This is a genomic window from Chitinophaga sp. S165 (assembly GCF_003182155.1).
Lineage (GTDB): Bacteria > Bacteroidota > Bacteroidia > Chitinophagales > Chitinophagaceae > Chitinophaga.
Genome location: NZ_QGTG01000003.1, coordinates 1 through 461,373 on the forward strand (window position 1 = coordinate 1; position 461,373 = coordinate 461,373).

The 461,373-nt window shown below is 45.3% G+C and carries 392 protein-coding genes and 2 tRNA genes (1 of these 394 only partly in view); 213 read left to right on the forward strand and 181 right to left on the reverse strand.

All coding sequences use genetic code 11. The features are described 5' to 3' along the window. Nucleotides 1–236: 236 nt before the first annotated feature. The 7 genes from C7475_RS14345 (at nt 237) to C7475_RS14370 (ending at nt 3,965) form a co-directional block, all read left to right on the forward strand. Nucleotides 237–527 (forward strand): hypothetical protein, encoded by a 291-nt coding sequence (locus tag C7475_RS14345; RefSeq protein WP_110054086.1) that lies wholly within the window; start codon nt 237–239, stop codon nt 525–527. Between the two features lie 95 nt (nt 528–622). Continuing rightward, complete coding sequence (locus C7475_RS14350; RefSeq protein ID WP_110054087.1) at nt 623–1,606, forward strand: DUF3871 family protein; 984 nt, start codon at nt 623–625, stop codon at nt 1,604–1,606. A gap of 240 nt (nt 1,607–1,846) precedes the next feature. After that, a complete protein-coding gene (locus C7475_RS14355) occupies nt 1,847–2,281 on the forward strand; it encodes a hypothetical protein (RefSeq protein ID WP_110054088.1) in 435 nt (144 codons plus the stop codon). Between the two features lie 9 nt (nt 2,282–2,290). Then, entirely contained in the window at nt 2,291–2,455 is a 165-nt protein-coding gene (locus C7475_RS32985) for a hypothetical protein (protein ID WP_158286504.1), read from the forward strand. A 242-nt stretch (nt 2,456–2,697) separates the two neighbouring features. Beyond that, complete coding sequence (locus tag C7475_RS14360; RefSeq protein ID WP_110054089.1) at nt 2,698–3,015, forward strand: hypothetical protein; 318 nt, start codon at nt 2,698–2,700, stop codon at nt 3,013–3,015. After that, on the forward strand, nt 2,987–3,778 hold the full coding sequence (locus tag C7475_RS14365) for a hypothetical protein (RefSeq protein ID WP_110054090.1): 792 nt from the start codon (nt 2,987–2,989) through the stop codon (nt 3,776–3,778). Before C7475_RS14360 ends, C7475_RS14365 begins: the two co-directional genes overlap by 29 nt. A 112-nt stretch (nt 3,779–3,890) precedes the next feature. Then, a tRNA-His gene (locus C7475_RS14370) sits at nt 3,891–3,965 on the forward strand. A 280-nt stretch (nt 3,966–4,245) separates the two neighbouring features. Here C7475_RS14370 and C7475_RS14375 read toward each other — a convergent pair. Further along, the gene (locus C7475_RS14375) at nt 4,246–4,785 is read right to left on the reverse strand and encodes a hypothetical protein (RefSeq protein ID WP_110054091.1); all 540 of its coding nucleotides are present in this window, start codon (nt 4,783–4,785) and stop codon (nt 4,246–4,248) included. A 522-nt stretch (nt 4,786–5,307) separates the two neighbouring features. Here C7475_RS14375 and C7475_RS14380 point away from each other — a divergent pair. Together C7475_RS14380 and C7475_RS14390 are read left to right on the forward strand one after the other, a co-directional pair. Next, nucleotides 5,308–6,264: a hypothetical protein gene (locus tag C7475_RS14380; RefSeq protein WP_110054092.1), complete on the forward strand. Its 957-nt coding sequence runs from the start codon at nt 5,308–5,310 to the stop codon at nt 6,262–6,264. Nucleotides 6,265–6,680: 416 nt separating this feature from the next. Continuing rightward, nucleotides 6,681–7,580, forward strand: a complete 900-nt coding sequence (locus C7475_RS14390) for a hypothetical protein (protein ID WP_110054094.1) — start codon at nt 6,681–6,683, stop codon at nt 7,578–7,580. A 131-nt stretch (nt 7,581–7,711) separates the two neighbouring features. On the opposite strand, the gene C7475_RS14395 is transcribed toward C7475_RS14390, so the two are convergent. Then, nucleotides 7,712–8,566, reverse strand: a complete 855-nt coding sequence (locus C7475_RS14395; RefSeq protein WP_110054095.1) for an NAD(P)-dependent oxidoreductase — start codon at nt 8,564–8,566, stop codon at nt 7,712–7,714. Between the two features lie 76 nt (nt 8,567–8,642). Between C7475_RS14395 and C7475_RS14400 the strand changes: the two genes are divergently transcribed. Beyond that, nucleotides 8,643–8,945: a DUF1330 domain-containing protein gene (locus C7475_RS14400; protein WP_110054096.1), complete on the forward strand. Its 303-nt coding sequence runs from the start codon at nt 8,643–8,645 to the stop codon at nt 8,943–8,945. Nucleotides 8,946–8,999: 54 nt separating this feature from the next. Here the strand turns inward: C7475_RS14400 and C7475_RS14405 are convergent, their stop codons facing one another. After that, nucleotides 9,000–11,417, reverse strand: a complete 2,418-nt coding sequence (locus C7475_RS14405) for an ABC transporter permease (protein ID WP_110054097.1) — start codon at nt 11,415–11,417, stop codon at nt 9,000–9,002. Nucleotides 11,418–11,632: 215 nt separating this feature from the next. Here C7475_RS14405 and C7475_RS14410 point away from each other — a divergent pair, with 215 nt between their 5' ends. The 3 genes from C7475_RS14410 (at nt 11,633) to C7475_RS14420 (ending at nt 15,277) form a co-directional block, all read left to right on the forward strand. Then, nucleotides 11,633–13,255, forward strand: coding sequence for an alpha-amylase family protein (locus C7475_RS14410; RefSeq protein WP_110054098.1), 1,623 nt, complete (start codon nt 11,633–11,635; stop codon nt 13,253–13,255). Nucleotides 13,256–13,290: 35 nt separating this feature from the next. Next, a complete protein-coding gene (locus C7475_RS14415; protein WP_110054099.1) occupies nt 13,291–13,818 on the forward strand; it encodes a class I SAM-dependent methyltransferase in 528 nt (175 codons plus the stop codon). A 328-nt stretch (nt 13,819–14,146) separates the two neighbouring features. Continuing rightward, nucleotides 14,147–15,277 carry a glycosyltransferase gene (locus C7475_RS14420; protein ID WP_146217553.1) on the forward strand — a complete coding sequence of 377 codons (1,131 nt, stop codon included), beginning with the start codon at nt 14,147–14,149 and terminating at the stop codon, nt 15,275–15,277. Between the two features lie 38 nt (nt 15,278–15,315). Here C7475_RS14420 and C7475_RS14425 read toward each other — a convergent pair whose 3' ends face one another. Then, on the reverse strand, nt 15,316–15,852 hold the full coding sequence (locus C7475_RS14425; protein WP_110054101.1) for a hypothetical protein: 537 nt from the start codon (nt 15,850–15,852) through the stop codon (nt 15,316–15,318). A gap of 27 nt (nt 15,853–15,879) precedes the next feature. Then, nucleotides 15,880–16,011 (reverse strand): hypothetical protein, encoded by a 132-nt coding sequence (locus tag C7475_RS33425; RefSeq protein WP_255412653.1) that lies wholly within the window; start codon nt 16,009–16,011, stop codon nt 15,880–15,882. Nucleotides 16,012–16,049: 38 nt separating this feature from the next. Between C7475_RS33425 and C7475_RS14430 the strand changes: the two genes are divergently transcribed. Beyond that, the gene (locus C7475_RS14430; RefSeq protein WP_110054102.1) at nt 16,050–17,993 is read left to right on the forward strand and encodes a heparinase II/III family protein; all 1,944 of its coding nucleotides are present in this window, start codon (nt 16,050–16,052) and stop codon (nt 17,991–17,993) included. Between the two features lie 60 nt (nt 17,994–18,053). On the opposite strand, the gene C7475_RS14435 is transcribed toward C7475_RS14430, so the two are convergent. The 7 genes from C7475_RS14435 to C7475_RS14465 form a co-directional block, all read right to left on the reverse strand. Then, complete coding sequence (locus C7475_RS14435; RefSeq protein WP_110054103.1) at nt 18,054–19,037, reverse strand: fatty acid desaturase; 984 nt, start codon at nt 19,035–19,037, stop codon at nt 18,054–18,056. 251 nt (nt 19,038–19,288) lie between these two features. Beyond that, nucleotides 19,289–20,212: a PorP/SprF family type IX secretion system membrane protein gene (locus tag C7475_RS14440; protein ID WP_110054104.1), complete on the reverse strand. Its 924-nt coding sequence runs from the start codon at nt 20,210–20,212 to the stop codon at nt 19,289–19,291. A gap of 24 nt (nt 20,213–20,236) precedes the next feature. Further along, on the reverse strand, nt 20,237–27,013 hold the full coding sequence (locus C7475_RS14445; RefSeq protein WP_158286505.1) for an Ig-like domain-containing protein: 6,777 nt from the start codon (nt 27,011–27,013) through the stop codon (nt 20,237–20,239). An 11-nt stretch (nt 27,014–27,024) separates the two neighbouring features. After that, the gene (locus C7475_RS14450; protein ID WP_110054106.1) at nt 27,025–28,188 is read right to left on the reverse strand and encodes an ABC transporter substrate-binding protein; all 1,164 of its coding nucleotides are present in this window, start codon (nt 28,186–28,188) and stop codon (nt 27,025–27,027) included. A 9-nt stretch (nt 28,189–28,197) separates the two neighbouring features. Next, complete coding sequence (locus C7475_RS14455) at nt 28,198–28,791, reverse strand: phage tail protein (RefSeq protein ID WP_110054107.1); 594 nt, start codon at nt 28,789–28,791, stop codon at nt 28,198–28,200. A gap of 26 nt (nt 28,792–28,817) precedes the next feature. Then, nucleotides 28,818–29,987: a Gfo/Idh/MocA family protein gene (locus C7475_RS14460; RefSeq protein ID WP_110054108.1), complete on the reverse strand. Its 1,170-nt coding sequence runs from the start codon at nt 29,985–29,987 to the stop codon at nt 28,818–28,820. A 251-nt stretch (nt 29,988–30,238) separates the two neighbouring features. Further along, a complete protein-coding gene (locus C7475_RS14465) occupies nt 30,239–31,606 on the reverse strand; it encodes a right-handed parallel beta-helix repeat-containing protein (RefSeq protein WP_110054109.1) in 1,368 nt (455 codons plus the stop codon). Between the two features lie 122 nt (nt 31,607–31,728). On the opposite strand from C7475_RS14465, the gene C7475_RS14470 reads away from it, so the two are divergent. Both C7475_RS14470 and C7475_RS14475 read left to right on the forward strand, forming a co-directional pair. Continuing rightward, the gene (locus C7475_RS14470) at nt 31,729–32,190 is read left to right on the forward strand and encodes an NUDIX domain-containing protein (RefSeq protein ID WP_110054110.1); all 462 of its coding nucleotides are present in this window, start codon (nt 31,729–31,731) and stop codon (nt 32,188–32,190) included. A 117-nt stretch (nt 32,191–32,307) separates the two neighbouring features. Beyond that, the gene (locus C7475_RS14475) at nt 32,308–32,769 is read left to right on the forward strand and encodes a YbhB/YbcL family Raf kinase inhibitor-like protein (protein ID WP_110054111.1); all 462 of its coding nucleotides are present in this window, start codon (nt 32,308–32,310) and stop codon (nt 32,767–32,769) included. Between the two features lie 83 nt (nt 32,770–32,852). Here the strand turns inward: C7475_RS14475 and C7475_RS14480 are convergent, their stop codons facing one another. Next, nucleotides 32,853–33,377 carry a ferritin-like domain-containing protein gene (locus C7475_RS14480; protein WP_110054616.1) on the reverse strand — a complete coding sequence of 175 codons (525 nt, stop codon included), beginning with the start codon at nt 33,375–33,377 and terminating at the stop codon, nt 32,853–32,855. A 40-nt stretch (nt 33,378–33,417) separates the two neighbouring features. Between C7475_RS14480 and C7475_RS14485 the strand changes: the two genes are divergently transcribed. The 3 genes from C7475_RS14485 (at nt 33,418) to C7475_RS14495 (ending at nt 36,226) form a co-directional block, all read left to right on the forward strand. Next, entirely contained in the window at nt 33,418–34,413 is a 996-nt protein-coding gene (locus C7475_RS14485) for an AraC family transcriptional regulator (RefSeq protein ID WP_158286506.1), read from the forward strand. A gap of 241 nt (nt 34,414–34,654) precedes the next feature. Further along, nucleotides 34,655–35,521 carry an alpha/beta fold hydrolase gene (locus C7475_RS14490; RefSeq protein WP_110054113.1) on the forward strand — a complete coding sequence of 289 codons (867 nt, stop codon included), beginning with the start codon at nt 34,655–34,657 and terminating at the stop codon, nt 35,519–35,521. Nucleotides 35,522–35,599: 78 nt separating this feature from the next. After that, nucleotides 35,600–36,226, forward strand: coding sequence for a pyridoxamine 5'-phosphate oxidase family protein (locus tag C7475_RS14495; RefSeq protein WP_110054617.1), 627 nt, complete (start codon nt 35,600–35,602; stop codon nt 36,224–36,226). Between the two features lie 65 nt (nt 36,227–36,291). On the opposite strand, the gene C7475_RS14500 is transcribed toward C7475_RS14495, so the two are convergent. The 3 genes from C7475_RS14500 to C7475_RS14510 form a co-directional block, all read right to left on the reverse strand. After that, nucleotides 36,292–38,073, reverse strand: a complete 1,782-nt coding sequence (locus tag C7475_RS14500; protein ID WP_110054114.1) for a DUF885 family protein — start codon at nt 38,071–38,073, stop codon at nt 36,292–36,294. A gap of 27 nt (nt 38,074–38,100) precedes the next feature. Further along, the gene (locus C7475_RS14505; protein ID WP_110054115.1) at nt 38,101–38,586 is read right to left on the reverse strand and encodes a GNAT family N-acetyltransferase; all 486 of its coding nucleotides are present in this window, start codon (nt 38,584–38,586) and stop codon (nt 38,101–38,103) included. A gap of 78 nt (nt 38,587–38,664) precedes the next feature. Continuing rightward, nucleotides 38,665–39,471 carry an AraC family transcriptional regulator gene (locus C7475_RS14510; RefSeq protein WP_233259862.1) on the reverse strand — a complete coding sequence of 269 codons (807 nt, stop codon included), beginning with the start codon at nt 39,469–39,471 and terminating at the stop codon, nt 38,665–38,667. A gap of 101 nt (nt 39,472–39,572) precedes the next feature. On the opposite strand from C7475_RS14510, the gene C7475_RS14515 reads away from it, so the two are divergent. After that, a complete protein-coding gene (locus tag C7475_RS14515; RefSeq protein WP_110054116.1) occupies nt 39,573–40,241 on the forward strand; it encodes a glycoside hydrolase family 19 protein in 669 nt (222 codons plus the stop codon). Nucleotides 40,242–40,524: 283 nt separating this feature from the next. Further along, on the forward strand, nt 40,525–41,730 hold the full coding sequence (locus C7475_RS14520) for a hypothetical protein (protein ID WP_110054117.1): 1,206 nt from the start codon (nt 40,525–40,527) through the stop codon (nt 41,728–41,730). Nucleotides 41,731–42,184: 454 nt separating this feature from the next. Here C7475_RS14520 and C7475_RS14530 read toward each other — a convergent pair whose 3' ends face one another. From C7475_RS14530 to C7475_RS14540, 3 genes are all read right to left on the reverse strand, one after another. Next, complete coding sequence (locus C7475_RS14530; RefSeq protein WP_110054119.1) at nt 42,185–43,489, reverse strand: O-acetylhomoserine aminocarboxypropyltransferase/cysteine synthase family protein; 1,305 nt, start codon at nt 43,487–43,489, stop codon at nt 42,185–42,187. A 271-nt stretch (nt 43,490–43,760) separates the two neighbouring features. After that, entirely contained in the window at nt 43,761–44,900 is a 1,140-nt protein-coding gene (locus C7475_RS14535; protein WP_110054120.1) for a lipase family protein, read from the reverse strand. 76 nt (nt 44,901–44,976) lie between these two features. Then, nucleotides 44,977–47,430 carry an MG2 domain-containing protein gene (locus C7475_RS14540; protein WP_110054121.1) on the reverse strand — a complete coding sequence of 818 codons (2,454 nt, stop codon included), beginning with the start codon at nt 47,428–47,430 and terminating at the stop codon, nt 44,977–44,979. A 172-nt stretch (nt 47,431–47,602) separates the two neighbouring features. On the opposite strand from C7475_RS14540, the gene C7475_RS14545 reads away from it, so the two are divergent. Then, a complete protein-coding gene (locus tag C7475_RS14545; RefSeq protein WP_110054122.1) occupies nt 47,603–48,835 on the forward strand; it encodes an NAD(P)/FAD-dependent oxidoreductase in 1,233 nt (410 codons plus the stop codon). Nucleotides 48,836–48,859: 24 nt separating this feature from the next. On the opposite strand, the gene C7475_RS14550 is transcribed toward C7475_RS14545, so the two are convergent. Next, entirely contained in the window at nt 48,860–49,483 is a 624-nt protein-coding gene (locus C7475_RS14550; protein WP_110054123.1) for a deoxynucleoside kinase, read from the reverse strand. An 18-nt stretch (nt 49,484–49,501) separates the two neighbouring features. Next, nucleotides 49,502–49,993 (reverse strand): 2-amino-4-hydroxy-6-hydroxymethyldihydropteridine diphosphokinase, encoded by a 492-nt coding sequence (gene folK, locus C7475_RS14555; RefSeq protein WP_110054124.1) that lies wholly within the window; start codon nt 49,991–49,993, stop codon nt 49,502–49,504. A gap of 89 nt (nt 49,994–50,082) precedes the next feature. Between folK and sppA the strand changes: the two genes are divergently transcribed. The 5 genes from sppA to C7475_RS14580 all read left to right on the forward strand — a co-directional run bounded on the left by sppA (nt 50,083) and on the right by C7475_RS14580 (nt 54,760). Next, nucleotides 50,083–51,846, forward strand: a complete 1,764-nt coding sequence (sppA, locus tag C7475_RS14560; RefSeq protein ID WP_110054125.1) for a signal peptide peptidase SppA — start codon at nt 50,083–50,085, stop codon at nt 51,844–51,846. A gap of 115 nt (nt 51,847–51,961) precedes the next feature. After that, complete coding sequence (locus C7475_RS14565; RefSeq protein WP_110054126.1) at nt 51,962–53,065, forward strand: ABC transporter permease; 1,104 nt, start codon at nt 51,962–51,964, stop codon at nt 53,063–53,065. Nucleotides 53,066–53,098: 33 nt separating this feature from the next. Beyond that, a complete protein-coding gene (locus C7475_RS14570) occupies nt 53,099–53,626 on the forward strand; it encodes an SRPBCC family protein (RefSeq protein ID WP_110054127.1) in 528 nt (175 codons plus the stop codon). A gap of 2 nt (nt 53,627–53,628) precedes the next feature. Then, on the forward strand, nt 53,629–54,174 hold the full coding sequence (locus tag C7475_RS14575; RefSeq protein WP_110054128.1) for an SRPBCC family protein: 546 nt from the start codon (nt 53,629–53,631) through the stop codon (nt 54,172–54,174). An 88-nt stretch (nt 54,175–54,262) separates the two neighbouring features. Continuing rightward, the gene (locus C7475_RS14580; RefSeq protein WP_110054129.1) at nt 54,263–54,760 is read left to right on the forward strand and encodes a DUF2911 domain-containing protein; all 498 of its coding nucleotides are present in this window, start codon (nt 54,263–54,265) and stop codon (nt 54,758–54,760) included. A 65-nt stretch (nt 54,761–54,825) separates the two neighbouring features. On the opposite strand, the gene C7475_RS14585 is transcribed toward C7475_RS14580, so the two are convergent. The 7 genes from C7475_RS14585 to C7475_RS14615 all read right to left on the reverse strand — a co-directional run bounded on the left by C7475_RS14585 (nt 54,826) and on the right by C7475_RS14615 (nt 64,636). Then, on the reverse strand, nt 54,826–56,148 hold the full coding sequence (locus tag C7475_RS14585; protein WP_110054130.1) for an AarF/ABC1/UbiB kinase family protein: 1,323 nt from the start codon (nt 56,146–56,148) through the stop codon (nt 54,826–54,828). Between the two features lie 7 nt (nt 56,149–56,155). Continuing rightward, complete coding sequence (locus C7475_RS14590; protein ID WP_110054131.1) at nt 56,156–56,782, reverse strand: TetR family transcriptional regulator C-terminal domain-containing protein; 627 nt, start codon at nt 56,780–56,782, stop codon at nt 56,156–56,158. Between the two features lie 120 nt (nt 56,783–56,902). Continuing rightward, the gene (locus C7475_RS14595; RefSeq protein ID WP_110054132.1) at nt 56,903–59,716 is read right to left on the reverse strand and encodes a hypothetical protein; all 2,814 of its coding nucleotides are present in this window, start codon (nt 59,714–59,716) and stop codon (nt 56,903–56,905) included. Beyond that, nucleotides 59,694–62,147 (reverse strand): hypothetical protein, encoded by a 2,454-nt coding sequence (locus tag C7475_RS14600; protein WP_110054133.1) that lies wholly within the window; start codon nt 62,145–62,147, stop codon nt 59,694–59,696. Before C7475_RS14600 ends, C7475_RS14595 begins: the two co-directional genes overlap by 23 nt. Beyond that, nucleotides 62,148–62,852 carry a hypothetical protein gene (locus tag C7475_RS14605; RefSeq protein WP_110054134.1) on the reverse strand — a complete coding sequence of 235 codons (705 nt, stop codon included), beginning with the start codon at nt 62,850–62,852 and terminating at the stop codon, nt 62,148–62,150. Next, on the reverse strand, nt 62,849–64,000 hold the full coding sequence (locus tag C7475_RS14610) for an AAA family ATPase (protein ID WP_110054135.1): 1,152 nt from the start codon (nt 63,998–64,000) through the stop codon (nt 62,849–62,851). The genes C7475_RS14605 and C7475_RS14610 overlap by 4 nt, the downstream gene beginning before the upstream one ends. Nucleotides 64,001–64,003: 3 nt before the next feature. Beyond that, a complete protein-coding gene (locus tag C7475_RS14615) occupies nt 64,004–64,636 on the reverse strand; it encodes a hypothetical protein (RefSeq protein ID WP_110054136.1) in 633 nt (210 codons plus the stop codon). Nucleotides 64,637–64,903: 267 nt separating this feature from the next. On the opposite strand from C7475_RS14615, the gene C7475_RS14620 reads away from it, so the two are divergent. Both C7475_RS14620 and C7475_RS14625 read left to right on the forward strand, forming a co-directional pair. Continuing rightward, complete coding sequence (locus C7475_RS14620) at nt 64,904–65,671, forward strand: DUF1080 domain-containing protein (RefSeq protein WP_110054137.1); 768 nt, start codon at nt 64,904–64,906, stop codon at nt 65,669–65,671. Nucleotides 65,672–66,065: 394 nt separating this feature from the next. Then, nucleotides 66,066–66,830, forward strand: coding sequence for a hypothetical protein (locus C7475_RS14625; protein ID WP_146217554.1), 765 nt, complete (start codon nt 66,066–66,068; stop codon nt 66,828–66,830). Nucleotides 66,831–66,901: 71 nt separating this feature from the next. Here C7475_RS14625 and C7475_RS14630 read toward each other — a convergent pair whose 3' ends face one another. The 3 genes from C7475_RS14630 to C7475_RS14640 form a co-directional block, all read right to left on the reverse strand. After that, nucleotides 66,902–67,606, reverse strand: coding sequence for a DUF4397 domain-containing protein (locus C7475_RS14630; protein WP_110054139.1), 705 nt, complete (start codon nt 67,604–67,606; stop codon nt 66,902–66,904). 292 nt (nt 67,607–67,898) lie between these two features. Further along, nucleotides 67,899–70,349, reverse strand: a complete 2,451-nt coding sequence (locus C7475_RS14635) for a prolyl oligopeptidase family serine peptidase (RefSeq protein WP_110054619.1) — start codon at nt 70,347–70,349, stop codon at nt 67,899–67,901. A 155-nt stretch (nt 70,350–70,504) separates the two neighbouring features. Further along, nucleotides 70,505–71,413: a diacylglycerol kinase family protein gene (locus C7475_RS14640; RefSeq protein ID WP_110054140.1), complete on the reverse strand. Its 909-nt coding sequence runs from the start codon at nt 71,411–71,413 to the stop codon at nt 70,505–70,507. 50 nt (nt 71,414–71,463) lie between these two features. On the opposite strand from C7475_RS14640, the gene C7475_RS14645 reads away from it, so the two are divergent. Then, nucleotides 71,464–72,474: an App1 family protein gene (locus tag C7475_RS14645; RefSeq protein WP_110054141.1), complete on the forward strand. Its 1,011-nt coding sequence runs from the start codon at nt 71,464–71,466 to the stop codon at nt 72,472–72,474. A 22-nt stretch (nt 72,475–72,496) separates the two neighbouring features. After that, nucleotides 72,497–73,228 (forward strand): DUF481 domain-containing protein, encoded by a 732-nt coding sequence (locus tag C7475_RS14650; RefSeq protein ID WP_110054142.1) that lies wholly within the window; start codon nt 72,497–72,499, stop codon nt 73,226–73,228. Between the two features lie 74 nt (nt 73,229–73,302). On the opposite strand, the gene C7475_RS14655 is transcribed toward C7475_RS14650, so the two are convergent. Further along, a complete protein-coding gene (locus C7475_RS14655) occupies nt 73,303–74,682 on the reverse strand; it encodes a DEAD/DEAH box helicase (RefSeq protein WP_110054143.1) in 1,380 nt (459 codons plus the stop codon). A gap of 218 nt (nt 74,683–74,900) precedes the next feature. Here C7475_RS14655 and C7475_RS14660 point away from each other — a divergent pair, with 218 nt between their 5' ends. The 7 genes from C7475_RS14660 (at nt 74,901) to C7475_RS14690 (ending at nt 84,225) form a co-directional block, all read left to right on the forward strand. Further along, on the forward strand, nt 74,901–76,010 hold the full coding sequence (locus tag C7475_RS14660) for a suppressor of fused domain protein (RefSeq protein WP_110054144.1): 1,110 nt from the start codon (nt 74,901–74,903) through the stop codon (nt 76,008–76,010). Nucleotides 76,011–76,201: 191 nt separating this feature from the next. Continuing rightward, nucleotides 76,202–77,512: a hypothetical protein gene (locus C7475_RS14665; RefSeq protein ID WP_233259863.1), complete on the forward strand. Its 1,311-nt coding sequence runs from the start codon at nt 76,202–76,204 to the stop codon at nt 77,510–77,512. 410 nt (nt 77,513–77,922) lie between these two features. After that, nucleotides 77,923–78,960 (forward strand): tRNA dihydrouridine synthase DusB, encoded by a 1,038-nt coding sequence (gene dusB, locus C7475_RS14670; RefSeq protein ID WP_110054146.1) that lies wholly within the window; start codon nt 77,923–77,925, stop codon nt 78,958–78,960. A 423-nt stretch (nt 78,961–79,383) separates the two neighbouring features. Beyond that, complete coding sequence (locus C7475_RS14675; RefSeq protein WP_110054147.1) at nt 79,384–79,902, forward strand: 3'-5' exoribonuclease; 519 nt, start codon at nt 79,384–79,386, stop codon at nt 79,900–79,902. Nucleotides 79,903–80,049: 147 nt separating this feature from the next. Next, nucleotides 80,050–81,615 carry a metallophosphoesterase family protein gene (locus C7475_RS14680; protein ID WP_110054148.1) on the forward strand — a complete coding sequence of 522 codons (1,566 nt, stop codon included), beginning with the start codon at nt 80,050–80,052 and terminating at the stop codon, nt 81,613–81,615. A 5-nt stretch (nt 81,616–81,620) separates the two neighbouring features. Further along, complete coding sequence (locus C7475_RS14685) at nt 81,621–83,348, forward strand: cytochrome-c peroxidase (protein WP_199236236.1); 1,728 nt, start codon at nt 81,621–81,623, stop codon at nt 83,346–83,348. Nucleotides 83,349–83,640: 292 nt separating this feature from the next. After that, nucleotides 83,641–84,225 carry a Crp/Fnr family transcriptional regulator gene (locus C7475_RS14690; protein WP_110054149.1) on the forward strand — a complete coding sequence of 195 codons (585 nt, stop codon included), beginning with the start codon at nt 83,641–83,643 and terminating at the stop codon, nt 84,223–84,225. Nucleotides 84,226–84,334: 109 nt separating this feature from the next. Here C7475_RS14690 and C7475_RS14695 read toward each other — a convergent pair whose 3' ends face one another. Together C7475_RS14695 and C7475_RS14700 are read right to left on the reverse strand one after the other, a co-directional pair. Then, nucleotides 84,335–84,805 carry a hypothetical protein gene (locus C7475_RS14695; RefSeq protein WP_146217555.1) on the reverse strand — a complete coding sequence of 157 codons (471 nt, stop codon included), beginning with the start codon at nt 84,803–84,805 and terminating at the stop codon, nt 84,335–84,337. Then, complete coding sequence (locus C7475_RS14700; RefSeq protein WP_146217556.1) at nt 84,756–85,301, reverse strand: hypothetical protein; 546 nt, start codon at nt 85,299–85,301, stop codon at nt 84,756–84,758. The genes C7475_RS14695 and C7475_RS14700 overlap by 50 nt, the downstream gene beginning before the upstream one ends. A 369-nt stretch (nt 85,302–85,670) precedes the next feature. Here C7475_RS14700 and C7475_RS14705 point away from each other — a divergent pair, with 369 nt between their 5' ends. Continuing rightward, on the forward strand, nt 85,671–88,193 hold the full coding sequence (locus C7475_RS14705; protein WP_110054152.1) for a YfhO family protein: 2,523 nt from the start codon (nt 85,671–85,673) through the stop codon (nt 88,191–88,193). A gap of 201 nt (nt 88,194–88,394) precedes the next feature. Then, nucleotides 88,395–89,249 carry a hypothetical protein gene (locus tag C7475_RS14710; RefSeq protein WP_110054153.1) on the forward strand — a complete coding sequence of 285 codons (855 nt, stop codon included), beginning with the start codon at nt 88,395–88,397 and terminating at the stop codon, nt 89,247–89,249. 50 nt (nt 89,250–89,299) lie between these two features. Here the strand turns inward: C7475_RS14710 and C7475_RS14715 are convergent, their stop codons facing one another. Beyond that, the gene (locus C7475_RS14715) at nt 89,300–89,971 is read right to left on the reverse strand and encodes a hypothetical protein (protein WP_110054154.1); all 672 of its coding nucleotides are present in this window, start codon (nt 89,969–89,971) and stop codon (nt 89,300–89,302) included. Between the two features lie 107 nt (nt 89,972–90,078). Here C7475_RS14715 and C7475_RS14720 point away from each other — a divergent pair, with 107 nt between their 5' ends. Beyond that, complete coding sequence (locus C7475_RS14720) at nt 90,079–90,675, forward strand: GNAT family N-acetyltransferase (RefSeq protein WP_110054155.1); 597 nt, start codon at nt 90,079–90,081, stop codon at nt 90,673–90,675. Nucleotides 90,676–90,908: 233 nt separating this feature from the next. On the opposite strand, the gene C7475_RS14725 is transcribed toward C7475_RS14720, so the two are convergent. Continuing rightward, a complete protein-coding gene (locus tag C7475_RS14725; protein ID WP_110054156.1) occupies nt 90,909–92,957 on the reverse strand; it encodes a M3 family metallopeptidase in 2,049 nt (682 codons plus the stop codon). Between the two features lie 73 nt (nt 92,958–93,030). Here C7475_RS14725 and C7475_RS14730 point away from each other — a divergent pair, with 73 nt between their 5' ends. Next, a complete protein-coding gene (locus C7475_RS14730) occupies nt 93,031–94,632 on the forward strand; it encodes a Na+/H+ antiporter (RefSeq protein ID WP_110054157.1) in 1,602 nt (533 codons plus the stop codon). 41 nt (nt 94,633–94,673) lie between these two features. Here C7475_RS14730 and C7475_RS14735 read toward each other — a convergent pair whose 3' ends face one another. Both C7475_RS14735 and C7475_RS14740 read right to left on the reverse strand, forming a co-directional pair. Continuing rightward, nucleotides 94,674–95,441 (reverse strand): tRNA(His) guanylyltransferase Thg1 family protein, encoded by a 768-nt coding sequence (locus C7475_RS14735; RefSeq protein WP_110054158.1) that lies wholly within the window; start codon nt 95,439–95,441, stop codon nt 94,674–94,676. After that, nucleotides 95,431–95,877 (reverse strand): AAA family ATPase, encoded by a 447-nt coding sequence (locus tag C7475_RS14740; RefSeq protein ID WP_110054159.1) that lies wholly within the window; start codon nt 95,875–95,877, stop codon nt 95,431–95,433. Before C7475_RS14740 ends, C7475_RS14735 begins: the two co-directional genes overlap by 11 nt. Nucleotides 95,878–95,979: 102 nt before the next feature. Between C7475_RS14740 and C7475_RS14745 the strand changes: the two genes are divergently transcribed. From C7475_RS14745 to C7475_RS14760, 4 genes are all read left to right on the forward strand, one after another. Further along, complete coding sequence (locus C7475_RS14745) at nt 95,980–96,885, forward strand: helix-turn-helix domain-containing protein (RefSeq protein WP_110054160.1); 906 nt, start codon at nt 95,980–95,982, stop codon at nt 96,883–96,885. Nucleotides 96,886–96,951: 66 nt separating this feature from the next. Continuing rightward, nucleotides 96,952–97,416: a hypothetical protein gene (locus C7475_RS14750; RefSeq protein WP_110054161.1), complete on the forward strand. Its 465-nt coding sequence runs from the start codon at nt 96,952–96,954 to the stop codon at nt 97,414–97,416. 2 nt (nt 97,417–97,418) lie between these two features. Then, the gene (locus tag C7475_RS14755) at nt 97,419–97,724 is read left to right on the forward strand and encodes a DUF3817 domain-containing protein (RefSeq protein ID WP_110054162.1); all 306 of its coding nucleotides are present in this window, start codon (nt 97,419–97,421) and stop codon (nt 97,722–97,724) included. Nucleotides 97,725–97,765: 41 nt separating this feature from the next. Next, on the forward strand, nt 97,766–98,530 hold the full coding sequence (locus C7475_RS14760) for a helix-turn-helix transcriptional regulator (RefSeq protein WP_110054163.1): 765 nt from the start codon (nt 97,766–97,768) through the stop codon (nt 98,528–98,530). A 31-nt stretch (nt 98,531–98,561) separates the two neighbouring features. Here the strand turns inward: C7475_RS14760 and C7475_RS14765 are convergent, their stop codons facing one another. Together C7475_RS14765 and C7475_RS14770 are read right to left on the reverse strand one after the other, a co-directional pair. Next, nucleotides 98,562–99,017, reverse strand: coding sequence for a DinB family protein (locus C7475_RS14765; RefSeq protein WP_110054621.1), 456 nt, complete (start codon nt 99,015–99,017; stop codon nt 98,562–98,564). Between the two features lie 51 nt (nt 99,018–99,068). Next, nucleotides 99,069–99,380, reverse strand: coding sequence for a hypothetical protein (locus tag C7475_RS14770; protein ID WP_110054164.1), 312 nt, complete (start codon nt 99,378–99,380; stop codon nt 99,069–99,071). Nucleotides 99,381–99,494: 114 nt separating this feature from the next. On the opposite strand from C7475_RS14770, the gene C7475_RS14775 reads away from it, so the two are divergent. Then, the gene (locus C7475_RS14775) at nt 99,495–100,004 is read left to right on the forward strand and encodes a GNAT family N-acetyltransferase (protein WP_110054165.1); all 510 of its coding nucleotides are present in this window, start codon (nt 99,495–99,497) and stop codon (nt 100,002–100,004) included. Between the two features lie 38 nt (nt 100,005–100,042). On the opposite strand, the gene C7475_RS14780 is transcribed toward C7475_RS14775, so the two are convergent. The 3 genes from C7475_RS14780 to C7475_RS14790 all read right to left on the reverse strand — a co-directional run bounded on the left by C7475_RS14780 (nt 100,043) and on the right by C7475_RS14790 (nt 103,195). Continuing rightward, nucleotides 100,043–102,286, reverse strand: coding sequence for a nitric-oxide reductase large subunit (locus C7475_RS14780; RefSeq protein WP_110054166.1), 2,244 nt, complete (start codon nt 102,284–102,286; stop codon nt 100,043–100,045). Between the two features lie 124 nt (nt 102,287–102,410). Continuing rightward, nucleotides 102,411–102,665, reverse strand: coding sequence for a DUF2249 domain-containing protein (locus C7475_RS14785; RefSeq protein WP_110054167.1), 255 nt, complete (start codon nt 102,663–102,665; stop codon nt 102,411–102,413). A 95-nt stretch (nt 102,666–102,760) separates the two neighbouring features. Beyond that, entirely contained in the window at nt 102,761–103,195 is a 435-nt protein-coding gene (locus C7475_RS14790) for an Rrf2 family transcriptional regulator (RefSeq protein ID WP_110054168.1), read from the reverse strand. Between the two features lie 151 nt (nt 103,196–103,346). Here C7475_RS14790 and C7475_RS14795 point away from each other — a divergent pair, with 151 nt between their 5' ends. Continuing rightward, nucleotides 103,347–103,760, forward strand: coding sequence for a group III truncated hemoglobin (locus C7475_RS14795; protein WP_110054169.1), 414 nt, complete (start codon nt 103,347–103,349; stop codon nt 103,758–103,760). A 68-nt stretch (nt 103,761–103,828) separates the two neighbouring features. Here the strand turns inward: C7475_RS14795 and C7475_RS14800 are convergent, their stop codons facing one another. From C7475_RS14800 to C7475_RS14820, 5 genes are all read right to left on the reverse strand, one after another. Then, the gene (locus C7475_RS14800) at nt 103,829–104,155 is read right to left on the reverse strand and encodes a helix-turn-helix transcriptional regulator (RefSeq protein ID WP_110054170.1); all 327 of its coding nucleotides are present in this window, start codon (nt 104,153–104,155) and stop codon (nt 103,829–103,831) included. Between the two features lie 35 nt (nt 104,156–104,190). Further along, nucleotides 104,191–104,604: a VOC family protein gene (locus C7475_RS14805; RefSeq protein WP_110054171.1), complete on the reverse strand. Its 414-nt coding sequence runs from the start codon at nt 104,602–104,604 to the stop codon at nt 104,191–104,193. 27 nt (nt 104,605–104,631) lie between these two features. Further along, the gene (locus tag C7475_RS14810; RefSeq protein WP_110054622.1) at nt 104,632–104,871 is read right to left on the reverse strand and encodes a hypothetical protein; all 240 of its coding nucleotides are present in this window, start codon (nt 104,869–104,871) and stop codon (nt 104,632–104,634) included. Between the two features lie 287 nt (nt 104,872–105,158). Continuing rightward, entirely contained in the window at nt 105,159–105,698 is a 540-nt protein-coding gene (locus tag C7475_RS14815; protein WP_110054172.1) for a hypothetical protein, read from the reverse strand. Between the two features lie 338 nt (nt 105,699–106,036). Next, complete coding sequence (locus C7475_RS14820; RefSeq protein ID WP_110054173.1) at nt 106,037–106,627, reverse strand: phosphatase PAP2 family protein; 591 nt, start codon at nt 106,625–106,627, stop codon at nt 106,037–106,039. 93 nt (nt 106,628–106,720) lie between these two features. Here C7475_RS14820 and C7475_RS14825 point away from each other — a divergent pair, with 93 nt between their 5' ends. The 4 genes from C7475_RS14825 (at nt 106,721) to C7475_RS14840 (ending at nt 109,389) form a co-directional block, all read left to right on the forward strand. Then, nucleotides 106,721–107,221 (forward strand): response regulator transcription factor, encoded by a 501-nt coding sequence (locus C7475_RS14825; protein ID WP_199236237.1) that lies wholly within the window; start codon nt 106,721–106,723, stop codon nt 107,219–107,221. A gap of 111 nt (nt 107,222–107,332) precedes the next feature. Next, nucleotides 107,333–107,875 (forward strand): DUF4199 domain-containing protein, encoded by a 543-nt coding sequence (locus C7475_RS14830; RefSeq protein ID WP_110054175.1) that lies wholly within the window; start codon nt 107,333–107,335, stop codon nt 107,873–107,875. A 103-nt stretch (nt 107,876–107,978) separates the two neighbouring features. After that, on the forward strand, nt 107,979–108,890 hold the full coding sequence (locus tag C7475_RS14835; protein WP_158286507.1) for a bifunctional 2-polyprenyl-6-hydroxyphenol methylase/3-demethylubiquinol 3-O-methyltransferase UbiG: 912 nt from the start codon (nt 107,979–107,981) through the stop codon (nt 108,888–108,890). Nucleotides 108,891–108,990: 100 nt separating this feature from the next. After that, nucleotides 108,991–109,389 carry a DoxX family protein gene (locus tag C7475_RS14840; RefSeq protein ID WP_110054177.1) on the forward strand — a complete coding sequence of 133 codons (399 nt, stop codon included), beginning with the start codon at nt 108,991–108,993 and terminating at the stop codon, nt 109,387–109,389. 3 nt (nt 109,390–109,392) lie between these two features. On the opposite strand, the gene C7475_RS14845 is transcribed toward C7475_RS14840, so the two are convergent. Next, nucleotides 109,393–110,232: a universal stress protein gene (locus tag C7475_RS14845; RefSeq protein ID WP_110054178.1), complete on the reverse strand. Its 840-nt coding sequence runs from the start codon at nt 110,230–110,232 to the stop codon at nt 109,393–109,395. A gap of 193 nt (nt 110,233–110,425) precedes the next feature. Between C7475_RS14845 and C7475_RS14850 the strand changes: the two genes are divergently transcribed. The 3 genes from C7475_RS14850 to C7475_RS14860 are packed head-to-tail and all read left to right on the forward strand — an operon-like array spanning nt 110,426 to nt 111,990. Next, nucleotides 110,426–111,355, forward strand: coding sequence for a zeta toxin family protein (locus C7475_RS14850; protein ID WP_110054179.1), 930 nt, complete (start codon nt 110,426–110,428; stop codon nt 111,353–111,355). A 29-nt stretch (nt 111,356–111,384) separates the two neighbouring features. Continuing rightward, nucleotides 111,385–111,660, forward strand: coding sequence for a hypothetical protein (locus tag C7475_RS14855; RefSeq protein ID WP_146217557.1), 276 nt, complete (start codon nt 111,385–111,387; stop codon nt 111,658–111,660). 30 nt (nt 111,661–111,690) lie between these two features. Then, nucleotides 111,691–111,990 (forward strand): hypothetical protein, encoded by a 300-nt coding sequence (locus tag C7475_RS14860; RefSeq protein WP_110054181.1) that lies wholly within the window; start codon nt 111,691–111,693, stop codon nt 111,988–111,990. A gap of 10 nt (nt 111,991–112,000) precedes the next feature. On the opposite strand, the gene C7475_RS14865 is transcribed toward C7475_RS14860, so the two are convergent. Then, nucleotides 112,001–112,519 (reverse strand): GNAT family N-acetyltransferase, encoded by a 519-nt coding sequence (locus C7475_RS14865; protein WP_233259864.1) that lies wholly within the window; start codon nt 112,517–112,519, stop codon nt 112,001–112,003. A gap of 165 nt (nt 112,520–112,684) precedes the next feature. Between C7475_RS14865 and C7475_RS14870 the strand changes: the two genes are divergently transcribed. Further along, nucleotides 112,685–113,083 (forward strand): GNAT family N-acetyltransferase, encoded by a 399-nt coding sequence (locus C7475_RS14870; RefSeq protein WP_110054183.1) that lies wholly within the window; start codon nt 112,685–112,687, stop codon nt 113,081–113,083. Here C7475_RS14870 and C7475_RS14875 read toward each other — a convergent pair whose 3' ends face one another. Beyond that, nucleotides 113,084–113,641 (reverse strand): hypothetical protein, encoded by a 558-nt coding sequence (locus C7475_RS14875; RefSeq protein WP_199236238.1) that lies wholly within the window; start codon nt 113,639–113,641, stop codon nt 113,084–113,086. 129 nt (nt 113,642–113,770) lie between these two features. Then, a complete protein-coding gene (locus C7475_RS14880) occupies nt 113,771–115,378 on the reverse strand; it encodes an alpha-amylase family glycosyl hydrolase (protein ID WP_110054184.1) in 1,608 nt (535 codons plus the stop codon). Nucleotides 115,379–115,542: 164 nt separating this feature from the next. Here C7475_RS14880 and C7475_RS14885 point away from each other — a divergent pair, with 164 nt between their 5' ends. Together C7475_RS14885 and C7475_RS14890 are read left to right on the forward strand one after the other, a co-directional pair. Next, entirely contained in the window at nt 115,543–117,678 is a 2,136-nt protein-coding gene (locus C7475_RS14885) for a glycoside hydrolase family 97 protein (protein ID WP_110054185.1), read from the forward strand. A 273-nt stretch (nt 117,679–117,951) separates the two neighbouring features. Beyond that, nucleotides 117,952–119,004 (forward strand): alpha/beta fold hydrolase, encoded by a 1,053-nt coding sequence (locus C7475_RS14890; RefSeq protein ID WP_110054186.1) that lies wholly within the window; start codon nt 117,952–117,954, stop codon nt 119,002–119,004. Nucleotides 119,005–119,067: 63 nt separating this feature from the next. On the opposite strand, the gene C7475_RS14895 is transcribed toward C7475_RS14890, so the two are convergent. The 11 genes from C7475_RS14895 to C7475_RS14945 form a co-directional block, all read right to left on the reverse strand. Then, a complete protein-coding gene (locus tag C7475_RS14895) occupies nt 119,068–120,138 on the reverse strand; it encodes a trans-acting enoyl reductase family protein (protein WP_110054187.1) in 1,071 nt (356 codons plus the stop codon). Nucleotides 120,139–120,213: 75 nt separating this feature from the next. Beyond that, nucleotides 120,214–120,423 (reverse strand): hypothetical protein, encoded by a 210-nt coding sequence (locus C7475_RS14900; RefSeq protein ID WP_110054188.1) that lies wholly within the window; start codon nt 120,421–120,423, stop codon nt 120,214–120,216. Nucleotides 120,424–120,450: 27 nt separating this feature from the next. Further along, a complete protein-coding gene (locus C7475_RS14905) occupies nt 120,451–121,401 on the reverse strand; it encodes a bifunctional helix-turn-helix transcriptional regulator/GNAT family N-acetyltransferase (protein WP_110054189.1) in 951 nt (316 codons plus the stop codon). A 173-nt stretch (nt 121,402–121,574) separates the two neighbouring features. Then, nucleotides 121,575–123,173: an MFS transporter gene (locus C7475_RS14910; RefSeq protein WP_110054190.1), complete on the reverse strand. Its 1,599-nt coding sequence runs from the start codon at nt 123,171–123,173 to the stop codon at nt 121,575–121,577. Nucleotides 123,174–123,177: 4 nt separating this feature from the next. Continuing rightward, nucleotides 123,178–124,221, reverse strand: coding sequence for an HlyD family secretion protein (locus C7475_RS14915; protein WP_110054191.1), 1,044 nt, complete (start codon nt 124,219–124,221; stop codon nt 123,178–123,180). A gap of 37 nt (nt 124,222–124,258) precedes the next feature. Then, nucleotides 124,259–125,584 (reverse strand): TolC family protein, encoded by a 1,326-nt coding sequence (locus tag C7475_RS14920; protein WP_110054192.1) that lies wholly within the window; start codon nt 125,582–125,584, stop codon nt 124,259–124,261. Nucleotides 125,585–125,601: 17 nt separating this feature from the next. Continuing rightward, the gene (locus C7475_RS14925; protein WP_110054193.1) at nt 125,602–126,231 is read right to left on the reverse strand and encodes a TetR/AcrR family transcriptional regulator; all 630 of its coding nucleotides are present in this window, start codon (nt 126,229–126,231) and stop codon (nt 125,602–125,604) included. A 154-nt stretch (nt 126,232–126,385) separates the two neighbouring features. Further along, nucleotides 126,386–127,264, reverse strand: a complete 879-nt coding sequence (locus tag C7475_RS14930; protein ID WP_110054194.1) for an AraC family transcriptional regulator — start codon at nt 127,262–127,264, stop codon at nt 126,386–126,388. Nucleotides 127,265–127,326: 62 nt separating this feature from the next. Beyond that, entirely contained in the window at nt 127,327–127,902 is a 576-nt protein-coding gene (locus C7475_RS14935) for a hypothetical protein (RefSeq protein ID WP_110054195.1), read from the reverse strand. A 14-nt stretch (nt 127,903–127,916) separates the two neighbouring features. Further along, the gene (locus tag C7475_RS14940; RefSeq protein ID WP_110054196.1) at nt 127,917–128,306 is read right to left on the reverse strand and encodes a hypothetical protein; all 390 of its coding nucleotides are present in this window, start codon (nt 128,304–128,306) and stop codon (nt 127,917–127,919) included. A gap of 145 nt (nt 128,307–128,451) precedes the next feature. Beyond that, nucleotides 128,452–129,060, reverse strand: coding sequence for a response regulator transcription factor (locus tag C7475_RS14945; RefSeq protein WP_110054197.1), 609 nt, complete (start codon nt 129,058–129,060; stop codon nt 128,452–128,454). Between the two features lie 482 nt (nt 129,061–129,542). On the opposite strand from C7475_RS14945, the gene C7475_RS14950 reads away from it, so the two are divergent. The 5 genes from C7475_RS14950 (at nt 129,543) to C7475_RS14970 (ending at nt 142,246) form a co-directional block, all read left to right on the forward strand. After that, nucleotides 129,543–137,252 carry a gliding motility-associated C-terminal domain-containing protein gene (locus C7475_RS14950; RefSeq protein WP_146217558.1) on the forward strand — a complete coding sequence of 2,570 codons (7,710 nt, stop codon included), beginning with the start codon at nt 129,543–129,545 and terminating at the stop codon, nt 137,250–137,252. Nucleotides 137,253–137,330: 78 nt separating this feature from the next. Next, nucleotides 137,331–138,308, forward strand: a complete 978-nt coding sequence (locus C7475_RS14955) for a type IX secretion system membrane protein PorP/SprF (RefSeq protein ID WP_110054199.1) — start codon at nt 137,331–137,333, stop codon at nt 138,306–138,308. A 40-nt stretch (nt 138,309–138,348) separates the two neighbouring features. Further along, nucleotides 138,349–140,382, forward strand: a complete 2,034-nt coding sequence (locus C7475_RS14960; protein WP_110054200.1) for an OmpA family protein — start codon at nt 138,349–138,351, stop codon at nt 140,380–140,382. A 141-nt stretch (nt 140,383–140,523) separates the two neighbouring features. Then, a complete protein-coding gene (locus C7475_RS14965) occupies nt 140,524–140,946 on the forward strand; it encodes a DUF1801 domain-containing protein (protein WP_110054201.1) in 423 nt (140 codons plus the stop codon). 157 nt (nt 140,947–141,103) lie between these two features. Continuing rightward, nucleotides 141,104–142,246, forward strand: coding sequence for a TlpA disulfide reductase family protein (locus C7475_RS14970; protein ID WP_110054202.1), 1,143 nt, complete (start codon nt 141,104–141,106; stop codon nt 142,244–142,246). A gap of 133 nt (nt 142,247–142,379) precedes the next feature. On the opposite strand, the gene C7475_RS14975 is transcribed toward C7475_RS14970, so the two are convergent. Next, nucleotides 142,380–144,215, reverse strand: a complete 1,836-nt coding sequence (locus C7475_RS14975) for a glycoside hydrolase family 9 protein (protein WP_110054203.1) — start codon at nt 144,213–144,215, stop codon at nt 142,380–142,382. A 1,440-nt stretch (nt 144,216–145,655) separates the two neighbouring features. After that, nucleotides 145,656–146,276, reverse strand: coding sequence for a tetratricopeptide repeat protein (locus C7475_RS14980; protein WP_158286508.1), 621 nt, complete (start codon nt 146,274–146,276; stop codon nt 145,656–145,658). 183 nt (nt 146,277–146,459) lie between these two features. On the opposite strand from C7475_RS14980, the gene C7475_RS14985 reads away from it, so the two are divergent. The 5 genes from C7475_RS14985 (at nt 146,460) to C7475_RS15005 (ending at nt 152,206) form a co-directional block, all read left to right on the forward strand. Continuing rightward, complete coding sequence (locus C7475_RS14985; protein ID WP_110054205.1) at nt 146,460–148,469, forward strand: TonB-dependent receptor; 2,010 nt, start codon at nt 146,460–146,462, stop codon at nt 148,467–148,469. Beyond that, the gene (gene pnuC / locus C7475_RS14990; RefSeq protein WP_110054206.1) at nt 148,469–149,098 is read left to right on the forward strand and encodes a nicotinamide riboside transporter PnuC; all 630 of its coding nucleotides are present in this window, start codon (nt 148,469–148,471) and stop codon (nt 149,096–149,098) included. Before C7475_RS14985 ends, pnuC begins: the two co-directional genes overlap by 1 nt. Further along, on the forward strand, nt 149,091–150,116 hold the full coding sequence (locus C7475_RS14995) for an AAA family ATPase (protein WP_110054207.1): 1,026 nt from the start codon (nt 149,091–149,093) through the stop codon (nt 150,114–150,116). Before pnuC ends, C7475_RS14995 begins: the two co-directional genes overlap by 8 nt. Nucleotides 150,117–150,420: 304 nt before the next feature. Beyond that, entirely contained in the window at nt 150,421–151,239 is an 819-nt protein-coding gene (locus C7475_RS15000) for an SDR family NAD(P)-dependent oxidoreductase (RefSeq protein WP_110054208.1), read from the forward strand. A gap of 73 nt (nt 151,240–151,312) precedes the next feature. Then, on the forward strand, nt 151,313–152,206 hold the full coding sequence (locus C7475_RS15005) for an AraC family transcriptional regulator (RefSeq protein WP_110054209.1): 894 nt from the start codon (nt 151,313–151,315) through the stop codon (nt 152,204–152,206). On the opposite strand, the gene C7475_RS15010 is transcribed toward C7475_RS15005, so the two are convergent. The 4 genes from C7475_RS15010 to C7475_RS15025 all read right to left on the reverse strand — a co-directional run bounded on the left by C7475_RS15010 (nt 152,207) and on the right by C7475_RS15025 (nt 155,987). After that, entirely contained in the window at nt 152,207–153,349 is a 1,143-nt protein-coding gene (locus tag C7475_RS15010) for a hypothetical protein (protein WP_110054210.1), read from the reverse strand. Then, the gene (locus tag C7475_RS15015; protein ID WP_110054211.1) at nt 153,334–153,969 is read right to left on the reverse strand and encodes an ATP-binding cassette domain-containing protein; all 636 of its coding nucleotides are present in this window, start codon (nt 153,967–153,969) and stop codon (nt 153,334–153,336) included. The genes C7475_RS15010 and C7475_RS15015 overlap by 16 nt, the downstream gene beginning before the upstream one ends. Nucleotides 153,970–154,090: 121 nt before the next feature. After that, complete coding sequence (locus C7475_RS15020; RefSeq protein ID WP_110054212.1) at nt 154,091–154,798, reverse strand: class I SAM-dependent methyltransferase; 708 nt, start codon at nt 154,796–154,798, stop codon at nt 154,091–154,093. A 151-nt stretch (nt 154,799–154,949) separates the two neighbouring features. Beyond that, the gene (locus C7475_RS15025) at nt 154,950–155,987 is read right to left on the reverse strand and encodes a hypothetical protein (protein ID WP_110054213.1); all 1,038 of its coding nucleotides are present in this window, start codon (nt 155,985–155,987) and stop codon (nt 154,950–154,952) included. A gap of 130 nt (nt 155,988–156,117) precedes the next feature. Here C7475_RS15025 and C7475_RS15030 point away from each other — a divergent pair, with 130 nt between their 5' ends. Next, nucleotides 156,118–156,387 carry a hypothetical protein gene (locus C7475_RS15030; protein WP_233259865.1) on the forward strand — a complete coding sequence of 90 codons (270 nt, stop codon included), beginning with the start codon at nt 156,118–156,120 and terminating at the stop codon, nt 156,385–156,387. 95 nt (nt 156,388–156,482) lie between these two features. Here C7475_RS15030 and C7475_RS15035 read toward each other — a convergent pair whose 3' ends face one another. After that, entirely contained in the window at nt 156,483–157,043 is a 561-nt protein-coding gene (locus C7475_RS15035) for a hypothetical protein (protein ID WP_146217559.1), read from the reverse strand. A gap of 251 nt (nt 157,044–157,294) precedes the next feature. Between C7475_RS15035 and C7475_RS15040 the strand changes: the two genes are divergently transcribed. From C7475_RS15040 to C7475_RS15055, 4 genes are all read left to right on the forward strand, one after another. Continuing rightward, nucleotides 157,295–157,837, forward strand: coding sequence for a DinB family protein (locus C7475_RS15040; RefSeq protein ID WP_110054215.1), 543 nt, complete (start codon nt 157,295–157,297; stop codon nt 157,835–157,837). 208 nt (nt 157,838–158,045) lie between these two features. After that, a complete protein-coding gene (locus tag C7475_RS15045) occupies nt 158,046–160,433 on the forward strand; it encodes a TonB-dependent receptor (protein ID WP_158286509.1) in 2,388 nt (795 codons plus the stop codon). Nucleotides 160,434–160,461: 28 nt separating this feature from the next. Further along, on the forward strand, nt 160,462–161,592 hold the full coding sequence (locus C7475_RS15050) for an MBL fold metallo-hydrolase (protein WP_110054217.1): 1,131 nt from the start codon (nt 160,462–160,464) through the stop codon (nt 161,590–161,592). 30 nt (nt 161,593–161,622) lie between these two features. Next, on the forward strand, nt 161,623–162,429 hold the full coding sequence (locus C7475_RS15055) for an AraC family transcriptional regulator (protein WP_110054218.1): 807 nt from the start codon (nt 161,623–161,625) through the stop codon (nt 162,427–162,429). A gap of 11 nt (nt 162,430–162,440) precedes the next feature. On the opposite strand, the gene C7475_RS15060 is transcribed toward C7475_RS15055, so the two are convergent. Further along, nucleotides 162,441–163,271, reverse strand: a complete 831-nt coding sequence (locus tag C7475_RS15060; protein ID WP_110054625.1) for an alpha/beta fold hydrolase — start codon at nt 163,269–163,271, stop codon at nt 162,441–162,443. 195 nt (nt 163,272–163,466) lie between these two features. Between C7475_RS15060 and C7475_RS15065 the strand changes: the two genes are divergently transcribed. Beyond that, nucleotides 163,467–164,027 carry a hypothetical protein gene (locus C7475_RS15065; protein ID WP_110054219.1) on the forward strand — a complete coding sequence of 187 codons (561 nt, stop codon included), beginning with the start codon at nt 163,467–163,469 and terminating at the stop codon, nt 164,025–164,027. A 59-nt stretch (nt 164,028–164,086) separates the two neighbouring features. Here C7475_RS15065 and C7475_RS15070 read toward each other — a convergent pair whose 3' ends face one another. Together C7475_RS15070 and C7475_RS15075 are read right to left on the reverse strand one after the other, a co-directional pair. Then, nucleotides 164,087–166,240 carry a GH92 family glycosyl hydrolase gene (locus C7475_RS15070; protein ID WP_110054220.1) on the reverse strand — a complete coding sequence of 718 codons (2,154 nt, stop codon included), beginning with the start codon at nt 166,238–166,240 and terminating at the stop codon, nt 164,087–164,089. 373 nt (nt 166,241–166,613) lie between these two features. Then, entirely contained in the window at nt 166,614–167,510 is an 897-nt protein-coding gene (locus tag C7475_RS15075; protein WP_110054221.1) for an SDR family oxidoreductase, read from the reverse strand. Between the two features lie 170 nt (nt 167,511–167,680). Between C7475_RS15075 and C7475_RS15080 the strand changes: the two genes are divergently transcribed. Next, nucleotides 167,681–168,271 carry a Crp/Fnr family transcriptional regulator gene (locus C7475_RS15080; protein WP_110054222.1) on the forward strand — a complete coding sequence of 197 codons (591 nt, stop codon included), beginning with the start codon at nt 167,681–167,683 and terminating at the stop codon, nt 168,269–168,271. Here the strand turns inward: C7475_RS15080 and C7475_RS15085 are convergent. After that, entirely contained in the window at nt 168,268–168,684 is a 417-nt protein-coding gene (locus C7475_RS15085) for an outer membrane beta-barrel protein (RefSeq protein ID WP_110054223.1), read from the reverse strand. The two genes, C7475_RS15080 and C7475_RS15085, sit on opposite strands and share 4 nt — an antisense overlap. A 134-nt stretch (nt 168,685–168,818) precedes the next feature. Between C7475_RS15085 and C7475_RS15090 the strand changes: the two genes are divergently transcribed. Further along, on the forward strand, nt 168,819–170,117 hold the full coding sequence (locus C7475_RS15090; RefSeq protein ID WP_110054224.1) for a hypothetical protein: 1,299 nt from the start codon (nt 168,819–168,821) through the stop codon (nt 170,115–170,117). A 72-nt stretch (nt 170,118–170,189) separates the two neighbouring features. Here C7475_RS15090 and C7475_RS15095 read toward each other — a convergent pair whose 3' ends face one another. Beyond that, nucleotides 170,190–172,193, reverse strand: coding sequence for a GxGYxYP domain-containing protein (locus C7475_RS15095; RefSeq protein ID WP_110054225.1), 2,004 nt, complete (start codon nt 172,191–172,193; stop codon nt 170,190–170,192). Nucleotides 172,194–172,615: 422 nt separating this feature from the next. On the opposite strand from C7475_RS15095, the gene C7475_RS15100 reads away from it, so the two are divergent. From C7475_RS15100 to msrA, 3 genes are all read left to right on the forward strand, one after another. Next, nucleotides 172,616–172,813 carry a hypothetical protein gene (locus C7475_RS15100; protein WP_110054226.1) on the forward strand — a complete coding sequence of 66 codons (198 nt, stop codon included), beginning with the start codon at nt 172,616–172,618 and terminating at the stop codon, nt 172,811–172,813. A gap of 49 nt (nt 172,814–172,862) precedes the next feature. Then, complete coding sequence (locus tag C7475_RS15105) at nt 172,863–173,786, forward strand: NmrA family NAD(P)-binding protein (RefSeq protein WP_110054227.1); 924 nt, start codon at nt 172,863–172,865, stop codon at nt 173,784–173,786. Nucleotides 173,787–173,932: 146 nt separating this feature from the next. Then, the gene (msrA, locus tag C7475_RS15110) at nt 173,933–174,439 is read left to right on the forward strand and encodes a peptide-methionine (S)-S-oxide reductase MsrA (RefSeq protein WP_110054626.1); all 507 of its coding nucleotides are present in this window, start codon (nt 173,933–173,935) and stop codon (nt 174,437–174,439) included. 112 nt (nt 174,440–174,551) lie between these two features. On the opposite strand, the gene C7475_RS15115 is transcribed toward msrA, so the two are convergent. Beyond that, nucleotides 174,552–175,763, reverse strand: coding sequence for an epoxide hydrolase family protein (locus C7475_RS15115; protein WP_110054228.1), 1,212 nt, complete (start codon nt 175,761–175,763; stop codon nt 174,552–174,554). A 539-nt stretch (nt 175,764–176,302) separates the two neighbouring features. Between C7475_RS15115 and C7475_RS15120 the strand changes: the two genes are divergently transcribed. The 3 genes from C7475_RS15120 to C7475_RS15130 all read left to right on the forward strand — a co-directional run bounded on the left by C7475_RS15120 (nt 176,303) and on the right by C7475_RS15130 (nt 178,580). Further along, entirely contained in the window at nt 176,303–177,043 is a 741-nt protein-coding gene (locus C7475_RS15120) for a hypothetical protein (RefSeq protein WP_110054229.1), read from the forward strand. A gap of 108 nt (nt 177,044–177,151) precedes the next feature. After that, the gene (locus tag C7475_RS15125; protein WP_110054230.1) at nt 177,152–177,823 is read left to right on the forward strand and encodes a YceI family protein; all 672 of its coding nucleotides are present in this window, start codon (nt 177,152–177,154) and stop codon (nt 177,821–177,823) included. A gap of 184 nt (nt 177,824–178,007) precedes the next feature. Next, nucleotides 178,008–178,580: a hypothetical protein gene (locus C7475_RS15130; protein ID WP_199236239.1), complete on the forward strand. Its 573-nt coding sequence runs from the start codon at nt 178,008–178,010 to the stop codon at nt 178,578–178,580. Here C7475_RS15130 and C7475_RS15135 read toward each other — a convergent pair. The 10 genes from C7475_RS15135 to C7475_RS15180 all read right to left on the reverse strand — a co-directional run bounded on the left by C7475_RS15135 (nt 178,566) and on the right by C7475_RS15180 (nt 187,639). Further along, nucleotides 178,566–179,438, reverse strand: a complete 873-nt coding sequence (locus C7475_RS15135) for an alpha/beta fold hydrolase (RefSeq protein WP_110054231.1) — start codon at nt 179,436–179,438, stop codon at nt 178,566–178,568. The genes C7475_RS15130 and C7475_RS15135 overlap by 15 nt on opposite strands. A gap of 25 nt (nt 179,439–179,463) precedes the next feature. Beyond that, a complete protein-coding gene (locus C7475_RS15140) occupies nt 179,464–180,009 on the reverse strand; it encodes a flavin reductase family protein (RefSeq protein WP_110054232.1) in 546 nt (181 codons plus the stop codon). 112 nt (nt 180,010–180,121) lie between these two features. Then, on the reverse strand, nt 180,122–181,477 hold the full coding sequence (locus C7475_RS15145; RefSeq protein ID WP_110054233.1) for an LLM class flavin-dependent oxidoreductase: 1,356 nt from the start codon (nt 181,475–181,477) through the stop codon (nt 180,122–180,124). Between the two features lie 68 nt (nt 181,478–181,545). After that, nucleotides 181,546–182,316, reverse strand: a complete 771-nt coding sequence (locus C7475_RS15150) for an SDR family oxidoreductase (RefSeq protein WP_110054234.1) — start codon at nt 182,314–182,316, stop codon at nt 181,546–181,548. Nucleotides 182,317–182,346: 30 nt separating this feature from the next. Next, nucleotides 182,347–183,357, reverse strand: a complete 1,011-nt coding sequence (locus C7475_RS15155; protein ID WP_110054235.1) for an L-histidine N(alpha)-methyltransferase — start codon at nt 183,355–183,357, stop codon at nt 182,347–182,349. Nucleotides 183,358–183,390: 33 nt separating this feature from the next. After that, entirely contained in the window at nt 183,391–184,557 is a 1,167-nt protein-coding gene (gene egtB, locus C7475_RS15160; protein WP_110054236.1) for an ergothioneine biosynthesis protein EgtB, read from the reverse strand. 87 nt (nt 184,558–184,644) lie between these two features. Next, complete coding sequence (locus C7475_RS15165) at nt 184,645–185,514, reverse strand: alpha/beta fold hydrolase (protein WP_110054237.1); 870 nt, start codon at nt 185,512–185,514, stop codon at nt 184,645–184,647. 84 nt (nt 185,515–185,598) lie between these two features. Continuing rightward, a complete protein-coding gene (locus tag C7475_RS15170; protein ID WP_110054627.1) occupies nt 185,599–186,138 on the reverse strand; it encodes a TetR/AcrR family transcriptional regulator in 540 nt (179 codons plus the stop codon). Between the two features lie 125 nt (nt 186,139–186,263). Then, on the reverse strand, nt 186,264–186,815 hold the full coding sequence (locus tag C7475_RS33430; RefSeq protein ID WP_158286510.1) for a TetR/AcrR family transcriptional regulator: 552 nt from the start codon (nt 186,813–186,815) through the stop codon (nt 186,264–186,266). Between the two features lie 98 nt (nt 186,816–186,913). Beyond that, complete coding sequence (locus tag C7475_RS15180; RefSeq protein WP_146217560.1) at nt 186,914–187,639, reverse strand: hypothetical protein; 726 nt, start codon at nt 187,637–187,639, stop codon at nt 186,914–186,916. A gap of 364 nt (nt 187,640–188,003) precedes the next feature. Between C7475_RS15180 and C7475_RS15185 the strand changes: the two genes are divergently transcribed. The 4 genes from C7475_RS15185 to C7475_RS15200 all read left to right on the forward strand — a co-directional run bounded on the left by C7475_RS15185 (nt 188,004) and on the right by C7475_RS15200 (nt 193,178). After that, nucleotides 188,004–188,894: a helix-turn-helix domain-containing protein gene (locus C7475_RS15185; protein WP_110054240.1), complete on the forward strand. Its 891-nt coding sequence runs from the start codon at nt 188,004–188,006 to the stop codon at nt 188,892–188,894. A 65-nt stretch (nt 188,895–188,959) separates the two neighbouring features. Next, complete coding sequence (locus C7475_RS15190) at nt 188,960–189,697, forward strand: SDR family oxidoreductase (protein WP_110054241.1); 738 nt, start codon at nt 188,960–188,962, stop codon at nt 189,695–189,697. Between the two features lie 158 nt (nt 189,698–189,855). After that, nucleotides 189,856–190,878, forward strand: coding sequence for a DNA/RNA non-specific endonuclease (locus C7475_RS15195; protein WP_110054242.1), 1,023 nt, complete (start codon nt 189,856–189,858; stop codon nt 190,876–190,878). 11 nt (nt 190,879–190,889) lie between these two features. Next, nucleotides 190,890–193,178 carry a CHAT domain-containing protein gene (locus C7475_RS15200; RefSeq protein ID WP_110054243.1) on the forward strand — a complete coding sequence of 763 codons (2,289 nt, stop codon included), beginning with the start codon at nt 190,890–190,892 and terminating at the stop codon, nt 193,176–193,178. 10 nt (nt 193,179–193,188) lie between these two features. Here the strand turns inward: C7475_RS15200 and C7475_RS15205 are convergent, their stop codons facing one another. After that, nucleotides 193,189–193,644, reverse strand: a complete 456-nt coding sequence (locus C7475_RS15205; RefSeq protein WP_110054244.1) for an SRPBCC family protein — start codon at nt 193,642–193,644, stop codon at nt 193,189–193,191. Nucleotides 193,645–194,172: 528 nt separating this feature from the next. Between C7475_RS15205 and C7475_RS15210 the strand changes: the two genes are divergently transcribed. The 6 genes from C7475_RS15210 (at nt 194,173) to C7475_RS15235 (ending at nt 199,607) form a co-directional block, all read left to right on the forward strand. After that, nucleotides 194,173–194,793, forward strand: coding sequence for a bifunctional 2-polyprenyl-6-hydroxyphenol methylase/3-demethylubiquinol 3-O-methyltransferase UbiG (locus tag C7475_RS15210; protein ID WP_233259866.1), 621 nt, complete (start codon nt 194,173–194,175; stop codon nt 194,791–194,793). A gap of 75 nt (nt 194,794–194,868) precedes the next feature. Then, nucleotides 194,869–195,480, forward strand: coding sequence for a hypothetical protein (locus C7475_RS15215; protein ID WP_110054246.1), 612 nt, complete (start codon nt 194,869–194,871; stop codon nt 195,478–195,480). A gap of 98 nt (nt 195,481–195,578) precedes the next feature. Further along, the gene (locus C7475_RS15220; RefSeq protein ID WP_110054247.1) at nt 195,579–196,286 is read left to right on the forward strand and encodes a class I SAM-dependent methyltransferase; all 708 of its coding nucleotides are present in this window, start codon (nt 195,579–195,581) and stop codon (nt 196,284–196,286) included. Nucleotides 196,287–196,591: 305 nt separating this feature from the next. Then, entirely contained in the window at nt 196,592–197,170 is a 579-nt protein-coding gene (locus C7475_RS15225) for a hypothetical protein (protein WP_110054248.1), read from the forward strand. A gap of 350 nt (nt 197,171–197,520) precedes the next feature. Continuing rightward, on the forward strand, nt 197,521–198,747 hold the full coding sequence (locus C7475_RS15230) for an MBOAT family protein (protein WP_199236240.1): 1,227 nt from the start codon (nt 197,521–197,523) through the stop codon (nt 198,745–198,747). Between the two features lie 5 nt (nt 198,748–198,752). After that, on the forward strand, nt 198,753–199,607 hold the full coding sequence (locus C7475_RS15235) for a hypothetical protein (RefSeq protein WP_110054250.1): 855 nt from the start codon (nt 198,753–198,755) through the stop codon (nt 199,605–199,607). A gap of 347 nt (nt 199,608–199,954) precedes the next feature. Here C7475_RS15235 and C7475_RS15245 read toward each other — a convergent pair whose 3' ends face one another. From C7475_RS15245 to C7475_RS15270, 6 genes are all read right to left on the reverse strand, one after another. Beyond that, nucleotides 199,955–200,989 (reverse strand): NADP-dependent oxidoreductase, encoded by a 1,035-nt coding sequence (locus C7475_RS15245; RefSeq protein ID WP_110054251.1) that lies wholly within the window; start codon nt 200,987–200,989, stop codon nt 199,955–199,957. Between the two features lie 176 nt (nt 200,990–201,165). Beyond that, entirely contained in the window at nt 201,166–202,068 is a 903-nt protein-coding gene (locus tag C7475_RS15250) for an AraC family transcriptional regulator (protein ID WP_110054252.1), read from the reverse strand. Between the two features lie 209 nt (nt 202,069–202,277). Beyond that, nucleotides 202,278–202,451, reverse strand: a complete 174-nt coding sequence (locus tag C7475_RS32990; RefSeq protein WP_158286511.1) for a hypothetical protein — start codon at nt 202,449–202,451, stop codon at nt 202,278–202,280. A 10-nt stretch (nt 202,452–202,461) separates the two neighbouring features. Next, on the reverse strand, nt 202,462–202,929 hold the full coding sequence (locus C7475_RS15260) for a hypothetical protein (protein WP_110054254.1): 468 nt from the start codon (nt 202,927–202,929) through the stop codon (nt 202,462–202,464). 184 nt (nt 202,930–203,113) lie between these two features. Continuing rightward, nucleotides 203,114–203,305, reverse strand: a complete 192-nt coding sequence (locus C7475_RS15265) for a hypothetical protein (RefSeq protein ID WP_110054255.1) — start codon at nt 203,303–203,305, stop codon at nt 203,114–203,116. After that, on the reverse strand, nt 203,302–203,634 hold the full coding sequence (locus C7475_RS15270) for a hypothetical protein (protein ID WP_110054256.1): 333 nt from the start codon (nt 203,632–203,634) through the stop codon (nt 203,302–203,304). Before C7475_RS15270 ends, C7475_RS15265 begins: the two co-directional genes overlap by 4 nt. Before the next feature lie 188 nt (nt 203,635–203,822). Here C7475_RS15270 and C7475_RS15275 point away from each other — a divergent pair. Both C7475_RS15275 and C7475_RS15285 read left to right on the forward strand, forming a co-directional pair. Next, nucleotides 203,823–203,896: transfer RNA gene (locus tag C7475_RS15275), tRNA-Pro, on the forward strand. Nucleotides 203,897–204,176: 280 nt separating this feature from the next. Continuing rightward, the gene (locus C7475_RS15285; protein WP_110054258.1) at nt 204,177–204,965 is read left to right on the forward strand and encodes a prohibitin family protein; all 789 of its coding nucleotides are present in this window, start codon (nt 204,177–204,179) and stop codon (nt 204,963–204,965) included. Nucleotides 204,966–205,017: 52 nt separating this feature from the next. Here C7475_RS15285 and C7475_RS15290 read toward each other — a convergent pair whose 3' ends face one another. Further along, nucleotides 205,018–206,001 (reverse strand): DUF3592 domain-containing protein, encoded by a 984-nt coding sequence (locus C7475_RS15290; protein WP_110054259.1) that lies wholly within the window; start codon nt 205,999–206,001, stop codon nt 205,018–205,020. Between the two features lie 297 nt (nt 206,002–206,298). On the opposite strand from C7475_RS15290, the gene C7475_RS15295 reads away from it, so the two are divergent. Continuing rightward, on the forward strand, nt 206,299–208,725 hold the full coding sequence (locus C7475_RS15295) for a CshA/CshB family fibrillar adhesin-related protein (protein WP_110054260.1): 2,427 nt from the start codon (nt 206,299–206,301) through the stop codon (nt 208,723–208,725). Nucleotides 208,726–208,782: 57 nt separating this feature from the next. Here the strand turns inward: C7475_RS15295 and C7475_RS15300 are convergent, their stop codons facing one another. From C7475_RS15300 to C7475_RS15310, 3 genes are all read right to left on the reverse strand, one after another. After that, a complete protein-coding gene (locus C7475_RS15300) occupies nt 208,783–210,156 on the reverse strand; it encodes a glycoside hydrolase family 47 protein (RefSeq protein ID WP_110054261.1) in 1,374 nt (457 codons plus the stop codon). Between the two features lie 82 nt (nt 210,157–210,238). After that, the gene (locus C7475_RS15305; RefSeq protein WP_110054262.1) at nt 210,239–211,078 is read right to left on the reverse strand and encodes an AraC family transcriptional regulator; all 840 of its coding nucleotides are present in this window, start codon (nt 211,076–211,078) and stop codon (nt 210,239–210,241) included. An 80-nt stretch (nt 211,079–211,158) separates the two neighbouring features. Next, nucleotides 211,159–211,953 (reverse strand): AraC family transcriptional regulator, encoded by a 795-nt coding sequence (locus tag C7475_RS15310; RefSeq protein WP_110054263.1) that lies wholly within the window; start codon nt 211,951–211,953, stop codon nt 211,159–211,161. A gap of 224 nt (nt 211,954–212,177) precedes the next feature. Here C7475_RS15310 and C7475_RS15315 point away from each other — a divergent pair, with 224 nt between their 5' ends. Further along, nucleotides 212,178–213,626, forward strand: coding sequence for a glycoside hydrolase family 130 protein (locus tag C7475_RS15315; protein ID WP_110054264.1), 1,449 nt, complete (start codon nt 212,178–212,180; stop codon nt 213,624–213,626). Here C7475_RS15315 and C7475_RS15320 read toward each other — a convergent pair. From C7475_RS15320 to C7475_RS15330, 3 genes are read right to left on the reverse strand one after another with little or no spacing between them, the layout of a single operon-like run. Then, nucleotides 213,617–214,627, reverse strand: coding sequence for a glycosyltransferase family 4 protein (locus C7475_RS15320; RefSeq protein ID WP_110054265.1), 1,011 nt, complete (start codon nt 214,625–214,627; stop codon nt 213,617–213,619). The two genes, C7475_RS15315 and C7475_RS15320, sit on opposite strands and share 10 nt — an antisense overlap. Further along, nucleotides 214,628–215,722 (reverse strand): glycosyltransferase, encoded by a 1,095-nt coding sequence (locus C7475_RS15325; protein ID WP_110054266.1) that lies wholly within the window; start codon nt 215,720–215,722, stop codon nt 214,628–214,630. Nucleotides 215,723–215,757: 35 nt separating this feature from the next. After that, nucleotides 215,758–216,954: a glycosyltransferase gene (locus C7475_RS15330; RefSeq protein ID WP_110054267.1), complete on the reverse strand. Its 1,197-nt coding sequence runs from the start codon at nt 216,952–216,954 to the stop codon at nt 215,758–215,760. Nucleotides 216,955–217,175: 221 nt separating this feature from the next. Here C7475_RS15330 and C7475_RS15335 point away from each other — a divergent pair, with 221 nt between their 5' ends. Further along, complete coding sequence (locus C7475_RS15335) at nt 217,176–217,598, forward strand: Dabb family protein (protein WP_110054628.1); 423 nt, start codon at nt 217,176–217,178, stop codon at nt 217,596–217,598. Between the two features lie 125 nt (nt 217,599–217,723). After that, nucleotides 217,724–218,125, forward strand: coding sequence for a hypothetical protein (locus C7475_RS15340; protein WP_110054268.1), 402 nt, complete (start codon nt 217,724–217,726; stop codon nt 218,123–218,125). A gap of 103 nt (nt 218,126–218,228) precedes the next feature. On the opposite strand, the gene C7475_RS15345 is transcribed toward C7475_RS15340, so the two are convergent. From C7475_RS15345 to C7475_RS15355, 3 genes are all read right to left on the reverse strand, one after another. Continuing rightward, nucleotides 218,229–220,814: an outer membrane beta-barrel family protein gene (locus tag C7475_RS15345; protein ID WP_110054269.1), complete on the reverse strand. Its 2,586-nt coding sequence runs from the start codon at nt 220,812–220,814 to the stop codon at nt 218,229–218,231. A 135-nt stretch (nt 220,815–220,949) separates the two neighbouring features. Next, nucleotides 220,950–221,663, reverse strand: a complete 714-nt coding sequence (locus C7475_RS15350; RefSeq protein WP_110054270.1) for a LytTR family DNA-binding domain-containing protein — start codon at nt 221,661–221,663, stop codon at nt 220,950–220,952. Nucleotides 221,664–221,731: 68 nt separating this feature from the next. Continuing rightward, nucleotides 221,732–222,790, reverse strand: a complete 1,059-nt coding sequence (locus tag C7475_RS15355; RefSeq protein WP_110054271.1) for a sensor histidine kinase — start codon at nt 222,788–222,790, stop codon at nt 221,732–221,734. Nucleotides 222,791–223,011: 221 nt separating this feature from the next. On the opposite strand from C7475_RS15355, the gene C7475_RS15360 reads away from it, so the two are divergent. The 4 genes from C7475_RS15360 (at nt 223,012) to C7475_RS15375 (ending at nt 226,150) form a co-directional block, all read left to right on the forward strand. Continuing rightward, a complete protein-coding gene (locus C7475_RS15360; protein WP_158286512.1) occupies nt 223,012–224,517 on the forward strand; it encodes a PAS domain-containing sensor histidine kinase in 1,506 nt (501 codons plus the stop codon). Beyond that, a complete protein-coding gene (locus C7475_RS15365; RefSeq protein ID WP_158286513.1) occupies nt 224,510–224,917 on the forward strand; it encodes a response regulator in 408 nt (135 codons plus the stop codon). The genes C7475_RS15360 and C7475_RS15365 overlap by 8 nt, the downstream gene beginning before the upstream one ends. 111 nt (nt 224,918–225,028) lie before the next feature. Continuing rightward, nucleotides 225,029–225,238: a hypothetical protein gene (locus C7475_RS15370; protein ID WP_110054274.1), complete on the forward strand. Its 210-nt coding sequence runs from the start codon at nt 225,029–225,031 to the stop codon at nt 225,236–225,238. A gap of 45 nt (nt 225,239–225,283) precedes the next feature. Then, nucleotides 225,284–226,150 (forward strand): aldose 1-epimerase family protein, encoded by an 867-nt coding sequence (locus C7475_RS15375; RefSeq protein ID WP_110054275.1) that lies wholly within the window; start codon nt 225,284–225,286, stop codon nt 226,148–226,150. Nucleotides 226,151–226,329: 179 nt separating this feature from the next. On the opposite strand, the gene C7475_RS15380 is transcribed toward C7475_RS15375, so the two are convergent. After that, on the reverse strand, nt 226,330–226,959 hold the full coding sequence (locus C7475_RS15380; RefSeq protein ID WP_110054276.1) for an ABATE domain-containing protein: 630 nt from the start codon (nt 226,957–226,959) through the stop codon (nt 226,330–226,332). Nucleotides 226,960–227,076: 117 nt separating this feature from the next. On the opposite strand from C7475_RS15380, the gene C7475_RS15385 reads away from it, so the two are divergent. From C7475_RS15385 to C7475_RS15400, 4 genes are all read left to right on the forward strand, one after another. Further along, complete coding sequence (locus C7475_RS15385) at nt 227,077–228,018, forward strand: EamA family transporter (RefSeq protein ID WP_110054277.1); 942 nt, start codon at nt 227,077–227,079, stop codon at nt 228,016–228,018. Between the two features lie 70 nt (nt 228,019–228,088). Next, entirely contained in the window at nt 228,089–228,862 is a 774-nt protein-coding gene (locus C7475_RS15390; RefSeq protein ID WP_110054278.1) for a phosphosulfolactate synthase, read from the forward strand. 194 nt (nt 228,863–229,056) lie between these two features. Further along, nucleotides 229,057–229,872 carry a hypothetical protein gene (locus tag C7475_RS15395; protein WP_110054279.1) on the forward strand — a complete coding sequence of 272 codons (816 nt, stop codon included), beginning with the start codon at nt 229,057–229,059 and terminating at the stop codon, nt 229,870–229,872. Between the two features lie 155 nt (nt 229,873–230,027). After that, on the forward strand, nt 230,028–230,834 hold the full coding sequence (locus C7475_RS15400; protein WP_110054280.1) for a hypothetical protein: 807 nt from the start codon (nt 230,028–230,030) through the stop codon (nt 230,832–230,834). Nucleotides 230,835–230,900: 66 nt separating this feature from the next. Here C7475_RS15400 and mgrA read toward each other — a convergent pair whose 3' ends face one another. Further along, nucleotides 230,901–231,896 carry an L-glyceraldehyde 3-phosphate reductase gene (mgrA, locus tag C7475_RS15405; RefSeq protein WP_110054281.1) on the reverse strand — a complete coding sequence of 332 codons (996 nt, stop codon included), beginning with the start codon at nt 231,894–231,896 and terminating at the stop codon, nt 230,901–230,903. Nucleotides 231,897–232,106: 210 nt separating this feature from the next. Continuing rightward, a complete protein-coding gene (locus C7475_RS15410; protein ID WP_110054282.1) occupies nt 232,107–232,982 on the reverse strand; it encodes an AraC family transcriptional regulator in 876 nt (291 codons plus the stop codon). A gap of 333 nt (nt 232,983–233,315) precedes the next feature. Here C7475_RS15410 and C7475_RS15415 point away from each other — a divergent pair, with 333 nt between their 5' ends. From C7475_RS15415 to C7475_RS15425, 3 genes are read left to right on the forward strand one after another with little or no spacing between them, the layout of a single operon-like run. Next, nucleotides 233,316–234,230 (forward strand): dihydrodipicolinate synthase family protein, encoded by a 915-nt coding sequence (locus tag C7475_RS15415; RefSeq protein ID WP_110054283.1) that lies wholly within the window; start codon nt 233,316–233,318, stop codon nt 234,228–234,230. Nucleotides 234,231–234,245: 15 nt separating this feature from the next. Next, nucleotides 234,246–235,694, forward strand: a complete 1,449-nt coding sequence (locus tag C7475_RS15420; RefSeq protein WP_110054284.1) for an aldehyde dehydrogenase (NADP(+)) — start codon at nt 234,246–234,248, stop codon at nt 235,692–235,694. Nucleotides 235,695–235,707: 13 nt separating this feature from the next. Next, nucleotides 235,708–237,120: an APC family permease gene (locus C7475_RS15425; protein ID WP_110054285.1), complete on the forward strand. Its 1,413-nt coding sequence runs from the start codon at nt 235,708–235,710 to the stop codon at nt 237,118–237,120. On the opposite strand, the gene C7475_RS15430 is transcribed toward C7475_RS15425, so the two are convergent. After that, nucleotides 237,117–237,791: a response regulator transcription factor gene (locus C7475_RS15430; RefSeq protein ID WP_110054286.1), complete on the reverse strand. Its 675-nt coding sequence runs from the start codon at nt 237,789–237,791 to the stop codon at nt 237,117–237,119. The two genes, C7475_RS15425 and C7475_RS15430, sit on opposite strands and share 4 nt — an antisense overlap. A gap of 271 nt (nt 237,792–238,062) precedes the next feature. On the opposite strand from C7475_RS15430, the gene C7475_RS15435 reads away from it, so the two are divergent. The 3 genes from C7475_RS15435 to C7475_RS15445 all read left to right on the forward strand — a co-directional run bounded on the left by C7475_RS15435 (nt 238,063) and on the right by C7475_RS15445 (nt 242,493). After that, nucleotides 238,063–240,444 carry a TonB-dependent receptor gene (locus C7475_RS15435; RefSeq protein WP_110054287.1) on the forward strand — a complete coding sequence of 794 codons (2,382 nt, stop codon included), beginning with the start codon at nt 238,063–238,065 and terminating at the stop codon, nt 240,442–240,444. Nucleotides 240,445–240,673: 229 nt separating this feature from the next. Next, entirely contained in the window at nt 240,674–241,957 is a 1,284-nt protein-coding gene (locus C7475_RS15440; RefSeq protein WP_110054288.1) for an AAA family ATPase, read from the forward strand. Further along, nucleotides 241,948–242,493 carry a hypothetical protein gene (locus C7475_RS15445; protein WP_110054289.1) on the forward strand — a complete coding sequence of 182 codons (546 nt, stop codon included), beginning with the start codon at nt 241,948–241,950 and terminating at the stop codon, nt 242,491–242,493. The genes C7475_RS15440 and C7475_RS15445 overlap by 10 nt, the downstream gene beginning before the upstream one ends. On the opposite strand, the gene C7475_RS15450 is transcribed toward C7475_RS15445, so the two are convergent. Beyond that, a complete protein-coding gene (locus C7475_RS15450; RefSeq protein WP_110054290.1) occupies nt 242,471–243,013 on the reverse strand; it encodes a hypothetical protein in 543 nt (180 codons plus the stop codon). The two genes, C7475_RS15445 and C7475_RS15450, sit on opposite strands and share 23 nt — an antisense overlap. Before the next feature lie 508 nt (nt 243,014–243,521). Here C7475_RS15450 and C7475_RS15455 point away from each other — a divergent pair. Further along, nucleotides 243,522–244,955 (forward strand): hypothetical protein, encoded by a 1,434-nt coding sequence (locus C7475_RS15455; protein ID WP_110054291.1) that lies wholly within the window; start codon nt 243,522–243,524, stop codon nt 244,953–244,955. A 133-nt stretch (nt 244,956–245,088) separates the two neighbouring features. Next, complete coding sequence (locus C7475_RS15460; protein ID WP_110054292.1) at nt 245,089–245,529, forward strand: nucleoside deaminase; 441 nt, start codon at nt 245,089–245,091, stop codon at nt 245,527–245,529. Here the strand turns inward: C7475_RS15460 and C7475_RS15465 are convergent. Further along, a complete protein-coding gene (locus tag C7475_RS15465) occupies nt 245,526–249,137 on the reverse strand; it encodes a PAS domain S-box protein (protein WP_110054293.1) in 3,612 nt (1,203 codons plus the stop codon). The genes C7475_RS15460 and C7475_RS15465 overlap by 4 nt on opposite strands. Nucleotides 249,138–249,368: 231 nt before the next feature. On the opposite strand from C7475_RS15465, the gene C7475_RS15470 reads away from it, so the two are divergent. From C7475_RS15470 to C7475_RS15485, 4 genes are read left to right on the forward strand one after another with little or no spacing between them, the layout of a single operon-like run. Then, complete coding sequence (locus C7475_RS15470) at nt 249,369–250,370, forward strand: 4-hydroxyproline epimerase (protein ID WP_110054294.1); 1,002 nt, start codon at nt 249,369–249,371, stop codon at nt 250,368–250,370. A gap of 8 nt (nt 250,371–250,378) precedes the next feature. After that, nucleotides 250,379–251,626 (forward strand): FAD-binding oxidoreductase, encoded by a 1,248-nt coding sequence (locus C7475_RS15475; protein WP_110054295.1) that lies wholly within the window; start codon nt 250,379–250,381, stop codon nt 251,624–251,626. Between the two features lie 8 nt (nt 251,627–251,634). After that, the gene (locus C7475_RS15480) at nt 251,635–253,335 is read left to right on the forward strand and encodes a DUF885 family protein (RefSeq protein WP_110054296.1); all 1,701 of its coding nucleotides are present in this window, start codon (nt 251,635–251,637) and stop codon (nt 253,333–253,335) included. Between the two features lie 10 nt (nt 253,336–253,345). Further along, complete coding sequence (locus C7475_RS15485) at nt 253,346–255,706, forward strand: glycoside hydrolase family 127 protein (RefSeq protein ID WP_110054297.1); 2,361 nt, start codon at nt 253,346–253,348, stop codon at nt 255,704–255,706. A gap of 1 nt (nt 255,707) precedes the next feature. Here the strand turns inward: C7475_RS15485 and C7475_RS15490 are convergent, their stop codons facing one another. Next, nucleotides 255,708–256,316 carry a porin family protein gene (locus tag C7475_RS15490; RefSeq protein WP_110054298.1) on the reverse strand — a complete coding sequence of 203 codons (609 nt, stop codon included), beginning with the start codon at nt 256,314–256,316 and terminating at the stop codon, nt 255,708–255,710. A gap of 301 nt (nt 256,317–256,617) precedes the next feature. On the opposite strand from C7475_RS15490, the gene C7475_RS15495 reads away from it, so the two are divergent. The 8 genes from C7475_RS15495 to C7475_RS15530 all read left to right on the forward strand — a co-directional run bounded on the left by C7475_RS15495 (nt 256,618) and on the right by C7475_RS15530 (nt 269,422). Continuing rightward, entirely contained in the window at nt 256,618–258,039 is a 1,422-nt protein-coding gene (locus tag C7475_RS15495; RefSeq protein ID WP_110054299.1) for a DNA recombination protein RmuC, read from the forward strand. Between the two features lie 59 nt (nt 258,040–258,098). Next, complete coding sequence (locus C7475_RS15500) at nt 258,099–258,794, forward strand: basic secretory protein-like protein (protein WP_110054300.1); 696 nt, start codon at nt 258,099–258,101, stop codon at nt 258,792–258,794. Between the two features lie 24 nt (nt 258,795–258,818). Then, entirely contained in the window at nt 258,819–262,418 is a 3,600-nt protein-coding gene (locus C7475_RS15505; protein ID WP_233259867.1) for a response regulator, read from the forward strand. A 29-nt stretch (nt 262,419–262,447) separates the two neighbouring features. After that, on the forward strand, nt 262,448–262,828 hold the full coding sequence (locus C7475_RS15510) for a response regulator (RefSeq protein WP_110054302.1): 381 nt from the start codon (nt 262,448–262,450) through the stop codon (nt 262,826–262,828). Between the two features lie 138 nt (nt 262,829–262,966). Beyond that, entirely contained in the window at nt 262,967–263,488 is a 522-nt protein-coding gene (locus C7475_RS15515; RefSeq protein WP_110054303.1) for a sigma factor, read from the forward strand. Nucleotides 263,489–263,540: 52 nt separating this feature from the next. Next, nucleotides 263,541–264,764, forward strand: coding sequence for a FecR domain-containing protein (locus C7475_RS15520; protein ID WP_110054304.1), 1,224 nt, complete (start codon nt 263,541–263,543; stop codon nt 264,762–264,764). A gap of 53 nt (nt 264,765–264,817) precedes the next feature. Continuing rightward, nucleotides 264,818–268,057 (forward strand): SusC/RagA family TonB-linked outer membrane protein, encoded by a 3,240-nt coding sequence (locus C7475_RS15525; RefSeq protein ID WP_110054305.1) that lies wholly within the window; start codon nt 264,818–264,820, stop codon nt 268,055–268,057. A 60-nt stretch (nt 268,058–268,117) separates the two neighbouring features. After that, nucleotides 268,118–269,422 (forward strand): RagB/SusD family nutrient uptake outer membrane protein, encoded by a 1,305-nt coding sequence (locus C7475_RS15530; protein ID WP_158286514.1) that lies wholly within the window; start codon nt 268,118–268,120, stop codon nt 269,420–269,422. Here C7475_RS15530 and C7475_RS15535 read toward each other — a convergent pair. The 7 genes from C7475_RS15535 to C7475_RS15565 all read right to left on the reverse strand — a co-directional run bounded on the left by C7475_RS15535 (nt 269,416) and on the right by C7475_RS15565 (nt 275,143). Then, nucleotides 269,416–270,477 (reverse strand): hypothetical protein, encoded by a 1,062-nt coding sequence (locus C7475_RS15535; protein WP_110054307.1) that lies wholly within the window; start codon nt 270,475–270,477, stop codon nt 269,416–269,418. The genes C7475_RS15530 and C7475_RS15535 overlap by 7 nt on opposite strands. A gap of 58 nt (nt 270,478–270,535) precedes the next feature. Further along, nucleotides 270,536–270,754 (reverse strand): hypothetical protein, encoded by a 219-nt coding sequence (locus C7475_RS15540; RefSeq protein WP_110054308.1) that lies wholly within the window; start codon nt 270,752–270,754, stop codon nt 270,536–270,538. A 94-nt stretch (nt 270,755–270,848) separates the two neighbouring features. Continuing rightward, complete coding sequence (locus tag C7475_RS15545; RefSeq protein WP_110054309.1) at nt 270,849–271,268, reverse strand: MauE/DoxX family redox-associated membrane protein; 420 nt, start codon at nt 271,266–271,268, stop codon at nt 270,849–270,851. A 93-nt stretch (nt 271,269–271,361) separates the two neighbouring features. Then, nucleotides 271,362–271,745: a hypothetical protein gene (locus C7475_RS15550; RefSeq protein ID WP_110054310.1), complete on the reverse strand. Its 384-nt coding sequence runs from the start codon at nt 271,743–271,745 to the stop codon at nt 271,362–271,364. Nucleotides 271,746–271,833: 88 nt separating this feature from the next. Continuing rightward, entirely contained in the window at nt 271,834–272,892 is a 1,059-nt protein-coding gene (locus C7475_RS15555) for a response regulator (protein WP_110054311.1), read from the reverse strand. Nucleotides 272,893–272,918: 26 nt separating this feature from the next. Then, entirely contained in the window at nt 272,919–274,169 is a 1,251-nt protein-coding gene (locus tag C7475_RS15560; RefSeq protein WP_110054312.1) for a PAS domain-containing sensor histidine kinase, read from the reverse strand. 113 nt (nt 274,170–274,282) lie between these two features. Further along, nucleotides 274,283–275,143, reverse strand: a complete 861-nt coding sequence (locus C7475_RS15565) for an alpha/beta hydrolase (protein WP_110054629.1) — start codon at nt 275,141–275,143, stop codon at nt 274,283–274,285. Between the two features lie 169 nt (nt 275,144–275,312). On the opposite strand from C7475_RS15565, the gene C7475_RS15570 reads away from it, so the two are divergent. Then, entirely contained in the window at nt 275,313–275,699 is a 387-nt protein-coding gene (locus tag C7475_RS15570) for a hypothetical protein (RefSeq protein ID WP_110054313.1), read from the forward strand. 268 nt (nt 275,700–275,967) lie between these two features. Further along, the gene (locus C7475_RS15575; RefSeq protein ID WP_110054314.1) at nt 275,968–279,018 is read left to right on the forward strand and encodes a carbohydrate-binding protein; all 3,051 of its coding nucleotides are present in this window, start codon (nt 275,968–275,970) and stop codon (nt 279,016–279,018) included. An 87-nt stretch (nt 279,019–279,105) separates the two neighbouring features. On the opposite strand, the gene C7475_RS15580 is transcribed toward C7475_RS15575, so the two are convergent. The 7 genes from C7475_RS15580 to C7475_RS15610 form a co-directional block, all read right to left on the reverse strand. Further along, a complete protein-coding gene (locus C7475_RS15580; RefSeq protein ID WP_110054315.1) occupies nt 279,106–279,297 on the reverse strand; it encodes a hypothetical protein in 192 nt (63 codons plus the stop codon). A gap of 6 nt (nt 279,298–279,303) precedes the next feature. Continuing rightward, nucleotides 279,304–279,534 (reverse strand): hypothetical protein, encoded by a 231-nt coding sequence (locus tag C7475_RS15585; protein ID WP_110054316.1) that lies wholly within the window; start codon nt 279,532–279,534, stop codon nt 279,304–279,306. An 18-nt stretch (nt 279,535–279,552) separates the two neighbouring features. Continuing rightward, nucleotides 279,553–280,011, reverse strand: a complete 459-nt coding sequence (locus C7475_RS15590; protein WP_199236241.1) for a hypothetical protein — start codon at nt 280,009–280,011, stop codon at nt 279,553–279,555. Between the two features lie 222 nt (nt 280,012–280,233). After that, on the reverse strand, nt 280,234–280,998 hold the full coding sequence (locus tag C7475_RS15595) for a hypothetical protein (protein ID WP_110054318.1): 765 nt from the start codon (nt 280,996–280,998) through the stop codon (nt 280,234–280,236). 26 nt (nt 280,999–281,024) lie between these two features. Beyond that, nucleotides 281,025–282,590: a RagB/SusD family nutrient uptake outer membrane protein gene (locus tag C7475_RS15600; RefSeq protein ID WP_110054319.1), complete on the reverse strand. Its 1,566-nt coding sequence runs from the start codon at nt 282,588–282,590 to the stop codon at nt 281,025–281,027. An 18-nt stretch (nt 282,591–282,608) separates the two neighbouring features. Next, complete coding sequence (locus C7475_RS15605; protein ID WP_110054320.1) at nt 282,609–285,722, reverse strand: TonB-dependent receptor; 3,114 nt, start codon at nt 285,720–285,722, stop codon at nt 282,609–282,611. A 100-nt stretch (nt 285,723–285,822) separates the two neighbouring features. Further along, entirely contained in the window at nt 285,823–288,678 is a 2,856-nt protein-coding gene (locus C7475_RS15610) for a TIM-barrel domain-containing protein (RefSeq protein WP_110054630.1), read from the reverse strand. 579 nt (nt 288,679–289,257) lie between these two features. Here C7475_RS15610 and C7475_RS15615 point away from each other — a divergent pair. Together C7475_RS15615 and C7475_RS32995 are read left to right on the forward strand one after the other, a co-directional pair. Continuing rightward, nucleotides 289,258–289,785 (forward strand): hypothetical protein, encoded by a 528-nt coding sequence (locus tag C7475_RS15615; protein ID WP_110054321.1) that lies wholly within the window; start codon nt 289,258–289,260, stop codon nt 289,783–289,785. After that, nucleotides 289,775–289,942: a hypothetical protein gene (locus tag C7475_RS32995; protein WP_158286515.1), complete on the forward strand. Its 168-nt coding sequence runs from the start codon at nt 289,775–289,777 to the stop codon at nt 289,940–289,942. The genes C7475_RS15615 and C7475_RS32995 overlap by 11 nt, the downstream gene beginning before the upstream one ends. A gap of 69 nt (nt 289,943–290,011) precedes the next feature. On the opposite strand, the gene C7475_RS15620 is transcribed toward C7475_RS32995, so the two are convergent. Next, nucleotides 290,012–290,482, reverse strand: coding sequence for a VOC family protein (locus C7475_RS15620; RefSeq protein ID WP_110054322.1), 471 nt, complete (start codon nt 290,480–290,482; stop codon nt 290,012–290,014). A 214-nt stretch (nt 290,483–290,696) separates the two neighbouring features. Here C7475_RS15620 and C7475_RS15625 point away from each other — a divergent pair, with 214 nt between their 5' ends. Next, complete coding sequence (locus tag C7475_RS15625) at nt 290,697–291,773, forward strand: WD40 repeat domain-containing protein (protein ID WP_110054323.1); 1,077 nt, start codon at nt 290,697–290,699, stop codon at nt 291,771–291,773. Here the strand turns inward: C7475_RS15625 and C7475_RS15630 are convergent, their stop codons facing one another. Continuing rightward, nucleotides 291,774–292,337, reverse strand: coding sequence for an SMI1/KNR4 family protein (locus C7475_RS15630; protein WP_110054324.1), 564 nt, complete (start codon nt 292,335–292,337; stop codon nt 291,774–291,776). A gap of 10 nt (nt 292,338–292,347) precedes the next feature. Continuing rightward, a complete protein-coding gene (locus C7475_RS15635) occupies nt 292,348–296,433 on the reverse strand; it encodes a two-component regulator propeller domain-containing protein (protein WP_199236242.1) in 4,086 nt (1,361 codons plus the stop codon). A 416-nt stretch (nt 296,434–296,849) separates the two neighbouring features. Here C7475_RS15635 and C7475_RS15640 point away from each other — a divergent pair, with 416 nt between their 5' ends. The 5 genes from C7475_RS15640 to C7475_RS15660 all read left to right on the forward strand — a co-directional run bounded on the left by C7475_RS15640 (nt 296,850) and on the right by C7475_RS15660 (nt 303,475). Next, nucleotides 296,850–299,336 (forward strand): glycoside hydrolase N-terminal domain-containing protein, encoded by a 2,487-nt coding sequence (locus C7475_RS15640; RefSeq protein ID WP_110054325.1) that lies wholly within the window; start codon nt 296,850–296,852, stop codon nt 299,334–299,336. Nucleotides 299,337–299,359: 23 nt separating this feature from the next. Next, the gene (locus tag C7475_RS15645; RefSeq protein ID WP_110054326.1) at nt 299,360–300,247 is read left to right on the forward strand and encodes a RimK family alpha-L-glutamate ligase; all 888 of its coding nucleotides are present in this window, start codon (nt 299,360–299,362) and stop codon (nt 300,245–300,247) included. Nucleotides 300,248–300,619: 372 nt separating this feature from the next. Beyond that, nucleotides 300,620–301,189: a hypothetical protein gene (locus tag C7475_RS15650; protein ID WP_110054327.1), complete on the forward strand. Its 570-nt coding sequence runs from the start codon at nt 300,620–300,622 to the stop codon at nt 301,187–301,189. Nucleotides 301,190–301,284: 95 nt separating this feature from the next. Then, nucleotides 301,285–301,671: a hypothetical protein gene (locus tag C7475_RS15655; RefSeq protein ID WP_146217561.1), complete on the forward strand. Its 387-nt coding sequence runs from the start codon at nt 301,285–301,287 to the stop codon at nt 301,669–301,671. A gap of 103 nt (nt 301,672–301,774) precedes the next feature. Further along, entirely contained in the window at nt 301,775–303,475 is a 1,701-nt protein-coding gene (locus C7475_RS15660; RefSeq protein ID WP_110054329.1) for a GMC oxidoreductase, read from the forward strand. Nucleotides 303,476–303,511: 36 nt separating this feature from the next. Here C7475_RS15660 and C7475_RS15665 read toward each other — a convergent pair whose 3' ends face one another. After that, complete coding sequence (locus C7475_RS15665; protein WP_110054330.1) at nt 303,512–303,973, reverse strand: hypothetical protein; 462 nt, start codon at nt 303,971–303,973, stop codon at nt 303,512–303,514. Nucleotides 303,974–304,156: 183 nt separating this feature from the next. On the opposite strand from C7475_RS15665, the gene C7475_RS15670 reads away from it, so the two are divergent. The 4 genes from C7475_RS15670 to C7475_RS15685 all read left to right on the forward strand — a co-directional run bounded on the left by C7475_RS15670 (nt 304,157) and on the right by C7475_RS15685 (nt 311,174). Then, nucleotides 304,157–304,894, forward strand: a complete 738-nt coding sequence (locus C7475_RS15670; RefSeq protein ID WP_233259868.1) for a nucleotidyltransferase — start codon at nt 304,157–304,159, stop codon at nt 304,892–304,894. Then, on the forward strand, nt 304,894–305,637 hold the full coding sequence (locus C7475_RS15675; RefSeq protein ID WP_233259869.1) for a metallophosphoesterase: 744 nt from the start codon (nt 304,894–304,896) through the stop codon (nt 305,635–305,637). The genes C7475_RS15670 and C7475_RS15675 overlap by 1 nt, the downstream gene beginning before the upstream one ends. A gap of 552 nt (nt 305,638–306,189) precedes the next feature. Next, nucleotides 306,190–309,471 carry a SusC/RagA family TonB-linked outer membrane protein gene (locus tag C7475_RS15680; RefSeq protein ID WP_110054332.1) on the forward strand — a complete coding sequence of 1,094 codons (3,282 nt, stop codon included), beginning with the start codon at nt 306,190–306,192 and terminating at the stop codon, nt 309,469–309,471. 23 nt (nt 309,472–309,494) lie between these two features. Next, a complete protein-coding gene (locus C7475_RS15685) occupies nt 309,495–311,174 on the forward strand; it encodes a RagB/SusD family nutrient uptake outer membrane protein (protein ID WP_233259870.1) in 1,680 nt (559 codons plus the stop codon). Nucleotides 311,175–311,231: 57 nt separating this feature from the next. Here the strand turns inward: C7475_RS15685 and C7475_RS15690 are convergent, their stop codons facing one another. Then, complete coding sequence (locus tag C7475_RS15690) at nt 311,232–312,449, reverse strand: PAS domain-containing protein (protein WP_110054334.1); 1,218 nt, start codon at nt 312,447–312,449, stop codon at nt 311,232–311,234. A gap of 105 nt (nt 312,450–312,554) precedes the next feature. Then, on the reverse strand, nt 312,555–313,403 hold the full coding sequence (locus C7475_RS15695; protein WP_110054335.1) for a universal stress protein: 849 nt from the start codon (nt 313,401–313,403) through the stop codon (nt 312,555–312,557). A 126-nt stretch (nt 313,404–313,529) separates the two neighbouring features. Here C7475_RS15695 and C7475_RS15700 point away from each other — a divergent pair, with 126 nt between their 5' ends. The 8 genes from C7475_RS15700 to C7475_RS15735 all read left to right on the forward strand — a co-directional run bounded on the left by C7475_RS15700 (nt 313,530) and on the right by C7475_RS15735 (nt 321,664). Then, nucleotides 313,530–313,952, forward strand: a complete 423-nt coding sequence (locus tag C7475_RS15700; protein ID WP_110054336.1) for a secondary thiamine-phosphate synthase enzyme YjbQ — start codon at nt 313,530–313,532, stop codon at nt 313,950–313,952. Nucleotides 313,953–313,980: 28 nt separating this feature from the next. Beyond that, on the forward strand, nt 313,981–315,585 hold the full coding sequence (locus C7475_RS15705; protein ID WP_110054337.1) for a M1 family metallopeptidase: 1,605 nt from the start codon (nt 313,981–313,983) through the stop codon (nt 315,583–315,585). Nucleotides 315,586–315,791: 206 nt separating this feature from the next. Beyond that, nucleotides 315,792–316,913: a lactonase family protein gene (locus C7475_RS15710; RefSeq protein ID WP_110054338.1), complete on the forward strand. Its 1,122-nt coding sequence runs from the start codon at nt 315,792–315,794 to the stop codon at nt 316,911–316,913. Nucleotides 316,914–316,919: 6 nt separating this feature from the next. Next, nucleotides 316,920–317,996: a serine hydrolase gene (locus C7475_RS15715; RefSeq protein WP_110054339.1), complete on the forward strand. Its 1,077-nt coding sequence runs from the start codon at nt 316,920–316,922 to the stop codon at nt 317,994–317,996. A 77-nt stretch (nt 317,997–318,073) separates the two neighbouring features. Further along, a complete protein-coding gene (locus C7475_RS15720; protein ID WP_233259871.1) occupies nt 318,074–319,033 on the forward strand; it encodes an MBL fold metallo-hydrolase in 960 nt (319 codons plus the stop codon). 104 nt (nt 319,034–319,137) lie between these two features. After that, nucleotides 319,138–319,731 (forward strand): RNA polymerase sigma factor, encoded by a 594-nt coding sequence (locus C7475_RS15725; RefSeq protein ID WP_110054341.1) that lies wholly within the window; start codon nt 319,138–319,140, stop codon nt 319,729–319,731. A 164-nt stretch (nt 319,732–319,895) separates the two neighbouring features. Continuing rightward, on the forward strand, nt 319,896–320,714 hold the full coding sequence (locus C7475_RS15730) for an SDR family NAD(P)-dependent oxidoreductase (RefSeq protein WP_110054342.1): 819 nt from the start codon (nt 319,896–319,898) through the stop codon (nt 320,712–320,714). 59 nt (nt 320,715–320,773) lie between these two features. Continuing rightward, nucleotides 320,774–321,664 carry an AraC family transcriptional regulator gene (locus C7475_RS15735; RefSeq protein WP_110054343.1) on the forward strand — a complete coding sequence of 297 codons (891 nt, stop codon included), beginning with the start codon at nt 320,774–320,776 and terminating at the stop codon, nt 321,662–321,664. Between the two features lie 30 nt (nt 321,665–321,694). Here the strand turns inward: C7475_RS15735 and C7475_RS15740 are convergent, their stop codons facing one another. Further along, a complete protein-coding gene (locus C7475_RS15740) occupies nt 321,695–323,443 on the reverse strand; it encodes an MOSC and FAD-binding oxidoreductase domain-containing protein (protein WP_110054344.1) in 1,749 nt (582 codons plus the stop codon). Nucleotides 323,444–323,758: 315 nt separating this feature from the next. Between C7475_RS15740 and C7475_RS15745 the strand changes: the two genes are divergently transcribed. Together C7475_RS15745 and C7475_RS15750 are read left to right on the forward strand one after the other, a co-directional pair. Further along, entirely contained in the window at nt 323,759–325,882 is a 2,124-nt protein-coding gene (locus C7475_RS15745) for a hypothetical protein (RefSeq protein WP_110054345.1), read from the forward strand. Nucleotides 325,883–326,188: 306 nt separating this feature from the next. Then, the gene (locus C7475_RS15750; RefSeq protein ID WP_146217562.1) at nt 326,189–327,517 is read left to right on the forward strand and encodes a hypothetical protein; all 1,329 of its coding nucleotides are present in this window, start codon (nt 326,189–326,191) and stop codon (nt 327,515–327,517) included. Here C7475_RS15750 and C7475_RS15755 read toward each other — a convergent pair whose 3' ends face one another. From C7475_RS15755 to C7475_RS15770, 4 genes are all read right to left on the reverse strand, one after another. Further along, complete coding sequence (locus tag C7475_RS15755; protein WP_233259872.1) at nt 327,518–328,282, reverse strand: AraC family transcriptional regulator; 765 nt, start codon at nt 328,280–328,282, stop codon at nt 327,518–327,520. Nucleotides 328,283–328,585: 303 nt separating this feature from the next. Next, the gene (locus C7475_RS15760) at nt 328,586–330,319 is read right to left on the reverse strand and encodes a lipopolysaccharide assembly protein LapB (RefSeq protein WP_110054348.1); all 1,734 of its coding nucleotides are present in this window, start codon (nt 330,317–330,319) and stop codon (nt 328,586–328,588) included. 211 nt (nt 330,320–330,530) lie between these two features. Continuing rightward, nucleotides 330,531–331,901 (reverse strand): aldehyde dehydrogenase family protein, encoded by a 1,371-nt coding sequence (locus C7475_RS15765; protein WP_110054349.1) that lies wholly within the window; start codon nt 331,899–331,901, stop codon nt 330,531–330,533. A 53-nt stretch (nt 331,902–331,954) separates the two neighbouring features. After that, nucleotides 331,955–332,776: an SDR family NAD(P)-dependent oxidoreductase gene (locus C7475_RS15770; protein WP_110054350.1), complete on the reverse strand. Its 822-nt coding sequence runs from the start codon at nt 332,774–332,776 to the stop codon at nt 331,955–331,957. Nucleotides 332,777–333,090: 314 nt separating this feature from the next. Here C7475_RS15770 and C7475_RS15775 point away from each other — a divergent pair, with 314 nt between their 5' ends. From C7475_RS15775 to C7475_RS15825, 10 genes are all read left to right on the forward strand, one after another. Then, a complete protein-coding gene (locus C7475_RS15775) occupies nt 333,091–333,600 on the forward strand; it encodes a VOC family protein (protein WP_110054351.1) in 510 nt (169 codons plus the stop codon). A gap of 189 nt (nt 333,601–333,789) precedes the next feature. Then, nucleotides 333,790–336,087 (forward strand): GH92 family glycosyl hydrolase, encoded by a 2,298-nt coding sequence (locus C7475_RS15785; protein ID WP_110054353.1) that lies wholly within the window; start codon nt 333,790–333,792, stop codon nt 336,085–336,087. A 58-nt stretch (nt 336,088–336,145) separates the two neighbouring features. After that, on the forward strand, nt 336,146–336,928 hold the full coding sequence (locus tag C7475_RS15790) for an SDR family oxidoreductase (protein WP_110054354.1): 783 nt from the start codon (nt 336,146–336,148) through the stop codon (nt 336,926–336,928). Nucleotides 336,929–337,078: 150 nt separating this feature from the next. Beyond that, nucleotides 337,079–338,011: a FecR family protein gene (locus C7475_RS15795; RefSeq protein ID WP_146217563.1), complete on the forward strand. Its 933-nt coding sequence runs from the start codon at nt 337,079–337,081 to the stop codon at nt 338,009–338,011. Nucleotides 338,012–338,079: 68 nt separating this feature from the next. Continuing rightward, nucleotides 338,080–341,454, forward strand: coding sequence for a TonB-dependent receptor (locus C7475_RS15800; RefSeq protein WP_110054356.1), 3,375 nt, complete (start codon nt 338,080–338,082; stop codon nt 341,452–341,454). A gap of 18 nt (nt 341,455–341,472) precedes the next feature. Then, nucleotides 341,473–343,269: a RagB/SusD family nutrient uptake outer membrane protein gene (locus C7475_RS15805; protein WP_110054357.1), complete on the forward strand. Its 1,797-nt coding sequence runs from the start codon at nt 341,473–341,475 to the stop codon at nt 343,267–343,269. Nucleotides 343,270–343,302: 33 nt separating this feature from the next. Continuing rightward, nucleotides 343,303–344,424 (forward strand): glycoside hydrolase family 76 protein, encoded by a 1,122-nt coding sequence (locus tag C7475_RS15810; protein ID WP_110054358.1) that lies wholly within the window; start codon nt 343,303–343,305, stop codon nt 344,422–344,424. A gap of 282 nt (nt 344,425–344,706) precedes the next feature. Further along, nucleotides 344,707–345,246: a prolyl-tRNA synthetase associated domain-containing protein gene (locus C7475_RS15815; RefSeq protein ID WP_110054359.1), complete on the forward strand. Its 540-nt coding sequence runs from the start codon at nt 344,707–344,709 to the stop codon at nt 345,244–345,246. A gap of 217 nt (nt 345,247–345,463) precedes the next feature. Then, nucleotides 345,464–346,765 carry a Na+/H+ antiporter NhaA gene (gene nhaA, locus C7475_RS15820; protein ID WP_110054360.1) on the forward strand — a complete coding sequence of 434 codons (1,302 nt, stop codon included), beginning with the start codon at nt 345,464–345,466 and terminating at the stop codon, nt 346,763–346,765. Between the two features lie 122 nt (nt 346,766–346,887). Continuing rightward, on the forward strand, nt 346,888–348,213 hold the full coding sequence (locus C7475_RS15825; RefSeq protein ID WP_110054361.1) for a TIGR00341 family protein: 1,326 nt from the start codon (nt 346,888–346,890) through the stop codon (nt 348,211–348,213). Nucleotides 348,214–348,246: 33 nt separating this feature from the next. Here the strand turns inward: C7475_RS15825 and C7475_RS15830 are convergent, their stop codons facing one another. The 4 genes from C7475_RS15830 to C7475_RS15845 form a co-directional block, all read right to left on the reverse strand. Continuing rightward, nucleotides 348,247–349,335, reverse strand: coding sequence for a mechanosensitive ion channel family protein (locus tag C7475_RS15830; protein WP_110054362.1), 1,089 nt, complete (start codon nt 349,333–349,335; stop codon nt 348,247–348,249). Nucleotides 349,336–349,401: 66 nt separating this feature from the next. Further along, on the reverse strand, nt 349,402–349,608 hold the full coding sequence (locus C7475_RS15835) for a hypothetical protein (RefSeq protein ID WP_146217564.1): 207 nt from the start codon (nt 349,606–349,608) through the stop codon (nt 349,402–349,404). A 28-nt stretch (nt 349,609–349,636) separates the two neighbouring features. Continuing rightward, nucleotides 349,637–351,910, reverse strand: a complete 2,274-nt coding sequence (gene ggpS, locus C7475_RS15840) for a glucosylglycerol-phosphate synthase (RefSeq protein ID WP_110054364.1) — start codon at nt 351,908–351,910, stop codon at nt 349,637–349,639. Between the two features lie 168 nt (nt 351,911–352,078). Next, on the reverse strand, nt 352,079–352,933 hold the full coding sequence (locus C7475_RS15845; RefSeq protein ID WP_110054365.1) for a universal stress protein: 855 nt from the start codon (nt 352,931–352,933) through the stop codon (nt 352,079–352,081). 139 nt (nt 352,934–353,072) lie between these two features. Between C7475_RS15845 and C7475_RS15850 the strand changes: the two genes are divergently transcribed. Together C7475_RS15850 and C7475_RS15855 are read left to right on the forward strand one after the other, a co-directional pair. Further along, nucleotides 353,073–353,762 (forward strand): response regulator transcription factor, encoded by a 690-nt coding sequence (locus C7475_RS15850; RefSeq protein WP_110054366.1) that lies wholly within the window; start codon nt 353,073–353,075, stop codon nt 353,760–353,762. 13 nt (nt 353,763–353,775) lie between these two features. Further along, nucleotides 353,776–355,185: a HAMP domain-containing sensor histidine kinase gene (locus C7475_RS15855; protein WP_110054633.1), complete on the forward strand. Its 1,410-nt coding sequence runs from the start codon at nt 353,776–353,778 to the stop codon at nt 355,183–355,185. Nucleotides 355,186–355,207: 22 nt separating this feature from the next. On the opposite strand, the gene C7475_RS15860 is transcribed toward C7475_RS15855, so the two are convergent. Further along, entirely contained in the window at nt 355,208–356,212 is a 1,005-nt protein-coding gene (locus tag C7475_RS15860; protein ID WP_110054367.1) for an NADP-dependent oxidoreductase, read from the reverse strand. 236 nt (nt 356,213–356,448) lie between these two features. Here C7475_RS15860 and C7475_RS15865 point away from each other — a divergent pair, with 236 nt between their 5' ends. Together C7475_RS15865 and gap are read left to right on the forward strand one after the other, a co-directional pair. Then, nucleotides 356,449–357,438 (forward strand): GlxA family transcriptional regulator, encoded by a 990-nt coding sequence (locus C7475_RS15865; protein WP_110054368.1) that lies wholly within the window; start codon nt 356,449–356,451, stop codon nt 357,436–357,438. Nucleotides 357,439–357,462: 24 nt separating this feature from the next. Next, nucleotides 357,463–358,464, forward strand: coding sequence for a type I glyceraldehyde-3-phosphate dehydrogenase (gene gap, locus C7475_RS15870; protein WP_110054369.1), 1,002 nt, complete (start codon nt 357,463–357,465; stop codon nt 358,462–358,464). A 3-nt stretch (nt 358,465–358,467) separates the two neighbouring features. Here gap and C7475_RS15875 read toward each other — a convergent pair whose 3' ends face one another. Next, the gene (locus C7475_RS15875; RefSeq protein ID WP_110054370.1) at nt 358,468–359,490 is read right to left on the reverse strand and encodes a LacI family DNA-binding transcriptional regulator; all 1,023 of its coding nucleotides are present in this window, start codon (nt 359,488–359,490) and stop codon (nt 358,468–358,470) included. Nucleotides 359,491–359,552: 62 nt separating this feature from the next. Between C7475_RS15875 and C7475_RS15880 the strand changes: the two genes are divergently transcribed. The 8 genes from C7475_RS15880 (at nt 359,553) to uxaC (ending at nt 374,886) form a co-directional block, all read left to right on the forward strand. Then, nucleotides 359,553–361,190: a glycoside hydrolase 43 family protein gene (locus C7475_RS15880; RefSeq protein WP_233259873.1), complete on the forward strand. Its 1,638-nt coding sequence runs from the start codon at nt 359,553–359,555 to the stop codon at nt 361,188–361,190. A 244-nt stretch (nt 361,191–361,434) separates the two neighbouring features. Beyond that, nucleotides 361,435–364,395 (forward strand): TonB-dependent receptor, encoded by a 2,961-nt coding sequence (locus tag C7475_RS15885; protein ID WP_110054371.1) that lies wholly within the window; start codon nt 361,435–361,437, stop codon nt 364,393–364,395. Nucleotides 364,396–364,420: 25 nt separating this feature from the next. Next, nucleotides 364,421–366,070 (forward strand): RagB/SusD family nutrient uptake outer membrane protein, encoded by a 1,650-nt coding sequence (locus tag C7475_RS15890; protein ID WP_110054372.1) that lies wholly within the window; start codon nt 364,421–364,423, stop codon nt 366,068–366,070. Between the two features lie 19 nt (nt 366,071–366,089). After that, nucleotides 366,090–368,291 carry a glycosyl hydrolase family 28 protein gene (locus C7475_RS15895; RefSeq protein ID WP_233259874.1) on the forward strand — a complete coding sequence of 734 codons (2,202 nt, stop codon included), beginning with the start codon at nt 366,090–366,092 and terminating at the stop codon, nt 368,289–368,291. 97 nt (nt 368,292–368,388) lie between these two features. Continuing rightward, nucleotides 368,389–370,281 (forward strand): DUF4350 domain-containing protein, encoded by a 1,893-nt coding sequence (locus C7475_RS15900; RefSeq protein ID WP_110054373.1) that lies wholly within the window; start codon nt 368,389–368,391, stop codon nt 370,279–370,281. Nucleotides 370,282–370,295: 14 nt separating this feature from the next. Beyond that, complete coding sequence (locus tag C7475_RS15905) at nt 370,296–371,744, forward strand: tagaturonate reductase (RefSeq protein ID WP_110054374.1); 1,449 nt, start codon at nt 370,296–370,298, stop codon at nt 371,742–371,744. 12 nt (nt 371,745–371,756) lie between these two features. Further along, nucleotides 371,757–373,424: a UxaA family hydrolase gene (locus C7475_RS15910; RefSeq protein WP_233259875.1), complete on the forward strand. Its 1,668-nt coding sequence runs from the start codon at nt 371,757–371,759 to the stop codon at nt 373,422–373,424. 28 nt (nt 373,425–373,452) lie between these two features. Beyond that, nucleotides 373,453–374,886 carry a glucuronate isomerase gene (gene uxaC, locus C7475_RS15915; protein WP_110054376.1) on the forward strand — a complete coding sequence of 478 codons (1,434 nt, stop codon included), beginning with the start codon at nt 373,453–373,455 and terminating at the stop codon, nt 374,884–374,886. Nucleotides 374,887–375,204: 318 nt separating this feature from the next. Here the strand turns inward: uxaC and C7475_RS15920 are convergent, their stop codons facing one another. Beyond that, nucleotides 375,205–376,236 carry an alkene reductase gene (locus C7475_RS15920; protein WP_110054377.1) on the reverse strand — a complete coding sequence of 344 codons (1,032 nt, stop codon included), beginning with the start codon at nt 376,234–376,236 and terminating at the stop codon, nt 375,205–375,207. A gap of 56 nt (nt 376,237–376,292) precedes the next feature. Further along, on the reverse strand, nt 376,293–376,865 hold the full coding sequence (locus C7475_RS15925; RefSeq protein WP_110054636.1) for a TetR/AcrR family transcriptional regulator: 573 nt from the start codon (nt 376,863–376,865) through the stop codon (nt 376,293–376,295). Nucleotides 376,866–377,182: 317 nt separating this feature from the next. On the opposite strand from C7475_RS15925, the gene C7475_RS15930 reads away from it, so the two are divergent. The 5 genes from C7475_RS15930 (at nt 377,183) to C7475_RS15950 (ending at nt 382,839) form a co-directional block, all read left to right on the forward strand. Continuing rightward, nucleotides 377,183–377,752, forward strand: a complete 570-nt coding sequence (locus C7475_RS15930) for a DUF4142 domain-containing protein (protein ID WP_110054378.1) — start codon at nt 377,183–377,185, stop codon at nt 377,750–377,752. 167 nt (nt 377,753–377,919) lie between these two features. Further along, the gene (locus tag C7475_RS15935; protein ID WP_110054379.1) at nt 377,920–379,290 is read left to right on the forward strand and encodes an exonuclease domain-containing protein; all 1,371 of its coding nucleotides are present in this window, start codon (nt 377,920–377,922) and stop codon (nt 379,288–379,290) included. 135 nt (nt 379,291–379,425) lie between these two features. Continuing rightward, complete coding sequence (locus tag C7475_RS15940) at nt 379,426–380,355, forward strand: phosphoribosylaminoimidazolesuccinocarboxamide synthase (protein ID WP_110054637.1); 930 nt, start codon at nt 379,426–379,428, stop codon at nt 380,353–380,355. Between the two features lie 93 nt (nt 380,356–380,448). Then, the gene (locus tag C7475_RS15945; RefSeq protein WP_110054380.1) at nt 380,449–382,245 is read left to right on the forward strand and encodes an ABC transporter ATP-binding protein; all 1,797 of its coding nucleotides are present in this window, start codon (nt 380,449–380,451) and stop codon (nt 382,243–382,245) included. A 159-nt stretch (nt 382,246–382,404) separates the two neighbouring features. Continuing rightward, nucleotides 382,405–382,839 (forward strand): DUF3276 family protein, encoded by a 435-nt coding sequence (locus C7475_RS15950; protein WP_110054381.1) that lies wholly within the window; start codon nt 382,405–382,407, stop codon nt 382,837–382,839. 364 nt (nt 382,840–383,203) lie between these two features. Here C7475_RS15950 and C7475_RS15960 read toward each other — a convergent pair whose 3' ends face one another. The 3 genes from C7475_RS15960 to C7475_RS15970 form a co-directional block, all read right to left on the reverse strand. Beyond that, the gene (locus C7475_RS15960) at nt 383,204–383,743 is read right to left on the reverse strand and encodes a hypothetical protein (protein ID WP_110054383.1); all 540 of its coding nucleotides are present in this window, start codon (nt 383,741–383,743) and stop codon (nt 383,204–383,206) included. Between the two features lie 394 nt (nt 383,744–384,137). Continuing rightward, nucleotides 384,138–385,790, reverse strand: coding sequence for a glucose-6-phosphate isomerase (pgi, locus tag C7475_RS15965; protein WP_110054638.1), 1,653 nt, complete (start codon nt 385,788–385,790; stop codon nt 384,138–384,140). Nucleotides 385,791–385,946: 156 nt separating this feature from the next. Continuing rightward, a complete protein-coding gene (locus tag C7475_RS15970) occupies nt 385,947–386,753 on the reverse strand; it encodes a hypothetical protein (protein WP_146217565.1) in 807 nt (268 codons plus the stop codon). Nucleotides 386,754–386,843: 90 nt separating this feature from the next. On the opposite strand from C7475_RS15970, the gene prfB reads away from it, so the two are divergent. The 4 genes from prfB to C7475_RS15990 all read left to right on the forward strand — a co-directional run bounded on the left by prfB (nt 386,844) and on the right by C7475_RS15990 (nt 391,690). Beyond that, nucleotides 386,844–387,933 (forward strand): peptide chain release factor 2 gene (gene prfB / locus C7475_RS15975; protein WP_110054639.1). Its coding sequence is split into 2 segments (ribosomal slippage): nt 386,844–386,903 and nt 386,905–387,933, totalling 1,089 coding nucleotides; the frame shifts between segments, so codons are not numbered across the junction. Nucleotides 387,934–388,139: 206 nt separating this feature from the next. Beyond that, nucleotides 388,140–389,774 (forward strand): L-glutamate gamma-semialdehyde dehydrogenase, encoded by a 1,635-nt coding sequence (gene pruA / locus C7475_RS15980; protein ID WP_110054385.1) that lies wholly within the window; start codon nt 388,140–388,142, stop codon nt 389,772–389,774. 165 nt (nt 389,775–389,939) lie between these two features. Beyond that, entirely contained in the window at nt 389,940–391,025 is a 1,086-nt protein-coding gene (locus C7475_RS15985; protein ID WP_110054386.1) for a DUF262 domain-containing protein, read from the forward strand. Nucleotides 391,026–391,039: 14 nt separating this feature from the next. Next, a complete protein-coding gene (locus C7475_RS15990) occupies nt 391,040–391,690 on the forward strand; it encodes an MAE_28990/MAE_18760 family HEPN-like nuclease (protein ID WP_110054387.1) in 651 nt (216 codons plus the stop codon). Here the strand turns inward: C7475_RS15990 and C7475_RS15995 are convergent, their stop codons facing one another. Then, nucleotides 391,691–392,200, reverse strand: a complete 510-nt coding sequence (locus tag C7475_RS15995) for a peroxiredoxin (RefSeq protein ID WP_233259876.1) — start codon at nt 392,198–392,200, stop codon at nt 391,691–391,693. 102 nt (nt 392,201–392,302) lie between these two features. On the opposite strand from C7475_RS15995, the gene pyrR reads away from it, so the two are divergent. Together pyrR and C7475_RS16005 are read left to right on the forward strand one after the other, a co-directional pair. Next, nucleotides 392,303–392,824, forward strand: a complete 522-nt coding sequence (pyrR, locus tag C7475_RS16000) for a bifunctional pyr operon transcriptional regulator/uracil phosphoribosyltransferase PyrR (protein WP_110054388.1) — start codon at nt 392,303–392,305, stop codon at nt 392,822–392,824. Between the two features lie 85 nt (nt 392,825–392,909). Beyond that, the gene (locus C7475_RS16005; RefSeq protein ID WP_110054389.1) at nt 392,910–393,851 is read left to right on the forward strand and encodes an aspartate carbamoyltransferase catalytic subunit; all 942 of its coding nucleotides are present in this window, start codon (nt 392,910–392,912) and stop codon (nt 393,849–393,851) included. An 83-nt stretch (nt 393,852–393,934) separates the two neighbouring features. Here C7475_RS16005 and C7475_RS16010 read toward each other — a convergent pair whose 3' ends face one another. The 3 genes from C7475_RS16010 to C7475_RS16020 all read right to left on the reverse strand — a co-directional run bounded on the left by C7475_RS16010 (nt 393,935) and on the right by C7475_RS16020 (nt 399,090). Next, nucleotides 393,935–397,378: a SusC/RagA family TonB-linked outer membrane protein gene (locus C7475_RS16010; RefSeq protein ID WP_110054390.1), complete on the reverse strand. Its 3,444-nt coding sequence runs from the start codon at nt 397,376–397,378 to the stop codon at nt 393,935–393,937. 15 nt (nt 397,379–397,393) lie between these two features. Next, entirely contained in the window at nt 397,394–398,401 is a 1,008-nt protein-coding gene (locus C7475_RS16015; RefSeq protein WP_110054391.1) for a FecR family protein, read from the reverse strand. 146 nt (nt 398,402–398,547) lie between these two features. After that, entirely contained in the window at nt 398,548–399,090 is a 543-nt protein-coding gene (locus C7475_RS16020) for an RNA polymerase sigma-70 factor (RefSeq protein WP_110054392.1), read from the reverse strand. A 385-nt stretch (nt 399,091–399,475) separates the two neighbouring features. Between C7475_RS16020 and C7475_RS16025 the strand changes: the two genes are divergently transcribed. From C7475_RS16025 to C7475_RS16040, 4 genes are all read left to right on the forward strand, one after another. Further along, nucleotides 399,476–399,790 carry a carboxypeptidase-like regulatory domain-containing protein gene (locus C7475_RS16025; protein WP_110054393.1) on the forward strand — a complete coding sequence of 105 codons (315 nt, stop codon included), beginning with the start codon at nt 399,476–399,478 and terminating at the stop codon, nt 399,788–399,790. Nucleotides 399,791–400,083: 293 nt separating this feature from the next. Beyond that, entirely contained in the window at nt 400,084–400,413 is a 330-nt protein-coding gene (locus tag C7475_RS16030) for a DMT family protein (protein WP_110054394.1), read from the forward strand. An 80-nt stretch (nt 400,414–400,493) separates the two neighbouring features. Further along, on the forward strand, nt 400,494–402,971 hold the full coding sequence (locus C7475_RS16035; RefSeq protein WP_110054395.1) for a PIG-L family deacetylase: 2,478 nt from the start codon (nt 400,494–400,496) through the stop codon (nt 402,969–402,971). A 321-nt stretch (nt 402,972–403,292) separates the two neighbouring features. Then, nucleotides 403,293–405,017 carry a sodium:solute symporter gene (locus C7475_RS16040; protein WP_110054396.1) on the forward strand — a complete coding sequence of 575 codons (1,725 nt, stop codon included), beginning with the start codon at nt 403,293–403,295 and terminating at the stop codon, nt 405,015–405,017. A 143-nt stretch (nt 405,018–405,160) separates the two neighbouring features. On the opposite strand, the gene C7475_RS16045 is transcribed toward C7475_RS16040, so the two are convergent. Continuing rightward, nucleotides 405,161–406,261, reverse strand: coding sequence for an acyltransferase (locus C7475_RS16045; RefSeq protein WP_158286516.1), 1,101 nt, complete (start codon nt 406,259–406,261; stop codon nt 405,161–405,163). A 248-nt stretch (nt 406,262–406,509) separates the two neighbouring features. Further along, a complete protein-coding gene (locus C7475_RS16050; RefSeq protein ID WP_110054398.1) occupies nt 406,510–407,382 on the reverse strand; it encodes a hypothetical protein in 873 nt (290 codons plus the stop codon). A gap of 464 nt (nt 407,383–407,846) precedes the next feature. Between C7475_RS16050 and C7475_RS16060 the strand changes: the two genes are divergently transcribed. Next, complete coding sequence (locus C7475_RS16060) at nt 407,847–408,998, forward strand: hypothetical protein (protein ID WP_110054400.1); 1,152 nt, start codon at nt 407,847–407,849, stop codon at nt 408,996–408,998. A gap of 530 nt (nt 408,999–409,528) precedes the next feature. On the opposite strand, the gene C7475_RS16070 is transcribed toward C7475_RS16060, so the two are convergent. The 3 genes from C7475_RS16070 to C7475_RS16080 are packed head-to-tail and all read right to left on the reverse strand — an operon-like array spanning nt 409,529 to nt 411,398. Continuing rightward, nucleotides 409,529–410,281: a class I SAM-dependent methyltransferase gene (locus C7475_RS16070; RefSeq protein ID WP_110054402.1), complete on the reverse strand. Its 753-nt coding sequence runs from the start codon at nt 410,279–410,281 to the stop codon at nt 409,529–409,531. Continuing rightward, entirely contained in the window at nt 410,272–411,009 is a 738-nt protein-coding gene (locus C7475_RS16075; protein WP_110054403.1) for a DUF2071 domain-containing protein, read from the reverse strand. Before C7475_RS16075 ends, C7475_RS16070 begins: the two co-directional genes overlap by 10 nt. Before the next feature lie 8 nt (nt 411,010–411,017). Further along, complete coding sequence (locus C7475_RS16080; RefSeq protein WP_110054404.1) at nt 411,018–411,398, reverse strand: DoxX-like family protein; 381 nt, start codon at nt 411,396–411,398, stop codon at nt 411,018–411,020. Between the two features lie 249 nt (nt 411,399–411,647). Here C7475_RS16080 and C7475_RS16085 point away from each other — a divergent pair, with 249 nt between their 5' ends. Next, nucleotides 411,648–412,034 (forward strand): VOC family protein, encoded by a 387-nt coding sequence (locus tag C7475_RS16085; protein ID WP_110054405.1) that lies wholly within the window; start codon nt 411,648–411,650, stop codon nt 412,032–412,034. A gap of 61 nt (nt 412,035–412,095) precedes the next feature. Next, nucleotides 412,096–412,332, forward strand: coding sequence for a VF530 family DNA-binding protein (locus tag C7475_RS16090; RefSeq protein WP_110054406.1), 237 nt, complete (start codon nt 412,096–412,098; stop codon nt 412,330–412,332). Between the two features lie 167 nt (nt 412,333–412,499). Here the strand turns inward: C7475_RS16090 and C7475_RS16095 are convergent, their stop codons facing one another. The 5 genes from C7475_RS16095 to C7475_RS16115 all read right to left on the reverse strand — a co-directional run bounded on the left by C7475_RS16095 (nt 412,500) and on the right by C7475_RS16115 (nt 416,100). Then, a complete protein-coding gene (locus tag C7475_RS16095; protein ID WP_110054407.1) occupies nt 412,500–413,336 on the reverse strand; it encodes a DUF2911 domain-containing protein in 837 nt (278 codons plus the stop codon). Nucleotides 413,337–413,400: 64 nt separating this feature from the next. Beyond that, complete coding sequence (locus tag C7475_RS16100) at nt 413,401–414,060, reverse strand: response regulator transcription factor (protein ID WP_110054408.1); 660 nt, start codon at nt 414,058–414,060, stop codon at nt 413,401–413,403. A 135-nt stretch (nt 414,061–414,195) separates the two neighbouring features. Next, entirely contained in the window at nt 414,196–414,999 is an 804-nt protein-coding gene (locus tag C7475_RS16105; protein WP_110054409.1) for a sensor histidine kinase, read from the reverse strand. Continuing rightward, a complete protein-coding gene (locus tag C7475_RS32780; protein ID WP_146217566.1) occupies nt 414,996–415,382 on the reverse strand; it encodes a hypothetical protein in 387 nt (128 codons plus the stop codon). Before C7475_RS32780 ends, C7475_RS16105 begins: the two co-directional genes overlap by 4 nt. Nucleotides 415,383–415,692: 310 nt before the next feature. Further along, the gene (locus tag C7475_RS16115) at nt 415,693–416,100 is read right to left on the reverse strand and encodes a hypothetical protein (protein ID WP_110054411.1); all 408 of its coding nucleotides are present in this window, start codon (nt 416,098–416,100) and stop codon (nt 415,693–415,695) included. 424 nt (nt 416,101–416,524) lie between these two features. On the opposite strand from C7475_RS16115, the gene C7475_RS16120 reads away from it, so the two are divergent. Beyond that, the gene (locus C7475_RS16120; RefSeq protein WP_110054412.1) at nt 416,525–417,391 is read left to right on the forward strand and encodes a hypothetical protein; all 867 of its coding nucleotides are present in this window, start codon (nt 416,525–416,527) and stop codon (nt 417,389–417,391) included. A 134-nt stretch (nt 417,392–417,525) separates the two neighbouring features. On the opposite strand, the gene C7475_RS16125 is transcribed toward C7475_RS16120, so the two are convergent. The 3 genes from C7475_RS16125 to C7475_RS16135 form a co-directional block, all read right to left on the reverse strand. Continuing rightward, nucleotides 417,526–418,497: a phosphatidylinositol-specific phospholipase C gene (locus tag C7475_RS16125; RefSeq protein ID WP_110054641.1), complete on the reverse strand. Its 972-nt coding sequence runs from the start codon at nt 418,495–418,497 to the stop codon at nt 417,526–417,528. Between the two features lie 607 nt (nt 418,498–419,104). Beyond that, nucleotides 419,105–420,001 carry a site-specific tyrosine recombinase XerD gene (gene xerD, locus C7475_RS16130; protein WP_110054413.1) on the reverse strand — a complete coding sequence of 299 codons (897 nt, stop codon included), beginning with the start codon at nt 419,999–420,001 and terminating at the stop codon, nt 419,105–419,107. A gap of 88 nt (nt 420,002–420,089) precedes the next feature. Further along, nucleotides 420,090–420,509, reverse strand: a complete 420-nt coding sequence (locus C7475_RS16135) for a nucleoside-diphosphate kinase (RefSeq protein ID WP_110054414.1) — start codon at nt 420,507–420,509, stop codon at nt 420,090–420,092. Nucleotides 420,510–420,669: 160 nt separating this feature from the next. Between C7475_RS16135 and C7475_RS16140 the strand changes: the two genes are divergently transcribed. Further along, nucleotides 420,670–421,674, forward strand: coding sequence for a bifunctional oligoribonuclease/PAP phosphatase NrnA (locus C7475_RS16140; RefSeq protein ID WP_110054415.1), 1,005 nt, complete (start codon nt 420,670–420,672; stop codon nt 421,672–421,674). A gap of 27 nt (nt 421,675–421,701) precedes the next feature. Beyond that, nucleotides 421,702–422,583, forward strand: coding sequence for an FKBP-type peptidyl-prolyl cis-trans isomerase (locus tag C7475_RS16145; RefSeq protein ID WP_110054416.1), 882 nt, complete (start codon nt 421,702–421,704; stop codon nt 422,581–422,583). 83 nt (nt 422,584–422,666) lie between these two features. Here the strand turns inward: C7475_RS16145 and cdaA are convergent, their stop codons facing one another. Together cdaA and folP are read right to left on the reverse strand one after the other, a co-directional pair. Next, nucleotides 422,667–423,479, reverse strand: coding sequence for a diadenylate cyclase CdaA (cdaA, locus tag C7475_RS16150; protein ID WP_110054417.1), 813 nt, complete (start codon nt 423,477–423,479; stop codon nt 422,667–422,669). A gap of 29 nt (nt 423,480–423,508) precedes the next feature. Then, nucleotides 423,509–424,378, reverse strand: a complete 870-nt coding sequence (folP, locus tag C7475_RS16155; protein WP_233259877.1) for a dihydropteroate synthase — start codon at nt 424,376–424,378, stop codon at nt 423,509–423,511. 84 nt (nt 424,379–424,462) lie between these two features. Between folP and C7475_RS16160 the strand changes: the two genes are divergently transcribed. From C7475_RS16160 to C7475_RS16185, 6 genes are all read left to right on the forward strand, one after another. Continuing rightward, nucleotides 424,463–425,554, forward strand: coding sequence for a BT_3928 family protein (locus C7475_RS16160; RefSeq protein WP_110054418.1), 1,092 nt, complete (start codon nt 424,463–424,465; stop codon nt 425,552–425,554). Nucleotides 425,555–425,558: 4 nt separating this feature from the next. Beyond that, nucleotides 425,559–426,611 carry an ABC transporter permease gene (locus tag C7475_RS16165; RefSeq protein WP_110054419.1) on the forward strand — a complete coding sequence of 351 codons (1,053 nt, stop codon included), beginning with the start codon at nt 425,559–425,561 and terminating at the stop codon, nt 426,609–426,611. 172 nt (nt 426,612–426,783) lie between these two features. Next, a complete protein-coding gene (locus tag C7475_RS16170) occupies nt 426,784–427,299 on the forward strand; it encodes an RNA polymerase sigma factor (protein WP_110054420.1) in 516 nt (171 codons plus the stop codon). Then, a complete protein-coding gene (locus tag C7475_RS16175; RefSeq protein WP_110054421.1) occupies nt 427,289–427,789 on the forward strand; it encodes a hypothetical protein in 501 nt (166 codons plus the stop codon). The genes C7475_RS16170 and C7475_RS16175 overlap by 11 nt, the downstream gene beginning before the upstream one ends. Before the next feature lie 38 nt (nt 427,790–427,827). Next, complete coding sequence (locus C7475_RS16180; protein WP_110054422.1) at nt 427,828–428,346, forward strand: DUF4252 domain-containing protein; 519 nt, start codon at nt 427,828–427,830, stop codon at nt 428,344–428,346. Between the two features lie 33 nt (nt 428,347–428,379). Next, entirely contained in the window at nt 428,380–428,889 is a 510-nt protein-coding gene (locus tag C7475_RS16185) for a DUF4252 domain-containing protein (protein WP_110054423.1), read from the forward strand. 58 nt (nt 428,890–428,947) lie between these two features. Here the strand turns inward: C7475_RS16185 and C7475_RS16190 are convergent, their stop codons facing one another. Then, complete coding sequence (locus C7475_RS16190; protein WP_110054424.1) at nt 428,948–429,235, reverse strand: DUF721 domain-containing protein; 288 nt, start codon at nt 429,233–429,235, stop codon at nt 428,948–428,950. 24 nt (nt 429,236–429,259) lie between these two features. Beyond that, on the reverse strand, nt 429,260–430,342 hold the full coding sequence (locus tag C7475_RS16195; protein WP_110054425.1) for a DNA replication/repair protein RecF: 1,083 nt from the start codon (nt 430,340–430,342) through the stop codon (nt 429,260–429,262). 182 nt (nt 430,343–430,524) lie between these two features. Here C7475_RS16195 and pdhA point away from each other — a divergent pair, with 182 nt between their 5' ends. The 6 genes from pdhA to C7475_RS16225 all read left to right on the forward strand — a co-directional run bounded on the left by pdhA (nt 430,525) and on the right by C7475_RS16225 (nt 435,129). Then, entirely contained in the window at nt 430,525–431,535 is a 1,011-nt protein-coding gene (pdhA, locus tag C7475_RS16200; protein ID WP_110054426.1) for a pyruvate dehydrogenase (acetyl-transferring) E1 component subunit alpha, read from the forward strand. A gap of 139 nt (nt 431,536–431,674) precedes the next feature. After that, nucleotides 431,675–432,379, forward strand: coding sequence for a tol-pal system YbgF family protein (locus tag C7475_RS16205; protein WP_110054427.1), 705 nt, complete (start codon nt 431,675–431,677; stop codon nt 432,377–432,379). A gap of 19 nt (nt 432,380–432,398) precedes the next feature. Next, entirely contained in the window at nt 432,399–432,890 is a 492-nt protein-coding gene (gene ribH / locus C7475_RS16210) for a 6,7-dimethyl-8-ribityllumazine synthase (RefSeq protein ID WP_110054428.1), read from the forward strand. A 126-nt stretch (nt 432,891–433,016) separates the two neighbouring features. Next, complete coding sequence (locus C7475_RS16215) at nt 433,017–433,736, forward strand: (Fe-S)-binding protein (protein ID WP_110054429.1); 720 nt, start codon at nt 433,017–433,019, stop codon at nt 433,734–433,736. Between the two features lie 32 nt (nt 433,737–433,768). After that, entirely contained in the window at nt 433,769–434,179 is a 411-nt protein-coding gene (locus C7475_RS16220) for an EVE domain-containing protein (RefSeq protein ID WP_110054430.1), read from the forward strand. A 65-nt stretch (nt 434,180–434,244) separates the two neighbouring features. Then, a complete protein-coding gene (locus C7475_RS16225) occupies nt 434,245–435,129 on the forward strand; it encodes a DUF4349 domain-containing protein (RefSeq protein ID WP_110054431.1) in 885 nt (294 codons plus the stop codon). A 53-nt stretch (nt 435,130–435,182) separates the two neighbouring features. Here C7475_RS16225 and C7475_RS16230 read toward each other — a convergent pair whose 3' ends face one another. Beyond that, complete coding sequence (locus C7475_RS16230; RefSeq protein ID WP_110054432.1) at nt 435,183–436,040, reverse strand: phosphatase PAP2 family protein; 858 nt, start codon at nt 436,038–436,040, stop codon at nt 435,183–435,185. Nucleotides 436,041–436,117: 77 nt separating this feature from the next. On the opposite strand from C7475_RS16230, the gene C7475_RS16235 reads away from it, so the two are divergent. Further along, entirely contained in the window at nt 436,118–436,813 is a 696-nt protein-coding gene (locus C7475_RS16235) for an NAD-dependent deacylase (RefSeq protein WP_110054433.1), read from the forward strand. A gap of 57 nt (nt 436,814–436,870) precedes the next feature. On the opposite strand, the gene C7475_RS16240 is transcribed toward C7475_RS16235, so the two are convergent. Then, entirely contained in the window at nt 436,871–438,196 is a 1,326-nt protein-coding gene (locus tag C7475_RS16240) for a saccharopine dehydrogenase C-terminal domain-containing protein (RefSeq protein ID WP_110054434.1), read from the reverse strand. Between the two features lie 407 nt (nt 438,197–438,603). On the opposite strand from C7475_RS16240, the gene gyrA reads away from it, so the two are divergent. After that, a complete protein-coding gene (gene gyrA, locus C7475_RS16245; protein WP_110054435.1) occupies nt 438,604–441,198 on the forward strand; it encodes a DNA gyrase subunit A in 2,595 nt (864 codons plus the stop codon). Nucleotides 441,199–441,329: 131 nt separating this feature from the next. Continuing rightward, nucleotides 441,330–442,583, forward strand: a complete 1,254-nt coding sequence (locus tag C7475_RS16250) for a lipopolysaccharide assembly protein LapB (RefSeq protein ID WP_146217567.1) — start codon at nt 441,330–441,332, stop codon at nt 442,581–442,583. A gap of 75 nt (nt 442,584–442,658) precedes the next feature. Here C7475_RS16250 and C7475_RS16255 read toward each other — a convergent pair whose 3' ends face one another. The 4 genes from C7475_RS16255 to C7475_RS16270 form a co-directional block, all read right to left on the reverse strand. Then, complete coding sequence (locus tag C7475_RS16255) at nt 442,659–443,012, reverse strand: anti-sigma factor (protein WP_110054437.1); 354 nt, start codon at nt 443,010–443,012, stop codon at nt 442,659–442,661. A 60-nt stretch (nt 443,013–443,072) separates the two neighbouring features. After that, nucleotides 443,073–443,639 carry an RNA polymerase sigma factor gene (locus C7475_RS16260; RefSeq protein ID WP_110054438.1) on the reverse strand — a complete coding sequence of 189 codons (567 nt, stop codon included), beginning with the start codon at nt 443,637–443,639 and terminating at the stop codon, nt 443,073–443,075. Between the two features lie 238 nt (nt 443,640–443,877). Beyond that, nucleotides 443,878–444,942 (reverse strand): tetratricopeptide repeat protein, encoded by a 1,065-nt coding sequence (locus C7475_RS33480; protein WP_158286518.1) that lies wholly within the window; start codon nt 444,940–444,942, stop codon nt 443,878–443,880. After that, nucleotides 444,935–445,507 carry a sigma-70 family RNA polymerase sigma factor gene (locus C7475_RS16270; RefSeq protein WP_110054440.1) on the reverse strand — a complete coding sequence of 191 codons (573 nt, stop codon included), beginning with the start codon at nt 445,505–445,507 and terminating at the stop codon, nt 444,935–444,937. The genes C7475_RS33480 and C7475_RS16270 overlap by 8 nt, the downstream gene beginning before the upstream one ends. Before the next feature lie 81 nt (nt 445,508–445,588). On the opposite strand from C7475_RS16270, the gene C7475_RS16275 reads away from it, so the two are divergent. Continuing rightward, nucleotides 445,589–446,359, forward strand: a complete 771-nt coding sequence (locus C7475_RS16275; protein ID WP_110054441.1) for a C40 family peptidase — start codon at nt 445,589–445,591, stop codon at nt 446,357–446,359. A gap of 142 nt (nt 446,360–446,501) precedes the next feature. On the opposite strand, the gene C7475_RS16280 is transcribed toward C7475_RS16275, so the two are convergent. The 3 genes from C7475_RS16280 to C7475_RS16295 all read right to left on the reverse strand — a co-directional run bounded on the left by C7475_RS16280 (nt 446,502) and on the right by C7475_RS16295 (nt 448,914). After that, nucleotides 446,502–447,044 carry an inorganic diphosphatase gene (locus C7475_RS16280; protein ID WP_110054442.1) on the reverse strand — a complete coding sequence of 181 codons (543 nt, stop codon included), beginning with the start codon at nt 447,042–447,044 and terminating at the stop codon, nt 446,502–446,504. A gap of 224 nt (nt 447,045–447,268) precedes the next feature. Further along, on the reverse strand, nt 447,269–447,736 hold the full coding sequence (locus C7475_RS16285; protein WP_110054443.1) for a DUF4878 domain-containing protein: 468 nt from the start codon (nt 447,734–447,736) through the stop codon (nt 447,269–447,271). Nucleotides 447,737–447,954: 218 nt separating this feature from the next. Then, nucleotides 447,955–448,914 carry a PhoH family protein gene (locus C7475_RS16295; RefSeq protein WP_110054445.1) on the reverse strand — a complete coding sequence of 320 codons (960 nt, stop codon included), beginning with the start codon at nt 448,912–448,914 and terminating at the stop codon, nt 447,955–447,957. A gap of 479 nt (nt 448,915–449,393) precedes the next feature. On the opposite strand from C7475_RS16295, the gene C7475_RS16300 reads away from it, so the two are divergent. Then, on the forward strand, nt 449,394–451,610 hold the full coding sequence (locus tag C7475_RS16300) for an ATP-binding protein (RefSeq protein ID WP_110054446.1): 2,217 nt from the start codon (nt 449,394–449,396) through the stop codon (nt 451,608–451,610). A gap of 23 nt (nt 451,611–451,633) precedes the next feature. After that, a complete protein-coding gene (locus tag C7475_RS16305; protein WP_158286519.1) occupies nt 451,634–452,014 on the forward strand; it encodes a response regulator in 381 nt (126 codons plus the stop codon). A gap of 94 nt (nt 452,015–452,108) precedes the next feature. Here C7475_RS16305 and rpe read toward each other — a convergent pair whose 3' ends face one another. The 5 genes from rpe to thrA form a co-directional block, all read right to left on the reverse strand. After that, nucleotides 452,109–452,774 (reverse strand): ribulose-phosphate 3-epimerase, encoded by a 666-nt coding sequence (rpe, locus tag C7475_RS16310; RefSeq protein ID WP_370445428.1) that lies wholly within the window; start codon nt 452,772–452,774, stop codon nt 452,109–452,111. A gap of 53 nt (nt 452,775–452,827) precedes the next feature. Beyond that, nucleotides 452,828–453,841 (reverse strand): tetratricopeptide repeat protein, encoded by a 1,014-nt coding sequence (locus C7475_RS16315; RefSeq protein ID WP_110054449.1) that lies wholly within the window; start codon nt 453,839–453,841, stop codon nt 452,828–452,830. 116 nt (nt 453,842–453,957) lie between these two features. Beyond that, a complete protein-coding gene (gene thrC, locus C7475_RS16320; protein ID WP_110054450.1) occupies nt 453,958–455,265 on the reverse strand; it encodes a threonine synthase in 1,308 nt (435 codons plus the stop codon). 6 nt (nt 455,266–455,271) lie between these two features. Beyond that, on the reverse strand, nt 455,272–456,207 hold the full coding sequence (locus C7475_RS16325) for a homoserine kinase (RefSeq protein WP_110054643.1): 936 nt from the start codon (nt 456,205–456,207) through the stop codon (nt 455,272–455,274). Nucleotides 456,208–456,247: 40 nt separating this feature from the next. Next, nucleotides 456,248–458,695, reverse strand: coding sequence for a bifunctional aspartate kinase/homoserine dehydrogenase I (gene thrA / locus C7475_RS16330; RefSeq protein WP_110054451.1), 2,448 nt, complete (start codon nt 458,693–458,695; stop codon nt 456,248–456,250). Between the two features lie 878 nt (nt 458,696–459,573). On the opposite strand from thrA, the gene C7475_RS16335 reads away from it, so the two are divergent. Both C7475_RS16335 and C7475_RS16340 read left to right on the forward strand, forming a co-directional pair. Continuing rightward, a complete protein-coding gene (locus C7475_RS16335) occupies nt 459,574–460,731 on the forward strand; it encodes a homogentisate 1,2-dioxygenase (RefSeq protein WP_110054452.1) in 1,158 nt (385 codons plus the stop codon). Between the two features lie 97 nt (nt 460,732–460,828). Next, a protein-coding gene (locus C7475_RS16340) for an aldo/keto reductase (RefSeq protein WP_110054453.1) crosses the window boundary here: on the forward strand, nt 460,829–461,373 show its 5' portion. It continues 448 nt past the right edge of the window; only the first 545 of its 993 coding nucleotides appear in the window; the start codon lies at nt 460,829–460,831; its stop codon lies off the right edge, out of view.

The window sequence follows — 461,373 nt, forward strand, 5'->3', positions numbered from 1 at the left end:
GATTCAGGTTGATTATCAATTGTTAATATGAGCGAATCCGGAAATAGGTGGTCAAGATGAGCGTTAGGGGTGGTCAACATCAAGCGTAATACACAGAATAATATATAGCATAAGTGTACACTGTTATGTACCACCCCATCTCTTACATCCCCTCCCCAATACCAGGACAAGGGTACATCCCCTCAAAAAGGTCATTCAATAATTCATTCATTTCTAATCCAGAAAACTTATAAACAATGGTTACTATTAAAAGTTACTTTCTTTCCCAGAATGTAGAGGGAAAGACCTATGTCAGTTTTGAATTGGTTGGGGATATTGAGGTATTTCAATCCAATTCTGGCAGATTCTATGCTGATATAAAAAAATGTAAAATGCCCACCAGACTAGATGAAGATACTGCAAAGATCATGATTGGTAAGGTCATTTCTGGAACAATAGTTAAAAAAGATTGTGCAGCATATGAATATACAATTCCAGCCACAGGAGAGGTTGTAAGTCTTACTCATAGGTACGAATATCAACCTTAACTACATCATCATCTGCAATTAAATCATTCATCAAATTAAATGAAAGGCTGATCTGTAAAAGGATTGGCCTTTTTTTTACTAAAAGTTCTTACATCATGAATACAACAACATTAGAGCTTATGCCAATAAAGAGATCATACATTCCCTTTGAGGAAATACCTTCTACAGCAAGGCCATTCATAGAAGCAAATACCTTACAGTCCAGCTTACAGGAGATCAAGGCTGAACATATAATTCCTGTGTTCAAGGATAATGAGCCTGTTATATCTCATTCAGACTTTATAGAAACAGTTATGAGTGTAGCTAATGATGTATTCCCCTTACAACACATTTTAAGCCCCAATATCAGACTTTCTCATCCAATCCAGGGAAGAATACCATCTGCAAAGAATAAGCTGTCCAGAGACCTGTTAGATCATGAAAAGACATTGCATTATGAAAGGATGGCTTTTGTGATTGAAATTCCTTCTGTGACTGAAACCATTGGAGGCAATCAGATATCTCTGACAATTGGAGGTGTAAAGGCTTATAACCTGGATAATTTATCCTTAAAAAAAGGAACAGGGGAAGTGTTCAAGGTATTTATTGGATTTCAAAACAAGGTCTGCACTAACATGTGTGTTTGGTCAGATGGTTGCAAGGCAGATTTAAAAGCCAGAAGCATTGAAGAGTTAAGAAATGCTATATACAGTCTCTTTAATAGCTACAATATAGATCATCATATCAAAAGTTTAAAGACACTTACCAATTGTAATATTTCAGAGCAGCAGTTTGTACAGCTAATTGGCAGGTGTAAACTATATCAGTATCTACCTCCAAATCTTAAAGCCAATATACCTTTTCTTGCCTTTGGTGACACCCAAGTCAGTACCATTTGCAGAGACTACTATAGAGATAAAAGTTTCTGTAGAAATGATGATGGTAGTATAAATCTTTGGAAGGTATATAATCTGTTCACTGAGGCCAATAAGAGCAGTTACATTGATACATTTCTGGACAGATCAGTAAATGCATTTCAATTTATTGAAGGTATTAAAAATGCAGTTAAGCACAATCAAGCCAATTGGTTTTTACAATAGCATTAATAGGGGTAAATAACAACATGGAGCCTGATTTCTATCAACTGCTCCATTCTTTAAATCATTGACTGGGATAGTATATTCATGATTACCATCTGGGGTTAGATTTCTATCTGTTGCCCCACTTTCTTTACACAATATTCACAAATCCTTAGGCATAGGTTATGAAAAAAGGGGTTAGCTGTCTAGCTATTGCCCCTTTTTAATTTTCTCTCATTTTCAACAAACAATAAATGCAACATGAAATATATAAAGACCTTTACACAAAGGAGAACTATAGCATATTTGAATTTTTCAGTGTTGGCAGAAAGGGGATTATACTCAAAAGAGTTATTTTCACTCCAACTGATAATACAGATGTTTATAATTTTACTTGGAGACATTGATGCTAATGGTGAATTGAATGACAATTCAATTAGTGATAATGGTGATAGAGATAAGATACTATCCACTGTAGCATATATTGTAGATGTTTATCTAAAGGAATATCCTGATAGATGGGTTTACTTTAAAGGGAATATACCAAGTAAAATGAGATTATACAGAATAGCTATAGGTTCTAATTTGGAATGGTTGCTATCAAAATTTGAAATATATTCCAAGATTGACAATGATGTGATCCCATTTCAAAAGGATCAAAAATGTCTTGGTTTTTTAGTCACTAGAAAGTCTTAGTTTTGACCTATGAAAAAGAAAATCATAAAATACAAAAGTGATTTATTTCAGCAGGAGGTGACTTTAATCATTGATGAAAAACTCAATAAGATTGATGAAAGAAAGATTGCACCTGAAAAATTAGCAGAGGCAAATAAAGATTTAAAGAATTTGAAGTTGCCTAAAGTGAGATAAGTATTAAGATCACTTAATATCATAGCCATCTGATTTATTTCAGGTGGCTTTTTCTGTTTTAATTGGTTAGTCATACAAGGGTTGCTGTAATAGCAGCCCTTTTGCATTTAATAAAATCAGCTTACCAACCCTACCCAGGGTAAGGAGGGTAAGTGTCTACATATAAACTATACTGTTTTATTTCCAGCTTTCTTTCCAGTACACAAAATGTAAAGCTGCTTACAAACACTCAAAAGAAAACTATGATCAACAAACAGGAAATTATAAAAAGGAACCTGGACAAGATTTCAACATTCATGAACAATGATGATCTTGAAAAATCAAGCAAACAATTACTGGATATGCTATATGCTGCTATGAGCAGTAGATATATGGATGAGGTATCCTTGCAAGCCAGAGAGGACATGATGCATTTTTATACAGTCCTATTGGGGCTTGTAGAGGGTATTCATTGGATAGGAGATGCTATGATTGATTTATTCAAGGAACATATCTCTCAGGATGCAACTGATATTAAAATACAATGTCCTTATGAAGACTACCTCAATACAGCCCTATAAGGAGTATGATCTCAGGTACACAAAAGTACAGTTGGAGATTCTGTATGGACAAATGGTAATTATCAAGCTCAATACCCATTACTCACATATGAATGATGACAACAGCCAGTATATGTACCACCCAAGAATGGGGCAGGTTGGAATACTAACTATGGTCATTGATAAAAACTATGTACAGGTACAGTTTGAAGATGAGGCAAGCTATGTATTCCCAATAATCCAGGTATTCTTTCTCAGATCAGACAGAGACATTTTCACAGAGGCATTGAGTTGTAAAAGTTATGTGATTAGAAAATATGGCAAGAGAGAGTATAATATCATTTATTCAATATTAGGCTACTCAAGTGAAGGTAAGATCAAACAAGCACTACTTGCAGCCTATAGAACAATTTTTGCATATCATTTTATCACTTACCTGGGATGCCCCCATAATTTCCCTGAATACATCAGTGACCAGGAGGATGAAGAACAAAGTGAAAGATTCAAAAACAAAGTAAACCAATTAATGCTGCCAGATATGGAGGAAAGACAAATCCTGAAGGACTTATTTGATATTTTCAACAATGCACCCATTCTATTCAGAAAACTGGTCTGTTTAGACTGTGGATACTCTGAAGCCACCTTTTTCAGAAAAATGAGGGCAACAGACAGATTTATGGTACAGGCACTCAGTAATGCAGAAAAGGAGAGCATTTTAAAAAATGGGGAACTTGTACTAAAAGGAATAATTGACTGTGTCAATAAATACAAAAAAGGAGAGTAGCACACTCTGCCATAAGTAAAAATCATTTTTGGGTCACATTTTGGGTTACATTTCTTAATTTTGAGGATTCTTTGAAATAATTTACTTTTTAAATAATTGAGAATCATTTTCTTGTGTCTAGCTCAGTTGGTTAGAGCATCAGATTGTGGTTCTGAGGGTCGAGGGTTCGAAACCCTTCGATCACCCAAAAAGCAGGAAGGCAGCAGAAATGCTGCCTTTTTTTGTGCCCTGAACTCATAGAAAATTACGCTATTTTTTTAATCTCCTTTTTATCGAAATGGCTTAATGCGGATCTCGGATCAAGCTGAAAAGCTGGGGAATTCGTGTGATTAAGTCACGGTTACGCCTATCCACTTTTAGTGCGGAATAACAGATATCAAAATAATCGAAGCCTGCTGGCAAATTAAAGCGTATTCGGGAATGACCCCAATTGGAAAGAGGTCATTCATAAACAGTGAAGACGTTTTTTATGTAAGCAGCAATTCCTTTACGGTTCGATTCCCCGGCAAACTTTTCGCCACCACAATGACTTTACCACCCGCGGGCAGTGCTGCTGCTTTATAATACCAATCTACGCCGTTCCGGCCCAAAGTTGCACGCCCGCTTTCTGTAATAACACCGTCAGCGTCTACTACCTTTACCTCCACTTCTGCTACCCGGAACTCATTCTGCGCCGTCACTACAACTTCCTGGTCTTCCAATCTGATATTTTGGACTTCAGGACTGCGGTAAGCATCCTTCACCGCTATATTATAAGCATTTTGCCCCGGCCCTGCCAGCGACTGATAGTAAGCCTTTATCTGTGGATCTTCCAGCATGAGCTGCGCACGTGCCGAGGCAATGGTCATCTTATGCCTCGCTTCTAACTGCTTCTGTGTAGGCTTTTTCTTTGAAGGGCCGCGTTTCTTCGCCATAATGATCTGCCCATTCCTTTCGTAGATCGTGATTTGCTTGCCGAGAGAGCCCCGTACAAGCTGCATGAGGATATTGTCTTTAACAATGGCCATAAAAAGGTCGTTTTGAGGTTAGTAATACAAGTTTCCTGTATCGTTTCTCTAAGGTACGTATAAGGATACTAAATTGTCATTAAAATATCACTTAAAGGTCACTTCAATATCGATTTGATATATAAATGCCCTCTTAATACCCTTTTGGTAACCTTATAGTAACCTTATATGAAGCTGGTAGAAAGCCTATTCGGATACTTCAGAAGGATTAACTATACATGGGGAGGCTATTATCAAGGAAATTCCGAATTGTTAAAACCGTTCGGTTCGAGACTGCGATGCGAGGGATAACGGTTATAGAAATTTGCCTTGTTTGGATGTTCTGAAATCTATGCAGAACATCCAAATCCCCAGGAATCAGCCTGATCTCCGATCTCTATTCAGATCGGGAGTACTAACCTGCAAATGTTACTTAACGACATGTTCTGCAACTGGAGTGGCGAAATCGAACCTCTAATTATTAAATCGCAACATTAAAGATTAGGGGAAACGAAATTGAGGATCTTAATCAAGCAAACAGGTATGACTAAAATTGACCCCTCTTTGAAAACCAAAACACAGGAGTGTTTTGTAATTATGCCCATTGCGGATGCTGACGGTTATGACAAAGGGCACTTTAAAAAGGTTTATGAAGATCTTTATAAAGTAGCCTGTGAAAAGGCAGGTTTTCAGGCTATACGCGCTGATGATGTTAAGCAAACTAATTTGATCCATTTGGACATCCTGCAAAAATTAGTTTCTTCTCCCATGGCAATTTGTGACTTGAGTAACAGGAATCCAAATGTTCTCTTCGAACTTGGACTTAGGCAGGCATTTGATAAACCCACAGTTTTAGTGCAGGAGATGGGGACACCTAAGATATTCGATATCTCACCGCTTAGATATTATGAATACAGAAAGGAATTGAGGTACAGAGAGGTTTTAGAAGATCAGGAAGCAATTTCTAATGCTATTATGGCTACTAAAGAAGCAAGTGACAACGGTGAAGGGGTAAATTCAATAATAAGTCTTCTTTCTCTTTCAAGTCCGGCTTCATTAAAAGACATTACTGAGAATGATTCCGCAAAAATGCTCCAGGTGGTTATGTCTGAAATGAATGAATTAAGAGCCGATTTTAAGAAATTGTCCAAGTTTAGTTTTGACTTTGCCGGTAATGCCGGTAGTTATGAAATTAATTTGCCGGAACAACAAACATTGTCAATGGAGTTGGCAAAGATTAATGCTATTTACAGTACTATTAAGCAGTTGACTTCCTCAATGGGAAAATTTGAAGAAGTAAAAAAATTATATGACGAATACCAGCAAATAATTGCGAGAATTAGTCCCGCGACCGTACCTAAGAGATACAGAGAAAGAGTGTTTGATATAGCATTAGAAATCGATAGATTATTCTCAAACTACGTTGCGAAGGGTAATGGCAATTATAGCTGGGAGATGGGATCAAAAATAGAACCCATTGATAAGCAGAAATCCAATTAGGTCGTTTACTGAGCTAACTCCAGGTTACATTTTGGGTTACATTTCGTAATTTTGAGGATTCTTTGAAACAAATTACTTTTTAAATAATTAATAATCAACTGTTTGTAAGTAGCTCGGTTGGTTAGTACATCAGATTGGCCCAGGGTTCGAAACCCGTCAGCCATCCTAAGTGCAAAAGGTAACTGTAAAGGTTGCCTTTTTTTATGCCTGCAAGTTTCAATGGGTAAGGCTTTAAGAGAATTACCGCCTGGTAGGAAGCCAGCTGATACTTGCATAATTTTATTATTTTTCTTAATTTTAGATTATTACGATCTTATATATGACTAATTGTCATTATTTTAACCGTGAGATGCAACTTTAGTAGCATTTATTGCATGTGTGTTTTATTAGAAGCTTTTGAGTAAACTATAGCCAATATGAGTACATTACCGGGTGCGGAAACGATCTCCTTTTTCACTAATTGTTATGAAGGGGATTGGGAAAGGGTGTTAAAAGAGAACCGTTTAGAAACAATGATCGAGCGGTGTAAAACGAACTTCTTTGAGAAAGTACTGATCATAAATAATGTTAAAGACCGCAATCAGGTAGAACAATATGCCAAAGCAGCGGTTGATAAAAAGATCATAGATGCTTACTACTTTGCTGAAGACCATAGTGAGGCCATCCTTTCAGCATTTTCAATAACACGTAAGAGCTTTCACCTCGATTTCTACGACGGTTATTGGTACAGTATGGGACCATTGGCAGCTATCTATTTCTGTAAGGGAAAATACCTGTTGTATTTCACCTGCGACTGTATGATAGAAGAAGGCGCAAGTCCGAGCTGGATAACAGATTCAGTGGAATTGATGAAAAAGGATCACTCCATCTTTGTTGCCAACCCGATTGGGGATGATAACAGGGGTGAATGCAAGGATGGTACGCTTAAAGAAGATGATAAGTATTACTATACCATCGGTTTCTCCGATCAGTGTTTCCTCGTAGAAAACAGCCGCTTTTATGGAGACATTTATAACGACTACCATTATTTCTCTGAACGATATCCCGTTTATGCCGGCGATCTGTTTGAGAAGCGCGTGAATAGTTATATGTCGCTCAACCTGCTCATAAGGATCATCCGAAAAGATGTTTATTACAGCCATGAAAAATTGCTGAATAAAGAGCTTGAAGCCTTACGTGCCAAACCGAGCCTTAAAAAGAAAGCAAAAATGATGGCAGGTACTTACTCAAGGAAATTAAGAAAGGCGATTAACAGAAGAATTTTAGGACATTCGAAATACAGGAGCGAGAAGAGTGTGACCCGTATTCATATCTGAGAAAGGATACACACTTTCATTCCTCATGATTTTAGAAGGCAGCTATCAGGCTGCCTTTTTTGTGTAGTGAAAATAAACAAACGCCCCGGTCAGCTGTTGATCAATAACCAAATTAAATCACCCCCTCAAAGTTATCGCGTAGCGGCATCTTTCCCAATCACCGTCCAGTCATCATTTCCATGCCCCTTTGCTATCCATTTGTCCATTTCGGCTGCAATAGCAGGTATTACCGCAAATGTTGTTCCTCCCTCTGCTGCAGCTTCCATAAATAGCTGTGTATCTTTCCTCGCCATGTTCAACTCCCAGGATGGCTGATCATATTTTCCTCCCGCCACTCTTTGCAGTCTGGCTGCCAGTGCCATACCCGGGTTCCAGGACTCAAACAAGGTGTTGATGTCGTCCAGTGGGATGTCTAATGCTTTCGCAAGTGAAAGCGTATCCGCAATACCCGCGGTAAAAGTAACCAGGAAGAGATTGCCAAGCAGTTTCATGCCGGCGGCTTTGCCCTCTTCTGTGCCGAAATTAAGCACCTTGCCTGTCATTTGAGACAAAGTAGGTTCCAGCTGGTTTATGAGGCGCTGATCGCCTGATACGAGCATATAACCCGTCCCTTCAAGCGCATTCTGTGGGCCCATGAAAACAGGGGCATGTAAATACGTAAATCCGTGCTCTTTCCAGTCGTGCGTCCTTCGTATCGCGCCTGCTGCGGAAGTGGTGGTGTGATCAATGATAATGGCGCCTGGTTTTAATCCCTGATGCGCTTTGGCCAGTACTTCATCTACAGTGGCGTCGTCTTTCAAAGTAAGATGAACGATGTCAGCTCCTTTCACTGCATCTGCAACATCAGCAAATGCTTTGGCGCCATCAGTTTCCAGCGCAGCAGCTTTTGAAGCGGTGCGATTCCATACCTGCACCTGGGTTCCCTTTTTAAGGAGTGCTTTTACAAAGTTGGCTCCTAACAATCCTGTACCTAAGAATGCTACCATTGTTTACGTTATTTCTATAAAAATACTATTACTCTCCGTAATTTGAAGCAGCTGTTATTACTTAAACCGGTTGTTTATGCTATACATTACACAACTTATCTACATCCATGAGGGAAAGGAGGAGATCTTTCACCAGTTTGAAGATGTTGCTATACCACTTATAGAAAAGTATAATGGAAAGTTATTGTTACGGCTTCGTCCCGAGCCCGGACAGATGATCGCCGGAGTGCAGGAAATGCCTTATGAGATACACCTGGTGAGTTTCCCGGAGGAAGCTGCGTTTAATGCATTCAAGCTGGATAAGGAGAGAGAGAAGTTCCTGCATCTGAAAGATGCATCCGTGAGGAAGATGCTGTTAATCCAGGGAATCGCTTTGTAATACATCAACAGCAAGCGGTATGCAAAAGCCGCTTGCCGTTGATGATAATAAGATTTATTCTGACCTCAATGCTTTCACTGGATTCATCAGCGCCGCTTTCACAGCCAGCAGACTGACTGTCAGTAAGGCCGTCACTACGGCCAGTACGCCCGCCAGTCCGATCATCCACCACTGAATAGTGACCCGGTAAGCATATCCCTGCAGCCACTCCTGCATTGCCCACCATATAGCCGGTGTAGCAATGAGTATGGAGATCAGTACAAGCTTGATGAAATCCGAAGATAACAAGCTTACAATGTTGGTCACCGATGCTCCCAGTACTTTCCGTACGCCGATCTCCTTTACTCTTTGTTCTGTAGTATAGGTCGCTAACCCAAATAAACCCAGACATGCGATAAAGATTGTCAGGCCTGCAAAAGCAGCGAATAATTCTCCGAAACGTGCATCTTGTTTATATTGTCTGTTAAAAGACTGGTCCAGGAAAGTGTACAGGAAGGGGCGGTGAGGAGCAACCGTGCTCCAGGTCTGTTCAAGTTCTTTTATAGTTTTTGATAAATGATCCGTTTTTATACGGAGCGATAATTTATTCAAAGCCTGGAACGGTGCCATTCTCATGGCTAGTGGCTCTACTTTTTTGTGCAGCGACTGATAGTTGAAATCCTTCACCACACCTATTACCGTTCCTTTACGTCCCCACTGTTCAAAACGTTTGCCGACGATATCTTCAGCCTTTGAATAGCCATACTTTTTCATTGCGGCCTCATTGATCATCAGCGCTTCCTGGGCATCAGTAGGGAAGTCCCGCGAGTAAGCCCTGCCTGCAGCCAGTTGCATCTCATAGACAGGAATGAAGTCGAAATCTATTTCATATAAAGCCGGTGTCTCTGTTATCATATCACCGGTACGGGATTCTATGAAAGTAGTACCATTAGGATAGAAATCGCCAGGTACAGCCCTGGAGGCAGAAATAGATTGTACCGCCGGATTTCTTGCCAACATGGCTTTGATCGCATCTATGGACGCATTTACCTTTTGGTCACCACCATAATCGATCACCAGCATCTGGTCCTGGCGGAAGCCCAGAGAATGTGACCTCAGATGCTTGAGCTGTGAGTATACGATCATAGTACCGGCAATAAGAGCTACGGATAAACTGAACTGTACTATCACCAGCCCCTTTCGTAATGCAATACCTTTGTTAGACGCCCGGAACTGCCCCTTCAGTACTTCCACAGGCCTGAACCGCGATAATACCCACGCGGGGTAGCTACCTGCCATCAATCCAAGCAGAAAGGGCATAAGAATAATTACAGGTGTTATCTTCCAGGAAACAAGCAAAGACCAGTTGAGGGGCTTACCTGATATTTCCCCGATAGCCGGTAAGGTTATGATTGTGAGTATGATCGATAACAATACTGCTGCGGAAGAAATCAGGATAGACTCGGTCAGGAACTGGTATATCAACCCTTTCTGATAAGCGCCCACGGCTTTTCTTACACCCACTTCCCTGGCCCTTTCCATAGAACGCGCTGTGGACAGGTTCACAAAATTGATACAGGCAATGAGTATTATGAACAGACCAATTATGGAGAAGATATAGACATTCGAGAGACTGCCGGTAGGTCCCGGCTGCCGTTGAGCCTTTGAGTGTAAATATGCGGCTGATAACGGCTCAAAGGCAACAGCATAAATACTATTATCCATTTTAGGATAATGCCGGGATACGAATGCCGGAATTTTTGCTTCGAGCGTTTTAATATTCGTATGTTCAGGCAGGAGGAAGTAAGTATAGAAATCAATATATCCCCATTCATCAAAGATCTCAGGTCTCCATTTCCTGAATGTGCTCATAGAGATCAGCCCGTTGAAAGATATATGTGAGTTGGCGGGAACATCTTCCATCATACCGGTTACGGTGAATGTTTCCTGGTTGTCTACACGTAGTGTTTGTCCTACGGGGTTCTGATTGCCAAAGTATTTCTGCGCAATACTTTTTGTCAGCACGATACTGTTAGGTGCTACAAGCGCCTGTTTAGGATTGCCGGCCAGCATCTTCCAGCTGAAGATGTCAAATACCGTCGAATCTGTAAATACAAGCCCTTCTTCCTGGAAGTGTTTTTCTCCGTGTTCCAGCAGGAACGTATTCGGACTGGTGAACTGCAAGGTTTTCTTTATCTCTGGAAAGTCTGCCGCCAGCGCGGTTGCCGTTGGCGCATTTCCCCACACCTGATAGTCTTCCGGAGAAGGAGGTGTGTTTCTGTCAACGTCTTTGGGATTACGGTAGGCATGCAGTACCCTGTATATCTGATTGAAATTGGTGTTATACCGGTCATAGGATAATTCATCCTGCACATACAGCATAATTAGTATACAACAGGTAATGCCTATGGCAAGACCAGTAATGTTAATTGCCGAATAGGCCTTTTTCCTTATCAGGTTACGCCAGGCAATTTTAAGATAGTTCTTTAGCATAATGTGTCGGTATTATAGAGGCAATCTGATTGCCGGAAGATAGGAACAAAAAGATTGCCACTCACATAAAACCCCTACTATGGCTAATTTTGAATAGCCCGGACCGGTCAAACTGTTCGCATACGCACGTTTTCCTGGCCGGAAACGGACAAGGCCGGACGCCCTATTCAGGCATTGCTTTTGTTTTATCGTTGTCTTGTTAAACGCTTCTGACAATGATGGAAGACCTCTGGTATAAGAACTCAGTTATTTACAGCCTTGATCTGGAAACATTTATGGACGCTAACAGCGATGGTACCGGCGACTTCGCCGGACTGTGTGACCGTCTTGATTATCTCCATGCAATGGGAATCGATACAGTATGGCTGGCGCCGTTTCAGCCTACGCCCAACAAAGATAATGGCTACGACATTCAAGACTATTATGGCGTTGATCCGAGGCATGGTTCCAGCGGGGAATTCGTGGATTTTATGCACAGGGCCAATCAGCTGGGTATAAAGGTCATTATTGACCTGGTTGTAAATCATACGTCAGACAAACATCCGTGGTTCGTTGAAGCAAGGTCCTCCAAAGACAATCCGAGACGGGAATGGTATGTATGGTCAGATAAGAAGCCGTCTGACTGGGATGAAGGCATGGTATTTCCCGGCGTACAGGAAGCTACGTGGACATTGGATAAACAAAGCCATAGCTATTATTTCCACCGCTTTCATGAGTTTGAGCCTGACCTTAATACAGATAATCCTGCGGTGAGAGAGGAAATATTCCGCATTATGGGATATTGGCTGCAATTAGGGGTTGCAGGCTTTCGTGTAGATGCTGTACCATTTATTCTGGAATCGCCCGCACCGGGTAAGAAGAAATCCAGGATGAACTATGATTACCTCAAAGAGATGCGCAAATTCCTGCAGTGGCGTAAAGGAGATGCTGTACTGCTCGGAGAGGCAAATGTGCTGCCGAAAGATTCTATGAGATATTTTGGTGATGAGCATGACGGTATTCACCTGATGTTTAACTTCTTCGTAAACCAATACGCATTTTATGCCCTGGCTACGACGAATACCAGGCCACTGATCAAAGCCCTGGAAGCTACCAGGATAGAACCATCTACAGCCCAATGGGCCCATTTCCTGCGTAATCATGACGAGCTTGATCTGGGTAGATTAACGGAAGCCGAAAGGAATGAGGTGTTTGCCCGTTTTGCGCCTGATGAGAATATGCAGTTGTATTTCCGGGGCATCCGCCGCAGACTGGCGCCTATGCTGGGAAGCAGGCAACAGAACGAACTTGCTTATAGCCTCATGTTCTCGTTGCCCGGAACACCCGTTTTAAGATATGGCGATGAAATAGGAATGGGAGACAATCTTGCACTCGACGATAGAAATAGTGTCAGGACACCTATGCAATGGTCCGGAGAATATCAGGCAGGTTTCTCAAAAGCTGATAAATTGATCCACCCGGTAATTGACGATGGTTACTATTCCTACACACACATTAATGTAGAGACACAAAGACGTGACCCCGGGTCCCTGCTTAATTGGATGACTTCCCTGATCCGTTTAAGAAGGGAGTGTACGGAAATAGGTTTCGGACAATGGGAGATCTTGCCAACAGACTTTGATCATATCCTGGGTATGTGTTACCGGTGGAAAGGCCGGTCGCTGTTCATATGGCATAACTTTTCTGAAAAGCCGCAGGAAATTGTGGTACTGGCAAAGAACATCACCGCAAACAGATTGGTAGACCTGATAAACAACATCGAAAGCATCGTTGATAAGAAAGGCCGGCACACGATCACACTTGAGGCTTATGGTTACCGTTGGTTCCGCGCAGGTTGAGCACCTCTATCTGAAATTTATTTACCTTGCAAAACATGAGAATAGAAGATGCGATCCAATTTATCAGGCATAAGGAATTATCGTTAGCAGGACCTTCTAACTGGGCTGATCTGGGCTGCGGATCAGGTACATTTACTACAGCACTTGCACATTACTTACAACCCGGTAGTGTGATCTACGCTGTAGATAAAGAAATAGCTGCAGATCTGAAAATACCTGTACCTGCAGGTATACAGGTGAAAACGCAGGAACTTGATTTTGTAAAGGAGGAACTGCCTTTTGAACAATTAGATGGGATCGTTATGGCAAATGCATTGCATTATGTCAAAGAACAATCTGCCTTTGTCGAAAGGATCGGAAGATGCCTCCGGCCAGATGGAAGACTACTCCTCGTCGAATATAATACAGACAAACCCGTACCAACATGGGTCCCTTATCCGCTAAGTTATCCTTCACTGGAAAAGCTGTTTAAAGCACACGGATATCAGCATATTGAGATGATAGGTGAAAGATCTTCCGTATATGGCAATGCAGATCTTTACACAGCCATCATCCGCAAATGATAATGTTATTTCTTACTGGTTTCAGTAGATAATGATATGTGTATCAATGCTTATATGTTGTGTCCGCAACTCAGTGTGGATAAAAAGAAAATATATTTTTTTAAATAAATAGTGATTCCTTACAATTCGTAAGATTGTACTTCTCTTATTATTGGCTCCCCGATTTTTCCACCCTTACTTATTTGAGGTTGTTAATACAGCCATGCGTACGCCTGCCGGATTTATATAATTTGACAGGTTACATTAACTTAAGCAAGAGAGATACTTAAAGCAGGAAGGAACGTTTGAAAGGATTTCCCATTTTATTAACCAGTAAGAACATTATACCGTGAAACTAGCTTTTCTATGTGGTTCGCTGGAGCCTGGCCGGGATGGTGTGGGTGATTATTCAAGACGCTTAGCATGTGAGTTAATCCGGAAATCGCATGAAGTAGTAATAATAGCCCTCAAAGACCGTGTAATAACCTCGCTGTACAGTGGTTTGCAAAGTAGCAATGGTATTGACGTCCCTGTACTCCGTATACCGGCTTCAATGGATGAAAGAGAACGCTTTTCCCACGCAGGCGATTATATCAGGAAATTCGGCCCTGAATGGGTAAGTCTGCAATATGTGCCTTTCTCATTTGAGAAAAGAGGACTGCCTTTTACCTTCGCCAGACATTTAAAAAGTTTAGGCAGCAATATTAAGTGGCACTTTATGTTCCATGAGCTCTGGGTCGGACTTTACGGATACAGCACTTTCAAACTGAAGATACTGGGCCTCATGCAGAAAGTTATCATCAAACAGATGCTCGCTGCCATCAATCCTGAATCTGTTACAACCTCTATCGGTATTTATAAGAAGAACCTGGGTTGGAAGGAAGTGAACCTTATTCCATTGTTCAGTAATATTCCTGTTGCCGGTACGCTCCGGCAGGATACGAAACAATCAGATAGCCTTACTGCCATTCACTTCGGCTCTTTCACCGGTGCATTGGATGATTATAAACGCCAGGTGGATTTTCTTACCGGAATAGGGGAGAAGACAGGTAAGACCGTATGCCTGGAGATCATCGGCAACGGCGGACATTATAAAGAAAAAGCGCTTGAGATTTCCCGTCGTGCGTTCGGCGAAGAAAATGTAATTGATTGTGGCTTCCTGTCTGAAGAGTCTATTTCCAATCATTTGCTCAGTGCTGATATTGGTATTTCAAGAGCAGATTATACGCTGTTCGGGAAAAGCGGTTCTGCAATGGCCATGTTGGAACACGGGCTGCCACTGTTGTTGAGAGGAAACCGTCCAACAGAAGATGTTATCGGTAACAACTTTCCTTTTAAGGAACAACTTGTATATCCGGACGATCCTTCCAGGGAATTTGTAAAGAAAGAACCTGTTTATTTTATCAGTGAAGTGTCTGAGATCTTTGTGGAAAGTCTGTCTGATAAAGAACACGGAGAACTTATACTTATAACGGGTTAAATGAAAAAAGGCGATCGTTTGATCGCCTTTCTAATTCATCACATGATGGTCTTAAAGAAGGATACATTCCCGACCATATCAACCTTAACTACGATTGTTTCACTGTTCTTTTTCAATTCTACAAAATAGTTATCTGCACCGTCGAACGCCATGTCAAACATAGTCAGATCGATTTCGTTGCTTTCATTGTCGTCGTACTTAAATACTCTTCCTACCTGGTAACCGCTGTACTTCTTTTCGATGTTATGTTGTGCGCTCTCCGGCAGATCTGCAAATGTTTTGTCCTGTGTTGTACCTACGAGGTTACTATGGATGTCATAATACGCTTTCAGATGATCCGCTCCTATTGCAAAAGTTACTTCGTCGAAATGGCTTGTTCTCTCGTAACGTATATCCGTCGCTGCCGGGAAATCTTCATAAAACTGCGTCTTTGTGAAAGTGCTCACCTCATCGTTATTTTCTTTACGTATTTCCTTTCTTTCCGCTCTTGTTTTTTTATCGCCGTCTGTCGTATGTGCGAATGTCATATTAACTGACATGATCAGCACTCCTGCCGCAAGAAAAATCTTTTTCATGACCTTGTGTTTAGTGTTTCTTTGAGATTACGATACGAAGTTACCTGCGCAGACGTCATTGTTTCCGGCAGAATCGGTAAACAGGCGGTTCCTGTCGTTCAGAAAGGACGAGCTGTTGCTAAGCGTATAAATGGCGAGCGCAAAGCTTATATTTGACATATTAATACCCCTGTAGGTCTTAAATCAGCAATCACTCAATGAAGTATATTTTATCCCTGTTGCTGTTCATATCATTGTCTGGTCAGTTAACAGCACAGTCAACGCCCCGTAACCTGTTAAGCCGGTTTACCCGTCAGGAAATCGCCGCGGCCTTGCTGGCTCCCGGTGAATGGTATCCTTTTCCGCAATGTGCCGCCGCATGGCAGAATACGCTGCCGGACTCTGTTCGCCAGAGTATTATAAGACAGGCGGAAAGCTACCTGAAGATCCCCTTTGTAGCCATTCCAGCTACAATGATGATGGAATACCAAAAAAACGGTGACCGTTCACGTTATGAAGAGATATCCTTTAGAAAACGAGATCAGTTGTTTACAATGGCAGTGGCTGAGTCCATCGAGCAGAAAGGCCGTTTCCTGAACGCTGTTATCAACGGGATCTGGTCTTTGTGTGAAGAAAGTTACTGGGGAGCGCCGGGGCATCTGTATCTCCAGAAAGCGGGAATAGACCTGGTTGATGTGGAAGATCCATCTGTAGACCTCTTCGTGAGCGAAACAGCTACCGTGCTCGCCCTGACGGATTACCTGCTGGGCGACCGCCTGGATAAGTATTCCCGGCTGCTGCGTAAACGCATTTACTATGAGGTGAACAGAAGAATGCTGACGCCACTGGAGAAAGACAGCGACCGCTATTTCTATCTGAAGAAGGGTACAAAGGAATATCCTATCAATAACTGGAACCCCTGGGTGATCAGCAACTGGATGACCAGTTTGCTGTTACTGGAAAAAGATCCCCAGCGGCGTATTGGTGAACTGGAACATGCACTGCACCTGCTGGACCATTATATTAACTTCATTGGCGATGACGGCGCTATAGATGAAGGACCCGTTTACTGGTCCGGAGCTGCGGGAAGGGTCTTTGATGCCCTTACGGTACTGGAAAGCGCGACTTCTGGTAAACTGAAGATCTATGATGCACCGGTAATAAGCAATATGGCCGCCTATATCTACAAGACGCACATTGCCGGCAGCTATTATATCAATGTGGCCGACGCTTCGCCCGTGATCAGTACAGACGGGCTGCTGCTTTACCGGATGGGACAGGCACTAAAAGATACGACCATGACCAGCTTCGGGGCCTGGGCTTTTCACCGCTATCCGGTATATACACCTATTTCGGGAGATTTTGCCAAGCCCCGTATGCTTTTCAATATGAAAGTATGGGCTGACTGTTCCAATAGCCGTGGAGTAGATCCCGCTATTCCGGATGTGTGGCTGGAAAGTATCCAGTTAATGGCGGCCAGGACAAGCAAAGGATTATTCGTAGCTACGCATGGCGGTCATAATGGAGAAAGCCATAACCACAATGATGTCGGTGATTTTATCGTATATGCATCTGGACAACCGGTTATTATAGATGTAGGCCTGGGTACCTATACGGCCAAAACCTTTTCGAAGGAGAGATATCAGCTGTGGTACAATAGTTCCGCTTATCATAACCTGCCTACTATCAATGGCGTGCAGCAGATGGCAGGCCGGAAATTCGGCGCCAGGGACGTACAATACCATAAGGATGCCAACAGCGCTACATTACATATGGACATTGCAGGCGCTTATCCACCGGAGGCCGGTGTTAGTCAGTGGAAACGGGAAGTGAAACTGGACCGGCTTCAGAACAGGGTGACCGTTACAGATGATTTTGCCCTGACAGCAGGAGGTAAGGAGCTGACACAGACCTTTATGACAGTGTGCCCGGTTGAGCTGCAGCAGGGCCTTATCCGGTTCAATATCCCGGGCGAGCGGCCGGTAGTGCTGGAGTATGATGCCGGGACCTGGAATGTCAAAAAGGAACTGGTAGACTGTAATGATCCGGATGAGAAGCGGCTGGCGGATAACTGGTCCCGCCGGTCTATTACCCGCCTCTTATTGCAACGGAAGGGAAGGGAGACAAGTGGCAGTCATGCATTCATCATCAGACAGTTATAAAGAACAAAAAAGACGGCCTGTTAAGGACCGTCTTTCTTATATCTATCTGGAAATCAGTTTTTAAGCTGCTGCTGTTTCACTTTCCTTCGCAATCTTCACCTTCTCCTTTCTTAATACGCGGGAGTACAGTGACAGTTTAGGGTCGAAGATAAAGGTGAAGAACAGTTTTGTCCATGACATATGCGAGATCAGGGAATCATAGAAAGCAGGTGCTTTACTTTTGATCTGTGGCAATTTATTCCATGGAATGGATGGGAAGTCATGGTGTTCATTGTGATATCCTACGTTAAAAGCCACTGTATTCAGCGGACCATAATAACTGTAGGTCTCCTGGATCGGGTCCAGGGTCAGGTAGTGCTCCTGGATCCAGCGGGCGCCCAATGGGTGCAGGCCAACTGAGAAGAAGAAGCTGATCAGCATATACAACAGGGCTTTAGGACCGAAGATGGCCACAATTGCCACGTCAAATGCGATCTGTACGATCCAGTTCACCACGATCCAGCGGTCCAGCAGGTCGATGTTCAGCCTTGCGGTACGACAGATCTGGAAAACAGGGAAGAAAAGGAACCACAGTGCCTTCTTAACTGGATTGTTACTTACAAGGGCAGCCTCCCAGAAATCCGGCAGGTCAGCATCCAGGTCATGCTCTCCCTGATGGGCATGGTGCTTCAGGTGATAGCGCTGGAAAGAAACAGAGCTGGGGAAAATATGAGGCCAGTTTGCGATCATGCCTGCAAACAGGTTCGGTGCCTTACCTTTGAAGATAAGACCGTGGGCGGTCTCATGGATCATTACCCACAATGCATGGCTGATGAAAGCCCCTACACCGTAAGCTACCAGGAAGATCAGCCACCAGGAAGCGTCACGTAACAATACAGAAATACCAACCTGCGCAGCTACCAGGCCGATGATCATATAGATTGTATAGGGGTTTTTCCCTATAAGCTCCTTTACTTCAGGATGTTGTTTCAGGATCTGTCTTACTCTAACATGGTGTGGGTTCGGCTCATTACTCCACGTGAAGTCAGTCGGTTTGTTACTCATATTTTTCAGTCTAAATCTTTTTTTAAAGGCTTCATAGCATTTCCCCGGGATTTCCCCTTACTTCGTTCGCATACTAATTACCTGATAATCTACAAATTGGTGAAAATATTTTAGAAAAGGTATAGATTCTCCATTCCATCCGATAAAATTAAGACTTTTTTATAAATATGACCCGATGACACTGGTCATAATAAAAAGAGCCTGCCCGGGAAGTGACCAGGCAGGCTCTTATTTTATTTCAATCTTACTTCCTACTTGTTGAAGAGGTTGACGGTAGCGCCTATTTCGTAGGTGCCGTCAACATAGGTCTTGATCCCACCTGTCTGGGAGGTATACATGGCCTGTATGCCCACCGTTTTCAGGATATTAACGCCAATACCGGCTGTTACGCTCTTTGAAGTATGGTACATGGCCATTACGTTGGCAACATCATTCAGGATAGAGACGTTAACGCCCATATCGAGGATATTGTCGTAACCGCGAACACCACGGTAGCATACCTTCGGTTCGATGGAGCTGATCGATTCATTTACAGCAAACCTGTAGGAAGCTGCCGTAAAGAAGATGCCACCACCGTCTACGCCCTTGTTATCGCCTGTGAAGAGGCTTCTGACGTTCGGGATGGATGCCTGGATATTCAGCCTGGTATCTGTATATGCCATACCGTATTCCGCTTCAAAGTAATTGTCGCGGCGGTTGAAGGCGCCTATGGAAGGGTCGTTGATATCGCCGTCCAGGTTCTTATAATCGATTCGCTGTACGTTCCAGGCCAGCGACAGACCGAAGTGCAGCTGCTGATCAGGATTGGTAAGCGGCAGATGATAAGCATAGGTCAGCGCAACACGTGTTCTGTTGATGAGACCCGCAACGTCATTGAAGAGGTGCAGACCGGCGCCTACTCTGTTCCCCACTGCACCGTCGGCAGAGAAGAACTTTGTGGTCGGAGAACCTTCAATGCCACCCCATTGATGGCGGTAGGCCGCATTCAGGTGCAGGCCTTTTTCGAACCCTGCCATAGCAGGATTAGCCAGGTACTGGTTTTGAAAATATTGTGTACCCGATGGTTCCAGCAGCGCCTGTGCATTACTGAGGGACTGAGCGCCTGCCTTGTTTATGCCAGCAGCCAAAAAGAGGCTGCTGACAATAAAGGAACGTATATAAGATTTGTAACTCATAATAAATAGTTATTACCGGTTAGGTTAATTTCTGTCTCTGATGATCGTGATATAACCTTTCGCTGTTTTAGCTCCGCCCTGGATCTTCAAGATGTAATAGTAAGTACCTTCTCCCAGCGGACTGCCATTCATAGTACCATCCCAGTCATTGCTATAATTCCTGCGGGTATATACCAGGCGGCCTGCACGGTCGAAGATCTGTATTTCATTATCCGGATAAGCGTCCAGGTTACGGATCACCCATTTATCATTCTTACCGTCTCCGTTCGGTGTGAGGAGGTTTGTTGCATCAACCTTGAAGTCTGCAACTACTGAGATCGTGAAATCAGCAGTGTTGCTACAGCCGGCTGCATTGCTTACAGTAACATGATAGGTCGTATTCTCCATTGGTCTTGCTTCCAGTACCGCGGTCTGCTGACCACTGATGATACCGTCTGCATTATCCCACTGGTAGATAGTACCGCCTGTTGCGGTGAGGTGTACAACATCGCCTTTGGAGATGCTTGTGCCTTTATCGCTCGTGATGGTTACTGCACCCAATGTTGCTACTTCAATGCTGAAGCTGCGGCGTAATGTATCCGTACCACCATTTGCAATACCACCATTATCCTTAATGGTAACTGTTACTGTAGATGTTCCGGTTGCACCTGGTTTCAGCTGGTAAGTTACCAGGCCTGTTGTGCTTACGCTCAGCTTATCGAAGCTGGATGCATTGTTTGTGATGATGTTGAAGCTGTAAGTCTGACCCGGTTCAACCGCAGATGCACCTGTCAGCTGGATGGTATGTTCTGTACCAGGACAAACAGTTTCATTGTCGATCGCATCGAGGGTTGGCGACTGGTTCACCAGTTTCACAGCGATAGTTACCGGTGTAGCAACGCTGGTGTTCAATCCGTCGCTCACAGTAACGGTCAGGTTAACCGTCGTGCCTACTTTGGCGTTCAGTTTCGCCTGATCAGCCACAGTGATGTTACCATTAGCGTCTATTGAGAAGGCGCCGTTGGAATCATCAGATGCAATAGCCCAGTTCTGGAAGATACCTGATGCATCGGTAGCAGTTGCTTTACCGACCAATGTACCTACTGCGCTTCTCTCCAGGACATCGAATGACAGGCCGCCGTCAATAACCGGAGCAGTTGCATCGTAAGTTACACTCAGTGTGTTGGAAGCAGTATTGTCGTTAAATACAACATTCTGTGCCTGGTTAGCTGGCAGCTGAATGGTTACAGCGCCATCTGCAGTTGGTGTAACTACGAGCGTATAAGTGATATTGTCTGTTGTAGACAGTGTACCGGCTGTTGCATTGGTGAGGGTAAAGTCACCGGCTGCAAGGCCGTTTACTTCTTCATTGAAGACGATGGTCACCGTGAATGGTGCGTTCACACGCGTTGCAGCACCAGTAGATAACTGTACGGAAGGAGAACCTGTGTGTACAAATACCTGCGTCATATTGCCCACATTGCTGAGTGCAAGGTCAGCGTCGTTGGTAGCGTCATCTTTAATGGTAGCACCGTTCAGAACGAGCGCTGTGCCCAGTTGGATGCCGTTCAGGTCCATGTCACCAGGTTGTACTGTGTAGCTGAAGGACAGGCTGTTCGCGGTAGCGATAGTGTATGCAGCTTGTACAGTACCACTGGTGAGATTAACATTAAGATAAGGAGCACCGCCAGCGGTATTGAGGTTGATGTTTTCATTGAAGAATACAATGAAGTTCAGTACATCACCTTGTTTATAGTAACCGTTAACCGGTACGAATACTGAATTTACAGAAGGCTTAGTGCCATCGTAAGTGAAGTTCAGCGTATTAGAAGGAGTGTTAGCGTTACCACCAACGTTTACAGCCGCATTAGCTGGCATCTGTATAGTTACAGGACCATCCAGATCTGGCGTTACAGTTACTGTGTAAGTGGTATTGGCTGTATTATTCAAACCGGAAACTGTACCGTTGGTGACAGAGAAATCACTTTCGGTCAGTACTGTTACTGGTTCACTGAAGGTCGCTGTTACGGTGAACGGTGCGTTGATCAGTGTATTGGCAGTAGAAGACAATGTAGCTGTCGGACTGGTCGTGTTCACTCTTACAGCAGAGGTATTGTCGGTGTTGTACAGTGTCAGATCTGCATCGTTATTTGCAGCATCTTTCATTGTACTGCCATTCAATTCCAGTGTGCCTATAATAATACCATCCATATCCTCATCGCCATTCACTACTGTATAGTTAAAGTGCAGGTCTCTGGTGGTTGACGCTACGGCGTCATACATTGCATTTACCAATGTAGAACCAACTTCGACTGAAACGTAAGGAGTGCCGCCAGTAAGGTTGATGATAACATCCTCATTGTAATGGACAACAAAGTTCAATACCTGGCCTGCATTGTAATATTTAGGCGCTGGTACAGACACGGATGCCACTTTTGGTTTAGTGATATCGTAAGTGATATTTAATGTATTGGATGTAGTATTACCATTGTGGCCGATGTTTTCTGCTACATCAGCAGGGACGTTCACGGTTACCTGACCTTCTCCCTGTGGAACGACTATTACAGAGAAGTGAGCGTTGTCGATCACTGTTACGGGACTTACTGTCGCATTTGTAACAGTAATATCAGCGCTGGTAAAGCCGGTCACGTTTTCGCTGAAGTCGATGTTAACGGTGAACGGCGTGTTTACGTTCGCTGCAGACGGTGTGCTTATTGATACTGTCGGGTGAGTGGTGTTCACTCTTACCATTGTCGTATTACCAACATTATTCAGTGTCAGGTTTGCATTGTTGGTTGCTGCATCTCTGATAGTGCTGCCATTTGCATTGAGGGCAACAACCTGGATGCCGTCCATATCCATCTGACCGTTCAGTACAATGTAGCTGAAGTTCAGGCCATTTGTACCGTTAGTACCGGTATAGGAAGCATTTACAGTTGTACCGCCTATGTTGAGTTCCAGCGTTGGATTGCCGCCGGTGGTATTAATGATCAGATCTTCATTAAAACGAACGATGAAGTCGAGCGTAGCACCTGCATTGTAGTATTCGTTAGGCGGAACTGCTACTGATGTAACAGCAGGAGCGGTCCCATCATATGTGAGGTTCAGGGTATTGGAGCCCGTATTACCGTTGTCGCCAATGTTGACAGCTGCATCAGGCGGCAGGGTGATCGTTACCTGACCGTTGCTTGAAGGAGAGATCAATACGGTATAGGCGCCATTGCTGCCTGCGAGTGAGCCAGCCGTACCATTTGTAACGGTGAGATCGCCTTCATTAAAGCCAGTTACTGACTCGCTGAAATTAACATTCACAGTGAACGGTGCATTAACTATCGCCGGAGCTGAAGTAGTCAGTACTACTGACGGATGTTGTGTATTAACAAATACGCCAGTTGTGTTATCAACACCATGGAGGTCCAGCAGGGCCGCGTTATCGGCGACATCTACGATGGTAGCGTTATTCAGTGTCAGGTCGCCTACTTCGATACCGTCCATATCCATCTCGCCGTTTACTACAGTGTAGCTGAAGTTCAGTCCATCTGTACCGTTAAGACCGGAGAAAGTAGTTTGTACCAGCGTAGTGCCGATAAGGAAGCTGAGAGAAGGAGTACCGTTTGTTGTATTCAGTGTGATGCCTTCACTGAAACGAATGGTGAAGTTCATTACCTGACCGGCTTTGTAGTAACCATTAGCAGGTACGTTCACAGCAGTTACAGCAGGTGGTGCGATGTCATAAATGCGGCTGAGTATATTAGACGCACTGTTGCCATTGTCGCCGATATTCTGTGCTACATCAGGATCAACCTTTACCGTTACTATGCCGTCTATACCTGGTGCAATCTGGATGAGATACGTAGAACCGGTGATCTGCGTGAAGCCTTGAACAACACCGTTGGAAACCGTTACATCAGTAGGAGCAAAGTTGGTTACTGACTCACTGAAGTTGATAGTCGCATTAAATGGCGCATTTACGATAGCAGGAGCAGTGCTCGTGATTGATGTGGACGGATGTGATGTATTCACACGTACGTTCGTGGTAGATGGTACACCGTTCAGTGTAACATTAGCATTGTTGGTAGCAGCATCACGGATAGTGGCGCCGTTTGGTATCAACGCAGTTACTGCGATACCGTCCATGTCCATATCACCATTCACTACGGTGTAGCTGAACGTGATACTGTTGCTTGTTTCACTTACATAATCGGCATCAACAGTTCCACTGGCCAGAGTAATACGAAGTGCCGGTGAACCACCTGTACGGTCAACTACAATATCCTCACTGAAATTAACAGTGAAGGTCATTGTTTCGCCTGCCTTGTAATACTTCGGTGCCGGTACTACTACTGATGAGACAGTAGGAGCTGTGGCATCATAAGTATAGGTCAGCGTATTGGACGGCGTGTTCGGATTATGACCAATATTCTCGGCAATACCGCTAGGAAGACTGATCGTCCTTGTACCATCGCTGGATGGTGTCATTAATACTTCGTAAGTGGTATTGTCACTTGTTGACAGTGAACTTACAGTCGTATTCAACACGTTGAAATCACTCTCAGAGAGACCGCTTACTGCTTCACTGAATACAGCGCGTACTGTAAATGGTGCATTAGTAGGCATTGTTGTAGGAGGAACAAAAGACAATGTTACAGACGGGATGGATGTATTTATCCGTACAAGGGTGGTAGGGTCTACGTTCTGTAATGTAGTTGACGCATCGTTACCAAGGGCATCTTTGATGGTACCGCTATTGTTCTGTACCAGTGGCTGTACGGTAATACCGTTCATGTCCATTTCACCCTGCTGTACGGTATAGCGGAATGTTAATTCAGTAGTACCAGAACCGTTGAGGTAAGGTACCTGTACGGCATCAAGACCTATGATGATATTGATGTATGGTTTACCTGCAGCATCATTCACAATTGCAGGTTCATTATATCTTACTTTGAAATCGAGATTCTGACCTGCGTGGTAGTATTCGTTTGCAGGAACGCCTACGCTGGTGATCTGAGGTCCGGTCGCATCAATGATCCACAGATAACCGTCAGGGCTGGCATCGACATTTCCAGCCTGGTCGATTGCCCGTACCTGGAAGGTATGTGGTCCATCTGCCAGTCCGGTATATGTTTGCGGGGAGGTAATCAGATTAAATGGTCCACCATCCAGAGATCCGCGGAAGGTACAATTCACTTCATTGGCAGTGAACGTAAAGGTCGCATCTCTGGAAGCACTTGGATCCGAAGGACGGGTGGCGCCGATTGTCGTATTAGGCGCTGTCTGGTCTAAAGTGATGCCATCGAAATAGCCACTTGTAACGTTGCCGGCAGCATCCCTTAATCTGTAGTCCACCTGTTTGTAACCATCGCCCGCAGGTAACGTGAAGGCCTTGCTTGCTGTAAATGGCTCATAAGCACCGAACGCGCCGCCGTCAACGGCAAAGGCCATTTGTATCGGCGTGCTGGCATCATTAGCCGTCAGGTTCAATGTCACGTTGGTGGAGTTGGTATAAGCGGCGCCACTGTTGATCGTAATTGACCCTGTAGGCGAAACTCTATCGATATTGTATGTAGCACCAGATGTATACGGCGCATTGGCGACGACAGGAGAGATGCCAGTTCCGTTGACATCCAGTCTGACAGTGCCCGCAGTACCGGTACCAGTATTAACGACCACATTGTAGAGAGTACCGCTACCGGTTATCTGTACAATGGAGGCGCCGGTAACGCCTGTAGTTGTAAGAGTGAAGGAGGCGGGAGTTACGTTAGTAGCCGAACCGCTAAAGTTAACGTTATAAATGACAGTGCTTGCAGGGGTAGGGTTCGCGCTGGCAGCTACGACGCCGGTGACGTTGATGGTAGGAGGGGCCAGTTTAACTATTTCTCCGCCGTTTTCACCGTCGTTGGCAAAGATGTTACCATTCGGCATTACAGCAATACCCCAGGGATAGAAATAGGTGATAGTCTGGAGACGGTGAAGCTCTGTGTATAGCGGAATGCCCGATTGTGTCAGGTCGGTATATTTTACCACCTGAAATTTGTCAGGATCGCTGCTTGCTTCAGCTGTATAGAAATTATCGTTGTCGTCTACAGCCAGCGATGAAAACGACCTGCCGGCGGCCAGTTGTGAGGCGCCAAAACCCGGTGCAGTCAATTTAACGATACGTCCACCACTGTTCTCGTGAAAGTCTGTAAGATAAATATTGTCATGTGAGTCAACGACAATATTGGTCGGATAAGTAGCCGGCGTAGCGAGGTCGCCGTCTCCATCAACAGGGTGATTGAAGCCATTCCAAACAACGGTGCCGGATAGTTGCTCTGCTCCGAAAGGATAGCGCACCAGTTGGTAGGTCTTGGTGCCGGAATTATATTCCATTGCCAGCAGGTTGTTACTGTTGTCAACTGCCAGCGCTGAATAATAATTGCCAGTGTGAATTGTAGTCGGGGTGGTGTAAGCGGGGGCTGCGAGTTTAATTATGCTCCAGCCAATTGCGGGGTCAAGGTCAGGAACGGTGACAAATATGTCTCCGAGTTCGTTGACCGCGAGCCCCCACGAGTAAATATTATTGCCGCTCAAGTTAGGAAGATTGGCGTAGAGTACCTGTCCTGGTGCCACGCCATTTGTATACTTGACCACTTCGTACTTGCTACTTGTGTTATTGAAGCTCACAACGAAGAGGTTACCGGCATTATCTCTGGTCATGGCGCTATAGAAGCCGCCCGTTGCCAGGCTTGTCTTCGTATACTGCGCAAAGCCATTAAAGCCGGCAAGCATAAAGAAAAATATCAGCAAGATCCTGCTGATACGTTGGGTAAATGTGTCATTCATGATGATACTTGTTAAATGCAGAGAAAAGGGTTTTGCCATCCGGACGCGGATTCATTGTGAATCACCTCAAATTCTTTCGCATCATAGCGCATTCCTGACCCCTGATCAAGAATAATTTTGTTTATTTTATTACCAGTTGTACTGATCTTGAGAATGTTGGCTGAAGGCAGGGCAAATCCTGAAGCGGGGTAAAAGTTTTTTTGTCCTCTGGGGCCATCTATCACACCAGTGCGGAGTTGTTGCTTTACTGCGTCCCAGTCCTTCTTTTTGGCATACGGTAACAATTCCCGCCACATTAATCCGGCTTCATATCCCATGAGCGCGTAAATATTAGCAGGTTGCTGTGCTATGCTTTCGAACTTCTTTACAAATTGCTGGTTTGCTTTATTCTGGTCTTCACGCATCCACATCATGGACGTGTAGATTTCCAGGTCAATGTGTTTAATGTCTTCCAATATGTCATCGTAAGCCATCGTTTCATTGATCAGCAATGGGATCTTTTTATGAAAACCGCTTAATATCCATTTTTCAAGAAACTGAGTACCCATGCTGCCAGCGAAGATGGCATGTACATACGGTGGGGGATCTTTGGCGAGTTTTGTAAAGAGTTCGTCCAGCTCCATTCTTTTCGGATCATTTTTATCGAATGGTAATACCGTCATACTTATCTGTGTGCTGCCTGCTGCTGTCACGCCTTCTTTAAAGGCGCTATGCAGGTGGTAACCAGCTTCATAAACAGGCATGACCATATGACCTCCATTCCCAAAATACCCCTGCGCCCATTTACCGAATGCATACTGTGATTGCCACAGCTGATGTGATGCATAAAATACATCTGGACTGAGGTAAGAGAAATGAGGAATATATTCACCCATATCAAAGAAGAAGGCGGGCCTTTTCGTATTCTCCACCAGGGGGACAATGTCGGGGGCTACCTGGTAACTTATAAGACCAGACAGTATATCGACATTATTAAAGAAAAGGAGCTTGCGGGCAGCAGTAACAGAAGCATCAGCGCTTCCCATGTGGGTATATTCTGATGTAAACTGCACTGTTCTTTGCCTTACGGGATCTAAACCCATGCCCAGCAGCCAGCCTGTTACCAGGTGGGCAGAATAAGCAGGATATACACCGGAATAAGGAGTTAGGAACCCAATAGAAAGCGCTGATTGCATATAAGTTTTTTAGTTACGGCTAGGGAAAATACCTGCAGTGGCGATGAGATAGCTCACACCGAGGTATGGGTTCATAATGCTGAATGGCTGGCTGCCACCTGCAATACCAACGTTTACTGTACCGGTTACGTTAGTAGTAGGCGCCAGGAAGGTCGTGTTGTCCGGAACTCCATATCCTTTAAGTGGCTGTGCACTCGGACCGCCGCCCTGGGTTGGCAGCTGCGCAGGCACCACGGTAGGGCCAGGCATGGCAGTAGAACCAAGAGCTGCGGTAGCGGCTTGCGCTACGGAAGCTGATGCAATTGTACCTGTGTGATTATGCGCAGGCATGTTGGTGATCAGCAGGGTGGTGCTAGGTGTACCGCCTATCTGGCCCAGGTCAACATTAGGTAATCCGGGACCTTGTCCGGTACCGATCGGCATACGGCCTCTCAGGTCAGGTAAGGCAAACGTAGTCTGGCCGTTACCGCCATAGGTTGTACCTAAAAGGGAAAACAGGGCAGTGTTTTGAGCGATGCTCAAAATTTGTCCCATACAAAAAGCCCATCCTCTTATTGCAAAATTTCCTCCAAAAAGAATGATCATTGCTAAATACGGTTCCATTGATCCAAATTTTAAGTGTGTTTAATTTATATAATCGGGTTATTCCTAAACTCCGGGAATTGGACGGTCGCCCCTCCACGTTGTGCCGACAGGGTTGCCATAGGGCCTATCAAACTGTTGGCTGCAGCTGCATAAACCGGTAACTCACCTTTAACAGGCTGCTGTACACTGTTTACGAATTCATGTAACGCCAGTGCATAGCCGTCGCCATCTTCTGCATACTGCTCTATATGCGGTTTGCCTGCCTCCCATATCTGGTTAGCCGGACTCTGATCTTTCAGGTAAATGGAGTTGATAAGGTCCATCCAGGTACCCTGGCTGCCAGTAACCTGGAAACCAGTAGAGGCAGGGCGATCTTGTCCTGCATCCATCTGGAGCGATAGGGTTTGCCCCTGTTGTGTGGTCAGTTCAATTGTCTGAACATCACCGGAGGTAAAGACCAGTCGCGCAGGTCCTTTTTCAGAACGCGGTTTGTTGATCACGTACTGCTGTTTTTCTTTTACCACACGCAGTGATACAAAGGTGTTACCCTTTTTCACTCCCAACATCCTGGCTGCCGCAGCTGCCGGATATACAGGATAAGAGGTCGCCTTGTCATCGTGTGCGGCCGGCAATACATCATGGCGTGCTCCAGCCCGAATTGATGTCAGTTCACCAAAAACACCTTCCTTCGCCATGTTCGTTACGGCCAGGAGGTCACGGCGATAACTGTACTCGTCCAGCGTAAAATACTGACGGCCCGTTTGCTCACTGATGCGCACAATGTCCATGTGCTCTTCCAGTGTAGCGCCCATTATGGCACCGCAGGCAACATGTTTACCCGCCAGCATCGCTGCTTTGGCAATGGTGTAGTGTTGCTCCCAGGGTGTTGCAATGATAACGGCGTCAATGTCTTTACGGGAAAGTAAAGTCTCGTAAGTGTCCTCATAAATGTCCGGACGGCTGTAGCCTGCTTTGCTGAATAACTGAAGGCTCTGACGGATGGCTTTGGGATCGGTGTCGCTGATTGCTCTTACATCCACATTTTTACTTTGGAGTGCCTGGTCCAGATACTGTTGTCCCCACAATCCAGTACCAATGAAACCAATGCGTAGACGAGAACCTTTTCCTGCGGTCAGGTAAGACGGCAGAAAGGTAAGTACGGGGGATAAAATAGCGGCATTCTTCAAGAAATGCCTTCTGCTGGTTGTATGCATAAGGAATTATTCCTACGTTAGGTTTCGATGAAAAACAATAAAATAGGTTCCAAAAAACAGATTGAAAAAATACGTCCCCTCTAAATAAGACAGATATTACGTTTACGGTCGTTGTAGGTTTTCAAATAGATCAGGGTTAAAACTATATTATATGGAATATGTGATATATGTGCAAAGATATATCTTCTTTTTTTTAGTAAGCAAATAATTTTTTAATAGATATTTAACACTATATGTAGTGCGCTTGCAGTCTATTTTCTTCTATAGCCTGCAGCTCCTATGGATGAGCCTTCCCGGGGATGATAATATGCGGCTGGGTTCACGCCGGCGGCTAACAGGGTTTCAAACTTCTTATTTTCTTCATTTTTAACGCCTTCAGTGGCATCTCCGCCTTCTTCTACGTAGACGTAATTTCTGATATTCGCACCGGTCCCGCCATTGGGTGCAATGAATACATTTCCGCTCACGATCTGCTTCCCTTTCATACCGGTATAGCCATTTATGCGCAGACTGTTTCCTTTGGTACAGGCAACGGTATTGTTAGTGATCTTTACAATGGCATTTTCAGTTCCTCTCATACTGATACCATCGCCCTGGTTATCTGCAAAAAGGTTATTGCTGATGATATGGGTAGCGCCGTTCTCTCCCGAACCATAGAACTGGCAGAATTCTCCCCAGCCGTCGTGCACATAGTTGTCGTGCGTGTTCGTATTGGTAGTACGGCCGCCAATGAGGATCCCTCCGTTATGTGCCGCATTACGCTGTGTGCCCCAATGTGTCACTTCGTTGTTAAAGATCTCCAGTCCGTCGATGGCAGACGTCTGGATCCCATCCAGGCCGATATTGCTGATCAGGTTATTGTAGATCTTTACGTTCTTCCATTTAACAGGTTGCACGTAGTCATGACCGGGCGTAAACTTTGAAGGAGATCCGTAATAAGGCTGATTGACGGTATGGTCCCAGTAGGTAGCCGTATGGCCAATGTACATAGCTTCATTCTTCGCGCCGGTAATGGTGATGTCGTGTATCAGTAAATTGTTGATCGTCGTATTGGGATAGGCTGTACTCTTATCGCCTTTTATAGGGTCTGTCTTCGCTACAATGCCATTGCCGCCGTTGGTAATGGTCAGAAAACATACTTCAATATTATCCGTCTTATTGCCTATCTGCAACTGGCGATAGGCTTCCCTTGCCTGTTGTGTTGACCCATTGATGACGATCATATTCCTGTCTGACTCGCCGCCAAAACGGATATAATGACAATTGGAAAATTCACAGGCCGCTGAATAGCCGCCCCCATTCCAGTTTGGCTCACCGATCTTTACCACCGTGTTACGATAGTTACGGATGATGATCGGTTTTTCCGCACTGCCGTTCATATTGGTAAAGGACACCGACTTGAAATTTCCTTTCAGGTTAAGGACATCGCCCGGACGGTAAGTGTTCCGCCTATTGTCAATGTCAAGTCTTCCGTTTCTGTCTGCCGTCAGGGTGTACTCCTTTGCAGTGGACGTAACGGTGTCTGTCAGGCTGGAAATATGCGTATTATCGCCTGGGGTTAGTTTGGTATCTGAGGAATAACTAACAACAACTAAGTATAAAAGGGCTGCTACAATCATGGGATATCCAAGTTAGCTCAATTTTTAATGCAACGACGCAGCAGGAGGGGAAAAATTGCGATTTCTTCAAATGGGTCCCGGTATTGGTCACCGGAACCGGAATTGTAGTAGTAACTTAACGTATGGCAAAACAAAGTGCTGGCATATTACTCTACCGGAAGAAGGCAAGGCAGCTGGAAGTCTTTTTAGGGCATCCGGGAGGGCCTTTCTGGGCAAAAAAGGACGCTGGCAGCTGGTCTATTCCCAAAGGGGAATACCTGGACGGAGAAGAGCCATTGCAGGCTGCCATCCGGGAGTTTGAGGAAGAGACAGGCTACCGGCCCTCGGGAGATTTCATCCAGCTTTCAACCATCCGTCAGAAAGGCCATAAAACGGTGCATTGCTGGGCAGTAGCGGGAGAACTGAACGCCGATACCATCGTCAGTAACCTGTTTGAAATGGAATGGCCCCCACGCTCGGGCAAGATGAAGACTTTCCCGGAGATCGACCGTGCGGCATGGTTCCCCTTAGACATAGCCCGGGAAAAGATCAATGAGCGGCAAGCCAGTTTTATTGATGAACTTGAAAAACTCATTGATGAATAGTTTCTACAACATCCACAGTACCAGGCTGCTTATGTAGCATGTTCACCCCCGCAGAGGTGTGTTTATCTCCCTATTTAACACGGCGCGTTCTGGCTTGATTTTGTGACGGGTACAGGTATGGAAAACAATACAAAAGGCAGTCTGAAGATCTCAAGTACTGCATTTGACCACGAAGGCGTTATTCCTTCCAAATATACCTGCGAAGGTGAGGAGGTCAATCCGCCGTTACAGATAGACCAGATACCCACTGGTGCAGCGACACTGTCTATCATTATGGAAGATCCGGATGCACCTAACGGTACTTTCGATCATTGGCTGGTATGGAATATTCCTCCTACAAACCTCATTGGCGGAGACACGGTGCCCGGTATCTGCGGAAAGAACGGGGGAGGCAAAACGGGTTACTATGGTCCTTGTCCACCGTCAGGCTTTCACAGGTATTACTTTCATGTCTTTGCGCTGGATACAGAACTGGACCTGGAAGTAGGCGCTGATAAGGCTACTTTGCAACAGGCCATGCAGGGGCACATCCTGGCAGAGGGAGTGCTGATGGGCCGCTATCAGAAACACGGATTATAGATAACGTTATGCATGCTTTAATAACGAAGGGCTGACAGGATTGGGAAACCGTCCTGTACAGCCCTCTTTTAATTTTATCCAAGTCATGCAGGTTCTTCACTGGCCTTTGCGTTAATATTACTTTCCGCAATGATCGTCAGTGTGGCATCCGTTTCCTTTTCTTCCGTTAAGACTGCTCTCAACATGTCGGCCACTTCAATTTCACCCAGGGTGCTTGCGAGTGTTACAAGGCTGCCATAACAGGCAATTTCATAATGCTCCACTTTCTGTGCGGCAATGATGAGTGCTACGTCCCTTTGAGCAGAACCTTCATCTGTTTCGTCTATTACCTGCCAGCCTTCATCGAATAGTCCCTGTAAGCCCATGCTAGGTTCTGCCTGTGCCGGTAAGCCGAGCATTTCAAATGCACGTTCTACTATCTTTATATGTTCTTCAGTTTGCTGCCTGTGCATATCGAATGCCTGTATCAGCTCTTCATTGGTAGCAGCGCCCGTCATGGTGGAAAGGACATTTACCAGGTGTTGTTCTGACCAGTATATTTCCTGTAACATGGTAACGAAGAACTCCTCCAGTTTGGAGTTAGCGGTAGTGTTGGATAGTATCTGCATAATTCAAGGTTTTAATTACACACGGCCCAAATACTATACCGTGAAGAAGAAGGATGAAAATGATCCTGGTAACGATGTTATTTGTAGAAACAAGTACATATACAACGAGGAGCTTTCCACACAAACAGCCGAAGATCCCAGCGTACTACCTCCCGTTTATAAAATACCTATCTTTGAACAGGATAATAAAAGGTCTATGGTTTTTAAGAATGATGAAAAGGAAATGCTGAGTTTAACCGAACTCGATAAAGCTAATTCCGATATTGTTTTCGATGTACATGAAACAGATATGACGTTTATCTGGAATGTTGAGGAATCACTTCATATCACGGTCGATAAGGTGCCTTATCAGCTATCTAAAAACCAGATCATCTTTCTTACAGAGTTCCATAAAGTTGACAGCATTGACCTGGAAAAAGCGCGTATGCTGCGTTTCAATCAACCATTTTACTGTATTGTTAATCATGATAACGAAGTTGGCAGCAAAGGATTGTTATTCTTTGGTGCTACCGCTATACCGATAGTTACTATCGACGAGAACGACCTGAAAGATTTCGACATCACCTGGGATATTTTCTGCCGTGAAATGCAGCAGCAGGACCTTCTGCAAAAAGATATGCTGCAGGCGATCCTTAAAAGAATGCTTATTCTCTGTGTCAGAAGTTTAAAGAAGTCCACTCAGCTGAACAAACTTGATAAGAACCAGACAGACATAGTCAGGGAGTTTAATTACCTGGTAGAAGGTCATTATACCCGGCATCATGATGTGGCATTCTATGCTGCAAAGCTGAACAGGTCACCTAAAACGCTTTCCAATTTATTCTCCCTTGCTTCAGAGCGGAAGCCTTTAACGATTATCCATGACCGCATCATGCTGCATGCCCGGAGACAGATCGTCTATACCAAGCTTTCTATCAAAGAAATAGCCTACGGTCTGGGATTTGAAGATATACAGACCTTCAGCAGGTTCTTTAAGAACAAGCAGGGAATGTCTCCCGTTCAATACAGGGAAAAAGCTGCTTTACAACAAAATTAGTATCCTCCTTTTTTATCAGTGCAGTTACCACCACCAGCGCTCTGCTGAATGGTTAAGGCGCTCATTATTCTCTTCTTCGGGCATTCTTTCATACCCCCTGTCTCTTCTCTACGCGGAAAAATAGTTAAGTCTTCGGGAAATGATGCCTAACAGGACGGCTGATTATTGTCTCACCTTTGAGTCATGAAAATCGATTTTCAAAAAAGAACAGAACAATTAGTCAAAACAAACAATAACGATCATGAACACAACCTATAATACGAAAAAGATCCACGGAGTAGAGATCTTTTACAGAGAAGCAGGTGATAAAACAAAGCCAACTTTAGTACTGCTGCATGGCTATCCAACATCTTCACATATGTACAGGAACCTGATCAATGACCTGTCTGATAAATACCATCTCATTGCGCCTGATTATCCTGGCTATGGCAGAAGTGAGCAGCCTCCGATGGCCGAATTTGATTATACATTTGAAAATTTTGCTAAGATCATTACGGCCCTGCTGGCAGAACTGGATATTCAGAAATACAGTCTGTACCTGATGGATTATGGCGCTCCTATTGGTTTTAGGATAGCCAGTACCAGCCCTGAAAAGGTCGAATCATTGATCATTCAGAACGGTTGTGCTTATGAAGAAGGATTGGAAACCTTCTGGGACCCTATCAAAGCTTACTGGAAGAATATCAATGATAAGGAAGCTGAAGCAACACTTAGAACTTTCCATGATCCGAATGGGTTAAAGTGGCAATACACACATAATGTGCCCGATGTAAGCAAGATCTCTCCCGACAACTGGGAAATAGATCTGAGGCACCTGGAAAGGCCTGAAAACGGAGCTATACAGCTTGCTTTGTTTTATGACTATCAGACGAACGTTGTGTTGTATCCTAAGTGGCAGGAATATTTCCGGAAGTATCAGCCGGAAACACTGATCGTATATGGTGAGAACGATTACATTTTCCCCGGCTCCGGAGCAGAGGCTTTCAAGAAAGATCTGAAGAACCTGGAGTTTCATCTGTTTGAAACCGGGCACTTCGCTTTGGAAAGTTATGGAACAGAAATAGCAGATTTGATAAGCGATTTCCTGGCCAGGAAAGTAGTGAAATAAACAGATATGGTGCTGCGATATGTATCAGATCATATCGCAGCATTCTTTCAGGTTGTAGTATATGCTAAACATAGTGTTATGAATTATTCAAAGCTGGCGTTTACAGACGCCATAAAACAGTTGCAGGAAAAACAGGGTAGCAGGCTTGCTTATGACAGGGTGGAAAAGATGTCTTATGTAGATGGTTTAACAGATGCTGAGATTGAATTTATCGGTCAGCGGGATAGCTTTTATATGGCTTCATTTTCCGAGAATGAGTACCCTTATATTCAGCATCGTGGCGGTCCGAAAGGCTTTATAAAAGTCATCGACAATTCTACTATCGGCATTGTTGATTTTACGGGGAACCGGCAATATATCTCTGTTGGAAACATTAGTAAGAACGCAAAGGTTTCTCTCATTCTCGTATCATATCCGCAGAGGGCGAGATTGAAAATTTATGCAGAGGCAGAGATCGTAGAACTGGACGAAAATCCGGAACTGTATCAACTGCTGAAGCCAGCGGATTATAAGTTTAAACCGGAACGTATGATGATCTTTAAGATCAAGGCGTATGACTGGAATTGTCAGCAACATATAACGCCGAGATTCAGCGTGCCCGAAATTGAGGAACTGGTTGCACCGCAAAAGCGATATATAATATCACTGGAAGAGGAAGTGAAGCGGTTGAAGGAAGAGCTGGCGAAGAAGAACAACATCTCATAAAATGAGATAAAAAGAAAAGGCGCCTCCCTGGAAGGAGACGCCCATATAAACAGGAATCAGAATGGCTATTTAACGGATGCAGCCCAGTCATCCATATACTTTTCGAATACCGTCAGCGGCATATCACCCTGGCGAAGTACGGCATCATGGAATTTCAGCAAACTGAATTTGTCGCCTAGTAGTTTGCTGTATTTCTCTCTCAGCCTCATGATGGTAAGACCGCCTGCTTTATAAGACAGCGCCTGCCCCGGATTGGCGATATACCGGTCAATTTCTTTGGTGGCAATGTCATTATCGACCGATTCATGAGCGGTCATATAAGCAATTGCTTCTTCTCTTGTCATTTTACCTGTGTGTAAAGCCACATCTACCACCAGCCTGATAGCGCGGTGAATTTCATTATTCAGTGCTCCCATTTTCTGATAAGGATCTGTGTAACATCCTACCTGCTCACCCAGCGATTCACAATAAAGCGCCCAGCCTTCAACATACGAACTGAACGTAGGTAGCTTGCGGAACGCAGGCAACGCTGTATTCTCCTGCTGCAATGCGATCTGGAAGTGATGACCGGGTATCGCTTCATGTATGAATGTTGCTTCCAGTCCATAAAAGGTGACATTCACTTTTGTAGCATCGGGGATTGGCACATAGAATATTCCTGGTCTGGCGCCATCTATTGAGGGCGTGAGATAGGAGGGGCCGCCCTGTGAATGTTCCATGAAAGGCAAAGAACGTCTGATCTCAAACTTGCTTTTAGGTTGAAGACTGAACATTTCCGGAAGGTGTGGCTGGATCTTCTGGTAGATGTTGCTGTATGCGGCAATAACCTCCTCCGGTGTTTTAAACGGCATAAACTGTTTGTCAGTTTTGAGGAAGTGAAAGAACTCCTGCAAAGTACCCGTAAAACCGGTCTTCGTTTTAATCCCTTCCATTTCCTGCGTGATACGCGCTACTTCTGAAAGTCCCAGCTGGTAAACGTCTTCGGGTGTATAGCTGGCAGTGGTGTAGAAGTGTACCTGCTCTTCATAGTATTCTTTACCCAATGGATATACGTTCACGCCTGCTGTTATTGGAGCGGCGGGCAGATATACATCTTTCAGATAAGTGACCAGTCTTTTATAAGCAGGCGCCAGTATGGTACTGATCGTTTTTTTGTAATCTGCGATGATCCGTTTTTTATCTGCTTTGGATATACTGGCCGGCATATTGGTCAGACGTCTGTAGAACATACTTTTTGCCGGATCTGTTTCCGTTAAGGGAGTCATTGCAGTGATGGCTTTTTCGACGATCACCTTTGGCCGCATCATGCCCATTTGTTTTCCTTTCTCAAGATTGGCAATAGCGGTGTCCAGCCAGGGGCCGAAGGCAATCATACGTTTGTTCCAGTTACGGTAGTCCTGTGCTGTATTAAATGGAAGGAAAGATTCACCTGCGCCCAGCTGGCCGATGGTCAGCGGCATGTCGCTGAGCTGTCCGAAGGGAATGTATTCGAGATGATACTTCAGTAATTGCAACTGGTGCCGGAGCACTTCGGTCAATACGTCAAAAGAGATCCTGTCGGCGGTATTCAGTTCCTCTCTGTTGAATGGGCGAAGGGAGTCCTGGTATCTTGTAAAGAAACGCTCCTGTTCATTGATGTAAGGAGCGGAGATATCGTTCGGCAGCAGATCGTTATAACGGTTATCGCCTGCGGCCGTGGCATCCAGTGGAGAGAGGCGCTTGTATTCCTCGTAATAGTTGTCGAACAGGCGGTGCAGTTTTTCATTCTTGTCCTGTGCCGTAAGATTGAACGCTGATAACAAGGATAAAGCTATCAGCAGAAAGCGTTGCATAGTTTTTATGGTCATGTCTTCTTGTTACTTATTATCGTGGATCTATAATTCTTTTGCCATCCAGACGCTGCATCCGAAATGACCGGAAGCGCCCAGTGCCTGGAACAGGTAGATGAAGCCCATCTTTTCATACAGCGGGATAGCGGTGACCAGTTCCGGCATTGTTTCCAGGTAGATGTGTGTAAAGCCGGCCTGTGTGGCGGCGTCAAAACATTGCTCTATGAGTTGTTTGCCCAGTCCTTTGCCTCTTGCTTCCGGCAGGAGATAAAGTTTCACCAGTTCACAGTAACCGGGAGGCAGCCCATGCGTAGGATAGATGCCGGCTCCGCCGATGATCTGGCCTTCCTGTTCGGCCAACCAATAAGCGGCCTGCGGATAACTGAATACGTTGTACAGTTCATCCAGGCTGTTATCAAAATAAGCTGTACCGGGTTTATTGGCCTTAAATTCGGTCAAAACCGCTCTGATGATACGGGCAATCGCTTCGTTGTCGGAGGGCCGTATAGGCCGTATAATTGCTGTTTCCACACATGCAAAACTAGGGCCTATGAAGATCGCAAAATTGTATGTAATTAACCTGAAGAAAATTCGTGCTATTGAAAATGATCAGAGACTCCTGTATTCTTTAGGTAGCAATCCGGTGATATGGCGGAAGGTACGCGTGAAATGGGCCTGGTCGGTAAAACCGCAAAGGTAGGCGATCTCTGTCAGCGAGTGTTGATTGGTGCGGATCAGTGCCAGGGCATGTTCCGTTTTGATACGGCGGATATATTCTCCCAGGTTACAGTTGAAATAAGTGGAGAAATACCTGGAGATCGTAACGGGATGAAGATCGAGTACAGCCGCCAGCTCTGTAAGCGTCATAGGAGCGTTCCAGTTATCGTGCAGTACAGACCTGATCTTCTTTGTCCATTCAGGATATTGTTTGTCTGTCGGTAGGGCCGACTGCACGAGATTGATACATAGCTGGTCAATAGCAATGGAAGATTCGGGATCATTAATGTAATGTTCTTTCATGATCCGGATCAATCCGTGGGTATTACAGGACGTATTATGCTCGAACATAAGGGACTCCGCCGGTATGGACAGTCCGTACTTTTCAAAGAAAGAACGTTCGAATTCGATATTGAAGATGCGGGTACCGGGACGGTAGTCGATATTCTGGTGGGGAATGCCCGGATAATAGTATAAACCGGTACCAGCGGGCTGAATGGAGGAGCCGTCTTTACGGACCTCTTTACTACCACCTGAAAGGATATGTGAAAAATGTGGATTGGCGTGATAATGCCATTCGGAGCTGAAGTTTTCGGGAATGGCCGTTTCACTTGTAATGATGTAGCTGAAGGACCTTTCCTTTATTTTCGGACCTACATAAGTGCCGCTTTCATACCTTACAGGATCTTGCATTGCCATGATCCAAAGATATAAACTGTTGAAAGATATACAGGGTATTTCTTTGGCAGCAGAGCGTGTTTAATCTTACCTTTGTATTGTTAATCTCAATACCGAACCCCATGACAATTACCAACGAACAGCTACAGGCTATTATGCCGGAGGCTGAAACTCAGCACATTCAAACTTACTTACCTTATTTGAACCAGGAGATGCCTGTCTACCAGATCAATACACCTGCAAGAGCCGCCGCATTTCTGGCTCATCTGGCACATGAAAGCGGACAGTTCCGTGTGGTTACTGAAAACCTGAATTACCGGGCGGAACGATTACTGGTGGTGTTCCCTAAATATTTCCCGACGCTTGCAGTTGCAAAACAGTTTGGAGGTAAGCCTGAAAAGATCGCCAATAAGGTGTATGCTAACCGTTTAGGCAATGGACCTGAATCCAGCGGGGACGGCTGGCGGTTCAAGGGCCGCGGACTGATACAACTGACCGGGCGGGCCAGTTATGGCGATTGCAGTAAGGCACTGACGGGGAATAAGACTACTTTCCAGGATGCATCAGACCTGCTTGCTACTCCGCAGTATGCGGTCGCGTCTGCCTGCTGGTTCTGGACGGTATATAAGGCCCTGAACGAGGTGGCTGACCAGCCCGATACCTGGGCGACAATGTATAAAAACAAGAATTACAGCAAGTTCCAGTGGTTAACCCTGCGTATCAACGGCGGCCTGAACGGGTATGACGACCGGCTGGGCTTCTGGGAAAAGGCCAAAATGGTCCTAAAGTGAGCAGCGCTTTACAATTAGATTACAGTGAAGGTTGGGACGGAACTTTCTAAAGCCGTATATTTGCATTCTTCCCATTAGATCAACTATACTACTCCCATTGAATAACTTATTGTAAAACAAACAATTGTATTCGCCATAGAAGGCGTCGGCGTTTGTCTTTAGGCATTTCGCAGGCGTATTCCGGAAGCGGAACAGGGAAATCTATACCCGTAAAGGGCCGGCATTGGCTATCAGAAAAGGGGACGGATGACTTTGGAGTAAACTGATTTAATAAGATAAATATATGGATAAGCTAAAACTGAAACTACAGGAATATTATCAGCGCTGTCAGCAGCAGGAGACGCGGACTAAAACCAGCAAGGAACACGCGGGTGGTGCAAGTGTGCTGGACATGGAGAATGATATTCTGCTGCAGTTCGGCTTGCCTGCATCCAAGCGTTTCGTGCAGATATTGCATGACTTTGTTAGCCAGCGTGAAGTGAATGATCATCTGCTTGATTATGTGAGCAAGAAACTGCGGACGGCGGCACGTAAATACCTGCTGGCACCTGTGATGTCTGACCTGGAACAGCTGGACCTGGCAAAAGAACAAAAAAAGAGCCCTTATGATCTGTTGCCGGAACTTGGTTATCCGGTGAACGACTATTCAGTTTTCCTGGTGGGAGAGCTGTTATACCGTCGTAACCTGGTAGCCGCAGATGTACTGGACGAACTTAAAAAAGTGCAATATGCCGATGTATGGGACGATGTAATGTTACTTAGCAGGATCGTTAATTATAATACCCATGAACTGTATCACCGTTTGAAAGAGCATGACCTGCGGTTCATTGATGATTTTGTTCAGCATACCACCAAACAGCAGGTGTCCAGGACCGCCAGCAAAAAGGCGACGCCGGCTTCAGAAGGATATACACCCAACTACCGTACGGTAAGTAAGGTGCAGGTGGAAGATATCCTTTTTGACGAACACCAGACGCCAAGTATTATCGGCAAGCTGAAATCGGGCAGCCGTTATATCCGTGTCACTATGGTATTGGAATTCTCTCAACTGAACCAGTTACTGACAAGTGCGGGGGAGCTTGGGACGGAGATCAGTCATTTCATTAAAAAGCTGATGGCAAGCCCGCAGAAAGGCAAGCCGGCATCTATTGATGTGAAGACTGAATTTGGTGAGATATTACACCTGGATAACTGTTACCTGGAGGTATATAAACCGCAGCATCAGTCAAGGGGAAAATGGGTTGAAACGAAGGACAATTTTTACTTTGTTGACAAGATCCTTTCCAAGAAGGAATATGATAAGAAGAGTAAGGAAGCAGATATCCGTGAGAAGATCGAAGAGTGCCTGGAACTGATAGGAGGATCATATACTTATTATCAGCGTATGCGCCGTCTGGGCATTACGGATGATGAAGCGAAACTGAGAGCAGGTTTACAGGATGAGCTGTTATTTAAATTGTCTACATTCCTGCATAAGCTGAAGGATTAATTGCATTGACGGAGCCATTATATCATTTGGAAAAGAAAAAGGTCTCGTGAAAACGAGACCTTTTATGTTAGTTGGTTTTTGATTTGTTAGACCACAGTATTTACTGACAGCCGTATTCATGTATAGTAATCTATATTATTCCCCCTCTAAATATTTTGGCTAAATGTTCCCAGGGTAGCATAATATCTTTTAGTATAAATATCTTGAAGTGTGATTTTGATTTGGAGTTTAGTTTTTCCCGAAGAGATCCCTTAACCCCCAAGCTCTCATACACTTTTTTGTATGAGAAGCCTGGAAGTAAAGGACAACGTGCTTTTGCTTTTATCATTACAAACATACCACGAAAAAATAACGATGCTGTTAATGCGTTGTTAATCCATTAGTTAATCACTTGTTAACGGAAAAGATACCTGTATTAATAAAGTATTGCAACGTATAAGGCCGGTCGTTATATTTATGCGGAAGCCTTTGTGAAGGCTTGTTCCAGGTCGGCGATGATGTCACTGATATCTTCTATACCCAGTGAGATACGAAGCAAGCCTGGTTCAACACCGGCAGACTTTTGTTCTTCTTCAGACAATTGCTGGTGAGTTGTAGTAGCAGGATGAATGATGAGTGTTTTTGCATCTCCCACGTTGGCCAGATGATAGATGAGCTCAAGTGAAGAGACGATCTTGTCTGCCGGTTCTTTACCACCTTTTACTTTGAAAGAGAGGACGCCGCCAAACCCATGGCGCAGGTATTTTTTGCCCAGCTCATGATATTTATTACCAGGCAGGCCGGGGTAATTGACATATTCCACCTGGGGATGTTGTTGCAGCCATTGTGCGAGTGCCAGAGCATTTTCCACTGTACGTTGCACCCGTAGTGAAAGCGTTTCCAGACCTTGAATGAACAGGAAGGCATTTTGCGGACCAAGTGCGGGGCCCCAGCTACGGAGGCCGGCTACCCGTGCACGGATGATGTAGGCAATATTACCGAATGGGCTGGCGTCGCCGAACACTTCCCAGAACTTCATACCGTGGTATGCTTCATCGGGTTCCGTGAACTGTTTGAACTTACCGTTGCCCCAGTTGAAATTCCCTCCGTCCACGATCACACCTCCGATACTGTTTCCATGACCGCCGATCCATTTGGTGGCTGCCTGCACAATGACATTAGCGCCAAAGTCGATAGGACGGATAAGATACCCTGCGGCGCCGAAGGTATTATCTACGACCAGGGGGATCTGATATTTTTGTGCAATGGCGCCCAGCTTGTCGAAGTCGGGAATAGCGAAACCGGGGTTCCCAATGGTTTCCACGAAAATAGCCTTCGTGTTCTCATCGATCAGCCTTTCGAAGCTTTCAGGTTCGTCCAGGTTGGCGAAACGGGCTTCTACGCCTATCCGTTTAAAGCTGACCTTAAACTGGTTATAGGTGCCGCCATAGAGGTAATTGGAGGTAATAAAATTATCGCCGGGTAACAGGATGTTGTGCAGGGCAATGAATTGTGACGCCTGTCCGGATGCTACCGCCAGTCCGGCTACGCCTCCTTCCAGTGCAGCGACCCTTTTTTCAAAAACATCCGTAGTCGGATTCATGATACGGGTGTAGATGTTGCCAAATTGCTTTAGCTGGAATAGGTCTGCTGCATGTTCGGGGCTGTCAAATGTGTAAGAGGTGGTTTGATAAATCGGTACTGCTGCGGCATGTGTGGTGGGGTCCGGGCTATACCCGGCATGTACCTGAAGCGTATCAAACTTCCAGTTTTTAGCCATAACAATGTGTTTTATATGGTTTCTGTAAATAAAGAACGATGTTGAATATGAATATATTAATTAATCTACAAAGTAAGTGGACTAAATGTGAGGGTTATACTATTTTACCATTTTTCTTCAGGCGGAGTGTTTTGCCCGGAAATTAAGGATGTGGTTATTGTAAAGTAGCCATAGACAGGTCGTTTGCCTATAGTAAACATGGCGTATACATGCTTTATAGGTGGACCTGAGGTGGACTTGATCATCCCCCGGAACAGATAAAATAATACGATTACTGGTAGATTGTTTGGAGAAGCTCCCGGTAGGGGGCATGCATATGGTGGATGAAGATGTTCTTTCCGTCGAATATATATTTACGGTCGTAGTCTGCGTCCGGATGCAGGATGACAGGTATTCCGGCGGGCATATAATTATGGCTGGAGACAAATTCTGGCGGCATATAACCCGGGATAGCCTTACGCACTCTTCCCGCCAGCTGTTTACCCAATAACTTCTGCATCCGGCGGCTGGCCCTCCGGGTGCTGCGGTCTAACCTGTTGTACATGGATTTCACTACGAGGCGGACGATAATATTTTGTTTTTTCAGTGCTCCTTTAACGGTCATAAAGGGATTAGGGGTGTTAAAGTCGCCCGTGGTTTGCAGCGAGAAGGGCGTTTCCGGCACCCAGTCGCGCGTATTGACCACCCGGTATCCCCAACCATTGCGGGTAATAAAATCGAAGTCGTAGGCGTAATAGAGATTACCCGGTTTGGGGGCAGCACTGCAATAGGTTTTATAGGTAATGTCTTTTGGAAGATCGGGGTCGTCCAGATATTCCAGGTAAGAGCGGAGCAGGAAACTGATAGCGCCTCCCTGGCTATGGCCGGATATCAGGAAATTACGGGCCCCTTTCCGGTAGTATTCTTTGACATGGGCAACGATATCGGGTGCCATACTGGCCAGCGCCAGTGTCCATCCGGCATGTACATAAGCATTACTGTCTTTCGCCAGGCGGTAACGGAAAACGGCGCTATCGTTCAGTTTAAGCGCTCCTATTGCGGGAATCATACCTGCATGAAAATTCTCCAGCCAGGATTCTTTTTGTCCGATAGTACCACGAATGCTGATAATGATCGTCTGGTCGTTCCTTACCCACAGGTCCCAGCGGTTGTAAAGGCCTGTTTCCGGGGAACGGTATACCAGCCGGGCATGTTGGGGAGGAGGGATCTTCACGTTGGTCCAGGGGGTATCGGCGTGAAGGAAGTCGATATCCAGCAGTTCCGCATATTCCTGCGGGTCAAAACCTGGCTTGAGTTGTTGAGCGATAAGCGGTGTGGACTGAAAGAATATCCAGAGGGTTATAACAAGTGACGGGCAAATCAATTTTGGGGCCTGCCAGCCTGCTGAGATACTGTTTAATGTATTATTCATATCCTGGCATTGTATAAATAAAAATAGTCCATAGTTGTTGAACTATGGACTATTTTTTGTCGGCCAGGGACTATAATTATTGCAATAGCTGCTCTGTACGTCCTACGGAACCATCTTCACCCATACCTTCTACTACTATACGGAAACGTCTTGTAAAGTCGTTGTTATAGAAGGAGATCTTGGCGGTATGTGTCAGCGTATCTGCTACCAGGTTTGCATTCCAGTAGAGGGTCAGCCTTTTATCCTGCAGGATGTGAATTTCCTTACGAACGGTGTAATCCGGTGCGTAGAATTCTTTCATGATGTCATAACCGCCTTTCTGATATTTTTCAAAGCCGCGTGTATCGACGTCGCTTTTACTATCGCCGCCTTTCCTGGTGTATACTGCAATGGCGCCGGAGCTACCACCGAAACCACCTACGAAGGTAGGGCGTAATACCTTGATGAAGGCCACATCACCGATGTTGATGTTATTCAGCATATTGATGTTGGTAGGCATTTCGTTCAGGAACAGTACCGGAGGACCACCACGCCAGGTCAGGGCCGGGCCGGTGGTAGGATCGCTCAGATTAACCGTCAGACCAGGAACTTTAGACTGGAGGTACTGGAAGATGCTCAGGCTTCCGGGTTCGTCCCTTGTCAGGTCGAAACCGTAACCATCACCCGCGCTGAACATACCTGTAGCATAACGTTTTTCAACTGTTTCAGCTTTGCTGAGACGTTTTTCACGAACGTTGATCTCTTTCAGGAAGATCGGTTTTCCGCGGATGGATCTGCTCACTGCGGAGTTTTCAGCTACAGTAGCGAGATAGCTGGATAATACCCTGCTTTCTATTTCTAAGGTAGTTCTGAAAGGATAAGGCAATGTTACCGTTTCTTTTTTCTCAAAGAAGTGCGGTTCAAATTTCACGTTTACGTCCTTCCATGATTTGTTAGGATCGTTGGCGCGGTAGAATACGTTGATGGTATCTACGAACTGCAGGCGGTCAATAGCAAATTCACCTTTATCGTTAGTAGTAACGGAAGAGAATGCGGTAGAAGTATCGATCGGTTGTTTCAGGATGAAATCCACTTTACCGTTTGACAGGGCGCTGGCGCCTTTGTTGGTAGTAGCCACACCTCTCAGGAGTAAGCCCTGTTCGTAAGGGAACTTAACATCAGGCATGAAGTTGTGGAGGATCTTTTCCCAGCTGAATCTTCTCCAGCCGTTGGTCATCATCACCAGGTCCAGACCCTGAAGGGTGGCAGGCTCTGTATCTTTGAAGTACTGGGCAGGATTAGCTATATAACCTTTGATATCGGAAGTGAGGAGCAGGTTAGAGATGATGTTGTTCTCGTCCTGATCTTTCACGATCTGGTCAGCATCGGTAATAGAAACGGACAAGCTGGTAAGCATGGTGTCCGGGATCTTTATTTCCAGTGTGTTCTTCTGTCTTGGCTGGGTATTGATAGCTGTATTCTGCAGGGTGAGTGACAGGAAGTCGTTCTTTCTTACGAAAGCGAGCCTTTCCGCCATTGGTAAACCTTCGCTGTTGAAGATAGTCAGCTGAATGATACCTGAAGGCAATTCTTTAGTAGGTATAAAACCGCTCATCTGGCCTTCCGCTGCATTCAGTTTTGCTTTGTACACGATGTGCTGCTGCATTTGCGCAACGATCATCATGTTATTGTATACCGGATTATCTTTTGTCGCAGGTAAGGTTTGATAGAAAATGCGGGTGCCTTTATTGAAGACTTTAAGACCTACGCCTGCCGCTTTAACAACCGGCAGCAGTATTGTTTTCTGCTGGCCTTTGGCTGTTTGGATCAGGGCTTTATAAGTTTCTCCTGCAGTAGGGGTGATGTCGAACATACCCATACCGTCGCGGGTAGTTTTTACCAAAGCTACTGTTTCTCCTTTCAGGTTCTGGATGATACCATTTACCTCCTGAGGATAACCTTGCTGATCGATAGCTTTGAACGCAACACGGCCGGCAACGCCAGCGATCAGGTTACCGCCTTCAGGGAAGAAGTTTACGGCGAAGTCGTTAGAAACTGCTTTAGGAGTAGGACCAACTGGCTTAGCCGGATCGAATATTTCGATGTTTTTGTAGAAGAGATATTCGGCGTCAAAGTTCAGCATCCATGCAGTGTATGCACGCAGCTGGTATTGACCCGGTTTAGAACTTTCCGGCAGTTCGAATGCACCGGAACCGGTAGCACCACCGACAGAGATCAATTTTTTATTTACTACGTTGCCGGATTTATCCACCAGCTCAACGTACAGGTTTGTCGCTGAAAGTGATGGCTGGCCTTGTAGCAAAACATACGCTTTGAACCACATGGTTTCCCCTGCGGCGTAGTAGTCCTTATCCAGGTGCAGGTAAACCTTTTCCTGCGGGAAGCGTTTGCTGTACGCTTCCAATGCCTGCGTGATTTTATCCTGCCATTCGTCGGCGGGATAAAACGCAAGGGCGCCGGTAACACCCAGCAGACAGACTGGGAGAAGCCACCTTAGGCGATTTCGTTTTTTAGAGAACACAGATTGCATGTGGAACAACATTTTGCGGACAATATAGTATCAAAAAATATAATATGCAAAGTAGCATGAAAAATTAATATATACAAATAATGTTATTGGTAGTTAATAAATTAGAATGTCCCGGCTTTGAATTATTATTGCGGCTGGATTGTGATTTTAGAAAACTCCGTGATATAAAAACATGGTAAACAAGAGATTAGTAGTAATAGGGGGTGGAGCCGCCGGTTTTTTCTGTGCAGTGAACGCCGCTCGCCTTCATAGTCAACTGGAAGTCATATTAATAGAAAAAAGTAATAAACTTTTATCTAAAGTGAAAGTTTCGGGCGGAGGAAGGTGTAATGTAACGCATAATGCTCCGGATATATTATATATGTCAAAACGTTATCCGAGAGGACAACACTTTGTAAAGAAGTCTTTCAGCCGGTTTTTTGTGCCAGATACGATCAGCTGGTTTAAGGAAAGAGGTGTTACGTTGAAAGCTGAAGCAGATGGCAGGATGTTTCCGGTAACGGACAATTCCCAGACCATCATCGACTGCCTGCTGAAAGATGCAGACAGGTATGGTGTAAAGATCAGGACGAGTGTAGCTGTTGATGAACTGGTGAGCACGGATAAAGGCTGGGAAGTACGCTTGCATGACGGCGGGGTTTTGAAAACTGATTTCGTTTGTGTGGCAGCGGGGGGGTATGCACAGCTGGACAAATTTGCCTGGTTACAATCGACAGGGCATGAGATCATAGCGCCCATGCCTTCGCTGTTTACGTTCAATATGCCCGGCAATCCTATTACCACCCTGATGGGGGTGAGTGTGGAGGAAGCGCATGTGAAGATAGCCGGTACTAAACTGCAGGAACAGGGACCATTACTGATCACCCACTGGGGCATGAGCGGGCCATGTGTATTACGGCTTTCAGCCTGGGGCGCAAGGGAATTGGGTGCCCTGCAATACCAGTTCACGGCGTTGATCAACTGGTTGCCTGCATTTAATGAAAACAGCTTACGGGAAGAAATACAAGGTCTGCGCTTTGACCTGGGAGGTCAGAAAATGCATCATAAGAACCCTTTTGGACTACCAGCGCGTTTATGGCAGTTCTTCCTGCAACAATCAGGAATAGGAGAGGATGTACGGTGGGCAGATATGCCAGCGAAAGAGCAGTATAAACTGATAAAATATCTGACGGCTATGGAATGCCCTGTAAAAGGAAAAACAACTTTCAAAGAAGAGTTTGTGACCTGTGGCGGTATAAAACTATCTGAAATAGATCCTGCCACAATGGAGAGCAAACTTGCGCCAGGATTATTCTTTGCCGGTGAAGTGATGGATGTTGATGGTATTACCGGAGGCTTTAACTTTCAGCATGCATGGACAAGTGGCTGGGTAGCAGCAAGTACTATTGCAGGGAGATTGGTATAGTATAAAGCTGTCGCCGGATGACGCTTACAGGTAATGAATACCCGGTTCGTAATCTTTGCCGAGGGCCAGTAACAGCTTATCAAAATCGCCCGGGTTCTTCACAAAATCCACTTTCGTCATGTCTACCATCAGGGTACGAACGGGATGCTGGCGGATATACTGCATGTACATATCGTGCACATTAACGAGGTATTCGTCTGCGATCTGCTGTTCATAAGAACGGTTACGGTGTTTGATATTCTGCTGTAATTTAAGAATGGGGGCGTTCAGGAAGATGAGCAGGTCTGGTTGTACCAGCTGCGGATTGATAATATCGAACAGTTTCTGATAGAGACTATATTCTTCTTCTTTCAGGTTAATTTTTGCGAACAGGAGGCTCTTGATAAAAAGATAATCAGACACGACAAGATCGCTGAACATATCCTGTATCTGGAGCATGTCTTTCAGCTGTTTATAACGTTCGGCCATGAAGAAGAGCTCCAATGGAAAGGCATATTGCTGGGGCTTTTCATAAAACTTTGGCAGGAAGGGATTATCTGCAAATTCTTCCAGGATCAGTTTTGCGTTAAAGTGTGCTGCGAGTTTGGTGGCCAGGGTCGTTTTTCCTGCGCCGATGTTACCTTCTATAGTGATGTATCTGTAATTCATGGACCGGTTGTAGATGGTTTAGCTTACGCCGTTATATTTTACGGCTGGTAGTTCGTCTGTGCAGTTGTCAAGTAAAGTGCTGACAGACTGGTGTAGTACAGGATGTTGCCAGTCGGGGAGTATTTCCCGGAGGGGAACCAGTACAAATTGTCTGAACTGCATTTGAGGGTGCGGGACCTTCAGGTCGGGCTGATTGATAACGTCATCATTATAAAAGATGATATCAATGTCAATGACCCGGGCGCCCCATTTCTGACGGCGGATGCGGCCGATATTATGCTCTATGGCTAATACGGTCTCAAGGAGCGTTCGTGCATCCATGTCTGTTGACACCAGGAGGGCCTGATTAAGGTAGTCTGGCTGTTCTACGTGGCCCCAGGCAGCCGTCTCGTAAAGGGCGGAAATTTTTTCCACCTTCCCTATCTGCTTATCTATCTGCTCTACAGCCTGTTGTAAATGACCGGTACGGTCACCCAGATTGCCACCTATAAGTAATATTGCTTTATTCATGTATCTTCAACGGCCCAAAAGTATACATATTCTTTATTTTTGGAAAAAGAAGACGACCGGCAGGTCCATTAAAACTAAATCTTCCATAAATGCGTAGCTTTTTTAAAATTTTCTTTGCCGTTCTACTGGCCTTCATCGTGATCTCCGTACTTGGGGTGTTCATCCTGATGGGAGTTGTTGTTAAAGCGGTTAGCCCCGAAGCTGTTACTATATCGCCAAACGGAGTGCTGGTACTGGAAACCAGTCAGCCTTATACCGAACAGAAGATCGTTAATCCGGTAAACGCCGTGTTGCGCCAGGGGCCGAAAGAGACCCCGGGGCTTTACAATGTGGTACGCCTGATCAGAAAAGCAGAAACTGATGATAATATCAAAGGGATCTATCTGAAGGCCGACAACAATGCGAACGGGTTTGCCACTAATGAAGAAGTGCGTAATGCACTGCTGCATTTCAAGCAGTCTGGCAAGTTCATTTATGCTTACGGAGAGGTAATGGACCAGAAGGCCTATTATATGGCCTCCCTGGCAGACAAGATATATGTGCATCCGAAAGGAGGACTGGAATTCAGTGGTTTCTTTACGCAGCTGACCTTCCTGAAAGGAACGCTGGAGAAACTGGAGATCCAGCCGCAGATCTTTTACGACGGCCGTTTCAAGAGCGCTACCGAGCCTTTACGTGAAACGCAGATGACGGTAGCAAACCGTATTCAGACAAATGCTTACCTGGGAGACCTGTATGGCAATTTCCTGAAAAACATAGGTGCTTCAAGAAAAATAGATACAGCCACATTACACCGTTATGCGAACGAAGGACTGATCCAGGAGGCTGCTGATGCGCTGAAATATAAACTGGTAGATGGTCTGAAGTATAACGACGAGGTGATGGACGAGATCAAATCAAGACTGGGTAAAGAAGGGGATGACAAGGTGAATTTCATTTCCCTTTCCAAATATGAGAGCGCTACAGATATTGCTACCGGTAAAGGAGAAGACAGCAAGATAGCGTTGATCTATGCAGAAGGAAATATTGTAGGCGGTGATAGTGAGGAGGAGACTACGATCAGCAGTGGTCACTTTGTGAAACTCATTCGTGAGGCAAGACAGGACAAGAATGTTAAAGCCATCGTTTTCCGTGTGAACTCTCCGGGAGGAAGTGCACTGGCGTCAGAGTCGATCTGGCGTGAGCTTGTACTGGCAAAAAAGAGCAAACCGGTGGTAGTGTCCATGGGGGATTATGCAGCGTCGGGAGGCTATTATATTTCCTGTATGGCGGACTCTATTTTTGCAGAACCGAACACGCTGACAGGTTCTATCGGTGTATTTGCCGTACTACCGAACCTGCAGGGTTTCTTTAAGAATAAACTGGGTGTGACGTTTGATGGCGTGAAGACAGCACAGTATGCTGATCTGGGTAATACTTCCCGTCCGCTGACAGAAATTGAGAAGAAGTTTATCCAAAACTCGGTTGACAGCATTTACAGTACTTTCAAGGGTCGTGTGGTGGAAGGCCGTAAACTGAGCGGACCGATCGTGGACAGCATTGCACAGGGACGTGTATGGAGCGGTATACAGGCGAAACAACTGGGACTGGTGGACAGGATCGGTGGTATTGATGATGCGATCAAATGTGCTGCGAAACTGGCAAAAGTTGGTGAGTTCCGTTTGAGGGAATATCCTGAACCGCAGGAACCGTTCGCTAAATTTATGAAGTCATTTAACGATAACAGCCATATTGAGGCTGCTATTAAGAGTGAGCTTGGCGACCAGTATACACTGTATAAGCAGATCAAACATCTGAAAGAAATGAACGGAGAGATACAGGCAAAGTTGCCTTATGTGATGGAAATCAGGTAAAACCAGACTTAAAATAGTATTAAACCTGCCTTTAACGGCAGGTTTTTTTATGGAAATGGGTAAAACAATAGTAGTTTTATGCGATTTTTTAAGAATAGACCAGCGTTAAGTAAGTATGGCGGTTAAATATAATCAATGGAAGGCGCTGTTAGCCATGGCAAAAGCGAGCCTGATAGGAATAGTCAGAAGCCCTTCAGCAGTAATCTTCAGCCTGGGGTTCCCCCTGGTTTTTATCCTTGTATTCGGCTTTATAGGCGATAATGGCATATCGGTGAAGGTAGGGGTGGACGCCGCTACAGATACCAGCAGTTACCTGTACCGGCAATTAACCCAGGAGAAAAGCCTGAAACTGATCACTGGTAAGCCGGCTGCAGAAATGGAAGACGATCTGAAAAAGGGGCGTATTACTGCCATTATTCGTGTAACGTCCCTGCCCGCCCAGACTAAGGTACCTGGCTTTGATGTGAAGGTGCGTACGTCAACCGCTGCTACTGACAAGATCTCCTTATTTAACACTATACTGGCAGGCATTATTCATGGTGCGGATGACACTTATTATCCCAGGGGCTCGGTAGCAAAACTGGAACCCGTAGAGGTGCTGCCGGGGCGCCGGTACAGAAGGATCGATTTCATCCTTCCGGGCCTGCTTAGCTTTTCCCTGTTAAGTGCGGCTGTGTTCAGCACTGCATTCCTCTTCTTCAGTCTACGTCAGACGCTGGTATTAAAACGTTTCTTCGCCACACCGATCCGGAGGCTTTATATAGTATTGGGAGAAGCACTCGCGCGCCTGATATTCCAGGTAGCTGGTGCTGTTATCATCATTGCCATTGGTTACTTTGCTTTCGGGTTTACGCTGGTACACGGATGGACCACCTTCTTTGAAATGCTGGTACTAACGTCGTTCGGCGTGATCGTATTTATGGGTTTCGGATTTGTGGTAAGTGGCATTGCGAACAGTGAAAGCGCCATACCGCCTATCGCGAACGTGATCACATTACCACAGTTCCTGCTGGCGGGCACTTTTGTGGCAGTAGATGCATTCCCGTCCTGGTTACAGCCGATATGCCGTATTATGCCGCTGACCTACCTGAATGATGCGTTCCGTAAGATCGCTTTCGAGGGGCAGCATTTATGGAACGTGGGACTTGAACTGGGGGTTATTGCACTCTGGGGAGTGGTCGTATACATCGTGGCAGTGCGGGTATTCAAGTGGGAATAGGGATAAGTCTGGATTTTTTCCTACCTTTTGTATATGCAAGCCTTATTTATCGTACTTGGGGCACTTGCAGTGCTTATACCAGGTTTGTTCATTGTCAGCATGTTCCTGCCTGCTACAGTGAAGGTTGTGCGTGTCAGAGCCATCCCCGCATCTCTTTCAGAAGTTTTTGACCAGGTGAATGTATTACGTAACTGGGAGAAGTGGTCGCCCTGGCAGCAGTCAGATCCTATGATGAAGTTGTCTTACAACGATAAGAAAAGCGGGGAAGGGGCCGGTTATCAGTGGATAAGCAGGAACCGGAAAATAGGCAGGGGCTCAGTTACTATCACGGCGTCCCGGCCCAATAAACAGATCACTATCGAGATGCATTTCATGGAAAAAAAGGTCACGAAAGGGTATTTCCGTTTTGAGCCTTCAGGAAGAGGCACTCAGGTAACCTGGAGCATGGCCATGGAAGTCGGCAGATATCCTGCCGGAAAGATCATGGGGTTGATGTTTGACAAATGGATAGGAAAAGATTTTGAAAGAGGGTTGGAAAACCTGGAGAAATTAGTAAAATAGATATGCGTTTCATTAAATTATTATTGTTAAGTGCTCTTTGTTTCGGGGTATTGATATTTCTTATTTCCCTATTACTCCCCTCAAAGGCGATCGTTGAACGTTCCGGTGTGATAGATGCTCCTTTGCCGATCGTATATTCCGAGATCAATAATCTGAATACCTGGCCGGAATGGAATCCGTGGGCTGCTCCCGGCGTTGCGTCTAACATTGAATATTCAAATCCCGCTGTAGGGCAGGGCGCCTATTATACCTGGTCTGGCATGCAACAGGAGAAACCTGTGTCAGGTAAAGTATTTATCAGGGAAAGCGCACCGTCAAAAGGTGTTTTTTATAACATGGAGTTCAACGCCATGAAGCCGATATCGGCAGCATTTGATCTGAAGCCCTCAGTTGATGGTAAAGGCACCGTAATCCGGTGGCGGCTGGAAACACACCTGGGCTTGCTGCCATGGTGGAAACTGAGAGGTTTCCTTGCCGATAAGCTGACAGGACCGCAACTGGAAGATGGGTTGACGAAACTGAAGAGCATCTGCGAAAAGAAAAAATAAGCAGTCCGAATTGTTATGAGTGGTAAGCCTGGTATGGATGAAAGAATGTATTTTTCGTAAAATTCAGAACAGTAAAACAACTACGACTATGAAACACGTTCTATTAGTTTTAGCAATACTGGCAGGAACAACAGGTTTTGTATCTGCACAGGAAAAAGCACCAAAAAGTCCACGTATAACTGCTGAAGGAAATAACGTTAAGGTAGCTTACGGACAACCATCAAAAAGAGGCAGGGTTATCTTCGGAGAGCTGGTGCCTTACGGTAAAGTATGGCGTTTAGGCGCTAACGAGGCTACTGAGATCACCTTTGCTAAAGACGGCAGCTTCGGGGGCAAACCTGTAAAAGCAGGTACTTACACTTTATTTACTATTCCTGAGGCTAACGAATGGACATTCGTGCTGAACAGCTCACTGAAGCAGTGGGGTGCTTATGAGTACGATAAGATCAAAGACAAGGACGTACTGCAGGTAAAAGCGAAAGCCGGCAAAACCAGCGCACCGGTTGAAAAGCTGACAATCACTGTGCCTTCAAACAAGTTAGTGGTAGAATGGGATAACACCCACGTTGAAGTACCAGTAAAATAAGTACAGACATTATTCAATAAAAAAGCCCCCGCTTATAAACGGGGGCTTTTTTATTGAATATCCTTTTATGCGGGATGCATCATGCTTTTCATACGTGCGTCACCGGTCATTATTTTTGCTTTCAGATCGCTCAGGATGGAGTATAAACCGAAGTAGGTACGGTTTACGTATAGTGAGTGCCTGGAACCTCTCGCTACCTTAGAATCTCTCACTTCTTTCAGGTTGTAGAGGTAATCCATGTAAGCATAGATCTCGGCAAAATAAGATTCATCACCGAAGTCAAACTCTTCCAGTGTAAAAGGAAGGGTGAGCATATCGATCATTTTCTGGAAAAGGCCGGAGAAGAAAACCACTTCTTTCTCGGTATCGCTCGGGTGGATCATTTCCAGCGCTGTATAGATCTCTTTGCGTCTTCTTTCGTCCTTTAATATTTCTTTATCGACCAGGAGGAAGTAGTTGGTGTAGAAATCTTCCGGAATTTCCTTTATACAACCAAAGTCGAATACGCCAACGGTACCATCGTCGCGCATCAGGAAGTTGCCGGGATGGGGATCTGCATGTACCTTTTTCAACTGATGGACCTGGAACTGATAAAAATCCCACAGTGCCTGACCGATCTTGTTACGTGCTTCCTGTGATGGATTACGTTGCAGGAATTCTTTCAGGTGGAAGCCTTTCAGCCAGTCCATCGTAATGATCCTGTCGCTGGACAGTTCGGGGTAATATTTGGGGAAGACCAGATTGGGAATATGAGCACATTGTGCCGATACTTCCATGGAGCGTTTCAGTTCCAGGTGATAATCTGTTTCTTCCAGCAGTTTACCTTCTATTTCTTCGAAATATTTATCCATGTCCACTTCGTTCATGCCTACAATGCGGATCGCAAAAGGCTTAACGATGCGGAGGTCGGATTTTACGCTATTGGCTACGCCGGGATACTGGATCTTTATAGCCAGTTCCTTGCCCCATTTAGTGGCTTTATGTACCTGTCCGATACTTGCGGCATTAGATGCCTGCATATCAAAGGTATCATAAAGCTGAGAGGGCGATTTACCCAGGGTCTTGACGAAGGTATTGATGACCAGAGGACCGGAAAGGGGAGGTGCGCTATACTGTGACATGGCAAAACGTTCGGTATAGGCTTTAGGTAGCATGCCCTTGTCCATACTGAGCATCTGCGCTACTTTCAGTGCGCTTCCTTTCAGGTTGCTGAGCGTATCATAAATGTCTTCTGCATTATCGGCATGGAGCTCTTCCCTGCTGATGGAAGGATCTATGAGTTTCTTTGTATAATGTTTGAGGTAGTTGGTACCGACCTTTAATCCTGTTGTTACAAATTTGCTGGCACGTTCTACTTTACCGGTAGGGATGTTCGTCTGTTCTTTCATCACTGTTTTATTTCCTTGCAAACATGAATTTTCCGAAGTCCAGGAGGCTGTCAAGCGTATTGGAACTGATCAGCTGGAAGCTGAGGTTTACCGCTTTTTCTATGGCAGCATCTGTCATTTCGAAGCGTTCACTGTCATCGTTTGTCCAGTAGCGCAGCACGAAGAGCGCCTGTAACCAGAAGCCGTGTACATATTGGTCTGAGATGTATTTACGTTCTTTGATCTCGCCGGTCTGATATCCTTCTTTGATCAGATCACGGATATAGTCGTAGAATGCGATACGGAAAGATTCCAATCTGTCCAGGTGTAATCCAGGTACGAGGTATTTATCTTTCTGCTGCAGGATATAACTTCTGTTGTCGCGCAGTTGCTGTACCCAGAGAAAATAGAAGGTGAGTAATTTTTCACGGGAGGAATAGTTCCTGTAGATCTCATCTTCTTTTAACTGTTCTACGGTATCCTGGAAGAAAGAAAGCCATATATCTTTTTCCAGTGCATCAAAGGACGAGTAGCTGTCATAAAAGGCCCTTTCGGTTACTTCCAGCTGTTGGCAGAAGGTGTACACTGAAACAGGTCTTTTACCATTTTCCAGCCAGTAAGTTTTATAAGCGTCGCGAATGAGTTTTTTGTCCATGATCCAGGGTTTAGTGCGTAAGTAATTACATGACAGCGGGCTATATAAGTTGGACATAGTCAGCTATTACAAATTTACGCCACAAACGCCGGATAAAGATCATTTTTGCGGGCCTGACTGTTAAGAATTCCCTAAATCGGCGGGCTGCTCTTTTTCATCAAGCTGATGTACTGAAATCCTGCCTTTTTCGTCCACGAGCACTACTTCGCCCGGTTCGCCGGTAGGGAGTATATATAATACGGGCGCAGCAGTTCTGATGTGTGTTTTTAATACCGGTTCCAGCGGTTTAGTCACGTCGTACACAATAGCTGTCGAGTGACTAAGCGGCGCGATCACCAGGTATTTGCCGGAAACGAACTGCCCGCTCCTGACAATAATATCATCAGCGAATTTCTGTGTATAAATATCATCTCTGTAATTGACGACCATCAGGCATCCTTTCGTGATCGCCGCCATCATCGTTTGACCGTTGTTACCCTGAATGCCGGTAAGATACCTGATTTCCTCGCCAAGTTCTATAGAAAGGCCAGTTCCTTTCCGCCCCACTATGTAAATTTTTCCGGCCCTGGAGAAGTAATAACCTCCGGATCCCAGCAGCGGTACGGGACTACCTGGCACCTGCATGTGTACACGCGTATCATCTATGCAATAATGAAGGCTACCTTCAAATGAATTGCTAATGAGCACAGCACTGGTTTCCCGGTCAACATAGACCATGACAGGATTAGCCTGATCATCGAGGGTCATCCCGAGCATTGCCGCCATATAACCGGCCGGATAGTCGGTAGTATCGAGGATGACTTTTCCTCCGAAAGGCTTTTCTGAACGGATCGTCAATTTTCCTAAGTCAATTCTTCTGGAGTCGCTTATGAGACGGAGGAGCTTGGTTCCGCTCCTTGAAGCGTCATTTTCAGAGAACCAGGCGGTGAGGTGCTCGGCGTTAATGTCTTTCACAGACATATGCGGTAATTGCCAGGAATAGTATTTCTGCGCACCCTGAGGCGTCATTCGCAGCACGTATAGCGTATTGCCGTACGTTCCTGCAAAAAGGAGCTGTTTTTTAATCACGGTGGCTGCCAGCCATTGTATATGCTGTTCCAGCTGGAAGCTGATCTTTATATCGGAGACCGGCCCTGATTCCTCTTGGTTTTGCCGGGCACTATAGCGGTAAATATCAGCAGGCAGCTCTTTGTCGTCAGGTATCAGCTTTTTCAGGATAGCCATTTTTTGCTCATTACCTGCAGCAATCTGCGGACTGATAATTTCATAGACCACATCTGTAATGGTATGTTGAGCAGCGGGGGGCATCAGCGACCGGACATTGAATAGAACTTCTATCAGACCGTCCTTTTTATTTTCCGGGGTTTCCTGCTCGTAGATCCTGCGTATTTTATCAGGGATGCTGTTTTCATCCAACACTCTTGAAAGCTGGAAGTATTGTGTCAGACAGGTGACGGCTTTGTTATCGTGATGCCAGCCTTTCAGCAATACATCTACAGCTTCTTCAGTTCTGCCACACTTGTATTGCAGGATGCGGGCCGCCTCCAGGTGATTATTCTGCAGACCCGCCTCATGGACTGCCAGCCGGAAATATTGTTCCGCGGCAGTGTCTTGTGATAGTTGTCTGTATAAGTCGCCTGTCTTTTCAAATCTATCAAGTTCTTTGTAGATGCTGATAGCATCCAGCAGCAATCCGGCTTTCTCAAAACATTCGGCAGCTCTTATTGGCAGATTGAGGTTGTTCCGGTACAGTGCAGCTGCTTCATGGTAGAACTGTCCCTCTTCCAGCACGGTTGCTGCCTTGTGCAGATTTCCAAGCAGGTGCGCATAGATGTAAGCGGTTTTCCTGTAGTCGCCCTGATCCAGCGCCTTTTGGGCCATCAGTTCGTATTTTTGGACTAGCTGCATGCTGAAATCATCCGAAGCAACCCAGGTACTAACGGGACCATTGCTATACAATTTCCTGAGGTTGAAATCGGTGTCCTGTCTTCTAAGGGAATCTGACTGCGGGGCAGCACCTCTGCCCGGTGTGGCACTGCCGCCAATCGGGATAGCATATTTCAGGGCTTCATCTCCGTCTTTGTCAAACATTTTCAGGAGACGGTCCAATTCACTTTGTCTACGTTCATCAAGGTCCTTTATTTTTCTTTCGAGCCATTTCCGGAGCCTTGTTATGAAGCCTTCTTTTCCGATTGCTACCGGCTTCCCATTTGCGGTGGATGCGCCGAAACCTGTATCCTCTGCTGAAATGGTTTTTACGAACCTGTGGGGCCAGATCAGGGAGAGGATGCTTACAAAACCAAGTATGACAAGCAGCAGTAGTTTAACGAACAGATCAAGCATGCGAAAAAGCATGCTTGTGCGGGGCTTCTTGCCTGGCAGTTCAGATAGTGGTCTTATTGTTTCACCATTGTTAAGCAGGCCTGCAAGGTCTGTACCGGGAGGCATATCAACACTGATGGATTGCAATAAGGCCAGCGGAGGCATGCCGGGATGTGCATGGTCCCAGTTTTTTTTGATGGCTTGTCCGGCGGAAAGAAAACGGCTTAGTTGCAGTTTATCATCTTCATTAAAACCTACAAAACCTATTGCGGGATGGAATACCTGGAGGTCCCATATGAGCAATTCCTTCATTTCTGCAACAGAAAGTTCCGATGTAAGCGTTGCATTTACCGGAATGTAGAGATTCCCGTTAATAGCGGTATAAGGATGGTTTATTTTTCCATTTGCAGGCAGCTGGTCATGGAAGATGACCAGCAGTCCGCCGGGCGTTATGCTGCTTTTGTGTTCGGGTAACAGGAAACAGGTCAGCCCTTTCAGGGATATCTGCCAGTCGCTCATTTCACGGAACCATTGTTCCGGGGAATTACCACGGAGGAAGGCAGCATTTGTTCTGTGCCTGATTTGCGGGTCATATGACAGCTGCAGTTCCATGTTGTTGAATTATGTCGATGAATGGTTTTATATATTTTTCATGAAAGGTCAATACGTCTACGACCTTGTCTTCACTTGCTCTGAAATACGGTGAGCCGCAAATGGCGCCATCAGATGCCCAGCAACCGGTGGGTTGGCCGATAACAAGTACGATCGTCACTTCTGCCAGGAGCTTATTGGAACTACGGAGGTGCAACATATGCCTGTATTGATCAAACCATACTTCACTGCCATCGGGCCAGCAATACCTAGAAATGTTTTTTTTGATGTCGGGCAGTTCGATGAGCTCTTTTTTATCATGCATGCTACGACGAAGCGTTATGTCATTTGTGTAGGACAGTTCTACGCTATTTGTGAGAAATCTTATCGTATGTTTATTAACGATGATAGTTCCATTCTGGGTTATCTCCAGGCGCTTGATACTATTGATCGTATTATAGGACTTCCAGTGGGTACTCATGAGATTCATACCTGTTTCCTGATCCATCTTTTTTAGCATTTCCTGTGTGAGACCTGTGGTTGAATTCATCACTCCGGAACGGACATCTATGGATACAATAGTGTAGGGTGATGAGATACAGGTAAGGAAAGCGCCATCTTTAAAAGGCGCATGTATGATGCTCTTGCGCCCTATTGCCGGAATCGAAGCATTGTGCTTTACTTTCTGAGATGTAAGCCGATGTGTATTTCTGTTGAAATGGCAGAGCGACAGATGTTCGCTACCCTTGACCTGGAAAAGGATATGGAAAAACTCGTTATCCAGACCGAAGAAATATTGATGGGCGTCGGGAAAGTTTGCGGTTATTTCAATAGCACCTTTACCACGTTGCCACATGAATAACAGTTGCCTGTGTTTGGTAATAGCAAGACCGCCTGCTTCTTTTTCAGAATAACTATGCCGCTCGGCAAGATTAGATAGCTGTTGCGGAATAAAAAGCGGGAAAGATTCCGTTTGCAAAAATGCCGGGAAGCTTGCCCAGTCCAGCTTTTGTTGGACTGGCTGTGGCCGCAATTTCGGGGCTACAAGCATTTCCAGGTTGATCTTCGCGGTGCTTAACAGTTTGCGATGACCGGCAGTATATCTGTACAGCTGCATTCTACCGTCTCTATTTACTGTGATCACGAAGCCGTCAGTTTTACGCAGTGTTGCGAAAGCATGTTGAAAGGCAGGTGTAAGGAAAAGATCATCGCCGGTAATGAGAAAATATTCCTGACGCCCTTTCAGGGAATAGTCGTTCGTAAAGGCCGACAACGCTGCGCCACTATGCAGTACAGGTGATAAGCGTTGCATCGCTGCAATGATCTCTTCTTTGGAAGATAGTATGATCGGTTCATAAGTATCTCCCAGTAATGCAAAAGATAATATCTCTGCTTTCTGCTTATTGTCAATGGCGCATGCCAGTGCTGCTGCCATTTCCAGTATATGAGGTGTTCCCCAGGTTTTGATGCTTTTATCGATCAGTATAAAACGTTGTCCGGGTTCATCGTCCGGTAGTTCTTCCCGGCGAAGATAGAGTGCTTCATTATTGGCAAGTCTTGCCATCAGCGTTTCATCTTCCTGTGCCAGTTCACTGAGCAGCAGCCGGTCGAAGTTACCTTTATTGGTAATGTCGGACACGCCGCCCACTAAAGTCTCACTATATCCTTTTGTATGCATGGGCAGATGCAGCGCTGCGATGAGACGTTGTGTCAGCAATGCGAGATGTGCTGTTTGTTTATCATCAGCCAGTATTTGCAACAGGTCATCGCCTTGCGCAGGTTTTGGAAGATCGGGAGGTATGTCTACAGGTGCGGGCGCCGGAGGTATCGGCGTAGCAATTGTATTCAGTTTATTTTGCAGGGTCTCAGCGTCGGGATATTGATGCAGTATTTGTGTGAGTATCCTGGTATCGGTCTCCAGCTGGGCAGTTGTGTCTTTATAATTGTCATGGGCTATCACATAGTCATAAGCACCGCGATCAAGAATGTTGAGCATTTCCTTTGCTGTGTCTCCCTGAAAGAACGTCTCGATAGATTCAAAAAGCGTATTCAATAGCAATTCTCTTCGGGTTCCCTTCCAATACTCCCGGGGCAACGGACGAAGCAGGTCAAGAAAGTTGGTGATGACCATCTTGTACTTTTCTACCCTATATTCAAAAGGTCCTTTACCGCCGAGCAGATCGGAATACAGTGATTCCACATACCTGTGGAGAGACGCTTCAATCATATCGGAGCCGGGACTTGCTTTACCCGATGCAATGACAAGCAGAAAAGGTCCCAATGGCGGAAGGTGATTTTTTATCCGGAAAAGATCTATAAGCAATTCCTCTTTGTAGCAGATCGTTCCTCCGCCGTCAGTCCATTCAATCACCTGCCCTTCTTCCGCCCATCGCCAGAAGTAGTTTTTTGCAGCCCTGAAATATACTATAGCTGTATCTTGTATCTGGCCCATTTAAAAAGTGTTGGTGAGACGGATAGCGCTCCTGGAAGCGCGTACGAAACAGGTTCCGGGGATCTTCTCCCATTGTCCATCAGTATGAAAAAGAAGCAGTGTATCGCTCTCTGTCTTTGTAACAGATGAAATGAACTGCGCAATAGCAGGAGGATCAAAGTCATATCCGGCAGGTAAGAGGATATGGTCCTGCAATGTAAATACACTACCTGGTACAGGTGGCAGCGGCGTACCAATGACCAGCACCTCTCCGGTTTCACATACGGCAAAGCTTAATCTTTGTAACCGGATAAGCGGTGCTGTATCAGCATATGTTTTCAAGTGCTGCAATGTTGTGAGTATCGCAAAGGGTTCTGCTGTATGGGCAACTGGCGATAGTTTCACAGCATATTTGCTGTCTGGGGTAGCAGGCATTGCAGACACCGGCAGCTCCACTTTTATAAAAGTGACAATAGCTTCCCATGACATCTTTTTGAGCGTGTCGTGTGGTGTATGTTTTCCAGGCAGGAATAAACGTTCCTGCATATCTGCCAGGAAGGTCCTTTTTGCCGGCAAGTTACGGAGCTGTACCTGTGTTGTATCAGGCGGTATACCTCTTACCCAGATATCATCTCCGGCTATTGCCACCCGCAGGCCCGGCCAGGTACGTATACTACCCAGGGCTAAGATATCGGCCATGGAGAGTACGATGATCATTTCTTTCATGCAGATTGCATTATTTTCTTCCAGAGGGCATCTATGGGTTGTAATACATAATCACGCTGGGTGGTATTACTGATCCATTCGCAACGGCTGTTGAGGCTACGCAGGCGGTCTTTGATCAGTGCGCGAACAGAGGCCGGTGTATCCGGATCATCCCATTGTTCATGGAGTTGTTGTACATCACGATAGATGGCTTCAGGATCAGGAACACCGCTGTTGTTGGCACGTGGATGTTCCAGTGGATGTGCCACCGCTTTCTGTATGGAAGCATTGACAATGCCGGCAATGATCTCTATCTGTTCTTCCGTATCCCATATATAACGTAATACCCAGAGGTCGGAAATAATGGCGGTTTTGCGTTTGCAGAGCATTGCGCTTGCCGCGATGAGGCGTTGCAGTTTGACTGCGCGCCTGTCGGAGATCTGCACGCCTGCGTTGCGCAGTTGTTCTATCAGCTCAATATATTCTGATCTGATACCAGTCAGGTCTGTCGTTGTATTCAGTTGTTGCAGCTCGCGGAGATCTTCTGCGGGAATACTGTTTTGTGTGCTGACGTGTTGTTGTTCCAGTCCCCAGCCGGCCTGCAGTACATTCTCCAACAGCGCTGGATCTACGTTCTCACAACGTACCCTGATCAGGAACCTGTCAAACAGGGCCTGGAGCGCCTCATCTTCCGGAAGGTGGTTACTGGCGCCAATGAAGATCAGTGCAGGCAGGTGTTTAGTCTCTTTACCTCTGCGGAAGATCTTTTCATTGAGGGCCATCAGCAGGCTATTAAGGATGGCACTGTTGGCGTTCAGCAATTCATCCAGGAACACAAGAGAAGCTTCAGGCAACATCCCTTCCGTATTGGTAACGAGGTCGCCATCGCGCAGCTTACGGATGTCGAAAGGACCGAAAAGTTCATTGGGCTCTGTAAAGCGGGTCAGGAGGTACTCGAAGGTCTTTACATCCAGCTGGCGGGCCAGTTCACGTACCATGGCACTTTTAGCAGTACCGGGAGGGCCGAACAGGAAAATATTCTCGCGGCCTGCAAGGCAGATGCCCATCAGATCGATGATATCATCTTTGCCGACAAAAGTATGTTTCAGTTGCTGCAGAACATTATTCAGTTTGTCTACCAGCGGGGATTCAAAGGTAATAGGTTCCATGATTTATATATGTGCAGTAAGGTCAATTTCAAATTCGGGCCAGAGTATAGCGGCATGTGTGCCCAGTGCTTCCTGCACGAGGGGTAAACATGCGGGGTGGGTACATTTGCGGATATCCCTTGCGTGGATGATCCGGTCTATATATGCCATTTTCAGCGACGGATGTTGTAGTATCAGGGAAAGATCATCTGGTACAATATCCTTGCTGCCGGCGATAGATAAAGGCCATTGAGCCGCCATGGTCCCCAGTTCTTTTACCAGTGGATCTTCCGGAGACAGCCCTTTTGCCAGCAGGAAAAGACCGGGCAAGTAACGAAGTATCAGGTCTGCTGAATAAGCTGCAGCCGGTGTCCGTGCACCGGTAAACGGCTGCAAATGCGCCTTTATTTCTGTTTCTCCCAGCCGCCGTATCTGAATGAACTGGATAGCGCGGTAGAGGTAAACAGCGGCCCAGAGGGCGGCAGCAGGGTCATATGAGGGCACCTGTCCCGGCATTTCCGTACTATCATCGTCGTAATATTGTTTCAGATGTATTCCGGCTATACGGAGATCTTCAGGGTCAAACGGAACAATAGCGGGGGCTACTGTTACATCTCCTTTGTTGATCAATGATGATATAAATTCTGTCAGTGTCATTCTTCAATACGTTGGCTTGCGTACTAATCAGGTTGCGGTTTTCATTTTGTCAAAGGATTTATGTGTGCGGTAAAGGCAATCACATGTTGCCGGTTTGTCCCAAAGAGGTCAACATGAACAATAATTCCCCAACATATTTTGAATCGTAACTCTAAGATACTTACAGGGATGGATATATACAAATCTATTGTCATGTAATTAAAAATGATGACCGGATTGCTATTTGTGGGATCTATTTTTAACTTAGGGAATTAAATTATTGTGATCATGTACAAGAAAACGTTTGCAACGGCTGCAGCCGTTGTGCTTTCAGCCACGTTATTTGCGCAGTCGAAGCCTGAAGACACGGAGGTATGGGAACCGGTGCCCACAGTTGTTACACCTGGAAAAGCAAGCACAGAAGCACCTTCTGATGCTATTATCCTGTTTGATGGAAAAAGCCTGGACCAGTGGGTATCCGTTGGCAATTCCGAGGAACCGGCAAAATGGAAAGTAGCCGGAGGTATATTTACGGTAGATAAATCCACCGGTAATATCCAAACGAAGAGATCGTTCACCAACTACCAGTTACATATTGAGTGGCGTATACCTAAGAATATTACCGGCACAGGACAGGGCAGGGGTAACAGTGGTCTGTTCCTCGCTTCTACAGGAAAAGGAGATGATGGTTATGAACTGCAGATCCTGGACAACTACCAGAACAAGACATACGTGAATGGTCAGGCAGCGAGTATCTATAAACAAACTGCTCCGCTGGTGAATGCAAACCGCAAACCAGGAGAGTGGCAGACTTATGATATCGTATGGACTGCTCCCCGTTTCAACAGCGATGGTTCCCTGCAGTCTCCTGCAAGGGTGACCGTTTTCTTCAATGGTGTATTGGTACAGAACAACACCGAATTGACCGGTCCTACCAGGTATATCGGAAAGGCGTCTTATACGGCGGCACATGGTGCCTGCCCTATCAAGCTACAGTCACACGGCGATAAGAGTGAGCCATTGAGTTTCAGAAATATCTGGATCAGAGAGCTGTAAATAATTTAGCGTAACAATGTGAATCAGGAACCAGATGCTGTGTTGCATCAGGTTCCTGATTTTTTTTGTGGAATACTGTTAACGTGCTTTGTAACATGACAGAGAGTGGCGTATACTATTACATGATAATATCCGTTTTATATGCGTAATAAGTTAGGATTACTTATATAAGGAACGGGGGATTTAGATAGACGTATAATGTTTCGTTGTTGTAAAACAATGAGTTGTGAAGAAGTAAAACAGTGAGTACAATAGAATAATAAAAACTCCATTTATATTAAGAAATAAATCTATATTACATCAGATTTGTGAGTGGCCAAGATCAAAATCCATGTGAATTCGTAAACAAGCATTAATCACTATATCACTAATCAAATTTAAAATCTCTTATTCTATGAGAAGACCATGTCTCTCTTTTGCTCGTAGCAAATCTACGCTGTTATTGCTATTGGTGGCTGCCGGTATTTCTTTCGGTGTTTCTTCCTGTTCTAAGGATGATAACGAAAACAAATCAAGCGTATCCCAGGAGCAGGCGGCTACTGTAATTACACAATCTGTTGCTGGTCCGGGTGGTATCTCTGCCCAGATTGGTCAATCAGTACAGGCAGTGGTTGCTTTGGAAGCAAGAAAAGCTGAAGGAGGAAAACTGAGTGACTTCTGTGGCCAAACCAAAGAAAATAATTTCAAAGCTTCCAATGAAGCTAACGGTATTTCTTTCAGCTTTGACATTCACTGGAGCAGTTCCCTGGCATGTGCTCAGGAGGTGCCAACAGAATTCAGTTTCACTTTTAATGGTAAAACCAGCTTTGCAACTGACAAATTTGCCAGTGCAGATACTTCCAGCGCTCTTTATAAACTGAGTGGTCTGGATGCTAACAGCGCTAACTGGATATTTAACCAGGCTTACGACAGAGTAGGTGAGTTTGAATCAAAATCTGCTGACGTTCCTTCTTTCAACAGCACTATTCACTATTTAGCAAGTGATATCAAAGTAAGCAAGGAAACGCTTCAGATAGTTTCAGGTACTGCATCTGTAGAGATTTCAGGTACTGATCTGAAAGGTAATACTTTCAAATATCAAGGTACTATCACTTTCCAGGGTAACAGGAAAGCCGTACTGGTTATCTCTGGCAAGAACTTCCAGATAGATCTGCAATAAACCATGCATATAAAAAAAGAAAAACCCGTCTCAAACGAGGCGGGTTTCTTTTTTTATGCAGGTGTGTATGATTAGTTATTCGCCATTATGTTTAATGCGAATGGTTGTTCAACAACAGGTGTTGGATTGAGTAATCCCTGTGCTACAACAGTATATATCTTACCTGCTTCAAGCACCACATCATTGCGGCTGATGGCTGTTTCTCCACTGGTGGCGTTGTTCAGTTTTACCGTGTAGGTACCTGCAGCCATTTGTTTGAATTCAGTCGCTGATTTGTAAGCGGTACCCGTTTGCAGTAAACTATCATTTACGAGGAAGTTTACTGAGGGCGCATTACTTGCAGCATGCACAAAACGGATCTTCGCCATACCTGATGCCGGCGCACCGAGATCGTCTTCCGTAAGGATACCAACAGTTGTGTTACCATCTGTTTCGCCGGTAGCGAATAGTGAGTAACTACCATCCTTGAATTTTACAGGAGCAGATAATACAGTGTTGCCTGTTACTGAAGATTTAAAATCAAACGTGGCATCGCCATCTGCTACATTTAGATACCCTGTAGATTCCCCGTATGCAATAGCAGAAGAATTTAGTTTGCTTGATCCATTGAATACATCAACGCTGCCTGCATCAGCTAAAACATTCACAATCTTGACAGTTGCATCGGGGTCAACAGTCGGATCATCATCGTCTTTACTGCATGATGAAAAGGTAAACAAACCTGTCAGGGCTACAATGGCTAAAAGACCCTTGCTGGCATAATTCAGAGGTGTCATAATTCTGGAGCTTTTAAAATGAAGAATAATTTATCTCCTATAAAAACATAAACTGTGCCATGAACGGTATGCATGAGCTGCATTGTGCATTCTGTGTAGTGATTATGGGCAATTTTACACATCTTGTAGTCATGTGTATGCTCACTCTTCCTCAAAATATGTATATATGTTCAACCAAATAAATCGCCGTATCTGCTGTCTGGTGCAGTATTTCCTCATTCAGTCCTTTAATAAACAGAAATGCCGCGATAATCATCGCGGCATTTCTGTTTATTGTGCGTTACTCTTATTCTTAGTTTCTGATCATCTCTTTTTCATCAAGTTTCCATTCATTATTATAGAAGCCAGCTGTTTTCACTGCTGCGGTATTTCCTTTCAGCAGGTCAACATTAAAGATCATATAATCAGGGAAACCACTGCCACCGGCAAAGTATTGGTTAGCATCTGCGGCACGCATACCGGGTAAACCAGATCCGGCTATCACAGCAATGGACGCGGTTTTACTGTCGGCTCTTGGCCACATGAAATACGCCGCCAAACCTTCGCCCGAATATTCCTGCTTACCAACAGTAACCTTACCACGTGTTACCTGCACAGGCGAATTTTGCAACAATTGTTTCCAGGCTTTATTCGTAGTTGCGTTACCGTAAATAATGATACCACGGTCAGGATATTTTGTTGCATCAAAATCTTTGTCTGCAATAATATCTACAGCACCGTTACCTCTGTAGTACCAGGTTTCTGCATCATAACGCGCTTTATTTAATGACCATTCATTTTCAGCTGGCTGTCCGCCGGTGCTGTAAACAAACACCATGCGGTGATTGAATGCTTCTTTGAACGTACCGTTCCGCACAGCGCCTTTATCTGTTACCGCAGGTGCAACACCGGCTGTCCATTGTGCTCCGTTGTGCAGGTATAACAAGCTATCTCCGGCTTTGCGGCTATAGGTCACTGCAGGTTTTCCATCCAATGCAACACTGAGGGTACTACCTACAGGTACATCTGTCAGATCAATAGCCAGTGTCTGTATATTGGAAGTGGTACCGGTGACAGTATTGCGGGATTTGTTCCTGCTGAGCTGTACACGGCTGTATTCCAGTGAATGTGTTTGCTGTAAGATGCGCACCCAGTGATGTACAGCGGAGATAGCAGGATTGGCGGTAGTGAAATCAATTTCATTCACGCTGGTATCTGCAGGGATGGTGTGCCATTTGAAGTATTGAAACAGAGGACCCCAGTCAACGCATGTATCGCCATACCAGTGCTCACCACCAGGATATTCGTAGTAGCTGTAATCTTTATGGAATTCAGCCAGGATCTTTTTCATTTGTCTTGCATAGTTGACAGAAACAACGCGGTCACTGTCGCCATGCAGGATATAAACACCACCGGCTTTATAGTTAGTAGCCAGTTTAAAGGTGTTACTTGGATTACTGGCCCTTAATAATACCTCTTCGGTACTATTGCGTGGAGAGTCCGGTATAAGCCCGTCAGCTGAACCGTATCCCATCAGGGTCGGATAGCCGGAGCAAGGGGCAATAGCGGCCCATTTACCGGCATAAGTAGCACCCAGGTACCATGTGCCATGTCCGCCCATGGAGTGACCTGTGAGGTAGATCCTTTCAGGGTCGGGATGGAAACTGTTGATACCGATGTTCAATACTTCCAGTGCATCGAGGCGGCCCCAGTCTTCCCAGTTAAAGCCACGGGGACGGCGGTTCGTAGGTGCAACCAGTACGCCCCAGTCTTTATATCTGTAGGCGCTTGCCTGATTGATTGCCTGTACTTCCGCACCATGTACGGAGAGAAAAAGGGCAGGGGGGGTACCTGTAGGATTAGCCTGTGGTGATACAGCATAGTATTGTACACTGCCGTCTATATCACTAACGAAAGTATTGCTATAATGATCTTTGTTGGTCACAGCTTTGAGTGCGAAGGTCTTACTGTCGATAGTTGCTTTCTGGTTATTTAATACCAGTGTGCAGTTGTAAGCTCCGTTTGCGCTACCGGAAGCATCAAGCTTAAAACCAACCTTGCGGGTAGTGAGGGCTGCTATTTCCGGAATGCTGGTGGTTACTGTTTTACCATTTACAGTAGCCTGTATCTGCATATTCTTCAGTGCCTGTGCAGAAGTATTGACAACCACTACCGCTCCCCAGAGGTCACTGTTATTATTGCCTGCTACAACGAAAGGCATTGTAGAATCTGCGACACTGATATAAACAGGTTTTTCAGGAAACAGGAGTTTCGCTTTAATGCCCTGTCTGCCGAAACTGCGACCGGTGCGGATATAGAATTCATTATTTCCCTGGCGTAATTGTACGGGAATATACATCCAGCCATAGCGGTACATATCACCCGCGTGCGGAGTACCGTTTACGTACACCATCTGGTGACCGGTAACATTGAGGATCGCTGTTTGTGCTTTTGGCGCATTGTAAGAAACGTACAGATAACCATTGTTGATCACACGACCTGCAAAAGATCCTTCAGTATTAAGGCTGATGTCCTGCCATTGCTGTTGTTCGCCTTTGTCGTCAGGGAAAGAGTTAGCACCTTTAACCGGCGTTTTCAGCTGACCGTTACAAAGTTCCCAGGCCAGCTGGTCTGTAAACAATGCAGTCCGGCCATACTGATGGCAGGGGCCGCTGATAAGTCCATCCTTAAATACATAGGTTTGTTGGGCAAAAAGGCCAATTCCTGGTAAAAAAAGGGCCAGGAGAAATAGAATTGTCCGCATAAAAATCATTTGTGTACAAAATATAAAGCAGGGATTACAATTACACAAATATGTTGACCGGTGGAAACGAACCGGGAAGAGTGGTATCCGGACCCCAAGACGTGCGTCCGTGAAGGATTACGGCTGATAGTTTTCATTTAATGCCTGATATGATTTTAACGCTCTTCTTCGGCAGGAGCAGGGACGATCACTTTCAGCGCCCGGGGTAATATGCTGGCAGATACCAGTTTGGTTTTACCCAGATACTCGCCGTCTAACTGGAAATGTGCCCGCTTCCGGGTGATGATGGTCACCTGGCTGGCCTGGAGGATCTCTGTTTTTGTGGGATCGAACGGGCGGTGCCGGAATAACATCTTCAGCAATTCGGCAATAGATAACCTTTTTAAGATCACCACTTCGAACAGGCCGTCTGTAAGATTACCATCAGGATTAATACAGGCGCCTGTACCATACATACGTGCATTAGCCAGTACGATCATATGTGCATAGCGGACAAGATGCATATCCTTGTTCGCTATTTTTACTTCTAACCGTTTATTCTGCCATAATGTTTTGAAACTCGAGAGGGCATATCCAAGTTTGCCTCGTATGCCTCTCTGTTCGAAATTCTTTACAAGTAGTGCATTCAAACCGACATCACCAAGATGGATGCAAACCTGGCCATTTACCTGTATCAGATCGATATCCATTACTTCAGAAGGATGTTGATTGGTAATGAGCGCCATTACCTGTTCCCAGTCAGCCGGAATACACAATTCAGTAGCCATGCCGTTTGCAGAACCCGTAGGCAGGATGGCCATCGGAATATTCCCCTTCAATAACTGTTCTGCGACCATCTTAACGGTTCCATCACCGCCAACGGCAATTACACAGTCGGGAGCTATTTTTTTGATAGCGTCTGAAAGTGACAGCTGTGGCTTGTCTAACAGGAAAAAGTGTACCTCTTCCTTTCGTTCAAGGAAATAATTTTTAATAAATGTTTCAGGATCGGCCTTCTTTTTGCCGCCTGAAACAGGATTGATCACAAAAAGAAGCTTGAGCCGCATAGGTGATTGTTGCGCCATGTGCTTAGCTGTAATTAATACTTTCTGTTCATTGCAAAATAAGCGCCTGAATGTCTGTATGGAACAAAATTCTACATTGGCTGGGTTTGGAGGGGAGAACTCATATTAAAATTTACCACGGTATAGGCGGGGTGGAACAGCTGGAAATATTTGGTCATGTACTGGACCGTGGGCCTGCACCACGTATGCACTACAGCCGCTTTCCATTGTTCAATATGATGGCCCTGCTGCGTTTATTCATGGTGAAGCCCAGGGAAGGGGCGAAAGTAGAGCTGATATGGGAGGGAAAGACGGTGAGCGCAGTTACCGAATCTGATGGCTTTTTTCATATGCAATGGGTTCCGGAAACAATGCCTGAACCGGGAGACCATGTGGTGGAAGTAATGATCAAGAATGTAGAGGAAAGCCCTGTGACACGGGCTGTTGGTGTAGTGATAATTCCACATCGCAGCCAATTCGGATGTATTTCAGATATTGATGATACTTTCCTGGTATCACATTCTGCATCCTTTCTGAAAAGACTGCATGTATTGTTCACCCGCAACGCGCATACCCGTAAGCCTTTTGAAGGTGTGGTAAATCACTATCAGCTATTAAGTGATGTTACTAATAAAGACCGCCTTCCCAGGCCGTTCTTTTACGTGTCCAGCAGTGAATGGAACCTGTATGCATATATTCGTGAGTTCTGTCGTATGAATGGATTACCCGAAGGGGTTTTTCTTTTAAATCAGCTGAAACCGTTGCATCTGCTGCTGAAGAGCGGGCAACAGAAACACGGTACCAAGTTCCCGAGGATCACCCGTATATTAAAACATTACCCGCATATGCGATTTATTCTGCTGGGAGATGATTCGCAACAGGACCCGCATATTTACGAGGCTATCACCAAACATTTTACTTCACAGATCATCGCTGTTTATCTGCGGCATGTCAGGAACAGCCGTTACGCGGCCACACAGGAGGTTGTGGATGTGATTACGGGGAGAGGTATTCCCTGCTGTTATTTCAAGCATAGCAGTGAGGCAATTGCTCATTCAAAAGAGTTAGGATTGATCGTGTGAACTTAAACGAACGTCTGTTATTATGAAGTGTATTTTTATTTTATTACTGTCTATCGTATGTTATAACACGGCACAGGGGCAATTTAGTGATTCTGTTCATTATTATGGTAAGTTCTCGTCTACTGGTTCTATCAACAGAACACAGGATGGCAGATCATACCTGCTGAATAACAATTTCAAAATAGGCGTCAGCAAGAAGAAGATCGCATTAAATGCTACGGGCGGGTGGATATATGGTGAACAGGATAGTGTGAAGACTAACAACGATTTTACTACATCGATGGATTTTAGCCTGTTCAGAGGAGTAAGGAAGATCTATTACTGGGGATTGGCCAACTATGATAAAAGTTATTCACTAAAGATTAATGACCGTTTTCAGGGTGGGGGAGGAATAGCATATAATTTTCTGGACAGGAAGACTGCTTATCTTTCGCTCAGTGATGGTTTGCTGTTTGAGAACAGTGATCTTTTTCTGAAGGATACGATCCCGGATGTATATCAAACGGTCAGAAATTCGCTCAGACTGTCGTACAGATTTGTGATAAATGACATTGTAGTTATTGACGGTACACATTTTCTGCAAAATTCCATTATTCATGGCGGGGATTATAATATCCGTTCTACGTCCAATCTCTCCATTTTGTTAAGGAAATGGTTGAGTATTACGGCAACAATGACTTATAATAAATTAAACAGAACAGGGCGGGAAAACCTATTGTTTAACTATGGGCTGACGGTTGAGAAGTATTTCTGAATTTTGATAGTTTCGGATATAAAAAAGCCCGGTCTGTCATACAGGCCGGGCTTTATGTTATTTAAAACATCCGATTATCTGGATGTTGATCTTTCACGTTGCTGACCGCTGCGTTGCTGCTGTCCCTGACCGTGGCGTGACTGGCCGTTGCCGTTACCATTACCGTTGGATTTACCACTGCCACCACCATTGCCTTTTGACTGGCGCGGGGATACAAGTCCCTGGCGATTGCGGGAGAAACCTCCTTTCTGATCGCGGGGATGCTGTTTGGGCTTCTGTACTGCGGGGCGCTGTATAGGAGCCGACATGCTGTCTCCATTATGGAAAGGATGCTCTGTTACTACGGGAATTTCGCGTGCAATAAGCTTCAGGATATCTTTCAGGAAAGCTTTTTCTTCACCTTCACAGAAAGATATGGCGAGACCTTTTGCACCTGCGCGGCCTGTACGGCCGATACGGTGTACGTATGTTTCAGGTACGTTCGGTAATTCGTAGTTGATCACGTGCGTCAGCTCGTCGATATCGATACCTCTTGCGGCGATATCTGTAGCTACCAGTACTCTTGTCTGTTGTGACTTGAAGTTGGTCAATGCACGTTGACGGGCATTCTGTGATTTGTTACCGTGAATGGCCTCTGCTGTGATCTCTGCTTTAACCAGATCTTTAACCACCTTATCGGCGCCATGTTTGGTACGTGTGAAAACGAGCGCGGTTTTGATGGATTTATCCTTCAGGATGTGTAACAGCAAATTGCGTTTATCGTTTTTATTCACGAAGTACATGGATTGTGTGATGGTCTCTGCTGTAGAAGATACAGGTGTAACTTCCACTTTAGCTGGATTGCGCAGAATGGCGTTTGCCAGGGTCTGTATTTCCGGAGGCATGGTAGCGGAGAAGAACAAGGTTTGACGTTGTTCAGGCAATTTGATGATAACGCGTTTTACGTCATGTACAAATCCCATATCCAGCATTCTGTCTGCTTCATCCAGGATGAAGTATTTGATATCTCTCAGCGTGATATAATTCTGGCTGATCAGATCAAGCAAACGGCCTGGGGTGGCAATGAGAATATCAACACCTCTTCTCAGTGCTTCTGTTTGCGGATGCTGTGATACGCCACCGAAAATAACAAGGCTTTTCAGGTCAAGGAACCTGCCGTAGGCAGTGAAACTTTCCTGGATCTGTATTGCCAGTTCGCGGGTGGGTGTTAATATGAGCGCTTTAATATTGCGGGGTCCTTTGCGTGAAGCCTGTTGGTCTTCATGCATTAATTGTAACAGGGGTATCGCAAAAGCGGCTGTTTTACCGGTACCGGTCTGGGCGCAACCCAGTAGATCCTTTCTATCAAGTACAAAGGGGATAGCTTGTTGCTGAATGGGCGTCGGAGTAGAATAACCTTCGTGCTCCAAGGCCTTCAGCAAGGGCTCTATGAGCCTTAACTGTTCAAATGACAAAATCTTTAATTTTTGATGATCAATATGGTAAGGCTATCAACAGTGGAACTGGTCCGGTGATGTTGTTGATACTTTACCCGCCTTACTCGCAAACCAACACAATGTTTTGAAGGGTAACTGCAAAAGCAGGTGAGGAAGAGAATAAAAGTGACGCGAAGGTACACTAAATAAATGATATTAGGGTATTTGTTTAATGATAAGTAATTATCTTGCATGCTATGAGCAACGGACCAATAGTATTGATAGAACAGACCAACAGCCGTTACACAATGCATGCGGTGGTGGAACAGGACGAACGGACAGTTTATTTTTATCTTTATCCTGCTGAATTGCAGAGTAAGAAATATCGTATGCGCGCCTGCTGGCTGCGTAATTTAAAGCCGGCGCCGTCCCAACGGGACAGTGCTGCGATGGAAAATGGGGATGCCCCAATGCTGGAAGCACATCTCTGTAATCATCCTGAAGGAAAAGCTCCTTTGAAAGCAGAATTATTATCTATAGTGTGGATGCCTGAAGAAGATGGGGCAGCTGTGCTGTACGACGGAGAAACACTGGGCGTTATACCAGGCTGGAGCCTCTATACCGAAGAACCTGTTGCTTATGCGGCAGATTGTATTCATGCGGACGGCGATGCACTCGTCTTTCCGCTGGGTTTACCAGGTCAGAACGATCAGCATAACCGCGTAGCGGAAGCTGTGCAGTTCAGGCAACAATGGGATAGTACCGAAACGCCACAGTGGCCGGTGATACAGGAGCAATTCATTGCAGCTTACGAACAGCATTTCGGAAAGATGCAACAATATTTTGCGATAGATAATAACCAGTGGCCTCCAATGGCGCTTGGCAAGTTCGAGAAAGATAATGTGGTTTATTTTTTGAGCATGGGAGTGAGCATCCGGCCAATGCCGTGGGTATCCTATCTCTACAATGACAATGCATCGGCGTACAGAAGAATGGAAATTGCCCTTGCTGTAAGCAAGGATGATTACACAGAGGAGGAGATCACCAAAATGGCAGAGGGTATTTCTGCCATGGTAGATATTCCGTGGCGACATATCAGCTGGCTGGGAGAGGGGCATACCATCGGTTCGGGGAAACTGCCCGCGCCTTTTGAAAGCATTGTATTGTCGGCTGCACTGTATAATGGCAATGGTATAGAGTTACCGGAAATGTACGGCGATAAGGTGAACCTTTTCTGGACAAGCCCGGTGACCTTGAGTGAACGTGAATTTGCACATCGCCGGCCGAATGGCGGATATGAATTACTGGAAAAGATGATAGAAGGAGATATCACACATATTGTGAGAAAAAGAAAAGCTATCGTATAATTGTATTTTCAACAATTGTTGAATAAGCATTAAATCCTGGTTGTACACCGGCTAAACATCTGCCGGTTTATTGAGATGCAGAGAAAGACAACGGGAACCTTTACATATGACTACGCATGACTATTAACAGGGTCATAATATGGCCTGCACTGTACAGGGAAATGCGAACAAAAATGTATATCAACAAATTTATGAAACTGGCAGCATCCGTGCTGCTGATTGGCGGAAGCACCATGAGTGCATATTCGCAGGGATTCAAAGATGGCAAGATCTGGCTGAATGAAGATGGAAGTAACTACTTCAAATTCACACTTGCAGCGCAGATCTGGGTCAGGAATACAGACATGAACCCTGGTACTACCATCAACGGGTATGCAAAAGATAATTTTACCGACATTGGTGTAAGAAGGGTAAGGCTTCAGGCCTTCGGACAAATTGCCGACCGTGTATTCATCTATTCACAGTTCGGCATGAATAACTTCAATTATTCTTCCGACAGGAAGGCCGGTTTCTTCGTTCATGATATCGTGGGTGAATATGAAGTAGTAAGAAAACATTTGTCGCTCGGTACAGGTTTAAGCGCCTGGAACGGCCTGACCCGTTTTTCGGCACCTTCTGTCGGTTCGATCATGGGACTTGATGCCCCGCTGTTTGAGCAGAGCACTAACGATGTGACGGATCAGTTCCTGCGTAAACTAAGTGTATATGCTAAAGGTAAGCTAGGCAAACTGGATTATCGTGTGGTGATGAGTAGCCCTATGTCAATTTTGAAATCTAACGGATATGTACCAACTGTCGGTACACATTCCACTTTCTCCGCCAAACCTGCCAAAATGCAATGGCACGGCTACTTCCAATGGCAGTTCCTTGACCAGGAAGCCAATACGACAGCCTATACTACCGGTACTTATCTCGGCACAAAGCGGGTATTTAATATCGGAGCGGGTTTCCAGTTCCAGCCTGATGCGATGTGGCGCGCCGGTACAAACGGAGATACTGTGGAATCTAATCTGCAACATTTCGCTGTAGACGCCTACTATGATGCGCCTATCAATGCAGAGACAGGTACAGCCCTGAGTGCATATGCGTCTTATATCAATTTTAACTGGGGCAGAGGTTATATCCGTAACCAGGCTACTATGAATCCCGGTACCGGTACTAACAGACCCGATATCCTGAACGGTAGCGGTAATGGTTATCCTTCTTTCGGAACGGGCAATCTGCTGTATGGCCAGGTAGGTTATAAGTTCAAAAATAACCTCATCGGTAAATCCACCCTGATGCCTTACGCGAGTTTGCAGTACGCGCATTATGATAGACTGAAGGATAATATGGCCTTCTGGGATGGAGGTCTCGTCTGGCTGCTGAAAGGGCAGACTTCTAAAGTGACCTTCGCCTATCAGAGCAGGCCTGTTTATCAGATAGATGCAGCTACGCAGGATGCTTTCAAAACAGATCATAAAGGAAGTTTCATCCTGCAGTATCAGGTGTATCTGAACTAAAATCAAAATATTACAAGTAAGAATAACCCGGCTAAACAGGCTGGGTTATTTCTTTTTACAGAGTTATCAAAGTATGCTACCGGTTCAATTGTCTTAGGGGTAATATTCAGGCTTACGCTATGCCGATAAGGTAATTACTGCTGTTTACCGGTAATCAAGACCGGAAGTATAGCAGTAATGCGGATGTTTGCCTGAATGATGTTTTATATCGACAGTGAGCCAGATCAATCAGCCAAAATACCAGTTGAAAATACGGGATTGTAGGCATTCAGGCGGGGTTTCAGGAGCCCCGCCTTTTTTTTGTAATTTTGCCGTTTCAATTTAAGACGTGGCCGGTTTATCATCTGAAGATGCCCTTTATTGGGACGCATGATAAATTAGCTACTTATCTGATTTACAAATAATAAGCTTTGGTAAAGATTGATAATATCGTGCTACCTGACTTTCCGTTGCTGCTGGCGCCGATGGAAGATGTGAGCGATCCGCCTTTCCGGGTGGTGTGCAGGGAGAATGGGGCCGATCTGATGTATACGGAGTTCATCTCCAGTGAGGGTTTGGTTAAGGATACGGATAAATGCCGCCGCAAACTAGCCATTTTTGACGAGGAACGCCCTGTGGGGGTACAGATATTCGGGGGAGACGAAGGAAAGCTCTCTATGGCCGCCAAAATAGTGGATATGACGCAGCCCGACCTGCTGGATATAAACTTTGGTTGTCCGATCAAAGGTATCGTGAGCAAGGGAGCCGGTTCAGGAGTATTGAAAGATATTGATCTGATGGTCCGGCTGACTGCTGCCTGTGTAAAGGCTACCCAATTGCCTGTAACTGTCAAGACCCGCCTGGGTTGGGACGAGGATACAAAGAACATTGAAGAAGTGGCGGAACGCCTGCAGGATACCGGCATCAAAGCGCTGGCTATTCACGGCCGTACCCGCACCCAGATGTATAAAGGCGAAGCTAACTGGGAACTGATCGCTAAAGTGAAGAATAATCCCCGCATTCATATACCGGTCTTTGGTAACGGAGATATTGATAGTCCGCAGAAAGCCCTGGAATATAAGAACCGCTATGGTGTGGATGGCATTATGATCGGCAGGGCGGCTATCGGTTATCCCTGGATCTTCCGGGAGGTAAAACATTACCTGCAAACCGGCGGGATATTACCTGCTCCTACACTGGAGGAACGTATCAATGTATGCAAACGTCAGCTGGAAAAATCTATACAGTGGAAAGGAGAGATAGCTGGGATCTACAGTATGCGTAAACACTATTTCAGTTATCTGAAAGGATTACCCAATTTTAAAGAATTCAGGGCCAGGCTCGTAACTCCTACTGATCCGCTCGAAATAATGACCGTCCTGGATGAGATCGGAGAGGTCTATACCGGGTTCGAATTTGATCAAATTCCTATTAAATTGATCAATTACCACGAGAATTGTGCGCTTTAAGTACCTCTGAATTTTTGGGAGATGCGTCGTATATGCGTCGTATATGCGTCGTATATGCGTCGTGTATGCGTCGTGTATGAAGTATGTTATTAGTTATCCAGGGCTTCAAAACCAACAGAAAGCTCCCAGGATAAAAGAAAATTCTTATAAATAGTTGGTTGTCAGTCTGTTTTTGGTTTTTCAAATTGCTTTAATCCTTGCAACAATTCACGGTTAATTAAAAAATATTTTAATTTATATTGAATTTATCTATAACTTTGCCCCTGTTTATAAACGACGTATTTCAGCGTAAAGCGCCCTAAAGATCCTACATACCTTACCCCGGCTAAGACTACAGTATCATCAGGCTCCTTGCGGAACTGGAACCGACAACAGAGAGTACTCCTGTTTAAACTAAATTTTATTACCTAAAAACAAATTGACATGGCCTATATAATGGTCGATGTGGAAAGCGATGGGCCTATTCCCGGAGATTATTCAATGATCTCATTTGGCGCTATTAAAGTAGATAGCGCCCTTGATAAGACTTTCTACGGCAAACTAAAACCCATATCCGAACGGTTTATCCCCGAAGCGTTAGCCGTATCCGGACATTCCAGACAGGAAACGCTCACTTTCAACGATCCGCGTAAAGTAATGGCTGATTTTAAAAGATGGATCGGAGATGTTTGTACGGACAGACCGATATTCATCAGTGACAATAACGGCTTTGACTGGATGTTCATTTGCTGGTACTTTCATCATTTCCTGGGCGAAAATCCCTTCGGGTTCAGCTCTCAGAACCTGGGTAGCGTCTATAAAGGAATGGAGATGGATATGTTCAAAACGTTCAAACATTTGCGTCGTTCTGCGCATACCCATCATCCTGTGGATGACGCCAGGGGCAATGCGGAAGCGCTGCTGACTATGAAACAAAAAATGGGTTTGAAACTGAAGCTCTAGTTTTTACTTTTACATCAGGTAGGGCTGACTGCTGTATGTGCGATATGAATGTCACATGCATGCAGTCTTTTTTATTTAACAATTATTTCATGCAACTGGTAGTAGGATAATATTTTAAATTGAGTACCTCGCAGAAAAATTAAGAAGATGGGTATAACGAGAGCATGCCTGCTGACAGGTATTTTAATGGCAGGTAGTCTGGCAGCTGCTGCACAGAAAGCGGAAGAACCTGCAGTATCGGTGATCCGCGGTCCATATCTGCAGGCAGCGTCAGATCACAGTATGACTATCCGCTGGCGTACGAATACTGCTAACAGGAGCAGGGTGCGGTACGGGACCACAAAAGACAGCACGCTCCTTATTGTCAATGATTCTACATTGGCTACGGAGCATATTGTAAAACTGGAAGGATTACAGCCACATACCCGTTACTATTATAAAATTGGCGACTTTACCAGCATATTGCAGGGCGACAGCGCTAATTACTTTTACACCTTACCACCACAGGGACAAGATGGAATGTACCGCATTGGTGTATTTGGCGACTGTGGGAACAACTCCGTGAACCAGCGTAATGTGAAAAAATCTGTTCTGAATTACCTGGGCGAAAACTATATGGACGCCTGGATACTGCTGGGCGATAACGCTTATACAAGTGGTACGGATGCTGAGTTTCAGACAAAGTTCTTCAACGTATATAAAGACGATCTGTTAAAAAAATATCCGATGTTCCCGGCTCCGGGCAATCACGATTATAATGACAGGGACTTTCCGGGTGCAGCTGCACAGGCACAACGTACACACCAGACAGCGTACTATCAGAACTTCTCAATGCCTACACACGGTGAGTCTGGTGGACTGGCATCCAATACACAGGCATTCTATTCTTTTGATATTGGAAACGTCCATTTCCTATCACTTGATTCCTACGGAAAGGAAGATCAGCAGTACCGTCTGTATGATACTACCGGCCCGCAGGTACAATGGATAAAACGTGACCTGGAGGCAAATAAGAACAAACAGTGGGTAGTAGCATACTGGCATCATCCTCCCTACACAATGGGTTCGCATAATTCCGATCATGAAATGGAACTGGTGCATATCCGCGAGAATTTCATCCGTATACTGGAACGATATGGTGTAGACATGGCACTGTGTGGTCATAGTCATGATTATGAACGCACCCGTCTTATAAAAGGGCACTATGGAATGGAGGCTACTTTTGATGCAACGCAGCATAACTTGAGCCAGTCTTCCGGTTTGTATGACGGAAGTGATAACTCCTGCCCTTATGTAAAAGACAGTGCCAACCAGGGAACTGTATATGTACTCAGTGGTTCGGCAGGTCAGCTGGGCGGAATGCAACCCGGTTATCCGCATGACGCGATGCAGTATGCAAACGCAAAAGATGGCGGTGCTGCGATGCTGGAAGTGCAGGGCAACCGCCTTGACCTCAAATGGATCTGTGCAGACGGAGTGATCAGAGATCATTTTACACTGATGAAAGAAGTGAATAAAAACACCGTGCTTCGTGTGAAAGCAAAAAGCAAGGTGACATTGACCGCATCATTTACAGGTAACTATAAGTGGAGCGAAAAGGGGCAGCAGACGAAAAGTATTACTGTAGTAGCCCGTTCAGGTAAAACAGAATATACTGTGCAGGATAAGGAAGGCTGCCTGAAAGATACATTTACGATCATCACTACAAAATAAAATATATGAGTTGGAGAATGGTGTTCCCCGGTATTTGTGTATTGCTGCTGACCGCTGTAATAATTACATCACAAGGGGAACGCCATGTACCCATCTCTGATGGAGTAGTAGCTTACTTCAAACGGCAACAGCCTGGTTTTGCGGAAAAGACTTTTGTATTGCAACAGCGTATTGCGCAGCTGAAGCCAGGTGATACGGCGTCATTATCGGCCGCAAAGCAGGCATTGTGGGAGTGCAGGACAGGTTATAAGTCCATCGCCTTCTTCCTGGAATATTTCTTCGCCAGTGAGGCCTACGTTTTTAATGCGCCACCCAAATATGAAATAGAAGAACCCTATATCGAATACAACGAACCTGCAGGCTTACAACAGATCGAAGCCTTGTTGTACGACCCACAGGTATATCAGCGCAAACAGGAATTGGAAGCTCAGGCAACTATCCTGGTGCAGACCGCGGAGGACCTGAATTCATTGCTCTACCAGTTTTCGGCAACCGCACCGCAGGTGCTGGAAAGCATACAACAGGAGCTGGTACGGATAATGACCTTGTATATTACCGGATATGACGCGCCCTCGCTGAAAAGCGGCATAGCAGAGGCGGCCGCTGCGATGAAAGCGATAGATACTATCCTGATGCCCTATCAGGACCTCGATAAAAAAGACAGTATCAGATATTACTTACAACAAAGTATCGGGATGCTGACAACACATCCGGACTTTGACTCTTTCGACCGGCTTTCTTTCCTCGTAGACAAAGCGCTGCCTTTACAACGGTTATTACTGAACAGTAATCATGATCTGTTTAGTCCCACAGCGATAAACAAGGATGTTTTCCCGCATAGCAATATACAAGGCGATACTGCACTCGGCAGACGGCTATTCTTCGAAAAAGCATTATCAGGAAATGCCACCCGTAGTTGCGCTACATGTCACCAGCCGGGACGTTACTTTACCGATGGTCTGACACGGAACCGGAATCTAAACGGAGAAGGTGAATTGCCAAGGAATACTCCGGGACTATTATACGCCTGCTACCAGTATTCACAGTTCTGGGACGGAAGGGTACAAAGCCTCGAAGAGCAGGTAAAAACGGTGATGCATAGTTCACGGGAAATGGATGCAAACGATGATACCGTGATATACAGATTGCGGAGGATGACAACTTACGCCGGTATTACCCTGCCACAGATACAGGCATCGCTGGCGGCATATCTGCGTACGCTGACGCCTTTCAACTCACCTTTTGATCATTACATTGCCGGCAATAAGAAAGCATTGACAGGCGAGCAGCAGCAGGGAGGAAACCTCTTTATGGGAAAAGGACAATGTGCAACCTGTCATTTCGCACCATTGTTCAATGGTTTAATACCTCCACTTTATAACAGAACTGAATTTGAAGTGCTGGGCACACCTTCCAATGATGATCTTGCACATCCTGTGCCAGATGAGGACAGCGGCAGGCTGGCATTTTTTCCTATAGATTTTTATAAGGCGGCATTCAAAACACCGACAGTACGTAACGCCGCTGTGACAGCGCCTTACATGCATAATGGTGCTTTCAGAAACATGGAGCAGGTAGTTGATTTTTATGATAAAGGAGGAGGGAATGGTATCGGATTATCTGTATTAAACCAAACATTATCTCCAATACCGCTTCAGCTTACACCAAAAGAAAAGAAAGCGCTGATCGCTTTTATGAATGCATTAACTGATAAGGAACCCACCACAAATTAAGCGCTTCAGGTAAGCGTGATAACAGCTATTTTATAGTAGCAGCTAAACAGTGCTAAATCTGTACAGATAAGGCCTTTCAGGTGATGTAAATGGCTGTGGAGCCTACTTGTTAAAGTAGATTTATGTGCGTATAAATACGTAATACATTTTTCAGTGAATGTACGGTAGCCATCTTCAAATGTATGCCAGCAGATAATTCCCACGAGCGAACAATGTTAGGTGATCCTATACTTACACATGCTGTAGATAACAACAGGGTAGCAGCTTTTTGGAAAATTCCTACCTTTAAAGGATGAGTGAGGTTTTGCGGTCTTATATTGAAACTTATGCTTCAACTACTTTAACCGATACCGAGTTTGAGTTAGTGATGGATGCATTTACATTTAAGCGTTTAAGGCGAAAGCAATATCTGTTGCAGGAGGGAGATGTATGTAAGTATTATGGCTTTATTCTGAAGGGCGCTATGCGGCAATACAGTGTGGATTTAAAAGGGACGGAATATGTGATCCATCTGGGATTGGAAGAATCATGGATAGGAGACCGCGAAAGTTTTTTTATGTTGACCCCGAGTCGTTATAACATTGATGCCTGGGAGGATACTGATCTGCTACTGATTACGAATGAAGATTTCCAGCGTTTACTGGATACTATACCTGCAGTTGTAACAATGATGCGGGTAATTGATCAGCGTTATTACATAACTACACAACGTCGTTTACATAGCAGTATTGCTTATACTGCACGAGAGCGATATGAAGAGCTGGTGAATACCCAGCCGGAATTGATACAGCGTTTTCCTCAACAAATGATTGCTTCTTACCTGGGTATTTCTCCTGAGACTTTAAGCCGTATCCGCAGGCAAAGTATTGAGAAATGATGATATGAATATCAGCTAAAGACATAGTGTCATTAACAGTGATAACATATGACCATTTCTCAAATACAGATTGTGAAAGACGCCTTCCGGCGGATAAAACCTGAGTAATTTAATACCCCTTTTGTTGCCGATCATTCTGTATGTTGGCGGCCATTTCATTTTGTTGGCTTGCATCAGCACAATGAGCCTTGATGGCGGCTAGATAACGCTTTGCTTTGTCAGCATAGAGATAGGCTTGAAAGGTTGGTTCGTATCGGGCAGCATAGGAAAGCTCCAACAGTGCTTTGTAGGAATGACCAATACCCTGGCAATTACTAAATACAAGTTTTGTCATCACTGCGTGCTTATTTTCCTTGCTTTTTATCAGGTCGCGATACATTCCGATATCATTTACTGTTTTTGCTTCTCCTCTGAATTTATGCCTCAAAGGAAAGATCACGGCGCTGACATGATGGAGGGCTGCATAAAATGAAGTAGTAATTACCCAATCGAGATAAAGATTGCTGCTGTCCAGGTAATCACAGGCATGCTCATTGTGGAGAGCATGCAGGTAGTGCTGTTTTTTTTGTATCAGGCTCATAAAAGATAGAAAAGCCATCACTATCCAAATAGGACAGATCAGAGCCTTTGGATTTGGGAAACAAATGAATGTAAATTGAAAATGTATCACTTTCGTGTGTTCGTTCTAAGTCGTAAGCGGCATTGTGCGCATCTTCCAGAAATCTGGAAAGGTAAAATACGTCCGTTACGACAAAGGCGAGCTCAAAAGAAGAAAAAGAATTGATACGCAGCTTGATGTCCGGTTCAGTACGTAGATCGGTGAAAAACGTCCGGAACTCTTCTGCAATTTTGGTAGCTAAAACCACATTGGCCGTGAGCATATCACTTAACAGCTGTTGTTGAACTGTCTGACCGGTTTCCTTTTCAACTTCATGAGCGGATAACAATTCTCCGGATATGGAATGATCATCTGACCTTTTCCAGTTTTCAGGAAGAACAATGACGGGCCGCCAAAAGTGATAGGCCTCTAGTATTGACCTATGCATAACATGTGCTGGCAAACGAATGGAACTCATAACTAAATAATGATTGGATAACACAATATTACTGAACGTTTTCTTTTATTTAGTTAATGAGAGGTTAATAAAAAAAAGAATACATAAATCTGCAAATATTACATTTCACCCATAACCTTCCTTATGCCGATATCCTTCACATCCTGATCCTCCTCAAATAAATAACCGCATTCCTTACATTTTAAATATATCTTATTTTATAACACTTTGAAAGATTAACATTTAAGCCTAAATTGCCTCCCATTATTATTTTAAATAATAGTATCAGTAACAAACATCATCTTAACCAAGCAATCGAATAATTCCAGCCCTCTGATTTAGAGGCTGTTAATATTCATCCGTAACAGTATAGTAAATAACAAAAGATCTATGAACAGTTTTTCCTGGAAGAAGATCATCCCGCACGTAATTGCAATTTCCATCTTTTTGATTGTTGCACTGGTCTATTGTAGCCCGGCCCTGGAAGGCAAGGTATTACAGCAGACCGATATCGTGCATTGGAAAGGGATGGCGCAGGATGCTTTTAATTATAAGACAGCGCACGGACATTTCCCTTTGTGGAATACCCATCTGTTCAGTGGTATGCCTAACTACCAGGTGACGATGGATACAAAGACCTTCCTGCCTGATTTTGGCCGTATTATGCAGTTATATCTGCCTAAACCTGCCGGCTACTTCTTTCTGGCCTGTTTATGCTTCTATATCCTGGGAATGGCGTACAGCGTTAATGTGATAGCTGCCATATTGGGGAGTCTCGGATTCGCCTATGCTACTTATGATCCTATTATCATTTCTGTGGGGCATGAGACTAAAATGCTCGCTATTGCTTATATGCCGGGATTGTTAGCGGGGCTGGTGTTACTCTACAGGAAGAAGTACGTTCTGGGGCTTGCTGTTTCAGCATTGTTTGCCACAATGGAAATAGGTTCAGGCCACCCGCAGGTAACCTATTACCTGCTCATTACCCTGGGTATTATGACCGTAGGGGATATCGTTATGTGGGTGATGCAGAAAGAGTTCAAACATATGATCATCGCATTAGGCCTGGCATTGATCGCCGGACTGATTGGGTTTGGTAATAACTCACAGAGCCTGCTGACCACCTACGAGTATTCAAAATACACAATGCGTGGCGGTAAAACGGTAGACCTTTCTGAAGATGGTAAACTGACACAGACGAAGACCGAAGGACTGGACGAAAGTTATGCGTTCTCCTACAGCCTGGGTATGAGCGAGACTTTTGTACTGATGATGCCGAATGCATTCGGCGGTGGTTCCGGTGAGCACCTGGGGCCTGATTCAAAAGTGGTTTCAGCGCTTGCTAAACAGAATATTCCCGAGGCTCAGGGAAGCCAGGTAGCAGCCAGCTTACCTAAATACTGGGGTGGCGTTGCTCCTTTCACAGCCGGTCCTCCCTACAGCGGAGCACTGATATGTTTCCTCGCTGTTATCGGCTTTGTGGTCCTGGCGGGAAATGGCAATACCAATATTGCCGGTAACGTAACCCGCTGGTGGATCTTAGCTGCAACAGTGCTGATGATCTTCATCGCATGGGGTAGCTATTTCTCAGGATTTAATAAGATACTTTTCGATCATTTACCACTTTACAATAAGTTCAGGGCCCCTTCCATGGCGCTGATCATCCCTCAGTTATTACTGCCATTGCTGGCGGTACTGGCACTCGACAGGATCTTCTTTGCAGTGGATTCAAAAGAATTCCTGCAGAAGAACTTCAAAAACATCGTGTATGTAAGCGGTGGTGTGATCGTACTGGCCGGACTTGTATACGTCTTTAACGATTATAGAGGCAGTTACGATACGCAGATCCTGGATGGCTTCACACAACAGGCAAACTCCACGGTGGCTAATAGCATCCTGGAAGGGATGATGGCCGACAGGAAGGCGATGTTCGCAGCTGGTATCGGCCATATTTTATGGATATGGGTACTGATCATCATCGGTCTGTATTGCTTTATGAAGAATATTGCAAAGCCGGTAGTGATCCTCGGTGTTTTCATATTCGTAAACACGGCGGACCTGCTTGCAGTTGCCAAAAAATATCTCAATAGCGAAAACTACCAGGATGAGTCAAGCTATCAGGCAGGTAATTTCGCACCCACTCCCGCTGATCAGCAGATCCTGCAGGATACGGACCCGCATTACAGGGTACTGAACCTGTCTACCGGCGATCCTTTCAATGATGCCATCACTTCATACTATCACCGTTCAGTAGGAGGGTACCATGCCGCTAAACTACGTATGTACCAGGATATCATTGAAAACCAGTTCGCAAAGCAGGGTGCGGGTCTGAACATGGGATTATTGAATATGCTGGATACACGTTATGTGATCACCCGTTCACAGGACCAGCAACAACCAATGCCGGTAGTACAGCGTAACCCGGATGCATTAGGCGCTGCCTGGTTCATCAAAAATATCCAGTACGTAAACGGGCCTATTGAAGCTATTAAAGCACTGGACCACCTGAATCCGAAAGATACGGTGATCATGGACAATGCATTCAAGGCGACCATTACAAATCAGCCGGCATTTGATTCTGCGGCTACGATCAAACTGGTAAGCTATGAGAATGATGCGATTAAGTACGCTACAAGCGCCAAAAGCAACCAGTTCGCCGTATTGAGTGAGGTGTATTATCCGGAAGGCTGGAATGCCTATATAGATGGCAAGGAAACAGCTTATGCGAATGTAAACTACATCCTGCGTGGTATTTCCGTACCAGCAGGTGAACATACGATCGAATTCAAATTTGAACCTGCGTCTTACTATACCGGCCAGAAACTGGTATACGTCGCCAATATACTGTTGTGGTTAACAATCGCAGGTAGCATCTTTGTTCTGTGGAAACAGAGCAGAGCTACAAAGGCATAAACAGCAATTATTTATAAAAAGAAGGGCATTCGCAATAGCAGCGAATGCCTTTTTTTATGCGCGTATGATCAAGTGTAGATAGTATTATATGAAGATTATTGTATATTTGTGCTTCATTAAGCACGGAAGCCAATAATTGATTTTCCCTTAAATGGTTTAACCTGGGAAATTGATCAGAATACAGAATATATACCTAAACCTATGAAAAAACTCCTATTAAGTACCCTGGTGCTGACTGTATTGTTCGTTGCCTGTAAAAAGGACCCGGCACCGCCTACGCTAAAGGTTTTCGGAAGCATGAAGACCGACCCCAACGGACAATATCAATACCTCAACCTTCTTGGGTACAATGCCATTAACAAGCCGAACGGATTTAGTGTCTCTGAAATTGAGGCAGGCAAGTTATTCTCTATTTATGGTGAAGCTAAATATGAAAATGAACGGTTGACGCAACTTGATACCGGAGTAGCCACTACCGGAACGAGTGTAAAATATATGTACAAATATGACAACAACGATTCAAGTAAAGTGGTGAAGGTCATTTTCTTTACTATTGTACCTGTCAGATATGATAGTCTTGTTTACGACAATGACAACCGGTTGAGAGCAATATATTGCAGGAACCAAACCTATGGACTGGAATATCCCTTTGGGATCTATAAAAAAGACACCCTTATATGGGATGCTAACGGAAATATCACAAAGACCTATTCTTTCTCGGTGCTCAATGGGAAGGAAGGTAAGGATACTATTATAACGTCTTATACATATGACGATAGAAAAAGCTTCCTGGGCACACCGAAGGAACTTTTCTTATTAAATTATGAAAGAGGCATTTCTTATTTGTCTGCCAATAATGTGCTCACACAATCTACAAGATATGTTGCTAACGATTCTGTGATCACAACTACAAATGTCTACACTTATGATCGCGAAAATGATCCTGCTACGGTAAAAGTGAACAAAAGATTTACAAAAGCAGGAACGGAGTTGCATAATGAAACAACAGATTTTACGATTAACTACGAGAGATTAATAATAGTAGAGGAAGAATAAAGTAAGTAAGGGCGTTTTCATAAAGACGCCCTTACTTATATTTTCATCAGTTAATCCAGCTTAGTATACTTACCACTCAAAGACCGTTTACATATATCTAACAGGGCTTTATTTTCTACCCGCTTGCCCGATAAACTGGTATGAAACGCAGTAGAAATACAATGATGCAGAAACCCGGCGGTTATCTGTATATCCCAACCTGCACAGGCAGCTGCCAGGTAATTCCTCGGATCTCCCAGTCCATATTCATGTCCTATTCTGTCCGGATGTTGGTTGATATCCCAACAGGCCCTGATAATATCTTTGCAATCATCTTTATCAGGTACCATCCTGTCTGTGCTCAAGGCCATTAATGCGCCTGTTGCTACTGACAGGCCACCGGCAATAAGCAGCTGTAATACCGGCTTACCATCATTCAGCGATGTTCTTGTTAACTGCACATATGCCCTGGCCGCAAAGATGGTGATGGTATCATGAGGCAGGTTCCGTTGTACAATTGTTTCAATGTCTGTAAAAGCAGGTTTGTAATTGAGTTTGCCTATGGCTTTGATCATCTCAACCTGCGTTTCCCAGGTCCTTTTATCATTTTTTTCTTTTGTGTAGGCAGTGAACAGGGGTTCTGAAAGGCTGGTGATCTGCTCTTTTCCAATATGTTTTGCGGCGCTTCGCCTGTCGGCAGATCGCTTGGAGAATAGCCGCTCTCTTAGTTCTTCGGGTATCATAGTATAGGGTTAATTTAAACAATGTTACCATGCTTCCGGCGGAAATCCAAATAGGTGAGTAGGCGGAATGAGTATATTTGCAGCACATAATTGAAAACCAGGTCACAATGGCGCCATTTAATTTTTCAGACAATGTCAGATTGGAAGATGAGCGGGTACTACTACGCCCCCTCATATTAGCTGATGATGAATATCTTATTCCGTTTGCGCAAACGGAACCGGAGCTCTGGAAATACTCTTCTGTACCGCCTGATACTCCCGGTGGCATGCGCGAATATATCCGGGCTGCTGTGGAAGCCAGGAATGCCGGGAAGGAATATCCGTTTATTGTATTCGATAAACAGCAGCAACAATACGCAGGTAGTACGCGCTTTTATGATATTCAGTTGTCCAACAAAATGTTACAACTGGGGTATACCTGGTATGGCAAATCATTTCAAGGTACAGGACTGAACAAACATTGTAAGTACCTGCTGTTACAATATGCTTTTGAACGTATGCAGATGGAACGTGTGGAATTCAGGGCTGCGCATACGAATGAAAGAAGTATTGCGGCGATGAAGAGCATTGGTTGTACTATTGAAGGTATCCTGCGGAATTGTGCGGCTAATGCAGATGGTACCCGCAAAAGCAGCATCATTCTTAGCATACTGAAAGAGGAATGGTTTGAAACTGTCAAAGAGAAACTTCGTAAGAAATTATGATAAGAACGGTTTTGATAGGTGAATTATCATAGGAAATTTGACGACCTTTATAAAGCAAATATGATATTGTCATCAGGAATGTAACCTTGATACCTTGTTAATTATCGCCATTCCGACCCTCCTCCATTTACATTTTTAGCAGCTTGCTGATAAGGATTAACTATGCCGTTACCAGCTATACTGCACTAAAAAAATAAGAGGCAGCTTTTCAAACGCCGCCTCTTATTTCAAATTTATTCCAGACCTCTGTGTTGCAGCAGGTACTTTACATCCGGTTCTCTTTTACGGAAGGCTACATACAATTTCATTGGCTCTTCAGTTCCTCCCTTTTCCAGGATATTCTTTCTGAAGGAGCTGGCTGTTGCCGTATCGAAGATATTACCAGCTTCCCTGAAAGCCGCGAAGGCATCACTGTCCAGTACTTCCGACCAGATATAACTATAATACCCGGCTGAATAGCCTCCGGCGAAAATATGCTGGAAGTAGGTACTACGATATCTTGGTGCTATCTGGGAAATCAATCCGATCTTTTCCATTTCGTCTTTCTCAAATGCCAACGGTGATATAGTTTTACCAGGGGCAAGTGTATGATAGCTCATATCCAGCAGGGCTGCGGCCAGATATTCCACTGTTGCAAAACCCTGGTTAAACTTGAGCGCTGCCTTCATTTTTTCCACCATAGCTGCTGGTATGACTTCACCGGTTTCGTAATGCTTTGCATATTGTTCCAATACCTCCGGTTCAAAGGCCCAATGCTCCATTACCTGTGAAGGCAGTTCAACGAAGTCGCGGGGAACTGAAGTCCCGGACAGCGTTTCATATGTTACGTCAGACAGCAACCCATGTAAGGCATGACCGGCTTCATGGAAGAAAGTTTCTGCTTCGTCCGGAGTAAGCAATGCCGGCTGTGTGTCGGTAGGGCGGGAGAAGTTACAGACGATTGAGATGATGGGAGCTACGCGTCCGTTATTGTTTATGGACTGTTTTCGGTAAGAGGTCATCCATGCACCGCCACGTTTGGAGCTACGTGGATGAAAGTCCAGGTATAGCAAGCCTATTAGCTGACCATTACCTCCCTTTACTTCATAAACGGATACTTCTTCATGGTATACCGGAATATCTTTCAGCGGATGGAAGGTTAGTCCATACAGCTTATTCGCAGTAAAAAAGAGCCCATCACGTACATTGTCCAGTTTGAAATAGGGGCGTAAGGCTTCGGCATCGTAGTTATATTTTTCTTTTCTCACCTTATCCGCATAATAGAACCAGTCCCAGGCTTCCAGCTGTTCGCCTTTACCTTCCCTGTTCATGACGGCCTGCATTTCTGCTGCTTCGTTTTTCGCCACCGGCAACGCTGCCGACCAAAGTTGTTGTAACAGCTCATTAGCCCTGGCCGGCGTTTTGGCCATGTTTTCTTCCAGTATAAAATGAGCATGAGATGCATACCCCAATAATGTGGCTTTCTCTGCTCTTAACGCTGCCAGCTGTGTGACGATCTCTTTATTGTCCCGTTCATCATCGTGATTACAACGGTTGATATAGGCATTGTAGATCTCTTTACGCAGATGTCTTTGATCTGCATATTGCAGGAAAGGCATTACGCTGGCATTGTGTAATGTAAAACGCCAGCCTTCTTTACCGGCTTCTTTCGCAGACAATGCAGCGGCTTCAACAAGAGATGCAGGAAGTCCTGACAGATCTTTTTCGTCTGTGATCAGCAGTTCATAATGGTTCGTCTCTGCCAGCAGGTTTTGACCAAAACGAACGGTTAGTAAAGACAGATTTTTATTGATCTCACGAAGGCGTTCCTGTTTGGTCGTATCGAGATTAGCCCCGTTACGTACGAAGCTTTTGTAAAATTCTTCTAACAATTTGGCCTGTTCCTGTGTTAGTTCAAGTGCGTCCTGCCTTTCATATAATGCTTTTACCCGCGCAAATAATGCCGGGTCAAGGTTAATATCATCGCTATGTTTTGCCAGCAGCGGCGCTATCTTCCGGGAGATCTCCTCAAGTTCAGCAGAGGTGTTGGCGGAAGTAAGATTAAAGAACACGGTGCTGACATTGCGAAGCAATTTGCCGCTCTTTTCAAGTGCTTCGATCGTATCTCCAAAAGATGGCGGCGTTTGCAGACCGGTGATCAGCTTAATATTTTTAGTATGTTCCTCCATGGCCGCTTCAAAGGCCGGCAGGTAGTGTGTATATGTTATACTACCGAAAGGTGGTACATCAAATGGTGTATTGTATGCTTGTAGTAACGGATTAAATGTTATAATATCTTCCATGTCGTCATTGTTAAATGTTGCCCTGCAAAAATAGCCATTTTTAATACCCGCAGATTATACTATTTTAGTACCTATGCATGCTACTTTTGTATTGTACATCGGCCTTATACTTGTTATTCTGCTGCTGGTGATGCTGGCTCAAAGGATTAAGATCTCTTATCCTATTGTGCTGGTAGTAGGCGGACTGGGAATCAGTTTCATCCCCGGCTTGCCGGCCATCTCTATCAATCCCGAGCTTATCTTCCTGATCTTCCTGCCACCTTTGCTTTATGAGGCAGCCTGGTACACTTCCTGGAAGGAGTTCTGGAAATGGCGCAGAGTAATAAGTTCTTTCGCCTTTGGGATCGTACTGCTCACTTCCTGTGTGATAGCGGTAATATCCAGTAACCTCATTCCTGGCTTTACGCTGGCACTCGGTTTTTTGCTCGGGGGCATTATCTCCCCGCCAGACGCAGTTTCTGCTTCTACTGTATTAAAAGATGTCGAAGCGCCTAAACGGCTTAGATCGATCATTGAAGGAGAAAGCCTGTTAAATGATGCATCCAGTCTCATTGTATACCGTTTTGCATTGACAGCTGTCGTAGCAGGTACGTTCTCTTTTCGGGAAGCTGCCCTTAGTTTTGTTGTAGTGATCATAATGGGTATTGCCATCGGTATTGCCATCGGGTTGGTATTTTATGCCATCCACCGTTGGTTGCCTACAACACCGAGTATGGACACTGTATTAACGTTGATTGCTCCGTATATCATGTACATCACGGCTGAAGCCTTTCATTTCTCCGGTGTATTGGCGGTGGTAAGCGGAGGCCTGTTCATGTCCAGCAAGAGCCATTCTGTGCTCAGTCACTTGAGCCGTTTGCAGGGGAACAACGTATGGTCTACGGTCGGATTTGTGCTGAACAGCATCGTATTTATGCTGATAGGTCTTGAACTGCCGGTTGTGGTGCACCAGCTGGGAGACAGCTCGCTAAAAGAAGCGATCATGTATGGATTGATCATTTCAGTAGTAGTGATCATTGCCCGTATCCTCAGTACAATGGGCGCCTCTATATTTACTGTTTTTATCAGCAGGTTTATCAAAACTGCGGATAATAATCCGGGCTGGCGCATGCCGCTTGTATTCGGATGGGCAGGTATGCGCGGTGTGGTATCCCTGGCGGCGGCATTGCATATTCCGCTCATGGCCGGCGATCACCCGTTCCCGCAACGTAATATGATCCTCTTTATCACTTTTGTGGTAATACTGGTAACCCTGGTGCTTCAGGGACTTACATTGCCGGTACTGATCCGCAAGCTGAAACTGGAAGAACCTGATTATTTGCTGTCTGAAGTTGAGCAGGAAACCCTTGTTAGAAAGAAACTGGCGTATACGACTTTAGAAGCACTCGACAGGTTATATAAAACGGACGTTGAGCAGAATGTATTGTTACAGCAATTGCGATCAGGTCTGGTGAATGAAAAAAACTTTTTGCATAGTTATGCGGAGTCGCACGGTACGGATGTGAACCGCCATCAGGCTATCAAGCGTTATAAAACTGTTTATTTCGAACTGCTGCGCGAGCAACGTGCCGCGCTGGAAGAGATAAATAAAAAAGCGGAGTTTAATGAAGAGATAGTCCGTAAGGTTTTTTCACAGCTGGACCTGGCAGAAGAGAAGCTGCGGTTACAGTTTTAAGATATAAGAAGGCCGTCTCAATGTAGAGACGGCCTTCTAAGTTATTGCTCGCTTTGATCTATCAGCTGGAGTATAAATTGGTTGTACTCGTCTTTCATCGGGAGTACCTCATTTACATAGAGTTGTTTTCTTTTAACCATAACAGGTTCCCCCGTTTTAGGATTAAAGCCTGTTTTATCCATCTCTGCCCAATAGAAACCTATTCCTCTTTTTTGCCAGGTGGGCAACTCATTGAAATTGATATTGTAGCTGAACAGCAGTTCATTCTTATCTGCAGTGCTCATCTTTTCGATCTTCTGTGTGGCTGTCAGCCGGGTATGATTATCTTTTCTCAATTGCCAATAGCAGTGTGCATTGAGTGCATTTCTATGTGCATCCTCATTCCGCCATCTGAAATAGTCTGCCACCAGCTGCTTGTTAGGCAGTTCACAGATCCTGCAATCAAATGCTGCAAGACTTCCTAGTTGCAACGAAAATTTTGCACTGGCTTCTCCAGCCAGGATGGAATTGTATTTTCTGTGCTTACGGGCAAATGCTTTTTCTTCCAGGTGGAATAACAAGGAGATTTCATCGCTCTCTGTATAACCGTATACGACATTAAAACCGCTGTTCATCAGGTGTTTGACGGTTTCTACCATATAGTCCCTGAATATTGGGTCGAAGGGCGCTTCGAAAGGATGTACCTCTTTTGTCAGTTTCGTAAATCCTCTGCCATCAATACGGGCTACCATGTACATGCCGGGAAGAACGGTCTTGTCGTGCGCCGTTTCATATACCCGCATCCTGCTGTCTAATTCATCAAATTTCATGATTCCATTCCTTTATTGTAAAACCATTATCACCTAACTCTACATAGTGAAGTTCATCAAAGCCCTCAATAAGCTGCGGAATTTCCAGCCGCTTATATGTACTTAAGACGCCTACTTTAGGCACCAGTGCTTTACCGGTGCGCAGGCTATTCCTTTCCAGTGCATCTTCAAGTTTAGATTGAAAATAATAGCCGGTCACCTTGAACTTATGTTGTTTGGCGAGTTGAATATATTTCTCTCTGTCTGCCACTGTTGGATTTGTGTTATCGACTACAAATGGCTGAGTACCTTTGATGCACGCGCCGAGAAACAAATCTTCCCGGTATCTGCTTTTCAGCAGGTCCAGAGAAATTCTGACATGGGTTTGTAAGAAATGTTCTTTATAGAATCCAGTTTTGCCGGTAGCCTGGAGTCCGCAAAATATGATCGCTTCCATGGGTATAGCTATTGGGTGCAAAATAAGGTATTCCCTTTTGGACGTTTGTATAAATAACAAATCCCTGACAATATTTCCCCGCCTCATTCGTCTGCCCCTCATATGAACGAGATCAAGGTATACGACGCCCGGGCATTCACCTCCCGGTTTATGCCCTCACGGGAATTAGAGGCTTTACTAAAAGGCGACCTCAATAAGTTCCTGATGTGCCGACTGGAAGACATGTATCCGCATGTTAAACAGACCGTTCCTCCTTCCCGCAGCCTGACACATTCCTGTCTGTACATTACGGAAGGATCGGCCACTATGAAGATCGGTAGTGAGCAATATCGCGTCGGAGCAGGGGAGATGTTGTTCGTACCTGCCGGACAGGTTTTCTCTTTTGATGAACATGATCAGAACAAAGGCTATTTCTGCAATTTCCATGATGATATGCTGTTGGGCAAATACGGAAATAGTGAATTACTGAAAGAGTTTGAGTTCCTGAAAGTATGGGGAAACCCTCATATTGTACTTGGAAAGGCGACGGCGCAGTTCATATTGCATCTCTTTAACCGCATCCTGGAAGAATACCTGGAGTGCGGATTGCAGCACATGAATATTCTGCAACCCTACCTGATAGCATTGTTGTGTGAAGTGAACAGAGTATACAAGCCGGCGAGTGTCAGCCCGCAAACAAATGCAGTAAGTATTACCAACAGGTTCCGGGAGCTTGTGTTTCAGCATATCAGGGACAGGCATATGGTGAGCGACTATGCCGCTATGTTGAACATCTCACCCAGTCACCTGAATAAATCGGTGAGAACGATCACCCGGAAAGCGCCTACGAAATGGATCGATGAGGCGATCGTGCTGGAAGCAAAGGTGTTATTGAGCCAGTCCGATTTTCCCATCAGTGAAGTGGCGATACAGGTGGGGTTTGAAGATCAGTCCTATTTCACCCGGCTGTTTAAACGGTATGAAGGAATGACGCCGACTGAGTTCAGAAGAATGATCAAAATGTCCTAAAGAACACTTTTTATGTCCTAACGGATTCTCCTGTTTCAGCTGAGCTTTGCGGTACAATAAGTAGCGATGTATTTTTCCTTGTTGTTATTACATTCCTTTTTCAGATGGATGGTCGTATTAAGCCTGTTGTATGCCATATACCGGGGTATCAGAGGATGGAGGAGTAAACGCTCTTTCACACTTGCTGACAATACAGTCAGACACGTAACCGCTACAATTGCGCATATACAACTCGCATTGGGATATGTATTATATTTCAATAGTCCGCTGATCGCTTACTTCCGGGGTAATTACCAGGAAGCTATAAAACAGTTCGATTACTTGTTCTTCGGCCTACTGCATGTGATCCTGATGTCCATTGCCGTTATCGTCATAACTATCGGCTCTTCTTCCGCCAAAAGATCAGTCACTAACCAGGGCAAGTTCAGAATAATGACATTGTTGTTCGCGCTTGGCCTGTTAATCATTTTAATTGCTATACCATGGCCTTTTTCGCCGCTGGCACACAGGCCTTATTTAAGAACATTTTAGACATGATACGTTTTCTTCGTACAAAAGTAGGCCGTTTAAGGCTGATCGGTTTCCTGGAAGGAGTTTCCTTATTGGTATTAGTTGGAATTGCAATGCCTATGAAATACGCATCTAACGACCCGTCCCTGGTGAAACTACTGGGACCGATACATGGGTTTTTCTTTGTGATCTTCGTGATCAATGCGCTGAGTGTTGGCATTGAGTACAAATGGAAGTTCACTGAGATCACCTGGAAGGTGCTACTGGCGTGTATCATTCCTTTCGGTACTTTTTATGTCGACTACCGCATTTTACGCCGGATGGAATAAGCAGGAATAAGGATTATATTTGTTGCATACCCGTTGCCTTCATGCATATTGAACAGTACATACCGGTAGCAGCACTACAGCCATTCATCAGGTCTTTCATGATCATTGAAAGCCAACATGCCATGCAGAGTCAGATCCTGCCGGATACGGCTGTTGTCATGGCTTTCCGTTTGAAGGGAACGGTGGTGGAGAATGATCAGGGGATATTGCCGGCGGCTGTTCTCGGCGGACTTAGAAAGACATCCCGGTCGCTGACCTATTCAGGTAATACAGCTAACCTGCTGATCGTTTTCAGAGAAGACGGCGCTGCTGCTTTCTTTAAAGAACCGATGCATGAATTGTTCGGAGGAGCGCTACCGCTTGATAATTTCATCCGCAGGCAGCAACTCGACGACATCACAGAACAACTGGCAGCTGCGGAAAGTAAACAGGTCTGTATTGATCTGATACAACATTTTCTACTGAAGATGATCCGCAAGCAGGCAAAGCCCGATCTCCTGATACAAGAGGCCGTGCGCAATATCAGGCACGCGGTTGGTAACTTGCGTATAAAGTCGTTGCTGGATGATCTGCATATCAGCCAGGACGCCTTTGAAAAACGGTTCAGGAAAACAACAGGAGCTTCTCCCAAGCAGTTCGCTTCTATCGTACGATTAAGAGGCCTGATAACACGGGCAGACAATACTACATTGACGTCTCTCGCATATGAAGCCGGATATTTTGACCAGGCGCATTTTATAAAAGACTTCAAATCATTCACCGGTAAAACACCTGGTGAGTTTTATAGATCAGCTACTTTCTGGTAAGCCTGAAACATACTTATGGCAAGCGGTAAAACTATGCGGTCTTATCCAGCAGGCGCCTGTGATAGTTAATTTGTCCCAGATGGTATCCGAGGTGTGTGGCAAGATGGATCAACATATAAGCTTTCGTTGTTCTGGTGTCAAAAACTGTAATAGGATATTCTTCCATTAACTTGTCTTCAGAAAGACTGTCCAATGTACTTTCAACAACCCTTATAGTATCATCTACTTTTTGCAACAGTTCTGTACGGGGAACATCTCTTAGAGAAAATTCAAGGTCCCGTTTGCGGATATAATCCGTGTTACCTAAATGTACACCGATGAACGTATTTAAATTTCCCACCAGATGTAAACATAAATTGCCGGCCGGGTTAGTAATATTTACATCGGTAAGCCATAGAGCAGGCTCATGTTGATATAAAGATATTTCCTCCTTTAACTTGTTCAGATCGCGATTGTATAATTGTTTTAGTGCGGCTAATGTTGACATATATAAGGTTTCCTTTATGCCAAGATACATAATTTTCTACGGGATGTTGCATTAATGGGACATGCTGCTGTAGAAATAGGCCTTTACTAATTCATTGGTGGTGTGATCTCCAAGTACAGGTCGTTTGGTTGAAAACAGGGCTCCTTCAACAGTTTTCTGCAGATACTTCTGGTTCCAGTGCATGATTGCCTCTTCCGGACTGTCGCCACAGCCATAAATGCCGTACTCAGGAATTTCTCCCAGCAAACAACAATATTCATTTCCGTCATTTAGCAGGATGGGTTGATACCTTTTTACTGCATCCGGCATCTCATTTGAGTTGTAGTCAACAGGAATAATTTTAATATCATGTGTGTCGTCCATAGCACTTTTTTTAATTACAAATATCCCAATAAATATGCCATGCCAAGCATGAAAATGTTTACTTTTATTCCATCCAATTATATTTGGAATTCGATTAATGTAAATAAGCAGTAAATGAACGGTGCGATTTATGTAAGGCATGTATCAGTGAAAGACGCGGCGCAGGTAGCCGCTTTATCAGCCGAATTAGGATACCCCTCAACAGTTAAAGACACAATCTCATACATTCAGGCGATTGATAAAAGTATTTGCGATGTAGCCTATGTTGCGGTCAGCGGTGAAACCGTTGTCGGATGGATCCATGTGCTCTATACCATCCGTCTTGAATGTGGTCCTTTTTGTGAGATCGGAGGGCTGGTCGTTGCACGCAATGCACACGGAAAAGGTATCGGAAGACTATTAATTGAAAAAGCAAAGAAATGGTCTGCCGAAAGGAACATCGACAAATTGCGTGTACGTACGAATGTGATCAGGGAAGGCGCACAGGCCTTCTATACCAAAACCGGTTTTATAGAGTGTAAACAACAAAAAGTATACGAGTATACAATTGGTGCTGAAACACTTTCTGAAAAAGCTGCCGTTGAAAATACTAAAGTAAGCGAACAGGCAACCGGACAACAATAAATTTGTTGCCCGGTTCCTATTGTTATTGAGTGGTCGTTTTATCGCTTATCCTTCAATGACCATCCTGTCTTCAATCCGATAATAAATACTACGAGCAATAATTCTCCTGTCGCCAGCAGGATATCGCCTGGTACGCGCAACCAGCGTAAGAACTGCATCGTGTCGGTGTGCATGAATTCAGCGGAACGTGCATACCAGTATCCATGCTGAATGGAAGCCATACCCTGCATAACGCCTATCGGTAACATGCTGACAGTTACCATTACCAGCAACCCTATATTGATCAGCCAGAATGCGCGGCCAATTAATCTTTCATTCCAGTGATGATTAGGATATAAGCCACGCAGCACAAACAACATCAGCCCTATACCCAATATGCCATATACGCCGAACAATGCGGTATGCCCATGTACTGCTGTCGTATTAAGGCCCTGTATGTAGTACAATGCGATCGGTGGATTGATCGCAAAACCAAAGATGCCCGCACCCAGGAAATTCCAGAAACAGATGGCGATGAAACAGTAGATAGGCCACTTGTACGCTTTGATCCATGGAGTGGATTTGCTGAGCGTATAGTTATGATATGCTTCATATCCTATCAGCACCAACGGTACTATTTCCAATGCGCTGAATGTAGCGCCCAACGCCAGCACTGCAACAGGTGTGGCACTGAAATAAATGTGATGGAACGTACCCAGGATACCACCCGCAAGGAAGACGATGGTAGAGAAAAGTACGCCAATGGTTGCTGACTGCATGCGTAGCAATCCCAGCCTGCAAAACAGGAATGCAGATACCACAGTAGCAAATACCTCGAAGAAACCTTCCACCCACAGATGCACTACCCACCAGCGCCAGTATTCGGCAATAGCCAGGTGCGTTTGTCTGCCATACATCAGGCCCGCCGCATAGAATACAGCAATGGCGACAGACGCGATCACGAATAGCGTCAGCAGGTGACGGCTTTCATCTTTCTTCTTTAACGCCGGACATAATGCGCGTAACATCAGCACTAGCCAGAGTACCAGTCCTACTAACAATAATATCTGCCAGATCCTTCCCAGCTCTATATACTCGTATCCCTGATGCCCCCAGAGGAAGTTGTCTACCAATCCAAGTTTCTGCATGACACCTAACCATTGCCCCGTCAACGAGCCACCTACTACAATAATGAGCGCAATGAAAAGTACATTCACCCCCAGCTTCTGAAAACGAGGCTCGTAGCCAGATATAGCAGGCCCCATATAAAGACCGGTAGCCAGCCATGAGGTAGCGATCCAGAAGATGGCCAGTTGTACGTGCCAGCTGCGGGAGATAGATTGCGGCAGGAATTTATCGAGCGGGATGCCGTAAAACCCTTGTCCTTCCACACCATAGTGTGCGGTAATAATACCCGCCAGCATCTGCACCAGGATGAGGATACTCACCACCCAGATATATTTCAGGACCGCTTTCATAGAAGGCGTTGGCTGCATGTTCCTCAACGGGTCAGTAGCAGGCAGGTCGACATGTTCATCTTCTTTATTGCGCACATGGTATAATACCAGCAGCGCAATACATCCCAACAACAACAATACGCTGAAGCCCGACCACAGATGAAGTGATGCAGAAGGAACATTGCCTACAAGTTCATCGCCCGGCCAGTTATTCGTATAGGTCACGTGCGTACCGTCAGGCCGTTCACTGATACATACCCAGGTGCTCCACGCAAAGAAGGCGGCCATCAGGCGCATACGCTCCGGATCTTTAATAGTGCCTTCCGGTATAGCATACTGATTCCGGAGTACACTAAAAGAGGGGTCATTCATGAAAAGCTTTGTGTAATAGGCCGCCATTTCATGAAATACTTTGGCTCTGCTAACTGAATACGTGATGGTATTCTGTTCGGCATTGAAAGTATTGACCCGCAGGTCCTGTTTCATTCTCTCTTTGTAGATAAGTTGTTCTTCAGCAGATAACTTGCTATATACCTTGCCGTCTTTTTCTGCAAGTGCGTCCAGCATAGCGAGCGATTCGCGGTGCAGATAGTCGGCCGTCCAGTCGGGAGCAATGTATGCACCGTGCCCCCAGATGCTGCCTACTGTTTGTCCGCCGATAGACTGCCAGACGTTCTGCCCGTCTTTGATGTCTTGTCCGCTGAACAATACCTCGCCGGTTTCGCTTATTACTTTTGTGGGTATCGGAGGAGCTTTTCTGTATATGTCATTGCCGAAGAATATGAGCACGGCAAATGAGCTGGCCATTACCAGGGCCAGTGCAAGCCATAGTTTTCTAGTAGTCATGGTTATATGTTATAGTTGGTATAGACCGTATAGAAGGATCACCAGGACAGTTTTGTTCCGGTTGTACAGTCTCAGGAAAACGGGATGTTTATTTTAAGGATGGATATGTGTCAGGATGGTATGTTTAAATGTTTTCATCTGTTGGCAGAGGCTTCTTTTTCACCAGCACACGCCATATTGCAGGACCGTTTTCCAGGTAATCAAAGGTGAAAATGTCCCCTTTTTTTCTCATCAATTCATGATAAAGCGGCTTAGGATCATGATCGTTGTGTATGATAAAAGCCTCGCCTGGAAGGAGATCATCAAATGTCTGGATAACGGTCTTATGTTTTATAGCCTGTTGAAGCGAGGGTACGTCCAGTGTTTTAATAGTATTCATCTTAAATGGATTTATTGTAACTAAATTTTATCTGTGATTATAATTCTTACTTAATCTATTTAATACCTTTTTGTCTTTTATTATTTCAAAAAATTTTAGTCTCTGCGGAGGAATGTCAATTTTTTATCCAGCTCTTCCTGGAGATCGCCAACTTTGGTTTTAGTCAGCATGTTGGTGATGTCTCTTCTTATGTTGGTAAACTCATGATGAAGAGGGCAGGGATACTTGTCGGAACATTGCTTCAATCCGAGGCCGCAACCCGAGAAGATACTGTCGCCGTCAACCGCTTTTACGATGGTAGCGAGAGATGTTTTTCTTCCGCTGTTATCGAGATAGAAGCCGCCGGTCGGACCTTTCAGGGACTGCACGACACCTTTCCTGCTAAGCTCCTGTAAGATCTTTGCGATGAAGTGTTCGGGAGAGTCTATTCCTTTAGCAATATCCTTGATACCTATTTTACTGCCGTCTTTCGACTTCTGAGAAATAAATATCATTGCCCGGATGGCGTATTCACAAGTTTTCGAAAACATCCTTTCAGTTTAATTATAGCAAATATAGGCGTTTTTAAATTAAAAGATAAAAAAGTCTTTTAATTATCAAAAAGCCCCTAACTTTGATATTGTTAAAGAGGCGATGTTGACAGGATATTGCTGTTTTAAGTAACGACAAGTATTAACAATCATGGCAGATACAGAATTACCGCCATTGGCGGATATCCGGACGGAAGAAGATATAACACTGCTCGTGCATACTTTTTATGACAAGGTTAGGGCTGATGAGTTACTGGGGCCTGTATTTGAGAAGGCTATTCCCGGCGACTGGGGGCCACATCTGCAGATCATGTGTAATTTCTGGAGTATGATGTTATTGTATTCCGGAAAGTATAAGGGAGATCCTATGACGAAACACTTTTCTTTGCCAATAGATCCGAGTCATTTTAGTCAGTGGTTGTTGCTCTTCAATAGTACTGTAGATACATTGTTTGCGGGAGAGGTAGCTGATAACGCAAAGGCACGGGCTAAAAATATCGGGAGGGTCATGCAGTCTATGTTGGGATTTACACCTAATACGGGATTACAGATAAAAAGCAACTAACCGGAGCGGAAACATATTATCAGTAACATGCAGCCGGCTCCGGTGTCGCATTTGGCGGAAGGAGATATTTATGAGGGTTTATTTTTTGCTGACTTTTCGTTGAGATACCCTTCGAGTTTATCCAGTTTGTCTGTCCATAAGCGACGGTACTTTTCCAACCAGTCTGTAATTTCAGTCAGTTTTTCAGGACGGGCTTCGCAATACCGTAGCCGTCCGCATTGCCGGATCTCTATAAGCCCGCATTCCACTAATATTTTCAGATGTTTGTAGACAGCAGTCCGGCTTACATTAAACCGGGCTGCCACCATATTGATGTTAAGCGGTTTGCCGGCTAACATGTTCAGGATTTCCCTGCGGGTAGGATCGGCTATTGCCTGAAAGGTATCTCTTCTCATTTCAGGATGATTTTAAGTTGCCTTCAGTGAGCCGGTTATCCTTCTGTTGCCGGAAAAGCGCTCATATCAGTGAATACAACCTCCCAGAGATGTCCGTCCAGGTCCTGGAACGCGCGTGAATACATCCATCCATAATCCTGTGGTTCGCTATAAGCCACGGCGCCTGCTGCCAATGCCTTATCTACCAGTTCATTGACTCTTTCTTTGGTTTCAACAGAGAATGCGTTGATCACTTCCGCAAATTTTGAAGCATCCGCGATGTCCTTTTTAATGAATGATCTGAAGAAATCTTCCATCAGTAACATGGCAAAGATGTTCTCTCCGATAATAAGGCAGGCAGCTTTTTCGTCAGTGAATTGTTCATTGAATGAAAATCCCATTGCGCTGAAGAATGCCTTTGTTTTTTCGAGGTCTTTAACCGGTAAATTCACGAAAATTTGTGTCGCCATTGTAAGTGGGTTTATAGATTTTAAGATTTAAAAATCAGGTGTTATTACTTCATCCGCCAGCACTTCTCCCTCGAACCCGTTTCTTTTCAGTAACTGGATCACTGCCGATGGATTAATTGTCCCGGACATACACTCCACACGTAGTATCCTGTCACAATCTTCCAGGTCGAAATTTGCCTTATAGGTTGCATAGGTCTTGCGCATCTGCGTTAGGAACATGTTGGCTTGTTCCCGGCTTTTAACATTGGTTTTGAATACTTCTACCATATACATAAAAGTTTCAGGTTGCAGGTTTTACTTCAGCCTCTGTTATTGCATTTCACATCACATGGAACCTTATGGTTGCAAAAATATGTGAAACCTTTTGGTTGCCCGGGTCGTGAAAGCGACATAATAGGGGGGAAGATGGGACATTTTAGACGCAGCTACGCCTACCCACTTTAACATGGGAAAGATACATGTCAAAATAATCCGCGCCGGAGAATTGAAGATGCTAAAATACGCAGGCGGAGCTTCCCGATCAGAAGTGCCATTCGTAAATGGTAAAGACGTTTTTATGTAAGCAGCAATTCCTTCACCGTTGGATTTCCCGGCAGATCTTTCACTACCACAATGACCCTACCGCCGGCAGGCAGCGCAGTGGCTTTATAATACCAATCTACTCCATTCCGGCCTAAAACTGCCCGCCCGCTCCCGGTAACAACGCCGTCGGCGTCTATTACTTTTACCTCCACTGCTGCTACCCGGAACTCGTCTTTGGCAGTCACTATTACCTCCTCATCTTCTAACCGGATGTTTTGGACTTCAGGACTGCGGTAAGCATCCTTCACAGCCATATTATAGGCATTTTGTCCCGGTCCTGCCAGCGACTGGTAGTAAGCCTTTATCTGCGGATCTTCCAGCATTATATGCGCACGCATCGAAGCAATGGTCATCTTATGCCTGGCTTCCAACTGCTTTTGTGTAGGCTTTTTCTTTGATGGGCCGCGTTTCTTCGCCATAATGATCTGCCCATTCCGTTCGTAGATCGTGATCTGCTTGCCGAGGGTGCCCCGTACAAGCTGCATGAGGATATTGTCTTTAACAATGGCCATAAAAGGTTTTTTGAGGTTATAGATACACGTTTAATATCTCGTACCTCTAAGGTACATATAACTATACTAAATTAGCATAAAAAGGTTATCTAAAGGTCACTTCAATATCGATTTAGATATATAGATACCCTTTTAGTACCCTTTAGGTACCCTTATAGCAAGCCGATAGTATGCCGACAGAAAGCCTATTCGAGCATCGCAGGATGATTAACTATACTGTGCTGGTTTATTATTGGTGCATGATAATCCGAATTATCATGCTATCCGGTCCGGGAATGCGGTGGGAGGGCCAACGGATATAGATTTTTTCTTGTTAGGTATCAACGTATGGCTGTTCATCATGGCCTGATAAAGCCCATCCCGAAAGCCGTACCCACGCCCAACAGCGCCCCTGCTGTAACGTCGGACGGGTAGTGTACGCCCAGGTACATCCGCGAATAACCAACAGCCCCCGACCATAAGAAGGCAGGTGCAATAACATACCACTTCGGATAAGCCCGTACCAATGCAGTTGCTGAACTGAATGCAGAAGAGGTATGTCCGGAAGGAAAGGAGGTTGACGATGGCTGATAGACAGCGGTAAGATGAACATTGGAGATGAAGGGGCGGGGCCGTTTGACCAGTTTCTTGATAAGTGTGTTCAGCAGAAAGGTCGTAGCAGTGCTGCTGGCTACGTACAGGGCATTCTGCCGCATATCAGGATTGTTGTCGATGATCCCCGCTACCAGCAGGCCGGCAGGAATGGCCACATTCACATAGTCGTTCGTGTTGGAAATGAACAGCCAGGCTTTCGTCTGTCCCGGTGTACGATGAGCCTCCAGGTATTCCAGCGTTCTGTCATCAAAACGCTGAAGACCCGACTGGGCGAAAATGGGAGTAGCTGTTGTGAATAGTAATAATGTCAGATATATCCTGCTGATGCTTTTCATGTTCCTGTCTTTTTAATAATGGCTTTTCCAATCCTGTGCAGATCAATTTACTAAATAATACGGAATGGGAGGCAGGCGGGAAATGTCTTATTTTTGATCGTAAGACCTAAAAGAAGAGCGATGGTGCTAAAGTTTATTACCAGGAATAAGCAGACCATTCTGTACGGCATCTCCCTGGCGCTGTTACTGTTTTTATTGAAATGGCTTGAACTGCGTTTCATTATTATTGATCATGCCTTTGAAATATATATCGGCTTTATTGCCCTGATCTTTACCGGTCTGGGCATATGGCTGGCGTTAAAGTTATCCCGCCCCAGAATTGAAACGGTGGTCATTGAAAAAGAGGTCATGGTCGAAAAGAGTGCCGGTCCTGTACCAGATCTGAATGAACTGGAGAAACTGAATCTGAGCAAAAGGGAGCTGGAAGTACTGCAATTAATGGCCGATGGACTGAGTAACCAGGAGATCGCCGACAGGTTGTTCCTGTCACTGAATACTATCAAGACACATTCCCTGAGACTTTTCTCCAAAATGGATGTTGAAAGAAGGACGCAGGCGGTAGATAAAGCTAAGAAGTTGAATATCATCAGGTAAGGAAATCAACCTTTTGGGTGAAAATCCGTTTTTTATAAAAATCACCCTTAAGTATGAATGAGGAACAGAAGGTTTCCGACACTTTTGTCTCCACACTAAAACCTACTTCAGATGAAAAAGAACATTCTTATTTTCGGATTGATCGCAGGATCGATCGTCACTGCTATGATGTTATTTGCCACGATCTCCTGTTATAATGATCCCGATTTCAGGGCAAGCGAGATACTTGGGTATACCAGTATGCTGATCGCTTTCTCCTTTATTTTTGTAGGTGTTAAGAATTACCGGGACAAGTATAATGGCGGCTTGATCAGTTTTGGAAAGGCTTTTAAGATCGGGTTCTTTATAGCGCTGATAGCATCTACCTGTTATGTGGTGGCCTGGCTGATCGAATACTATCTGTTCATTCCGGACTTTATGGATAAATACACGACCCATACCCTGACCGTAGCCCGGGAAAAGGGGGCCAGCGAAGCAGAACTGGCCGCCAAAGCGAAAGAAATGGCGATGTACAGTAACTGGTACAAGTCTCCGCTTTTCGTTGTTTTGTTGACATATGCTGAAATATTGCCATTGGGCACAGTCGTTTCCCTTATCTGCGCCCTGATATTGAAACGGCGCTCACGAAAGCTGTCAGGGGCTTTAAGCAGTTAACACTGTATTTTTATAACAGGATTAAGTAATGATTGGCATTTAGATAAAATATTAAATGTTTTTTGTTACCTTGAAAAGTTTACTGTGTTATAAAAAACTAACTATGAGAAGTCCTGTTACTGGTGGTAACCGTGTCGAACTGATCACAACCTTTCCTACAGAGTCGATCGTAAAGATCTACGAGAAAGACCTGAAGGTAGATACCCGTCGTTTTTTCAAGGGAGTACCTGCTGTAGAACTTTACGAATGTAGTGATACCGGCTACAGGTTCTATTACCCGGAGGGGATACTGGGAGACGGTCAGTTCTATGCGGACCTGAACAAAGGTAATGAAGGCTATTATCCTGCCGATAAGTGGGAACATAAATATGCGATCAGCCAGATAAATCATGGGGCGAAAGTGCTGGAGATCGGTTCCGGAGATGGTTTTTTCCTGGAGCAGATGAGGAAGGCAAGTCTGAATGCCATCGGTCTGGAACTGAACCTGGATGCTATTGCAAAGGGCGAAAAGAAAGGGCTGCGTATCTACAATGAAATGATCGAGGACCATGCAGAGGCGCATCCGGGAGAATATGATGTGGTTTGCTGCTTTCAGGTACTGGAGCATATATATAACGTGAAGAGCTTCCTGGATGCGAGTATCAAAGCTTTGAAAAAAGGCGGGAAACTGATCATCGGGGTGCCTAACAATAATCCTTATTTATTTAAGCAAGACAAGTGGCATACGTTGAACCTGCCTCCGCATCATGCCGGCTTATGGAACAGAAGGGCATTTACGGAATTGCAGAAGTTCTATGACGTTACTCCGCAGGATATTATAGTAGAGCCGCTGAGCAATACAAAGAGTTTTGCAAAGCAGTGGTACCTCGCACAGAAAAATTACTACAAGGGAACAAAGCCTGTATTGGGTGCGCTTATGTCGCTGATCCCCAGTCCTGTCTATAAGGTATTTGTTAAGTTGTTCTCCCGGTGGATCGACGGCTTCAATATTGTAGCAGTATTTACTAAAAATTAGGGACGGTCGGGCATGTCCTGAATACCCCCTTAGACTGTCGGGATCACACATCACATCTCTCAAAAAATGCTGATATGTTTGTATCATAAAACACACAATTATGAAAACAAACAAGATCAGCATTTTTTATTGGGTATCGACAAGCATTTTCGCGTTGTTGATGCTGATGGATAGCATAGGAGGCATTACGCACGAAGCAACAGGCGTGGCTGTTATAAAACACCTGGGATATCCTGAATATACACTGACCATTTTCGGCATTGCCAAATTACTGGGCGCACTTGCTATTCTGCAGCCTAAGTTTCAAACTATCAGGGAATGGGCATATGCCGGTTTCGCCATCAATTTTATAGGGGCATTCTGTTCCCGTTTAGCCGTAGGGGACCCTACCGGAGAGCTGATTGCACCGATAGTAGCATTACTGATCATGTTCGTGCCTTATTATGCCTGGAAGCGTTATGAAGCTGTGAAGGGCACGGCACGACTAGCAGTTATCTGAGGCTTAAGCAGGAATGATGAGCAGCGGCACATCACTCTTCCATGCTAATTGCTTCGATACGCTCTTCCCGAATAAGGTGGCCAGGAAACCTTTCTTTTCGTGGATAGCGATGATCAGTGAAATATTGTGTTGGGCAGCAAACTCGTTGACACCCTCAACGACGTTGCTGTCTTCTACATAATGGAAGGAAGCTTTGTATTTGTCGAGCAAGCCATGAAGATGGCTGATGTCTTCTTTCGTCTGGGAAGAATAATCCTCATCTTTGGCAACATTAACAACGTACAGTTCGGCTTGTAAACTGTTGAGTATTTCAACCAGCCGGGGTAATGAATGCCCACGTCGTAGTATATCAAAATCCACAGCCAGCAGTACTTTTTCAAGCGCTGTTACTTTTGCGTCTTCCGGGACAATTACCAGGGGATAGTCTGAGGTCTCCATCACGCGTACACTATGACTGCCCACCAGGAATTTTTCAATGTTAGATTTGTCTGAAAGCCCCGCCACTACAAGATCAATCTGTTCTTTACTGATCAGTTTTTTAACAGCTTCTTCCAGGATATCATCTTCCGACAATGTATCAATAGTGACGTCGGGAGCCGATGGCTGCAGCGTTCTGCGGAGATTCTCCAGCTGTGTTGTACTCTCTTTATACAGTTCATCCGGATTGGCTTGTACAACAGGCATCTCGGGAGTGACAGGCATATTTGCGACAGGTTCAAGGCTTTGAAATGCGTTGAACAAAAGGATGCGGTTGCAATGCAGCTGTCCGGCCAGGTGTATGGCGTAATGAGCAGCGCGTAGGGCAACGTCGGAAAAATCTGTAAGTACGAGGATGGTTTGCATAAGGCATTTTAAGAAAACATGCCGAAAAAATCAGGCCAGTGTTATAGATGAGGGATCATCTTTATTCTCAATTTATAACTTTGATAAATGTTGAATAAATTGAGTATGAAATTTTTTTTGTATTCGGAAATATCAGTAATTTAGAGTGTCATGTGATAGAAATATAGTTTGTTACCAAATACACCAGAACATTATGGGTTTAAACTTCTCTCGTCTTCTTCGGGATGATGATTTAGTTGAGCATTTTCTTGTAACGGTTCTTCAGGTTGACCACAAGGTCCCGTCAGAAACTATCAGGAAAATTGTTACTAATGAAAAGATACTTATCGATTTCAAAGAGGCAGAAAATACGCTAGTCAGTACAAAGTATCGTGACAGAGGTTGCGTAAATGATATGGATAGAAGGAAACTTCGGAAGCAGGTCATTCATGAATTATTTACACTGAGTAAAACAAACAAGGAGGATGAAACAATACTCGGTATTGGAGGCTCCTTGCCTAAGTCGGGTATAAAAAAGGAAAGAAAAGCTTATATTCTGATTGGTCCGCCGGCATCCGGAAAGTCTACAATAGCAAGTTCAATAGCAGAGAAGAAGCATGCCATTATATTAGACTGCGATCTGGCAAAACGGAAATTTCCAGAGTTTGAATATGAATGCGGTGCATCTTTTTTACAGGAGGAGTCAGATCATGTTATATATGGATTTAAATACGATAATCCTTTCAGTCTGAAAGGGCTATCTGAATTGTCTGCAACTAATCAATATAACATTGTTATCCTTAAAATAGGACGCAGTACGGCGGGAATAGTTAGCATACTGAAGTACCTGGATAATATGGGTTACGAGATTCACTTAACATTACTGGCGTTAAAAAGAAGAGAAGCTACCATCAGGGCATTGAATAGATTTGATCAGACGAAAAGGTATGTTCCTTTAGGGTATGTATTTGATCATGTAGCGAATGACCCTTTATTGTCATACTATCTGTTAAAAGAAAATATGGGTCATCTTTTTAAAAGTACCGGCGTAATTGATACCGGTGAAAATGCAGATGAATTCGCTGCACGACGTCCTATAAATCCGGATGGAGAGAACCCTGCAGACTGGTATGAAGGAATATAGATTTATTATAGACGCTTTAAATATTTTATATGAAAGGAAAAAGAATAGAAGGCCGCTGTTACAAGGCAAGAACAAAGCGGGGCCTCTTTAGAATGAAAAAGAAAAGCCGTGAAGACCTTGAATTGTACAAGTACCTGCATGCATTTGACTACCTTGATAAATCAGATGCGTGTGGTATTACGTTAGTGGGCGACAAGCCAGAAATTGAAATTCCTGAAAGAGAGGGACATAACGCAGCTGAAAAGGGACGTATTATTCGTATGCCGAATGAGGAACCTGCCGGTTTGCTTGTTGTAGGAATATAAGAACAGATTTTTAAGTTTTAAATTAATTATATGAGAGGAAGAAAAGTTAAAGGACGTTGTTATATAAAAGGAAAACAACGGGGGTATCTCAGAAGAATGAGACAGAAAGAACGTGAAAGGATTAAAATGGATCGGTACAATAGAAACGTGTCCAATTTTTTTGGTGATGGCGATGACTATATAGACCCGGTTGACTTTCTTATTTTGATGGCAAAGGAGAGGCGTAAAAAAGCGGCTGCGGAAGGGGATAGCAGCACTCGTACGATCGGTGAGAATCCGGCGGATTGGCTCCCTGAAATGTATCCCGATAAATATCTTAAATTATCGTAGCACGACCTTATCATAATTGTTTCTCCAATACCACAAATTCCAATCGCGTTACCGGAATCCCAAATCTGGTATCACCTGTAGGGAAGTCTTTTATTTTACCTGTATTCCTGTAACCGCGGCGGATGTACCAGGCTATCAGTTCTTCCCTGACAGTAATAACGGTCATTTCGATGGTATTACAACCAAGTACAGGCGCATAACTTTCAGCAGCCTCCAGCAGGGCTTTGCCGATACCTTTGGCCTGAAGGGAAGGGTTAACAGTTAGCATGCCGAGATAGACATGATCTTCTCGTTTTTCGAGACACACACAACCGATGATCTGACCGTCTTCTGTGTATTTCAACAATGTGATGTTCGGATCTGCTACTAATTGAGCTATAATATCAGCGTCTACACGCGAGCCGTTCAGCAGGTCAGCTTCATGTGTCCAACCTATACGGGCGCTGTCGCCTCTGTATGCACTGTTGACAAGAAAGTCTATTGCAGGAATGTCCTCTGGCCGGACCATTGAAATGTGTCTGTTAGTCATGTGGTGCAAGATACGTTGGAGCCGGAATAATTTAGTTGCTTTTTACTGTATATCTTTATGTGCGTAAGCCACCTGGCTTAATATGCGTAAGTAATGTGTCTTTATACGCGTAGCACCAGGCGAACGACATTGTTTCGATCTATCCACATGTTTAAACGCTGATACATGGAAATTACCTACAGCTCCGATGTAATGCCTACGCCTGAACAGGTAATAGAGCTTTACAATAACGCGGGCCTCCCAAGACCGACAGATGATCCTGAAAGGATAAAAAAGATGTTCGAAAATTCAAACCTGATAGTAACTGCCTGGGATGGAGACAAACTAGCCGGGGTGTCACGTACTATCACGGACTGGGTGTGGTCCAGCTACCTTGCTGATCTGGCTGTCAGTCCGGATCATCAGAAATGGGGAATCGGCAAAAAACTGATTGAAATTACCAGGGAAAAGATCGGAGAGCAATCTATGATCTTACTGCTCTCCGTTCCTACTGCCATGAGCTATTATCCCAAAGTGGGGTTCACAAAAGAAGACAGGGGATACATTATCCACCGGAGCAGATAATCAGTAACCTTTCCTTAATCGCTTGGTGATCGTAATAGCTGCCAGTATGAAGTAAAATGCACCAAAGGCGGAATACCCGGCCAGACTTGCAACGCCCAATGGAGAGTTAGACAGGACGATGAAGGAAAGTCCGCCGATAGTAGATTGTCCGCCACTGATAATGATCGGCCATTGTCCGCCTAAGGCCTTCTGCCTTTGAAGGCCCATTATAAGCTGGATAATGCCGGCTATCATCGCCCATATGCCGAACACGATGAGCGCTTGCGGAACGCCGTTCTGGATGGCAAATCCTACGGCGATTGCTGCAATAGAACTCATCGCCAGGTTCACATATTGTGGTGTGAGAGAGCCGGTGCCCCGGTTAATCAGGATATCGGCAATTGTACCGACGACGTCCCAAATGGGGTAGATGATCAGTAATGCAGCCGTGATCTCCGGAGATGAGTAAGCATAAATGGATATCAACGTTACCCATATGATGTTGAACGCGGCCCGTACATAATATAAAATACGCAGGGAACGCGCAATCTGGAAGTTGACAGTTTGAGCAATAGCCATATTAGGGGATGTTTATGTTTATTAACCGATTGCTACAATAAAGGTTCAATTCAATGTCGTCACTTGTATTTCGATGGGGGTAAAATACGCACTTGATGAGAGACTCGCATTAAAGATAGCATATCCCGGTTATCTTTCAAGCCTTATTACCAGGCCTTCATCCCCGTCAAGACTAATTGTATCACTGACTATGCCGCCTTCAGTTTCAGGGAAAGTGGCAATTTCTATTTTGCCCCGGAACGGAAAATTGGCAGGCCTGAAATAGCAGGGAAGATGCGTCAGGTTTAACACGATCAGAAATGACGGGTGCCCCTCCTGTTGCCGCATAAAAGACAGGATCTGGTTATCTGCATATACCGGTGTGTAGTTGCCGGTGCTCAAAGATGGTTCCTGCCTGCGTAAAGTGATAAGCTGGCGGTAGAGGGAGAGTATGGAGAAAGGGTCCGGCTTTTGTGTCTGCACGTTTGCCCGTTGATAGGTCTTTGACAGGCGTAGCCAGGGTTTGCCTGTTGTGAATCCCGCATTTATGCTGTTATCCCATTGCATGGGGGTACGGGAAGGGTCCCTGCTTAAGTTCTTGTCAGGCATATTCAACCCCTGTGGGTCCTGTACCTCCTCAAATGGAATGGCAACATTACGCATGCCTATTTCATCGCCGTAATAGATAGTTGGGGTACCGCGAAGCGTGAGCAACAGCATTGCAGCTACTCTTGCCTGCAATTGTCCGACGCGACTGGCAATACGGTGCTGATCATGATTGCTCAACACCCAGTTAGGCCAGCCCTGATCGGGCAGGGCGCCTTCATATTGATCTATGGCTACCGAAAGGGCGGCGGCATTCCACGGAAGAGATAACAGCTGAAAGTTAAATGGCAGGTGAGCGCCTTTGTTGTCTATGCCGTAATAGGTCATCAGTTGCTGAATGGGGAGGTATATTTCCCCTATCATGACGCGGTCGCCTTCAAATTCTTCCATGACATGCCGCATCTTGCGTACTACTTCATGTACTTCCGGCTGATCGGTAGAGTAGACGGGCAGCTGCTGATTATACGTGGGCATGTGCTGTTCATAAGCTGGATTGACAGGGTTGTTACGGAGTTGTTTGTCTTTGATCATATGCCACATTACATCGACGCGGAAGCCATCTACGCCTCTTTTAAGCCAGTAACGCATGACGTTGAACATGGCTTCCTGTACATCGGGATTGCGCCAGTTCAGGTCAGGCTGTTCTTTCAGGAAAGCATGGAAGTAATACTGCTGGGTGGTGGGATCCCATTCCCAGGCATCGCCGCCGAAAACACTCAGCCAGTTGTTGGGTACACCGCCATCGGGCAAAGGGTCATGCCAGATGTACCAGTCGCGTTTAGGATTATCAAGGGATGAACGGGATTCCAGGAACCAGGGGTGCTGATCTGATGTATGATTAGGCACGAGGTCCAGTAATAGCTTCATGCCCCTGTTATGAACTTCGGTTAGCAGGGCATCAAAGTCCTGTATAGACCCGAATAAAGGATGTATGTCCGTATAGTCAGCAATGTCATAACCGAAATCGGCCATGGGAGACGGATAAACGGGGGAGAGCCAGACTGCGTCAATGCCCAGCCACTGCAGGTGATCCAGTCTGCTGATGACGCCTCTGAGATCGCCGACGCCATCGCCATTGCTATCCTGGAATGAGCGGGGATATACCTGGTATATCACGCCTGTCTGCCACCATTTGTCGTAAATTGTCGCCATTGCTGATGAGGTTTTAATGATACGCTATGTGCTCACAACATTTTTGCCAGAATTATCAGACAGGATCAGCAATAGTTCCGGTCCGAAGGTTGTATATTGCCGCTTAAATTAGTTTTTCACGTTATATTAAAGGAGAGATCCGTCCCCACATTAAATTACACAGCATGCGCAAGACAATTATCTTTATCTGCTGCCTTTTCGTATGGAAAATGGCCGGCGCGCAGGAATTGACGTCACCTGATAAAAACCTGCGTTTACAATTCTCCCTGGAAGGAAAGGGAGTGCCCACCTATGCACTGACTTACAAAGGCCGGGATGTGATCAAACCCAGCCATCTGGGTCTGGAACTGAAGGCCGACGCTTCTTTTATCGACAGTTTTGAAGTGGCTGACTCGAAGGTTTCTTCGTTTGACGAAACCTGGCAGCCGGTGTGGGGTGAGGTAAAAGAGATCCGTAATCAGTATAATGAGCTTGAAGTAAAACTGCATCAGCTTTCTACAAACCGTACACTGATCATCCGTTTCCGGTTGTTCAACGACGGACTCGGATTCCGTTATGAGTTTCCGCAGCAGCGGCACCTGGCTTATTTTGTCATAAAAGAAGAACTGACCCAGTTTGCACTGGCCGGTGATCATAAAGCCTTCTGGTTACCGGGTGATTATGACACACAGGAGTACAGTACTGTCACTTCAGATCTATCCGAAGTAAGAGGAAAAATGAAGGAAGCCATTACGCCTAATGCTTCCCAGACCACCTTTTCTCCCACAGGATTACAGACGCCCCTTATGATGAAAAGTAAGGACGGTCTGTACATCAATATCCATGAAGCAGCACTGATAGAATATTCAGCACTATCGCTGGAACTGGATGATAAGACCTTCGTACTAAGATCTGTTCTGACGCCTGATGCACAGGGCGATAAGGGCTACCAGCAGGCGCCATGCAGATCACCCTGGAGAACGATCATCGTTAGTGATAAAGCAGCGGATATCCTGACCTCTAAACTGGTCTATAATCTGAATGAACCGACCCAATATAAAGATGCTGCTTCCTGGATCAAGCCGGTGAAATACGTAGGCGTATGGTGGGAAATGATCACCGGGAAAAGCACCTGGGCCTATACTGATATTGAGAATGTGCAGTTAGGCGTTACAGACTATTCCAAAACAAAACCCAATGGTAAACATGGCGCTAATAACGCACATGTGAAAGAGTATATTGATTTTGCAGCAGAGAATGGATTCGATGCGGTGCTGGTAGAAGGATGGAACCAGGGATGGGAAGACTGGTTCGGTAAAACGAAAGATTATGTGTTTGACTTCCTGACGCCTTATCCTGATTTTGATGTACAGGAGTTGCACCGTTATGCGGCCAGTAAAGGGGTAAAGATCATCATGCACCATGAGACCTCTTCCTCTGTGCGCAATTATGAACGCTTTATGGATACTGCATACCGGTTCATGGTCAATAACGGCTATAACGCGGTAAAAAGTGGGTATGTGGGCAATATTATCCCGAGAGGGGAGCATCACTATGGGCAATGGCTGGTTAATCATTATCTCTATGCGGTCACTAAAGCTGCCGAGTATAAAATTATGGTAGATGCTCATGAATCTGTTCATATGACAGGGCTTTCCCGTACCTATCCGAACCTGATCGGACAGGAGTCTGCCCGCGGAACAGAGTTTGAGGCTTTCGGTGGTAATAATCCAGATCATACGACTATCCTTCCATTCACCCGTCTGATAGGCGGACCGATGGATTATACGCCGGGCATTTTCCAGATGAAGGTCAGTGCATATAATCCTGAGAATAGTTCCTGGGTTCGGAGTACGATTGCGCGGCAGCTGGCATTGTATGTAACGATGTACAGCCCTTTACAGATGGCGGCGGATTTCCCGGAGACTTACAGGAAGTACATGGATGCATTCCAGTTCATTAAAGATGTGGCGATAGACTGGGATGATACGAAGGTGTTGGAGGCGGAACCGGGCGACTATATCACCATCGCACGTAAGGCTAAAGGAAAGAGCAGCTGGTTTATTGGCAGCACCTGCGATGAAAACGGTCGTGTGTCAAAGATCAGCTTTGATTACCTGGATGCCGGCAAGAAGTATATTGCTACTATTTACAGCGACAAAAAAGATGCGCATTATGAGAAGAATCCGCAGGCTTATCAGATCCGGAAGATAGTGGTGACCAATAAGTCCACACTATCCCAGCAATGCGCACCGGGCGGCGGATATGCCATCAGCGTAGTAGAAGCTGATGATGCTGCTGTTAAAGCGATAAAGAAATAAGTCAGATCATCCGGAGCTAACCGGAAGGTAAGTTTCATAGGGCTGTCCGCCATTGGTGGACAGCCCTATTTTATTGTATGAATGCTGTTTTGCCGGTCCTGACAGATCATGCTTTTTATTTCAGTTCAGGTATTGTCTCTTTCAAGGTTTATTATGTCCGGTTTACGGTATAGGTGATTTGCGCCAAACAAGCGCCGATATACCTTTGTTATGCAGGGTGAGAGCAACGGAGTGGAATGACAAATTACTTTAAACTCAATCAATAAAAATACTATGAACAACAGAGCAAATTTTGGCCGTCGCCGTTTTCTGGGAGCAGCAGCTCTCATCTTCGCAGCATTGGAACTGGGAAGCCTCAACATGGCAAGCGCCCAGCACAGACAGGCTGGTACAGAGACCACTACTAACACGACAGCTTCCGCTTCATTCGATCATATCAAACAGATTAAGGCTGGTGTACTTGATGTAGGTTACGTTGACGCAGGGCCTGCTGATGGCGAACCTGTTATCCTGCTTCATGGCTGGCCATATGATATATACAGCTATAAGGAAGTATCAGAGATTCTGACAGCTAAAGGCTACAGAGTACTGATCCCTTATCTGCGCGGTTCCGGTAGCACACGTTTCCTGTCTGCAGCAACACCCCGTAACGGACAACAATCAGCAATAGCTGTTGATATCATTGCCTTTATGGATGCACTGAAAATTAAGAAAGCAGTAGTAGGCGGATTTGACTGGGGTGCACGTACTGCCGATATTATGGCTGCCCTGTGGCCTGAACGCGTAAAAGGCCTGGTATCAGTAAGTGGTTACCTGATCGGTAGTCAGGCGGGCAATAAAGCGCCTTTGCCTCCTAAAGCTGAATTGTTATGGTGGTATCAATATTACTTTGCGACAGAACGTGGTCGCGCGGGATACGCAGCCAACACGGACGAATTCAATAAACTGATCTGGGAGCTTGCTTCTCCACAGTGGAAATTCAGCGACGCTACTTTTAAACAGTCAGCAGCATCATTTGATAATCCTGACCACGTACAGATCGTAATTGATAACTATCGCTGGAGGCTGGGTCTGTCCAAAGGAGAATCAAAATACGATGAACTGGAAAAGAAACTGGCAACCGGACCTGCTATCACAGTACCTAGTGTAACGCTTGAAGGAGATGCAAACGGTGCGCCTCATCCTGATCCATCACAATATGCAAAAAGGTTTACCGGTAAGTATGTACATCATACGCTTACAGGTGGTGTAGGACACAATCTCCCACAGGAAGCACCTCAGGCATTTGCAGATGCGATCATAGAAGTGGACAACTTCGCTAAATAGACTTTTAGGGGTTAATGTTTCATAAAAAAACAGGGCTGACTTTATGGTCGGCCCTGTTGCTTTTTATTTATGTATGATCTCCCGTTGTACGCCGGGGATTTCCATTATAAGGTCGGCGCCGTATGCACTGGAAGGCGTTTGGTAACCCGGTTTGTAATCGCCGCTGATGATCTTCTTTGAAATAACCAGCACGGCGAAGGCTGTCAGTGAATAAGCTTCAGGCGTTTCCATACTTGCTTCTACTGTTGCGCCTTTTGCGTTTGTGACCTTACCACGGACATAACTGACTGCTTTATCACGTACCGTCTGGTCCGGGCCGGCAGATTGCATTTTGAATATGCCCATGATGATACTACGCATGAAAGAGGTTTTCAGCAGCCAGTTAAATGCAGACTGTGCTTTCAGGAAGTACCACGCAGCTTTATTGATAGCGGTATAGGTCGTGATATTTGGAATGCCGGTAGAAAAGTAGGCAGTACTGATATCTCCCCAGGGAATACTCATCACGAACACCGGGTGTTTATAGCCGGGGAATGTAACTGACATGCCCTTTTTACCCATAGGCTCATAAGCGATCTGTCCGTTTTTGCGGGTAGCGCCGGGAGTACCCAGTTTGTGCAGGGTGCTGATAGAAGTACCGCGTGACAAGGCACTGCCGATCACTGCAAAAGCAATTGTCAGATGATCTGCATCGGGTAGCTGTTGTTTCAGGAACAGGGCCAGGCAGTCTGTAGGCACGACGTCAAAGCCTGCGCCGGGAAGGATCATGATGTCCTTTGCTTTCGCCTGTTTATCGTAACCCTGGAGTAATTCAAATACATCAAGGTCGCCGTTGAGGTCAATGTAATGTGTATTGGTAGCAATGCAGGCATCTATCATGGGCTGTGCCGTGATATGATAAGGGCCTGCGGCCTGTATAACAAGGGAGATATCCTCCAGTGCAGCTTGTAAGGCGGCACTATCATCCAGTCCGACAATGCGGAAAGGTAGTCCGAGTTCTTTTGCGAGGGCCTCTATAGCCGTCTTTTTTCTACCGGCAAGAATAGGTTGCAGGCCATACTGACTGGCATACCGGGCTATTAATTCACCGGTATAGCCATTGGCCCCATAGAGTAGGATACTGTTACGTTGCATGCATGAAAAATACACGATACGCTCCAAACTACAAATTATAGTTTGCAGGGATGCAATGAAGTATGGTCATTACAATCAGTGATGTGTTTGCGGATGCAACAGCTTAAACAGTTCTTTCTTCAAGTCTTCCTGGCTGAATTTGTCTAATTGGATAGTATCAATTTCATACCATTTCTTCTTGTTACCAAGCTGTCCGATAACATATGTGTGTCCGGCTTGTGCAGGTTCGCTTGTTTCGGGGTGCTTTTTGGAAAGCGTTACAACGACGTCTTTATATTTTGACATACCCTGAATATAACGAAAAAATCCGGATTACAGCAGACGTTCCATCTGAATGTTGCAGCGTTCGTAGGGAGAAGGATGTCCGACGATCTTTTCAAACCCTAATTTATAGTATAGATTGATAGCTGGTTTCAGAATGGTATTGCTTTCCAGGTATATTTTGGTTGCGCCCAGCGATCTGGCCTTTTCGAGGATGGCGCTACCAAGCAGCCAGCCGATACTTTTGCCTTGAGCGGTGGGAGAGACCGCCATTTTCGCCAGTTCGTAGTCGTATGCCGGGTCTTTCATTTTAATGAGTGCACAGACGCCTACAGGGACATCTTCATATAAGGCGACAAGGATGTGGCCTCCGTTATCCAGGATATAGCCCTGTGGATTGTCCAGCGCTTTATAGTCTGCTTCTTCCATCTTGAAGTATTTGGAGATCCATTCTACGTTCAGGTCTTTAAAAGCCTGCTGGTAGGCTGGCTGATAGTCTACGATCTTCACTTTCCGGCTTTCTCTTTCCTTTTTCTGTTCCTGTACCCAGCGTAACAGGCTTTTTTGTTCCAGCAGGAATTCCCATTCTGCAATGGCTTTCCACAGGTCGTGCTGCGTATTGGCAGAAATGGCTTCTATAGCGTTTTTTACGTCAGTATATTGTTCCTGGATCTTACCGGTGATGTCTTTGCCTTTTGCAGAAAGACTGACCATGTTCCTGCGACCGTCTGTCTTGTCCTTTTTCTCTTTTACGAGACCCTTTTCCACCATTTCACTGATGATCTTACTCACGGAAGGGTGGGAGTGCCCGATCTCTTTGGCAATGGCGGTAATGGTCATTGCTTCGCCACGTGATAATACATAGAACACGGGGAACCATTTAGGGTTCATGTCTACACCGTACATCTGGTAGATCTGCGTAGCATCTTCTGTTATTTTTTCTGTTAACAGGCGTAGTCTGCTTCCTACGGCAAACTTGCCCACAGTGTCAAAAAAGCTCATAGCTGGACAATTATGTAGTTAATTATGTAACTGGTTACGTAAATGTACGGATATTTAGGTAATCAGTTACGGTTTTTTTTGTGAACAGCGATCTGGCTTAATAAAAAAGCTACCCGCGGGATGGCGGATAGCTTTTAACCTAAACTCTGCTACAATATATAGCGTCTTTGTATTTACCTTATGGCAGGCCTGTTTTTTGGCGTAAAGAGGAATTGGAAGAACCTGTTAACGTATGGCGCTACTATAACCATCAGCAGGACTGTCACTGAAATGATGAACATGAGTTTGAATACATACATATTTGTCATTAGCTGTGACTGCACCGTCAGGGCCCTGTTGATATTTGTATGGGCCAGGGCGTTCGCCTGATCGATACCGAATCCTTTGGAGCGGAACAATTGTACAAACTGGTTGAACCTTTGCGAGAAGTTATCATTCAGATTGGTGAGGTTGCGAAGGAACCTCTCTTTGTTCATCTGGTTGAAGTACAATTGCAAGGTGTAAAATCCGGCGAAGCTGTTCAAGCCGGTAATAAACCTTGATATGGTGGCCATACTTATCCCGGTAAAACCTACATATGCGGGCAACCCGGAGACTGTGAAAACGATGATCGGAAAGAACAGCATGCCTGACGCCGCACCCTGGAGAAAGACAGGCCAGGCCAGATCAGAGAAGGACATATCTGTTGTAAATATTGAATACATCCAGATGTGATAAATGGCCAGGAGTGTTAGTCCGGGGATAAACAATACACGGAACGGCAACTTCTTTGCCAGTACTACTAATGATACGATAGTAAAGATGAGCGTACCTGAAAAGTTGAGTGCCGCCAGCCGCATGATCTTATAAGTGTCCCACCTTACAACGGTGGCGCAATATCCATAGATCAGGTTGATGCTGTCTTTGATACCAAAGTATACTACCAGGAGGAGCAGCCCTGCAATGAACTGTTTTGATTTAAATACTCCGGGATGGAGATATGGTCTTTTTAATGTCGTCTGACGATAATAGATTATCCCAATGCTCATAAAGGCAATGAAGCCCGACGTCACGATGCGCTGGTCTGTAAACCAGTAGAATTTAGGACCATAGATAAAGGTATAGGCGAGGCTGATACCGAAGGTCAGCATGGCCACAAAACTAAACCAGTCTATCTGGTACAGCGGGTACCTTTTCATTCCGGTCTTTGGTTTCAGCAGCAACAATACTAGCAGCAGGGTAAAAACCTGGTAACCTGTCAGGTATTTATAGATATTTGGCCAGTCATAGTTATCAGTGACCCAGGCGCTCAATATTCCGACTACGACAACGTTACCGAGGATCGTTGTATAAAATATAGTGGAACCGATGGCGGTAGCTTTGTCGGGCGGCAGGCTGGCAAAGTACAACGTTAAAATTGATCCTGCTATGCAGGCCACTTCAATACCGATCAGTAATCGCAGTACCATGAAAACGAAAATATCTGTCGTGTACAGGCTGGCAATACTGAGCAGGATACTGATAGTGATAACGGTGATCATGTAGGACCTTCTTTCAAAGTACCGCAGGAACCTGAACTGAATAGGCAAAATGGCCAGGATACCGACATAGGTAAGCTGTAAAGACAGGGTGATGTCTTCCGGTTGCGCACCGAAGTGGCTTACTACATAGTTCTGGTTAAGTGCGTAGAGGCCGAATTGGATGATACCAGAGAGAAGGATCAGGAAAAGGGCGACCCAGAGGACCAGCTTCCTTTTCTTTATCCACGGTTTGAAAAAGTCCGGTGCGTTCATGATGCTATTTTTTAACGGTAATGAGTGCATTCATGCCAACCTTAACATCAGCAAGTGCAGTGTCAGTAAAGGCTATTTTTACCGGGATACGCTGCGTGATCTTCACGAAGTTACCTGTTGAGTTGTCCGGAGGTAAAAGTGAGAATTTAGCGCCTGTACTGGGCGAAATAGAGGTGATATAGCCTTTGAACACTCTACCGGGGATAGCATCGATCGTTATATCTACTGTTTTGCCTTCGATCATGGCGGACATCTGTGTTTCCTTGAAGTTGGCTATCACCCATTTGTTCTTTTCGTTGACGATGGAGACCAGCGGTTGTCCTGCCTGGATCTGCTGTCCTTCCTGGATCACTTTTCTGCCCAGGCGACCGCTATAAGGAGCGGTGATGACAGTGTATCCGAGGTTGATGCGTGCGAATTCCAGTATTGTTTGTTTCCTTTTCTGGTCTGCAGCTAAGAGCGCCTCCCTGCTTTTCAGTTCTTCAATTTTTGAGTAACTGGTTTTAAGGGTATTGTTGGCAGCGCTGAAGTCGCTCACAGCTACATCGTAACGGGCCTTTACCTGTTCGTATTCTGCGCCGGTGGCAGCTTCTTCCTTCATCAGGTTCTCGTACCTTTTAATATCCTGTTGCTGTTGCCATAACCTGGCTTTTGAAGAGGAGATCTGATCTTTGTTGATGAGCGTACCCGATTGGGCCGCGGCGATACTGGCTGCCAGTACTTCCTGCTGTGCGTATGAGTCCTGTAATGCGGCTTCTGCTTCCTGTACCTTGTTCTTGTATTCCCTGTCATCCAGTATCACCAGGGTATCCCCCTTGTCAACCCACTCGTTCTCTTCAAATAATATTGTTTGGATATATCCTGCTGCCCTTGCAGAAACAGGATTGATATATGCTTCTACCTGTGCATCGTTCGTTTCTTCAAATTGTTTTGATCTTCTGAACATCTTATAGAAATAGATAAGGGCTATGATGATGATAGTGACCGCAATAGTGGTCATTATGATCTGGCTGATCTTTTTTCCGGTTTTATTGGCTGTTTGTGACATATCTTAAGGTTTAAGAGTTTAATGAAAGGAATGCTGATCAGAGTTTACCGGTTGTATACAATAGTCTGTAGTAAAAGGCCAGAGCGTCTGTCTGAGATCTGATAAGATTATATTTTGACTCCAGGTAAAGGTTGTCTGCATCCAGCAGATCGGTGAGCAGTGCCAGCTGGTTAAAGTATTTGGCGCTGACGATCTTATAGTTGGCGCTTGCCTGCGCTATGGAAGATTCGGCAACCGTTATCCTGTGAAGAGATTCGTTGTATTTGATGTGCAGGGCGTTCGCTTCCTGGTTTGCATCGTCCCTGATGACAGACTCCTGTGTCTGTAATGCGCTCAGCCGGATCTTTGCCGCCCTTTCCTTATCCTTATTGTGATATATTGACGAGATCGCATATTGTGCCCTTATTCCGATAAACCCTACTGAAAATGCCTGGTCTTTCGGAGGGAACATCAGGTTGTTGGGATAGTTCACACCATAGGCGGAGAAGGCCTGTAATGTAGGCAGGTAAGCACCCCTGATAGCTTTGATCCTGTTTTCCAGCAGTTTTTGTTGTTGCTGCGTTCTTAGTACGGCATAGGAAGTTTGCCGGGCGTTGGTGACAAAGTCAGTGAGTGATGCAGGCGCCGGCTTTTCACCGCTCACAGAGTCTGTCGGAATGATCTGTGTATGTTCAGGAAGGTCCAGGAGCACACTCAGTCTGGAAACAGCAATGGCAAGGTCGTTTTCATTTTGCTCACGGCTTAGTTTCTGGTTGTCCAGGATCAGCTGTGCTCTTAGCAGGTCACTCCTTGTCACCCGCTGGTTCCGGAAGAGTGCGTCGATATTTTTAACACGTGTTTCTGCGCGTCTTATCTGTTCGGTGATAACAGTGTCCTGTTCTGTTAGTCGTATAATGTTAAGGTAAGCGGATATGGCTTGAAGGTATATGTTACCGGACAGGTCGAGTGTGTTCAGTGATGCGAGGTCCTTTCTGATCTGTTGTTCCCTGATAGCGGCATTTTGTCTGCCACCTGCAAATATAGTTACAGAAGACTCCATGCCCAGGGCTGCGCTGTTGGCGGTAGGGGGGCGGGTTATAGAATGTCCGTCGGAGAGTCCGCCGTCATAGAGCGTCACTTTACTGAAGCGCTGATAACTGCCGTTTATGCCTACATAAGGAAGCTTGCTGATCTTCGCGTCCTTGAGCTCTGCGCTTACTGCGTCTTCTTCTGTCTGTGAAATACTGATCTGCCTGTTCTTTTGCTTTGCCAGCTGCAGTACGTCCTGTAATGACATTTTATAGATGGAATCCTGTGCGAACGAAGGTAAAGTGAATACGATCGCAGACAGGGCAGTAAGCGCCTGTTTAACTATACTTTTCATGGTAACTGATACTTTAATTAATGCTGATGTAACAGGGAGGCGTAAGGAAGGCAGAGTTGGTGATGAACGAAATCTCTGATGCGGTCTACGATCTGCTCTTCAGCTATTTCTTCCAGGTTGAGCAATTCACTGGCAAGCGGAGACCTGCCGATGACCTGATGCAACAGGTGAAATAGTGTCATTAAAAACAGATCTATGTCCACGTTGCGGAATTCTTTTTTGGCAATGCCTTCTTCTATCACTTTCCTGAATATACTGACGATTGATTTTGCATTATTTAAGATGATTCCCTTAAAGAAATAGTCCCTGAAAGAAAAGAGCTCGCTATTCAGCATACGGTAGAAATAGAAATTATCCCTGATGTCGGCGACGTAAACTGAGATATACTTTTCCAGCTTTTCCAGGCTGGTAGCTTCAGCATTTACGTGCAAGGTCCTCAATGATTCATCCAGGAGGCGGAATTTCCGTTCAAAGATGGCCCTGTACAATTGCTCTTTGGACTCAAAGTGATAATATATAAGCGCCGCATTGGTTTCTGCTTTGGCTGCAATATCCCTAACGGTCGTTCCCTCGTAACCATTTTCTGCAAACATTGCTTCTGCCGTAGCCAGAAGTAAATGTTTGTTATGATTTTTCTGCTCTTTCATGTCTTAGATCGTTATGACAAAGGTCACACAGAAAGAGGCGCGGAGCAAGGGCGGAATGACGGACAGTTTTGTCAATTTCTCGGGTGGAAGGGAAGGATTGGTCCTTTATGCGGTTGTTTTGGTTCGAATAGCGGCAGTGGTTTGATACTAACGGTCAGGTAAGTGTGTTGCGGTAGGAGAGAGGCGACATACCGGTGTTGACCTTGAAGAATTTACCGAAAACGGATTGGTCGGAGAAGTTAAGCAGGTCACTTATCTGGGAAATGCTCAGGTCTTTTCGTTGCAGCAATACTTTAGCTTCGAGTACAAGGGTCTGATCAATCCATTCTCCTGCAGTGCGTCCGGTTTGTTCTTTTATGACCTCTGAAAGGTGTTTAGGCGTTACATTGAGGTGGGATGCATAGAACCTGACGGAGTGTTGCTGCAAAACTTCCTTCGCAAGCAGTGTCTTGAAATTGGCCAGCAGGGGATTAGTCCTGGCGGATGTTCCGGGAGCGACCTTTTTTATCTGTGCGGAGGTAACATCTATTTCACAAAGCAGGATGTTCAGGTAACTTCTGATAATCGTAGCAGCATGAACGTGACCTTCCTGGATAGTGCCACGCAATAAGTTATAGATGGTAGAGAATCTTTCCACCTGTTCTTCCGGCAGGGGAATGATGTGGGAATCTTCATGTTCAAAAAAACTGTATTTCAGCAGGGAGAAAATATCGGACTGGTTTTGAAGGAAGAAGGCTTCTTTGAACAGGATCAGGTCCAGCAGCGGATTACTTTCCACTTTGTTGATGCTGCGTATAATATATGGCGGCATGGTTAGCAGGCAGGGACCGGTAATGACGCCTGAACTTAAGCCGACGTTCACATTCAGCTGGCCTCTTTTAAGGAAGGCAATGGCATATGCATCTGTCCTGAAGGGTAGCTCAATAGCGGGAATATAGTTTTCCTCTCCGATGAAAAGAAAATCTTCGTTCCTGTCAGCAAGTGAAAAGACGTCAGACAGCTTTGAGATATTGTATATAGATATAGCCTTCATCCACAGTACGATGGTAAATGAGGCAAGTTAGTTAAAAATGTGAGTAATTAAGGCTTATAGCCCTAATTACCCGCAATAAGTGCAGCGACGAGTGCTCCTATCACTGCGCCTCCGATCCCGAATTTAAGGGCCCTGGAATTCCTTTTTTTACGTTCTTCCTCCAGCATCTTACGGGAGTCTTCCAGGAGCTTTTGTGTTTCCACGAGGCTGCTGGTGGCTTTATCCAGTGAGGAGGAAATGCCCTGGAGGCTTAAGCTGGTCCTATCCATGAACGCGAGTGAGCTGCCGGACAGTGAGTCGAACTGCTGTTTCAACTGCTGGTAATAGAATTCTTTTTGCCGCAGCATGGTGTCTTGCTGGTGGATCATACTTTCATAGCTGTCCATGATTCCCTTGAAAGAGCTGTTGCCCTGGCGGGTTTTATCATAGAACTTCTTGTAGATGTTAAAGGTGGTCTTATTCAATATAAAGGCGGTATCGCATTTAATAAGCAGGGTATCGTCCCTGTAAATGCTGTAGATGCTGATACCGGAACTGTCTTTAAATGTTTTCAGGCGGTCCTGCGAGTAGCCCTGTGTGGCGGCAAGGCAGCATAATATCGCAAGCAGCAGCTTGTGGTGGAAGGTGAATGGTTTCATATGTCATTATCGGTTTACAGGGGTTTTACTTCGATCGGAGGAAGGCTGTCTGTGGCTTTGAGTTCTTCTTTAAAGTTTTTCACTTTTGCATTTAGTTCATCAAGTGTCTCTTTTAATTTGGCATTTGATTTTGCTTCCTCGATTTCTTTTTTAGTGTTTAAAATGGAAACGTTGGCCTGGATGTTCTTAATATAATATTTGAACTTGTCCACGTCTCCCTGCAGAGAATCCAGCCTCGAACGGGAGGCGTTGATGTAGTTAAGCGCTGTATCAATGTTTCTCTGAGAGGCTTCGATATTTTTCTGGATCTGTTTTAACTGGCTTTTCTCAAAGAAGGTAATGATCGCGTTAATAAACGTAAGCGCAAGTACAATGTAAATGACGATACGGAGTGATTTGTCCATTTAGAAAAGGGGTGTTTTGGGGCTATTAATAATAGTATATATACACAGCTGGCAGGATAGCTGGAATATAAAGTTAAAATTAATATTCAAATGATAAAAATTTAATTTATCAGTCTGAATCGCCTGCCAGCGGTGCTTTGGGCGCTTATACGGCCTTGCGTGCGCCGTGGATATTGATCTTCTCCAGCAGCTCTACTATCGAGCTGATTTCCAGTTTTTTAAAGATGCGGGTCTTGTATGTGCTGACGGTTGTGAGCTGCAGCTCCATCTTTGCCGCTATTTTTAGTAAAGGAAGTCCCTTGCTGAGCAGGTTCATGACCTCTATTTCACGAGAGGAAAGTTGTGACAAAGGATTTGAAGAGGATGGAACATACACCGGCTGACCTTTTTCCCCCTTTAAGAGGGATGACAGTGCCAGTTGTATTTCATCACAGGTAGAGTTTTTACAGAGAAATCCGTCTGTGGCCTGGTGTAACGAATCGATGATCCTGGCTTTCTCGTCACGGGAAGAAAACAGCATGATCCTGGTAGCGGGATCCAGTTTTCTGACCGTATTTATCATTGACAAGGTATCAATACCCTGGAAATACCGGCTTAGTATAAGCAGGTTGAAAGATTGTCTTTTCATGGCAGCCATGGCATCATCTGCCGTTTCTACCATCAATACCGTAACCGGTGCGGGCAACAGGCTAATGATCTGAGACAAGCCATCACGCATGATGGATGGTTCGTGGGCAATAAGGATATAGTTCATTCACTAATGGATAAATAGGTATATGGTTATGTGGCCTTCAAGGCATAGGAAACAAAATTAAAATATTTTAACATATAAGCGTGACTACAGTTTGTAGTAATTGTACTACAAGTATGTCAAATATCTACTATGCATGTATGAGGGATGGTTGACTAATTTTGTCGCGCAAAACCGACCTCTTCGTATAGGTGTTTTGTATAGAAGATACTATGAAGATACTATAAGATACTATGTTGTTGATAAGATAAGAACTCAAGAGAAGACCCGAACCTGTGGATATGAACCCTGTGAATTAAATGAGAATGAGATGGCTATAATATAATAGGGAAACCGCTAAGTTTCTAAGGGAATCCCCATGCCGTTTCTATCGCAACACTACTCTTACAAAAATATTGCAGGACAATCAGGCATTGTCGTGCGGGGACGATTATGTCCGTGCGGGAAGCTGTTCCGCCGGAGTATTTATTACTTATCCGATACTTATGAATAGACTTTACAAAGTAACGTTTTCCCTTTTATTACTCATGTCCGGTGTGTTAGCCGGCCATCGTGGCTATGCGGAAGGTTCGAAAGACCTGTATCCGAATGGCGTAGCCGGTGGCCGTGCGTTCCTTGTTTCCACAACAGGGACGAAGATACCGGGATGGACGTTAACTAACAGGGGAGTACACTATGCTTATCTTAAAGTGGGAGAAACCCTGGGAGCGGCCAGTAGTGCACAGGGGATAGGTTCAGGACAGATCATCCTGACAGCGCCTGATGGTACTGTGTATACCTCAACCCTGAATAGTAATACTGTCGGACAGATCGCTAACCGTACGCAGGAAAAGCAAGGTCCGTGGGTAGGTTATACTCCTTTTACGCGGGTGGCAGGCGCCGGTCAGTCGGGCTTATGGAAAATAGAATTGTTGTCAACCAATCCTCCTGCTACGATATCTGAAGCTGGCGATAATATCGCAGCTAACGCAGACTGGACACAGAATCCGGCGAGCAGCGCTATCGCTGCCTGGGATGTTTCCGTTAGAAGTGCGGGAGGGACGATCATACCTGGAAGGGTATATACGAATGTGTTGAATATGTTTGTGCAGGCTGGTAACTACCAGGGTATTATCTATGTGTTGACCAAAGACGGTTATGTTTATAAAGTAAATAATAACGGATCAAGCGGTATTGGTTTTGTAGGTTTTGTGAATAATAAGGGGCTTACTACAACGAATACTGATGCAGGTGAGCCTATCTATAAAAGCCTGGCAGGAACAGCCGTTGGGACCGACTTTTTTACCTGGGACCCGCGAGCTGATGATGGTGTATACAGTGTAACGCACAAGATGTTTTATAACCTGCCTGCTACTGACATGCCGGCTTCCGCCGCCATGCCGGGAAACAAAACAACCTGGCTGAGAGGTACGAAGATCATCCCTACGGTGACCAATATCAGCGTAGACGGTGTGGAAGGTACTGCTGGCCAGGTGAGCAAAAAAGGTGCTTATATTAAATTTACTGCCAGCACTGGTGGTACTTATCGCATCTCGCTGGTAGGGAGCGGTTCGTTTGTGACGAGGAAGATGACAGGAACTGCTGTCGTTGGAAGCAATAGCATTTTCTGGGATGGAAAGGACGGTGCGGGCGTGTCGCCTGCATTAGGTACTGCATCGGTCACCGCCAACATACAGCTGCAAGGTGCGGAGATCCATTTTCCCTTTATCGACGTGGAAGATAATCCCAATGGTCTGATCATCGAGCAATTGAATGACGACAATAGTGTAAAGGGTGATCTGGTTTTCTGGGATGATGCCAACTTCGGAACAGGGACAGGAGCCAGTAATCCAAGATCCAACGGCAATACCGGCATTGGTATATCCAGTAATACAAACGGCCACAAATGGAGCAGCAACTACGGAAATGAGCGCGCAATGGATACCTGGACGTATATCCTGGGGGATATGGCGTCTGAGAACACCACGCTAAACATCATACAGGCCGATCTGGCTATTCAGAGCATAGCGCCTGCTACACCTACAACGCAGGTCTATGTGGGTAAGACCGTTACTTACAATGTTGTTGTAGTTAACAATGGACCGAGTGATGTAACCGGTGCTCCTTTCGCATTTAAGGTACCCGCTGGTTTTACAGTTGCTGATCTGTCGGCCGTTATTGTAAATACAAGTTGCGGTACTGTAAGGAATGCGGCGATTGATGCTTCCGGTAATTATTCAGCATTGCTGGATATGCCTAATGGTTGTATCATCACTTACAGCTTTACAGGAACCGTCAATCCTTCTCTGGCAGGTAGCAACATCGCTTTGGAAGCTAGTATCATGCGCCCTAAAGACGTAACGGACCCCGATGCGACGAACCCGGATGCTACTGTTCCTCCGACGGACCCTCACGTGGAATGTAAGAACGGAGGTACTACGGAGAATTGTAATAACATTAAATATAATAGCGGCGTAGCTGTAGTGGCGAGTGCAGACATCGCGGTAACGAAGATCTTGCAGGATGCTACCAAAACAACTTATAGTCCGGGTGAAACAGTGACCTATCTGTTTACCGTGGAAAATAACGGTCCAAGTACAGCGACGAACGTTCATGTAACAGACGTGGCGCCCGCAGGTACCAGTATTATTGCCTGGGCGGCTACAGCAACTGGCGGCATTGCCTTACCTCATGCAACCGGAACGGGCAATATCGATGAAACAATTGCAAGTATTCCGGTAGGCGGAGTAGCAACTTATGTGGTACAGGTGAAACTCCCCGGAGCTTATAACAGCGCGTTGAGCAACACCGCGAATGCAACAAGCACCATACATGATGAAGTGCCTGGTAATAATAGCAGTACCACTCCCCCTATTACACTTGAATTAGGCGCAGATATTTCTGTTGTTAAGATTGTTCAGAATGCCGGAAAGGCGAATTATGTTCCGGGAGAAGATGTTGTTTATGAGATCACTGTTACCAATAATGGTCCTGGTGAAGCGAAAGACGTGAACATAAAAGATGATGCACCTGCCAATGCGATGATCAAGGAATGGTCTGCCAGTGTGGTGAGCGGTACTGTTTCATTGCCTGCGCCGGCAGGAGCGGGAAATATTGACCAGATCATTTCCAGTATGCCGAATGGCGCGGTAGTAAAATTTGTGGTGACCGTTACCGCAAATGCCGACCGTACAGGTGGTCTGAGCAATACTGCCACTGCTACTACAGGAAGCCGTGATGATGTACCTGGAAATAATACCGGTACTTCAGCAACACTGCCACCGGTCCCGAAGGCTGATGTATCCATTACTAAATCTACTGCGGCGGTATCATACACACCTGGTGAAGATGTAACCTATACTATTGTTGTATCTAACAATGGTCCGAGCGACGCACAGAATGTGAGAGTACAGGATCTTGCACCTGCCAATACAAGTATCGATGCATGGACGGCGGCTGTGACCAATGGTGTTGTAACGTTGCCTTTTGTTACTGGTACAGGCGATCTGGACCAGACCATCGCAACCTTGCCTGCAGCAGCTGAAGTAACATATACTATTGTAGTAAAAACTGACGCTTCCCGGACCGGCCAGTTAGTCAATACGGCTGCTTTGGCAAGTCCTACGGATTATACGCCTGCTAATAACAGCAGCACCACTACCGGGATTAATCCAGTTCCGAAGGCTGATGTATCTGTAGTAAAGACAACAACAGCTACCAACTTTACACCTGGTACGAATGTGGTGTACACTATCACTGTTACCAATAATGGTCCAAGTGATGCGAAGAGTGTAAATATTACAGACAATGCACCAACCGGAACAACGATCAGTTCCTGGACAGCAACAGTAACAACAGGTACTGTAACCATGCCTGGTGTAAGTGGTACGGGTAATCTGAACGAAACGATTGCTACGCTGCCTGCTGGTGCTGTAGTGACTTATACGGTGACAGTAAGCGTACCTGCTTCCTTTACGGCTAATCTGAGCAACACAGCTACTGTAACAACTACTACACAGGATGATACTCCGGGAAATAATACTTCCAGCACAACGCCTGTCACGCCGGCAGCTATTGCCGACATTGTTACGGTGAAGACACTGAAGAATGCAAGCCAGACCACCTTTGCGCCTGGTGAAGATGTGATATATCTCATCACTGTTACCAACAATGGCCCGAGCGATGCGAAAAATGTAAACATCCAGGACGTAGCGCCTTCAGGTACGAGTATCAGTGCATGGACGGCAACAGTAACTACTGGTACTGTTACTTTGCCTAATGCAAGCGGAACGGGTAACCTTAATGAGACAATTATTACACTGCCGGATGGCGCCGTAGTTACTTACGAAGTAACGGTGAAAACACCAGCTTCTTTCTCCGGTAGTTTAAGCAATACGGCTACTGTAACAAGCGGCACGACAGATCCTACACCGGGTAATAACAATAACACTTCCTCTTCTACAACACCGGCACCTAAAGCAGATGTATCTGTAGTTAAAACCACAGCTGCTACTACCTTTACGCCTGGTACTGACGTAGTATATAATATTACCGTTACGAACAATGGCCCGAGCGATGCAAAGACGGTTAATGTGAGAGACGCAGCGCCAAGCGGAACAACGATCACTTCCTGGACAGCGACTGTAACAACGGGTACTGTAACATTACCTAATGTGAGCGGTAACGGCAATTTAAACGAAACCATTGCTACGCTGCCTGATGGTACAGTAGTAACTTATGCAGTGACAGTAAGCGTGCCTGCTTCCTTTACAGGTACCTTGAGCAATACTGCTACTGTATCAACGACTACACAGGATGATGATCAGACAAATAACAGTGATGTTACGCCAGCGATCAACCCTGCGGCTATTGCTGATATTGTTACGGTGAAGCAGCTGAAGAATGCAAGCCAGACCACCTTTGTGCCTGGTGAAGATGTGGTATACCTCATTACTGTTACCAACAACGGTCCGAGCGATGCGAAGAATGTAAACATCCAGGATGTGGCGCCTGTGGGTACTACTATCAGTGCATGGACTGCAGCTGTGACAACAGGAACTGTAACCCTGCCTAATGCAAGCGGAACGGGTAACCTCAATGAGACGATCGCTACACTGCCTGATGGTGCTGTTGTTACTTATGAAGTAACGGTGAAAACGCCTGCTTCCTTCTCCGGCAGTTTGAGCAACACTGCTACAGTAACAAGCGGTACGACAGATCCTACACCGGGTAATAACAATAACACTTCCTCTTCTACGACGCCAACACCTAAAGCAGATGTATCTGTAGTTAAAACTACAGCAGCTACTAACTTTACGCCTGGTACAGATGTAGTGTATAATATTACTGTTACGAACAATGGTCCGAGCGATGCGAAAAGTGTTAATGTGAGAGATGCAGCGCCAAGCGGAACAACAATCAGTTCCTGGACAGCGACTGTAACAACAGGTACTGCAACACTGCCTAATGCAAGTGGTACCGGTAACCTGAACGAAACGATCGCTACACTGCCTGACGGAGCAGTAGTAACTTATGCGGTGACAGTAAGCGTACCTGCTTCCTTTACAGCTACCCTGAGTAATACTGCTACTGTATCAACTTCCACCCAGGATGATGATCAGACTAATAACAGTGATGTTACACCTGCTATCAATCCAGCAGCTATTGCGGATATCGTTACGGTGAAGACACTGAAGAATGCGAGCCAGACCACCTTCGCTCCTGGCGAGGATGTAATATATCTCATTACCGTAACAAACAACGGTCCGAGTGATGCAAAGAATGTGAACATCCAGGACGTAGCGCCTGTGGGTACTACTATCAGTGCATGGACTGCAGCTGTGACAACAGGAACTGTAACCCTGCCTAATGCAAACGGTACCGGTAACCTGAACGAAACGATCGCTACACTGCCTGATGGTGCAGTAGTTACTTATGAAGTAACGGTGAAGACGCCTGCTTCTTTCTCTGGTAGTCTGAGCAATACTGCTACCGTAACAAGCGGTACAACAGATCCTACACCGGGTAATAATAACAATACTTCTTCTTCATCTAACTCATCTCCTAAGGCTGATGTGTCAGTAGTGAAGACTACAGCTGCCGGAACTTATACGCCGGGTAGAGATGTAGTATATAACATTACTGTAACTAATAATGGCCCAAGTGATGCTAAAGATGTAAATATTAAAGACAATGCGCCAAACGGTACAACAATCAGTTCCTGGACAGCGACTGTAGCTACAGGTACTGTTAGCCTGCCTAATACAAGTGGCAACGGTAATCTGAATGAGACCATTGCTACATTGCCAGATGGCGCTGTAGTGACTTATGCGGTAACAGTAAGCGTACCTGCTTCCTTTACAGCAGATCTGACTAACACAGCTACCGGTACAACAACTACTCAGGATGACGACCAGACTAATAACAGCAGCACTACAGGTGTTATCAAACCTGCGGCTATCGCTGATATCGTTACGGTGAAGAAACTGAAGAATGCGAGCCAGCTGACATTTACTCCTGGTGAGGATGTTGTGTATCTCATCACTGTTACCAACAATGGTCCAAGTGATGCGAAGACTGTAAATATCAAAGATATCGCACCAACCGGTACCAGTATCAGTGCATGGAAAGCAACCGTAACAACAGGAACAGTAACCCTGCCAAATGCAAATGGTGCGGGTAACCTGAATGAGACGATCGCTACACTGCCAAACGGCGCTGTTGTTACTTATGAAGTAACGGTAAAAACACCTGGTTCCTTCTCCGGTAGTCTGAGCAATACTGCTACTGTAACAAGCGGTACAACAGACCCTACACCGGGTAATAACAATAACACTTCATCTTCTACTTCACCAGTTCCTGTGGCTGATGTTGCGGCGGTGAAACAGCTGAAGAATGCTGGTCAGACCACTTTCTCACCCGGTACTTCGGTTGTTTATACCATTGCAGTTACTAACCATGGTCCGAGTGATGCGAAGAACGTAAACATTAAAGACGTAGCGCCCGCGGGCACAACTATCAGTGCCTGGAAGGCAACTGTAAAGACAGGAACTGTAACCCTGCCTAACGCCAGCGGTACAGGTGACCTGAACGAGACGATCGCCACATTGCCTGACGGTGCTGGAGTTACTTACGAAGTAACTGTTAAAACACCTGCTGACTTTACCGGAACATTAAGTAACAGCGCAACTGTACAAAGTACAACCACGGATAATACTCCTGGCAATAATACCAGCACTACACCTGCTATTACGCCTGCGCCAAATGCAGACATCGTGACAGTGAAGAGACTGAAGGACGCTACACAGACAACCTTTGTAGCAGGTGAGGAAGTTGTTTACCTGATCACGGTAACGAATAATGGTCCCGGCGATGCTGCAAATGTGAATATTAAAGACATGGCGCCGGCTGGTACAACTATCAGCAGCTGGACGGCAACTGTGACTAATGGTACGGTGACCCTGCCTAATGCAAGTGGTACCGGCAACCTGGATGAAACTATCGCTGTGCTGCCTAATGCTGCCATAGTAACTTATGAAGTAGCTGTGCTGACGCCGGAAGGATTTACCGGTAACCTGGTGAATGTGGCGGTCGTGACCAGTGAAACACCTGACCCTGTAACAGATTGTCCGGCTTGTACAGCAGCGCCTGTAACACCTGAACCAGTGCCTGTTGCAGCTACGGATAACCAGGGAGATGTAAGGGCCGATAATCCGGTTACCATCCCTGTACTGAATAACGATACACCGGGAGACGTTAATACGCCGCTTGATCCTGCTACACTGGAAATTGTACAACAGCCTGCACATGGATCAATAGTGGTAAATGAAGACGGTACTGTTGTTTACACGCCTGAAAAAGGATATACCGGTGCTGATTCCTTCACTTACAAAGTGAAAGACAAGAATGGTAACTGGAGTAATGTGGCAACAGTGAACGTGAACATCATCCCGAATGAAGTGGACGTGCCGAATGTGATCACACCGAACGGTGACGGCAGCAATGATAAGCTGGTGATCAAAGGACTGGAGAAATTTGTGCAGAACGAGATCGTGATCTATAACCGCTGGAACAATGTGCTTTACAGAAAGCAGAATTACCAGGGTGAATGGGATGGACAAGGATTGAACGCGGGTACATATTACTATACTTTGAAGGGGCTGGACGCCAATGGACAGTGGCATACCTACAACGGTTACATCATGCTGCTGCGTTAACATCAGCAAAACAAGACTGTCGGCGATTGCCGGCAGTCTTGTACTTACAGTTCCCTTTAAACAGTAAAAAAACAGATCATGATTAGCAAGTTTTACAAGATCATACTTTCAATAATTTTCGTCCTATCCTTCCAATCTGCGTTTGCACAACACGACGCGCAATTCAGCCAGTATATGTTTAACGGGTTGTACATCAACCCGGCATATGCCGGCTATAAGGAACAGTGGAATGTAAATATGTTCTACCGTACACAGTGGGCAGGTTTGCCAGGTGCTCCGAAGACCTTCTCTGTTGCTGCAGATGGTGTGATCAACGACGGCAGGGTAGGGTTAGGCCTGCAGGTGGTGAACGACCAGTTAGGCGCAGAAAAGAATACTGCCTTATATGGTACTTATGCGTACCGTATTCCGCTGGACGCTGATGGCAACAAACGCCTGGCTATCGGTGTGAGCGCGGGTTTTATACAGCAGCAGCTGGACCTGAAAGCGCTGAATCCTGCTTCCCAGACCGATGCTCTGCTAATGAATGCAAAAGGTACTTCCATGATGCCGGATGCGCGTGTCGGTATTTTCTATAACAGTGAACGTTTGTATGCAGGTGTATCTGCTGACAATATCATCTCCGGTTCTTTCCAGAAATCAGATAAGCTCAGGACATATCTTCCGCTGAAACCAAACCTGTTCGTTACAGTGGGCGGTTTATTGCCAGTGTCGGAGAATGTGTCATTCAAACCATCACTGCTGGTGAAAGAAGATTTTGCGGGCCCGACCAGTGCTGATCTGAACGCCTTCTTCCTGTTCCATGATAAGTTATGGATAGGTGCTGCTTACCGTACGGCGGTATTTAATAAAGGTGATATTGAGAACTCCCTGAACAAGTCAGGCGCTGTAGCAGGTATGGTAGAATTCTTTATCAACAGTAAGCTGCGTATCGGTTATGCTTACGATCAGACCGTGAATGGTACAGGAGCGAACAGCTTTTCTACTCATGAGGTATCATTAAATTATACATGGGCAAATCCTAAAGCGAGGATGTTATCGCCGAGATATTTCTAAGGAGCATTGCTTTATTAAAACTGAATATTAACGTACCATTATGAATAGAAAACACTATACCCTTCCTGCGTTGTTGAGCACATTGCTGGTTACGGGAATGTTTAACACAGCAAGTGGACAATATATTATAAAAGAGGCGAACAAGCAGGCTACATTATATAACTATGCTGCTGCGATCCCATTATATAAGAAAGCGTATAAGAAGAAGGAATCCGCGGAGGCGGTCCGTGGACTTGCAGACGGTTATCGTTTGTTAAAAGAATATTCCGAGGCGGCCAGCTGGTATGAAAAGCTGATAGCCATGCCGGAACATACGGCAGCGGATGAACTGCATTATGCAGGCATCCTGATGAACAATGAAAAGTATGCTGCTGCGAAGGAAGTGTTGAATGGTTATCTGGGCAAAACGCCGGGTGATAAGGTGGCGGAAAGCATGCGGGCCGGTTGTGACAGCGCTGTGCAATGGCTGGCGACACCGGTAAGGGGAGACATGGAGAACCTCAAGGGACTGAACAGCGAATGGTCTGACTGGAGCACTGCTTTCAGAAGTGGCCAGGTTATCTTTGCCTCGGACCGTCCTTATGATTCCCTCAGGCGGGATGCGTTGTTCAACAACAGTAACATCAAAAGAAAGTATTACGGTTATACTGGTAACAGTTACCTGCATTTATATGAAAGTAATGGACTGGATAGTGGCCATCTGAAGGCAATGGCGCGTAATGTGAATGGCGACTATCACAGTGCGAACGCCAGTTATACTGCCGATGGAAAGACCTTGTACTATGCGGTGACCGAGCTTGCTAAAAAACGTGGTAGCCTGCTGGGCAAGGAAACTCCCTATACGCTGAACGTTGAGATCAGAACGCAGCAATGGGATGAAAATAAAGGGGCCTGGAAACAGTCGCCCGTATTCCCTTTTAATGAAATATTCAACTACTCGATCGGTGATCCGTTTATCAGCGCAGATGGTAAGACGATCTATTTCGCTGCTGACTACGGAGATAAAGGAAACGGCGGTGCTGATATTTACTATAGCACGCTTGATGCAAATGGTCAATGGCAGACACCTGTGAATATGGGACCTGCTATCAACAGTGCCGGTAATGATCGCTCGCCGATGTTTGATAGTACCGGTGCATTTTATTTTTCCACTGATGGCCGTCCGGGTCTTGGCGGATTAGACATCTTTAGGGCTACCAAAGTAAATGGCGTATGGGAAGCCCGCAATATGGGCGTACCGGTAAACAGTGCCCAGGACGATTTTGCTCCTGCCTATAACGGAACGAATACAATGTACTTTTCTTCCAACAGGAAGGGCGGTCAAGGCAGTGACGACCTTTATAGGTTCACACCGGCGAAGATCCTGATCTTCAGCCTGGAAGGTAAAGCCTTTGACAAGAAAACGAAATCACCACTGGGAGGTGCGCAGATCTCCCTGAGGAATAAAGCAACCAGCGCTGTCGTTAATTTCAATACTGACAGTGATGGTAATTTTCATTTTGCATTAGATAGTTTGTCTGCTTACGGCTTAGATGGCGAAAAAGCCTTGTTTAGACCGGATATCGGGGTTGCGGTGACTACCAATGGATTGACAGAATCTGGAGTATTGCACCGCGACCTCTATCTGGAGAAGATAGAGATGGAAACGGTAGTGAACAAGCCCAAAGATCCCGTGCCTGCTAAAGGAGTAGGTGCACCGCGTAAGATCGATCTGGCAGGTCAGTTTAATCCACAGAACATCTATTTCGATCTGGGTAAAGCAGATGTACGTCCGGATGCGGCGAAAGAGCTGGATAAGCTGATCAACCTGATGAAGGAAAACCCGGAGTGGAGAGTTGATATGTCTTTCCACACGGATAGCCGTTCGAACGATGCCTATAATCTGAAACTGTCTCAGCGTCGTGCTGCTTCCACCCTGGCTTATTTCCTGTCTAAAGGTATTGACAAGAAACGATTGACAGCCAAAGGATACGGAGAGACAAAACTGATCAACCGTTGTGCGAATGGTGTGAACTGTACAGAAGCAGAACATCAGGCGAACCGTAGAACAGAGTTTGTTATTTTTGAAAGATAAGCTTCTGATTGCCAATTACAATCAGTTGTGGTTTCTAAGTTGAGGATTGCCCCTCCCGTCTAAGCAGATGAGAGGGGCAATCTTTTTTTAAGCGGATTTGTATTTGATATACCTTTAGGAGGCAGCATAAAAAATCCTCTTATGGCAGAACAAAAAACAAAACCAACGGAACAGACAGTAACGAGTTTTTTGGAGACCGTGCCTGATGAACAAGTGAAGAAAGATTGTTTTGACCTCGTTAAACTGATGGAGAAAGCAACCGGCTTTCCTGCGAAGATGTGGGGCACGAGCATAGTAGGCTTCGGGCAATACCATTACAAATACGAGAGCGGGCATGAGGGTTATTCCTGCCTGGCGGGTTTCTCTCCCAGGAAACAGAATATCTCGCTATATGTGATGGGATTTGACAACCGTCCGGCCCTGCTGGACAAGTTGGGCAAGCATAAAGAAGGGAAGGGTTGTCTTTACGTCAAAAAGTTGTCCGATATAGATCAGCAGGTGCTGGCACAGCTGGTTAAAGACTCCGTGTCCTACCTGCAGCGGCGGTATCCGGATAAACAATAAATCGTTATTAGTATAGCCGTCAGGTAGGGTGATATGGTCGCCGTTGTTTGTAAAGTCGGCAGGAACAAGGGGTTTGCCGGTTTAATAATTATTAACAATCTTTATTGTTTTCGTTTATTAGTTTAGAGGCAAACCAACCAACTTATCAGAATCAACCATGAAAAAACAAATTTTGCTCGTTGCGGCACTGTTACCCATGCTCGCAAAAGCCCAGTCCAACACTTTTACCATCACAGGTAAGATCGGTCATCTTAGTACGCCAGCCAGAGTTTATCTTGACTACACTGACCTTCTGAACGAGGGAGGCAAGGAGGATTCCGCTGATGTCATTAACGGAACTTTCAAGTTTACAGGAAAACTGGAAGGAGTAGCTACCTGCCGTATGGCGCTTGCGCATAACGGAGATGGTAAAATGAAGGCCGTGTATACCGGAGATGCGATCTATTTCCAGTTTGGTAAAAATGAGAACATTGTTATCAGTTCAAAAGACTCTCTTAGCAATGCTAAATTTACCGGTTCTAAAATACATGCCGAGGAAGACGCTTATAACAAAGTGATCGGCGGTACTGTAATGGCGATCACCAAGATGGCAAACTACGATTTTTCGCATGGTACAGAAGCACAGCGTGCTGATTCCAACTTCTTAAAACAGGTTGACCAGCAGTTCCGCAAGCGTTTATCTGACAGAACGGAAAAACAGTTACAGTTTGCAAAGGAGCATCCGAACTCCGTTTTCGGTCTGATCGCATTATCTGAGGTGGTGAACTTTAAAAGGGACATGTCAGAGATCGCGCCTGCGTACAATGCGCTGAATGTAAAGTACCGCACTTCCAAAAAAGGAAAGGAACTGGATCAGCGTATCAAATCCGTTCAGCTGACTGCGAAAGGAGCAGAGGCACCGGTATTTAGTATGAAAGATGTGAACGGACAGTCCGTTTCGTTGAAAGACCTGAGAGGTAAGACCGTGTTGCTCGAGTTCTGGGCAAGCTGGTGTAGTCCTTGCCGTGCAGAGAACCCTAATCTGAAAGAGCAGTACAAGCTGTATAAGGAAAAGGGTTTTGAGATCCTCGGCGTATCTCTGGATAGCGACAAAAAGAAATGGGAAGAAGCGATCGCGAAAGATGGTATTCCCTGGATCCATGTATCCGATCTGAAAGGATGGTCTAACGAAGCGGGTATCCTGTACGGTGTATCGGGTGTACCGGCTGGTTTCCTGATCGGTCCTGACGGAAAGATCATTGGTAAAGATCTGAGAGGAGAATCACTGAATGCGAAGTTAGCGGAGCTGTTTAAGAATTAATAGCAGCAACATAATTTGAGAGAGCCTGTACCATACTTTTGATACAGGCTCTTTTTATTTGGATATCTGCCGGGCAGATGATCATATCAGTGATTCAGGCGGCCCATTTATTTTGGATACATCCGCTTGTATTTTATTCATTCACCGCTACCGCCAGGAGGTACCATGCTGCATGTGGCAGCCATTGTTCTGCCCAGCGCCAGTCATAGTCTTTCTTTGTCATGGCGTAAGACAGGTTGAAGTCTATATCCTCTTCATTTTCCAGTCCGGAGGTAATGCCATTTACGATACCACCGGGAGCATTGGTATACTCAAAAGTTCCGAAGAAGCCATAGGCAGGATTATTATGTCCTGTTCCCTGTAGCATACAGGCATCGAACGGATTGAGTCCCAGGATCCAGTTCAGCTGATCTGTCGCGAAGTTATCCAGGCTATCATGAAAGGGTTTGTCGTCCCGGAAGAAATGTGCAGCCATTCTGGCGGCGGTAGCAACAGAGCCAAGCCTTGCGTTTTCGCCCTGCCACCAAGGAGATGCTTCACTGCCATGTGGAAAGAAGAAGGTTGTTTTCCTGATACCGGCAGTATCTTCTGTGTATTGCCGGCTATATCCGAATGGATTGTTTACTTCAGCTGTCAGCGCCAGCTCGTACTCCATATATTTACGGATGGTTGTTTTCAGTGAGGCCTGCATATCTGCTGTTGCCAGTGGATAGAAGTTGAGCAGACTGACAACAGGAAGCCCCGCGTCTGAAGGGTGGAAGAAAGGCCTGTCCTTATCGTCAGCCCTGAAATAGTTGTGGTATTTACCATTGCTGATTAATCTCTTTATAAGCTGATTTGCGCGCTTTTCAGCAGCCTCGAGGTAGATGGGCTTCTTAGTAGCATTATAAAGCTCTGTAGCGGCGCTAAGTGCGCAATAATCGTCCACTATATTTTCCTTACCATCATTAGTCATCAGCGGATTCTCCTTTTCGAGGAAAGCGAAGGCATCTTCTGCTGCTTTCAGATAGTCTTTATTGCTAAACTCACCGGAGGTATCGTAGGTGGCTGCAATAGCCAGGGCTGCGATGGAGAGGCCTGCACCAGACCGATAGCTGGACTGGTAGCTGCGCCAGTTATTGGTTTCGGTGGGAATACCGGCGCCGAAGGACTGGTCTTTGGATTGTTTGATCCTATAGCCTTTGTCTTCCGCCCTGATCGTGCGGTCTTTGGCCAGTTTACCTGGGCCTGGCGCCGAAACAGAGCGATAAAAGGAACCTTCAGGTGCTTTGAGCCGCACCAGGTAATCTGCTCCATACATGGCTTCATCCAGGATACGGCGGATATATTGTCTGTAGTCAGTACCGGGTTTGCTTTTCAGGAGGTCATATGTTTTCAGCAGGCTCCATACGGTTAGTGACACCTGCTGTGGATTGAAATAGCTGGAGAACGAAAGATGGGAGAGGTGTTTGCCATAGTCGCCGGTAGCGTCATACCAGCCGCCGTGGGCATCGATCGTATCTGTTGTTTTGCCGGACAACAGCAGGTGGTGGTCGGCCTGATCCATCAGTCCGGAGCTTCGTTGTCCTTTGAAGTAATAGACTACATCGGAAATGGTGGCTTGTTCGAGTACGTTCTTACCAATACTGAAAGGATAAGACTGGACCGGATTACCGGCTGTGGTTGTACGGAGGTAATAGCTGCCGGGTGTTTTGTAGTTACTGAAGTCGATGGTCCAGAACAGCCAGTTTTTCCATTTGCCGACAGGGCCGCTGTAGACGGGCTTGCCGGTGTAGACCTTGCGGCCGGTAGTGGCGTCGATCAGGTCGAAGCTTCCTACAGCAACTTTGGTTTCAGCCATCAGGATGGCGTGTTTAGATTTGCTGAACTCGTATCCGACGTGGTTAGTTATCAGTTTCGTGGATTGAGCGATCAGGGCTCCTGGTAGTGTAAGGAGGAGGGACACGGCGAGCGTGCTGAAAGATCTCATAGTCGTTGATTAAAAGCGGATGATACAATAACGTTCTCTAATATAAGGTTTGATTTTGGTTTTTTCTATAAGCGGGGGAGTTCCGCGTTCGTATTGAAATCCTTGATTATAGCCAGGGCTTACAGGCAGCGAGCAGGTGGAGTTCCGCGTTCGTATTGAAATCCTTGATTATAGCCAGGGCTTACAGGCAGCGAGTAGGTGGAGTTCCGCGTTCGTATTGAAATCCTTGATTATTGCCAGGGCTTACAGGCAGTCAGCAGGTGGACTTGCTGGCTGTTGTTCTTTGAAGTTCCTTGCTATGGGGCTGTGGGTTGGCGTATTTAGCTTTGGATCTTTATTAAACCCCTGGGTAGGTCGCATCAGCATACTTCAAATAACAAAGGCCAGCAAGCTCCCCTGCTGCTGCCTTATGATAAGCCTCCCTATAATATTATTGCCATACCGGTGTTTGCACCCTGGTTATCAGCAGGTGATCTATCCATAGGGGGTAGATCAGATTGATTGTGGCGGAGAGTAAGTACGCTTTAAACCGGACGTATACATGGGGTATACATGGCGCATCCATGCTTGAGAGGTGGACCTGGGCAAATCTAAGTACGCTTTAAACCCGACGTATACATGGGTTATACATGGCGGATCCATGCTTGAGAGGTGGACCTGGACAAATCTAAGTACGCTTTAAACCGGACGTATACATGGGTTATACATGGCGCATCCATGCTTTAAAGGTGGACCTGGGCAAATCTAAGTACGCTTTAAACCGGACGTATACATGGGTTATACATGGCGCATCCATGCTTTAAGGGTGGACTTGAGCAGGTCTAAGTGCGCTTTATCCCCGACGTATACATGGCTTATACATGGCGCATCCATGCTTTAAAGGTGGACCTGGGCAAATCTAAGTACGCTTTAAACCAGACGCATACATGGGTTATACATGGTGCATCCATGCTTTAAAGGTGGACCTGGACAAAACTAAGTGCGCTTTAAACCGGACGTATACAGGGCTTATATATGGGACATCCATGCTTTAAAGGTGGACCTGGGCAAATCTAAGTACGCTTTATCCCCGACGTATACATGGCTTACACATGGCGGATCCATGCTTGAGAGGTGGACCTGGACAGAACTAGTCGGAATTTATGGTTCAAAGTTAGAACGGCAATAATATTATAGGGAGGCTTATCATAAGGCAGCAGCAGGGGAGCTTGCTGGCCTTTGTTATTTGAAGTATGCTGATGCGACCTACCCAGGGGTTTAATAAAGATCCAAAGCTAAATACGCCAATCCAAAGCTCCACAGACAGGAACTTCAAAGAACAACAGCCAGCAAGTCCACCTGCTGACTGCCTGTAAGCCCTGGCAATAATCAAGGATTTCAATGCGACCGCAGAACTCTACCTGTAGGCGATAATTAAGAAATACCAATACAAAGTAAAACTCACCCGGTAGTCTGGATTTCGCGAAGTTGTAAGGACGCCGCGTTGTTGCCAAGCCTGGCGGCACGCTCAAAGTAGTATTTAGCCCAGCGCTGCGACCTGTTTACGCCGTCGCCATGTTTATAGCATAGTCCGAGGTTGTAAAGCGCTTTCGGATCATCCTTAGCCGCTGCTTTTTTATACCAGGACACGGCCTTCTTCTCGTCTTTTTTAATGCCGAAGCCATAGAAGTAACAATACCCCAAGTCTCTTTCCGCCTCAGTATCCCCTTGAGCAGCAGCGAGCTTATACCAGTATACGGCTTTCTTATCGTTCTGTTTCACGACTTCGCCTTCGCGGTAAAAGAAACCGATATTGTATTGGGACTCCATATGCCCCTTGAGAGCAGCTTTCAGATACCATTTATAGGCAATGGCTGTGTTTTTTTCAACACCCCTGCCATCATCATAGCAGGTGGCGAGGTAGAACTGTGCTCTCACATGACCAGCAGAAGCCGCAGAAAACCAAAGAAGCACAATCTGTCTCCAGTTCATTCGCCTTTTTGTTTCAAAAGCAAGGTGATATCCTAACAGGAATCGCCTGTTCTGCTCTAATTTACTGAGGAGTGGCGTATCACTTTTCATATCGTAGATTTGGGATAAAACACATCTAAAGGCAGAGATTGGTAATGGCATAGTTAGCGCCGGGAGATAAATATAAAGATTATTTTCACCCAAACCATCATTTACAGGCCTAACTAACACGAACATGTTAACTGATCTCCGGGCAGTGTTATTAAATTTGTGTAATTATTACAATTTTACCCTATGCCCGTTTTTAGTCGTGTGAGCTTTATCGCTGTATCGAGCCTGTTATTACCCCTGTTAGCCAAAGCCCAGGATACTTTAACGAACAGAACAGACAGCAGTCAGCATTTAAAAGAGATCGTCGTTATTTACCAGGCCGGCCGTACTACGCCAGTAACGTACCAGGACCTGAACATGAAGGTACTGGACGAAAAGAATACCGGCCAGGAACCGTCATTCCTCTTGTCTGAAACGCCCTCAATTACTGTATATTCCGATGCCGGCAATATGCAGGGGTACTCTTATTATCGCCTGAGAGGCATGGACCAGACCAGGATCAATACTACACTGGACGGTATGCCGTTGAATGAGCCGGAAGATCAGGGGGCTTATTTCTCCAATTACCCGGATATCCTGAATTCAGTTAGCCGGCTACAGGTGCAGCGTGGGGTGGGTACTTCCAAGAACGGCGCTGCAAGTTATGCCGGAAGTGTACAGCTGCTTTCTCCCCAGGCGGGAAATACCGCTGGTACGAACCTGGGTATAGGATATGGTTCCTATAACAGCTTCCGGATATTTGGTGAGCACCAGAGCGCTATAAAGAACAGGAAGTCATTGTATGTACGTGCTTCGCAGGTATACACGGACGGGTATAAATATCATGCGTCGAATAATTCTCAGTCTGTTTTTATCAGCGGGGGACTGTATCATGATAAAAGCACCTGGAAGCTGAACATAGTGGCCGGGAATCAACGGAACGGCATGGCATGGCTGGGTGTGGCGGATTCACTGATAGCAAAGGACAGGAAAGCTAATGCTAACACCAAAGATGAGAAGGACCACTTTTTCCAGGGACTGGTGCAGTTACAAAATATCTGGCAACCTACCAGTCATGTAACAGTGAGCTCAAGCCTGTATTATACTTATCTGAAAGGGAACTATGATTTTGACGTGAACAATTACCTGGGTCTGCCTGTTGACGGAAACTTGTTTAACTATGGCTTCCGCTCTCACTTCGGAGGGTTCTTCAGTAATTACACTTTGACATATGACTGCTTCAAATGGACGACGGGCGTGCATGGGAACCTGTACACCAGACAACATACCGGTACTGATAACTGGCTGGGTGAGTTATATCAGAATAAAGGATATAAAAATGAAGTCAGTGCTTTCAGTAAGATAGAATATTCTTTACATGGTTTCACGTTGTTTGGAGATCTGCAATACCGTTACACGACGTTCGATTATAAAGGCAGTGTGCCTTTTGAAAAGATGGACTGGCATTTTCTGAATCCTAAGGCGGGTGTCAGCTTTGCTGTGAATGATCATGCTAGTATCTACTACAGTGCCGGGAGAACGGGCAGGGAGCCAACACGTAATGACATCTTCGGAGGCAACGATGATCTGCTGGCAGATAGTACCGGTAAGGCTATGATCTATAACCGGGATGCTGAGTCGGTGGTGGACCATGAATTAGGGATACGTTTTCTGCAGGGCAATCTGGTGCTGAACCTGAATGGTTACTATATGAACTTCAATAATGAGATTGTGCTGAACGGACAGGTTGGTCCGAATGGATTACTGCTGACCAACAAAGTGAAGAGCAGTCACAGAACAGGTATAGAGTTGTATGGTGCATATCAGCTGAACGCGTTTACGTTTACAAATAACTCGTCTTTCAATCACAGCCGTATTAAGGAACAGAAGGCTACATTCAGTCCGATATTGACGCCTGCTGTGATCATTAATCAGGAGGTGGCTTATCAGCAGCGTCGTTTGGGAATGGCTTTGTCCGGCAGGTATCAGCATCATGCTTATATAGATTTTGCAAATGAGGCGTCCGTGAAGGGGTATGTATTGCTGAATGCGAGGGCGCAATATACGCTTGCAGGTTGCACGTTATCATTTTTTGTAAATAACATTACCGGTGCTAAATATTATAATGACGGATATGTAGAACCGGATGGGACGAGGAAGTATTTTGTGCAAGCGCCACGGAATGTTTATGTTGCATTTAAATATAGCTTCTGATGAGTTTCTTCGATGTTAGCCATATTGCATTCAGTGTGCTGGGATATCCTATTAGTTATATTGAACTGATAGGGACCGTGTCCGGATTGATCTCGGTATACTATGCATCAAGAGCGAATGTACTGACATGGCCTACAGGTATTATCAATGAGATCGCTTTGTTTGCATTGTTCTTTCAGATACAGTTGTACGCGGATATGTTATTGCAGGTATTCTTCCTGGTAGTGACTGTATTTGGCTGGTACAACTGGCAAAATAAAACGGAAGAAGTACCTGTCAGCCGTATGTCGTCGCGGATGATGGGGGTGTATGGTGTGGTGTTACTGGGAGGCACTATACTTACAGGAATTATTATCCAGCAGTTCCATCGCTGGATGCCGGTTTATTTTCCTTTGCCTACTACATATCCTTTTGCAGATTCTTTTGTGATGGTAGCCAGCATGCTGGCTACATTCCTGCTTGCGAAGAAACGGATCGAGACATGGATATTGTGGATCGTTGTGGATGTGGTAAGCGTGGTGCTGTATCTTATTAAAGGGACCTATTTTTTATCACTGGAATATGTTGTGTTTTTAGGGCTTGCTGCTTTCGGATTATTACAGTGGCGTAAAAAGTTAGTGTATGCGTAAAGGATTTGTTTTCGGAAAGTTCATGCCTTTTCATAAGGGACATGAGGCAATGATCAGATTTGCCCTATCGCATTGTGATACATTATCTGTACTTATTTGCTGTAGTGATAAAGAAACATTACCTGCAGCAGTGCGTCAATTGTGGGTGGAAGATACTTTCCGGGATGAGCTGCGCGTACAGGTATTGGTATATCAGTATGACGAGCGTTCTTTGCCGAATACATCAGAGACTTCTGCATCCGTATCGGCGGTATGGGCGGAACAGTTTAAGATACTTTTTCCTGATCATACTATACTGGTTACATCGGAGCCTTATGGGGCTCTGGTAGCAGATTATATGGGGATCACACACATCCCTTTCGATATACAGAAAAGTCAATACCCGGTGTCGGCCACGAAGATAAGAGCGAACCTGCCTGATACCTGGAAGTATCTGCCGGATAGCGTAAAAACATTCCTGGTCACGAAAGTGGTGGTACTGGGTACTGAGTCCACCGGTAAAACAACCCTGACCGGTAAACTGGCCACCCATTTTAGCTGTAGTGCAGTAATGGAAGCAGGCAGGGACATTATTGCTGACTCCAATGATTTCGGGATCAATGACTTGTACCTGATAGCCACAGAACATGCTGCACGTATTGACAAGATGAGTGTAGGAGAGAGCCCTTTGATGATCATCGATACTGATATCCATATTACTTTGTCTTACGGAGAATATGCTTTCGGGACAACGCCTGACATATCCCAGGCTATCTATAACAGTAATAAAGCAGACCTGTACCTTTACCTCAATAACGATGCTCCTTATGTGCAGGACGGGACCCGGCTGGGAGAGGAGGACCGGAATCAGCTTGATCTGTCACACCGCCATATACTGAACAAACATGCTGTTACTTATGAAGAGATAAGAGGAAACTGGGAAGAACGTTTTGAACAGGCAGTGGTACTGATAGAACAACTGATGCAGCGCAAGATGGAGCACTGGCGTTCTTTTACCGGGCGACTACAACAGGTATAAGGCTTTATTCAGTCAGACACCAGAGATAACCGGTGGGATCAGATACGCTTTTGTTTTCATAGAATTTACATTAAGGCTTCATCGGGTTGTGTCACGCATGGTTAAATAAGGCGCGCAAAGTAGAGATAATAGAGATGCGGGAAGTGTATCCGGTATTAACAGATTCTTATCATATTGTTACTTATCTCATATTATTAATTAAGGTGGATTCATGCATCCGTCAAAATGTATACTTATTCCCCACTTTTGTATAAATTATGCTTGAGGCCCCGGAATAGCTTTGCATCATTAAATAACGTAAACAATGGCAAAGACAATTTTCATTACCGGTGCGTCCCGCGGCTTTGGTAAATTATGGGCGGAAGCCCTCCTGAAAAGAGGAGATAAAGTAGTAGCTACAGCAAGAAATACTGATGCTTTAAGTGATCTTGTAAAACAATATGGCAATGCCATTCTGGCCCTGGAGCTGGATGTAAATGACAGAGCGGCCTGTTTTGCTGCTGTCGAAAAGGCAAAAGCTCATTTTGGCAGGATTGATGTACTGGTTAACAACGCCGGTTTCGGCTTGTTCGGCGCAGTAGAGGAAACAAGTGAACAGGAAGCAAGAGCTCAGATGGAAACAAACTTCTTCGGTCTGCTCTGGCTAACGCAGGCGGTACTGCCGGTGATGAGAGCGCAGCAAAGCGGTCACATCATCCAGGTGTCAAGTTTCCTGGGACTGGTTACGCTACCGGTGTTAGGTCTGTATAATGCATCTAAATTTGCTGTAGAAGGATTGAGTGAGACACTGGCGACTGAGGTGAAACAATTCGGGATCAATATTACCCTTATCGAGCCTAATGGATATACTACAGACTGGTCAGGCGCATCAGCTTCCCAAACGCAGGCAATGGATATCTATAATCCGGTTAAACAGGCATTCCAGGAAGGCGCTACGCCTGACATGTGGGGCAAACCGGAAGCAACCATTGAGGCTTTCCTTAAAGTGGTAGACAGTGCGAATCCTCCTTTGCGCGTATTATTTGGTAAAGTGGCGTACAACGCTGTGAAACAAGTGTACGGTCAACGTCTGGCAAGTATTGAGGAATGGAAAGATGTTTCCGTGACCGCTCATGGACATTAATGACATTAACGTAAACAATAGAGGCCGGAACGGTGTTCTGAAAAAACATAGTTCCGGTCTAAAATAAGATCATATGATACACTACAGCAGCCTGAGTGAACTGCATCGTGCAAATAATTTTACGCCTCCTGAGAACCCTCTGTTTGCCATTATACGATGTGATAAGACATGCACTATAGGGGACCGTGCGTTCACCACTGACTTTTATATGATCGGATTCAAGAAACTGAAAGCAGGCATCTTCAAATATGGCAGGACCAGTTATGATCATCAGAATGGTACGATGTCTTTTGTGAGGCCAAGACAGATCATCCAGATGACGGGGCTTGAGTTTGAAGAAGATGGTTTCCTTTTATTTATTCACGAGGACTTTCTTAACGGAAATGTGCTTCATACGGACATCCAGAAGTACGGCTTCTTTGACTATGAAGTGGATGAAGCTTTACACTTATCACCGAAGGAAGAAGAGATCATCTGGGACCTCTACAGAAAAATTCAGATAGAGTATTATAACAACCAGGATGAATACAGCAGGAATATTATACTGGCGCATATTGGCTCTATTCTGCAATATGCACAGCGTTTCTACAACCGGCAGTTCATTCATCGTAAAACGACTTCCGGCAAGACGGTTTCCAGGTTCAATGCGGTATTAGCGGAATACTTCAGTGGTGGGATGTTACATGATAAAGGGCTGCCTTCTGTGAATTATATGGCGGAGCAGCTGCATCTTTCTCCCCGTTATCTAAGCGACCTGCTGAAACAGGAAACGGGTAAAACTGCTATAGAGCTTATACATATCTTTCTTATTTCAGAGGCGAAAAACCTGTTGAAAACAGCCGATCAGAGTGTAGCGGAAATAGCTTATCACCTGGGATTTGAAAATCCTCCTTACTTTTCAAGATTGTTCAAAAAGGAAGTGGGGCTAAGTCCGAACCAATTCAAGCGGCAGGCCAGCGGTTTATAGTTATTCGTTTGGCTGCAACTTATAGTATCTGCAATAGAATATTCCATAAGCCAGCAACAGCAACATGCCTGCGGAGGGCCAGAGATAGCCGTACATGATCAGCCAGAAGAGGAGAATATACACTGCAAAAACAACGGGCAGATAAATGTTCATATTCAGCCCCAGCCAATATAATAAACCCCGGAAAAACAACATGACGCTGATGGCATATAGCAACAGCAGCATTGCTATTAGTGGAGGTCCCATTATAAACAACAAGATCATCTCCGGTAATAATAACAACAAATAGCGCAGCGTGATATACAGGAAATGCCTGTTACGGCTATAAGGGAAGTTCCGGGAGAAGGCCAGCGTCATTACCTCAAAACGATGCTCCTGATAGATCAGATAAAGGTGCCCGGTTACTGCTGTGAGTATCAGCAGACCTGCTACCCGTGTATCGTGCCTGTTACTGCTGAACATTGAATATGCGCCACTGGTCAGGCAAAAAATTGAGAATATCTTGGTGATGATACCTCCCGGTTTTATTTTATGTATGATGTGGTAGAGGAAAAGACTGAAGAAGGGTTTCTTCCAACGTACCGGCAGTTTCAGCGCAAGCGGTGCTACTGTTCCGGCAGATAACCTGTTGGCCAGCCATACGTAGATTGCAGCACTGACCGTTATCAGGAAAAAGATAAACAGGATGCTAATGATCGGAAGGAGATAATGGTGATTCGCAATGCCCAATGCAACGGCCAGTATGCCGTATATAGTGATAGGCAATGTGATCACGAACTGCATCCACCACCAGCTGCGGAGCTGTCTGAGTTTACCGAGGGAGGTAGTGCTATAGAACAGGAAACAGTTTTCTGAAACCGCTAATTGCGCCGTCACATATTGCCAGCTTTTCACGGTATAGAGCAGCCAGGAAATGAAGATGACCGTCATGGTTACCGGACTGCTGATAAACGTCAACATCACAATAAGCTGATAGAACCCGAACATTTCATGCGGCATGGTGCCGGCAGGATTGATGAGGATCGTATAGCTGATCAGTATAACAAAGAAGAACAGCAACAGACCGGCATTGGCCCGGTAGAAGCCCCTGGAGAATATTTTCGTCAGGACAATGGTGAGTGGAGAGATCATCCTGGAAGCCATTTTACTGTTTTATCTGCTGTATGAAGCACCCCGTTAATGGTCAAGGTATTTTGTTCCAGTGGCTGATGAGATGACAGCAGGAAAGAGGTGCCATGCGCCTGTCGTCTTTCTTTTATCCAGCCATAGAGGATATCGAGGGAGGGGGTGTCCAGCGTGATCAACGGTTCATCCAGCAGAATGAGATCCGGCGTACCTATAAATGCCAATGTCAGGGATAGTTTTTTAAGCATACCACTTGAGTACGCACCTAAAGGCTGGTCCAGGTATGCCTGCATCTGCATGCTCTCCAGGTAGTAGTCCTGTTGTTTCGCAGGCGCTTGTTTGGCCGTCATAAAAAGCTCCACCATTTCCCTGCCTGTCAGGAATGCAGGGAACACCGGTTCAGCTTCTGCGAAGTTGACCAGCTTACGATAGTTGACCGGCTGCTTTTTTATACTGGTGCCGTTCAGCCTTACGTCTCCCGAGAAATCGATAATACCTGCAACTGCTTTGAGCAGGGTACTTTTCCCGGAACCGTTGGCGCCTTTGATCCAATAGACACCCGGTCCCATGTCAAGTTGCGGGATACGAAGAACGGAATGGTGATCGTAAGACTTTTCGAAATCTGCCAGCTGCAGCATATAGTCAGGTTTCAATTATGGTCTAAATATAATATGAACCTGGCCGCCTATGTAGTGGGGAGGCCCATTTTAGGAAATATTTAACCCTTATGGCTATGTGCTTAGCATTACCGCAGATATATCAGCCTTTGGTCATCACAACAGCCACCTGCTCATGTTTGACATTGTAAGTGAGGTATTTATATTCTTTGCCCGTTTCTGCAAGGAATTCATGGAAAGCTTTGAATTCACCTTCCATCCATCCGGGATAATTAAAGTATTCATCAAAAACGATCACGGTGCCCGCCACGATATTATCTTTCAGCATATCAAAGATGGTTTTGGCAGACGAGTAAAGATCACAATCGACATGCAGATAGGCCAGTGCGCTATCATTTTTTGCTTTAAAGTCCGGTAATGTCTGATCGAACCATCCTTTCACCAACGTTACATTTGCGGCTACCTGTGGCAATTCTGTAACGGCGAAGTGCCCTTTCTCATATCCGTCCCGCCAAAATTCGGGCAGGCCTTCGAAAGAGTCAAATCCATAGACCTGATGGCCTGGCAGTTTTTCTGCAATGTGGTTGATCGTTTTGCCGGAGAAGACGCCAAATTCCAGGATCAATCCATCGGGGATACTGATACTTTGAATAGCAACATCATGGACTTTCAGGTGATGATCAACAGAAGGGATATGAGACATTTTATTATCCACATAATCTACCGTTGTTGAAAGCGATTTAAGTGATCTTGCCAATGCAATGTCGTGGTTGAATGAAGATCTGAAAGCGTGAGATTTAAAGAAATTCAGCAGGAAGTTCGTGAAAGCTGCGGATAAGTATTTTTTCATTCTTTTCGTGGAATTAATGTACAGAATGGGAAGCGTAACGTTTGGGGGAAAGACAGGGTTGCTGTTCTCCGATGATTTGACAAATATGCATAAAAAAATCCATCAGCAAGTGATGGATTTTAAAAAAGTTACGGAACTGATATAAAGTGTATTAAAGACCTTCTTTCAAGCTGTTGTGCAGGTCGATAATATATTGGCTGAAGGTAGTTGAAGTACCGGACTCAGGATATTGTACCGCGCAATTGTTCCTGATGTAGCTTTTAACGTCGGCCATCTGCCAGATGGCTCCTCCTTTCATTTCAGGGTATAACTCCCTGAACCTGATCATTTCGGCTTTGATCTCTGCCGGTGTTTTACTGTTGTGCACAGCATTGCAGGTGCTGAAAGCGCCACGGCAAAGGAAGATAGGATCTATAGGAAGGCTGGTTTGCAGTTTATCTTTCCATGCGCCGGGAACATTGCGCCTGCCGCCATCATAACATTGCAGATAGATCACGTCTATCAGGCCGGGTTGTGAACGGCAGATTATGTCTTTCCAGTATTCCGGTTTTGCAAAAGGGCACAGGGTCATATGCAGATTGAGGCGGGCTGCCAGTTCACCCAGTTTCGCGATGGACTCACTGTTATAAACGGATTCATCGTCTATACAAATAGCATCTACACCAATTTCTTCCTTCATGACCTTAAGGATCTTGTACAGCGTGCTGTTGTTCCCGATCCCTGTTACAATGCCCGGAAGGGTCTGGGCAGGGTCGTACCATGCCTGTATATGATCGTATGTATTAGGCGTCTGATTAAACCATCTTCCTTCAAGCAGGATCTCGATACGTGTTACAGATGATGACTTTTGTTTTAAAGAAGCGACATGTTTCAGCCATTCCTTGCTGCCAACATACTGACCGTCGTGGATGATCGGATTTTTGTTGTCGTCGCCGGAATAAACATCGCCGTTTGCACGGATGTAGAAGCTGGAGAGGATGACGGTGGTAAAACCGGAATTCCTCAAATTCTGATAAGTTGTATCATCGCCGGGATACATACCGCGTCCGAACATCGTGAGATTGGTTTCGGGGCGTGATGCCGGTATGGAACCATTCACAGACGAATAAACCAGCCTGTCTGACTGAGCAGATACCGGTGTAAGGAAACCGGCAGCCAGCAGGCAAAGTGATAGAAACAATAATTTCATAGTATAGCCTTTAGTGCGTGGTCCCAAATTAGTAAACACGTTTCGAAAAGTCAGTAGTCAGGCCATTACCTTTTATGAGCGGTCGCCATTAGATAATTGTTGGAAAAATAAGCGGGCAAAAGGTAACTTTATGGAAAGTAATTTTATGGACACGCCTGACAAATCCTATCAGCCAATTGATTGTAACTATTATGACCGCCTGGAGGCCTGGGCTACGATGCGTACCATCTGCCAGATCGTATTCAGGGACGAGACGGAAAAAGAACAGGAAGTTTCAGCCCGCATTGTAGATGTATACGCTTTGAATAAGGTAGAATATATGAGAATGGACAATGGACTGGTTATCAGATTGGATAGCCTTATCTCTGTCAACAATATTCCTTTGCCGGACCATTGCTAGAAAACTTCGGGCATACGCATTCCTGGCCGGCAGCAATGTTTTCAGCCAGTGTAGTCAGTATGCTGTGTAATGGAGACGTTGATTGGCCGTTGTTATCATTCACGTACCACCAATGCCTCCAGATTCACTTTCTTCAGCTTTTCGTAATCCTTGTCGCTTACCATCTTGAGCAGGTTGTATGTCTTGCCGTTCCATCTCCAGACAGGGTATTCAAAACCTGGTCCGCCGATGAGCAGGTCGGGATATCCTTTGCTGGTGGTGGCAAGAACATCCGGAGCCATACCCGGGAAGCCAAGATTCTCTGTATAGGTACCAGCGCCGTTCTTGATGAATAATGCGATACTTGAACCCGCATGGCCTGATGAGTAAGAATTTCCGTAATGAATAAAGATCTCTTCTTTGCCGTCTTTATTCAGGTCTGTGGGATAGACAAGGGCATTGAACGGATAGTCCCTGCTCTCCTTATCCTGTGCAAAGGGCTGTTCTTTATTGCCGGAAAGAACAAAACCGAGTTTAGTGGCGATATGATTTTTTTCCGCCGGTGTTAAATTTGTTTTGACGTTTTTAAAGAGGAGGGCCGCTACTTCACTGACTTGTTGGCTATATGACAGCTGACCCCATAACAAGAACATAGTTGGCAATAGTAATTTTTTCATTGTTCAGTGTTTGAGACACATTACATAACAGTCATGGGCGAGTGCTTGTTGTGTACAGATGGAAGTCAGCGGTAGTTTCAAATGGAAGTGCCCGCATGGGAATGCTTTACCGGTGAGTGTTTCCGGGCGTTTGTAAACGTAATGTTATTGACGGTCAGATTGTATAATCAGATAATTAGAGAATATTTTGAATTTAAATATTTTAGTAATGAAAATCGCCACACGGATCAATGATATAAACTCAATACAAGATGGACACTGATAAAAAGGCTATACTGGAACGTTTTAATAAGACCGTTCAGCATTGGATAGATCAGCTAAATGATTATTCGCTTGAGATGCTTCAGCAGCGGCCTGAGATTGATTCATGGTCGTTGGGACAGGTATATGTTCACATCATAGAAGATACGACATTCTATGTTGAGCAAATGAAAGCTGCGCTGGCGTCGGATAATCTTCATGCTGACAAGACCATGCATACACATGCTAAAGCTATGTTCGAGCATGGCGGAATGCCTGATATGGCGCTGGAGAATCCTTTTAATGACATCAATTTAAGACAACCGGAAAGTAAGCACGAATTATTGCAAAGTATGACGTTCATAAAAGCGGAAGTGAATGAACTATTTGCAACAGTTGATCTTTCAACGGCAAACGGTAAAACGGAGCATCCCGGATTTGCTTTCTTTGATACATGGGAATGGTTGCAGTTTGCGGAAATGCATATGAGGCATCATGCAAGACAGAAGAAAAGAATAGATGAACGCCTTTTCCCGCATTTGAATAATAAGTGAGAATAACCGCATTACAGGCGGCCGGCAGGAGTAATTGCTGATAAACGATTATTCCTGCCGGCCGCTTTTCGTTTCTGAAGAGCCGACTTTTTAACACAGTAAAATATGACTTTCTAACAAAGTGACTTATCGCTTTCAAATAGAATTTTGCGATAGGAAATTTCCGGAAACCGTATTCTCTAAAACATTCACTCATAAGATCATTACTGTGGTTAAAAAGTACGTTATAATTGCTATAACCTGTATACTGTGCAGTCTTGCTGGAACGGCTGTCCGGGCACAGGGAACTCTTCAAACTATCAAAGGGATTGTAACGGATAAACAGAGCCAGTCTGCTATTCCCGGTGTTACGGTTGTTATTTCCGGAGACAATTCTAAAGGCGCTGTTACAGATGCGGCGGGGCGTTTCCGGATAACGGGTATCGCTCCCGGCAGGTATGACGTCAGTTTTAAATCCATTGGTTATAAAGCATTCACTGCGCCTAATATTGAGGTGACTTCCGGTAAGGAAGCGGTGCTGGACATTGGCCTGGAAGCAGGTGCCAGTGAGCTGAATGAAGTACTTGTGCGTGGCGGTGCAAAGAAGCATGAAACGATTAATCAGCTGACGGCAGTGAGCGGACGGTCTTTCACAATGGAAGAAGTGAATCGTTATTCAGGCGGGCGTTCCGATCCATCGCGTCTTGTTGCAAATTTTGCCGGCGTAAGTGCTCCCGACGATTCCCGTAATGACATAGTTGTAAGGGGAAATTCTCCTTCAGGTGTGTTGTGGCGTATAGAGGGATTGAACATTCCCAATCCCAATCACTTCTCTACACTCGGTACCACAGGCGGAGCCGCCAGTGCATTAAATACGAACATCCTCAAGAACTCTGATTTCCTGACATCCGCATTCCCTGCAGAATATGGCAATGCAAATGCGGGTGTATTTGACCTGGGTTTTCGTACGGGTAATACCGATAAGCGGGAACATACTATTCAGCTGGGTGCATTAACAGGGCTGGAAGGCATGACAGAAGGTCCTATCAATAAGGAAAAAGGCTCTTCTTATGTGGTGGCCTACCGTTATTCTTTCAGCGCACTGGCGCAATCGTTAGGCGTCACCGTTGGTACTGCGGCTACTCCTTTTTACCAGGACCTCTCGTTTAAGATAAATAGTGGCGAGAGTAAGCTGGGACGTTTTACCTTATTCGGTTTGGGTGGCGCCAGTAGTATAGACATCCTGCATGATGAAGTGGAGCCTGACGATATATGGGGCAATCCTAAGAGGGACGCTTTTTTCAAAAGCAGGATAGGGCTTGCGGGCCTGAAACATTTCATCCGTGTGAATAACAGTTCTTATTTCAATACTGTTATTGGCGTAACCTATGCCGATACAAAACAGGCCGTGGACAGCATCAATACTGAAAAGAATGCGCGTGTTGTAGAGGCTAATATGACACAGTCCCGCTATTCCATCAATACATCTTTCAACACGACTATCAGTCCGCGGTTGTTCCTGAAAATAGGCGTTATGGAGGAACTGATAAACGTCGATCTCTTTTATCGCGACAGGGTTTCTCCGCCGCATGAGTGGATCCAGATATGGGACTTTAACGGCAGGACTTCATTGATACAGGGATATGTACATGCGAAGTATAATGTAACGGACAGGCTGACTGCCAATGTGGGAATGCATTCGCAGTACCTGGCGCTCAATAGTTCTTCTTCCCTGGAACCGCGCGCAGCATTCAAGTATCAGCTTACAGATAAGAGCACGTTGACGCTTGGATTTGGTATGCACAGCCAGATGCAGCCCACTGATGCATATTTCTATCAGTCCGGGAATGAGGATGGTACTTTCGACAGGTCCAATGAAAAGCTTGGTTTTACGCGCAGCCAGCATTACGTATTGGGATATGAGATCCTGCCATTCAGTAACTGGCGTGTAAAGGCGGAGATCTATTATCAGTGGTTATACAATGTGCCGGTAAGCGATACCGCCAGCAGTTACTCTATGCTGAATGCCGGTACCAGGAATTATTATTACAACGAAGAAGGACATCTGAAGAATGAAGGCACCGGGTTTAACTATGGTGCTGAGCTGACAATTGAGAAGTTTTTCAGTCAGGGATATTATGGATTGCTTACAGGCAGTTTATATCAGTCGAAGTATAAGGGCAGTGACGGTATTGAACGGAATACAGGCTTTAATGGCAGGTATGTATACAATTTATTGGCAGGAAAGGAATGGAAAACAGGAAAGGACAATAAGAATAAATTAAGCGTGGATATGAAGCTGACACAGTCTGGCGGCCGTTATTACACACCGGTCGACTATGCTGCTTCTGTGGCGCAGAACAGGGAGATATTAGCCGGAGATGAGGGTGCATTCTCTATGAGGAACAGCGATTTCTTCCGGCTCGATCTGAAATTTGGTTTGACTATCAATAGCAGGAAAAGGAATTTATCTCATGGCATATTCCTGGACGTGCAGAATGTAACGGATAATAAAAATGTGCTGGTGGAAGAGCGGTTTAATCCCGCTACCAATAAAGTGAATACGGCTTACCAGATAGGCGTGTTCCCGAATTTTGTATACAGGGTACAGTTTTAACAGACAGGTATAAATATTATTTTTTCAGATGAAAAGATGGAAAAAGATCCTCCGGATAACATTAGTATGCATTGTATCTGTGATGCTGATGACGGTTGTCTCCGCCTTTGTGTACATGCGGCAGGCGCAGTTTGGAGAACCCCCGGCGGGGGAGCGGTTGGCACGCATGAGGCAATCGCCCAATTTTGTCGACGGTAAATTTCAGAACCCGGTAAAGACGCCAACATATGCTGAAGGGTATAGTTTGACGGGAGAGCTGTTTAAAGCGTTTTTCACCCGGCATCCGCACCGTTATCCTGTTGACGATATTCCAGCTATGAAGACAGATCTACTGCACCTTCTGCCGGATGCAAACGTGGTGGTATGGTTTGGGCATTCGTCCTGTTTCGTGCAAGCGGAGGGAACTACGTTCCTGATCGATCCTGTGTTCAGCAGGAATGCTTCTCCGTTTCCCGGTACTATAACGTCTTTTAAGGGAACAGATATTTACACAGCAGCCGATATGCCTGCCATTGACTACCTGCTTATTTCGCACGATCACTATGATCATTTGGATTACAGGACCGTTGTGGCAATGAAGGACAAGGTAAAGCATGTTATATGCGGTTTAGGAGTGGGGGCTCATTTTGAGCGTTGGGGATATCCTCCGGAAAAGATCATCGAGATGGATTGGCATGAGAAGGTTACAGTGGACAATGGAACGGTGATCAATGCGGAACCGGCCAGACATAAGTCTGGCCGGGGATTCCGGCAGAATAACACACTTTGGACGTCTTATCTGATACAAACGCGTGTGAGGAAGATCTATATAGGGGGTGATAGCGGTTACGGAGATCATTTTGCTGCAATCGGCCGCCAGTATGGGCCTATAGACCTTGCTATCCTGGAGAATGGACAATACGACAGCGCCTGGCATTATGTGCATTGTCTGCCCGGAGAGGTTTTAAGGGCAGCCCATGATCTGGGTTCTAAACGGCTGTTCCCGGTGCATTCGTCCAGGTTTGCGCTTTCGAGACACCCCTGGAACGAACCATTAGCAAAAATTTCCGAACTTAACGGTACGTTTAATATTCCGCTGGTGACGCCTGTGATAGGGGAGCCGGTTTATCTTGACAATGAAAAGCAACCATTCAGACAATGGTGGAAGGGAGTGGAATAATCCTGATAAACATCATAAGTAATTACGCAAATGAGAGCAACAATCATATCTTCCTGTGCTGTGAGTCCTGCCATTTCTATGGAACAGTTCATTCCCGAGCATTTCTTTCTTTATCTCGTAAAAGGGACCATGGTGGCGTATGACGGGAACAAAGAGTACCAGATAAAGGCAGGGGATTGCGGTATTGCCAGAAGGAATCACCTGGCTAAATATAACAAGCAGACGGATGATGGAAAGTTTGAAAAGATCATCGTGTTCTTCGAGCAGGAATTTCTGAAGAAGTTCAGTGAAGGATATAAGATGCCACTTGAGAAGACGATCATATCCGATGGTATCATGCCGGTGAATAAGAATGTACTGATCGAGAATTTTATAGCTTCCCTGCCGGCTTATATTAACAGGCATGGGGCTATTGAGCAGGACTTCATTGATATCAAACGTACCGAGTTGCTGATGATCATTCTGAAGCAGCAACCCGAGCTTGCAAATGTGCTGTTCGATTTCGGCATTCCCGAAAAGATAGACCTGGAGGCTTTCATGAACAAGAACTACAAGTTTAATGTGAACCTGCAGCGTTTTGCCTATCTGACGGGAAGAAGCCTGACCACTTTTAAGAAAGATTTTGAGAAGATCTTTAATGATACTCCCAGTCACTGGCTGGTGCAGAAACGATTGGAGGAAGCTCATTTCCTGATTGAGAAAAAGGGGCGTCGTGCGTCAGATATTTATGTGGAGCTGGGGTTTGAAGATCTGTCGCACTTCTCGTTTGCTTTCAAGAAGAAATTCGGGGTAACGCCAACGGGTTTAACTGACCGGCAGAAGAAGCCGGCCAGTTAATTGATGTGTTTCTATTTCCCTGCCCCTGTTTCCTGCAGGAAACGTTCCAGGATAGGATTAAATTTGTCAGGCGCCTGCCAGAAAGGAGTGTGTCCTAATCCGGGGAGACGATAACAATGATTTTCCCATAAGTTGGCGTAGGCTATGGTATCGATATAGTCGAGATTGATAACAGGATCGGCATCACCGTTAACGACGGCGAGAGGAACCTGGCTGGTTTCTACAATTAACCGCTGATCTACACCTGCTCCTTCACGGGCCGCTTCGAAGACACGCTTACGAAAACGACCGTCTGCTCTCATCACTGCATTCCGGAGGAATGGTTGCGCCGAATCGCCAAAAATAGCACCCACAAAGGCATCTGTTTCGGCTTCAGTAATGATCTCCTTACCTGCAACGGCTGTGTGCTGGTTGCCTTTGAAACCCTGTGGAATGTTACCATTGCTGACTGGCGGCGTACCGGTGATCATAAGGCCCAGCGTGCCAGGGAAAGCGGACATCATCTCAATGGCAATATGTCCGCCTAATGACCAGCCCAATACTACTGCTTCAGAAATACCCATCTCTTCCAGCAATTCAATAGCTGTATCCGCAAAGCCGGGAAGCGTATAGGTCCGCATAGGGTCCAGCGCATTACCGGATTCACCATGTCCTGGCAGATCGAATGTAATGAGGCGATAGTTCTGCGCGAACGGCGCCTGTAACTGATGACGGAAAACACCACGGCAAAATGAGTTGCCATGGACCATGAGCAAAGGTATACCTGTCTTTTTACCACTCTCTTCTACTGCAATAGAGCCGTGCGATGTTAGTATAGTGTGGTACCGGATTTGAATGTTCATACTGCTTATCATTGTTTACTTGTTCTATGATTATTTGCCGGGTGGAAAGTTCGGGAAAAAACGATCAAAAGGAACTCCCCAAAAGTGGGGACTAAGGGCGCCCCGGACCCGTGCCAGAATATCAATTAAGGATTTGTTATCAACGGGATTCGGGAAAAATGCTTATGTTAGGTGCCTGATTTTAAAAATATTCCTATGCATCTTCGACTCAGACATTGTCTTCTCCTGCTGATCAGCTTACCCACCTTCGCGCAGAAAGTGGAGGACAATCTTCATTTTACCAGCAGCAAACAGCAAAAGATCGCTGTATACAAAGGCACTATCATTGTGAATGGCAATAAGACCTTCAAGTTTGCTACTGACGATATTGTTTACAAAAGCAAACGTAACCGCCTGGTGGAAGATGGTGGTAATGTTTTCCTATTCCTGGAAGTGAACAGAAGTCCGGCGAAGAACATACTGTATGTATTCGGTATTAACAATTCGGTGGCAGATTCACTGATGACGGCGGTAGCCTCTGATATTAAAGACTTTGATCACGATGAGATACTGGAGTTTGGGGGAAGCGAGCTGACGCAGGCATATCCTTCAGCTGATTCTATGTATTATGTTGCATCTAAATTCTATGAGTTTAAAAAGGGACGTATTGTGCCGGACGAGGCTTATACAGAGAAGATCGACAGAAAAGTGAATGGGGTTTATATTCCTAATGCAACTTCAAATACAGTGATCCGTAAACCTAAGGGCCGTCCCTGATAAATTGTTTACGCAAATTATAAAAGGGTGCACTTCAACCGGAGTGCACCCTTTCGTTTTTATTTTGTCGTGATCTCGATCTTGCCGCCGTTCCGGAACAGGTCGTGCGGGACGAAATAACCTTTCTGCTCTTTTCCATTCACTTTGATGGAGGTGAGCGCTCTGCCTTTCCCGTGTTTGGTCAGTGTCAGCGTTTTGCCGGTACTTGTTCTCCATTTTACCTCATCGAAAAGCGGAACAGTAACGAGGTACTCAGGATCGGTAGCGGAGTAGGTATAGAGGCCGGAGGCGCTGAATACATACCATGCTGACATTTCGCCTGCATCGTCCATACCGCAGAGTGCAATGCCTTCTTTACCGATACCGTATAAACTATTCAGAATAGTGTCGATCATCTTCTGAGATTTCTCCGGTTTGCCGATGAAGTAATAAGCAAAAGGAGCTTCATGGTCGGGCTGGTTGCCGTGGCAGTACTGGCCGATCATGGTTTCTACGTTCCTGGCAATATATTGCGGGTTCCAGGGCACAGTAAAGAGGGAGTCCAGTTTTGATTCAAATCCTTTATCGCCACCATACAGTTCAATCAGGCCTTTCATGTCATGAGGGGCAAAGAAAGACACCTGCCATGCATTTGCTTCTCTGTACATATACTCGTAGTAAGGGTATTGCGGATTGAAGTTTTTGATCCACTCGCCATTTGCCAGTCTGCCTCTCATAAATCTTGTACCGGGATCAAACATATTCCTGTAGTTCTTTGAACGCGCCATCAGGATCCTGTAGTTAGCGGTATCGCCGAGCTTTTTAGCCATCTGGGCAAGCGAATAATCATCGTAGGAATATTCCAGCGTCTTGGATACGCCTGCGTTTGCTTTTGTTTCGACGTGCGGGTTTTCAATATCCGGATCAGATATATAACCTTTTTCGATGTACTCTTTCAGATGTGGGCGGGCGCCTTCTACGTTGGCATTCCTTAATAGTATCTGGTAAGTGCCTTTTACATCAAAGTTGTCGATACCCCTGAGATAAGCGCCTGCGATAGATGATGCGCCATGATCACCATGGAAGAAGGTAGGAATGAACCCTGTTTTGTCGCCTACTTCTTTCATTGACTTCACTACATCGAGCGTAACCTGTGGTGAAACTAAGCCCAGCAGCACGTCCTTGTTCCGGTAGGTGTCCCACAGGGAAGGTTCAGTATAGTAGTTGAAATCCGACTTCACCACATTACCTTTTGCATCTGTGAATTCTCCATTCACATCACTGCGGAGGGCAGGCCACAGAAAAGACCTGTAGAGGCATGAATAGAACATACCGCGTTGTTTTTCCGTGCCGCCTTTCACCTGTACAGTGGATAATAATGTTTCCCATTTCTGGTTAGCTTCATTACGTACCTGGGTGAAAGACTTATTGCCTATTTCTTTTTCAAGGTTTTGTTTTGCGTTTTCTGTACTTACGAATGACAGACCTATCTTCAGTTCAACGGGGCCTTTAGAACCATCTTTTAGATGAACGATAGCATAACCGCTACGCTGGCCTTCCTCTTTCTTTTCCAGTTTTTCGATATCTGTGTTCAGGATCGCATAGAAATAGATGTTTCCGCCAGCCCGCTGGTAGCCTTTTAACACGTTGCTGCCAATCTGTTCGATGGTCCAGTTGGAGATACGGTTGTTGGCTTTGGCAAGGTCGAATAGGATCTGCCTGTCAGTGTTGTTTTTATATTCGTACTTATGGTAACCGCATCTGAGAGTGGATGTCAGACTAACGTTCACGTTGTAGTCGTCCAGGTATACCTGGTAAAAGCCTGGTGACGCGCTTTCTTTCTGGTGTGAGAATCTGGAGCCGAATTTGGCGCCCGGATCGGAAAGCGGCAGGATGGGGATATTGCAGAGGTTCCAGTGGCCTTTATTGGTATGTGTAAAGCCATAGATAATATTATCCTCATATTCATATCCGGCGCCGGACCCGTATTCTGTCATGGGGCTTAACTGCACCATTGCATTCGGGAGCGAGCTGCCCGGGAATGTAAGACCGGCCCATGACCGCCATCCATCCGGTAACTGGTATCCCAGGATCTTGGGATCCGTAAGCGGTGCCGTACCGACGAAGGTGTTTACGTACTTTGTATAGCCTGTCTGTGCCTGACCTTTTTCCGATATCGTGGTAAATAGCATGGCCATCCCTATGGCTAAGAGTTTTCCGCCTGAGTTCCTCATTTGTGAAATGTTTAATATTGAGACCTGAGTAAAAAATGCTTAATAGGTCTTAAATATAGAGATCAAAAAGCCGGATTCAAAGCATACGACAATAAAAAAGTTGATTAACTTTTCCTGATACGGGTAAGATCGTCAAAAAAGGAGAATAGATAGGAATGCCTGTTGAAGATGATTTTAGAGCGTTTTTCAGGATATTCAGGTTCCGTTGAACCTTATTTGCGAACGAAGGGGCTAGTACCTAAAACTGGCTAAAAATCCGTTTTCGGATGAATGCCGATACATCCAGGATACAACGTTCATACAACGTTGTATCCTGGATGTATTTAACAATAAGGTGGTCCGACCTCAATTGCCGGTGATCCTTTCAACCGGCTTAATTTTTAAAATAACTCCCTTCTTCGAGGTCTTGTATCAGCCCCGGATGGCCTGGGCGCCATTCCAGCCTTTCCTGTGTCAGTGCACCGGAGGCAGGACAGTCAGTACCAAAGAAATGCCCAAGCCAACTGAAATGATCCGCTGCTTCTGCAGCTGATTTGGCAATTACAGGGAGATTAAGCTGACGGCCTATTACTTCCGCGATATCACGGGTTGGAACACCTTCATCGCCGATGGCATGGAAAATGGAGCCGGCCTCGCCTTTCTCAAGCGCCAGTCTGAAAACCCTGGCTGCATCGAGACGGTGTACTGCAGGCCAGCGATTGCTCCCGTCACCTATGTAAGCGGAAACGCCTTTCTGGCCCGCTATGGCAATAAGCGCAGGCACAAAACCATGATCGCCGTGGTCATGTACAGAAGGAGGGAGGCGCACAACGGATGTCCGTACTCCCTGAGAAGCCATCGCGATAGCCACCTCTTCCGATGGGATACGGTGCTTTCCGGCCGATTGCGGATTGGGGGCGTCTAATTCAGTTGTGAGCCGGCCGGGTGTAAGGGCAGCAATGCCTGACGTGATCACCAGGGGACGGCCGGAACCTGCAAGAGCGGTAGCGAGCGCCTGTACTGCAAGCCTGTCCGTTTCGCCGGAGGCTGCAATATTGGAGAAGTCATGAATGTAGGCGGTGTGAATGACGCCATCTGAAGCTGCTGCTCCAAGTTTCAGGCTGTCAACATCAGTGAGGGTGCCGTGATGTACTTCCGCACCTGCCGCAATAAGGGCGGCTGCTGACGCTTCCGAACGGGCCAGTCCGAGTACCTGGTGTCCTGCGTTGATCAATTCCTGAACAATGGCCGAGCCAACGAATCCTGTAGCGCCGGTAAGAAAAACACGCATAGTCTGTTTTTTTGATTTAGAATCCTGTTAAATGATCTGTTCTCTGAATGGAACAAGTACGATGCAAATTTCCCTACGAAAGGGGGCGGGAAACAAGGAGATTTGACGCAACTTTTTGAGGTCATTTGACCTAAATTTGTATCGTTATTAAATGTATTAGCGTTAAATCTATGTTTGAGTGTTTTGAAGCTTATATTACGCCGAAGGTTGATCTTACGAAAGAACAACTAAGGTATATGTGTTCGTTGGCAACGGTAAGAAAAGTACGCAGAAGACAACTGCTTGTGAAAGAAGGAGAAGTTTGCCGGCATAAGATATTTATTTCGAAAGGCCTGTTAAGGACCTATCGTTTAAAGGATGACGGCAATGAATACATCATGAGATTCTCTCCTGAGAATTCATGGAACGTAGATCATGAAAGTTATAATAATCAAACGCCTACAAAGTACAATGTTGATGCGCTTGAAGATTCCGAGCTGCTATTATGGAGCAAAGAGGACTTTGATGAATTGATCGCAGCTATTCCTGCCATCAGGGCGTTTTCCGACAGGATAAAGGAAAGTAGTTATGACGCCAGCCAGGAACGGGTACTAATGAATATCAGTTATACCGCTGAAGAGAAGTACGAGGACTTTATTACCTCTTTTCCTGATATTTTCAGGCGCGTGCCATTACACATGGTCGCATCCTATCTTGGTGTGTCAAGAGAAACGCTCACACGTGTAAGGCAGGCCCGGTTTAAGCAGCAAAAAGATAATTAGAGCCGGTTCAGATTCCCATCAACATTCTTATTTCTGAATTTAGATTCACGCGTTACTCCGAAAGCATATCTCACGGCGATAGAGAACTCTCTTACATTATCAAAATAGAAACCTCTGGAGCTAATATTATTTAAGGTGAATGCCTCTGTGGCATTCAATGTGTTGAAAATATCGTTCCAGCTTAAAGAACAGTTGATCCTCGATTTAGGAAATGCCTTTGTGAGCGACGTATCTATCTGCATCAGCGCATTTCTTTCATATACACCCTCATTACGTTTTGTCAACGCCCAGCCGGTGAGAGAAAAGGTGATGTTTTCCGGCAGCTTGAGCTGGTTGTTTGAATAGGCATAAAGGTATGGTAAGGTCTTGCCCATTACGGCCGCCTTATCAGAGATACTGTTCAGGATAAGCATGGCCGTATTGGTCCCGGATGTTTAAAATGGAGGTACTCAGTCAATTCTTCCGATTTTTGAGTGGATAAAGGAAAAATGTAAGAGACATAAGAAATAAGCCTGCATTTACGTTATCTCGCAAGTAAGTTAAAGAAATGATAAAATTACACCCTTCCCTGAAGATTGTTGCCTTAACGGCCCTTATTCTGCATTTAGCAACCGGTCACGCTATTTCCTGCAGCATGTTTAAGATCACCTTACATGGAAAGACGATGGCAGGAAATAACGAAGACGCCTGGCGGATTAACTCAAAGATCTGGTTTGAGAAAGGGGCTACCGGAAAATATGGGGCCGTTTATGTCGGGCATACTGATATGTTCCCCCAGGGTGGGATGAACGAAGCCGGGTTGATCTTTGATGGGTTTACGGTCTATCCCAGGCAGTTAAAAGCCGTTCAGGGAAAGAAGCAGGTCGAAAATCCAACCAGCTTTATTAAAGAGTTAATGCAACGGTGTAGATCAGTTGAGGATGTACAGCGTTTAGCCAGTCAGTTTGATAGAAGTATTTTTAATAACGGTATATTCCTGTTTGTTGATAATACAGGGAAATACCTTGTAATGGAAGCTGACACTTTAATAACCGGAAATGACAGTAAATACGTCATCTCTAATTTTTGTCCGTCGACTATTAAGAACCCGGACGATGTAAAGATTGCCCGTTATCAGAAAGGCAGAGCGTTCCTGGAGAACAAAGCTGATACCAGTCTCAGTTTTTGTACATCTGTAATGGATACAATGCATCAATGCAGGAACAAGATCGGAGACGGAACATTATACACTATCATATATGATTCAAACGAAGGACTGATCTATCTGTACTTTTACCACGATTTCACACAAGTGGTGAAATTCGATCTTAGAGAGGAATTGGCAAAAGGCGATCATGTTCTCAATATCCCGGGCCTTTTCCCGGAGAACAAGGAATACTTGCAATTCTTACATTATCTCACGCCCTTTAATAGTGTTTTTCTACAGTTGTTCCTTTATTTTCTGGCGCTGGTATTTGTATGTTCTGTTTTGTATTGGGTGGTGTGTTATTTCAGGAAGAACTATCCGCAGGATATCAATAAACAGCGCAGGTATACTATCGTGTTGTTTGTACTGGTCAATATGATGTTGTTAAGCTATTTGTATACCTTATTTTCCGATCAGTCAATCTTCTATTATGAGGCACCTTACAGTATAAGCGGTAAGTATTTGCTTAATGTGAGCGCTTATATACCTATCGTATTGTTATTGCTGATCATCCCGGTAACTATTTTGAATGTAAAGATAATTAAGCAGTCTTTCTGGATGAAGATCACGAAGGGGGTATTCACTCTTAATACTGTATTTTATTGCGCCTTACTGTTATTGTTTGCATATTGGGGGCTGCTTAATATCATCCGGTTTTAGTACGAGCGTTTTATAAAATGCAAAAGCGGAGCATGTATCTTGCTCCGCTTTTGCATTTTATAAAACGTCCGTTTATTGTGGATTAACCGGAAGGCCATTGGCTTCACGGATAAGCTGGAATATATGGTCCGGACGTACTACTGAATAGTTTGTATTAAGCGAGTTCGCAACGTTTTTAAAGCTTGTGGGTGTTACGCCCTGCCAGGGTTGTGCCTGTATAATGATAAAGCGGGGAGATGTCCCATTCCATCCGGCAGCAGCAGATGCAATGTGATCCTTCATTGCCTGTTCATTCGTACAATAGTTACAGGATAGCGCCATTCCCGGAAGGCTGTTGTTATAGATGCTAAGACCTCCACCGGTGTTCTGGGCAGTTAAACCAAGTAATGTAGATGCATTACCGGCGAATGACTGTCCGACATTCTGATTGATGCCGCCGGTAATGGTATTCCAGATAGTGATGACCCGGAAGCCGGCACGACGGTTATATTGTTCCGTCTTAGCAACAAACTGGTTTAGGCTGGTCTGGTTCGGCCAGTTGTTCGGATAAGCATAACCGTAGCCAGAAGGACCGGAGATCAAGTTATCATTATTTGAGGAACTCTGGTGGTAATAGTTCAATGCTCCCGGCATTGCATCCAGCATAGCAGGTGAAAGTGTCCAACCAATAGGAACGGAGCCACGATCCGGATTGTTCCAAAGCTTACGCATCAGATGTTCTACGTACTGTAAGTTGTCGCCATCACTTAAAATAAAGGCTACATAAAGTTTGTTCTGCAAAGCTGGTTTTGCCGGCATCGGTTTGATATTTACCGTTCTCGGCATACCGCTGTGAACGGTCAGATTGGTAGACCAGTCACTTGCAACAGTGGCAATGCCGTAGGTGGAAGCGCGCTCAACTCCCGGCGCTTCTTCAGGCCACCAGCCCATGTAATTAGCACCGGCAGGCATGGAGCTTAAGAAGCTGTTCAGTAATTCGCTTTCGCCGGAAACTTTAGGGTCCAGCCAGATGACGGCAGCACCCAATGCTACAGCATATTCACGCAAAGCGGCTTTATGTACATCAGGGTTTAAGCCGATCAACAGGCGATGGTCGAGGCTTGGCCAATAGGTATTGTACAGCGCCTGGTAGACCTGCAGTTTGCTGCTATACTGACCGCGAAGGTCGAGCAGTATTGGCAGGTTATATGGTGGAGCAGTAAGACGTGATAACAGTGATGGCGATGCAATAAGTGCTTTCCGGTCTTTTGCCAGCATGGTAGCCAGGTTTACTGTATGTATCTGGGCTGGGTCGTAGACAATCAGACCAGATATTTCACTACGGTATTTGGTAATAAGGTTCCACTTGTCTGCCGGTTCAGACCAGTTTAATCCTAAGGATTGCAGCCAGGTATACTGCCCTTCCGCGAAGGCGTCTCCTTCATAGGAAAAGAGGCGTGGCTGTGTTCTGTTAACAATGCCTTTCAGGGAGGCAAACAGATACATTTCTGCACCGCCGTTTTGTTGTACGCCGACCCAATCAACTTTAGTATAGGAGGTGCCTCTCCAATATACACGCAGTTCGATCTGCTGATTGTTTGCCGGCATTGTGAACGGCAATGTAAAGTTTACATAATCGCCCGCAATGGAAAATTGTCGGCGGGTGATGGTCATGGAAGCGAGCATCGCGCCGGTTGTAGCGTTTCTGACATCGACATCAACAACAGGATCATTGTTGGCAGTGTTGTTGTCGACCTTCATTCTGAATTCGGCTACATTAGGCCCTGCGGGAACACTCCGGTCATAAGGGCCATAGATCATATGCTCATCTGCGGCGTCAATGCCGGTTTGACAAAGCCAGCCGTCTGTCTCTAATCTCCCGGTCTTGTGACTTAGAGACGATCCTTCGGCTTCCCAACGGAAAGAAGATCCTTCACGTAGAATAAACAGGTCCTGCGTTTGAGCCGTTGCAGGAAAAGAGGGCAGAAGCTGTCCTGCCGGCCATGATATCTGGGCCATCGCAGACATAACGCAGAATTGGAACAACAACATGAGTGCCGTTACTGGACGAACAGGCAAGTTGATAGGTCTGATCATAGGTTAACACTTTTTACAGTGAGTTAAATAATAGAATACCAAAAAAATCGTGTCGGAGAGGTTTACGAAAGCATAATGCAAAAGGGAGCAATATGTGTTTCAATCGGATAGCGTTCTGTTTAACATAAGTTGATATCTAAATATACAAAAAAAAGTGATCAGCCAAGGAGAAATATGCCACTGGCTGATATTGAGAAGCGGAACCGGTTCCAGCTTATTTATGACGCTGATAAACAGATGATATAGAATAAGTGTTGAGATTCCAGAGCGGGCGGAGTGGTTTATTGTTCCTGGTGCCCGGCATTTTTACGGTTTGAATTGACTCATTGAGGAGTGATCTTGTCCGGTTCGGGGAGTTTGTACTTGGGGTTCGGTAGCAGACTGGAATAACTTTACACCATTGAACCAACAAATCGAAAAAAATGAATATTAAAATAGACAGAAGAGTGCTTGCAAATGTGATCATCGCAGGAGCTTTCGCTGTACATGGCATAAGGACCATTGCGCAGGACAGGTTGCCTGTAAGAAAGGGCGCTGTGGAATCGATCCGTACGGTCAATACACAGCTCCCGGATTCAGCATTGGCCAATTTGCGGCAACGTATATCGATCAGAATGTAAAGGTGTTTTTTTAGAAGGATAAATTTTTAATCTACGTAAATCTGAATATATGACAACGAAATCAACACATAACAGTCCGATCTTAGTAACAGGTGCAGCCGGGGATATCGGAGCGATCGGCCGTCACGTTACCAGTATGTTACTGGAAAAGGGACATAAGGTACGCGCCCTGGTAAGACGTGAAGATGAACGTGCGGAAGACCTGCGCAGGCTGGGAGCGGAAGTGGTGATCGGGGATTTGACGGACCTTGCATCTATGCATAAGGCCATAGAAGGTGTTAAACGCATCTACTTCGGAATGTCACTTTCGGCAGCCTACCTGGAGGCGACGGTTAACATCGCGGCAGTAGCACGTCATCATGGTGTTGAGGCCTTTGTTAATATGTCGCAGATGACCGTAACACAAATGAGCATCACCGAGACTACGGATAGCCCGCAGCATAAATTACATTGGCTGGCAGAACAGGCGCTTGCATGGTCGGGTTTACCGGTTATTACCATGCGTCCGACCGTGTTCCTGGAAAGCTTCTTCCTGCGTCTTGCAGCTGCCGGTATAAGGGGGAACAATGAGCTGGTATTACCACTGGGAAGCAGCAAAACTTCGCCTATATCTTCTATTGATGTAGCGCAGGCGGTTGCTGTTATTCTTGATAATCCTGCCCCGCACATCGGTAAGGTGTATAACCTGACCGGGTATGAATCGGCTGATCTGAACTATTATGCAGGCATCTTTTCTAAAGCGTTGGGCAGAAGCATCAGTTACCGCGACGTACCGGTATCGGCCTGGTCGGAGAAGTTACTTGAGTTTGGCGTACCGGTGCACCTGGTCAATCACCTTGCAGCAATGGCTAAGTTGCACGGAGAAGGACGTTATGACCGTATGACGGACGATTTCTTCCAACTGACCGGTAAGAAGCCTATGACAGTTTTTGATTTCATAAAATCACATATCGCTGACTTTGCGGCCAAATAGGTACTGCGAAAAAGGCGGTTATCGGGAAAGAAACTTGCCATCATGGCAGCATAATTATCAGCGGCAACGCTGATTTGCTAAAATGGCTGTCATTTGCTTTTGGCATAAAACATGACACTTTAACTAACGATAAAAACAAAAATCATATGTCAACACAAACTGCAATACTTGCTGGTGGTTGCTTCTGGGGAGTCGAAGAACTGATCCGTGCCCTTCCGGGTGTGACTGAGACCAGGGTTGGTTATACAGGCGGCGATGTTCGTAATGCTACATATCGTAACCATGGTACCCATGCCGAGGGAATAAAGGTGGAATTTGACCCAAATGTGCTTTCTTACCGCAAGCTGCTTGAGTTCTTCTTCCAGATACACAACCCTACCACTCGTAACAGGCAGGGTAACGACATCGGTACTTCCTATCGTTCGGCTATTTTCTATTCAGATGATGAGCAGAAAAACACAGCGCTTGAACTGATCAAAGAATTATCTGCAGCCAACATCTGGCCGAATCCTATCGTTACTGAGGTAGTGCCGGTATCAGATTTCTGGGACGCAGAGGAAGAACACCAGGATTATCTTCAGAAACATCCACATGGATATACCTGTCACTTCATTCGTCCAGAGTGGCAACTTGACACAGCTGAAAAGAAATAATACGGCTGTAAGACAGACATACAAACCAGTTTAAACATAGATGGGTATAATTAAGTATCAGTATACTTATTATACCCATTTCTATTTTCAGGATGAATGTGCCTTACTTAGATCAGCGAAGGGGCCTGAAAGCAGTGCGCATATCGTCGGAGAGGTATTTAGGCTGTTCCCATGCGGCGAAGTGTCCGCCGGCTTTCGGATTGTTGTAGAATATGAGATTGGGATACGCCTTTTCCGCCCAGCTACGGGGGCACTGATAGAGCTCGTCAGGAAAAGCGCTTACTGCAACAGGCACAGTGATGCCTTTAGGACTGAAGTAAGCCAGTTTGTTTTCCCAATACAGACGGGAGGCGGAAACGCCGGTATTAGTGAGCCAGAAGAGGGTGACGTTATCGAGAACATCATCTCTGGTCAGGCCTTCTGTCTTTCCGTCAAAGGAGCGCATGATAAGCTCGAGGCTACGTGCGTCATGGTCGATCATAAAAGTGGCCAGACCAACAGGTGAATCTGACAAGCCTACTAATGTTTGCGGTCGTGACCCCATATAAAAGGCATAGAAAACGTGCCTGTATACAAATTCAAGTTGTTCATACGCCCGTTTTTCTTCATCGGAGAGACCGGCAGGAGCAGGAGCGCCGCTAAAAGCTGCTTTGTCGACTTCAGGAGGTACTGCGCCAGGCATATTAGTGTGAATACCCATCAGTTCCGGCGGAGCTAATACTCCTATCTGATCGGTAACAATGGCGCCCCAGTCGCCGCCCTGTGCTACAAATTTTGTGTATCCGAGACGTTTCATAAGTGTTACCCAGGCAGCGGCAATGCGTGCTGGTCCCCAGCCGGTAGTGGTTGGTTTTCCTGAGAACCCATAGCCTGGCATAGAAGGTATTACAACATCGAAGGCATCATCAGGTGTTCCTCCATGAGCGGTTGGATTAACAAGCGGATCGATGATCTTCAGTTGTTCGATGATTGAACCTGGCCATCCGTGGGTGATGATGACCGGCATGGCGTTTTCATGCTGGGAACGCACGTGGATGAAATGTATGTCAAGCCCGTCGATCGTTGTGATGAAATTAGGAAAAGAGTTAAGTCTTGCTTCCGCTTTACGCCAATCGTAGCTATTTGCCCAGTAGTCTGTCAGTGCCTGAACAGTGGCGAGAGGTACACCCTGGGAAATGTCAGCCACTGTTTCTTTTTCCGGCAACCTGGTAGCTAAAATACGACGATGTAAATCGTCCAGGTCAGCTTGTGGAATATTTACCTTGAATGGCCGGATCGCTTCAACGGATGTAACTTCACTTAAAACGTCAAGAACATTTTCCATAAATCAAATTTTAGATGGTTTAGAAATGATTATCTGCACCAGTCTGTTTGTTACATTAAACAAGCGAAGGATAGTATATAGTTTAGCTGTTCGAACGCAGTGGGCAAAAAGCTGCACGGAGCTATTCTGAAAATATCCTAAGTTGTTCCCATGCAGCAAAATGCCCGCCTGCTAGTAATTTATTATAGTGGATAAGATTGGAAAGAGACACTTTCCCGTTTTGAAGCTATTGTGAGAATGTGGTAAAGTAACCGGCTAAGCTAATGCCTGATCATTAAAGAAGTTCGCGGCTTAAGTATGTTACGCTCTGGCTTCTCAATGATGCTGTCGTGTAGAAATACTGCCACTGTTTAGCGCTGGTGGGAACGCGAAGCTGTTGGCATATCGGTGATTAATAAACAAGATGATTGAATAAAAGTTTAGTTTGTGCTTATTAAAATAAATGATGAATAGATTAAATAATCACAGGATTAAAACTTATATGTTAAGTAATGATAAGTTTATTATTTTTTCTATTATTGAGATGAATACATGTACCTATGGCAGGCAAACGGAACTTAAAAATTGCATTTATAACGCTATTAATTACCCTTTGTATTGTGGGTGCTTCCTGGTGGGTATACCTGTCTTTTACCTTTGTATCATTTGAGCCGCTTGCGCTGAATGATAAAAAAGAACTGGTAGTGGCAAAGGTTCCTGATGATTTCTATAAAAATCTGCTTGTTGTATTGGATGGTTATCATATAGAACATAAGCCGGATGTTGGGGGACAATTGAAGCTGCCGCTTAAAGTAGCAAACGATAAACAGCTCATACGGGAGTTAACGGAAAAGGCACAGGATATTATGTGGCTGTATAACCACACAAAGGAGAGAGGCCCTTCGTTTCCCTGCAAAGGGGAAGGATATGAAGGGTTTGTATTGAAAAGAGGAAGACCCGATTTTATCGGCGGTGATAGTGCTATAGATGTTGATCTCACCTGCGGGGAAGTAGCGCTTGCAGAACAGATATTGCATACGAGGGTTGACGCGGCGGGGGGCCTGAAGGCATGGCACATAAGATATGAATTTCCAGACTATTACCGTCAATATATAGGCTACCGCAATGCAAAGGGAGAAGTCGTTGTATATATCAGCCTCTTACTCCGGCGCGGAAACACAATTTCACAGCTCCGGCGTCATCTGGTTTTAGTGGAAGATGGAGGCAGCGCTTATTGGCAGGTAGAGGTAAACCTGAATACGAAGGCTATCGGTCAACTATCGGTAAATGGGTCGGCGTAGTTCCTCTTAAGTCTCTGATAAATTTTTACCGGACACATTGTTAGTTAAATACAAATAGTTAAATTAGATAACTTTATATATCAGGAATGTTTAATTAAAACGTAAACTATGAAGCAAACAGTACCCGCTTTTATCCTGCTGCTCACTTTAGCAGCATGTGGTGGCGCCAATTCTGACAAAGCAAAAACAGACGAAAAACAAGAAGCTGCGGCAGCTACCGGTGCAGCGTATGCCATCGACACAACAACTACATCTGTTCAATGGCGTGCAACACACAAAGGCGGATTCGCCCCTCGCTTTGGAACCATTAAAGTATCCGATGGTAGCCTGAATGTAGAAAACGGAGCAATTACCGGTGGCAGTTTTGATGTAAACCTGCATACCCTGTTGACAGATACAGCATCTGTAACAGAACCGGATAAGAAAGCTTCTGACTTAACAGGGCACTTGAAAAGCCCGGATTTCTTTGATGTTGAGAAACATCCGACAGCGAAGTTCGTTATCACCAGCGTAACGCCATATGACAGTACAAAAGAAAAGAGCCTGCTGCCTGGTGCAACTAATCTTATCAGCGGTAATCTGACCCTGAAAGATAGTACCCTGAACATCACTTTCCCTGCACAGGTATCTGTTAACGAAGGTGAAGTTACCGCCAATGCTAAATTCGTAATTGACAGAAGCGCATGGGGCATCAGCTATAAAACAGAAGGCAGCCCTGAAAACTGGGCGATCAGCAAAGATGTTGAGATCGGCTTCAGTCTGAAGGCGGTAAAGAAATAAGGTTTCTTTGACCGTTTAAAGGTATCAGATAAGAAATGAGCAGCCAGGCATTCAATATGCCTGGCTGCTTTCGTTAAAAGCGTATAAAAGTACTCAGTAAAGTACTTACTACTCATAGATTGTTGCTGGGAGGGAGTGATAACTTACTTATTTTAGGGTATCACCTACAACTAAAACCCTGATAATGACCTCGGAAAAACTAAACGAATTAAGAGAAGACCTATCTGTGAAATCTAAAAATGGTATTGCATTTACCTTATCCGGAAGTCTATTATGGCTCATAATGGCTTATGTATGGACACTCCGGTTCAGCGCATATGACCGATCTATCCTGGTATTTTTCGCAGGAGCCCCTTTACTGCCAATGGCCTTTTTACTGTCCAAGTTGTTTAAGACGCCCTGGAAAAACGACAATCCTTTACAATCTTTGGCCATTTGGCTAAATGTTGCACAGTTATTCTATTTCCCGTTTTTAATCTTTACGATGATAAAAATGCCGGAGTATTTTATCATGGTGTATGCTATCATTACAGGGGCGCACTTTTTCCCATTCGCCTGGTTTTATAACACCCGGTGGTATGCGATATTTGCCGGTGTCATTGCGTTGGGAGCGTTACTGCTAGGTCTGATATTGGATAATAGCCAGATGTATTTTATTCCCCTGTTTACAGCCATTACGTTGATCGCATTAACGGCATGTCTCTATTTTGACAGTGCGAAAAGACTAAAGCAAAACTACCAGTTATCGAAGGGATAGTCCGTCAAGGAAATTCCGGATCTCTTCGCCGATCACGTTTAAATGAGTTTCCAACGCAAAGTGTCCTGTGTCGTAAAACCTGACAATGGCGTTAGGAAGGTCTTTCTTAAACGCTTCAGCGCCAGCCGGAATAAAGTATGGGTCCTTTTCTCCCCAGGTGGCCAGAAATGGCGGCTGATACTTCCTGAAGTATTCGTGGAACGCCGGATAAAGGGCTACATTGGTAGCGTAGTCTTTGAAAAGATCAAGTTGGATTTCCTCATTTTCAGACCGGTCCATAAAGAACTGGTCCAAGGTGTATGATTCCGGTGCGATAAGACTTTTGTCGGGCGCGCCGGTGAAATATTGCCATTGAATAGAATCGGCGGTTGATGTTACCCTGAGACTATTCCGGTTTTCTGCTGTCGGTTCATTCCAGTATTTTTCGAGCAAGCTCCATCCGTTGCTCAAACCTTCTTTATAGGCATTGCCATTCTGGGAAATAATGGCAGTGATCTTTTCCGGATTGGCGAGTGCAAGCCGGTAACCTACAGGCGCACCATAGTCAAATACCTGTATGGCAAACCTGTCCACTTTCAACAGGTCAAGTAATCCCTGCACATACTTTGTTAAGTTATCAAAAGTGTAACTGAACGCTTTATAATGCGGTGCATCAGAATAGCCGAACCCGATCAGGTCAGGGGCAATGACATGATATTTATCCGCTAACATCGGGATCAGGTCCCTGTACATATGAGATGATGTGGGGTAGCCGTGAAGCAGCACCACTACCGGACCATCATCCGGACCTGCTTCGCGGTAAAATACATTCAGGTCATCTACTTTTACTTTGTGATAATGTGTTACCGGGCGTTTCATTTTATAAAATTGATTTGAATGATAATCAGAGCTTATTTAACTGTGCTCCGATATGGTAATAGGTTGACTGGAACCATAACAGCGGTTTACCGTTGTTACACATACGGATGCTTTCTACTTTGCCGATCACAATGGTATGGTCATGGCGATCGAGTGTTTCCTCAACAATACATTCAATAGACGCAAGTGCTTCCTTCAATACCTGGGTACCGGAGGGAAGTGTTATCCACTCCGCACCGGTATAGCGGTCATTCCCTTTGATGCCGCCAATACCGATAAAACGATCGGCAATATCTGCATGCTGGTCTTTCATAAAATTGACACCAAAGCGGCCTGATTTTAACAAGGTTTCCCGGGAGGATGAGGTTTTGTTGATACACAGGATCAGGCTTGGAGGATCTGTTGAAAATGATGATACTGAAGTAGCCACAAATCCGGTACGGTCTTCGGCATTGCCAACTGTTATTACTGATACAGCTCCGGTAAGTTCCCGCAATGCCTTGCGGAACTCGGCAGCCGGTACGTCCATCGTAGTGGATGTCTTTTCCTGGGAAGAGTTTGAATGGTCCATGACTGTTTATTTTGATAAAAGTGTAGATCTGTTATCTGACAAGCTATATGACAGCTAAAGTGTTACCGGCAGTGCCTGCAATCACTGCCGGTTTTGCCGATTTTGAAAGATATCAGCCGTTGTTGATCAATGCATGTTGGACAGCGAATTGGTTAGAAGGCCTGGGAAGGTTCAAACGTTCGCGTAGCGTTCCCTGTCCATATGTTGATGGTACCAATCCTCTCTTGCGTAATTCGGGTACAACTTCTTTCATAAATCGCATCCAGTCTTCCGGTATTGTCGGGAACATCAGGTTAAAACCATCTGCTGCTCCCGCAGTGAACCACTCTTCAAACTGATCGGCAATTTCATTCGGCGTTCCTTTTATAGTTGGTGCGCTACCTGCATTTGCCACTATGCGCGCTACTTCGCGTAATGACAGTCCTTCCTGTTTATACTGTTTTACTTTTGCGAGGTTAGTGCGTTGTCCGTTGAAATTTGTTTCATCCGGTAAATCGGGGATAGGCCCGTCTAATGGAAATCCGGACAAATCTATCCCTACCCAGCTTGAAACAAGATCGATACCCACCTGTTCAGGAACAAGGCTTTCAAGAAGGGCTTCTTTCTGTGCCGCTTCTTCTCTGGATGAGGCTACAATAGGCAGAATGCCCGGAAGGACCTTCAATGCTGAAGAAGGCCGGCCGTATTTAGCAAGTCTTACATCGAAGTCTTCGCGATAAGCTTTGCCTTCCTCAATAGAACGAAGCAAGGCAAAATTCATATCCGCATGTCTTGCAGCAAGGTCCTTACCATCATTAGATCCTCCTGCCTGTACGATGAGCGGATGGCCCTGAAGAGGACGTGGTACGTTCAGCGGACCGCGAACTTTAAAAAAGTCACCTGTATGATTGACATGATGTACCTTATGGCTATCTGCAAAGAGACCTGTTGTTTTATTCATCAAAACCGCATCATCCTCCCAACTGTCCCAAAGCGCCTTTACAACATCGAGATATTCTGCTGCCCGCTGATACCGGGTGCGGTGCTCGATACTGGCATCCCTGCCATAGTTCATTGCTTCTTCATTCATTCCGGATGTAACAACATTCCAACCCGCGCGGCCTTTACTCAGATGGTCCAGTGAGGCAAATTTACGGGCAAGGTTATACGGCTCCGAATAAGATGCCGAGACAGTAGAGATCAGACCGATCTTTTTTGTGACTGCTGAAAGTGCGGACAGCAGTGTGATGGGTTCGAGGCGTGCGTTGGCGTAGTGAGGAATATTGCTCTGAAAGGAATCCCATATACCAACATGGTCTGCGAGGAAGATGGCATCTATACAAGCCTCCTCCGCGGCTATGGCTAAACGCTGGTAATAATCCAGTTCAAAAATCTCAGGACCGGGAGCGGTGGGGTAGCGCCACGACATCCGGTTATCTCCTTGTGGATTAAAGAAGAATGCTGTCAGGATTAAATGTTTGTTGGCCATGATCTTATTGATTTATTGTTAATTGGAATAGCTCCGGCAAATTGGGATGCCAGGTAACAAGTGTGGAATTATATAGATCTTACTTCTCCGCCATCCATCCTGATGGCTGTGCCGATCAGCCATTTGGCTGCAGGCGATACCATGAAGGCGATCATTTCTGCAATCTCTTCCGGCTTCCCATAACGCTCGATTTGCGCGTTGGCGAGGAATTGTGTCCCGGCTTCCTCAATGAAAAGGTTATTCTCTGCCGCCCACTTTTTCAGAAAGTTGATACGGCGGTTACTCATAACAGGCCCCGGCAACAGGCTGTTTACCTGCACTCCGTCTATAATGCCCTGTTCCGCGAAAGCTTTTGCAAGCGCGCAGATGGCGGCATTGATGGTAGCAACAGCTGCGAAAGCAGGTTTCGGCGCTTCTGCAGAGTTACCGGAGATAAATACGACCGAGCCTTTTGACGCTTTCAGTAAAGGCCATGCTTTGATAGTTAGCCGTCTGGCGCCGTGCAGCTTACTTTCTGCACCTGCATTCCATTGTTCATCTGTCATTTCAAACAGGTGTATCTGTGGAACAGCGCCAGCTATATTACAGAGTGCATCGATGCGGCCAAATCTGTTTTGAGTATGGCTGATCACCAGCTCTGCTGCTTCGGGGCTCTCCAGGTCTGCGGTGATTACTAACGGCTCGGCTCCGGCTTCTTTAATAAGTTCAGCAGTTTTATTCAGCTCCTCTTCTTTGCGTCCGACAAGCACGATACCCTTAAAATCCTTTGCCAGTCGTATTGAAGTAGCCCGGCCAATACCGGCGCTGGCGCCGGTTACAATTGCGATCTTTGTTTCCATAAATGATGTTGCTAAGTTGTTAAGTGTTGCTTAAATCGCTTCCCATACGGCGTCTACAAACCAGTTCCGTTGATCATAAAATTGACCGGAGATCTTAAAGCCGGATCGTTTGGCCATCAGTTCAATTTCATTGAACGCGTATTTTTGTGAGATCTCCATAAAAATGCATTCCCCATTTTTGAAACGGATCTCTTCTGCGCCTGTGTTGGCGGGTATATACACTACCTGGTCCAGAAGGCTTACCAGGTAACTTTTGCAAGCGCCTGTTGCCGGATCGTATGTAGGGTAATGTTCAAACTTTGACAGGTCAAAATCTGCATTGAGTTCCCTGTTGATACGCTCTAATAAATTGAGATTGAACTGCCGTGTAATTCCTTCTTTATCATTATAGGCAGCGAGAATGGTCTTCGGATCTTTTCTGAGATCAAGACCGATAATGGCCAGATCGCCCTTCTGCATATGGCTGCGTAGTTCGCGGCAGAACATCAGTGCCCTTGTGGGAGGCATGTTGCCAAGATTGGAACCTAAGAACAACAGGACTTTGCGGTTGTCTGATATGGTTGCTGCCTTTTCCAGCATTTCCATGTACTCGCCATTGAGGCCGGTAACCTTTAATCCGGGGATGCTTCGAGACAGTTCTGTGCTCAGATAGCTGATGATGTTCGTTGAAATATCGATCGGCATATAGTTAAAATCAGCCGCCTGTTTAACGAGATATTTTAACAGGTAACCAGACTTGGTACAATCGCCTGCGCCAAGTTCGATCAGGTCAAAACTTCCGCCATATCTTGTTATTACGGAAGCCAGGTCTGCAGTGCGTTTACTGAATATTTCCAGTTCGCAATCAAATGGATAATATTCCTCGCATCGCATAATGTCCTGGAATAATTTATCTCCTTTGATATCGTAGAAATATTTTGATGGCAGATATTTATTTTCCGCCTGCAATCCTTCCAAAACATCCTGATAGAAAGACACTTCATCTTTTGTCTGAGTGTGTACCACATTCGTTTCGTGGCTATTTATGTTCATTGCATTCATAAGATTAAAATTGATTCACATGACACCATATGACTATTTAGCAAGCCTGATCCCGGTAAACTGCCACCTCAGATCTGTCTGAAAGAAATTGCGGTAAGTATTCCTGCTATGACCTGCAGGCGTTATTTCCGATGCACCACGCAGTACTTGCTGATTGACCATGAACTTACCATTGTATTCTCCCAGTGCCCCGGGCGCCTGTGCATAGTGAGGATATGGGAGATATGCGCTCTGCGTCCATTCCCAACGTTGGCCCCAGTCAAAGAGATGAGAAGCCGTTTCCCATTCAAACTCTGTGGGCAGGCGCATTCCCTTCCAGTTAGCAAAAGCGTATGCCTCGAAGAAGCTTACATGACAAACGGCTTCTTCCTTACGAACTGGTTCAAGTCCCCTGAATGTATAATTCATCCACTGTCCATCCATGAAATGCCAATACAGCGGAGAAGTGATTTGCTGTTTTCTTACCCAGTCCCAGCCTTCTGCATGCCAGTAGCGGAAGTTCTGATAACCGCCATCATTGATAAATGCGATGTATGCTTCATTCGTTACAAGCTGGTTACTGATCTCAAATGCAGGAAGATAAACTTTGTGTCTTCCCAGTTCATTGTCCCAGTGAAACCCTTCGCCCTGAAAGCCGATCTCATACAACCCTTCTTTTACCGGTACCATCGCCGGTGATTTAACCTGTGATACGGTGGGAGGTAAGTAGTCGCGACGATATGAAGGGAAAAGCGGATTATGTCCCAGGATGTATTTGATATCGGCATACAATAGCTCCTGGTGTTGTTGCTCATGATTGAGCCCAAGAATGATCAGTTCAGCAATCTCCGCAAGCGAACTGGTATCCTGCAGAAATGTGATCATTGCTTCGTCTATGAAGCGCCGGTAACGATATACATCTTTAACAGTAGGGCGACTGAGGTTACCCCGGTCAGTGCGGATCACTCTCGCCCCGACAGATTCATAATAGCTGTTAAATACATAATTGTAAGCAGCGTCGAATTCTTTATAATCTGTAGCGTACGATTTTAAAATAAAGGTTTCGAAGAACCATGTTGTATGTCCAAGATGCCATTTCGGCGGACTTACATCCACGACGGGTTGTACAACGTAATCTTCTGTTTCCAGTGAGATACAGATCTGCTCAGTCGCTGTACGGACCTGCTTGTACTGCATGATCAGTTCATCTCTTGTTGTCATATACTTTGTCACTGTATGTTAATTTGGGAATCGTAAAAGAGCAGGATGTTTTGAAAAGACTGTAAAGCGGCATTCTTCTACGCAGGATTATTCCGGTAATTTTTCAAGGAAAGAAAGAATTTCTACAGCAATCTCATTGACATGTGTTTCCAGTGCGAAGTGTCCGGTATTAAAGAATTTAACAGTGGCGCCGGGTATATCCTGTTTGAACGCTTCAGCTCCCGGAGGTAAGAAGAAAGGATCTTTGTTACCCCATACTGCCAGTAAAGCCGGCTGTTTTTCTCTGAAGTATGCCTGGAAGGTAGGGTAGAGGGCTACGTTGGTAGCATAGTCCTTAAAGAGGTCCAGCTGAATTTCTACATTGCCAGGCTGATCGAGGAAATGCTGGTCGAGCGTGTATGATTCCGGAGCAACCAGTGATTCATCTTCTACACCTGACAGGTATTGCCATTTGGTTGTACCTTCTTCCACCATCATTTTGAGTGCGTTCCTGTTTTCGGTAGTGGGTTCATTCCAGTATTTCCGGATGGGATTCCATCCATCACTTAACCCTTCCACATAGGCGTTACCGTTCTGTGTAATGATACCCGTGATCTTTTCAGGGTTGTTAACAGCCAGGCGGAAGCCTACGGGAGCGCCATAGTCAAAAACATATATGGCAAACCGTTTAAGGCCAAGTTGTTCAATGAATCCCTGCATGTGTTTTGCGAGATTGTCGAAGGTATATGTGAAAGACTGATGATCTGGTTTATCGGTATAACCAAAACCAGGGAGGTCAGGCGCGATCACATGATATTTCTCGGCCAGCAGCGGGATGAGGTTCCTGAACATATGCGAAGAAGTAGGATAACCGTGCAGTAGTAACACTACAGGAGCGTTCTCGGGGCCGGTTTCGCGATAGAAGATGTTCAGGTCATTCACTTTGAGTTTGCGATAATTCACGACGATTGGTTTCATATGTTTGAAGTTTAGTACTCTAAATTTGATATCTGAAGAGATTGGTAAAACAGACAAGTTTGTTTTATACTGGGCAAAAAAAGGTCAGAGTAATCTTTTTAAGGTATTGGTAGCGGACACAATCGGCCAGTGGGCGTTGTGTACTTTGTTTCCGATCAGGGCGCCTTCAAATAGCGTATAGAATTCGTCGGCAAGATGTTCTTTCTGAATGGGTGTCAATATCTCCGTGAAGAGCTGTCTGACCGTATCTTTCTGTACTTTGATCCTCTCCCTGACCCGATCGTTATCGTGAGGCATTTCGTAAACGATATTCAGAAAACGGCAACCATAAAACTCTGGTTGTTTCAGTAACTCTTCCAGGTAATTAAATATAGCCAGCATTCGGTCCCGGGGTTGCTCATGTCGATCTGCCGCCTTCCGGAGAGCGGCTGTTGTTTGAGCGCCGGTATCTTCCAGGTAAGCCATCAGAAGGTCTTCCTTCGTTCGAAAATGCTGGTAGAGCGATGACTTTGCAATACCTGCTTCTTCGACGATCTGGTTAATACCTGTGTTGCTGTAGCCTTGCTGATAAAATAACCGGGATGCAGTTCTCAGAACGATTTCTCTGATCGGTTTCTTTTTCATAGGACCAAAGGTAAATAAATATATCAAGAACAGACAAGTCTGTTTTCGCTATATTTTTAATTTTCTTTTCTTATTTTTTATTAAATAAGGGAAGAGCTGTTTAATCAGGTAGCGGTGGGAGGGAATTATTTCATTAATAACTGGGCCATGCTTCTTGCGGTGGTCACCGGCCATATTTCGCCATGGACCTTATTGGCGATGAGGGCGCCATCGAATAATATATAGATCTCATCTGCCAGATGGCCCTTATCTATGGGAGCCAGGATACTCCTGAAAAGGTTTCTGACGCCATCTTTTTGTTTCTTGATCTGATTTCTGACGCGCTCGGCGTCTTTGGGTATTTCAGATATGATATTCAGAAAGTTACATCCGTAGTAGTCACTTTGCTGGACGAGATTGATCAGGTAGTCAAATACAGCCAGTATTTTTCGCTGTGGTTCCTCATATTGGCGGGTTGCATTCAGCAAAGCCTCGTCTGTAGCCGCTCCGGCACTTTCCAGATAGGCCATTAAGATATCTTCTTTGGACCTGAATCCCTGGTAGAGGGAGGATTTCACAACCCCGGATTCCTCAATTATCTGGTTGATTCCGGTGTTGACATAACCCTGTTGATAGAACAGGCGGGACGCAGTATCTACGATTGCTTCGCGGACTGCATTTTTTCTTTTGTCGCGCATAAAAGCAAAGTTGAGGAAAAACATTCAAACAGACAAGTCTGTTTCGTTTTGCCTGGTGACGCAGATTCCCGATTCTACCTGTTAAGCTGCTTGCTGCCTTAATCGCATTTATATTCAAACCCAAAAGTAGTATTGATGTTGTAGCCATTTGTAGTGGTGGCTGTCATGGTGACCTTTTCAAGTTTTTCGTCTTTTACCGTATATTTATAATCAATAGATTTATAGAAGTCGTAATATATGGTAGTATCTTTAAACATCTTACAATGGATACTAACCACATTATTCATATTCGGCTTACCGGTCCTGATATCTCTGACGTCATCTCCGACCTCATATAGGTAGTAGGCTTCGGGAAACCATGCGGAGTTGTCATATGTATAGGTAAGCGTGTCTGCGCCTTTCCTGACAAGCGGATCGCTGGCATATTCGTAGTAAATATTTTCCCGCCGTATCATGTTGCCATTCTGGTACGTAGACTTTGTTTCCTTTGTGAGAAATAAGCCTAATTCATACCACTTCTGGCCGATAAGATGGCCTTCCGCATCGTATTGATAGTCGATGCTATCCTGGCGAATATAGTCTTCTTCTGACGTGTGATCTGATGAATATTCATTCCTCGTATGGAACACAATGCGGCCATTATTGTCGAGTGTATAAATATAACGCTCTGTTAAATTTGCATCGGTGATGCTGTTTAAATACATACGATGGATGACCTTGCCATTTTCGTAGCTATAAAGAATATATGTGTTGATGCCTTGTCTCTGCGTAATTCTATTGAGACTATCATATGTAAGTGTCACGGGATCCCTGAAGTAAGGCATGTTGGGTTGATATTGATAATTTATCTCTGAAAGCAGACACTTTGGAGTATCAACTTCCGTTGGAGGATCGGTGTCGGGTGGCAGAACATCAGGTGAATTTTTTTTTGAACATGCGGCAAAGATGTAAAGTGCGGCGAACATTGAGGAGACAATCCATTTACTTCTCATGGTACAGTTTAAGTCGAAAAATAAGATATAACGTGAGTGCTTAATTCTGCCGGTATACAGTATACTACCGGTGCAGCAATTTATACATTCCAAATCTTTCGTTTGTTAATTGGATGTTAACGGATATAAGTTGCCAATTACTATTGAAGTGTGTATTGTGAATATATGACGTGTGAAAAAAATGTAATTTTATATAATGCAGGTACGTAGCCCAGATTCACATGTACCGGTCTACCATTTGGAACCGGATACCGTAAGCGGTAATAAACACTTTAGAGTATATAACTTCGAAGGCGATTTTCCGGACCTGTCGGAACTACTTATACCGCACAGGAAGGACCATTACCTGTTTGTTTTCATCAGGAAGGCAGGTACACGTCAATGGATAGACATGACGCCATACATTCTTAAGGACAATACTTTTTACTTCTCTGGTCCGGGGCAGGTCATCGTAAAAGAAGAATTTAAACAATTATGGAGTACCGGTATAGCTTTCACCAGTGAGTTCCTTTCCTTTCAGGAAAATGCTTCCTTACGGAATTTACCTATCATTCGAAATTATCAGCAAGGGAATGAATTGCTCCTGACGGATACTGACATTCTTTTTGTAGAAGATCTGTTACGTAAGATCTGTGGCGAGTATCTGCAACCGGGGGAATGGCAGCAACGTATGCTGTCGGCTTACCTGACGTTACTGCTAACTTATCTGAGCCGTCTGTTTACAACGCAGTATACTACCACTGATACTCCGGCGGATAAGCAGCTGCTAAAGCATTTTCAGGCGAAGATCGATGAAAATTTTTATCAGTATCATGAAGTAAGCGACTATGCTGCAATGCTGCATATTTCAGCAGGACATTTAGGTGAAGTGGTGAAAATTCAGAGTGGCAAGCCGGCAATCAAACATATACATGAACGATTAGTAATGGAAGCCAGGCGTCTGTTGCTTCATACCAATAACTCACTGAAGGATATTGCTTTTAACCTCGGTTTTTCGGACACTTCCTATTTTAACCGCTTCTTTAAAAGAGAAACAGGTGAAACACCTGCAGCGTATCGTACAAAAATCCGGGAAATGTACCATTAGTACCGAAGAATGTGTCACAGCTGATCTTTCGCACGCCAGTAGCTTTGTACTGTTAAAAATTAATTATGAAAACAGTACTGATAACAGGAGCAAACAAAAGTATCGGCTATGAAACAGCCAGGCAATTATTACAAAAAGGGTATTATGTATACCTGGGAAGCCGTGATATAAAGAAAGGCGAGCAGGCGGTCGGCCAGTTGCGATCAGAAGGATTGAACAATGTTGAGACCATAGAGATCGATGTAGATGATCTCAGCTCTATAAAAGCTGCCCGCGAGGTACTTGGTGGAAAAACCCAAGTGCTGGACGTATTGATCAACAATGCCGGTATAGGTGGTAGTATTCCGCAGTCTCCGCTTGAAACGGATATCAGCTTTTTTAAACAGGTATTCGAAACTAATTTCTTTGGTGTCATATCAATGACTCAGGCATTCATGGACCTGTTGAGGAATTCACCCGAGCCAAGAATTGTCAATGTTACTTCCGGCCTGGGTTCACTTACACTTCAAAACGATCCTTCCTGGAAGCATTATCATGTTAAGCCTGCATCTTATGTTCCATCCAAAGCTGCTCTTAACGCTTATACAATCGTGTTGGCTGATGCCCTGCGTGATACTCCTTTTAAGGTAAATGCAGTTGATCCCGGCTATACAGCTACGGATTTCAACAATCACACCGGTCCCGGAACGGTACCAGATGCCGCTGCGCGTGTAGTGAAGGCTGCCGTAATGGGACCGGATGGTCCGACAGGTTTGTTCTTTAGTGATGACAATGTACCGGAAACCGGGATCAGTCCATGGTAAAAGGAGGTTAAGCCGTTTGCAGGAACTGGCAGACCGGCATTGAAATGATCTGCAGGGGCAGGCATAAAAAATACCAACTACTTGGTATTTCAATTTGGCAATGAATACGTTAAATTACGTAAGTAAGTTCCACAGCATTCATTCTTAAATTTTCCTTTATGCCTGCCCCAAACCTGAAAGATCTGGCCTTCGCCAAAGAAGAGCTGCTCCGTTGTAAGGGCTACGCCCCCAGATTCATTGGCGAACGTATCAATTTGTCACTCAGCAAGATACTTAGTGCAGAACAGAAGCTACTGCTACCGGAGGTTGAAGGTAACAAACAGGGTATCCTGCACTATACAGGATTCAGCGTACTCTATAACACTGAACGTAAAGTACCTTTTGTAGCCGCTTATAACATCAACGGCGCCGATAAAGCTGATCAATCGCCAAGACCTGCATTCAGAAAAGATCCGAGGGTATTAGCCGAGTTGCAGCTGGGCAAGGAGTTCTATGATCTGCGTAAAGATATTACTGAGTTTGAGATTGGCCATATGGCCTCCAATAACGAAATGGGAAGAGGGGAGAATGGCCGCCTGAAAGCTTACCAGACATTCCACTTTACCAACAGCGTGCCCCAGGCAGAAAAGTTAAACAGTGGCCTCTGGAAAGGGCTGGAAAGTTATATTATCAAGGAAGCGGCCAGCGTGGCAGGCAACAAACGCATCTGTGTATTTACCGGTCCGATGTTGACATCTAAGGACCCTTCTTATGTCAAATTACCCTCCTTCAGGATTCCCCTGCTCTTCTTCAAGGTGATCGTATTTATGAGCCCTAAAGGGCTTTATTCCACCGCTTTTATGATAAGCCATGAGAAGAAGCTTATTGAAGACAATATGTTCACTGTAAGAAGACGCAGAGGCCTTGCACCAGAGGAGGTGGGATTCTTTAACGACTTTGTTTACAAAGAGGTTTTCCAGGTAAATATTCCCTTTGTTGAAGCCAACACGGGGCTGAACTTCAGTTGGACAGGTGTAAAGAAACTGGTAGTGCCGGAAGGAAAGAAGATGTTGAGTGTGATCAGGGGTATTCGCGATGCAGCTGAAGCGAAGGAAAGAATTACAAGAGGATTAGCACCTGCAGACATTAATGGAGGAAAGAGGCCTACGGGGAACTTCCGCATAAATATTGTGTTACCATAACATCGTTTATCATGAAACGGTCTACCAATGCTTATAATTCAGCGAGCATACAGGTTGTAGCTTTGCTGCAGGAATATTGTAATCAACAATTGCTATCGCCCGGTGTGAAAAGCCCTGTGCAGCCAATGTGGGATTTTCTGGCATCAGTATTTAAATCTGCTCAGCAACAGCAGCTGTTGAAGGCATTCAGTAAAACGCCCTTAGGCAAGCCGGAAGAAGCACTGCTGCAAATGATAGATGCTAAAATTGCGAAAAGCCCTGATTTTCAAATGCGGCTACGTGAGTTGTTTGAGCAGATACCGAAGAAGCTGTCAGCAGCACCGCCGCCACAGAACGCTCCTTATCCGCCTGATAGAAGAGAATCAAGGGGAGGTTACTGGCCGCCGTTTATCGAGTTTGAAGGAAAGAAGTCAGAGGATGATATATTCAAAAACACTGATTATTTCGGTCAGGGTACCCCGTTGATCTTGCCAGACAATACAGCTGACAGCGATGAAGACCCTTCTCCCGGTATCGTAGATTGGGGGCTTCCATCAACAACGCCTTCACCTACTCCTTACGGTAGCCCTGGCCCAGGTTCCAGTATATCTGGAAACGATCCGTCTAATTGGTCAAATCCTTCGGGAGAACAGGATTCTTCTTCGGGGATGAAAGTATTCCGGAGGTCCAGGTCACTGAAGCCTGCAAAACCGGCGAAAAGGGGGTATGGTGTTGGAAATGGCGTTTTTCCTGATTCTATACCAAGCGGTAAGACCACAAAAGAGATCTCCCCATCTCCGGCAAAGGCGGTTACCAAAAAAGTGACCTGTCATTTCCAGGCCAGTACCAAAGAGCAGGTCGTAAAAGAAAAGCCTGTCGCAGTAGAAGTGACGATATCCAGGAATGAAATTGAAGCAATTCCCGGGAGGGTGACGGCTACTGCCAAATCCAAGGTGAAAGCCGACAAGATGTTAACGATCAGTATACATCCTGAAATCAATTGTATCATCAAGGGCGACTTTCGAAAGAAAATTGAAGTTCCTGCTGCGGGGGAATCTGCTGTAGTCTCTTTCAGCGCAATGTTCACTCACATCGGACCATGTAAACTGCATATAGAAATATCCCAGGAACAGGTACCAATGGCATCACTTACATTAGAACCTGTTTGTGTAGAAAAGGAGGCGCCGGCAGGTGTGACCAATGCTACTGCTATTGCCGATGCTCCGGCACCTTTTCCGAAGGCGGTCAACCAGCTACGCATCCGTGAGCATCAGGTGGGTACGAACAGTTATTATACGTACGAACTGGATGTTCCCGGCCTGGAGATCCTGGACCTTTTTGAATCTCCCACTATTACTGTAGACAGACAGAAATATATAGCGCAGTTATATACTGAGATAGAAGAGTTATGGGACAATACCAATGGGAATATGAAGGTTTTCAATATGCAATTGCGTGATTACGGTGCTACATTGTTCATGCAGTTGTTTCCGGAAAAACTGAGGAATATTCTTTACAAGAATACACTGAATATTACGTCTATACAGGTCATTTCTACAGAGCCTTTCATACCCTGGGAGTTGCTGCTGGTAAAACATCCCGATCAACAGGTAGCGTGGCAGTCTGCAGACAAGTTCCTGGGTGAAATGGGGCTTACCCGTTGGTTACATGGCTGGACGCCGGCAAAAGAGCTGGTGATACGGAAAGACCAGGCTAAATATGTCATTCCACAATATCAGGACCCTCAACATGAGTTGCCAGCAGGGCAATTAGAAGCGAAATATCTGAAGAAAGCATTCGGAGCTGTGGAAGTAGAACCATCAACATTGACGGTTACCGAGCTACTGCGCGAGGGCAAATTTGATCTCTTACATTTCTGTTGTCATGGTGGTGCAGATATGGACAATATCACACATGCAAAACTTCTCTTAAAGGAAGAGTATAAGAATGGCGAGTTAAAGCCGACCTACCTTACACAGACTACCGTCCAGGGATGCGGTAGTATCAGCCGTGACGGAAGTCGCCCGCTGGTAGTGGTCAATGCCTGTGAAACCGGGCGTTTAGGGAACGGGCTGACTGGTTACGGAGGTTTTGCCAAAGCGTTCCTCAATGCCGGCGCAGGTGCATTTATAGGCTCACTATGGGCTGTGGAAGACAATGCAGCTGTCTCGTTCATCACTAGTTTTTATGATGAGCTAAAAGCCGGGAAAACACTGTCGGAAGCTACCGTCAATGCCAGGGCAAAGGCAAGTGCGGAACCTGATTCTGCCTGGATCTCCTACGTGGTGTATGGACATCCCTTTGCGGTACTCAAGCGTTGATCTTATATGATCACTTGCCGGAAGGGAATTTATCTGCAATCAGGTTAAGATTAATACCATGTTCCATATACGCCTTTAGTCCATCAAGTACCGTTGTGAAACCACCGGTAGTATTGATCAGCTCTTTCATGAGTTCTTCCCCTTCTGATTGGAAACCATAGTTTTTTATAACTACATATGTGGTACCGTCACCCATTGGTTTGAAAATGAAATCTACCGCAGTAGCGGGACTTCCCCAGTCGATCGCGATCAGTTCATTCTGTACGATATCTTTTACGGTTACGATAGTAGAAACATTATACATCTCCCATTCCCAGACAACGGTTGTATTCTTTTCCAGTTTACCACTTGCTTTTGTGAACCAGAAATGGCGGGTCTGTTCGGGATCAATAAATGCATTAAAGACCTCATTAGCTGGTTTTCTGATCAGCATTTGTGCTTCGATGACGGGCTGAAGTGTGTTCATGTGTTTTGTTTTTGGAGAGGTACAAATATACGGAGGGAGATGTAAGAAAGATATTAAACGTCTCATGCTTGCTTTAATTGTATATGTTGTAGGAGCGACCTGTAACATTTAACAGGAGTAACTCTTCTCTGTCCTGAATGTATCTTCTCTCATTTTATTAATATTCGTTCATACAAGGCTTATACAAGGCTTAACTTACGTTCATCTTACGTTCAAAGACGTAGGATGAACGTAAGTTAAGCCTTGTATAAGCCTTGTATGAGCCTGATCAGGTTATGTTATAGGTGAAGATGTGATGAGCTGACGCTGGTAAATGTCTCTTATGCTATGTTTTTGTATAATTAATTGATAATGTGTATATTATAATTGTTTTTTCGCCTGAAAAATCAGTATTTCCCGCAACAGTTTTCTACTTAATTTTGTGAAGTTTAAAAGATTTGAGCAGAAAGTGTTTTGAATTTTAATAGCATCGTTTTAAAAAATCCGCGTAATCAGCGCGTCAATATAAAAGTATAAAAGATTATGAATATGGAAAATGAAAAGACAGAATTCTGGGAGTCAGCGTTTGTTGAAAAGCAAGAGATGTGGGGCTTCGCGCCGTCCAATTCAGCTATATTGGTGAAGGATTTCTTCGTGCGGGAATCAGTTAAGAATATGCTGATCCCCGGAATAGGTTATGGCAGAAATGCGCAGATATTCAGAGATAATGGAATAACCGTAACGGGCATTGAGATATCGAAGACGGCTATTGAAATGGCGAGGAAACATTACGGTCCGGATATGATCATTCATCATGGTTCTGTGACGGATATGCCATTTGATGAATACCGGTACGAAGGGATATTTTGTTATGCGTTAATTCACCTGTTAGATAGTAGCGAAAGAGCGAAATTGATAAGTGATTGTTATCATCAGTTATCGGCGGGAGGCTATATGGTTTTTACTGTTATTTCGAAAGAAGCGCCTACTTATGGCAAGGGCGAGATGATTAGCAAGGACCGCTATGAGATATTCGATGGCGTTAAGATGTTCTTTTACGACAGAGATTCTATAAACGCGGAGTTTGGCAATTTTGGATTATTCGAAATTACAGAAGTTAGCGAGAACTTCCCCTTCTTCCTGATCAAATGTAGAAAGGGAACGGACTGACAACGTCACTGTACATGCGCTAATCATAATTGAGCCGTATTTGGCGAGGCAATACTTTCAGCTTAATTTCGCGCTATGAGTTATTACATACGTGTTTTGGGAACACAAGATCCTGATATTCATTTAGACGAAATTATAGAGGCGCTCGACAACGAGGAGCTTAAGGTAAGGCTGGGCATTCTAAAAAGCGAATTGCCCGAAAAATGGACGCATCTTGAATTGAAAAATGAAAGAGATAAATTGCTGGCGGTAGTAAACAGGGATGTAATTAAAGAAGGCAAATTTGGCAAAGAAGAGCTGGATGAATTTAAGGAAACGATCCTTGATTTTCAACCAACAACGGCTGCAAAATGGCTGAATGAGTTTTTCGATCGTGTACGTGTCATCTACGCTTTCAAGCTAATGGACATCGGATTGGAAGAGGATAATTACCCAATCATAACAAGTACTCAGTCCTACATATGGGAGAGAGTGAAAGGCATATTACAGGCTGACGAGGAAGGCTTTTCCAATGAAGAAGGTTATCATATTCTATGGCAATTCCCTGATGATGCAGACGGCTCCTGGAACTGTGCGGTGTTAAACGCGGATGGTAATTGGGAGAATTTCTGCATGGATTTAGCAGATAAGGCTCAGAGGAAAGCTTTTAAGGAAGGCGTGGTCCCGGCAGGAGCGAAGCGTGTGTAACAAGGTTCTTTCCAATTTAGAGGGGGCGTTTGAGGTTGTACCTACTGATCGCTTTTAGTGATGTTTTGTGTATTGGAAATTATCTTTATTTTTACCGAATGCCATATAAACAAATACCTTACGCTTTTAACCCGGATATACGCTATCCTGCCTATCTCACACGGAAAGGACTGCTGCGTGCGCTGACTGTTTACATTCCTCAGTTGAAGGGACGTTTAATGGACTTTGGCTGTGGCTCAAAACCCTATAAAAGCCTGTTTTCGGTTGATGAATATATTGGTGTGGATTACGACAGTGAAGGACATCCGCATGATGATGAACCGGTAGACGTTTTCTACGATGGCAAACATCTACCATTTCCGGATGCACATTTTGATTCAGTGTTCAGCACGGAAGTATTTGAACATGTATTTAACCTGGAAGAAATATTACTGGAAATTAACAGGGTTATGAAACCTGGCGCCCGCATATTGATCACATGTCCATTTGCGATCTGTGAGCATGAGGAACCCAACGATTATGCCCGGTATACGATATTTGCGCTGCGTAGTTTGTTTGAGAAAAGCGGATTTAAAGTACTGGAGATAGATAAAACAGGAGGTAACATAGAGACGATCATGCAACTTAAAATTACTTACGTGGCTAAACATATCCTGCCTGTTTTTCGTAAGATACCTGTTGTACGTTCTCTTGCCCGTCTGGTGGTTTATAGCTCGATGAATCTTTATGCAGTGCTGTCAGCCGCTATTTTGCCCCGCCGAAAGGATCTCTATCTGAACAATATATTTTTGTGCGAGAAATTATAGTCGATCAAATATGAAAAGGACAGAATGGAATTACTTCTATTCTGTCCTCTTTTATTTAGTTAACTGAATTATGGATGACAATTGTTGACTCTATCACCTAATTTCGTTGTGGTTTTAACGTTATATCCCGTTTATCAGCCCTAATTTCCAGTTAAATAATTTTACTTTGTTTAAGTAGCTGTTTAGTATGAGTTTATGAATATTTCCCTTCCTTCCACAAGACATTAACGAGGTAACCCAGTTGGCTCATATTATCTTCTGTCTATATATTTGCAGCCGTAATATTATTTAATTTCAAATTTCTTATGAAGAAAGTATTTTTTTCCGTTGCTGCCCTCGCAGCCCTCTGCTTTGTTGCCTGCTCGAAAGATGAAGACAAAGACCCTACACCTCAAGTTGATGCTCCAAAAGATAGCATCGTTGTATACCGCGATGTGGTATTTTCTATGGATGCTGGTGACACTATCGGACGTGCATTCTCTACCCAATATGGAAAAATGTATACTGATTCTAAGATCCCTACAGATTCAAACGCAAAGTACATCGACCTCGTTGGTGGTTCTGTGGAGTTAGGTACTATCTTCTTTGCTAGTCCTGATAGCCTGAGAGAACTGGAAGGCATCACCATTACCGGTGCTACTAAAACTATCATTCAGCACAATGTGACTGATACAACTATCATGTCTCCATTCAAATTTGATACCCTGGCTCATGCTTCTACGCTGAACGGTATCACTGTAAAAGGAGATGCTGACTTTGATGGTTTTGAGTATCCTTCTGTGCTTTTCTTCCAGAACGCACGTGGTAAGAAAGGTGTGATCCTGTACAAAGGAATGGCTCGCGACCTGACCACTTTCACTGTTGATATTAAAGTTCAGTACTAATAGTACAGATACATATTTAACAGGAAAGCCGTCTCAATTTATTTTGGGACGGCTTTTTCTATTGTGTCGTTGAGGTTGGGTAATTAAGAGCGTTTGCCGAGTGAAGCACGGAAACTTGGGATATTAAGTCGATATTTTATATATTGCGCCGTTTAAATCCGATTATTACGATGCTGTTTAATAGCTGGGTATTTATATTACTACTTATTGTAACGTTTTTTATTTACTATCTCCCGCGATTTGAAAAATTACAGGTGGGTATTCTGATTATATCCAGTCTGGTATTTTATGCATATGGACAACCGGGTTTGTTACTGCTGCTGTTGTGTTCCGCCACTATAAATATCATGATGAGCTACATGACAGTATATGGGGCGGTTAACCGCAGGAAGTTATACGTCACACTAGGCGTCATCATCAACCTGGCTCTTTTGTCTTATTTTAAATACGGGTCATTATTTGCCAATACCTTTATGGATACCTCTAAAGGTTTAGGGCATTATCTCACAATGATTCCTCTTCCAATTGGTATTTCGTTTTATACATTTGAGGGGATCAGCCTGCTGATCGATGTATACTCCAATAGACATTCTGACGTACTGACCATCGATAAATCAATAAAGAAACATGTGACAAAAACGCTTTTTTTTATTTCCTTCTTTCCACACCTCATTGCAGGCCCTATTTTAAAAGCATACGAGTTTTATCCACAGATCGGAGAGAAAAGTATAAAAACAATCGACTGGGAATATGTTTTCAGAAAACTCACAGTAGGATATTTTTTGAAAATGGTGGTAGCAGACAATCTCTCTAATGTTACTTTTTGGATGACGGCGCCCTATTTTCAGACAAAATCCAGCATCACACTTATCGGGATGCTGCTCGGGTATTCTTTCCAGATCTTTGCAGATTTCGCAGGGTATTCAATGATCGCGCTGGGACTTGCCAAAATGTTCGGGTATGACCTGCTGGAGAATTTTAACTTTCCTTACATCTCTACATCTTTTTCTGAGTTCTGGAGAAGATGGCATATTTCGTTATCTACTTTTTTGAAAGAGTACCTCTATATTCCTCTTGGAGGTAACAGGAAAGGGCACTTCAGAACATATTTCAATCTCACGATCACAATGGTGCTCGGTGGACTATGGCACGGTGCAGCCTGGAGCTATGCTGTATGGGGCGCATTTCATGGATTGGCGCTGGCTATAGAAAGATTGATCAATCAGACCTTTCATATAGAAATTGACAGCCGGATAGGTAAAATATTGAAAGGTTGTATGGTTTTCGCTTTTGTGACGCTTGCCTGGTTACTGTTCCGTCTTCCGTTTAACGATGTGGTGGATTATCTCAAGGCTATCGGGACAAACACACATGTACATAATGACTATCTTTTACTCTTTTCTATTGTAATCTATTCGATGCCGGTAGTGCTTTATCATCTTTTTTATCTCCTACCGGTCGAGTGGCGGTTATACAATATTACAAACCGGTATAAATACCTGGCTTACGGTCTGATGTTATTTATGATCGCAGTGAATAGCGGCCCTTCAGGCTCATTTATTTATTTTCAATTTTAAATTATATGATCCGGAAAAGTCTGATCGTCTTTATATTCATTTTTGCTGCATTCAATATTTATCTGAAAACCAGTCAGAAGCAGTTTGACGCATTTCAGTATCAATATCAGCTGAATGTGATAAGAGCACAGAAATATATTTATGATTCGGAACATAATCCGCCGTCGGTAATGATAGGTACATCACTATCTGCAATGCTGCCTCTGCCTGATAGTATATACAATCTCTCCATGCCAGGCCTGAATATAGTAGATGGCATCGGAGTTATTAAAGCGGCACCTGCACTTCCCAGAACGGTATTTATTGAGACAAACTTTTTCTTCAGCGTTCCCAGTAAGTCATTTGCAGATTTGTTCAGCAATGATATTAATAATCAGATGAAGATCTGGTTGCCCGGCATGAGAGATCAGAACCAACCGGCGAATATCCTCATGAGCGCATTTAGAACCAATTCGAAAATGGTTGAAAGGCCTTCTCCGGGGAACGATGCAATACCTGCCCCAGCCTTGTTTGAAAAATTGCTGGAGAAGCAGAAGAACCGTTTTAAAGATGCAGATACACCAATTATTAACCGCGAATTGGAAAAAGTGGCGGAATTTGTACAGATGGTGACTGCCTCCGGCGGGAAGGTTTGCTTCTTTCAAATGCCTGTTGAGCCAGTATTAGAGTCCCTACCGCTGACGACTGTAGTCAGAGAGAGTATCCATTCCCGGTTCCAGCACCAGGAAAATGTTTATTTCTTAGACCCTCCTAAAGAACATAACTACCGGACAATGGATGGTATACATTTGAGCCCTACTGGGCTTTGGGATTACAGTATATATTTCAGGGAAGAAACGACACGGCTGTTCGGAAAGTAAGTGTTGTATAGATTAGTGCTTTTGTGGTACGAGGTTTTATGTAGCGTAATAAATATATGGAAAGGGCTGTCTCTGGATTGAGGCGGCTTTTTGATTTTTACGGCATACAAGAACAGTGGGATGGAAGGAAAGTAGGTAACTTAACAGTATAAAGACTACTATTGCTCCATTGGCGCTTGCACCTGATTTTCAATTTGATTCATTCCATATTTATAAGCGTCCTGGGCTTGGCCAGTTCCTTATAGATATATCCCGGCATGTTGGAAATTGATGTAATGTTTAAAATAGGGAGGTCAATTTGGCTCCCTATTTCGATTTTGTGGCCGCCATACTGAGAGTTTAGCACCTCATGCAACGGTCAGTACGATCTTCCCCTGGATGTGTCCCTGGGCTGCCCGTTCGTGTGCTTTTCGGGCCTCAGCAAGCGGAAAGGTACTGTCAATAGCAACACGGATTGTTCCCGTATCGAGTAAGCGTCCTAATTCTGTAAGCTGTTGGCCATTTGAGCGCACCTGGGTCATTGATATGGTAATGCCGCGTTCCTTTGCTTCTTCAGCGTCTGAAAAACCTAAGAATACCGGGAACAAAGCACCACCACGTTTGAGCGTACGTAAGAAACGTCCGGTGGTCGGACCACCCAGTGTATCAACAACGAGATCTACGTCATGTGCAATATCCTCGGGAGCATTCTTTTTATAGTCTATAAATTCATCAGCACCAAGCTGACGCAGGAAATGCTCATGCTTACCCGATGCTACGGCAATGATATGGGCGCCCTTCAATTTTGCCACCTGAACTGCAAAATGTCCTACGCCGCCAGCTGCACCGTTCACGAGAACGGTCTTGCCGGCAAGTGGCACAGGGCGATGCATTTCCGGTTGAAGAGGGTTCTGTACATTATGTCCAAGCTCGACCAGGTACTGCCATGCTGTGAGGATAGCCATCGGTGCTGCTGCTGACTGGATATGATTTATGCCCGCCGGCTTATGCGCAAGGTCAGATGCAGGTGCCGCTACATACTCTGCATAAGCGGCGCTATCTCCAACGCTCGGAAAACGGATCATACCGAAAACTTCATCACCGGCTGAGAAGTTCTTTACATCTTCGCCTACAGCTGCTACCACGCCAGATATATCTGTACCCAGAATGATAGGAAAGGGGATGGTAGGCCTCCATTCAGGAGGAAGCATTTTATAGCCGTCGCGCAGATACCAGTCGGGAGGATTGATGCCGACAGCACGCACGCGAACAAGCACCTCGTCCGGTTTTAATACAGGAAGTGGGGCGTCCTCATACCTTAATACTTCAGGCCCCCCGTACTCGTGCAAACGGATCGCTTTCATGATGCGGGTAGTTTCAATATTCGTTACTTTGTTTTCCATTTTGTTATTTTTTGTCTTATGATTTGTAAACCAGTAGCTGGTTTATTTGATAATAGAAGAAGATTGATGCTACAGGTACATGGCTCCGCCATAAGGCCAGTAGTAACCGTCCTGTATTGAATGCTTTTTTATAAATGTTATGAGATCTCTATAGCTGAGATGGAGAAAGGTGGCCGCTAATTAAAGGACTTTCTGAATACGTTGGGTGAAAGATTTGTATAGCGCTTAAATAGCTTGTTAAAAGACTGTGGATGCTCAAATCCCAGCTGATAAGCAACTTCTGAAATATGGAGCCGGGTAGTGCTTAAAATCACTTTAGCCTGTTCAATTAACCTGTCATGGATATGTTGCTGCGCAGTTTGGCCTGTCAATGATCTGAGCATATCCGTCAGATATCTTGGTGAAACATTGAGATGTGTGGCTACCTCCACCACAGTCGGGATACCGCTCCGCTGATCAGCAAAACGGCCTGCCAGGTAGGTATCCATTTGACTGATGAGATCCTGGTTAACCGCCTTGCGGGTAAGGAATTGCCGGTTGTAAAAGCGGTTACTGTAGTTAAGCAGCAATTCGATCTGAGACACCAGTACATCCTGGCTAAAGGCATCAATATTATTATCTAATTCGGCGGCAATATTTTCAAACAGGCCCGCTATTACTTTTTTCTCTTTGTCTGAAAGGAATAAAGCTTCGTTCACCGCATAGTTAAAGAAGCCATATTGCTGAATATGCTTTCCCAGCTGATAGTTCCGGATCAGGTCCGGATGGAAAAACAGGTTATACCCCTGATAGCAGTCTTCATCTATGGTTGTTGTTATAAGTTGATTGGGCGCCAGAAAAGCCAGGCTGCCTCCTGTAAAATCGTAGTAACCTTGTCCGTATTTTACCTGCCCTTTAAAATCTTTCTTAAAAGAGATCTTATAAAAATCGATCAGCAACTTGTGTCCACCGGTTTCAGGAATGGTACGGTTTACATCATAATTCACCAATGCCACTAAAGGATGCAGTGGCTCCGGCAGATCCATGTCCCGCATAAACTCAGGAATACTTTTATAGATGGTGGGCTGTATTGCTTTCATGACTTTGCTTATGTTATGAGTGATCCGGTGTGTATGGCAGTTTTTCTGCATTCACATAACAAAGGTCAGTAAAAAGGGGGAGGAAAAGTTAGCCTGGATTGTAAAAAATGTAGCCTGAATTACCGGGGAGGGAAAACAGGTACTTGATTCATTGTTAAAATAAAATACCCCACAAAAGTGGGGTACGCTTAAGGTTATTATGTTTAACACTATTTCGTTTTTAACAGTTCAATTGGAAATGGATGCTCTTTCAGCATGTGTCTAGCCTGTTCTATTTTTTTTATAATAAAGGGGCTGTTTCGAACTGCTTCCTCCGAAACTGATAATTTCCCCACTGCTGGTTTTTCCCTTTTATCCAGGGATTTTGAATGCTTTGTAGACATATTCTCCTGTTTAATCAAATTTACTTTTTTTTCTTATCACTAAAAATGCTCCATAATTCTTTCCTGATTCAAATTTACGCCATATCCCATCATCGTATCCGTAAACATCAAAAAAATCTTCTATTTCTTCTCTGGCGGCATTGATACCCATCTGGTATAACCTTGTTCGTGCTGGTGTACTGCCTTTTGCATACACTGCAATATCACCTATGTGTGTCATTATATCAAGTACTGTATTCGCTACAGTTGATAACACCTTGTTTCTGTCAGCGTTATTTGAAATGGTTAGATCATTTATTATATTTTCGTTTTCATTCCAATCACCAAAGGCCAGGTTGTAGATCGGTGTTCCATCAATCCAATCTCCAATTTCATAATAATCGATAACTTTCTTAATAGTACCGTTAGGTCCCTGGCTTTCAAATTCGAATCTGGAAAAGGTTTCATCTGTGATATAAGGATATTTCTCTCTTTTCATAGTGACCGTGAAATTAGGCTGATAGTTCAATTTTGAACTATTCATTTTCGTTCATTTCTATTTCACATATTCATTTTAGCTAAATAGATCTGTGAGGAAATTATATCGTCCATTATAAGCAAAAAAGGATAGCATTTATGCTACCCTTTTTTGTCGTGATGACAATGGCGTTGCCATTATAATATTATCTTGGTCTTAATAATTCGATCGGAACTGGATGCTCTTTTAAGCTGCGTTTGGCCTGTTCTATTTTTTTGTTGAGAAAGCTACTTCTACGCAAATCTTCTTCTGAGAAGCTTAGCTTTCCAATCACTGGTTTCTGCCTTTCTTTAAAAATTTTACTAGTCTCTAATGACATATTTTTCTTTCTTTTCATTTTAAAATATTGCCATAATGATTTATAACGTCTAATACTGTACTTGCTACCGTAGCCAAAACCTTGTCCCGATCGGCATTATTTGAAATTGTCAGATCACCAACAATCCTCAAGGTATCATCCCAATCACCGAAACCCAAGTTAAGAATAGGAGTTCCATCTGGCAGTTTCCCTATTTCATTGTATTCAACAACTTTCTTGATTTGTCCGTTCGGACCAGAACTTTCAAATTCGAAGTTAGCGTGGCTTTTATTGGTCTTAAATGAATACTTCTCTTTGTTCATAACGCTGACGAAAGTATGTTTTTTGCAATAAGTACTTTTGTTCATCTTTATTCATTTTTTAGATCGCCACGAGTATGCAGGAAAGTTAAGTAGGAAAGTGCAACGGTTAGGCGTTCTTTACGAATTGGCGAGATCTTAAATGCAGCGGGCGGATGTTTATATAACCGGATAACAGAGCAATTAACAAAAAAATTTGGTTGTTTTTTTAAAGCTTATTAATTTATAAAACATTTCGGGATGTAGCGCAGCCCGGTAGCGCGCTTCGTTCGGGACGAAGAGGCCGCAAGTTCGAATCTTGTCATCCCGACAGGAAATCTTCGCAAATTGCCATTGTAATTCTACTATAGAAATTGCAGCTACTTATGCAGGGAAATTTCTTACATTCGTATTTAATTCAGCATAAATATGAACCTCATTTATTTATCCCTGCCAGCTGTTGTCATTCTGGATATTTATATCTGGACATGGATCGCCGGATTACTATCCGCGCCGAGCGATCTTGCAGTATTCGGAGGGATTGTTTGCATTTTCGTAATCCTCACACTACACTACGCGCTATATAAGCTATTAAAATCCAAACTTAAATTATGAAGAAACGATCTATTATTCTGATGGTCATTGTTGTTGTGATCGTCCCTATATTCTGTATGATGTGCTGTACCAGGATCGATGCAGGACACGAAGGCATTAGAGTAAAGCAATACGGCAGCGATAAAGGAGTGCAGGACATTTCCCTGGTAACGGGAAGGGTGTGGTATAATCCACTGACGGAATCAGTGTATGAATTCCCCATCTTTGTACAGACTGCCGATTACAATCCTTTTACCGTAAACGCAAAAGACGGATCTGTATTTACAGTTGATCCTACTATTACCTTCCGTGTTATTCCAGGTAAAAGCCCTGAGATCTTTAAAAAGTATCGCAAAGGAATAGATGAAATAACAAAAGCAACATTATACAACTATGTACGCGATGCATTTCGTATCCAGTTCAATAAATATACGACCGATAGTATGATCAGCAGCCGGGAGACCTTTGAAAATTCCGTGCAGCAGCAGCTGACGTCTTCCTTGCTGAAAGAAGGTTTCGATCTGGAACAAATGACCAGTGGTATCCAGTATCCGGAAACGATCACTCAGGCGATCGATGCAAAGAACAGGGCAGTGCAGCAGGCAATGCAGGTAGAAAATGAACTGAGGGTAACAGAAGCCAACGCTAAAAAACTGATCATACAGGCAGAGGCCGAAGCAAAGGCAAATTTGCTCCGTCAGCAATCTTTGACTCCACTGCTTATACAGCAGCAGTTCATCGAAAAATGGGACGGAAAAACGCCTTTATACGGCAATTCTCCTACGTTCTTCAAAAATGTTCAATAATAAAGAAGGCGTCCGATACAAACCGGACGCCTTTTTTAGCCTATCAGATATCTTAGTTTCTGAACATTGATACAACTAAAGCCTCATCCACTCTGAAAACTGCCATAGGATCATCCTTGTCTGCTTTATGCGGTATTACTTTTGTATGTACCAGTATCTGCAGATTACCTTTGGTATACAGACCGAGATCTCCTTCACTTTTTTCAGTGCTGTCAGCATCTGTACGGGCATCCTTCTTAAAACCGGCATTGCGTATGTCTGCTGCCATGCTCATGAAGTTTTCACCCATAGCAACGTAGGTAATGCGAACACGTGGCTCTGCGCTGAAGAATGTTTTTTTACCTTCATTAACATAAGTAGAGCTGTCATCATCACTCATTGTCCAGCGGTAGCTGATCTTGTTCAACGCAGGCAGGATACTGTCGCCCGGCATTTCCAGTATTTTGGTCATATCGGTAACGGTCAGTTTTCTGCTCTTGAAACCTAAAAGGTCCTCCACCATTTCATCGCCCAATAAGATCTTCATCAATGACGGATGTTTAGTGGAGTAGATCACTTCTACATGCTGTCCCTTGCTGGCCGCATCATATTGATCGTTGTCTACTTCCTTTTGCCTGCGTACATGTTTTCCTTTTTTAGTGTAGTAGGAGACAGTCAGTGCGTAGGTACTACTTTTAGAGCTTTTCTTGTAATAACCGTCTACAATTGTAGCAGGTACTCTTTCACCAAATTCTCTCAGTTCATCGTTTTCGAGTTTGGTGTAGTGCATACAGAATACGACCATCAGGACAATGTTTGCCGGAATGCATACAAACGCCATCTTGTGATACCATTGTTTGGGGTGTCTGTCCCATTCAGTGATCTCCTCCATATCGGTGAAGTTGGCAAATAACTGCACCATAAAAACAAAGCATAAAATACCTCCTATGATGGCCAGCATGATAGGCATAGACACATACATCTCGGTCGGCATCCAGCTATAAAAGGTCAGGAATGTAAGTAGGAGCAGTACGCCCCAGGTAATTCTTCTGTTCATATGTATAGGGTTGTAGTGTATAGTTGACAGATTTGTGTCGTAGTAATAAGCTGTTCGCAGTCAATGTATTGTCCCAGGCTATCGTAAACTAACTGCAAATATACATTTTTTAATATATGAAGTTCCCCTGCCGGCTTTTTAAATTATTATTTTATTAACTATTTTAATGTATTTTACAAAAGAACACGATTGAAAGCCTCTGTAGTAGCTTGTTTTGGTTTAGGTGATGATAATGAAATAGTTAGCCATTGACGCATATCTATACCTGAAAGACGATTCCCTATAATTATAAATCTGATGCCAAAATTTTTACTACTACCCTCATTCCTGTTATTGTTTCATAGTCAGTTATTTGCACAATTTGCAGACGAAGGAACAGGAACTCTGAAGAACATTGTGTGGTGGCTGGACTGGGCAAATATGACGATTGAAGACGGAGCAACCAAAACGTTTACAACCGCGGACGGATTAACGATCACCGCTACGTTCTCCGGCGTTACCGGAACACCGTTGGCGCCTAAGATCATGAACACATGGAGTGGCGCAGTGTTGAAGAATCATTATAACTTCTCGGACCTGGCTATCCAGCCTGCATTATTTGCTCCGAATAACTTTAATAACAGCCAGTTTACGATAAGTCTGCAAGCCACGCGGAGAGGGAGACCGGTTGCTTTTACACTGGTAGCCAGTGATGCAGAAGCATGTAATTCCCTGGAAATACTTGTATTGAAGACAACATCCGGTAACTGGCGGACCCTGGAATTCTTCAAAAATTCATCGCAGGTAAACAATCCAACTACCGGATGCGGTACACAAACGATCAATATCTCTGAGACATACGGCGGCGTTCCCGGCGTCGGACAATTGCCTGTCATGGCTACGGATGTTCCTTCAACGGGAACGGTAACCGTGGACGTAGGTCTGTTGAGGACCACACACGGCAGCAGTGCCGTGGCTTTTGGCATTATCGCTGCCGTTGATGAGGGTGATCTTCCTGCCACTTATGGCTATGCTTCTCATCAACTGGTATATACTACACAGAATCCTTGTAGCAACGGTGTGCCTCTGCCTGTCACATCCCTGTCAGGCGATCTGAAACTAGGTAGTATTGCCGGTGATGCGGACTCTCCGGGTATGACTGACGATAATGTGAACGGACAGGACGAAGAAGCAGTGACTGCCTTCCGCGATTATAATGGCAATGGCAGTTACGACGTAACTGTTCCGCTGAGCAATACTACAGGTAAAACCGCCTACCTCACAGGTTGGTTTGATTATAACAGGAACGGTGTTTTTGATACGAACGAATCTGCTACAACTACTGTACCTCCCAATGCTACTGTCGCTATTTTGAACTGGACTTCGCTGCCAGGCGGTTTCGTTTCAGGAAGGGTGCAGCAATTTGGATTCAGGTTCCGTTTATCTACCGATCAACAGGCGCTTAGAATACCTACTGGCTTCGCGCCGGATGGAGAAGTTGAGGATTATCTTGTTAGCATTAAATCGCCCTGCTCCGCAAATATTAATACGCTTGCTAACATGGTGCTCTGCGCAGGGAAACCGGCCCAGTTAAATGCGAGTGGCGGCATCCGGTATAAATGGACGCCTGCTACCGGACTATCGGCCGATTCAATTCCTGACCCGGTTGCAACACCAATGAACACAACTACATATACTGTAAGCGGCGTGGATGCTTCAGGTTGTCCGGGTTCAGCTACACTGACGATCTATGTTAATCCATCTCCTGTGTTCACCAAAAGAAGCGATACCGCTATATGCGCCGGTAACAGCCTGCAACTATCAGCAATTTCTGATGTACCTGCTACTTACAGCTGGTGGCCCGATTCTTCGTTGGACAGAAGTACGGTGCCTACCCCCGTCGCTACGCCATCGTCAACCACCAGTTATACAGTAACAGCTACGACAATATATGGCTGCAGCAGTAAATCCGCAATCAATATCACGGTCAATCCTGCGCCGGATATGAGAGTAATACCAGATACGCCTGTAGTATGCCTGGGCCAGTCTGTTGAGATCCTGGCGAGAGGCGCTGATGTTTTTGAGTGGTATACAGATACTGATTCGTTGCTAACCACTAACGCGCTGATCAGGGTAGCGCCCATGTATGACTCTACGTTCAAGATCTATATGGAGCATCATACCTGTGCCGTATCAGATACTTTTCTTGTACCGGTGAAAGTGTATGACCTTCCTGTTACATCAGTGGCTAAATCAGGTGATGTAGATTGCGCACATCCGGAAATTTTACTGGAAGCGACAGGCGGAGTTTATTACAACTGGCAGCCTGTAGTTGGTATGGTTAACAACCTGGTGGCAAACCCTGTAGCATCTCCGCTGAAGACCACTACCTATGAAGTGACTGTGATGGACGAACATGGCTGTACACAGGTAGAAACGATCACCGTGAATGTGGATATTGATCTGGCATTTACACGGTATCCTATTCCCACAGCTTTTACGCCTAATGGTGATGGAATGAATGACTGTTTCGGATTAAAGTTCTGGGGAGCAACAAATACGTTCGAATTCAGTGTGTTCAACAGGATAGGCAATCTGGTGTTTACTACACGTTATCCCGGTGAATGCTGGGATGGGACCTTTAAAGGAATGCCACAACCGGCGGGTTCCTACGTTTACATGATAAAAGCGAAAACGATCTGCGGTGATGTGTTGAGGAAAGGCACGGTAGTATTGGCACGTTAAAAAAATGAGGCCATCCGCCATGGCGGACAGCCTCTCCTGTATATAGCGCTGGTTAACTTACTGACTGATACCTAAACGCCTTTCTATTTCCGAGGGTTTGAAGTCTGCAATTTTGAAAGGATTAGCGCCGGTATTAAACACATATTCCGCCGTATTAAAGCCACTATCCGGCGTAAACAGGAGGTAGAAGTACTTCATTGTTTCCGCAAAGAAATACATAGGTAATTCATTATGCTGTTGTTTGCTTCGCACGTCTGTCACCGATGAAAAGGCCGTAGCTGTTTTACAGTATTTCAGTATATCGTTGTAATATTGTTTCCCCATCTGGAGGTAGCTGGTATCCTTTGTATAATCGTACAGGTACCAGGCAGATTCTACGATCTCAGCATTCAACTCATAAGATGAAGAGTAGGGGACCTTTTTGCGATAATCATAGATCATTGGTTCGAGCCCGTACCGTTTCCAGAGATCATTCCAGGTGCGCTGGAGTTTGGCCGCTGTTTCAGCATCATCATCAATGCATAGTAACGCAGGGAAGAACGCATCGTAAAGGGTCACCGCGCTATTCCTCATTTCGCCTGAATACATGTCTGTTTTTCTGTACCATAGCGCCGTATCGTTTTCTTCTGCATCATACTTATGAACGGCTGTAATGGTCTGTTCCCACATCTGTTTGATCTCGGGATCTTTGAACAGGAGCCAGGTCTTCAACAGGTATTCGTAATAAACATCTCCGCCAGCGCCAATAAAACTGACTGTTTCCAGCCATTCACCGGTTTCATTATTGATCACATTTCCAACAAGGTTGATCGGCGATCGTCTTCCATACACAGCGAGCGTCGCCTTCTTCGCCGCCTGATAATATTTCCGGTCCTTTGTGTAATAACTCAGGATGCCCATTTCAAAAGTATAAGCCGCTGCTTCGGCGGTGTTCATCTTTTCTCCTCTTGCCTTACCGGTTTTCAGATTAACCCAGTAATAGGGAATACCTGTCGGAGATTTGAAAGCCTGTAACAACCGGTCGCCCAGATCTTTTGACTGTTCCAATACCTTTGGATTGTGTGTGTAGGAATACATGGCAAGCAATCCCCCCAGTACACGTTTGTTCATGTCAAAGGTCTTCACATATATATCTGTATTAAAACGGCAGCTGTCAGTAATATACTTCTCGATCTCTTTGGCCTGTTTCTGAAGGCCCATCACTTTCATCGTGCTGTATGCGTCAACCGGAGAGATATGCAACGGTTGTTCATACCAGTCCTTATACTGTTTAGTCAGCGGCAGTAATACATCATGCCCCCAGGCGTATCGTTTATAGGTATCCCAGGCCTTTACAAATTCCTGTTTTACACTATTCGACAGGTCCGCTGTCTGGGCTTTCATAGGTAGGTAGGTGATCATGGCTGCGGCAGCCAGGATGCATTTTTTCATCGGATACTAAATTATAGCCTGCAAAATTAATAAAGCGCTCATACTATTGCGCTAACAGATATATTTTTTACGGTATAACGATCTATGACATGCGCTGATGCCGTTCGCGGTATTGTGAAGGCGTTTGCTGATAGATAGCCTGGAATTGTTTGTAGAAGTGTCCGAGGTTATTAAAACCACAATCGTGGCAGATACTCTTAATAGGGGCGTTAGTGATCGCTAATTGCCTGGCTGCGAATTGCATACGTAACTCCGCTACTAATGTGGACAAGGTTTTATCATAACATTTGCGGACGGTCCTGTTAACATAGTCAATGTTACGGCCGCAGATAGAGGCAAAACCACGTGCGCCCAGACGAAAGATGTCCGGTTGTGCCGGAAACTGCTGCACCGCGTTATTCAGCCAGGCTGGAATGTCCTGGTTATCAGGTTGGTTTTCGGTAGGCAATAACAATTTAAAAAGAGATAACAGGAAACTGTCCAGGTAGACGGGGGAGCTTTGATGTTTCCAGATCTTCTCCGCCAGGTGGGTCACATTACGTAACACGGTGACGTCGAGTGAGGCCTGATAGGGAAGAGGTCCTTTTTTCCAGAAGAAGTCTTCCGTTTCGCTGAAGTACCTTTTACGGAAATACTGTACCGTTTTGATCGGAAAAGCCAGGTTCATCATGGTGATGCCTTGCCGGTTGGAAATGAAGGTATGCTGATCCTCAGGGCGCATCATTACCAGGTCGCCCGTATTGAGGGGCATTTTTTTCCCGTTAATGAGGTGAGTGCCACTACCATGTTCGATCCAGAATATTTCAGCGTAATCGTGATTATGCAGGGATATATCATCACGCGAGAAGATCTTCACCCGTGCGAGGTGGAATATCTCGCCCCCGGTAATAAAGTGGCGTAGTAAAAACTTAGTAACTTTCATAACTTGTCCCCGACTGGCTTAAAGTTAGCATTTTTTTATGCAGATGTGCCTGGCGGAGAGGAAGTCGGACCGAATAGTATTTAAACGAGGGATGGGGCTACCCCATAAGTCTTTTTGAAGGCGAAGGAAAAATGGGAGAGATCTTCAAACCCTACTTCCAGGTATACGTCTGATGGCTTTTTCTTTTTTTCCTTGATCTGGAAATAGGCTTCCTGTAATCTTTTCTGTTGCAACCAGCGACTGGGGGAAGCGTGAAAGATCTTCTCAAAATCCCGCTTGAACGTGGCCAGGCTTCTGCCTGTTAAATAAGCAAAACGCCTGAGGTCCACATTAAATCTGTAGTGCCTGTTCATGAATTCCTCAAGATCAATTTTCCCGGGCTCACTAAAGTCGAACAGCAAATTTTTAACATCGGGCGTCTGATGGAGCAGGAGTAATAATGCCTCCCGTTGTTTCAGAACAGCCAGTTCATTGTTGATCTGTAAATGATGATATGGGGCCAGCGATTCAAAATAAGCTTTAAACAGGCTATCCGCGGCAAATTGTATAAAGGGAGTACCCTGATAAGGGCCGGACGCAATTGTGTCATTTTCGGCGCTATAATCGCGAAGGAATGATTGCTCCAGGAAGATGCTGAATGACTTCATTTCGCCACCTGGCCCGGGGTATTTCATGACCCTGGTGAGCAGGTTCCTTTTGATGAAAAGTGTTTGACCAGGCATCAGTTCATGCCGCCCGTCAGCGGTGTAAAATGCCACGCTGCCTGCAATAACATGGGTCAGCACATGCTCCGGTACACATTGCTCAGACTCATTGTGCCGGCTGGTATAACAGGAGTATAAGAAATTTGATATAACCGGTTCCGGATTGACCATGATTATCAGCTTTTTAGCAAAGGTACACCTTCCATGTATAGCTTGCTTTGTTCATTGGCTCAAATATTGTTTGCTAGAAAGCTCAATGTAGCAGGCGTCAACTTACTCAGCTACACGAATCGAACGGTAACGCTGCTACGTGATATAATACATTAACGCTAAAAGAGTTATCTTTATAAGTATATATCTTTTTTTAACCCACTAGATTGTTGCGTATGTTATCAATGACGAGAAAAAACATCAGGATCACCCCGGATTTTAAAAGAGTAATTCCCCGCTTTTTTAATTCAGGAAATGAACGTTCTCTCCAGATCATTAACAAGGTTGTGGATATGCCGGAAGAGGTAGTGTGTAATGTGCTTGGCGGAGTATTGAGAGAGTTTTCGTGCAGGTACAAGGATATCAATATCGTCTTTGAAAACCATTATAGCAGGATCAGTCATCTCGTGCCTCCCGGGATGACAGTGACCAGGGAACGGCAACATTTACTGGGCGCCTATTTTACGATGGAATACTCCCTCGAAGCGGCTGCGCTATTTAATCCTTCTGTGGTGGAAGCGCCCGATCAGGGAGGTATGAAACCGGGCGAAAAAAGAGTGATCGTAAGTTTCAGGGCTACGGGCGAAAGTCATATTTCTTCGATAGAGTTCAGGGAAGGCGTTCTGGACAAAGATTGTAATATTCACCTCGATCCGCCGGCGCGGTTCCTGACAGAAGGCAAGCTGACCAACGAGAAGCGGAACGATAAGGAGCATTTTGCCCAGCAGTTGACACAGCTACGTTTGCCGGAAGATCTGCATGTGGGTATTTTACATCAGCTGACCGACGAGTTTACATATTCTGAGATAGACATTGTTTTGCGCTCCCTGCTGCGGGCAGTTAAAGATCCTTCAGATCAGCAGAATATGAAACAACATGTGCTTGAACTGGTTGATGCCAATTATGAACTGCATTTTCCCGATCATACAGGGCTCTCGGAACGTGTTATTTTTCCGGTAACATACACAGAGAAGAATGGTATTGAAGACGCCCGCTTCGTGAAGTTTATAGAAGAGGAAGGCTCCTGTACGTATTACGCTACCTACACCGCTTATGATGGATCATTCATCCTGCCGAAGCTGATCCGGACCTGCGATTTCAAACACTTTGAGGTCTCGCCGTTGTATGGGAAAGGTGCTGTGAATAAGAACCTGGCGCTTTTCCCGAAAAAGATCAAAGGGAAATATGCTATGTTATCCCGCATTGACGGAGTAAATAATTACATCATGTTCTCTGATGATCTTTACGAATGGCAGGAACCCATCTTATTACAGAAACCGAAATATCCCTGGGAGTTTGTACAGATAGGCAACGCCGGTTCTCCGCTGTTGACAGAGAAGGGATGGCTGATCATTTCTCACGGAGTAGGCCCGATGCGCAAATATTGCCTGGGTGCTACACTGTTTGACCTGGAAGACCCCACAAAGGAGCTGGGTAGATTGCAATATCCACTGCTGATGCCCAAAGAAGATGAGCGGGATGGATATGTGCCTAATGTCGTCTATTCCTGTGGCGCAATGATCCACGAGGGACAGGTGTTCATTCCTTATGCGGTATCGGACTATGCGTCTTCATTTGCCAGTGTGCCACTGGATAAATTACTGAAAGCTTTACTCAAGGATAGTCAGCAGTGAGCGACTATCCTCGAATATACTTCTATGTAGTGTGCTACCATTTGCTCCTGGCTGAAATGAGCCATTGAGTGAAGATGGCAGTCATGCCGGTTGATGTGTTGTATATTGGATACAGCTGTCACCGCCTCTTCGACGGTATTTACAAGAAAGCCGGTCGTTCCTTCAAGTATCAGTTCCTTCATTGCACCCCTGTTAAATGCAATGACAGGCGTACCGCACATCATGGCCTCTGCAATGCTCAATCCAAACGGCTCGTCAAACATAACAGGATGTAGCAAAGCGCTGGCATTGCCAAGTATCTGATCGCGTTCCGCCGGACCCACATTCCCTTTATAAATAACAGTGGTATCATTGATAAAAGGGGCCACTTTTTCCTTAAAATAATGCTCGTCCTGAATCAGTCCGCAGATGAGCAGTTGCATGTTCAGTTCTGCAGCAATCGCTATGGCGATATGTGTACCTTTCTCTGGATGGATCCTTCCAAAACTAAGCAGGTATTCTCCCGGCTTTTCCCTGAAAGAAAAAAGTGACTCATCGATCCCATTATATACCGTGTCTATATATGTCAGTTCCGGGCTACGATCGCTGTTGCTGATAGACACATAATGACTGGTATCATTGTATTTTTTGTATACCGGTATTATATCGGGAGAAGAGAAACCATGAATGGTCGTTACCATAGGAGTCGTGATCAGCCTTGAATATGTGAGCGGAAGGAAGTCAAAGTGGTTATGTATGAGATCAAATTCCCCAGCCCTCTCCATTAGTGCGGAAATATGTAGACATTCCCACACCTTGAAGTCTGCAGGCTTTTCTCCCAGTGGATGATCGCACACGGAAGATAGTTTTGCATTGGTGATGGAATCGCCGGTTGCGAAAAGCGTTACGTCGATACCTTTTTTGACAAGACCTTCTGTAAGAACGGATGTTACCTGTTCCCACGGCCCGTATTGACGGGGAGGAGTACGCCATACGATAGGGGAAAGAACGGCTATTTTCATTTACTTATCTAACATTTCAGAAACGGAAAAATAGGATATCCAGAGAGCGATGGTGCTTTCAGCACCCTGGTTCTCATTTACCCTGTCAGGCTGTAAGCCGTCAGCACAGCCGCCGGTGTCCTGGTCATATAATGGCAGTTGGAGAGCATTCTCACCCATGAACCACTGCCAGGAGCATACTCCTTTAGTGAGGAATTTCTTATTGCCGGTAACATGAAAGGCCTGGTGATAGAACAATACCATGGCCATTGCATCCAGCGGCTGTTGGTCAAACAATGCGGTGGTGCCGCCTTTACTGCTCCAGCCATTATTACCGACAGGATATAGTATGTTGTCACGGAAAACCTTTGTTTCAAGGAAACTGATGGCCTCCAACGCAGTATGCAGGTATTCTTCCTGCCGGGTGATCTCGTAGGCGTGCAGCAACGCCAGTGGTATCATTGCGTTATCGTATGTCAGCACTTCTTCGAACCATTTCCAATCTCTATCTGAATACCGCCGATACTCATGCACCAGTTTACCGGCCAGTTGTCCGACCCTGTCAAGCTGGTTTTCATGTGAATGATTAGACCCGATAAACAGGCATAGTCCGATCAGGCTGTTGGCCATACCTCGTAGAGAGATCAGGTTATCCATGTGCGGTGTGGCTTTCAGGAAGATCTCTTCCGCTGTTCTTATTGTAAGTGGGGAAGGGCCATAAGCTATCAGGTAACCCAGCGCCATCAATGTTCTGCCATAGGCATCTTCCGAGCCGCCATCTTTTACGATCTCTTTATTGTAATGCATGAAGTTGTGAAAATAGCCATCTTCCATTTGCATGTAATGGATGAAGCTCAGATATACGGACATTAATTTCAGTACCTCCGGGTATCTGTTGTGTTTCCATGCCATTACGGATAGTAACAGCGCGCGGGAATTGTCGTCAGTACAATAGCCTTCTTTCCTGTTGGGAATATTACGCAAGGCATGTTGTATGATTCCTGTGCTATCTGTCAGATTCAGTATGTGATCCGGGTTAAAAGAGGGCAGTGAGATCCTGCCCTGTCTAACGTCTTTTTTTTGAATGGTCTTTGTTGTCTGTAAATGCGGGTGCATGCTTTTCTTTTTAGTGAAACAATAGGCAAAGCCGTTTACAGTGCCACAATATTATTGTATGTAGGCGACTGTTTTTTCATCAGTTCATAGAACAGCATTGCATGTTTACGGGCTACGGTCCCCCATAGGGTGTTCCTCGTTTTCATAAAAGCTTTTTTTCCTATTTCTTGTCTTACCGCTTCATTCCGCAGAAGATAGATGGCGTTATTGGCCAGTGCCTCTTCGTCGCCCGATGCTATGATAATACCGGTATTGTCTTCTAACATTTCATTAGCCAATACAAAGGCATTTGAAATGATCGGGCAACCTGCACTCATGGCATACATGAACGTACCGCTCATCGCCTGGTTCGGGTCTTTGGAAGTAAAGAGGTAAATATCGGTCAGTGACAGATAGTTCAGTAGCTGATCTGTCGGAATGAATTCGTTGACAAGTTTTACATTGTTAGTAAGATTGTTTTCTTCTATCAATCTTTGCAGACTTTCGCGGTATGCTTCTCCTTCTGCTTCCACTAAGTTGGGGTGAGTATTCCCCAGTATGACGTAAATAGCATCCGGAAATTCCGCAGCAATTTTCACCATTGCTTTAATGCCTAACTCAATTCCTTTGTTAGGACTAAGCAATCCGAAGGTGGTCAGGATCTTTTTCTGCTGCATATTATACCTGCTCTTCAGATCCACTCTGTTTGAAGCAGGGATCGGATGGGTGCCATGAGGGATGATTGCAAGTTTATCCTGCTCAATGTTATAATCGTCCACCAAAAGCCTGTGGGAATGACGGGTCATCACCATTACTTTATCTGCCAGCAGGCAAATGCTCCTTACCAGCTTCAACCTTTGTTCATCAGGCTCTGGCAATACTGTATGGAAACGGATAATGAAAGGCTTTGTGAGCAGGGAAAGGAAGGCCAGTACATATTCGCCCATATTTCCTCCAAAAAGCCCGAATTCGTGCTCTATGCAAACGATCTTAATGGCCGGATTCTGATTGATGGCCTCTGCGCCTGCTATACAGGAATTCAGCCGGCAACCGTCCATCACCATTGTAACAGGGGCGTTATACAGATCTGTGTTGGCTCTTTTATCCAGGGCACAAATACTAATATCAAACTCGTGCGTTAACAGACGGGTCAGTTCATTGGTGAGATCGGCAGTAAAGGTGGCAATGCCACATTTACGCGGAGGGTATGTACCCACAAAGAGAACCTCTGGCTTCATGTCAAATGTATCCATATCAAAGTTTTTAACGAAGTAGTAGCGGTAAATGGAACCGACAGTATTAAGGTGCGGGGATTAATAGGGCCGGGGTTCAAAGCTGTTTAGTGTCTTAGTTTTACCTACTTTAAGAATTACAAAAAGTGAACCAGATGAACTGGCACGCGGAAAGGGAAGATGTGATGATAATGCAGGATATCCGGATATTTTTACTATTTTCCTTGATAAAAAATGACCCTATGTCAAAACAAACCAGACGAGCGTTCCTTTCCGCAGCAGGTAAAACGGCTGCAGTGGCAGGTGTTGCTACATTGACAGGCAGTGCGGCAGCCATGGCGACACCACCAGCCGAAAAAGTTTTTGTGCACCACGTATATTTCTGGCTGAATAATCCCGAAAGTCAGGAAGATAAAGCCAAACTTATCGCCGGGCTACAGAAGCTCGCGAAAAGCGCTAAAACGATCAAACAACACCATATCGGCACGCCTTCTACAACTAACCGTGACGTAATTGAACGGTCTTACCAGGTATCCTGGTTGCTGTTCTTCAAAAATAAGGCTGACCAGGATATCTATCAAACAGATCCCGCTCACCTGAAGTTTATTGAAGAATGTTCTTCCGTATGGAAGAAGGTGATCGTATACGACTCCGAAGATATTTAATGATACTTTGTATATTTGGATCAGCATGTCAGTCACGCCAAAGGCGCGGCTGACATTTGCAAGGATCTGTTATTATAGTCAGGGACCAATGCCAGCTGGATCGTCATTCAAAAAAGTGATATATTATGCTGAAACAACTCATTGGACTGCTCTTTCCCCAAAAGTTGCAAGAATCTAACGCCGGATTGAAGTCAACCGGGAACAGGATCACAGTGAACGCAGAAAAGTTTACCATTTTTACCTCCAATTATTACGAGGAGCCGGCCGATACAGACAACCTGGAAGTCAGGATGCTGGATGGTTTCGCAAACCATTATCCCGACGAAATCCGGGAACGGGAAATATGTTACCTGTCCTGTGCCTATCAGCCGGACAATAACACACGTATTGAGCTACTCAGTCCTTACATCTATAAAGACAGGGTCACTGTTTATTTCCTGCTGGAAAGACATAAACAGATCTCTATCTATCTGAATCCTACCGACAACAGGGAATACTACTTTGATCTGGATTTTATGAATGGATAATAGCCGGATCATCTGGTACCGAAAAAGTAATAATGATAAAAACAAAAAAACGAATGGCTGTCTGACCATTCGTTTTTTTGTTTGTTGCGAGTTGTTCGCTATATTATTGCATGCCATCCATCATTCCCTGGCCTGTACCCTGGCTCTTACGTTTGAACAGGGAGGCGTCTATTTTACCGAAACGGTACGCGATGTTCAGTCTGATCATCTGCGGGTTCCTTAAACGGGTGTAGTTTTGGGTGAAATACGCACTGTAAGAGTATTGGTCTGTAATACGGCTACGGAAGATATCGCTTACAGCAATTGTTGCACTCAATGCCTTGCTCTTCAGGAAGCTTTTCTTCAGCGCCAGATCTATACCATAGAAGGAGCGGATAAAACCTTGTGAGGCGCTTTGTGCTTCCAGGCCGGGAGGGCCACCGCCAAAGCCATTATTGGTATTGATCGGCAGGTTAGTTTTAGACTGATAGGTAGCGGTAAGCTGCAGTTCAATAGCCTTCGGCAATTTGAAATTACTGTTCAGTTTACCGAATACGCTCCACAATGCCTTTTGATTAACTACAGCAGTAGTACCTGCATCTATCTTCGAGTTATACGCGTTGATGTTGGTAGATACATCCCACCATTTCGTCAGGTAGTTCTGTACCGTAAGCTCAGCACCGGTCGTATAACTGCTTGCAGCATTGATGAAGGTATTGATCAGGGCCGTCTTACCTGAAGCAGGGTCAGTTTGCTGATCTATGTAACTGGTGATCGTATTATCTGTGTATTTATAGTATACGGAACCGAGGAGCGTGTGATTACCTTTAAATGTTTTCAGGTAAGATAACTCCAGGGATTGTGTGAACTCCGGTACCAGGTTCGGATTACCCTTTGTGATGTTCAGCCGGTCGGTTGAGTCAGCAAATGGGATCAGCTGGAAGAAGTTCGGACGGTTAATACGACGGGTAGCGCTCAACTGTACTTCCTGATCATGTTTCAGCTTCTGGCTTAAGAATATGGTAGGGAACAGGCTGGCAGGATAGCTGTTGCTGAATTTCTGTCCGGTCTGGATCAATTCCCCGTTATATTCGGAACTTTCGGTACGTAATCCGAGTTTATAGCTGAAATTATGAATGCTGCTGCTGAAGGTCACGTAAGCTGCGTATACGCTCTCGTTGTTCTTATAATTGCTGGTATTGCCTGATGTGAGGTCGTACTCCTGTGTGGCCTCATTGAACAGGTAATTGTAGTTGTTGTTCTCAATATGACGGAAGGTAGCACGTAATCCCGCTTCCAGTTTACTCTTGGTGCCGAGCGGTCTTATATAGTCTGTCTGGGCGGTGATGTTACGCATTTTACCATCTCCCAGGATCCTTTCCACTTCATTGCTGGTAACCGCACCACCTTTGATATTATAAAAGTCGGTAGTGTAGTTAGAATTATTGGAACTGGTACCGCCGAAGTAGTTAGCATCTACTGTCAGTTCTTCTCCTTCGTGTGGGAAAATGTGCTTCATACCCAGCACTAAACCGGTACCATTGAATGTACGTTTGCCATCGGTAACCCTGCGGCTGAAAGCCGTAGTCGGAGCTCCGCTGAACAGGCTGTCAGTATTGATGTCCAGGATACTTGAAGGTTTGAACTGACCATGTACTTTGATACCTGATACAGACAAAGTGGTACGGTTAGTAGCGAAATAATCCATTCCAAGACGGCCGAACATAAATCCACCGTTACTTCTGGAGCTATTCTCCTGAAGGGTATGGATATTCGGATCGTCAGATATATCCAGGCGGTCTGTTTTACCATTGGTACGGTCACGCATCTGGTTGATCATACCGCTGGCAGTAATGTTAAATTTACCCTGGCGCAGGTTGAAATCGCCACCGCCATTGAAGCCTCCACGTTTGTCTACACCAGCACGGATATTTCCATTATAACCGGTTTTACGGTTCTTTTTCAGTACGATGTTTACGATACCAGCGCCGCCGCCTGAAGCATCATATTTCGCACTTGGAGCGGTCATTACTTCTACACTCTCGATAGCGTCCGCAGGGATCTGATCGAGAGTAAGGGTAGTAGGACGGCCATCAATATATAATTGCGGCGTCGCATTACGCATGGTCATCTTTCCGTCAATATCAATATTCACGGAAGGCACGTTCTTCATTACGTCCTGTGCGGTACCGCCCGCACTGGAAATACTCTGTTCTACGTTAAACACCTTTTTATCCATGTCAACCTTCATCAGTGGTTTGCTGGCAGTAACGGTTACGCCCTGCAGCTGACTGATGTCGCTGGTCAGTTTGATGTTGCCCAGGTCTTTATCGAAAGAAGGCATTGTACCGGGAGCAGGCTTCTTCATAACGAAGGTTACGACCTGTGAATAAGGCTTGAATCCAGTGGCGGATATCTTCAGGATCAATGGTCCCATAATAGGGAGTTCTTCCAGGTTAAATTCACCATTATTCTGCGTGATAACACCTTTTATCAGTACATCCTTTTTAGTTTTCGTAACAGAGTCGAGACGATTCTGGAATATGATCACTGAAGTGTAGGGCATGGGTTTCCCTTCGTTGTCGAGTACCTTACCGTAAACGCGGCCTATGCTGGGCGGTTTGCCGCCAGCAAAACCTCCGGGCCTCTGTTGCGCGGAAATGTGAACGGTGAAGGTCAACATGGCAATAAGCCAGATAATTCTTTGCATAAGTAACATTCTTATAGAGACAAAACTAATAGCGCATTTCCATTATACATAGCAAATGAGACAATGCTTGGAAATAATGCGACGAAAAAGCCGGAAAATGGTTGTCAGCATAATACATGATAAGCTGGTACAGGGTTATCGGATACCTGTCAGTGCTGCTACTGCTTCCCGGTAATTGTCGCCCACGGGTAGTTCCATGGCGCCGATAAATACACTGTTTTTTCTGATGGCGGTGATATGCGCCACGGCAATGATATATGATTTGTGAATGCGGATGAATTTGGCGGGCGCCAGTTGTTCTTCCACTTGTTTTAATGGCATACGGGTTACAACAGGTTTTGCGGTGCCTGTCAGATGTATCCGGATATAGTCTTTTAAAGCTTCGATCCAGATGATATCGGCTACATTTATTTTCAGCAGACTATAATCAGAGTTGACGAAAAAGAATTCAGGTGTGCTGGTAGCTGAAGCTGTTGCCGGATGATGTTTCAGCTGGAACAGTTCCCGCGCCTTATTGCAGGCTTTGATAAATCGGGGTAATGCTACCGGTTTTACCAGGTAATCTGTTACATCCAGTTCAAATCCTTCCAGCGCATATTTTTCATAGGCCGTGATAAGAATGATCATGGGTTTATGCGCCAGGCTCTGTATAAACTGCAGGCCTGTCAATCCCGGCATTTGTATGTCAAGGAAGATCAGGTCCACTTCCTTTTCCTGCAACACTTTGATAGCCTCAAATGCATCTGCACATTTGGCAACGAGTTCCAGGTAGGGTACCTGGCGAATGTTATCTTCCAGTAGATCCAATGCTAACGGTTCATCATCAACAGCTATACAACGTAATACCATAATTCGATTTTCAATTGGGAATTAAGAACCAGGAATTATTTATGGTGCACTTCTTCAGGTTCCTGATTTTAATGTAAATGTAACTGCAAAGACACCACAAACCATCCTTCTTTTTTATTGATCAGCAGCTGGTGGTTGTTTTTATACAGGAGATTAAGCCTGCGTCTTACATTTGTAAGGCCTATACCGGAGGTCTTATCCTTTATTTCCGTGTATTCAGGATTGTATTTATTCATCACGGAAAATTGCAGTAAACCCTGCCGTGCCCGCAGTTCTATGTCGATACGTGCATCAGGTATCAGACCTGTTCCATGTTTAAACGCATTTTCAACAAACGGGATCAGCAGCATAGGCTCAATTTCATATCCGATCTCAGGCAACTGCATGGTGACGTTCACCTGTACTTTGGTGCCGAAGCGTTGCTGCTGCAGGTCAATATAGCTTTGCAGATAATCTGTTTCCTTATCAAGGGGTACTTTATCTTCGTCAGCCTCATACAACATATACCGCATCAGTGAAGAGAGTTTGATCAGGGACGGCTCCAGCTGGTCTGACTGTTTCCTGGCCAGCGCTACCATATTGTTCAGTACATTGAACATAAAGTGAGGGCTGACCTGTGAACGTAACAGGGACAGTTCTGTCTTCAGGTTTTCATTTTCCTTTGCACTGGCCAGCTTGTCGGCATTCATCTTATCCCTGATCATTCTCCAGGCTGTACTACAGGCAAGGATGAACAGTAGGGTGAAGAATGTGAACAGGATTGTAGGCCTTAACTCAAATTGCCTGTGCGTGATAAAGGCCTGTATGAACAAATAGCGGAAATAAACCAGGCCGGCAAAAAGCAGCAATAACACACAACTGAATTGGAGATACTTTTTTCGGTATATAAGTCCGGGGATCAGAACGCTCGAATTCAGGTAGAAAAAGAAGGTCAGTATACAGGCATTGATAATATAGTGGATATGCCATACCTGTTCATCCGCGTCCGGCGCGTGCCGCTGGTCGGGAGATGGCCGCAGGAGATATGGCAGAGAAAACAGCGTGATCCAGGCAACAGCATGCAGGAAGACCTGCGCCCACGTTCTCGAATACCAGGCCTGTTTTGTATCATTAGCAATTGTAGTCATTCCTGTGTGAACAGTTAAATAATCCAAAACAACCAAAAAAATCGATATTATATAAAATAATTGAGATGAATACCGCTTTTTTGGCGGCAAACTTGTAGTTTTCTTTTATATTGCTGTTAATTAGTAGATTAATAATCCATTAAGCATCATATCCTAACCCCCTTAAGGGCTCAAATTAATCCGGTTTATTAGCCCGGTGTGTCAAAATAACTATGAGGTTGATGAAGATCGATCATGCGAACAATTGGTGGCCAGCAATAGCCGATGCTATTGAAGAAGGGTATATTGCCATCGATGAGCAGGATCAGATCGTAGGTTACAATAAGTCCGCGTTAAAGACCCTGCAGGTATCTGAAACCAGGTTTAAAGATCCGGATTTCTGGCAGTCACTCCTGATGGCGCCATTTGCGGAGATAGCGGCCAGAAAGGAAGTCGTGGAAGGGCGCGAGATACGCCTGAAACAACCGGATGGGCGTCATGCATGCCTGCGGCTGAATGGAAAACCACTTATAAAGGATAACATCACAGGTTATATTATCACGTTCACAGATATTACCAGTTGGAAAGATATAGATGAATCGAACAACACGCTGATCAATGCACTGGATGAAAGCCAACGTGTATTTAAAAGCGTATTTGACTATTCCCCGACAGGCATCGGTCTTATCAGCCCTGATATCTTATGGCTGGACGTGAATGAGTCGCTTGCTGCCACGCTGGGATATTCCCCGGCAGAATTAAAAGGGGCAGACGTATTCCGGCTTATTCATCCAGACGATAAAGTGGAAGCCCGTGCACAGGTCCGGATGCTGACAGAAGGCATAACGAATACCTACCGGGCGGAACGAAGATATCTGCATAAAAAAGGGCACTACATATGGGTATTTCTGGCGGCATCTAAAATGCTGAGCACCGATGGTACTTTCCGTTTCTTTATAGTGCAGATGCTGGATGTTTCGGAGGCGAAGAAACTCATTACCGAAGCTCACAAAAAGAACATAGTGCTGCATGCCACCTCCGTGGACCTGCAACAGAAGATCCGCCAGCTGCAGGAATTCAATAGTATCATTGCTCATAACCTTCGTGGTCCCGCTACGGCATTGATGGATTCTACCGAGCTACTGGGTGATGTTTTTGACGAAAAGGTCCGCAGGACGATGCTGGAACATATGAAAACTGCCGCTGGCTCCATTCTGGGTACTTTGAACGACCTGAAGGAAATGATTGACCTGCAGGTAAATAAGCAGAATTTTTTTACCAGTTGCGAGCTGGAACCAATGATCAGGCAGGTGTGGAAATTATTGAGTCCGCAGATTGAGGAAAAAGATGCACATTTGTCGCTCAATTTAAGCGTACCCGTTATAAACTACGTGAAAGTATATTTGGAAAATATTTTATTTAACCTGATTAACAATGCAATAACCTATACGCGGTCAGATGTAGTGCCTGAAATCAAGATAGCAACCTGGAATGAAGACGACCAGGTGGTGCTGATGGTACAGGATAATGGCATAGGGATTGACCTTTCGATGCATCAGGAGCAACTATTCCGGTATAAAAAGATGTTTCATCGCGGTTACGGGAGCAATGGAGTTGGCCTTTTTAAGATCAGGAATCAGATCAGGACATTCGGTGGCAATATAGAGGTCAAAAGTGAATCGGGTAGAGGGAGCAGTTTCTATGTCTATTTTAATAACCGCGTATACACCTTACAGCAAGATGAATAAAGTAAAGCATGTGTGCATTGTTGATGATGATGAACTGTTTCAGTTTGTAATGCGGCAGCACTTTGAGCGGCTGGAACTCGTGGATCGTATCCATAAGTTTACAGATGGAGAACAGGCATTGAATTATATCAAATCCCAGCTGGATAATCCGGATGAATTGCCGGACCTCATTCTTCTGGACGTTAATATGCCCTATATGGATGGCTGGCAGTTTATGCGCGAATTTGTAAAGTTATCCCTGCCGGAAGAAAAGCACATCAGGATCTATATTCTGACCAGTTCAACACATGAAAGCGACCTGCAAAGAGCCAAAGAATTTCCTGGTCTGGCTGGCTACCTTGTTAAACCGATCGGTAAGAACATTATCCGTGAGCTCCTGACCGGGGCTGAACAACACTAACATTTCCCTGCTTTTGAATTATCCTGCCTTTTAATGTCTCGTTTCCCCCTTAGTCAGATCTCTGTAACCGGCTGGCATGTGTATTGTTGATTAGGGATAAACCTGCAACACATGAAAACATTTGGTCTCATTCTTATCATCGCTGGTATTGCCATGATCGTGATCCGTGGCTTCTCCGTAAAGACAGAAAAGAAAGTAGTGGATCTTGGTCCGCTGGAAGTAAATAAAACGGAAAATCGCTGGATAGGCTGGCCCACTTATGCCGGCGGCATTGTTGCCGTAGTTGGACTGGTACTCGTATTGAGCAACAGGAAAAAATAACGCTTATAAGGCCCGATTGGTTATTTTTGAGGCAAAAAGATTCCTATGGCTGAATTAAAGAATGATAAAATACGGGTAGTTGTTGCTGAAAAAGGAGCCGAGTTACAAAACATTGTCCGCACAGACCTTGAACAGGAATATCTGTGGCATGCCGGACCGGAATGGGCGAAGAAAAGTCCCGTTTTGTTTCCAATAGTGGGCACGCTTAAAAACAATAGTTATACATATAAAGGTAAACAGTACTCTCTCGGCAGGCATGGTTTTGCCCGTGACAAGGTCTTTACCCTGACAGCACAAACAGATCATCAGCTTACCTTCACATTAAAAGATTCAGAAGATACCCTCAAGGTATATCCTTTTCATTTCACTTTCCAGGTAATATATACCCTGCTTGACACAGGACTAAAGGTTACTTACGCAGTGGAAAATACCGGTAAGGATACCATGTATTTTTCAGTAGGGGCGCATCCTGCATTTAAAGTACCGCTGACTGAAGGGACAGGATATGAGGACTATTACCTGGCTTTTAATGAAGAAGAAAATGATGGCGTTTGGCCGTTATCTGCAGATGGTTTGATTGAGCTCACACCAGAACCATTCCTGGTAAAGACGCATAAACTGCCGCTGAAACATTCGCTGTTTTATAATGATGCCCTGGTATTTAAGACCCTGGCATCAAACATCATAGAACTGAAGAGCGATAAATCTTCACGTGGTTTGAAGCTGCAATATGATGGTTTCCCTTACATGGGGATATGGGCCGCCAAAGATGCTGATTTTGTATGTATAGAACCCTGGAATGGTATTGCTGACAGTGTGAATGCTTCAGGAGAAATTGTGGGTAAGGAGGGCATTCATATATTAGAAGCGGGTAAACATTTTGAGAGAAGCTGGACTGTAACGGTTTATTAAATCGTTCGGGATTGTGGGTTGATGTTTGTTCCGGATTATAATGTGGTTGATATTTATTCGAGGGTTATGCCCGATTAATATTCGTACACCTCGAGTTATCACCCGGGGCTACAAACAATAGGACTCCTGACGGAGTCCTATTGTGTTTTGTTAAGTATGTTTTGTTTAATAGTGTTTTGTTATTCCTCCGCCTTTTCTTTCTTCTTCTGGTAATAACGTTTTGACTTATCCATCGTTCCGCAGCTCAGCGGGCTACACCAGCGTTTCTTATTGTTCTTGGTAGTATCCAGGAAGATCCATCCACAGGTTTCACATTCCTTTATACGTGTGTGCTCTTCGTTGGTGAGGATATCGTAGGCAGACTTCATGACTGTCCATAGTGGGGCCATCATGTCTGTATCGTCCCGTTGCAGCACGGCATTTACGCCTGTGGGTGTTGTTTCAAACTGAAGGTGGGATAAAGCATTGGTCAATGCTTTATTAAATTTCTCCAGTATAGCGGGAGATAGCGTGGCGCCATCATTATCCGCGATAGCGGAAAAAAATTGATAAAGCGTTTCCCTGGTACGTTTTAATTTCTGCAGGGCGGCAACAGCCGCTGTTTCATTTTGCGCAGCATAATGAGACAGTGCGGTCCGTTGCGCTTCGCCGAGGATGTCCACTTTCCTGCACCAGTCGATCATTTCCTGGTAACTGCCGAGATACTCGTGGAGGTTAACTCCCCTCCATGCATTTACCGTATTGATAAAATGGAAACAAAGTGCCCCGCCATCCAGTGGCAATGTTGCTATAGATCTCTCCTTGCTCATGTGTACACCAAAAATACTGCATTTCAATTATTACCATCAAAATATTTTTTGCTAGTAATAAAAGTTTGCTACTTTTATACCAGTAAATATAATTTAACAGGTAAAAAAGAGAAAGTAATGGTTGAACGGAAAGCTCCGCAGTGGTTGATCGTACTGGCATTTATGGCTGTTTATATTGTATGGGGCACCACTTATCTGGCCGTCATCTACGGACTGAGGGGATTTCCTCCGTTTATGCTTTCCGCATTGCGTTACCTGATGGCTGGCATTCTCTTGTTAGGATGGTGTTTTATCAGGAAGGAAAAATGGCCGGGCTGGCAGGTGGTCCGTACCTGCAGCATCAGCGGATTATTCATGCTGGTGGGAGGGAGCGGCATGGTTGCCTGGGCAGAACAATATGTTACTTCAGGTCAGGCTGCCATTGTTATCGCAGCAGAACCCTTTATCTTTTTACTGGCTGACAAAAAACGCTGGCGGGAATACTTTTCCAATCGTTTCATTATTACCGGTTTATTGATCGGTTTCGTTGGTATCATACTTTTCTTTGGTGGCAGTGATGCAAAATCTGCACCCAGCGGAGACGCTACCATGCAATGGGTTGGATATTCCGCTATCCTGATCGGTACTGTTTTCTGGGTAAGCGGTGCTTTGCTTGCCGAAGGCAGGCTGGAGAAGGGAGTATCTAATATTGTCAGCTCCTGTATTCAGCTGTTTGCTGCTGGAATATGCAGCAGTCTTATAAGCGGAGCTACCGGTGAATGGGGCAAGGTACGCTTTAATGAAGTTCCTGCTGAAGCCTGGGCTGGCCTCTTTTATCTCGTTATTTTCGGCTCCCTGATAGCCTATATGGCATTTACCTGGCTCATAACAGTGCGTCCGCCGGCATTGGTCAGCACCCACACCTACGTTAATCCCGTAGTTGCGGTGCTGGTGGGCTGGGCTTTCGTAAATGAACAACTGGGTTGGGTGCAGATGGTGGGAATGGTGGTGATCCTGTTGGGGGTATTGTTAACAAATTTCCCCTCTTATAAACTATCGTTTAATCAGCAACGCGCGTAATATTTTTTAAATACCTTTGCCGGACGTTTAATTAAAGGAAGCAAATCGCAGCAACAAAACCTTAGGTAAAATGAATTTTAATCTGGACAAAATTCCTGCTCGTACACAACGGCCACGTTCATTCGGTATTACAATGGTGACCGACAAAGGTCTTAGCCTGCAGGATACGAAAGACTTCCTCTCTGTGGCAGCTCCACATGTGGATATGGTGAAACTGGCTTTTGGTACTGCTTATGTAACGCCTAACCTGGACGAGAAGATTAAGGTATATCAGTCGTTTGACATCCCTGTTTATTTCGGCGGACTGCTGCTGGAGGCATTTATCATCCGGAACCAGTTCGATGATTTCATTGAAGTCAGTAAAAAGTACGGTATCAATTACTTTGAGGTATCTGATGGCTCTCTTACTATCCCACACGCTGAAAAGTGCGGTTACATTGAAAAATTAGCTAAGCTGGGTACAGTACTGAGCGAAATCGGTTCGAAAGACAAAGACCGTGAACATATCACTCCGCCATATAAATGGATAGAGCTCATGAAAGCTGAGCTGTCTGCCGGATCACAATACCTGATCGCTGAAGCCAGGGAAAATGGTACAGTAGGTTTGTACCGCGACTCTGGCGAAGTGCGTGAAGGACTGGTACAGGAGATCCTGACACAAGTGCCGGGTGAAAAGATCATCTGGGAAGCGCCGAGGAAAGATCAGCAATTGTATTTCCTGGACCTGATTGGCTGCAATGCTAACTTGGGTAATATCGCATCTCATGAAGTTATCTCGCTGGAAGCCATGCGTGTAGGTTTACGCGGTGACAGTTTCCATTTCTATCTTGACGGAAACAAATAATATTGCTACAATACATTGTAATAAGGGCTGGTCTTAAGATCAGCCCTTATTCGTTTATATAAGAGAAATTCCATATTTATATTTAAGATAAGTTATATATTTGCGGCGCAATAGTGAGTTGGAAAACCTGTAAGTAACTCGCTTTTAAACCCTTGACACCTGAAATATTTAAATCAGATATAGCTCAATTACCTATGAAAAAATTACTGTTCAGTGCAGCTGCACTTGCTGTATTATTTACTGCTTGTAAGGATGATGATACGAACCCTACACCCCAGTCAACTAAATTATTCCTGAACCTTGTTAGAGGTACCGACAGCATTGGCGCGACCTATAACACCGCCAACAGGATTGTCAAGTATGACTTAATTGACAGCCGCGAGGGTGGTCATTCTTATTACACCGAAGGTGTGTATGAGAATAACAGGCTGGTAAAATTGAACTCCAGTGAAGAAAGTCCTACCGCGCTGCTCTTGTCTCAGAGCTACGACTACAACTCTGCAGGACATGTGGAAAAAATTAAATTCTATGAAGAGAGTGGTAAAGTATACGGCTACGACAGTCTCAGTTACGATGTTGAGGGACGTCTGGTGGGATTGTATCTAAACGAAGCAGCAGATGGTACCGGTGATCTGGAACTGTACCAAAAGTATGTATTGATTTGGGATAAAGGCAATATTGTCAAGCAGCATGTTATTAAGATCGTAGAGGGTGCGGAAACGAAAGATTCTGTTACAACCACATACACTTACGATAACAAGGTGAACTATGTTGCAAAACAACCGGAGATCTTCTTAATGGAGCCAGGAAGCCCGGCTTTCGGACTGTCCACTAACAACATCCTCACTGAGAAGACCGTATGGACCGATGCCACACAGGAGTTTACTAATGAATATACTTATGATGAGGACAACTATCCTGTTACCCTGAAGAGTTCAGGAAAGTATACCCATAATGGCGGTGTTACTACGAAAGAGGAAAACACCCAGATCCGTTACATCAAGAAGTAATTGTTTATAAAATCAAAGAAGGTATCTCTTAATGGTGAGATGCCTTCTTTGATTTACGTTTTGAAATGACATATCGAACCCGGAATTTTGCACGTAACTCACCTTAAAAACCCTTGACAACCAAGTCTTTTAATCAAAAATATATCTCAAGACCTATGAAGAAATTACTGTTCAGTGCTGCTGCAGTTACTGTATTGTTTGCTGCTTGTACGGATAAGGATACCAATCCTGCACCGCAAAGCACTAAATTTTTTCTGAACTCCGTTTCGGAATACGATAGTTCCAGTGTTACTTACAATGCTGGTAACCAGATCGCTACTTTTACTTCAATTGCGAAGGGCGAAGATTACGCTTACTACAGCGAGGCTGTATATGAGGGAGGGAAACTAACCGAGGTACGTGCCAGCGAGAAAAGTCCAACGGCATTGGTAAAGGCACAGACCTACGAGTACGATGCAAACGGTAAATTACTGAAAGTCAGATTTTATTCCGAGGAAACGGGAGATATGACCCAATATGATAGTATTGCCTATGATAACAGTGGACGCGTTGCGTCATTGTATCAGGGCTTCGATCCCGGAGAGTTCTCTTCAAAGAGTGTATTTGTCTGGGATGGTAAAGGTAACGTCGCTAAACAATACGGCATTCTTATCACAGACGGAGAAGAAGCTACAGACACCGTTAAGACAGAATATACATTCGACGATAAAGTAAATCTCTTTGCAAAGCAACCGGGGTTTTATCTATTGCATCCTGAAGAAGTAGCCAATATGCTGTCAACTAATAACGTGACTAAGGCAAGCTTCAGCTATAGCACTTTTACTATAGAAGAAAAGAATGAATTCACTTACGATTCAGACAACTATCCTGTTACGAACAAGAACACTTCAACAGCTTACCAAAATGGTGGAGTGATTGATACGAGGGTGGAAAATATTAAGATCCGTTACATTAACAAGTAACTTATTCTAATAAATGAAAAAGCCGTCCGTGTTATATGCGGACGGCTTTCTTTTTTTGAACCCTTATTATTTCAATATACTTTCTATTTCCTGTAATTCGGCTGCATCAAACTGTACCTTGTCCAGTGCTCCCAGGTTGTTATCCAGCTGTCCTACAGAGCTGGCGCCTATTAACACGGAAGTGATACGTTTGTCTTTCAACAACCAGGCAAGCGCCATTTGTGCCAGTGACTGACCTCTTTTCTGGGCAATTGCATGCAGGCGTTGGATCTTGTCCAGCGTGGCAGGTGTGATCTGTTCTGCTTTCAGGAACCCGCTAGGTTTGCTCGCCCTGGAACCTTCAGGAATACCTTTCAGGTAACGGTCTGTCAGCAGTCCCTGTGCCAGCGGAGAAAACGGGATACATCCTACACCATTAGCCTCCAGTACGTCCAGCAGTCCGCCTTCCACCCATCTTTCGAACATGGAATATTTAGGCTGATGGATCAGGCAGGGGGTACCCAGTTGCTTTAATACGGCCAATGCTGCTTTTGTTTCTTCTGCAGAATAGTTAGACAATCCAACGTATAAAGCTTTACCCTGACGTACAGCAGTATCCAGTGCGCCCATTGTTTCTTCAATAGGCGTTTCCGGGTCCGGACGGTGAGAGTAGAAGATGTCAACATAATCCAGCTTCATACGGCGCAGGCTCTGATCGAGGCTGGACAGTACATACTTGCGGGACCCCCATTCTCCGTATGGGCCAGGCCACATCAGGTAACCGGCTTTGGTGGAGATCACTAGTTCATCGCGCAGATAACCTGTAAAGTCTTTCTGCAGGATAGCACCGAAGTTCTCTTCAGCAGAACCTGGCAGCGGACCGTAGTTATTGGCAAGATCAAAATGTGTGATCCCTTTGTCAAAGGCACGACGCACGATCTGACGGCCGTTCTCAAAGTTATCTATTGAACCGAAGTTGTGCCAGAGGCCGAGTGAAACAGCCGGGAGACGGATCCCGCTTTTACCACAGCGATTATAGAGCATAGCATCATACCGGTCACTGGCGGGTACATAAGCACTCATATTATGGAATTTTATTTTGGAGAGCCAAGATAGCAGTTATTGACTAGAATAATACTAAAATCAGCAAATAATCCTGAAGTGGTGAAAACAAGCCTGAATATCCCCGAAGGGCCGGTATATACTCTAAAACAGCCGCCGGTTGATATTGGCGAAGAACTTCCGTTGATACTATTTATTTAGAGAGCAAGCAGGATAAGCACCTTCCGCCGATTAAACACTCTGAAAATAACTGTTCATATAATCACTGGGAGATTTACTGGTCACTGTCTTAAACACCCGGTTAAAGTTTGTGATACTGTTGAACCCACAAGTGTACGCTACCGCAGCAATATTATCATAAGTGCCGTCTGTCAGTTTTTTACAGGCTTCATTAATACGCACTTCATTCAGGAACGACACAAATGTATGCAGGGTATGTTTTTTAAAGAACCGGCAGAAAGCCTGCGGGGTCATATGGGCTTGTCTTGCGGCGTCTTCTAACGTGATCGGCTGATCATAGTTATGCATGATGTAGTTGTAGATATTGCCTATACGGATGCCTTCATGTTCGCTGACCTGTTGTGTTTTCTGACCGGATGCCAGCGGCGTGATATCCTGGTAAGTAGACAACTGTTTTAACAGTTCGACGAACTGCAACAGTTGTTCGGTACCCGAACTGTTTGTCACCTTTAGCATCCGGCTGGATATTTCGGTAGCATGTTCCTGCGGTACTTTAAAGCCTGCCTGATGCTGCTGAATAAAGTTCTTCAGCATTTTAATTTCCGGCAGATTAAAGAAGCCTGCCAGTTCGCCGTCGGGGTTGAAGAAGATAACGAGGGCGATGATCTTTTTACGGCTCTTGGGCTGGAAGTAAGAAGCTTCACTTTTGAAGATGTGGGGTTGATTGGCGCCTAACCAATAGATCTCGTTAGCACGGAAAGCATGCATGTTATTGTCGGCGACAAGGGTGCCTTCTCCCTGCTGTATCCAGGTTAACTGTATCTCCTGGTGCCTGTGCAGGTGAGGGTAAAAATAAGGTAGCACATCTCTCTGCACAATGATGGATTTATCCAGCGGAACAGGTATGGTGAACTGTAGCACTTTCATCTGTTAACAATTTTAAAGTGAGAGCAAGTTGGCACTTGCAGGAATGTGTTTACAGGTGTTTGATTCTTCTACGTAGCAATTACAATTTACTTTGGTTGATGGTCCTCATGTCAATGAGTGTGAATTGTACAATTATTTCACTGATGGTATCAATATTACAAATTTTAACCCGGATTCAGCAAAAAAATAAAATATCCGGTGAAAAAAGGGTTAACTACATCTATATGTTGCTACTAAGGATATAAAACAGGTTAATATCGGCTAACAATTGATTACTATCGGGTAGGAAGCCTTACCCTGTTTCTGATACTTTTGATAAAAAATTGTTCTTCTATGGCTATTGAATGGAAAGGAATATTTCCTGCATTTACAACGAAATTTACCGCTGCTGATGAACTGGACCTGCCCTTGTTCGGGAAGAACCTGCAAGCCCAGATCAAGGCCGGTATTGACGGGGTTATTCTGGGAGGTTCACTGGGAGAAGCCAGTGTCATCACTACTGCTGAAAAAGAAACCCTCACAAAATATGCAGTGGAACAGGTAGCGGGGAAGATCCCGGTTGTCATGAACATTGCTGAAGGCTCGACAAGTGAGGCTATCAGGCAGGCAAAGCTGGCTGCTGCATGGGGTGCAAAGGGTTTGATGTTATTACCCCCGATGCGTTATAAAAGCGATGAACGCGAAACAGCGGAATACTTTAAAACAATAGCAGCGTCTACGGAATTACCTATTATGATCTATAACAATCCGGTTGACTATAAAGTAGAAGTTACACTGAACATCTTCGATCAGTTACAGCAATACAGCAATGTGCAAGCTGTAAAAGAATCCACGAGGGACGTGTCGAATGTAACCCGTATTATCAGTCGTTTTGGAGATCGTTTTAGTATCCTGTGCGGCGTAGATACGCTGGCTATGGAAGAGATGGTACTGGGCGCCAATGGCTGGGTAGGCGGTCTGGTATGTGCCTTCCCTGAAGAGACAGTTGCTGTTTATAAACTGACGAAAGCAGGACGTATTGCAGAAGCGCTGGCTATCTACCGTTGGTTCCTGCCATTGCTGGAACTGGACCTGCATCCGAAGCTGGTACAGTATATCAAACTGGCAGAGCAACAAACGGGACTGGGTAGTGAAACAGTCAGAGCACCGCGTTTAAAACTGGAAGGCGAGGAAAGGGAGAGGATCCTGCAAGTGATCGATAGCGCTATTGCCGGCAGACCAGCATTACCTGATTATCATTCACTATAAAGCCAGAAAAGCATTATGCAAATAAACGATATTATGCAGCGGTCGGCCGGGGCATTTACACAGTATAGGGAAACTATTTCTTCTGCGCGTGCTGTTTTTCTTGAAACGATCGCTTCTGAGATAATTGAGCAACGGGATGTGCTGGTAGCAACTGCACAAGCGGAGACCAATCTGCCGGCTGCAAGATTGAATGGAGAGATCACCCGTACTACCAGTCAGCTACAGCTGTTCGCGAACCTCATAAAAGAAGGCAGTTGGGTAGAAGCCGTGATTGATACAGCGAAACCGGATAGCACGCCTGCTAAACCGGATCTTCGCAGGATGCTGGTACCTGTTGGGCCAGTGGTGGTATTCGGCGCCAGTAATTTTCCTTTCGCTTTTTCCACTGCCGGTGGCGATACCGCCAGTGTACTGGCAGCCGGAGCTACCGTTGTTATCAAAGGTCATCCGGCACATCCGCGCACATCACAGCTTGTTTTTGAAGCGATGCAAAGGGCCATACGAAAAAACAGTATGCCGGAATTTACTGTGCAGCATGTTACCGGCGAAGGCAATGCAACAGGTAAGGCGCTTGTGCAGCATCCACTGACCACAGGCGTTGGTTTTACAGGCTCTCTCCAGGGAGGGAAAGCATTGCTGGGATATGCTGCGGAGCGTGAAGTACCTATTCCTGTATTCGCAGAAATGAGCAGCATCAATCCGGTAGTTTTTTATCCGGATGCATTGGCCACCCAGGCGGAACAACTGGCGCAGACCTTTGCAGGTTCCATTACGTTGGGTATGGGACAGTTCTGTACCAATCCTGGTTTGCTGATCGGGTTGAAGAGTAAGGCCCTGGACAATTTTGTCAGTTTACTGGGAGATGCTGTAGCTGCTGTTGCGCCGCAAAAAATGTTACATAAAGGTATTTGCGAAGCGTATGGAAAAGGACGTACGCATATGCTTACGCAAGAGAGCGTAACACTTGTAAAAGAATCTGCCGCTCCTGCGGAGATGGAAGCATGGCCTGCATTAGCCCGTACGGCAGCTAAGACGTTCCTGGTTAATCCGCAGTTAAAAGAAGAATTGTTTGGTCCCTTCTCAATGCTTGTAGAATGTGAAGACAAAGCAGAGTTATTGTCAGTATTAAAAAGTTTGCATGGGCAGTTGACCACTACCATCGTAGGTACGCCTACGGATACCGCTCAATGGAAAGACGTTATTGCGGTGCAGTCAACACTTGCAGGCCGTGTTATTTTAAACAACCCGCCTACCGGTGTGGAAGTTTGCGCTGCTATGGTACATGGAGGGCCTTTCCCGGCTACTACAGACCAGCGTTTCACGTCTGTCGGAACAGGGGCTATTAAACGCTGGGTAAGACCGGTATGCTTCCAGAATTTCCCTGATGATATGTTACCCGATGCATTAAAGGCCGGAAATCCGTTAGGGATTTGGCGACAGATAGACAACGGCTTTACCCGATAAACAACTATACCCTATGTCAGATCAACCAAAATCTTTCCGAAGGTCTTTCGGACTGCTGGACGCTACAATGATAGTAGCCGGTTCCATGATCGGTTCCGGTATTTTCCTGGTCAGTGCAGACATTACCCGTAATGTGGGCTCTGCAGGCTGGCTGGTACTGATATGGATCATTACAGGCATCCTTACGCTGACAGCGGCATTGAGTTATGGAGAGCTGAGTGGTATGTTTCCCCAGGCAGGGGGGCAATATGTATACCTGCGGGAAGCATTTAACCGCCTGACGGGCTTCCTCTTCGGATGGAGCTTCTTCACGGTCATACAGGCAGGTTCAATTGCTGCTGTGGGAGTGGCCTTCGCCAAGTTCTCCGCTTACCTTTTTCCGGTACTGAGCGAAAAGAATATCATAGCTGACCTATCGTTTATAAAGATCTCCGCAGCCCAGATCACTTCTATTCTCCTGATCGTATTACTTACATTCATCAACACACTGGGTGTAAAGGAGGGCAAACTGATACAAACAGGTTTTACTTTAGCCAAGATAGCAGCGCTGCTGGCACTGATCTTATTCGGATGTTTTGCGGCCGATACAGCCGTTTGGGAGGCTAACTGGCAAACAGGATTCGCCCTTAACAGAATGACGGAGCAGACGGATTCCCTGGCGCCATACGTGGGACTGGCTGCATTAGGGGCTATTGCCGGCAGTATGGTAGGTAGCCTGTTCAGTAGTGATTCCTGGAACAATGTAACCTTCATTGCCGGGGAGATCAAGAATCCCGAAAGGAATATAGGCAGAAGTCTGTTCCTGGGTACATTGATCGTTACTGTTATTTATGCCGCTACCAACCTGGTGTACCTGGCAGTATTGCCACTAAAGGAAATCGCCTTTGCGGAAAATGAAAGGGTAGGGGTGGCTGCTGCGGTGAAGATCTTTGGTGCCAGGGGAACTTATATCATCGCAGGGCTATTGATGGTCTCTACCTTTGGCTGTAACAATGGATTGATATTGTCGGGAGCCAGGGTGTGTTATACCATGGCCAAGGATGGCGTATTCTTCAAACAACTGGCTACACTGAACAAAAACGCTGTTCCGGGGAAAGCCCTGTGGGTACAATGTATCTGGGCCTCTGTGTTATGTCTTAGCGGCAAATACGGACAACTGCTGGATTATGTGATCTTTGTGGTATTGATCTTTTATATCCTGACCATTCTGGGGATCTTCAGATTGCGTCGTACCAGACCTGAATTGCCCAGACCATATAAGGCGTTCGGGTATCCTGTACTGCCGTTATTGTACGTGGTATCTGCTACCATTATCTGCCTGGCGTTACTGGTTTATAAACCAATGTATACCTGGCCGGGATTAGGCATAGTACTGCTGGGGATACCGGTCTATTATTTTGTATGGCGGAATAAGCCGGTTAGCTAAACCTCCCATTTGTAACCGGTTGCATAGATCGTTTTCAGGTAACTGCCTGCTCCGGCTTCATGTAGTTTCTTTTTGAGGTTTTTGATATGGGCATAGATAACATTGTTATCGTCCCGCATACCGGCAATATCACCTGAAAGCTGTTCGGCAAGTTCGTGTTTGGAGAGGACCTTGTTTTTATTGCCCAGGAAGTATAAAAGCAGGTCAAACTCCTTCCTGGTAAGTATAACAGGGGTGTTGTTGATCTGTACCGTTTTAGCCAGTAGATCGATTGTTAATTCTTCCTGCCGGATGATATTACAGTTGTCGTACTTCCTCCTCCTGATCACAGAAAAGATCCTGGCAGATAGTTCCGGTAAATGAAAAGGCTTGGTAACATAATCATCTGCCCCCTGGTGTAATGCGGATATCTTATCCGTATAATCAGTCTTTTCGGAAATGATAATGATGCCTGTTTCCTTATTGTATGTCTTTATTGCTTCCAGTAGCTTATTGCCATCTCCATCTGGTAGTACGAGGTCCATTAAGATGCAATCGTACGCATACATCTCTATTTTAGCCAGTGCGCGGTGATAGTTATTTGCGTACTCACAGATATAATTCCCGGCAGATAAATAAGAGATCATGACTTGCGATAGTGCTAGGTCGCCATCAATGATCAATAGTTTCATTTCACAATATTATTTCCCAAATCTGAATTAATTCTGAACTTAGAAGCTCCCTCAAATGGGAAAAGCTATATATAATGATTTCTTTTATGTTGTTTGCCTTACTGAAGATCCTTGAAATTCAATGCTGAAGGGACTTTGGGAGGTTCTTAGCATCATCTGTATAAATCGTTTTTGATAGCTTACTATTCCTTTCCATAGTTGGCCAATTTTTCCCGATATGATACAGCTAAAAGTAGTGAGTGGTTTTTCTTTGCATAAAAATTAACTGTAGTTGAAAAATTTATACATCACACTCACACTTATCTTAGCTAGTGTTACCGCATTTGCACAAAACGGTACTATCAAAGGAAAGATCAATTCAGCAGATGGACAGCCTGCCGCATTTGTAACCGTAGGTTTAAAGGATACAAAGAAAGGCGCATTGACCAATGAAGAAGGACAGTTCATCCTGAAGAATGTTAAACAGGGAAATTACGAACTGGTAATATCCTACACTGGTACCAAGACAATCCATAAGTCAGTTACTGTTACTGCCGATCAGACGACTGACGTTACTTTCGCCCTCGAAGCTACTGCAGCGCAGCTAAATGAAATAGTTGTGGAAGGTACCAGGACAAGAACGATCAATAGAAGCCCTGTTAATATAGGCAAGTTGCCTGTTGCAGCCATTGATCTTCCACAGGGTGTGGCAGTTATTGGTCATGAAGTACTGGAAGACCAGCAGGTACAACGCATGAGCGACGTCGTAAAGAACATCAATGGTGTGTACATGGCTTCTTCCCGTGCAGGCACACAAGAATCTTTCAATGCGAGAGGTTATGGTTTTTCAAGCACTAATATGTTCAAGAACGGCGCACGTGTTAATTCTGGTGTAATGCCAGAAATGAGCTCACTGGAGAAAGTTGAAATATTAAAGGGCAGCGCTGCTATCCTGTATGGTAACGTGGCTCCCGGTGCAGTGATGAATATGGTGACCAAGCAACCTAAGTTCACTTTCGGTGGTGAAGTGAATGTACGCGGAGGCAGCTTCGGTTTGCTGAAACCTGCATTTGATGTGTATGGCCCACTTTCATCCAAGGTGGCTTATAGAATAAATGGTACGTTTGAAACAACTGACAGCTATCGCGACAAGGTGCATTCAAAACGTTATTATGTCAATCCTTCCTTACTGTTCAAACTGAGTGAGCGCACAGAATTATTGGTACAGGGAGATTATCTGAAACATGATTTTACACCCGATTTCGGTATTGGTTCTCTGGATAATACCAAGATCGCACCTGTATCCCGTAACAGCTTCTTCGGCACGCCCTGGCAGTATGCGCATACGCAGCAGTCATCTGCAGGCGCCACTATCAGGCATAAGCTGAATGATAACTGGACATTGAACGGTACGTTCTCTTACCAACGATATAGCCGAGATTATTATTCCATAGAAAGAGTGCAGGCAGATGCCAACGGTAAGTGGGCACGTCCTTTGAACAGGGCTTTTAATTCCGAAGATTATTACCTGGCACAGGCGGACCTGAACGGTAAATTCAATACCGGCCGTTTAGAACATAATGTACTGGTAGGTGTTGACGGAGATCGCTATTATACTAAAGCGTATTCTTATAATCAACCTACTACTTACGATACTATCAATATCCTGAACCCGGATCTGTATACTCCGCGTACCGATATACCGGAGGCGGCAAGGATCAAGGACGTAACTACACCGATCAATCGTGTGGGCGTGTATGCGCAGGACGTGGTGAAGATCACCGCTAAACTGAATTTCCTGGCAGGTATCAGGTTTTCTTACCTGCAGAATGAAGCACCTGCTACTTACGATTATAAATCCGGCCAGACTACTTTTACTACTGCTAAATATGACCATGCCTTCTCTCCGAGATTGGGTCTTGTGTACAAACCGGTAGAGACTATGGCGGTATTTGCAAGTTATTCTAACTCATTTACACCTAACAATGGTCTGGATGTCGACAGCAATTCTCTGAACCCCTCTGTTATAGACCAGTATGAAGTGGGTGTTAAAAATGATTTCTTCAAAGGAAGACTGTCAGTGAATGTTACCGCATATCGTATCAAGAATAATAACTACGCTCAGACTGCTCCGTTCCAGAAGGATGGTGTTACACCTAATAACAACGCTAACCTGAAAGCGCTGATCGGTGAAACTTTAAGCCGTGGTGTAGAAGTGGATATAGCAGGACATCCATTACCGGGTCTGGACGTAATAGCAGGATACAGCTATAACAATATAACTATACAGAGTACCAGTGGTGTAAGCGGTGGTGCTGTGGAAGGGGAACGGCTGGTAGGTAATCCGAACCATACTGCGAACGCCAGTGTATTCTATACCCTGCAAAAGTCAGCATTGAAAGGCCTGAAGTTTGGTGCAGGGTACTATTATATCGGTCAGCGTTTCGGTGGCTGGAATAATACGATCAACCAGAGCCAGAAATATAACCGCCTGATCTCCGTACCAGGTTTCTCTACCTTGGACCTCAGTGCCGGTTATAGTTTCAAACGTTTCTCTGTAATGGCTAAAGTATCTAACATAACAAATACCTACAATTATTACGTACACGAGAACTATAGTGTAAATCCAATACCGCCGACGCAGTTCGTTGGTACAGTAAGTTACCGGTTCTAAGAGAAAGTGATCAATGGAAGCGGGTGTCTCAATTATATTGGGACACCCACTTTTATTTTTAGCTGCCTTCTTTCACACGGCTTTGTTCATCTTTAGCTGATACGAGTGGTCTGGTTATTACAGCATATTGCAGCACATATGATTAAATTTTGAGTACCTTTGAAACTAAGGTCATCACATTATATGAATTTCATATATTCTGGCGTAATACAAATTATTAATATACACAATGAGTAAGATCAGGGTTAGAAATTTCGGACCGATAAAAGAAGGATTGCGTGTTAAAGACAATGATGGGTGGATAGAAATAAAAAAGGTGACGCTTTTTATTGGAAATCAAGGCACTGGAAAAAGTACCTTGGCCAAACTTATTTCTACCTTCACATGGATGGAAAAGGCCTTAAGCCGTGGTGATTATTCGATAGCACACTTTGAACGTATATCAGTTTTTTATGAACTTCTCAGCTACCATAATATCCAAACCTATTTGCAAGGGTTTCAAAAAATACAAGCTGAACTTTTTTCCGATGACGTAGTTAAACCTCCGAGTGAGATAGATTTTGTAGGGGAATCCTATCAAATATCAGTTCGGGGATCACGTATCGAGGTTGCAAAGTCCAATCGGCAAAATTATCATCTGCCGCAGATTGTTTATATACCTGCTGAGCGAAATTTGCTCAACTTTACGTATGAATACAGGCGAGCCAGACGAGTACCGGAAACATTGATTGACTTGCAAGTAACATACAGAGAAATTATCAAAAGTATTAATGGTGGAATAATTAAGCTACCTATCAACGATCTGGATATTACCTACAATAAAAATTTAGATACGCTGATTATCAAAGGGCAGGACTATATGGTGGATCTGCTGGCTGCTTCAAGTGGTATTCAATCAATCGTTCCTCTTTTTTTAATTTCTTTATATTTTGCTAATTCTGTTCAGTCATCATCTGAGTCGCGGCAGCCAATGAACAGCGAGGAATTAGAAAGGTTTAAAACCGATGTAGCGGCGATACATTCAAATTTCGACTTGACAGACGACCAGAAGAAAGCGGCTCTTTCTGTGGTAGCTGCCAAATATAACAAAACGGCGTTCGTAAATATTGTAGAAGAGCCGGAACAAAATCTTTTCCCAACTTCACAATGGGAAATAATAAAAAGTCTGCTCAAATTTAACAACATGAGCGAGGGAAGTACCCTTGTCATGACCACACATAGTCCGTACATTATTAACTATCTGACGCTTGTAGTTAAGGCGCAGAGCGTTTATGAAAAACTGAAGAATAACAAAGAAACCTCTTTATATGATCAGCTTTCAAATATAGTCCCTTATGAATCAGTAGTAAGTTCTGAACAACTGGCGATATATGAGATAGACAGTATGGGAAATGTGATAGAGCTACCTGATTATAAAGGATTGCCTTCAGATGAAAACTATCTGAACCAGGTACTTGAAAAATCAAATGACTATTTCTCACAACTACTAGATATTGAGGATCAATGCCGGTAAATTTTTTTGATGCACACCACACTAGATCTGATCAGACAGAATTTGGATTGTATGATGAACCTGATCCGGCAAAGAAACCGGCATACATACTTGAAGGTGACAAGCCCAAGTGGATAGGGATTGTCAAAAATCCAAATCGGTTTCAGGTAGATTTTTACGGGCTGGACCACGATCCGGCTACTACTATCTATAAGAATCCACCAACTAACACGGAGCGTGAAAGCATGTGTGACGGTCTGGTGAAACAGCAGGACGAATTAATATTTGTAGAACTGAAAACGAGGAAAGGCCCGGGTTGGCTTGCTGATGCTACTGATCAATTGATTAATTCAATTAATTTGTTTGCACGTGATCACGTCCGGAGCATACATGCTTTTAGCAGTGTACGAGCGAATATTTGTAATAGTTTGCGGCCAAATTTTTCGCAAAATTATATGAAGGAAATGCAGCGATTTAAAGATGAAACAGCTGGCATTAACTTTAAAGGTAAGCGTGTTGGATTGGAGATGACAGTTAAACAAGAAATAGAAATATGAATAAAAAGGCCTGCCCCAATAACCAGCTGCGGCTCGCATTCATCCTTTGGAGTAAAGTATGCTCCTTTGAAGATGTTTTAAACAAAGAAGATACGGACTTCCACACATGCTTTTGTTCAGGCACATTACTGGCCACCGGAAGTACAATATCCCCCTGAGATAAATGAGACGAACAATCAGACAAACAATCAGCCAGATAAGTCACTTCTAACGCAACCAATACATACTCAACATCAAACCCATTTTTCAATAGTCCCATAGCCTTCCCCACCAGCTCCCGGTATTGTTTATACACACGAAGATCTGCCGGTATTTGCTTATAAATAACAGATGCAATACGGGACGCCTTTTTTAACCGCCCGGCATTCTCCATTGTTCTTGCAAATGCTGGATCACGCTTCACGCGCTTGCCGGTAAGCGAACTTTTAGTACGCACAATATATTCACCATTCATTAAATAAATGGTGAGGTTATCTCTGGTACCAACAAAGGGAGGTGGACCTCCAACAAACTTTGGCATAAACTATTTATGTTTTAAAGTTAGGATCTGGAAATTTCAAGCCGCAACGAATATATCTACTTACATGGATACGCCGTGTTAACGTCATATCAAAGGCTGGTTTAAAGCGTACTTTATGCCGGATTTGCCAATTATGCCGTTTTTGCCGCAGTCTAGATACCAAAGAAGGATCACAATGAAAAGAATTAACCCCGAAAAGAATAGCCAACCATGAAAACAGTTTGAAGCCCATAACCATCCCCGCCTTGAATATTTTCAGGCCTGCGGTTCAGGAAGCACAAAAATGGGCCTTCGTTTCTTTGACACACGCTTGATACCGCTAGTAAAATATTCCAAAGCCGATACGATTGAAAAAGCTTAATAGAAATCCAACCAAAGAAACACAGACCATTTTGTGCTTCCTGAAAAGCACAGGCCCAAATATTAACACAAACTTTTCTCCCTCCTAAAAAAATCCTTTTATATCTTGCCGCCTTGTTTAAAGCCTCAGTACATCAACCTATAACGAATGATAAAGAAGATTATCCCAATTAGCCTTGTAATTTCATTGTATGCTATTTCAGGCAAAGCGCAAACTGCGACAACCCAGGACACAATTATCAACAACTACATCAGTTCAGCCAGGAAACTGGATAGTAAATTTGTCTATAATAAGAAGGATGGTCCTGTAAAGATCGTTACCTGGCCGGCATTTGACACCTTATTTGTTCCGATCCTGAGCAACGTTTTTGTAGGTAGTAATGAACTTACCCAAAACACTGCTGCGGCCAGTTTGGTACAAGATAAGGATAAGGGAACGGTTAATGTCAACTATACCAGTTTCCTGTCGAAGAACCACAGATGGTTAGGAAACATCGGGGCTTTCTCCAAAAGCAGTGAAGGGGTATTTGGCATTTATACCGGCGGCAGCTGGAACTCTGAAGCGGGTATTAATCTGGGCCTGACGAAGGTCTTTAAGAAATCGCAGCGGTTTGATGATTCTACCGGTGCCAGATTGAAGGCTGCACACAAACAGGAAATTGCGAAGTATGTGAGAGAGTATAACAAGGTTGTCAGGTATGACACGGCAAGATTCCGCGTAGAAATAGACAGCTGCAATAAATTACTGGACAATATACTGGTTAACGACATCCTGACGGACAATACTGATTATAAAAGCGTAGATAGCTTAAGGAAAGATCGTTTAGCGAAGATAGCAGAATACAAAAAGATTGTACCGAAGGTAAAGTCTATCAACAATCTGTCTTTTTATGAAGATGTATTGGAACTCCGTCTAAGTGAATACGAAAAGAAAACAACCACTTTCGTAGGGTATGCCCTGCATTGGATAGGCACAAGCGTAGCTTTGTCGAATAATAATATCAGCCTTAACACCGATTCGCTGGCAAAGAAAGACCTCTATAGATCGAGGAACCTGGCTAAGTTGATAATAGGCTTCAACTACAATTATATGAGGTCAAGGAAGAGGATCCTGTTTTACGGAAAGGCCGGTGTCGACTTCGGATTACGTAACTACCTCGACCATCCACTGTTCAGCAAACCGGGTGTAAGACTGGACACCCTGACTGGCGATCTGAACGTATACAATAAAAACCAGACCTTGGTGGCGCCCTATAACAGCTTAAAGGCAGACATCAAGACATTTGAACCTAATGGATACATGAGCTTCTTCTTCCTGGGTAAAAAACAGGTGGGTATCGACGCACGGGTTGCTGCCAGGATACCTCTCTCGCTGCCCGAGGGTATCTCTCACAAAATGTATCAGTCGGTATTCACCCTAGCCACCGGACCAGTCTTCCGAGTATTGACCAAAGAAGCGGTGAGCAAAGGATCAGTAGGCCTCGAAGTAGGTTTAATGGACTGTCCTACCGAAGTGAACGTATGGGAGTATTTCGGAGCCAGGCTTAAAATAGGAGTACCCTTTAATAGCCTGATAAAATAATCTGACCGGCATTAAAGCTATATCGTACAGGCATATTACGTCGTCATTACAGGCATGTACGATATAGCTTGTATTGAATCCATATGCGTACCAGGTCAAAGGCGTACCTTCGTATTTATCTAAATGAATATCAATGGCTGTTGATAATGAATATTTTATGAGAGAGTGTCTGGCTCTCGCCAGGATCGCTAAAGAACGTGGCGACAGCCCGGTAGGGTCCATTCTCGTGAGAAAGGGGGAGATCATTGCCAGGGGGATAGAAGGAGGAAAGGCCCATAAAGATATCACCTACCATGCGGAGATAGAGGCTATCCGCGAAGCGAGAACTTTGCTGAATACTTCGGACCTGTCGGACTGTGTGATGTACACTACCCATGAGCCCTGTATCATGTGCGCCTATGTTATCCGGCATCACAGGATACCTACGATCATTATGGGACTGACCACCGGAGATATAGGGGGCGCCAGTTCAGCTTATCCGCTGCTAAGGGATACCGGTATCACAAAATGGGGCACACCGCCACAGCTTATTACAGGGGTATTGGAAGCGGAGTGCAGGGCGCTCCATGATTAGGCGTTGACCGACCTCCAGGTCAGCCATTTTTCGAATACTGCAATAAGACTATTCTCTATAAAGGGTTTGGTAACAAAATCGTCCATACCCGCGGATATACACTTTTCCCTTTCTCCTTTTACATTCCCGGCAGTTAGGGCAATAATAGGAATGTGGATATGGGGACTGATCTCTCGGATCAGTCTTGTGGCCTCATAACCATTGATGATAGGCATCTGGATGTCCATGAAAACAATATCAGGCAGTTGCTGTGTGCTGCTTTCAACAGCTTCCTTACCATTCTTTGCTTCAATGATCTGGGCGGCCGGAGCGATCTTCCGGATGATGGTACTGGCCAGCAGCATATTAATGGGATTATCTTCCGCGATCAGGATCCTGATACTAGCTTTGATCCTCTTGTGGTCACGGCTTTCGGAACGGCTTGCTTCCGCCGCATTCTTGATGAACAAATGGGATAGGGCATGGTACATTTCCTGTATCTTAATGGGTTTTAGCAGACGCTGATTGACGTGTAATTCCTCACATGCCCTGATGATCTTTTCATCATCCGCAGAACTGTGCAGCAGGATGATGGCAGGCTCTTTATCCAGTTCATCAAAGTTGGTCCTGATCTTCCTGATGGTTTCCAGACCGTCCATGAAAGGCATGTGATAATCCATCAAGATCACATCGTAGCCCTGTTTAGTCATGAGGAACTGGAAAGCCTCAACGCCATTCGCCGCCTCGTCAGAATGGATGCCCTTCATCTGAAGCATTCTTTTGAGAATGGTGCGGTTATGTTGGTTATCGTCTACAATCAGCACATTTTTGACAAGGTCGATATTTTCCCATGCAATGGGAGCGCCGTCTTCTGTTTTTACGGTTATTTCAAAAAAGAACGTACTGCCTTTCCCGGGAGCACTTTCCAGGTGCAGCTGACTGCCCATAAGTGCCAGTAACTTATTGGAGATGCTGAGCCCCAGCCCCGTACCGCCATATCTTTTGGTAGTGGAAATATCCTCTTGCAGGAATGCTTCGAAGATCTTCTGCTGTTTGCTCTTATGGATCCCGATACCTGTATCCCTTACCTGGAAGTGTATCGTCGTCATCCCTTCCTGCTGCTGACCTGTCGGTCTGATCTCCAGTTCTATTTCTCCATGGTCAGTGAATTTTACGGCGTTGCTGAGCAGGTTCAGGAGGATCTGTTTAAGCCGCACTACATCCGCCCACATAAACCGTGGAAGGTCTGTTGAAACGTTCAGCAACATTTCAACACCTTTCTGCTGTGCCTGAAGGCTCAATATATCGCTGGCCTGGCTGCTGAACTCATAAAGATCGCATTTGCTGATGTCCAGTTCTATCTTACCCGCTTCTATCTTGGAGAAGTCAAGAATATCATTAATGATGCTCAATAGCGAGTTGCCCGACTGATTGACGATAGATGCATATTGCTGCTGTGTTTCGTTAAGGCCTGTTTTCATCAGCAGGTCTGTAAAGCCGATCACACCGTTCAACGGGGTGCGTATTTCATGGCTCATATTGGCCAGGAATTCCGATTTAGCTTTACTGGCATACTCGGCTTGTAATTTGGCTTCCTGTAGCTCTTTTTCAGCCCTCTTTCTTTTCGTGATATCAGTAGCAATGCCCAGGTATCCGGTAATGGCCTGGTTGTCGCGTATAGGCGTTACTACCATAGCTACAGTGAGCGCTGTACCGTCTTTTTTTACATATGTCCATTCCCGCAGTTCAGATCCTTCCAGTTCAGGGATGTGTGCAAAAACACGAAATCCGTCGATAGGCGTATTATACAACTCCGTCAATTCCTTACCTCTTGCAGCTATTTCTTCCGGTACATGGAAGATTTCCCAGGATTGTTTGCCGGTAAGTTCTGATTCGTCATATCGCAATAACTTTTCTGCACCCTTGTTAAAGAGTGTGATCATGCCCTTATGATCGGTAGCAATGATACTGACCTCTGAAGCAGCCTGCAACACATCTTCCAGTAACTTCCTGGACTGTTGGATGGCTACGGTCGCTTTCTTCCTTTCGTTGATATCCTGGAAGGTGCCGAACAGTCTTTTGCAAACGCCATTTTCAAAGGCGGCATGACCTATTGAACGTACCCAGAGCCTGCGGCCTTTGGCTGTCATAATTTGTAGCTCAAGTTGCCAGGGTGTACCGGTACGGACAGCATGATCAATAACAGCGTCCAGTTGCTGCCGGTATTCCCCGACATAGAAGCCCATGGTATTTTCCGGTGTAGGTTTGAAGTCAGGCCCTACTTCATGGAGCTCGCAGGTGACGCTAGACCAGTACACTTCATTTTTGACAATATCAAATTCCCATCCGCCTATCCGTGCTACCTGGTTAGTGCGTTCCAGCATTTCTTTCGTGCGCTTCAGATCAATCTCTAGTTCATGTCTTTCGGTAATATCCACTGCATTGCCAATCACGTAGGTATTACCCTGGATCTCGTTGACCAGGATGTTGTTGAACAACCAGATACGGATGTTACCATTTTTATGCTGTGTGTGCATCAAACCGGTCACTTTTCCCTGCATCCGGATCCTGGCAAGATACTGATCAAGATCGTTATGGTACTCGGATGGGATGAGTTGGTACAGGCTCATATTCATAAGTTCCGGGATGCTGTAACCAACACTGTCTGCACTGGCCTTATTCACATATGTAAGGTTCCCGTTCAGATCATGTTTGCACATCATGCCCAGCGAGTTCTCGAAAAAAGTACGGGCGCCGTTCTCACTATCTATCAGTTCCTGCTCCTTGATCTTTTCGCGTGTAATATCCCTGCCTATGGCGAAGATATTGCCCGTATGCGGTTCGGGTGTAGCTATCCATTGAATGTATCTGTAATCGCCATCCTTCGTTCTGAAACGGTTGTAGAAATTGATCGAAGACCGGCCTGAACGAAGGTTCTCCAGTTCACGGCTGGTATTTTCGAGATCGTCGGGGTGTACGAGATCGAGTACAGAAGTTGTTTGCAGTTCCTGTTCGTCCCAGCCAAGTAAGGTGGCGAATGTTTCATTGACCCTTCTTAGTCTGCCGGAAAAGGAACCGACACATACAAGTCCCTCGGATAAATGGAATAGCTTTTCGTAGTAACTGATCTCTTCCTTTAGTCTTTCCGCTTCGATAGCTTCAACTATCTTCCGTGCGATAATGGTCAGGGCCTGCTGTTCCGCAGGACTAAGCGTGTCCGGTTCAGGGCTCATGACGCAAAGTGCGCCCAGCACAAACCCCCGGTGGTCAATGAGTGGAAATCCGGCAAATGAACGGATATGAGGTGCGTTTATAACTGCTTTGTTGTTACTCACAGCCGGGTCGGCCAGTGTATCAGTCACTGCCGTGAGGGTTTGCTTCTCCATGATCATTTGAAGAAAGCCCCAGTCCATAGTTGTTTCGTGTACCCCGGGTATAACGGTGGAAGACACGATCAATTGTTTTTCCTCTCCTGCGATCGCTATAACAGTGTAAGGGAAATGGCAGCTGAAGGTTGACAGTTCTGTGAACTGGTCCAGGGCCGGTTGCGGATTTAATTGCAGCAGCCCGTATTCCTTGAGAGCTCTTAGCCTCGCCTTCTCGTTTTGGGGGGCAGCGGTTTCATTCATACGACATGGAAGTATGCCTGCAATTTAATCAGATAATCAATACGTATTGATTTTCAGTAAAAAAGGATGAGTTGGGTGACTGAAATTAGTCATCTGTTACCGGATATTTACTTATTTATGTTAATTTCTGCATACCATTGGTCAAAACCTGTAATATCCCATTCGCACTCAACCGGTATTTTTGAAAAAGCAGATCAACCAATGTCTTTTATCTAACAGAATAAGGAACTCGTGAAGAAAACATTCTTTTGCATAGACGCACACACCTGTGGTAACCCGGTAAGGCTTGTAGCCGGTGGCGGGCCCGTACTGTATGGTAATAACATGAGCGATAAACGGAACCATTTCCTGAAGGAATATGACTGGATCAGAACAGGGCTGATGTTCGAACCGCGGGGCCATGATATGATGAGCGGCAGTATCCTTTATCCGCCGCATGATCCGGCTAATGATGTTGCCGTACTGTTCATTGAAACCAGCGGTTGCCTGCCCATGTGTGGCCATGGTACTATCGGTACGATCACTATTGCAATTGAAGAAGGACTGATCACGCCAAAGACGCCCGGCATTGTAAGGATGGAAGCACCGGCAGGGCTTGTGCTCATCGAATATAAACAGGAAGGCCGCAAGGTAAAAAGCGTTAAGCTCACCAATGTGGCTTCCTATCTCGCTGCAACCGATCTCGTTGTGGAATGCCCTGATCTGGGACCGCTGAAAATAGACGTTTCCTACGGCGGAAATTATTATGCTATTGTAGATGTTCAGGAGAATTTCCCCGGTCTGGAACATTACACCGCCTCTCAGTTGATCGGCTGGGCACGGGAGCTACGCAAACGTATCAATGAAAAACATACTTTCATACACCCCGGCAATCCCCATATAAACGGATGCTCTCATGTACTGTGGACAGGTGCTGTGATGGACCCGTCTTCAACAGCACGCAACGCAGTGTTTTACGGCGACAAGGCCATTGACCGTTCTCCCTGCGGAACAGGTACTTCGGCCCGCATGGCCCAATGGTACGCTAAAGGCAAGTTAAAAAAGGGCGACCTGTTCATTCATGAAAGCATCATCGGCTCCCGTTTTATTGGTACCATAGAAGAAGAAACTACTGTGGGCGGAGTACCGGCAATACGTCCCGGTATCGAGGGCTGGGCCAGGATCTATGGATATAACACGATCACGATAGACCCGGGGGATGATCCGTATGCATATGGATTACAGGTGATTTAAACTACGATATGGAAGTAATCATTATAGGCGGAGGTATTATAGGCTTAAGCAGCGCATTTTACCTGCAACAGGCGGGTTATGCAGTAACGGTGATAGACAGAACGGATATGCAGCAGGGCTGTTCGTACGGCAATGCAGGATATGTTTGTCCCAGTCATTTCGTACCACTGGCAACGCCTGGAATTGTAAGGCAGGGACTGAAATGGATGCTTGATCCGAAAAGCCCGTTTTACATCAGGCCAAGCCTGAACAGCAGCATCATTAACTGGGGCTGGCAATTTATGAAAAGCGCTACAAAGTTGCACGTAGAGCGGTCGGCCGTTCCATTGAGAGATATTGCACTATTGAGTAAACAGTTATATGAAGAATGGGCCCGTGTTCCCGGTCTTGATTTTTCCTACGATCCGCAAGGTATGCTGGAATTGTTTAACACAGAAGAAAATGCGCACCATGCAGAGCAGACTGTAAAAGATGCACATGCACTGGGACTGAAAGCCCGGTTGATAGATCCGCAAACGCTGCAGCAGATGGAGCCCGATACCGCGATCAAAGCACTGGGAGCGATATATTTCCCCGGAGACGCACAGTTGTATCCCAACCAGCTGATGCAAAGCCTGCTGCATTACCTGCGGCAGCGCGGTGTGCGGTTTGAGAGTAACCAGGAAGTAACAGGATTTATAACCGAAGGGAACCGGGTGAAAGGTATTAAAACGAATACCGGTTTTCATACTGCCGATCATGTGGTAGTAGCTGCCGGCGTATGGAGCCGCGAACTGGCCAGGCACTTGCAACTGAACATCCCGATGGTAGGAGGCAGAGGCTACTCCGTTACATTCGAAGACGCCCCTTACAAAGTAAGGCATTCCGTGATCCTGAGTGAAGCGCGGGTAGCTATTTCGCCAATGAACGGGAATAAGATCCGTTTCGGCGGAACAATGGAGATTACAGGCCTCAATACTCCGCCACGCATGCAAAGAGTCGAAGGCATCCTGGCTTCCGTCAAAAGATATTTTCCGGCATATGATATTCCGTTACCCGCGCCGGAGAAAGTATGGTATGGTTACCGCCCCTGCAGTGCAGATGGGCTGCCTCATATCGGTACCTTGCAACGTTACCCGAATGTGACCGTGGCAACAGGACATTCCATGCTCGGTATCAGCCTGGGAGCCGCTACGGGTAAGCTGGTCAGCGAACTGGTGGCCGGTGTTTCCACTTCCATGGATATCACGCCTTTTAAAGTAGACAGATTCAGTTAAACGTACTTATGAAAAGACTTATTTACTGCCTGTTAACAGGATGGTGCATGAGCGCTGGTGTCGCCGTTGCACAGGAGAAAGACATCACAGTACTGTTATCGCATTATGAAGCCGACAAAGGAAGCCTGATGCGGTTCTATAGGATAGAGAATTCTCCGGAAAGAACGGAAAGACTGAAGGCTTTCAACACAGACTACCTGCAACAACTGAGCGCTTTCAACTTTGATAAGCTGAACGTAGAAGAACGAGTAGACTATGTGCTGTTCAGGAGAAAATTACAGGAAGAAGTACGGGCACTGGATGAACAGGCAGAACAATGTAAGCAGCTAACGGCCTGGTTCCCGCTGGCCGATAAAATATATGCAGCGGAGAAATTGAGGAGGAGAGGTACCAAACAGGACGCACAGGCATTGGCCGCCGCTTTCCGGGATATATCTGTGGCTTTGCAGGATAAGGCATGGGACCTGAATACGAAGGCTACTGGTCTCAATATTTATCTGCTGCGCAGAGGAGCCGGTATTACCAAAGGATTACAAGAAGCAATCCATAGCGTATACAATTTCTATAACGAATATGATCCGCAGTTTTCCTGGTGGCTTCCCTCGCCTTACAAACAACTGGATAGTGTGCTGAAAGCATATGGGAACATATGGGAACTAAAGATAAAGACCATGCCGGGAACAAAAGATGATGGCAGTGGCATCCGCGGATATCCTATTGGTAAAGAGGAACTGGAGCGGCAGTTACAGAATGAGCTGATTCCTTATTCTCCCGAGGAACTCATCGCCATCGCGAATAAAGAATTTGCCTTCTGCGATGCAGAAATGTTAAAAGCGAGTGAGGAAATGGGCTTCGGTAAGGACTGGCACAAAGCGTTGGAGAAAGTAAAGAACACCTATGTACCTGCAGGTGAACAGCCGGATGCGATCATGAAACTGTATAACGAGTCGATGTCCTTCCTGAAAACGAAAAAGCTGATCACGATACCGCCACTGGCGGAAGAGACCTGGAGGATGATCATGATGACGCCCGAACGGCAGCTGGTCAATCCGTTCTTTACAGGAGGCGAGGTGCTAAGTATTTCCTATCCTACCAACGATATGGAAGAAGGCGATAAGCTGATGAGCATGCGAGGGAACAATCCGCACTTTTCCAGGGCTACCGTACACCATGAGCTGTTTGCAGGGCATGCGCTGGAGCAGTTCATGAATAACCGATACAGGACCTACCGCAACTTCGATACGCCGTTCTGGATAGAAGGCTGGTCGCTATACTGGGAAATGCTGTTATGGGACCTGAAATTCCCACAGTCGCCCGAAGACCGCGTCGGTATGTTGTTCTGGCGTATGCACCGGTGTGCGCGCATTATCTTTTCCCTGAACTATCACCTGGGTAAATGGACGCCCCAGCAATGTATTGATTTCCTGGTGGACAGGGTAGGGCATGAAAGGGCCAATGCGGCGGGTGAAGTGCGCCGCTCATTTAAAGGCGATTACAGCCCCTTATACCAGGTTGCCTATATGATTGGCGGTCTGCAGTTCATGGCGCTGAAAAAAGAGCTGGTAGACGGCGGGAAAATGACTTACCAACAGTACCACGATGCCGTGATGAAAGAAAACTCATTACCGGTGGAAATGGTGCGGGCGATCCTGACCAACAAAATGATCGGAAAGGACTTTAAAGCTGATTGGCATTTTTACAAGTTCTAAATTTCACGAGATGAGAAAGATATTCATTTTATCGGCTTTACTGGCTGTACAGCTATCCGCGGTAGCGCAATCCTATTCACCGGGTAGGGAAAAGGGAAAGATGAAGATAGCGACCCGTGTGCCATTGAATGCCTATACGTTCGACCTGCAGGACGTAACAGTAACGGCAGGGCCTTTTAGAGAGGCGATGGAAGCCGATATGCGTTATCTGCTGGTAGTAGAGCCAGACAGGTTGCTGGCGGATTTCAGGGAACATGCCGGGTTGAAGGCAAAAGGAAAGCGTTATGGCGGATGGGAGTCTTCCGGACTGGCTGGTCATACGCTGGGACACTATCTGTCAGCCTGTGCTATGCAATATGCGGCTACGGGCGACAAACGTTTCCTGGACAGGGTGAATTACATCGTTGGTGAACTGCAGGAATGCCAGGTGAGTCGTAAGACGGGTTACCTGGGCGCCATTCCGGGAGAAGATACCATGTGGACACAGGTGGCTGCCGGTAAGATCCGCTCCCGCGGATTTGACCTGAACGGCGCATGGTCGCCCTGGTATACCGTGCACAAGATCATGGCAGGCCTGCTGGACGCCTACCTGTACTGCGATAATAAACAGGCCCTGATCATCGAAAAGAAAATGGCCGACTGGACGGGCACGATCGTAAACCATCTGCCGGATTCCCTGGTGCAGAAAATGCTGTTATGCGAATATGGCGGGATGAATGAAGTACTGGTGAATACATATGCGCTGACGGCCGATAAACAATATCTTGATATGTCCTGGCGCTTCCATGACAGGCGTATACTGGATTCGCTGGGAGAGCGGCTGGACGTGCTGCCAGGCAAACATTCCAATACACAGGTCCCTAAGGCAATTGGGTGCATCCGCCGTTTTGAACTGACAAAGGATAAAAGGGACAGTGTGATAGCTGGTTTCTTCTGGGAAACGGTAACTAAACATCATACTTATGCGCCTGGTGGTAACAGCAACTACGAGTATCTGGGGCCGCAGGACAAGCTGAACGACTTCCTCACGGACAATACGATGGAGACCTGTAATACCTACAATATGCTGAAGCTGACCAGGCATTTGTTTTCCCTGCAGCCCGATGCGCATTACATGGACTTCTATGAGCGGGCGCTCTATAATCATATCCTGGCTTCGCAAAATCATCAGGATGGTATGATGTGTTATTTCGTACCGTTGAGAATGGGGACCCGTAAGGAATTCAGTGATTCCTTCCATACGTTCACCTGTTGTGTAGGCTCGGGAATGGAGAACCATGTAAAGTATGGGGAGAGTATTTATTTCGAAGGGGCAGACGGCAGTCTGTATGTAAACCTGTTCATTCCTTCACGTCTTAACTGGAAACAGAAAGGAGTTACGCTGGAACAGGCTTCTTCATTGCCTGCGAGTGACCAGATAGCATTTACGATTAACACGAAGAAAGCTATCCGTTTTCCGTTGCGCCTGCGTAAGCCGCGTTGGGTACAGCCTGGAATGCAGCTGACGGTAAACGGGGATGTACAGTCAGCGGTCACACCGGGAGCAGACGGCTATATTACGCTGGACCGTACATGGAAAGATGGTGATAAGGTCGTATTGTCGCTGCCGATGAATATTTATACCGAAGCAATGCCCGACAATCCCTCAAGGGTCGCATTGTTCTATGGCCCTGTAGTATTGGCGGGAGTGCTGGGCAATACCGAACCCGATCCGGTAACGGGAATTCCCGTACTGGTAACAGATAAGCAGGACCCTTCCACCTGGGTGCAGGCTGACGCGCAAAAGCCGCTGGTATTCCATACCCGTCAAGCAGGGCAACCTAACGACGTAACACTGGTGCCATTCAATACCATACAAAAGGAATACTATAGTGTGTACTGGGACGCCTTTACGCCACAGACATGGGCGGTGCAGCAGGAAAAGTATGCCGCAGAAAAAAGAAGACAACAGCAGATCGAGAACAGTACGGTAGACATGTTACGGATGGGGGAAATGCAGCCTGAGAGGGACCATCATTTTACCAGTGAAAGTGCCACTACCGGAGAGGAGCATGGCCGTAAATGGCGTGCTACGGGAGAAGGAGGCGCTATGTCGTTCACGATGAAAGTAGACGGGAACGCCGCTAATTCATTGTTGTGCAATTACTGGGGAATGGATAACCGTTATCGCAAATTCGATATCCTGGTAGATGGAGAGAAGATCGCTACAGAAGATCTCAATAAGTATAAAGCGAGCAGATTCTATGAGATCGTATATGCCATACCGGCTAATCTGACAAAAGGAAAACAGCAGGTTACCGTTACAATGAAAGCGGGCCCACACAATAGTGCAGGCCCGGTATATGGTACGATCAGGATGATGAAAGAGTAGCTTATCTGAAAGCTACTCCCATTCCGATTGAGATCTGGTGAGTTTTCCATTCGTTCTGAGGCGCCGGAATATCGTTGATATTGGTCAGACCTAAAACGTAACGGCCGAAGAAACGTACGTTAGCGACATTTATCTGTACGCCTGCAACAGCGCCTATATCGCTTTTCTTAAACGCATCCCTTTTTTGTTTCAGGAGGTTCTCGTCAATGAAGTACATGTAAGTATACTGTGCACCGAGGTTCAGCGTAACGGCCTTAACAGGTGTATAACGCAGCAGTAAAGGAATAGTAGCAGCGCTGATCTTTACCTTGTCCCTGGCGTCGGTGTTGTGGTATGTTACATATTTGCTGGCGAAATCGGCTGACTTTTTAGCTGAAGTCTGTGTAAAAAGCAATTCCGGCTGGACACCCCATTTCTTGTCTTTAGACAGGTTAAACTCAAAGAATGCGCCACCCTGGAATCCAGGAGTAAAGCCTTCCTTCAGACCTGCCCCGCTAATTTTGGAGAATAATAAAGCTGCCTTCAACCCGTAGTTCACACGTTGTTGTGCGTTGGCTGCGGTGCCGGTCATAACAGCTAATATTCCTGCCAGTAATAATCCTTTTTTCATAGATACTATTTGACGATTACAGTGATCAAAAATGAATTACGTATGTTGCCACGCAATTCAGGCTAAAAAATTTGCGGGCAAACATACGGAATTCATGGTAGATCATAATTAATATGCTATTAAAAGTTTGTCAGGGTTTAGATATACTTTCCCTGTCGGGGTTTAACCGCCTGCCGTCAAATAGGACAGAACAGCTGTAAATATCGACGAAAAGCTGAAAAATATCTTTTATTGCCCCGGACGGAATTCCCTTCTTTTTTTATTTTATTATTATTGTTTTGGATTAACATTGTGGTCAAATATGGACCATCTTATCGTAATTATCTTCGCATTGATCGCTTGTGCCGCCCTGGCAGCGGTCATAAAGGTTGTCAGCAAAAGCCACCAGTTAAAGACGGGCAATGCCATCCTGGAAACACAGTTGTCAGCCGTTAACCAGACTGCCGGTACTTTACGGCAGGAGCTGCAGGTGAAACAATCCCTTATAGACGAACTCAATACCCGGTTGCAGATATTGCAGGAGGAAAGTATCCGTATAGAAAGCAACGGCGAGGCCCGTTTCCGGGAAATGGAGAACCGCCTGCGGGAACAGCAGGAATTTATAGACCAGTCTAACGAGAAGCTGAAGGATGCTTTTAATGCATTGTCGGCCGAAGCACTGAAGCACAACAATTCTTCTTTTGTGGCCCTGGCAAAATCTACCCTGGAAACACAGATGACGGATGCAAAAGGCGACCTGGAAAAAAGGCAGCAGGCTATTGATGCACTGGTGAAGCCATTGTCCGAAACCCTGCACCGTTTTGATGAAAATATGCGCCAGCTGGAAAGTAACCGCCAGCAGCAATATGGTCAGATCAATCAATTCATCCTGGGCGTACAGCAAAGTACCGAAAAGCTGCAGAAGGAAACCCATAGTCTGGTCAGCGCGCTGAAAACCTCTCACATACGCGGCCGTTACGGAGAAATAGCCCTGCGCAGGGTGGTGGAGTTTGCGGGCATGACTGAACACTGTGATTTCAGCGAACAGGTATCGGTAAATTCGGAAGAAGGCGTGCTGCGGCCTGATATGATCATCCGTTTACCGGAAGGGAAGACGATCGTGGTAGATTCCAAAGTGCCGTTGAGCGCATATATGCGGGCGTTTGAGACAGAAGACGAGGAAGAGCGTAAGGTATTACTGAACCAGCACGCGGCAGCGGTGAAGGACCACCTTAAGAAGCTCAGCGCCAAAGCATATTGGAGCCAGTGGCAGGATTCGCCCGATTATGTGATCCTGTACATGCAGATAGAATCTTCATTCGGGGCAGCCTTACAGGCAGAACCGGCATTGATAGAGGAAGGTATTCGTAACCGGGTAGTATTTGCCACGCCGACCACGCTGATCACCTTACTGCGTACGGTAGGGTTTGTGTGGCAGCAATTACATGTGGCAGCCAATATTGAGGAGATCAGGAATGCTGGTATTGAGCTGTATAACCGTACTAACGTATTAGTGAGACACTTCACGAATATGGGAAGCAGTCTGAAAATGGCTGTTAGTCATTATAATGATGCTGTGGCTTCTATGGAAAGCCGCTTTATCCCACAGGCACGGAAATTGTACAATCTTGGCCCTGCGCTGAAGCAGACTTTGCCGGAGACAAAACCAGTGGAGACGGGTATACGGCAGCTGGGCGTGCAGATAGACGAGTTGCTGCCAGGTGAAGAAGAGGGAACTAAGTGAAACAATATTGATTATTTTGTGCCTGATTTATATTGTTTTGAACAACAACCACGTAATTAATGGTCTACTCAATTAAAGGTCTGAAAAGAACTGTGGGCATGTTATGCCTGTCCGTTTTTACGCTGCCGGCATTAACGTATGCACAGCAGCAACAGGAAACGATCACCCGGGACGGTTATACGCTCGAGTATACGAATAAGTCTGCCGATTTTGATACAGCGGTGGGAAGACGGCTGATCGAAGCTTTTTTTAAGGTCTATCCGCAGGAAGCTGCACGGTATAACAGGAAGACAGCTAAAAAAGTAGGTTTTGTGATCGATCCTGCTTATGACGGTGTGGCGGCTACCAGCGGAGATGTGATCGTTTTCAACCCGGCCTGGTTCCGTTCCCATCCCGGTGATATAGATGTGGTTACGCATGAGGCCATGCACGTCGTACAGGCGTATCCTAATGGTTCCGGACCCGGATGGATAACGGAAGGTATTGCGGATTATGTGCGGTATGTTTTTGGTGTAGATAATGCGGGCGCGAAATGGGCTTTACCTGCTTTTAACCCGAAGCAACACTATACCAATAGCTATCGGATCACCGCCCGTTTCTTTGTGTGGGTAGAAAAGAGCAAGAATAAAGATTTTGTGAAGAAACTGGATGCCGCAATGCGTGGCAAAAAATACACACCTGAGATCTGGAGAAAACTGACCGGTAGTACACTGGAAGAACTATGGAATGAATATGCCGCTAATCCGGCTATCTGATACATCACAAGATAACGATTGAGGATGAAAGCTACTTTTAAAAGAAATCTGCTGATTGGATTTGGATTATCACTGTTATTACTGGTAGTGAGTTCCGTTGCCTCCTTCTTTAGTATCCGTAATCTATTACAAAGCGCTTATTGGGTAGATCATACCAATGCGGTAATCCTCAAGCTGGAAAGCACGTTGTCTTATATGAAAGATGCAGAAACAGGCCAGCGGGGTTATCTGCTTACCGGAGATGAGGATTTCCTGGAACCTTACCTGGGCGCGGCTGATAGCATAGCCGCCAGTATCAATAGTATTAAGGTACTTACAGGAGACAATCCCGAACAGCAGGAGGAAATAGAAAGGCTGCGATCCTTACTGGTACGCCGTCAGGCTTTACTGGAGAAATCGATCACTGCACGGAAGACGGGGCAGGCAATTAGTTTTGACACCCTGCAAAGCGGACGTGCGATCATGAGGGATGCCCGTGAACTGGTAGGCAGGATGGAAGACCGCGAGAAGAAATTACTGTCGGTCCGTACGCAGAACCTGAACCGTATTGCGGGTTACACGCCCATTCTTATCGTGATAGCTGCATTGTTAGCCTTGCTGATCACTTCTGTTTTCTATATCCGTGTGAAACGCGATTATGATGAGCGTACAAAGTTACAGGGAGAACTTGAGCATAAAGACCGGGAGATCAGCAGGCGTATAGACATCATCAGGGGAATAGCTGAAAAGATCTCGGCGGGCGACTATAGTATTCGTGTGAATGATGAAGAGAAAGACGGATTGGGCATTGTGTCCCTCTCACTGAACAAAATGGCCATATCCCTGGATACGTCCTTTAATCAGCTGGCCGACAGGGACTGGCACCAGACCGGTGTGGCAGGGCTGAACAGCAGAATGGTGGGCGAAAAGGACGTGAATACCCTTACCAGCCACATTATTAATTTCCTTACCGAATATACGTCCAGTCAGGTAGGTGTGCTCTATCTGGCTACTGCCGATAATACGCTGGAACTGACAGGCAGTTTTGCCTTTGTACATGCTGAAAACCGCCGTACGATCCGGGTGGGACAGGGACTGGCAGGGCAGTGTGCCGCCAGTGGCAAAACCATGTTGCTGAAAGATATTCCGTCGGATCACATTACGATCAGTTATGCGGCGGGAGAGATCCGTCCGGTCAATATTGTAGCCGTACCTGTACTGTACGAAGGGTACGTGAAAGGAGTAATGGAATTCGCTTCCCTGGTGCCATATACTCCTAACGACCTGGCGTTCCTGGAAGCCGTAGGCCATAATGTAGGTATTGCCATTACTACGTCAGAAAACCGTCGCAGGGTACAGGAACTGCTGGAAGAGACACAAGCGCAATCGGAAGAGTTGCAGGTACAGCATGGTGAGCTGGAAAACATCAATACTGAGCTGGAAGCCCAGGCGCAGAAGCTCCAGGCTTCGGAAGAGGAACTACGCGTACAGCAGGAAGAATTGCAACAGGCTAACCAGGAACTGGAAGAACGTTCCCGCCTGCTGGAAGACCGTAACCAGGTGATCGTTGAACGTAACCTGGAAATACAGAAGAAGGCGGAAGAGCTGGAAGTAAGTACGAAATATAAGTCGGAGTTCCTGGCGAATATGTCGCACGAACTGCGTACGCCGCTGAACTCTATCCTGTTGCTCAGCAGGCTGATGGCGGAGAACAATGATAAGAACCTGAACCCTGACCAGGTAGAATCGGCGCAGGTGATCCAGAGCTCCGGCAAAGGGTTGCTGAACCTGATCGATGAGATCCTGGACCTTTCCAAGATAGAAGCCGGCAAAATGGACCTGGAGTTTGCACACGTGCCTGTACATGAGATCTGTGCAGATATGGAGGGCTTATTCGCACCCATTGCCCGTGAAAAGGACCTGGCGTTACATGTGGACATACAGGCAGATGCGCCTGCATTGATAGAAACGGATAAGATGCGGCTGGAACAGATCCTCAAAAATCTGTTATCCAACGCCCTTAAATTCACCGCGAGGGGATCGGTGACCCTGAAGGTAGCAACGGTGCCTGAACAGCCGGATATGGTGCGCTTTAGCGTGAAGGATACGGGTATAGGTATACCGGCAGACAAACAACAGATCGTCTTTGAAGCTTTTCAGCAGGCAGATGGTTCTACCAGGCGTAAATATGGCGGAACGGGACTGGGATTGTCCATTAGCCGGGAGCTGGCAAAACTGTTGGGGGGAGAGATCCGTCTGGAGAGCGAGCCGGGAGATGGTAGTGAGTTCATCGTAACGATCCCTGTTCAACCGCAGGAAGAAAAAGAACAGGCTGCGCCGGCCACTCAGCAACAAGCGGAAGAAGTGTGGAAGGATGCACTGAGATCAAGAGACAAAAACGATGATTATATAGCAACGGAAATACCGGAAGAGATCCCGGACGACCGCTACGATCTGAAAGCAAATGATAAGGTGATCCTCATTGTGGAGGATGATACAAAATACGCGGCGACGCTGCTTGAGTTTACACGTAAGCGTGGTTACAAAGGAATAGTAGCGGTACGTGGCGACCAGGGAATTGAAATGGCGCAGCGTTACAAACCGGTGGCGATCCTGCTGGATATTGTATTGCCGGTGCAGAGCGGCTGGCAGGTGATGGACGCGCTTAAATCGAATCCGGCAACCCGTCCTATTCCGGTGCATATTATTTCTTCGCTGGAAGCGAAGCGCGAAAGCTTGCAAAAGGGAGCGGTAGACTTTATCAATAAGCCGCTGGCACTTGACCAGATGCCGAGGATCTTTCAGCAATTGGAAGAGGCTTTAACCAGGAGCCCGAAGAAAGTACTGATCGTAGAGGAGAATGCCAAACATGCGCAGGCGCTGGCTTACTTCCTGGAAAACTTCCATGTCAGTACGGAGATCACCGGTAACATCGGCAGCAGTGTAACGGCCTTGCAAAAGAAAGACGTGAATTGTGTGATCCTGGATATGGGTGTGCCCGACCAGCATGCGTATGAGACACTGGAAACCGTGAAGAGTAATCCGGGATTGGAAGATCTGCCGATCATCATCTTTACAGGAAAGAACCTTTCCCGTGCCGAGGAGAACCGCATCCGTCAGTATGCCGATTCCATTGTGATCAAGACGGCGCATTCCTATCAGCGTATGCTGGATGAAGTAGCGTTGTTCCTGCACCTGGTAGAGGAAAAAGCAGACAACAAACCGGCCCGTAAACAACAGGCGCCGCTGAAAGAAGTATTGCAGGGCAAAACGGTGCTGATAGCGGATGACGATGTACGTAACATCTTCTCCCTCACGAAGGCGCTGGAACAGCATAAAATGAATATCATATCGGCACTGGATGGCAAGGAAGCGTTCCAGCAGCTGGAAAATAATCCGAAGGTGGATATTGTGCTGATGGATATGATGATGCCGGAAATGGATGGTTATGAGACCATTAAACTGATCAGGGATACGCCTAAACATAAGTATCTGCCTATACTGGCGGTGACGGCGAAAACGATGCTGGGAGACAGGGAGAAATGTATTAAGGCTGGGGCGTCGGACTATATCTCCAAACCGGTGGATATAGACCAGCTGGTGTCGTTATTACGTGTGTGGCTGTATGATAATAACAGAAGTTAAGCATTTAATAAGACCAAGAACATAAAGCGATGGGATCTTCCGCTAAAAAAGTGCTGATCATTGACGACGATAACAGGAATATCTATGCATTGCGCATGGTGTTGAAGGCGAAGGGTTTTGAATGTATGACGGCGACCGATGCGCAAACCGGTCTGCAATTGCTGACCGAACAATCTGATATCGGCGTGGTCCTCATGGATATGATGATGCCGGAAATGGATGGTTATGAGGCGATTGCCCGGCTCAGGGAAAACCCCTCCCTGGACCATATTCCTGTTATTGCCGTAACAGCACAGGCAATGGTGGGCGACAAGGAAAAGTGCCTGGCTGCAGGAGCGGCTGCCTATGTGCCCAAGCCGATAGACCAGGATGTATTACTGGATCTTCTGAAAAATGAATTCCATATGTAATGAACCAAATATTAAGTATCTTCCACCTGTGAATGAAAGTGTAATATATACGTGTTAACATGTAATTAACGCTTTTGCGCTTCGGGAAAACGGATATTTACGTTAACAACTGTTAACACATATCCCAAAACAACTCGTATGCGGCACATGGATGATTCGGCAATGCTTTTTGCGCTTAGAGACGGCGAGATAAAAGCTTATCAATACTTCTTCATGAAATATTATAAGCCCCTCTGCTTAAAAGCGCGTATGATGTTGAACAACATGGAAGAAGCAGAACAGCTGGTGCGACACGTTTTTGTGCAGGTTTGGGAGGAGAAGTTATATTTGGAAATAGAACATTCGGTTGGAGGATATTTTTACAGGATGGTTCATAACAGTTGTGTAAATATTCTGAAGAAGGGGCAGTCCAATAACCGGTTATCGAATGATCCGGGGTTCTTACTGATGCAGCAGGTTGTATTACCTTTACCCGGGTTCCTGACGCAATATAAGAGACTGCTGACGTTGGAGAGAAATGGAGGAGGTATCAGTTTATCAATGTTATCAGACAAAAGATATCCGCAATACTTATCGTCTATACTGAAAAAAGGTATTAAGGTATTGAAAAGCACATGCAAAGCAGTCCTGAAAGCCCTGATGTTTGAGATAAGACCATAACTGCCAACGAAAGCCTATAGCCCGTAATGAGTAAGAACTATGTTTTTCCCACATGAGTTACAATGAGGAACATATCTTTCAGTTAATACTGGAAAAGTTGAGTGGCGATATCAGCGACGAAGACAACCAGTACCTTGAGCAGGCTGCCCGGGAGGATCCTAACGTGCGCCGTTGCCTGGAGGAACTGGAAGGTGCGCGTGATGTAGCCGGTCCCGATTTCATGAACGATCTTCATAATGAAAGGGCCTGGAGCAGTGTTTTGTCCCTGTTACATGCCGATCAGGAAAAGAGACCTGAGCCGTCAGCAAATACAGGGAAAGAAACAATGGTGGTCAGCAGGCAGGATATATCTACCGTAAAGTCTCCACGGAGCAAATGGTGGCTGGCAGCCGCTGTTACCCTGTTGATAGCTGCCAGCGGATACTGGTTGCTGGGAGGAAGATCCGCCACTAATAATGATAATGCCCTGGCGTTGCATACGGACGGAATTCCAGTATGGGGAGATATGAAATTATTGCTGGATAACGGAGATACCATCCGGCTGTCTGGCAACGCTGGCACGGACATTCATACAAAAGCCGCTCTCTTACACCCGGGAGCCGGCTCGCTTACATTTACTGCAGGGCAATTGCAGAAAGGCTGGAATACGCTTTTTGTACCCACCGGAAAAGACTACAAGGTCGTATTATCCGATGGGTCTATTGTCCATCTGAACGCATTTTCAAGTTTGCGCTTCCCTTTTTCATTCGATGGCAAAACCCGGGAAGTCTATCTTGACGGGGAAGCCTATTTTGATATAGCCACCAATGCAAGCCAGCCATTTATCGTACATACGGCCGAAACATCTGTTAAAGTATTAGGTACTTCGTTCAACATCAATGCTTATTCGGATTCCCTGGTGGTGACTTCCCTGGTATCCGGCAGCGTTATGACAGACGCTAAAGAAAGTGAAAGTGTTATCCTGAAACCTGGAATGGAATCCGTTTACCGGAAAGGTTACAGCCAGCAACTTAGCAATTTTGATGAAACTATCACACTGGCGTGGCGTAAAGGAGAATATGCATATTATAATAAGCCGCTGGGAACCCTGGACGCCGTACTTTTTCATTGGTACGGAAAGCAATTACTGTTTGAAGATCCGCTGCTGGCCAATAAAATGCTCACTGGTGTAATAGAGCGGAACCAACCTGTGACGGATTTCCTGGAAAGCCTTGATAAAACATCCGGTATAACCTATCGTATTACGGATGATAAGATATATCTTAGATCAAAATAAAGCCACATTTTGTTAGAAAGCCAACTATGATATACGTACCATAAATTAAAGAAATGGTAAAGCATGTTTGTAAGGCGATCAAGATACTATTAATGCTGTGCTGTCTGTTGCTTCCGGTTACCCAAATTGTAGCCCAGGCAACTACTGATAGCTCGCGGATCACTATTACCGGAAAGAACATTCCCCTGAACAGCGTTTTTAAAAATATTGCCCGGCAAACGGGTTATTATTTTGTATTTGATAATGCCATCATTGATGGCAAAGAGAAAGTAACCCTATACTATAAAAATGCCAGATGGGAAGATGTACTGGGGCATGTACTGAGGAACAGGAATATCAGCTGGCTGAAACAGGGAAAGAGGATATTCCTGCAAATGGCGGCAACAACTAATCTTCCTGAGATTAAAGAAGATACATTACGGGTGACGGTAAGAGGGCGTATTACAGACGTAAATAATCAGCCGGTTCCCGGTGCTACTATTGTTATAAGAGGTACGTCCCGTGGAGTTACTACCGGGAATGACGGCGAATTTGAATTGTTCCATGTCGCTGCACCTGCTATATTGCGCATATCTTCCCTGGGTTATGCCGCTGTCGATACAACACTGCAGGGCACACGCTTACACGAGATACACCTGAAAGAGGCCGTCAATACCCTGGATGCAACAGTAGTGATCGGATATGGTTCAAGCAGCCGCCGGTTACTGACAGGCGCAGTGAGCAGGATAACGGCAGAAGAGCTGTCGGCACAGCCGGTAGCTAACGCACTATCTGCCTTACAAGGACAGGTGCCCGGTGTACAGGTTACCGGTACGAACGGACTGCCGGGCGCTGAGATCAAGCTTTACATCAGGGGACGTAATTCTATCGCGGCAGGTAATGATCCGCTGTTTATAATTGACGGGGTACCGTTTGATATTACTCCCTTAAACAATACAGAAGACCTGTATGGCGCAGCAGGAAGGATCAGTCCATTTAACAGCATCAATCCGGCAGATATAGAAAGTATCGACATCCTGAAAGATGCGGATGCAACAGCTATTTATGGATCGAGAGGCGCTAATGGCGTAGTGCTGATCACTACAAGAAAAGGTAAGCCCGGCAGGGCAAAACTGGATGTGAACGTACGGACAGGTATCGGTAAGACAGCGGGTAATGTGTCCATGCTCGGTATTAAAGACTACCTGGCGATCAGGAGGGAGGGGTTCGCTAATGATGGGATAGCGCCGACAGCTGCAGGAGCGCCCGATCTGCTATTGTGGGATACTACACAGAACATCAACTGGTTTAAGAAACTAACGGGGGGAACTGCGCCTGTTACTAATGCACAGGCGAGTTTCTCGGGAGGAAATAACTACAACACTTTTCTTGTTGGCGGAAGTTTTTATCATGAAGGCACTGTATTACCTGCCGACCTGGGATATAACAGGGGAGGGGTTCACGTAAGCTTACAGCATCATCACCCGGAGCAACGGCTGGAGGTGAATCTGACAGGAAGTTTTGTGGCCGACAAGAATAAAAGCATTGCTAATGACATTTCTCTTTTTAATAGCCTGCCGCCTAATTATCCGTTGTACGACTCTGTAGGACGTCTGTTTTGGGGATCATCCTTTGACAACCCAGTGGCTTATTTCCGGCGGCAGTCCAACAGTAATACGACAAACCTGCTGAGTAATGCCGTGCTGCGATACAGATTATTGCCAGGGCTGCAACTGAAGACCAGCCTGGGACTGGCGGATATCCGTATGAAGCAGTTCTTCTCATTTCCACAATCATCACAGCATCCTAATAATGCACCTACCAGTTTTATACGTACGGCAGAAAATAAGCGGCAATCTTTCATCGTAGAGCCGCAGGCCGATTACAAGCTGCGTATCGCAAACGGAAGTTTGCATGCATTGGTAGGCGGTACCTGGCAACAAACATCAAGGAATGGTACTTTGGCATCAGGACAAGGCTATGTCAGTGAAACGGATATGAAAGACCTTAATCAGGCCGATACGATCATCCGTAAACCGGATAATTATTCGCTGTACAGATATATTTCCTTCTTCACACGTGTTACCTACGACTGGCAAAGCAAGTACCTGGTCAATGTCAGTTACAGAAGAGATGGTTCTTCCCGTTTCGGGCCGGGGCGGCAATTTGGTGATTTTGGCTCCGTCGGACTTGGCTGGATCTTTACACAGGAACCATTTATGAAAAAACTGTCCTGGCTGAGTCATGGTAAGCTACGTGCGAGTGGCGGCATCACCGGCAATGACCAGATAACGGACTATCAATACATGAGGAATTATGGTAGTAATGGCAATTACCAGGGCAGCAACACCCTGAGTTCTCTGCGCATTGCCAATAACAGGTATAGCTGGGAAGAGAACCGTAAAATGGAAGCAGCCATAGAGTTAGGGTTCTTACAGGAACGCCTGTTCTTCTCCGCCGCCAAATATTGTAACCGCAGCAGTAATCAGCTGGTAGGATACCAGTTGCCGGGCATGACAGGATTTACGAGTTATCAGGCTAACTTACCCGCGCTCGTGGAAAATACTGGTTGGGAGTTTGAAGTACAGAGCAACAATTTTGATAAAAGCGATTTTACCTGGACCACCAGGGCTAATATTTCTTTCTTCACTAATAAGCTGAAGAAATTTCATGATCTGCCCGTATCGTCCTATGCGAATTCCTACGTACTGGGACAATCACTGAACATCGTAAGAGGTTATCATTTTACAGGTGTTGATCCGCAAACAGGGCTGGCGCAGTTTGAAGATATCAATCATGACGGCCGGCTATCCAGCATTAATGATTTTGTGACGGTCGCCAATATGGACCCTGCATATTACGGCGGTATACAGAATGATCTCAGTTACAGGAATATCAGCCTCGGCTTTTTCTGGCAATTTATCAAACAGAGAGGGGTAACGGTAGCGATCAAACCGGGCGACTTTGCTAACCAGCTAACCGAAAGCCTGGAACGCTGGCGTAAGCCCGGCGATATCACGGACGTGCCGCGCGCTACTGCTACAGCTGGTAATGTAGCCTATGATCTGAACGCGTCTCTGCTGTTATCTAATGCTGTTTATGACGATGCTTCTTATTTGCGACTGAAGAATGTGATGGTCGCCTATACCATGCCTGCGCCGGTATTGAAGAAACTGCATCTGCAGCTGTGTAAGATCTATCTGCAGGGACAGAATTTACTGACTATGACGGGATATAAAGGTGCTGATCCGGAAACCCAGATCGTTATACCATCATTAAGAGTAATTACCAGCGGTATTCAGTTAACGCTTTAAGCTGCTTTAGAAATGCCACATTATCGCATATACCATTTTATTCTTATCCTGCTGCTGCTCATGTCCTGTAAAAGCTTGATCACAGTGGATGCGCCATCCGATGAAATACCTGCAGAAACGGTCTACAATAACGACGCGCTTGCGGATGCAGCCGTAGCAGATCTCTACTACACACTTGCCGGTTATTTTGCCGGTAATCTGTTACCTGTGATCAATGGAATGACGGCTGATGAACTGACTACTATCAACGGTAATTATCTCCGCTATGTAAATAACGCGATCGTGCCTACTGATGCACCACTTTTATCTTCCTGGCGGGAGATCTACAAAGTTATCTATGGGGCGAATGCGATGTTGGAAGGACTGGCTACGTCTACCGGATTATCTACTGTAAAAGCCCGTCAACTGAAAGGAGAGGCAAAATTCCTGCGTGCTTTCTGTTATTACTATCTCGTTAACTGCTGGGGAGATGTACCGTTGCTTACTACCACAGATCTCAATCATACTGCGCTTGCGCCCCGTACAGCGGTTGACTCAGTTTATAAACAGATCATTTCTGATCTTAATTATGCATCCCAGCTATTACCGTTTTATTATAGTACAGGAGAAAAGGTAAGAGCCAACAGGTGGGCGGCTACCGCGCTACTGGCCAGGGTATATCTGCAACAGGGCAAATGGGAAGATGCTATCGTGCAATCTTCCCTGGTGATCAATTCAGGTGTTTATACGCCGCTTATTTCGCCTGATAGTGTATTCCTGCGTAATAGCCGTCCCGCTATCCTGCAGATCTGGAGAAGCGAAGGTTATACTTATCCGGGACAAACATTTCTGCCTGCAAATGGTAGTTTTTCTTTCTATCCTTTCACGGGAGATTTTATGCAGTCGTTCGAGGCGTCAGATAAGAGAAAGGATAGCTGGATGCGGGCCTTCACATATGGCGGAGAGACTTACTACAATTCTTATAAGTACCGGAACAGGACTGCGGCGGCACCAGGAACAGAGGAATACCTGATGGTACTGCGGATAGAAGAACAATATCTCATCCGTGCGGAAGCATTTGCGCATTTGAACAATCCCCGCGACGCTATTAATGATCTGAATGTAATACGTATAAGGGCCGGGCTACAGCCATTGTCGGACACTGTGATCAGAGATTCCGCGCTGACGCTGGTAGAGCGGGAGAGACGTACGGAATTATTTACTGAATGGGGCGACCGCTGGTTTAGCCTGCATCGTACCGGCCGGCTGGATGAAGTGATAAAAGCTTTGAAGCCGGGATGGAAGCGGACTGCAGCATGGTATCCTATTCCGCAGGAAGAGCGGAACAGGAACCCAAATCTGACACAGAATGATGGATATCAGTAACGGATCTTTATGCCGTAAACATTGTCGGTACAATGTATCACTAACTTATCTCCGTGAACGAATAACTGATTGATCTTTGTTCTCGCGGGAATATCGAGATAAATACTACCCTTATATTTGTTCGTACGAAGATCGTATTGATCTATTACACAACGTTCCTGAAATAATTGTTCATCATCATTATCGGCTTTTAACTTCGCCTGTACGAACAAGGTGCTGTTATGCACGCAGCTGAAACCATTCACCATCTGGTCCGGTCCCTGGTTCATATAAACATTTTTGTTGGCCATTGTAGTGGAAATACTAAACCTGGATACTGTAAAAGTATCGATTGTAGCGCCTTCACTGATCAGATGCAGGGCACTGTCAAATGTGAAATACCTGTTGCTGTAATAATGAACATATGTGAACAAGCCACTAGTTCTGTCGTAGTTCAGCGAGCCATCTGTGCTCATTCCACCGTCACGATATAACGTGGACAATCCTTTTTCAGTGAGAGCACTGTCACCGTCCAGTGTAACACGTGTGAACAGCTGGTCTTTTTCTTCCAGGTCCAGCTTGCGCAGCATAATATGTTTACCATCGCGTAAAACATGTGCCTGAGAAAATCCGCCAGCAATAAAAGTAGCATATGCTCCCGCTGTAGTATCGATGGTCCTGCTTGTTCTGCTGATAGCCGGGATGTTATAGCCGTATACAAAGAAATCCTTGTTATTTACCTCAGTAAAAAAGTAAGTGTCCATAGAGTCTTTTAAAGATTGCCGCAATGAGATCTTAAAAGTATCTATTGGTGCGCCCGGTTCAAGGGACGTAGAAAGCAGGGTAGCAGGATCATTAGTGGAGAAATAAAAAATGCTGTCAGCTACTCCTGCAATATCCAGGATCTCATCATGAGTAGGTATCGTGATGTAAGGAGTAAGAGCAGTTGTTTGCAGATACTGTCGTCTGAACCCGTTTGCCTGTTGGTTAGGCGAAGGTGCAGTGTAAACGAGTGTAACAATGATCAGGAATGCCGCGAGTAATAGGGACGACAGGTAATAGATTCGTTTTCTCATAATAGTTGAAAGCATAACAGAAAGCCTTGTATACAAGGCTTTCTGCTGAAACAATTGATCAGGTTTTTCTGATGATAGTGACGTTACCATCAAGGCTTACTGCACATTGAACGTTGTTTGGTCCCGGGCAGTAAAGGATTTTAACGGTAGTACTGGTACCGGTTACAATGGTGTCGTCATTGAGCATCCATTGCGTGTCCGCTTTCATTTTCCCCGCAAAAGCACTTCCTGCTGCGCACAGGGCAGCGAAAAACGCTAAAGATAGTGTCTTTTTCATGGTGTGTTTTATTGAATATAATACTCGCCTACTCTGTTCTGCAGGTTTTCGGCTCCCCCTTTATTATTGCCGTTTGTTTCAGAAATAAGAGAGTTTATTGTGCAGGTGTGTGTCTGTCCTGCATCAGTACCCCAATAGTTGATAATATGACAAAGACTATATTAAAAACAATGTGTGCGTTCCAGGAAAGATGCTGTAATACGCCTCCGCAGGAACATGGAATAAAGTAACTAAGCCGCAACATAGCTACCAGGTAAAACGTGAAAAGGCTGAGCAGGAAGAATGACAGGTAAAAGCCTATCAGCCGTGTACGGGGATATAAAAGAAAGCCCGCAATAATTATTTCCCCTATGGGTAACGCCCATACTATTACAGGAGCATATAAGGTAATAAATGGCGATTGTCCCAGTTGTCTTCGGAAAGTATCATAATCCAGCAACTTGCTTATACTGGTGTAAACGAAAAGGAATACCAATAAGGCAGAAAGAATGTCTAATAACAGTTTTCGTGACATAGGATTTAACGCTTCTCCAATATAGGATAAATTTTTAAATCATTTAAAGTATTTTATAAGAGCGTTTAAAGTATAGTATAAACATGTCGCAACTTATATCATGTCTTTTGCAACATCAGGGAAGTGCTCCTGTAAATAATTACTGAAGATAGAGATCAGCTTCTTTACATCTGATTCCATGGTGTTCAGTTTACTCCATATGTGTAGCTGATGCGCGCGGATATTATCGTAATTAATGGCATTGATATCGGGTTCATTCAGCCAGGCCTGGTGTAAGGCCAGCTCACTCTTTAGTGCTTCAAAGCGGGTATCCAGCTGGAGGAATGCCGTATGAAAATATTCCAGCCTGTCCAGCAGTGAGCGATCGAAATGATATTGCAATATATGTGCAAGCTGTGTTTTTAGCGCGATGTTGCGGTTCTCCAGCACCGCCAGTTGTTTTCTGAACGTTGTTAATTCATTTAGCAGACCTTCCATTTACAAAACTATCTTATCTTATATAAAGGTAGATAGTTGGGTGCCTGCTACACAGGACCTGCATCAGTGTGAAAACTGATTTTTATCATCAATTGACGAGGTTCGCGAGTTTCTGTTCATTAAGGATGGTAATAACGCCTTGTTTTATTTCCAGTAGTTTCTCATCGCGGAAATCGCCGAGTGTGCGTATCATGGATTCAGTGGCGGTACCTGCAATGGTGGCAAGGTTTTCCCTGGAAATATCTATTGAAAAAGGCTGGTCAGTGACGTGGTGGTATTTCTTTTTGAGAAAGAGCAGCGCCTCTGCTACTTTTTTGCGTAGGGAACTATAAGCGAGGTGTAAAAGTTGTTGTTCTTTCTCCGTGATATTTTTAGCCAGCAGGCGGATAAACTGTTGGGCTACTTCGCGGTTATTGTTGATCAGCGTTTCGAAGTCTTCACGGGGAATAGCGGTCAGTTCACAGGCTTCCAGTGCTTCTGCATTCTCGTGGTAATTGCTTCCTTCAAGTAAGGCCACATACCCCAGGAATTCGCCTGCACTGTACAGGTTCACCGCCAGCTCTTTACCGTCGTTATTGACCTTGTATGTTTTAACGCGGCCTTTTTCAATATAATAAAGGCTGGTAGGTCTATTACCTTCCTGGTAGATCAGTTGTTTCTTTTTATACCTGTCTGTATTACCCTCTTCCATTAATTTCTTCAGAGGATTAGCGCCTGTAGCTGTTAACAGCAGTTGTTGTATTCCTTCCATATCTGCAGGTAGTACCTGTTTTTTAAGTTCTGATTTTTTTAACCGGCTTTCAACGGCATTCAGCAGATCAGTGCCGCTGAAAGGTTTTGTAATATAATCATCGGCACCCATTTCCATACCTTTCCGGAAATCTCCCCGCTCACTTTTAGCGGTAAGGAAGATGAAGGGAGTATCCTCCACCTGTGGGTGTTTCTGTAGTAAATGTAATACCCCGTATCCATCCAGCACAGGCATCATAATATCGCATACGATCAGGTCCGGCTGATGTTCCAGCGCCATTTCCACTCCCGTTTTCCCATTTTCGGCCGTAATGACTTTATAATTGGCCAGCTCCAGGATCTCGGCGGTGTTATCGCGAATATCGTCATTATCTTCTATCAGCAGGATGGTTTTCATTATCATTTTTATTTATAGCTTATAGCCTACAACTGTTGGAATGTAACAACAAAGGTGGTGCCTTCATTCAGTACACTTTCGCAGCGAATATTTCCATTCATCAATTCTGCATATCTGCTTACAATATGTAAGCCAAGACCTGTTCCCTGGATATTGCTTACGTTGGCGCCTCTGAAAAAACGTTCAAACAGGTGCTGCTGGTCCTCCTGTGAGATACCGATACCGGCATCTCTGACCTTCAATATTACACCATTTCCTGTATGTTCAGTATGCACCTTTATAACAGTATGTGTCCCAGAGAATTTGATCGCGTTTCCCAGCAAATTTAGCAGGATGTGCTTTAACAGGGAAGGGTCGAGGTGTACGGAAGCAGGTCCCTGATGTTCGTAGACGATCTGTTGTCCTTCCCGGACGATATCCTGCAATTCCTGTATCGTACTATTGATATGTTGTTCAATATCAAATGTGCTGCTGCGCACCTGTACGCCACCTTCTTCTATTTTACCGACGGAAAGAAAATCATTGAGTACTTCCGTGAGTAAGGTAACGGAAGAAATGATGCGCTGGATATGTTTACTGCGTTTCGCCTGGTCGGCCTCCGTGGTATATTGATTGACCAGGAAGGCGGAAGAAAGGATAGTACTGAGCGGTGTCCGGAACTCATGAGACGCCATCGATACAAAACGTGATTTCAGTTCGCTGAGTTCTTTTTCTTTATCGAGCGCGGTCATGACCTCCTGTTTGGAGTGTTCCAGTTGTTCGAGTGCATTGGTCAGCTGTTGCGTACGTTCGCTGATCTTATTTTCCAGTTCATTGTTGAGTCGCTCGATCTTCTCTTCCGCTTTCTTTCTCTCTGTAATATTATTGATATAGGCGATCACGAAGGAGCCTTCTTCATGCTCATATTGACTGAGGCTGATCTCCACAGGGAACTCTGTACCGTCCTTTCTGACAGCGAACAGGTCGAGGCCAATTCCCATAGGACGGCTCTGTGGATGATGGTTATAATGGTTACGATGACCGACATGCCGGTTACGAAATTGCTGCGGCAATAGTTGTTCAACGTATCCTCCTACCAGTTCTTCCCGTTCATAGCCGAATTGCCTGAGTGCAAAATCATTGATCAGTACGATCTGGCCCTGCTGATTGGTAACAAGTATACCAATACTGGCATAATTGAACAGCGCTTCGAAGCGCTGCAATTCCTTGTTATATTCCTTCTTATAGATACTGTTACCAGAGAACATTGTCATCAGCTTGTTGAACCACGTCTTCATATCATATACTTACCGTGAACAGAATGTGCCGTAAATATACTTTATGGACTGTAAAATTCCTTCCCGGGAGTATACCGTCATATGATGGTGGTCAACCGTTGGCCTGATAATGATCATTTTTCCGCTACGTTCCGCTCCAACCATCTCGAGGCCAGGGCAATCCAGGCCAATGCGGCTTTATTTCCAGGCCTCAGTCCGTATCCATGTCCTCCTTTGGCATAGAGGTGCAGTTCCACGAGCACTTTAGCGTCTCTGAGTGCGCCAGCCATCACCAGGGCGCTATTGGCATAAGGATCGTCCGCGGTGGCAAACAGGAAAGTACGGGGAGTATGTTCGTTTATCTGTAGTTCGGGTGTAATACTGTGATTGGCGCCCTGGTCAAGATAGGCAGGGTAAATCAGCAGGGCAAAATCAGGACGGGCGGAGCTGCTGTCGCTGGCGTCAACAGGAGTATAAGTACGCTTGTTGTACAGTGTGCTGGCCCTGGCACTCAGACTGCCTCCTGCAGAGAAGCCCAGTACGCCGATCTTTTCGGGGTTCAGCTGCCATGCTGCTGCCTTGCTTCGAACGATGCGGATAGCGCGCTGTACGTCCTGTAACGCGCCTTCCTGCTTCTGTGGCACGCGGTACTGCAGCACAAAGGCCGTATATCCCTGTTCATTGAGCCAGCGGGCTATTTCATAACCTTCGAGGTTAATGGCAAGGATCTGGTAGCCGCCGCCGGGGCATACAACTACAGCCGCTCCATTCGCTTTGCCCTTTTCGGGTGTAAAGACCTGCATGAGGGGATCTGTAACATCCGTAAGGCGCACGACTCCTTTGCTGGTATCTGAAGTCGGAACAGCCGCTTTTTTAGGACCGGTCTCTCCGGGTACTGCCCCCGGCCATAAATGGATAATGTCCTTTTCCTGGGTCTGCGCGAAGGCCTGCATAGCTATTATTGATAAAAAGAGTGCACAAAACAGATTTTTCATATCATGGGTCATTTGGGAAAACAAAATAGTAAAAGAATAAGTATTTCGGAATAAAGACGAGGAGCAATAAAGGTTAAATTTTTAAGTGAGCTGTAACCAAATGTATATGTTGTGCGTTAATGTTACAGTTCTCTTTTCATAACAGGAGAGAGGCTTAAATTAAATTTTCATGAGAAAACCACTAACCTTCATTGCCCTGGCGGTATTCGCTATGGTTGGATGTAGCAAGAAGAATGCACCTGCGCAGGATTGCGTAAAGTATGAGAAAGTCAATGTATCCAGGATCGACAAAGCATCATCCGGTACAGATGGCGCCACCACTGTTTATTTTAATGTAAATAATGGCTGCGGACAGTTTCATAAGTTTAATGAAAAGAAAAGCGGTAATACACGTACCATCACTGTAGAGGCAGTATATAAAGGATGTATGTGTACGATGGATATTCCTGAAAGGAAAGCGGCTTACAACTTCACAGAAAAAACACCCGGTACTTATTACCTGAAATTTGTCTCCGGAGAAAATGATTATCAGATAGATACTGTTATTGTTAAATAAAGCGAAAGGCGTCTCTTCAACGGGACGCCTTCTTTTTGTATGATTATTTCAATATGTTTTTTTGCCCCCTTTATTAAATAACGGATTATATTCCTAATTTAGAGCTCGCCATATCGGAAACCGTGTTTGAGAACAGTGAAACCCGCTATACCTGCAATCAGTCAGTTGTTTATGTAAGTAGTACTGGAATTAGCTATTTCAGATAGAGAGTGCTTTTTTTATTTCATAACCCGAATCATTTAACCATTACAAATCTCAATCCTTCAGAATGTTAAGACATTTAAACCAACGACGTCTGGGCGTAATACTTATTACTGCCATTATTTTTTTATTGCCGGCTGCCAGCTTTGCACAGACCAGGGTATCCTGCCTGGGCGCCAGTGTTGCGGCGGGGTATGGTGTAGCGCCTTCAGAGGCATATCCGAGCCAGTTAGGGCTTATTCTTGGGAGTGGCTTTAACGTGAGCAACTTTGGAGAGAGCGGCTCCACTTTGATTGAAAGAGCAGATTTTCCCTATGTAGAACGGCCGAATTATCCGCGTGCCCTGGCTTCCAGTCCGAACATAGTGACCATTGAACTGGGTTCAAATGACAGTAAACCTTATAACTGGGCCTTTAAGGCGGACTTCATTGCGGACTACAGCAAACTGATTGACACTTTCCGTTCATTGCCTTCGCATCCGGTTATCTATATCTGCTTGCCGGTGCCTGCGTACTCCAGCAATTTCGACTTAAGTAACGAGATCATTTCGAATGAAATGATCCCACTGATAAGGATCATCGCTGCACAGAAGAATGTGCGCCTGATCGACCTCAATACACCGTTACAGAATCATCCTGACTGGTATCAGAGTGATGGCATCCATCCTAATGCCACAGGCGCCCGTCGTATTGCAGAAGTAATAGCCACTGAGCTGGCGGCACCAGCTAATCTGACAGCGGCTGTTATTTCAAAAAATCAGATCAATCTGAACTGGACCGACAGGACCAATGAAACAAATTTTAAGATCCAGCGTAGTACTGATAGCCTTACCTGGACTGATCTTGCTACTGTACCTGCCAATACGACCAGCTACCAGAACACAGGACTGACCGCTACTACCCGTTACTATTACCGGGTGTCTGCAACGATCTCTATCGGTAGCTCCAGCTTTTCTAATGTAGTATCAGCGTCAACTGCAGCAGGTGCACAGATACCTGTTATCACCAGTGGAACAACGGCTACAACTACCGCAGGCGCTTCTTTTCAGTATAGTATCACTGCAACGAATTCCCCGCAAAGTTATAATGCTACCGGCTTGCCGGAGGGACTTAACATTAATAGCCAGACAGGTGTGATCAGTGGAAGGTCTTTGTCGTCCGGTCTTTTTAATGTCGTAATATCAGCCAGCAATGCCGATGGTACAGCTTTTAAAAATCTGCAGCTGACTATTAACATACCAGCAGCGCAATTGCCTTTTAATGGTACTCCGCTTATAATACCGGGCAAAATTGAGACGGAAGAATATGATAAGGGCGGACAGGGCGTTGCCTACAGTGATGCGGATAGCACTAATAACGGTGGACTGTTCAGACCATCCGAAGGTGTGGACCTTGAAGCCTGTTCCGAAGGCAGCTACGATCAGGGCTACACACTTGCCGGGGAATGGGCTAAATACACAGTGAATGTTACAGCTGCCGGCTCATATACATTGCAGGCAAGAGTAGCGGCTCCCGGTGTTGGCGGACTTTTCCACGTAGAACTGGATGGCGTAAATATATCAGGTGCATTTGTAGTGCCTAATACTACCGGGTATCAGACCTGGGGTACAGCAACAGTAGTTACGCCGGTATTGTCTACAGGCAAACACGTATTACGTGTGATCATCGATGCCGGTGGCTTTAATATCAATTACCTGAACTTCACTGTAAACAATCCTGTGATACAACATCCGGACACCCTCAGAGGTGTCATCGTTACTCCTCTAACCGATACAGTGAGGGCGTTGTTTAACCCGACCAGCTTTGCTGCAACAGGCTTACCTGCCGGTTTAAGCATCAATACAAGCACAGGAGTTATTTCCGGCATACCAACCCAGGCCGGCAATTTCAGTGTAAATCTTAGTGCAACAAACATCAGCGGTACCGGATCAAAAACTGTCATCTTCGCTATTCAGGGAACTACGCCGTTCAAAGGCTCACCTATCAATCTTCCTGGTAAAGTGGAAGTGGAAGACTATGATCTCGGCGGACAGAATATCGCCTATAATGACTTTGACGCTAACAATCACTCCGGTCAGTACCGGCCTACAGAAGGAGTGGACGTAGAAGGTTGCGGTGAAGGAGGATATGATATCGGAGGTATCTCTGCCGGAGAATGGGAGAACTATACAGTTAATGTTACACAGTCGGGTACTTACACTTTACAGGCCCGCGTAGCGTCACCAAATTCGCAGAAAAGCTTCCACGTAGAACTGAATGGTAAAAATATCTCTGGTCCGATCAGCGTACCCAACACAGGTAACTGGCAGATATACCAGACAGTAGCAGTAATGACGCCTGCACTGACTACAGGTAAGCAGACATTACGTATCGTGATGGATTCTGACGGTTTTAATATGAACTACCTGACGTTTGTAAGCAATGATAATCCTCAGGCAGGCTTCGCATTGCCAGGCCGTGTGGAAGCTGAAGACTATAGCAGCATGTTCGGCATACAACTGGAAGGTACCGGCGATATAAACGGTTCACAGAACGTTGGTTTTATCGATGCGAATGACTGGATGGATTACAAAGTAACTGTGCAGACAGCAGGCGCCTATAAGTTCAACTTCAGGGTAGCCAGCCCCGGCGGTGGACAGCTTCAGCTTCGTACGGGCAGCGCCACACTTGCTACTGTAAATATTCCTTCAACCGGTGGTTGGCAAACATGGCAAACATTATCTGCTAATGTAAACCTGCCGGCAGGTAACCAGACTTTACGCATTTTTGCCAGCGCTGGTGGCTGGAATATCAACTGGTTTGAAGCAACACAGGATTCAAGCAGCCGTCCTGCGGCGCTTGCGTTTACGTCTCTTGATAATATGGGCTTCGATAAAGAAAGCGATGTGGCTGTTAATGTTTATCCAAATCCTACGGAAGGCGTTTTAACGGTTGATCTGCCTGAATTAAAGACGAAAGGGAAGGGGACGTATATTGTTTATAATAAGGTTACGGGATTGCAGTTTACAGTGCCTTCTTATAACAATGTACTGGATGTGAGCAGACTACCTTCAGGTGTGTATGTTGTTGGTTTTAATGTGCATCAGAAACGTGTGCAGAAGACGTTTGTGAAGTTGTAGGGATTTAGGATTTAATATTTTATAAAAAAGGGATGCCGTGTTTTAATGTGGCATCCCTTTTTTATAATAGCTTTAAACGTGATAATTCTAGTACCTGGCGGTATTTCTGAGCCGTTGTAATAATTCTTCAGGAACAGGATATTTAGGCAACGTTGCAACTGCATCTTCATGCTTTTGTCTTACGAATAGTTCTTCAAGAGTCATGCCCGGTTCACGTGGGACAATAATATCAGCTTTTCTTAATGATTTTCGAGTTCTTTTTGAGGCTACATTTTCCATGAATGTTTATTTTGAAGATTTATTGGAAACTTTTTTCATGTTTTTTCTGTGTAGGAATTCTTCTGGGATAGGACATCGTGCTAAAGTTGCTTTTGCCTCTTCATACTTTTTCTTTGTAAATGGATCTTGTAATGCTTCTTTGAGCGTCATACGGCGTACCGGGCGATCCAATGAGCAATTGTGTTTAACAGACTTTCGAGTTTTTGTCTCTTGTTTTTTTGAGATTACTGTTTCCATGAATGATGAGTTTAAAAATTATTGTTTTGAATGATTTCTTGTACCGAGAAAAGCACTATAAGAACGGTTTTGCGTGAACCCTTGCCATTTGTCATTTTGAAGTCCCAGGATGGTAAATTGCGTAGTAATGTCACTCCAGTATTTGGTGATACAGATTCTATATAGCCTTGTTCTTGACGGAGTACTACCTGTTGCATATATAGATGAATAAGGATGATCCAAAGTAAAAACGTCTACGACTGCTGCTACTGTTGCTAGTATCATCTCATGGTCGTTGTTTCTGGAATTAACAGTATCAGATATTTTGTTTGTATCCTTATCCTTTTCCCCAAATGAAAGATTATAGCAATTATGATCGATAAGCACAAAGCGTATAGTCTTTCTAATAACCCCTTTTGGACCAATGCTCGTAAATTCATATTCAGTTACCTTTTTTGTTTTTGAGGTCATTGTAAATAAATAATGATCTAAATGCATTTCACAGGTTTTAACATTGACAATGGTTTGTTCATTCTGAACATATGACAATAAAAAACGCGCAGCCCCTGACTAGTTACTAATCAGGGGCTGCGCGTTTTCTATATCACTAAGTTACACCTTTTCCTATGTCCTCAAAATTTTCTTCAAACTTTTTTTAAAAAAAGAAGGGATGAAGTGCGAAACCTCATCCCTTTTTTCTTCCATCTTAAATCCCGAAAACTAATAATTATATCCCTTCCGCTTGTACATCCAGATGTTTCTCCAGCCATCACCCTGCTGTGCCAGTGTGAGTTCGTCGGCAGTAAGTTTTACTATCACGTAAGTAACTTTACCACCGAGGCTGATATCACTACCTGTTATCTTCAATGTCTTATTTAAAGTATCGAGTTCAAATAGTGCTTTCTTCGCAACACCTGCATGTGTGAAGGTATAATTCTTAGAGCCGTTTAGATCAAAGGTCATTTCATCCGCTGCGACGCCCTGTTCAGTGAGATAAGCTATGCCGTTCTGCCACCACTCAGGTGCTGTTGCTCCGCCGGAACCATTTCCATAACAGATGCCTCCGGGAATGTCTGATGCCCATACCCATGTTTTGCCTTCCATTGCATTGGCCAGCAGGTTCCACATAGGACTGGCAAAATATTCAGGATCATTTTCTGAAACAGATATATTCGTAGAATCAACTAATGGTCCGCCGGGCGTATAGATAGTGTAGCGGATCGTATAGTCGCCCGCGAATGGCAGGTTGATGGTGTCCTGTTTCTTTTTAGAGAAACCACCGGTATATTCCCAGTATGGGATATAACTACCAGCGGTGAGACTGTTCAACATTACTATATTGTCATGTCCCTGTTCCTGTGTAACGGAAAATTTCACGTCACTTTTCGGAATGGACGGTCCGGCCAGGCTTTCTTCGTCTTCCTTTGTACAGGATACCAGCATGGCCGACAGTGCAAACAGGGATAAGGTGATAAACTTTTTCATAATGCAGTTTTTTGAATGAATCGACATTAGTTAGCCCAGCCGGGATTTTGTTTGTAAGTACCGCTTGATAAATTGATCTCCTGTTCAGGGATCTTGAACAGTCCCATTGTTTCAGTACGGAAACCTACATCGAACTGGTTGTCACTAACGTCATTGTCTATAGCTGTTTTGGCAACGTTTAAACCCTGGCGTAACAGATCCCAGTAGCGTAATCCTTCCAGTGCAAATTCCAGGCGGCGTTCTTCCATGATCAACTTTTTACCATTGGCGTCTGCAGTCAGTGTTTTACGGCTGGTGGTGTTCAGGAATGCCCTGTCACGCACCTGGTTGTAATAGTTCTGGGCTTTGGAAAGATCGCCGTCAAGGTTCAGTTCTGCAGCCATCAGTAATACATCGGAATAGCGGATGATCACATCATCAAAATAGTTGTCGATCTGGAAATTGCCTCCCTTGCTATCTGCATTGCCATCGTTCAACGGCATGTATTTTTTCCAGAAGTAACCGGTATACTGCGACTGGTCGCCAATAGCATAGCCGGTAAGATTTTCATCTTCGATAGAAATGATGCTGGCATTTCTGCGCGTGTCAGCGCCATCGTAGGCATTCCATAGTTTGCTGGTTACAGTACCGGCACCCCAACCTTTGTAATAAGGATTAAGTACCTGACTGCGGATACCTATATCCACCTGCATGCGGTTGCCATTATGCTGGTCCCAGTTGCCCAGGCCTTTGTAGGTAAACTTGATAGACCAGATCGTTTCTTTATTGTCTTCACCTGCAAAGGAACGGCCTGAAGCCTGCCATAAGCGGGGGAAGCTATCTACCAGCCCATAACCGCTTGCGTTAATGATATTATCAAGATAGCCTAGTACCTGCGTTTTGTTAACAACACCTGCCAGGTCCGGCTGACTGTAATAGCCGGTATAATACAGGTATACACGTCCCAATAGGGCTTGTGCCGCCCATTTGGTAGCCCGGCCATAGTTGTTTGGTGATATGCCCTGGTAAGCAGTAGCAGGCAGATTATTGGCTGCGTATTGCAGGTCTTCCGCTATCTGTTTATACACCTCTGCAGGAGTGGCCTGTGGCATATTGTATTCAGACACTGTCAGCGGTTTGGTAGCCAGTGGAATATTACCGAATACACGGACCAGGTCAAAATAGAAGTATGCTCTCAGGTAACGGGCTTCTGCGACATAAGTGGCTTTAAGTGTGCTATCGGCACCCCAGTTAACACCGTCAATCTTAGACAGCAACACATTGGCCCTGTAGATGCCGGTATAATATTTCTGCCAGATGCCCAGGTTCATATTAGACGCCTCCTGGAAGCGGTCCCATTGTTTCCATACCAGGTCAGAGGTACCGCCACCTCCGAAGCAGTTATCACTGGCCAGTTCGGATACAAGATGGATGTTATCATAATCACCGATATTCAGTTGATTATATACCGCTACCAGTGCCTGTAAGGCCTGTGTGGGCGTCTGATAGAAGGAGGTTTCCGTCTGTTCGTCGACAGGGGAAAGCTCCAGAAAATCCTTGCTGCAGGCAGCAAAGAGTGCGATTGCTATGATGGATGCGAAGATCTTTTTCATGTGGAATGATTTACCGGATTAGAATTTAACGTTCAGACCTACCAACACTGTTTTAGGTTGCGGATAAGTACCCAGGTCTATGCCGGAAGCCCAGCCGGTCGGGCCATAACCTACTTCAGGATCTACGCCTTTATAAGGAGTAAAGGTGAACAGGTTAGTGGCTGAAACGTACAATCTCAGCTGCTGCAAAGGCAATGTGTGTAATACCTTTTTGAAATCATATCCAAGGTTCAGGCTTTTTACACGCAGGAAAGATGCATTGTGCACATACAGGTCGGAAGAACGGATCCAGTTCTGGTTCAGTTCTGCTCCATCTGTTACGCGCGGTAAACGGTTAGAGCTTCCTTCACCTGTCCAGCGACCCAGTATTTCAGTCGTATAGTTGCTGAGCGGACGGGAGAAATCATGTGTACCATCCCATATCTGGTTACCATAGTTACCGTACAGTGATGCGGAGAAATCAAAACCTTTATAACCCAGGTTGATGTTTAAACCATAGGTGAACTTCGGATAAGGATTACCGATCTGTGTCTGGTCTTTGCTATCTATGATACCATCGCCATTCAGGTCCTGGAAACGTACATCACCGGGGAGTGCGTTAGGCTGTATTTTCTTTCCATCTTTAGACACATATGCGGCCACTTCATTTTCATTCTGGAAGATGCCCGCAGTTTTATATCCGTAGAAATATCCCATTGGGAAACCCACCTGTGCACGGTAGAATTCAGGCATACTTGCAAAAGTGATAGCAGTTGCACCGTTGATGATCTTTTCCCGGTTAGGGATATCCGTGATCTCGTTACGATTGATACCCATGTTGCCATTGATGCCTACTGTCAGATCGTGGAAGGTATGATTGTAACCCAGTGAAATTTCCACACCCTGGTTACGTACATCACCACCATTGATCAATACTGTAGCCGCACCGGAAACGGCAGGCACGTTAACAGGTACCAGCCAGTCTTTGGTGGTTTTACGATATACATCTACAGTCAGGTTGAAGTCTTTAAAGAAGTGTGCATCGATACCTACGTTGGCCTGTTCTGATGTTTCCCATTTCAGGTCAGGATTGGATATTTTGATAGGAGCTGCACCGATAAAAGGAACATCTCCGCTACCAAAATAATAACCCAGATATTGCGTGGAGATGGTTGATAAATACTGATAATATCCGGTGGGGAGGTTACCATTTTGTCCCCAGCCTGCACGTATTTTCAGGAAGTCAAGCCATGTTGGTTTAAAGAAGTCTTCGTTAGTGGGTACCCAACCAACAGAGAAAGAAGGGAAGTTCGCCCTGCGGTTATTAGGACCAAAGCGGGAAGACGCGTCCGATCTCACTACTGCGGTGAACATGTATTTGTCGGCATAAGAATAGCTGATACGTCCGAAGTAAGAATAGATCGTTGCGGAGCTGTCAGCTCCAAAGATCCGTTGGGTACTATCTGTCGTACCATTGTCGATAACAGCGTTATCAAGACCTTCTTTAGTCAGATCTTGTTTGTAACCATACAGGTAAGAGGTTTCAGTTTTGTTCGAGTTCATACCTGCCAGTACGCCTACGCTATGTTTTCCTAATTCACGCTGGTAGTTGATGGTATTGTCCCAGTTCCAGCTGTGCGTACGGTATATGCCTTGTGTAGCACGGGAATGTTCATTAATAACGTTGGTAGACAGGTTGTAAGTCGGCAGGTAACTTCTTGCATCCCTGTTGCTGATATCAATACCGAAATCGGTACGTACAGTCAGTCCCTTGATAGGCGATACCTGCAGGTATGTATTACCCATGATACGGTCTGTCTTGTCTTTATTCTGATTCTGATAATCCAGTGTTGCTACAGGGTTCGCTTCTTCCACATTGAAGTTGGATTTAGCATAGTTGCCATTGGCATCATAAACCGGGAACAACGGACTAACAGTGAACACAGAGCGTATAGCGTTACTATAGATATTCCCTACACCGATACCCCTTTTACGAGATTGAGTGTAGGTCAGGTTTTCACCGAATATGATAATGTCTTTGTACATCTTATGCTCACTGTTCATACGGAAGGAAAGCCTGTCAAATCTTGACTGGTCCTTTAATCCGATAATACCTTCCTGTTCAGTGTAAGCAACAGAGGAAGAAAATACGGAGGTTTCGTTGCCACCTGCAAAAGCCAGTGAATGGTTTTGCATAGGTGCTTTTTTATTGTATATCGCTTCCTGCCAGTCAGTACCCTTACCCAGTTTGCTTAACTGGTCTACAGTAAAGTAAGGAACGGAGCCTGAGTTAATGGCCATCTCATTCATGATCACGCCATAGTCATGCGCATTGAGCAGAGACACTTTATGTGAAGGATTCTGCAAACCATAGTAGGAGTCGTAGGATATTTTCATATTTCCTGCACGGCCCTTACGTGTGGTGATCAGTACAACACCATTGGCAGCTCTCGCGCCGTAGATAGCTGAAGATGCCGCATCTTTCAACACGTCCATAGCAGCAATATCGGAGGCGTTCAGGTAGCTGATGTCGTAAGTAGGTACACCATCCACAATATATAATGGGTCTGCATTACCAACAGTGCTTGTACCACGGATACGTACTTTCATGCTTTCGCCCGGTTGTGCGGAAGTAGCCGTGATCTGTACGCCGGGTGTTTGTCCCTGTAATGCCTGATCCACACGCAGGGCATGGTTCTGTTCCAGCTGCTGGGTATTGACATGGTCAATTGCACCTGTCACCAGTTTCTTCTTTTCAGTACCATAACCCACCACTACTATCTCGTCCAGACCGGTAGCGCCTTCAGAGAGATTTACATTGAGCGATGTTTTTCCTCTTGCGGAGATCACTTGTTTGCTGAAGCCTACCAGTGTTACTTCCAGAGAATCGCTATCACTCACCTGTAAATTAAAGCCGCCGTTGGCATCGGTAATAGCGCCGTTATTGGTGCCTTTGATACGCACGCTGGCGCCAGGTAGCGGGCTGTTGTCCTTACCGGTAGTCACCTTCCCGGAAAGGGCTCGTTTAGCTGTTTGTGCCATCGCCACGTTCACGGGCAATAACATCGTTATTAGCAGCAGGCTGCTTAATCCGCATGAAACGGGGATCATGCAGGCAGTCACAAAATCTCTGATTTTGTAAGCAGTTTTCATAATGTTAGAATGTTAGTTTACGGGATGTATTATCTGATGGTCATACGTGAATACTATTCACAACGTGTTAATTGCTAAAAGTCCTTAATCATATGCGTGGCTAATTTTTTAATGAAACTTTCTTTTCTGAACCGTCATATTTTATCACTGTTGCATTTGTATTGTCGAAATCCATGCTGACTGGTTTGTCTTTTCCGGCTTTCACGATACGGAAGGTCCGCTGCTGCAACATGCCTGGGAATTTACCTTCCCTTTTGCCTATTGTCAGTGTTTTGTTCACTTCCTCGTACGTGAGGTTGATGGTGCTGTATTGCCCTTTTTCGTAATTATAATTGACCCCTTCATCTTCATAAAGTGTAAACTTTCCGTTGGCACCAGTATACACATAGAGCGTGATCGTATCTGCCGGACGTTGTGCTGTGTACTGTAACGCCGGTCCGAATGGAACAATGCTGCCTGCTTTTACAAATAAGGGGATCCTGTCCAGCGGAGCGTCCGCGGTAATGTATTGTCCACCTTCAGTATAATTTCCATTGTAGATATTATACCAGCCGGTATTGGCCGGAAGATATAGTTTACGACTGCGTGCTTTATAAGTATATACGGGATTGACCAGTAACGCAGGACCGAACATGAACTGATCGCCGATATTTCTTACCGCTGTATCTTTCTCAAAATCCATGATCAATCCGCGCATCATGGTATAACCATGATGATAGGTTTGTCCCGCAAGGGAGTAAATATAAGGCATCAGCCGGTAACGCAGTTTGTCATAATAGACCATTGACTTTAATTCGTCGCTGTTTTCCGGTGCGATGTTGAAAGGTTCCCTGTAAGGATACTGACCGTGCGAGCGGAACAATGGACAGAATGAACCATACTGGAACCAGCGGGTGTTCAACTCTCTCCATTCCTGGAGGTCTGCACCCTGCGGGTCTGGCTGATCGTATTTGTCTTCAACATAGAACCCACCAATATCAGTGGTCCAGTAGGGCATGCCTGATAGGCTGAAATTCAGTCCTGCCGGTATCTGTCTTGCCAGTTCATCAAAACGTGCGGCGATATCGCCACTCCAGGTAGCTGCACCATAACGTTGCATGCCGGCGTAAGCTGAACGTGTCAGGATGAATACGCGCTGATCTGGTTTTTCTTTCCGCTGACCTTCATAAATGCCTTTCGCATTCATGAGCGCATAGGTATTGAAGTATTGTGTGGAAGGTCCTAATGCAGTAGGGTTCATTAATTGTTTACGATAGTCGATAGTGGCATTGGACAATACATCTGGCTCCGTAGCATCCAGCCACCAGGCATCTACACCTTTACTGAAGAGATGTTTGCTGAGCAGCTGCCAGAATAACTGACGGGCGCCGGGATTGAATGCATCATAGAAAGTGGATACATATCCCTGGCCGATCCAGTCCCTGATACCGTCATTAATGCTTTGCTTATACAACCAGCCTTTTTCATTAAAGAGATCGTAGTTAGGGATGTCCTTATAGAACTTAGGCCAGGCCGATATCATGAAGTGTGTATGATAAATATTGTGCAATGAATCTATCATACCTTTGGCATCGGGGAAGCGGGCAGGATCAAATTCCTGGCTGCCCCAGGCATCTTCTTTCCAGTAAGACCAGTCCATTACGATATTGTCCAGCGGAATTTGTCTTTTGCGGAACTCCTGGACAGTACTGATCACGTCACGTTGTGTCTTATAACGTTCGCGGCTCTGCCAGTAACCTAATGCCCATTTAGGAACAATGGTAGCTTTACCGGTGATAGTTCTGTAGCCGTTAATGACATCATCTGTCTGCTGGCCATACACAAAGTAATAGTCTATCTTTTCACCGGCTTCAGAAGTCAGTGCAGCCTTGTTCTGTAATCTGGCAGACGTAGGAGACAGGTGTTTAACGGAAACGAAAGCCTGATCTGATTCGGGGATCCATTCGAGCTTAAACTTGTATTTCTTTCCCTTTTCCAGCTGGTGACGGAACACTGAAGGTCCGGGGTTCCAGCCTTCTCTCCATTTATCAAGTTCCAATTCGCCGTCAATCCACACCTTGATGTATCCGGAAGCGGTTAAATAGAATTTCTCTTGTCCGCCGTTCTGAGATGCAATATCTCCTTCCCAGGTGATCACACCTTTACCCATTGGATAACCTGCCGGTATTTTCTTCAGGTCGGGTAGGAAGGTGAAGTCAATAAGAGATTCCTGCCGCTGTAAGAAAATGCTGTCTGGTTTATAACGCATGGCATAAGTAGCGGTCAGTCCACCAGGTTTGCCATTTTTATCAGATAGCTGCAGACTGCCCAGCTGTTCATAGGGTCTGTCATCGCCGAAACGGGTAATGGAGTAGTTATCCCAGAGTATACCATAATGTTTGCTGGATACAAGGAAAGGGATCGCCGCAATAGAGTTGTATTGGGTAAGGTCCACGTCCTGGTCTTTGTAGTTCATTAAGCCTGTCTGGTGTTGTCCCAGTCCGTAGAAAGCTTCTCCTGCAGGAGATTCAAATACCTGCTGGAGCTTGTAGAGAGGTTTACCATCTATCACGGCAGGAGTGAAGGTCTTGCCGCCGCCTTGTTTTTCCTGGAGGATCACATTGCCTTTAAGATCTCTGAACACTACTTCTCCTGTTGTCAGATCAATACTGGCGGTTAAGGTGCTGGTCTTCAGCATAACCTGGTTGTTTTTCTCCTCGCTGGTCCATTTTACTTCGCGCGTACCGGTTACCACCGCCATCAGGCTGGGGGTAGATGAAATGGAATCCGCCGGACTGGCAGTCACCCTGATGATGTTGTCGGTAATTACCTGTAGCTTGACCTGTTTAACTCCACCGGCTGTTGTTTTTTCCAACCGTACGAGTAAGCCATCCTTAAATCTTTCAATTTTTCCCGCATAGCAGAGCTGCATGCAAAAAGTAAATGCCAGGACCGGTAAAAGTCTCTTTTTCTTCATATCCATGGAATTGATCTGATTATTATTGTTGGCGGCGTATAGGATATATTATCAATAGTTCCTATAACTAACGTGTTGAGACAAATTTAACAGTAGGTATTAAGAACCAGGGGACGCTATTGTTTTTGATTAGGGGCCCAAATGTTAACTGCGGAGACAGTTGAAAGGATGGTTTTGATAACGGGAAGGGTATGATTTGTTAAAACAGATGGATAAAATGGAGGGTGGAACTAATTGATAATGTCATATATCTTTTTAAACGCTCCGTTAACTCCCTGATGTGGATGGCGTTGTATCTTGTGTTGAAGGCATGACAATACATTATGGTAATTTCTTTTGATCTTGATGATATCCTGGTCCCCGGAATGAAACGTTTTCCAACAGAATATGGGTTGATAGTGTGTGGACGAGATTGAAAAAAAGCCCGTCATGGGAGATGTGTTTGAATTTCTATGGATTAGTTGACCCTGTCATATGATAAATTTTAAATCTTTAACTTCTCATTAACTGATTGGTGTTTATCGTTTTGTAATATCGCTAAATATTCCAACCATCATTAAAGAAGTAAATGTTAATCCAATGACAAGAGAAACTTGTTTTTTCATTGACAAGATAACCGACTGCATTGAACAAGTAGCGACGGGGCTTAAAATGGACACTTTTCTAGAGGAAGTATCAAAAAAGGACATTCAGGGAATTTCAAAGAAAAAAGGCTGGGTCTTTGACTGGAAAATCGAATACACCCGGGGAGACTGCAGTGTATTCAAATTGCTGATAACTGGAGACACGGTTATTCAGGGATTGGTCTGTCTTGAGGTAAAACAGGGATATGTGGAAATGCATCTGTTAGAGAGTGCACCACATAATTGGGGGCAAGATAAACAGCATGCGGGAGTTGCCGGTAATCTGGTGGCTTTTGCCTGTAAGATCAGCTTTGATTTAGGGTTTGACGGGCATGTTGCATTCACAGCAAAAACACGGCTTTTAAAGCACTATATGGATACTTTAGGTGCTGAAATAATTTATGGAAGAAGACTGGGCTTATTCACTCCAGCAGCAAAAAAATTAGTAAATTCGTACTTCAAAAACTATTTCAATGGTAAGTAATAAAAGTTATTATAAACTTGATGAAATTGGCTTTATTGGTGTGCAGGAAGAAAAATCTGCAGCCAGTAAAAAATATCATGATGACAGAACTGCCCGGATCTTTAAAGCAGCCAAAGCTACTAAGCCTGCTGCAAAAAAGATCCTGAAAAAAGTATAAGTGAATATTCACACACATTAAAAAGCCTGCCGCATAACCGGCAGGCTTTTTCTATATCGTATAATCCAATCATCCTGCCGCCGCTTCCTCTAATGCCGCAATATCCAGTTTCTTCATCTGCATCATAGCAGCCACTGCCCGCTTTGCCCTGCCCGGATCTTTATCCTGCAATAATTCCTGCAATCCGTTTGGTACTACCTGCCAGGACAGGCCGAACTTATCCCTTAACCATCCGCATTGATCAATTTTGCCGCCTTCTGAAAGCGCATCCCATAGCTTATCTACTTCCGCCTGTGTGTCACATTTGATAAACATAGATACTGCCGGTGTGAAAGAATAATGGGTTCCGCCGTTCAGTGCTATAAACTCCTGACCATCCAGTGTGAACTCTACCGTCATAACTTTCCCTTCCTGTCCCGGAACGCCTGGTGGATAACGGCTGATCTTTCCGATGGATGAATTTTTAAACAGGGAAGTGTAAAGCTTTGCAGCCTCTTCCGCTTCGGTATCGTACCATAAGAAAGGAGTGATCTTTTGCATAAGAGTAGTTTTTGATAGAACAAACTTACCCTTAGAAATTGGTTGAAAAGCGGTGCGAAGAAGACATCTTAAAGGGGAAGATCAGACAGTAAAGGTGGTGATGATGTCAATAACCTCTTTTATGTTGTAAAATTCGTGGTGATGTGGCATATAGTCGCCAGGATTTTCAACTAAAATATAGAATATTACAAGTAATTTGCATTACCTACCGTATATGGGAAAATCATTTACACAGATACAACTCAATATCCATCAGAAGTTAGCTTTAGAGGCCAATCCTATCTGTATAACAGAACTGGCTGATGGTGGTTACCTGCTCAACTTTAATAAAGATCCGCACGTCATCAGACTTGATCAATCGTTCAATCAGGTATGGAAGAAAGATCTGCAGGCGCAAACGATCAATTATGTTAACTGTATGATCACCGCCAGTCCCGACGGAAAGATGATGGCGCTTTCAGGTAATGAGATGATACGCATACTGGATCTTGACGCTAATTTATTATGGGCTTTTGAACATGAACCGTGGGGTAAATTCCTCGGTTCACCCTGTGCTTTTTCGGCCGACGGACAACTGATCTGGTTCATTGTACCCGGCAGCTCTGCGCTTGAGAATGATATACTTTATTCAGTAAGAGCGTGCGACTATAAAGTGATAGATACCTGGATGATGGATGGCAATCAGGACTACAACTATATGTTCTATCCTACGCCCGATAATACGGCAATGATCGTAGAGGCTGCTGCCGGACAGGATGCCAGTTTGTTATATCGCATGACATTACGTGAAGGGAAAATTAAATGTGAAGAATTATCACAATGTCATGACAGGATCATGGGTACCTTCTCTCCCGATGGTAAGGAGTTTGTAACAGCGCCACATCATGAAGATGGCATCGAACTGTTTTCCTTCCCTGAGATAGAAAAGACCGCTGTGTTGAAGGAGAAAGAACTGTTCGCAGATAGAAATGAATATCCTACTACAGAAGATAATGATAGCGTTGAGTATGTTGTGCTCTATGTAAATAATAAAACGCTGCTGGCATTCACACGCTTTGGCAGATTATTGTTGATAGACCGTGAAAGTATGAGCTGTACAGGCGAACTTGTTCCCGAAGGTTGTGAGATCAGGGCATACGACATGGCAGGCCGGCCTACCACTGATCCCCGTGAGATCATTGATTATGCAGGTGAAATAGTTACGGTGTCTCTGACAACGAAACATCAGTTACTATTAACCCATAACTCAGGCGAAGTAAGATTATATAATTTGCCTGAAACACTTTTCTGATCATTCCGCCTCTCCGGCATAATTGCCTTTCGGATAACCATCCGGTGTTTTTACTTCGAAGTATTCATCCAGCTCTTCTACAGGAGTTGTGCTATAAAGATGATTGATGGAAGTGATAAATGTAGTAAGATCAGGGGCGATGGTATTCCTGTCATTATCAGCATGCCAGAATTCGATGATCTGTCCCTTAATACCGGTGAATACGCCAACGGTATCATAACAGATGTAATCGCCGCCACCATTGTCAAAGACAGGAATCCAGGCTGCGTGCCAGAAATTTTCAAGCTCAAAGTCCGAACCGATCATGGATGTTAATTCCTTTGCGGTCTCTAAGGCGCTCTTCAATGACACGAACATGGAGTTATTGACAAATGCCTCATGAGAATCTTCCTGCTGCCCGTTCTTCCACTGATATAATGCACGAAGGTCGGCAGGAATGGTTACATTGAACTCCTTTTCAAGTGCTGTAATTTCTTCTGTTGATAGTCCCGGTTTCAAAGTGGCGTAATAAGCTGCCCTTTTAGCTGTCAGATGACTGTCCAGTTTGTTGAGAAATGCTTGCATAAGGTCCGTTTTAAGTGTTCTTATAGGCTGATGGCAATACGCCGTACTCCAGCTTGAAATACTTTGCAAAATACTTAGGATTATTGAATCCTACTTCATACGCTACTTCCGCCACTGTTAACTGGCTTTTTCCAAGCAGCTGTGCAGCCCGTTTCAGGCGGATGGAACGTATAAATTCAAGTGGTGTTTTTCCTGTAAGCGACAATAATTTCTTGTACGCAGAGACCCGGCTCATATGGAGCTCCCTGCTTAACTCTTCCACCGAAAAATCAGGATTGGAGATATTCTTTTCCACGATCTGTAAGGCCTGCTGGATGAAGTGTTCATCCTGTGAAGAAATAGCTATCTCCTCCGGATGTGCTTCAATATGCTGCTGAAAGCTCTTTTTCAGTGATACCTGCTGGGTGATGATATTCCGGATGCGCGACAACAGTACCTCATAGTTGAATGGCTTGGTAATGTAGTCGGTGGCGCCGTTGTCCAGGGCTTCCAGCTGATCTTCTTCCGATGCACGTGCAGTGAGCAGTATGACCGGTAAATGTGCCAGCTTTTGCTGCTGACGTATCCGGCGACAAAGTTCCAATCCATCCATTTCCGGCATATTCACATCGCTCACCACCATGTTCGGAATGGTATGTTGCAGTATGTTCCATCCTGCCTGCCCATTGGGAGCATCGATGATATGAAAATGAACACTGAGATTATCTTTGAGGTAGAACCTGAAATCTTCACTATCTTCTATCAGCAATAACACCGGCTTTTTGCCTGTATAAACAGGGGGCGTAGCTACTGAAACGGGGGCGGCTGACAGTATCGCCGTTGTTTCCGGTTGAGTAGTGACCGGTTTGCCTGATATGCCCTGTACAGGTATCAGTATAGTGAAACAGCTGCCCATGCCTGGAGCGCTATCAACAGTAATGGTACCACCATGCAGTTTTACGAATTCACGTGTGATACTGAGACCAATACCACTGCCCTGATTCACCATTGAGCCGGGTATGTCATGCTGGAAGAACCTTTCAAAGATCCGCTCCTGTTGCTCTTCAGGGATGCCGATACCTGTATCCTTAACCATAATGGCTAATACCGACCCTTGTTGCAGTTGAACATCTACAGAAATATTCCCCTGTTCCGGCGTGAATTTGAAAGCATTGCTTAACAGGTTGAAGATGATCTTCTCTATTTTATCCGGATCATACAACATGTTAAGCTCTTTGATACTACTGTGGAAGTCCAGGTCGATCTGTTTCTTTTCGGACAGATCGGAGAAGGAAGTGGTCAGCTCTTTTACAAAAGCCACGATATCCCCCTCGGTAGTATAGAGCTTGATCTCCTGTACTTCCATTTTACGGAAGTCGAGCAACTGATTAACGAGATTGAGCAGGCGACGCGCATTCCGTTGTACAAGTACCAGCTGTTGCTGGATATTGTTTTCCAATCCTTTGCTTAGCATCTTTTCCAGCGGCGTAATGATCAAACTAAGCGGCGTCCTGAATTCATGGCTGACATTCGTAAAGAAGCGGATCTTTAATGCATCCAGTTCATGTATACGCTGTGCTTCCTGTTTTTCCTGTTCAATGCGGGACCGTAATCGCTCCCTCTCAAGTATTACTCTTCTGGCCAGAATAAGCGCGCCAATGATCAGCAATGCATATAGAATAAACGCTAATGGTGTTCTCCAGAAAGGAGGGAGAACAGTGATATGTAATTCCAGCGGTGTAGGCGTCCATACTCCATCGTTATTAGATGCTTTTACACGGAAGGTATATTCTCCCGGATCAAGATTTGTATACGTGGCCTTACGCAGGCTTCCATCGGTAGTGAGCCACTCATTGTTGAATCCTTCCAGCATATAAGCATACTGATTCTTCTCAGGATGGAAGTAGTTCAATGCAGCGAAGGAAATGGAGAAGACGTTCTCCCGGTATTTCAGCGTGATGTGTTGCGTTTGTGTAATAGATTGTTGCAACAAAGTATGACCATTTATCTGTTCTCCCGGTTCCATACTTTTATTGAAGATCTGGAAGTCAGTTAACACAATAGGAGGCACTGTCCTGTTGATGGCAATAGAGTGCGGATAAAAGAGATTAAAGCCATTGCCTCCACCGAAAATGAGCTCGCCTTTGCTGGTCTTTAAAGCCGCATTTTCATTGAATTCCCTTCCCTGTAAACCATCTGATTCATCGTAATTCTTAAAGTGAAAGCCATAACTGCCAGACTGCCGCTTAATACTGAGATTGGACACACCGTTGGCAGTACTCATCCACAGTGTGCTGTCTTTATCTTCCAGGATGTTCAGCACGGTATTATCGGGCAATCCGGCTTCTCTTCGCAGGATGCTTATCTTTTTAGTAGCAGGATCATACAGGTTTAATCCTTCACGGGTACCTATCCAAATCAGGCCACGGCTGTCTTCGAACAAACAGATCACATTTTTGTTGCTTAATCCATCCGGTTGTTTATCGGCGGTACCATAATGCGTGAATGTACCCGCTTTGTTCATCACATCTATACCGTCGGCAGTGCCAATCCAGATATTACCGGCTTTATCTTCCAGTATCGCCGACACATAAGGCGATCTTATTGAATTGGGAGCACCGTTGGCAAAACGGCGGAAGTTGCCTGTGGCCCTGTCAAGGATGTTCAATCCGCCTCCTAATGTACCTACCCAGAGGCGTTGCTGACTGTCCTCAAATATTTCCCAGACGCTGTTATCACTAAGACTATTTGGATTAGCAGGATCATTTTTATAATGGATAAAACGGCTGCCGTCAAAACAATCCAGTCCGCCGAAATAAGAACCGATCCATAACTTCCCGGTATGATCTATCCAGAGGCTGACGATCACATTTCCGCTGGGAGAATTAGTATTGTTCACATCATGGAGGTATTGTCTGAACGTATTGCGTGTACGGTCAAAGTAGATCAATCCACCGCCATTGGTGCCTATCCAGAGATTGCCGTTCGCGTCTTCCGCAAAACGGTTAACGTCGTCGTAGGGGAGACTGTTAGCGGCAAATAACTGATGCTGGTATAATGGAAACTTAACAATGTTCTCGTGATAATAACAGATCCCCTTCTTATAGGTACCGATCCATATAATACCGGTGTTATCGCGGTATAGTGCATTGATACTATTTTGACTCAGGCTTTTAGGATTTTCGCTATTGTTAACGAGGTATTGTATGGTTTGTTTTTGTTTATCGATGATGTTCAATCCTCCGTGATCTGTTCCTATCCAGATCAGGCCCTGATTATCCTGCACGACGCCGCGTACGATATTAGTGTTAAGCTTTATCGTGCCGGTATTCTGATTATAGTGAGTAAAGTTTGCTGTACGCTGATTGTAGTAATAAACACCCTGTACGTCAGAATTACTAAAGATCCAGAGATCGCCGTCACTGTCTGACGTCATCTGGTATTCCTGCTGGTCGCTACGGCCATTCTGCTCGGGCATCTGCACCTGGTGAACGACCTGGTGGCTGCGACTGTCTAATTTCTGTAGCAGGCCATCAGCATGCAGTATCCAGATGTTACCTGAAGGGTCTTCTGCAATAGAAGAAACAGGGCTTTTCGTACTTCCTGCAAGTGGGACCTTTGTTGTTGTATGTGTTGCCGGCATGTAACCAAACAATCCGTTCTTCGGCATGACAAACCAGTATATGCCTGTTTTGTCTTTCAGGATCTGACCCACGGAGTCTCCTGGTATGCCATACTGCCTGAGTGTGGGCCGGGTATCGCGTTGAAAGTTGCCCTTGTCGGGATGGTAAATGTTTTGTCCGTTGCGGTGTGTGACCCATAACAGGCCATCAGGGCCTTCCATGAGACTGGCGATAAAGTTATCGGAAAGGGTAGTGGAATCGCTTAATGCCTGGCGGAACACTTTAAAATTGTACCCGTCGTAGCGGTTAAGGCCGGACATGGTGCCAAACCACATAAAGCCACGACTGTCCTTCAGGATGCAATTGACCTGGTTTGCTGAAAGCCCCTGAGTAATATCTATTCTTGTCAGCTGATATTGCGACGAGCTTGTCTGACCTCGCAGTAAAGTGGGTAGAAACACCAGCAGGAATAGAATAAATAGTTTTTTGTTCACTTGTACGATTAACGCGGATCTATAATTTTAAATGTCTGTTCTACAATATAGAATCTCTGCCGTAAATAAAAAAAGAAAGGTCGAAAGAATTCGACCTTTGTGCTAAAATTCCACGTTATGGTACTCAGGTCCATAAAAAGTTTAGCAATTTGCTTATAATGAGTTTATCTTATTATGATGAAATTTTCAGGGTTTATGAGCTTAAATTAACATTAACGTTTTCCGGGATCATCAATCTTCACTAAGACAGGAGGTAAATCAGCGCCGAACCCGGTGTTATATGATTTACAGGACAAATGTAATGCCCCCGTAAGTGATAACCAAAGGTTTGTCTGGTTTTTTTGCGCAATCGTTTGCATTTCTTTTTAAAAAAGCTAAACTTGTTAATTCTATAATAATTTCATTTTTTCACAGTTATGAATAGAACAGGTCTCATATTGCTGCTTTGTACTGCGTTTGCAGGTCACCTACGGGCGCAGCAACCCAATAACAAATTGAAGCTATGGTATAACGAGCCGGCGTCGGAATGGTCACAGGCATTGCCGTTAGGTAATGGCAGGCTGGGCGCTATGGTGTTTGGCGGTACCAGCGAGGAGTTGATCCAACTTAATGAAGCTACTTTATGGTCCGGCGGACCAGTGAATAATAACATCAATCCCGGCGCTGCCGCATACCTGCCTGCTGTGAGAGATGCATTGTTCAAAGAGAAATACCATGAAGCGGATAGTTTGTTGCGCAAGATGCAGGGTGCCTATTCACAGTCATTTCTCCCATTAGGAGATGTACGTATCCATCAGTTGCTGAAAGATACCGCTACGAAGCAATATTACCGTGATCTCGACATCGCCAATGCAAAAGCTACTACACGTTTCACAAGTGGTGGTGTAACTTATACAAGGGAGATGTTTATCTCCGCTCCCGATCAGGTTATTGTAATACGTCTTAAAGCAGATAAGAAAGGTCAGCTGAATTTTACCGCGGCAACTTCCAGTCAGCTGAGATATCAAAATATAACGATCGGGAAAAAAGAAATAGCCATGAAAGGCAAGGCGCCTTCACAGGTTGATCCTAATTATGTGAACTATAACAAAGAACCGATCAAATATGAAGCGCCCGGCAGTTGTAACGGTATGCGTTATGAACTACGTATGCGTGCTGTCAGCCCTGATGGTATTATTACAACTGATACTTCCGGTATTACTGTAAAGAATGCCACTGAAGTTACGTTGTTATTAACTGCAGCTACCAGCTTTAACGGATATGATAAGTGCCCTGACAGTGAAGGCCTGAATGAAACAGCACTTGTAAACGGATATCTCAAAAAAGCGGCAGTATTCTCTTATGATAATCTACTGAAACGTCATCAGCAGGATTATCGTTCTTTCTTTAACCGTGTATCTTTCCGCCTGGATGGAGATGATCAGAGTGCATTGCCTACAGATGAAAGATTGCGGCGTTATACTGCAGGAGGAAAAGATGCTACGCTGGAAAGTCTTTATTTCCAGTTTGGCCGTTACCTGCTGATCTCCAGTTCACGTACATTGTCGGCTCCTGCTAATTTGCAGGGCATCTGGAATAAAGAATTACGTGCACCCTGGAGCTCCAACTACACCATCAACATTAATACGGAAATGAACTACTGGCCGGCAGAAGTTTGTAACCTGATGGAGATGCAACGTCCTTTATACCAGTTGCTGAAGGAACTGTCTGTTACCGGTCAACATACTGCACGCAAATTCTATAATACCCGTGGTTGGGTGGCACATCATAACACAGATATATGGGCGATCTCCAATCCGGTTGGCGACAATGGCAAAGGTGATCCGCAATGGGCTAACTGGATGATGGGAGGGAATTGGTTATGCCAGTTCTTATGGCAACATTACCGTTATACCGGCGATGAAAAGTTCCTGCGCGATACAGCATATCCTATTATGAGATCCGCTGCACTTTTCAGCCTGGATTTTCTGGTAAAAGATCCTGCTTCCGGATATCTTGTTACTGCTCCTGCTACCTCTCCTGAGAATATGTTCCAATTGGAAAATGGAACACGTGAAGCAGTTGCTATTGCCAGTACAATGGACATGACCGTTATTCGTGAACTGTTCGGCAATGTGATCAAAGCCGGTGAAGTATTGAAAGTGGATAAAACGCTGTGCGATTCTTTACAGGTAGCGGCCGACCGTCTGTATCCTTTCAAAATAGGAAAAGACGGCAGCTTGCAGGAATGGTATAAAGACTGGCCATCCGCAGAAGTAGAACATCGGCATATCTCGCATCTATATGGCCTCTTTCCTGGCGATCAGATCTCCCCGTCTGCCACACCTGAACTCGCAAAAGCAGCAAAACGTACACTCGAGATCAGAGGCGACGGCGGCACGGGTTGGAGCAAAGCCTGGAAGATCAATACCTGGGCAAGACTGGAAGATGGCAATCATGCATATAAACTGCTTCGCGAACTGCTGACCCTTACCGGTAAAGGTTCTATAGACATGCACGATGCAGGGGGAACTTATGCTAACCTGTTTTGTGCGCATCCGCCTTTCCAGATAGATGGTAATTTCGGTGGTACTTCCGGTATTGCACAAATGCTGCTGAATGGACAGTCAAATATGGTACATTTGCTGCCTGCTATCCCTGATAGCTGGGCCGGCGGTGAAGTAAAAGGATTACTGGCTTACGGTGGCAATACCATCGATATGAGCTGGAAAGACGGTAAGATCACCAAAGTGACAGTACGTGCAACTAAAGCGGGAACATGTTACCTGTTAGCGAAACATCGTCTGAAAGCTACCGGTAATGCGCAACTTGCACCAATGAAACCTAAAGATCCATCCGCAGGGTATCCTTACGCATTGAAGACAAACGCCGGCGGCGTATATACTTTGCAGGGAGCGGAATAACGATAAACGGAAAACAGATCACTATGCCTGAAAATAAGAAATTAGCGCTCATATGCGAAGACCCTGCCAACCTGTTCGAGATGGCAAGGAATGAAGATAAAAAACTCCTCGAAACGCTTAATGCCCATGGCTGGACAGCAGAGGCAAAGGATTGGAAAGATCAGGCGACTGACTGGTCCTCTTACGGTCTTGTGATCCTGAAATCGCCTTATGATTATCATAACAGGCTGGAAGAGTTCAGTGCCTGGCTGCATAAATTATCTGCATCGGGTGTACGGTTGCTGAACCCCGTAGAAACAGTGTTATGGAATGCGGACAAACATTATCTGAAGGAAATAAAGGACGCAGGATTTTATATCATTCCTTCTGTCTTTCTTGAGAAAGATATTCCGACAGACCTTTCTTCATTGTTCGCACAGTTGGGTACAGACAAGATCATTGTTAAGCCATGCGTAAGCGGGGGTTCAAAAAACACATTCACATTGGTACGCGGAGAAGCAGGATTAGCAGAACATCCGCTGAATACCTTGCTGCAACAGGAAGCGTTTATTGCCCAGCCTTTTTTACCCGAGATCCATGCGGGCGAATGGTCGCTGATCTTCTTTGCAGGCCGCTTCAGTCATGCGATATTGAAAAAGCCGAAGGAAGGTGACTTCCGCGTGCAGCCGCAATACGGTGCAACTATCCACAGCGTGCTGCCTGGTTCTGCTGTCATCGAAGATGCGACAATGTTAGTGCAGCGTTTCGCCGGAGACGCTTTGTATTCCCGCGTAGATGGTGTAATGGTAAACGGAAGGCTGGCATTGATGGAACTGGAACTGATAGAGCCATTGCTGTATACTGTCTTCGAAGAAAAGAGCCTGAAGAATTATATGAGGGCACTGGACAAGAGAATGAGGGTGCTCAGCTGATATTTTATTTTATTCATTTCAAGGGCAGGTTGCATATGTAACCTGCCCTTTTTTTATTGCTAAAAACGGGAAATATGCACAAAAAAGGACTAAATAACAGCCTTTAAACCCTTACGAACAGGCTCTTTTCTCGTTTCGTCCATATCGCTTCATCGTCATCTCCATATCATTTTAGGGGCATCTCTATATCGAAAGGATATACATATGACGGTAAAGTGACGGCCAGATGACGGTTTCGCGATATGGAGATATAGAGATCAGGGCCTGTATGCAAAGCGTTTGAAAGGAATTTATTTGCCGAAGTCATCTATTTGTTTTAAATTCATAATAACTATTGAAAATTCCGTTAACACCTGAAAACCAAAACATTTTATGGCAAGAGCTAAGAATAATCTCCTGTTAGCCCAGGTATCCGGCACCATAGGAAAACAACTCACAGTAAGCCAAAGGGGAGGACAAGCCATCCTCAGTAAGGCGAAGGAAAAGAAGGGAAAGCGCTACAAGTTTTCACCTAAACAGCTGGATGTACAGTCGAAATTTGCTAATGCTGCTGATTATGCCAGTGACGTGAAAGCCGACCCTGATATGGTGGCTGCCTACATGGCCATTGCAAAACCGGGCCAGAATGCCAATAATCTGGCGATTAGAGACTTTTATAACGCTCCGGAGATCCATACCCTTAAAACAGTTGGTTACACCGGAAAAGCGGGTCAGAAAATCCTTGTAAGGGCCACTGACGACTTCCGTGTATACCAGGTCGTAGTTTCCATCTATACTGCTTCCGGCACCCTCGTAGAGCAGGGCAATGCATTACAGGGCAGAAACGTTGTAGAATGGACCTATACGACCGTAAAAGATAACCGTGGGTATAAGGGTTACAAAGTAAGAGCAATGGCGGAAGATCTGCCGGGCAACCAGACATTCGAAGAGATTGTTTTATAGAAACTTTACTTTGAATATGGCATGCGACTTAAAGCGTGGGATGGACATATTTTTTAAATAAACATGTATCTTCGGGGCATTAACTGTCAATGCTGATGAAGATCTACCTGTATACTGCACTCGCAATCGTACTCCTGTCCCAGGCTGCTGTATTTTTTATTGATTTCACTCCCTTACAGGGATTGCTGGTAGCAGGTCTGATCACCTGTTGCTCCGTGATCAACTTTGTCCTGACCTATACTACAGACTTCAGCAAACGGCTCCGTTTTCCGAAGAAGACCATCCGTCTTTCAGATAAGAGTATTGAACTTACCAATTTACGCGTAGGCGGTATGGGGCTTATACTTGCACTATTCGGCGTTTATTGTTTCTTCATGCTGAAAGCAAAAGCCATCGGGCTGGTATTTATGGCCGCAGGCGTTAACTACATTTCTTTTTTAAAAGTTGAAACACGTAAAGTGGTAACAGCACAGAGCAAGTAAGTAAAAGATAAGATTATCCGCTCCCCAAACATCGAAGCCGGTCATCCCAATTCCAGCTACGCCTGTCGTTATTTTCCTTAATTTCTGGGAAAGCTTCCACGACATGATAAACTTAAACGGCAGCGCAAAAGCTGCGAACACCTATGACGCCATTGTGATCGGCTCCGGGATCAGTGGAGGATGGGCCGCCAAAGAATTGTGTGAGAAGGGATTAAAAGTATTGATGCTTGAAAGAGGACGCCGGCTCGAGCACATAAAGGACTATACCAATGCCACAAAAGCCCCCTGGGAAGTACAGCATCGCGGTATGCTGACTACGCTGCAGACGGCGGAACACCCTTACCTCATCAGGGAAAGACCGTACAATGAATTCAACGAAAGTTACTGGTTAAAGGACAAGGATAGTCCTTATGTAGAAAAGAAACGCTTCGACTGGACAAGGCCTGATATTGTCGGCGGTCGTTCCATCATGTGGGGAAGAGGCTCTCTCCGCCTTAGTGAGATGGACTTTGAAGCGAATGCAAAAGAAGGTATAGGCATAGACTGGCCTATCCGGTATAAAGATATCGCTCCCTGGTACGATCATGTAGAAGCATTCGCAGGTATCAGCGGACAGGCGGAAGGACTGCCTCAATTGCCCGATGGCGTATTCCAGCCGCCTATGGAGATGAACTGCCTGGAAAAGGCCGTTAAAGGACGTATAGAGGCCGCTTTTCCCGGTCGTAAGATGACGATGTACCGTACGGCTAACCTGACACAACCGATCGGAGAAAGAGGCTCCTGTCAGTATCGTGACCGGTGCGCCCGCGGATGTCCTTTCGGTGCATATTTCAGTACACAGTCGTCTACCTTGCCCGCTGCTGTGAAGACAGGCAATCTAACCCTGCGTCCCGATAGCATCGTGAACTCACTCATCTATGATGATAACAAAGGAAAGGTGAGCGGTGTACGGGTAATTGATAAACACACAAAAGAGATGACGGAGTATTACGCCCGGATCTTCTTCCTCAATGCATCGGCCCTGGGCAGCACTTTTTTATTGCTGAACTCTACTTCGAACAGGTTCCCCAATGGACTGGGAAATGATCATGGGATACTTGGACATTACCTGATGGACCACCATTTTCATGCAGGCGCCAGCGCTACCTCAGAAGAGTTCCGGGACATGTACTATACCGGGCAGCGGCCTGCCGGTTTCTATATTCCCCGTTTCAGAAATGTAGGGTCTGACAAACGCAGTTACCTCCGTGGTTTTGGATACAGTGGTTTCAGTGGCCGTGGCAGCTGGGCCAGGGGAATAGCCGAACTAGGGGTAGGAGCAGCCTTTAAAGATTACTTGTCAGAACCGGGGCATTGGCAGATAGGGCTGATGGGCTTCGGAGAATGTTTGCCTTACTATGATAACGTTGTCACCCTTGATCATAGTGTAAAAGACGCATGGGGGCAACCTGTGTTGCAATTCAATTGTGAGTTCAGGGAAAACGAGATACAGATGCGCCGGGATATGGACCAGGATGCCGTCGATATGCTGGAAGCCGCCGGATTAAAAAATGTGACGCCCTTCAAACGCGATTCCTATCCTGGTATGGCCATTCATGAAATGGGAACAGCGCGTATGGGAAATGATCCCGCTACATCTATGCTCAACAAATGGAACCAGGTGCATAGCGTGAAGAATGTCTTTGTGACGGATGGTGCTTGTATGACCTCTTCTGCCTGTCAAAATCCCTCCCTGACCTATATGGCATTAACAGCACGTGCAGCTGATCATGCTGTAAAAGAACTGAAACGGATGTCGTTGTAAATAAAAGGAGCAGGTGATGCCTGCTCCTCCTGTATCTTAACGGATCCGCACGTATGTTTCTATGATCTCGTGATTGATGTTCAGACTATCGATCTTCTCAATACCATTCTGGATGATCGTATCCTTTTTGATCTGCATAACGAAGGAGAAATCTTTGTCTTCCCATTCCCTGTAAGTACAATATTCCAGATGCTCGCTGTATACATCATTCACTAGTGTATAGGTACCGCTGCCGGAACCATATACTGCCGGTGAATCAGCACCATGTTTAAGGTCGTGGGTGAAGAATGCGAAGTAGCTGTCATTAAATATTTTGATGGTTTCCTGTCCGGCGACAGGAGCAGTAATAGTCGTGTCTTTATTTTCGACAGACTTAGCGCTGATCAGTTTCCAGGTGCCGTTTAAGGGTGACGTGGTCGTTGCTGCCGAAGGTCCTTTTTTCTCGTTGCAGGATAGCAATGACGCCACTGCAATGGCGATAAGCGGAATATATTTCATGGATTGAGATGATTTAGTATCAAATATAGCGAATGGGGTAAAATCTTCACAGGAAAGATCAATTATTCACAGGAAATGTATACAGTTATCTATGATCATCTTATCCAGTAGTACGGCTTTCGTTTGATAAGGCCGGTTAAGAAGGGCAACGGCACAGTTTTTAGGTTACATAAAGGTATGATTATGACTGACGAACAAAAGCGCGAGGCGCATTCTTTCTATCATGAAGCTTTATCCATCCTGCTTGAAAGCGGCAATGATTTTCTGCTGGGCGGAGGCTTTGCCTTATTTCAGTATACTGGTCTTTTCCGGGACACCAAAGACCTCGATATATTTTGTACCCCCACGCAATACCCCGGACTAATGAAGTTATTTGCTGCCCACGGGTATGAGATCGTATTAACAGATGTACGCTGGTTAGCTAAAGTCTTCAAAGGAGAGTACTACATAGATATCATTTTCAACAGCACGAATAATATCTGCATAGTAGATGAGAGCTGGTACCAGCACGCTGTGCCCGTAGTCTTTATGGGACTGCCGGTCAGGCTGATAGCCCCTGAAGAACTGATCTGGAGTAAGGTCTTTATACAAAACCGGGAACGGTTTGATGGAGCGGACGTTAATCATGTTATGCTGCGGTATGGCAAACAGCTGGACTGGAAACGGCTGTTGCATCGCTGTGATCCTTACTGGCACCTGTTGCTGTCACAGTTGTTGAATTTCCAGTTTGTATATCCGGCCGACTATGCAGAGATCATTCCCCGCTGGTTGTTCGATGAGCTGATGCAACGGGCGCATGAACAGTATGAGCTGCCCCCATGTCAGGAAAAGGTATGCAGAGGGCCACTGATAGATCAGACACAATATGCAGTCGACATAGCTGAATGGCATTATAAAGGAATGACAATAAAAACGGTTTAATGATGGATGCTGAAAACAAAAAAGTGCGCGTTGCCGCTGTTGCTGATATCCATGTAACAGATACGGACAAGAATAAATGGGCGGAATATTTCAAAGAAGTATCCCGTAAGGCGGATGTATTACTTATCTGCGGTGACCTGACAAACACCGGCGATGAAAGTGAAGCACAAGTACTATGCGATGAACTGAAGTCGTGTACGATACCGGTAGTGGCCGTATTAGGCAATCATGACTATGAAAAAGGCCGGCAGAAACTGATCAGGCAAACATTGCAGAATGAACAGGTACACATCCTCGACGGAGAAGCTGTAGTGATAGAAGGTGTCGGGTTTGCAGGCGTGAAAGGCTTTGGCGGCGGTTTTGATAACTACATGCTGTCGATGTTCGGTGAAGATGCGATGAAAGCATTCGTGCAGGAAGCCGTTGATGAAGCATTGCATCTGGACAGGGCGCTTGCCAGAATAGATCAGCAACATGAGCACCTGAAAAAAATTGCTATACTGCATTATGCGCCTATGCTGGAAACAGTGATAGGAGAGCCGGAACCTATCTTTCCTTTTCTCGGATCTTCAAGATTGGCGGAACCATTGATCCGCCGGCAGGTAGCAGCTGTTTTTCACGGACATGCACATATGGGTACGCTGGAGGGAACACTGACTGGTGGCGTGAAAGTGTTTAATGTTGCAAAGCCGGTTTTATTGAAAGCGGGATATGAAGTCCCATTCTATATAATGGAAATATAATTACCCTGATAAAATAGAACGATAGGACTTCACTGCCCTGATGCTACAGTGGAAGCGGGTATCTACTGTTAAAAGTAATATATTATGATAAATACTATGTCTTGTTTTCTCCATTTTATCTTTATTAAATTGTGAAATCTACCAAAACATTTATATATTTATTCAAGACAAGAATAGCAACCAGAATCTAATCATTAAACGACCAGAATCTATTACGACCAACACGCTGTTGTGGTGATGTTACATTAGCTTGGAAAACCCAGGTACTATGCCTGATTTTAGTATTGACTTTTGTGGTGAACAGATGCTTTGAAAGTGGCTGTGCAGTTTTATAATTGCCACTTAACCTATTTATTTTTTGTCACTTGAATTAAAAGATAAGCAAATTATCTAAGGGGAATGTTATGTACTGAATAAAGCGGTACATACAGGCTTTGTTATTTGGTGCTGCGCCCTTATGGTGCGGCAGTGGACCGTATTGTACCTATTATTGCCCGGCTTCCCTCTACACGACTGATTACACGGTTAACTGTAATACTTTAAATCACAACTATGAGAAAGAAAACGCTATTATGCCTGCTGGTATTGCTATGCCATGTCTTTGTCAGCACACTCAATGCCCAAACTACGGCAAAGATCACCGGGACCGTGTCCGACGAATCAGGGGCGCCTCTCCCAGGTACAAGTATCAAAATAAAAGGAGGAGGAGGTACTGTAACAGATGGAAACGGCGCATTTGTGATCAATGCGGAAAAAGGCCGTACGCTAATATTTACAGCTATTGGTTATGAAACGAAAGAAGTAACTGTTAACGGGCCTACACTTCATGTTATATTAGGAGTGGACAAGAAGATATTATCCGAAGTGGTAATTACCGGTGTGGGTACTGCAACGAGTAAACGTAAACTGGGCATCTCTGTAGAATCGGTTACTGCTGAGAAATTGGTGAATGGCCCATCTACCAGTATTGATCAGGCTTTGATCGGTAAGATCCCCGGTGCACAGATCTCTTCTGTGAGCGGTAACCCCGGCGATCCTGTCAACATTCTGCTAAGAGGCGTTAACACAGTACAGAATGGTACCAAACCACTGATCATGCTGGATGGTGTACAGGTGTCTGCAACAGATCTCAACTCACTTGATCTCAGTAATGTGGAAAGGATAGAAGTAGTGCAGGGCGCTGCATCCGCTTCTATGTACGGTGCGCAGGGTGCAAATGGTGTAATGCAGATCTTCACAAAAAAAGGAAAGCGCGGCCCCATTGCTGTTACTTATTCTACAAATTATGCAGCAAACAGTTATATCAACAGCGGGCACGTTGAAAAGGCACGCTTGCACCCTTATATGACCGATGCAAACAATAATATAATTGATGCTTCCGGTAATATACTGCAATACACTGATCTGGGCGGCATTGAAGGTATATCGTATGCCTACGGGGGAGCTACCCGTTACGGTATGCTCGATCCGAGGAATATTGCTGATAAACCTTACAATGCCAACCTGAAATATTATGATCACTTTAAACAGGTGTTCCAGACAGGTACTTCCTGGAATAATAACCTTAGTATTTCCGGTGCTTCCGACAAGTCTGACTTCTCTCTTGGTATAGCCAACAATCATACGGTAAGCCCTGTAATGAAAAATGGCTATGTAGACAGGTCTAACCTGACTGCTAATTTAGGAACGGAACTCTTCAAAGGATTCAAGCTTCGTTCCATTACACAGGTGATCTATACGAAGAATACAACCGTTCCCGGTTTAGGCGGTGCTGGCGGTTACCTGTATGGTAAAGGGAATACAGCAGGTAAAAATGATAACATCTTCAGCTTTCTTAATACTTCGCCTTTCTTTGACCTGACAGCAAAAATGGCTGATGGTAATTCACCCGCGTTCCAGACGGCCGATTTCTTAAGTATCAATGCCTTCAATCCCTATTTCGTAAAACAGTATGCCAGCGGATTGGATAACAAGGTAGATATCGTGCAGAGCTTTAATGCCAACTTACAGGTAAACCGTTTCCTGGAGCTTGATGCAAAATATGGCATCAACTACAGAACGGAAAAAGCGACCTGGACCTACCGTAACCAGACGCAGAACGCGAATACCATGTACTATGATGCATGGGCGTTCCAGTTTGCTAATGATGCCACGGGAGAAATAGACAACTGGAACTATAATACCACCTTTCAGAACTTCCTGGGAAGCGCGTATATCAGAACGGACTTTGAGAAAGATTTTAACATTAATCTGCCTGTCCAGACCACTACACAGGTTTCTTTCGACTATAGAAAGAACAAATACAAAGAGGAAGACGTGTATGGCCTCGGATTACCACTTTCTCCACCGGTGAATATATCAACTGCCAAACAGTTATTTGTAGCGCCTTATTCCACTACTACGAAAACGACTGGTAACTACGAGGAATCCTTTATTACTTATGGTTACCTGATCAATCAAAAGATCGACTTTGGCGATTACGGTGGCATAGGCGGCGGCTTCAGAAGTGACTGGTCTTCTGCTTTCGGAAGCGGTGCTTCGCCTTTCACATTCCCCAATGCCTTCGGTTATATCCTTCCTTCTTCCTTTGACTTCTGGGGCGAAAAGCTGGAAAGCGCCATACCTTACTTCAAGCTGAGAGTAGCATATGGTGAAGCGGGTATACAACCAGGCCCTTTTGACAGATATCCTACTCTTGACCAGAATACGATCGGTTCGGATGTCGTGTATTCTGTGCCTGTTACGGGACAGAATGCAGGCCTACAGGTAGAAGTGTCTAAAGAACTTGAAGCCGGTACAGACCTTACCTTCAACGCAGGCAAAGGTAAATGGCTGAATAGTATTAACGCCTCTTTTACTTACTGGAAACGTAAGAGTGAAAATGTGATCTACACCGTGAGTGCGCCACTTTCTTCCGGTGCTACAGGTATCCTCAATAATGCGATCAATATGTCTTCTGATGGTATTCAGCTGCAGTTGAACCTGCCTGTATATCACAGCAAGAACTTTAACTGGGATTTTACTACAAACTTCAGCCGGCAAACATCTAAAATTGACAGGATCAACGGCGGAGCAGATATCATTCTGACCTCCCAGGCAGGCAGTACGGCATTGGTGTTGACCGCAGGACAAAAGATCGGACAGATCTACGGTTATAAGGCACTGACAAGTCTGAACGCCACCAATAAGAACGGAACAAAATATATCTCAGAACAGGATGCGGGCAAGTATCAACTGGTGGAAGGACGTGTGGTGGATACAGCCACCCGTAGTATCCAGTTCTCTTCTGAAGCATATCCGCTGGGTGATCCTAATCCTAAGTTCAATGCATCTTTTATCAGTGGCTTTGGCATTAAGGATTTCCTGACATTCTCCTTCCAGTTTGACTGGATATATGGTAGTCATTTGTACAATCAAACAAAAGAATGGATGTACAGGGATGGTATCCACGGAGACTTTGCAAAGCCCGTTACCATTAATGGTGTTACAGCCGCTTATACTGCTTACTATGGCAGTGCTTATAGTTCTGCATGGGGTAGTTTATATGGCCCGGGTAACAATGCTACCAAGGATTATTTCTACGAAGACGCCTCTTTCCTGCGACTGCGTAACGTCTCTGTAGGATTTGACTTTGCAAAGGTCATGAAGATAAAGTACTTCAATAAACTGCAGCTGGTACTGACGGGCAGGAATATCCTGACGGTTACCAACTATACAGGATATGATCCTGAAGTAAGCTCTGGTGCCGTGAACTCTTCTTTCGACAGGGGGATAGACAACAGTACTATACCGAACCTCAAATCATATGCAGTCGGCTTAAACGTAGGATTCTAATGGTTACTAAAAAAGAGAAAATTATGATCAGTAATAAATACATTTCGGGACTTTTGGGGATCTTTCTTTTATGCAGTGTTTTTGCCTGCAAGAAAGAATTGAATGTAGGTAACCCCAACCTGCCTACGGTAGATGAAAATGTAAAAGACGAATCGGGTATCGTCGCACTGGCTGTCGGTGCGGTGTATATAAACGGTTTTCAGAAAGGCGATACCTGGCTGGGAGACAGTTACTTTTCTTTGCCTTATGGTTACAGTGAACTGCTGGCCGATGTGATAGGCGCACAGGCTTCTAATCAGTTGGTCAGTACTATCAGCATACCGGAATATTTTGTATTGGATAACAATACAAAGGTCACTACTTCTATCTCCAATATCAGTCAGTTAAGAGCTAACAACACACGTGCGCAAACAGGTTCAGGGTACAATCCGCTATACTATCAGTGGTTGAATATGTATGCGCTGAATGGCGCCTGTAATAAGGTGCTGAGCGTGGTTGACAATATCCCTTTTACAGGAGATGCAACAACGAAGAGCAACACGATCAAAGCCTGGTGTTACTGGTGGAAAGCATATGCATATGCCTCAATAGGTTCTATGTATTATGCAGGATTGATCGTTGATCAGGATGGAGTGATCGGTAATAAATATGTTGTGAAAGATTCTGTCATAGCTGCTTCTGACAAATACCTGCATATGGCTGCTGATATATTATCGACTGGTATTTCCAGCTCCGGTGACTATGCAGCGGTACTGGGAAGACTTATCCCATCTTTCTGCCAGGTAGGCAAAGGCGGTGTGCTGACAACCGATATGTGGCGCAGGAATATCAATACGATGTTGGCCAGGAATATCCTTGTGAACAAACTGGCTCCATTTGTAAACGGGAATCCGGATGCAGTGATCACAAAATCATCCACAAGTGTAATGACAGCTGCCGATTGGAACGAAGTACTGGCCCTTGTAACGAATGGCATCAGGGATAATGATTTTGTGTTTACCGGTAGAAGCGCCCCGGCTAACGGTTTCTTTACTGCGGATGGTGGTACCGTAGCTGCGCTGACCACAGGAGTGAACACGTCCACTACATTCAGGCTGAGCGAGCGTTTTGTACAGAACCTCAGGGCTGATGACAAACGACTGGCCAATAATTTCAATACAGCCACCAAATACCTGGATGATCTTACTTTCGGTACCCGTTACAGTATCATAGATGGCGGAGCAGGCGCCAGTGGAGTATATGTATACGGCGCAAAGACGACGGGAAGTTATGAACTGTATATAGGCCCCAGCTATGAAGAGAATGCCCTGATGCTGGCAGAGGCTAACATCCGCCTGGGCAATATTGAAGAGGGACTTGGTTATATCGATGATGTGAGGAACTATATGGGAGCAGGAGTGACAGCAGTATCAGGTACGGGGCTTACGAAAGCAGCTGCATTAAAAGAACTGGTGATGGAAAGAAGAGCGGCGCTTGTATTCAGAGGATTGTCATTTTACGATAACCGCAGATGGGGATGGACATACGATATCAGTAACGGAGGAGGCAGTTATAATAATACCTTCCTGACTGCTGCCAGTGCTGTGAATACGAATGTCACCATCAATTATAATTTCCTGGATTACTGGGATGTGCCGGCAGATGAAGTAGATATAAATCCCCCGGGAGAAGGAAGCGTACCAACGAAAAATCCTAACTTCTAGATACACTTTCAAATGTTATAAAAATAAAAGTCTGTTGAATTCAACGGACTTTTATTTTTATACGTCTTCCTTATAATCCGACGACAATGTAATAATCTCTTTTATCTTCATATCGAGCCTGTTTAAGCCCTCTTCCAGCTTTCGTGTATATATGAGGTCCAGACCACGGCATTCGTCCTTGATCAGCTCCAAAAGGCTTTGTACTGACGTTAGCGGGCCTCTCAGTTCATGCGCCTGTATAAAGGATATCTTTTCCAGCAGTTCGTTCTTACGTTCTATCTTCAGTTTATAAAGGTAGGCGTCAGTAATATCTTTCATAACCATGGTCACACCAATGATTTCACCCTCTTCATTCCTGGCAGGATTGAAAGTGCTTAACCACCATGTTTCCTTTGTACCATAAACGCGTTGAAACTCTCTGGCAATAGAAGTTCCGTTTAATGCCGTATTGAAACAATAATGAAATAGCTCTTTGTTGGAGTCGTGTACAAACTGATCGATATTCTGCTCCGCTTCAATCTTCCTGCCATACAAGTTAGTAGTCAGATCTACTGCCGCTTTGTTAAAATAAAGTATGCCCATGTTCTTGTCCAGGAGCACGAAGTTGTCCGTAAGACTTTCGAAGAAGGCGCGCAAACGGATACCATATTCCGCGATGTCAGCCGTTCTTTGTTTCTCACGTTCCTGTTGCGCAACGAAATGACCTTTGAAAGTGGACATGGCGAAAAAGATATAAATAGTAGACAGTACATAACAGCCGAAACGGTCAATAAACTTTTCAGCCCCGCTTTTATAGTGTCCTGTGATGAAATGGGGAAAGTTCAGTTCAATGAACAGCAGTGTGCCGGGAATAAGCAGGCTTAAGCCCAGCCATAGAACATATTTCTCTTTATGTGAGATATTCAGCGCCAGCTGCAATGTGGTGAAGAATAGCAGTAACGTGGGACCGTCTATTCCGGCATTAAAGAAATAATTGGCACTTAAACCTGTATAAACCACAATGACATAGCTGATAACGATTGACTTGTATTTGCGGAATCTTCTGGATAGTGTATAGAAGATGGCCTGTATGGCAATAAGCCCCAGCAATAACAAAGTAGACTTGGTTGCGCCGATAAGAATGTCGATAACCAGAAAAGGCGCCAGGAGCATCAGTGTGATGGCGCCGGTTAGATTAAATAACCGGTGCTCAAAGGAAAATTCCTCCTCCCTACCCATTAATATCACTCCGAGCGAGGGTACTCCGGGAGCAGATTGTCTTTTCCTTATTGGCATGATGTCTGGCTATTCCATCGAAAAATAATAAATTAATTTGTAATGCATATTGTTTCAGGTATTAATTCATTGGTTTTTGAGGAAAAATACCCGGAGAAGGATTACTTACTTGAGGATCATTACCGGTTCCCGGGCATTGCGGCAGATGGCGTCAGAAATACTTTTATGGGTCAGGGAATAGAGGAAACTGTGTTTACCAGGCAGGGAGATAATTAGCTGGACCTTTTTTTCCTCCGAGAAGCTTAATATGCCATTGATGACATTTTTATCATTGCTGTAATGGATCTCATGCTTATAGTCCCGCAGTCGTTCATGCACATGTTGTTCTGCTGCTTTTAGCTGCTCATCCGGATTGAGGTAGCGTTCCTTTGCATCTACATTCAGTACCAGCAGTTTACTATCCTGCCACTGGGGAGGGATCTGGAGATTTTCCAGTTTGTTGAGGGAATCCAGCGTTTTGTAGTCGCAGGGCACCAGTATGTTCTCTACCGGTTGATAGGTATAAGCCGCCGGAACGATCATTACCCTGACAGGACTGGCTTTTGCAATGGATATCACATTACCGGCGATAAAGCTGCCGCTGGAATAGCGGTAGTTATCACTTCCCAGTACGATCAGCTCGGGAGACTCGTCCCTGACCACTTCCAGTATGGCCCTTAACAGGGGGGCTTCACTGACCATAGAAACGACCTGCAGGCCATGGGCGGCTTTGGAAATAATATGCTGGGAGAGATTTTCCATCTGTAAACTGGCCTCTTCCCGTTCCCTGGCCATATAGTGAGGACTGACGGGGGCATATTCGGCGGAAACTACGATATGGTCAAAAACAGTGTCGTAAAAGGTCTTAAGAAGGATAATACGGTCATAGTTGTAGGTTTTGCTCCATTCAATCGCAAAATCGACTGCATTATCGGAAGTATCTGAGAAATCAACGGGAATCAGTAATGTTTTCATAACGATTTCATTTTTCTCTTTTACTAAGTTAAGTTTGTCCTGCCTAAATCTGAAAAAAATATGCCATTAATTGGCAGGCATGAAAAGTGCGGCGGAAGAACGTGTATTTGTGTTAAATTGAACAATATGAAGATATACCAGGAAGCATTGCAGCTCCATGAAAGAAGAAGAGGTTTCCACCTGATCACGGGCGAAGTGATACAGGCAATACCACAGTTAAGAGAGATCAGGACCGGCATGTGCCAGGTATTCATCCAGCATACTTCTGCATCTCTCACTATCAATGAGAATGCAGATCCGACTGTCAGGCAGGATTTTGAAATGTACTTCAGCAAAGTAGTACCGGAGAATGACCCGGACTATGAGCACGACTATGAAGGCGCAGATGATATGCCCGCACATTTGAAAGCTGCTATGCTTGGTAGTTCCGTGATGATCCCTGTCAGGAACGGCAACCTCGCTTTAGGTACCTGGCAGGGCATTTATCTATGCGAGCACCGCAACCGTGGCGGCGGTAGAAGACTTCTTATCACAGCCTGGGGAGAATAACCTTATTGAAAAACTGATACTATACCGTATGTTAAAAAAACTGATCGTACTCCCGTTGTTGCTGATGGGATTGTATTTCAATACCAATGCACAACGCCAGCCGGTAGACGTAAAGTACTATGGCGTTTTCCTGACCCTGTTGGAGCACATTGATAAAGTAGTAGGAGTGGCCGATGTGTCAGTCGTTTTTGAAGACGATGTAAAGAACTTCCGTCTTGACCTGCATGGCCCGGAAAAAGGAGATACAGGCATGACCGTAGGGAAAGTAACAGAGGTCAGGAGAAAACTTTCTACCGGTATGATGGACAGTGTGGTCCAGCTGAAAGTTATTCCCTTCAAACAGGATAGCAAAGGCGTTTATTTATCCGTGAATGCCAGAAAAGGTGAAAAGCATACCTACAGGGTAGAATATATGGGCATCCCGAAGGATGGCCTGATCGTTTCCAGGAATAAATTCGGCAACCGTACCTATTTTACCGACAACTGGCCTGACCGGGCGCATTACTGGCTGCCATGTGTAGATCATCCTTCGGATAAAGCCGCTGTCGATATTAATGTACTTATCTCTGATAAATACACCGTAGTGGCCAATGGATTAAAAGTGCAGGACACCCTGCTGAAAGGTAATCTAAGGTGGGTGCATTACACGGAAAAGGCCGAGATACCTACCAAAGTGATCGCTATCGGTGCTGCTGCTTTTGCGGTGGATCATTCAGCCGATGTAGACGGCGTTCCTGTCTATAGCTACGTGTTCCCCGAAAATAAGGAACAGGGCTTTAAAGACTACGGCAAAGCGGGAGAGATCCTCCGGTACTTTACAAAACAGATAGGGCCTTTCCCGTATGAAAAACTCGCCAATATCCAGTCCAAAACCATCTACGGCGGTATGGAAAATGCCAGCGCTATATTTTATGCGGAAGAATCTGTAGGGTCAAAGTCTATTGAGGAATTATTAGCCCATGAAATAGCGCATCAATGGTTTGGGGATGCTGTTACAGAAACTGACTGGGAACATGTATGGCTCAGTGAAGGCTTCGCTACTTACATGACCCTCCTGTATATGGAGCACAAATACGGGGCGGACACACTGATAGAAGAGTTAAAGGACGACAGGAAAAAGGTGATCGCTTTCGAAAAGAAAAGGAATACTCCCATCATTGATACCACCGCTGAAGGTAATTATACCCAGTTGCTCAATGCCAATAGTTACCAGAAGGGTGGATGGGTGCTGCATATGTTAAGAAGACAGGTAGGGGATAGTGATTTCTGGAAAGGGATCAGGGCTTATTTTGCTGCTTACAGCGGACGTAATGCCAATACTACCGACTTCAAAGCTGTAATGGAAAAGGTTACGGGAAGAGACCTGGGCGACTTCTTCCGGCAATGGCTGTATACACCGGGCATGCCTGAACTGACCATGAGGCCCGGTGGTGAAACAGGTACTTTCATCATAAAGCAACAACAGGAGCACCTGTTTTCATTTCCGCTGGAATATACGATCGATGATGATCCCATGATCCGTAAGGTCATCATCAAAGACAGGATAACTATCATCAATATACGGGCGCATCACACCATACATATTGATCCGAAGATGAACCTGTTATTTAAATACGGCAGCAACGATCTATAACGAACAGAAAGTGTATCAAAACCGGACAGTTAAGCCCGTTTGATGAATTGTAAATAACTGATCTTTTTATTACCTTGCTGACGATCGGTTTTCAGGCCGTTAAAGCAGCATGGACAAATCCTGTAAAAAGTTTGAAAATGGAATGAGGTGTAAATATTATCTTTGTTCCGCACATCAATTCCGGAACCCGTAAATCACTCATTGCTTTGCTGAAAAGATCATACCTGCTGCTGCTGGCACTGCTCGCCAACTGTGTTATCTATGCCCAGACGACGTATCTGTTTGTAGGCTCTTATAACGACACGAAAGAAAAAGAAGGGATCTACGTTTACAAGTTGGACATGACTAATGGAAACCTTGACAAGGTCTGTACCTTTTCCGGTATCCTGAATCCTTCTTACCTGGTCCTTTCGCCCGACGGGCAATATATCTATGCCTGTAGCGAGACGCGCACCGCAGGCATGGGTAGTGTAAGCAGTTACCGGTTCGATAGAAAACAGCAAAGCATTACCATGCTGAGTAAACAGCCGGCTGGTGGCGACAACCCGGTTTATCTGACCGTACATAAAACCGGTAAGTGGCTCGTGAATGGTAACTATACAGGCGGCAGTATTGCCGTATTCCCTTTGAATAGCGATGGGACGATCGGAACAGCCAATACGGTATTGCCATTCAAAGACAGCAGTATTACAGAAAGACAGAAAAGCTCACATATTCATTCAACGGTATTTTCTCCTGAACAGGATTATGTATTCTCTCCCGATCTTGGTGCAGATAAAATCAGGCGTTTTACTTTTGATGCCGCCCAGCCAAAACCATTACAGCCGGATAGCTTTGTGCGCACTATAGCCGGTGGAGGCCCCCGTCATTTTACCTTTCATCCCAACGGCCGTTTTGCTTATTGTATAGAGGAAATGTCCGGTACTATAACCGCCTACAAATACGATCAGGGGCAGCTGAAACTTCTCCAGCGCGGTGCAGCACATGACGATACGCCGCGTAGCATGTATGGCAGCGCCGATATCCATGTTTCCCCTGATGGCCGTTTCCTGTATGCATCCAACCGTGGGGAGGAAAACAATATTGCGATCTGTCGCATCACTAAAGACGGAAGATTTACACCGGTAGGGTACGAATCCGTGTTGGGAGATCATCCACGTAACTTTACCATAGACCCGACAGGCAAATTCCTGCTGGTGGCAAATCAGATCAGTGGCAATGTGGTGGTCTTCAAAAGGAACAGGCGTACCGGCCTGCTCGCCAAAACAGGCATTGAAGTGAAGATGCCCGGCCCTTCCTGCTTACAGATCAGAAATTACAACGACTAATTACCTATGAAACGTTTCCTGTTGCCACTATTGCTGGCAATTACCAACCTGTCCTATAGTCAGAATATCCGATCCTTTGCAGACAGTGTAAGACAACAGTATAATGTGCCCGAACTGGCATTTGCCGTCATCTCTTCCGATAGTGTACTCGAATGTCATACACTGGGCATAAAACGAGCTAATACAGACTACGCCGCACAACAAGGCGATCGTTTTCATATAGGTTCTAATACGAAGGCAATTACTGCTTTTATCGCGGCTCTACTGGTACAGGAAAAGAAGATCGAATGGAATACGACCATCCTGACCCTTTTCCCTGAACTGAGATGGAGGACCCGTTACCCATACGACACGGTTACATTGGCTAACCTGCTTACATTCCGTGGGAAGTTACCGGCTTATACATATACGACAGAATCACCGACGTTCAGGGAACTGCATGGTGATTATGCCGCACAACGTATGCAACTGGGGGCCAACTTTCTTGTCCAGAAATCGATGAAGCCGGATGAGCATGGGCTGACGCCTTCAAATGCAGACTATATCATGGCAGGGCTCATGCTGGAGAAGGCATCCGGGAAACCTTATAGGGAACTTGTTCAGGACCTGGGCAAACGTTTAAGGATAGATTTCCGGTTTGATTATCCTAACCTGAAAGATACGACACAACCATGGGGACACAACGCAGACCTGCGGCCACTGCCTCCGGCAGAGAACTATAAAATGAATTGGCTGCAGGCAGCAGGCAACATCAATGTCAGCCTGGAAGATTATACCCATTTTACACAGGAACTGTTACTGGGGTTAAAAGCCAAAAGTAAATTGCTGCCAAAGAAAACCTACGAGCAACTGCTTTTCGGCATGCCCTGGTTCTCTTACGGATGGTGGTTCAATGCGCCAAAAGAGGAGGGTAGCCATCACATAGCTTTCAATGAAGGCAACGCAGGTGCATTCATCACAAAAGTACAGATCGTCAAAGAGGCAGACAGGGCTTATGTCATCTTTACCAATTCAGCGACTACCGCCACGCAGGATGCCATAGCTGTGTTACTGAAAGAGCTGACGAAGCGATACGGAGAATAACAGCACTGATAGCGTATATTTGTTAAGATCAGATAACCGCAGCTATGGAGTATGTCTCAAACCCGGACTTATCCGGAATGCAATTACCTTTTGAGTGGAAAGGAACGCCCGTAGATGATGAGGGAAGATTCGTGAACCATGAATTTCCTCATCAATACTCATTCTTCGAATTTCTGAAATGGCGTCTCCAACGTAACCCGCAGAGAGCAGAGAAGAAAGCAGATGCCTGGCATCCGGAGATTGCGTATAATGAGGACTTTCTCCATTCCGGCAAGAATTGCATCGTCTGGCTGGGGCATGCTTCATTCTTCATACGTTTGGGAGGCGTTAATATCCTGATCGATCCTGTTTTCTATAATATACCCTTCTTCAAACGCCATACGCCTTTTCCCATAGACCCCGCAAAACTGAAGGGAATAGAATATATCCTCGTATCCCATAATCACCTGGACCATTGCGACAAGCACAGTTTGCAGTTACTGGCACGGAATAATCCGCAGGCCACCTGCCTGACCGGCTTAAAAATGGACGGCTTGCTGCAACGGTTCACGCATAGCAAGCAGGTGCAGACGGCGGGATGGTACCAGCAATACCACACAGATGGCCGTATTCAGGTCTTTTTCCTTCCGGCAAGACATTGGTCCAAACGCGGGTTCAATGACCTTAACAGGCAGCTTTGGGGCGCTTTCGTGATCCAGGGAGGAGGGAAGACCATTTATTTTGCAGCCGACTCTGGTTATGGCAGTCATTTTAAAGACCTGGGCCGGATCTTCCCGGTGATAGACTACGCCATCATAGGAATAGGCGCCTATAAACCCGCTTTTTTCATGGAGCAAAGCCATATCTCCCCGGAAGATGCCGTGAAGGCAGTGAACGACATGAATGCCAGGGCGATGGTCCCTATGCATTATGGCACCTTTAACCTGGCCGATGAACCGATCAGCGACCCCATTAAAGCCTTATACGCGCTGGAACAGAAAGGAGCGATACATGGCCGGCTGGAACATCTGAAAGTAGGAGAGGAACTGGATATATAATAAACGGTTGATAATCAGTTGTAAGCAGGGACCGGTTATTTATTTGTAATTCACTTGCATTCTTAACTAATTCGCTTTTACTTTACGGTTCACCAAGATCTAAGATGTTCGAAACGCATATCAGTGATGGGGACTTATTACAAAGGCTAAAAAGTGATGATACCGCTGCTTTCGAGGTGCTGTACAACAGGTATTGGAAGTCGTTATACACGCGTGCCTGTCAGCGGGTAGATGCCAATGATGCCAAAGACCTGGTGCAGGAGGTCATGCTGAGCCTTTGGCGAAGAAGAAATGAGATCCCCGTCTTCAAGGAAGGAGAGTTTGCAAAATACCTGCACGCTGCAATTAAATACAGGGTGATCAGCCATTATGCTTTTAGCGCGGCAGAGATCAAAAAGATATCCTTATTCGATATATTGGATAATCAAGAATTCAACGACAGGCTGGAAACAAAAGAATTAACGGCTAAGATTGCCACAGCTGTTGGTCAACTGCCTGCACGTATGCAACAGATCTTCCGGATGAGCCGGGAGGAAGACCTGTCTATTGCAGAAATTGCCCGCAGACTGAACCTGTCGGAACAAACCGTCAAGAACCAATTGACCGAGGCCTTACGCAGAATGCGCAGTTACCTGAAATCGACTTCTTCTGGTGACTGGGCCTTACTGGTGGCCTATCTTTTTTGCTCCACAAATTAATTATCCCTGCGTTGATCATTATCCCAGCCTGACTGTTATTTTAGTGTTATTCCCGTTGTAAGGTTATTTGTGCATCCCGGGAGAAATGTGTCAAAGTTCCCTACTTCTGTATAAATGGCTCTGCCACCGTCATTCTAGCTTTGCCTCAACAAAAAACGTAAACAATGGCAAAGAGAGTTTTTATAACTGGCGCTTCACGCGGTTTCGGTAAATTATGGGCTGAAGCACTCTTACAGAGAGGCGATAAAGTAATAGCAACAGCGCGCGACCTGCGTACGTTGGATGACCTGGTAAGCCGCTATGGCGACAATATCTTACCACTGCAACTGGATGTTAACGACCGCACTGCAGGCTTTGCCGCTGTCCGCAAAGCGAAAGAACATTTCGGGGGCATAGATGTATTGATCAATAACGCAGGTTATGGCTTATTTGGCAGCATAGAAGAGACGACCGAGGAGGAGGCGCGTCAGCAGATGGAAACCAATTTTTTCGGCCTGTTATGGCTCACACAGGCGGTATTGCCGGTAATGCGTGAACAGGGTCATGGACATATCATCCAGCTTTCAAGTGTAGTGGGCCTTATTTCGTTTCCTGTACTGGGTGTATATAATGCTTCTAAATTTGCGGTAGAAGGCTTGAGTGAAACGCTGGCAGCAGAGGTGAAAGGATTTGGTATCAATGTTACACTGATCGAACCGAATTCTTATGCAACTGACTGGGCAGGAGCTTCTGCCACGCATACCAAAGGAATGCCTGAGTATGATGCAATGAAAGCCGCTTTCCTCGGTGGTATGACCGACGATCTTTTCGGTATCCCCGAAGCGACTGCATCCACGGTATTGCAGTTGATCGATAGTGAAAATCCTCCGCTGCGCTTATTTCTTGGCAAATACGCTTATCAATGGGTGAAGCAGGTTTACGAGGGGCGTTATGCAGAATGGGATAGTTGGAGCGAAGCATCGGCTGCCGCACATGGTAAGTAACATCTTTATTTTAGCAGATCTACGTCTTATTCGGCGTAGATTTGCCTTATTCAATGGTCATGCAGCATTTTAAGAAATTAGCAGATATACATCGTTTTAACGGTTTCCCGATGCCGGAGAATCCGCTTTTCAGCATCCACAGATGTACACAGACCTGTGGGCTCGGTGATAGGGAGTTTACATCCGATTTTTACATGATCGGGCTTAAAAAACTGAAATCAGGGGTCATCATGTATGGCCGCACTAAGTACGACAATGATAGCGGTAGTATGATATTCATTAAGCCCAGGCAGATCATCGAGTTTAAGAATGTCGAATATGATGAGGATGCATTTATAATATTCATCCACGAGGATTTTCTGCATGGTCACTTTCTGCATACAGAGATCAGTAAGTATGCGTTCTTCGATTATGAAACGAACGAAGCCCTGCACCTTTCGCCGTCAGAAGAACAGATCATGTGGGACCTGTATCGTAAAATAGATACAGAATACCATAACAATACGGATGAGTATAGTCGTGACATTATACTTACGCATATTGATTCAATACTGAAGTATTCCCGTCGGTTTTATAAACGCCAGTTCATTAACCGGACAGAGCTCTCCGGCAAAACGGTATCTAAATTCAATGAGGCTTTAGCTGCCTATTTTGAAAATGGATTGCTGCTCACCCAGGGACTGCCAAGTGTTAATGCACTGGCAACACAGCTTAACTTGTCAACCCGTTACCTGAGTGATATGCTGAAACAGGAAACCGGTAAGACAGCAATAGAGCTGATCCATATTTATCTGGTGAATGAAGCCAAAAACAGGCTTAAGACCAACGATCAGAGTATTTCAGAAATAGCATATGACCTCGGGTTTGAAAACCTGCCTTATTTCTCAAGGCTTTTTAAGAAGGAAACAGGTGTCAGTCCCGTCCAGTTTAAGAAGGGATTGGTGAATTGAGGCATAAAAGAAACCTGACGTCTAAAGCTATTACAAATCGAGATCAAGCGGGCTTACCGGAACGGAGCAACAGAGCAATACATTTCCGTCAGCAGGAGGATCAAGCGGTTCCGGGGAATAACTAACCTCTCCATCGATCACACCTGTTTCACAGCGATGACAAACACCCATACGGCATGACCAGGACACGGGGACGTCGCACGCCTCTGCTGCTTCCAGTAAACTGCCAAAACGGGGATCCCACCTGAAAGATATTTTACTCTTGCTGAAGGTAACGAGCGGGCCTTGTCCGGTATTATCTGCCGGTAGGTGAGGAGCTTTCCCATTTCCTGTAGCCGTGTCCAGATAGTTTCCGAACAACTCGGACCTGATGTTGTCGCCGGCTATCCCGATGGCTTCCAATGCGGCTGTGATATTATGAAGATATGCAGGCGGACCGCAGAGGTAACATTCGCTTTCTACCGGCAGTTGCATCGCTTGTAATTGCTGTAGATTCAGATGCCCTTTAATATCATAGTCAACTCCGGCATGATCTGTATCATTGGGTGAACTGTAAATGATCACACGATGGAACGCTGACAACTGTGTTTCAAGTGTTTTTATTTCTTCCCTGAATGCTTCATAAGCACTGTTCTTACAGGAATGTATCCACCATAGCTCACGGGTAGGGGCCTGGTGGGCTATATGATGCAGCATGCTTAACAGGGGAGTAACACCTACGCCGGCACTCAGGAGTACTAATGGTCCGCCGGCTGCAGACAAAGTAAAAGTACCACGTGGCGCGCTGATCTCCAGCATATCGCCCTCATGCACCTGTTCATGCAGGTAAATACCGCCAGGGCCATTGAGTTCCCGCTTTACAGCAATACGTAAACCGGCCGCGTTCTCCGGTCCGCAAAGGGAATACATGCGGATAAGGGGAGCGCCGTCTTTTGGGTGTATACGGACCGCGATATGCTGTCCGGGTAAAAAAGGTGGCAATGTGATTCCGTCAACAGGGCTGAGTTCAAATGACCGCACACCTTCGCATTCCTTCTGTGTACGTTGTACAACGAAAGACCGGAAGCCTGTCCAGGCAGGAACATCGGCAGGTGGGCCACTTAATCCGGCATTCCCTTTAACCACGCCTTTCAATGCTGCGTCCAGCAAGTTTCGGAGAGACTCTTTCCAACCCTCGCTGAGTGCGGTAATACTTAACGCCTTTTGTAGTTTATCTTCCGGATGGTCCTTTAGATAAAGCAGCCCGTCGATCTCCGCAACGCTCATGCGCTCATTGCCCTCTGCAATCTTTTCTATCACATCTCCTGCACCCACATCTCCTTCCTGGATCACACGGAAATAAAATCCCGGCCGTTTGTGTGTTACAAGCAATGCCGGCATTTCCGGAACACCGGTACTGATGCCGACCCTCCAGCAGGTAACCCTGGGCTGGGTAACCTCAAAGATAGCCGACCCGATCCGGAACCGGTCACCTATGCAAACCTTATTGTCAGCCATCTCTAAACCGTCAACAGTAAAGTTTTCACCGAATTGTCCATAAACAAAATCATCACGTTTCAGGGTCTCCCGCCAGTACTGATATGATTCAGCCTGGTAGACGAAAACGGCACGATGCTCGCCGCCATGTCCCTTAAGATCTGCTTGTGCATCTCCGTCAAGATTGATCCGTCTTGCGTAAATACGTCCGGAAACCGGGGTTTTGTAAACGGAGGTCCTGACCATCTGGCCCCGCCATTCGATCTCCCGTGGCCGGCCAACATTCACCGATATAAGTTTCATACTGCAATTAGTTGTGCTCAGTTGAAGATATGCTCTATGTATGGCCTATAGCATCCTGCATGGCAGGATCGCTACGATAACTGTATTAACAATCGTATTGAAAGTCTGTTGCATAGTTTAAAAAAAAGAAGAAGACCGCAAACAAATATAATTTAAAAAATAGTTAAGTAAGAGGCTATAGAGCAATTGACAAAATCAAAAATTTAATTATATATTTAACTGCGAAGTACCCTATTTTACCCCCTTCGCTTTTCTCATGTGACTGCATTAAATGTTACGCTATTATAAACTCCTAATAACTATTAACCACTCACCATGGCAAACAAAGCTGTTCAATTTAGTGTGAATGTCAAAGACATTGTAATCACGTCCGGCACCTATGAAGTCCGGGGCATTGTTAATGGATATGCTGCTACTGCTGCTGGCAGAGCACCATTCCAGGGAAATACCTTCAGTGTTGACCTGCCGGAAGATGGATCGCAATATTTTGCAGTAACCGTCTTTATACAGGATTATACAATTAACGGTCAATCCTATACGGTAAACGGACATCCTCTTAATTTATTGGCTACATTCTATTTACCTGCAGTTAATGAAGAGGTGGTAGTTTGTCCGGAATCATCCATAGCGTCTATCTATACATTTGCGCGAATGACGGTTGTTGAAAGCGACGGCTTGGTAACAATGGCAGGCACGGAGCGCAATATGAAGATTGCTTACGGCATGAAGCAGAATATTTATCTGACGGCAGGCGGTGTTGCTGATATGATCAAAAATTCTCCCAATGGATTTGAAACGAACAGTTACCCGATGTTTAACTCCTTGTGTAACCTGTTTTATTATTGTGTTACAAATCCTTTAACTGATTCCGGCATAACTTTCTATGACCAGTTCCTTAATTACGCGTGGCACGAAAAGAATACGCCCAATACCAGCTTCCTCGGTGCCGTAAGGAACATGTTGTACGACCCTTTCACAAACGCTGGTAATATTTATCAGATGCTGGTAGGTAGAGAAGAGGTCTATACAGATTCCCTGATCTCCATGAAGAATGTTCCTGATGATGCAAAAGCGCCCGATCAATGGACACTTACCTTGAAGAGCAACTCATCCGGATCAAAGAACTTCATACCAAGCGGCGCCGCTTTTGTCGTGTTCGATGCAGACGATAACGCCTGGGTTGCCAATAACTTCAGGGCAGGTTCTAATCTTTCGGGGACACATTGTGTCGTGTATAAGTATAACGCTACCCCGGCAAGCTTTTCTCCTGTACAGGGTGGCGGATTGTTAGGTGTGGGATTTGGGGCATCAATAGACCCGAAAAAAGAATATATCACATTTGGCAACTTTGGTTGGGGGCCTGAATTGAACAACCCCCAGGAGGGAAGTATTTCGCGCTTCTATTACAAAGATGGAAAGCCTGTAAGTCCTTCGAACGGTTTTACTCCGGGCCTCTCTCGTGTACAGGGAATGGAATATGACGCATCCGGTAATCTCTGGATGGCCTCTGTCGGATGCCAGGACCCATTTGCTCCTGCGCCAACCGGGGTTTATCCTTTTACTAGTGAGCCCAGTGCAGTAGTGGTGTATTTAAATGGTGAACCAACTGTAGAAAGTATGCTCATCTGTGATGAGTTTCCGGTTAAAAGATCTTCGGATGCCGATCCGGTGCCTTTAAGAACGCCTTATCTTAAGATCTTCGATGTAATTCCTGATAATAAGGGAAATGCTTACGTTTCTTGTATCGGGAATTATGATAAAGACATTGAGAAATGTGCGCTTTCGGCAGTATATAAAGTTGCGATGGAGGGTAATAAGCTGGTCGTGAAAGGAGCCTGGTACAGCAATTTTTACAGTGACATCAACAAACAGTATGGCTTTGAATCACTCCGCCAGGTAGCTATAAACGGTGAAGGAGATGTGGTGGTAGTAGGTGTTGCCAGTAGCCGGGCGACTATATTAAGTAACGATCTTTCAACAATTAAAGGTTATTACAATATAAACACCTACGCTCCGTGGGGTGTGAAGATCGATAAAAAGCAGACTGTCTTCCTGGCCAACTTCGGGCCTGACAAAGATGCCGCAAACGATAATACCCTGGACATAAAAGGCCCCTTTGGAGTGACCATGATACGCGATGCATCTAATCCCGAGTCCGCACAACTCATGACTGTTCCGACAGGCGGATCAGAAGTAATGCTGGCAAATGGGCATCCTCTTTATGGCACACAACCCAAACCGCAACCTCCTGGCGTAAAACACGAGCCCACTCGTATGAGATCCTATCAGCCGATCATGAGACTTACCTCTACAAATATAGACGGCGCAGGTAATCTGTGGTGTATGAATAACTGGAAGCCCTCGGCGTTCATAGATGTTAAGGATAATCCGGGCGGAGATGGCGTAGTGATCTTTCTTGGGATCGCGGAACCGGAATAGATATTGTTATAAGAACAAAGGAAAGTCTTCAGCATAACGTTGAAGACTTTCTTTTTTTTTAATATCGATCGATTGAAATTATTCCTGGTCGCCTCCTGTACTACTGGTTGATTAACAGATCATTAACCTGTTTAATAGAAATATGATCTAACTTTGCCGAAGGCAGATACTCGAGTCGCACACCACAATGAAAGAATCGATTGGATAAGCCCCGAAATCAATACATCTAATACCTCGATATACAAAGTCCTGTATCTTATTGTAGCACCAAAAGCACAGCCAGTACCTCCTTTAAAAATTATGAAGATGCAAATCAATAACATCCGCCGGATGGGGTTTAAGCAATATCTCATGCTCACCCTTATGCTAACTGTTTCCTTAGGTCTTTCTGCGCAACTCCCCAAAACACTTAAAAATGCCAACGATATACTAAGGTCCGGAGCAGAAACAATGCGAAGCCTGAACAGTTTTATAGACGCCACCAAAAGGACCACCGAGCAGTTTAATAAAAATGTAAAGGTGGTGAACAGCAGTACCCCGGCGCCATCAGTACCTGCCGATCAGGTCACAAAACCGAAATATAAAAAGGGCGACTTCACTAATTTCAGATGGGAGCCCGTTGCATATTTCGATGGACAGATATTTCCTTCCATGGTGATCAGCATGGCGAATTACACCGGAAACATAGATAACCCGTTCATGAACTCCGTTAAAAGTAGTGCACTGGGGTTCAGGTTTCTTAGTGATAAATCCTACATCCCTGTAAGATGGGAAATTGAAAGTGTCGACAAATCTTATTTCGACAAAGTAAGCGGTGATTTTATGTCGCAACAGGCAGGACAGGAAGTATATTTTATGCCTAACATTCCATGGAATATATCAACCCTTGCAAAACAGGTTTCAAGTTCTCCTATTAATATAATGTTCAGGGTATTTGATGAAGATGGCAATAAAGCCGAAAAGTCAATGCCCTTATTTATGCGAAGCGTCAATGATTGCATTTACCGCTATCACGAACAGAAGTTCGACTTTTTATTCACTGCCTTTATTCAGGAACAACATCCGGAGATAGATAAGATATTAAAAGAAGCCTTGAACACAAAGTTGATATCCTCAGTGAGCGGATACCAGGGCGATGATGTAAATACAATACTACAGGTAGCTGCAATATGGAAGGTGTTGCATGATAGAGGTTTTCAATATAGCAGCGTTACAACAACATCCACTAATAGCACCAATATTATGCTCAGCCAGGCGGTACGGACATTCGATAATTCAATGAAAACAAATCAGGCGAATTGTGTTGATGGTACGGTAGTCTTTGCCTCTTTGTTGAGGGCCATCAATATATCGACCGTGATGGTCATGACACATAACCATTGCTTCCTGGGATTTTATACAAGCAGGAAAAGGGACAAGATCTTATACCTTGAAACGACCATGCTTTCCAATTCTGATATCATTGATCAGGCAAAGACGCCTGCTAAAAAGAACCAGGCCTATGTAGACCAGTTCATGAAAGCAGTAAGATATGCGTCTAATAAGGAATACCCGGAATACAAAGCCGCCAACGACCTGATAGAGGTGGATGTAGACTACTACAGGAATTTCGTAAGACCATTACCATTTCAATAACTATTCAGCTTTATTGCCCACGTCTGCTTGCCGGACAGTACTTGGTGCATAGCCAAAATGTTCTTTAAAGATCCGGGAGAAATGTGAAGGGTTTTCAAAGCCTACCATATAACACACGTCAAGTACAGAGAGGTCGGTGTTCTCAAGTGCATCCTTTGCTTTGTTCAATCGTTTAACACGGATCCATTCCGATGGAGACATGTTATACATGTTATTAAAGTCACGTTTAAAGCTTGCAAGGCTGCGACCCGACAAATAAGCCAATTGCTCTATAGTGATCGGGTTGGTGAAGTTTTCTTCTACAATATCAGCCAGCTCAGTTTTTACGGGCTTCTTCATCTGCAACAACTGTTGTAAAAGATTTTTATCCGTAGCTGCAACATCATAAAGTAACTCCAGCATCTTTATTCTTAATAAGCCTTCATCCACATTATCCGGTTCACCAAAGTACGGAACGACCGACTCGAAAAATCGCTTCATCCGTTCACCCACAGGCTTGGCTGAAATTATTGCAGGCTCAGTGCTGCTAACGTCTTTTATGTTGGCAATGCGAATAAAGTCCTGTATGAATTCATCTTTCAGGAAAAAGAGAACACTGGAATAAGTTGAATTCTGTTCGAGATTAACTGATTTATCATATTGAAGCAAAGAATTCTTTCTCATCAGCAGCATTTCATTCTGCCTTATCGGATAAACTTCTTTCCCATGAGTGATGTTATTCTGGCCCTGTGCAACGTAAAGAAGTAAATGTTCTTCCAGGAACATTGACCCCTTCGTACCTTGTATATGTGTACATGACTCAACTACTGAAAGGCCGTTTATCGTCAATGCCCTGTTGAAATAAGGGGCGTGTATCAATTCGGTGGGGACCCTTGTATATCTCATAGTATAAAGTTATGGTATTCTGAGTTTTAGGGGCTGTTCTTTTTAGCTCAGATGTTTTTACTTTATAGCTATGTTGATGATATTAATTCGCTTTCCGGGGTAATGCTTGGCGAGCGAATTAATATCATCAACACTGTTTATAAGACGTGCAGTGCCGGTTAATATCGAAACACCGGTTTCGCGTCAGTTAATAATACTGGAAGACGATGCGATCTTTACATCCGCATATTGCCATGAATCATCAAAGGCAGATTTAACCTTCTGTGCTTCATCGCCTTTTTTCTGAAGTGCTAACGAGTTGTATAATCCGATCAGGCCCCAGCCATTTTTTTTCCATGTTTGCAGGTCCTGACGATAGACTTTTTCCGCCTCGTTATATTTTCCCGCTTTAAGAAGTACAGCTCCTAGATAATGCCTGACAGAAAAGAACCAATCGGGAGGTTCATTATAGTTGAGATTGTCTTCAAGGGCTACAGCGTCCTTAAGCAGAGAAATGGACGTATCCAGTTGATTTTGCTTTGCAGCTAAATTGGCGGACGATACTTTTACTGCGATCTGCACAAGGTCGGCAGTTGTATTAATATCCCAGATAGTTAGATGTTGAAGTGTTGTGTCGGCAGACAGCTCTCTCAGGTTAGCCAACTCTTTTTGGGCCTGAGGCGGGTCGTTCTTTCCTAAGAAAGCCATAGTCCTTGCATAGTGCCACACTGCCTGCGGATACACAAGATCTTTAGGTGGCGCAGGAAGGGAAAGTATAGTATCCCACATCGCAAACTTTACTGCAATGTAGTAGGGTATTGTATAATAATGTTGCAACGTTCCCCATCCAGGCAAAGGCATAACATCTGTTGCAGTATGTTGTTGCAGTTGCTTTGCTGTACTCCATGCCAGCTGCGAATTGCCTTCAAGTGTGGCGGTAGCTGCCAGGAAATGATAATTGTGTGGATAATAGGCGAGGGGATAAGCACCTTGCGCATGGCATGCGGTAGTGTAACTGCTATCCGCATTCACTGCCAGTATATTTGAAAGTGAGCCCAGATGATAGTCGCCGGTGTTAATGTAAATATGTGAAGGCATGTGTAGCAGATGTCCTGCTCCGGGTACCAATGTCTCTAGTAATTTGGCGCTTGCCAGTGCTTTTTCGGGCGTAGCAGATGCTTCTAAAGCATGTATATAAAAATGATGAGCCCCCGGATGGTTCGGGTTAATTTTCATCAGATGGTTTAATACAGCAAGCAATTCCACCGTCCAGTCATGTGGCTTTTTGGTTTTCTTATCATACAGGTCCCACGGATGAACATCCATCAGTGATTCAGCATAAAGCGCTCCAATGTCAGGGTCGGTGGAAAACTGATCATATACCTTTTTCATGGCCGCGGCATACGCAATATCCAGTGGTTTCCTGTCAGCCGGAGGTTTAGGTGCATACCGGGAAGTCAGGGCTTTAATAAGTGCGATTTCCTTTTGTGTTGATTTTTTAGAAAGCGATTCCGCCTTAACAGCAGCTTTATAGGCAAGCTGATAATTATCGTCTTCCATGCCTGCATTATAGTTAGGTCCCAGCACATAGGCATACCCCCAATAAGCCATTGCACAGGTAGAATCCAACCGGGTGGCTTCATAGAACGATCTCGCAGCTTCGGCATGGTTAAAGCCATAAGCAAGCATCATTCCCTGGTTAAAATATTCCTGGGCTTCTTTATTGCTTGTTGAAATATTGAAATCAATTCCTTTTAGGCCGTCGAATTTTGGCGCCTTCTTACCTGAAGTATACCATTCCTTGTCGGTTACTTTTGATGTGTAGCAACGGATAGCTTCCGCCTTTTTTTCAGATGATTCTTTCTCTTTTGTCTTACTGCTGTTTTTGCATGCAAAGAGAAAAAGAAAGGGGATGAATAGTAAAAAGTGCTTTTTCATTGGGGTAATCTTTTAATTTATTAATTTCTTTCATGATTGTTGTGGAACGTGGTAGGCATTGCTGATGAATGGGTATCTCAGCTATACTAAGATACAAAAAGCCGGTAGCAATATGGGGAAGGTATATAAAATTAAAGAAACGAGGTGTCTCAACCTTTTGAGACGCCTCGTTTCTTTAATACTAATGTTTAAATTATAATAGCTGGCCACATCAATGAGCGACACGTACCAGCTTGCGGTTCAAAAATTCTCCGATACCAAGTGCTGATAGCTCCCTCCCGAATCCTGAGTTTTTAACGCCCCCAAATGGCAGATGCGGCGCATCGGTAAAACAGGAATTGATATAGACCATTCCTGATTCTATACGCGCTGCAACCTGTTTGGCATGCTCAGTATCCGTATCAAATATATAAGCTCCCAGGCCGTAGTCGATATCATTTGCAAGATGTATCGCTTCTTCTTCTGTGTTTACAATATAGAAAGACAACACAGGGCCAAAGGCTTCCTGTTTATACAGGGGATTGTCTTTGTTAATATTTGTAATAATTGTGGGTTCCAGATAAAAACCGGGGCGGTTTACACGTTTGCCGCCGGTGACGATCTTTCCACCTGCCAGCTTTGCGTCCTCGATCTGTTTTAGTAAACCGTTCAGGGCCCGTTCACTGACCAATGGTCCCAGTGTGGTTGTATTATCAGTAGGATCACCCACTTTAATATTATTGAATCGTTCAGTTAACAGGGCAAGCATTTTCTCACCGCGTTCTTTACCTACAACAATAACACGTTTAATATTCACACAGCCCTGTCCTGAGTTGTAAGTACGTCCCATGAGGATCTGGTCTGCGGTAAATTCAAGAGAAGCACGCGCAAGGACCAGCGCAGGGTCGCTGCCACCAAGTTCCAGGATCACCTTTTTAAGGTTACGTCCTGCCCGTTCTCCAACTGACGTGCCTGCGCGTTCACTGCCGGTTAACGCCACACCCCGTACCCTGAAGTCATCGATCAACATCCCTATTTGCGCTATGCTGCAGAACAAATTAGTATAAACTCCCTCCGGAGCTCCTGCTTCTTCAAACAAGCTGGCAAATGCAAGTGCACATTGGGGAACATTTTCAGCATGTTTCATGAGCACAACATTACCGGCAATCAATTGCGGCACTGCCACACGGGCCAGTTGGTAATAAGGGAAGTTCCAGGGCTCGATTGCCAGGATTACGCCCAAAGGCTCAGATACGATGACCGCTTCCTGTTCCTCCCGGATAACATGAGGAGCCAGCATCGTCTCTGCATTCTTTACATAATAGTCGAAAATATCGATCACCAGGTCCACTTCAACGTAGCTGAACCGGGATATCTTTCCCATTTCCAGCGTGGCTAAATGGGCAAATTCTTCCCTTTTTTTACGTAAAATGTTGCCAGCCTGCGCCACAACTTTAATGCGCTCGGCAAGCGGCCTTAACTTCCAGTCTTCATGAAAACGTTTGTTCGCAGTGTCCAGCGCGGCCATTACCTCCTGGTCTGTTTGCAAAGGGAATTCTTTTAAGACATCTCCTGTCGCTGGATTTATAGTGAGGAAACTCATATTGTTATGTTTTAATCTGAAATTATGCCTGGTTTGATCTGCCCAGGTTTAGCTTAGCCCTGCGCAGCAATGGAAACATGATTCCATTCGCTCCAGGTTTGCATTCTTTCCGTATATACCTTCTGTGCTCTTTTGAAGCCTATCTTTCCAAAAAATAAGCGTAACGGAGGCCGTTTGCTATCTATAACTTCTAAGATGGCTGGTATAGTAGCTGCAGGGTTGCCGTAATCTTCCGGGGGAATGCCTTCTATTGCACCTAACGCTGATTTTACCTTATCATAGGCTGGTATGCTGTTTCCGAAAACAGCAGAACTACCCCCGAATTCCGTAGTATACCCGTTGGGCTCAACCATTGTTACATGGATGCCCAGATCACGGACCTCTTCTGCCAGTGCATCGCTGAATCCTTCAACTGCATACTTAGTGGCATTGTATATACCCAGTGTAGGTAAACTGTAAACACCCAACACACTAGATAGCTGTATGATATGGCCATGTCCCTGTTCCCTGAAAATGGGCAATGCGGCCTGCGTAACCCAGAGCGTTCCGTACACATTGGCGTTGAAAACATCTTTTATTTCCTTTTCTTCGACTTCTTCAATTGCACCAAAAACACCATAACCAGCATTGTTGATAACCACATCAAGACCTCCAAAGTGCTCTTTTGCTTTGTGTACCGCTTTTATTACGGCTGCTCTGTCGGTTACATCAAGTGTGATCGGTAAAAGCTGACCTTTATATTGTTCTGCAAGCTCAGTAAGCACATTTGCGTTTCTGGATGTAGCAGCAACATTATCACCTCTTTTCAGTAAGGCTTCAGTCCAGAGTTTTCCAAATCCTGTAGATACACCAGTGATAAAAACTGTTTTTTTCATTACACACCGATTAATTATTGTTAAAAAAGTATGAGTAGGACGACCAATTCTGGGGCAGTTATTGCTTTATCAGAGCAATCATGATGATCAGGAAAGCTGATTAAATATCGTCCGGAAAAAGTTGAAATTGCAACACCCTGAATTGATTCGTTTGCTGATGCAAAGCTACCGGGTATGTAGAATAGAGACTTTACTTATTGGCTCAAGTATTTTGATAAAATCGCTCACACCTTCATCTTGTCGCAAATGCCCCTGATATAGGAAACCCTGCCGGCTTAACTTTGCACAATCACAAACTAAACAGCAAAACAAAGATGAGCAGTATCAACAATACCATCGCTAAACTCGAACTCGCACAGATCGGTTGGGTTGTGCCCGACATTCACGCCGCCGTAAAGTTCCTTGAAAGTGCCCTGGGCATCGCCGGCTTCCCTAAACCGGAACATGTCCGGGCACAGGATCTGGATATGACTTATTATGGAAAGGTCGCAGCTGCGGAATGGCTGACCACACAAACATATAACGGAGGTACATTCATTGAACTAGTTCAGCCGCTTTCAGGCCAAAGCATGTTCCATGATTACCTCGCGAAATATCCCGCAGGCGGTACACAGCATATGGCTTTTCGTATGCCCGTTAGTGATTTCGAACGGGTTACCGGCGAGCTGCGGGAACAAGGTTATGAAGTCCTTAGTGAAGTAGATCATCCTATTGCCCGGATGGCGTTCTTTGATACCTACCAGACGCTTGGCGTTGCCACTGAGATCATGGGCATCACACCCGAAGGATGGACCGCCATCAAACAAATGGAGAAAGCCAGGTGAACATATCGCCCTTTATTCCCTTCGATGTGGTTCAGCCTTTCTATCTGCTCCGGGGAAACTTTAAAGATTATTTAACCAGCAGCCAGCTTACGGGTGATGTTGTCGAAGGACCAACAAATTATCAGGTAAAAATTTTGATCTTGACATTCAAGAACGAATACCCTATGTTTGTACATACAATTAATATAAATGTACAGACATAGATATACCATACTGGTCATAGCCTTCTTATATGCTTGTGCAAGCCCACGGGAAAGTCTTTTGCAATATGCAGATCCGGGTATCGGGACTGCCCATAGCAGGTGGTTCTTCTACACACCGGCTGCAATGCCGCACGGAATGGCCAAACTGGCCCCCTCCACAAACGGGCATTATGGTAATCCCAGTGGCTGGGAAGCCGTTGGTTACGATACAAGGCACAGGTCAATCGAAGGATTCGCCCATTTTCACGAATGGCAGGTAGGCGGCGTCGTTGTTATGCCCGCCACAGGTCCTAGAATGGTAACACCCGGCACCCTGGAAGATGCCGAAAAAGGGCTTAAAAACGGCTATCGCTCGCGGTTCGACCACAAGAACGAAGTGGCCCGCCCGGGATATTACAAAGTAAAATTGGATGATTATAATATCATTGCCGAGCTTACCGCAACGGAGAGGGTAGGCTTTCATAGATACACCTTTCCCGCCGCACCGGATTCCAGGATCATACTTGATATTGGCAACAAGCAAGGCGAGAGTGGGGAAGTACTGGACGCTGGGGTAAGCATGACAGACGAAACGCATTTTGAAGGGTTTGTGATCACTTACCCTGCGTATATCAAGAAGTACGATCCGCAAGGAAGAATAGCCATGTATTTTTATGGTGAGATCAGTAAGAAGCCCGCATCTGTGGGGGCGTTCAATGCCGGCGGTGTGAATGAAAACACAAAACAGAGTAAGGGTAAAGGCGCCGGTCTGTTCCTCGAATTTGCTACTGCAGACCAGGAGACCGTTGAACTTAAGATCGGGCTCTCGTATACCTCTACATTAAACGCTAAGAAAAACTTCGAGGCCGAAGCCACAGGACTGGACTTCGCAAAGGCAAAGAAACGCGCACAACAAATTTGGGAACGTGAATTAGGCAAACTCACAGTAAGTAGTTCGAACGTAAAAGATAAAACCAAATTCTACACAGGGCTGTATCATGCGCTCTTAGGCCGTGGTATTATTAACGATGTTGGGCAACCCAATCTTTACAATACCGACGCCATCTGGGGCGCGTTCTGGAATCTTACCCAGCTATGGGCACTCGCTTATCCGGAACATTACAACGATTATGTACGCTCGCAGCTTGACATCTATCAAAAACGGGGCTGGTTTGCCGACGGTGTTTCTAATGGCCATTTCACTTCAGGTGTTGGTACCAATTTCGTAGGACTGGCAATAGCTGCCGCTTACCAATGCGGCATCCGTGAATATGACACTACATTGGCGTATAAGGCTATCAAAGAGAATGAAATTAACGGGACGAACAGGCCGGTTGGTTCCGGAAAACTAGATGTAGATGCCTTTAACAAGTACGGCTATTCGCCTTTCCTGGAAGAAGATAAAACTGATTCCACCGGCTCACAGTTTTCGGCATCTCATACCCTGGAATATAGCTACAGCGCATTCGCTGCTGCGCAGATAGCAAAGGCAATGGGAAAGACTGCTGACTATAATTACTTCATTGAAAAATCAAACGGCTGGAAAATGCTGTTCAATACAGAGTCGAAATTGATCCAGCCGAAAACAGCCGATGGTAAGTTCATTGGTAAATTCGATCCGCTGCAACCCTGGCGTGGTTTCCAGGAAGGGAACGCTGTCCAGTACACCTTCTATGTACCGCAAAATCCTGCAAGCCTTATCACTGCAATAGGTAGGGACGAATTCAACTCCAGGCTTGACGGCATCTTTAATACTGCCCGGCGGAATAGCTTCGGAGGTGGAAAAACAATTGATGCGTTTGCGGGTATTCATGCAAGTTATAACCATGGCAATCAGCCCAACCTGCATGTCAGCTGGCTGTTTAACTATTCCGGTAAACCCTGGCTTACACAGAAATGGACCAGGGCTATCTGTGATGAGTTCTACGGAACAGAAAGCATCCACGGTTATGGTTACGGGCAGGACGAAGATCAGGGACAGCTTGGCTCCTGGTATGTAATGGCCTCGTTAGGACTGTTCGACGTCAAAGGACTTACTGACCTCAGACCGGTTATCCAGCTCGGCAGCCCGCTGTTTGACCGGGCAGACATCAAACTGGGTAATGGCAAAACACTCAGCATCATTACGCAAAACAACAGTAAGGAAAATGTTTATGTACAGGAAGCCACCTTTAACGGCCGGCCGCTGAATAATGCCTGGCTGTATCGCGATGAGTTGATGAAAGGTGGCACGCTGTTGATGAAAATGGGAAGTGTACCGAACGAAAAATGGGGAAGCCAGCTGCCGCCTCCCTCAGTACAATAATTGCATAAAAATGGCGTTAACCCGGATGAACAAATAAAAGTAACATCCGATTGAGCTTATGAACAATATTTTGATCACAGGTGGTACCGGTTTACTTGGAAGTGAAATTGTAAGACAGTTACTGGTCCAGGGTAAGCAGGTGTCAATTCTGAGTTCTCAAATTGAGCCAAAGGTAGCATCCGGTGTGCGCGTGTTTCATGGAAACCTTGTTACCGGCGAAGGACTGACCGGCGCGCTGAAAGAGGCGACAACAGTTATTCATTGTGCAAGCAATCCGAGAGGTTTTCAGGATACTGATATTATCGGTACTAAAAACTTATTGAAAGCCGTTGACTTCAGGCAGGCGCCGCACCTGGTTTACATTTCCATTGCCGGTGTTGGTAAAACTGCCTATCCTTATTACGTAGCAAAGGAACGTGTGGAAGAACTTATTCATGAAAGTGGTGTTCCGTATACCATCCTGCGTACAACTCAGTTTTATCAATTTGTGTACAACCTGATCAACACTGCGCTGGCCGACGGAAATGATGAAGTGATTATTCCCAACGGAATGAGCTTTCAGCCGGTTGATCTTTCTGAGGTGGCAGCAAAACTGATCTCCATAGCGTCCGATACCCCGGCACTGCTTTTACCGGAATTCGCAGGACCTGAAATAATGACCTATGAAAATATGTTTACCCGGTACCTCGGGATCTTTAATATTACCAGGAACTGGAAAACAGGGCCAATAACAAACCCACGGTTTGATCTGTTCCGTTCCGGCGTCAATATATTTCCGGAGCATGCACATGGTAAGATTACGTGGGAGAACTTCCTGCAAAAACATGCCCGGCAAGCTTAATGTATTCGGGGCGGGGCATTGCCCGGTCCCGAACACATTAAAGAACTAATAACTTCCCGCATCCCATCCCCCAAAAAAAACTTAAACTTTTTTTCCTTTCCTCTAGTACTAAACATCAGTTTTCCGGATAAGCTAGTAAAACGTCCACATTTGGAAACTGAAAAATTGAAGCAGATCTTCCGGCAATATCTCCTGGGACAGGCCAGGGACAAGGAAACAGATTCCATCGACACCTGGTACCAGTCCTTCGACAACGAACCCGTCGCTCCACTTAGCAGAGACGCAGAAGAAAATATCCGGCTGGAGATATGGCAGAATATCCGTCCTCAACTAGACAAGAAGAAATTACATTTCCTGAAAAGAGGATGGGCAGCCGCCGCTGCGGTAACCCTATTGCTGGCTGGCGGACTTACATATTACCTGGTGAATAGCCCTGGTGCTAACGCCTATACAGAGATCAGTACTGCCGTAGGACAAAAAAGGACCGTACAACTGGCTGATGGCTCTCGCTTAATACTGAATGCCGGTTCAACCGTCCGTATTCCCAAAAACATGCATAAGGAAAGACGCCTCGACATTGTTGACGGAGAAGTCTTCTTTGAGGTGAAAAGTGACCCTGCTCTACCTTTTATCGTGGAAAGCGGCCCGCTGACTACCACAGTGCTCGGTACCTCATTTAATGTGACCGCCTACGAGGCGGTGAACAAAATGAGCGTCGCGGTTACAGATGGTAAGGTAAGTGTGCAAGGCGCTGACGGCACCGCCAATGTACTGGCAAAAGACCAGGCGCTCACCTATGATAAGGCAAAGAACAATATATCCATAGATGCACTTGATAAAAGTCTGCTGGGATGGCGTGACGGTACACTCGTACTGAACGATGCTTCTTTTGACGATCTGGTAGTACTGATGCAAAAGAACTACGGTTTGCAGCTGACCACTAAGCAGGAAAAGATCCGTGCAACCCGGTATACTACGGAATTGTCTACCGCTATGGACCCTGTAAAAGCCGCCGAGGTACTGGCAGCTATCCACAATCTGAAAATCGAAGTGACCGGCCACGTGGTCACGATCTATGAATAATCCAACGGCTCGACACAAAAACTGTATGCAACCACTGCTAACGTAACATCTTAACGCCTAAACTACGTATGAAAAAAATTGCCACGACTTTCAGAAGACGATTATTCTCCATCGTCTTCCTCCTGATGGGAGCGTCCCTCTTCCTGCCGGTATATGCAGGCAAAGGACAGATCCTGAAAGAAACCAATGTCACTATCCGCCTGAAAAGCGGTTCCCTGGAATCGGCCATACAAGAGCTGCACTCCAGCACAAAAGTTACTTTTGCCTACGACAAACAACTGCTACGCTCTTTTCCTATCCAGGACTGCTCTTTCTCCAACGAGCGACTGGATGTGGTGTTGCAACAGTTGCTCCGTAACAAGCAACTTGAATTTGAAGAAGTCAACAACATTGTAGTCATCAGCAGGGCAGCTGCTAAAACATCTATTGGCAACAAAGCCGGAAGGGAAGACATTGTGGTGTCCGGTACCGTACTGGATGAAAATGCTGCTCCCATGCCCGGTGTAAGCGTAGCTGTACGCGGAGCTACCACCATGACCTCCACCGGTAACGACGGTAAGTTCAAGTTGATCGTACAATCCGCCGATGCCTTACTGGCCTTTAGTTTCATCGGTTATGAAACTATCACGGTAACAGTAGGCACGCAAACCAGTTTGAACATCCGCATGAAAATAGCCAGTAAGTCGCTTGGTGAAGTTGCCGTAGTAGGCTTCGGTACGCAACGTAAAGTGAGTCTCGTAGGCGCGCAATCCACCGTAAAGGTAACGGAGTTTAAACAGCCTGCTGCCGACATTACCACAATGCTGGCAGGCCGTATAGCCGGTGTTGTAGGTGTACAGCGCTCCGGCGAACCTGGTAAGGGTAGCGCGGACATATGGATCCGTGGGATCTCTACTTTTGGTAACGGTAATAGCGCCGGTCCGCTCGTGTTGGTAGACGGAGTAGAACGTTCTATCAATAACATCTCTCCGGAAGATATCGAATCATTCACTGTACTGAAAGACGCTGCGGGTACTGCTGTATATGGTGTACGCGGCGCTAATGGCGTAATACTGGTGAAAACGAAGACAGGTAAGGTCGGTAAGCCACAGATCTACCTGGATTATAACGAAGGTGTGAACACCTTTGTACGCCGCCCGGAAATGCTGGATGGTATTACCTATATGAACCTTGCCAATGAAGCGTTGACCACCCGCAACCAGAACCCGAAATATTCACAGGAATATATTGAGAATACAAAAAATGGTACTGATCCTCTATTGTATCCTGATGTGGACTGGATGGACGCAGTGTTCAATAAATTCGGTCATACCCGCAGTACCAACCTGAACGCCAGTGGAGGTGTGGAGAATGCTCAATATTACGTATCACTCGGTTACTTCAATGAATCCGGCTTTCTGAAAACAGATGATCTGGCGAACTATAATTCGTCAATGAAGTTTAACCGGTATAACTTCACTAGCAACCTTAATCTTCGTGTAACGAAAAGCACTAAACTCGATGTAGGCTTACAGGGATATTTTTCCAATGGTAATTATCCCGGTATTAATTCCGGCGATATATTTCAGAGCGCGATGGACGCCGCTCCTGTAGCGTATCCTATCATGTATCCCGGCGGTTTGGTCCCCGGACAGTCTTCCAACGGCGGCTTCCGTAATCCTTATGCTGACCTGACCCGCCGTGGATATCGTAATGAGTTCCGCAATCAGTTGTTCTCCAACATCAGGGCCACACAGGAACTGGATGCGCTTACCAAAGGACTGACCGGTAGTGTGATGTTCGCCTTTGACACATACAACCAAAACTATATTACGCGCTCTAAAAGGGAGGACACTTATTATCCCGATCAGAGTATGCCATATAACCCCGATGGAAGTCTGAACCTGGTGAAAACATTCACCGGTAACGCTTACCTCGGATTTGATAATAACGGTAATGACCGTCAGACCAGTCGTAAATTCTATACAGAAGCTTCTTTGAATTATGACAGAAGTTTTGGTAAACATCGTTTCGGAGGACTGTTATTGTTCTACTCCAGCGACAGAACAAATGCACTGGCGGGAGATTTCATCAGTTCAATTCCTGAACGTTCATTAGGTCTTGCAGGCAGAGTAGCTTATTCCTACTCAGACAAATACTTCCTGGAAGTGAACGCAGGTTATAATGGTTCGGAATTGTTCGCTCCTGGTAATCGTTTCGGCTTTTTCCCTGCAGTAGGTCTGGGTTGGATCATCTCTGAAGAGAAGTTCTTCGCGCCATTAAAGAATGCCATCTCTTTCCTCAAGGTCCGTTATTCCAACGGTAACACAGGTCTGGGAAGCGCGGCAGAACGTTTCCTCTATATCACCAACCTGAGTACATACGATAATGCATATAAGTTCGGTAAGACATTCAACAACGTGGGTGGTATCAACATCAACCGTTATGCAACGAACGTAAAATGGTCGGTATCTAACAAACAGGACCTGGGTATCGAGTTCCATACATTGAAAGACCGCATGTCTGTGATCATAGACCTGTTTAAGGAACATCGTACGGGCATATTCCTGCAAAGAGCTTCCAATGTAGATTTCATGGGCCTACAGAATCAGCAGTTTGCTAACCTGGGTATCGTAGATAACAAAGGCTTCGATGCAACATTAGAATATAATACCAGAATAGGTGCAGTAGACCTGCGACTGAGAGGTAACGTTACTTATACAAAAGACGTCGTGATCGAAGACGACCGTCCGCCACAATCTTACCCGTGGATGGAGCACAGAGGCAATAACGTACTTGCCCGCTACGGATATGTTGCAGAAGGATTGTTTGCCAGCGAAGATGAAGTGAATAAAAGTGCTGTACCTGGAGATAAATCTAAAGTAAAACCCGGCGATATAAAATATAAGGACCTGAACGGCGATGGTATCATCAACAGTTATGATGTTACAAAAATAGGCCGCGGCGACCTGCCTACAACCGTGTATGGATTTGGTTTTGACCTGGGGTATAAAGGATTCCATTTTGGTCTGCTCTTCCAGGGTATCTCTGATGCAGACAGAATGCTGGCAGGATCAGCTATCATACCATTTAATGGTGGCGGTGGTGTGACCAATGCATATGCTATTGCTACAGACAGATGGACAGTCGATAACCCTGATCCTAATGCATTCTATCCGAGACTGGCATATGGTGAAGCAGAGAATAACAACAATACACAGGCCAGTTCCTGGTGGATAAAAGACGTGAGTTTCCTGCGACTGAAATCGGCACAGCTGGCATACAATCTGCCAACTGGCTGGTTAGGCAGAACAGGCATTCGTAATGCATCTGTTTACATGCAGGGCATTAATCTGTTCACCTTCAGTAAGTTTAAGCTGTGGGACCCTGAACTGAATACAGATAACGGTTCCAGGTATCCTAATATCAGGACTATCTCTGTGGGCATGAACCTGAAATTTTAATTCTACAAGCAACTGATGATGAAAAAGCTATTATATCTATTCCTCGTTATAGTACTCGCGTCCTCCTGTTCAAAGTATCTGGACCAGGTCCCGGACGACAGGCTGACCATTGAAGAAACCTTTAGGACCTGGGGAACGGCGCAGCGTTACCTCGCGGATGTATATCGTCGTGTACCGGATGAATTCGGGCAGCGCGACGCCGGTTCCGAAAGCAACCGGGGCATCTGGACCGGCGGTTCTGATGAAGCTGATTTTGTATGGGGCTTTGTAAAATCCAATGATGTCAACATCGGTAACTGGGATGCCAACTCCGGTTTCGTGGGCGATTACTGGCGGAACTTCTACCGTGGTATCCGCGGCGCCAGCGTGTTCATGGAAAATGCAGACGCTATCAAAGACCTGTCGCCCGACCTCATCAAACAATACAAAGCCGAAGCAAGAGCGCTGAGAGCAATGTTCTATTTCTACCTGATGCGCATCTATGGTCCCGTGATCATTCTTGGTGAAAACGCACCACCCGTGGATGCCGACCTGCAACTGCCACGTAATACTTTCGACGAGTGTGTGGAGTATGTAGCGACAGAGCTGGAGAAAGCCGCCGCAGACCTGCCGGTAATACCCAGGAATGACGAAGAATATGGCCATATTACAAAGGGCGTAGCTCTTGCTTTCCGTGCCAATGCATTGATGTATGCAGCAAGCCCCTTGTATAACGGAAATACCGACCTGGCCGATATGGCCAATAAAGACGGCAAACACCTGATCAGCCAGACCTATGATGGCAATAAATGGAAGGTAGCTGCAGACGCATATAAGACCTTTATTTCGACGTTTGTCCCTGGTACCTATGACCTGTTCAGAAAGAACGATACAAGCGGTAATTTCGACCCTTATTTGTCTTGTCGCGATGTACTGCTGACCGACTGGAACAAAGAAGTGATCTTCGCCCGCGCAGGCAGCTCCATCGGTCCGAGACAGTATGAGCTCACCCCTTATCACAATGGGGCAAGCTCCCGCGATGTAAAAGGAAGCGGTGGCCTGGGTGCTACACAAAATATGGTGGACGCGTTCTTTACGAAGAATGGCCGTAGCATCAACGATCCCTTGTCCGGTTATGTAAAAGAAGGTACATCTATGTTCCAGACACCATACGATAATCACGAAAAAGAGATCTATAACCAATGGGTGAACAGGGAACCGCGCTTCTATGTAAACATCACTTTTGATGGAAGTACCTGGTTGAACAGATCTTTCGGTGAGATCACCACCCGTCTGTATAATACCGGCAATTCCGGTAAACAAACAGGCGGCGGCGACTATTCCCCAACGGGTTACATCGTGCGTAAAGCAATGGGACTGGGCGCCTGGGACATTTCTAATCGTACCCTCATACTCATACGCCTGGCAGAGATCTACCTGAGTTACGCGGAATGTATCAACGAATCAGATCCCTCTAACCCTGACGCATTGAAATATCTGAACCTGATCCGTGAAAGAGCCGGTATCCCGCAATACGGAACGGAAGGCTTAGATGTTCCCGTTGGACAGGACGGCATGCGTGAAGCGATCCGCAAAGAACGCAGGGTGGAGCTGGCCTTCGAGAACAACCGTTTCTTTGATGTTCGGCGCTGGAAGATAGGAGAGCAGACACAAAGCGGTCCTATGTATGGACTGAATATCAGCGCAGATATGCCTGACTTCCTGAAAGTAGTGACCTTTGAAACACGTGTGTTCAACAAACGTCATTACTTTTTCCCAATACCGTCCAATGATGTAAATAATGACAGACAGCTTGTGCAGAACCCCGGATGGTAATATCTTTATTGACTGACATTAACTCGTTTTAAGATGAATAGACTTCGTTGTTTTCTGACTATTGCTGTGGTACTGGCAACTATCTCCTGTGGTAAAAGTAATACGCCAGGTATAGGCCCTGGCGATCCTCCGGTATTGCCTCCGGTATCTTTTACGGCCAAAGATGCCACTGCTGCCTTTAATACCTTCAACAAGTATTTCTACAGCACAACTGACAAGCTGTATTTCTCCAATACTGAAAAGAAAGATATTGGCGCTATCTGGACACAGGCCGTATACTGGGACCTGATCATGGACATCTATAAACGTACCGGCGATGCCGCACATCGCAAGATGATAGATGACCTGTACCAGGGTGGTTATAACCGCTACGATAAGTATAACTGGAGTAATAAAGTAGTATGGTTTATTTATGATGATATGATGTGGTGGATCATCTCCCTGGCCAGAGCACATGAGATCACCGGTAATAAAGAATACCTGGACAGGTCAATAGAGGGCTTCCAGTACGTCTACAAAGAGTCGTATGATCCTGCAGGCGGTGGTATGTGGTGGGACTTTAAACACACAGGTAAGAACTCCTGCATTAACTTTCCCACTGTCATTGCTGCGATGACTATCTACAACATTACAAAAGATACTTCTTACCTCAACAAGGCGAAGGATCTCTATAGCTGGTCGTTGGCCAACCTGACCGATAGCTCCACCGGCAGGGCGGCCGACAACAATATCAAAGGCCATAAAGGATTCTCTGATTATACCTATAACCAGGGGACCTTTATCGGCGCAGCAGTGATGTTGTATAAGGCAACCGGTCAGCAGTCCTACCTGGAAAACGCAAAGAAAGGTGCTGACTACACCCGGCAGAAAATGTGCGATGCAGACGGTATTCTACCTGCTGAAGGAGACTGGAATGAACAGGGTGTACTGAAAGCCATTTTCGGCCACTATATCATGACCCTTGTCAAAGATGCCGGCCAGCAGCAGTACCTGCCGTGGATCAGGAAGAACATCAACACAGCCTGGGGGAACCGGGATGTCACCAGAGGTATCACCTACCGGAATTACAAGGTACCTTGCCCTTCCGGTATTGTGCAATCTTACGAAGCCAGCAGTGCGGTAGAACTGATGCAGGTTTGTCCGCCGGAAAAATAGGTTAAACTAAAGATTATCAATAGATTAAGCCCTGCTGTCTTATAGTGACGGCAGGGCTTAACCCGTTGATCAAGTCCACGTATACGCCATGTATGCTCCATGTATACGGCATGTATAAAGCGTACTTTGACCTGATCAAGTCCACATCAAGTCCACGTATACGCCGTGTATACTCCCTGTATACGTCATGTATAAAGCGTACTTCCGGTAACTAACCAATATACCTTATTGTACTTTTTTTACTATCTTTCTGGCAATTCAGCTTAAAAACGGGAATTTAATATGATCTACGTGAGCGAAGTAAAAGACACGGTGCCGCCGACCTTTAAATCGGAACTACAGGAACTCACCTACCGGACATTGCAGGAACAGGGCGTAAAGTTCAAACGCGTCGATACAGGAGAAGCAATTACGATGCAAGACTGCATGCTGATTAACGAACGCCTGGACGTCAAAACAGTTAAAACAGTGTTCCTCTGCAATCGCCAGCAAACGAACTTCTATCTTTTGATAACCACTGCGGAAAAGCCTGTCAGTTCAAAGGACCTGAGCGGCGCATTGGGGATCTCCCGGTTGTCGTTCGCCCCGGTTGAACAGCTGGATAAGATCCTGGGTGTGCCCGTCGGAGGCGCTACCGTGTTCGGCGTATTGAAAGACAAGGAAAACCAGGTGCAGGTAGTGATAGACAAAGACGTTTTATCAGAAGAATGGTATGGTTGCAGTGACGGTACCACTACCGGATATATGAAAATCAGAACAGACTGGGTAGTGAAGGATTTGCTGGACTTAGCTAACCATCCTCCCAGGATTATCGAAGTATAGCTATAGTTTACAGTAAACATCTGCCTCCTCACATTGCTTCTCATTACATTATTGTGATCCTGCAGCAGTATATCAATACCGCATCAGGTCCACATATGCTCCGTGTATATAGTACATATACAGCATGGTCTTCCATCACTAATGGTATTCTAATCTCATACGCGGTACAATAATTAGAGAAAATAATATATTTACGCATTCTAAAGTATATTAAAAGATGGCTAAATCCCCGATTGACCAGATCCTGCGGCCTGTCAGCAAATTCATACACCAGGAGTTTACCGGTGGCATTGTCTTATTTGTGAGTGTGGTTATTGCAATAGCGTGGGCTAATTCACCATGGCAGCAAAGCTATCATCACTTGTGGGAAATAAATCTGTCTGTCGGTTTCAATGAAATGAGTTTTGACAAACCGTTACATGTATGGATCAATGACGGCTTAATGGCTTTATTTTTCTTTGTTATAGGGCTGGAGTTGAAGCGGGAGTTTATGGCCGGAGAGCTTTCTTCGGTAAAAAAGGCCTCACTGCCTATGGTGGCGGCACTCGGAGGGATGATGGTACCTGCAATTATTTATTTTTCAATTAACCACGGATTACCTTCAGAAGGCGGTTGGGGAATTCCTATGGCTACTGATATTGCATTCTCTTTAGCATTGCTATCTCTGGCAGGAAGTAGGATCCCCGGCTCTGTGAAGGTTTTTCTTTCGGCGCTTGCCGTGGCGGACGATTTGGGGGCGGTGCTCGTTATCGCATTTTTTTATACTGCGCAGATATCAGTTTTCCCGCTAGCCATAGCCGGGTTCTTTTTATTGATCCTCGTACTGGGAAATTTACTCGGTGTACGTAACACAATATTTTATCTCATTTTAGGCATTATTGTGTGGGCTGGCTTTTTGTTATCCGGCGTGCATGCTACTATTGCCGGCGTACTGGTAGCATTTACCATTCCAGCCCGTACGAAGATCGACGAAGACGAATTTTTGAAAGATGCCCGTTGCTATGCGGATCAGTTTGAAAATGCAATGCGTCAGGATGGTTCACTGATCTCGCAGGAACAGCATCGGGCGCTTGAGAAAATAAAGCAACTAAGTGTTGATGCTGAAACACCCCTCCAAAAGATCGAGAATTCCTTACATCCCTGGGTCGCTTTTGTAATAATGCCTTTATTCGCCCTGGCTAACTCAGGTATGATTATTGGCAGCGATTTCTTTCCGTCTCTCATGAACCCCGTTAGTCTCGGTATCATGACCGGGCTCATTTTCGGAAAGTTTATAGGTGTTTTCTCCTTCACATGGTTAATGGTGCGGATGAAACTCGCGAGTTTGCCTCATAGAGCCACGTGGAAGCACATTTCCGGCGTAGCGATCCTGGCCGGTATTGGCTTCACCATGTCACTGTTTATTGCAGGTCTCGCATTCGATGATGAAGGTGTTATAAACCAGGCCAAATATGGCATTTTAGTTGCTTCTCTGATAGCAGGTATAACCGGGCTGTCGTTATTACGAAGTAGCAAATGAACAGATAGCGTCAACGTACTAGCCCCGTATCGTACCAGGTGTCTTTTTACCTCATAGGAAAGGGAAATCGCGCGCAAATGAACGTAATTCTTTAACTGATGATGATCTAAAAGACGATCTCTATGAAGAAGATATATCAGGCTATCAGGGATTTTATTGCAGATAGATTTAATCTTAGTGAAGATAAAGCAGATGAGCGGCAGATCATTGAGTCGATAAAGAGAGATGTTCATTTCAAGGGAACGAATCTGTGGACATTGATCTTTGCAATATTTATAGCATCTATCGGGCTAAATGTAAATTCAACAGCCGTGATAATAGGTGCGATGCTCATTTCCCCTCTCATGGGACCAATTATGGGGATCGGGCTTGGAATAGGAATTAACGACTTCGACCTGTTAAAAAAGGGAGTAAAGAATCTGCTGATCGCTGCGGTCTTCAGTGTAGCTACATCCTCCTTCTATTTTGCCGTAACCCCTTTGCACGAAGCAAGTTCAGAAATTCTTGCGAGAACAAATCCATCGGTGTGGGATGTATTTATTGCCTTATCCGGCGGGTTTGCCGGCATCATTGCCGGAACACGGAAAGAAAAAGGGAACGTTATACCGGGAGTTGCCATAGCCACAGCCTTAATGCCGCCGTTATGTACTGCGGGATTTGGGATTGCCACAGGACAGATTTACTTCTTTCTGGGCGCAATTTACCTGTTCCTCATCAATTGCCTCTTCATATGCCTTGCCACATTCCTGATAGTAAAACATTTAAAATTTAATAAAGTAGAATTTGCAAGTATCGAAACTGAGAAGAAGGTTTCACGGTATATTCTGACTATAGTGGTCCTTACGGTGCTTCCAAGTATATACCTTGCCTATCGGATTGTGCAACGAAGTATTTTTGAAAGCAATGCAGGCAAATTTGTACAGTCCGAATTCCATTTTCCACGGACCCAGGTAGTAACCCATAATTACAAATTTGATGGCAAACAGGGTAATATTGAACTGTTGCTTGTCGGTCAGCCCTTATCAGAAGCATTACTGGATTCTTTGAAGAACAAAATGGCGGCGTACAAACTTTACAGAACGAAACTTGTAGTACGACAGGGACTCGACGCAAAACAGCAAATTGATCTGACCGCCATTAAAGCAAGCGTGCTGGAAGAAATTTTTGACAACCGGAATAATCTAGATAGTCTGTTAACGCCCGGCAATACGGCAGAGGGAACAATACCAGATCTGAGAGAGGAGCTTAAAGCCCTGTATCCTGATTTAATGGAATATTCCCTGGCCCCGGTAATTTTAATCCAAACCGATTCAGTCAGAACTGATACAGTAACATTATTCACTGCCAGGTTCACCAAACGCCTTTCGGGGAAGGAGAAGGGAAAACTTGGCAGTTGGTTAAAAGAACGTACACAATCCGACTCAATAAAAGTTTTAATTGAATACTAGTTCAATTAAAAATGTACTCGCATGCATTGTCGGTCAACGGGGATCTGGCATCTGCATAATCGGCAACCCGCCTGCTGCCCGGTCAACAAATAGAGTTTGTGTAGGGTAAGCAAATTCGATTTCATGTTGTTCGAATGCAGCAAATATCGCCAGATAGATGGCCTGCTGTTCGTCCATAAAAGTGTTATACTCCGCGTCCAGAATATAGTAAACAAATTCAAAGTCGAGGCTGAAAGCACCATATTTCGAAAAATGCCCTCTGTCGAACTGCACATTACTTCTGCTAGTAATTATACCCTTTACGATCTCAGGGATCTGACTTAATTTGGCATGTGAAGTCTGATATGTTACACCGAGTGTAAACACAACCCGTCTCTTCTGCATCCGTTTGTAATTATGCAATCTGGCGTTAGTCAAGTCTGTATTGGAACATACCAGCTGTTCTCCGTTCAATGTACGGAGCCTCGTGGTTTTAATACCGATATACTCCACAACCCCCATTTTGTCATCAACGATAATAAAATCACCAATTTCAAACGGCCTGTCAAAAAAGATTACGAAGTAACTGAACAGATCTCCGAGGATTGTTTGGGCGGCAAGTGCTATCGCAATACCCCCAATGCCAAGGCCCGCAATTAAAGTTGTGACATTATATCCGAGGTTATCAATAAAGAAGATAATACCAAGGATCCATATCACAGCATTCAGGACCACAATGAGGCCACCAGTCTGTTTTTCCTTGTCCTCTTGCCCCTCCTGTCCTTTGATATATGAAAATATGAGCCTTTTGAATATGGCACTTATCATCCGCAATACAAAGAAAGTTACCGCAGCGACAAACACCACATGCAGGAATTTTTCCGCCTTAACAGGAAGCGTCAGCATGGACAATGCAAAATATACGGCTGCTACATACAAGGCAGGCACGACCGATTTCTTAACGATCACTATCAAAAAGTCATCCCAGGTCGCAGCTGTCCGCTGCGCCCATCCTGACATCTTTCTGACAAGAATATAAACGAAAATGCGGATAGCAACGAATGCCAGGATAATAATTGACGCCGCTACGATCCAACTCTTTAATGTATTGCCTAAGAAAAATTGTTCCAGGTAACTATCCATTATATCTTCATATTTAAACTTTAAAAAAGAACTGCACAAAATACCAGAAGCCCCAACACCCGCTAATCAGTCTGTCTTACTGATGCCCGCCGCAGTGTTACCTCCCTGTTGTTTACGGATGGCTATTTCGGCAGTCAAAAGCGTGATAAGCATTTTACATTTATCATACTCTTCCTTTGTTCCGCCGCTTCTGCGTATGTGCGTAAATTCAGTTGTATAAGTTGCCAGTAGATCGAGCAAAGACTCGATGGACATGCTTTTTAAATCATCCACTCCAAATACTTTTTAGTTAATATTTTCTTCAATCTTCATCGTAAATAGCTGCCGGTTCAGTTACTACCTTGCCAGGGAACGCCTGCCTCATAAAATCTTCAGCCCAGTAATTGATGTCATAATGAGCCACCTGTTCGTAAAGACGCTCCATACGGAGGTTCTTTTCTTCACGGCTGAGTGACAATGCCTGCAGCAGGTTTTCCTTTAATGCCTTCGGATCGTACGGATTGGTAAGGATGACATAAGACAGTTCTACAGCAGCTCCGGCAAATTCCGATAACAGCAGAACTCCTTTGTCGCCCTCCGATTGCCCCTGTACAGCCACGTACTCTTTCGCGACAAGATTTAACCCGTCACGAAGGGGAGTGATCCATGCAATGTCGGCAGCTCCATAATAGACCAGGATCTCTTCAAAAGGAATGGAGCGGAAAAACAATCTGATGGGTGTCCAATTGAGATTGGAATATTTACCGTTTATTCTTCCTACGGCACTCTCCAACTCAAGTTTAATATTGTCATATATCTTCATGCCCTTTGCAGGTGGCGTGCAGATATTTACTAGCTCTATGTTTCCGTGTAATTCCGGGTGATCTTCAAGAGATTGCTCAAAAGCTAATATTTTTTCAAGCGGCCCCTTTACGTAATCGAGCCGTTCAGCGCTCAACACCATTTTTTTGCCATTCAATTGTCTCTTCATGTCCGCGATCTTTTCAGCCATACTGCCGTCCCTGAAAAGTTCCTTTATATACTCAACGTTTATACCCACAGGTGCCGCACCTAATTTTACCCTTCGCTGCTCTGTTTCTATTAACGTGGTCATTTTATCAATTCCCATCGCTGTGCTATATGTCATAAACCTGGGTGCGCAGTTCACTGATTCAATAGCCTCCACCGGGAATAGGCTTCTGGCCACATCCACAAAATTCTCAACGTACCTTGGAATATGAAATCCGATATAGTCGCACTGCAGCAGACTGCCAACGATCTCACGGCGCCATGGCAGTATGTTAAATGTGTTGGCCGCCGGAAAGACAGTATGATGAAAGAAGGCGATCTTTAGATCTGGTCTCAGCTTTCGCAGGAAACCGGGCACCATCCAAAGATTATAATCGTGCATCCATACTACCGCGCCTATATCAGCCTGCTCCGCGGCTTTTTGCGCGAAACGCCTGTTGATCTCCACAAAATGGTTCCAGTGATCGTGATTGAATTGGACTTTGTCCACGAACGCAAATATCGTAGGCCAGAATGCCTCTTTGGCAAAGGATTTATAGTATATTGATACTTCAGTATTCGTTAGTCCGATACGTGAGGCAATCAGGTTGGGATACTTATCTTTGTCTATATAAATATTACGCAGCTGTTCTCCCTCATGATCCACCACCTCCCACGCAATCCATAAGCCGGAACGGCCATTTGAGAAGAAACTTTGCAGTGTCGGAAGTATACCGTTAGGACTCGAAGGAGGCACTCGCTCTACCTTGCCGTCAATTGTTACCTTTTCATAAGGGAAGCGGTGATACATCATCACTATCTGCGGATTGCTCACATTGTTGTCTGCCTGTACCGCATGAGATAAATTTTTTCCTATAGACCCTGAGAATTCCGGAAAATGAATAATAGCTTCCAGTATACCGCCCGCACCCGCAGTATCGGCGTAGAGAATGTCTTTCAGGCCGGCGGTCGCTTCAACCAGTTTTGCTTCTGCATTGCCTACCACCACGCCTTTGAAGCCGCAATTGTACATGGCAAGATCATTCAGCGTATCTCCTGCAGCCAATACATCGCTCGCATCTACACCGAGGTATGAGACCAGCTCCGTAAGTGATGAACCTTTGTTCACCCCGCGGGGTATCACGTCTAAATATTTTCCCGCCGAATAGATCACTTCACAATCTAGATCTGCAACAAGTCCTGCAACAGTTTCTACGATGTCCGGTTCCTCTACAAAAAATGAACATCTTCTCTGTTGCGGTACCTCCTGGTAGGTCAGACCGGGAACATTCTTCAGCGTTTCTATTACTTTGAGGCGTCCGGGCCAGTTTTTTTCTATTCCCGCCTGAAGCGAATCGATCGGCTCCAGCGTGTTTCCGTCTACGATGGTAGCGCCTACATCGCAAATGATATAATCCGGGTTCGGAATAATAGGATCATTCAATAATGGTATTACAGATTCAAGTCCCCGGCCTGTTACAAAAACAAGAAGTACATCCCGGTTTTGACTGATCAATCTATATAGTTGTTGTTTATGTATACTCTTTCCTCCGAGGAAAGTCCCATCCAGATCTGTTGCTAATAACATAATTCCTATTTAAGCGTAGGCAAATTTCTGACGGCTGGCACATGCCGCAGCTGTAGTTTCTGCAAAGTTATTTATAACACAAGAGGAAGAATGCCGTATTGTATTAGAATAGCATTAGAATTAACATCATACAGATATAAAAATGCATATTTGTCTGTAAGCAATTTCTCACCTGACAGCCAATACGACTGTTTTCGATTCCGCAGGCAGCATGTCCGAAATGTGCCGGTTTGCCCAACCTCCAAGACTTGTTTCGCTTCCCGGATGAACGATCACCATATCTGCATCAATGCTTTTACTATAGGCCAACAACACTTTAGCCTTATTTTCTCCATGCAGTCTGATATACTTGACAGGAATAGCTAACTGACCTTTAAGTGTTTCGAAGATATCCAGCAGTGACTGCTTCAAGAAAGGCTTTCTGATATTATCATTGGAAAATATGATCACCTGGATCTGGATCTGGTTCCTGCCTTGAATGGCCTTGATTATAGACACCTTATTGGTCGGGAATTCGGCATTAATGGGCAGTACTATTTTTTTGATCTCTTTATCTCTTGAGCCGGGTTTGGCAGTCAATACCGGGATCCCGGTCAGTTGCGCGATCCTGCTCGGAAACACAGTGTTTAGTTGAGGGAATCGTGAATGATGGGAGGATTTCCCAAGCACAATAAGATCAGCCCCCAGATTTGATGCCTTTTTTATAATGGAATCTTCAATTGAATCGCCATAACATACATGGGAATATGCTCTTATATTACTTCTGGTGCTTTCAATATCCGACTTAAGCGCCTCCAGTTGGCCCTCCGAGTCTTTGATAGCAGCCTTGACCTGCTTCCAGGAATAACCCTTCAGTAAACGCATGAAATATCTTAGGATATTGGATGTTCCGATCTGTTGCACATGCAGCAGGTGTATAACACACCCATCAGCCGGGACCATGCTTAATGCTTTATTTATCGCGGTTTCAGTGTTGATTGAAAAATCAATCGGTATTAATATAGTATGGAAATTCTTCACCATATTCAAATATCAGTTCCTGGGCTTAGAAGAGGATTAATAAGAGATTAGAATTAGATTAGAATTATGACATAACACGCAGTCTGATTAAAAGAACCTATAATTGTAACTTTGCAGAAGCACTTGTAATCTTTTTGGCAATATGGATACAATAAGCATTTTGTTGGTGGACGATGAACCACGTATTGCGGACATGCTTTCGTTCGGTCTGAAAGAAAATGGCTACGATGTGACCGTGGCATACGACGGAAAGATAGGATACAGGATGTACGAGAACCGTGCTTTTGATCTGTTGGTGCTGGATATTAATCTGCCGGGAATGAACGGGTATGAATTGTGCAAATTGATCCGTATGACGAACGAACAGGTGCCTATCATTATGCTTACCGCACTTAGCACCCTGGATGATAAAATAGAAGGTTATGATGCCGGAGCGGATGACTATATTATTAAACCCTTTGAGTTCCGGGAGCTGCTCATGAAGATCAAGGTGCTGTTACGCCGTAGTTTAGACCCTGCTCAACCAACCGGGCACATGTTAAAAGCAGGGGAGCTTATTATGAATCTTGACACCAGGGAAGTTAAGCGTGACGGAAAGGATATTAATCTTACAGCCAAAGAATCACAGTTGCTCGAGTACCTTCTTCGCAACAAGAACCGCGTAGTTTCAAGGGCTGATATCGCTGTGAATGTATGGAACATCGATTTCGACACCAATACAAATATTATTGATGTGTATATCAACTATGTGCGCAATAAAGTAGACAAGCCTTTTTCGGAAAAAATGATACATACCCACGTGGGATTGGGATATGTATTGAAGGATAACTGATAAAAAATTAATGATGCCAATACGCTTACGTATCACCAGCCTGTTCACATTATTGGTCATCATCATACTTGGGATAGTGTGTCAGTCAATCTACTATTTCTCTGCTGCATCCAGGCTGAATACACTGAAAACCCGGCTAACTAACCGCGCTATTACAACCGCAAGATTACTTACGCACTCTGGAATGGTCGACCCGGAACTGATGCATAGGGTTGATTCGCTGACGACACTGGCATTAAAGAGGAAATCTGTGCAGGCGTACAAAAACAAAAGCTACCCCATTTATTCTTACAGTGATATTCCAAACGACAGCATAAGGTTGGATAACGCAATACTCAGATCCGCAAAGGATGAGGAAATATTCTATTTTACCGACAGAAAAAAAGAAGCAGTAGCATACTTTGACCGCAATAGTGAAGGCGGGCTTATCGTTGTTTGTGCAGGAGAAGATGAAGACGGGATAAGAACACTCGAAAAACTGGGAAAGATCCTTTCCTTTAGTTTTATCTGCGGCACCCTGCTTTCATTTGCAGGGGGGTATTTTTTTTCACGGGAACTTCTCAGGCCAGTGGGCCGGATAGCTAATGAGGTCAATGATATTTCAGCTTATAACCTCGATCGCCGTATTCCCGTTGGTAAAAGCAAGGACGAGTGGCATCAGCTTTCAACCACGCTAAATGAATTACTAGACAGGCTTAAAGACAGCTTTGAACTACAGCGTCGTTTTATTTCGAATGCCTCTCATGAATTATCAACGCCTCTCACATTGATCTCAAGCCAGCTTGAGATCTCGCTTCAGCGGAACCGAACGGAAGAGGAATACCGTCAGGCCATGGCGCAGGTGTTGAATGATGTGAGACATATGAACTCTCTTGTACAGGCATTACTGAAATTTGCTACGGCATCCGGTAATGCAGGCGGACTTCAGATCAATCTCGTTAGAATTGATGAAATATTAATGCGCCTGCCCGGCGAAATTCAGAGTAGAGAAAAAGAACATAATGTTTCCCTGCATTTCGGGGCCTTCCCGGAAGAAGATGAAAGATTATTGGTACTGGGAAACGAGGAACTGCTTTTTACCGCTATATTGAATATTGTTTCCAATGCGTGCAAGTATTCGGAAGACCATCATGCAGATGTCTCCCTTACCGTAACTGGTTCCGGTTTTACCATTACGATTGCCGACAACGGCATTGGAATAGAAGAAAAAGAGCTGGAGCGTATCTTTTTGCCATTCTACCGGATCCGTCAAAACGCAGGCACTAAGGGCTTTGGTCTCGGATTGTCTCTTGCTATGAGGATTATCAAATTGCATAAAGGTAACGTGAAGGTACAGTCTATGCCCGGTGCAGGTACCAGCTTTACTATCGAGCTCCCCGCGGGACAAATTCATCAGTCTGATCCTGATGCCCTGTTCACTTAATGACGATGTTACCAGTCCTTCATCATTCCGTTACGCGCATAATAAGTTTGTGGCCTTTTGTCTGGTTATGCTCCATCAGTTCATGCGCTTTCTTAACCGTCCCCAGTTCGAAACCGCCAATTACCTCGATGGGAGAGGGCGTAATAGTTCCCTTCTCAACCAGTGCGCTGGCCCGTTCCAGTAATTCGCCATAGTATGAGAAATTGCCCTTCAGGCTATAAGCATAATTCGAGATATAAACCACTACGGCGCCGATATTAAAAAGGTTTTCCCTTGCTTCTTCTGTGGTGAATGCTGTAATATCTACAAACGTTCCGTTAAGGCGCAGGATATTGCTGCACAGCTCCGACGTTTGGCTGCCTACCAGGTCTATACAGAAGTCAAACAGCTGGTTGCGGTTAGCCTGGATAATAAGAGGAATGGCATTAGCTGCCTTATAATCGACGATCTGGTCATTTCTGAGGCCCGCATTGATCAGTTCCTGTCTGCTGCCTGGATTGCCTGCTATTGTAACAATTTTGTTGATGCCGTGTGAAAGCAGGATCTTAATAAGCACCAGACCCACACCACCGGCGCCTCCGCTGATAAATACAGACTCCTCCGGAGATATCTTCAGCCGGTTGCAGCATTGCATGGCCGTCAGGGCGCTGATAGGCAGCGCCGCCGCCTCTTCAAAGCTGATATTAGCCGGTTTCCGGGCAATGATCTGTTGCGGTACACTGATATACTCCGCATACGTGCCGTTAGATCCCATACTGCCCGATGCACAAAACACCTCATCACCGATCTCAAAGTCTTTTACCATCCTGCCTTTATTGGCAATAACACCGGAAAACTCTCTTCCCAGGATGTGAGAATGCATTCGCTGGCTCACACTGGCCCCGAGCCTCATTTGGTAGTCGATGGGATTGAATGCCGTGGAATAGATCTTTACCAGTACGTCGTTATCGTTAATTGCAGGGGTATCTGTTTCTGTATAAGCGAAATTGTCCGTGCTTCCAAACTGCCTTAATGTAATTGCTTTCATTGTCTTGTCTCTTGTTGGTTCAACCTGTTGGGGCTGAAGGAAATAGCTAACGCTCCGGCAAAAGTAATGGAAAGGGAGCATATGCATGCCAGTTCTTCCCATCGGGGGAATTATTGTGACAGGAACATGATGTTTCCGGTATCCCGGTATGGCATAAATTGTATAAATTATGGCATTTGTGCCATTTATTACAGTCCGTACCTTTGTACGGTTCAAGCAATCTTATACCGGTAAACATGAAAAAACTCATTGTTATAGTACCTATGCCGGGTACATTCCTGTTAGATATCGCCGGACCGGTAGACGTCTTTACAGCTGTCGACGGCATCTTGAATGAAACAGGCATCGCGCCTGGAGAAGGATATGAAGTGATCCTCGCGTCCCCGCTCACTACAAAAAAGATCATTACCAAAAGCCAGGCGGAAATAAGCTGCAATGTAAAAGTGGAGGACATTGACAGGCCCATTGATACCTTGATCATAGCCGGTTTCCCCATGAAAATGCTGGAAACAAGCCCCCGGTTTATCAACTGGCTGCATGATATCTATCCGACGGTACGGCGCATCGGTTCCGTATGTGTAGGTACTTATGCGCTGGCGGAAGCAGGCATATTAGAAGGAAAAGAAGCGACTACGCACTGGCAGTACAGCCAGGACTTTCAGAACAGGTATCCCGGTATCAAGGTAGACAGTAATCCTTTTTATACCCGTGATGGTAATGTGTATACTTCCGCCGGCGTGTCTTCCGGTATCGATCTGTCTATGGCAATGGTGGAAGAAGATTACGGAAGGGACGTCGCCCTGAAGGCAGCGCGCAAACTGGTGCTATACCTGAAACGTACAGGATACCAGTCCCAGTTCAGTTCCTTATTGCAGGTGCATACGCTGGAGAACTCCATAGCAGGGAAATTGCATCCCTGGATGATCCGCCATTTACAGGAAGATCTCCACGTAGAGCACCTGGCGGAACATTGTAATATGAGCCTGCGCAATTTCAACCGGGTATTTCTGAAGGAGACAGGTATGACGCCTGCTAAGTTTGTAGAGAAACTACGCGTGGAAGTAGCCAGGAAATACCTCGAAGACAGTGACCTCAGTATGGAGCAGATTGCAGAGAAGTGCGGACTCGGAGGGCTTGTATCCATGCGGCGCACTTTTATGCGGCACATGATGGTATCGCCGTCAGATTATCGCCGCACTTTCAGAACATCATTACAGGCAGTTTAATTGATCACCTAAAAATATAACACGATGAAAGTAGCAATTAATGGATTCGGACGTATTGGTAGAATGACCCTCAGAGCATTACAGGACAAGAAAGGAGTGGAGGTAGTCGCCGTTAATGACCTGACAGATATCGGGCTGCTCGCGCACCTGTTGAAATATGATTCCTCACACGGAAAGTTCCCCGGAACAGTTACACACGACGATAAACATCTTATCGTAAACGGAAAAAAAATACTCCTGTTGAATGAACGTGCACCCGAGAAACTACCCTGGGGAGCATTGGGTATTGATGTAGTGATCGAATCTACCGGTCGCTTCACACAACGTGAACTGGCACAGCAACATATTGCCGCAGGAGCAGGAAAGGTATTGATCACAGCGCCAGCCGGTAGCGATGTGAAAACCATTGTAGCTGGTGTGAACAGTGATCAGATCACTGCGGATGATGAGATCCTTTCTACAGCTTCCTGTACAACAAACTGTATCGCGCCCGTACTGTACGTGTTGGATAAAGAGTACGGTATCGCATCCGGATTTATGAGCACTGTGCATGCATTTACGACAGATCAGATGTTGCAGGATGGACCGCATAGAGACTATAGAAGGGCCAGAGGCGCTGCGCAGTCTATCATCCCTACCACTACCGGTGCGGCAAAGGCTATAGGAGAAGTGTTGCCTGCTTTAAAAGGTAAGATGGATGGTTTTTCTTACAGGGTACCTGTTCCTGATGGTTCCATCGCAGAGATGTCGCTGAACCTCGTGAAACCTGCTACTGCAGCAGAGATCAACCAGTTGCTCAAAAAATATGCAGAGACGTCGCTGAAAGGTGTGTTGGAGTACACAGAAGAACCGCTTGTTTCTTCAGATATATTAGGGAATACAAATTCTTCTATTGTAGATGGTACCCTGACACGCACAATTGGCAATCTGGTAAAAGTAGTGTCCTGGTATGATAATGAGGTCGGCATTTCCAACAGGATCGCTGAACTGACAGTGGCACTGGCTAAACAGCAGGTGACTGCATAGTCATCAGGAAGAAGCCTGTACGATCAGGTTTGTATTCAGGATCTTTCTCTCAAATTCCTTCACTGGTTTTTTACTCTCTATCAATTGCAGCAGCAGTTGCGTAGCGATCTGCCCCATTTCAAAGGCCGGTTGCCTCACTACTGTCAGCGGCGGATGCAGCAGTTCTATCAGGTCCGAATTGGAGAAGCCTACCAGGGCAATGTCCTGTGGGATCCGGATACCTTTCGCCTTTAATACACGCATACAATTAGTGGTCAGCTTGTCTGACGCCGTAAAGATAGCATCGGGCCGTGGGCGCAGCTTCAACAGCTGACTTACGGCCTGTTCTACTTCCTGTAACTGCAGTCCGGCGTAACGGCTGTATTTGATCAGCGCCTTGCCAGGCTTAACCCTGGTATGCGCCAATGCTTCCCTGTACCCCGCAATGCGCTCACGGCTGATAGACAGGTTTTCGGGACCTGCGATCACCGCAATATGTTTGTACCCTTTATTGATCAGGTGAAGTGTAGCGTCATAAGCGCCCCTGAAGTTATCTACCATCACCTTATGGGTCTGGATCTCTTCTACAATACGGTCGAAGAAGACAATTGGAAAACCTCTTTCGTGTAATGCTTTCAGATGGTCCAGGTTCTCCGTACCACTTGAAACAGAGATCAGCAACCCGTCTATAGAGCGTGAGGCCAGGTATTGCAATGTCATCACCTCCTTATCAAAAGACTCGTGCGTCTGCGAGATCATTACATTGTACCCCTTATCCTTCGCAACGGATTCTATACCATTAATGGCCTGTGAAAAGAAACTATTGGCAATCTCGGCAACGATCACGCCTATAGAGCGGCTTCGTTTCTCCTTCAGACTTAACGCTATCGGATTAGGATGATAATTGATCCTCGTGGCATATTCCAGCACCAGCTGTTTAGTGGCAATACTGATCTCATGACTATCCCGCAAGGCACGGGACACGGTAGAGGTGGATAACCCCAACGCAATGGCAATATCTTTTATAGTAGCTGCTTCAAATTTCATAACGATAGGAGTAAATATACTTATAATTTATTTTATACTATATTAGTGTCATTCTAACACGTATGAAAAACGCTTCACAGATGAATAAAGCGCTGGTATTTTTAGTTGCCGGACTATCCTGTTTTACTGACGTTTCGGGACAGCAGGTATCCCAATCATGGGCGCCCGACCTGGGAAATGGCATGTATAAAAACCCTGTCCTCAATGCCGACTACTCCGATCCTGATGCCTGCCGGGTAGGAAATGACTTTTATCTTGTCTCCTCCAGCTTCAATGCGGCGCCCGGACTGCCGGTCCTGCATTCGAAAGACCTTGTCAACTGGGAGCTGACGGGGTACGCGCTGCAAAGACAGCCGCCTGTGGATCATTTCCGCAAGGTACGGCACGGCAATGGCGTATGGGCGCCTTCTATCCGTTATCACCGGAATGAATTCTATATCTATTATCCCGATCCGGATTTTGGTATTTACATGATCAAAGCAAAGAATGCCGCCGGACCCTGGTCGGAGCCTGTGATGGTGAAAGCAGGGAAGGGGCTGATTGATCCCTGCCCCCTGTGGGACGACGATGGCAAAGTATACCTCGTACATGCCTTTGCCGGCAGTAGGGCGGGTATTAAAAGCATCCTGACGCTTAATCGGATGAATGCAGCCGGAACCGCCGTGACCGACGAAGGCGTGCTCGTATTTGACGGTCACGGTACACATCCTACACTGGAAGGACCGAAGCTGTACAAACGGAACGGTTTCTATTACATATTCGCACCCGCTGGTGGCGTAAGCACCGGCTGGCAGCTGGTATTACGGTCAAAGAACATTTATGGCCCCTATGACGAAAAGATCGTGATGGACCAGGGTAGGTCAGCTATTAATGGCCCGCATCAGGGCGCCTGGGTGGATATGCCCTCCGGTTCCAGCTGGTTCCTGCATTTCCAGGATAAAGGCGCATACGGTCGCGTAGTACATCTGCAACCTATGCAGTGGGTCAATAACTGGCCCGTGATCGGTGCTGATCCCGATGGCGATGGTAAAGGAGAACCCGTTATGACATTCCGCAAACCTTTGCCGGGGAGTAAGGTTACCACACCTCCCGAATCGGATGAATTCAATGAGCGCTCATTAGGATTGCAATGGCAATGGCAGGCAAATCCTGCTTCCACCTGGTTGATGCCTTTCCCCGCAAAAGGTGTTTTACGTTTATTCTCCGCCAGAATGCCCGACTCCAGCCACAATTACTGGGAAGCGCCTAATCTTTTATTACAAAAATTTCCTGCGGATAGTTTTACCGCTACTACCAAATGTACATTCACGCCTAACCCTTCACTGGAAGGTGAACGCACAGGTTTGATCATCATGGGGGTTGATTATGCAGGTATCTCATTGGTAAAGAAAGAAAATACATTACAGATAGTATATGCAACCTGTCTGAAAGCAGATAAAGGCAGTGCAGAAGAACAGCAGGTGTTGACCACGCTGAAAGATAGTGCCTGCTGGTTTCGCGTGCAGGTCGGTAAAGGTGCAGTTTGCCAGTTTAGCTATAGCCAGGATGGTCAACACTTCACACCGGCAGGTAAACCATTTACTGCACAACCAGGCAGATGGGTAGGGGCCAAAGTCGGTATATTCTGCAGCCGCACGTCACAGATCAACGATGCCGGATTCGCCGATTACGACTGGTTCCGTATCACTGCAGCGCAATAACAATCATAAAATTGTAATAGTATATGTCTGTTTGAAAATGAGCCTGTAGTCCGCAAACGTTTGCGTAAATAAATACCGCCAAACCTTTCCGAATTAATGAATATAGCTGTAGAATTGTTTTGGATATACCGGTATAAGGAACTGATACAAACCAGTACTGCTTTGTATTGCCACTGTAGCAATAAATATTCCGTTGCGGATTAACAAGACCCAAAATTAAAAGACATATACAACACGTTACGTTATGAAAAAACTGTTATTGATCTACTGGCTGCTGCTGGGTAGTGCCGGAATGGCATTGGCGCAAAGTCAGACTATTAAAGGGCGTGTTACTGATGCCACCACAGGCGAGGCGCTTGTGATGGTGAACGTACAGCTCAAAGGTTCCACAACAGGTGCGCAGACAGATGCCACCGGTGCATTTTCACTTACAGTCCCCGATACCAGAACAGGTGTATTGATATTTAGCTATCTGGGATATCAGGCACTAACACAAAATATTAATGGTAATAGCAACATCATTGTGAAACTTGAAAAAGATAATAAACAACTCGACGAGGTCGTGGTAGTTGGTTACGGTGAAGTAAAGAAACGTGACCTCACAGGAGCTGTTGTTTCTGTCAAAGGAGAAGAACTGCGTAAAGTTCCTTCCACAAACGTGATGGAATCCGTACAGGGTAAACTGCCCGGTGTGGATATTACCAAAAGCAGCGGCGCGGCCGGTGCTAAAATCAATGTGACCGTCAGAGGTAACCGTTCTATCCGTGCCGATAACGGTCCGCTCTATATTGTTGACGGTGTACAATATGAAAATATTCAGGATATTAATCCGAACGATATTCAGTCAATGGAAGTGCTCAAAGATGCTTCCTCTACCGCTGTATACGGCTCCAGGGGCGCTAATGGCGTTATCATTGTTACGACTAAGAAAGGTGTGAGCGGCAGACCACGCGTAACCGTGAATACATACGCAGGTATTTCGCAGGTAGCAGGTTACCCGGAAATGTCTACCGGCCCGCAATACGTTGCCCAGAAACGCGAAGCGAACCGTACTACCGGCCGCTGGAAAACAGAAGCAGACGATCCGCTGATCTTTAACGCAGCAGAAGTTGACGCCATCCAGAATAATCTATGGACAAACTATGCAGACCTGCTTATTCACGATGGTCTGCAACAGGACTATCAGGTAGGTGTTTCAGGCGGATCGGACAAAACGAAGGTTTATCTCTCTCTGGATTATTTTGACGAAAAAGGGCTCTTCAAACTGGACCATCTGAAAAGATATTCAGCACGTCTGAATCTCGATCAGATCGTAAATGATTACCTGAAAGTAGGTATGCAGAGCCAGGTTACCTATTACAACCAGGATACCCGTCGCGACCCGTTGAACCAGGCTAACAAGATCATCCCGATAAACACGCCCTATGATGAAGATGGAAAACTGATCCTCTTTCCTAATAGCGGCCCGATGATCAATCCACTGGCAGACGAACAACCAAATGCATATCAGAATAACGGCCGTGTAACCCGCACATTCGTGAACGCTTATGTGGAACTGACGCCCTTAAAAGGCCTGTCTTTCCGTTCTAACCTCGGTGTTACGCTCGATAATGCACGTACCGGCGTGTATGCTGCAAAAAATACGATCGACCGTGCTACCGCTTCAGCCTCCCGCTCACAGCTCAATAGCGGCAGCAGACGGTTTCTCAGCTGGGAGAATGTATTGAATTATCAGCATACCATCGGTAACCATTCCTTCGGCGTAACCGGTGTTGCCAGCTTACTCTCTGACCAAAGGGACTCAAGTTTCCTGCAAGGTGAAGGACAGTTGCTGCCCTCCCAGTTATATTACGCCTTACAGAATAGCGTGAGTGGTATTGCAGTGCGCTCAAGTTATATGGCAAATAAACTGATCTCATTTACAGGCCGTATTAACTATAGCTATAAAGGGAAATATCTGTTGTCACTGACCGGGCGTTCCGACGGATCATCCAAACTGGCGCCCGGTAATAAATGGGCCTTCTTCCCATCCGTTGCCGGTGCATGGCGTGTTTCTGATGAGGCATTCATGAAAGGCCAGCGTGTTTTCAGTGATCTGAAAGTACGTGTCAGTTATGGTATTGCCGGTAATGATGCCGTACCTCCTTATGCAACGGCAAGCTATCTGACCAATATTCCATTCTCTTATGATGATACCAAGTCTGCTATGGGATATGCTATCGGTAGCCAGATCGGTAACAGGAACCTGAAATGGGAACTTTCTTCTACTACCGACGTCGGACTGGATATGAGTTTTTTTGACGGCAGGATAGGTACTACCATCGACTACTATGATACGCACACCAAAGACCTGTTACTCCAAAGAACATTACCTACCTCTTCGGGCGTAGGTTCAGTAATACAGAACATTGGTAAAACGAGGAACAGAGGTATTGAGATCGGCATCACTACAACCAATGTAAGAACAAATGGGTTCACCTGGACTTCCGGTATCACCTTCTCCAAGAACAAGGAGGAGATCGTAGCCCTGGCTGACGCAAGAACAAACGATGTTGCTAACAGCTGGTTTATCGGTTATCCTGTCAAAGTATTCTACGACTATGAAAAGGTCGGTATCTGGCAATCGAAAGAAGCAGATGCTGCCGCTAAATTTGGATACAAGCCCGGCGATATTAAAGTACGTGACCAGGATAATAACGGATCGTTGAATTCGGCAGATCGTATTGTTGTCGGCAAACAGGTGCCTACCTGGAGCGGTGGTTTCAATAATGATATCAGGTTCAGGAATTTTGATCTGAACGTATACGTGTTCGCCCGTATCGGACAATGGATCAATTCAGAATATGCAGCCAAGTTTGACCCGCAGGGACTGGAGAACAGCGCACCGCTGAACTACTGGACGCCTGAACGTGAGACCAATGACTATCCCCGCCCGAATGCAAGCATATCAAGAGACGGTACGCCATTCATCCGGACATTGGGTTACAAAGACGGTTCCTTTGTGAAGATCCGTAATCTCTCGCTGGGTTACACCTTGCCTTCCGTTGCATTAAAGAGCATGCATATGAGCAATCTGCGTCTCTATGTAACAGGTAAGAACCTGTTCACCTTCAGTAAAGTGAAAGACTATGATCCGGAGCGTGGTGGTGATCTGAGCAATCCGCTCACTAAAATGTACGTGGCCGGCCTGAATGTGGAATTCTGATTTTAACCAATTAACCTGACAACACATGAAACGTTATATAAACATATTGATGATAATACTGCTGGGCGCTGGTCTGCTGGCCGCCTGCAACAAACAACTGGAAGAATACAATCCTTCCGGCCTCACCGTAGATCAGGTGTTCAGTACACCCGAAGGCTTTGAAACGCTCGTAAATGCCGCCTATTCCTACAACCGCTGGTGGTACGGAAAAGAAGAAGGATGGAACATCGCTGAAATGGGCACCGATCTGTGGACCAGCGGCACGGGCGACAAATACCCTGACCTCACCCAATACATCAACCTGCAGGCAAGCAATAGCGTAATGGGGGTGATGTGGAGACAACTATATTCAGCCATCAATCTCTGTAACACAGGATTGGCAAGAGTAGGTAATGCGGGACTGACCGAAGATAGAAGGGCCATCCGCGAAGCAGAGCTGCGTTTCCTGCGGGCCTTCTATTACTGGCATGTAGTGGAAACCTGGGGCGGCGTGCATTTCACGGTAACAGAAACAGCCGGCGTCGAAACAGTGGCTAACCGTACTCCTGTCGATACGTTCTATGCACAGATCTTCCGTGATCTCGATATAGCCGTAGCTAATCTGCCAAAGACTACCGGCGACTATGGCCGCGTTACAAGACCTGCTGCAATGGCGTTCCTGGCGCGTATGTGCCTGACCCGTGGACAAAATGAAAAGGCTGCGGCACTGGCAGACTCTGTGATCAATAATTATGGTTTCTCCCTGCAGGATAAATATTCAGATCTGTGGCGCATGGACAATCTGCAAAACAAAGAGATCGTCTGGGCCGTTAATTATATGAAGAACCTGGTGTTTAACGATCGACTGGATGCTACCTTATACCCTAACGGACATAGCCGTGGAGCCAATAACGGCCACCTGATGTTTACGATGAAATATGATGACCTTATCGGTATGCAGCGTGACATCGCTAACGGCCGTCCTTTCAACAGGTATATGCCTACATTGTATTTGCTGGACCTCTTTAATGAAAAGGCCGATGCAAGGTTTGATGCAAGCTTTAAAAGTGTATGGTTTTGTAATAACCTGGCCACAGCACGCAGAGGTATGAAACTGGGAGATACTGCTATCATCTGCACCAAATATGTTGTTACCAATGCAGATACTGCCGGTAAGCCATATCGTGTATATGACAGGAATATCTCTTATCTGCCGGATGAAGGAGGTTCTGACCGTACCCACTATATCTCACTAAAGAAATTTGACGATCCCACCCGCGGAGGAAGAGATGAAGAACAGAGCGCCAGAGATGCTTATGTTATCCGTTTGGCCGAGTTATACCTGATCGCGGCTGAAGCACAGATCAATCTGGGAAATAAAGGCAAAGCTGCCGAATATATCACCAGGCTGCGTAAACGTGCTACCATTCCCGGACATGAAGCTGAAATGGCAGTGACAGACGCTAACATGACCATTGATTTCATCCTGGAAGAAAGGGCACGCGAACTGGCTGGCGAACAACTACGCTGGTTCGATCTGAAACGTACCGGAAAACTTGGTTCACAGATCAGTGCGCATAATCCCGACGCCGCTAAGAACTTCCAGTCATATCATACTGTCCGTCCTATTCCACAGGACCAGATAGATGCCGTGACGAACAAAGGGGAGTTTACACAAAATCCGAACTATCAGTAATACCATAAATCGAAAGCTCATGAAGTTGAAGTTGTATCTATTGGCGCTGCTTTTTCCGTTGATCAGCTGGATCGCGACAGACGGTCCGCCACGCGTGTTTATGATTGGCGATTCTACAATGGCGAACAAACCATTGGAAGACAATCCCGAAAGAGGATGGGGACAGCTGTTCCCGCTCTTCCTGCAGAAAGGTGTCACCGTGAAGAATTATGCCGTCAATGGACGCAGTACCAAAAGCTTCATCAATGAGCATCGCTGGGATAGCGTTTTAGCCCAATTAAAGCCCGGTGACTGGCTTATTATCCAGTTTGGGCATAATGATAGCAAAAAGGACGATCCGAACCGTTATGCGGCTCCGGAAGGCGATTATAAGACTAATCTGCTCCGCTTTGTCAAAGAAGCCCGTGCAAAAGGTGCGAACCCTATCCTCGTGACCCCGGTACAACGCCGGAAGTTCGACGATAAAGGTGCCTTCGTTGACCAGCATGGCGACTATCCCCGCGTGGTGAAAGAAGTAGCGGCCAGTAATAAAGTGCCGCTGATAGACCTGCAAAAGAGCAGCGAAGCCCTGATCCTGCAACATGGTGTACAAGGCTCTGAGAAACTGTTCAAAACCACCCCGGCAGGACATTATAAAACCCTGCCTGATGGTGTGACAGATAATACGCACTTCAATACCTATGGCGCTACCCTCATAGCAGGACTGGTTGCCAGGGAGATCAGGGACAAGCACGTCGGACTGGAAAAGTACCTGGAACAGACTGAGTTTGAAGGGAAATACCGTTTCGACCTGCCTGAAATATATGAGCCGCATTTCAAAAGGGATACCATCAGCATAGTAGCCTTCGGCGCAAAAGCGGATGGCATTACATTGAATAGCAAGAGTATCAACGATGCCATTACTGCCAGCAATAGCAAAGGCGGTGGCGTGGTGATGGTGCCTCCTGGACTGTGGATCACCGGGCCTATTGTGCTGAAGAGTAACGTGAATCTGTACCTCGCACCTAATGCGATCTTACAGTTCACAAAAGACTTCGACCAGTATCCGTTGGTAGAAACCACTTACGAAGGCTTAAAAGCCATGCGTTGCCAGGCGCCGGTATCTGCTGTAAATGCGGAGAACATCGCTGTTACCGGCAGCGGCATCCTGGACGGTGGCGGCGATGCCTGGCGTGTTGTTAAGAAGGATAAACTGACGGAATCACAGTGGACAAAACTGCTGGCTTCCGGCGGTATAGAAGGGGAAGATAAAAAGACCTGGTATCCTTCCACTAAATCATTCAAAGGCTCTCACACCAAACTGGCCGGTGTGATAGCACCAGGTAAAACAGCGGCAGACTATAACGATATCAAAGACTTCCTGCGCCCAAATATGGTGAGCATTACGTCTTGCAAATACGTACTGCTGGAAGGTGTAACCTTTCAGAATTCACCGGCCTGGTGTCTTCACCCGCTGCTCACAGAACATATCACACTGCGGAACGTATACGCCAAGAATCCGTGGTATGCACAGAATGGCGATGGCATTGACCTTGAGTCCTGCCGTTATTCCCGCATAGAAGGCTGCACTTTCGATGTGGGTGATGATGGTATCTGTATTAAATCCGGCAGGGATGAGCAAGGCCGTAAACGCGGTGTCGCTACTGAAGATGTCATCGTCAACAACTGCGTTGTATATCATGCTCACGGTGGTTTTGTAATAGGCAGTGAAATGTCTGGCGGTGCACGTAACCTGTTTGTCTCCAACTGTTCTTTTCTGGGTACGGATATCGGTTTGCGTTTTAAAACTACCCGTGGCCGTGGCGGTATCGTGGAGAAGATCTACGTGAATAATATCAGCATGAAAGATATTCCGGCAGAAGCGATCCTGTTTGACATGTACTACATGGCGAAAGACCCGGTGCCACTGTCTGGCGAAAAACGTGAAGCGCCGAAAGTACAGCTCTTCCCCGTAACAGAAGCAACGCCACAGTTCAGGGACTTTCATATCAGTAACGTGGTATGTTATGGAGCGGAGAAGGCGATCTTTATCCGTGGTCTGCCAGAAATGCCGATCAGTGATATTCATCTGAAAGATATCACGATCACGGCAAAGACTGCGGGCGACTGTATTGCGGGTAATAATATCAACCTGACCAATGTTACTCTTGTCACGAAAGACAATGGTAAGATCAATGTGCAGGACAGCAAAGAGGTTAAATTGGATATTTCAAAACGATAAAACAGATCAGGAGTCAGGCATCAGCAATAAGTGTAGTAGTAGTTCCCTGCATTTGTCGCCGGTGCCTACTCCTGATCTCTTCAGAAAAAAGCACGGCATGAAAAAATTACTGAACACCCTTTTACTCCTCCTGCCCGCATTCACTTTCGCGCAATCTGCAAAGATGGCCGAAACGATGATCCGGATATGGGGAGACTCTTTACAACTGGCTGGAAGGCATGCACACTGGACATATGATCAGGGCGTGGTACTGGAAGGTTTTACAGGATTATGGAAGAACACCGGAGACGGCAGGTACTTCCGTTTCATACAGACAGGTCTTGACCATTATATTGAAAAGGACGGTACTATCCGCACCTACAAAGCTGAAGATTACAACATCGATAATATAAAAAATGGCCGTTCTCTGTTGCTGCTGTATAAAGTCACCAACGATGAGAAATACAAGCTGGCTGCTGATAAACTGAAGGCACAGCTGGACAAACAGCCGCGTACGAATGAAGGCGGCTTCTGGCACAAGAAACGCTATCCTTACCAGATGTGGCTGGACGGCCTGTATATGGCAGAGCCCTTCTACGCTGAATATGCAGCGCTCTTTCATGACGATGCCGTATACAAAGATATCACACGCCAGTTCGTACTGATGGAAGAACATTCACGCGATGCAAAAACAGGACTGCTCTATCACGGGTATGATGAATCCCGCCAACAACGTTGGGCCGATAAAACCACCGGCCGTTCTCCCAATTTCTGGGGCCGGGCAATGGGTTGGTATGGAATGGCATTGGTAGATGCGCTGGAATATTTCCCACAGACACATCCCGGCAGGGACAGCCTCATACAGATCCTGAACAGGATGGCTGTAGCCGTAAAGAAATACCAGGACCCTGCCAGCGGTTGCTGGTGGCAGGTATTGGACAAAGGAAAAGAAAAAGGCAATTACCTGGAAGCATCTGCCTCCTGCATGTTTGTATATGCACTGGCTAAAGGCGTCCGTTTAGGGTACCTGCCTGCCAGTTACAGTGCGGTAGCCGATAAAGGGTATAAAGGACTGACTAAACAGTTTGTAAGACCTGCGCCCGAAGGCGGTGTGAACCTAAAAGGTACTGTAAGCGTAGCCGGATTAGGTGGTGATCCTTACCGTGATGGTAGCTATGCCTATTACCTCAGTGAAAAGGTGATCGTGAACGACCCCAAAGGAGTAGGAGCGTACATGCTGGCGGCTAATGAGATGGAGCAGGCAGCTATTCCAAAAACAGGGAAAGGAGTACGCGTTACGATTGACAATTACTTCAATAACGAATACAGGAAAGGACCATCAGGACGACAGGAATCCTGGCACTACGTATGGGATGAAAAAGACAATGGTGGGTATTCTCTCTGGGGGCATATCTTTAAGAACAGGGGTGCCGTAACCAATACATTATCTGCAGCGCCTACTGCTGCCAGTCTTGCAAAGACCGACATTCTCCTCATGGTTGATCCTGATACGGAAAAGGAAACTACAAAGCCCAACTATATGACAGATGCCCACGCAGAAGAAATATATAATTGGGTGAAGAAAGGTGGCGTACTGGTAGTGCTGCAGAACGATGCAGGTAACTCCGAAATAAAGGAGTTCAATAAACTGACCGGCCGTTTTGGTATCACATTCAAAGAGGACAGCCGTAATCATGTAGAAGGCAAACAATTTGAACAGGGCGCATTGTTCCTGCCTGCAGGCAATGAAGTATTCCCGCATACCAAAAAGATCTATATCAAAGAGATCTCTACAATCGCTTTAAAACAGCCCGCAAGAGCAGCTTACACCGATAAAGGCGATGTAGTGATGGCAGTATCAAAAGTAGGTAAAGGAACAGTGTTCGCTGTGGGCGATCCATGGTTCTATAACGAATATCTTGACGGACGCCGCTTGCCGGCATCATTTGAAAACTATCAGGCAGCTACTGATCTGACAGAGTGGCTGTTCAAACAGGTCGTGCGTAAATAAAGTAAACGAGGTATATGCAATTGAACAAACAGTTATTGAACGGCGAAGAACGTACAGTGCTGCCCGAAAAGGTGCTGCAGTTTGGTACAGGCGTATTGTTACGCGGACTGCCGGATTATTTTATTGACAAAGCCAATAAAGCCGGCATCTTCAACGGCCGTATTGTGATGGTCAAGTCTACGGACAAGGGCAATACAGATGCCTATACAGAACAGGATAATCTCTACACGCACTGTATACAGGGAATTATGCAGGGCCGTAGGGTAGAGGAATACATTATCAATTCTTCCATCAGCAGGGTATTATCGGCTACAGCAGAATGGAATGCTATCCTGGACTGCGCTACTTTTTCTGAAATGGAAATAGTGATCTCCAATACGACGGAGGTAGGTATTACTTTATCAGATGATGATATACATGCTACAACTCCTCCGCCTTCTTTCCCAGGTAAGTTGCTGGCATTCCTGCTGCACCGCTACAGGCACTTCAGTGGTGATCCTGATAAAGGAATGGTGATCATTCCTACGGAGCTGATCCCCGACAATGGCACTAAGCTGAAAAATATACTGTTGGAACTGGCGAAGCGTAATCAGCTGGACGAGTCCTTCATTCAATGGTTATCTACCGCCAATCATATCTGTAATTCCCTGGTGGACCGTATCGTGCCAGGCGCCTTACCGGCTGCATCACATGCCGCTGTTGAAAAGCAACAGGGCTACCAGGATAAACTCATGATCATGTCCGAGCCATATGCGCTTTGGGCGATAGAAACAGGCAGCGAAACGGTCAGAAAGAAGTTGTCTTTCTATCAGGTGGACAGTGGCGTAGTACTGGCGCCGGATATCAATATATTCCGGGAACTGAAGTTGCGATTGTTAAATGGAACACATACGCTTACCTGCGGACTGGCAGTATCAGGCGGCTTCGAAACCGTGAAGGAAGCAATGGAAGATCCAGCAATGGAAAGTTGCATATCTGCATTGATGAAGCATGAGATAGTACCCGCTATTACAGATCTTAACATCCGTGAAGACGCAGCCTTACGCTTTGCAGGAAATGTGCTGGACCGCTTCAGGAATCCTTATATAGAGCACCGTTGGATCAGTATCACTATGCAATACACCTCCAAGATGAAGATGCGTGTTATCCCGGTATTGCAGCACCACTATCATCGCTTTGAAGAGGTACCGGCATTCATGGCATTGGGTTTTGCAGCCTACCTGTTATTTATGCGGGAAGGTAATGTAACAGATGATTATGCAGCTTATTTCAAAGATAAATGGCAACGGCTGGAGCCCGCCGTACTTGTACAAACAGTATTAAAGGATACGGCTTTATGGGGAACTGACCTGACAGCATTGACAGGGTTTGCCCATGCAGTGACTGTCATGCTGAAAGCTTTATTAAATGAAGGCGCTAATTCACTTATCAGAAGAGTATCAGAAGAAACAACGATTGCTTAAAATAAAACAGATATGACGACGGGGATGAAAAGGAAAGTGTTAAAAGTGCATCCGCATGATAACGTGGTGGTGGCGCTTACAGACCTGAAAAAAGGAGAAAGTGTGCAGGAAAATGGACAGGTATATACCGTAACAGAAGATATACCTGCAAAGCACAAATTTACAGAAGCAACGCTCAATACGGGAGATGCAATAACTATGTATGGTGTATTGGTGGGTCGCGCAAAGCAGACATTACCAGCCGGGTCTAAAATAGCCGTGGGGAATGTAAAGCATGCAGCGAGCGACTTCCAGCTGGCATCTGCAAGAAGGACAGCCTGGCATATTCCTGATGTCTCTAAATGGCAGCAACGCACATTTATGGGATATCACCGTGCAGACGGCAGCGTTGGTACCGGCAACTACTGGCTGGTGATCCCGATGGTGTTCTGTGAAAACAGGAATGTGGATGTATTAAGAGAAACGCTGGTTGACGAACTGGGATATGGCCGTCCGAAGAAATACGCCGGATTCGCCCGTATGCTGGCAGAAAAATACAAACAGGGTGCAGACGCTAATGGCATACTGGAAACAGTTTATACGGAAGATGATGCTGCAACACTACAACCCCGCCTCTTTGAGAATGTAGACGGTATTAAGTTCCTGACACATGAAGGTGGTTGTGGCGGTATCAGGCAGGATGCACAGACCTTATGCGGACTGCTGGCAGGATATATTACACATGCGAACGTAGCGGGTGCTACCGTGTTAAGCCTGGGATGCCAGAATGCACAGATCACCATGCTGGAAGAGGAGATCAGGAAACGTTCGCCTCAGTTCAGCAAACCGCTTTACATATTGGACCAGCAGCAGACCGGAACAGAGCAGGCTCTGATCACTGCGGCCGTAAAGCAGACTATGGCGGGATTGATCCAGGCCAATACGATCACCCGTCAACCTGCCCCATTATCCAAGCTGTGCATAGGGCTTGAATGCGGCGGTTCCGATGGCTTTTCCGGGATCTCTGCTAATCCGGCTATCGGTTATACTTCCGACCTGCTGGTGGCTTTGGGAGGATCTGTGATCTTATCCGAGTTCCCGGAACTATGTGGCGTGGAACAGGAACTGAGCGATCGTTGTACAGATGAAAAAGATGCATTACGTTTTATAGAACTGATACGCACTTACGCACGCCGCGCAGAAGAAGCCGGCTCCGGTTTTGATATGAACCCGTCACCGGGAAATATCAAAGACGGTCTGATCACAGACGCTATTAAATCGGCCGGTGCAGCCAAGAAAGGCGGAACATCGCCGGTAGCGGCTGTGCTGGATTATCCTGAAAAGGTGACCAAACCTGGTCTTAACCTGCTTTGTACCCCCGGCAATGATGTAGAGTCCACCACTGCCGAAGTTGGGTCCGGAGCAACTATCGTATTATTCACAACCGGACTGGGTACACCTACCGGCAATCCTGTGACGCCCGTCATCAAGCTATCCAGTAATACGAAACTCTATGAGCGTATGCCTGATATTATTGATATCAATACAGGTACTATCATCGATGGAGAAGAGTCCATTCCTGAAGCAGGTGAGCGCATTCTTAACTATGTTATCGATGTAGCCAGCGGAATCACCAAAGCCAGGTCCGTTATCAACGGACAGGATGATTTCATTCCCTGGAAAAGAGGCGTGTCACTGTAATCACTAACCATTTCAATTAATGTCAACAATGAAGAAGTTCCTGGATGAACACTTTCTCCTGAGTAACACAACTGCAAAACGTCTGTACCACGATTACGCAAAAGACATGCCGGTAATTGACTATCACTGTCATCTGCCACCGGCACAGATAGCAGCGGATGCCAGCTTTGGCAATCTCACGCAGGCGTGGCTGTACGGCGATCACTATAAATGGAGAGCCATGCGCACCAATGGCGTACACGAGAGCTATTGCACCGGAAATAAATCAGACCTGGAGAAGTTTGAGAAATGGGCGGAGACTGTGCCATACACATTGCGCAATCCACTGTATCATTGGACGCACCTTGAATTACAACGCTACTTCGATATTCACGATATTCTAAGTCCGGCCACAGCCACGGATATTTATTATAATGCCAGTGCACAACTGGAGACCAGTGCTTACAGTACGCGTAACTTATTACGTAAAATGAATGTAGCATTGGTATGCACAACAGATGATCCGGCAGACACACTGGAATATCATCAGCAAATAAGACAGGATGGTTTTGAAATACCTATCCTGCCTGCGTTCCGGCCTGACCAATCCATGAATGTAGATGACCCCGAAAAGTATAATCAATATCTGCAACGCCTGGAAGAGGCTAGTGGCATTACGATCACTAGCTATGCCGACCTGCTCGATGCATTGAAGAACAGGCATGACTTCTTCGCCTCACAAGGTTGTACCGTATCAGATCATGGCATTGAAGAGATCTATGCAGAAGACTTTCATGAGAAGGACATTGACGCTATTTTCTTGAAAGTAAGAAGCGGTCATAGGTTAAGTCTGCATGAAGCAAGACAGATCAAATCTGCGCTGTTGTTACAGCTGGCAGAATGGGATTGGGAAAAGGGCTGGGTGCAGCAATATCACCTGGGTGCATTGCGTAACAACAACTCCCGTATGATGCGCGTGTTAGGCCCTGATACCGGCTGGGATTCCATCGGTGATTTCTCCCAGGCAAGAGCGCTGGCAAAGTTCCTGGACCGCCTGGATAGCCAGGATAAACTGGCCCGTACCATCCTGTACAACCTGAATCCGGCCGATAATGAACTGCTGGCGACGATGATCGGCAACTTCAATGATGGCTCTATTGCAGGAAAGGTGCAATTCGGTTCTGCATGGTGGTTCCTGGACCAGAAAGATGGAATGATCAAACAGCTGAATGCCTTATCCAATATGGGCTTGTTAAGCCGTTTCGTAGGCATGCTGACTGATTCCCGCAGCTTTTTATCTTATCCGCGTCATGAATATTTCCGGAGGATCGTTTGTGAACTATTGGGGCAGGAAGTTGAGAACGGAGAACTGCCAAACGATATTGAGTGGATCGGAAAAGTGGTTAAAGATATCTGCTACTACAATGCTCAACAATATTTCAATTGGAAAGAGCTTGGCGTTGAAGCTGACGTAAGCCGTTAAATTTATAGAAATCCGGGCAGTATAAAATGGATCGCATCTGTTTTATCAACTATGGCTGAGCTGTTTGAAATCCTATCTGTTTACGTCAAATTTATCTAAACAGATGCAGCCCATTTTATACTGCCGGTACTATTGAAAATTGTTTTCCAGTCTAAGTCCTATTTATCCATTTCATTTGTCTCCCAAGTCGTTGGTCCCAAAACGATCGTATTATATATCCTTCACTGAATGTCCAAATGCCTTACTTGAAAGAACCACTTCCGCAGCAGCGTTTCCACTACGGAAGTGTAAACAACTAAACAACTCTCAGATTTATGATTAACAATTCGCGCAAGCGTAATTGGGTTTTTTAAGCGGCTCACTGGAAGTCATTTCGAACTTACCGGAGAGGGGAGAAGAAACACATGGATTCTCGAAAGCGATCAGGTCTGCTAATCCGTTCAATACTGTCTGTTCCGCATGTATCGCATCATAGTCGCCATTCAGGATAAGCGTACCTCTGAACCTGGAGCGTATGCCCGCTATCAGCATAGCAGGAGTAGCAGGTTCTGTCAGCAAATGGATGTAAGACAATCCGTAAGTGTCCAGCGCATCTGCCAGGAACTCGTACGTAGCATCTATCTCATCATGATGTTGCAGATCATTTACCTGGCTGTAAGGCGACAGGCGGATACCGGTACGGTCCCTTCCTATAGCATGACTGACAGCGGCTACTGTTTCAAGGATAAATCGTACCCTGTTGTGAATACTGCCTCCATACTTATCTGTACGTTGATTGGTGTCAGGATGCAGGAACTGGTCCATCAGGTAGCCGTGGGCCGCGTGTAGTTCCACACCGTCAAAACCGGCGTCAATAGCCTGAGTAGCGGCTTTCACATATTGCTGCACCATCTTCTGCACTTCGGATGTGGTCATTGCTCTTGGTGTAGCATATGGCTGCCATCCGTGTTGTTCTGTCCATATCTCTCCTTTGGCAGCAACTGCTGAAGGAGCAATGATGTCTGCCTTTGCGGGCATATTGGCGGGGTGTGATATCCGCCCTGTATGCATGATCTGCAGGAAGATCCGGCCTCCGTTCTCATGAACTGCTTTTGTAACTTTCTTCCATCCTGCTATCTGGTCCTTGCTATAGATCCCCGGCATGTGCGCATGGCCCATACCGTTTTCCGCAGGACCGGTCCCCTCTGCTATGATCAGGCCCGCTTTGGCCCGCTGGCTGTAGTAGTTCACCATCACTTCGTTCGGAATGCCCGCAGGAACGTGAACCTTATTCAAGGTAGGCGCCATAACTACCTTATTGGATATGGCGTAATTGCCTATTGTAGTAGATGATAAAAGTGTTGGATACATTGCCTGTCTTTCGTTGATATTCCAGAATGATTGTTCCAGAAATGGGTAAAAAATTTTTAATACCTGATGCTATTCAATATATGGTCTGCCATTCGCTCCAACATCTCTCTATCTCCAAAAAGAACGTCCATCATCCAGAGGGAGCTGAAGCTTGCGTAAAGGAACTGGGCTAATGTGGCAGGGTCTTTCTCTGCCGGGATCTCATTCATCTGTTTTGCTTTCTCCAGTAGTTCCTGTAATACGCTGATACTTGCTTTGGCCTGTTCCCGAACGATCATTTTGATACCATCATCCATAGAAGCAAGTTCGAAGGATGTTTTGACCATCAGGCAGGTTTTGCCCTCTTTTTTGTTCGATACGGCCCTTCGTACGATACTTTCTACTGCTTGCATAGGTGAGACCTTATCACAGCACTGTTTATAGTCAAATAGCTTCTCCTTCGCGTAGTTCTGCAGGCACTGTTGAAAGAGGGCGTATTTGTCGCCGTAAGTATCATATATACTGGCCCGGTTCAGTTGCATCCCTTCCACAAGGTCTTGCATGGACGTAGCATTGTATCCCTTCTCCCAGAAGAGATCCCTTGCTTTTTCCAGCCTTTCCTCAGGATCGAATGCTTTATTCCGTGCCATGATGCAAATGTAGAATTTCAGAATGAATGTTCCAAATAAATTTAGAATGACTGTTCCAGAATACTGTTTACCCAAAAGAGCAGGACGGGGAGAATGATCTACAAAATTATTACATATACCCGCGTAGGTGTTGATAATCATAACGGTACAGGCCGCAGAGGCGAAAGTAAGACCAGATGAACATCTGAGCGGTTTTGCCCGCTTGTTGTCCACTCCGGCGGCTGGCATGGTACCCTTTTTGCCAAATATCAGGCGTAACTGTATGAACACGTTAATACTTATTATATCTAAAAATTGTTAAACCAAAAAGGGTACAAATGAAAAAGCTCACTTTTTTTGCCGCTACATTGCTGGCCGCCTGGATGTTTCAGGCTTGTGGAGGAAGTAATACTGCCAAACATGATGACGCTGTAGACAGCGCTCAGGCAATAAATAAGGAAGTCGCTCCTGTCGATAAAGAATCTTCAGACTTCGCCGTTGAAGCTGCAAATGGAGGTATGGCAGAAGTAAAAGCCAGCACACTGGCTCAAGAGAAAGCTACTAATCAGCGCGTTAAGGACTTTGCCGCTATGATGGTACGCGATCACTCAAAAGCAAATGATGAACTGAAAGGATTAGCACAAAGCAAAAACATTGCTTTGCCAGACAGCGTGTCCGGCGATGCCCAGGACCATTATGCAAAGATGACTAAAATGTCTGCAAAGGACTTCGATAAGCACTACATCGAGATGATGGTGGATGATCATCAGAAGACTGTAGATAAATTTGAAAAGGCATCTACCAGCCTGACAGATCCTGATCTGAAAACATGGGCTACTAACACATTACCAACGCTTAGAGCACACCTGGATTCCATCAAGGCTATTCAGGCAGCCTGGAAGAAATAAGCAGCGCTCCGGCGTTGATTGTTAAATAAGTAGTTGTTAGTCTCCGGGTGATAGTTGTGATTGTTGAGTTCGGGAATGTCGCTCCTGGCGGCTAACAACTCTTTGTAAAATATATAATTCTCCACGTACGAACTTGTCTTTATATTTGTTCGTTGAGTGGAAGAGTTATGTACGCAATAGTTGATATAGAAACCACAGGAGGCCACGCCAGTTCGAATGGCATCACTGAAATAGCCATTTTTATTTACGACGGCCAGGAAGTTGTACAGCAGTATGAAACGCTGATCAATCCGGGCGTGCCCATCCCCAGGTACATTCAATCCCTGACAGGCATTACCGATGACATGGTAGCGAGTGCTCCTCCTTTCGAAGAGGTGGCGGCCGATATCTATAGCCTTATACACGATAAGATCTTCGTGGCCCACAACGTCAATTTTGATTATTCCTTTTTACAATATCATCTGGCGAAAGCCGGATATCAGCTGCGTAGCAAGAAGTTATGCACTGTAAGGCTCGGACGAAAGATCGTTCCGGGATTGCCTTCTTATAGTCTTGGCAATCTTTGCAAATCTCTTCAGATTGCTGTGACACAGCGTCATCGGGCCTCCGGCGATGCTGCAGCTACCGTAAAGCTGTTCTCACTGCTTTTAAGGCAAGACGTAAACAAGGCAATCGCCCACGCGCTGAACGTACATTCCAAGGAACAGTTCCTGCCGCCTAACCTGCCGCCTGAACAGGTAACCGCATTACCCGGCGGTCCCGGCGTCTATTATTTTCATGATCAGAAAGGTAAGGTGGTATACGTTGGGAAGGCTAAAAATATCCGGAAAAGGGTCAATAGCCATTTCACAGGCAACAGCGCCAGCCGCAAACGCCAGGAATTCCTCCGTAATATCTACAGCGTATCGCACGAGCCGACAGGAACAGAGCTGATGGCGCATATCCTGGAAAGTGTGGAGATCAAACGTTTATGGCCCATTTACAACTACTCACAGAAACATATTGAATTTAAATATGGCTTCTACTGTTTTGAGGACCAGCAGGGATATCTCCGGCTGGCTATTGAAAAACGGAGGAAGTACACCATGCCCCTGCATTCATTCCCTTTGCTGGTACATGGGCACCAGATGTTGCGTGGCCTGATCAGGGAGTTTGATCTTTGTCCGCGGTTATGCTTCCTGCAGAAAGGAAATGGCGCCTGTTCGCCTATTCCTGACCATACCTGCCGCGGCGCCTGCGAGAAAAAGGAACTGCCGGAGACTTATAACCTGCGTGTAAAGGCCGCTATTATCCATATGCAGCAGCAGCAGCCAACTTACCTGATCATGGGCAATGGCCGTGACGCGCAGGAGCAAAGCTGTATACTCATGGAGAAAGGCCGCTTCTACGGCATGGGCTATATTCCCCGGGATACCGCCATTACAGAAGAACATGCGGTAAAGGAATGGCTGACACAGTATCCTGAAAATGAGTATATTCTGAATCTTATTCACCAGCATGCAGGGAGCAACCATGAGGAGCTCCTGAAGTTTTCTTAGAGATTATCTGCAATAATTAGCTTAACCTAAAGTATTTTTGCGAACCTGAATGCATAACCGGTTGTTGATGTCCTTGTCAACACCCTGTGGATGAGGGACTATTCATTAATCATTTTTAATAGGCAATTTAAGTTCATGTTAGAGTCAAGTTTACAGATTCCCGGACAAACGGCTTTTTATAAGGGAAAGGTAAGGGACGTATATACCATTAATGACAAACTGTTGGTAATGGCGGCAAGCGACCGTATCTCAGCATTTGATGTTGTATTACCCCGTCCCATTCCTTATAAAGGACAGGTATTGAACCAGGTAGCGGCCAGCATGCTGGAAGCTACAAAGGATATTGTTCCCAACTGGGTAAAAGCCGTGCCCCTGCCAAATGTAACTATCGGCTTGAAATGTGAAACCTTTCCTGTAGAAATGGTCGTGCGTGGTAACCTTACCGGTCATGCCTGGAGAACTTACAAAAGCGGTAAACGTGAGCTGTGCGGCGTAACCATGCCGGAAGGATTGAAGGAGAATGACTTTTTCCCTACCCCGATCATCACGCCTACTACCAAAGCGCACGAAGGTCATGACGAAGATATCTCCCGTGAAGAGATCATCTCCCGGGGCCTGGTGAGCAAGGAAGAATACGAAAAGCTGGAAAAATACACCCTCGCCCTGTTCGCACGCGGTAAGGAACTGGCAGCTAAACGCGGCCTGATCCTGGTAGATACCAAATATGAATTCGGTAAGATCGGAGATACCATCTACGTGATCGACGAGATCCATACACCCGATTCCTCCCGTTACTTCTACGCAGAAGGATATGAGGAAAAACAAAAAGCAGGTGAGCAGCAAAGACAGCTGAGCAAGGAATTCGTACGTGAGTGGCTGATGGCAAATGGCTTCCAGGGTAAAGACGGACAACAGGTCCCTGAAATGACCGATGAATTTGTAAATAGCGTAAGCGAACGTTATATAGAGCTGTTTGAAAATATCACCGGCCAGAAGTTTGTAAAGGAAGATATTTCCAAAACAGATGCTGAAAAGAAGATCGCAGAAACGCTGCAAAAATTATAAGAAATGTCAACTGATCAGCTGACGGGAACATCAGCCACGCGCATATGTTCCCGTTGGCTCAGTTAACAACGGATACTCTGACTATAGACCAACATGAAACACCTGGCCACGCTTAATAAGTATTTTGTAAAATACAAATGGAGGTTCCTCACCGGCTTGACCTGTACTGCTGTATCCATTGTATTCAGCGTGTTCCAGCCTATTATGGTGAGACAGATCTTCGATCTTCTCGCGCTCAATCTTGATAATTACAACCTTCTTAGCGATACTGCTCTGAAAGCCGGCTTCCGGAATAACTTTACCAGTGTACTGGCCTTCTATGGCGTGACCATCCTGCTGTCTGCACTGCTCAGCGGATTTTTCCTCTACCTCCAGCGGCAATCCCTCATTGTGATGAGCCGTTATATTGAATACGACCTCAAGAACGAAATTTATCAGCATTATCAACAGCTGGATATCAACTTCTATAAAATGCACCGTACCGGCGATCTGATGAGCCGTATTACGGAAGATGTGTCCCGTGTACGTATGTACGTCGGGCCTGCTATCATGTATGCTACCCGCACTATCTTCCTGATCGTGATAGTGGTATACCTGATGATTGACGTGAACCCGCTCCTGACGCTTTATACATTGTCACCGCTGCCGGTACTGGCACTGGTCATCTATTACGTGAACCATATCATTCACCGTAAAAGTGAACGTATACAGGCGCAGCTGTCTAATATTACCTCCATCGCCCAGGAGTCCTATTCCGGGATCAGGGTGATCAAGTCTTATATACAGGAAGACGCCAGCATTCAGCATTTCGAGCAGGCGAGCGAAGCTTATAAAGAGAGCTCTGTCAGCCTGGCCAAAACGGATGCTCTCTTCCAGCCAAGTATGTCCCTTATGATCGGTCTCAGTGTATTGCTGACCATCTTTATCGGTGGCATCCAGGTGATACATGGCACCATCACGGTGGGTAATCTGGCCGAATTCGTGATCTACGTAAATATGCTGATGTTCCCGTTCTTTTCTATCGGGATGGTCGCTTCCATGATTCAGCGTGCCGGAGCCAGCCAGCAACGTATCAACGAATTCCTTGACATAAAACCGGCCATTGCAGATAGTCCCGGCGCCAGGCCTGTTAATATAAAGGGAGAGGTGACGTTCAACAATGTCACATTCACTTATCCGCATACCGGCATTCAGGCAATTAAAGACTTTAACCTGACCATAAAACCGGGAGAGAAGGTAGCCGTTATCGGCCGTACAGGTTCCGGCAAATCCACCCTCGCCCAGTTACTCATACGTATGTATGATCCGCAGGAAGGGGAGATCCTGCTGGATAAACAGGATATTCGCCAGGTAACACTGGAAAGCCTGCGCAACCAGATCAGCTATGTACCCCAGGACGTATTCCTGTTCTCTGATTCTATTATGAACAACATCCGCTTCGGTACGCCGGAGGCTAGCCCGGAAATGGTGCATACCGCCGCCCGGCAGGCATCTGTGGAAAGGGACATTCTCGGCTTCCGGGAAGGCTTTGATACGATGGTAGGGGAGAGAGGAGTGACACTCAGCGGCGGCCAAAAACAACGTATTTCCATCGCCCGTGGTCTGATCAAAGATCCTAACCTGTTGGTATTTGACGACTGCCTTTCTGCCGTTGACGCCCGTACGGAGAAAGAGATCATCGGTAACCTCTATGCATATCTGAAAGATAAAACCGCTGTTATTATTACCCACCGCATCTTTGCGCTCTTCGATTTTGATAAGATCATTGTACTTGAAGATGGAAGGATCGTTGAAACAGGTACACATAATGATTTATTGGCATTAAATGGTTATTATGCTGAATTGTACGCCCGCCAGCAGTCCGGAGAAGAAGAATCTGTAATAGAATAGTAATCACATTCTTATACATGCCTGTAAACCAGTAGGTAAAGAGACATTCTATCATTTTTCAAAATCATTTAAAATTATTTTGATATTTGTAAACTAATAGTATATTTGTTTCTTATTGGAAAAAGGATTTGATTCGTTAACAACTTAAATCTATCAACTGTGGCGTACGAAAATACCAATCAGCAGGAAAGAAATAATGACAGTATCTTTTCTAAACGATTGAAAGCGGGCAAAAGAAGAACTTACTTCTTTGATGTAAAGACCACTCGTGGAAATGATTATTTTCTGACCATTACCGAAAGCAAGAAACGCTTCAACGACAATGGTTATGACAGGCACAAAGTGTTCCTGTACAAGGAAGACTTCAACAAGTTCCTGAATGCATTGACAGAGACCATCAACTACGTAAAAACTGAGTTGATGCCCGACTTCGATTTTGATGCCTACAACCATGACTATGTGCGCGATGATGAAGATGGTGAAGGTGCTGAAACTTCTGAATCAGTAGTAGAAGTTGAAGCAGCTGTAGCCGAAGCTCCTGTAGCTGTTGCTGCATCCGCTTCTTCTCATAGCGAGGACGTAGACAAGTGGTAATCTAAGCTTGATCATTTTTATTTGATGATAAATAAGACCTCCGGTTTCTCCGGAGGTTTTTTTGTGCCCGAAAGTGCCAGCCCGCCCAGGCTCAAAGCATGTTTGATGAAGTCAATACATTGGCAAAAAACAAGATCAGCTTGGAAACCTGGAGGATCCGGATGATCAATAGTAATAGCAAAAATGAATAGGGAACAGTTATAGTTACCAGGAGAAGTCACGGGTACGCCTACTCAGTTTTAACGTGAGAACAATACAGGTCAAAATAATCTGCGCTGCCTGGCAATAAAAAGAGCATTCAGGAATAGGCAGACAAAGCTCCTCAACCAGCAAGAAGCCATTCGCAAACAAGGAGGACGTTTTTTTATGTAAGCAGCAGTTCCTTTTCCTTTAGATTCCCCGGCAGATCTTTCACGGTCACAATGAGCTTACCGCCTGCAGGCAGCGCAGTGGCTTTATAATACCAATCTACTCCGTTCCGGCCTAAAACTGCCCGCCCGCTCTCGGTAACAACGCCGTCGGCGTCTATTACTTTTACCTCCACTGCTGCCACCCGAAACTCGTCTTTGGCAGTCACTATTACCTCCTCATCTTCTAACCGGATGTTTTGTACTTCAGGACTGCGGTATGCATCCTTCACCGCCATATTATAGGCATTTTGTCCCGGCCCTGCCAGCGACTGGTAATAAGCCTTTATCTGCGGATCTTCCAGCATTATGTGCGCACGCATCGAAGCAATGGTCATCCTATGCCTGGCTTCCAACTGCTTTTGGGTAGGCTTTTTCGTTGATGGGCCGCGTTTTTTCGCCATAATGATCTGCCCATTCCGTTCATAGATCGTGATTTGTTTGCCGAGGGTTCCCCGTACAAGCTGCATGAGGATATTGTCTTTAACAATGGCCATAAAAAGGGGTTGAGGTTATAGATACAAGTTTAAGATCTCGTATCTCTAAGGTACGTATAATCTTACTAAAGTATCATCAAAAGGTTATTTAAAGGTCACTTCAATATCGATTTGATATATAAATACCCTTTTAGTGACCTTTTAATACCCTGATAGTAAGCTTATATTAAGCCGATAGATAGCTTATGGGAACGCTACAGGAGAATGAACTATACCCGGGCAGTCTGTTATTTGATGTGTGTGATAAGCCGGACCGGTCAAACCCTTCGGACCGGGAATGCGATGGGAGGGGGAACGGATACCAGGAACAGCAGGGCGCTATAATATGACGAAGTCAACTGAAATAAAAAGGGCTCCAGAAGGAGCCCTTTACGATAAATATCTGCTGATAAACTTATTTCTTCATTTGTTTCCAGGCATTGATCAGGCCATTGGTAGAAGCATCATGGCTGGTAACTTTATCTGCACTTTCCAGTTCAGGCAGGATCTTGTTAGCCAGTTGTTTACCTAGTTCCACACCCCATTGGTCAAAGCTGTAAATGTTCCAGATAACACCCTGTACAAAGATCTTATGTTCGTACAGCGCTACCAGTGAACCCAGTGAGCGCGGAGAGATCTCTTTTACGAGGAAGGAGTTCGTAGGTCTGTTACCGGTAAATACTTTATACGGCAGCAGCGCTTTGATCTCGTCTTCTTTCAGACCTGATTTCTCCAGTTCTGCGCGTACTTCATCTTCTGTCTTACCATTCATCAGCGCTTCTGTTTGTGCAAAGAAGTTGGACAACAGCTTAACATGATGATCGCCGATCGGGTTATGGCTGATGGCAGGTGCGATAAAGTCTGCAGGTATGATACGTGTACCCTGGTGGATCAGCTGATAAAAGGCATGCTGACCATTGGTACCTGGTTCACCCCATACGATAGGACCAGTTTCGTAGGTCACGGCCTTGCCGGTACGGTCTACATATTTACCGTTACTTTCCATATTTCCCTGTTGGAAATAGGCGGCAAAACGATGCATATACTGGTCGTACGCCAGGATCGCTTCGGTAGAGGTATCGAAGAAATTACCATACCACAGGCCAATTAAAGCCATGATGGCAGGAATGTTCTTTTCCAGCGGCGTAGTGCGGAAGTGGTTATCTACCGCATGTGCACCTTCCAGTAAAGCTTTGAAGTTATCGTAACCTACAGTCAGCGCGATGCTCAGACCGATAGCGGACCATAAAGAATAACGGCCGCCAACCCAGTCCCAGAACTCAAACATGTTGGCCGGATCGATACCAAAAGCCTTTACAGCTTTTTCGTTAGTGGAAAGAGCCGCAAAGTGTTTTGCTACAAATGCTTCATCTTTCGCTGCGTCCAGGAACCATTTACGTGCGGTAAGCGCGTTGGTCATTGTTTCCTGCGTAGTGAAAGTTTTAGATGCTATGAGGAAGAGGGTTTCTTCCGGAGTTACTTTTTTCAGTGTTTCAGCGATGTGCGTACCATCCACATTGGAAACGAAATAAGGCTGGATACCTTCTTTCCAGTAAGGTTTCAGCGCTTCCGTCACCATCACCGGGCCTAAGTCTGAACCACCGATACCGATGTTCACAATATAACGTATAGGCTTGCCGGTATAACCTTTCCATTCGCCGCTATGGATACGCTGGGTAAAGCTTTCCATTTTCTTCAGCACCGCCTGTACTTCAGGCATGACGTCTTTTCCGTCCAGTAAAACAGGATTGCCGGAGAAGTTGCGGAGAGCAGTATGTAATACAGCCCTGTTTTCAGTAGCATTGATCTTTTCTGCACTGAACATGGCTTTAATACCTTCTTCCACGCCACTTTCCTTTGCCAGCTGCAACAGGTATGAGCGCGTTTCTTCTGTGATGATGTTCTTTGAATAGTCGAACAAAATATCTTCAAAAGAGAGAGTGAACTTGTTAAATCTTTCAGCATCCTCCGCGAACAAGGTGCGCAGGTGCGTTTCCTTCATCTTGGAAGCATGCTGCTGCAACTGTTGCCAGGCTTTTGTAGCAGTCGGATTAGTCGTTGGGAACATAAAAACGCATTTTATGATATCAAAAGTAATAAAATAGTTAAACAGTGTCAGAACCAATACGCCGGAAAGGAAGACCAATATTTAAAGATAAGTCACTCAGATACTGTAAGCTATACTTCCGGTAATATGTACAAGGGAAACAAGGATAATGACAATTCAGGACAATCTTCTATTGGCGATAAGCCGCCAGGTACCGCTAACCGCGACAATGATCATTGCTCCGATACATGCACTGACAATCGGCATTTCTGCTGCGCCACCTACAGATTCGCGTTTTACAATAATGCCATAAAGCGCCCAAATGGCCACCAGTCCTGCCACAATATTATGTCTGCGTATAATCAGCAACGTTGATCCCACAGTACATAACAATATGAGCAAAATAGTCCCCGGAATACTCATACCATTCCATCCCAGGTATACCAGGAAGGCGGCAATATTCGCAACCGTGGCTACGCATATCCAGCCAAGATAGAGACTGAAAGGCAGATGTACAAATAGTTTTTCCATCCTGCCTGCCGCGGAATGGGGTAGGGCGATATTAAAGTTCAGGTGAATGGCCAGCAGGCATACCAGCAGGGCTATCATCAACAGGATAGAGAGCGGCAGCAGCTCATAATGCCAGGCAAACAACCAGCAGGAATTCGCCATGCAGCTGATCAGCCACCAGCCGCGCAGCCGCTCCATAAATGGCTCCAGTTCGGGGCGTTTTTCTTTCGAGAAAGCCAGCCATAACTGGAAAAGGATAAAGGCCAGCAATGCAAGGTAGATCACTCCCCAGATGGCAAAGGTAAAACCATCAGGTACGAACAGATTGTCGTATTTGTCGGAAATGTCGCCGGTACTCTTGTTGTTGATGAGATCGAGGTTGGCAAGTGCATTAACAACGATCACCATCATGTACCCTATTGTGTTAAAAATCGCGCTGTTCTTGTAATAGAGGGTCTTGTGGGAGGTTGTCATAGATAGCAGTAGTTTTTTAATTAACTGGGAATTAATATGATAAAAGTCCCGCAAATATTGTTCCCCTTTTTCCGTACATTTGCGCCCATTATGACAGCAGAACAACTTGAAGCTATGAGGGACCGTCTCCATGTCCTGGGAGGTTTTCTTTAACGTCCAGGACCGCATAGCAAAAATAGAAAATGATAAGCAACTTACGTTAGCCCCCGGCTTCTGGGACGACAATGCCCGGGCTACGTCAATTCTGAAAGAGATTAAAGTGAATAAGTTCTGGGTTGAACTTTATGAGAGCGTGCAAACGGCCATAGAGGACAGCAGTGTACTGCTCGACTTCCGGAAAGAGGGTGAAGCCTCTGAGGAAGAAGTAACGCAGGCATACCAGGCTGCACTGGTAGCTCTTGACGAATTGGAATTTAAATCAACACTGAACGAGCCGGAAGACGAAATGCAGGCAGTGCTCACCATCAACTCCGGTGCCGGTGGTACCGAAAGTCAGGATTGGGCTGAGATGCTGTTGCGCATGTACCGTATGTATGGTGAAAAGCAGGGTTGGAAAGTATCCGAAATTGATGTACAATACGGGGATGGCGCTGGTATTAAATCGGCTTCCCTGGAATTTGACGGCAGTTTTGCCTACGGCTTACTGAAAGCGGAAAGCGGCGTACACAGACTGGTGCGTATCTCTCCGTTCGATGCCAATGCCCGCAGACATACTTCCTTCGCTTCCATCTTTGTATATCCGCTGGTGGATGATACCATTGAAATTGCAGTGAACCCTGCCGATCTGGAATGGGAATTCTACCGTTCCGGTGGTAAAGGAGGGCAGAACGTAAACAAGGTAGAAACCGCAGTGCGTTTGAAACACATTCCTTCAGGCATCATCATCGAATGTCAGCAGGCACGTACGCAGGGAGAGAACCGTGAAAAGGCGCTCACCATGCTGAAATCCCGCTTGTACGAAGAAGAGCTGCGCAAGAGGGAAGAACTCAAAAACGCCGCCAACGCTAACAAGCGTAAAATCGAATGGGGATCACAGATCCGTTCCTACGTATTCCATCCTTACAAAATGATCAAAGATCACCGTACGGATTTCGAAGTAGGCAACGTTCAGCCTGTTATGGACGGCGAACTGGAGGGCTTCATCAAGGCTTACCTGATGATGTCCAAAGGAGAAGAATAACGTAACTTTGCCCATATGCCATGTGCTGATAAATTGAGATCACTCAACTTATCAGCACTTTTGCATATTAGGCAAGATAGTGTCAGGGGATATTACGGGACCTGTAAACGGCCGACGTCTGCCGTGCTTAATGAGAAGAAAATCGACATATTATACCTGCGAACAACAGTAAGAAACAACAAGATCGAACATAAAAACTTCTGAGAATGCATAACGCTTATTTCCACTTTGCTGCACCTGTCAATGAACCAGTGTACAGCTATGCTCCGGGTTCACCCGAAAGGGATGCGCTGAAAAAACAACTGGCTGCTTTTAAAGCCCAGGAATTTGATATCCCAATGTATATTGGCGATAAAGAGGTGCGTACCGGGAAAACCATTGATATTCGTCCTCCCCATGAAATAAAACATAAGCTGGGCCATTTCCATGAAGGTGATGCCAGCCACGTAAAAGACGCTATCGCTGCAGCACTGGAGGCACGCGCAAAATGGGCGGATACTCCATGGGAACAGCGTGCTGCCGTATTCCTGAAAGCAGCAGAATTACTTGCTACCAAGTACCGCTACCACATCAACGCAGCTACCATGCTGGGTCAGAGTAAAAATGCCTTTCAGGCGGAAATAGACAGCGCCTGTGAATTGATCGATTTCCTCCGTTTTAACGTTCACTATCTTGCAGATATATACAACCAGCAACCCGTTAGTTCTCCCGGTGTTCACAACCGCCTGGAATACCGTCCGCTGGAAGGTTTTGTAGTGGCTATCACACCGTTCAACTTCACCGCTATTGCCGGTAACCTGCCAACATCCGCCGCTATGTGCGGTAACGTGGTGGTATGGAAGCCTGCCTATACGCAGGTACTGGCTGCACACGTGATCATGAAAGTATTACAGGAAGCAGGTCTGCCGGCTGGCGTGATCAACCTGGTATATGCTGATGGTCCGGTACTGGGTGATATCTGCTTCAGTCATCCTGATTTTGCAGGTATCCACTTCACAGGTTCTACCGGTGTATTCCAGCAGATGTGGAAGACGATCGGTACAAACATCAGCAAATACAAAACATATCCACGCATAGTAGGAGAGACCGGTGGTAAGGACTTTGTGCTTGCACATAAATCCGCCGACGTAGATGCAGTAGCTATCGCACTGGCCCGTGGTGCTTTCGAATACCAGGGACAGAAATGTTCTGCCGCTTCCCGCGCTTATCTGCCATCCAACATTGCAGAAGCAGTGAAGACGAAACTCGCAGCAGAACTGAAGACCATGAAAATGGGTACTACAGAAGATTTTACCAACTTTATCAATGCCGTGATCGACGAGCGCTCTTTCGATAAGATCGCTAACTACATCGAGAACGCAAAGAAAGATCCTAATGCAACGATCATTGCCGGTGGCAACTATAGCAAGACAGAAGGTTACTTCGTAGAGCCGACTGTAATTGAAGTAAAAGATCCGAAGTACGTGACGATGTGTGAAGAGATCTTCGGGCCTGTATTGACCATTTACGTGTACGAGGCTGATAAATTTGAAGAGATCATGGATATCGTAGATACAACTTCTCCATATGCACTGACAGGTTCCATCCTGGCGCAGGACCGTTATGCGATCGATCGGGCTACCAAACGCCTGGTGAACAGTGCGGGTAACTTCTATATCAATGATAAACCTACCGGTGCAGTAGTTGGTCAGCAGCCTTTCGGTGGCGCCCGCGCTTCCGGTACGAATGATAAAGCAGGTTCCGCGCTGAACCTCTATCGCTGGTTAAGTGCCAGAACGATCAAGGAAACACTTGTATCACCGACCGATTACAGGTATCCATTCCTGAAAGAAGATAAATAGTACGGATGTACGTTGAAATAAAAACGGGGAGATCTGAATGATTTCCCCGTTTTGTGTTTATCGAATAAATTATTCTTGAAGGGAAAAACCTGTTCGATAATTTTGCTAAAAGCCTTAACTTTCTTGCTTAAGAATTTATGAAGACAAGTAACGATAACTTTTATTATGGCAAAAGATAAAAAACCAGTTTTAGATATTCAACGACTGGAGAAAGAAATCGAATTGCAGCGTAACAGTCTTTCAACTGACAGATTGGATATGTCTTTCGGGGAGATTATGAGTATGTATGAACGAGATGAAATAATTATTGACCCTGCTTTTCAAAGGTTATTTCGTTGGGATATCGAACAGCAATCCAGGTTTATTGAATCTATACTTTTGGGCATTCCAATTCCTCCAATATTTGTGGCTGAAGATGGAGATGGTAGATGGGAGTTGGTTGATGGATTACAAAGAGTATCTACAGTCTTATCTTTTTTTGGAATTCTAAGGACTATTCCGGAAAAGAATGATTGGATACTGGAAGAAGGCGATCGGGTGGAATCAATGGAGGGGTTTTCTGGTAATACATTACCGTACAAATTTAAGCTTAATATCAGGCGGGCCACTTGTCGTGTAGAGATAATCAGATGGAATTCAAATTATGATATGAGATTTGAATTATTTAATAGGTTAAACACAGGTGGCACGCCTTTAACACCACAAGAAATCAGAAATTGTATTTATAGAGGTATATCAACTAAGTTTAATGACTTTCTTAAGAAATTATCGATTGCAAGTGATTTTGTTTCGTTAACGGCTTTGTCGCCAGAACAACAGGAGGAATTGTATAATGAAGAACTTGTTTTGCGGTTTTTATCACTTTATAAGAATAGGGGAAAGATAAAAACAAGTATAGCCCAGCACATGACTAATTTTATGCGGGACGCTTTGGCAAATTCAAATTTTGATTACGCTGGACTGGAGAGTGTTTTTAATAAAGTTGTAAAACTTTTAAAGCCTCTGGGTAAGGAAATATTCAGGCAAAGTAATGGGATGTTTGCTACAGCTCTTTATGATACAATTATGATTGGAGTAGCGGAGAATATATCAAAGTACAATACTGAATCATCTTTACCTCTCCTGCAGGACAAAATAAAAGAACTGCGGAACGATGAGGTTTTGATTAAATTTTCAAGAAAAGGAGGAAATAATAAAAAATCGAGAATCCTGAATAGATTAAAAGAGGCCAATAGAATCTTTGGAAATTAAAAAAAGCGATCTTAATGTTACCTTTTGAAGAAATATCAGAGGATATTATTTGGAGGAATGAACAATTGCTAATTGCAAAAACACTTCCTTATACCCATGACTTTTCAGACGCACATAAGGAGTTTTTGATAAAGCATTCGATACCAACTATCTATGCGGTATGGGAAGGATTTGTCCAAAATTCCTTTCAGATTTATGTTCGTGAATTGAATAAATTATCCCTTTCTAAAAATGAGTTTTGTATTAATATTTTAGCCCATTCTGTAGATTCATCTTTTCCTCAATTTAAAGAATACCCAATAGAATTTGAGAAAAGAACTAAGTTTATAGTTAAGCTGGATTCATACTTTCAGGGAGATTTCAGAATTAGTTCTATTATTAACACAGAGTCTAATGTAGAACTTGAGGTGATAAATAGAATCTTAAATCGGTTTAATTTAAAACCGATTCCTGCTTATCCTTATAAGCAACAGCTAAGAGATCTTTTAAAGTACCGTAATAGAATCTCTCACGGAGATATCAGTCTGGTTATTACAGAGAGCGAGTTCAAAGATCAGATAGATAATTTTGTTCAGTTAGTGAAAAAATTGATGGACGAAGTATTTCAGAGGATCCTGGATGGTTACAATGTAGATAAGAGCCATTTAAGAGAACGGATGAATTAGTTAGTTCATTTTCTCCAACGCGGCCAGCGCCTCTTTTACGTGTCGCGGACCGTCGCTCAGATTGTTGAACACATATGTTACAATACCTTGTTTATCTACGATATATGTTACCCTGCCAGGTATGAACAATGTTTTAGGTACCCCGAACAGTTTACGTACTTTATTACCAGTATCGGCCAGTAATGTAAAGGGCAGCCTGTGATGCGTTGCGAAGCTTTTATGCGATGCCACGTCATCTCCGCTGATGCCGATCACCTTCGCGCCACGACTTGTAAAGTCTTCATAGGCGTCCCTGAATGAACAGGCTTCCTTAGTGCAGCCTCCCGTTTCATCTTTGGGATAGAAATAGATAACAAGCGGTTGTTTACCTAATACGCTGTTAATGTCAAAAGTGTTACCATCCTGGTCCTGTAACTGAAAAGAAGGCACTTTTTCGCCCGCTTTCAGCTGGGCGGCTGTATTACCAAATGAGATCATAAATAGGAATATGAGTATTGAGAGCTTTTTCATCTGCTTACGTTGTAATAAATGTACGGCGTAAATAGAAAATAGCTGTGAAACTTTTCTTACCCGCTATTAATCATTATTTTTGGCGCTTTAAATCCACATAATTTGAAGACCATATTGAATGGTACGCAAGTGGCCATAACCGTAGACAGGCTTTGTCACCAGTTGATTGAAAATCACCTGGATTTCTCGCAGAGTGTGCTGATAGGCTTGCAGCCGAGAGGGATCTACCTGTCCGACCGTATCTATCGCACCCTGCAAAAATTACTGCCCGGAGTACATATCAATTACGGGAAACTGGATATCACCTTCTACAGGGATGATTTCAATACCCAGTTGCATGTACCCAACGAAACGACTATAGACTTCTCCCTGGAAAACAAGAAAGTGATACTGGTGGATGACGTATTGTATACAGGCCGTACTACCCGTTCGGCATTGGATGCAATGCTGGACTTCGGCCGTCCGTCAGTCGTGGAATTGCTGGTATTGATCGACCGCCGTTTTACACGCCAGTTGCCTATCCAGGCCGATTATACCGGCCGTACTGTCGATGCCATCATCTCTGAAAAAGTGAAGGTGCGATGGGCTGAACGTGATGGGAAAGACGAAGTCATCCTCGAATAAGCAATACCAGTGGATGCGCAGGATTGTCCGCATCCGGATTTTGATTTTGGGATTTGTAGTCAGGTCATTTATATTTGCATCTTAAATGTCATTATCAGTAAATCATCTTCTCGGAATTCGCGGTCTGCAGCGTCAGGACATAGAGCTTATTTTTCAAACAGCTGATGAGTTCAAAGCGGTTTTACAAAGACCGATCAAAAAAGTTCCTTCGCTCAGAGATACTACCATCGTTAATTTATTCTTCGAAAATTCAACACGTACACGTATTTCATTTGAGCTGGCCGAAAAAAGGCTGGGTGCAGATGTGGTGAACTTCTCCGCATCAGGTTCCTCAGTTTCCAAAGGCGAAACGCTCATTGATACGGTCAACAATATCCTGTCCATGAAGGTGGACATGGTAGTGATGAGGCACTCCGCAAGCGGCGCCCCGCACTTCCTTTCCAGGCATATTGACGTACCGATCGTGAATGCGGGTGATGGGATAAACGAACATCCTACACAGGCATTACTGGATGCTTTCTCCATCAGGGAAAAGCTGGGTAGTGTAGCAGGTAAGAAAGTAGCCATCTGTGGAGATATTATGCACTCCAGGGTAGCGCTCTCTAATATTTACTGCCTGCGGCAATTAGGGGCGGAAGTAACCGTAGTAGGTCCCCCTACGCTCATCCCTAAACATATGGAAGCCGCACTGGGAGTAAATGTAAGTTATGATATCCGTGAAACGCTGGCATGGTGCGATGTTGCCAATGTGCTGCGTATACAGCTGGAAAGACAGAATACGCCTTTGTTCTCCTCTCTCAGGGAATATTCTCTTGCTTATGGAGTGAACAGGCAGCTGCTGGACAGCCTGCAAAAAGAGATCGTGGTAATGCACCCCGGGCCAATTAACCGAGGCGTAGAGCTGAGCTCAGATGTAGCAGATTCCGGACATTCCATTATCCTCAACCAGGTAGAAAATGGGGTGGCGATCCGTATGGCGGTTTTATACCTGCTGTCGGGAAAGAAGGCTGGTAAAGTAGTAGAGTGATCACACAACTAAAAAATAACAGGGTGAAAGGTCTTTGTACTTTTCACCTTTTTTTTTATGCCCTTAAATGTTGGTAATATTCCTTAGAAGTTAGCATTCAGCCCCAATGTAAAGGAGCGGAAGAAAGGGTATTGATAACCGATGCTGGTAGCTTGTTCCGGATCGTAATACCGGATCTTCATCTTATTCACTTCCCAGAGGTCCTGTCCGGAAAAATAGACCCGCAGACTGCTGATACGTGGACGGCTCCTGTCAAAGTGGAACGTATAGCCCACCTGGAGGTTTTTAAGGCGGATATATGACGCGTTCATTAGCCAGAAAGACGATGGTTGCAGGTTCTGATTATAACCGGCGTAAAGGCGGGGGAAGGCCGCGTCAGGGTTAGCGGGCGACCAATGATCAGCATGTATCAGCCAGGGTTGTTGCCAGTTATCGATGAACGGCATGCTGTATTTGGCCGGTACCAGTACTTTCTTAGCGCCTATTCCCTGGAAGAAGATAGAGCAATCAAATCCTTTGTAGGAAAATCCTGCATCAAAACCATAAGAATATCTGGGCTGCGTACTACCCAGGTATACCAGGTCTCCATGATCTTCATTTGTATGACTGCCGCCACTGATAACACCGTCTTTATTGACATCCTCATAACGGATATCGCCGGGAGCTGTGGTGGCGCCCTGGTAGGCATGACCAGCTACTTCCGCTTCATTCTGGAAATACCCCTGCGCCCTGTAACCCACGATGGAATTATAAGGCAGTCCCTGTAGCCCGCGGTTGTTGCCATTCAGCCAGGCAGTAGCGCCACTGGTGCGTAAGATCTTATTCTGATCATCAAACAGATTGGCATTCACCCAGTAGCTGACAGGGCCACGGTTATCCCGCCAGCCCAGGTTAAGTTCCCAGCCCCATGAGCGAAGTTCAGCAGTGTAGAAGGTGGGAAATAACCAGTCCACCTGTGGAAAGGTTTGCGTCGCGATCTGCATACGCGAGTTATGTTTCACAAAGTAGTCCGCATTGATATTCAGCCTTCCTTTGAAGAAGGTCAGGTCTAACCCGGCATTAGTGGTAGTGACGGTTTCCCAGTTATTGTTCCCGGGGATGTACCGGTCGTTGACATCGTATGTGAGTAGGGGATAAGCTGTCGGGTGCAACAGCTGGTCCCGGTAGTTGAAATCATTCAGTCCGCTGCGCCAGTTGAAGTTGCCCAGCATACCCCAGGAGGCGCGCAGCTTGAACTCATCGAAGAAAGGAAATGCTGCTGCAAACCATTTTTCATTGTTCAGTCGCCAGCCCGCCGAGAAGGAAGGGAAGACATGTTGCCGTTTCATTTCAGGCTGCTGAGTACTATTGTATGTCAGCGCTGCTGCTATGAGGTTCGCTTCCAGCAGGTAGCGGTCATTGAAATTATAGTTGATGCGCGTAAACAGGGATGATAGTCCGCCGGCGCCTTTGAAGTGCAACCAGTTAGCCTTCATCGGGTCATCGAATGACAACTGTGAAAGTTCATTCTCCGTGACGCCTGTACCGGTCTGGATCCGTTGCCGCTGGTAATGACTTTCATAGGCGTACCCTCCGAGTATATGAACGGTATTATTTTTCCCCGCAGGAAGATCATAGTCTGCCAGCAGTTGTAAACTATGCTGCACTTCCAGCAGGTTGCCCCTTTTTAATGAATTAGGGTTGTTGACGCTGTTGATATATCCGCTACCATCATAGAAGTCTACCGTACGTTTACCCAGCCTGTCATTATAGCTGGTCACCTGCGGACTATACACCGCTTTTAACGTAAGACCCTTATACAGGTTTTCGGCTTTGAGTGTAAATACAGCATCTGCATAAGAAGTGTGTTCATCTCTTTTGCCGGCATGTTCCAGCAAAGCAATGCTATTAAAGCCTGTAGTATAACGGTTAGTGCCGGGAACGTAAACAGGGACGTTACCTGGGGCTTGGTATAAAAAGTTTAAGAGGCCATAATTGCCATCTACACGCCATCCGGGAGAAAGGGTATTGCTGGTGGCGTATTGCAGACTGGTTTCCAGGCTTAATACATCACTGAACCTGTCGTTGATACTGGCCTGCACATTGGTCCTGGAGGTTTTATCCGGACCGGTATTGAATAAGCCCTGCCGGGAGAATTGTCCGAGAGAGAACAGGTACTGATGATGTTCTGTACCGCCTTTCGCAGTCACCGTATAAGTGGAGGTCGTGCTGTTCTTGCGGGTAACGCTGTTTAACGGATCAATATCATCATAATAGTTATAGTTCCCGCTGCCGTCCAGTTTGGGCAGGGAATTTACGTTAGGGTCTTTCATCAGGGCTATGTCCTGTGTAGTCCACATAGGAGAACGGCCGGCGTTCTGTTCCGCTTCATTCTGCAGGGAGGCCGCCTGCCAGGAGCGCATGCGTTTAGGCAATGTGATGGGTCGTTCTATTCCGAAGAGGCTGTTGTATTCAACGGAGAGTTTGCCGGCTTTCCCTCTTTTGGTGGTGACCAGCACTACGCCCCCGGCGGCTAGTGGGCCATAAATAGAGGCAGCCGCTGCATCTTTCAATACAGAAATTGATTCAATATCATTGGGGTTGAGTAAAGTAATGGAACCGGGTGCGCCGTCTATCAGTACAAGCGGCTCGCTATAGTTGCCTGAAGACAGCCCTCTGATCTGAAGATTGAAGCCTTCTTTACCTGGCTGTCCGTTGTTACGGGTTACCAGCAATCCGGGAGCGGTACCTTGCAGTGCAGCCATGACATTGGTAACAGGCCTGCTTTTTAAACGGCGGCCTTCTACTTTGGTAATAGAGCCGGTGATGTTGGCTTTGTTATGGATGCCATAACCGATGATAACCAGGTCATTTAATGTTTTGGTATCGCTTTGGAGGATGATCTCAAGTGTTTTTCTCTCTCTTAATGCAATTTCCCGTGTTTCATATCCGATTAGGGAGAATTGCAGCACGGCCTGTCCGCTGGCTACTGGTATACGGAAGCGTCCGTTCTCGTTGGTGCTGGCGCCGTTATGGGTATCTCTTTCACGGATGGACACGCCTGCCAGCGGCCTTTCCCCATCGGTGATAAGACCCGTTACGACGAACTTTTCCAGCTCTTTGTCTACCGGCCGTTGAATGATGCCAGGTGCAGCCGGCGCCTGATCGGCAGGATATACAATGATCTGTTTATTACGGATTTCGAATGCATACTTGCTGTTAGCAAAGATCTGACGGAGTACTGAGGTAAGTGGTTGTTGCTGTGCCTGCAGGGAAATGGAGCGGGCGTTGTCGAGCAGGGTGGATGAAATAGCAAAGGTAAGCCCTGTCTGTTTTTCGATCAGGCGGATGACCTGTCTCAGGCTGGCCCTGTATACTTTTAATGTTACTTTGATGGTATCGCCGTCCTGGAAAGCGGCAGGGGGGATGGATGGATTGGATGCATGGGAAGTATGGGCACATAACATGCCTGCACACACTAAAAATAGTAGTGCGCACCAGCGCTTAGAGTAAGCCGCCTTACGGAGTGCCTGTATAGTATACTGCATTTTTCCTCCGGACGACTAATAGATTTCTACGAGGCTATCTTTTTGTATGGCCTTTACCTGCAATGTTTTGGACAGAATGTCCAGTACCTCAGAGAGAGATTCTTTATGGAAAGTAGCGAGCAGTTTTCTTTCTGCCAGTCCATCTCCTTTCAGAACAATATTTACTTTATAGTAATCCTCAAGTACTGCTGTCACCTCGGAGAGAGGGGCGTCAACAAAGGTCAGATGACCTGTTTTCCAGGCAATGAGGTTATTGTTCCGATGGTGACGGGTACTGATAGTAGTACCTGCCAGGAGCATTTCTGCTTCTTCACCCGGAGTAAGTATGACTGATTTACCGTTTTTATAGACCGCCTTCACTTTACCTGTCTGTACAAAGACTTTTACGCCCTGTTTGGTTTCCTTTACGTCGAAGGAAGTTCCCAGCACTTCTACATCCACATTTTTCAGGTGAACGGAGAAGGGCTTTTCAGGCATATGTTTTACATCTACGAAGACCTCACCCTGTTGAACAAATATCTCCCTGCTGTTTCCCTGGAAGCGGCGGGGGTATTTTACGGTAGTATGCGCATTCAGATAGAGGCGCGTGCCATCGGGCAGCAGGAGGCTGTCAGTGTTCTGTGCGGTTTGTTGTGCAATATATAAAGGCTGACGATACAAGGTAACTGCTACGATCACCAGAACGGCGGCAGCGGCAGCCCACCAGTAGCGGGTCACTAAAGGTTTGATCCTGCCTTTTTCTTTTGCCGGGGCCGTTTGTACCGGTTGTGACTGTATGGTAGCGGTAACAGGAGGGATGGCAGCAGCAGTGAGCTGGGCATCAAGTAGTTGCCATTGCCGGGAGATGTTATAAGATGCAGCAGCAGGTAAAACTTCGCCCTGCCATAATGCTTTGGTTTCCAGAAAGATATCCAGATTGGCAGCATCCAGCTGCAACCATTCATCCAGTGAACGTTTGTGCTCCTCATTCCCTGGTTCCTCCAGGTAGCGGATAACGACATCGATATCAGGTTGCTGTTTCATCTCTTAGTATTAATACAATCAAAAATATCCTTACCATTAGTCATTTTAAAAAAAAGTGCGGTGGAGGGAGACCTGTTCATTATTGGCTTTGCTATATAATAGTATATATAGGAGGTAAACAGATAATATAAGGTCTTTGTTCCCTGTTACTGCTGATTTAACAGCCCCAGCCTGATCTTTTTTAATGCGGTGGTAAGATGAGTATAGACTGTGTTGATAGAAATATTCAGTTGTTGGGAAATTTCAGCGGGAGACAATCCCTTGAACCGGCTCATTTCAAATACCCTGCGGCATTGTTCCGGCAATTTCTCAAGGATAGATAAATATTGGGCTTCCAACTCTTTGTGTTCCAGTAAAAGGTGTTCGACAGTAGATTCAGTAGACGTAAACTGTTGTTCCTTTGTGTATTGCTGTTGTCTCTGCGTTTTCTTTATCCGGTTAAGACAGGTGTTTACAGTGGCCCGCGCCAGATAGTGTTGAATGGGCGCCCGTTCATCGAGGTTGTCTGCCGTGCGCCATAGGTTCAGAAAGACATCCTGCACGATATCCTGTGCCTCGTCCTGGTCACGAAGGTACCGCAAGGCAATACTGAACATGGAGGGTGAAAACTGATTGAATATAATTTCAAATACTTGTTTATCCCTGTTCCGGACCCCATTAACTATATCTGTATTGTTGAGAGGCAGCATCCTGTAACTTATCTTTTCTAATCTATTTTTATGAATTGCTATTGCAACGGACTAAAGTCGGCTATCAAAAACAGAACGTAGCAAAATTACTTTATTCTGGCAATTAATCGGCCAATTGACTGACTGATAGCTCACCGAACCTGATAATTCAAATATATTGAAAATTAAACCCGCCATAGCAAAGGGTTTCCAGTAAATTACCCCAAATGCTAAAAAAAAGACAACTTTTTTTTCAAAGGGACTAATGGTAAGGTTCAAATTGAGTGTATTGTATGTATAGACAGTGAACAAAGCGGCACTTTGCAGGCGCCTGCTAATCAAGTGCGGTTTTAATAAAGTTTTTTATAGCCATTTCAATATTGTAAAAAACCTAAAACCAATTTGTATGAAAACGACAACGTTTGGGCTATCGGCTCTTGTTGTGCTGATTGTTGGGGCCTTTGCTTTTACCACCTTTGACGGTGGAACCATCAGCGGCAAGATCACACCGGTAGACGGGGCAACAGAAGTTTGGGCCGTTTCTGGCATGGATACGTTGAAGGCTCCCGTTACAGACGGCGCCTTTTCCGTACAGTCTGCCAAAGCCGGCACCTATACCGTGATTATCGACGCAAAAGATCCTTATAAAGACGCCACCCTCAAAGATGTAAAAGTCGAAGACGGCAAAACTACAGACCTGGGGGAAATAAAGCTGGACTAACCACCGCTTTAGCGTTTAAACTTACAACTCCTAAGCATGATAGGAAAGTTGAGACCTGTAACAACCGGCCGGCTCTTTTGGGCCGGTTTATTTTTTTCCTGAAATCCCCATATCAGGACCAGGACTTTAGCCAACGAAGAAAATCCTGCCCACAGGCAGCCATCCTATTATCCCTCCCTAATATCATTAAACCGGATAGACGGTAGTGACAATAATTGCCACATTGCTTGCCTGTAAGTGGAATTATTTTAGATCTATCGTCTATCTTTACGCACTTTTTGAGCTTAATTATCATGCGTACCATTATCCTCCTCCTGATTTCCAACACCTTTATGACCTTTGCCTGGTATGGCCATCTGAAATATGAGAACGTCCCGCTCTGGAAAGTGGTCCTTATCAGCTGGGGAATTGCCTTCTTTGAATATTGCTTTATGGTGCCTGCCAACCGTTTTGGCGCCCAGGAGGGTTTTTCAGGCTTCCAGCTGAAAACTATCCAGGAAGTGATCACCCTCACCGTTTTCAGCCTCTTTGCTGTCTTTATCTTAAAAGAACCGCTCCGCTGGAACTATCTCGTCTCTTTTTTATTCATCCTCGGGGCAGTTTATTTCATGTTTAAGAAATAACGTTGTTCACCTTTTATCACATTTTCTTTTACAGCTATATTTAATCACTATTTTTGGCCACTGTTTAACAAGCAAGAGCAATGGTCAAAGGATTTTGTTTAATACTCATTTCAGGATTATTCGCCGCTACCGCATGGGCTCAACGCACCCCGGTCGTAAATGCGGCAGATATCAGACTTCAATTCAGGAAACTGGATACGCTTGGTAGCGTTTTATATATCGCCGCTCATCCTGATGATGAGAACACCCGCTTACTGGGTTACCTGGCAAAAGAGAAATTATACCGTACCGGGTACCTATCCCTCACCAGAGGTGATGGCGGACAAAACCTGGTAGGGGATGAGCAGGGCGAATTACTGGGCCTTATCCGTACCCAGGAACTGTTGGCTGCACGCCGTATAGATGGCGCAGAACAGTTTTTTACCCGCGCTCTGGATTTTGGGTTCTCCAAAAATCCTGCTGAGACATTCACCATCTGGGACAAAGAAAAGATCCTGCGAGATGTAGTGTGGATGATCCGCAAATTTCAACCCGATGTTATTGTATGCCGTTTCCCACCGGATAGCCGTGCAGGTCATGGTCATCATACCGCTTCCGCTATGCTGGCGGAAGAAGCTTACGAAGCTGCTGCCGATCCGAAGCGGTTCCCGGAACAACTGAAAGTACTGAAGCCCTGGAAAGCTCACCGCATCCTGTGGAACAACTTTAACTGGGCCGGTACGATAGATAATTCCAAAGGAGAGCTCTTCGAGATGAACGTCGGTACCTTTAACTACCTGCTAGGCCGCGGTTATGGGGAAATTGCCGCAGAAAGCCGTTCCCAGCATAAAAGCCAGGGATTTGGTGTAGCAGCAGCAAGAGGTAGTTCTTACGAATATTTCAGCCTCGTTAAAGGCGATAAACCGGTATACAGTCTGCTGGACGGGATCAATACCACCTGGAGCCGCATCCCCGGAGGGAAGGCAATCGGTGAAATGGTCGATAAAGCACAGGCAGCATATAATATAGAAGATCCTGCGGCTTCAGTTCCGGCATTGCTGGCTATCCGCAAGGCTATTCAGGCCCTGCCTGATGGTTACTGGCGTACACAGAAACTGAAAGAAACAGAAGAACTGATCCAGGCATGCGCTGGTCTCTGGATGGAAGCTTATAGCAATGCGCAGGTGGTTGTACCCGGTCAGCCTATTGAGGGCAGCGTACAGCTGCTATGCAACAGTAACACCAACGTGACGGTAGATCAGGTAAGCTTTGCCGGTAAAGATACCGTGTTCAATAAGCTGCCGCTGGAATATAACCGTATGCGTACCATTCCGGAAACAATGACATTGCCTGCTTCCGTGCCGGTATCTCAGCCTTACTGGTTGCAGTCTCCGCATCCGATCGGTATCTATACTATCAAAGATCCGATGCAGGTAGGCTATCCGGAAAACAAACCTTCGCTGGAAGCAGTGATCAAACTGCGTATCAACGGTGAGGCTATGACCGTTACCAGACCGGTACAGTATAAATTTACCGACCCTGTTAAGGGCGAATTGTACGAACCATTAGTAGTAGCTCCTCCGGTAGTGGCGATGCTGAATACCAATGTGTTCATTTTTACCCAAACGCAACCTCAGCCGGTACAGGTAAAACTGCGTGCTATGGGACAAAAAACTAAAGGGACCGTGCGTCTTCAGCTGCCGGCCGGCTTCACCAGCCAGGAAGCAGAGCAGCCTTACGAGCTGACGTCCAAAGGAGATGAAACGGTTGTAACATTCCATATTGCTCCGCAGAAAGTAGCCGGTATTAACCATACGGATACGTTACGTGTAGAAGTACGGAATGAAGGTAAGCTGTATACACAAAGCCTGCATACTATTGCGTACGATCATATTCCCGACATCAACATTTTCCCCGACGCATTTGCCAAACTGGTAACTGTTGATCTGAAATATAATGGCCGCAAGCTGGGTTATATTGCCGGTGCAGGCGACATGGTAGCAGCATCCCTGAGACAGGTAGGATATGAAGTGACCCTGCTGGATGAAAAAGAGATCATGAACGGCGACTTGCAACAATACGATGCGATCATCGCAGGTGTCAGGGCATATAACGTTAACTCACGTATTAAATACTGGCAGCCTCGCCTGATGGAGTATGTGAAAAACGGCGGCACCTATCTGGTACAGTACAATGTAAGTTCTCCACTGAAGATAACTGATATAGGGCCTTATCCTTTCACACTGACGCGCGACCGTGTAACAGATGAAACAGCGGCAGTGTCCATATTACAGCCGGAAAATGAAGTGATGCATTATCCGAATAACATCACCGATCACGACTTTGATGGCTGGATACAGGAAAGAGGTCTTTACTTTACGCAAATGGCAGATCCGGCCTATGTGAAGTTGTTTGCCATGCATGATAAAGGAGAGGAAGCGCTCCAGGGTTCCACGCTGGTAGCTAAATATGGCAAGGGCAGGTATGTTTACACCTCACTGGCGTTCTTCAGAGAACTGCCTGCAGGTGTGCCCGGTGCTTACCGCTTATTTGTGAACCTGATATCAACTAAGAAATAAACCATTCTATGGGCAGTAGCAAGAAGAGGGAAGGGGGAGCGCGAATCACGATAGCAGTCGTACTATGCGTTATCGTAGGACTGCTCATTGGTTTTGAGATCAAAAGGTTGCATATCGGGCTGCTGATAGGCCTTGGGCTTGGATATCTGAGCGGATTCCTGTGGCAAAAAAGGTAATTAAGAAAGATAATTAAGAAAAGACAATTGCTATGAAGGAAGAACGACCGCCATTACTTCCACATTGGTGGATGTGGTACGTATTTGTAACCGTCTGGCTGGCATTACTGATAGCAGGCTTTTATTTGTTTACTAAAGTATTTTCATGAGCGTAGCTGATTGGATCGTACTGGTGGTTACACTGGTCGGGATCATTTTGTATGGTGTCTGGAAAAGTCGCGGTCAACGCGACATGCAGGGATATTTCCTTGACAACCAGTCTATGCCCTGGTATATAGTATTATTATCGATTATCGGCACGCAGGCAAGTGCGGTGACCTTTCTGTCTGCTCCCGGTCAGGCCTATACCGACGGGATGCGCTTTGTACAGTACTATTTCGGTTTGCCACTGGCGATGGTCGTGCTATGCATTACTTTCGTTCCTATCTTCCATAAACTGAAGGTATATACGGCGTACGAATACCTGGAACAACGTTTCGACCTGAAGACACGTACGCTTACTTCAGCCCTTTTCCTGTTGCAGCGGGCGCTTTCAACAGGTATCAGTATTTATGCGCCATCCATCATCCTGTCATCATTGCTGGGCTGGAATATTTATCTCACCAACGTGATAATGGGAGGCTTGCTGATCATCTATACCGTATCGGGTGGTACGAGGGCTGTGAGTTATACGCAGACATTCCAGCTGGTGATCATCTTTTCCGCCATGTTCCTGGCCGGTTGGATGGTAGTGCACCTGTTACCGGCAAATGTTGGTTTCGTGGATGCCTTACAGGTATCCGGTAAAATGAACAAGCTCAATGTTATTGTAACCGATTTTGACTGGAAGGACAGGTACAACATCTGGAGCGGATTGATAGGAGGGTTCTTCCTGGCATTATCATACTTCGGTACCGACCAGTCGCAGGTAGGACGTTACCTGACTGCCCGTTCAGTTACAGAAAGCCGTTTGGGACTACTGATGAACGGTCTGGTAAAAGTGCCGATGCAGTTCCTCATATTACTGATAGGCGCATTGGTATTTGTGTTTTATCTCTATTTCAGAGCACCGGTATTTTTCAATGAGGCGCAGGTTAAGAAGGTATATAAATCTGAAGAAGGAGCCGCCTTTAAGGTAGTAGAGAGTGAATATAACCGGCTGGCGACCATAAAGCAGACGCAGGTTAAAGAAATGGCTGCTGCCATTAAGAGGGGGGATGAAACAGCCATTGCCAGCAGTAAAGTGGCCTTGCAGGAAACCGAAAAGGCTTCTGAAGAGACACGTGAGAAAGCGATCTCCCTCATCAAAAAGGCAGATCCTGCCGCTGATACGAACGATACGAACTACATTTTCCTGCACTTCGTGGTCAACAATTTGCCTAAAGGATTGGTAGGTCTGCTGATCGCCATTATCTTTTTAGCAGCCTGGGGCAGTATTGCGGCTGCGCTGAACTCACTGGCTTCTACGACCGTTATCGATATTTACCAGCGCATGTACAAAAAGCAGGAAACAGACGGTCACTATTTGCAGGCGTCCCGCCTGTGGACAATAGCATGGGGCGTTTTCTGTATTGCGGTGGCGCAATTCGCCAGTCAGCTGGGTAGCCTGATAGAGGCTGTGAACATTCTGGGTTCCTTGTTCTATGGAGTCATACTAGGTATTTTCCTGGTGGCATTCTACTGTAAAAGGATCGGGGGTAATGCTACTTTCTGGGCAGCTATCATCTCTGAAGCAGGTGTGATCGTGATATACCTGCTAAAGATCGTATCCTTCCTCTGGCTGAACGCGATAGGTTGCTTCCTGGTGATAGGTATTGCTGCGATCTTCCAGTTGATGATGAGAAATGAAAATGCGACATGGATGGGAGCGAAAGAAAAAACGAAAAGGTAGGTTAATTACTAACACACATAAAAAGCGGGTGCACCGGTATTCCGGCGCACCCGCTGACGTTATATGGCTTCCGTTTAACAATTAGTAATATCTCCTATGGTGCCAAAAGATCGCATTTCGGGCCATCGCAATATTATCCTCTACTAAACCGCCGATACACTAACCTTTACTTTCTTCGGCGCACTTTCTGCAAACTTCTTCTTGATCCATTTGTTCATCGGCATCTCAAAATACTTAAAGAGCACATAACTGGCGCCTAAGGAAACGGCCAGCATCACAGGCGCTAACACATAATCACTAAGCGATAAATGCAGGAAGCTGTTAACGGATGGCCCGTAATAGATGAACAGCACATGACACATGTAGAATGCAAAGCTGATCTCTCCGCCCAGTACGAGAACACGGTTACTCAGCAGTCTTGATATCGCTCCCTGCTGATAGGAAAATACAAGTACTATCAGGGCCATCGGTATCCAGTAATAAACGCAGTATCTGTAACCTTCAGGTACACTGTTTTTGAATGCAAAGAACACGCCCAGTAAGGCGATTGCGGATATCTCAAGTATTGTTGCACTACGGTTACCAGTTGGTTTTAATACACCACCAACATAGAGGCGGTACAACATCATACCTATAAAAAAGTCAGAGATCCTTATAATTGGATTGATATAGAAGATGTCCTTATGCCATTGTTCCGGAGTAAGAAAGATCAATACCGGAATAAGGAACAGTGGCGCCCACAAAGCTATTTTGCTTTTTGCTTTATATATGGCTATCAGTAATAGCGGAAACATCGCATAGAAGAAGAATTCCGCTGAAATGCTCCATGATACACTGTTAAAAGACAGGTAACTGCCACTGAACGGGAGATAGCTTTGTAGCAGACTAACATTTAATCCCATAGTCCCGAAAAACTTCGCGTTAACGTGTCCGTTCTGTCTGGATAGCACCCTGGGAATGGCCAGGAGGAATGTAAGAAAATGAAGCGGGTAAATACGGGCAAACCGCGCAATGAGGTATTCCTTTGTTGTGATGGTCTGGTCTTTAAATCTTTCAGTATACGCTAATGAAAGTACGAACCCACTTAATATAAAAAAGAAGCTTACGCCAATAAATCCTTCAGAGAAGTACGACTGATACAAACCTGATAAAGTAGGATCAGAAGAATCCCTGAAAAATAACAGGTGATGGGAAAACACCATTAAGGCAAATATTAAACGTAGGGATGTTAGCGGTTTTATCATATGGTAATGCTGGATTTGAAACTTCTTAAATGTTGTATAGGTACGTGATTGTGGTATCCTCTCCCGCATAGTCCCGCCCAGCAAGGACTATTCCTTAAATAAGCGATACTTCCGTGGCCTAAAATGACAAAAGCCAGCAGTTGCTGACTTTTATCATCCGATATTTTAGGATAAACTTTATACTCATCCGACTAAGAAATGTCTTCATGAAAATAAGTTGGGAACGCGAGCTTATTGCACAAGGTTTATCAGGCTGCAACGGGCTTATAGGGCTTGAAATGACGTCTTAATTTCTTTTTAAGCCTGTCTATCCAGAACGCTGGTATGCTTACGAATTTCGTCTTTGTAATAAGCTTGATCGGTTCAATTTTGTCTTTGTTTATAACGTCTTCTTTAAGCAGTAATTTGTATTCGCCTCTGTAAGCCGAAACAAGGTGAACCGCCAATGTATTTTCTTTCAGTATCAGATCACCACCTGCCATCACCACCTGGAATGGATCAAAATAACGTATAGCGCCCGCTTTTGCAGCAATGAAAGCCCACATTGTTTGTTCCAGCCAGGAAATACGGCCGATACCCTTATTTATGATCTGATCATTCAGCACTTCCTCTATAAACGCCAGATCAAACTTCTCCCGCGGACAATAGATCATACCTGTATTTACGTATGGGAAGATCGGATATTTAACCTTCAGAAATTCCATATGGGTAAAAGAGTAAGCATGCTGTCTTCCCATCATAAATGTCGGAATGCCATTGAAGTCAGGCCAGGTATATTTCCGCTTGAAATACACATCGCTGTCGATAAAGATCAGGTCTTCATCGTCATAAAGCATTGCGTCAAATATTTTATGAGCGTAGATAACCTGCTCTCTGTATTTATAACAGGTAGGATAGTTTTTCAGCTTTTCCTGGATAATGCTATCTCTATCTTGTCTGGTAACGATTTTGCAATCTTTAAAAGCACTCTGCAACCTTTCAACTTCTACACTGGTTAAAGAGCCATCATCAAGTATAACCAGTCTGATGGGTGTTTCGGAGTTTTCTACAAAACTTCTGAGGCATGAGATGGAAAAATCCAGGTTATTTTTTCCCAGTAACGTTTTAACGTTGATACTCATAAATGAATTTTAGGTAATAGAGATTTTATAATATGGTTTTGATTTCTCAACTGAAAGTGGCACTCCGGATAAAGACCAGCCAAAATTACTGTCATGCCTGTTTTAATGCTGTCCCTTTTATAATTATGTGATCTGATGTCAACACTCAACTCTTCTGTAATTTCCAGTGTTCGCACGATATCAGAATGATCAATGCCAGTACTTAGGGTTTTCTTCATTGAAGCATCCGGCAAGACCTGTTGCCCGTTACTTCGGTGTACATGATACATGGACATAGGAATAAGCGGATGCAATTTATACAAATTTTGTATATTATATATTTTTTTATTGTAAATATAAGTGGTTACACGGATGTTTGGGACATTCTTGGGTGGATGATGAAAAAGTCGTTGCTTTGCATCGTGTAAAGTACCCCGTAGGGCAACGTTAAATCGCTTTAAACCTGCTATCATAAATAATTACACATGAAAAATGTCCGTTGGTTATCTCTAGTACTTTTTATCTTCCCTGTTACCATTGCATCCGCTCAATATGCTGATGACGACGTTACTATACATTCTAACCGTAAGGCTAAAGACCCGTTTAAAGCAAACGGGAAATCCGGCATTACTGATAGTAGTAGCACTTCCACAACAATATCCCTGCCAGCCTTTGGTCCGGAAGAAAAGGACTTAGGAAGTATAAATATTTCAGGCATTCAAATAATTAATGCCGTAAGCGATTCCTCATCATTGGGCTACGTGCAGACCGGCATGTTTAACCGGTGGAAGGAAGCGGGGCCGGACAAGCCTTACACGGAGTATTTGCAATCTTACGTCGATCGCCGGTATGGTCCGATGTATAAAAAAGATGCCGCCCAACTTATATGGGTCATACAGGAACTGCGTGTTAGTGAACGAACATTTAATATGAGTGAGAAAAGCTTTCTACATCTTAAAGCAATTTCGTTCACAGGAAGTAACGGTGATGCATTCAGACAGGTTGCAGTATTGGATACAATACTGGTAAAGGGAGGTATGGACGTAACTCACAAACATGGAGAGAATATTGCTACCGCCTTACAGATCTTACTGGACCGGTCTCTTACAACAGTTCCAAACGCTGACAATCCTGTTTATACAATGGCTGCCATCAGGGAAAAAGCATTGCAACGCTACCATGTACCTGCTTTGGAAGCAAAAGAGCATGCAGATGGCATTTATTTGACTTTTAAGGAATTCATTAATGATCAGCCGTCTATTTCAAATATAACTTATAGCCTTGATAATAATGCAGTGCATTTCTATAAAACAGACGGCAGTGGTAACAAAACACTTGTTGATAAATTCTGGGGCGTACGTAAGAATGGTATTTTGTACAAACAACATTACGATCAGCTGATTCCAATTGAACAAAAGCAGAATAGCATTGCGCTGACAAGTTATCTTTCACAGGCCCGCAAGAGGAACAATGCAATCATCGCCAGTGCAGCGGGAGGAGGATTAATAGGAGGAGCTATAGCAGGAGCGGCAGCAGGATCAGCTGTTTTACCGTTAGTAGATAATATTCCATATATCCGCAAGAAAGCGCCTATGGCCACCCGTGTAGATATTGAGACAGGTGAGTTCGCGTTATAAATACCGCTGAATGCTCAATTGTTTTATAACAGTTACCTATAACAAAAGAGGATGTCTCATTTATTTGAGGCATCCTCTTTTGTTATAGGATAGGTTTTTGGGACATTGGTATAGCCTTTATAGGTGCTTGTTGAAAACTGCCGCCGAAACACTAAGTAAAGTATGTGATTAAAAATGCGATACTCATGTATCCGAATAACATTGAAAACAGTATATGGACAGTTGTTTCAAACTTTTTGCCCTTCCAAAGGGCTGATGAATACCAAAAGAATTGAACGAAGAACCTGGTTAGCCAGAATAGCCCCATACCTAATGATATTTTCTTACCGAAGGGAGTATTGATAAGTTCATTACCCGAAGTCAGGCATAGTAAGCCTAAAAGAAAGACACAAAGAGCGATAAAGAATGTATGAACAGTCATTATCTGACGATTGATCAAACTCAGTGGCTGGAGTTCTTTCCGCCAGTTGAAATACCTGGGGAATATAGCGTGGCTAAGTGCCAGGAAAATTAAAAGCGATCCTATTATCCTAAAATGGAGTATCATTTTTAGAAATTATAAAAGTCGAAATAAATGGAGTAAGCTTAATCTCCTTATTCAGCTTTAGATCAGCATTGCTGAAAAGTTGCAACCAGGATTTCCTTGTATAGAAATGCAGAAAGCCAATATTATAGGCGATAAAATTCGCAGTATCTCTCAGGTGCTCCGTTAGATAGATTTCTCCGCCAGGTTTTATGATCCTGGCAAGTTCTCTCATAAAATCTGACCTCTCTGTCTTATTCCGTATTTCGTGTGCAGAAAAAATAACGAATATTTTATCTGCTGAAGCGTCTTCAATTGGTAGTCTGTCTGTCTCAGCCGGTATTGTTTGTGGAAGAGCCGGATAGGCTTTTCGAGCTCGTTTGATAGAAAGTTCTGTGTGTTTTTGCGGATCGTAGAAGTCTATTATCCGCAGTTCCGCATTCTCATATTTTTGTTCAAGTAAGAGGCTCGTTTCATCAAATCCTGCATGGATATTTACGATCAGACGTTCAGTCTTTGTACTATTTATCCAATCTAGGCGATATAGACCGGAGAGGTCATAAACATAGCATGATACCAGCAAAGAGCCAACGCTTGTTGCAAAGGCCAGCGCGGGAACAAGGTAGAGTACCGGAAACGCTTTAAAGTAACCGGCTACAATACTGGTAAGTATTACAAAAATAAAGGAGAATAAATAGAAATGCCAGTTGAACCGGATGATGTTTAGTACGCCCTGGAAAGGCGTTCTTGTTACTTCCATATCTCTAGTTTACCTTTTTTCCAATAGTATGGAACCTTATTAATAATGAAAGCATTGGCGAGGACCGGATTTTCAATATTGAGAGCATCAAAAAATGAAAAGCGGTGATCAATAACTTTTATTGGTTTTGGTGTCCAGTTTTGCCTTACACCTTCAATGATCAACACCTCTTTTGTTGCTGCATTAAATCTGAACGTAAAGGGAAGTGGGCCGGCAAACCGTCGTGCTTCTTTCCAGTCATTGAATGGTGAATTAGCAGGTAACGCCACATCTCCTTCAGCAACATCTATGGAAACTTTGAAGTCGGATTTTGCAGATTCAAATGTTCTTATGTCGCCTGATTCTACCTGCTTAATGTCGGTGGTGGTATAATTATAGTGGGTAAATATATTCCCCAGGATTTCCATCTTTCTTTTATCCGTTTCCGACTTGAGGATGTATAATCCACGCAGATTTTTACCTGCATTGTCGGTGTATCTCACAAATACCCTATATCCGATTAAGAAGAAGTTATTGCCCATAAAGCCCGGGAAACCATCCGGACGAAGCTTCGTCGTCTGAACCATTGCTACTGCAATAAACCCATATTTATTATCAAACGTATCAAGTTCCAGGCAAGGTGGAATGAGCCGCGTTAATTGTTCCTTTGCCACGGCAAAAGTCAATACTATTGAGCTCTCAAAAAATGCTTTGACGGCGAAGGGGTGATTTTTAAGACCTGAGAACATATAGATGTTTATGTCTGATTCGGATTTAGTTTAAATTCTGAGTAGTAAATAGTCAATATAAAAAAGAATGCAAAGAGAGAATTCAGTCTGCCCCACAGCAGCAGATCAGGTACAAGAAAGAACTCAAGCACATTCATTGCTGCCACGATCGTCATCTGAAGCATGGCATTATACCTTGATCTGATCCCACTTAATGTCCAGACGGCCATTCCAATTTCCGATAATCCGATTGCCAATGTAAGTGATCTTGAATACCTGGCGCCCAATATCCTGGCAACAATTTGTTCGTGGCGCGGAACCAGGTCCAGGACTTTACAGAGCAGGCCGTTTATCAGCCAGACAAGTGCAATAAGGTAAGTTAGTACTTTATAAATGTAAGTATTCCGCATGCGAATAGTGCGATTTCATAGGTTATGAAGGTACAAAAGAGTTCGGTGAAAGTATTTAAAGATTACCGGCAAAAATCCAATAACGCGGAAGATTACACATACATATGAAGCACCAGCTAACCGCAATCATTTAAGCGTGAATTCAATAAAAAAAGCTACCTTATAACGTCTTGTACAATAAGCATGAGTAAAAGAACAACCGGCTAAGCATATCAAAAGAAAAGCTGGTAACCATAAAACCATTAGTTTATGAAAACAAAGAAAATATGGGCCAATTTCAGTGTCCAGGATTTAGAACGAACCACCAAATTCTATCAACAACTCGGATTTAAGCATAACGGCGCGTCGGAACAACTGACGAGTTTCTTCTTTGGCGACGATGACTTTATTATCCATTTCTTTTTGCGGGATGTGCTGCTAGATGGCATGAAAGGAGAGATAATTGATACAAAAGCCGGGAATGAAATTATATTCACTCTATCGGCAAGTAGCAGGCAAGAGGTTGACAGTTGGGAAAAAGAGATACGTGAGGCCGGAGGGACTATCGTTTCCAAACCGGAGGAGTTTGGGAAGGGCTATTACGGTTTTGTGTTTGCAGACCCTGACGGGCATAAGTTCAACGTATTTCAGATGTAGCCTGCTATTGTCCGGCTAGTTAGTGTTATGTACTATATCTTTGTGATGCAAACAGCGGCATATGGAAACAGGGAATACGTCAAAAGATCCTTTACACGGAATAACACTTGAAAAGATCATTACTCAGCTTGTAGACAGCTATGGATGGGATGAGCTGGGGTACCAGGTCCGTATAAATTGTTTTATCAGCAATCCTTCCATACAGTCCAGTCTCAAATTCCTGCGTAAGACGCCCTGGGCTCGTACCAAGGTGGAAGATTTCTATAAAAATGCGTTGAGGGAAGGAAAGTTGAAGTAGACGTTGAGGTTAGAGGGAGCTAACAATAAGAAATGGAAGCAGTAATGGACAGAAATAATATAGGCGGTAGTCTGGAAGAATAAGTTTCAGTAAGTGATAAAATGTGTCTCACATTTTACACTTACTGAAACTGAAGACGTTCAACACATATAGGTTAAGCGACGTTCTTACAGAGAAGCAATCAGCTTCTGGTTGATCACTACATAATCATCGTTCTTGGCAGTTTTAGCCAGTTCGATCGCTTTTTCAGCAGTAGCTTTCGCACCTTTTTTGTCGCCGGATTTAGCCTGGATACGCGCTTTCAGCGTAGCGATCCAGAAAGCGGTAGGATTTTCCTTTATAGCCTCGTCAACCCATGTCAGTGCCTTTTTCAGGTCGCGGTTAGTTTCGAAATAGTAAGAAGCAGCCTGGAAATAAGGTTTTTTCTCACCTTTCATTGCAGCGTCCAGCTGTGTGATCACTTTGCTGTCAACGTCGGCAGTCAACGGAATAGTGATCAGGGTCTTTTCCCACAGCAGCATTAAGTTAGCAGCGTTAGACTGAACATTGTCAAAAGTGATCATGAAGTTTTCGATCGCATAAGGTAACTCGATAGGAGCTACTTTAACGCGAACTACATCATTCTCAGGCTTGTAAGCAGCGGGGCTGGTTACATCCAGGCTTTTGCTCAGGATAACTGTCCACTCAGACTGGCCAGGGATAGTCAGCAGGCCATATTTACCAGCTTTCACTGCGGTACCGCCGAAGGTAATGTCCTCGCCGAAAGTGATGGTAGTAGCGCTGTTAGCACCGGTTCTCCACACTTTACCATAAGGAACGAGGTCGCCCATGATGGTTCTGCCTTTCATAGCTGGGCGGGAGTAGTTTACTTCAACGAAAGATAACGCGAAATCCTGGTGAATGGTCTGTCCAGGGCTTGGAGCAGGCATTTTTACCTGGGCAATGGATAACTGTGCGCAAAGCATCAGAGAACCGGCAGCCAGGTAACGAAATAAAGGTTTCATGTGAGTTTGGTGGTTTAATGAGCTGCAAAGATGAGGCATCTTTGTCATTCTGTCAACCCACTTATCATTCAATCAACCCGTTTCTGAAAGCATGCATCACGAGGCCGACAATATTCTTGGCTCCGGTCTTTTCCAGCAGCTTCTGGCGAAGGCCTTCTACGGTACGGGGGCTCAGAAATATTTCTTTGGAGATCTCCTGGGTAGTATACTCGTTACAGATCAGGCGGAGCACTTCAAGTTCACGGTCAGTGAGTTGGACTTCGTTGCGGAAGGTAGGCTTGAAGTGCTGTTTGTTCTTGTGCATCACCTTCTTCAGCAGGGCAAGGTTTACGTTCTCATTGAAGTAAAAGCCTTTTTCGTAGGTGGTACAGATAGCTTCGTAAATTTCTCCGGGTTCTGCATTTTTGAGCAGGTAAGCGTTAGCGCCGTTTTCGATGAGGTGTACGATGAAGTTATCGTCTTCATACATGGTGAGAACGATCACTTTAACATTAGCATATTTTTCACGCACCTTTTTAGTGGCCTCAATGCCATCCATATTGGGCATTTTCAGGTCCATCAGTATAACGTCAGGCTGTTGCTCTTCCATTATCTGCAGTAGATGCACCCCGTCTTCAGCTTCAAACACAACGCTTATATTCTCGTAAGGGGTGAGGGTATTAATAACGCCACTACGAAAGATCTTATGATCATCGGCGATGGCTACTTTAATGTTGTTCACCATAGGGGAAGGCTGTTTAAATATTTGTTAGATTGTCCCTTTGCTAATACAGAATGATAGCACTGCCATGACAGGGAGGTAAGGTCCCAGGTCATAGGATATCGACTGCTCAGCAGGACAAAGCTAGAAAAATTCGTGCTATTCCTCGGCGCTTTGGAAATTTTCCAACCTTATTTCAGCATTTGTACCGCAATTCTGGCCGGGAAGATACCTGATACTGCCACCAATTACGTTGAGACGGCTCTCAATATTTTTCAGTCCGAGACTACCGGTCTTCTGGCGGGAGTTCTCCAGTGAGCGGAGCAATAAGCCGTTTCCGTTGTCTGTCACATTGATTTGCAGTAAGTTAGGGGTGCTTCTGTAAGTGATCTCTATCTGTGTGGCCTGGGCATGTTTGAGAATGTTATTGATGAGCTCCTGCACAACACGGTAGATGTTCAGGGCTTTTTCAATATCTACGTGCTGCAGCCCGCCTTCATCCTTAAACAGGATCTTCACCTGTTTGTTCTTGTTCATCAGGTTACAAAAGGAATCGAGCGCTTTGGATAGTCCGAGGTTTTCAAGTGCCTGGGGATGGAGACTTTGAGAGATGAAGCGGAGATGCTGTATGATCGTATCGGTAAAATCTTTGGTTTCCTTTAACTGTTCTAATTCTCCGTTACCGGTTTTCAATAAAGGTTGTAACTGGTTAAGATTGAGTTTCAATACGGATAACTGCGCCCCCACTTCATCATGGAGGTCTTCGGCAATGCGTTTGCGTTCCTGTTCCTGGCCTTGTAAAATGGCCATCAGCCGTTCTTTCTGTAATTGCAGATCTTTATCACGGATAGCCAGTTTATGTTGTATTACCTGCTTTTGCTGAAATATAACCAATACTATTACCAGGATGCTTAATAAGCACATGACTGCTGTCCCGATAATGAGTATGTCTGAAAATCTCATGAATGGACCTTTTTAGCTTTTGAAAGACCAATAAATAAAAGTATCAGTTGAATGATGGCGGCACCAAACGTCACAGCAAGCGTTAAACGTGCGGAGCCTTTTACTCCTTTATCACCAAAATTCAGGATACTATAGGCAAGAGAAAATAAGAAAAAGCTACAATGATAAATAAAGATCCCCGCATTATACCAGAAGTCAGGCATAGAATTGATAAAGATGGATTGTTGTACCAGTTCTTCATCACGAAGCAATTGCCAGAAAAAGAGTGCTCCATAGATCATCAGGATAAGCGTTTCGGCGGCTATAGCATAAGAGTTGTAAACGTTGGGACCTTCAAGAAAAAGATAGTCAAGTACGACAAATACAAATACAGGGACTATCATTACCTGTGTAATAAGTCTGATTGGTTTAGATTTAATTATCTCATGAAAGTATGAGGATAGTATTACGAACTGTATGAAATACATCGAATTCCAGAACCACAGATTATTTCCCCAGATTTGAGCGACAACCTTTGAGCCAGTGGCAAAAAAAATACTGCTGATCAGATAGTAGAAAACCCACTTTCCGCTTTTGTCAAGCTTACTGAAGTGAATAATAAAGGGGATCAAAAGCAAGCATTCGATCCCCCAGGTAATGTAAAACAAAATTAAATGAATGTACACTTAGCTTGGGTTTAAATAGATGAACCACTCATGGACAATCTGCAGGGCATGGAAGACCGGTATCAAGCGCACCGCCTTCATCATCAACTACACCTTTCGCTGCAGAAGCTGAAAATGAGTTGGCATCTGTGGTTTCTGTTTTCTTTTTGTAAAGAATGTTCTGACCCTTTTTGTCAACAGCATAAATTACCATTTTTCTGTCTTCAATTCCGTCATTGTCAGTATCATTACCGTAGTAGATACGTAACCCGGTAATGTCTTCCTGGCAGGAAAGAAGCTCCAATAATTTGTCTTTTCCGAAGAAATAAGCCTGGATGAACTCATCATTCCCGTATTTCTTCCTTTTTTTGTTCATGTAATTGCCCCTTATTCTTTCGGCTTCCTTCTTGGAGATAAAGGAGCCAGCGTCTGGGGGAAAGTGTTTTGGCTTCTCCATGTGTGCTGTGGTTTTTTAAGTTGATGGTAAAATTATTATAAATAATCACTCGGCAAAGCATCTATGCATATAACATCTTCGTACCATGTAGTGTTTTAATAATGCATTAATTATTTGACAATCAATTTTTAATGATGGTTTTATCCGTTTTTAGCCCCAAAACACTTCCGTACCCCTCCACAAAAAATACGTAGAACTACGCATTCTTTGCAAACAGTACTTTAACGCTTGTTTGACAATCATAACTTATCAATCTTTGCATAGTGAGTTACAGATGAATTCTTTAACACACACGAGCATAGTAATGGGCCTTTCTACCCATGTTTGTTCTTCCTTTACTAGACAATGCAGAGAAAATAACGGCTATCCATATCGGCCAGGATGAGGTTAAGTATGTTAACCCCTTCTTTTAAATCTTAAAGCTATGTGTTATCTGTTAATTGGAAACATTTCTGCATTGATCTCGGAAGAGTGTACAGAACCTTTGGTAGATGCATTTTTACGTGTTTATTTACCAGATGGGCGCCACCCCTTAGGACCCCACCCCCAAAAAAACGTATTTAATGGTCCCGGTCAGCTTACCGCGGGACAGGTCGAAGCAAAGCGTGACCGCTTACTTGCCGAGACCCGATTGGATGAGAGAGGTGATTTTACGCTGACCTGGGAACAACTGCATCTTTTTACGGAACCGCTTGAACTTGACATTTGTCTGCGCCATATGCCCGAACAGGCAGACATCAGAGGAATGGAATCCCATTACCACCTGAGTACACTGGCGCCAGACTGGAAACGTTCAGGCCTGCGATACGTCGCAGCTTATGCATACATTTTACCAGCAGAAAGCTGGAGCCAGATAAGGGCCAATTATGGTACCTGGGTAATTGCCGGCACAGTCAGGCAGTTACATTCCAGAGAGGGACAAGCAGCATTAAAAGTAGAAGCGTACAATGCCGGAAACCATCGCTTATTGGGATGCGCGCGTACCGACGAAAAAGGACGCTATCAACTCCGGTTCAGCCGGAAGGAACTGACCAGCAGACTTATGCTGGTTGGAGAACGCCGTCAGGTAAGTGGACCGGATATCTACTTCAAAGTATACCGGGACAAACAACTGCTCTGGGAAGAAGAAGCCCAGGTAGGAACAATGCCGGAACGGAAATCTATAAGTTCCTGTAGCATGATCAATATCTTCATGCAGGACAGGGGCAGTAAAAAGACATCAGGCTATGTACCCGGTTGGTTAAGCAATTGGGCAGTGCCAGGACGAAAGTCCTCACTGGTAAGTCACTAAGAGATAAGGTACTATTTAAACCTATATTCCAGTACTACAAGCCTTCAGTATTACGTTTGGTGACCCACACATACACATTCAGTAAAAAACAGCTACCCGTCTAACAGTTCCCAGGGTAGCTGTTTTTTTTATGCCTAAAAATTCGTGTTTACGATCAGGGAAGCTCTCTCCGCATTCACAAAATCCATTGGTATAACACCAAATCTTCCATGCGTATTTGTTGTAAAATAGGTATTCAACCTCGGGTTGATATTCCCCGATACCGTTGTAATGCTCGGAATACCGAAGATCAGTGACTTGTAACCACTGCTGAAATTCACGTACAGTACGTTGTTGCTTGTAGTCTTCGCTTCAGTGAACAGTGTATTGATGTTGTTCCATTTAACATTGTTGTCAGGTACTACATACTGGTCCTGCACCTTCAGATTTGCATTACTATTGTTGATGGTAAAAGTGGTATTATCAGCCCAGGCAGTAGCATCAATACCTTTTGGTGCAGCTGTAGCGCCGAACCTTCTGAATAACACGATCTTTCCTCTTACCTGTCCCAATGTAGGGATAGTCGCGCCTAAAGACCAGAAGCTGGCATACTGCTGTACATAGGTGTCAAAAGTCTGCTCGAAGCTCCTGGTATTGTCAGTAGCATCATATTCTTCCTTTACACTCATGATGATAGTCTCTCCCGGATGGCTGGTCAGAAAGCCAGTACAGGCCAGTAATACGTCATTGAAATTCAGGTTCTGATAGATCGCGCCATGATGAATAGCGAACGCATTGCCAATGTGGCGGCAACGGATGTCCAGGAAACGAACGCCTGCTTCCAGTTGTGCCGCTATGGTCAGATCCTGGCATTTAGCCGTACCCGATACCGGTTCCTGGCGCGCACCACTGTCATGTGTGCCGGGAATGGACAGAGATGCAATACTACTGTTATCAGGAAGGCCGGTCATCCAGTTATTCATGGCTACAGCAGCAGCTTCTGTGGTAACGGCTACTTCATTGTCCGCCTTCAGTTTTGGCGAGGTGATGTCTTCTTTGGTACAGGAATTGAAAAATACAGCAGACAGCAGGATGCCTGCAACGGGCATGAAACGTTGTGTGTTCATCTGTGTAGGTTTAGGTTTATAAGGTTTTATAGGTCTTCTTACAGGCTTCCATCGGTACATCACTTATGCGGTCCTCTCACTATTAAGACACACAAGATAACAGGCCCAACTATCATAAAAAAGGACTTAACAATACGGTAATAATAGGAGGAACTATGCAGTAATGAAACAGCCTGCCTGGTAAATAGATCATCTATTATCAGGCAGGCTGTTTCATCTCCATCCGGGCCATCGGCCGTTTTGATAAGTCTGAAACAGAGCGGCTAACAGGAAAAGTTTCCTAAAATAACTCATCTGTAACCCATATTCGAGCCATATATAACCCATATATATCCCATACCTCTTAAATATGGGATATATATGGGTTATATATGGGTTATATATGGGACATATATGGGACATCTCTGAGAACAGGCTATGGTAACAGCTTTGCTGGGACAGTATAAAATAGTTATTTTGTTACATTTTGTAAATAAGGTATTAACGCATTTCTATAATGCATAATCTGTTTAGTTTAGGACCATTTTTTTATGTTTGGAAGGAAAACGGCAGGGTGAACCGGACAGGTCAAAAAAGGGGAAAATGAAATCAACCCGTGGGGTTTGAATCAGAATCGGGGATGGAACCGTTGCAGGGTATCTCTTAAAAATTCCCTGTCAAGGTGGGTATAGATCTCGGTCGTGGTAATACTCTCATGGCCGAGCATTTCCTGGACGGCACGGAGGTCGGCGCCGCCTTCTACAAGATGGGTGGCAAACGAATGCCGGAAGGTATGGGGAGACACCTGTTTGTTGATGCCCGCTGCGGTAGTAAGGTCTTTGATGACAAGGAAGATCATCACCCGGGTTAATGCACTGCCCCGACGGTTAAGGAAAAGGATATCTTCATGGCCTTTTTTTACGGGTACATGCACCCGTATCTCATCTTTGTAGATATTGATATACTTGATAGCATCCGGTCCGATGGGCACCAGGCGCTCTTTATCGCCCTTACCCACTACGCGGATGAACCCTGCATCAAAATGTAACTGGGAGATCTTCAGACTGATCACTTCACTGACACGCAGGCCACAGCTGTACATAGTTTCCAGGATAGCCCGGTTCCGTTGTCCTTCCGGGGTGCCTGCTTTTACCTGGGCAATGATCTGTTCTATTTCATCAAAGCTGAGCACATCCGGTAGCTGCCGGCGTGTTTTAGGCGCTTCAATTAGCTGGGTAGGGTCCTGGCGGATGATATCCTCCAGCAAAAGGTACTTGTAAAAGGCCTTGATACCGGAAATGATCCTGGCCTGGGAAGTGGCGCTCATGCCCAGGTTAGCGATCCATTGTACACAGGCCTGTAATTCAGCCAATGTGACCTGGTCGGGGGGGAACTGCTGGCCGGCAGACTGGAGGTACTGCACCAGCTTTTCCACGTCGCGGATATAGGCCTCGATCGAATTGGCAGACAGGGAACGCTCCAGTTGGAGATAAGCTTTGAATCCTTTCAGGTAAATATCCCACATGGGCGGCAATTTAACGAAAAAAGGCCCTCCCGGGTGAAGGGAAGGCCTTTTATATCTTCGACCGGTATTAACTACCGGACCTGCACAATTAGAATTTTTCCAGACCGGAGAAGAAGAAGTTACCTTCGATCTCTGCGTTCTCGTCAGAGTCAGAACCGTGAACGGCGTTACGGCCGATAGATTCAGCATATTCTTTACGGATAGTACCTGGTTCTGCATTCGCAGGGTTGGTAGCACCGATCAGTTTACGGAAATCTTCCACAGCATTGGCTTTTTCCAGGATAGCTGCCACAATGTGACCGCTGCTCATGAATTCTACCAGTTCGCCGTAGAAAGGTCTTTCTTTATGCACAGCATAAAACTCACCAGCTTTCTCTGCAGAAAGACGGGTCTGTTTCATTGCTACGATACGGAAACCGGCAGCGTTAATTTTGTTCAGAATACCACCGATGTGCCCATTTTCAACGGCATCCGGCTTAATCATTGTAAAAGTTCTGTTGTTAGCCATATATTTAGATTCCTAATTAACTAATTTTGCGCGCAAATGTAACCAGAATTTGTTTAGTGATGAAAAAAAAGAGAACTTCGCACTTCATTTTTTTGGCAGAAACGGTTATATTTTATTGTTAATATCAAAGCAGGCATGCCTGCATACTTAAAGGTTAAGAATGAAGAGGATAGAGGAAATTAAGCCCTTGCTGGAGACCCCTAAAAGAGTGGTGATCACAATGCATCAGAAACCAGATGCCGACGCAATGGGCTCATCACTGGCCTTATACCATTATCTCAGACAGAAAGGTCATGATGTAACCGTTATTTCCCCTACCAATTTCCCGGATTTCCTGATATGGATGCCTGGTGCGAAGGAAGTAATTGATTTTGAATCCATGCAGGAAAAGGCGCTCAAGGCGCTGGACGGGGTCGAATTGTTGTTCTGCCTGGACTTCAATGCATTGTACCGTACAAAGAGTATGGAGCCATATCTGACACAGATGGCCTGTACAAAGATCCTGGTAGACCATCACCTGGAGCCTCAGCCTGTTTTTGATTATGGTATCAGCGATACTACAGCGGCTTCCACCGCCCAGCTGATATATGAGATCATATATAAACTGGGAGACGAGCAACTGATCAATGAAGATATGGCCCAGTGTATCTATGCGGGTACCATGACTGATACCGGTTCCTTCCGTTTTACGTCTACTTCCGCCAGAGTACACCGTATGGTGGCCGATCTGTTTGACCGCGGTCTTAAACATGAGATCATCCACTCTGCGATCTACGATAATTTCCTTGAAAACCGACTGCGTTTCCTCGGCCATAGCCTGCTGAACCGTATGGAGGTGTATTACGAATATAACACGGCGATGATCGCTATTCCGTACACGGACCTGAAGCGTTTTGACCTGCAAACCGGCGATACTGAAGGAGTGGTGAACTTCCTGCTCTCTATTCAGGGTATCAAACTGGCAGCGCTGATCATAGACCGCCATGCGGAAATAAAACTATCCTTCCGTTCCAAAGGTGATTTTGACGTGAACACGTTCGCCAGAAAGTACTTCGACGGTGGCGGCCATTTCCATGCTGCCGGCGGACATAGCGCCGAATCGCTTGATAAAACCATAGAGCACTTCATAGAAGCCATTAAGGAAAACGAGGAACAGTTACAATAAGTTATTCAATCCTACTAATACAGTCAAATGAAAAAGAACAAACAGTTGTTAGTTGCAGCATTAGGCCTCTTTCTGGCCAGCTGCGGCGCCGGTGGTGGAGCAAAAAAAACTCCCGGTGGCGTAGATTTCGTTGTTCATAAGTCAGGAAGTGGTGCGCAGCTGAAGCTGGGTGACACTGTACTGCTGAACATCATCCAAAGTCTGAACGATTCCGTACTTGTAGAATCACGTAAAATGGCCGGAGGTCCCGTACCTTTCGTTATCTCCAAGTCCGTGAACAAATACGATCTGATGGACGGTCTGGCAATGCTGAAAGAAGGCGATAGCGCAACATTCTCTATTCCTATTGATAGCTTACCAGAACCTCATCCACCTTTCGGTAAGAAAGGCGATAAGCTGAATGTGACTTTCATTGTAGTAGGTAAATACGCTTCTGCAGAACAGAAAGCGAAAGACGAAAAGATCATCAAAGAATACCTGGATAAGAACAAGCTGAAAGCTACTCCAACAGCTGAAGGCGTTTATGTATCTGTTTCTGAAGAAGGTACCGGTGCTCAGCCTAAAGCTGGTGATACCGTTTATGTACACTACACCGGTAAACTGCTGGATGGTAAGGTATTTGACTCCAGCCTGGATTCTACACTGAGACCGGGTATGAAGCTCGAGCCTATCAAATTCCCTATCGGTCGCGGTTTCGTGATCAAAGGTTGGGATGCTGGTATCGCTGCCCTGAAAAAAGGAAGCAAAGCAACCCTGATCATTCCTTCTACTTTAGCTTACGGTTTACAGGGTAGTCCTCCTGCTATTCCAGGTAACTCTGTACTGGCATTCGACGTTCAGCTGATAGATGTGAAAGCAGGCGCTCCTGAAGCTCCAGCTGCACCTACCGCACTGCAACCAGGTAAATAATTAAGAACTTACCGATAATAAAAAACGGCCGTTTCATCAGAACGGCCGTTTTTCTTTTATATGTTGTTGTGTTAAAGACTTCCTCAGGCATATCCGTCCACCATCACCTCATACATCTTTACTTTCAGTTCTTCCAGTGAAATGTCCTGTATCAGGTCGCCATCCTGCGCATAAGAGATAGTACCTCTTTCCTCTGAAACAATGATAGCCAGGTTGTCACTATGCTCCGTAATACCCACTGCCGAACGGTGACGTAAACCGATACGGGTAGGAAGGTTCGGGTTCTCTGACACCGGCAATATCACTTTAGCCGCCAGTATTTTATTACCTACAATGATGAGAGCGCCGTCATGCAACGGGCTTCCCTTACAGAAGATGCTTTCAAGCAATTTAGCGTTGATGTTGCTGTCAATAGCAATACTGGATGCAGTATCAAACTTCACACGGTAAGTGTTCGCGATCACGATCAGCGCACCTGTGCGGCTTCCTGCCATACGGGCGACTGCTGTGATCACTTCGTTGATGATATTCTCTTCCTCTTTATAACTTTTGAATTTATCGGGTAAGAACAACTTGGTAAAGAAGCTGTCTTTACTGAGTGGTGCTTTCTTTCCCAATACCAGCAGGAACTTCCGTATCTCGGGCTGGAAGATGATAATGATAGCAATTAATCCGACGTTGATAAAACTTTGCAGCAATGTGGAAAGGATCGGCATGTGCAGGTACTGTACCACGAAATAAGCAAGGTATATGATCAGCAGCCCTACGAAGATATTAAAGGCCAGGCTACCTTTCAACAGGCGGTACAGCTGTACTACCAGGAAGATCACGATCGCCAGGTCCAGTATATTCAACCAGTGGAAACGATAACCGTAAAAACTAAACAAGTTCTCCATAGATCGTAAAAATAACGAATATTTATTAGCTAGCGCGCATTCATGTACTGCGTGATCTTTACCGCTTCCACAGCGGCTTTCACGTCATGTACACGCAAAATGCGGGCGCCCTGTTGCAAAGCCAGTGTATGCAGGATCGTTGTACCGTTCAGCGCTTCTGCGGGCGTAATATCAAGTAATTTATAGATCATCGATTTCCTCGAAATACCTATTAGCAGTGGGCAATCGAGCATATGGAACACATGGAGCTTTTTCAGCAGCGTATAGTTGTGGGCGATGGTCTTTCCAAAACCGAAACCGGGATCGATGATAATGTCTTTGATACCCGCCTGCAGGCATTCGGCCCGTTTGCGGATAAAATAATCCAGCACTTCCTGTGTTACATCTTCATAGTCGGGGCGTTGCTGCATATCGGCCGGCGTACCTTTCATATGCATGGCGATATAAGGGACCTGCAGGCGGCCGGCGGTAGGGATCATATCCTTATCCATATCGCCGGCACTGATATCATTGATGATGGCTGCGCCCGCATGTATAGTCTGTTCTGCTACATTCGCGTAGTATGTATCGATAGAGATGATGGCTTGGGGATAGTGCTCCTTCAGTGTACGGACTGCCGGTAGTAAACGTTCAAGTTCTGTATCCGGTCCGACGGCAATAGCTCCCGGACGGGTACTCTGTGCGCCTATGTCCAGGATCTGTGCACCTTCTTCGAGGTGCTGCGCCGCTCTCTGAAGAATGAGATCAATATGCTGCGTTCTGCTGCCTGCAAAGAATGAATCTTCCGTGATGTTGATGATGCCCATTACAACTGGTTTGGACAAATCCAGTAAAGAGCCCTGACAGTTGATCGTGCCTGTATATTCGCCGTTCTTCCCTTCCATGATATCCATTTGCATTTTATTGATTATTTTGCCAGACAAAAATAGAATAATGTGGTGATCTGCAAGTAAGTATATGAGCACCACTAAAAATAGTTATCCATGAAACTGCTCCTGAACCTATTAAGAATTATCGTCGGCGTGCTATTCATATTCTCAGGTCTGATCAAAGCAAATGATCCCCTGGGACTCAGTTATAAAATGGAGGAGTTTTTCGAGGTGTTGCACCTGACATTCCTTTCTCCATTGTCACTGACGTACTCCCTGGTGATGAATACCCTGGAGATCGCGCTGGGCGCGGCTTTACTGTTAGGGTACAGCATGCGTTTAACGTCCACGCTGCTGCTGATCATGATCGCTTTCTTTACTTTCCTGACAGGATATGCCCTGTACAGCGGAGAGATCAGGGAATGCGGATGTTTTGGCGACTGTATCAAACTAACTGCAACAGAGACATTCTGGAAAGATGTGATATTACTGGTGATGATATTGATCATCTTCATCTACCGGAAACGCATACAGCCATTGTTCGGTAAGAAGCTGACAGCAGTGCTGGTGTTGCTGTCTGTAGTATTTGCGGCCGGTATACAGTGGTATACATTATCGCACCTGCCTTTTGTAGATTGTCTTGGATATAAGGTAGGTAATAACCTCCCTGAGAAAATGAAACTGCCTCCGGGAGCACGTCCGGCAGAATATGAAACGGTGCTGATCTATAAAAAGGACGGAGAAGAGAAAGAATTTACGCCAGAGAACTATCCATGGTCAGATAGCACGTGGGTATTTGTAGACCGTAAGGATAAACTGGTGAAGGAAGCGGTAGGAGAAGCGCCTGTGAAGGATTTCATTTTAACCGACCCGAATGGTGGCGGTGATCAGACCCAGGCTATCCTCTCTGAGCCAACGCCTGTATACTTGTTCCTCGTGAAGAATGTGAAGGAAGCAGGTGAAGGCTGGGATGCAAAAATGCATGCCCTGCAGGAACAGATGAAAGCGGGTAAGATCTACATTTACGGTGTTACAGCTTCCAGCAAAGAGGAAATTTTGGCTTTCTCCGCAGCACATGGCTTACAGTTTCCCTTCTTACAGATGGATGGTACGGCTATTAAGACTGCCGGAAGAAGCAATCCCTGCCTGATCCTGCTGGAAAAAGGCACTGTAAAGGGCAAATGGCATTATAACGATATACCATAAATGCATGTTCAGATTTCTGCTGCGTAAACTCGGTTATGGCGTACTGGTGTTGTTGGGAGTCGTACTCCTTGTATTCTTCCTGTTCAACGTATTACCGGGAGATCCGGCCCGCTTAACAATGGGGCAACGCGCAGATGTGACATCGCTTGAAAATGTTAGAAAGGAACTGCACCTGGATAAAACATTACCGGTGCAGTTCCTTTTATATTTAAATGATCTCTCCCCGCTGAGTGTACATACTCAGCAGGATGCGGAGGCCTCTCTGAATTACCTGACCCTGACCCGTTTATCGGGCGGGAAGCTACTGGTACTGAAAACGCCTTATCTGCGCCGCTCTTATCAGGGTAAGAAAGACGTATGGGAGATACTGACAGAAGCGCTGCCAGGTACGCTGGTATTGGCAATTGCCGCTATGCTGTTTGCGACGGTGGCCGGTATACTACTAGGCATAGTATCCGCAGTAAAACAAAATACCTGGATGGACACAGGTGCTGTTTTTGCCAGTGTGGTGGGCATTTCCGCGCCTTCTTTTTTTACTGGTATTGTGGTGGCTTACATGTTCGGCTTTGTACTGAGCGACTATACCGGGCTGCATATGACGGGCAGCTTGTTTGAGATAGATCCATTTGCCGGAAGGACATTAAGTTTACGGAACCTGGTATTGCCCGCCATTACGCTGGGTATCCGTCCGCTGGCCATCATCGTACAGTTAACACGCAGCGCGATGCTGGACGTACTGCACCAGGATTATATCCGCACGGCTTATGCGAAGGGCCTGCCCGGGCGGCTGGTGGTATTCAAACATGCATTACGGAATGCGTTGAACCCGGTAGTGACGGCTATTACCGGCTGGTTTGCCGAGTTGCTGGCAGGGGCGTTTTTCGTGGAATATATCTTCGGATGGAAAGGCATTGGCAAGGTAACGGTAGATGCACTGGAGAAGTTCGATTTCCCGGTACTGATGGGATCTGTATTATTTACGGCAGGTATTTTCGTGATCATTAATCTGCTGGCGGATGTTCTGTATACGCTCATAGATCCCCGGATAAAATTGTAAGTAGCTCATTTTAAATAGATTACCCCCTTTTATATAAAAATCTTCACTTTTTTTGTAACAAAGCATTTTGTGGGTCGTCTTCTTTGTATAAACCCCCTGTAGCATCCGGATGGGAGAGGAGAGAAGAAGTGGTACAGGGAATTAGTAACTTAGAACAAGGAATCTGTTATTTATGTCTTTAACGATATTTCTCTCCCAGGTAGTTCCCGTCAGGCAAAAGCTGTATCGCTTTGCCTACAGGCTGCTCGGAAATGAGGAAGACGCGATGGACATAACGCAGGACGCCCTGATGAAAGTATGGCAGCAGCAAGAGCGGATGAACGATCTGCAGAACATGGAGGCCTGGTGTATGCGGATCGTTCGAAACCTGGCGCTGGACAAACTGAAGTCAAGGAAGTACCGGAGGGCAGAGGAACTGGATAAGGCAGGTGATGTGCCGGCGCAACATCAGCCTAATCCACATACCGCTGCCGAACAACAGGACGTAATGAACAGGGTGCACCGTGTCATTGCGGGACTGCCGGAAAAATACCGTACTATTATGCAATTGAGGGATATTGACGGGTATAGCTATCAGGAGATAGCAGATATACTGGTCATTGAATTGAGTGAAGTGAAGATCAACCTTCACCGTGCAAGAAAAACGGTACGTGAACAACTACAAAAACTGCAAGTGTATGGAGTTTAACAAGATCAGGGAATTGCTGGACCGCTATTGGGATGGTACCTCTACGTTGGAGGAAGAGGCAATATTGCGCAGTTTTTTCAGCAGCGATCGGGCTGACTTGCCTGCGGACCTGAAAGAAGCGCAACCATTGTTCAGCTATTTCTCAGCGGAGGCAGACGTGCCAATGCCTGTATTCCCTGATATAGAGATACCCGTTGCCCGGATGCCTGAAAGGCCGATAAAACAGCTGGTATGGCAACACTGGATGAAGTATGCCGCCATGATCCTGGTAGCAGTGGGTATAGGTTATGCCGCCAGACAAGCCGAAACCAGGCATGACCGCATAACAGCAGCTTTATCAGAGCAGGACACTTTTGATGATCCTGAAAAAGCATTCGCTGTCACACAGAAAGCATTGGCGCTGCTATCCCGCAACCTGAACAAAGGCACAGCACAGATGCAAAAACTGTCTTACTTCAACGAGGCTACGGAGAAGATCAAGGCAAATTAAAGAAGACCATTCAAAATCAGTTTTATAAAAAAAAACTCATGAAACGCTTTTTAATACTGTTGCTGCTTGCAGTTATCAGCACGCAACTTTTTGCCCAGCAGGGAAGTGGAATTGACCGCTTTTTCGAAAAATATGAGAGCGATCAGAGCTTCACACTGATAAGTGTCACACCCAAGATGTTTAGCATGTTCAGTAAACTGGACATTAATTCCGGCGAAGGAAAACAATTCCTGGCGATCGTAAAAAAGATCAAGGGACTGCGTATTCTGGCGAAAGAAAACACTAAAGGAGGTAATCTGTTATTTAAAGAAGCATCTTCAATGCTCAGTAAAGAGTTTGAGGAGCTGATGACTGTCCGCGACGGGAAAGACGACCTTCGTTTTATGGTGAAAGAGAACGCTAAGGGGAACATTGCAGAACTGATCATGCTGGTGGGTAGCGACCAGGAATTCCTGGCCATGAGCCTTGTAGGGGATATAGATCTTGCGGAGATCAGTCAGCTGGCGTCGAATATGAATATAGAAGGTTTTGACAAGCTCAAGAACCTGAAGAAATAACTTAATTATCACCACGTTTTAATCGCTTTAAAAATGAAGTATTATTCCATCCTTATAGTATTGCTGATGCTGGCCGTAAGTCCTGCGATGGCCCAGAAGAAGGCGCTCCGTAAATTTTACCGTGAGCACCGTGGAGATGCATTCACTTTTAGAATTGGCGTAGGCAGAGTGCCGCTGAAACTTGCCAGCTGGATAGTACCCGCCAGCGCAATGAAAGAAGACAGTGTGCCTTTGAAGCATTTGCTATCAAAAGTGCAGAAGGTAAAGGTTTATACGATATCAGGTGATGAGCGTCCGGCTGTGGATATTGCAGACATGCAGCGTTTAAAACAGACATTGATAGATAAAGATCACTTTGAGCCACTGTTAGAAGTGCGGGAAGGGAACAGCCTCGTGCATTTACTGAACCGGGGGAAGGAAGATGAACTGGGGCATGTGGTGATACTGGTGCAGGATGAGAGTGACTTCGTAATGGTGAACCTGCGTACGACCCTTCAGATGAAAGATGTGAACATGCTGGTAAAAGGATTCGCAAAGAACTAAAAAGAGAAAGACCATAACAACAGTGTTATGGTCTTTCTCTTTTATTAATAGTTTTTAATTATCGGATGATCACTTCCCGTACCACGATCTCTCCCAGCATTTCATTCACCAGTTTGATGATACGGTCTTTGGAATAACTCAGTTCCTGTTTCAGCGGCGCAACAGTTGTTGTGATGTGCAGCTTGTTATCAATGAGTTGAATGTTCTCAGTATAACGGGAGATGGTCTTACCCATCAGTTGTTCCCAGTTCTCCTGTATACGCACTTCTGTCAGCCTGGGTTTAAGCCGGCTTTTAGACATAAAATCTCTTAGTGCATCCTCCATTGACGTCATTCCGTAGCGCATGCTACAAAGATAGGTATTTAGTCTTTACTGCATTTCTACTAATTGAAAACTATCTTCATTTTCTTTGAACGCATCTTGTATTCTTGCAGCGTGTGTATCGGTAATGAAGACTTGCCCGTACGCGGGGCTGCTTACGAGTTTTATAAGCCTGCTTACTCTTTCCTGGTCCAGTTTTTCAAAGACATCATCCAGCAGCAGGAGAGGAGGTAATTTTTTATGTTCTTTGATCACTTCAAATTGTGCCAGCTTCAATGCAAAAAGGAAACTCTTACGTTGTCCCTGTGAAGCACTTGTTTTCATGGCGTGATCGTCCAGCAGGAACTGCAGGTCGTCACGGTGAATGCCGCCGGTCGTTCTTTGCATGAGCATATCCTTATAGCGGTTAGCTGCCAGCAGCGCTGTGAAAGTCTGATCATGCAGGGGGGACTGATATTGTATATTGACGATCTCGTGTTTGCCTGCCAGGTAATCGTATAGTTCCTGCACCTTTTTAATAAATCCCGGTAAGAAGGCGCGGCGCCATTCAAATACGGGAGTGCCGTGGTGTATGAGTTGTTCGTCAAATACATCCAGCAGGGCATCCTGGTTGCCGCCCTGGGTAGCCATGGTTTTCAGCAGGCTGTTTTTCTGCTGTAATATTTTCTGGTAGGTAATAAGATGGTCGAGGTAACCGGGATGCAACTGGCAAAGCAGGGCGTCCAGCCATTTGCGGCGTTCTTCACTGCCGCCGAGGATGATCTCAGCATCATCGGGAGCGATCATAACGGCAGGATACTGACCGATATGGCGGGAAAAACGTTCGTAAGGCTCGTCGTTGAGGGCAATTTCTTTTTTACCGTCTTTGAGCGTGCAAACGATCTTGTCTTCGTGGCCGTTCTTATCGAGAAATGCTTCGAGGCGGAAGCCATTGGTATGGTACTGGGTGTTCTGTGCTTCGCTGCTGGTAAAGTAGCTTTTGGTGAAGCATATATAATATATAGCATCGAGCAGATTGGTCTTACCGGAGCCGTTGCGCCCGGTAATGCCGACAATGCGTTTATTAAAGTTGAAACTTTTCCCGGAGTAATTTTTAAACTGAACTAATGATATCTTTCTGAGCGACAGCAATTAACTTTCTGATTATCAGTTATGAATTAAAAATAAATTTATCGTAACCCGCCGGAATATGTGGAAAGACTGGTAATCAGGCCTTCCGGAAACCCCTTTATTTCCAGGCAAGTTGCTGCAAAGTTGCAAAGTATTTAGTTTTTAGGATTTTCCTGTTATATTTGCGGACAAATTAAGAAACAGTGGCTACAAAAACAGACGTAAAGACGAAATTCACCAAAGAGACGTATTTGTACTGGTATGAATTGATGCTCAGGCTGCGCCGCTTTGAAGAAAAAGCCGGCCAATTGTATGGAATGCAGAAGATTCGTGGTTTTTGTCACCTGTACATTGGACAGGAAGCAATTGCTGCAGGTGCGATGACTGCAACTAAACCGGACGATAAGTTCATCACTGCCTATCGCGACCACGCGCTGGCTATAGCAAAAGGAATGACTGCTGACGAGTGTATGGCAGAACTGTACGGTAAAGCTACAGGTTGTTCCAAGGGTAAAGGCGGTAGTATGCACTTCTTTGCTCCTGATAAAGGTTTCTTCGGCGGTCACGGTATCGTGGGTGCACAGATCGGTACAGGTGCAGGGCTGGCATTTGCTGAGCAGTATAAAGGTACTGACAGCGTAGCGCTTTGCTTCTTCGGTGATGGTGCTGCCCGTCAGGGTATGCTGCATGAGACATTCAATATGGCCATGCTGTGGAAACTGCCGGTGATCTTCATTTGCGAAAACAACATGTACGCGATGGGTACTTCAGTAGAACGTACTTCCAACGTACTGGATATCTATAAGTTAGCGAACGCCTACGATATGCCTAGTGCTACTATCGATGGTATGAGCGCTGAAGCTGTACACGAAGGCGTAGAAAGAGCCGTAAAACGTGCACGCGCCGGTGAAGGTCCGACCTTACTGGAAATCAAGACTTACCGTTACCGTGGCCACTCTATGAGTGATCCGGCTAAATACCGTACCAAAGAGGAAGTAGAAGAGTATAAGGACAAAGATCCTATCAACCAGGTACTCGCTACTATCCAGAAGAACAAATGGGCAACGGAAGCAGAAATCGAAGCTATCAACGAAAAGGTGAAACAGGAAGTTGAACATTGCGTACAATTCGCTGAAGAGTCTCCATGGCCTTCTGATGATGAATTGCTGAAAGACGTTTATGTTCAGGAAGATTACCCATTCATTGTTGACTAAGTAATATGTGGAAGGTTAGCGATCCCGGCCGTTTAATATAAACGGGTAGATTCGCTAACCTTTTTTATATTTGCGGGAATTTTACAACAGCCGTACCTGTACCGTAATAAGAAATAACAATTTAACGATCACATTTACAATGACCGAGACAAAAAATAAGACCGCAGCTGAAAATACTCCCGTGTCTAAAGAATTCCAGTTGGAAGACTCTTTCCACAGGGCGGAAGATTTCTTTAACAAGAATAAGAACAGCATTATCATAGCCCTGCTCGTAGTAGTGGTGGTAGTGGGCGGTAGTTTTGCCTACAACAAATTCTATAAAGGTCCTAACGAGAAGAAGGCGCAGGACATGGTATTCCATGCACAGCAGTATTTCGAAAAGGATTCTTTCCGTGTTGCATTAAATGGAGACGGTAACTATTACGGATTCCTGCAGGTAATTGATAAATACGGCAGCACCAAAACAGGCGAATTAGCAAAATATTATGCCGGCGTTAGCTACGTGAAACTGGGTGAATTCCAGAAGGGCGTAGATATGCTGACAGACTTTAACAGCGGCGACCAGCTCGTACAGGCAATGGCTTACGGTTTAACCGGCGATGCTTACATGGAACTGGGCAAAACTGAAGAAGGTATCGAATTTTACAAAAAAGCAGGCCACCACAGCAACAACGAGCTGACTGGTCCTACTTACCTGTTCCGCGCAGGTCTGGCACTGGAAAAAGCAAATAAACCTGCTGACGCTATTGCTGTTTACAAAGAAATCCGCGAGAAATATCCACAGACCAACGAAGGCCGTGAAATGGATAAGTACCTGGCACGCCTGGGTGAAGTGAAGAATTAATTGATATTTTAATCAGGTCATGTCAATACATAATCAAAGCTTATTGAACGATGCTGGCATTCTCAATTTAGAGGATGCCAGTGTTGTTATTGTATATACCGAATGGAATGATACGGTGATCAACGAACTGGTTGCTGGTTGTGACAGGTCGCTGGCACAATACAACATATCTAAGGTCTCCAAAGTAATAGTACCCGGCGCATTTGAACTGCCGTTCGCGTGCAAACAGTATTGGGAGCGTACCCAGGGTACATCCAGACAACCTGGCGCTATTATTGCTTTTGGATGCGTGATAAGAGGAGAAACCCCGCATTTTGACTATGTTTGTAAAGGTGTAACGGAAGGGATAATGCAATTAAACCTGGAATTACCGGTACCCGTTATCTTCGGTATCCTGACTGTCGACAATATGCAGCAGGCGGAAGAAAGACTGGGAGGCATACATGGCCATAAAGGGGAAGAAGCCGCTATCACCGCTCTGAAAATGATATCTATGATGCGTCAATTGTAAGCATAACAGCTAAGCCCCATATTAGTTACGTGTGATGTTCATTGTCGCTATAGTTTCAGCCGGTATGCCTTTATTCCTGTTGCCTGCAGCTACCAAAACTGCAGCTTATAACTAAAGACTAACTCAATGAACGTACAGCTTTTTATTCCATGCTTCGTAGATCAGCTGTTCCCGGAAACAGGCTTCAATATGGTGAAGGTGCTGGAAAAGCTGGGATGTACCGTTAATTACAATACTAACCAGACCTGCTGCGGACAACCTGCTTTTAACGCAGGATATTGGGATGAAGCCCGTTCCGTCGCCAACAAATTCATCAAAGACTTTCATACCGTCGATTATATAGTTGCGCCAAGTGGCTCATGTACAGGGTTTGTGCGTAATTACTACGGTAAACTGTTTGACAATTCGGCCGCACACAATGATGTGAAAATGCTACGTAAACACCTGTATGAATTCACCGAATTCCTTACAGATGTACTGCATGTAACAGACATTGGCGCTACGCTTAACGGTGTAGCTACGTATCATGATGCCTGCGGTGCTTTGCGTGAATGCGGTATCAAGGAAGGGCCCCGTAATCTGCTTTCAAAAGTGAAAGGACTGGAGTTGAAGGAAATGAATGACTGCGAGACCTGTTGTGGCTTTGGGGGTACATTTGCCGTGAAGTTTGAGCCTATTTCCATCGGTATGGGAGAACAGAAAGTGAATAATGCTGTTGCCAGTGGCGCAGATTATCTGATCTCTACAGACCTTTCCTGCCTGATGCACCTGGACGGCTATATCAGGAAACATGAACTGAACATTAAAACGATGCATATTGCTGACGTACTGGCCAGTGGCTGGTAAACAGCATAAGACGAATTTAAATCATTAGAAAAATGAACTACTGGCTTGTAAAATCAGAACCTTTTAAATACTCGTGGGACCAATTTGTAAAGGATGGAAAAACCTTCTGGGATGGCGTGCGCAATTACCAGGCGCGCAATAACCTGAAAGGAATGAAGAAAGGAGATCATGTATTGTTCTATCACAGTAATGAAGGGCTGGAAGTAGTTGGTATTGCCAAAGTAGCAAAAGAACACTATCAGGACCCCACCACACCAGATCCTAACTGGGTAGTGGTAGACCTGCAACCGGTAAAACCTTTCAAAACGCCTGTAACACTGGCGCAGATGAAAGTGGAGAAAAGACTGGAAAACCTTTCCCTCATCCGTCAGGGCCGTCTCTCTGTTTGTGCAGTGACTGAAGACGAATATGAGACCATCATGGAGATGGGAGGTATGAAATAATTTTATGGAAATTTAGTTCCTGAAGCATCTTCTTGTTATAGTATTTATCCTTAAAAAGATTTCCTATGACAAGAAGATGTTCTTTTTTAAAGTACGCCCGGATTGTTATATCATATTTTGTTTTTTCGATCGTACTGCTGATCAGTGCCTGCGGGCATCCCGACAATTTTCAGGGGGGAATTAAGGGCTCAGATGAAGTAGCGATGCAGGTCCGTGAACCTTTAGCATATGCAGAAAAGCCGGCAGTGGCTGATGAACCGGAGGCCGGCAACAGTCCCTCAAAACCGGAGGATGCCTCATCAGGTTTATTGTCAGATAGCTACGCTAATATTCCCAAAAAGATCATCAAAAAAGGTATTGTCCGTTATTCCGTCCGTGATTATCAAAGTGCGCGTAAAGAACTTATAGCTGTCGTCGCCCGTAACGGGGGAGAAATTGTAAATGAGCTTGAAAGCCGCTCTGAAATTTCCTTGCAAACACAAATGGAGATAAGAGTGCCTTCAGCGAAGTTTGACAGTTGCCTCAATGCACTGGCAGGTACAGGTGAAAACCCGATCGAGAAAAAGATCACCTCAAAAGACGTTACTGAAGAATATGTGGACATGTCGGCCAGGATGAAGGCCAAAAAAGAAGTTGAGCAACGTTACCTGGACATTCTTAAACAGGCGAAGTCGGTAGAAGATATACTGAAAGTAGAAGAACAGCTAAAGGCTATACGTGAAGAAGTGGAAGCAGCTCATCAGGGACGTTCGCAGTACATCGACCACAATGTATCCATGAGTACTATCCACCTCTCTTTTTACCAGGTAATTTCCAATACAACACCACAGGGACTGGGCTTTTTCTCCCGTTTATTCTTCTTCATCAAAGACGGCTGGAATGGTTTATTGGTGCTACTTGTTTCATTGAGCGAACTATGGCCGTTATGGTTAGCGGCGATACGGTTGTGATAGTTATCCGCAAGTACATAAAGCGCCGCCGTACGCTGAAAGCAGAAGCTTAATTATGGCATGCTGGCAGCTAAAGCAGCTAACGATTTTTTCTTTTCCAGGTCACGGTGGCGTTTGAAGATGCCTTTCGTTACAAAGTAACCGAGGGAAGCGCCCAGCCATACATCACTGCCCCAGTGTCTTTCCTGGTAAAGGCGGGTAGTACCGGTCATGATCGCAATGGAGTAAGTAACCCAGGGAACCCAGGGATGTTCTTCACCATAAGCCTCCGCCAGGGCTGTAGCAACAGATGTAACTGTCAGCATATGTCCTGAAGGAAAGGAAGTATGGTATTTATCCATAGAGAATGGAGCATTGAATACCAGCGGATCGTCATAGTATGTTGGTCTGCCGCGTCTTACCACCGATTTGGCAAAAGTGTAGATCAGGGTAGAGATCAACAGTGATTTCGCCGTCATAAGGGATGTATGTTCCAGCTTGCGGTTGCCTGATATGACGCCTGCCACATACATACCGCCTACGAGGTAGGGAGAGTATGCATTACCAAAAGGTTCTACCTGGCCGGTTACACTATTCCAGAAGTTGGTATGATTACGAAGGAAGAATTGTTTCACTTCATAATCTGCCGCCAGCAGCCCCCCTGCGGTACCTAGTACCACGCCAAGTTTAACGAAGTCTTTTTTCTGCCAGTGCGCAGGTCTGGCTACAGTGTATTTAAGGTCGCTCCAGATACTTCCAAGATAAGCGCCGTTTATACGGTAGCGTATTGTGGTATCAGCTGCAGTAAGAACATGTTCCTCATTCGTTCCGGTGCTATCAGTATAGTTGGTATGTGTGGTGTCTGACTGTGCGCTGGCATTCAATTGCACTAACAGTCCGCTACACAGTACAAGCGTTTGTAAAATCTTCAATTGCTGTTATTTATGGCGATAAAGTTACGGTAAATGTTAAAACCCGTATATTTAAATTTTAAAAATGTCTTGTAGAAATGAAGCCTAAATTGGTAGTTTTAACAGGTGCAGGTATCAGTGCAGAGAGTGGACTGCGTACGTTCCGCGATAGCGATGGCTTATGGGAGGGATACGATGTACAGGAAGTTGCGAGCCCGCAAGGATGGCAGAGAAATCCGCAGCTTGTACTAGATTTTTACAATATGCGACGCAAAGATGTGCTGGCGGCGGCGCCCAATGATGCACATTTTGGCTTGGCGAGGTTGCAGGAAAAGTTTGATGTACAGATCATCACACAGAATATAGACAACCTGCATGAGCGTGCAGGATCGGAGAAAGTGTTGCATTTGCATGGAGAGATCTTAAAAATGCGCAGTGTGCGGGACACGACACGCAACTGGGAGATAGTGGGAGACATTAACCTGGGTGATAAAGCACCTGATGGTGCACAATTGCGTCCTGATATAGTGTGGTTCGGAGAGGATGTGCCTAAGATCGTCAATGCCGCTAAAATGGTAAAGGCAGCTGATGTCTTTGTTGTGATAGGGACCTCACTGCTGGTATATCCTGCGGCAGGTCTGATAGATTATTTACCGGATGGAGTGCCTGCCTACGTGATTGATAAAAAGTTGCCGGAGATGGGGCACCGCAAGGGTCTTGTAAAGATTGAGAAGCCCGCAACACAGGGGATACTAGAGCTAGAAGAATCGTTGTCAAAAATAGAGCTGTTATAAACAGAAAGGGCCATCCGACCGGCGGATGGCCCTTTCTGTTTATGGATGAGCGTTAGTTTATTCAAAACTTTCTTCGAACCTGATATTGTATTCTTCCAGTTCTTTCAGTACCGGGTTATAGACATCCGGCATGATAGGGATTTTGAGTCCTTTGAGGCTGATCTTTTCCTGCAACAATAGTTTGGCAAATATACCCAATGGCAGTCCGACCGTCTTTGACATAGCCGTACGGACACTATCTTCTCCCTGGGTGATCATATAGCTATGCAGTCTTGTGGTCATACCTCTTCTCTCGAATTCTATTTCATGCGTCATGACGATCATGTCTTTATCGGAAGATTCCATACCAAGTTTGGATTCAACCACATGCTGGAGGATAGCGGCATTTGTTTGTTCACCGAGACCGATGGTATCACCGTTCAGCAGCCCCAGGAACTTCAACTGACGGAGTATTTTTGATTTTGCACTGATACCGAGATAACCGGCAAGGTTCTCTTCATGGCTCAGTTTTGTATCCTGGTGTATTTTCTGGCTGGTCCACTCGTAGTAGGTCATCTTATCCGTGTGGATCTTTTTGGAATCGTCTGTAAGACCCAGTTTAACGAGGGTGCTCCATCCTTCACAGAAGTCAGGATAGCGGAGTGTAGCCCGCATGAAAGTAGGGATCTCTTCCAGTTTATAGGCACTCATGTATCCCATAGAATCGCGGTTAGGGTAATAAGCCAGTTTGCCCAGACTTGGAATATGAATGGTCTTAGGCTGATCGAACAGCTGTTGGTAGGAGATCTCTTTGACTTTTCCCTTTTCACGGTAGGTAGCGCCTGAACTACCCGCAAGGACAATGTTACGGGCGTTCCAGGAGATCTTGTACTGCCAGGGATTATCGTTGCTTTCGGGAGAAACCAGTCCACCGCAGTAAGAACGGAAGGCAGAGATCTGTCCGCCTTTCTTTTCGATGGAGTGAATGAGTTTCATGGCGCTCATGTGGTCAATGCCGGGGTCGAGACCCATTTCATACATGAACAGCAACCCTGCCTCTTCTATTTCTTTTTCTAGTTGTTTTATTTCGGGATCGATGTAGGAAGCGGTCAGCAGGTTTTTACCAAACTGAAGGCAATCTCTGGCAACGAAAATGTGTAGTGGGGGAGGCAGCAGGGAGATGACGAGATCAGTTTCCTGTATCAGTTTCTGCCTGGAAGCTTCATCCCGGATGTTAATGGCGGCTGGGGTTACGTAGTAGGATTTACCGGTTTTTGACTTAATGAGTGCAAGGTCCTGATCTGCTACGGTGATATGCCATTTTTGCCGTGGAGCATTTGACACCAGGTAGTCTATCAGGCTTGTGGCCGATTTACCGGCACCAAACAAGAGTATATTCTTCATATTAATTTGTTCATCTTTAATATGGTTACCGAACAGGGATTTAACATCAGTCGTGTTACTAATGTTCGAAATTTCAGTAAATTTCGTTTTTAACCTACCTGAATTCTAATTAACTGTCCGTGACCCTTTGATTTTCACCGGGTTAAAAACAAAATCTTTGCCAATATTTTATTTTCCCAATATTCCAGTTTTTTCTTATATGGAATATTAATTGAAGGAGTTATTGCAAAATAAGGATTAAATGGAGGATCTGCGGAAATAGTTCCTGGTGCATAGCGTATTTGTTGCATATGACAATTCCTTTTTTATTCACATTCTCTGTCAGAACGGCCGGAATACGGCCTAAAATGGCTATATTTGCATCTATTTATTTTTTTACGAAATAAATTGTAAACCAACAATATACAATGTCAGAAAATACGGAAAATCAGCAAGACGGCAGGATCATCCAGATCAACATTGAGGAGCAGATGAAAACGGCCTACATTGACTATTCCATGTCAGTGATAGTGGGTCGTGCTCTTCCGGATGTCCGGGATGGTTTAAAACCTGTACATCGCCGCGTGTTGTTTGGTATGAATGAGTTAGGGAATAACAGTAACAAGCCTTACAAGAAATCAGCCCGTATTGTAGGGGAGGTAATGGGTAAGTTCCACCCGCATGGTGACGCCTCCATCTATGATACCATCGTACGTATGGCCCAGCCCTGGAGCTTACGTTACATGCTGGTGGACGGTCAGGGTAACTTCGGATCTGTGGATGGTGACATGCCGGCAGCAATGCGTTATACGGAGATCCGTCTGCAACGTATGGCAGAGGCAATGCTGGAAGATATCGACAAAGAAACAGTGGATTTCACGCTGAACTTTGATGATACCCTGGAAGAGCCTACCGTATTGCCTACTCGTATTCCGAACCTCCTGATCAATGGTGCGTCGGGTATTGCGGTAGGTATGGCGACCAACATCATGCCGCATAACCTTTCTGAGGTAGTGGATGGTGCGATCGCTTACATCGATAACCGTGACATTACTATTGAAGAACTGATCAAGCATGTGAAAGCGCCGGACTTCCCGACAGGTGGTATCATCTACGGATATGAAGGTGTGAAACAAGGCTTTGAAACTGGCCGTGGAAGGGTAGTGGTACGTGGTAAGATCAACGTAGAAACCTCCAAAGCAGGCCGTGAGCGTTTGGTGATCTATGAGCTTCCTTATCAGATCAATAAGGCTGCCCTGCACCAGAAGATCGCGCAGCTGGCTGACGATAAAATAATAGAAGGCATCTCCGAAGCGCGTGACGAAAGTGACCGTGAAGGTATGCGCCTGGTAATAGATCTGAAACGTGAAGCGATCGCGAACGTGGTGATCAACCAGCTATACAAATATTCCGAACTGCAGACATCTTACGGTATCAATAACGTGGCGCTGGTAAAAGGCCGTCCGCGTGTACTGAACCTAAAAGAAATGTTGTCTGAGTTCGTAGAGTTCCGTCATGAAGTAGTAGTACGCAGAACCCGTTTTGACCTGCGTAAGGCAGAAGAAAAAGCGCATATCTTACAGGGTTACCTGATAGCACTTGACCACCTGGATGAAGTAATTGCCCTGATCCGTGGGTCCCGCACACCGGATGAGGCAAAAGAGGGCTTAATGAGCCGCTTCGAACTGAGTGAGATCCAGTCTAAAGCAATACTGGAACTGCGTTTACAACGTCTGACCGGTATGGAGCGCGATAAGATCAAGGAAGAATATGATGAAGTAATGAAACTGATCGCTTACCTGAAGGATGTATTAGGTGATGAAGGACTTCGCTTCAAGATCATCAAAGATGAACTGGAAGACGTGAAGAAACGTTTCGGTGACGAACGTAAAACTGAGATCCAGTACCTGGCGAGCGAAATGCGTATGGAAGATATCATCGCAGAAGAAGATGTGGTAATCACTATCTCTCACCTGGGGTATATCAAACGTACATCCGCTTATGATTACCGTCAGCAGAAACGCGGTGGCCGTGGAGCTTTAGGTGGTAAGACCCGTGAGGAGGATTATATCGAACACCTGTTTGTTGCCTCTACACACCATACCATGCTGTTCTTCACAGAGAAAGGCCGTTGTTACTGGCTGAAGGTGTATGAGATCCCAGAGGGTGAGAAGAGCGGTAAAGGACGTGCGATCCAGAACCTGATCAACCTGCCTACTGATGATAAGATCAGGGCTATTATAGATATTAAGGACCTGGGTGATAAAGATTTTATCAGCTCTCATTATATTGTGCTTTGTACTGCAAACGGTATCATTAAGAAGACGCTGCTGGAAGACTTCTCCCGTCCGCGTCAGAATGGTGTGAACGCTATCACTATCAACGAAGGCGACCAGTTGCTGGAAGCTAAGCTGACCAATGGTAACAGCGAGATCATGATGGCTATTAAGAGCGGTAGGGCTATCCGCTTCCCTGAAAATACCGTGCGCGACACAGGCCGTGGAGCTATCGGTGTAAGGGGTATTGAAGTGGATAATGACAAAGATGAAGTGGTTGGTATGATTTGTGTAAATAAGGAGGATGCCACCCGTACCGTATTGGTGGTTTCTGAGAAAGGATTTGGCAAACGTACTGATATTGAGGAATATAGAATTACTAACCGCGGTGGTAAGGGTGTTAAAACCATCAATATTACAGAGAAGACAGGTAGTCTGATCGCGATGCTTGAAGTAACAGAGAAAGATGACCTGATGATCACCTGTAAGTCCGGAATCACTATCCGTATGGCTGTAGCTGATATCCGTGAAGCGGGCAGGGCCACACAAGGGGTTCGTCTGATCAGACTGGACGATACGGACGAAATCGCAGCTGTAGCCCGTCTGGATGAACAAGAGGAAGATAAGCTCGTAGAGGGTATAGAAGGTATGGAAGGAGAAGGAAGTGAACAGATCCAGGATAACAGCTCCGAAGATCCGGGAACAGCCGCTGCTGAGACCACGGACGAAGAAACGCCTGCAGAATAAATTATAAGAAACCGCAAAATATTTGTGCGAACTAATAATGGTTAACCTGCGGCAGATTGTATTTATTATGGTTGAAACAGGCATTAAAATCTAAGGCCATACTTATAGACAACAAAAAAATATTGAGCAACATGAAAAAACTACTGGTATCATTGGTCTTTTGCAGTGCAGGATTGGTTGCGGTAGCACAACGTGCTAAAGTGAACAGCGCAGAAGATGCACTCACTAAAAAAGACTATGATAAAGCGAAAGCCGATATTCAGGCAGCACTGGAAAATGAAAAAACCAAAGGCGAAGCTAAAACATGGTATGTAAAAGGTAAGATCTTCGAAGCAACTGCTACTGAGAAGAAAGATGCCAAGGAAGCACTGGAAGCATTCGAAGCTTACAAGAAAGCCCTGGATATCAATGCTAAATTACCTGAAGCATTGCTGGAAATGAACCAGCGCATGTTTAACCTGTATGCTACCATAGGTAACGCAGGTTATGGTAACCTGAACGACCAGAAATGGGATTCCGCGTACATTCATTTCAGAGACGCTTTCAGCGTTGCTGAATTCTACAATGGCAAGAACCTAGGTGGTTCCATTCCTGCAGATACTTCTATGACTTTCTACGCTGGTTACGCTGCTAACCAGGCTGGTAAGAAAGATGAAGCGCTGACTTATCTGAGAAAAGCTGCTGACCTGCAATTCAAGGCTGAACCAGCCCTGTATGTGATCTTGGCGCAGACTTACGAAGAGAAAGGTGACAATGCAAACTGGCTGAAAACTATTGAAGAAGCCAAAGTTATCTTCCCTAAAGACAAACGTTTTAACGATATGGAGATGTTGTACTACTCCAAAACCGGTAAAACTTCTGAGTTACTGGGTATGCTGGAAAAGAAAATGGCCGAAAATCCAAATGATTTCCAGACGGTACTGGACTACGGTATTCGCGTGGACAACCTGGCAAACCCTCGTAGCGAAGGTGGTCAGGATGCACCAAAGCCAGCTAACTACGATGAGCTGATGGGTAAAGCAGAAGGCGCATACAAAAAAGCGATCGAACTGAAAGCTGACGATGCAACTGCTAACTTCCAGTTAGGTGCGTTGTATTTTAACCGTGCAGTAGGCTTCAACAAAGAGCTGAATGCAATGGACAGCAAATCCCTGAACACTCCTAAAGCAAAGGAACTGCAAACTAAAGTAACTGGTCTGATGGATCAGGCGCTGCCTTTCTTCGAAAAAGCAGACGAGAACTTTACAGCTAAAGCAGCAAGCCTGGAACCAAGCGACAAACAGACTTACGAAAGCTGTCTGTATGCACTGCAGAAGATCTATGCTATCAAGAACGAAACTGCGAAAGTAGAAACAGTTAAGAAAAAGCTTGAAAATCTGAAGTAATAGCACATTACTTTATCTTATAAAAAAGTCCCGGCTTGTACAACAGGCCGGGACTTTTTTATAAGTGAATGATCTTTACTTGTGTGTCATGAAATGGTATGTCCAGAATGCACCGAGGATAATGAAAAGCACTACGATCACAATAATGGCCAGTTCAGTATAATAGGACACCTGGGTTTTACGGCGTTTGCGGGTACGCAGCTTACGCAGCATTTCCCATTTCATTTGCCGTAACCATACAGGGATCTTTTCTTTCTGCCCGATTGCAGATAATCCCTCCACAGCTTCACTGCACATCTCACAATCAGCCAGATGAAGTTCTACTTCATGCTGTTGCTCCGCCGATAACCTTCCCTCCACATAATCCAGCAATTGCTGTTGTGTAGGACAGGCCGTTGTTGTGAAAATATCCTGGTATTCTTCGTTCATAAAGTCGTCAATAATTAAATTCGTGCTTACTTATTTGATGCGTTCTGCTTGCTTACCCGGCTATCCCTGGGCACCTAATAACAGCTTCAGGTTACGTTTTCCGTTTTGAATATAACTTTTTACCTGCAATAAAGTATATCCTGTCTGGCTGGCAATATCCTGGTAGGATAGTTTCTGCAGGTAAAATAGTTTGACACAGGCACGCTGCTCCGGGTTTAACTGTTCCAGTGCATGCTGCATATTTTCCAGCAAGTTATCCTTTTCTACGAACCTGGCTTTGTCATCTTCCTGATCGGCCGGATTGTTCAGGTGTTTCTCACTGACTTCTTCCTGTCTCACCTGGTTTTTGTGCCTTAACTGCATGAGGCAATGGTTCCGGGCCACCTGGTAGATCCAGGCCCTGAAAAATTGCACCTTATGCTTGTTTATCTCAGCTAGTACCTTCAAAAATATCTGTTGTACACTATCTCTTGCATCCTCCTCATTTTTAAGGTATTTCATGCACATACCCAATAAAAGGATCGCATACCTGTCAAACAGGATGCCTATCCATTCGCTGTTATCGTCGGTCCTGAACCGTTCCAGCAGCTCTTCATCTGTAAAGTCCTGGCTATTCTTATAATTCACTGGATAAAGATAAAATACTTATAATATAAAGATGCGTGGACCTTAATATTTCCATAAAAATAAAAGGAACTGATTATAGAAGGGTTATACCTCAGGTAGTTAGGGGAAAGCGAATAGCCTGCGACAAGGCTGGTTTTAAGCCCGTAAAGCACTCCTTTAGGACTTAATAAGGGGAATATGCTTTAGGGGCTTTTTAATGATGTTATGGGTCGGAAAAACGTGCTGACGATAATTTGTATCAAAGATTATCCAGTGCAGCCTGTGCCTTGTCTTTCATGCTGCCGTTCATACGTACAACTTCTTTGAACATACGGCGGGCTTTACCTGTCTGGCCTTTGCTACGATAGCAGACAGCCAGCTGGTACCGGGACAGTTCTCCGTATTTACCCGGGCTTTCGGCAAGGTGTTTATAACGGGAGATAGCCTCATTCAGGTCTCCCTGCTGATGGTATACCTGTGCTGCTTTATAGAGAAATTCGTCTGTACCGGAAGCTTCAGCAGTTTTCTTTTCCGGAACATCTTCTTTTTCCTTTTCCTTTTTAACCGGCGCCGGTTTGTCTTCCGTTTTCTTAACAACGGCAGGCGTATCCTTATGTACTACGGCCACCCGGGTCGTTTCTTTGGCTTCTGCCGGTTTGGATGGTGGCGGAGGAAGCTTCTTAGCACTATCTTTAGTAACAGGCGCTGCTGCAGGTGGTTTAACTGCTGCCTTTACGGAGTCCGTTTTCACTACAGGTTTAGGTGGTGTAGCAGCCGGTGCTGCAGGTGTAGTTGCGGGAGGCTGCGCTGTTTTTAGTACAGGCGCTTCTTCGGCCGGTACCGGCGTGACTACGGCTGCCTGTAAAGGCGGATTTTCCGACTTTGCAGCAGGAAGGTCTGCATTACTTGCAATGGCTTTGGAAACAGGCGATTTCAGTTTGCCCTGTTGCTGTACGAGATATATTACACCTGCGCTGATGGCAATAGCTGCCACAACCCAGAAATAGATGAGGAAACTTTCTTTTTTCTGCTCCTGGCGTTGGTAGCGTTCCACTTTATGCACCTGGGAGATCCGTTTAATACTGTTACGGATGTATTGTTGCATACTTGTGGCCAGTGGCTGGTATTTTTCCCTGTACTGTTGTTGCTGGAGTACCTGCAATGCATCGAAACAGAGATTACAGTCAACAAGATGCTGTTCCACCAGGTGTTTTTCAACATCTGTCAGACGACCATCCAGGTAACGGGGAAGCTGGTCCCTGTTCAGACAGCGAATGTTACTGAAGATCTTCAGTATTTTTTCATTGTTTTCCAAGTTACTCATAGGTTTCATGCATCAATAAGGAAGCCATTTTTTGCTTTGCTTGCTGTAGAATCTGCCTTGTTTTTTCAATAGTATACTTTTTTGTTGCTGCCAGTTCTGCAAAAGACTTAGCATGAAGGTAGAATTCTTTCAGAAAATATTGTTCTTCCGCGGGCAACTTCTGCAATGCTTCTTCCATTGTTGCTGCCAGCAGTTGTTGTTCTTTGAGGTTGGTAGCGGCTTTCTCTACTTTGTTTTCCATCTGTTGCTGTTCCCTAGATTCCGTACTGGGAAAAAATGGACTATTCTTTTCTGTCTGAGCTTGTTGTGCCCTGATAGTATAATGGATCCATTCATTGGCTTTCGGGATCGTTTGGGTCCTTAAACTGGCGCTGAGTTTCTGAAGCAAAGCGGGATAGACTTCTTCGGGAGTAGTAGCGGGACCGTTATTGAGATAGGGTAAACAAACGGCAACCATAAGGTGGCTGTATCTTTCCATGAGTACACCTTCCGCTTCCTGGTCCTTCAATTTTCTTGCCCGGGAAATCAATTCTTTATCTGATAAATTAGTTAGCTGCTGTAGCATAGTGTTACCTATATTTACATATAAAAGACAAAAATGTTCATTTTGTTGTCTTTTGACATATAATTATTTTAGACAATTAATATGCCATACGCAATTACCGTTGTTCCAGTCATGCCATTACGGGCGGAACCATCTCATAAAAGTGAAATTATCTCACAAGCCTTGTGGGGGGAATGCAGTGAAATTATTACGACCGGAACTGATGGTTGGGTAAGAGTAAAATGCCAGTTTGACGCGTATGAAGGTTGGGCTACTTTTAATCATCTGGAAATCATTGACGAGGAGTTGTTCAATGCCCCGTATACGCATTATACTGCAGGTTGGGTGAACAGTGTGCAACTGAATGGCAAACAGATGCATGTGCCTTTCGGATGCGCCGTGAAAGGAGCGGAGCATGTTACAAACTGGGGAAAGGTAAAGGTACAGTTTGAGGAGCAGCCAGTTAAGCGGGGGAATGGAGATGCGGTAGATACTGCGGCCCTTACAGCAGCTGCTTTCCATTATCTGAACACGGCATACCTGTGGGGTGGCAAATCGGTATTTGGCGTGGATTGTTCAGGATTCGTGCAAACGGTATACAGAACATTGGGTATAGACCTGTTAAGGGATACTTACCAGCAGGCGACACAGGGTGTAACCGTCGACTTTCTGCAAGAGGCGAGGCTGGGAGATCTGGCATTCTTTGACAACCCGGAAGGGCGTTTCGTGCATGTAGGCATCCTGCTGAACGATCATGAGATCATTCACTCGTCGGGAAAGGTAAGGGTAGACCCTATTGACAACCAGGGCATTACTAACATTGATACCGGTGTAAGAACGCATAAGCTGCGGATCATCAAGCGGGTATTTTAGGCGGATATGAGGTAGTGGCGTAGGTGGTGATATTCAACTGCCAGCCAGATAATGATATAAAAAGAACATCCCATAGCGGTAATAATATTACTGAGCTATGGGATGTTCTTTTTAAAGGATGGCATGATGCCGTTCCTCTTAGTTATTTGTCACCGAAAGTCTTGTTGTAGAACTCGATGCTTTCCAGTATGATACGTTCTGCAACGGCTTTGTTCTGGAACTCGGCTACTTTTACGGTTTTGTGCTCCAGTCTCTTATATTCTTCGAAGAAGTGACGGATTTCTGCCGTGAAGTGCGGAGGTAATTCTGTGATATCGTTGATGTGGGCAACGCTCATATCGTTTGCAGCTACAGCGATGATCTTGTCATCAGCTTCACCACTATCGATCATCTGCATTACACCGATCACTTTTGCTTCCATGATACACATAGGAACAACGTCAACCTGGGAGAGGATGAGGATATCCAGCGGGTCATGGTCATCACAGTAGGTTTTTGGAATAAAACCATAGTTAGCCGGGTAGTATACGGAAGAATACAGTACCCTGTCGAGCTTTAGCAGGCCGCTTTCTTTGTCCAGTTCATATTTAGCGCGACAGCCTTTAGGAATTTCAATAATAGCATTCACTATGTTAGGCGCTTCTGATCCTGTGCTGACTGAATGCCAGGGATTGTTCGTCGTCATCTTCTACTTTGTTTTTTCGTTTGTTATAATTTGGTGCCCCTGCATCTATTCCGCATTGCAAAGATATAACGGCGCAAAGTCTTTCTTCGGGACCCTGGCAACTGTTTTACCGTATGCTAATGTGGAATTTAGAATAAAAATGCTGGCGCGAGGCAAAAATAAGGAACTCAACTGTAATTTCGTAATAGATACAAAATTATACAGATAAGAGTATTTATAATATTTTAATTAACTGGGAGCGGAGCTGTTGTATCCTGAGGCAGCATATCGACAGAATCCAATGGTGCGCTTGCCGGAGGCAGATAGTTTGGAATAATACTTTCGAATGTGAGAGATATTTTCCAGCGGCCATTTTCTTTTACGAGCTGCAGTCTTTCCTTTTGTTTAGAGGAAGAGTTCAATACGGTAACAGTTGCTTTATCGCCGTTTTCTTCTGTCTCTATAACCTTAATCCCGGCTTTCTTGATCTTATCCCGCTCTGAATCGTTACGGCGGGCATCGAAGAAGGAGTAGAGCTGTATTACCTGTTGCGATTCCTTGGTAGCGTAGTCCCGGGCCAGGTCAAAGTTCGAGTCCTGTATCGCATGCATAAAGTTGAGCGCTACTTCCTGCGGGGAAGCGCGTTTCTTGCAACTGCTGAATACAGTACCGAAAAATAATACCAAGGTGAGGATACGCAGATAACTGGTCATGCAAATGTTCTATTATAATACAGTTAACAAAAATAGGTGGAAAGTGGAAAATTACAAAGAGCAGCTAGTGCTGCGGGTTGTGATTTTTAAAGATCCGGACCTTTTTTTGAAAATTGTTGGTTTCCTTGTTGTAAACCGGTATAGGCAAGGAATACTTTTAACAGTTTACGTTTTAAGGCGTGAACATACTTAAAACACTGTTAAGGAAGTGTTAATTATCAGTGCTCTTCCCGTTCCTTTGCCGCATCATAAGCACGTATGATGGCTTTTACCAGCCTGTGTCTTACCACATCTTCTTCATCCAGCTGGAGGTAACCGATACCGTCTACATGGCGGAGGATGCGGGTAGCCTTTTCCAATCCGGACTTCTGATTTTTAGGAAGGTCTATCTGGGTAAGATCTCCTGTGATAATGGCTTTTGCGGAAGAACCGATACGTGTCAGGAACATTTTCAGCTGAAGGTCGGTTGCGTTCTGCGCTTCATCAAGGATGATAAAAGCATTGTCCAGTGTACGTCCGCGCATATACGCCAGTGGTGCGATCTCGATAACACGGTTGGTCATGAAATAGCTAAGCTTATCTGCGGGGATCATATCATCCAGGGCGTCATATAATGGGCGCAGGTATGGATCGATCTTTTCTTTCAGGTCGCCGGGTAGAAAACCGAGGTTTTCACCTGCTTCTACGGCCGGGCGTGTCAGGATGATCTTTCTGACAGCCTTATTCTTAAGGGCTCGTACGGCCAGCGCTACGGCGGTATAAGTTTTACCGGTACCGGCAGGGCCTATGGCGAAAATGATGTCGTTCTTGTCGGCCAGCGCTACCATTTTCTTCTGATTGGCTGTTCTGGCTTTCACGTTGCGTCCGTTAGGACCAAAAACCAGTATTTCGTTGGAATTACGGTCTTTGAAATTGTCTACCTTTTCCTCATCGCCAAGGATCTGTTCGAAGTAGTTTTCGCTGAGATTACCGTTACGTTCGAGGTAGGAAATGATTTGTCCGATTTTTTCCTGTGCGGTAGCTACTTCTTCCGGAGCGCCGGAAAGCTTGAGCTGTGTACCGCGGGAGAGGATCTTTAACAGTGGAAATTTCTTCTTTAGCAGATCAAGTTTTCCATTGTTAACTCCGAAGAACTCGATAGGGTTAATGCTATCTAAGCTGATAATTGATTCTGTCAAGTGATTTCTTATTTAGAACGTTTGAGGTATCTGTATATAAGGTGCTGGAGGCAATATACCTTAAACACCTTACATTAAGAAACCTATAGTTTATAACCTTGTTTATTGATGGCCCCACTTTTTCTGCGTTGGCAGTATTTCCGGTATGAGGAAGAGCAGCAGCCCTACCAGCAGCGGCAATAACCAAGCCAAAGCAAGAACTGCAGAAAATTAGTAGTCCCTGTGTGACCGGTTGTCATCTTTCTGTGTCATGAGAATGGATACATCATGCCTGTTTTTATTTGTGCCGATTTGCGTGTTTTGTCCAAAGATATTTATCCTTTCACACTTGCCGAAAAAGGGAAATCCACATTGTGGAAAAACGCAAAATTACATGCTTAAATAATACAAATGGCTGTTGCGCTGGCAGATAGTTATAAAGAATAGGTATTTTTAATCATATATTGAGTATTTTTAAAGGGATTATCGTTCGGGATTTTATGATGAATGCCATAATGGGTAATGCGCTGACAAAGGTCATTCCTGCGCTATTACTGGATCTGCACGGTAACCTGCTATATGTCAACAAGGGGGCGGCAGGATGGCTGCAGATTCCGGAGGGGGAATTTCACCGGGCAGCAAATGTAAGTAGTTTGCATTTTGATGATGTTATAGGGAAGCTGGCAGGGGTTTACTGGCCCATGCTGTGTCACCTGCATGTTATGGGCAGAAACGCCTGTGTGGATATGTATTGCCATACCCACCAGTGGGTAAAATGGCAACTGACAGTTGTGGGAGAACACTTTCTGCTGTCGGGCACAGACATCACAAACCTTCGCCCGGTTGTGGACAGTTATTCTCTATTGCAGGCGCTTCCCTGCGGCTTACAACAGTTTACGGCGGAAGGTATTCATTGCTGTGCTAATGGCCTGCAGCAAAACATCTGGGAAGAAATCGATCCTGCACTGTCAAGGCCCGGCTACAACCTTTTCGATGAGCCGGTTTTCCAGGAGACCGGTCTTTGCGAGTTGTTTGAAGAGGTGCTGTCTACCAAAGCATCTGCCAAAAAAGAAATTTTACTTGGCTACCGCGAGCATTCCACTAACGGGGTGATCAGGATACTGCCTTCTTATTATGATGCGACGGTTTTTGCGGTGATGGATGAGCAGGGGGCTATTAAGACTTTACAGCTCATGATGCAGGACATTACGGATAAACAGCTCGCCTTCAGACGGCTGGAGAAAAGTGCCCGCCTGCTGGACCTGATCATTGAACACCTGCCTATCGGTTATATACAATTTGATCATTTCGGCTTTGTGCGCCGCATTAATCATACGCAACGGGAATTCTTTCAGTATGATTACGACGAAGGCGAGGCACCCTTCAACATCATGAGCGATCCTTTCTCGCGCCTGTACGGACTGGATGAGCTCTTCATGCATGTGATGGCCGACAATAAGGTGATCCGCGTGGAGAAGCAACTGGATTTCTCGAAGGACAGCCGCTGGACAGCGCAGAGCCGGGAAGTTTGGCTGGACCTCACGCTGTTTCCATTACGGGATCCGGTAGATAAACAGCAGATCGTTGCTGTACTGGTGAATGATATTACAGACAAGAAGCAGGAACAGCAGATGCGGAACCTGTTGCAGCGAAATACGGAACAGCTGCATCTTTTCTTTGATGCTGTTGACATGGGGTATGCCACCATGGAAAAAGACGGGACGCTTTCATTTGCTAACCGCAAGGCAGAACAGATGGCCGGCAGGCAGATCATGGAGGGAGAGAATATCTTTGATATCATGCCGGAACTGGGACATGCCACGCCTTTCAAAGCCCGCTTTTCTGCGGCGCTGGCAGACTGTGTCTCTTCATCTTTCAGCAGTTATTTTCCCCGCCGCTATAAATGGTATGAGTTCCTGATCACTCCTATGAGGGATGGTACTGTGTCTGTTTTTATCCGCGATATTACGGATAGCCGTAATATGCAGAAGGACTTGTTCCGCGCGAATAAACAACTGAATAAGCTGAACAAGAGCCTGGTGAACCAGAATCAGCAGCTGGAAGACTTTGCGCATATCACTTCGCATAACCTGCGGGCGCCTATTGCCAATCTGAAAGCCCTGATGCAGATGCACAATGATTCGGTATCAGTTTCTGAAAGGCAGCAGTACCTTGCCTTACTACAGGAAGTAATATTTAAGATCGATGAGACGCTGAACGACCTGGTAGACGTTGTACAGATCAGAAAAAATGTTGACGTTGAAACGGAACCACTTATGCTTTCCGAACGTCTGCAGTATGTGAAAGACGTTTTATTTGCAGATATAGAAAAGAGCGGTATTGAGCTGACCACCAATTTTGAGCATGCGCCTATGCTGGAGTTTCCACGACTTTACCTGGACAGTATCCTGCAGAACCTGGTCACCAATGCCATCCGTTATCGTACGCTGGAACACCGGCCCCGTCTGCATCTCAGCAGCTGGCTGGAGAATGGGTATATGATACTGACTGCCGAAGATAACGGTCTTGGGATTGATATGGAACGCTTTGGTCATAAGCTGTTCGGTTTCAGGAAAACGTTTCATAAGAATAAAGATGCGAAAGGGATCGGCCTGTTCATTACAAAAACGCAGGTGGAGGCAATGGGCGGAAGCATCCGGGCAGAGAGTACACCGGGTCAGGGTACGAAATTTATTATTACCTTTAAAACAGAATAAATCCCTGTATGCAATTGCACAACATGATTTTTATCGTAGATGATGATCCGATTCATCAGCAGATCGCGAACATTATGATCAAACGACAGGGTATTGGAGAGAATGTGAGGGCTTTTTCTGATGCACAGGACGTGTTGGATTACCTACGCCAAAATTCTTTCGATCCGGAGCAATTGCCTGATCTGATCTTACTTGATCTGAATATGCCAGTAATGGACGGATGGGATTTCCTGAACGATTATGCCGGCTTTTACAAAGATCTTGCAAAACAGATCGGCATCTTTGTGCTGACGTCATCTATCGATGATAAGGACCGTAAGAAAGTAGATAATTACTCTTTCGTAAAAGGGTATCTGACCAAGCCATTGTCCAGCGAGATCATTACCAAGTTACAGGCGAGCTGATAACAGCGTTATATTATTAGTAAAGAGGGTTATACTGACATCAGTATAACCCTCTTGCATTTTCTTATAGTATGTGTTGGAACACAGAATTTACTTATGCATGTTTCAATGCGCTGATCACTGCTTCTGGATCTTTTGCAGAGAAGATATTGCTACCTGCTACCAATACATTAGCGCCTGCATCGAGGATGCTGCCTGCATTTTCCACCGTTACCCCACCATCTACTTCAATTAAAGCATGTGCTTTATAGTGATTGATCATCTCTCTTGCCTGGCGGATCTTTTCATAACTTTTAGGAATGAAGCTTTGTCCGCCGAAACCAGGATTAACGCTCATGATCAGAATGAGGTCAATATCGTTAATGATGTTCTCCAGCAGGTGCACGGGTGTATGCGGATTTAGTGCAACACCGGCTTTCATGCCCAGTCCTTTGATCAGTTGTATGTTCCTGTGCAGATGCGGACATGCTTCATAGTGAACGGTGAGAATATCTGCTCCGGCCTTTTTAAAGTCCTCAACATATTTCTCCGGTTCTTCTATCATGAGGTGCACATCACAGGTCTTTTTAGCTGCTTTTTTTATGTGTGCAATTACGGGGAGTCCGTAACTGATATTAGGTACGAATCTGCCATCCATTACATCCAGGTGCAACCAGTCAGCCTCACTGCGATTTAACATTTCTACTTCCTTACCTAATTCAAGGAAGTTGGATGCCAGTAATGACGGTGCGACAAATGTGTTTCTATTTTCCAAAGCCACGCGTTTAATAATTAGTTAATGCAATGCATTTTAGTCGGTTACGAATATAGCTGTTATTTCTTTAGTTTGTCCAATGCAGCTTTAGCTTCCGGATAATCTTTTTTGAAGGTAAGTGCCTTTACATAGTCGTCTATGGCATCTTCTTTACGGCCCAGGCTTTCATAACACTGTGCGCGGTAATAGTAGGCTTCCGCATTGGCAGGGGATGCTTTGGCGGCCAGGTCGAAGTAGCGAAAGGCTTCTTTGATGTCCTTTTTCTTCATATTGATCCTTCCCAAAGCGAGGTAAGCCCTTTCATCGTCAGGATCGGTAGTGATGCTGTTGTTATAGGTGGTTACTGCTTCTGCATAGTTGCCGGTCATCTCGTAGTATTGCGCCAGGGAGATGAGGGGCTCAGAGTTCACAGAATCGAGGCGTGCAGCCAGTTTATAGTACTTAACAGCGGCAGGTGAACGACGGACGAGCAGGAGATCGCCCAGCTCCATTACGGCGCTGTAATCGCTTTGTAAACCGGCTTTATCGATGGCAGTGGTCAGATGACTGATAGCGAGGGTGGTGTCCTTATTGTCTTCGGCAATGCGGGCTTTCAGGTAGAAGGCTTTATCGTGCGTACCGGACGACTGGCCTAAGATGCTGGCGACACTGTCTGCCGACTTATACTGCTTGTTTTCGATCATGGCCGTGGCCAGCTGGTATTGCAGGTAAGGGTACCCCGGAGCCGTTTGCAGGGCTCTTTCAAAGTGAGCAATTGAACGGGGATAGTCTTTTACCACCAGGGCTGCTTCGCCGGCGCCTGCCCAGAAGTCGGTCACATCCGGTTTCAGTTGTGCAGCCTTTTCAAAGTCTTTTTGAGCCAGTGCCGGATCGGTATTGAAAAGGAGCAGGGCCCTTCGGAAGTAGAGGGCTTCGTTGTCCGGGAATTGTGTGATCGAGTCTGTTAATGGCAATACGAGCGGCGCATAGAGGGCCGAGTCGGCATCGGTATGATTAGTCTGCTCTTCCGTTTTACCAGATTGGCAGGAAAAGAAAAAGGGAATGGACAGTGATAAAAGAAACAGGTATTTCATAAGACAATAATATAAAAAATGCTCGATGTTTTGGAGTTAGGGGAAAGGGAGTGCGGTATTTAAAAAAAATAGCCGCCCTTTTTAAGGGGCGGCCATTTGTATGGTTGCATGCCGGATCAATTGGCGGTCAGCCAATCTTTCAGTGCGTTATAGTCGTTAGGCAGCTGTACGGCTTTCTTTTCGAGATCGTACAGGGATAGTACTCTTTCGGGGGTAACGATCTTTTCCTGCAGGGAGGCAGGGGCGGTGTCGGCAAATTTAACCGGATGGGCAGTTTCCAGGAATACACCTGCTACGTCTTTACCGGCGGCTGTTTGCTGGAGGTATTGTTGCAGACCGAGATACCCTACAGCACCGTGAGGGTCCAGCATATACTGGTGCGCTGCCCATACCTGTTCCATTGTGGCAGCTGTAGCCTTGTCGTCGAAAGAGATGGAAGTAAGCTTCTCTTTCAGGGCAGGCAGGCTGTTGGCGAACAGTTCCAGGATGCGGACAAAGTTGCTGGGATCTGCTACGTCCATGGCATTGGAAAGGGTCGGTGTTGCTTGTCCTGGAGTATACTGGCCTGTTTGCATGAACCGTGGAACGGTATCATTGACGTTGGTGCTGGCTACAAAATGTTTTACGGGTAAACCCATAGCAGCTGCCATCATACCGGCGCAGATATTACCAAAGTTGCCACTGGGCACGGAGAAAACAACATTGGGATAGGTTGTTTTCAACTGTTTCCAGGCTAAAAGGTAGTAGAACATCTGCGGTAGCCAACGAGCTACGTTAATAGAGTTAGCGCTGGTGAGCAGGCAATGGGCCTGTAGTTCCGCATCCAGGAAAGCGGTTTTCACCATGCGCTGACAGTCGTCGAAAGTGCCGGCTATTTCAAGCGCTGTGATATTACCATTCAGGGTGGTCAGTTGTTTTTCCTGTAGGGTGCTGACCTTACCGGAAGGGTAGAGGATCACCACACGTACGCCGGGTACATTATAGAAGCCGTGGGCCACTGCACCGCCGGTATCGCCGGAGGTAGCAACGAGGACGGTTACCGGACGGGTATCATTCCGTCTGAAGTAGCCGAGGCAACCAGCCATGAAGCGGGCGCCTACGTCCTTGAAAGCAAGCGTAGGACCATGAAACAGTTCCAATGCATAGATGTTGCCAGCCACCTGTTGTACGGGGAAAGGAAAGCTAAGCGTATCTGCAATGATCTGGCGCAGCGTAGCTTCCGGGATCTCGTCACCTACGAACGGCCTGATGGCAGTGTAGGCAATATCGAGGTCATTATGTTTTTCGATGTTATCGATAAAATCCTTTTCAAAAGCGGGGATACGTTCCGGGAAGTATAAACCTTTATCCGGTGCGAGCCCCTGTACTACTGCATCCTCGAAAGAGACAACATGTTGTTTATTCTGTAGACTGAAATATTTCATTAGACTTTACACTTTTGTAATTTTCACACCTTCCGTATTTATTTTCGATACATGGATCTTGTAGTCCACGCCCAGCGGCGCATACACGGTATCCATCATAGCGGCCACCTTACGGGCATTTTCTTCGCCTCTGCTCAGCATGAAGACGGATGGTCCGGAGCCGGAGATACCTCCACCTAGTGCACCAGCTTCCTTACATTTCACTTTCAGTTCAAAGAACGCTGGAATGAGTATGGCGCGTACAGGTTCAACGATAGCGTCTTCTAATGAGCGGCTGATCAGGTCATAATTTTCCTGGTAAAGGCCGGCAACAAGAGCGCCTACGTTTCCCCACTGACGGATGGCATCTGTCATCAGCACCTTTTGTTTGAGGATCTCACGGGCATCGGAAGTTTTCACTTCTATCTGCGGATGGATAACGGTCACCCACAACTCTGACGGCGTATGCAGGCCGGTAATATCAAGCGGCTTGTAACTACGAACAAGCGTAAAGCCGCCCAGTATAGCAGGAGCTACGTTGTCGGCGTGGGCAGCGCCACTGGCCAGTCTTTCGCCTTCCATAGCAAAGCGTACGAGCTGTTTAGGTGTAAAAGGATTGCCCAGCAAATGATTTGCGCCTACTACGGCGCCGGCTGAACTGGCAGCAGAAGAGCCGATACCGCTGCCGGGAGGAATATTCTTGAATAGTTCCAGTTCTATACCGGCATCAGGTTGTCCATACTTTTGCAGCAATGCCTGGATGGCTACACCGCATACGTTTTGGGCAGGATCGGTAGAAAGGTTGGCGCCATGTACGGCTGTAATGGTAACGCCTGGTTTATCACTCTTCCGCATGATCATTTCATCGCCGGGAGCATCCATGGCCAGTCCTATCACATCAAAGCCACAGGCTACGTTGGCAACAGTAGCGGGGGCGAATACTTTTATATAGTCATTTCCCATGAGGAGTTCGAAATTTAAGGTATATATACTGATATACGGTTTATCTGGCTGATCTGATGATATCAGCAAATATACCGGAAGCCGTTACATCTGCCCCCGCACCGGCGCCTTTTACGATCAGTGGTTGTTCCGCATAGCGGTTGGTGGTATAGAGTACGATATTGTCTTTTCCTTCGAGTTTGAAGAACGGATGATCGGGAGCGATGGATTGTAATCCAACGGAGGCCTTTCCATTTTCATAGCGGGCTACGAACTTCAGGCGTTTACCTTCCGCATCCGCCTTTTCACGGAGTGCGAGGAAATGACCTTTGTGCACGTCCAGCTGCTCATAGAAAGCATCCACAGAAGGAGCTTCCAGTGCTTCTACTGGCAGGAAGGAATGGTTGGTGATATCACCCAGTTCCATCTTAGCACCGCTTTCGCGTGCGAGGATCAGGATCTTACGCATCACGTCTACACCGCTGAGATCTATACGTGGATCTGGTTCCGTGTAACCTTCGTCCTGTGCGGCTTTCACTACTTCGCGGAAGCTGGCGCCGTTAACGAAATTGTTGAATACGAAATTGAGACTACCACTCAACACTGCTTCAATGCTGTTTACTTTATCGCCACTGCGGATCAGGTCATTCAGTGTATTGATTACCGGTAAACCTGCGCCAACGTTGGTTTCAAAAAGGAAAGATGCATTGTATTTACGGGCCAGGTCTTTCAGGCTCTTATAATATTCATAGTCTGAAGAGCAGGCGATCTTATTACAGGTTACCACGGAAATACCATGCTGGAGGAACTCTCCATAGGTGGCCGCTACTTCCTTGCTGGCGGTATTATCAACAAATACGCTGTTACGCAGGTTGAGTGATTTTATCTTTTGTGCGAAGGCTACCATATCAGAAGGTTCACCACCTTCGAGAACAGACTTCCATTCAGCAAGATGGATCGCTTCATGACCGAACGCCATCTTCTTACTGTTGGCAACACCCGCTACACGTACGTGCAGGCCGAGTTCATTCATCAGGTATTTATGTTGCTGTTGTAGCTGTTCTATCAGTTTGCTACCTACATTACCAACACCTGCAATGAATACGTTCACCTGTTTCAACGGTTCTTCGAAGAATGCTTCATGTATCACGTTCAGTGCTTTCTTGACATCTCCCTTATTGATCACAACAGAGATATTCTTTTCGGTAGAGCCTTGCGCGATGGCGCGGATGTTCACACCATTACGACCCAGTGCGGCAAAGAGTTTACCGCTGGTACCGTGATGGTTTTTCATCTTATCGCCCACAACTGCAACGATGCTCATATCTCTTTCCACGATGAGCGGTTCTATACGCTTTTCCAGGATCTCCTGAGAGAATTCACTGTCGACTGCTGTCTTAGCCTTCAGCATGTCCGGTTCATGGATACCTACGGTGATAGAGTGCTCGGAAGAGCTTTGCGTGATGAGGATCACGTTAACGCGTTCACTCAGCAAGGCTTCGAACAGTCGTTTGGAGAAACCTGGGATACCCACCATGCCGCTACCTTCCAGGGTGAGCAGCGCTATTTTCTGGATACCGCTAATCCCTGTTACGGGATAGGTGCGGATATCGCCATCCTGTGTATGGATGAGGGTACCATAATCGTCTGGCGCAAAAGTGTTTTTGATCCAGATAGGAATGCGTTTATCCATTACCGGCTGGATGGTAGGAGGGTAGATCACTTTAGCACCGAAGTGGGAAAGTTCCATCGCCTCTTCATAAGAGATATGTGGGATAGGAATGGCCTGTGAAACCATACGGGGATCGGCAGTCATCATACCACTCACGTCGGTCCATATATCCAGCACTTCTGCATGCAGGGCAGCAGCGATGATGGCAGCGGTATAATCGGAACCACCACGGCCGAGGGTAGTAGTTTCACCATCAGTAGTAGCTGCTACGAAGCCGGGAAGTACCACGAAATCGGCGTTCTGCTGTTGGTAATACTGTGCAGTCTGATGGTTTGTAGCCAGGAAGTTGACTGCTGCGTTGCCAAAATTATTATCAGTAACGATCAGTTCGCGGCTATCTTTCCATGCGGCATTCAGTCCGCTGGACTTCAGTTTTTCCGCGAGGAGGTAGGAGGAGAGAAGTTCTCCGAAGCTCATGATCTTATCCAGCGACCGTGCACTAAGTTCTCCTACCTGGAAGATACCATCACAGAGGATCTCGAGGGTGTTTAACCGCTTCTTTACCTGGCTGATGATACCACTTTGTACAGTGATAGGGAAAAGGGTGCGGATGGTATCCAGGTGTTTATTTTCGATCTCCTGTAATACGTTCCTGTATTGTTCCTGTCCTTGTCCGGCGAGCTGTCCGCACTGGATCAGCTTATCGGTAATGCCACTCATGGCGGAGGCAACAATGGTAAAACGCCCATTCGGTTTTTTATGCTGTATGATATTACAAACCTGTTCTATGGATTGGGCGCTTCCCATGGAAGTTCCGCCGAATTTTAATACTTGCATGTCTGAAGATGTTGATACGTAAAAAGTCCTGTCCCTTTTCGGGTGTACCACCGGCGGTGGTCGTTGGATGATATGTGAATATTAACCCCGCACCGGGGTTGTAATAGATGTAATTGTAATAGTGCTGATGCTTGCACCGGAGATGGCGCAAGAAGCAGAAGTGAAGTATGTAACTATCGGTAGCACTATTGGGTATAATTTACTTTTCGCTAACAAAAGTCTGGAAATACTTTTGGATTAGCAAATGAATTGTCAAAGTTTTGAAATTATTTAAATTTTGGTAGGGAAAATTGTTAAAAATTCCGGGTAACGGGCGGAGCTGGACAAATTTGCTGATTTTCAAGGGGAAAGAGGTGATATAGGGTTGCAGGGGAGTGGTTGCATGGGGGAATGGGATCCGGGAGGCTCGGAGTACGCTTTATACATGACGCATACAGGGAGTATACACGACGTATACATGACGCATAGGTGGACCTAGAGATCCTTATACACGCCTTATACATGCCTTATACATGCCTTTGCCATGCCTTTGAGGTGGAGTTGATCATCTTCCCCCTGATTTCCTTACATTTGTTCTAACCACGTTATTCATGCCTTATTTCCGGAATTTTACATATCATATAGACAAGCGCCGCTGGAAGTATTGCTTCCTGCTGGAGGGCATTGTAAGCCGGTAGGACATATTCCGGTACTCCGCACCCCGATCTGGTTATCCGCCGCCGGCGGAGGCATCTTTTTCAATTTACGGCTTTTAAGTACCAGATACCGGTACGGAATACTGATAAGGGTAGTTATGTTGCCTATATCATTGTCATAAAATTGTCATTCAATTTCCAAGGTCTGCTGCCGCAAGGCAAGAGACAGAAAAACCATTCATCATGCCTCATTATCATAAACTGGGAAATATCCCTCATAAACGTCATACACAGTTCCGCAAGCCGGATGGCACGCTTTATTCTGAGCAGCTATTTTCTACGGAAGGATTTTCGTCCAACTCTACCTTGTTATATCATTGTCATCCTCCGACTGAGATCGTGAAGGTGGATGAACCTTATAACGTCGCTCCCCGTATAGCGGAAGAGAAGATGTTGAAACACCGGAGTTTCCAGGGCTTTAATATTCAGCCCCAAGATGATTATCTGCAAAGCAGGAAGCCTGTGCTGGTGAACAGTGATTGTCATATCTCCCTTGCCGCGCCCCGGCAGAGCATGACGGATTATTTTTATAAAAATGCCGATGCTGATGAACTGATCTTTGTACATGAAGGATCGGGTGTGTTGCATACACAATATGGGCAATTGTCTTTCGGGTATGGCGATTACCTGCAGGTGCCGAGGGGTACTATTTACCAGATAAAGTTTACGGGAACAGACAATCGTTTATTCATAGTGGAGTCATTCAGTCCCATTCGTTACCCGAAACGTTATCTCAGCCAGTATGGGCAGCTGCTGGAGCATGCGCCTTATTGTGAGCGGGACATCAGGCAGCCGCAGAACCTTGAGACGATCGATGAGGCAGGAGATTTCCTGATCCGGATCAAGAAGAAGGGAGTGATGTATCCTATTCACTATGCACATCATCCGTTTGATGTTGTTGGCTGGGATGGTTGCGAGTATCCTTTTGCATTTTCCATTCATGATTTTGAACCTATCACCGGGCGCGTACATCAGCCACCTCCGGTGCATCAGACTTTTGAAGGACATAACTTTGTTGTATGTTCGTTTTGTCCGAGGTTGTTTGATTATCATCCGCAATCTATTCCTGCACCTTATAATCACAGTAATATAGACAGTGATGAGGTGTTGTATTATGTAGATGGTGATTTCATGAGCCGCAAAAATGTTACGAGGGGAATGATCACATTACATCCCGGCGGTATTCCGCATGGACCGCATCCCGGTGCAGTGCAGAAGAGCATAGGGGCAAAGGAGACGAAAGAACTTGCCGTAATGGTTGATACCTTCCATCCTTTACAGATCACGCAGGATGCACTCGGTATAGAAGATGAAAGGTATGTGATGAGTTGGGCTGAGTAGTAGCAAAGACTATTTTTATTCGTAGTAAAGATTACTAAACTGGAATTTATATTTTTATACCCACCTACAACAGACAAGTAAACAGAAATCAATTAATATGGAATACAGGCAATTAGGAGAAAGCGAACTGAAAGTTTCAGCAATTACATTTGGAGCATGGGCCATCGGTGGCTGGATGTGGGGAGGAACGGAGCATAATGATGCTGTGAGAGCTATTCATGCATCAGTTGACGAAGGTGTGACCTCAATTGACACAGCGCCGGTTTATGGACAGGGATTGAGTGAGGAACTGACAGGAGAGGCATTAAAAGGTCTTGACAGAAGCAAGGTCCAGGTGATGACGAAATTCGGGATGCGCTGGGACCTGGCACTTGGTTCACTTGCATTCAAGAGCAAAGACAACAGCGGAAAAGATATCGATGTATACAAATACGCCGGCAAGGAAAGTGTGATCCTGGAGTGTGAGAACAGTCTCAGAAGACTGGGCACAGATTATATTGATCTGTACCAGATCCACTGGCCTGATGTGACAACGCCTATCGATGAAACGTTTGAAGCTGTTTTACGTTTGAAAGAGCAGGGAAAGATCCGCGAAGCGGGTGTAAGCAACTACAACGTTGAACAGATGAAAGCAGCTGACAA

Coding starts and splice junctions, on each gene's coding strand:
- C7475_RS14345 (WP_110054086.1), top strand. CDS start 237: ATGGTTACTATTAAAAGTTACTTTCTTTCCCAGAATGTAGAGGGAAAG.
- C7475_RS14350 (WP_110054087.1), top strand. CDS start 623: ATGAATACAACAACATTAGAGCTTATGCCAATAAAGAGATCATACATT.
- C7475_RS14355 (WP_110054088.1), top strand. CDS start 1,847: ATGAAATATATAAAGACCTTTACACAAAGGAGAACTATAGCATATTTG.
- C7475_RS32985 (WP_158286504.1), top strand. CDS start 2,291: ATGAAAAAGAAAATCATAAAATACAAAAGTGATTTATTTCAGCAGGAG.
- C7475_RS14360 (WP_110054089.1), top strand. CDS start 2,698: ATGATCAACAAACAGGAAATTATAAAAAGGAACCTGGACAAGATTTCA.
- C7475_RS14365 (WP_110054090.1), top strand. CDS start 2,987: ATGAAGACTACCTCAATACAGCCCTATAAGGAGTATGATCTCAGGTAC.
- C7475_RS14375 (WP_110054091.1), bottom strand. CDS start 4,785: ATGGCCATTGTTAAAGACAATATCCTCATGCAGCTTGTACGGGGCTCT.
- C7475_RS14380 (WP_110054092.1), top strand. CDS start 5,308: ATGACTAAAATTGACCCCTCTTTGAAAACCAAAACACAGGAGTGTTTT.
- C7475_RS14390 (WP_110054094.1), top strand. CDS start 6,681: ATGAGTACATTACCGGGTGCGGAAACGATCTCCTTTTTCACTAATTGT.
- C7475_RS14395 (WP_110054095.1), bottom strand. CDS start 8,566: ATGGTAGCATTCTTAGGTACAGGATTGTTAGGAGCCAACTTTGTAAAA.
- C7475_RS14400 (WP_110054096.1), top strand. CDS start 8,643: ATGCTATACATTACACAACTTATCTACATCCATGAGGGAAAGGAGGAG.
- C7475_RS14405 (WP_110054097.1), bottom strand. CDS start 11,417: ATGCTAAAGAACTATCTTAAAATTGCCTGGCGTAACCTGATAAGGAAA.
- C7475_RS14410 (WP_110054098.1), top strand. CDS start 11,633: ATGATGGAAGACCTCTGGTATAAGAACTCAGTTATTTACAGCCTTGAT.
- C7475_RS14415 (WP_110054099.1), top strand. CDS start 13,291: ATGAGAATAGAAGATGCGATCCAATTTATCAGGCATAAGGAATTATCG.
- C7475_RS14425 (WP_110054101.1), bottom strand. CDS start 15,852: ATGAAAAAGATTTTTCTTGCGGCAGGAGTGCTGATCATGTCAGTTAAT.
- C7475_RS33425 (WP_255412653.1), bottom strand. CDS start 16,011: ATGTCAAATATAAGCTTTGCGCTCGCCATTTATACGCTTAGCAACAGC.
- C7475_RS14430 (WP_110054102.1), top strand. CDS start 16,050: ATGAAGTATATTTTATCCCTGTTGCTGTTCATATCATTGTCTGGTCAG.
- C7475_RS14435 (WP_110054103.1), bottom strand. CDS start 19,037: ATGAGTAACAAACCGACTGACTTCACGTGGAGTAATGAGCCGAACCCA.
- C7475_RS14440 (WP_110054104.1), bottom strand. CDS start 20,212: ATGAGTTACAAATCTTATATACGTTCCTTTATTGTCAGCAGCCTCTTT.
- C7475_RS14445 (WP_158286505.1), bottom strand. CDS start 27,013: ATGAATGACACATTTACCCAACGTATCAGCAGGATCTTGCTGATATTT.
- C7475_RS14450 (WP_110054106.1), bottom strand. CDS start 28,188: ATGCAATCAGCGCTTTCTATTGGGTTCCTAACTCCTTATTCCGGTGTA.
- C7475_RS14455 (WP_110054107.1), bottom strand. CDS start 28,791: ATGGAACCGTATTTAGCAATGATCATTCTTTTTGGAGGAAATTTTGCA.
- C7475_RS14460 (WP_110054108.1), bottom strand. CDS start 29,987: ATGCATACAACCAGCAGAAGGCATTTCTTGAAGAATGCCGCTATTTTA.
- C7475_RS14465 (WP_110054109.1), bottom strand. CDS start 31,606: ATGATTGTAGCAGCCCTTTTATACTTAGTTGTTGTTAGTTATTCCTCA.
- C7475_RS14470 (WP_110054110.1), top strand. CDS start 31,729: ATGGCAAAACAAAGTGCTGGCATATTACTCTACCGGAAGAAGGCAAGG.
- C7475_RS14475 (WP_110054111.1), top strand. CDS start 32,308: ATGGAAAACAATACAAAAGGCAGTCTGAAGATCTCAAGTACTGCATTT.
- C7475_RS14480 (WP_110054616.1), bottom strand. CDS start 33,377: ATGCAGATACTATCCAACACTACCGCTAACTCCAAACTGGAGGAGTTC.
- C7475_RS14490 (WP_110054113.1), top strand. CDS start 34,655: ATGAACACAACCTATAATACGAAAAAGATCCACGGAGTAGAGATCTTT.
- C7475_RS14495 (WP_110054617.1), top strand. CDS start 35,600: ATGAATTATTCAAAGCTGGCGTTTACAGACGCCATAAAACAGTTGCAG.
- C7475_RS14500 (WP_110054114.1), bottom strand. CDS start 38,073: ATGACCATAAAAACTATGCAACGCTTTCTGCTGATAGCTTTATCCTTG.
- C7475_RS14510 (WP_233259862.1), bottom strand. CDS start 39,471: ATGGCAATGCAAGATCCTGTAAGGTATGAAAGCGGCACTTATGTAGGT.
- C7475_RS14515 (WP_110054116.1), top strand. CDS start 39,573: ATGACAATTACCAACGAACAGCTACAGGCTATTATGCCGGAGGCTGAA.
- C7475_RS14520 (WP_110054117.1), top strand. CDS start 40,525: ATGGATAAGCTAAAACTGAAACTACAGGAATATTATCAGCGCTGTCAG.
- C7475_RS14530 (WP_110054119.1), bottom strand. CDS start 43,489: ATGGCTAAAAACTGGAAGTTTGATACGCTTCAGGTACATGCCGGGTAT.
- C7475_RS14535 (WP_110054120.1), bottom strand. CDS start 44,900: ATGAATAATACATTAAACAGTATCTCAGCAGGCTGGCAGGCCCCAAAA.
- C7475_RS14540 (WP_110054121.1), bottom strand. CDS start 47,430: ATGCAATCTGTGTTCTCTAAAAAACGAAATCGCCTAAGGTGGCTTCTC.
- C7475_RS14545 (WP_110054122.1), top strand. CDS start 47,603: ATGGTAAACAAGAGATTAGTAGTAATAGGGGGTGGAGCCGCCGGTTTT.
- C7475_RS14550 (WP_110054123.1), bottom strand. CDS start 49,483: ATGAATTACAGATACATCACTATAGAAGGTAACATCGGCGCAGGAAAA.
- folK (WP_110054124.1), bottom strand. CDS start 49,993: ATGAATAAAGCAATATTACTTATAGGTGGCAATCTGGGTGACCGTACC.
- sppA (WP_110054125.1), top strand. CDS start 50,083: ATGCGTAGCTTTTTTAAAATTTTCTTTGCCGTTCTACTGGCCTTCATC.
- C7475_RS14565 (WP_110054126.1), top strand. CDS start 51,962: ATGGCGGTTAAATATAATCAATGGAAGGCGCTGTTAGCCATGGCAAAA.
- C7475_RS14570 (WP_110054127.1), top strand. CDS start 53,099: ATGCAAGCCTTATTTATCGTACTTGGGGCACTTGCAGTGCTTATACCA.
- C7475_RS14575 (WP_110054128.1), top strand. CDS start 53,629: ATGCGTTTCATTAAATTATTATTGTTAAGTGCTCTTTGTTTCGGGGTA.
- C7475_RS14580 (WP_110054129.1), top strand. CDS start 54,263: ATGAAACACGTTCTATTAGTTTTAGCAATACTGGCAGGAACAACAGGT.
- C7475_RS14585 (WP_110054130.1), bottom strand. CDS start 56,148: ATGAAAGAACAGACGAACATCCCTACCGGTAAAGTAGAACGTGCCAGC.
- C7475_RS14590 (WP_110054131.1), bottom strand. CDS start 56,782: ATGGACAAAAAACTCATTCGCGACGCTTATAAAACTTACTGGCTGGAA.
- C7475_RS14595 (WP_110054132.1), bottom strand. CDS start 59,716: ATGGAACTGCAGCTGTCATATGACCCGCAAATCAGGCACAGAACAAAT.
- C7475_RS14600 (WP_110054133.1), bottom strand. CDS start 62,147: ATGGGCCAGATACAAGATACAGCTATAGTATATTTCAGGGCTGCAAAA.
- C7475_RS14605 (WP_110054134.1), bottom strand. CDS start 62,852: ATGAAAGAAATGATCATCGTACTCTCCATGGCCGATATCTTAGCCCTG.
- C7475_RS14610 (WP_110054135.1), bottom strand. CDS start 64,000: ATGGAACCTATTACCTTTGAATCCCCGCTGGTAGACAAACTGAATAAT.
- C7475_RS14615 (WP_110054136.1), bottom strand. CDS start 64,636: ATGACACTGACAGAATTTATATCATCATTGATCAACAAAGGAGATGTA.
- C7475_RS14620 (WP_110054137.1), top strand. CDS start 64,904: ATGTACAAGAAAACGTTTGCAACGGCTGCAGCCGTTGTGCTTTCAGCC.
- C7475_RS14625 (WP_146217554.1), top strand. CDS start 66,066: ATGAGAAGACCATGTCTCTCTTTTGCTCGTAGCAAATCTACGCTGTTA.
- C7475_RS14630 (WP_110054139.1), bottom strand. CDS start 67,606: ATGACACCTCTGAATTATGCCAGCAAGGGTCTTTTAGCCATTGTAGCC.
- C7475_RS14635 (WP_110054619.1), bottom strand. CDS start 70,349: ATGCGGACAATTCTATTTCTCCTGGCCCTTTTTTTACCAGGAATTGGC.
- C7475_RS14640 (WP_110054140.1), bottom strand. CDS start 71,413: ATGGCGCAACAATCACCTATGCGGCTCAAGCTTCTTTTTGTGATCAAT.
- C7475_RS14645 (WP_110054141.1), top strand. CDS start 71,464: ATGTCTGTATGGAACAAAATTCTACATTGGCTGGGTTTGGAGGGGAGA.
- C7475_RS14650 (WP_110054142.1), top strand. CDS start 72,497: ATGAAGTGTATTTTTATTTTATTACTGTCTATCGTATGTTATAACACG.
- C7475_RS14660 (WP_110054144.1), top strand. CDS start 74,901: ATGAGCAACGGACCAATAGTATTGATAGAACAGACCAACAGCCGTTAC.
- C7475_RS14665 (WP_233259863.1), top strand. CDS start 76,202: ATGAAACTGGCAGCATCCGTGCTGCTGATTGGCGGAAGCACCATGAGT.
- C7475_RS14675 (WP_110054147.1), top strand. CDS start 79,384: ATGGCCTATATAATGGTCGATGTGGAAAGCGATGGGCCTATTCCCGGA.
- C7475_RS14680 (WP_110054148.1), top strand. CDS start 80,050: ATGGGTATAACGAGAGCATGCCTGCTGACAGGTATTTTAATGGCAGGT.
- C7475_RS14685 (WP_199236236.1), top strand. CDS start 81,621: ATGAGTTGGAGAATGGTGTTCCCCGGTATTTGTGTATTGCTGCTGACC.
- C7475_RS14690 (WP_110054149.1), top strand. CDS start 83,641: ATGAGTGAGGTTTTGCGGTCTTATATTGAAACTTATGCTTCAACTACT.
- C7475_RS14695 (WP_146217555.1), bottom strand. CDS start 84,805: ATGAGCCTGATACAAAAAAAACAGCACTACCTGCATGCTCTCCACAAT.
- C7475_RS14700 (WP_146217556.1), bottom strand. CDS start 85,301: ATGAGTTCCATTCGTTTGCCAGCACATGTTATGCATAGGTCAATACTA.
- C7475_RS14705 (WP_110054152.1), top strand. CDS start 85,671: ATGAACAGTTTTTCCTGGAAGAAGATCATCCCGCACGTAATTGCAATT.
- C7475_RS14710 (WP_110054153.1), top strand. CDS start 88,395: ATGAAAAAACTCCTATTAAGTACCCTGGTGCTGACTGTATTGTTCGTT.
- C7475_RS14715 (WP_110054154.1), bottom strand. CDS start 89,971: ATGATACCCGAAGAACTAAGAGAGCGGCTATTCTCCAAGCGATCTGCC.
- C7475_RS14720 (WP_110054155.1), top strand. CDS start 90,079: ATGGCGCCATTTAATTTTTCAGACAATGTCAGATTGGAAGATGAGCGG.
- C7475_RS14725 (WP_110054156.1), bottom strand. CDS start 92,957: ATGGAAGATATTATAACATTTAATCCGTTACTACAAGCATACAATACA.
- C7475_RS14730 (WP_110054157.1), top strand. CDS start 93,031: ATGCATGCTACTTTTGTATTGTACATCGGCCTTATACTTGTTATTCTG.
- C7475_RS14735 (WP_110054158.1), bottom strand. CDS start 95,441: ATGAAATTTGATGAATTAGACAGCAGGATGCGGGTATATGAAACGGCG.
- C7475_RS14740 (WP_110054159.1), bottom strand. CDS start 95,877: ATGGAAGCGATCATATTTTGCGGACTCCAGGCTACCGGCAAAACTGGA.
- C7475_RS14745 (WP_110054160.1), top strand. CDS start 95,980: ATGAACGAGATCAAGGTATACGACGCCCGGGCATTCACCTCCCGGTTT.
- C7475_RS14750 (WP_110054161.1), top strand. CDS start 96,952: ATGTATTTTTCCTTGTTGTTATTACATTCCTTTTTCAGATGGATGGTC.
- C7475_RS14755 (WP_110054162.1), top strand. CDS start 97,419: ATGATACGTTTTCTTCGTACAAAAGTAGGCCGTTTAAGGCTGATCGGT.
- C7475_RS14760 (WP_110054163.1), top strand. CDS start 97,766: ATGCATATTGAACAGTACATACCGGTAGCAGCACTACAGCCATTCATC.
- C7475_RS14765 (WP_110054621.1), bottom strand. CDS start 99,017: ATGTCAACATTAGCCGCACTAAAACAATTATACAATCGCGATCTGAAC.
- C7475_RS14770 (WP_110054164.1), bottom strand. CDS start 99,380: ATGGACGACACACATGATATTAAAATTATTCCTGTTGACTACAACTCA.
- C7475_RS14775 (WP_110054165.1), top strand. CDS start 99,495: ATGAACGGTGCGATTTATGTAAGGCATGTATCAGTGAAAGACGCGGCG.
- C7475_RS14780 (WP_110054166.1), bottom strand. CDS start 102,286: ATGACTACTAGAAAACTATGGCTTGCACTGGCCCTGGTAATGGCCAGC.
- C7475_RS14785 (WP_110054167.1), bottom strand. CDS start 102,665: ATGAATACTATTAAAACACTGGACGTACCCTCGCTTCAACAGGCTATA.
- C7475_RS14790 (WP_110054168.1), bottom strand. CDS start 103,195: ATGTTTTCGAAAACTTGTGAATACGCCATCCGGGCAATGATATTTATT.
- C7475_RS14795 (WP_110054169.1), top strand. CDS start 103,347: ATGGCAGATACAGAATTACCGCCATTGGCGGATATCCGGACGGAAGAA.
- C7475_RS14800 (WP_110054170.1), bottom strand. CDS start 104,155: ATGAGAAGAGATACCTTTCAGGCAATAGCCGATCCTACCCGCAGGGAA.
- C7475_RS14805 (WP_110054171.1), bottom strand. CDS start 104,604: ATGGCGACACAAATTTTCGTGAATTTACCGGTTAAAGACCTCGAAAAA.
- C7475_RS14810 (WP_110054622.1), bottom strand. CDS start 104,871: ATGGTAGAAGTATTCAAAACCAATGTTAAAAGCCGGGAACAAGCCAAC.
- C7475_RS14815 (WP_110054172.1), bottom strand. CDS start 105,698: ATGGCCATTGTTAAAGACAATATCCTCATGCAGCTTGTACGGGGCACC.
- C7475_RS14820 (WP_110054173.1), bottom strand. CDS start 106,627: ATGAAAAGCATCAGCAGGATATATCTGACATTATTACTATTCACAACA.
- C7475_RS14830 (WP_110054175.1), top strand. CDS start 107,333: ATGAAAAAGAACATTCTTATTTTCGGATTGATCGCAGGATCGATCGTC.
- C7475_RS14835 (WP_158286507.1), top strand. CDS start 107,979: ATGAGAAGTCCTGTTACTGGTGGTAACCGTGTCGAACTGATCACAACC.
- C7475_RS14840 (WP_110054177.1), top strand. CDS start 108,991: ATGAAAACAAACAAGATCAGCATTTTTTATTGGGTATCGACAAGCATT.
- C7475_RS14845 (WP_110054178.1), bottom strand. CDS start 110,232: ATGCAAACCATCCTCGTACTTACAGATTTTTCCGACGTTGCCCTACGC.
- C7475_RS14850 (WP_110054179.1), top strand. CDS start 110,426: ATGGGTTTAAACTTCTCTCGTCTTCTTCGGGATGATGATTTAGTTGAG.
- C7475_RS14855 (WP_146217557.1), top strand. CDS start 111,385: ATGAAAGGAAAAAGAATAGAAGGCCGCTGTTACAAGGCAAGAACAAAG.
- C7475_RS14860 (WP_110054181.1), top strand. CDS start 111,691: ATGAGAGGAAGAAAAGTTAAAGGACGTTGTTATATAAAAGGAAAACAA.
- C7475_RS14865 (WP_233259864.1), bottom strand. CDS start 112,519: ATGACTAACAGACACATTTCAATGGTCCGGCCAGAGGACATTCCTGCA.
- C7475_RS14870 (WP_110054183.1), top strand. CDS start 112,685: ATGGAAATTACCTACAGCTCCGATGTAATGCCTACGCCTGAACAGGTA.
- C7475_RS14875 (WP_199236238.1), bottom strand. CDS start 113,641: ATGGCTATTGCTCAAACTGTCAACTTCCAGATTGCGCGTTCCCTGCGT.
- C7475_RS14880 (WP_110054184.1), bottom strand. CDS start 115,378: ATGGCGACAATTTACGACAAATGGTGGCAGACAGGCGTGATATACCAG.
- C7475_RS14885 (WP_110054185.1), top strand. CDS start 115,543: ATGCGCAAGACAATTATCTTTATCTGCTGCCTTTTCGTATGGAAAATG.
- C7475_RS14890 (WP_110054186.1), top strand. CDS start 117,952: ATGAACAACAGAGCAAATTTTGGCCGTCGCCGTTTTCTGGGAGCAGCA.
- C7475_RS14895 (WP_110054187.1), bottom strand. CDS start 120,138: ATGCAACGTAACAGTATCCTACTCTATGGGGCCAATGGCTATACCGGT.
- C7475_RS14900 (WP_110054188.1), bottom strand. CDS start 120,423: ATGTCAAAATATAAAGACGTCGTTGTAACGCTTTCCAAAAAGCACCCC.
- C7475_RS14905 (WP_110054189.1), bottom strand. CDS start 121,401: ATGAGCTTTTTTGACACTGTGGGCAAGTTTGCCGTAGGAAGCAGACTA.
- C7475_RS14910 (WP_110054190.1), bottom strand. CDS start 123,173: ATGAACGCACCGGACTTTTTCAAACCGTGGATAAAGAAAAGGAAGCTG.
- C7475_RS14915 (WP_110054191.1), bottom strand. CDS start 124,221: ATGTCACAAACAGCCAATAAAACCGGAAAAAAGATCAGCCAGATCATA.
- C7475_RS14920 (WP_110054192.1), bottom strand. CDS start 125,584: ATGAAAAGTATAGTTAAACAGGCGCTTACTGCCCTGTCTGCGATCGTA.
- C7475_RS14925 (WP_110054193.1), bottom strand. CDS start 126,231: ATGAAAGAGCAGAAAAATCATAACAAACATTTACTTCTGGCTACGGCA.
- C7475_RS14930 (WP_110054194.1), bottom strand. CDS start 127,264: ATGAAGGCTATATCTATATACAATATCTCAAAGCTGTCTGACGTCTTT.
- C7475_RS14935 (WP_110054195.1), bottom strand. CDS start 127,902: ATGAAACCATTCACCTTCCACCACAAGCTGCTGCTTGCGATATTATGC.
- C7475_RS14940 (WP_110054196.1), bottom strand. CDS start 128,306: ATGGACAAATCACTCCGTATCGTCATTTACATTGTACTTGCGCTTACG.
- C7475_RS14945 (WP_110054197.1), bottom strand. CDS start 129,060: ATGAACTATATCCTTATTGCCCACGAACCATCCATCATGCGTGATGGC.
- C7475_RS14950 (WP_146217558.1), top strand. CDS start 129,543: ATGAATAGACTTTACAAAGTAACGTTTTCCCTTTTATTACTCATGTCC.
- C7475_RS14955 (WP_110054199.1), top strand. CDS start 137,331: ATGATTAGCAAGTTTTACAAGATCATACTTTCAATAATTTTCGTCCTA.
- C7475_RS14960 (WP_110054200.1), top strand. CDS start 138,349: ATGAATAGAAAACACTATACCCTTCCTGCGTTGTTGAGCACATTGCTG.
- C7475_RS14965 (WP_110054201.1), top strand. CDS start 140,524: ATGGCAGAACAAAAAACAAAACCAACGGAACAGACAGTAACGAGTTTT.
- C7475_RS14970 (WP_110054202.1), top strand. CDS start 141,104: ATGAAAAAACAAATTTTGCTCGTTGCGGCACTGTTACCCATGCTCGCA.
- C7475_RS14975 (WP_110054203.1), bottom strand. CDS start 144,215: ATGAGATCTTTCAGCACGCTCGCCGTGTCCCTCCTCCTTACACTACCA.
- C7475_RS14980 (WP_158286508.1), bottom strand. CDS start 146,276: ATGAAAAGTGATACGCCACTCCTCAGTAAATTAGAGCAGAACAGGCGA.
- C7475_RS14985 (WP_110054205.1), top strand. CDS start 146,460: ATGCCCGTTTTTAGTCGTGTGAGCTTTATCGCTGTATCGAGCCTGTTA.
- pnuC (WP_110054206.1), top strand. CDS start 148,469: ATGAGTTTCTTCGATGTTAGCCATATTGCATTCAGTGTGCTGGGATAT.
- C7475_RS14995 (WP_110054207.1), top strand. CDS start 149,091: ATGCGTAAAGGATTTGTTTTCGGAAAGTTCATGCCTTTTCATAAGGGA.
- C7475_RS15000 (WP_110054208.1), top strand. CDS start 150,421: ATGGCAAAGACAATTTTCATTACCGGTGCGTCCCGCGGCTTTGGTAAA.
- C7475_RS15005 (WP_110054209.1), top strand. CDS start 151,313: ATGATACACTACAGCAGCCTGAGTGAACTGCATCGTGCAAATAATTTT.
- C7475_RS15010 (WP_110054210.1), bottom strand. CDS start 153,349: ATGGCTTCCAGGATGATCTCTCCACTCACCATTGTCCTGACGAAAATA.
- C7475_RS15015 (WP_110054211.1), bottom strand. CDS start 153,969: ATGCTGCAGCTGGCAGATTTCGAAAAGTCTTACGATCACCATTCCGTT.
- C7475_RS15020 (WP_110054212.1), bottom strand. CDS start 154,798: ATGAAAAAATACTTATCCGCAGCTTTCACGAACTTCCTGCTGAATTTC.
- C7475_RS15025 (WP_110054213.1), bottom strand. CDS start 155,987: ATGAAATTATTGTTTCTATCACTTTGCCTGCTGGCTGCCGGTTTCCTT.
- C7475_RS15030 (WP_233259865.1), top strand. CDS start 156,118: ATGGAAAGTAATTTTATGGACACGCCTGACAAATCCTATCAGCCAATT.
- C7475_RS15035 (WP_146217559.1), bottom strand. CDS start 157,043: ATGAAAAAATTACTATTGCCAACTATGTTCTTGTTATGGGGTCAGCTG.
- C7475_RS15040 (WP_110054215.1), top strand. CDS start 157,295: ATGGACACTGATAAAAAGGCTATACTGGAACGTTTTAATAAGACCGTT.
- C7475_RS15050 (WP_110054217.1), top strand. CDS start 160,462: ATGAAAAGATGGAAAAAGATCCTCCGGATAACATTAGTATGCATTGTA.
- C7475_RS15055 (WP_110054218.1), top strand. CDS start 161,623: ATGAGAGCAACAATCATATCTTCCTGTGCTGTGAGTCCTGCCATTTCT.
- C7475_RS15060 (WP_110054625.1), bottom strand. CDS start 163,271: ATGAACATTCAAATCCGGTACCACACTATACTAACATCGCACGGCTCT.
- C7475_RS15065 (WP_110054219.1), top strand. CDS start 163,467: ATGCATCTTCGACTCAGACATTGTCTTCTCCTGCTGATCAGCTTACCC.
- C7475_RS15070 (WP_110054220.1), bottom strand. CDS start 166,240: ATGAGGAACTCAGGCGGAAAACTCTTAGCCATAGGGATGGCCATGCTA.
- C7475_RS15075 (WP_110054221.1), bottom strand. CDS start 167,510: ATGCGTGTTTTTCTTACCGGCGCTACAGGATTCGTTGGCTCGGCCATT.
- C7475_RS15080 (WP_110054222.1), top strand. CDS start 167,681: ATGTTTGAGTGTTTTGAAGCTTATATTACGCCGAAGGTTGATCTTACG.
- C7475_RS15085 (WP_110054223.1), bottom strand. CDS start 168,684: ATGCTTATCCTGAACAGTATCTCTGATAAGGCGGCCGTAATGGGCAAG.
- C7475_RS15090 (WP_110054224.1), top strand. CDS start 168,819: ATGATAAAATTACACCCTTCCCTGAAGATTGTTGCCTTAACGGCCCTT.
- C7475_RS15095 (WP_110054225.1), bottom strand. CDS start 172,193: ATGATCAGACCTATCAACTTGCCTGTTCGTCCAGTAACGGCACTCATG.
- C7475_RS15100 (WP_110054226.1), top strand. CDS start 172,616: ATGAATATTAAAATAGACAGAAGAGTGCTTGCAAATGTGATCATCGCA.
- C7475_RS15105 (WP_110054227.1), top strand. CDS start 172,863: ATGACAACGAAATCAACACATAACAGTCCGATCTTAGTAACAGGTGCA.
- msrA (WP_110054626.1), top strand. CDS start 173,933: ATGTCAACACAAACTGCAATACTTGCTGGTGGTTGCTTCTGGGGAGTC.
- C7475_RS15115 (WP_110054228.1), bottom strand. CDS start 175,763: ATGGAAAATGTTCTTGACGTTTTAAGTGAAGTTACATCCGTTGAAGCG.
- C7475_RS15120 (WP_110054229.1), top strand. CDS start 176,303: ATGGCAGGCAAACGGAACTTAAAAATTGCATTTATAACGCTATTAATT.
- C7475_RS15125 (WP_110054230.1), top strand. CDS start 177,152: ATGAAGCAAACAGTACCCGCTTTTATCCTGCTGCTCACTTTAGCAGCA.
- C7475_RS15130 (WP_199236239.1), top strand. CDS start 178,008: ATGACCTCGGAAAAACTAAACGAATTAAGAGAAGACCTATCTGTGAAA.
- C7475_RS15135 (WP_110054231.1), bottom strand. CDS start 179,438: ATGAAACGCCCGGTAACACATTATCACAAAGTAAAAGTAGATGACCTG.
- C7475_RS15140 (WP_110054232.1), bottom strand. CDS start 180,009: ATGGACCATTCAAACTCTTCCCAGGAAAAGACATCCACTACGATGGAC.
- C7475_RS15145 (WP_110054233.1), bottom strand. CDS start 181,477: ATGGCCAACAAACATTTAATCCTGACAGCATTCTTCTTTAATCCACAA.
- C7475_RS15150 (WP_110054234.1), bottom strand. CDS start 182,316: ATGGAAACAAAGATCGCAATTGTAACCGGCGCCAGCGCCGGTATTGGC.
- C7475_RS15155 (WP_110054235.1), bottom strand. CDS start 183,357: ATGAATGCAATGAACATAAATAGCCACGAAACGAATGTGGTACACACT.
- egtB (WP_110054236.1), bottom strand. CDS start 184,557: ATGACAACAAGAGATGAACTGATCATGCAGTACAAGCAGGTCCGTACA.
- C7475_RS15165 (WP_110054237.1), bottom strand. CDS start 185,514: ATGAAACCAATCGTCGTGAATTATCGCAAACTCAAAGTGAATGACCTG.
- C7475_RS15170 (WP_110054627.1), bottom strand. CDS start 186,138: ATGAAAAAGAAACCGATCAGAGAAATCGTTCTGAGAACTGCATCCCGG.
- C7475_RS33430 (WP_158286510.1), bottom strand. CDS start 186,815: ATGCGCGACAAAAGAAAAAATGCAGTCCGCGAAGCAATCGTAGATACT.
- C7475_RS15180 (WP_146217560.1), bottom strand. CDS start 187,639: ATGCCTTACTTCAGGGATCCCGTGACACTTACATATGATAGTCTCAAT.
- C7475_RS15185 (WP_110054240.1), top strand. CDS start 188,004: ATGCAGGTACGTAGCCCAGATTCACATGTACCGGTCTACCATTTGGAA.
- C7475_RS15190 (WP_110054241.1), top strand. CDS start 188,960: ATGAAAACAGTACTGATAACAGGAGCAAACAAAAGTATCGGCTATGAA.
- C7475_RS15195 (WP_110054242.1), top strand. CDS start 189,856: ATGCCTGCCCCAAACCTGAAAGATCTGGCCTTCGCCAAAGAAGAGCTG.
- C7475_RS15200 (WP_110054243.1), top strand. CDS start 190,890: ATGAAACGGTCTACCAATGCTTATAATTCAGCGAGCATACAGGTTGTA.
- C7475_RS15205 (WP_110054244.1), bottom strand. CDS start 193,644: ATGAACACACTTCAGCCCGTCATCGAAGCACAAATGCTGATCAGAAAA.
- C7475_RS15210 (WP_233259866.1), top strand. CDS start 194,173: ATGGAAAATGAAAAGACAGAATTCTGGGAGTCAGCGTTTGTTGAAAAG.
- C7475_RS15215 (WP_110054246.1), top strand. CDS start 194,869: ATGAGTTATTACATACGTGTTTTGGGAACACAAGATCCTGATATTCAT.
- C7475_RS15220 (WP_110054247.1), top strand. CDS start 195,579: ATGCCATATAAACAAATACCTTACGCTTTTAACCCGGATATACGCTAT.
- C7475_RS15225 (WP_110054248.1), top strand. CDS start 196,592: ATGAAGAAAGTATTTTTTTCCGTTGCTGCCCTCGCAGCCCTCTGCTTT.
- C7475_RS15230 (WP_199236240.1), top strand. CDS start 197,521: ATGAGCTACATGACAGTATATGGGGCGGTTAACCGCAGGAAGTTATAC.
- C7475_RS15235 (WP_110054250.1), top strand. CDS start 198,753: ATGATCCGGAAAAGTCTGATCGTCTTTATATTCATTTTTGCTGCATTC.
- C7475_RS15245 (WP_110054251.1), bottom strand. CDS start 200,989: ATGGAAAACAAAGTAACGAATATTGAAACTACCCGCATCATGAAAGCG.
- C7475_RS15250 (WP_110054252.1), bottom strand. CDS start 202,068: ATGAAAGCAATACAGCCCACCATCTATAAAAGTATTCCTGAGTTTATG.
- C7475_RS32990 (WP_158286511.1), bottom strand. CDS start 202,451: ATGTCTACAAAGCATTCAAAATCCCTGGATAAAAGGGAAAAACCAGCA.
- C7475_RS15260 (WP_110054254.1), bottom strand. CDS start 202,929: ATGAAAAGAGAGAAATATCCTTATATCACAGATGAAACCTTTTCCAGA.
- C7475_RS15265 (WP_110054255.1), bottom strand. CDS start 203,305: ATGAAAAGAAAGAAAAATATGTCATTAGAGACTAGTAAAATTTTTAAA.
- C7475_RS15270 (WP_110054256.1), bottom strand. CDS start 203,634: ATGAACAAAAGTACTTATTGCAAAAAACATACTTTCGTCAGCGTTATG.
- C7475_RS15285 (WP_110054258.1), top strand. CDS start 204,177: ATGAAGAAACGATCTATTATTCTGATGGTCATTGTTGTTGTGATCGTC.
- C7475_RS15290 (WP_110054259.1), bottom strand. CDS start 206,001: ATGAACAGAAGAATTACCTGGGGCGTACTGCTCCTACTTACATTCCTG.
- C7475_RS15295 (WP_110054260.1), top strand. CDS start 206,299: ATGCCAAAATTTTTACTACTACCCTCATTCCTGTTATTGTTTCATAGT.
- C7475_RS15300 (WP_110054261.1), bottom strand. CDS start 210,156: ATGAAAAAATGCATCCTGGCTGCCGCAGCCATGATCACCTACCTACCT.
- C7475_RS15305 (WP_110054262.1), bottom strand. CDS start 211,078: ATGAAAGTTACTAAGTTTTTACTACGCCACTTTATTACCGGGGGCGAG.
- C7475_RS15310 (WP_110054263.1), bottom strand. CDS start 211,953: ATGGTCAATCCGGAACCGGTTATATCAAATTTCTTATACTCCTGTTAT.
- C7475_RS15315 (WP_110054264.1), top strand. CDS start 212,178: ATGACGAGAAAAAACATCAGGATCACCCCGGATTTTAAAAGAGTAATT.
- C7475_RS15320 (WP_110054265.1), bottom strand. CDS start 214,627: ATGAAAATAGCCGTTCTTTCCCCTATCGTATGGCGTACTCCTCCCCGT.
- C7475_RS15325 (WP_110054266.1), bottom strand. CDS start 215,722: ATGCACCCGCATTTACAGACAACAAAGACCATTCAAAAAAAAGACGTT.
- C7475_RS15330 (WP_110054267.1), bottom strand. CDS start 216,954: ATGGATACATTTGACATGAAGCCAGAGGTTCTCTTTGTGGGTACATAC.
- C7475_RS15335 (WP_110054628.1), top strand. CDS start 217,176: ATGTCAAAACAAACCAGACGAGCGTTCCTTTCCGCAGCAGGTAAAACG.
- C7475_RS15340 (WP_110054268.1), top strand. CDS start 217,724: ATGCTGAAACAACTCATTGGACTGCTCTTTCCCCAAAAGTTGCAAGAA.
- C7475_RS15345 (WP_110054269.1), bottom strand. CDS start 220,814: ATGCAAAGAATTATCTGGCTTATTGCCATGTTGACCTTCACCGTTCAC.
- C7475_RS15350 (WP_110054270.1), bottom strand. CDS start 221,663: ATGGTATTACGTTGTATAGCTGTTGATGATGAACCGTTAGCATTGGAT.
- C7475_RS15355 (WP_110054271.1), bottom strand. CDS start 222,790: ATGACTACAATTGCTAATGATACAAAACAGGCCTGGTATTCGAGAACG.
- C7475_RS15360 (WP_158286512.1), top strand. CDS start 223,012: ATGAAGATCGATCATGCGAACAATTGGTGGCCAGCAATAGCCGATGCT.
- C7475_RS15365 (WP_158286513.1), top strand. CDS start 224,510: ATGAATAAAGTAAAGCATGTGTGCATTGTTGATGATGATGAACTGTTT.
- C7475_RS15370 (WP_110054274.1), top strand. CDS start 225,029: ATGAAAACATTTGGTCTCATTCTTATCATCGCTGGTATTGCCATGATC.
- C7475_RS15375 (WP_110054275.1), top strand. CDS start 225,284: ATGGCTGAATTAAAGAATGATAAAATACGGGTAGTTGTTGCTGAAAAA.
- C7475_RS15380 (WP_110054276.1), bottom strand. CDS start 226,959: ATGAGCAAGGAGAGATCTATAGCAACATTGCCACTGGATGGCGGGGCA.
- C7475_RS15385 (WP_110054277.1), top strand. CDS start 227,077: ATGGTTGAACGGAAAGCTCCGCAGTGGTTGATCGTACTGGCATTTATG.
- C7475_RS15390 (WP_110054278.1), top strand. CDS start 228,089: ATGAATTTTAATCTGGACAAAATTCCTGCTCGTACACAACGGCCACGT.
- C7475_RS15395 (WP_110054279.1), top strand. CDS start 229,057: ATGAAAAAATTACTGTTCAGTGCAGCTGCACTTGCTGTATTATTTACT.
- C7475_RS15400 (WP_110054280.1), top strand. CDS start 230,028: ATGAAGAAATTACTGTTCAGTGCTGCTGCAGTTACTGTATTGTTTGCT.
- mgrA (WP_110054281.1), bottom strand. CDS start 231,896: ATGAGTGCTTATGTACCCGCCAGTGACCGGTATGATGCTATGCTCTAT.
- C7475_RS15410 (WP_110054282.1), bottom strand. CDS start 232,982: ATGAAAGTGCTACAGTTCACCATACCTGTTCCGCTGGATAAATCCATC.
- C7475_RS15415 (WP_110054283.1), top strand. CDS start 233,316: ATGGCTATTGAATGGAAAGGAATATTTCCTGCATTTACAACGAAATTT.
- C7475_RS15420 (WP_110054284.1), top strand. CDS start 234,246: ATGCAAATAAACGATATTATGCAGCGGTCGGCCGGGGCATTTACACAG.
- C7475_RS15425 (WP_110054285.1), top strand. CDS start 235,708: ATGTCAGATCAACCAAAATCTTTCCGAAGGTCTTTCGGACTGCTGGAC.
- C7475_RS15430 (WP_110054286.1), bottom strand. CDS start 237,791: ATGAAACTATTGATCATTGATGGCGACCTAGCACTATCGCAAGTCATG.
- C7475_RS15440 (WP_110054288.1), top strand. CDS start 240,674: ATGAGTAAGATCAGGGTTAGAAATTTCGGACCGATAAAAGAAGGATTG.
- C7475_RS15445 (WP_110054289.1), top strand. CDS start 241,948: ATGCCGGTAAATTTTTTTGATGCACACCACACTAGATCTGATCAGACA.
- C7475_RS15450 (WP_110054290.1), bottom strand. CDS start 243,013: ATGCCAAAGTTTGTTGGAGGTCCACCTCCCTTTGTTGGTACCAGAGAT.
- C7475_RS15455 (WP_110054291.1), top strand. CDS start 243,522: ATGATAAAGAAGATTATCCCAATTAGCCTTGTAATTTCATTGTATGCT.
- C7475_RS15460 (WP_110054292.1), top strand. CDS start 245,089: ATGGCTGTTGATAATGAATATTTTATGAGAGAGTGTCTGGCTCTCGCC.
- C7475_RS15465 (WP_110054293.1), bottom strand. CDS start 249,137: ATGAATGAAACCGCTGCCCCCCAAAACGAGAAGGCGAGGCTAAGAGCT.
- C7475_RS15475 (WP_110054295.1), top strand. CDS start 250,379: ATGGAAGTAATCATTATAGGCGGAGGTATTATAGGCTTAAGCAGCGCA.
- C7475_RS15480 (WP_110054296.1), top strand. CDS start 251,635: ATGAAAAGACTTATTTACTGCCTGTTAACAGGATGGTGCATGAGCGCT.
- C7475_RS15485 (WP_110054297.1), top strand. CDS start 253,346: ATGAGAAAGATATTCATTTTATCGGCTTTACTGGCTGTACAGCTATCC.
- C7475_RS15490 (WP_110054298.1), bottom strand. CDS start 256,316: ATGAAAAAAGGATTATTACTGGCAGGAATATTAGCTGTTATGACCGGC.
- C7475_RS15495 (WP_110054299.1), top strand. CDS start 256,618: ATGGACCATCTTATCGTAATTATCTTCGCATTGATCGCTTGTGCCGCC.
- C7475_RS15500 (WP_110054300.1), top strand. CDS start 258,099: ATGGTCTACTCAATTAAAGGTCTGAAAAGAACTGTGGGCATGTTATGC.
- C7475_RS15505 (WP_233259867.1), top strand. CDS start 258,819: ATGAAAGCTACTTTTAAAAGAAATCTGCTGATTGGATTTGGATTATCA.
- C7475_RS15510 (WP_110054302.1), top strand. CDS start 262,448: ATGGGATCTTCCGCTAAAAAAGTGCTGATCATTGACGACGATAACAGG.
- C7475_RS15515 (WP_110054303.1), top strand. CDS start 262,967: ATGCGGCACATGGATGATTCGGCAATGCTTTTTGCGCTTAGAGACGGC.
- C7475_RS15520 (WP_110054304.1), top strand. CDS start 263,541: ATGAGTTACAATGAGGAACATATCTTTCAGTTAATACTGGAAAAGTTG.
- C7475_RS15525 (WP_110054305.1), top strand. CDS start 264,818: ATGGTAAAGCATGTTTGTAAGGCGATCAAGATACTATTAATGCTGTGC.
- C7475_RS15530 (WP_158286514.1), top strand. CDS start 268,118: ATGTCCTGTAAAAGCTTGATCACAGTGGATGCGCCATCCGATGAAATA.
- C7475_RS15535 (WP_110054307.1), bottom strand. CDS start 270,477: ATGAGAAAACGAATCTATTACCTGTCGTCCCTATTACTCGCGGCATTC.
- C7475_RS15540 (WP_110054308.1), bottom strand. CDS start 270,754: ATGAAAAAGACACTATCTTTAGCGTTTTTCGCTGCCCTGTGCGCAGCA.
- C7475_RS15545 (WP_110054309.1), bottom strand. CDS start 271,268: ATGTCACGAAAACTGTTATTAGACATTCTTTCTGCCTTATTGGTATTC.
- C7475_RS15550 (WP_110054310.1), bottom strand. CDS start 271,745: ATGGAAGGTCTGCTAAATGAATTAACAACGTTCAGAAAACAACTGGCG.
- C7475_RS15555 (WP_110054311.1), bottom strand. CDS start 272,892: ATGAAAACCATCCTGCTGATAGAAGATAATGACGATATTCGCGATAAC.
- C7475_RS15560 (WP_110054312.1), bottom strand. CDS start 274,169: ATGAAGACGTGGTTCAACAAGCTGATGACAATGTTCTCTGGTAACAGT.
- C7475_RS15565 (WP_110054629.1), bottom strand. CDS start 275,143: ATGAAAAATCTGTTTTGTGCACTCTTTTTATCAATAATAGCTATGCAG.
- C7475_RS15570 (WP_110054313.1), top strand. CDS start 275,313: ATGAGAAAACCACTAACCTTCATTGCCCTGGCGGTATTCGCTATGGTT.
- C7475_RS15575 (WP_110054314.1), top strand. CDS start 275,968: ATGTTAAGACATTTAAACCAACGACGTCTGGGCGTAATACTTATTACT.
- C7475_RS15580 (WP_110054315.1), bottom strand. CDS start 279,297: ATGGAAAATGTAGCCTCAAAAAGAACTCGAAAATCATTAAGAAAAGCT.
- C7475_RS15585 (WP_110054316.1), bottom strand. CDS start 279,534: ATGGAAACAGTAATCTCAAAAAAACAAGAGACAAAAACTCGAAAGTCT.
- C7475_RS15590 (WP_199236241.1), bottom strand. CDS start 280,011: ATGCATTTAGATCATTATTTATTTACAATGACCTCAAAAACAAAAAAG.
- C7475_RS15595 (WP_110054318.1), bottom strand. CDS start 280,998: ATGAAAAAGTTTATCACCTTATCCCTGTTTGCACTGTCGGCCATGCTG.
- C7475_RS15600 (WP_110054319.1), bottom strand. CDS start 282,590: ATGAAAAAGATCTTCGCATCCATCATAGCAATCGCACTCTTTGCTGCC.
- C7475_RS15605 (WP_110054320.1), bottom strand. CDS start 285,722: ATGAAAACTGCTTACAAAATCAGAGATTTTGTGACTGCCTGCATGATC.
- C7475_RS15610 (WP_110054630.1), bottom strand. CDS start 288,678: ATGAAGAAAAAGAGACTTTTACCGGTCCTGGCATTTACTTTTTGCATG.
- C7475_RS15615 (WP_110054321.1), top strand. CDS start 289,258: ATGACAAGAGAAACTTGTTTTTTCATTGACAAGATAACCGACTGCATT.
- C7475_RS32995 (WP_158286515.1), top strand. CDS start 289,775: ATGGTAAGTAATAAAAGTTATTATAAACTTGATGAAATTGGCTTTATT.
- C7475_RS15620 (WP_110054322.1), bottom strand. CDS start 290,482: ATGCAAAAGATCACTCCTTTCTTATGGTACGATACCGAAGCGGAAGAG.
- C7475_RS15625 (WP_110054323.1), top strand. CDS start 290,697: ATGGGAAAATCATTTACACAGATACAACTCAATATCCATCAGAAGTTA.
- C7475_RS15630 (WP_110054324.1), bottom strand. CDS start 292,337: ATGCAAGCATTTCTCAACAAACTGGACAGTCATCTGACAGCTAAAAGG.
- C7475_RS15640 (WP_110054325.1), top strand. CDS start 296,850: ATGAATAGAACAGGTCTCATATTGCTGCTTTGTACTGCGTTTGCAGGT.
- C7475_RS15645 (WP_110054326.1), top strand. CDS start 299,360: ATGCCTGAAAATAAGAAATTAGCGCTCATATGCGAAGACCCTGCCAAC.
- C7475_RS15650 (WP_110054327.1), top strand. CDS start 300,620: ATGGCAAGAGCTAAGAATAATCTCCTGTTAGCCCAGGTATCCGGCACC.
- C7475_RS15655 (WP_146217561.1), top strand. CDS start 301,285: ATGAAGATCTACCTGTATACTGCACTCGCAATCGTACTCCTGTCCCAG.
- C7475_RS15660 (WP_110054329.1), top strand. CDS start 301,775: ATGATAAACTTAAACGGCAGCGCAAAAGCTGCGAACACCTATGACGCC.
- C7475_RS15665 (WP_110054330.1), bottom strand. CDS start 303,973: ATGAAATATATTCCGCTTATCGCCATTGCAGTGGCGTCATTGCTATCC.
- C7475_RS15670 (WP_233259868.1), top strand. CDS start 304,157: ATGACTGACGAACAAAAGCGCGAGGCGCATTCTTTCTATCATGAAGCT.
- C7475_RS15675 (WP_233259869.1), top strand. CDS start 304,894: ATGATGGATGCTGAAAACAAAAAAGTGCGCGTTGCCGCTGTTGCTGAT.
- C7475_RS15680 (WP_110054332.1), top strand. CDS start 306,190: ATGAGAAAGAAAACGCTATTATGCCTGCTGGTATTGCTATGCCATGTC.
- C7475_RS15685 (WP_233259870.1), top strand. CDS start 309,495: ATGATCAGTAATAAATACATTTCGGGACTTTTGGGGATCTTTCTTTTA.
- C7475_RS15690 (WP_110054334.1), bottom strand. CDS start 312,449: ATGCCAATAAGGAAAAGACAATCTGCTCCCGGAGTACCCTCGCTCGGA.
- C7475_RS15695 (WP_110054335.1), bottom strand. CDS start 313,403: ATGAAAACATTACTGATTCCCGTTGATTTCTCAGATACTTCCGATAAT.
- C7475_RS15700 (WP_110054336.1), top strand. CDS start 313,530: ATGAAGATATACCAGGAAGCATTGCAGCTCCATGAAAGAAGAAGAGGT.
- C7475_RS15705 (WP_110054337.1), top strand. CDS start 313,981: ATGTTAAAAAAACTGATCGTACTCCCGTTGTTGCTGATGGGATTGTAT.
- C7475_RS15715 (WP_110054339.1), top strand. CDS start 316,920: ATGAAACGTTTCCTGTTGCCACTATTGCTGGCAATTACCAACCTGTCC.
- C7475_RS15720 (WP_233259871.1), top strand. CDS start 318,074: ATGCAATTACCTTTTGAGTGGAAAGGAACGCCCGTAGATGATGAGGGA.
- C7475_RS15725 (WP_110054341.1), top strand. CDS start 319,138: ATGTTCGAAACGCATATCAGTGATGGGGACTTATTACAAAGGCTAAAA.
- C7475_RS15730 (WP_110054342.1), top strand. CDS start 319,896: ATGGCAAAGAGAGTTTTTATAACTGGCGCTTCACGCGGTTTCGGTAAA.
- C7475_RS15735 (WP_110054343.1), top strand. CDS start 320,774: ATGCAGCATTTTAAGAAATTAGCAGATATACATCGTTTTAACGGTTTC.
- C7475_RS15740 (WP_110054344.1), bottom strand. CDS start 323,443: ATGAAACTTATATCGGTGAATGTTGGCCGGCCACGGGAGATCGAATGG.
- C7475_RS15745 (WP_110054345.1), top strand. CDS start 323,759: ATGGCAAACAAAGCTGTTCAATTTAGTGTGAATGTCAAAGACATTGTA.
- C7475_RS15750 (WP_146217562.1), top strand. CDS start 326,189: ATGCAAATCAATAACATCCGCCGGATGGGGTTTAAGCAATATCTCATG.
- C7475_RS15755 (WP_233259872.1), bottom strand. CDS start 328,282: ATGTTCCTGGAAGAACATTTACTTCTTTACGTTGCACAGGGCCAGAAT.
- C7475_RS15760 (WP_110054348.1), bottom strand. CDS start 330,319: ATGAAAAAGCACTTTTTACTATTCATCCCCTTTCTTTTTCTCTTTGCA.
- C7475_RS15765 (WP_110054349.1), bottom strand. CDS start 331,901: ATGAGTTTCCTCACTATAAATCCAGCGACAGGAGATGTCTTAAAAGAA.
- C7475_RS15770 (WP_110054350.1), bottom strand. CDS start 332,776: ATGAAAAAAACAGTTTTTATCACTGGTGTATCTACAGGATTTGGAAAA.
- C7475_RS15775 (WP_110054351.1), top strand. CDS start 333,091: ATGAGCAGTATCAACAATACCATCGCTAAACTCGAACTCGCACAGATC.
- C7475_RS15785 (WP_110054353.1), top strand. CDS start 333,790: ATGTACAGACATAGATATACCATACTGGTCATAGCCTTCTTATATGCT.
- C7475_RS15790 (WP_110054354.1), top strand. CDS start 336,146: ATGAACAATATTTTGATCACAGGTGGTACCGGTTTACTTGGAAGTGAA.
- C7475_RS15800 (WP_110054356.1), top strand. CDS start 338,080: ATGAAAAAAATTGCCACGACTTTCAGAAGACGATTATTCTCCATCGTC.
- C7475_RS15805 (WP_110054357.1), top strand. CDS start 341,473: ATGAAAAAGCTATTATATCTATTCCTCGTTATAGTACTCGCGTCCTCC.
- C7475_RS15810 (WP_110054358.1), top strand. CDS start 343,303: ATGAATAGACTTCGTTGTTTTCTGACTATTGCTGTGGTACTGGCAACT.
- C7475_RS15815 (WP_110054359.1), top strand. CDS start 344,707: ATGATCTACGTGAGCGAAGTAAAAGACACGGTGCCGCCGACCTTTAAA.
- nhaA (WP_110054360.1), top strand. CDS start 345,464: ATGGCTAAATCCCCGATTGACCAGATCCTGCGGCCTGTCAGCAAATTC.
- C7475_RS15825 (WP_110054361.1), top strand. CDS start 346,888: ATGAAGAAGATATATCAGGCTATCAGGGATTTTATTGCAGATAGATTT.
- C7475_RS15830 (WP_110054362.1), bottom strand. CDS start 349,335: ATGGATAGTTACCTGGAACAATTTTTCTTAGGCAATACATTAAAGAGT.
- ggpS (WP_110054364.1), bottom strand. CDS start 351,910: ATGTTATTAGCAACAGATCTGGATGGGACTTTCCTCGGAGGAAAGAGT.
- C7475_RS15845 (WP_110054365.1), bottom strand. CDS start 352,933: ATGGTGAAGAATTTCCATACTATATTAATACCGATTGATTTTTCAATC.
- C7475_RS15850 (WP_110054366.1), top strand. CDS start 353,073: ATGGATACAATAAGCATTTTGTTGGTGGACGATGAACCACGTATTGCG.
- C7475_RS15855 (WP_110054633.1), top strand. CDS start 353,776: ATGCCAATACGCTTACGTATCACCAGCCTGTTCACATTATTGGTCATC.
- C7475_RS15860 (WP_110054367.1), bottom strand. CDS start 356,212: ATGAAAGCAATTACATTAAGGCAGTTTGGAAGCACGGACAATTTCGCT.
- C7475_RS15865 (WP_110054368.1), top strand. CDS start 356,449: ATGAAAAAACTCATTGTTATAGTACCTATGCCGGGTACATTCCTGTTA.
- gap (WP_110054369.1), top strand. CDS start 357,463: ATGAAAGTAGCAATTAATGGATTCGGACGTATTGGTAGAATGACCCTC.
- C7475_RS15875 (WP_110054370.1), bottom strand. CDS start 359,490: ATGAAATTTGAAGCAGCTACTATAAAAGATATTGCCATTGCGTTGGGG.
- C7475_RS15880 (WP_233259873.1), top strand. CDS start 359,553: ATGAAAAACGCTTCACAGATGAATAAAGCGCTGGTATTTTTAGTTGCC.
- C7475_RS15885 (WP_110054371.1), top strand. CDS start 361,435: ATGAAAAAACTGTTATTGATCTACTGGCTGCTGCTGGGTAGTGCCGGA.
- C7475_RS15890 (WP_110054372.1), top strand. CDS start 364,421: ATGAAACGTTATATAAACATATTGATGATAATACTGCTGGGCGCTGGT.
- C7475_RS15895 (WP_233259874.1), top strand. CDS start 366,090: ATGAAGTTGAAGTTGTATCTATTGGCGCTGCTTTTTCCGTTGATCAGC.
- C7475_RS15900 (WP_110054373.1), top strand. CDS start 368,389: ATGAAAAAATTACTGAACACCCTTTTACTCCTCCTGCCCGCATTCACT.
- C7475_RS15905 (WP_110054374.1), top strand. CDS start 370,296: ATGCAATTGAACAAACAGTTATTGAACGGCGAAGAACGTACAGTGCTG.
- C7475_RS15910 (WP_233259875.1), top strand. CDS start 371,757: ATGACGACGGGGATGAAAAGGAAAGTGTTAAAAGTGCATCCGCATGAT.
- uxaC (WP_110054376.1), top strand. CDS start 373,453: ATGAAGAAGTTCCTGGATGAACACTTTCTCCTGAGTAACACAACTGCA.
- C7475_RS15920 (WP_110054377.1), bottom strand. CDS start 376,236: ATGTATCCAACACTTTTATCATCTACTACAATAGGCAATTACGCCATA.
- C7475_RS15925 (WP_110054636.1), bottom strand. CDS start 376,865: ATGGCACGGAATAAAGCATTCGATCCTGAGGAAAGGCTGGAAAAAGCA.
- C7475_RS15930 (WP_110054378.1), top strand. CDS start 377,183: ATGAAAAAGCTCACTTTTTTTGCCGCTACATTGCTGGCCGCCTGGATG.
- C7475_RS15935 (WP_110054379.1), top strand. CDS start 377,920: ATGTACGCAATAGTTGATATAGAAACCACAGGAGGCCACGCCAGTTCG.
- C7475_RS15940 (WP_110054637.1), top strand. CDS start 379,426: ATGTTAGAGTCAAGTTTACAGATTCCCGGACAAACGGCTTTTTATAAG.
- C7475_RS15945 (WP_110054380.1), top strand. CDS start 380,449: ATGAAACACCTGGCCACGCTTAATAAGTATTTTGTAAAATACAAATGG.
- C7475_RS15960 (WP_110054383.1), bottom strand. CDS start 383,743: ATGGCCATTGTTAAAGACAATATCCTCATGCAGCTTGTACGGGGAACC.
- pgi (WP_110054638.1), bottom strand. CDS start 385,790: ATGTTCCCAACGACTAATCCGACTGCTACAAAAGCCTGGCAACAGTTG.
- C7475_RS15970 (WP_146217565.1), bottom strand. CDS start 386,753: ATGACAACCTCCCACAAGACCCTCTATTACAAGAACAGCGCGATTTTT.
- pruA (WP_110054385.1), top strand. CDS start 388,140: ATGCATAACGCTTATTTCCACTTTGCTGCACCTGTCAATGAACCAGTG.
- C7475_RS15985 (WP_110054386.1), top strand. CDS start 389,940: ATGGCAAAAGATAAAAAACCAGTTTTAGATATTCAACGACTGGAGAAA.
- C7475_RS15990 (WP_110054387.1), top strand. CDS start 391,040: ATGTTACCTTTTGAAGAAATATCAGAGGATATTATTTGGAGGAATGAA.
- C7475_RS15995 (WP_233259876.1), bottom strand. CDS start 392,200: ATGAAAAAGCTCTCAATACTCATATTCCTATTTATGATCTCATTTGGT.
- C7475_RS16005 (WP_110054389.1), top strand. CDS start 392,910: ATGTCATTATCAGTAAATCATCTTCTCGGAATTCGCGGTCTGCAGCGT.
- C7475_RS16010 (WP_110054390.1), bottom strand. CDS start 397,378: ATGCAGTATACTATACAGGCACTCCGTAAGGCGGCTTACTCTAAGCGC.
- C7475_RS16015 (WP_110054391.1), bottom strand. CDS start 398,401: ATGAAACAGCAACCTGATATCGATGTCGTTATCCGCTACCTGGAGGAA.
- C7475_RS16020 (WP_110054392.1), bottom strand. CDS start 399,090: ATGCTGCCTCTCAACAATACAGATATAGTTAATGGGGTCCGGAACAGG.
- C7475_RS16025 (WP_110054393.1), top strand. CDS start 399,476: ATGAAAACGACAACGTTTGGGCTATCGGCTCTTGTTGTGCTGATTGTT.
- C7475_RS16030 (WP_110054394.1), top strand. CDS start 400,084: ATGCGTACCATTATCCTCCTCCTGATTTCCAACACCTTTATGACCTTT.
- C7475_RS16035 (WP_110054395.1), top strand. CDS start 400,494: ATGGTCAAAGGATTTTGTTTAATACTCATTTCAGGATTATTCGCCGCT.
- C7475_RS16040 (WP_110054396.1), top strand. CDS start 403,293: ATGAGCGTAGCTGATTGGATCGTACTGGTGGTTACACTGGTCGGGATC.
- C7475_RS16045 (WP_158286516.1), bottom strand. CDS start 406,261: ATGATAAAACCGCTAACATCCCTACGTTTAATATTTGCCTTAATGGTG.
- C7475_RS16050 (WP_110054398.1), bottom strand. CDS start 407,382: ATGAGTATCAACGTTAAAACGTTACTGGGAAAAAATAACCTGGATTTT.
- C7475_RS16060 (WP_110054400.1), top strand. CDS start 407,847: ATGAAAAATGTCCGTTGGTTATCTCTAGTACTTTTTATCTTCCCTGTT.
- C7475_RS16070 (WP_110054402.1), bottom strand. CDS start 410,281: ATGGAAGTAACAAGAACGCCTTTCCAGGGCGTACTAAACATCATCCGG.
- C7475_RS16075 (WP_110054403.1), bottom strand. CDS start 411,009: ATGTTCTCAGGTCTTAAAAATCACCCCTTCGCCGTCAAAGCATTTTTT.
- C7475_RS16080 (WP_110054404.1), bottom strand. CDS start 411,398: ATGCGGAATACTTACATTTATAAAGTACTAACTTACCTTATTGCACTT.
- C7475_RS16085 (WP_110054405.1), top strand. CDS start 411,648: ATGAAAACAAAGAAAATATGGGCCAATTTCAGTGTCCAGGATTTAGAA.
- C7475_RS16090 (WP_110054406.1), top strand. CDS start 412,096: ATGGAAACAGGGAATACGTCAAAAGATCCTTTACACGGAATAACACTT.
- C7475_RS16095 (WP_110054407.1), bottom strand. CDS start 413,336: ATGAAACCTTTATTTCGTTACCTGGCTGCCGGTTCTCTGATGCTTTGC.
- C7475_RS16100 (WP_110054408.1), bottom strand. CDS start 414,060: ATGGTGAACAACATTAAAGTAGCCATCGCCGATGATCATAAGATCTTT.
- C7475_RS16105 (WP_110054409.1), bottom strand. CDS start 414,999: ATGAGATTTTCAGACATACTCATTATCGGGACAGCAGTCATGTGCTTA.
- C7475_RS32780 (WP_146217566.1), bottom strand. CDS start 415,382: ATGATAGTCCCTGTATTTGTATTTGTCGTACTTGACTATCTTTTTCTT.
- C7475_RS16115 (WP_110054411.1), bottom strand. CDS start 416,100: ATGGAGAAGCCAAAACACTTTCCCCCAGACGCTGGCTCCTTTATCTCC.
- C7475_RS16120 (WP_110054412.1), top strand. CDS start 416,525: ATGTGTTATCTGTTAATTGGAAACATTTCTGCATTGATCTCGGAAGAG.
- C7475_RS16125 (WP_110054641.1), bottom strand. CDS start 418,497: ATGAACACACAACGTTTCATGCCCGTTGCAGGCATCCTGCTGTCTGCT.
- xerD (WP_110054413.1), bottom strand. CDS start 420,001: ATGTGGGATATTTACCTGAAAGGATTCAAAGCTTATCTCCAACTGGAG.
- C7475_RS16135 (WP_110054414.1), bottom strand. CDS start 420,509: ATGGCTAACAACAGAACTTTTACAATGATTAAGCCGGATGCCGTTGAA.
- C7475_RS16140 (WP_110054415.1), top strand. CDS start 420,670: ATGAAGAGGATAGAGGAAATTAAGCCCTTGCTGGAGACCCCTAAAAGA.
- C7475_RS16145 (WP_110054416.1), top strand. CDS start 421,702: ATGAAAAAGAACAAACAGTTGTTAGTTGCAGCATTAGGCCTCTTTCTG.
- cdaA (WP_110054417.1), bottom strand. CDS start 423,479: ATGGAGAACTTGTTTAGTTTTTACGGTTATCGTTTCCACTGGTTGAAT.
- folP (WP_233259877.1), bottom strand. CDS start 424,378: ATGCAAATGGATATCATGGAAGGGAAGAACGGCGAATATACAGGCACG.
- C7475_RS16160 (WP_110054418.1), top strand. CDS start 424,463: ATGAAACTGCTCCTGAACCTATTAAGAATTATCGTCGGCGTGCTATTC.
- C7475_RS16165 (WP_110054419.1), top strand. CDS start 425,559: ATGTTCAGATTTCTGCTGCGTAAACTCGGTTATGGCGTACTGGTGTTG.
- C7475_RS16170 (WP_110054420.1), top strand. CDS start 426,784: ATGTCTTTAACGATATTTCTCTCCCAGGTAGTTCCCGTCAGGCAAAAG.
- C7475_RS16175 (WP_110054421.1), top strand. CDS start 427,289: ATGGAGTTTAACAAGATCAGGGAATTGCTGGACCGCTATTGGGATGGT.
- C7475_RS16180 (WP_110054422.1), top strand. CDS start 427,828: ATGAAACGCTTTTTAATACTGTTGCTGCTTGCAGTTATCAGCACGCAA.
- C7475_RS16185 (WP_110054423.1), top strand. CDS start 428,380: ATGAAGTATTATTCCATCCTTATAGTATTGCTGATGCTGGCCGTAAGT.
- C7475_RS16190 (WP_110054424.1), bottom strand. CDS start 429,235: ATGCGCTACGGAATGACGTCAATGGAGGATGCACTAAGAGATTTTATG.
- C7475_RS16205 (WP_110054427.1), top strand. CDS start 431,675: ATGACCGAGACAAAAAATAAGACCGCAGCTGAAAATACTCCCGTGTCT.
- ribH (WP_110054428.1), top strand. CDS start 432,399: ATGTCAATACATAATCAAAGCTTATTGAACGATGCTGGCATTCTCAAT.
- C7475_RS16215 (WP_110054429.1), top strand. CDS start 433,017: ATGAACGTACAGCTTTTTATTCCATGCTTCGTAGATCAGCTGTTCCCG.
- C7475_RS16220 (WP_110054430.1), top strand. CDS start 433,769: ATGAACTACTGGCTTGTAAAATCAGAACCTTTTAAATACTCGTGGGAC.
- C7475_RS16225 (WP_110054431.1), top strand. CDS start 434,245: ATGACAAGAAGATGTTCTTTTTTAAAGTACGCCCGGATTGTTATATCA.
- C7475_RS16235 (WP_110054433.1), top strand. CDS start 436,118: ATGAAGCCTAAATTGGTAGTTTTAACAGGTGCAGGTATCAGTGCAGAG.
- C7475_RS16240 (WP_110054434.1), bottom strand. CDS start 438,196: ATGAAGAATATACTCTTGTTTGGTGCCGGTAAATCGGCCACAAGCCTG.
- gyrA (WP_110054435.1), top strand. CDS start 438,604: ATGTCAGAAAATACGGAAAATCAGCAAGACGGCAGGATCATCCAGATC.
- C7475_RS16250 (WP_146217567.1), top strand. CDS start 441,330: ATGAAAAAACTACTGGTATCATTGGTCTTTTGCAGTGCAGGATTGGTT.
- C7475_RS16255 (WP_110054437.1), bottom strand. CDS start 443,012: ATGAACGAAGAATACCAGGATATTTTCACAACAACGGCCTGTCCTACA.
- C7475_RS33480 (WP_158286518.1), bottom strand. CDS start 444,942: ATGAGTAACTTGGAAAACAATGAAAAAATACTGAAGATCTTCAGTAAC.
- C7475_RS16270 (WP_110054440.1), bottom strand. CDS start 445,507: ATGCTACAGCAGCTAACTAATTTATCAGATAAAGAATTGATTTCCCGG.
- C7475_RS16275 (WP_110054441.1), top strand. CDS start 445,589: ATGCCATACGCAATTACCGTTGTTCCAGTCATGCCATTACGGGCGGAA.
- C7475_RS16280 (WP_110054442.1), bottom strand. CDS start 447,044: ATGACGACGAACAATCCCTGGCATTCAGTCAGCACAGGATCAGAAGCG.
- C7475_RS16285 (WP_110054443.1), bottom strand. CDS start 447,736: ATGACCAGTTATCTGCGTATCCTCACCTTGGTATTATTTTTCGGTACT.
- C7475_RS16300 (WP_110054446.1), top strand. CDS start 449,394: ATGATGAATGCCATAATGGGTAATGCGCTGACAAAGGTCATTCCTGCG.
- C7475_RS16305 (WP_158286519.1), top strand. CDS start 451,634: ATGATTTTTATCGTAGATGATGATCCGATTCATCAGCAGATCGCGAAC.
- C7475_RS16315 (WP_110054449.1), bottom strand. CDS start 453,841: ATGAAATACCTGTTTCTTTTATCACTGTCCATTCCCTTTTTCTTTTCC.
- thrC (WP_110054450.1), bottom strand. CDS start 455,265: ATGAAATATTTCAGTCTACAGAATAAACAACATGTTGTCTCTTTCGAG.
- C7475_RS16325 (WP_110054643.1), bottom strand. CDS start 456,207: ATGGGAAATGACTATATAAAAGTATTCGCCCCCGCTACTGTTGCCAAC.
- thrA (WP_110054451.1), bottom strand. CDS start 458,695: ATGCAAGTATTAAAATTCGGCGGAACTTCCATGGGAAGCGCCCAATCC.
- C7475_RS16335 (WP_110054452.1), top strand. CDS start 459,574: ATGCCTCATTATCATAAACTGGGAAATATCCCTCATAAACGTCATACA.